General features: G+C 73.3%; 394 protein-coding genes and 15 pseudogenes (2 of these 409 cut by a window edge). 224 read left to right on the forward strand and 185 right to left on the reverse strand.

What is annotated here, in order from left to right:
• The 5 genes from hemE to ACQZOG_RS23840 all read left to right on the forward strand — a co-directional run.
• Window positions 1-753, forward strand: partial view of a uroporphyrinogen decarboxylase gene (hemE, locus tag ACQZOG_RS23820; protein ID WP_033274035.1) — the 3' portion only. Its footprint begins 315 nt before the window's first position; the window shows 753 of its 1,068 coding nt (coding positions 316-1,068); its start codon lies off the left edge, out of view; the stop codon is at window positions 751-753.
• Between the two features lie 304 nt (window positions 754-1,057).
• Window positions 1,058-2,350: an ABC transporter substrate-binding protein gene (locus ACQZOG_RS23825; RefSeq protein WP_033274034.1), complete on the forward strand. Its 1,293-nt coding sequence runs from the start codon at window positions 1,058-1,060 to the stop codon at window positions 2,348-2,350.
• A 10-nt stretch (window positions 2,351-2,360) separates the two neighbouring features.
• Window positions 2,361-3,302, forward strand: coding sequence for a carbohydrate ABC transporter permease (locus tag ACQZOG_RS23830; RefSeq protein WP_033274033.1), 942 nt, complete (start codon window positions 2,361-2,363; stop codon window positions 3,300-3,302).
• Window positions 3,302-4,150 carry a carbohydrate ABC transporter permease gene (locus ACQZOG_RS23835; protein ID WP_058917171.1) on the forward strand — a complete coding sequence of 283 codons (849 nt, stop codon included), beginning with the start codon at window positions 3,302-3,304 and terminating at the stop codon, window positions 4,148-4,150. The genes ACQZOG_RS23830 and ACQZOG_RS23835 overlap by 1 nt, the downstream gene beginning before the upstream one ends.
• 18 nt (window positions 4,151-4,168) lie before the next feature.
• Window positions 4,169-5,905 carry a CocE/NonD family hydrolase gene (locus ACQZOG_RS23840; RefSeq protein WP_430741779.1) on the forward strand — a complete coding sequence of 579 codons (1,737 nt, stop codon included), beginning with the start codon at window positions 4,169-4,171 and terminating at the stop codon, window positions 5,903-5,905.
• Here the strand turns inward: ACQZOG_RS23840 and ACQZOG_RS23845 are convergent.
• From ACQZOG_RS23845 to ACQZOG_RS23855, 3 genes are all read right to left on the reverse strand, one after another.
• The gene (locus ACQZOG_RS23845) at window positions 5,894-6,937 is read right to left on the reverse strand and encodes a substrate-binding domain-containing protein (RefSeq protein WP_193455867.1); all 1,044 of its coding nucleotides are present in this window, start codon (window positions 6,935-6,937) and stop codon (window positions 5,894-5,896) included. The two genes, ACQZOG_RS23840 and ACQZOG_RS23845, sit on opposite strands and share 12 nt — an antisense overlap.
• Window positions 6,938-6,989: 52 nt before the next feature.
• A complete protein-coding gene (locus ACQZOG_RS23850; RefSeq protein WP_430741780.1) occupies window positions 6,990-8,525 on the reverse strand; it encodes a glycoside hydrolase family 43 protein in 1,536 nt (511 codons plus the stop codon).
• 70 nt (window positions 8,526-8,595) lie between these two features.
• The gene (locus ACQZOG_RS23855) at window positions 8,596-9,420 is read right to left on the reverse strand and encodes a rhomboid family intramembrane serine protease (protein ID WP_033274028.1); all 825 of its coding nucleotides are present in this window, start codon (window positions 9,418-9,420) and stop codon (window positions 8,596-8,598) included.
• Window positions 9,421-9,552: 132 nt separating this feature from the next.
• Between ACQZOG_RS23855 and ACQZOG_RS23860 the strand changes: the two genes are divergently transcribed.
• Window positions 9,553-9,903, forward strand: coding sequence for a hypothetical protein (locus ACQZOG_RS23860; protein WP_033274027.1), 351 nt, complete (start codon window positions 9,553-9,555; stop codon window positions 9,901-9,903).
• 552 nt (window positions 9,904-10,455) lie between these two features.
• Here ACQZOG_RS23860 and ACQZOG_RS23865 read toward each other — a convergent pair.
• Together ACQZOG_RS23865 and ACQZOG_RS23870 are read right to left on the reverse strand one after the other, a co-directional pair.
• Window positions 10,456-11,850 (reverse strand): FAD-dependent oxidoreductase, encoded by a 1,395-nt coding sequence (locus ACQZOG_RS23865; protein WP_193455865.1) that lies wholly within the window; start codon window positions 11,848-11,850, stop codon window positions 10,456-10,458.
• A 37-nt stretch (window positions 11,851-11,887) separates the two neighbouring features.
• On the reverse strand, window positions 11,888-12,901 hold the full coding sequence (locus ACQZOG_RS23870) for a DUF4349 domain-containing protein (protein ID WP_430741781.1): 1,014 nt from the start codon (window positions 12,899-12,901) through the stop codon (window positions 11,888-11,890).
• Window positions 12,902-13,058: 157 nt separating this feature from the next.
• Here ACQZOG_RS23870 and hemG point away from each other — a divergent pair, with 157 nt between their 5' ends.
• Window positions 13,059-14,516, forward strand: a complete 1,458-nt coding sequence (gene hemG / locus ACQZOG_RS23875; RefSeq protein ID WP_430741782.1) for a protoporphyrinogen oxidase — start codon at window positions 13,059-13,061, stop codon at window positions 14,514-14,516.
• A gap of 5 nt (window positions 14,517-14,521) precedes the next feature.
• On the forward strand, window positions 14,522-15,253 hold the full coding sequence (hemQ, locus tag ACQZOG_RS23880; protein WP_033274023.1) for a hydrogen peroxide-dependent heme synthase: 732 nt from the start codon (window positions 14,522-14,524) through the stop codon (window positions 15,251-15,253).
• A gap of 4 nt (window positions 15,254-15,257) precedes the next feature.
• On the opposite strand, the gene ACQZOG_RS23885 is transcribed toward hemQ, so the two are convergent.
• Together ACQZOG_RS23885 and ACQZOG_RS23890 are read right to left on the reverse strand one after the other, a co-directional pair.
• A complete protein-coding gene (locus ACQZOG_RS23885; protein ID WP_430741783.1) occupies window positions 15,258-16,814 on the reverse strand; it encodes an alpha/beta hydrolase in 1,557 nt (518 codons plus the stop codon).
• Between the two features lie 99 nt (window positions 16,815-16,913).
• Window positions 16,914-17,696, reverse strand: coding sequence for a TIGR04222 domain-containing membrane protein (locus tag ACQZOG_RS23890; RefSeq protein WP_037642270.1), 783 nt, complete (start codon window positions 17,694-17,696; stop codon window positions 16,914-16,916).
• A 380-nt stretch (window positions 17,697-18,076) separates the two neighbouring features.
• Here ACQZOG_RS23890 and ACQZOG_RS23895 point away from each other — a divergent pair, with 380 nt between their 5' ends.
• On the forward strand, window positions 18,077-18,307 hold the full coding sequence (locus tag ACQZOG_RS23895) for a hypothetical protein (RefSeq protein ID WP_051724431.1): 231 nt from the start codon (window positions 18,077-18,079) through the stop codon (window positions 18,305-18,307).
• Between the two features lie 50 nt (window positions 18,308-18,357).
• Here ACQZOG_RS23895 and ACQZOG_RS23900 read toward each other — a convergent pair whose 3' ends face one another.
• The 4 genes from ACQZOG_RS23900 to ACQZOG_RS23915 all read right to left on the reverse strand — a co-directional run bounded on the left by ACQZOG_RS23900 (window position 18,358) and on the right by ACQZOG_RS23915 (window position 24,544).
• On the reverse strand, window positions 18,358-19,668 hold the full coding sequence (locus ACQZOG_RS23900; protein ID WP_430741784.1) for a DUF692 domain-containing protein: 1,311 nt from the start codon (window positions 19,666-19,668) through the stop codon (window positions 18,358-18,360).
• Window positions 19,669-19,912: 244 nt separating this feature from the next.
• Window positions 19,913-21,976 carry a neutral/alkaline ceramidase gene (locus tag ACQZOG_RS23905; RefSeq protein WP_430741785.1) on the reverse strand — a complete coding sequence of 688 codons (2,064 nt, stop codon included), beginning with the start codon at window positions 21,974-21,976 and terminating at the stop codon, window positions 19,913-19,915.
• Window positions 21,977-22,161: 185 nt separating this feature from the next.
• Window positions 22,162-23,757, reverse strand: coding sequence for an alpha/beta hydrolase (locus ACQZOG_RS23910; RefSeq protein ID WP_430741786.1), 1,596 nt, complete (start codon window positions 23,755-23,757; stop codon window positions 22,162-22,164).
• 67 nt (window positions 23,758-23,824) lie between these two features.
• The gene (locus ACQZOG_RS23915; protein ID WP_033274017.1) at window positions 23,825-24,544 is read right to left on the reverse strand and encodes a peptidyl-tRNA hydrolase; all 720 of its coding nucleotides are present in this window, start codon (window positions 24,542-24,544) and stop codon (window positions 23,825-23,827) included.
• A 101-nt stretch (window positions 24,545-24,645) separates the two neighbouring features.
• On the opposite strand from ACQZOG_RS23915, the gene gvpJ reads away from it, so the two are divergent.
• Window positions 24,646-25,014, forward strand: coding sequence for a gas vesicle protein GvpJ (gene gvpJ, locus ACQZOG_RS23920; protein WP_033274016.1), 369 nt, complete (start codon window positions 24,646-24,648; stop codon window positions 25,012-25,014).
• Window positions 25,015-25,059: 45 nt separating this feature from the next.
• Here the strand turns inward: gvpJ and ACQZOG_RS23925 are convergent, their stop codons facing one another.
• From ACQZOG_RS23925 to zapE, 6 genes are all read right to left on the reverse strand, one after another.
• Entirely contained in the window at window positions 25,060-25,251 is a 192-nt protein-coding gene (locus tag ACQZOG_RS23925) for a hypothetical protein (protein ID WP_033274015.1), read from the reverse strand.
• A 30-nt stretch (window positions 25,252-25,281) separates the two neighbouring features.
• Window positions 25,282-26,124 (reverse strand): polysaccharide deacetylase family protein, encoded by an 843-nt coding sequence (locus tag ACQZOG_RS23930; RefSeq protein ID WP_033274014.1) that lies wholly within the window; start codon window positions 26,122-26,124, stop codon window positions 25,282-25,284.
• 123 nt (window positions 26,125-26,247) lie between these two features.
• Window positions 26,248-27,774, reverse strand: a complete 1,527-nt coding sequence (locus tag ACQZOG_RS23935; RefSeq protein WP_033274013.1) for an FAD-dependent oxidoreductase — start codon at window positions 27,772-27,774, stop codon at window positions 26,248-26,250.
• A 102-nt stretch (window positions 27,775-27,876) separates the two neighbouring features.
• A complete protein-coding gene (locus tag ACQZOG_RS23940; protein WP_033274012.1) occupies window positions 27,877-29,274 on the reverse strand; it encodes a PhoX family protein in 1,398 nt (465 codons plus the stop codon).
• Window positions 29,275-29,715: 441 nt separating this feature from the next.
• Window positions 29,716-31,170, reverse strand: a complete 1,455-nt coding sequence (locus ACQZOG_RS23945) for a SulP family inorganic anion transporter (protein WP_106963342.1) — start codon at window positions 31,168-31,170, stop codon at window positions 29,716-29,718.
• A 575-nt stretch (window positions 31,171-31,745) separates the two neighbouring features.
• The gene (gene zapE / locus ACQZOG_RS23950; protein ID WP_051724430.1) at window positions 31,746-32,879 is read right to left on the reverse strand and encodes a cell division protein ZapE; all 1,134 of its coding nucleotides are present in this window, start codon (window positions 32,877-32,879) and stop codon (window positions 31,746-31,748) included.
• Here zapE and ACQZOG_RS23955 point away from each other — a divergent pair.
• The 4 genes from ACQZOG_RS23955 (at window position 32,878) to msrB (ending at window position 36,268) form a co-directional block, all read left to right on the forward strand.
• The gene (locus ACQZOG_RS23955; RefSeq protein ID WP_058917180.1) at window positions 32,878-33,672 is read left to right on the forward strand and encodes a pyrimidine reductase family protein; all 795 of its coding nucleotides are present in this window, start codon (window positions 32,878-32,880) and stop codon (window positions 33,670-33,672) included. The two genes, zapE and ACQZOG_RS23955, sit on opposite strands and share 2 nt — an antisense overlap.
• A 230-nt stretch (window positions 33,673-33,902) precedes the next feature.
• Window positions 33,903-34,376, forward strand: a complete 474-nt coding sequence (locus ACQZOG_RS23960; protein WP_193455856.1) for an indole-3-glycerol phosphate synthase — start codon at window positions 33,903-33,905, stop codon at window positions 34,374-34,376.
• Window positions 34,377-34,457: 81 nt separating this feature from the next.
• Entirely contained in the window at window positions 34,458-35,846 is a 1,389-nt protein-coding gene (gene murC, locus ACQZOG_RS23965) for a UDP-N-acetylmuramate--L-alanine ligase (RefSeq protein WP_351031835.1), read from the forward strand.
• 14 nt (window positions 35,847-35,860) lie between these two features.
• The gene (gene msrB, locus ACQZOG_RS23970; protein WP_033274006.1) at window positions 35,861-36,268 is read left to right on the forward strand and encodes a peptide-methionine (R)-S-oxide reductase MsrB; all 408 of its coding nucleotides are present in this window, start codon (window positions 35,861-35,863) and stop codon (window positions 36,266-36,268) included.
• 16 nt (window positions 36,269-36,284) lie between these two features.
• Here msrB and ACQZOG_RS23975 read toward each other — a convergent pair whose 3' ends face one another.
• A complete protein-coding gene (locus tag ACQZOG_RS23975; RefSeq protein WP_033274005.1) occupies window positions 36,285-37,661 on the reverse strand; it encodes a hypothetical protein in 1,377 nt (458 codons plus the stop codon).
• 115 nt (window positions 37,662-37,776) lie between these two features.
• Here ACQZOG_RS23975 and ACQZOG_RS23980 point away from each other — a divergent pair, with 115 nt between their 5' ends.
• The 4 genes and pseudogenes from ACQZOG_RS23980 to ACQZOG_RS23995 all read left to right on the forward strand — a co-directional run bounded on the left by ACQZOG_RS23980 (window position 37,777) and on the right by ACQZOG_RS23995 (window position 40,489).
• Window positions 37,777-39,039 carry a molybdopterin-dependent oxidoreductase gene (locus tag ACQZOG_RS23980; RefSeq protein WP_033274004.1) on the forward strand — a complete coding sequence of 421 codons (1,263 nt, stop codon included), beginning with the start codon at window positions 37,777-37,779 and terminating at the stop codon, window positions 39,037-39,039.
• 11 nt (window positions 39,040-39,050) lie between these two features.
• On the forward strand, window positions 39,051-39,503 hold the full coding sequence (locus ACQZOG_RS23985) for a hypothetical protein (protein ID WP_033274003.1): 453 nt from the start codon (window positions 39,051-39,053) through the stop codon (window positions 39,501-39,503).
• Window positions 39,504-39,635: 132 nt separating this feature from the next.
• A pseudogene (locus ACQZOG_RS23990) lies at window positions 39,636-40,046 on the forward strand (carboxymuconolactone decarboxylase family protein); the annotation flags it as partial.
• Window positions 39,947-40,489 (forward strand): AMP-binding protein, encoded by a 543-nt coding sequence (locus ACQZOG_RS23995; RefSeq protein WP_084206969.1) that lies wholly within the window; start codon window positions 39,947-39,949, stop codon window positions 40,487-40,489. The pseudogene ACQZOG_RS23990 and the gene ACQZOG_RS23995, both read left to right, overlap by 100 nt.
• Here ACQZOG_RS23995 and ACQZOG_RS24000 read toward each other — a convergent pair.
• Window positions 40,437-41,159, reverse strand: a complete 723-nt coding sequence (locus tag ACQZOG_RS24000; protein ID WP_430741787.1) for an MFS transporter — start codon at window positions 41,157-41,159, stop codon at window positions 40,437-40,439. The genes ACQZOG_RS23995 and ACQZOG_RS24000 overlap by 53 nt on opposite strands.
• Before the next feature lie 283 nt (window positions 41,160-41,442).
• Between ACQZOG_RS24000 and ACQZOG_RS24005 the strand changes: the two genes are divergently transcribed.
• The 5 genes from ACQZOG_RS24005 to ACQZOG_RS24025 all read left to right on the forward strand — a co-directional run bounded on the left by ACQZOG_RS24005 (window position 41,443) and on the right by ACQZOG_RS24025 (window position 48,591).
• Complete coding sequence (locus ACQZOG_RS24005) at window positions 41,443-42,399, forward strand: IS481 family transposase (protein WP_037638751.1); 957 nt, start codon at window positions 41,443-41,445, stop codon at window positions 42,397-42,399.
• A 39-nt stretch (window positions 42,400-42,438) separates the two neighbouring features.
• Window positions 42,439-44,133, forward strand: coding sequence for a fatty acyl-AMP ligase (locus ACQZOG_RS24010; protein ID WP_430741788.1), 1,695 nt, complete (start codon window positions 42,439-42,441; stop codon window positions 44,131-44,133).
• The gene (locus ACQZOG_RS24015; RefSeq protein ID WP_430741789.1) at window positions 44,130-45,791 is read left to right on the forward strand and encodes a beta-ketoacyl synthase N-terminal-like domain-containing protein; all 1,662 of its coding nucleotides are present in this window, start codon (window positions 44,130-44,132) and stop codon (window positions 45,789-45,791) included. Before ACQZOG_RS24010 ends, ACQZOG_RS24015 begins: the two co-directional genes overlap by 4 nt.
• 644 nt (window positions 45,792-46,435) lie before the next feature.
• A complete protein-coding gene (locus tag ACQZOG_RS24020; RefSeq protein WP_430741790.1) occupies window positions 46,436-47,575 on the forward strand; it encodes an alpha/beta fold hydrolase in 1,140 nt (379 codons plus the stop codon).
• On the forward strand, window positions 47,575-48,591 hold the full coding sequence (locus tag ACQZOG_RS24025; RefSeq protein ID WP_430741791.1) for an alpha/beta hydrolase: 1,017 nt from the start codon (window positions 47,575-47,577) through the stop codon (window positions 48,589-48,591). The genes ACQZOG_RS24020 and ACQZOG_RS24025 overlap by 1 nt, the downstream gene beginning before the upstream one ends.
• Window positions 48,592-48,649: 58 nt before the next feature.
• Here the strand turns inward: ACQZOG_RS24025 and ACQZOG_RS24030 are convergent, their stop codons facing one another.
• The 4 genes from ACQZOG_RS24030 to ACQZOG_RS24045 form a co-directional block, all read right to left on the reverse strand.
• Complete coding sequence (locus ACQZOG_RS24030; RefSeq protein WP_058917998.1) at window positions 48,650-49,615, reverse strand: YihY/virulence factor BrkB family protein; 966 nt, start codon at window positions 49,613-49,615, stop codon at window positions 48,650-48,652.
• Between the two features lie 682 nt (window positions 49,616-50,297).
• Window positions 50,298-51,047 carry a class I SAM-dependent methyltransferase gene (locus tag ACQZOG_RS24035; protein ID WP_351031847.1) on the reverse strand — a complete coding sequence of 250 codons (750 nt, stop codon included), beginning with the start codon at window positions 51,045-51,047 and terminating at the stop codon, window positions 50,298-50,300.
• Window positions 51,044-51,664: a TIGR04282 family arsenosugar biosynthesis glycosyltransferase gene (locus ACQZOG_RS24040; protein ID WP_430741792.1), complete on the reverse strand. Its 621-nt coding sequence runs from the start codon at window positions 51,662-51,664 to the stop codon at window positions 51,044-51,046. The genes ACQZOG_RS24035 and ACQZOG_RS24040 overlap by 4 nt, the downstream gene beginning before the upstream one ends.
• Window positions 51,661-52,395: a glycosyltransferase family 2 protein gene (locus tag ACQZOG_RS24045; RefSeq protein ID WP_387786955.1), complete on the reverse strand. Its 735-nt coding sequence runs from the start codon at window positions 52,393-52,395 to the stop codon at window positions 51,661-51,663. The genes ACQZOG_RS24040 and ACQZOG_RS24045 overlap by 4 nt, the downstream gene beginning before the upstream one ends.
• 105 nt (window positions 52,396-52,500) lie before the next feature.
• Here ACQZOG_RS24045 and ACQZOG_RS24050 point away from each other — a divergent pair, with 105 nt between their 5' ends.
• On the forward strand, window positions 52,501-53,241 hold the full coding sequence (locus ACQZOG_RS24050; RefSeq protein WP_163089575.1) for a response regulator transcription factor: 741 nt from the start codon (window positions 52,501-52,503) through the stop codon (window positions 53,239-53,241).
• Window positions 53,242-53,245: 4 nt separating this feature from the next.
• Window positions 53,246-54,355, forward strand: coding sequence for a sensor histidine kinase (locus ACQZOG_RS24055; RefSeq protein ID WP_359498524.1), 1,110 nt, complete (start codon window positions 53,246-53,248; stop codon window positions 54,353-54,355).
• Window positions 54,356-54,592: 237 nt separating this feature from the next.
• On the opposite strand, the gene ACQZOG_RS24060 is transcribed toward ACQZOG_RS24055, so the two are convergent.
• The 3 genes from ACQZOG_RS24060 to ACQZOG_RS24070 are packed head-to-tail and all read right to left on the reverse strand — an operon-like array spanning window position 54,593 to window position 57,775.
• Window positions 54,593-55,582 carry an NAD-dependent epimerase/dehydratase family protein gene (locus tag ACQZOG_RS24060; protein ID WP_230229362.1) on the reverse strand — a complete coding sequence of 330 codons (990 nt, stop codon included), beginning with the start codon at window positions 55,580-55,582 and terminating at the stop codon, window positions 54,593-54,595.
• Window positions 55,583-55,634: 52 nt separating this feature from the next.
• Window positions 55,635-57,047, reverse strand: coding sequence for a sensor histidine kinase (locus ACQZOG_RS24065; protein ID WP_033274172.1), 1,413 nt, complete (start codon window positions 57,045-57,047; stop codon window positions 55,635-55,637).
• A 38-nt stretch (window positions 57,048-57,085) separates the two neighbouring features.
• Entirely contained in the window at window positions 57,086-57,775 is a 690-nt protein-coding gene (locus ACQZOG_RS24070) for a response regulator transcription factor (RefSeq protein WP_033273993.1), read from the reverse strand.
• A 293-nt stretch (window positions 57,776-58,068) separates the two neighbouring features.
• On the opposite strand from ACQZOG_RS24070, the gene ACQZOG_RS24075 reads away from it, so the two are divergent.
• The 4 genes from ACQZOG_RS24075 (at window position 58,069) to ACQZOG_RS24090 (ending at window position 61,597) form a co-directional block, all read left to right on the forward strand.
• Complete coding sequence (locus ACQZOG_RS24075) at window positions 58,069-59,208, forward strand: ABC transporter ATP-binding protein (RefSeq protein ID WP_230229363.1); 1,140 nt, start codon at window positions 58,069-58,071, stop codon at window positions 59,206-59,208.
• Window positions 59,205-59,903 carry an ABC transporter permease gene (locus ACQZOG_RS24080; RefSeq protein ID WP_033273991.1) on the forward strand — a complete coding sequence of 233 codons (699 nt, stop codon included), beginning with the start codon at window positions 59,205-59,207 and terminating at the stop codon, window positions 59,901-59,903. The genes ACQZOG_RS24075 and ACQZOG_RS24080 overlap by 4 nt, the downstream gene beginning before the upstream one ends.
• Window positions 59,900-60,565 carry an ABC transporter permease gene (locus tag ACQZOG_RS24085; RefSeq protein WP_037642308.1) on the forward strand — a complete coding sequence of 222 codons (666 nt, stop codon included), beginning with the start codon at window positions 59,900-59,902 and terminating at the stop codon, window positions 60,563-60,565. Before ACQZOG_RS24080 ends, ACQZOG_RS24085 begins: the two co-directional genes overlap by 4 nt.
• A gap of 75 nt (window positions 60,566-60,640) precedes the next feature.
• Window positions 60,641-61,597 carry an ABC transporter substrate-binding protein gene (locus tag ACQZOG_RS24090; protein ID WP_033273989.1) on the forward strand — a complete coding sequence of 319 codons (957 nt, stop codon included), beginning with the start codon at window positions 60,641-60,643 and terminating at the stop codon, window positions 61,595-61,597.
• Window positions 61,598-61,665: 68 nt separating this feature from the next.
• Here the strand turns inward: ACQZOG_RS24090 and ACQZOG_RS24095 are convergent, their stop codons facing one another.
• Genes ACQZOG_RS24095 through ACQZOG_RS24115 form a run of 5 tightly spaced genes read right to left on the reverse strand, consistent with a single transcriptional unit; the run spans window position 61,666 to window position 66,825 of the window.
• Window positions 61,666-62,265 carry a GTP-binding protein gene (locus ACQZOG_RS24095; RefSeq protein ID WP_037642309.1) on the reverse strand — a complete coding sequence of 200 codons (600 nt, stop codon included), beginning with the start codon at window positions 62,263-62,265 and terminating at the stop codon, window positions 61,666-61,668.
• Window positions 62,252-62,605 carry a DUF742 domain-containing protein gene (locus ACQZOG_RS24100; protein WP_033273987.1) on the reverse strand — a complete coding sequence of 118 codons (354 nt, stop codon included), beginning with the start codon at window positions 62,603-62,605 and terminating at the stop codon, window positions 62,252-62,254. Before ACQZOG_RS24100 ends, ACQZOG_RS24095 begins: the two co-directional genes overlap by 14 nt.
• Window position 62,606: 1 nt before the next feature.
• On the reverse strand, window positions 62,607-63,038 hold the full coding sequence (locus ACQZOG_RS24105; RefSeq protein WP_033273986.1) for a roadblock/LC7 domain-containing protein: 432 nt from the start codon (window positions 63,036-63,038) through the stop codon (window positions 62,607-62,609).
• 43 nt (window positions 63,039-63,081) lie between these two features.
• Window positions 63,082-65,775 (reverse strand): sensor histidine kinase, encoded by a 2,694-nt coding sequence (locus ACQZOG_RS24110; RefSeq protein ID WP_430741793.1) that lies wholly within the window; start codon window positions 65,773-65,775, stop codon window positions 63,082-63,084.
• A 48-nt stretch (window positions 65,776-65,823) separates the two neighbouring features.
• On the reverse strand, window positions 65,824-66,825 hold the full coding sequence (locus tag ACQZOG_RS24115) for a substrate-binding domain-containing protein (RefSeq protein ID WP_033273984.1): 1,002 nt from the start codon (window positions 66,823-66,825) through the stop codon (window positions 65,824-65,826).
• 412 nt (window positions 66,826-67,237) lie between these two features.
• Here ACQZOG_RS24115 and ACQZOG_RS24120 point away from each other — a divergent pair, with 412 nt between their 5' ends.
• The 6 genes from ACQZOG_RS24120 (at window position 67,238) to ACQZOG_RS24145 (ending at window position 74,181) form a co-directional block, all read left to right on the forward strand.
• Entirely contained in the window at window positions 67,238-67,885 is a 648-nt protein-coding gene (locus ACQZOG_RS24120) for a ScbR family autoregulator-binding transcription factor (RefSeq protein WP_033273983.1), read from the forward strand.
• A 40-nt stretch (window positions 67,886-67,925) separates the two neighbouring features.
• Window positions 67,926-69,104, forward strand: coding sequence for a damage-control phosphatase ARMT1 family protein (locus tag ACQZOG_RS24125; RefSeq protein ID WP_033273982.1), 1,179 nt, complete (start codon window positions 67,926-67,928; stop codon window positions 69,102-69,104).
• A 95-nt stretch (window positions 69,105-69,199) separates the two neighbouring features.
• Entirely contained in the window at window positions 69,200-71,356 is a 2,157-nt protein-coding gene (gene cyc2, locus ACQZOG_RS24130) for a germacradienol/geosmin synthase Cyc2 (RefSeq protein WP_382001555.1), read from the forward strand.
• Between the two features lie 13 nt (window positions 71,357-71,369).
• Window positions 71,370-71,855, forward strand: a complete 486-nt coding sequence (locus ACQZOG_RS24135; protein WP_382001552.1) for a PDZ domain-containing protein — start codon at window positions 71,370-71,372, stop codon at window positions 71,853-71,855.
• A gap of 185 nt (window positions 71,856-72,040) precedes the next feature.
• Window positions 72,041-73,168, forward strand: a complete 1,128-nt coding sequence (locus tag ACQZOG_RS24140) for an aminopeptidase P family protein (RefSeq protein ID WP_430741794.1) — start codon at window positions 72,041-72,043, stop codon at window positions 73,166-73,168.
• A gap of 65 nt (window positions 73,169-73,233) precedes the next feature.
• Window positions 73,234-74,181 carry an aminoglycoside phosphotransferase family protein gene (locus ACQZOG_RS24145; RefSeq protein ID WP_058917194.1) on the forward strand — a complete coding sequence of 316 codons (948 nt, stop codon included), beginning with the start codon at window positions 73,234-73,236 and terminating at the stop codon, window positions 74,179-74,181.
• 812 nt (window positions 74,182-74,993) lie between these two features.
• Here ACQZOG_RS24145 and treZ read toward each other — a convergent pair.
• Entirely contained in the window at window positions 74,994-76,739 is a 1,746-nt protein-coding gene (treZ, locus tag ACQZOG_RS24150; RefSeq protein ID WP_261675816.1) for a malto-oligosyltrehalose trehalohydrolase, read from the reverse strand.
• Between the two features lie 221 nt (window positions 76,740-76,960).
• On the opposite strand from treZ, the gene ACQZOG_RS24155 reads away from it, so the two are divergent.
• The 3 genes from ACQZOG_RS24155 (at window position 76,961) to ACQZOG_RS24165 (ending at window position 79,455) form a co-directional block, all read left to right on the forward strand.
• Window positions 76,961-77,512: a DUF1707 and FHA domain-containing protein gene (locus ACQZOG_RS24155; protein WP_033273976.1), complete on the forward strand. Its 552-nt coding sequence runs from the start codon at window positions 76,961-76,963 to the stop codon at window positions 77,510-77,512.
• A gap of 135 nt (window positions 77,513-77,647) precedes the next feature.
• Entirely contained in the window at window positions 77,648-79,033 is a 1,386-nt protein-coding gene (locus ACQZOG_RS24160) for a M14 family zinc carboxypeptidase (RefSeq protein WP_430741795.1), read from the forward strand.
• Window positions 79,030-79,455 (forward strand): subtilase-type protease inhibitor, encoded by a 426-nt coding sequence (locus tag ACQZOG_RS24165; protein WP_203549897.1) that lies wholly within the window; start codon window positions 79,030-79,032, stop codon window positions 79,453-79,455. Before ACQZOG_RS24160 ends, ACQZOG_RS24165 begins: the two co-directional genes overlap by 4 nt.
• A gap of 681 nt (window positions 79,456-80,136) precedes the next feature.
• On the opposite strand, the gene ACQZOG_RS24170 is transcribed toward ACQZOG_RS24165, so the two are convergent.
• The 3 genes from ACQZOG_RS24170 to glgX all read right to left on the reverse strand — a co-directional run bounded on the left by ACQZOG_RS24170 (window position 80,137) and on the right by glgX (window position 86,272).
• Entirely contained in the window at window positions 80,137-81,393 is a 1,257-nt protein-coding gene (locus ACQZOG_RS24170) for a M14 family zinc carboxypeptidase (RefSeq protein ID WP_430741796.1), read from the reverse strand.
• Between the two features lie 220 nt (window positions 81,394-81,613).
• A complete protein-coding gene (treY, locus tag ACQZOG_RS24175; RefSeq protein ID WP_359595701.1) occupies window positions 81,614-83,980 on the reverse strand; it encodes a malto-oligosyltrehalose synthase in 2,367 nt (788 codons plus the stop codon).
• Window positions 83,981-84,127: 147 nt separating this feature from the next.
• On the reverse strand, window positions 84,128-86,272 hold the full coding sequence (gene glgX / locus ACQZOG_RS24180) for a glycogen debranching protein GlgX (RefSeq protein ID WP_033274171.1): 2,145 nt from the start codon (window positions 86,270-86,272) through the stop codon (window positions 84,128-84,130).
• Window positions 86,273-86,583: 311 nt separating this feature from the next.
• On the opposite strand from glgX, the gene ACQZOG_RS24185 reads away from it, so the two are divergent.
• Both ACQZOG_RS24185 and ACQZOG_RS24190 read left to right on the forward strand, forming a co-directional pair.
• Entirely contained in the window at window positions 86,584-87,825 is a 1,242-nt protein-coding gene (locus ACQZOG_RS24185) for an SAV2148 family HEPN domain-containing protein (protein ID WP_078493043.1), read from the forward strand.
• A 132-nt stretch (window positions 87,826-87,957) separates the two neighbouring features.
• Window positions 87,958-88,680 carry a 3'-5' exonuclease gene (locus ACQZOG_RS24190; protein WP_058917198.1) on the forward strand — a complete coding sequence of 241 codons (723 nt, stop codon included), beginning with the start codon at window positions 87,958-87,960 and terminating at the stop codon, window positions 88,678-88,680.
• A gap of 193 nt (window positions 88,681-88,873) precedes the next feature.
• Here the strand turns inward: ACQZOG_RS24190 and ACQZOG_RS24195 are convergent, their stop codons facing one another.
• On the reverse strand, window positions 88,874-89,737 hold the full coding sequence (locus ACQZOG_RS24195) for a phosphotransferase enzyme family protein (RefSeq protein WP_058917199.1): 864 nt from the start codon (window positions 89,735-89,737) through the stop codon (window positions 88,874-88,876).
• A gap of 169 nt (window positions 89,738-89,906) precedes the next feature.
• On the opposite strand from ACQZOG_RS24195, the gene ACQZOG_RS24200 reads away from it, so the two are divergent.
• Genes ACQZOG_RS24200 through mgt form a run of 4 tightly spaced genes read left to right on the forward strand, consistent with a single transcriptional unit; the run spans window position 89,907 to window position 94,225 of the window.
• The gene (locus tag ACQZOG_RS24200) at window positions 89,907-90,845 is read left to right on the forward strand and encodes a carbohydrate ABC transporter permease (RefSeq protein ID WP_033273969.1); all 939 of its coding nucleotides are present in this window, start codon (window positions 89,907-89,909) and stop codon (window positions 90,843-90,845) included.
• The gene (locus ACQZOG_RS24205) at window positions 90,842-91,675 is read left to right on the forward strand and encodes a carbohydrate ABC transporter permease (protein WP_359671818.1); all 834 of its coding nucleotides are present in this window, start codon (window positions 90,842-90,844) and stop codon (window positions 91,673-91,675) included. Before ACQZOG_RS24200 ends, ACQZOG_RS24205 begins: the two co-directional genes overlap by 4 nt.
• Before the next feature lie 8 nt (window positions 91,676-91,683).
• Window positions 91,684-92,967, forward strand: coding sequence for an ABC transporter substrate-binding protein (locus tag ACQZOG_RS24210; RefSeq protein ID WP_037644206.1), 1,284 nt, complete (start codon window positions 91,684-91,686; stop codon window positions 92,965-92,967).
• A 58-nt stretch (window positions 92,968-93,025) separates the two neighbouring features.
• Entirely contained in the window at window positions 93,026-94,225 is a 1,200-nt protein-coding gene (gene mgt / locus ACQZOG_RS24215) for a macrolide-inactivating glycosyltransferase (RefSeq protein WP_203549892.1), read from the forward strand.
• Between the two features lie 298 nt (window positions 94,226-94,523).
• Here mgt and ACQZOG_RS24220 read toward each other — a convergent pair whose 3' ends face one another.
• Complete coding sequence (locus tag ACQZOG_RS24220) at window positions 94,524-96,767, reverse strand: MMPL family transporter (RefSeq protein WP_058917202.1); 2,244 nt, start codon at window positions 96,765-96,767, stop codon at window positions 94,524-94,526.
• A gap of 387 nt (window positions 96,768-97,154) precedes the next feature.
• Here ACQZOG_RS24220 and ACQZOG_RS24225 point away from each other — a divergent pair, with 387 nt between their 5' ends.
• Window positions 97,155-97,703, forward strand: coding sequence for a DUF1697 domain-containing protein (locus ACQZOG_RS24225; RefSeq protein WP_058917203.1), 549 nt, complete (start codon window positions 97,155-97,157; stop codon window positions 97,701-97,703).
• Window positions 97,704-97,706: 3 nt separating this feature from the next.
• Here ACQZOG_RS24225 and ACQZOG_RS24230 read toward each other — a convergent pair whose 3' ends face one another.
• The 15 genes and pseudogenes from ACQZOG_RS24230 to ACQZOG_RS24300 form a co-directional block, all read right to left on the reverse strand.
• Window positions 97,707-98,444 (reverse strand): sirohydrochlorin chelatase, encoded by a 738-nt coding sequence (locus ACQZOG_RS24230; RefSeq protein ID WP_037644208.1) that lies wholly within the window; start codon window positions 98,442-98,444, stop codon window positions 97,707-97,709.
• Window positions 98,445-98,454: 10 nt separating this feature from the next.
• Complete coding sequence (locus ACQZOG_RS24235; RefSeq protein ID WP_033273965.1) at window positions 98,455-99,345, reverse strand: ABC transporter permease; 891 nt, start codon at window positions 99,343-99,345, stop codon at window positions 98,455-98,457.
• Entirely contained in the window at window positions 99,332-100,120 is a 789-nt protein-coding gene (locus tag ACQZOG_RS24240) for an ABC transporter ATP-binding protein (RefSeq protein WP_033273964.1), read from the reverse strand. Before ACQZOG_RS24240 ends, ACQZOG_RS24235 begins: the two co-directional genes overlap by 14 nt.
• Window positions 100,121-100,125: 5 nt before the next feature.
• On the reverse strand, window positions 100,126-101,256 hold the full coding sequence (locus ACQZOG_RS24245; RefSeq protein ID WP_430741797.1) for an ABC transporter substrate-binding protein: 1,131 nt from the start codon (window positions 101,254-101,256) through the stop codon (window positions 100,126-100,128).
• Between the two features lie 104 nt (window positions 101,257-101,360).
• Entirely contained in the window at window positions 101,361-102,695 is a 1,335-nt protein-coding gene (locus ACQZOG_RS24250; RefSeq protein WP_037642338.1) for a sulfate adenylyltransferase subunit 1, read from the reverse strand.
• 2 nt (window positions 102,696-102,697) lie between these two features.
• The gene (gene cysD, locus ACQZOG_RS24255) at window positions 102,698-103,636 is read right to left on the reverse strand and encodes a sulfate adenylyltransferase subunit CysD (protein ID WP_430741798.1); all 939 of its coding nucleotides are present in this window, start codon (window positions 103,634-103,636) and stop codon (window positions 102,698-102,700) included.
• Complete coding sequence (cysC, locus tag ACQZOG_RS24260) at window positions 103,633-104,202, reverse strand: adenylyl-sulfate kinase (RefSeq protein WP_191882775.1); 570 nt, start codon at window positions 104,200-104,202, stop codon at window positions 103,633-103,635. The genes cysD and cysC overlap by 4 nt, the downstream gene beginning before the upstream one ends.
• A 5-nt stretch (window positions 104,203-104,207) precedes the next feature.
• Window positions 104,208-104,918 carry a phosphoadenylyl-sulfate reductase gene (locus tag ACQZOG_RS24265; RefSeq protein ID WP_359595807.1) on the reverse strand — a complete coding sequence of 237 codons (711 nt, stop codon included), beginning with the start codon at window positions 104,916-104,918 and terminating at the stop codon, window positions 104,208-104,210.
• Window positions 104,915-105,094, reverse strand: a complete 180-nt coding sequence (locus tag ACQZOG_RS24270; protein WP_033273959.1) for a hypothetical protein — start codon at window positions 105,092-105,094, stop codon at window positions 104,915-104,917. Before ACQZOG_RS24270 ends, ACQZOG_RS24265 begins: the two co-directional genes overlap by 4 nt.
• Window positions 105,091-106,806 (reverse strand): nitrite/sulfite reductase, encoded by a 1,716-nt coding sequence (locus ACQZOG_RS24275; protein ID WP_359518008.1) that lies wholly within the window; start codon window positions 106,804-106,806, stop codon window positions 105,091-105,093. Before ACQZOG_RS24275 ends, ACQZOG_RS24270 begins: the two co-directional genes overlap by 4 nt.
• A gap of 161 nt (window positions 106,807-106,967) precedes the next feature.
• Window positions 106,968-107,051, reverse strand: coding sequence for a putative leader peptide (locus tag ACQZOG_RS24280; RefSeq protein ID WP_310887545.1), 84 nt, complete (start codon window positions 107,049-107,051; stop codon window positions 106,968-106,970).
• Window positions 107,052-107,316: 265 nt separating this feature from the next.
• Window positions 107,317-107,811: pseudogene (locus tag ACQZOG_RS24285) on the reverse strand (GNAT family N-acetyltransferase); the annotation flags it as partial.
• Window positions 107,812-107,822: 11 nt separating this feature from the next.
• Window positions 107,823-109,097: a hypothetical protein gene (locus tag ACQZOG_RS24290; protein ID WP_037642343.1), complete on the reverse strand. Its 1,275-nt coding sequence runs from the start codon at window positions 109,095-109,097 to the stop codon at window positions 107,823-107,825.
• A gap of 199 nt (window positions 109,098-109,296) precedes the next feature.
• Window positions 109,297-110,571, reverse strand: a complete 1,275-nt coding sequence (locus ACQZOG_RS24295) for a GAF domain-containing protein (RefSeq protein ID WP_203549887.1) — start codon at window positions 110,569-110,571, stop codon at window positions 109,297-109,299.
• 534 nt (window positions 110,572-111,105) lie between these two features.
• Window positions 111,106-112,740, reverse strand: coding sequence for an acyl-CoA dehydrogenase family protein (locus ACQZOG_RS24300; protein WP_406715797.1), 1,635 nt, complete (start codon window positions 112,738-112,740; stop codon window positions 111,106-111,108).
• A 90-nt stretch (window positions 112,741-112,830) separates the two neighbouring features.
• Here ACQZOG_RS24300 and ACQZOG_RS24305 point away from each other — a divergent pair, with 90 nt between their 5' ends.
• On the forward strand, window positions 112,831-113,979 hold the full coding sequence (locus ACQZOG_RS24305; protein WP_051747711.1) for a YihY/virulence factor BrkB family protein: 1,149 nt from the start codon (window positions 112,831-112,833) through the stop codon (window positions 113,977-113,979).
• Window positions 113,980-114,002: 23 nt separating this feature from the next.
• Here ACQZOG_RS24305 and ACQZOG_RS24310 read toward each other — a convergent pair whose 3' ends face one another.
• Window positions 114,003-114,842 (reverse strand): NAD(P)H-binding protein, encoded by an 840-nt coding sequence (locus ACQZOG_RS24310; protein WP_430741799.1) that lies wholly within the window; start codon window positions 114,840-114,842, stop codon window positions 114,003-114,005.
• A gap of 81 nt (window positions 114,843-114,923) precedes the next feature.
• Between ACQZOG_RS24310 and ACQZOG_RS24315 the strand changes: the two genes are divergently transcribed.
• Entirely contained in the window at window positions 114,924-115,862 is a 939-nt protein-coding gene (locus tag ACQZOG_RS24315) for an AraC family transcriptional regulator (RefSeq protein WP_382001514.1), read from the forward strand.
• 9 nt (window positions 115,863-115,871) lie between these two features.
• Window positions 115,872-116,573, forward strand: a pseudogene (locus tag ACQZOG_RS24320) (helix-turn-helix domain-containing protein).
• A gap of 13 nt (window positions 116,574-116,586) precedes the next feature.
• On the opposite strand, the gene ACQZOG_RS24325 reads toward ACQZOG_RS24320, so the two are convergent.
• Window positions 116,587-116,988: a VOC family protein gene (locus ACQZOG_RS24325; RefSeq protein ID WP_058917208.1), complete on the reverse strand. Its 402-nt coding sequence runs from the start codon at window positions 116,986-116,988 to the stop codon at window positions 116,587-116,589.
• Between the two features lie 197 nt (window positions 116,989-117,185).
• Between ACQZOG_RS24325 and ACQZOG_RS24330 the strand changes: the two genes are divergently transcribed.
• The gene (locus ACQZOG_RS24330; protein ID WP_058917209.1) at window positions 117,186-117,959 is read left to right on the forward strand and encodes an SDR family oxidoreductase; all 774 of its coding nucleotides are present in this window, start codon (window positions 117,186-117,188) and stop codon (window positions 117,957-117,959) included.
• A gap of 28 nt (window positions 117,960-117,987) precedes the next feature.
• On the opposite strand, the pseudogene ACQZOG_RS24335 reads toward ACQZOG_RS24330, so the two are convergent.
• A pseudogene (locus ACQZOG_RS24335) lies at window positions 117,988-118,897 on the reverse strand (LysR family transcriptional regulator).
• Window positions 118,898-118,998: 101 nt separating this feature from the next.
• Between ACQZOG_RS24335 and ACQZOG_RS24340 the strand changes: the two are divergent.
• Both ACQZOG_RS24340 and ACQZOG_RS24345 read left to right on the forward strand, forming a co-directional pair.
• Window positions 118,999-119,646: a ThuA domain-containing protein gene (locus tag ACQZOG_RS24340; RefSeq protein WP_037642354.1), complete on the forward strand. Its 648-nt coding sequence runs from the start codon at window positions 118,999-119,001 to the stop codon at window positions 119,644-119,646.
• 243 nt (window positions 119,647-119,889) lie between these two features.
• Entirely contained in the window at window positions 119,890-121,446 is a 1,557-nt protein-coding gene (locus ACQZOG_RS24345) for a carboxylesterase/lipase family protein (protein WP_430741800.1), read from the forward strand.
• 16 nt (window positions 121,447-121,462) lie between these two features.
• On the opposite strand, the gene ACQZOG_RS24350 is transcribed toward ACQZOG_RS24345, so the two are convergent.
• Together ACQZOG_RS24350 and ACQZOG_RS24355 are read right to left on the reverse strand one after the other, a co-directional pair.
• Window positions 121,463-122,884: a PP2C family protein-serine/threonine phosphatase gene (locus tag ACQZOG_RS24350; protein WP_391605037.1), complete on the reverse strand. Its 1,422-nt coding sequence runs from the start codon at window positions 122,882-122,884 to the stop codon at window positions 121,463-121,465.
• Window positions 122,885-123,122: 238 nt separating this feature from the next.
• Window positions 123,123-123,632: a hypothetical protein gene (locus ACQZOG_RS24355; RefSeq protein WP_359518022.1), complete on the reverse strand. Its 510-nt coding sequence runs from the start codon at window positions 123,630-123,632 to the stop codon at window positions 123,123-123,125.
• Window positions 123,633-123,740: 108 nt separating this feature from the next.
• Between ACQZOG_RS24355 and ACQZOG_RS24360 the strand changes: the two genes are divergently transcribed.
• Window positions 123,741-124,274, forward strand: coding sequence for a 2'-5' RNA ligase family protein (locus tag ACQZOG_RS24360; RefSeq protein ID WP_430741801.1), 534 nt, complete (start codon window positions 123,741-123,743; stop codon window positions 124,272-124,274).
• Here the strand turns inward: ACQZOG_RS24360 and ACQZOG_RS24365 are convergent.
• Window positions 124,271-125,203 (reverse strand): ADP-ribosylglycohydrolase family protein, encoded by a 933-nt coding sequence (locus ACQZOG_RS24365; RefSeq protein WP_387757972.1) that lies wholly within the window; start codon window positions 125,201-125,203, stop codon window positions 124,271-124,273. The two genes, ACQZOG_RS24360 and ACQZOG_RS24365, sit on opposite strands and share 4 nt — an antisense overlap.
• A 122-nt stretch (window positions 125,204-125,325) precedes the next feature.
• Between ACQZOG_RS24365 and ACQZOG_RS24370 the strand changes: the two genes are divergently transcribed.
• Window positions 125,326-125,811, forward strand: a complete 486-nt coding sequence (locus ACQZOG_RS24370; protein WP_033273942.1) for a hypothetical protein — start codon at window positions 125,326-125,328, stop codon at window positions 125,809-125,811.
• Between the two features lie 14 nt (window positions 125,812-125,825).
• Here ACQZOG_RS24370 and rho read toward each other — a convergent pair whose 3' ends face one another.
• Window positions 125,826-126,983, reverse strand: a complete 1,158-nt coding sequence (gene rho / locus ACQZOG_RS24375; protein WP_033273941.1) for a transcription termination factor Rho — start codon at window positions 126,981-126,983, stop codon at window positions 125,826-125,828.
• A gap of 303 nt (window positions 126,984-127,286) precedes the next feature.
• The gene (gene mmuM / locus ACQZOG_RS24380; protein WP_033273940.1) at window positions 127,287-128,201 is read right to left on the reverse strand and encodes a homocysteine S-methyltransferase; all 915 of its coding nucleotides are present in this window, start codon (window positions 128,199-128,201) and stop codon (window positions 127,287-127,289) included.
• A 97-nt stretch (window positions 128,202-128,298) separates the two neighbouring features.
• Between mmuM and ACQZOG_RS24385 the strand changes: the two genes are divergently transcribed.
• The 3 genes from ACQZOG_RS24385 to ACQZOG_RS24395 all read left to right on the forward strand — a co-directional run bounded on the left by ACQZOG_RS24385 (window position 128,299) and on the right by ACQZOG_RS24395 (window position 131,871).
• Complete coding sequence (locus tag ACQZOG_RS24385) at window positions 128,299-130,986, forward strand: LuxR C-terminal-related transcriptional regulator (protein WP_430741802.1); 2,688 nt, start codon at window positions 128,299-128,301, stop codon at window positions 130,984-130,986.
• A gap of 128 nt (window positions 130,987-131,114) precedes the next feature.
• Window positions 131,115-131,546, forward strand: a complete 432-nt coding sequence (locus ACQZOG_RS24390; RefSeq protein WP_230229388.1) for a hypothetical protein — start codon at window positions 131,115-131,117, stop codon at window positions 131,544-131,546.
• Window positions 131,547-131,673: 127 nt separating this feature from the next.
• Window positions 131,674-131,871 (forward strand): hypothetical protein, encoded by a 198-nt coding sequence (locus ACQZOG_RS24395; protein ID WP_033273938.1) that lies wholly within the window; start codon window positions 131,674-131,676, stop codon window positions 131,869-131,871.
• 22 nt (window positions 131,872-131,893) lie between these two features.
• Here the strand turns inward: ACQZOG_RS24395 and ACQZOG_RS24400 are convergent, their stop codons facing one another.
• On the reverse strand, window positions 131,894-133,306 hold the full coding sequence (locus tag ACQZOG_RS24400; protein WP_430741803.1) for a DUF2252 domain-containing protein: 1,413 nt from the start codon (window positions 133,304-133,306) through the stop codon (window positions 131,894-131,896).
• 182 nt (window positions 133,307-133,488) lie between these two features.
• On the opposite strand from ACQZOG_RS24400, the gene ACQZOG_RS24405 reads away from it, so the two are divergent.
• From ACQZOG_RS24405 to ACQZOG_RS24420, 4 genes are all read left to right on the forward strand, one after another.
• Window positions 133,489-133,926: an SHOCT domain-containing protein gene (locus ACQZOG_RS24405; protein ID WP_033273936.1), complete on the forward strand. Its 438-nt coding sequence runs from the start codon at window positions 133,489-133,491 to the stop codon at window positions 133,924-133,926.
• A gap of 86 nt (window positions 133,927-134,012) precedes the next feature.
• Window positions 134,013-134,435, forward strand: a complete 423-nt coding sequence (locus ACQZOG_RS24410; protein WP_033273935.1) for a DUF7144 family membrane protein — start codon at window positions 134,013-134,015, stop codon at window positions 134,433-134,435.
• Between the two features lie 130 nt (window positions 134,436-134,565).
• Window positions 134,566-135,393 (forward strand): class II glutamine amidotransferase, encoded by an 828-nt coding sequence (locus ACQZOG_RS24415; RefSeq protein ID WP_193455815.1) that lies wholly within the window; start codon window positions 134,566-134,568, stop codon window positions 135,391-135,393.
• Between the two features lie 53 nt (window positions 135,394-135,446).
• Entirely contained in the window at window positions 135,447-136,226 is a 780-nt protein-coding gene (locus ACQZOG_RS24420; protein ID WP_430741804.1) for an isocitrate lyase/PEP mutase family protein, read from the forward strand.
• A 13-nt stretch (window positions 136,227-136,239) separates the two neighbouring features.
• Here the strand turns inward: ACQZOG_RS24420 and ACQZOG_RS24425 are convergent, their stop codons facing one another.
• The gene (locus ACQZOG_RS24425; protein ID WP_033274163.1) at window positions 136,240-136,818 is read right to left on the reverse strand and encodes a TetR/AcrR family transcriptional regulator; all 579 of its coding nucleotides are present in this window, start codon (window positions 136,816-136,818) and stop codon (window positions 136,240-136,242) included.
• 219 nt (window positions 136,819-137,037) lie between these two features.
• Between ACQZOG_RS24425 and ACQZOG_RS24430 the strand changes: the two genes are divergently transcribed.
• Window positions 137,038-138,798, forward strand: a complete 1,761-nt coding sequence (locus ACQZOG_RS24430; protein ID WP_430741805.1) for a PHP domain-containing protein — start codon at window positions 137,038-137,040, stop codon at window positions 138,796-138,798.
• 43 nt (window positions 138,799-138,841) lie between these two features.
• On the opposite strand, the gene ACQZOG_RS24435 is transcribed toward ACQZOG_RS24430, so the two are convergent.
• Window positions 138,842-140,095, reverse strand: coding sequence for an FAD-binding protein (locus ACQZOG_RS24435; RefSeq protein ID WP_037642366.1), 1,254 nt, complete (start codon window positions 140,093-140,095; stop codon window positions 138,842-138,844).
• Between the two features lie 155 nt (window positions 140,096-140,250).
• Here ACQZOG_RS24435 and ACQZOG_RS24440 point away from each other — a divergent pair, with 155 nt between their 5' ends.
• Window positions 140,251-141,573, forward strand: a complete 1,323-nt coding sequence (locus tag ACQZOG_RS24440; RefSeq protein WP_033273931.1) for a radical SAM protein — start codon at window positions 140,251-140,253, stop codon at window positions 141,571-141,573.
• Between the two features lie 240 nt (window positions 141,574-141,813).
• Window positions 141,814-143,334 carry a cellulose binding domain-containing protein gene (locus ACQZOG_RS24445; protein WP_193467699.1) on the forward strand — a complete coding sequence of 507 codons (1,521 nt, stop codon included), beginning with the start codon at window positions 141,814-141,816 and terminating at the stop codon, window positions 143,332-143,334.
• A gap of 226 nt (window positions 143,335-143,560) precedes the next feature.
• Here the strand turns inward: ACQZOG_RS24445 and ACQZOG_RS24450 are convergent, their stop codons facing one another.
• On the reverse strand, window positions 143,561-144,139 hold the full coding sequence (locus ACQZOG_RS24450; protein WP_058917217.1) for a TetR/AcrR family transcriptional regulator: 579 nt from the start codon (window positions 144,137-144,139) through the stop codon (window positions 143,561-143,563).
• 99 nt (window positions 144,140-144,238) lie between these two features.
• On the opposite strand from ACQZOG_RS24450, the gene ACQZOG_RS24455 reads away from it, so the two are divergent.
• Window positions 144,239-144,691 carry a DUF1772 domain-containing protein gene (locus ACQZOG_RS24455; RefSeq protein ID WP_037642370.1) on the forward strand — a complete coding sequence of 151 codons (453 nt, stop codon included), beginning with the start codon at window positions 144,239-144,241 and terminating at the stop codon, window positions 144,689-144,691.
• A gap of 97 nt (window positions 144,692-144,788) precedes the next feature.
• Here ACQZOG_RS24455 and ACQZOG_RS24460 read toward each other — a convergent pair whose 3' ends face one another.
• Window positions 144,789-145,115, reverse strand: coding sequence for an NUDIX domain-containing protein (locus ACQZOG_RS24460; RefSeq protein WP_037642371.1), 327 nt, complete (start codon window positions 145,113-145,115; stop codon window positions 144,789-144,791).
• A gap of 49 nt (window positions 145,116-145,164) precedes the next feature.
• On the opposite strand from ACQZOG_RS24460, the gene ACQZOG_RS24465 reads away from it, so the two are divergent.
• The 4 genes from ACQZOG_RS24465 (at window position 145,165) to ACQZOG_RS24480 (ending at window position 151,245) form a co-directional block, all read left to right on the forward strand.
• Window positions 145,165-146,778, forward strand: a complete 1,614-nt coding sequence (locus tag ACQZOG_RS24465; RefSeq protein ID WP_037642373.1) for an integrase — start codon at window positions 145,165-145,167, stop codon at window positions 146,776-146,778.
• An 86-nt stretch (window positions 146,779-146,864) separates the two neighbouring features.
• Entirely contained in the window at window positions 146,865-148,637 is a 1,773-nt protein-coding gene (locus ACQZOG_RS24470) for a hypothetical protein (protein ID WP_230229392.1), read from the forward strand.
• Window positions 148,634-150,778 carry an integrase gene (locus tag ACQZOG_RS24475; protein ID WP_078493049.1) on the forward strand — a complete coding sequence of 715 codons (2,145 nt, stop codon included), beginning with the start codon at window positions 148,634-148,636 and terminating at the stop codon, window positions 150,776-150,778. The genes ACQZOG_RS24470 and ACQZOG_RS24475 overlap by 4 nt, the downstream gene beginning before the upstream one ends.
• Window positions 150,775-151,245: a hypothetical protein gene (locus tag ACQZOG_RS24480; protein WP_051747714.1), complete on the forward strand. Its 471-nt coding sequence runs from the start codon at window positions 150,775-150,777 to the stop codon at window positions 151,243-151,245. Before ACQZOG_RS24475 ends, ACQZOG_RS24480 begins: the two co-directional genes overlap by 4 nt.
• A 335-nt stretch (window positions 151,246-151,580) precedes the next feature.
• Here ACQZOG_RS24480 and ACQZOG_RS24485 read toward each other — a convergent pair whose 3' ends face one another.
• The 4 genes and pseudogenes from ACQZOG_RS24485 to ACQZOG_RS24500 all read right to left on the reverse strand — a co-directional run.
• Complete coding sequence (locus tag ACQZOG_RS24485) at window positions 151,581-151,712, reverse strand: zinc-binding dehydrogenase (RefSeq protein WP_079031560.1); 132 nt, start codon at window positions 151,710-151,712, stop codon at window positions 151,581-151,583.
• Between the two features lie 75 nt (window positions 151,713-151,787).
• Complete coding sequence (locus tag ACQZOG_RS24490) at window positions 151,788-153,203, reverse strand: zinc-binding dehydrogenase (RefSeq protein ID WP_208862073.1); 1,416 nt, start codon at window positions 153,201-153,203, stop codon at window positions 151,788-151,790.
• Window positions 153,200-153,439 (reverse strand): hypothetical protein, encoded by a 240-nt coding sequence (locus tag ACQZOG_RS24495; protein ID WP_063834619.1) that lies wholly within the window; start codon window positions 153,437-153,439, stop codon window positions 153,200-153,202. Before ACQZOG_RS24495 ends, ACQZOG_RS24490 begins: the two co-directional genes overlap by 4 nt.
• A gap of 14 nt (window positions 153,440-153,453) precedes the next feature.
• Window positions 153,454-153,672 (reverse strand): annotated as a pseudogene (locus ACQZOG_RS24500) (alcohol dehydrogenase catalytic domain-containing protein); the annotation flags it as partial.
• Between the two features lie 184 nt (window positions 153,673-153,856).
• Here ACQZOG_RS24500 and ACQZOG_RS24505 point away from each other — a divergent pair.
• Window positions 153,857-154,647 (forward strand): annotated as a pseudogene (locus ACQZOG_RS24505) (IS5 family transposase).
• A gap of 235 nt (window positions 154,648-154,882) precedes the next feature.
• Here ACQZOG_RS24505 and ACQZOG_RS24510 read toward each other — a convergent pair.
• The 4 genes from ACQZOG_RS24510 to ACQZOG_RS24525 form a co-directional block, all read right to left on the reverse strand.
• Entirely contained in the window at window positions 154,883-155,029 is a 147-nt protein-coding gene (locus ACQZOG_RS24510) for a hypothetical protein (RefSeq protein WP_203549871.1), read from the reverse strand.
• Window positions 155,017-155,529 (reverse strand): hypothetical protein, encoded by a 513-nt coding sequence (locus ACQZOG_RS24515; RefSeq protein WP_203549870.1) that lies wholly within the window; start codon window positions 155,527-155,529, stop codon window positions 155,017-155,019. Before ACQZOG_RS24515 ends, ACQZOG_RS24510 begins: the two co-directional genes overlap by 13 nt.
• Entirely contained in the window at window positions 155,526-155,780 is a 255-nt protein-coding gene (locus ACQZOG_RS24520) for a hypothetical protein (protein ID WP_193455806.1), read from the reverse strand. Before ACQZOG_RS24520 ends, ACQZOG_RS24515 begins: the two co-directional genes overlap by 4 nt.
• Before the next feature lie 633 nt (window positions 155,781-156,413).
• Window positions 156,414-157,091, reverse strand: coding sequence for a hypothetical protein (locus ACQZOG_RS24525; RefSeq protein WP_193455805.1), 678 nt, complete (start codon window positions 157,089-157,091; stop codon window positions 156,414-156,416).
• A 273-nt stretch (window positions 157,092-157,364) separates the two neighbouring features.
• On the opposite strand from ACQZOG_RS24525, the gene ACQZOG_RS24530 reads away from it, so the two are divergent.
• The 8 genes and pseudogenes from ACQZOG_RS24530 to ACQZOG_RS24565 all read left to right on the forward strand — a co-directional run bounded on the left by ACQZOG_RS24530 (window position 157,365) and on the right by ACQZOG_RS24565 (window position 177,848).
• A complete protein-coding gene (locus tag ACQZOG_RS24530) occupies window positions 157,365-170,981 on the forward strand; it encodes an amino acid adenylation domain-containing protein (protein WP_430741806.1) in 13,617 nt (4,538 codons plus the stop codon).
• A complete protein-coding gene (locus ACQZOG_RS24535; protein WP_051747717.1) occupies window positions 170,974-171,849 on the forward strand; it encodes a proline iminopeptidase-family hydrolase in 876 nt (291 codons plus the stop codon). Before ACQZOG_RS24530 ends, ACQZOG_RS24535 begins: the two co-directional genes overlap by 8 nt.
• A 342-nt stretch (window positions 171,850-172,191) precedes the next feature.
• On the forward strand, window positions 172,192-173,400 hold the full coding sequence (locus ACQZOG_RS24540; protein WP_063834620.1) for a multidrug effflux MFS transporter: 1,209 nt from the start codon (window positions 172,192-172,194) through the stop codon (window positions 173,398-173,400).
• Window positions 173,401-173,535: 135 nt separating this feature from the next.
• Entirely contained in the window at window positions 173,536-174,510 is a 975-nt protein-coding gene (locus ACQZOG_RS24545) for a diiron oxygenase (protein ID WP_037642382.1), read from the forward strand.
• Window positions 174,511-174,543: 33 nt separating this feature from the next.
• A complete protein-coding gene (locus ACQZOG_RS24550) occupies window positions 174,544-175,461 on the forward strand; it encodes an SAM-dependent methyltransferase (protein ID WP_051747718.1) in 918 nt (305 codons plus the stop codon).
• 105 nt (window positions 175,462-175,566) lie between these two features.
• A complete protein-coding gene (locus ACQZOG_RS24555) occupies window positions 175,567-177,162 on the forward strand; it encodes an ABC-F family ATP-binding cassette domain-containing protein (protein WP_058917225.1) in 1,596 nt (531 codons plus the stop codon).
• A 351-nt stretch (window positions 177,163-177,513) separates the two neighbouring features.
• A pseudogene (locus tag ACQZOG_RS24560) lies at window positions 177,514-177,627 on the forward strand ((2Fe-2S)-binding protein); the annotation flags it as partial.
• Window positions 177,628-177,644: 17 nt separating this feature from the next.
• Entirely contained in the window at window positions 177,645-177,848 is a 204-nt protein-coding gene (locus tag ACQZOG_RS24565; protein ID WP_037642390.1) for a hypothetical protein, read from the forward strand.
• A gap of 69 nt (window positions 177,849-177,917) precedes the next feature.
• Here ACQZOG_RS24565 and ACQZOG_RS24570 read toward each other — a convergent pair whose 3' ends face one another.
• Genes ACQZOG_RS24570 through ACQZOG_RS24580 form a run of 3 tightly spaced genes read right to left on the reverse strand, consistent with a single transcriptional unit; the run spans window position 177,918 to window position 179,325 of the window.
• Window positions 177,918-178,523, reverse strand: coding sequence for an NUDIX hydrolase (locus tag ACQZOG_RS24570; protein ID WP_078493051.1), 606 nt, complete (start codon window positions 178,521-178,523; stop codon window positions 177,918-177,920).
• Window positions 178,520-179,185: a restriction endonuclease gene (locus ACQZOG_RS24575; RefSeq protein WP_051747719.1), complete on the reverse strand. Its 666-nt coding sequence runs from the start codon at window positions 179,183-179,185 to the stop codon at window positions 178,520-178,522. The genes ACQZOG_RS24570 and ACQZOG_RS24575 overlap by 4 nt, the downstream gene beginning before the upstream one ends.
• A gap of 5 nt (window positions 179,186-179,190) precedes the next feature.
• Complete coding sequence (locus ACQZOG_RS24580) at window positions 179,191-179,325, reverse strand: hypothetical protein (RefSeq protein WP_261675843.1); 135 nt, start codon at window positions 179,323-179,325, stop codon at window positions 179,191-179,193.
• Window positions 179,326-180,093: 768 nt separating this feature from the next.
• Here ACQZOG_RS24580 and rsgA point away from each other — a divergent pair.
• Entirely contained in the window at window positions 180,094-181,095 is a 1,002-nt protein-coding gene (rsgA, locus tag ACQZOG_RS24585) for a ribosome small subunit-dependent GTPase A (RefSeq protein WP_245657525.1), read from the forward strand.
• 97 nt (window positions 181,096-181,192) lie between these two features.
• Here the strand turns inward: rsgA and ACQZOG_RS24590 are convergent, their stop codons facing one another.
• Entirely contained in the window at window positions 181,193-182,197 is a 1,005-nt protein-coding gene (locus ACQZOG_RS24590; RefSeq protein WP_037642395.1) for a HEAT repeat domain-containing protein, read from the reverse strand.
• Window positions 182,198-182,203: 6 nt separating this feature from the next.
• Window positions 182,204-182,887: a HEAT repeat domain-containing protein gene (locus ACQZOG_RS24595; protein WP_033273923.1), complete on the reverse strand. Its 684-nt coding sequence runs from the start codon at window positions 182,885-182,887 to the stop codon at window positions 182,204-182,206.
• 130 nt (window positions 182,888-183,017) lie between these two features.
• Between ACQZOG_RS24595 and ACQZOG_RS24600 the strand changes: the two genes are divergently transcribed.
• Complete coding sequence (locus ACQZOG_RS24600; RefSeq protein WP_382001472.1) at window positions 183,018-184,403, forward strand: bifunctional transcriptional activator/DNA repair enzyme AdaA; 1,386 nt, start codon at window positions 183,018-183,020, stop codon at window positions 184,401-184,403.
• Between the two features lie 5 nt (window positions 184,404-184,408).
• Window positions 184,409-184,903, forward strand: coding sequence for a methylated-DNA--[protein]-cysteine S-methyltransferase (locus ACQZOG_RS24605; RefSeq protein ID WP_037644229.1), 495 nt, complete (start codon window positions 184,409-184,411; stop codon window positions 184,901-184,903).
• Window positions 184,904-184,922: 19 nt separating this feature from the next.
• Here the strand turns inward: ACQZOG_RS24605 and ACQZOG_RS24610 are convergent, their stop codons facing one another.
• The gene (locus ACQZOG_RS24610; RefSeq protein WP_033273921.1) at window positions 184,923-185,405 is read right to left on the reverse strand and encodes a DUF456 domain-containing protein; all 483 of its coding nucleotides are present in this window, start codon (window positions 185,403-185,405) and stop codon (window positions 184,923-184,925) included.
• Window positions 185,406-186,311: 906 nt separating this feature from the next.
• Here ACQZOG_RS24610 and ACQZOG_RS24615 point away from each other — a divergent pair.
• The gene (locus ACQZOG_RS24615) at window positions 186,312-187,532 is read left to right on the forward strand and encodes a protein phosphatase 2C domain-containing protein (protein ID WP_430741807.1); all 1,221 of its coding nucleotides are present in this window, start codon (window positions 186,312-186,314) and stop codon (window positions 187,530-187,532) included.
• Between the two features lie 66 nt (window positions 187,533-187,598).
• On the forward strand, window positions 187,599-189,344 hold the full coding sequence (locus tag ACQZOG_RS24620; RefSeq protein ID WP_037642400.1) for a pyruvate dehydrogenase: 1,746 nt from the start codon (window positions 187,599-187,601) through the stop codon (window positions 189,342-189,344).
• A 6-nt stretch (window positions 189,345-189,350) separates the two neighbouring features.
• Here the strand turns inward: ACQZOG_RS24620 and ACQZOG_RS24625 are convergent.
• Together ACQZOG_RS24625 and ACQZOG_RS24630 are read right to left on the reverse strand one after the other, a co-directional pair.
• Window positions 189,351-190,526 (reverse strand): annotated as a pseudogene (locus tag ACQZOG_RS24625) (transcriptional regulator); the annotation flags it as partial.
• An 816-nt stretch (window positions 190,527-191,342) separates the two neighbouring features.
• Window positions 191,343-191,552, reverse strand: a pseudogene (locus tag ACQZOG_RS24630) (helix-turn-helix domain-containing protein); the annotation flags it as partial.
• 201 nt (window positions 191,553-191,753) lie between these two features.
• Here ACQZOG_RS24630 and ACQZOG_RS24635 point away from each other — a divergent pair.
• Together ACQZOG_RS24635 and ACQZOG_RS24640 are read left to right on the forward strand one after the other, a co-directional pair.
• Window positions 191,754-192,419, forward strand: coding sequence for a hypothetical protein (locus ACQZOG_RS24635; protein WP_430741808.1), 666 nt, complete (start codon window positions 191,754-191,756; stop codon window positions 192,417-192,419).
• 218 nt (window positions 192,420-192,637) lie between these two features.
• Window positions 192,638-193,069, forward strand: coding sequence for an ATP-binding protein (locus ACQZOG_RS24640; protein ID WP_093552632.1), 432 nt, complete (start codon window positions 192,638-192,640; stop codon window positions 193,067-193,069).
• 74 nt (window positions 193,070-193,143) lie between these two features.
• On the opposite strand, the gene ACQZOG_RS24645 is transcribed toward ACQZOG_RS24640, so the two are convergent.
• Complete coding sequence (locus ACQZOG_RS24645) at window positions 193,144-194,187, reverse strand: DUF2637 domain-containing protein (RefSeq protein WP_033273917.1); 1,044 nt, start codon at window positions 194,185-194,187, stop codon at window positions 193,144-193,146.
• 337 nt (window positions 194,188-194,524) lie between these two features.
• Complete coding sequence (locus ACQZOG_RS24650) at window positions 194,525-195,397, reverse strand: (2Fe-2S)-binding protein (protein ID WP_033273916.1); 873 nt, start codon at window positions 195,395-195,397, stop codon at window positions 194,525-194,527.
• A gap of 167 nt (window positions 195,398-195,564) precedes the next feature.
• Here ACQZOG_RS24650 and ACQZOG_RS24655 point away from each other — a divergent pair, with 167 nt between their 5' ends.
• Entirely contained in the window at window positions 195,565-196,398 is an 834-nt protein-coding gene (locus tag ACQZOG_RS24655; protein ID WP_193455683.1) for a GntR family transcriptional regulator, read from the forward strand.
• Between the two features lie 717 nt (window positions 196,399-197,115).
• Here the strand turns inward: ACQZOG_RS24655 and ACQZOG_RS24660 are convergent.
• Window positions 197,116-197,883: a hypothetical protein gene (locus ACQZOG_RS24660; protein ID WP_033273914.1), complete on the reverse strand. Its 768-nt coding sequence runs from the start codon at window positions 197,881-197,883 to the stop codon at window positions 197,116-197,118.
• Between the two features lie 306 nt (window positions 197,884-198,189).
• Window positions 198,190-199,884, reverse strand: coding sequence for a PucR family transcriptional regulator (locus ACQZOG_RS24665; RefSeq protein WP_191882814.1), 1,695 nt, complete (start codon window positions 199,882-199,884; stop codon window positions 198,190-198,192).
• A gap of 359 nt (window positions 199,885-200,243) precedes the next feature.
• On the opposite strand from ACQZOG_RS24665, the gene ACQZOG_RS24670 reads away from it, so the two are divergent.
• The 5 genes from ACQZOG_RS24670 to ACQZOG_RS24690 all read left to right on the forward strand — a co-directional run bounded on the left by ACQZOG_RS24670 (window position 200,244) and on the right by ACQZOG_RS24690 (window position 207,133).
• On the forward strand, window positions 200,244-201,134 hold the full coding sequence (locus ACQZOG_RS24670) for an FAD binding domain-containing protein (protein ID WP_033273912.1): 891 nt from the start codon (window positions 200,244-200,246) through the stop codon (window positions 201,132-201,134).
• Window positions 201,134-201,709, forward strand: a complete 576-nt coding sequence (locus tag ACQZOG_RS24675) for a (2Fe-2S)-binding protein (protein ID WP_033273911.1) — start codon at window positions 201,134-201,136, stop codon at window positions 201,707-201,709. Before ACQZOG_RS24670 ends, ACQZOG_RS24675 begins: the two co-directional genes overlap by 1 nt.
• A 2-nt stretch (window positions 201,710-201,711) precedes the next feature.
• Window positions 201,712-204,096, forward strand: coding sequence for a xanthine dehydrogenase family protein molybdopterin-binding subunit (locus ACQZOG_RS24680; RefSeq protein WP_193455685.1), 2,385 nt, complete (start codon window positions 201,712-201,714; stop codon window positions 204,094-204,096).
• Window positions 204,097-204,479: 383 nt separating this feature from the next.
• Window positions 204,480-205,937 carry an NCS2 family permease gene (locus ACQZOG_RS24685; protein ID WP_193455686.1) on the forward strand — a complete coding sequence of 486 codons (1,458 nt, stop codon included), beginning with the start codon at window positions 204,480-204,482 and terminating at the stop codon, window positions 205,935-205,937.
• 47 nt (window positions 205,938-205,984) lie between these two features.
• On the forward strand, window positions 205,985-207,133 hold the full coding sequence (locus tag ACQZOG_RS24690; RefSeq protein WP_193455687.1) for an XdhC family protein: 1,149 nt from the start codon (window positions 205,985-205,987) through the stop codon (window positions 207,131-207,133).
• Window positions 207,134-207,768: 635 nt separating this feature from the next.
• On the opposite strand, the gene ACQZOG_RS24695 is transcribed toward ACQZOG_RS24690, so the two are convergent.
• The 3 genes and pseudogenes from ACQZOG_RS24695 to ACQZOG_RS24705 all read right to left on the reverse strand — a co-directional run.
• Window positions 207,769-208,491, reverse strand: a complete 723-nt coding sequence (locus ACQZOG_RS24695; RefSeq protein WP_193455688.1) for a DinB family protein — start codon at window positions 208,489-208,491, stop codon at window positions 207,769-207,771.
• Between the two features lie 115 nt (window positions 208,492-208,606).
• A complete protein-coding gene (locus ACQZOG_RS24700; protein WP_193455689.1) occupies window positions 208,607-209,047 on the reverse strand; it encodes an SRPBCC family protein in 441 nt (146 codons plus the stop codon).
• A gap of 35 nt (window positions 209,048-209,082) precedes the next feature.
• Window positions 209,083-209,169 (reverse strand): annotated as a pseudogene (locus tag ACQZOG_RS24705) (polysaccharide deacetylase family protein); the annotation flags it as partial.
• A gap of 396 nt (window positions 209,170-209,565) precedes the next feature.
• Here ACQZOG_RS24705 and ACQZOG_RS24710 point away from each other — a divergent pair.
• From ACQZOG_RS24710 to ACQZOG_RS24740, 7 genes are read left to right on the forward strand one after another with little or no spacing between them, the layout of a single operon-like run.
• Entirely contained in the window at window positions 209,566-210,573 is a 1,008-nt protein-coding gene (locus ACQZOG_RS24710; protein ID WP_193455690.1) for a glycosyltransferase family 2 protein, read from the forward strand.
• Entirely contained in the window at window positions 210,570-211,226 is a 657-nt protein-coding gene (locus ACQZOG_RS24715) for a D-glycero-alpha-D-manno-heptose-1,7-bisphosphate 7-phosphatase (protein ID WP_033273904.1), read from the forward strand. Before ACQZOG_RS24710 ends, ACQZOG_RS24715 begins: the two co-directional genes overlap by 4 nt.
• A complete protein-coding gene (locus ACQZOG_RS24720; protein WP_037642412.1) occupies window positions 211,223-212,212 on the forward strand; it encodes a glycosyltransferase family 9 protein in 990 nt (329 codons plus the stop codon). The genes ACQZOG_RS24715 and ACQZOG_RS24720 overlap by 4 nt, the downstream gene beginning before the upstream one ends.
• Window positions 212,209-213,159, forward strand: coding sequence for a glycosyltransferase (locus ACQZOG_RS24725; RefSeq protein ID WP_102640012.1), 951 nt, complete (start codon window positions 212,209-212,211; stop codon window positions 213,157-213,159). The genes ACQZOG_RS24720 and ACQZOG_RS24725 overlap by 4 nt, the downstream gene beginning before the upstream one ends.
• Entirely contained in the window at window positions 213,156-214,115 is a 960-nt protein-coding gene (locus tag ACQZOG_RS24730) for a glycosyltransferase family 9 protein (RefSeq protein ID WP_261675851.1), read from the forward strand. Before ACQZOG_RS24725 ends, ACQZOG_RS24730 begins: the two co-directional genes overlap by 4 nt.
• Complete coding sequence (locus tag ACQZOG_RS24735; RefSeq protein ID WP_037642417.1) at window positions 214,112-214,987, forward strand: glycosyltransferase family 2 protein; 876 nt, start codon at window positions 214,112-214,114, stop codon at window positions 214,985-214,987. The genes ACQZOG_RS24730 and ACQZOG_RS24735 overlap by 4 nt, the downstream gene beginning before the upstream one ends.
• Window positions 214,984-215,880 carry a glycosyltransferase family 2 protein gene (locus ACQZOG_RS24740; protein WP_033273899.1) on the forward strand — a complete coding sequence of 299 codons (897 nt, stop codon included), beginning with the start codon at window positions 214,984-214,986 and terminating at the stop codon, window positions 215,878-215,880. Before ACQZOG_RS24735 ends, ACQZOG_RS24740 begins: the two co-directional genes overlap by 4 nt.
• A gap of 442 nt (window positions 215,881-216,322) precedes the next feature.
• On the opposite strand, the gene ACQZOG_RS24745 is transcribed toward ACQZOG_RS24740, so the two are convergent.
• The 3 genes from ACQZOG_RS24745 to ACQZOG_RS24755 form a co-directional block, all read right to left on the reverse strand.
• Window positions 216,323-216,661 (reverse strand): DUF3040 domain-containing protein, encoded by a 339-nt coding sequence (locus tag ACQZOG_RS24745; RefSeq protein WP_191882828.1) that lies wholly within the window; start codon window positions 216,659-216,661, stop codon window positions 216,323-216,325.
• 60 nt (window positions 216,662-216,721) lie between these two features.
• The gene (locus tag ACQZOG_RS24750) at window positions 216,722-217,651 is read right to left on the reverse strand and encodes a polysaccharide pyruvyl transferase family protein (protein WP_033273897.1); all 930 of its coding nucleotides are present in this window, start codon (window positions 217,649-217,651) and stop codon (window positions 216,722-216,724) included.
• Window positions 217,652-217,713: 62 nt separating this feature from the next.
• A complete protein-coding gene (locus tag ACQZOG_RS24755; RefSeq protein ID WP_058917238.1) occupies window positions 217,714-218,262 on the reverse strand; it encodes a hypothetical protein in 549 nt (182 codons plus the stop codon).
• Between the two features lie 176 nt (window positions 218,263-218,438).
• On the opposite strand from ACQZOG_RS24755, the gene ACQZOG_RS24760 reads away from it, so the two are divergent.
• On the forward strand, window positions 218,439-219,560 hold the full coding sequence (locus ACQZOG_RS24760) for a winged helix DNA-binding domain-containing protein (protein WP_058917239.1): 1,122 nt from the start codon (window positions 218,439-218,441) through the stop codon (window positions 219,558-219,560).
• A 584-nt stretch (window positions 219,561-220,144) separates the two neighbouring features.
• On the opposite strand, the gene ACQZOG_RS24765 is transcribed toward ACQZOG_RS24760, so the two are convergent.
• Together ACQZOG_RS24765 and ACQZOG_RS24770 are read right to left on the reverse strand one after the other, a co-directional pair.
• Window positions 220,145-222,955: an ATP-binding protein gene (locus tag ACQZOG_RS24765; protein WP_033273895.1), complete on the reverse strand. Its 2,811-nt coding sequence runs from the start codon at window positions 222,953-222,955 to the stop codon at window positions 220,145-220,147.
• A 153-nt stretch (window positions 222,956-223,108) separates the two neighbouring features.
• Complete coding sequence (locus ACQZOG_RS24770; protein ID WP_033273894.1) at window positions 223,109-223,972, reverse strand: helix-turn-helix transcriptional regulator; 864 nt, start codon at window positions 223,970-223,972, stop codon at window positions 223,109-223,111.
• A 125-nt stretch (window positions 223,973-224,097) separates the two neighbouring features.
• Here ACQZOG_RS24770 and ACQZOG_RS24775 point away from each other — a divergent pair, with 125 nt between their 5' ends.
• The 4 genes from ACQZOG_RS24775 (at window position 224,098) to ACQZOG_RS24790 (ending at window position 229,071) form a co-directional block, all read left to right on the forward strand.
• The gene (locus ACQZOG_RS24775; protein WP_033273893.1) at window positions 224,098-225,771 is read left to right on the forward strand and encodes an AMP-binding protein; all 1,674 of its coding nucleotides are present in this window, start codon (window positions 224,098-224,100) and stop codon (window positions 225,769-225,771) included.
• On the forward strand, window positions 225,768-227,360 hold the full coding sequence (locus tag ACQZOG_RS24780) for an AMP-binding protein (RefSeq protein ID WP_430741809.1): 1,593 nt from the start codon (window positions 225,768-225,770) through the stop codon (window positions 227,358-227,360). Before ACQZOG_RS24775 ends, ACQZOG_RS24780 begins: the two co-directional genes overlap by 4 nt.
• A gap of 66 nt (window positions 227,361-227,426) precedes the next feature.
• Window positions 227,427-228,344, forward strand: a complete 918-nt coding sequence (locus ACQZOG_RS24785) for a LysR family transcriptional regulator (RefSeq protein ID WP_359569240.1) — start codon at window positions 227,427-227,429, stop codon at window positions 228,342-228,344.
• 4 nt (window positions 228,345-228,348) lie between these two features.
• Complete coding sequence (locus tag ACQZOG_RS24790) at window positions 228,349-229,071, forward strand: SDR family oxidoreductase (RefSeq protein ID WP_033273890.1); 723 nt, start codon at window positions 228,349-228,351, stop codon at window positions 229,069-229,071.
• Window positions 229,072-229,119: 48 nt separating this feature from the next.
• Here the strand turns inward: ACQZOG_RS24790 and ACQZOG_RS24795 are convergent, their stop codons facing one another.
• The 3 genes and pseudogenes from ACQZOG_RS24795 to ACQZOG_RS24805 form a co-directional block, all read right to left on the reverse strand.
• Entirely contained in the window at window positions 229,120-229,587 is a 468-nt protein-coding gene (locus ACQZOG_RS24795; protein WP_430741893.1) for a GNAT family N-acetyltransferase, read from the reverse strand.
• 120 nt (window positions 229,588-229,707) lie between these two features.
• Window positions 229,708-230,124, reverse strand: a pseudogene (locus ACQZOG_RS24800) (GNAT family N-acetyltransferase); the annotation flags it as partial.
• Between the two features lie 43 nt (window positions 230,125-230,167).
• Entirely contained in the window at window positions 230,168-230,842 is a 675-nt protein-coding gene (locus tag ACQZOG_RS24805; RefSeq protein WP_193455699.1) for a hypothetical protein, read from the reverse strand.
• 214 nt (window positions 230,843-231,056) lie between these two features.
• On the opposite strand from ACQZOG_RS24805, the gene gcl reads away from it, so the two are divergent.
• On the forward strand, window positions 231,057-232,841 hold the full coding sequence (gene gcl, locus ACQZOG_RS24810; protein WP_037642422.1) for a glyoxylate carboligase: 1,785 nt from the start codon (window positions 231,057-231,059) through the stop codon (window positions 232,839-232,841).
• Between the two features lie 270 nt (window positions 232,842-233,111).
• Here gcl and ACQZOG_RS24815 read toward each other — a convergent pair whose 3' ends face one another.
• The 4 genes from ACQZOG_RS24815 to ACQZOG_RS24830 all read right to left on the reverse strand — a co-directional run bounded on the left by ACQZOG_RS24815 (window position 233,112) and on the right by ACQZOG_RS24830 (window position 236,539).
• Entirely contained in the window at window positions 233,112-233,819 is a 708-nt protein-coding gene (locus tag ACQZOG_RS24815; RefSeq protein WP_430741810.1) for a TIGR04222 domain-containing membrane protein, read from the reverse strand.
• Between the two features lie 166 nt (window positions 233,820-233,985).
• Entirely contained in the window at window positions 233,986-234,222 is a 237-nt protein-coding gene (locus tag ACQZOG_RS24820; RefSeq protein ID WP_037642424.1) for a hypothetical protein, read from the reverse strand.
• 539 nt (window positions 234,223-234,761) lie between these two features.
• The gene (locus ACQZOG_RS24825) at window positions 234,762-235,652 is read right to left on the reverse strand and encodes a 2-hydroxy-3-oxopropionate reductase (protein ID WP_351036917.1); all 891 of its coding nucleotides are present in this window, start codon (window positions 235,650-235,652) and stop codon (window positions 234,762-234,764) included.
• Between the two features lie 56 nt (window positions 235,653-235,708).
• Window positions 235,709-236,539 (reverse strand): TIM barrel protein, encoded by an 831-nt coding sequence (locus tag ACQZOG_RS24830; RefSeq protein WP_359518090.1) that lies wholly within the window; start codon window positions 236,537-236,539, stop codon window positions 235,709-235,711.
• A 113-nt stretch (window positions 236,540-236,652) separates the two neighbouring features.
• Here ACQZOG_RS24830 and ACQZOG_RS24835 point away from each other — a divergent pair, with 113 nt between their 5' ends.
• From ACQZOG_RS24835 to ACQZOG_RS24865, 7 genes are all read left to right on the forward strand, one after another.
• Window positions 236,653-236,904: a hypothetical protein gene (locus ACQZOG_RS24835; RefSeq protein ID WP_033273884.1), complete on the forward strand. Its 252-nt coding sequence runs from the start codon at window positions 236,653-236,655 to the stop codon at window positions 236,902-236,904.
• Between the two features lie 53 nt (window positions 236,905-236,957).
• Window positions 236,958-237,269 carry a helix-turn-helix domain-containing protein gene (locus tag ACQZOG_RS24840; protein WP_048455613.1) on the forward strand — a complete coding sequence of 104 codons (312 nt, stop codon included), beginning with the start codon at window positions 236,958-236,960 and terminating at the stop codon, window positions 237,267-237,269.
• 176 nt (window positions 237,270-237,445) lie between these two features.
• Window positions 237,446-237,955: a 2-oxo-4-hydroxy-4-carboxy-5-ureidoimidazoline decarboxylase gene (gene uraD / locus ACQZOG_RS24845; protein ID WP_033273882.1), complete on the forward strand. Its 510-nt coding sequence runs from the start codon at window positions 237,446-237,448 to the stop codon at window positions 237,953-237,955.
• Between the two features lie 6 nt (window positions 237,956-237,961).
• Window positions 237,962-238,354, forward strand: a complete 393-nt coding sequence (gene uraH / locus ACQZOG_RS24850; protein WP_033273881.1) for a hydroxyisourate hydrolase — start codon at window positions 237,962-237,964, stop codon at window positions 238,352-238,354.
• A 5-nt stretch (window positions 238,355-238,359) separates the two neighbouring features.
• The gene (gene pucL, locus ACQZOG_RS24855; RefSeq protein WP_033273880.1) at window positions 238,360-239,265 is read left to right on the forward strand and encodes a factor-independent urate hydroxylase; all 906 of its coding nucleotides are present in this window, start codon (window positions 238,360-238,362) and stop codon (window positions 239,263-239,265) included.
• Window positions 239,266-239,383: 118 nt separating this feature from the next.
• A complete protein-coding gene (locus ACQZOG_RS24860) occupies window positions 239,384-240,763 on the forward strand; it encodes an 8-oxoguanine deaminase (protein WP_033273879.1) in 1,380 nt (459 codons plus the stop codon).
• A 251-nt stretch (window positions 240,764-241,014) separates the two neighbouring features.
• Complete coding sequence (locus ACQZOG_RS24865) at window positions 241,015-242,406, forward strand: nucleobase:cation symporter-2 family protein (RefSeq protein WP_193455704.1); 1,392 nt, start codon at window positions 241,015-241,017, stop codon at window positions 242,404-242,406.
• Between the two features lie 16 nt (window positions 242,407-242,422).
• Here ACQZOG_RS24865 and ACQZOG_RS24870 read toward each other — a convergent pair whose 3' ends face one another.
• From ACQZOG_RS24870 to ACQZOG_RS24900, 7 genes and pseudogenes are all read right to left on the reverse strand, one after another.
• Window positions 242,423-243,076 carry a peptidoglycan recognition protein family protein gene (locus tag ACQZOG_RS24870; protein ID WP_193455705.1) on the reverse strand — a complete coding sequence of 218 codons (654 nt, stop codon included), beginning with the start codon at window positions 243,074-243,076 and terminating at the stop codon, window positions 242,423-242,425.
• A 106-nt stretch (window positions 243,077-243,182) separates the two neighbouring features.
• Complete coding sequence (locus tag ACQZOG_RS24875) at window positions 243,183-244,067, reverse strand: lysozyme (protein WP_430741811.1); 885 nt, start codon at window positions 244,065-244,067, stop codon at window positions 243,183-243,185.
• A gap of 285 nt (window positions 244,068-244,352) precedes the next feature.
• Window positions 244,353-245,171 (reverse strand): annotated as a pseudogene (locus tag ACQZOG_RS24880) (MFS transporter); the annotation flags it as partial.
• 49 nt (window positions 245,172-245,220) lie between these two features.
• Window positions 245,221-245,655 carry an acyl-CoA thioesterase gene (locus tag ACQZOG_RS24885; RefSeq protein ID WP_033273873.1) on the reverse strand — a complete coding sequence of 145 codons (435 nt, stop codon included), beginning with the start codon at window positions 245,653-245,655 and terminating at the stop codon, window positions 245,221-245,223.
• A gap of 58 nt (window positions 245,656-245,713) precedes the next feature.
• Window positions 245,714-246,352 carry a hypothetical protein gene (locus tag ACQZOG_RS24890; RefSeq protein ID WP_230229406.1) on the reverse strand — a complete coding sequence of 213 codons (639 nt, stop codon included), beginning with the start codon at window positions 246,350-246,352 and terminating at the stop codon, window positions 245,714-245,716.
• Complete coding sequence (locus tag ACQZOG_RS24895) at window positions 246,349-246,546, reverse strand: DUF397 domain-containing protein (protein WP_058917252.1); 198 nt, start codon at window positions 246,544-246,546, stop codon at window positions 246,349-246,351. Before ACQZOG_RS24895 ends, ACQZOG_RS24890 begins: the two co-directional genes overlap by 4 nt.
• Window positions 246,543-247,370, reverse strand: a complete 828-nt coding sequence (locus ACQZOG_RS24900) for a helix-turn-helix domain-containing protein (protein WP_058917253.1) — start codon at window positions 247,368-247,370, stop codon at window positions 246,543-246,545. The genes ACQZOG_RS24895 and ACQZOG_RS24900 overlap by 4 nt, the downstream gene beginning before the upstream one ends.
• Before the next feature lie 149 nt (window positions 247,371-247,519).
• On the opposite strand from ACQZOG_RS24900, the gene ACQZOG_RS24905 reads away from it, so the two are divergent.
• Together ACQZOG_RS24905 and ACQZOG_RS24910 are read left to right on the forward strand one after the other, a co-directional pair.
• Window positions 247,520-247,984 (forward strand): ATP-binding protein, encoded by a 465-nt coding sequence (locus ACQZOG_RS24905; RefSeq protein WP_058917254.1) that lies wholly within the window; start codon window positions 247,520-247,522, stop codon window positions 247,982-247,984.
• Window positions 247,981-248,781 (forward strand): phosphotransferase enzyme family protein, encoded by an 801-nt coding sequence (locus ACQZOG_RS24910; RefSeq protein ID WP_058918005.1) that lies wholly within the window; start codon window positions 247,981-247,983, stop codon window positions 248,779-248,781. The genes ACQZOG_RS24905 and ACQZOG_RS24910 overlap by 4 nt, the downstream gene beginning before the upstream one ends.
• Before the next feature lie 52 nt (window positions 248,782-248,833).
• Here ACQZOG_RS24910 and ACQZOG_RS24915 read toward each other — a convergent pair whose 3' ends face one another.
• Window positions 248,834-249,559, reverse strand: a complete 726-nt coding sequence (locus ACQZOG_RS24915) for a dienelactone hydrolase family protein (RefSeq protein WP_033273868.1) — start codon at window positions 249,557-249,559, stop codon at window positions 248,834-248,836.
• 339 nt (window positions 249,560-249,898) lie between these two features.
• Between ACQZOG_RS24915 and ACQZOG_RS24920 the strand changes: the two genes are divergently transcribed.
• Window positions 249,899-250,102, forward strand: coding sequence for a hypothetical protein (locus tag ACQZOG_RS24920; protein WP_430741812.1), 204 nt, complete (start codon window positions 249,899-249,901; stop codon window positions 250,100-250,102).
• A 337-nt stretch (window positions 250,103-250,439) separates the two neighbouring features.
• On the opposite strand, the gene ACQZOG_RS24925 is transcribed toward ACQZOG_RS24920, so the two are convergent.
• Window positions 250,440-251,690: a hypothetical protein gene (locus ACQZOG_RS24925; protein ID WP_430741813.1), complete on the reverse strand. Its 1,251-nt coding sequence runs from the start codon at window positions 251,688-251,690 to the stop codon at window positions 250,440-250,442.
• A gap of 94 nt (window positions 251,691-251,784) precedes the next feature.
• Between ACQZOG_RS24925 and ACQZOG_RS24930 the strand changes: the two genes are divergently transcribed.
• Window positions 251,785-252,156 carry a MazG-like family protein gene (locus ACQZOG_RS24930; protein WP_033273866.1) on the forward strand — a complete coding sequence of 124 codons (372 nt, stop codon included), beginning with the start codon at window positions 251,785-251,787 and terminating at the stop codon, window positions 252,154-252,156.
• An 11-nt stretch (window positions 252,157-252,167) separates the two neighbouring features.
• Here ACQZOG_RS24930 and ACQZOG_RS24935 read toward each other — a convergent pair whose 3' ends face one another.
• From ACQZOG_RS24935 to ACQZOG_RS24950, 4 genes are read right to left on the reverse strand one after another with little or no spacing between them, the layout of a single operon-like run.
• Window positions 252,168-252,989 (reverse strand): ABC transporter ATP-binding protein, encoded by an 822-nt coding sequence (locus tag ACQZOG_RS24935; RefSeq protein ID WP_430741814.1) that lies wholly within the window; start codon window positions 252,987-252,989, stop codon window positions 252,168-252,170.
• 40 nt (window positions 252,990-253,029) lie between these two features.
• Complete coding sequence (locus tag ACQZOG_RS24940; protein ID WP_230229933.1) at window positions 253,030-253,806, reverse strand: ABC transporter permease; 777 nt, start codon at window positions 253,804-253,806, stop codon at window positions 253,030-253,032.
• Window positions 253,807-253,841: 35 nt separating this feature from the next.
• Entirely contained in the window at window positions 253,842-254,651 is an 810-nt protein-coding gene (locus ACQZOG_RS24945) for an ABC transporter permease (RefSeq protein ID WP_337662958.1), read from the reverse strand.
• A gap of 11 nt (window positions 254,652-254,662) precedes the next feature.
• Window positions 254,663-255,628, reverse strand: a complete 966-nt coding sequence (locus ACQZOG_RS24950) for an ABC transporter substrate-binding protein (RefSeq protein WP_387786352.1) — start codon at window positions 255,626-255,628, stop codon at window positions 254,663-254,665.
• Between the two features lie 234 nt (window positions 255,629-255,862).
• On the opposite strand from ACQZOG_RS24950, the gene ACQZOG_RS24955 reads away from it, so the two are divergent.
• Window positions 255,863-256,618 carry an inositol monophosphatase family protein gene (locus tag ACQZOG_RS24955; protein WP_387786354.1) on the forward strand — a complete coding sequence of 252 codons (756 nt, stop codon included), beginning with the start codon at window positions 255,863-255,865 and terminating at the stop codon, window positions 256,616-256,618.
• Between the two features lie 71 nt (window positions 256,619-256,689).
• Window positions 256,690-257,088, forward strand: coding sequence for a hypothetical protein (locus ACQZOG_RS24960; RefSeq protein ID WP_051724420.1), 399 nt, complete (start codon window positions 256,690-256,692; stop codon window positions 257,086-257,088).
• 11 nt (window positions 257,089-257,099) lie between these two features.
• Here the strand turns inward: ACQZOG_RS24960 and ACQZOG_RS24965 are convergent, their stop codons facing one another.
• A complete protein-coding gene (locus tag ACQZOG_RS24965) occupies window positions 257,100-258,032 on the reverse strand; it encodes an MBL fold metallo-hydrolase (RefSeq protein ID WP_261675863.1) in 933 nt (310 codons plus the stop codon).
• 168 nt (window positions 258,033-258,200) lie between these two features.
• Here ACQZOG_RS24965 and ACQZOG_RS24970 point away from each other — a divergent pair, with 168 nt between their 5' ends.
• Together ACQZOG_RS24970 and ACQZOG_RS24975 are read left to right on the forward strand one after the other, a co-directional pair.
• Window positions 258,201-259,097 (forward strand): helix-turn-helix transcriptional regulator, encoded by an 897-nt coding sequence (locus tag ACQZOG_RS24970; RefSeq protein WP_058917260.1) that lies wholly within the window; start codon window positions 258,201-258,203, stop codon window positions 259,095-259,097.
• Between the two features lie 144 nt (window positions 259,098-259,241).
• Window positions 259,242-260,153 (forward strand): GNAT family N-acetyltransferase, encoded by a 912-nt coding sequence (locus ACQZOG_RS24975; RefSeq protein ID WP_430741815.1) that lies wholly within the window; start codon window positions 259,242-259,244, stop codon window positions 260,151-260,153.
• Between the two features lie 68 nt (window positions 260,154-260,221).
• Here ACQZOG_RS24975 and ACQZOG_RS24980 read toward each other — a convergent pair whose 3' ends face one another.
• On the reverse strand, window positions 260,222-260,953 hold the full coding sequence (locus tag ACQZOG_RS24980) for an SDR family NAD(P)-dependent oxidoreductase (RefSeq protein WP_037642445.1): 732 nt from the start codon (window positions 260,951-260,953) through the stop codon (window positions 260,222-260,224).
• Window positions 260,954-261,023: 70 nt separating this feature from the next.
• Here ACQZOG_RS24980 and ACQZOG_RS24985 point away from each other — a divergent pair, with 70 nt between their 5' ends.
• Window positions 261,024-261,881, forward strand: coding sequence for a LysR family transcriptional regulator (locus ACQZOG_RS24985; RefSeq protein ID WP_208862074.1), 858 nt, complete (start codon window positions 261,024-261,026; stop codon window positions 261,879-261,881).
• Window positions 261,882-262,039: 158 nt separating this feature from the next.
• Here ACQZOG_RS24985 and ACQZOG_RS24990 read toward each other — a convergent pair whose 3' ends face one another.
• Entirely contained in the window at window positions 262,040-262,906 is an 867-nt protein-coding gene (locus ACQZOG_RS24990; protein ID WP_430741816.1) for a DUF1963 domain-containing protein, read from the reverse strand.
• A 277-nt stretch (window positions 262,907-263,183) separates the two neighbouring features.
• Between ACQZOG_RS24990 and ACQZOG_RS24995 the strand changes: the two genes are divergently transcribed.
• Both ACQZOG_RS24995 and ACQZOG_RS25000 read left to right on the forward strand, forming a co-directional pair.
• Complete coding sequence (locus ACQZOG_RS24995) at window positions 263,184-263,750, forward strand: hypothetical protein (RefSeq protein WP_037642448.1); 567 nt, start codon at window positions 263,184-263,186, stop codon at window positions 263,748-263,750.
• A 16-nt stretch (window positions 263,751-263,766) separates the two neighbouring features.
• A pseudogene (locus tag ACQZOG_RS25000) lies at window positions 263,767-264,102 on the forward strand (monooxygenase); the annotation flags it as partial.
• 295 nt (window positions 264,103-264,397) lie between these two features.
• Here ACQZOG_RS25000 and ACQZOG_RS25005 read toward each other — a convergent pair.
• The gene (locus ACQZOG_RS25005) at window positions 264,398-265,363 is read right to left on the reverse strand and encodes a MerR family transcriptional regulator (protein WP_033273855.1); all 966 of its coding nucleotides are present in this window, start codon (window positions 265,361-265,363) and stop codon (window positions 264,398-264,400) included.
• Window positions 265,364-265,451: 88 nt separating this feature from the next.
• On the opposite strand from ACQZOG_RS25005, the gene ACQZOG_RS25010 reads away from it, so the two are divergent.
• Window positions 265,452-266,996 (forward strand): alpha/beta fold hydrolase, encoded by a 1,545-nt coding sequence (locus ACQZOG_RS25010; protein WP_033273854.1) that lies wholly within the window; start codon window positions 265,452-265,454, stop codon window positions 266,994-266,996.
• Between the two features lie 124 nt (window positions 266,997-267,120).
• Window positions 267,121-267,921, forward strand: coding sequence for a GNAT family N-acetyltransferase (locus ACQZOG_RS25015; protein ID WP_033273853.1), 801 nt, complete (start codon window positions 267,121-267,123; stop codon window positions 267,919-267,921).
• An 88-nt stretch (window positions 267,922-268,009) separates the two neighbouring features.
• Here the strand turns inward: ACQZOG_RS25015 and ACQZOG_RS25020 are convergent, their stop codons facing one another.
• The gene (locus tag ACQZOG_RS25020) at window positions 268,010-268,945 is read right to left on the reverse strand and encodes an alpha/beta hydrolase (RefSeq protein ID WP_354793657.1); all 936 of its coding nucleotides are present in this window, start codon (window positions 268,943-268,945) and stop codon (window positions 268,010-268,012) included.
• Window positions 268,946-269,302: 357 nt separating this feature from the next.
• Window positions 269,303-270,589, reverse strand: coding sequence for a PucR family transcriptional regulator (locus ACQZOG_RS25025; RefSeq protein WP_051747722.1), 1,287 nt, complete (start codon window positions 270,587-270,589; stop codon window positions 269,303-269,305).
• 237 nt (window positions 270,590-270,826) lie between these two features.
• On the opposite strand from ACQZOG_RS25025, the pseudogene ACQZOG_RS25030 reads away from it, so the two are divergent.
• Both ACQZOG_RS25030 and ACQZOG_RS25035 read left to right on the forward strand, forming a co-directional pair.
• A pseudogene (locus ACQZOG_RS25030) lies at window positions 270,827-272,666 on the forward strand (DUF3556 domain-containing protein).
• Between the two features lie 147 nt (window positions 272,667-272,813).
• Complete coding sequence (locus ACQZOG_RS25035) at window positions 272,814-274,238, forward strand: phytoene desaturase family protein (protein ID WP_193455717.1); 1,425 nt, start codon at window positions 272,814-272,816, stop codon at window positions 274,236-274,238.
• Between the two features lie 60 nt (window positions 274,239-274,298).
• Here ACQZOG_RS25035 and ACQZOG_RS25040 read toward each other — a convergent pair whose 3' ends face one another.
• On the reverse strand, window positions 274,299-275,507 hold the full coding sequence (locus ACQZOG_RS25040; protein WP_430741817.1) for a pyridoxal phosphate-dependent aminotransferase: 1,209 nt from the start codon (window positions 275,505-275,507) through the stop codon (window positions 274,299-274,301).
• Window positions 275,508-275,588: 81 nt separating this feature from the next.
• Between ACQZOG_RS25040 and ACQZOG_RS25045 the strand changes: the two genes are divergently transcribed.
• From ACQZOG_RS25045 to ACQZOG_RS25055, 3 genes and pseudogenes are all read left to right on the forward strand, one after another.
• The gene (locus tag ACQZOG_RS25045; RefSeq protein ID WP_037642463.1) at window positions 275,589-276,221 is read left to right on the forward strand and encodes a winged helix-turn-helix transcriptional regulator; all 633 of its coding nucleotides are present in this window, start codon (window positions 275,589-275,591) and stop codon (window positions 276,219-276,221) included.
• 81 nt (window positions 276,222-276,302) lie between these two features.
• Complete coding sequence (locus ACQZOG_RS25050) at window positions 276,303-276,842, forward strand: hypothetical protein (protein WP_430741818.1); 540 nt, start codon at window positions 276,303-276,305, stop codon at window positions 276,840-276,842.
• A 108-nt stretch (window positions 276,843-276,950) separates the two neighbouring features.
• Window positions 276,951-277,474, forward strand: a pseudogene (locus tag ACQZOG_RS25055) (DUF3291 domain-containing protein).
• A gap of 64 nt (window positions 277,475-277,538) precedes the next feature.
• Here ACQZOG_RS25055 and ACQZOG_RS25060 read toward each other — a convergent pair.
• From ACQZOG_RS25060 to ACQZOG_RS25070, 3 genes are read right to left on the reverse strand one after another with little or no spacing between them, the layout of a single operon-like run.
• A complete protein-coding gene (locus ACQZOG_RS25060) occupies window positions 277,539-278,339 on the reverse strand; it encodes a hypothetical protein (protein ID WP_430741819.1) in 801 nt (266 codons plus the stop codon).
• A complete protein-coding gene (locus tag ACQZOG_RS25065; protein ID WP_106963347.1) occupies window positions 278,339-279,610 on the reverse strand; it encodes a VWA domain-containing protein in 1,272 nt (423 codons plus the stop codon). Before ACQZOG_RS25065 ends, ACQZOG_RS25060 begins: the two co-directional genes overlap by 1 nt.
• Window positions 279,611-279,655: 45 nt before the next feature.
• Entirely contained in the window at window positions 279,656-281,245 is a 1,590-nt protein-coding gene (locus ACQZOG_RS25070; protein ID WP_430741820.1) for an IucA/IucC family protein, read from the reverse strand.
• Window positions 281,246-281,353: 108 nt separating this feature from the next.
• Between ACQZOG_RS25070 and ACQZOG_RS25075 the strand changes: the two genes are divergently transcribed.
• The 5 genes from ACQZOG_RS25075 (at window position 281,354) to ACQZOG_RS25095 (ending at window position 285,517) form a co-directional block, all read left to right on the forward strand.
• On the forward strand, window positions 281,354-282,898 hold the full coding sequence (locus ACQZOG_RS25075; RefSeq protein WP_430741894.1) for an IucA/IucC family protein: 1,545 nt from the start codon (window positions 281,354-281,356) through the stop codon (window positions 282,896-282,898).
• A 121-nt stretch (window positions 282,899-283,019) separates the two neighbouring features.
• The gene (locus tag ACQZOG_RS25080; RefSeq protein ID WP_354793668.1) at window positions 283,020-283,973 is read left to right on the forward strand and encodes a TerC family protein; all 954 of its coding nucleotides are present in this window, start codon (window positions 283,020-283,022) and stop codon (window positions 283,971-283,973) included.
• 20 nt (window positions 283,974-283,993) lie between these two features.
• A complete protein-coding gene (locus tag ACQZOG_RS25085) occupies window positions 283,994-284,251 on the forward strand; it encodes a hypothetical protein (protein WP_354793670.1) in 258 nt (85 codons plus the stop codon).
• A 76-nt stretch (window positions 284,252-284,327) separates the two neighbouring features.
• Window positions 284,328-285,242 (forward strand): HipA family kinase, encoded by a 915-nt coding sequence (locus ACQZOG_RS25090; RefSeq protein WP_354793742.1) that lies wholly within the window; start codon window positions 284,328-284,330, stop codon window positions 285,240-285,242.
• Window positions 285,239-285,517, forward strand: coding sequence for a SelT/SelW/SelH family protein (locus ACQZOG_RS25095; protein WP_037642474.1), 279 nt, complete (start codon window positions 285,239-285,241; stop codon window positions 285,515-285,517). The genes ACQZOG_RS25090 and ACQZOG_RS25095 overlap by 4 nt, the downstream gene beginning before the upstream one ends.
• 25 nt (window positions 285,518-285,542) lie before the next feature.
• Here the strand turns inward: ACQZOG_RS25095 and aceB are convergent, their stop codons facing one another.
• Window positions 285,543-287,168 carry a malate synthase A gene (gene aceB, locus ACQZOG_RS25100; protein WP_354793672.1) on the reverse strand — a complete coding sequence of 542 codons (1,626 nt, stop codon included), beginning with the start codon at window positions 287,166-287,168 and terminating at the stop codon, window positions 285,543-285,545.
• Between the two features lie 153 nt (window positions 287,169-287,321).
• Window positions 287,322-287,921, reverse strand: a complete 600-nt coding sequence (locus ACQZOG_RS25105; protein ID WP_354793674.1) for a nucleotidyltransferase family protein — start codon at window positions 287,919-287,921, stop codon at window positions 287,322-287,324.
• A 206-nt stretch (window positions 287,922-288,127) separates the two neighbouring features.
• Between ACQZOG_RS25105 and ACQZOG_RS25110 the strand changes: the two genes are divergently transcribed.
• The gene (locus ACQZOG_RS25110; protein WP_058917272.1) at window positions 288,128-288,442 is read left to right on the forward strand and encodes a DUF5955 family protein; all 315 of its coding nucleotides are present in this window, start codon (window positions 288,128-288,130) and stop codon (window positions 288,440-288,442) included.
• A 160-nt stretch (window positions 288,443-288,602) separates the two neighbouring features.
• On the opposite strand, the gene ACQZOG_RS25115 is transcribed toward ACQZOG_RS25110, so the two are convergent.
• On the reverse strand, window positions 288,603-289,406 hold the full coding sequence (locus ACQZOG_RS25115; RefSeq protein ID WP_430741821.1) for an IclR family transcriptional regulator: 804 nt from the start codon (window positions 289,404-289,406) through the stop codon (window positions 288,603-288,605).
• Window positions 289,407-289,644: 238 nt separating this feature from the next.
• On the opposite strand from ACQZOG_RS25115, the gene allB reads away from it, so the two are divergent.
• Together allB and alc are read left to right on the forward strand one after the other, a co-directional pair.
• Window positions 289,645-290,982, forward strand: a complete 1,338-nt coding sequence (allB, locus tag ACQZOG_RS25120) for an allantoinase AllB (RefSeq protein WP_430741822.1) — start codon at window positions 289,645-289,647, stop codon at window positions 290,980-290,982.
• A 31-nt stretch (window positions 290,983-291,013) separates the two neighbouring features.
• Entirely contained in the window at window positions 291,014-292,129 is a 1,116-nt protein-coding gene (gene alc / locus ACQZOG_RS25125; RefSeq protein ID WP_430741823.1) for an allantoicase, read from the forward strand.
• Between the two features lie 68 nt (window positions 292,130-292,197).
• Here alc and ACQZOG_RS25130 read toward each other — a convergent pair whose 3' ends face one another.
• Window positions 292,198-292,950, reverse strand: coding sequence for an SDR family NAD(P)-dependent oxidoreductase (locus ACQZOG_RS25130; protein ID WP_430741824.1), 753 nt, complete (start codon window positions 292,948-292,950; stop codon window positions 292,198-292,200).
• A 178-nt stretch (window positions 292,951-293,128) separates the two neighbouring features.
• Between ACQZOG_RS25130 and ACQZOG_RS25135 the strand changes: the two genes are divergently transcribed.
• Complete coding sequence (locus ACQZOG_RS25135) at window positions 293,129-293,566, forward strand: ribonuclease domain-containing protein (RefSeq protein WP_037642483.1); 438 nt, start codon at window positions 293,129-293,131, stop codon at window positions 293,564-293,566.
• Window positions 293,567-293,623: 57 nt separating this feature from the next.
• Here the strand turns inward: ACQZOG_RS25135 and ACQZOG_RS25140 are convergent, their stop codons facing one another.
• Window positions 293,624-293,827 carry a hypothetical protein gene (locus tag ACQZOG_RS25140; RefSeq protein WP_033273831.1) on the reverse strand — a complete coding sequence of 68 codons (204 nt, stop codon included), beginning with the start codon at window positions 293,825-293,827 and terminating at the stop codon, window positions 293,624-293,626.
• A gap of 179 nt (window positions 293,828-294,006) precedes the next feature.
• Between ACQZOG_RS25140 and ACQZOG_RS25145 the strand changes: the two genes are divergently transcribed.
• From ACQZOG_RS25145 to ACQZOG_RS25155, 3 genes are all read left to right on the forward strand, one after another.
• Window positions 294,007-295,254: a sensor histidine kinase gene (locus tag ACQZOG_RS25145; RefSeq protein ID WP_359495744.1), complete on the forward strand. Its 1,248-nt coding sequence runs from the start codon at window positions 294,007-294,009 to the stop codon at window positions 295,252-295,254.
• A gap of 383 nt (window positions 295,255-295,637) precedes the next feature.
• Window positions 295,638-296,318, forward strand: a complete 681-nt coding sequence (locus ACQZOG_RS25150) for a response regulator transcription factor (RefSeq protein WP_037642484.1) — start codon at window positions 295,638-295,640, stop codon at window positions 296,316-296,318.
• Window positions 296,315-296,773: a PaaI family thioesterase gene (locus tag ACQZOG_RS25155; RefSeq protein WP_051724417.1), complete on the forward strand. Its 459-nt coding sequence runs from the start codon at window positions 296,315-296,317 to the stop codon at window positions 296,771-296,773. Before ACQZOG_RS25150 ends, ACQZOG_RS25155 begins: the two co-directional genes overlap by 4 nt.
• A 42-nt stretch (window positions 296,774-296,815) precedes the next feature.
• Here the strand turns inward: ACQZOG_RS25155 and ACQZOG_RS25160 are convergent, their stop codons facing one another.
• A complete protein-coding gene (locus ACQZOG_RS25160) occupies window positions 296,816-297,838 on the reverse strand; it encodes a Gfo/Idh/MocA family protein (protein WP_033273829.1) in 1,023 nt (340 codons plus the stop codon).
• Window positions 297,839-297,966: 128 nt separating this feature from the next.
• Between ACQZOG_RS25160 and ACQZOG_RS25165 the strand changes: the two genes are divergently transcribed.
• The 5 genes from ACQZOG_RS25165 to ACQZOG_RS25185 all read left to right on the forward strand — a co-directional run bounded on the left by ACQZOG_RS25165 (window position 297,967) and on the right by ACQZOG_RS25185 (window position 306,422).
• A complete protein-coding gene (locus tag ACQZOG_RS25165) occupies window positions 297,967-298,704 on the forward strand; it encodes a GntR family transcriptional regulator (RefSeq protein WP_430741895.1) in 738 nt (245 codons plus the stop codon).
• A gap of 209 nt (window positions 298,705-298,913) precedes the next feature.
• Window positions 298,914-300,065 (forward strand): ROK family glucokinase, encoded by a 1,152-nt coding sequence (locus tag ACQZOG_RS25170; RefSeq protein WP_033273827.1) that lies wholly within the window; start codon window positions 298,914-298,916, stop codon window positions 300,063-300,065.
• Complete coding sequence (locus ACQZOG_RS25175; protein ID WP_033273826.1) at window positions 300,062-300,655, forward strand: hypothetical protein; 594 nt, start codon at window positions 300,062-300,064, stop codon at window positions 300,653-300,655. The genes ACQZOG_RS25170 and ACQZOG_RS25175 overlap by 4 nt, the downstream gene beginning before the upstream one ends.
• A gap of 98 nt (window positions 300,656-300,753) precedes the next feature.
• A complete protein-coding gene (locus tag ACQZOG_RS25180; protein ID WP_430741825.1) occupies window positions 300,754-303,612 on the forward strand; it encodes a DEAD/DEAH box helicase in 2,859 nt (952 codons plus the stop codon).
• Window positions 303,613-304,430: 818 nt separating this feature from the next.
• Window positions 304,431-306,422 carry an SWIM zinc finger family protein gene (locus tag ACQZOG_RS25185; protein WP_430741826.1) on the forward strand — a complete coding sequence of 664 codons (1,992 nt, stop codon included), beginning with the start codon at window positions 304,431-304,433 and terminating at the stop codon, window positions 306,420-306,422.
• Window positions 306,423-306,464: 42 nt separating this feature from the next.
• Here ACQZOG_RS25185 and ACQZOG_RS25190 read toward each other — a convergent pair whose 3' ends face one another.
• The gene (locus tag ACQZOG_RS25190; RefSeq protein ID WP_430741827.1) at window positions 306,465-307,256 is read right to left on the reverse strand and encodes a helix-turn-helix domain-containing protein; all 792 of its coding nucleotides are present in this window, start codon (window positions 307,254-307,256) and stop codon (window positions 306,465-306,467) included.
• 137 nt (window positions 307,257-307,393) lie between these two features.
• Between ACQZOG_RS25190 and ACQZOG_RS25195 the strand changes: the two genes are divergently transcribed.
• A complete protein-coding gene (locus tag ACQZOG_RS25195) occupies window positions 307,394-307,801 on the forward strand; it encodes a nuclear transport factor 2 family protein (protein WP_079031564.1) in 408 nt (135 codons plus the stop codon).
• Window positions 307,802-307,829: 28 nt separating this feature from the next.
• On the opposite strand, the gene ACQZOG_RS25200 is transcribed toward ACQZOG_RS25195, so the two are convergent.
• From ACQZOG_RS25200 to ACQZOG_RS25215, 4 genes are all read right to left on the reverse strand, one after another.
• Entirely contained in the window at window positions 307,830-308,195 is a 366-nt protein-coding gene (locus ACQZOG_RS25200) for an ArsR/SmtB family transcription factor (RefSeq protein WP_033273823.1), read from the reverse strand.
• Window positions 308,196-308,399: 204 nt separating this feature from the next.
• Window positions 308,400-308,774, reverse strand: a complete 375-nt coding sequence (locus ACQZOG_RS25205) for a hypothetical protein (RefSeq protein WP_033273822.1) — start codon at window positions 308,772-308,774, stop codon at window positions 308,400-308,402.
• 225 nt (window positions 308,775-308,999) lie between these two features.
• Window positions 309,000-309,683 (reverse strand): class F sortase, encoded by a 684-nt coding sequence (locus ACQZOG_RS25210; protein WP_430741828.1) that lies wholly within the window; start codon window positions 309,681-309,683, stop codon window positions 309,000-309,002.
• Window positions 309,676-310,512: a DUF4397 domain-containing protein gene (locus ACQZOG_RS25215; protein ID WP_430741829.1), complete on the reverse strand. Its 837-nt coding sequence runs from the start codon at window positions 310,510-310,512 to the stop codon at window positions 309,676-309,678. Before ACQZOG_RS25215 ends, ACQZOG_RS25210 begins: the two co-directional genes overlap by 8 nt.
• 118 nt (window positions 310,513-310,630) lie before the next feature.
• On the opposite strand from ACQZOG_RS25215, the gene ACQZOG_RS25220 reads away from it, so the two are divergent.
• Entirely contained in the window at window positions 310,631-311,638 is a 1,008-nt protein-coding gene (locus tag ACQZOG_RS25220) for a MerR family transcriptional regulator (protein ID WP_193455728.1), read from the forward strand.
• Window positions 311,639-311,687: 49 nt separating this feature from the next.
• Here ACQZOG_RS25220 and ACQZOG_RS25225 read toward each other — a convergent pair whose 3' ends face one another.
• On the reverse strand, window positions 311,688-312,653 hold the full coding sequence (locus ACQZOG_RS25225) for a glycoside hydrolase family 6 protein (protein ID WP_430741830.1): 966 nt from the start codon (window positions 312,651-312,653) through the stop codon (window positions 311,688-311,690).
• Window positions 312,654-313,209: 556 nt separating this feature from the next.
• Here ACQZOG_RS25225 and pcaC point away from each other — a divergent pair.
• From pcaC to ACQZOG_RS25245, 4 genes are all read left to right on the forward strand, one after another.
• Window positions 313,210-314,514 carry a 4-carboxymuconolactone decarboxylase gene (gene pcaC / locus ACQZOG_RS25230; protein ID WP_430741831.1) on the forward strand — a complete coding sequence of 435 codons (1,305 nt, stop codon included), beginning with the start codon at window positions 313,210-313,212 and terminating at the stop codon, window positions 314,512-314,514.
• Window positions 314,515-314,547: 33 nt separating this feature from the next.
• On the forward strand, window positions 314,548-315,183 hold the full coding sequence (locus tag ACQZOG_RS25235) for an MBL fold metallo-hydrolase (protein WP_037642496.1): 636 nt from the start codon (window positions 314,548-314,550) through the stop codon (window positions 315,181-315,183).
• Window positions 315,184-315,268: 85 nt separating this feature from the next.
• Window positions 315,269-316,048: an exodeoxyribonuclease III gene (locus tag ACQZOG_RS25240; protein WP_033273815.1), complete on the forward strand. Its 780-nt coding sequence runs from the start codon at window positions 315,269-315,271 to the stop codon at window positions 316,046-316,048.
• A 74-nt stretch (window positions 316,049-316,122) separates the two neighbouring features.
• On the forward strand, window positions 316,123-316,530 hold the full coding sequence (locus tag ACQZOG_RS25245) for a DUF6278 family protein (RefSeq protein WP_397664292.1): 408 nt from the start codon (window positions 316,123-316,125) through the stop codon (window positions 316,528-316,530).
• A 1,511-nt stretch (window positions 316,531-318,041) separates the two neighbouring features.
• Here ACQZOG_RS25245 and ACQZOG_RS25250 read toward each other — a convergent pair.
• Window positions 318,042-318,821 carry a hypothetical protein gene (locus ACQZOG_RS25250; protein WP_033273813.1) on the reverse strand — a complete coding sequence of 260 codons (780 nt, stop codon included), beginning with the start codon at window positions 318,819-318,821 and terminating at the stop codon, window positions 318,042-318,044.
• A gap of 154 nt (window positions 318,822-318,975) precedes the next feature.
• On the opposite strand from ACQZOG_RS25250, the gene ggt reads away from it, so the two are divergent.
• Complete coding sequence (gene ggt / locus ACQZOG_RS25255; RefSeq protein ID WP_354793701.1) at window positions 318,976-320,793, forward strand: gamma-glutamyltransferase; 1,818 nt, start codon at window positions 318,976-318,978, stop codon at window positions 320,791-320,793.
• A gap of 63 nt (window positions 320,794-320,856) precedes the next feature.
• Here ggt and ACQZOG_RS25260 read toward each other — a convergent pair whose 3' ends face one another.
• Together ACQZOG_RS25260 and map are read right to left on the reverse strand one after the other, a co-directional pair.
• A complete protein-coding gene (locus ACQZOG_RS25260) occupies window positions 320,857-323,385 on the reverse strand; it encodes an ATP-dependent Clp protease ATP-binding subunit (RefSeq protein ID WP_033274141.1) in 2,529 nt (842 codons plus the stop codon).
• Between the two features lie 162 nt (window positions 323,386-323,547).
• Window positions 323,548-324,318, reverse strand: coding sequence for a type I methionyl aminopeptidase (gene map, locus ACQZOG_RS25265; RefSeq protein WP_430741832.1), 771 nt, complete (start codon window positions 324,316-324,318; stop codon window positions 323,548-323,550).
• Window positions 324,319-324,351: 33 nt separating this feature from the next.
• Between map and ACQZOG_RS25270 the strand changes: the two genes are divergently transcribed.
• The 9 genes from ACQZOG_RS25270 to ACQZOG_RS25310 all read left to right on the forward strand — a co-directional run bounded on the left by ACQZOG_RS25270 (window position 324,352) and on the right by ACQZOG_RS25310 (window position 335,945).
• On the forward strand, window positions 324,352-324,639 hold the full coding sequence (locus tag ACQZOG_RS25270) for a helix-turn-helix domain-containing protein (RefSeq protein ID WP_387759585.1): 288 nt from the start codon (window positions 324,352-324,354) through the stop codon (window positions 324,637-324,639).
• Between the two features lie 1,606 nt (window positions 324,640-326,245).
• Window positions 326,246-327,010 (forward strand): hypothetical protein, encoded by a 765-nt coding sequence (locus tag ACQZOG_RS25275; protein WP_359518157.1) that lies wholly within the window; start codon window positions 326,246-326,248, stop codon window positions 327,008-327,010.
• Window positions 327,011-327,182: 172 nt separating this feature from the next.
• Entirely contained in the window at window positions 327,183-328,025 is an 843-nt protein-coding gene (locus tag ACQZOG_RS25280) for a nitrilase-related carbon-nitrogen hydrolase (protein ID WP_033273809.1), read from the forward strand.
• On the forward strand, window positions 328,022-329,308 hold the full coding sequence (locus tag ACQZOG_RS25285; protein ID WP_430741833.1) for an aspartate aminotransferase family protein: 1,287 nt from the start codon (window positions 328,022-328,024) through the stop codon (window positions 329,306-329,308). Before ACQZOG_RS25280 ends, ACQZOG_RS25285 begins: the two co-directional genes overlap by 4 nt.
• Before the next feature lie 26 nt (window positions 329,309-329,334).
• The gene (locus ACQZOG_RS25290) at window positions 329,335-330,894 is read left to right on the forward strand and encodes a PucR family transcriptional regulator (RefSeq protein WP_380825303.1); all 1,560 of its coding nucleotides are present in this window, start codon (window positions 329,335-329,337) and stop codon (window positions 330,892-330,894) included.
• Window positions 330,895-331,049: 155 nt separating this feature from the next.
• On the forward strand, window positions 331,050-331,892 hold the full coding sequence (locus tag ACQZOG_RS25295; RefSeq protein ID WP_058917284.1) for a nitrilase-related carbon-nitrogen hydrolase: 843 nt from the start codon (window positions 331,050-331,052) through the stop codon (window positions 331,890-331,892).
• An 85-nt stretch (window positions 331,893-331,977) separates the two neighbouring features.
• A complete protein-coding gene (gene hydA / locus ACQZOG_RS25300; RefSeq protein ID WP_430741834.1) occupies window positions 331,978-333,381 on the forward strand; it encodes a dihydropyrimidinase in 1,404 nt (467 codons plus the stop codon).
• A gap of 11 nt (window positions 333,382-333,392) precedes the next feature.
• Complete coding sequence (locus ACQZOG_RS25305) at window positions 333,393-334,394, forward strand: TIGR03842 family LLM class F420-dependent oxidoreductase (RefSeq protein ID WP_033273804.1); 1,002 nt, start codon at window positions 333,393-333,395, stop codon at window positions 334,392-334,394.
• 27 nt (window positions 334,395-334,421) lie between these two features.
• Entirely contained in the window at window positions 334,422-335,945 is a 1,524-nt protein-coding gene (locus tag ACQZOG_RS25310; RefSeq protein WP_033273803.1) for an NCS1 family nucleobase:cation symporter-1, read from the forward strand.
• A 36-nt stretch (window positions 335,946-335,981) separates the two neighbouring features.
• Here ACQZOG_RS25310 and ACQZOG_RS25315 read toward each other — a convergent pair whose 3' ends face one another.
• The 3 genes from ACQZOG_RS25315 to ACQZOG_RS25325 all read right to left on the reverse strand — a co-directional run bounded on the left by ACQZOG_RS25315 (window position 335,982) and on the right by ACQZOG_RS25325 (window position 339,235).
• Window positions 335,982-336,842, reverse strand: a complete 861-nt coding sequence (locus ACQZOG_RS25315; RefSeq protein ID WP_430741835.1) for a CAP domain-containing protein — start codon at window positions 336,840-336,842, stop codon at window positions 335,982-335,984.
• A gap of 371 nt (window positions 336,843-337,213) precedes the next feature.
• Entirely contained in the window at window positions 337,214-337,882 is a 669-nt protein-coding gene (locus ACQZOG_RS25320; RefSeq protein ID WP_033273801.1) for a hypothetical protein, read from the reverse strand.
• A 288-nt stretch (window positions 337,883-338,170) separates the two neighbouring features.
• Window positions 338,171-339,235: a lipoate--protein ligase family protein gene (locus ACQZOG_RS25325; protein ID WP_033273800.1), complete on the reverse strand. Its 1,065-nt coding sequence runs from the start codon at window positions 339,233-339,235 to the stop codon at window positions 338,171-338,173.
• A 232-nt stretch (window positions 339,236-339,467) separates the two neighbouring features.
• Here ACQZOG_RS25325 and ACQZOG_RS25330 point away from each other — a divergent pair, with 232 nt between their 5' ends.
• Window positions 339,468-340,640: a hypothetical protein gene (locus tag ACQZOG_RS25330; RefSeq protein WP_033273799.1), complete on the forward strand. Its 1,173-nt coding sequence runs from the start codon at window positions 339,468-339,470 to the stop codon at window positions 340,638-340,640.
• Between the two features lie 16 nt (window positions 340,641-340,656).
• Here the strand turns inward: ACQZOG_RS25330 and ACQZOG_RS25335 are convergent, their stop codons facing one another.
• The 5 genes from ACQZOG_RS25335 to ACQZOG_RS25355 all read right to left on the reverse strand — a co-directional run bounded on the left by ACQZOG_RS25335 (window position 340,657) and on the right by ACQZOG_RS25355 (window position 346,991).
• Complete coding sequence (locus tag ACQZOG_RS25335; RefSeq protein ID WP_033273798.1) at window positions 340,657-341,268, reverse strand: class I SAM-dependent methyltransferase; 612 nt, start codon at window positions 341,266-341,268, stop codon at window positions 340,657-340,659.
• Between the two features lie 148 nt (window positions 341,269-341,416).
• Window positions 341,417-342,442, reverse strand: a complete 1,026-nt coding sequence (locus ACQZOG_RS25340; RefSeq protein WP_230229432.1) for an ABC transporter ATP-binding protein — start codon at window positions 342,440-342,442, stop codon at window positions 341,417-341,419.
• Window positions 342,439-344,412 carry a dipeptide/oligopeptide/nickel ABC transporter permease/ATP-binding protein gene (locus ACQZOG_RS25345; RefSeq protein ID WP_033273797.1) on the reverse strand — a complete coding sequence of 658 codons (1,974 nt, stop codon included), beginning with the start codon at window positions 344,410-344,412 and terminating at the stop codon, window positions 342,439-342,441. Before ACQZOG_RS25345 ends, ACQZOG_RS25340 begins: the two co-directional genes overlap by 4 nt.
• Entirely contained in the window at window positions 344,412-345,362 is a 951-nt protein-coding gene (locus tag ACQZOG_RS25350; RefSeq protein WP_033273796.1) for an ABC transporter permease, read from the reverse strand. Before ACQZOG_RS25350 ends, ACQZOG_RS25345 begins: the two co-directional genes overlap by 1 nt.
• Window positions 345,363-345,437: 75 nt before the next feature.
• Complete coding sequence (locus ACQZOG_RS25355) at window positions 345,438-346,991, reverse strand: ABC transporter substrate-binding protein (protein WP_051747838.1); 1,554 nt, start codon at window positions 346,989-346,991, stop codon at window positions 345,438-345,440.
• Between the two features lie 202 nt (window positions 346,992-347,193).
• Between ACQZOG_RS25355 and ACQZOG_RS25360 the strand changes: the two genes are divergently transcribed.
• The 13 genes from ACQZOG_RS25360 (at window position 347,194) to ACQZOG_RS25420 (ending at window position 360,836) form a co-directional block, all read left to right on the forward strand.
• The gene (locus ACQZOG_RS25360; RefSeq protein WP_058917287.1) at window positions 347,194-347,946 is read left to right on the forward strand and encodes a FadR/GntR family transcriptional regulator; all 753 of its coding nucleotides are present in this window, start codon (window positions 347,194-347,196) and stop codon (window positions 347,944-347,946) included.
• A gap of 254 nt (window positions 347,947-348,200) precedes the next feature.
• Window positions 348,201-349,220 carry an acetylxylan esterase gene (locus tag ACQZOG_RS25365; RefSeq protein WP_430741836.1) on the forward strand — a complete coding sequence of 340 codons (1,020 nt, stop codon included), beginning with the start codon at window positions 348,201-348,203 and terminating at the stop codon, window positions 349,218-349,220.
• Window positions 349,221-349,246: 26 nt separating this feature from the next.
• Window positions 349,247-350,734 carry an exo-alpha-sialidase gene (locus ACQZOG_RS25370; RefSeq protein ID WP_203549812.1) on the forward strand — a complete coding sequence of 496 codons (1,488 nt, stop codon included), beginning with the start codon at window positions 349,247-349,249 and terminating at the stop codon, window positions 350,732-350,734.
• A gap of 87 nt (window positions 350,735-350,821) precedes the next feature.
• Complete coding sequence (locus ACQZOG_RS25375) at window positions 350,822-351,781, forward strand: dihydrodipicolinate synthase family protein (protein ID WP_033273791.1); 960 nt, start codon at window positions 350,822-350,824, stop codon at window positions 351,779-351,781.
• A complete protein-coding gene (locus ACQZOG_RS25380; protein WP_430741837.1) occupies window positions 351,778-352,749 on the forward strand; it encodes an ROK family protein in 972 nt (323 codons plus the stop codon). The genes ACQZOG_RS25375 and ACQZOG_RS25380 overlap by 4 nt, the downstream gene beginning before the upstream one ends.
• Entirely contained in the window at window positions 352,746-353,420 is a 675-nt protein-coding gene (locus tag ACQZOG_RS25385) for an N-acetylmannosamine-6-phosphate 2-epimerase (RefSeq protein ID WP_193455741.1), read from the forward strand. Before ACQZOG_RS25380 ends, ACQZOG_RS25385 begins: the two co-directional genes overlap by 4 nt.
• Before the next feature lie 93 nt (window positions 353,421-353,513).
• On the forward strand, window positions 353,514-354,350 hold the full coding sequence (locus ACQZOG_RS25390; RefSeq protein ID WP_193455742.1) for a helix-turn-helix domain-containing protein: 837 nt from the start codon (window positions 353,514-353,516) through the stop codon (window positions 354,348-354,350).
• 82 nt (window positions 354,351-354,432) lie between these two features.
• Window positions 354,433-354,903 carry a cupin domain-containing protein gene (locus ACQZOG_RS25395; RefSeq protein ID WP_430741838.1) on the forward strand — a complete coding sequence of 157 codons (471 nt, stop codon included), beginning with the start codon at window positions 354,433-354,435 and terminating at the stop codon, window positions 354,901-354,903.
• Window positions 354,900-355,619: an SGNH/GDSL hydrolase family protein gene (locus ACQZOG_RS25400; RefSeq protein WP_359568447.1), complete on the forward strand. Its 720-nt coding sequence runs from the start codon at window positions 354,900-354,902 to the stop codon at window positions 355,617-355,619. The genes ACQZOG_RS25395 and ACQZOG_RS25400 overlap by 4 nt, the downstream gene beginning before the upstream one ends.
• Window positions 355,620-355,740: 121 nt before the next feature.
• On the forward strand, window positions 355,741-357,570 hold the full coding sequence (locus ACQZOG_RS25405) for a gamma-glutamyltransferase family protein (RefSeq protein WP_359518171.1): 1,830 nt from the start codon (window positions 355,741-355,743) through the stop codon (window positions 357,568-357,570).
• A gap of 377 nt (window positions 357,571-357,947) precedes the next feature.
• A complete protein-coding gene (locus ACQZOG_RS25410; RefSeq protein WP_058917293.1) occupies window positions 357,948-358,793 on the forward strand; it encodes an inositol monophosphatase family protein in 846 nt (281 codons plus the stop codon).
• Window positions 358,794-358,914: 121 nt separating this feature from the next.
• Window positions 358,915-360,324 carry a phytoene desaturase family protein gene (locus tag ACQZOG_RS25415; protein ID WP_033274136.1) on the forward strand — a complete coding sequence of 470 codons (1,410 nt, stop codon included), beginning with the start codon at window positions 358,915-358,917 and terminating at the stop codon, window positions 360,322-360,324.
• Window positions 360,321-360,836 (forward strand): O-acetyl-ADP-ribose deacetylase, encoded by a 516-nt coding sequence (locus ACQZOG_RS25420; RefSeq protein WP_430741839.1) that lies wholly within the window; start codon window positions 360,321-360,323, stop codon window positions 360,834-360,836. The genes ACQZOG_RS25415 and ACQZOG_RS25420 overlap by 4 nt, the downstream gene beginning before the upstream one ends.
• Before the next feature lie 93 nt (window positions 360,837-360,929).
• Here the strand turns inward: ACQZOG_RS25420 and ACQZOG_RS25425 are convergent, their stop codons facing one another.
• The 3 genes from ACQZOG_RS25425 to ACQZOG_RS25435 form a co-directional block, all read right to left on the reverse strand.
• A complete protein-coding gene (locus tag ACQZOG_RS25425) occupies window positions 360,930-361,061 on the reverse strand; it encodes a hypothetical protein (RefSeq protein ID WP_430741840.1) in 132 nt (43 codons plus the stop codon).
• A gap of 160 nt (window positions 361,062-361,221) precedes the next feature.
• A complete protein-coding gene (locus tag ACQZOG_RS25430) occupies window positions 361,222-362,244 on the reverse strand; it encodes an SPFH domain-containing protein (RefSeq protein ID WP_037642540.1) in 1,023 nt (340 codons plus the stop codon).
• A gap of 4 nt (window positions 362,245-362,248) precedes the next feature.
• A complete protein-coding gene (locus ACQZOG_RS25435; RefSeq protein ID WP_033273782.1) occupies window positions 362,249-362,680 on the reverse strand; it encodes an NfeD family protein in 432 nt (143 codons plus the stop codon).
• Window positions 362,681-363,042: 362 nt separating this feature from the next.
• Between ACQZOG_RS25435 and ACQZOG_RS25440 the strand changes: the two genes are divergently transcribed.
• The 5 genes from ACQZOG_RS25440 to ACQZOG_RS25460 all read left to right on the forward strand — a co-directional run bounded on the left by ACQZOG_RS25440 (window position 363,043) and on the right by ACQZOG_RS25460 (window position 371,735).
• A complete protein-coding gene (locus ACQZOG_RS25440) occupies window positions 363,043-364,566 on the forward strand; it encodes a potassium/proton antiporter (RefSeq protein WP_037642542.1) in 1,524 nt (507 codons plus the stop codon).
• A 240-nt stretch (window positions 364,567-364,806) separates the two neighbouring features.
• Complete coding sequence (locus tag ACQZOG_RS25445) at window positions 364,807-368,718, forward strand: glycoside hydrolase family 2 TIM barrel-domain containing protein (protein WP_430741841.1); 3,912 nt, start codon at window positions 364,807-364,809, stop codon at window positions 368,716-368,718.
• A gap of 39 nt (window positions 368,719-368,757) precedes the next feature.
• Window positions 368,758-369,630 (forward strand): DUF72 domain-containing protein, encoded by an 873-nt coding sequence (locus ACQZOG_RS25450; RefSeq protein WP_430741842.1) that lies wholly within the window; start codon window positions 368,758-368,760, stop codon window positions 369,628-369,630.
• Between the two features lie 91 nt (window positions 369,631-369,721).
• Window positions 369,722-371,224 (forward strand): AlkA N-terminal domain-containing protein, encoded by a 1,503-nt coding sequence (locus tag ACQZOG_RS25455; RefSeq protein WP_351031370.1) that lies wholly within the window; start codon window positions 369,722-369,724, stop codon window positions 371,222-371,224.
• A 19-nt stretch (window positions 371,225-371,243) separates the two neighbouring features.
• A complete protein-coding gene (locus ACQZOG_RS25460) occupies window positions 371,244-371,735 on the forward strand; it encodes a methylated-DNA--[protein]-cysteine S-methyltransferase (RefSeq protein ID WP_359568444.1) in 492 nt (163 codons plus the stop codon).
• Window positions 371,736-371,837: 102 nt separating this feature from the next.
• Here the strand turns inward: ACQZOG_RS25460 and ACQZOG_RS25465 are convergent, their stop codons facing one another.
• The 3 genes from ACQZOG_RS25465 to ACQZOG_RS25475 form a co-directional block, all read right to left on the reverse strand.
• A complete protein-coding gene (locus tag ACQZOG_RS25465; protein ID WP_230229441.1) occupies window positions 371,838-372,563 on the reverse strand; it encodes an SIR2 family NAD-dependent protein deacylase in 726 nt (241 codons plus the stop codon).
• Between the two features lie 52 nt (window positions 372,564-372,615).
• A complete protein-coding gene (locus ACQZOG_RS25470; protein WP_033273776.1) occupies window positions 372,616-373,119 on the reverse strand; it encodes an NUDIX domain-containing protein in 504 nt (167 codons plus the stop codon).
• A gap of 144 nt (window positions 373,120-373,263) precedes the next feature.
• Entirely contained in the window at window positions 373,264-374,346 is a 1,083-nt protein-coding gene (locus tag ACQZOG_RS25475) for an ADP-ribosylglycohydrolase family protein (protein WP_430741843.1), read from the reverse strand.
• A gap of 197 nt (window positions 374,347-374,543) precedes the next feature.
• Between ACQZOG_RS25475 and ACQZOG_RS25480 the strand changes: the two genes are divergently transcribed.
• Entirely contained in the window at window positions 374,544-375,644 is a 1,101-nt protein-coding gene (locus ACQZOG_RS25480; protein ID WP_359597619.1) for a glycerate kinase, read from the forward strand.
• Window positions 375,645-375,928: 284 nt separating this feature from the next.
• On the opposite strand, the gene pssA is transcribed toward ACQZOG_RS25480, so the two are convergent.
• From pssA to ACQZOG_RS25525, 9 genes are all read right to left on the reverse strand, one after another.
• Complete coding sequence (gene pssA / locus ACQZOG_RS25485; protein WP_102640756.1) at window positions 375,929-376,744, reverse strand: CDP-diacylglycerol--serine O-phosphatidyltransferase; 816 nt, start codon at window positions 376,742-376,744, stop codon at window positions 375,929-375,931.
• 22 nt (window positions 376,745-376,766) lie between these two features.
• Window positions 376,767-377,423, reverse strand: a complete 657-nt coding sequence (locus ACQZOG_RS25490) for a phosphatidylserine decarboxylase (protein WP_026243357.1) — start codon at window positions 377,421-377,423, stop codon at window positions 376,767-376,769.
• A gap of 180 nt (window positions 377,424-377,603) precedes the next feature.
• Window positions 377,604-378,809, reverse strand: a complete 1,206-nt coding sequence (locus ACQZOG_RS25495) for an acyl-CoA dehydrogenase family protein (protein WP_033273772.1) — start codon at window positions 378,807-378,809, stop codon at window positions 377,604-377,606.
• Window positions 378,810-378,812: 3 nt separating this feature from the next.
• Complete coding sequence (locus tag ACQZOG_RS25500) at window positions 378,813-379,325, reverse strand: MaoC family dehydratase (protein WP_033273771.1); 513 nt, start codon at window positions 379,323-379,325, stop codon at window positions 378,813-378,815.
• A 5-nt stretch (window positions 379,326-379,330) separates the two neighbouring features.
• Window positions 379,331-380,293, reverse strand: coding sequence for an HpcH/HpaI aldolase/citrate lyase family protein (locus ACQZOG_RS25505; RefSeq protein WP_037642555.1), 963 nt, complete (start codon window positions 380,291-380,293; stop codon window positions 379,331-379,333).
• A complete protein-coding gene (locus ACQZOG_RS25510; RefSeq protein WP_033273769.1) occupies window positions 380,290-382,317 on the reverse strand; it encodes a protein meaA in 2,028 nt (675 codons plus the stop codon). Before ACQZOG_RS25510 ends, ACQZOG_RS25505 begins: the two co-directional genes overlap by 4 nt.
• 12 nt (window positions 382,318-382,329) lie before the next feature.
• Window positions 382,330-383,673 carry a crotonyl-CoA carboxylase/reductase gene (gene ccrA / locus ACQZOG_RS25515; protein WP_033273768.1) on the reverse strand — a complete coding sequence of 448 codons (1,344 nt, stop codon included), beginning with the start codon at window positions 383,671-383,673 and terminating at the stop codon, window positions 382,330-382,332.
• A 380-nt stretch (window positions 383,674-384,053) separates the two neighbouring features.
• The gene (locus ACQZOG_RS25520; RefSeq protein ID WP_033274134.1) at window positions 384,054-384,869 is read right to left on the reverse strand and encodes a TetR family transcriptional regulator; all 816 of its coding nucleotides are present in this window, start codon (window positions 384,867-384,869) and stop codon (window positions 384,054-384,056) included.
• Window positions 384,870-385,032: 163 nt separating this feature from the next.
• Window positions 385,033-386,838 carry a 3-hydroxyacyl-CoA dehydrogenase family protein gene (locus tag ACQZOG_RS25525; protein WP_430741844.1) on the reverse strand — a complete coding sequence of 602 codons (1,806 nt, stop codon included), beginning with the start codon at window positions 386,836-386,838 and terminating at the stop codon, window positions 385,033-385,035.
• 352 nt (window positions 386,839-387,190) lie between these two features.
• Here ACQZOG_RS25525 and ACQZOG_RS25530 point away from each other — a divergent pair, with 352 nt between their 5' ends.
• Window positions 387,191-387,796, forward strand: coding sequence for an adenylosuccinate lyase (locus tag ACQZOG_RS25530; protein WP_058917301.1), 606 nt, complete (start codon window positions 387,191-387,193; stop codon window positions 387,794-387,796).
• A gap of 153 nt (window positions 387,797-387,949) precedes the next feature.
• On the opposite strand, the gene ACQZOG_RS25535 is transcribed toward ACQZOG_RS25530, so the two are convergent.
• From ACQZOG_RS25535 to ACQZOG_RS25545, 3 genes are all read right to left on the reverse strand, one after another.
• Window positions 387,950-388,504 carry a GNAT family N-acetyltransferase gene (locus ACQZOG_RS25535; RefSeq protein WP_245657417.1) on the reverse strand — a complete coding sequence of 185 codons (555 nt, stop codon included), beginning with the start codon at window positions 388,502-388,504 and terminating at the stop codon, window positions 387,950-387,952.
• Window positions 388,505-388,557: 53 nt separating this feature from the next.
• Entirely contained in the window at window positions 388,558-390,144 is a 1,587-nt protein-coding gene (locus ACQZOG_RS25540) for an alpha/beta hydrolase (protein WP_430741845.1), read from the reverse strand.
• 133 nt (window positions 390,145-390,277) lie between these two features.
• Window positions 390,278-391,315, reverse strand: coding sequence for an Rv2578c family radical SAM protein (locus tag ACQZOG_RS25545; protein WP_033273764.1), 1,038 nt, complete (start codon window positions 391,313-391,315; stop codon window positions 390,278-390,280).
• A gap of 159 nt (window positions 391,316-391,474) precedes the next feature.
• Between ACQZOG_RS25545 and ACQZOG_RS25550 the strand changes: the two genes are divergently transcribed.
• The gene (locus tag ACQZOG_RS25550) at window positions 391,475-391,921 is read left to right on the forward strand and encodes an SRPBCC family protein (protein ID WP_037642561.1); all 447 of its coding nucleotides are present in this window, start codon (window positions 391,475-391,477) and stop codon (window positions 391,919-391,921) included.
• 174 nt (window positions 391,922-392,095) lie between these two features.
• Window positions 392,096-394,528, forward strand: coding sequence for an MFS transporter (locus tag ACQZOG_RS25555; protein WP_107115411.1), 2,433 nt, complete (start codon window positions 392,096-392,098; stop codon window positions 394,526-394,528).
• A 61-nt stretch (window positions 394,529-394,589) separates the two neighbouring features.
• Here the strand turns inward: ACQZOG_RS25555 and ACQZOG_RS25560 are convergent, their stop codons facing one another.
• The 7 genes from ACQZOG_RS25560 to ACQZOG_RS25590 form a co-directional block, all read right to left on the reverse strand.
• Window positions 394,590-395,480, reverse strand: coding sequence for an alpha/beta fold hydrolase (locus ACQZOG_RS25560; protein ID WP_058917302.1), 891 nt, complete (start codon window positions 395,478-395,480; stop codon window positions 394,590-394,592).
• Window positions 395,477-396,544: a branched-chain amino acid ABC transporter permease gene (locus tag ACQZOG_RS25565; RefSeq protein ID WP_058917303.1), complete on the reverse strand. Its 1,068-nt coding sequence runs from the start codon at window positions 396,542-396,544 to the stop codon at window positions 395,477-395,479. Before ACQZOG_RS25565 ends, ACQZOG_RS25560 begins: the two co-directional genes overlap by 4 nt.
• Window positions 396,541-397,467, reverse strand: a complete 927-nt coding sequence (locus ACQZOG_RS25570) for a branched-chain amino acid ABC transporter permease (RefSeq protein WP_033273760.1) — start codon at window positions 397,465-397,467, stop codon at window positions 396,541-396,543. The genes ACQZOG_RS25565 and ACQZOG_RS25570 overlap by 4 nt, the downstream gene beginning before the upstream one ends.
• Window positions 397,467-398,207: an ABC transporter ATP-binding protein gene (locus tag ACQZOG_RS25575; RefSeq protein WP_058917305.1), complete on the reverse strand. Its 741-nt coding sequence runs from the start codon at window positions 398,205-398,207 to the stop codon at window positions 397,467-397,469. The genes ACQZOG_RS25570 and ACQZOG_RS25575 overlap by 1 nt, the downstream gene beginning before the upstream one ends.
• Window positions 398,204-398,944: an ABC transporter ATP-binding protein gene (locus ACQZOG_RS25580; RefSeq protein WP_033273758.1), complete on the reverse strand. Its 741-nt coding sequence runs from the start codon at window positions 398,942-398,944 to the stop codon at window positions 398,204-398,206. The genes ACQZOG_RS25575 and ACQZOG_RS25580 overlap by 4 nt, the downstream gene beginning before the upstream one ends.
• Before the next feature lie 2 nt (window positions 398,945-398,946).
• Window positions 398,947-400,131, reverse strand: coding sequence for a substrate-binding domain-containing protein (locus ACQZOG_RS25585; protein WP_430741846.1), 1,185 nt, complete (start codon window positions 400,129-400,131; stop codon window positions 398,947-398,949).
• A gap of 209 nt (window positions 400,132-400,340) precedes the next feature.
• Window positions 400,341-401,234 (reverse strand): SDR family oxidoreductase, encoded by an 894-nt coding sequence (locus ACQZOG_RS25590; protein WP_033273756.1) that lies wholly within the window; start codon window positions 401,232-401,234, stop codon window positions 400,341-400,343.
• Window positions 401,235-401,409: 175 nt separating this feature from the next.
• On the opposite strand from ACQZOG_RS25590, the gene ACQZOG_RS25595 reads away from it, so the two are divergent.
• From ACQZOG_RS25595 to ACQZOG_RS25620, 6 genes are all read left to right on the forward strand, one after another.
• A complete protein-coding gene (locus ACQZOG_RS25595) occupies window positions 401,410-402,243 on the forward strand; it encodes a M55 family metallopeptidase (RefSeq protein ID WP_033273755.1) in 834 nt (277 codons plus the stop codon).
• A complete protein-coding gene (locus ACQZOG_RS25600; protein ID WP_203549797.1) occupies window positions 402,236-403,540 on the forward strand; it encodes a M20/M25/M40 family metallo-hydrolase in 1,305 nt (434 codons plus the stop codon). Before ACQZOG_RS25595 ends, ACQZOG_RS25600 begins: the two co-directional genes overlap by 8 nt.
• Before the next feature lie 17 nt (window positions 403,541-403,557).
• On the forward strand, window positions 403,558-405,510 hold the full coding sequence (locus ACQZOG_RS25605; RefSeq protein ID WP_359671067.1) for an LpqB family beta-propeller domain-containing protein: 1,953 nt from the start codon (window positions 403,558-403,560) through the stop codon (window positions 405,508-405,510).
• The gene (locus tag ACQZOG_RS25610) at window positions 405,507-406,448 is read left to right on the forward strand and encodes a S66 peptidase family protein (protein ID WP_037642582.1); all 942 of its coding nucleotides are present in this window, start codon (window positions 405,507-405,509) and stop codon (window positions 406,446-406,448) included. The genes ACQZOG_RS25605 and ACQZOG_RS25610 overlap by 4 nt, the downstream gene beginning before the upstream one ends.
• A 67-nt stretch (window positions 406,449-406,515) precedes the next feature.
• Window positions 406,516-407,073, forward strand: a complete 558-nt coding sequence (locus ACQZOG_RS25615) for a GNAT family N-acetyltransferase (RefSeq protein WP_033273751.1) — start codon at window positions 406,516-406,518, stop codon at window positions 407,071-407,073.
• Between the two features lie 60 nt (window positions 407,074-407,133).
• Window positions 407,134-409,116: a DUF5107 domain-containing protein gene (locus tag ACQZOG_RS25620; RefSeq protein ID WP_430741847.1), complete on the forward strand. Its 1,983-nt coding sequence runs from the start codon at window positions 407,134-407,136 to the stop codon at window positions 409,114-409,116.
• Window positions 409,117-409,123: 7 nt separating this feature from the next.
• Here ACQZOG_RS25620 and ACQZOG_RS25625 read toward each other — a convergent pair whose 3' ends face one another.
• Entirely contained in the window at window positions 409,124-409,471 is a 348-nt protein-coding gene (locus ACQZOG_RS25625) for a VOC family protein (RefSeq protein ID WP_033273749.1), read from the reverse strand.
• Between the two features lie 121 nt (window positions 409,472-409,592).
• Here ACQZOG_RS25625 and ACQZOG_RS25630 point away from each other — a divergent pair, with 121 nt between their 5' ends.
• The 14 genes from ACQZOG_RS25630 to ACQZOG_RS25695 all read left to right on the forward strand — a co-directional run bounded on the left by ACQZOG_RS25630 (window position 409,593) and on the right by ACQZOG_RS25695 (window position 420,312).
• Window positions 409,593-410,015, forward strand: a complete 423-nt coding sequence (locus tag ACQZOG_RS25630; protein WP_058917309.1) for a phage holin family protein — start codon at window positions 409,593-409,595, stop codon at window positions 410,013-410,015.
• A 126-nt stretch (window positions 410,016-410,141) separates the two neighbouring features.
• On the forward strand, window positions 410,142-411,728 hold the full coding sequence (locus ACQZOG_RS25635; RefSeq protein WP_430741848.1) for an NAD(P)/FAD-dependent oxidoreductase: 1,587 nt from the start codon (window positions 410,142-410,144) through the stop codon (window positions 411,726-411,728).
• Window positions 411,725-413,572: a transketolase gene (locus ACQZOG_RS25640; protein WP_037642593.1), complete on the forward strand. Its 1,848-nt coding sequence runs from the start codon at window positions 411,725-411,727 to the stop codon at window positions 413,570-413,572. Before ACQZOG_RS25635 ends, ACQZOG_RS25640 begins: the two co-directional genes overlap by 4 nt.
• On the forward strand, window positions 413,569-414,495 hold the full coding sequence (ligD, locus tag ACQZOG_RS25645; protein ID WP_261675914.1) for a non-homologous end-joining DNA ligase: 927 nt from the start codon (window positions 413,569-413,571) through the stop codon (window positions 414,493-414,495). The genes ACQZOG_RS25640 and ligD overlap by 4 nt, the downstream gene beginning before the upstream one ends.
• A 120-nt stretch (window positions 414,496-414,615) precedes the next feature.
• Window positions 414,616-415,050 (forward strand): gas vesicle protein, encoded by a 435-nt coding sequence (locus ACQZOG_RS25650; RefSeq protein ID WP_037644272.1) that lies wholly within the window; start codon window positions 414,616-414,618, stop codon window positions 415,048-415,050.
• A 78-nt stretch (window positions 415,051-415,128) separates the two neighbouring features.
• Window positions 415,129-415,548 carry a gas vesicle structural protein GvpA gene (locus tag ACQZOG_RS25655; protein ID WP_033273744.1) on the forward strand — a complete coding sequence of 140 codons (420 nt, stop codon included), beginning with the start codon at window positions 415,129-415,131 and terminating at the stop codon, window positions 415,546-415,548.
• On the forward strand, window positions 415,545-416,318 hold the full coding sequence (locus tag ACQZOG_RS25660; RefSeq protein ID WP_033273743.1) for a GvpL/GvpF family gas vesicle protein: 774 nt from the start codon (window positions 415,545-415,547) through the stop codon (window positions 416,316-416,318). The genes ACQZOG_RS25655 and ACQZOG_RS25660 overlap by 4 nt, the downstream gene beginning before the upstream one ends.
• 4 nt (window positions 416,319-416,322) lie before the next feature.
• Window positions 416,323-416,589: a gas vesicle protein GvpG gene (locus tag ACQZOG_RS25665; RefSeq protein WP_033273742.1), complete on the forward strand. Its 267-nt coding sequence runs from the start codon at window positions 416,323-416,325 to the stop codon at window positions 416,587-416,589.
• Window positions 416,586-417,242 carry a hypothetical protein gene (locus ACQZOG_RS25670; RefSeq protein ID WP_033273741.1) on the forward strand — a complete coding sequence of 219 codons (657 nt, stop codon included), beginning with the start codon at window positions 416,586-416,588 and terminating at the stop codon, window positions 417,240-417,242. The genes ACQZOG_RS25665 and ACQZOG_RS25670 overlap by 4 nt, the downstream gene beginning before the upstream one ends.
• Complete coding sequence (locus tag ACQZOG_RS25675; protein WP_387786403.1) at window positions 417,242-418,543, forward strand: SRPBCC family protein; 1,302 nt, start codon at window positions 417,242-417,244, stop codon at window positions 418,541-418,543. Before ACQZOG_RS25670 ends, ACQZOG_RS25675 begins: the two co-directional genes overlap by 1 nt.
• The gene (locus ACQZOG_RS25680) at window positions 418,540-418,875 is read left to right on the forward strand and encodes a gas vesicle protein (protein WP_033273739.1); all 336 of its coding nucleotides are present in this window, start codon (window positions 418,540-418,542) and stop codon (window positions 418,873-418,875) included. The genes ACQZOG_RS25675 and ACQZOG_RS25680 overlap by 4 nt, the downstream gene beginning before the upstream one ends.
• A complete protein-coding gene (locus tag ACQZOG_RS25685; RefSeq protein ID WP_193455762.1) occupies window positions 418,872-419,699 on the forward strand; it encodes a GvpL/GvpF family gas vesicle protein in 828 nt (275 codons plus the stop codon). Before ACQZOG_RS25680 ends, ACQZOG_RS25685 begins: the two co-directional genes overlap by 4 nt.
• Complete coding sequence (locus ACQZOG_RS25690; RefSeq protein ID WP_033273737.1) at window positions 419,696-419,884, forward strand: gas vesicle protein; 189 nt, start codon at window positions 419,696-419,698, stop codon at window positions 419,882-419,884. Before ACQZOG_RS25685 ends, ACQZOG_RS25690 begins: the two co-directional genes overlap by 4 nt.
• 170 nt (window positions 419,885-420,054) lie before the next feature.
• Complete coding sequence (locus tag ACQZOG_RS25695; RefSeq protein ID WP_026243351.1) at window positions 420,055-420,312, forward strand: gas vesicle protein K; 258 nt, start codon at window positions 420,055-420,057, stop codon at window positions 420,310-420,312.
• Between the two features lie 43 nt (window positions 420,313-420,355).
• Here ACQZOG_RS25695 and ACQZOG_RS25700 read toward each other — a convergent pair whose 3' ends face one another.
• Window positions 420,356-421,177, reverse strand: coding sequence for a methyltransferase domain-containing protein (locus ACQZOG_RS25700; RefSeq protein ID WP_387786404.1), 822 nt, complete (start codon window positions 421,175-421,177; stop codon window positions 420,356-420,358).
• A 170-nt stretch (window positions 421,178-421,347) separates the two neighbouring features.
• On the opposite strand from ACQZOG_RS25700, the gene ACQZOG_RS25705 reads away from it, so the two are divergent.
• Together ACQZOG_RS25705 and ACQZOG_RS25710 are read left to right on the forward strand one after the other, a co-directional pair.
• Entirely contained in the window at window positions 421,348-422,967 is a 1,620-nt protein-coding gene (locus ACQZOG_RS25705; protein ID WP_033273735.1) for an ABC-F family ATP-binding cassette domain-containing protein, read from the forward strand.
• A gap of 39 nt (window positions 422,968-423,006) precedes the next feature.
• On the forward strand, window positions 423,007-423,294 hold the full coding sequence (locus tag ACQZOG_RS25710) for a DUF6158 family protein (protein ID WP_033274131.1): 288 nt from the start codon (window positions 423,007-423,009) through the stop codon (window positions 423,292-423,294).
• A 54-nt stretch (window positions 423,295-423,348) separates the two neighbouring features.
• Here ACQZOG_RS25710 and ACQZOG_RS25715 read toward each other — a convergent pair whose 3' ends face one another.
• The 3 genes from ACQZOG_RS25715 to ACQZOG_RS25725 all read right to left on the reverse strand — a co-directional run bounded on the left by ACQZOG_RS25715 (window position 423,349) and on the right by ACQZOG_RS25725 (window position 424,821).
• Complete coding sequence (locus tag ACQZOG_RS25715; protein WP_033273734.1) at window positions 423,349-423,894, reverse strand: type 1 glutamine amidotransferase domain-containing protein; 546 nt, start codon at window positions 423,892-423,894, stop codon at window positions 423,349-423,351.
• A gap of 86 nt (window positions 423,895-423,980) precedes the next feature.
• Entirely contained in the window at window positions 423,981-424,406 is a 426-nt protein-coding gene (locus ACQZOG_RS25720) for a CBS domain-containing protein (RefSeq protein WP_037642599.1), read from the reverse strand.
• A gap of 22 nt (window positions 424,407-424,428) precedes the next feature.
• A complete protein-coding gene (locus tag ACQZOG_RS25725) occupies window positions 424,429-424,821 on the reverse strand; it encodes a DUF2795 domain-containing protein (RefSeq protein WP_033273732.1) in 393 nt (130 codons plus the stop codon).
• Window positions 424,822-425,001: 180 nt separating this feature from the next.
• Here ACQZOG_RS25725 and ACQZOG_RS25730 point away from each other — a divergent pair, with 180 nt between their 5' ends.
• The 5 genes from ACQZOG_RS25730 to ACQZOG_RS25750 all read left to right on the forward strand — a co-directional run bounded on the left by ACQZOG_RS25730 (window position 425,002) and on the right by ACQZOG_RS25750 (window position 429,539).
• Window positions 425,002-425,142, forward strand: coding sequence for a hypothetical protein (locus ACQZOG_RS25730; RefSeq protein WP_167338187.1), 141 nt, complete (start codon window positions 425,002-425,004; stop codon window positions 425,140-425,142).
• A gap of 146 nt (window positions 425,143-425,288) precedes the next feature.
• Complete coding sequence (locus ACQZOG_RS25735; protein WP_033273731.1) at window positions 425,289-426,089, forward strand: RNA polymerase sigma factor SigF; 801 nt, start codon at window positions 425,289-425,291, stop codon at window positions 426,087-426,089.
• Between the two features lie 133 nt (window positions 426,090-426,222).
• Entirely contained in the window at window positions 426,223-427,104 is an 882-nt protein-coding gene (locus ACQZOG_RS25740; protein WP_033273730.1) for a hypothetical protein, read from the forward strand.
• Window positions 427,105-427,257: 153 nt separating this feature from the next.
• On the forward strand, window positions 427,258-428,502 hold the full coding sequence (locus tag ACQZOG_RS25745; protein WP_058917316.1) for an aminotransferase class I/II-fold pyridoxal phosphate-dependent enzyme: 1,245 nt from the start codon (window positions 427,258-427,260) through the stop codon (window positions 428,500-428,502).
• The gene (locus ACQZOG_RS25750) at window positions 428,499-429,539 is read left to right on the forward strand and encodes an MBL fold metallo-hydrolase (protein WP_058917317.1); all 1,041 of its coding nucleotides are present in this window, start codon (window positions 428,499-428,501) and stop codon (window positions 429,537-429,539) included. The genes ACQZOG_RS25745 and ACQZOG_RS25750 overlap by 4 nt, the downstream gene beginning before the upstream one ends.
• Before the next feature lie 15 nt (window positions 429,540-429,554).
• On the opposite strand, the gene ACQZOG_RS25755 is transcribed toward ACQZOG_RS25750, so the two are convergent.
• Window positions 429,555-430,187 (reverse strand): DedA family protein, encoded by a 633-nt coding sequence (locus tag ACQZOG_RS25755; protein ID WP_033274130.1) that lies wholly within the window; start codon window positions 430,185-430,187, stop codon window positions 429,555-429,557.
• Between the two features lie 17 nt (window positions 430,188-430,204).
• Window positions 430,205-430,978, reverse strand: a complete 774-nt coding sequence (locus ACQZOG_RS25760) for an MBL fold metallo-hydrolase (protein WP_307794173.1) — start codon at window positions 430,976-430,978, stop codon at window positions 430,205-430,207.
• 94 nt (window positions 430,979-431,072) lie between these two features.
• Between ACQZOG_RS25760 and ACQZOG_RS25765 the strand changes: the two genes are divergently transcribed.
• The 7 genes from ACQZOG_RS25765 to dnaK all read left to right on the forward strand — a co-directional run bounded on the left by ACQZOG_RS25765 (window position 431,073) and on the right by dnaK (window position 440,000).
• Entirely contained in the window at window positions 431,073-431,474 is a 402-nt protein-coding gene (locus ACQZOG_RS25765) for a hypothetical protein (RefSeq protein ID WP_203549786.1), read from the forward strand.
• An 89-nt stretch (window positions 431,475-431,563) separates the two neighbouring features.
• Window positions 431,564-433,645 carry a phage holin family protein gene (locus ACQZOG_RS25770; protein WP_387786410.1) on the forward strand — a complete coding sequence of 694 codons (2,082 nt, stop codon included), beginning with the start codon at window positions 431,564-431,566 and terminating at the stop codon, window positions 433,643-433,645.
• A 128-nt stretch (window positions 433,646-433,773) separates the two neighbouring features.
• Window positions 433,774-434,835 carry an ATP-binding protein gene (locus ACQZOG_RS25775; protein WP_193455768.1) on the forward strand — a complete coding sequence of 354 codons (1,062 nt, stop codon included), beginning with the start codon at window positions 433,774-433,776 and terminating at the stop codon, window positions 434,833-434,835.
• Window positions 434,832-436,652, forward strand: coding sequence for a vWA domain-containing protein (locus ACQZOG_RS25780; RefSeq protein WP_387786412.1), 1,821 nt, complete (start codon window positions 434,832-434,834; stop codon window positions 436,650-436,652). Before ACQZOG_RS25775 ends, ACQZOG_RS25780 begins: the two co-directional genes overlap by 4 nt.
• A 99-nt stretch (window positions 436,653-436,751) precedes the next feature.
• The gene (locus ACQZOG_RS25785) at window positions 436,752-437,180 is read left to right on the forward strand and encodes an OsmC family protein (RefSeq protein WP_033273722.1); all 429 of its coding nucleotides are present in this window, start codon (window positions 436,752-436,754) and stop codon (window positions 437,178-437,180) included.
• An 82-nt stretch (window positions 437,181-437,262) separates the two neighbouring features.
• A complete protein-coding gene (locus ACQZOG_RS25790; RefSeq protein WP_033273721.1) occupies window positions 437,263-438,009 on the forward strand; it encodes a glycerophosphodiester phosphodiesterase family protein in 747 nt (248 codons plus the stop codon).
• Between the two features lie 98 nt (window positions 438,010-438,107).
• Window positions 438,108-440,000, forward strand: coding sequence for a molecular chaperone DnaK (dnaK, locus tag ACQZOG_RS25795; RefSeq protein ID WP_430741849.1), 1,893 nt, complete (start codon window positions 438,108-438,110; stop codon window positions 439,998-440,000).
• A 13-nt stretch (window positions 440,001-440,013) separates the two neighbouring features.
• Here the strand turns inward: dnaK and ACQZOG_RS25800 are convergent, their stop codons facing one another.
• Complete coding sequence (locus tag ACQZOG_RS25800; protein WP_033273719.1) at window positions 440,014-440,877, reverse strand: helix-turn-helix domain-containing protein; 864 nt, start codon at window positions 440,875-440,877, stop codon at window positions 440,014-440,016.
• Window positions 440,878-441,069: 192 nt separating this feature from the next.
• Here ACQZOG_RS25800 and ACQZOG_RS25805 point away from each other — a divergent pair, with 192 nt between their 5' ends.
• Window positions 441,070-441,486, forward strand: coding sequence for a hypothetical protein (locus tag ACQZOG_RS25805; RefSeq protein WP_033273718.1), 417 nt, complete (start codon window positions 441,070-441,072; stop codon window positions 441,484-441,486).
• Here ACQZOG_RS25805 and ACQZOG_RS25810 read toward each other — a convergent pair.
• Window positions 441,468-442,286: a helix-turn-helix domain-containing protein gene (locus ACQZOG_RS25810; RefSeq protein ID WP_351031250.1), complete on the reverse strand. Its 819-nt coding sequence runs from the start codon at window positions 442,284-442,286 to the stop codon at window positions 441,468-441,470. The two genes, ACQZOG_RS25805 and ACQZOG_RS25810, sit on opposite strands and share 19 nt — an antisense overlap.
• Window positions 442,287-442,412: 126 nt before the next feature.
• Between ACQZOG_RS25810 and ACQZOG_RS25815 the strand changes: the two genes are divergently transcribed.
• Together ACQZOG_RS25815 and ACQZOG_RS25820 are read left to right on the forward strand one after the other, a co-directional pair.
• A complete protein-coding gene (locus ACQZOG_RS25815) occupies window positions 442,413-442,718 on the forward strand; it encodes a 4a-hydroxytetrahydrobiopterin dehydratase (RefSeq protein ID WP_033273716.1) in 306 nt (101 codons plus the stop codon).
• A gap of 5 nt (window positions 442,719-442,723) precedes the next feature.
• Window positions 442,724-443,467: a class I SAM-dependent methyltransferase gene (locus ACQZOG_RS25820; RefSeq protein ID WP_033273715.1), complete on the forward strand. Its 744-nt coding sequence runs from the start codon at window positions 442,724-442,726 to the stop codon at window positions 443,465-443,467.
• A 2-nt stretch (window positions 443,468-443,469) separates the two neighbouring features.
• Here ACQZOG_RS25820 and ACQZOG_RS25825 read toward each other — a convergent pair whose 3' ends face one another.
• The 4 genes from ACQZOG_RS25825 to ACQZOG_RS25840 all read right to left on the reverse strand — a co-directional run bounded on the left by ACQZOG_RS25825 (window position 443,470) and on the right by ACQZOG_RS25840 (window position 450,495).
• Window positions 443,470-444,171 carry a peptidase E gene (locus ACQZOG_RS25825; protein ID WP_033273714.1) on the reverse strand — a complete coding sequence of 234 codons (702 nt, stop codon included), beginning with the start codon at window positions 444,169-444,171 and terminating at the stop codon, window positions 443,470-443,472.
• The gene (locus ACQZOG_RS25830) at window positions 444,168-444,725 is read right to left on the reverse strand and encodes a chloramphenicol phosphotransferase CPT family protein (protein ID WP_058917322.1); all 558 of its coding nucleotides are present in this window, start codon (window positions 444,723-444,725) and stop codon (window positions 444,168-444,170) included. Before ACQZOG_RS25830 ends, ACQZOG_RS25825 begins: the two co-directional genes overlap by 4 nt.
• 58 nt (window positions 444,726-444,783) lie before the next feature.
• Window positions 444,784-447,438: a cellulose binding domain-containing protein gene (locus ACQZOG_RS25835; protein ID WP_430741850.1), complete on the reverse strand. Its 2,655-nt coding sequence runs from the start codon at window positions 447,436-447,438 to the stop codon at window positions 444,784-444,786.
• Between the two features lie 141 nt (window positions 447,439-447,579).
• The gene (locus ACQZOG_RS25840; protein WP_382001259.1) at window positions 447,580-450,495 is read right to left on the reverse strand and encodes a glycoside hydrolase family 48 protein; all 2,916 of its coding nucleotides are present in this window, start codon (window positions 450,493-450,495) and stop codon (window positions 447,580-447,582) included.
• A gap of 494 nt (window positions 450,496-450,989) precedes the next feature.
• On the opposite strand from ACQZOG_RS25840, the gene ACQZOG_RS25845 reads away from it, so the two are divergent.
• The 3 genes from ACQZOG_RS25845 (at window position 450,990) to ACQZOG_RS25855 (ending at window position 454,564) form a co-directional block, all read left to right on the forward strand.
• Window positions 450,990-452,726: a glycoside hydrolase family 6 protein gene (locus ACQZOG_RS25845; RefSeq protein WP_033273710.1), complete on the forward strand. Its 1,737-nt coding sequence runs from the start codon at window positions 450,990-450,992 to the stop codon at window positions 452,724-452,726.
• Between the two features lie 149 nt (window positions 452,727-452,875).
• Entirely contained in the window at window positions 452,876-453,790 is a 915-nt protein-coding gene (locus ACQZOG_RS25850) for a class I SAM-dependent methyltransferase (protein ID WP_430741851.1), read from the forward strand.
• Between the two features lie 69 nt (window positions 453,791-453,859).
• A complete protein-coding gene (locus tag ACQZOG_RS25855; protein ID WP_033273708.1) occupies window positions 453,860-454,564 on the forward strand; it encodes an SDR family oxidoreductase in 705 nt (234 codons plus the stop codon).
• 66 nt (window positions 454,565-454,630) lie between these two features.
• On the opposite strand, the gene ACQZOG_RS25860 is transcribed toward ACQZOG_RS25855, so the two are convergent.
• Window positions 454,631-455,097, reverse strand: partial view of an aldo/keto reductase gene (locus tag ACQZOG_RS25860; RefSeq protein WP_051747842.1) — the 3' portion only. 325 nt of this gene lie beyond the right edge of the window; the window shows 467 of its 792 coding nt (coding positions 326-792); its start codon lies off the right edge, out of view — the gene reads right to left on this strand; its stop codon occupies window positions 454,631-454,633.

Below are 455,097 nucleotides of genomic sequence, written 5' to 3' on the forward strand. Positions count from 1 at the left end.
GGCCCGGTCGTCGAGCAGCCGGTGCGCACCCGCGCCGACCTCGACCGGCTGCGCGACCTGACCCCCGAGGACGTCCCGTACGTCACCGAGGCGATCGGGATGCTGACCCGGGAGCTGGGTTCCACCCCGCTCATCGGTTTCGCGGGCGCCCCCTTCACCCTCGCGAGCTACCTCGTCGAGGGCGGCCCGTCCCGCACGTACGAGAACGCCAAGGCGATGATGTACGGCGACCCGGAGCTGTGGGCGGACCTGCTGGACCGGCTCGCGGAGATCACCTCCGCGTTCCTGAAGGTGCAGATCGAGGCCGGTGCCTCGGCCGTGCAGCTCTTCGACTCCTGGGCGGGCGCGCTCGCCCCCGCCGACTACCGTCGTTCGGTGCTGCCCGCGTCGGCGAAGGTGTTCGACGCGGTGGCCGGCTACGACGTGCCGCGCATCCACTTCGGCGTCGGCACCGGTGAGCTGCTCGGGCTGATGGGCGAGGCCGGCGCGGACGTCGTCGGCGTCGACTGGCGCGTCCCGCTGGACGAGGCCGTCCGCCGCGTCGGCCCCGGCAAGGCGCTCCAGGGCAACCTGGACCCGACCGTGCTGTTCGCCGGGCGCGAGGCCGTCGAGAGCAAGGCCCAGGAGGTCCTGGACTCGGCCGCCGGCCTGGAGGGCCACGTCTTCAACCTCGGCCACGGCGTCATGCCGTCCACCGACCCGGACGCCCTGACGCGGCTGGTGGAGTACGTCCACACGGCTTCCGCCCGCTGACCGTATACGACTGACCGTCGTCCGGCGGCCTTCGGGCCGCCGGTGAGGCCGGTGCCGCGCGTTCCCGCGCGCGGCACCGGCCTTTCGCGTTCCCGGGCGCCCTTCGCGCCGGCCCTTCCTCGTCTCGTTCGGCACTCCGAACGACGGTCGCTATGTCGATAACGATTGGGCAACTTGCGAAAACTTTCTGTTGCTCCACCGACATTTTCGGCGGTAGACCTTGCCCAACTTCGCGGATGACTCGTTAGTTTGCGCAAACTAATCAGCATGTGGATCACTTGTGTCGACAGATCAGGAGCGCCCGATGACGAGGAAGACCCGCAGCGCGACGGCTGCCGCGATCGGCCTGTGCTGCCTCGCACTCGCCGCCGCCGGATGCGCCGGTGGCGGTGACGACGACGGCGCGGTCGGCGGCGAGGCGACGGTGACCGTCTGGACGAACGCGATGGAGGGACGCGGCCTGGTGTTCTGGCAGAACGCCGCGAAGGAGTACCGCAAGCTGCACCCCGACGTCACGATCAAGATCCAGACCGTGCAGAACGAGGACCTCGACGGCAAGCTGCAGAACGCCCTCAACTCGGGCTCGGCGCCGGACATCTTCCTCCAGCGCGGCGGCGGCAAGATGCAGGCCATGGTCGACGCCGGCCAGATCAAGGAGCTGGAGCTCACCGACACCGACCGGGCCAACGTGGGCGAGGCGGCCCTCGAGGGCGCCTCCATCGACGGCAAGGTCTACGCGATGCCGCTCGACACCCAGCCCGAGGGCATCTACTACAGCAAGGACCTCTTCGAGAAGGCCGGCATCACGGCTCCGCCGACGACCCTGGACGAGCTGAAGGACGCCGTCGCCAAACTGAAGGCGATCAAGGTCGCGCCCATCGCGGTCGGCGCCAAGGACGCCTGGCCGGCCGCGCACTGGTACTACAACTTCGCCCTGCGCGAGTGCAGCCAGGAGACCATGCAGGAGTCGGCGAAGTCGCTCACCTTCGACGACCCCTGCTGGACGAAGGCCGGCGACGACCTCGCGGAGCTGCTGGGCGAAGACCCCTTCCAGAAGGGCTTCCTCACGGCCTCCTCGCAGCAGGGCGCCGGGTCGTCGGCGGGCCTGATCGCCAACCACAAGGCCGGCATGGAGCTCATGGGCAACTGGAACCCGGGCGTCATCGCCGACCTGACCCCGGACAAGAAGCCGCTCCCCGACCTCGGCTGGTTCCCCTTCCCGGCCGTCCCCGGCGGCAAGGGCGACCCCACCGCCATCATGGGCGGCGCCGGCGGCTACTCCCTGTCCAAGAACGCGCCCGAAGCGGCCCTCGGTTTCCTCCAGTTCACGGTGACCAAGGAGCAGCAGGTGGCGTACGCAGAGGCGTTCGACACCATCCCGGTGAACAAGGAGGCCCAGGACGTCGTCAAGGAGCCGTACAACATCTCGGCGCTGCAGGCCTTCAACAAGGCCGCCTACTCCATGCAGTTCCTCGACACCATGTACGGCCAGAACGTCGGCAACGCCATGAACATCGCCGTGGTGAACCTGCTGGCCGGCAAGGGCACCGCGGCCGACATCGTCAAGGACGTCAAGGCCGCGGCGGAGAAGGGCTGACCGGACAGACATGAGCGACACCCTCGCCCCGCGGCGCGCGACCGCACGCCGCCGGGGCAGGACGCGACTGGAGATCGCCGTCCTGTCCGCACCGGCGGTCATCGTGTTCCTCGCGTTCGTGATCTTCCCGGTCGCGCTCGCCGCCTACTACGGGTTCTACCGGTGGAAGGGCTACGGGGACCCCACCGACTGGGTCGGCCTGAACAACTACCGGCTGATCCTCACCGACCCCGCGTTCCACGACGTCCTGTGGCACAACGGCCTGATCCTGGTGATGTCCCTGGCCGTCCAGGGGCCGCTGGCCATCGGTCTCGCCCTGCTGCTCAACCGGCGGATACGCGGCCGCTCCACGATCCGCGTCCTGGTCTTCGTGCCGTACATCATCTCCGAGGTGATCGTCGGCACCGGCTGGAGCCTGATGCTGCAGAGCGAAGGCGCCGTCAACGGGCTGCTGCGCGGGATCGGGCTCGGCTCGCTGGAGGCCGACTGGATATCCGACCCGGATCTGGCCATCTGGACGCTGATGGCCGTCATCACGTGGAAGTACCTCGGCTTCGCGGTGATCCTGATGCTGGCCGGCCTGCAGTCGATCCCCGACGAAATTTTCGAGGCCGCGCAGATCGACGGCGCCTCCTACTGGCAGATCCAGCGCCGGATCACCCTGCCGCTGCTCGGACCGACGATCCGCATCTGGGCGTTCCTGTCGATCATCGGCTCGCTGCAGCTGTTCGACCTCGTCTACATCATCTGGGGCCAGTACGTCTCGGGCACCGCCGGGACCTCCACCATGGCGATCTACATGCTCGCCCAGGGCCGCAACGCGGGCAACTACGGCTACGGCAGCGCCGTCGCCGTCGTGATGTTCGTGATCTCGCTGGTCGTCGCGCTGATCTACCAGCGCTTCGTCCTGCGCCGCGACCTCAAGGGCGCCGTCACGGAAGGGACCGTGTGATGAGCGCGACCACCATCTCCCGGAAGCCCACCGGGCGCGACGGCGGACCGGTCACCTACTTCGTCGCGCTGCTCCTCGTCGGCGTCTGCGTCGCGCCGGTGGTGTACATCGTGCTCGGGGGCTTCCGCACCAACGCCCAGATCACCACCGACCCGGCCGCGCTGCCCGACCCCTGGGTCAGCGTCAACTACATGGCCGTCCTCAAGTCGTCGGTCTTCTGGGGAGAGTTCGCCAACTCCCTGATCGTCGCGCTCGCCAGCACGGCCGGCATCGTCGCGCTCGGGCTGATGGTCAGCTTCGTCATCGCCCGCTACGACTTCCGGTTCAAGGGAGCCATGTACTCGCTGTTCGCGGCGGGCCTGATGTTCCCGATGGTCATCGCGATCACCCCGCTGTACCTGGTGATCAAGGACCTCGGTCTCGTCGACAACCTGCTCGGCGTGATCGTCCCGCAGATCGCCTTCGGCCTGCCGACGACCGTCATCATCCTGGTGCCGTTCCTGCGGGCCATCCCGAACGAGATCGAGGAGGCCGCCGCGCTCGACGGGATGAGCCGGCTCGGGTTCTTCTTCCGCATGGTGATCCCGCTGTCGCTGCCCGGCGTGGTGACCGTCGGCATCCTCGCCTTCGTCGGCAGCTGGAACAACTACCTGCTGCCCCTGTACGTCCTCAACTCGCAGGCCAACTTCACCCTGCCGCTGGGCGTGCAGGTCTTCTCCTCGCAGTACTCCACGGACACCGCGAAGGTGCTCGCCTTCACCTCGCTCGCCATGCTGCCCGCCCTGGTGTTCTTCTCGGTCTTCGAGAAGCGCATCGTCGGCGGCCTCACCGGCGCGGTGAAGGGCTGAGCGGAAGGGAACCGCACCGTGCACGTCACCTCCCGGCCGACACCGGACCCGGTCGCCGAACGCCGGGAGGTGACCTGCCCGTCGCGCGACGGAACACGGCTGCGGACCCTCCTGCTGCTTCCGCACGGCACCGGCCCCTGGCCGGCGCTCCTCACCCGCCACCCCTACGACGTGACCCACGAGGAGGACGACGGGTACCTGGACGTCCGCCGCATGGTCGCCGCCGGCTACCTGGTCGCGCTCCAAGACGTGCGGGGCCGCTTCGGCTCCGAGGGCGTCTTCGACCCCTGCGCCCAGGAGGAGGCGGACGGCGCCGACGCCGTGGCCTGGCTCGCGGCACGCCCCGAGTGCGACGGCACCGTCGCCATGTGGGGCGCGTCCTACGCCTCCGACACCCAGTTCGCCGCACTGCTCGGCGGCGCCCCGGCACTGCGGGCGCTCGCCCCCGCCATGACGCCCGCGCTGTCGGCGCTCGACGGCTTCCGCTTCCGCGGCGGCGTGCCGGAGCTGGGCAGCACCCTCGCGTGGACGCACCACGCCATCGCGCCGGACGCGATCACCCGTCTCCCCTCCGCCCGCGAGCGGGAGGCCGAACGCCGGCGCCACGAGGCGACCGGGCGGGCGATCGCGACGGGCGAGGCGTACCGCGCCGGGGCCCTGCACGAGCGGCGGGACGCCGAGGGCATCGTCCGCTGGGGGCTGGACCGGCTGCGGGAGCCGCTGGACTCGCCACGTCACCGGGCGGGGAAGATCGTCGACCGGCTCGACGCGGTCGACGTGCCGGTGCTGCTGACCGGCGGCTGGTTCGACGTGTTCCTCGGCCCGACCCTGGAGCTGTACCGGCGGCTGCGGCGCCGCGCGCGGGACACGGGCGGGCCGGCGCCCCGGCTGGTCGTCGGCCCGTGGACGCACGACGACTACTCCGGCCGGGCGGCGGGCCTCGACTTCGGCCCGGACGCCTCCGCCGAAGCCGTGGACCTCACCGCGCTGCACCTGCGCTGGTTCGACGCGGTGCTGCGCGGGGACGCACCCGGCTCCCCGCCGGTACGGGTGTTCCTGATGGGCGCCGACCGGTGGGTGGCGACGGCCGAGTTCCCGCCGCGTGACGCCCGGCCGCTCGAGCTGTTCCTCACCCCGGAGGGCGCGCTCGCCCCCGAGCCGTCGGGGAGCGGCGGCCGGCGGCTCGTCAGCGACCCGGCGTCCCCGGTGCCGACGTGCGGCGGGAACGTCCTGCTCTTCGCGCCGTTCGGGGCCGGCCCCGCCGACCAGACGGCGGTCGAGGCACGGCCGGACGTCGTCTCCTGGCGCACCGGTCCGCTGGAGGAACCCCTCACGGTGATGGGCGCGGTCCGTGCCGTCGTCCATCTCGTCACCACGGGGACGGACGCGGACGTGGTGGTCCGGCTGTGCGACGAACCCCCCGACGGCGCCGCCCGCGTCGTCGCTGACGGCGTGCGCCGGGGATCGGCGCGGTCCGTCGATCCGGTGACCGGCCGGGGCGGCAGAAGGCCGCTGGAACCGGGCCGGGCGTACGAGATCGGCGTGGACCTCTGGTCGACCGCGCACACCTTCCTGCCGGGCCACCGGATACGCGTCGACATCGCCCCCAGCTCGTCACCGCGCTGGGACGTCGGCACCAACACCTACGCCCCGGAAGGGGAGTTCGCGCCCCCGCTCACGGCCGAGCACACCGTCCTCCAAGGGGCCGGGCGGCCGAGCCGGCTCGTCCTCGACGTGGTCCCGTCACCCGTGTGACACGGGCCCGGTCGAGGCGCGCACGACCAGTTCGGTCGCCAGTTTCATCCGGGCCGGGGGCCGGGACGCGCCGTCCTCGCCCCGGGAGAGGTCGAGCAGCAGCTTGACCGCCGCCGCGCCCAGTTCGGTGCTGGGCTGGCGGACGGTCGTCAGACCGGGGGTGATGTACTGCGCCTCCGGCAGGTCGTCGAAGCCGATGACGCTGATGTCGTCGGGGACCCGCAGGCCCCGCTCGGCCAGCGCGTCGTAGACGCCGAGCGCCATCGAGTCGGCGCAGGCGAAGACCGCCGTGACGCCCGGATCCTCGTCGAGGAGGGTGTGGGTGGCGGCCGTCGCCTTCGCCCGGTTCCAGCCCCCGTAGGTCACGGTCACGGTGGCCCGCCCGCCGGTCTCGGTGTCCGCCGCCCCGCGGAAGCCGTCCACGCGGGCCCGGCTGAACAGATGGCGGGCGTGCCCGGCTACCACACCCAGCCGCTCGTGCCCCAGGGACAGCAGGTGCTCGGCGGCCATGCGGCCGCCCTCCCAGTTCGCCACGCCGACGCTCGTCACGCCCGCGGGCGGCGTGGTCATCGGGTCGATCAGCACCACCGGGACGCCCGCCGCGAAGAGCGCGCCGAACTGCGGCGACGCCGGGTCGACCAGCGTGCCGACCACGCCGAGGGTCCGCCTGCGCAGCACCCGTGACACCCAGTCGCCCTGCGGCTCGGCCAGCGTCAGCACGACGTCGAGCCCCGCAGCGGCGGCCTCGCGGCCGACCCCGGCGATGAGGAGGTTCGCCCACGACCCCTCGAAGTGGGTGACCACCAGGTCGAGGACCTGGGACCGGCCCGTCTCGTCCCGCGCGCCCTCGCTCCTGCCCTGGGCCCTGCGGGTGTAACCGACGGCCCGTACGGCCTCCATGACCCGCGCGCGGGTCTCCGCCGAGACGTCGGTCCCGCCGCGCAGCACCTTCGACACGGTCGGCACGCTCGTACCGGCGGTCTCTGCGACCAGGGACAGGGTGGGACGCGTTCCGGCTGGTCGGGGTGGCATGGGGGACAGATTAGCCGAACCGGCGCACGGGCCCTCCGGCCGCGGGCCGCCCTCACACGGCGGTCGCCGGGACGTACTCGAACCAGTCGAAGGCGACCGAACCCTCCGTGGCGTACATGCCGATGACGCGGCCGGTGAAGCCGGCGGCGACCTCGGTCGACAGGTACCGCCCGTCCAGTTCGGCGAGCGGGTGGGCGCCCGGGGCGGCGGGGTCGCCCAGCCAGAAGGCGAGGGTGTCGGGGCCGGTGGTGTGACCGCCGGTGAGCAGGGGTGAGGCGGGCACCAGGTCCGAGGTGCGGACGGTCACGCCGAGGAGCAGCGGTCCTGGCGGGGCGGGCCGCTGGGCCACGGTCTGGCTCAGCGGCCCGATCCGCGCCACGACACGCACCTCCCCGTCACCGGCCTCCACCTCGTAGTGGTGCGCCTCGTCCAGCCGTACGCAGATCCCGCCGCGTCCCGTGCCCGGGTCGACCAGGGCGGTGACGCGGCAGTCGTGGTGCTGCTGGCGGCGGCCGACGAACGTGTAGCCGGGGGTGTCCAGGGTGGGGCCGGTGGCGTGCAGCACCAGCGATCCTGGCCGCTCCGTGAGCGACCAGGAGCCCTCCGGGCGGGCGAACGGCGAGATCCAGTGCGGGGCGAGGGCCGTCCCGTCGAAGTCGTCGCGGGCGGGCGGGTCCTGCACGGGATGCCAGGCGCCGCCCGGCGCCGGATGACGCTCCGGCACGGGCGCGACGACCGGCCAGCCGTCCTCGTCCCACTCCACCGGCGTCAGGAACGTCTCGCGGCCCAGGACGTGCACGTCGGGCGTGAACCCGCGCGGGCGGACGCCGAGCAGCACCATCCACCAGCCGCCGTCGGGCGCCTGCACCAGGTCGGCGTGGCCGGTGTTCTGGATCGGGCGGCCGGTGCCGCTGTGCGAGAGGAGCGGGTTGCCGGGCGCGCCCTCCCAGGGGCCGCGCGGGGAGCGGGCCCGGGCCACCGACACGGCGTGGCCGCGCTCCGTGCCGCCCTCGGCGATCAGCAGGTACCACCAGTCGCCGATGCGGTAGAGGTGCGGCGCCTCCGGGTACTTGAGGCCGCTGCCGGACCAGGTGGGGAAGGGGCCCTCCACCACCGCGCCCGTGGCCGGGTCGATCCGCGCGAGGTTGACGCCGCCCGCGGGTCCGGAGAAGGCGCACCAGCAGGCGCCGTCCTCGTCCCACGCCAGGTCGGGGTCGATGCCCTCCAGACCGATCCACACGGGGTCGCTCCACGGCCCCTCGGGGCGCTCGGCCGTGACGACGAAGTTGCCGCCGCCGTCGACGTTGGTGTTGACGACCCAGAAGCGGCCGTCGTGGTGCCGGATCGTGGGGGCGTAGAGACCGCCGGACGCCTTCGAGCCGGGGAGCGGCAGGGGCAGTTGGGCGGGGCGGTCGAGCACGTTGCCGATCTGCTCCCAGTGCACCAGGTCGCGGCTGTGGAAGAGGGGCAGCCCGGGGACGTACTCGAAGCTGGAGCACACCAGGTAGTAGTCGTCGCCGACCCGGCACACGCTCGGGTCGGGGTGGAAACCGCTGATCACCGGGTTCTCGTACGTATGGTCGAACATGGTCCTCCCCATCGAACGGCGGGCCGCTGGGGGGAGTCTAGGCCCGCGGGCGATCAAGCGGGCGGTCGTTCTACCAGCCGGGCCGGGCCCGCCGGCCGAAGAGCATGCCGCGCGGCTCGGGCGGCGGGGGAGTGCCCGGCTTCAGCGGCCACGCCAGCAGCATGCCGACGACGAAACCGACGACGTGCGCCGCGTACGCCACCGAGCCCGCGTCCGTGACGCCCTGGCCGGCCGAGTACACCGCCTGGAGCCCGAACCACAGGCCGAGCACGATCCACGCGGGCAGCCGCAGCGGCAGGAAGATCAGGAACGGCACCAGCACCCAGACGCGTGCCTTGGGATAGAGGACCAGGTAGGCGCCGAGGACGCCCGCGACGGCTCCCGACGCGCCGATCAGCGGCTCTCCGGAGCCCGCGTTCAGCAGCGCGAAGCCGTACGCGGCCGCGTAGCCGCAGACCAGGTAGAACAGCAGGAAGCGGACGTGCCCCATGCGGTCCTCGATGTTGTTGCCGAAGATCCAGAGGAACAGCATGTTGCCCAGCAGGTGCAGCCAGCCGCCGTGCAGGAACATCGCCGTCAGCACGCTCAGTTCGGGCGACTTGTCGTAGCGGGGCGGGCCGATCACGCAGCCGGCGCCCTGCGGGCCCACACCGGTGGCGCCGGTCGGCACCAGGTTCGGCAGCTGGTGGTGGATCAGCTCCCTGGGCACCACCGCCCACCGCTCCAGGAACGACTGGAGGTGGCACAGGTCCGCCAGGCTGCCGCCGCCCCCGGTCAGGGAGCCGACGACACCGGGCGTGAGCGCCACGAAGACGACGACGTTGGCGATGATCAGCGCGTACGTCACCCAGGGGGTGCGGCGCGCGGGGTTCACGTCATGAACGGGGATGACCACATTCCACTGGTGCCCGGACGGCCGCAGGTGAATCGGCGGGCCCCTGAACGCCGCCCGTCCGCCGTGCGTATGTTCCCTCAACCGCCCGCGGCGCGGGGAAGGCGCCGCGGGGCCGACGTGAGGACACAGGCGATGAACGACCGAGTGACCGTCCCCGTGCACGCGCTGCCCGACGGCGAGGCCGAGCTGACGCTCGTGGTCCGCCTCCCCTGGGAGGACGTCGCCCGGCTCGGCCAGGAGGCGGGGCGGCTCGCCGCGCAGACGCAGCGGCCGGTGACGCTGGACGAGGCGGTCGGCCACCGCCTCCGCTCCACCCGCGCCACCGCCGCCCACGCCCGCCCGACGGCCGGCGAACAGCCCCCGGCCGTCCCGCCGGCCACCGCCTCCGCGACGTCGACGACCGGCTCGGTCTCCTCCCTCCCGTCCCGCCCTCCGGGCGAACAGGCCCGCCAGGCGATCGAACGCATCAACGGGACGGCGTGACGCCGACTCGTACGGCGGCCATGTTCCCGGCCCGGGTCGGCCGACGCGCGCCGGGCACCCCCCGGCTGCCGGACACGAGCCGCATGCGGGACGCGCCCCGCACCGGCCCGCCATACGCCTCGCACCGCCGGGCTGGCGCCGTGCGCGGGGCGTGAGCGGGCCTCGCCGGGCTGCGGACCTGCCGTCAGGTGCGGCCGGGGCCGGGCCGCCGGGCGGTTCTCGCAAGGGGACGAGGCGCGTCTGTCGGATCCGGGCGCATGGCCTGTGCGGCGGGGGCGGCTGCGTGTGTCGTGTGCCGGGTGCCCTCTGCCGGTGTGCCGGCCGGGTGCGGGCTGGACCGCCGGAGCGGGACCGGGTCCGCGCGCACGGGCGTGGACCCCGCTTCCGGTGTGGGCACACGGCGCTGTGCGGGCGGGGCCCGAGCTTCTGTCCGCTCGTGCCGAGTGCGGGGTGCCGAATGCCGGGCCGGCGGCCACCCGCGGCGGCCGCCGGCCGGGCCGCGGGGCCGTGTGCCGACGCCGGCCGCTCGGCCGTACCGGCTGCGGGGCGTGCTCACCGGCCCCGCACCTTCGCCGCCGCCTTCCGCGCCGCGATCTGGATCGGGTCCCAGACCGGGGAGAAGGGCGGGGCGTAGCCCAGATCCAGTGCCGCCACCTGGTGGACCGTCATGCCCGCCGTCAGGGCGACCGCCGCGATGTCCACGCGTTTGCCCGCGCCCTCGCGGCCGACGATCTGGACGCCGAGGAGGCGGCCCGTGCCCAGTTCCGCCAGCATCTTGACCGTCATGGGCGCGGCGTTCGGGTAGTAGCCCGCGCGGCTGGTCGACTCGATCGTCACCGTCTCGAAGCGCAGGCCCACCCGGTGGGCGTCCTTCTCGCGCAGGCCGGTGCGCGCGATCTCCAGGTCGCACACCTTGCTGACCGCCGTGCCGACCACGCCCGGGAAGGTCGCGTAGCCGCCGCCGGCGTTCGTGCCGATGATCTGGCCCTGCTTGTTGGCGTGGGTGCCGAGCGGGATGTGCCGCAGCTGCCCGGAGACCAGGTCGAGCACCTCCACGCAGTCGCCGCCCGCCCACACGTTCTCCTGGCCGTGCACCCGCATCGACCGGTCGGTGAGCAGCCCGCCGTGGTCGCCGAGGGGCAGCCCGGCGGCCCGCGCGAGCGTGGTCTCGGGCCGTACGCCGATGCCCAGGACGACGACGTCGGCGGGGTACTCGGCGTACGCGGTGGCGACCGCCCGCACCCGGCCGTCGGCGCCGGTGGGCAGCGCGGTCACCTCGGCGTCGTCGACCATCGTGATGCCCAGCCCGGTCATGGCCTCGCGCACCAGCCGGCCCATGTCGGGATCGAGGGTCGCCATCGGCTCGGGCCCCCGGTTGACGACCGTCACCTCGTACCCGCGGTTGATCAGCGCCTCGGCCATCTCCACACCGATGTAGCCCGCCCCCACGACCACCGCGCGGCGCCCCTCCGTACGGGTCAGTGTGTCCAGCAGCGCCTGCCCGTCGTCCAGGGTCTGCACCCCGTGCACCCCGGCCGCGTCGATCCCGGGCAGGTCCGGGCGGACCGGCCGCGCACCGGTCCCGATCACCAGCTTGTCGTACGACGTCCACGACTCGGCGCCGGACTCCAGGTCACGGGCGCGCACCCGCCCCCGGTCCACGTCGATCTCCGTGACCTCGGTGCGCAGCCGCACGTCGATATGACGTGCGCGGTGCTCCTCGGGGGTCCGGGCGATCAGTTCGTCCCGGTCCCCGACGTCGCCGCCCACCCAGTAGGGGATGCCGCAGGCGGAGTAGGAGGTGAAGTGGCCGCGTTCGAACGCCACGATCTCCAGCTCGTCCGGGCCTCTCATCCGCCGGGCCTGCGACGCCGCGGACATGCCCGCGGCGTCGCCGCCGATCACGACCAGCCGTTCCCTCACCCCGTGCGCAGCGCTCGTGTCCATGCCGCCCACGCTACGGGGGAGGGGCGAGCAGGGTGCCTCAGGCGTCGCCGTTCCCGGCGTCCGGGGCGCGCCCCGGGATTGGCGGGGCGACGGGCAGCGGGCCCGGGCCCGTTCCCGAGCCGCCGTCCGCCGCGGACCCGGGACGCGGGCGGCGCGCCACCCGGGGGCTGATCAGCTTGCTCCACACCAGCACCACCAGCGCCGCCACCGCCGCGAACGGCAGGACCGCGCCCAGCGCCAGCATCAGCCAGCGCAGCAGGGTCAGGAAGACGCCCCAGCCACCCGCGAGCGCGTCCAGGAAACCGGGCTCCTCGTCCTCCTTCGCCTCCTTCTTCACCGGCGTCTCGGACAGCGTGAGCGTGATGGTGGCGAGACTCGCGCGGTCCTTCAGGGACGCCTGCCGGGCGAGCAGCGACTCCAGGTCGGCCTGGCGGGTGCTCAGCTCACCCTCCAGGGTCACCACGTCGCTGAGCCGCGTCGCCCGGTCCATCAGCTCGCGGATCCGCGCCACGCTCGCCCGCTGCGACGTGATACGGCTCTCCACGTCGACCACCTGGTCGGTGACGTCCTCCGCGTTCGCGTTGCGCTCGACCAGGGTGCCCGTGCCCTCCAGCGCGGCCAGCACCTTGTCGTACGCGTCGACGGGCACGCGCAGCACCACCCGCGTGCGCTCGTCGCCCACGGCGTCCCTGCGGGTGGTCTCGTCGCCGACGTAACCGCCCGCGTTCGTGGTCGCGGTGCGTGCCTCGTCGAGCGCCGTCGGCACGTCCTTGACGCGCACCGTCAGGGAGGCCGTGCGGATGATGTGCTCCGTCGCCGGCCGGGGCGCCGACGGGGCGGACCGGTCCGCCGTGCCGCCCGGCGCGCCCTGCTTCCCGGACTCGGGCGCCGCGTCCGCCGCACCCTTCTCGTCCGCCGCCACCCCCTGCCCGTCTCCGGCCTTGCTCGCCCCTCCGTCGCCGGACGCGCTGCACCCGGTGACCGCGAGGGCCGCCGCCAGCAGCGCCCCCGCCAGGGCGTGGGCGGATCGTACGGATCGTCGTGTGCGCATGCGGGACTCCCCCTGCCGTGGTGACGCTGACGATCCTCAGACGCCGCAAGGGGGACGGGCGTTCGGCCCGGACGGTCGCGATGGGGTCACGGTCGGGACTCGGCGGGGCCACACGGCCCTGGCGGACCGGCGCGCGGCATTTGAGAAGGTGGAGGGCATGAGCGGAACACACACGGACGGCGGCCGGCACGCCGTCGTCGTCGGAGCGGGCATCGCCGGACTGGCCGCCGCGCACCGGCTGCTGGAGCACGGGGCGCGGGTCACCGTGCTGGAGGCCTCGGACCGGGTCGGCGGCAAGCTGCTGCCCGGCGAGATCGCGGGCGCCCGCGTCGACCTCGGCGCGGAGTCGCTGCTGGCCCGCCGGCCCGAGGCGGTCGGGCTCGCCCGCGCGGTGGGCCTCGCCGACCGGCTCCAGCCGCCCGCCACCGCCTCCGCCACGCTGTGGACCCGCGGCGCCCTGCGCCCCATGCCGAAGGGACACGTCATGGGCGTCCCCGGCACCGCCGCCGCCCTCGCCGGCGTGCTCTCCGACGAGGCCCTCGCCCGGATCGAGCGGGACGCCGAACTGCCGCCCACCGAGATCGGCGACGACGTCGCCATCGGCGAGTACGTCGCCGAGAGGTTCGGCCGTGAGGTCGTCGACCGGCTCGTGGAGCCCCTGCTCGGCGGGGTGTACGCGGGGGACGCGTACCGCATCTCGATGCGCTCGGCCGTCCCGGGCCTCTTCGACGCCGCCCGCGCGCACGCCACCCTGACCGAGGCGGTCCGCGCCGTGCAGGCGAAGACCGCCGCCGCGCAGCGGACAGGACCCGTCTTCACGGGCGTCGCGGGCGGCGTGGGCACCCTGCCGCTCGCGGTCGCCGACTCCCTGCGCGCCCGGGGCGTCCGCATCCTCACCGGCACCCCGGTCACCGAGCTGCGCCGCGAACCCGACGACGGCTGGCGGCTCGTCGCCGACGGCGAGGTGCTGCACGCCGACGCGGTCGTCGTCGCCGCGCCCGCCCCGGCCGCCGCGGACCTGCTGCGCGCCGAGGCGCCGGGCGCCGCCGCCGAGCTGTCCGCCGTCGAGTACGCCTCGATGGCGCTGATCACCCTCGCCTACCAGCGCGACGAGGCACACCTGCCCGAGGGCAGCGGGTTCCTGGTGCCGCCCGTCGAGGGCCGCTCGATCAAGGCGTCCACGTTCGCCTCCCGCAAATGGGGCTGGATCGCCGAGGAGAACCCGGACCTGGCCGTCGTGCGCACCTCCGTGGGCCGCCACGGCGAGACGGAGCTCCTGCACCGCGACGACGACGAGCTGGTGGAGCTGTCCCGGCACGACCTGAAGGCGGCCACCGGCCTGGACGCCTCCCCGGTCGCCGCCCGCGTCACCCGCTGGGACGACGGCCTGCCGCAGTACCCGGTCGGCCACCACGCGCGCGTAGCCCGCGTCCGCGCCCACCTCGCCGGCCTGTCCGGGCTGGCCGTCTGCGGCGCCGCGTACGACGGCGTCGGCGTCCCCGCGTGCATCGCGAGCGCCTACGCCGCCGCCGACCAGATCCAGGGTGACCTGCGCGCTGTGCAGCAGCTCACCGCGCACCCGGTGCAAAGCCTTCACGGAGGAGCAGGAGAATAAGGGACATGAGTGACGACGCCACCACCCCCGCGCCCGACCGGATCCCCAACAAGGGCAAGCTGGCCAAGGACCTCAACGAGGTCATCCGCTACACCCTGTGGTCCGTGTTCAAGTTGAAGGACGTCCTGCCGGAGGACCGCGCGGGCTACGCCGACGAGGTCCAGGAGCTGTTCGACCAGCTCGCCGCCAAGGACGTCACCATCCGCGGCACCTACGACGTGTCGGGCCTGCGCGCGGACGCCGACCTCATGATCTGGTGGCACGCGGAGACCGCCGACCAGCTCCAGGAGGCCTACAACCTCTTCCGCCGCACCAGGCTGGGCCGCGCGCTGGAGCCGGTCTGGTCGAACATGGCGCTGCACCGCCCTGCCGAGTTCAACCGCTCGCACATCCCGGCGTTCCTCGCCGACGAGACGCCCCGCGACTACGTGAGCGTCTACCCGTTCGTGCGCTCCTACGACTGGTACCTGCTGCCGGACGAGGACCGCCGCCGCATGCTCGCGGACCACGGCAAGATGGCCCGCGGCTACCCGGACGTGCGCGCCAACACGGTCGCGTCGTTCTCCCTCGGCGACTACGAGTGGATCCTCGCCTTCGAGGCCGACGAGCTGTACCGCATCGTCGACCTGATGCGTCACCTGCGCGCCTCCGAGGCCCGTATGCACGTCCGTGAGGAGGTCCCGTTCTTCACGGGCCGCCGCAAGGACGTCGCGGACCTGGTCGCCGGTCTGGCCTGAGCTCTCAGGCCCGGGGAGCGGGCGCCGGGTGCGGTGCGCAGGACGCGCGCCGGCCCGGCACCCGCCCCTCCAGCAGATACGCCGTCAGGTGCGCGTTCACGCACGCGTTGGCGCCGCCCGCGAGGCCGTGGCTGCCGGCGTCCCGCTCCGTCACCAGCGCCGCCCCGGCGAGCCGCCGGTGCAGCTCCAGCGCCCCGTCGTAGGGGGTCGCCGCGTCCCGTTCGGCCGCCAGGATCAGGGTCGGCGGCAGCTCGCCCGCACCGGCGCGCACGTCGAGCGGCCGCTGCCGGGGCGCCGGCCAGGAGGCGCAGGGCAGGTTCGTCCACACGTTGTCCCACGTCCCGAACGGCGCCCGGCGCGCCAGCCGCGTGTTGTCCCGGTCCCACACCGCGAAGTCCGTCGGCCAGGGGGCGTCGTTGCACTGAACGGCCAGGTACACCGCGCGGGTGTTCTCCGCCTCCGCCGCCGCCTCGGGCTGCTCCTCCGCCTGCTCCACCAGCGGTGCGGGGTCGCCCTTCAGATACGCCGACAGGGCGTGCGCGCGCTGCGGCCAGTGGTCGTCGTAGTACGCCGCCTTCAGCATCGACGCGTGCAGCTGCGCCGGACCGACCTTCCCGCCCGCCGGCTCCCGCGCCAGCCGCTCCCGCACGACGTCGTAGCTGTCGCCCACCTTCCGCGCGGTGTCGCCCAGCCCGTACACGGCGTGGTGGCGGGCGGCCCACGCCCGGAAGTCCGCCCAGCGGTCCTCGAACGCGGCCGACCGGGCGAGGCCGTTGCGGTACCAGATCCGCTCCGGCGCCGGGTTCACCGCCGAGTCGAACACCATCCGCCGCACGTGCGAGGGGAACAGCGTCGCGTACAGCGCCCCGACGTACGTGCCGTACGACGAGCCGAGGAACGTCAGCCGGGTCTCGCCCAGCGCGGCGCGCAGCACGTCCAGGTCGCGTGCGTTGTTCGGCGAGGTGTAGTGCTGGAGGGCGTCGCCGGCCCGCTCGGCGCACCCCCGCGCGTACGCCGCCGCGCGGGCCGCGCGCTCCCGCTTCACCGCTGCCGTCGGGTGCGTGGGCGCGGGCGCGGGGCCCTGGTGGAAGGTGGCCGGGTCGGTGCACGACAGCGGGGCCGAACGGCCCACCCCACGCGGCGCGTAGCCGACCAGGTCGTACGCCGCGGCCAGCCGCTTCCAGCCCGGGACCACGCCCAGCATCGGGAAGTACATGCCGCTGACGCCCGGCCCGCCCGGGTTGTTCACCAGGGAGCCCTGGCGGGGCACCGCGCGCCCGGTCGCGGGGTCCTTCCCGGTGGCCCGTGTCCGGCTCACGGTGAGCCGGATGCGCTTGCCGTCCGGGCGGGCGTAGTCGAGCGGGACGCTCAGCGTGCCGCACTCCACCGTGGGCGGCAGCTCCTGCTCCTCGGTGCACGGGCCGAAGTCGATCCCCTCCGAGGCCGCCCGCGCGGCGGCGACCGCGGTGCCGCGCGCCTCGGACGCGGACGTGGAGGGCGACGCGGGTGCGGGGGTGGTGAGGAGCAAGGACCCGGCGGCCACGAGGGCGGCGGTTCTCATCGGTGAGGTGATCCCTTCGGTGCGCTGCGGCGACAAAAGGGATGTTTTCGGTGTGCGTGGTGCCGGGCAAGGACCGCCCGCCGGGTGTCGGCGACGGGTTCACCACTCCACGCGCGGCTCCCGGTGCGCGAAGGCGGCGCGTACCTGCGGCTCGCCCACCGCGTGCACCCCGCTCACCGCGACGGAGGTGAGGTACGCGCGGTCGTCGTCGGTGTCGCCGGCCGCCGCCCGTCGCGCGGAGGCGAGCAGACGCCGGCCCGCCGGGGACGCCCAGGGTGAGGCGGGGCTCAGCTCGAAACGGGCGATGGCGAGACAGCCCAGCGTGAACGCCAGCGGCAGCGCGAACCACAGGGCGACCAGCAGACGCGGCATCTGCGACGGCACCGGCATGAGCAGCGCCACGGCGGCGAGGCCGGTGATCGCCGGCACCGCGAGACGCGTCCGGCGCAACGCCCGCGCCACGGTCCGCCCGTCGCCCTCCGGCACCGCGAGCCCGGCCCGCACCAGCCGTTCCGCCAGCGTCCGCACCGCCTCCGCGGTCGCCGCGGCCTTCCGCACCGGCGCTATGCGCGACTGGCCCTCCGGCCCGATCGCCCCTATCACCGTGCGCTCCATGTCGTCCCGCCCGCGCGGATCGACGACGGTGGCCCAGCCGGTGTGCGCGAGCAGCAGCCGCCGCTGACGGGCCATCGCGACGAGCGTGAGGTCGGCGACCCGCGCGGGCCCGCCGGACAGGAACGCCGCCTCGTACAGCGTGAGCCCCCGCCGCTCTCCCGCACCGTCACCGGCAGCCGCCGCCTCACGCACCGCGGCCCGGCACAGCCGCACCCCGACGACCCCGGCGATCGCCCAGGCCAGCAGCAGGAGAGGTACCCAGAACATGAGTTGTTTGTAAGGGACACGGTCGCGAAAACACCATGCCTTGTTCACGATCCGGACACGGCGTTGCGGATATGTGACGTTCCGCGGAACCGCCCTGTGCCATTCTGCTGACGATCATCAGTGGGAGGGGCGGCACGATGCGGGTCAAAGGAAGTCTGCGCCGATGGAGCTGGGGGGTGACGGTGACAGCCGTGGTGCTGGCGGCCGGTTGCTCGCCCGGCAGTGACTCCGGTGCCCCCGTGACCGTCGCGGGTGGGAACGGCGTCAGTGCACAGCCCACGCCCGCAGCCACAGCCACAGCCACAGCCACGGTGTCCGCCGCCACCAGCCCAGCCCCGCCCCTGAAGGACGGAACCGCCGTACTCGTCCGCTGCGCGGACATGGAGGACCCGTACGCGACCGTGGAGATCAGGAATCCCAACGCACATGAGGCCGTGCTGGAGGTGAAGATCCACTTCGTCGACGCGTACGGCTCACCGCTGCTGGACACCAGCAATCAGGTGGTCGTCGCCGCGAAGGACGAGCTTGCGTACCGGGTGCCCGCCAAGTTCCAGTACACGGACAGGATCGCGCACTGCGAGGTGGAACCCGTGGTACGGGCCGTCCGTTGAAGTGCGGTGTGTCCGAGGGCTGACGGACGAACACCCGGTGCGGGCCGGTGTCAACGGCGCAGCAGGGCCCGGCGGGTCGCTCGGGCCAGGCGGGTCGTCGGGCGGTGGGAGCGGGGGTGGGGGCCCGAGCGGTCGCGGTGCCACTCGCGCAGGGCGCGGCGCATGCGGGGGTCGTCGAGGCGGCCGGGGTGCAGGAGGTGTGCCACGAAGGCCATCGCGTCGTGCCGGTAGCCGCCCGTCATCGGGCGGGTCTGCGCGTACGCGAGGAAGGCGGGCCGGTAGCCGTCGCCGAGGATCTCCGGCAGCTCCGGGGCCACCTTCGCGACGACGTCCGCCCGCTTGGCGGCCAGCGCCCGCGCCTGCACCCGCATCCGCGTCCGGTCGAACCCTTCGGGCACCGGCGTCCCCGCGACCAGCGAGGACAGCACCTTGGTCTGGGCGAGCGCCAGCCGCTCCCGGGTGGCCCCGGCAACGGGCTCGGCGGCGGCCGGCTCCCGTACGGGCTCCGGCGCCGAAGGCACCCGGGCGCGGTCGCCCGTCTCCACCGCCCCGCGGATCGCGTCCAGTTCGCGCTCCAGCTCCCCCGGCGGCGGGAAGTTCTCGTCCCGTTCCAGCAGCACGCCCGGCGGCGAGACGCGGGAGGCGAGGTCCGTGAGGATGTCGAGGACCGGCCGCGGCACCGGGTGCGCGTGGCTGTCGTGCCACACGCCGTCCCGTTCGAACCCGCCCGCGACATGGACGTACGCGATGGCCTCCAGGGGCAGTTCGGCGAGCGCCTTGGCCGGGTCCTCGCCGCGGTTGACGTGGTTGGTGTGCAGGTTGGCGACGTCGATGAGGAGTTGGACGCCGGTCCGGTCGGCCAGCTCGTACAGGAACTGTCCCTCGGTCATCTCCTCGCCCGGCCAGGAGAACAGCGCGGCGATGTTCTCCACGGCGAGCGGTACTGGGAGCGCGTCCTGGGCGATGCGGACGTTCTCGCACAGCACGTCGAGGGCGTCGCGGGTGCGCGGCACCGGCAGCAGGTGCCCGGCCTCGATGCCGGGGGACGCGGTCAGCGGACCGCCCGCCCGCACGAACGCGATGTGCTCGGTGACCAGGGGCGACCCCAGCGCCGATGCCCGCTCGGCGAGCGCGGTGAGCCGCCCCTCGGCGGGGCGTTCGGCGCCGCCCAGCCCCAGGGAGACCCCGTGCGGCACGACGGTCGTGCCACGCTCGCGCAGCCGCAGCAGCGACGCGGGCAGATGGCCGGGGCAGACGTTCTCCGCCACCGCCTCGACCCAGTTGATGCCCGGCATCGCCTCCACCGCGTCCGCGATCTCCGGACGCCACCCGATCCCGGTCCCCAGCCGCACCGTCGTCATCCGCGTCCCCTCCTTCACCCCGGACGCTCCCGCCCGGCCCCCGATCCGTCCGCACGGGCGTGCCGGACGTGCCGGGGATATGACCCGCGGCTCGGCGCACGAACCGTCCTGCGGCCGCGTTCAGAGGAACATTTGAGGTTGGGGAAGGGCCGTCGGGGAACGCCGGCCCCCCCCCACGCGTGGGTGGTGGCGGGCGGCGGGACAAGCGTCATGAGCCGTGTGATCATCCGTCGGCCGGACAGGCTCACCGCACCTGGAACGCCGTCGACACACCCTCGATCGACGAGATCTTCCCGCCGAGGCTCTTCGCGTCGCCGCGGTAGACGACGCGGTAGGTGCCCGAGGGCGTGCCCTGGGGGATGTCCCAGGTGATGGTCACCTTGGACGCGGCGATACCGTCGCGGGCCCAGTGGAAGCGGGTCGCCCAGTCGCCGTCGTCGGCGACGGTGCGCCACGCGCCGCCCGAGTCCCGCCGTTCGATCCGCAGGTAGGTGTCGCCGCGGTGCAGGTCGTTGCTCGGATGGGCGCCGGCGAAGACGACCTCGACGCGTTCCCCGGTCCGGTAGTTCTCCCGGGGCGGCACCAGTACGTCGCCGAACTTCCGGAAGAGGGGCGGCGCGTCGAGCACCACGCCCGGCTGGAGCGACAGCGCCTTGCCGGTCAGGTCCGGCGGCTCCGCCCCGAGCGGCAGGTCCGTGCCGTCGCGCAGGGAGACCGCGAGGTCGGCCGCGGTCTGCTGGAGCGCGGGGAGCTGCCAGCGTCCGAACAGGGTGCTGCCGCCCTCGTACTGCTGGGCGTCGTACTCCTCCGGCGTGGTCACGTAGTGGAAGTAGGAGTTGCTGTACCCGGCGACCAGGACGTCGTCGAGGTCCGCGCCGACGATCCCGGCGACCGTGCGGCGCAGCCGCAGGCCCGCGCAGACGGTGACCTCGCCAGGAATGCCGATGAGGTACAGGCCGCCGATGCGGACCAGCATCACCGGCACCCGCTCCTGCACCCACGGGTAGATCCGGTTCATCTCCCCGATCGGCACGAAGACGTCCTTCGGCGCCTGCGCCTGCTTCAGCTCGGGGGACACCGTGTAGACGATTGAGTTCGAGATCGCGTCCCAGAAGGGGTTCTCGCCCTCGTCGAAGCCGGGGAAGGCGGGCCCGTCCTCCAGGCTGCCCGCCGCCATCGCCGCTCCGACGCAGGGCTTGGACGTGCGGTGGGTCTTCCCGTCGCCGGTGAACTCCGGGCGCACGGTGACGTCGGAGAGGTCCACGTACACCAGCCGCGAGTCGACCGGCCCGGACAGCCGCGTGCCCGCCGCCTCCGCCTGGGCCGCGGCCGCCTCGTACTGCCGTAGTCCGCTGGTGCGCGTGGCGTCGAAGTCGGCGGGCGTGGTGGGCGGCACCAGGTCCAGGTTGGGCGAAATGTCGCCGCTGTTGGTCTGGGCGAACGCCGACACGAACTCCGGTGTGCCGTCGGAGAGATAGTCCACGCCGTGGACCTCGCGCTCCCAGTGGTAGGCCGCGTAGCCCTTGTTGTCCGCGCTGATCAGGCGGTTGTCGCCGGACATGCTGGTGCCGTGCACCGGGAACCAGTTGACCGCCCCGACCGTGCGGCCCTCCCGCTCCACCCGCAGCAGGGTGGTCAGGGTGTCCACGCCGTCCGGGAAGTGGTCGCGGTCGGCCGTCGGGTTGCGGTCGAAGGCGGTCTTCGAGCGGTTGACGCTCGCCCCGGTCAACGTGCCGTGACTGAGCAGCAGTTCGGACGGCGCGAGATCCTCGTGAGCGTTGCGCGCCGCCTCGAACAGGCCGTCCGCCACCGCTTCGAAGGTCGCCTTGTGGAAGCCGAACGTCGTGGTGTTGTACAGGAGATGGTGCGAGTAGCCGCCGGGGCCCGCGTGGGTGTGGGTGGCGGTGATGAGCACGTTCCGCGCGGTGTACAGGTCGCCGTACGCCTGCTTCAGCCGGCGCAGCACCGCCCGGTGCACGCTCTCGAAGATCATGGGGGAGTCGGCGACGATCAGCAGCACACGGCGCCCGCTCGCCTGCTCGGCCACGACGAACGCCCGTGCCCGCAGCCGGGTGTGGAGTCCCGCCGCCTGCTGGTCGAAGCGGCCGTACCCCATCATGCCGACCTCGGCGACCTCACCCGTCGCGTCGGAGATGCCCCGGCCGACGAGGTACCCGCCGCCGCTTCCGGTGGCGGCGGCAGCGGTGCCCGGTGAGACCAGATGCGCGCCCGCGAGGCCGAGTCCGGTCACGGCGCCCGCCCTCAGGACGGTCCGGCGGCTGCGCAAGGGAGGACGTTCCGCGGTCATACGCTGCTCCTCAGGGTCGGTCGGCCCCCCGGCAACGAAACATGAACAACATTCAAGTTCCGCGCCTCATTGGTACACCGGCCGCCATGGACACGGCAAGAGTCGTGCGCGCATGACGCGGCCGGCCCGGTGGATCCGTGTCTCCACGCACCCACCGGGCCGGCTCCCGCCTCAGGACAGCGGCGTCACTCCTTGCCCTGGAGCGGCTCCCGCTCGCACACGGTCCCCGCCGCCGGCACCGTGCCGTCCAGCAGGTACGCGTTCACGGCCTTCCGCACACAGGCGTTGCCGGAGTCGTACGCGCCGTGGCCCTCACCCTCGTAGGTGAGTTCCACCCCGACGCCCTTGCCCAGCCGCTCCGCCATGCGCGCGGCGCCCTCGTACGGCGTCGCGGGGTCGCCGGTGTTGCCGACGAGCAGGATCGGCGGCGCGCCCGGCGCGCTCACGTCCGGGTGCGGGGCCTTGCCCCGCACCGGCCAGTCGGTGCACTCCAGCGTGCCCCACACCATGGTGTCGCCGAAGAGCGGGGACGCCTCCTCGAACGCGGCGGCCTGTTCCAGCACGTCCTCCACGGTGTAGCGGTCGCTGCGGTCGGCGCAGGTGATGGCCGTCTGGGCGTCCTGCTGGTCGCTCCAGCCGCCCGCGTGACGGCCGCTGAGCGCGTCCGCGAGGCCGAGCAGGGTCTCGCCCTCGTCGGCGGCGAGGAGTTGCAGACCCACCTCCAGCGCGGGCCAGGCGGTCTCCAGGTAGAGCGCCTGGACGACGGCGTCGATCAGCTGGGAGCCGGTGAACACCCTGTCCCCGCCGACGGAGAGGGGTTCGTCGTCCAGGGTCTCCTCCAGCTCCATGACGAGCCGGGTGATCTCCTCCGGGGTGTCGCCGAGGGCGCAGCCGGTGTCCACGCACCACTGCGCGAAGTGGTCGAAGGCGAGCTGGAAACCGCCCGCCTGCGCGAGCGCCCCCTCCATCTGGTCCAGCGTCGGGTCGACGACGCCGTCCAGGACGGCGCGGCCGACGTGCCGGGGGAACAAGTGGGCGTACACGCCGCCGAGTTCGGTGCCGTAGGAGATCCCGAAGTAGTGCAGCTCGTCGTCACCGAGCAGATGGCGCAGTAGCTCCATGTCGCGGGCGGCGTCCTCGGTGCCCACGTGCGGCAGCACGCGGCCCGACTCCCGCTCGCAGGCGTCCGCGTACCGCTGCCGCGCCTGGAGCAGCTCGGTCACCTCGTCGTCGCCGTCGTCGGGGGTGTCGTCCTGCTGGGCCATCGCCTGCGCCGCCTCGGCGTCCAGGCAGGTGACCCCGGCGCTCGCCCCGACCCCGCGCGGGTCGAAGCTCACCAGGTCGTAGCGGGAACGGAGTTGCTCGTAGTCGGGGGCGAGGGCGGGCAGGGTGGCCACGCCGGACTCGCCGGGCCCGCCGAAGTTGAACAGCAGCGAGCCGATGCGGTCGGCGGCGTCCGCGCGGGACGCCGCCCGGATCAGGGCGACGTCGACGGTCTCACCGCCGGGTCTGTCCCAGTCCAGGGGCGCCCGCATGGTGGCGCACTGCCAGCGGGTGCCGTCCGGCAACGGTCCGGGCGCCTCACCGCCGCCTTGCAGGGGGGACGGTGCGGGGCAGTCCTTCCAGTTCAGGGACTGCGCCCATATCCGTCCGCGGTCGTCCTCCTCGCCGCCTCCGCCTCCGGCCCCGCCCTCGCCGGCCGGACCGCAGGCGGCCAGGGAGGCGGAGAGCAGGACGGCGCCGGACAGCAGGGCAGCGGCTGTCGTACGTCGTGTCGGCATGCGCCCAGCCTCCGGCGGGCCGACGGCAGCCGCACGGCCGCACAACCCATCCGGGGGACGCCCCGGGTCAGCGCAGCGCGGGGTGGTCCGCGACCACGGTGCACGAGCCGGGGGCGATCTCCGTGAAGCCAGCGTCGCGCACCGTCGGCAGGCCGGCACCGGTCAGCGCGGGCCAGTCGGCGGGGTCGGCGGTGCGCACGGCGAGCGGGAAGCCCGCCGCGTGCCAGGCCGCGCGGGCCGCGTGCGGCAGTTCCCACCAGGCGAGTTGGGCGCCGTGCCCGGCCTGGGCCATCGCCTTGCCGGCGGACATCTCCAGCTCCGGGTTCATCCAGAGCGTGGGCACGCCGGGGTCCGCGGGCGGCACCGGGTCCGGGTCGTCGAGGTCGGTGCCGGACACCTGGAGCCGGGCCAGGTCCTTGGGCCAGCCGTCCAGCGGCACCGGCGGGAAGACGCGTACCTCGGCCGACTTCCCGGTCACGGTGATCCCCGGGAGCGCCTCCGCGCGCCGCCACTCCGCGCCGCGCGCCCGCCGCACCACCTTGCGGATCCGGGCGTCCTGCCAGTCGCGGATCGCCCGCGCCCACTCGCCGTCGCCCACCGACCGCTCGTCGGTCAGCATCACCAGCACCGCGCGGGCCGCCGTCTCCAGCGCGTCCGTCCGCGCGGGCGGCGAGCCGCGCTCGAGACGGACCACCAGCGGCAGCACGAACTGCGGCGCCGCGTCGCGGTCACCCGGGTCGGGTCGGAAGGGGCTGTCGGGGGCGGGTGTCGTCCGGTCGTCGTTCACCCGCCCAGTGTGCCAAGCGGGACGGGCAGGGCGACGGGCGGCACCGGCGGACATCAAGGGGCGCGGAGGGGGCATCCGGGTGGGGGAGAGGATGGTGCGCGATGACTCAGGCGGTGCCGCAGCGTGGCGGAGGAGGAGGCTCCAGCGGTCTCTACGACGTACTGGAGCTGATCCTCGACCGAGGGCTGGTGATCGACGCGTTCGTGCGGGTGTCACTGGTCGGGATCGAGATACTCAAGATCGACATTCGCATCGTGGTGGCGAGCGTCGACACCTACCTGCGCTTCGCCGAGGCGTGCAACCGGCTGGACCTGGAGTCCGGGCCGCGCAAGCCCGCCGGGCTGACCGAACTCCCCGACAAGATGCGCGAGTCGGGCTCCAAGGGTGCGACCAAGGGTATCCTGGCCGGCGCCGCGGAGACGGTCTCGGAGGCGTTCCAGTCGGCCCGCGCGGAACCGAGGCGGCGGTAGGGAGGGGGACCTCCCTGCCGTGCCGGACCCTGCCTGGGCGGGCGGTCAGCCGGAGCAGGAGGTGCGTTCCGCCTCGCGCCACTCGCAGACCGGGCACAGCGTGATGCCCTTGTACGACTCCGGGTACTCCGTGGGCTCCTGGCACTGGACGCACGCCGCGTAGGGCGGGCCGTCCGCCTTCGGCGGGCGGTCCGTGCCCACGAGGCAGTAGTCGCGGTCGGTCACGTCGTCGCTCATGCCTCCAGCGTAGGACGCCGCGCGAGAAGCTCAGCCGCGTCCGTTCGCCGCGCCGATCAGCTCGGAGACCTTGACGAAGCGGTAGCCCTGTCGCCGCAGCTCCGGGACGACCTTCCGTACCGCCTCCTCCGTCGTCGGGGCGGCGCTGCGGGTGCAGTGCAGGACCACCACCGAGCCCGGCCGCACCCCGTCCAGCACCTGCCGGGCCACCGCGTCCGGGTCGGTGGCGAAGGCGTCGCCGCCGACGACGTCCCACTGCACGGCCGTGACGCCCGCCGGGGTGAGAGCCTTGAGCGCCCGCCGGTCGTGACAGCCGCCCGGGAAACGGAAGTACGGCATCGGCGCGGGCACGCCGACCGTGCGGAACGCCTGGTACGCCCGCTCCACGTCGGCCCGCATCCGCTCCTCGGGCACCGTGGGCAGGCCGTAGCAGTCGCCGGTGAAGGCGTAGTGGCTGTAGGAGTGGTTGGCGACCTCGAAGAGCGGGTCACGGCCGATGGAGCGGGCCTGGTCCGGGTACTCCTCGGCCCACCGGCCCGTCATGAACACCGTCGCCGGCACCTTCAGCTCCCGCAGCGTCCCGATGAGCCGCGGATGGTCGAAGCGCTCGCCCGCCGCGGCCCGCGGGCCCTGGTCGGCGGTCATGTCGGCGTCGAAGGTGAGGGCGACGGTCTTCCCGGCGTCCCGGGGGCCGTGCTCGAAGACCGGGGTGAGACCCGCGGGGCCCGCGGCGAGCGTGGGCGGCGCCGACGGGACGGTGGGAGAAGGCGCGGGGGCGGGAGGGGGTGCGGCGGGACCGGCGGAGGAGCCGCAGGCGGTGAGCGCGGCGGCGAGGGCGCAGGCGGCGATGACACGACGTGAAAGTGTGATCACCGTATGACAGTAGGGCGGCGTTCGGCGGTGGCCGTCGCGGCTCGGGCGGAGGCGGCGGCACGCTCACCCGGTCGGAGGGGCCCTGCCCCGGGCCGGCCCGTCCCCGCCGGCCCGGGGCAGGGCTCAGATGTCCCGCCGCTCCAGCGGCTTGGTCGCCGGCCCCTGGACGACGTTCCCCTCCGTGTCGAAACGGGACCCGTGGCACGGGCACTCCCACGCGCGCTCGGCCGCGTTGAAGTCGACCAGGCACCCCATGTGGGTGCAGCGGGCGGACACCGCGTGCAGGGCGCCGTCGTCGTCCCGGTACACCGCGAGCCGGCCGCTCTCCGTGCGCACCACCGCGCCCTCGCCCGGCGGCAGCGCCTCCACCGGGGGCGACGGGCGCAGCCGATCCCCGACGAAGTGCCTGGCGACCTGCGCCTGGTGCTTGAGGAAGGCCGGCGCCTCCCGCACGGCGGACGCCACGCGCCGCGGGTCGTACAGATCCGCCCACGGGCACTCCCCGCCCGTGATCCGCGCGGTGAGCAGCCGGCCCGCCATCATGCCGCCGCTCATGCCCCAGCCGCCGAAGCCGGTGGCCACGTAGGTGTGCTCGGCGCCCTGGTGCAGCGGCCCGACCAGCGGCACCGTGTCGGTGGGGTCGTTGTCCTGCGTGGCCCAGAAGTGCGTCAGCTCCACACCGGGGAAGTGCCGCCGCGCCCACCGCGCCAGCCGGTCGAAGCGGGCGCGGGTGTCTCCGGTGCCCGGCGTGAAGTGTTCACCGGTGACCACCAGCAGCCGGCGGGACGCGTCGTCGCCGTAGGGCGCGGTACGCACCGAGCGGGAGCCGCCGTAGGGGGTGATGTACATGCCCGCCGGGTCCAGCTCCGCCGGGACCGGTCCCGCGACGACCAGCTCACGGCGCGGGGAGAGCCGGGTGAACAGCAGCGCGCGGTCGAACACCGGGTAGTGCGTGGCGACCACGACGTCCCGGGCCGTCACGGACGCCCCGGTCGAGGTCGACAGCCGGCACGGCTCGCCCTCCTCCAGGCCCAGCACGGTGGTGTCCTCGAACAGGAGGCCGCCGTGCGCCTCGATGTCGTCGGCGAGCGCCAGCAGGTACTTGCGCGGATGGAACTGCGCCTGTTCCGGCACCTCCACCGCGCCCGCCACCGGGAACGGCAGTCCCGTCTCCGTCACGAACGACGCGGGCAGGCCCGCCTCCCGCGCGGCCCGCGCCTCCGCGCGCACCTCGTCCACCCGGTCCGCGTCCGTCACGTACGTGTACGAGGCGCGCCGCTCCCACTCGCACGCGACGCCCAGCTCCTCCACCACTCCGGCGGTCCGCTCGATCGCCTCCGCCTGCGACCGGGCGTACAGCCGCGCGCCCTCGCTGCCGCGGGTGCGGCGCAGCTTGTCGTAGACCAGTGAGTGCAGCGCGGTGACCTTGGCGGTGGTGTGCCCGGTGACGCCCGCCGCGAGCCGGTCCGCCTCCAGCACCGCCACGCCGCGCCCCGCCCTGGCCAGCTCCCACGCCGTGCACAGACCGGCGATGCCGCCGCCGATCACCGCCACATCCACGTCCAGGTTGTCGGCCAGGGCGGGGCGGCGCTCACCGCCGGGCGCGGTGTTCAGCCAGTACGAGTCACCCGAGTGCTGCTTCTGCGTCATGCGGGGGCGAGTACCCCGCCGCGGGGGCTTCACGGCGGCGTGCGCGCGGGAAGGGCGGGGCGCGTCGCGCACCCCGCCCTCCCGGCCTCCGAACCTCCGGTGCTACCGGCGCCAGGGGCCGGTCACGGCGAACGTGGTGCCCGGGTCGTAGACGTTGACGTACATCGTGCGGCCGTCCGGGGAGAACGTGACGCCGGCGAACTCGCCCCACTCCGGCTCCTCGGCCGTCCCCGTGTTCTGGCGGTTGCGGGCCATCGGGTAGACCTCGCCGCGCCGGGTGACGCCGAAGACGTGCTGGGCGCCGCCGCCGTCCTCGCACACCATCAGACCGCCGCTGGGCGCGAGGCAGATGTTGTCCGGGGACTCGCCGGGCAGCTGGATGTCGGTGTCCGGACCGAAGACGATCACCAGGGTGAGGCGGCGGCGGTCCGGGTCGTAGCGCCAGATCTGGCCGTAGTGGTCGGCGGCCGAACCCTCCGAGGCATGGGCGAAGGACGACACGAAGTAGACGGAGCGGCCGCCCCAGTAGCAGCCTTCCAGCTTCTGCGCGTGGGTGATGCCCTTCGGGCCGAAGTCCTGGAAGCGGATGGGGGTCTCGACGGCCAGCGGGTCGGGGACGTCGACCCACTCGACGTCGTCGAAACGGGCGCCGATCTCCTGGATGGACGACAGGTCCGGCACGCCGGGCACCCGCATCGCCTGGAGCTTGCCGCCCGCGCGCAGCGAGCCGGTGCCGCCCAGCGGTTTCTTCGGCAGGAAGCGGTAGAAGAGGCCGAAGGGGTGCTCGAAGGCGTCCTCCGTCTCGTAGACCACGCCCCGCTGCGGGTCCACCGCGATCGCCTCGTGCTGGAAGCGGCCCATCGCGGTCAGCGGCACGGCGCCCGTGCGCCGGGGGTCGGCGCCGTCGACCTCGAAGATGAAGCCGTGGTCCTTGGTGTAGCCGTTGGTGCCGGCCTTGTCCTCGGTCTCCTCGCAGGTCAGCCAGGTGTGCCACGGAGTGGGCCCGCCCGCGCAGTTGACGGCCGTACCGGCGATCGCGACGCGCTCGTCGACCACGCGGCCGCTCCGGTCGAGGGTGAGCGCGGTACACCCGCCCTTGCCCTCCGGGTCGTACGTCAGGCCGTCGATCACCGGGACCGGGACCGTGCCGTCGCTGCGGTTCTCGTGGTTGCGGACCAGGTGGGTACGGCCCTGCCGGCCGGCGAAGGCGGCCATGCCGTCGTGGTTGGAGGGGACGGGACCCTCGCCGGAGCGGAGCCGGTCGCCCTCCTTGGAGAGCACCTTGTAGCGGAAGCCCCTGGGCAGGTCGAGCAGTCCGTCGGGGTCGGGGACGAGGTCGCCGTAGCCGTAGTGGCCGAGGTTCTGCGCGGCGGCGCTGTCCGTGAACAGTTCGGAGAGGGCGCCGGTGAAGGCGATGCCGACACCGACGGCACCGGAACGGGCGAGCATCTGGCGTCGGGTGGTAGCCGTGGAGCCGTGGGGGGACCCGTTTTCTGACATGGGGAAACCTTCCTGCTGGCGGACAGGAACTGTGACCCCGCCGTGTCTATCACCTGCCGCCGATCCCGTGAACCACGCGAGCCGCCCGTGTCCCGCGCGGCGGGCCCGCCCCCTCGGACCCACGGGGTACTTCCGGCACCGGTGCCACCGGGAGCCGGGCCCGGCCCCGGAGCCGCCGTGACAGCCGCACGCCCTACGCCCCGTCACCGGGCCGGGCCGGCCGCGCGAGCAGGCCCCGGGGGCTGACGTGCTCGTCGGGCGTTCGGGGCCCGGACGCACCGTCCCGTGGCTCCGAGCCGCACGACCGACCGCCGGGCCGACCGGGGTTTTGGGGTCCGGCCCACCGGGCGGCCCGGCGGGCCGGGGGCCACCGGCCGCCCGCCCGCGGGACGGGCACGTGCTCAGCGCCCGCCCAGGACCTCACCCACCCGGAACGCGCCCTCACCGTGTCGTCAGCCGCACCGGCGGTGTGTCCGTCCCGCTGTGGCGTTCCGCCCAGTGGCTCAGTGCCGTGCTGCAGGCGTGGTCCAGGTGGTGGAGGGCCGTGAGGTCCAGTTCGACCGGGCGGTCCTGCGGCAGGGACTCCAGGGTGTCCAGGATCTTCGGCAGGCGCAGGAACGTCGCGTTGCCGGAGAGGTGCACCTGGACCGGGCCCGCGCCCTTGTCCGTCACCTCCAGCTTGACCTTCGAGGACTCCCAGGCCGTCTTCACCACCGACAGCGCCAGCCCGATCAGCACGCCCTCGAACATGTTCACCACGACGATCGACACGGCCGTGACGACCAGGATCAGCGCCTCGCCCCGCTGGCCGCGCCACAGCGTGACCAGCCCCCGGAACGGGATCAGCTTCCAGCCGGCGTGGATCAGGATGCCCGCCAGCGCGGGCAGCGGGATCAGTGCGAGCGCGGACGGCAGCAGCGCGGCGAACAGCAGCAGCCACACCCCGTGCAGCACCCGGGACGCCTTGGTCCTCGCGCCCGCCTGGACGTTGGCCGAGCTGCGCACGATGACCGCGGTCATGGGCAGCGCGCCGAGCAGCCCGCAGACCGTGTTGCCCGCGCCCTGGGCCATCAGCTCGCGGTTGTAGCGGGTGCGCGGACCGGTGTGCAGCCGGTCCACCGCCGCCGCGCTGAACAGGCTCTCCGCGGAGGCGATGAGGGCGAACGCGACGATCGTGCCGAGCACGCCCACGTCCGTGAGGACGGCGAAGGTGTCCGTGCCGGGCGGCTGCACGGACTCGAACAGCCCCCGCACCTCCACCGTGGCGACCGGCACGGCGAACGCCGCCGTGACCGCCGTCGCGAGCAGCACCGCGGCGAGCGCGCCCGGCACGGCCCCGGCCGGTCCCGGCAGCCGCCGCCACAGCACCATCACCACGACCGTGCCCGCGCCGACCGCCAGCGAGGCGAGCGCCTCCCGGCCGGCGAGCGCGTCCGCGGCGGCCCCGGGCAGCCCGAGGAGCTTGTCGAGGCCCCCGGCGGGCGCCTCGAGCCCGGCGGCGGAGTAGAGCTGGCCCGCGATGAGGACCAGGCCGATGCCGGCCAGCATGCCCTCGATCACCGACAACGACATTGCCCGGAACCAGCGGCCGAGCCGCAGCGCCCCCATGGCGAGCTGGAGCAACCCGGCGGCGAGCACGATCACGCCGAGCGCGGGCAGCCCGTAGGAGTCCACGGCCTGGTAGACCAGCACGGTGAGTCCGGCGGCCGGGCCGGACACCTGGAGGCTGCTGCCCGGCAGCAGGCCGGTGACCAGACCGCCCACGATGCCGGTGACGAGGCCGAGTTCGGCGGGAACCCCGGAGGCGACGGCGACGCCGACGCAGAGCGGGAGGGCGACGAGGAACACGACGAGCGAGGCGGCGACGTCCTGCCGCAGATGGGGGAAGCGGCGCACGCGTGCCCTCACCGGGTCCGGCACGCGCGGCGGGCGCGGCGCTGGGTGTCGGCGGGGGGCGGTGCGGCGGCGGGGGTGCGGACACCTGAGGGTGTTCCGGCGCGGCGGACGGACGGTTCGGGGTGTCGGCCGGACGAGCGGGGGTGGGCGGCGGAAGGGCGGTGCATCTGTTCCTCCTGGCGCGTGTGGGGACGCGTCGGACGGGCACGACGAGGACCGGCCCCGCTGATCACTGGCCCGCATTGTGACGGACCGTATCCGCGGATACGACGTGAGAGGCGCGGGACGGGCTGGCCGAGGTAAAGCGACGGCAAGGGCCGGGGTGCGGCCGTCGGTCGCCCGACCTCGTAACACGCGTACCTGACACGGTGGTTCGCACCGGGTGTCGCAGGTCCGCGCAAGGTCAACGGTTGGTCAAGAACACGGTAACCCTGCGTGGCCCTTCGCACCGTCCCATCGGAGGGCCACGCCGCACTCAGCCCGAAAAGAACACGTGGGATGGCGGGATCACTTCCGTGACCGCCCATGCGCCGTTCGAGTGTCGAACGTGCGCGCGGCCGGGTGGTGCCGCCCGGTCAGACGGTGTCGGCGAGCTTCTTGGCGTCCCTGGCCAGGGCGGTGAGACGGGAGATCGCGCGGAAGTACTTCTTGCGGTAGCCGCCCTTCAGCATCTCCTCGCTGAACAGCTGGTCGAACGGCAGCCCCGACGCGAGCACCGGCACCTCACGGTCGTAGAGCCGGTCCGCGAGGACCACGAGCCGCAGCGCGGTCGACTGGTCCGGCACCGGCCGCACCCCGGTCAGGCACACCGCGCCGATGCCGTCGGTGAGGGCGCCGTAACGGCTCGGGTGCACCCGCGCGAGGTGGTCCAGCAGGTCGGGGAAGGCGTCCAGCGACGCGCCCTCGGTGGCGTGGGCCACCCGGGTCACCACGTCGTCGGAGTACGGCGGCGGCGCCTCCGGCAGGCCCCGGTGCCGGTAGTCCTCGCCGTCGATCCGCAGGGCGCGGAAGTGCGCCGACAGGCCCTGGATCTCCCGCAGGAAGTCCGCCGCCGCGAACCGGCCCTCGCCGAGCTTGCCCGGCAGCGTGTTGGAGGTGGCGGCGAGCGCGACGCCCGCCTCGACCAGCTTGCCGAGCAGGGTGGACACCAGCACGGTGTCGCCCGGGTCGTCCAGCTCGAACTCGTCGATGCACAGCAGTCGGTGCCCGGAGAGCGTCTTCACCGTCTGCTGGAAGCCGAGCGCGCCCACCAGGTTGGTGAGCTCCACGAACGTGCCGAACGCCTTGAGCGCCGGCTCGGCCGGGGTGGCGTGCCACAGGGAGGCCAGCAGGTGCGTCTTGCCGACGCCGTAGCCGCCGTCCAGGTAGACGCCGCGCGGCCCGGACGGGGCCTTCTTCTGCGCCTTGCCGAAGCCGAACAGCCGGCGCCGGCCCGAGTCCCCGCCCCCGTCGAGACCCGCCGCGAAGCCCTCGAGGACGCGCACGGCCTCGGTCTGGCTCGGCTGGTTCGGGTCGGGGATGTACGTACCGAAGCGGACGGCGTCGAACCGCGGCGGCGGCACCATCTCGGCGACGAGCCGGTCGGCGGGGACGTGCGGCTCGCGGGCGCACAGCGAGAGCGGGGCCACGTCGGCTATGGGACCGGGACGGGAGGCTGCGGAGGACGACACGGTCCCCCATCGTACGGGGCGTGGAAGACTGCCTGACATGCGACGCCTGTTCCCCGTGACCGACGTGACAGACGAGACGGCAGCCGCCGAAGGGGCGGCCGGCCGGGAGTGGAGCCTGGCCGAGCTGGCCGCCGCCTACGCCTACCCGGAGCCCGGTCCCGAGGGCCCCGTGCCCTGGCTGCGCGGCAACATGGTCTCCACCCTCGACGGCGCCGCCCAGCACGAGGGCCGCTCGCAGCCCATCTCCTGCCCCGCCGACATGCGGGTCTTCGGTGTGCTGCGGGCCCTCGCGGACGTGGTCCTGGTCGGTGCGGAAACGGTTCGGCAGGAGGGCTACCGCCCGGCCCGCGCCCGCGCCGAGTTCGCGGCCGCCCGTGAAGCCGCGGGACAGGGCCCGGCGCCCGCGATCGCGGTGGTCTCGGCGAGCCTGGACCTCGACTTCTCCCTCCCCCTGTTCACCTCCCCGCTGGTGCCCACACTCGTCCTCACCGGCGCCGGCGCCGACCCGGAGCGCGTGGCCGCGGCCGGAAAGTCGGGCGCCCGCGTGGTCGTCGCCGGGGAGGGCGCCGGGGTGGACCCCGGCCGGGCCGTGCACGCGCTCGCCGAGCTGGGGTACACCCGCCTGCTGACCGAGGGCGGGCCCCGGCTGCTCGGCCAGCTGATCGCCGCCGACGTGCTGGACGAGCTCTGCCTCACCATCTCGCCCATGCTCACGGCGGGTGACGCTCAGCGCATCGCTGGTGGACCCTCAGTGACACTTCCGCGTCGGTTCACGCTGTCGTCGATGGTGGAGGAGGACGGATTCCTGTTCACGCGCTACCGGCGGGCCTGACCGGCCCGGCCGCAGGCGACACCCCCGGAGGGAGGACGACCGGTACGACCAGCGAAGCCGCCGCCGGTCCGGCGATCGGCGGAACCGTCCGCCCGTCGCGCGCGGTGACGGGCGAGACTGAATCCGGCCGTACTCGCGCCCGCACGGGGAAGGATGATCTCCGCGGGGGCCTGGCTCGGCCCACGGAGCAGCGAGGGTCCGCGGGCCCTCCGAGGAGTAAGGGGCGCCTGGTGTTCACAAGCGTACTGATGATCGAGAAAGCCCTGACGTCGGCCGACGTGGAGTTCGTCACCACCCTGCACGGCGACGAGCCGGTCGCCTTCCACGTCCTGCTCCAGCCACGCGGCGAACAGGCCGACCGGCTGCTGAGAGCCATCGACGACGTCGCGCTCGGCGAGCTCGACGACGCCGTGCGCGAGGGCGAGACCCCCGAGGGCGAGGAGGCCCGGAGCATGGGGGAGCGGGCGCTCGAGGTGTCCCTGAAGGCGCTGCGCACGACCGGCGACACCGCCGAGGGCCGGCTCGTCGAGGACCACCCGCTGGACGCGCTGAGGAAGCTCGTCGAGGAGGTCGGCGCGGACGAGGTGATCGTCCTGACCGACCCGCACTACGTGGAGGAGTTCTTCCACCGCGACTGGGCCTCCCGGGCCCGCCACAAGGTCGGGGTGCCGGTGCTGAAACTCTTCTCCCACAGCAAGGCATAGGCTGGGGCCGCGCTCTCCCGGCTCGGCACGCGAGGGCGCGAAGACCGTCGTCCCGCTCGTCGCACCACTGGGAGAACACGCATGGCACCCGGCCTTCCTACCGCCATGGACCGACCGCACTTCATCGGCATCGGCGGCGCCGGGATGTCGGGCATCGCCAAGATCCTCGCCCAGCGCGGCGCGAAGGTGGCCGGCAGCGACGCCAAGGACTCGGCGACCGCCGAGGCCCTGCGCGCCCTCGGCGTCACCGTGCACATCGGGCACGCCGCGGCCCACCTCGCCGACGACGCCAGCTGCGTCGTGGTCTCCTCCGCGATCCGCGAGGACAACCCGGAGCTGCTGCGCGCCGCCGAGCTGGGCATCCCCGTGGTGCACCGCTCCGACGCCCTCGCCGCCCTGATGGACGGCCTGCGTCCCATCGCGGTGGCCGGCACCCACGGCAAGACCACCACCACCTCGATGCTGGCGGTCGCCCTTACGGCGCTGGGCCGCGAGCCGTCGTACGCCATCGGCGGCGACCTCGACGCCCCCGGCTCCAACGCGCTGCACGGCGCGGGCGAGATCTTCGTCGCCGAGGCCGACGAGTCCGACCGCAGCTTCCACAAGTACGCGCCCGAGGTCGCGATCATCCTCAACGTGGAGCTGGACCACCACGCGAACTACGCGTCGATGGAGGAGATCCACGCGTCCTTCGAGACGTTCGTCGGCCGGATCGTCCCCGGCGGCACCCTGGTGATCTCCGCCGACCACGAGGGCGCCCGCGAGCTGACCCGCCGTCTGGACGGCTCCGTGCGGACCGTGACGTACGGCGAGTCCGCGGACGCCGACGTGAAGGTCCTGTCGGTCGTCCCGCAGGGCCTGAAGAGCGAGGTGACCGTCGAGCTGGACGGCGCCCCGCTCACCTTCACCGTGTCGGTCCCCGGCAGGCACTACGCGCACAACGCGGTCGCCGCCCTCGCCGCCGGCGTCGCGCTGGGCGTCCCGGCCGCCGAGCTGGCGCCCGCGCTGGCCTCGTACACCGGCGTCAAGCGCCGCCTGCAGCTCAAGGGCGAGGCGGCCGGCGTCCAGGTGATCGACTCCTACGCGCACCACCCCACCGAGATGACCGCGGACCTCGAGGCGATGCGCTCCGCCGCGGGGGACGCCCGCATCCTGGTCGTCTTCCAGCCCCACCTGTTCTCCCGCACCCGCGAGCTGGGCAAGGAGATGGGCCACGCCCTCGCCCTCGCCGACGCCTCGCTGGTGCTCGACATCTACCCGGCCCGTGAGGACCCGATCCCCGGCGTCACCAGCGAGCTGATCATCGAGGCGGCCCGTGCCGCCGGCGCGGACGTGACGGCCGTCCACGACACGGCGGAGGTCCCCGCGGCGGTCGCGGGAATGGCCAGGGCAGGCGATCTGGTTCTCACCATGGGAGCGGGCGACGTCACCGACCTCGGCCCGCGCATCCTGGACCGTCTGTCGAACTAAGGGGCTGGAACCTCATGCCGTACGACGTGGAGAAGCCGGACGAGCAGTGGCGCGCGGAGCTGTCGCCGTCCGAGTACGCGGTTCTGCGCCAGGCGGCGACCGAACCGGCCTTCACCGGTGAGTACACCGACACCAAGACCGAGGGCGTCTACGCCTGCCGTGCCTGCGGCGCGGAGCTGTTCACCTCGGACACCAAGTTCGAGTCGCACTGCGGCTGGCCGTCCTTCTTCGACCCGAAGGACACCGACGCCGTCGAGCTGATCGCCGACCGCTCGCACGGCATGGTGCGCACCGAGGTGCGCTGTGCCCGCTGCGGCTCGCACCTCGGACACGTCTTCGAGGGCGAGGGCTACCCGACGCCCACGGACCAGCGGTACTGCATCAACAGCATCTCGCTGACCCTGCGTCCCGCCGGGTCCTGACCGGCGGCCCTGCTCCTCACCACCCCGTCAGCACCAGGTGGTTGAGGAGCAGGGCCAGGGCCGCCTGCCCGGCCAGCCAGCCGCGCGGACCGGGCAGGAAGGAACAGGCAGGCAGCAGCCACACGGCGAACGGCAGCCAGATCCGCTCCGTCTCCGCCTTGCTCATCCCGGACAGGTCCGCGACCAGCAGCGCCAGCAGCGCGGACCCCACCAGCAGCGCGAGCCGGGCCGCCGGATCCCGCGGGACGGCCGCACGGCCGGACCTCCACAGCTCCGCGCCGCCCCGGCGCAGCCCCGCCACCGTCGCGGGGCCCACCATCAGCACCGTGCACGCCAGGTTCGCCCACACCCAGTAGCCGTACGGGCGGACACCGCCCGCGCCCTGGTAGTAGCGGGTCACCAGCAGCCGGTACGCCTCCCACCAGTCGAAGCCGAGCGCCGTGAACACGGCCGGCGCCACCAGGAACCCGGCGGCCACGAACGGGAGCACCCGCAGCCGCCGCGTGCCCAGCAGCAGGACGGCGGCCGCGGTCACCGCCATCAGGGTGAGCCCGTACGACAGGTACACCGTCAGTCCGAACAGCAGCCCGGCGCCGAGGCCCGTCCACGCCGGGCGGCGGCCGGTGACGGCGAGGGACAGCAGAGCGAGCGCCCAGGCGGCGACCGCCGCGAACCAGCCGTCGGCGGAGGTGCCCGTCCAGATCGCGGCGGGAACCAGGACGAGGAAGGGCGCCGCCCGGCGCGCGAGGTCCTCGCCCGCCAGCCGCCGCACCGTGACCAGGACGGCGACGGCCGCCGTGCTGCCGACGGTGATGACGAACGCCCCGGCCCACGCCCCGCCGCCCAGCCCGATCCGGTCCAGCAGCACGAAGGTGAGGGTGGCGCCCGGCGGGTGTCCGGCCACGTGCGCCGGCCAGTTGTCGGGGGCGTCGATGAGGATGTGCGCGTGGAAGTCCCGCAGGGTCGCCGGGATGTCGTGGAACCGGTCGATCACCTGGAGGTACTCGTGGCGGGTGGTCAGCCGTCCGGCGACGCCCCGCTGCCAGCCGTCGACCAGGGCCAGCGACCACGCCCAGGCGAGCGCCCCGCCCCACACGGCGAGCAGCAGCGGCCGCCACGGCAGCCGGGCCGCGAGCGAAGGACCGTACGCCACGACCGCGACGGCGACCACGAGCGCGGCCGGGGTGCCCGGGCCGGCGTGCGGCATCCACTCGCCCACGAGGGGCGGCCATCCGACGCGGAGGACGCCGTAGCGGTTCTGCAGGTGCGTGCCGATCAGGGCGGCGGCCAGGACCAGCAGCGCGGCGGCGGCCACGGCGCAGGCGTCGGCCGCCGTGCCGCCGGGGCGGACACGCGGGCCGTGGAGGTCCGTGCGGTCAGGAGTGCGCTTCACGACGTCACACGCTAGGCCCCCCGGCCTGCGGCAAGCGGCTGACGAGCGGCGACGTCAGCGTTTCGTCACCGGTTGCGGGCCCCCTCCGGGCACCGCGCCGACCTACCGTCGGCACATGGCACGGTCCTCCCTCCCCGGCCGCCTCCCGCGCGGCCCCTTCTCGCCCGGCTTCTGGCGCAGTCCGCTGCGCGGCACCTGGTTCACCTCGGTGCTCGGCGTGGTGCTGCTCGCCGGCATCACGATCCTGTTCGTGACGGGCCTGGTGTCGTACGCGGCGTACAACCCGGACCTGTCGCCGGTGAACGACCGCACCCCCGGCAAGGGGATCCTCGGCTTCTACCTGTTCTCCTGGCCCACCGACCCGCCGTGGCTCTACCGGCTCACCCAGGGCGTCCACGTCACCCTCGGCCTGGGGCTCGTACCGGTGCTGCTGGCCAAGCTGTGGTCGGTCGTGCCGAAGCTGTTCACCCTGCCGCCGGCCCGCTCCGTCACCCACGCCCTGGAGCGGATCTCGCTGATCCTGCTGGTCGGCGGCGCGCTGTTCGAGTTCGTCACCGGCATCCTCAACATCCAGCTGGACTACGTCTTCCCGGGCTCGTTCTACCCGCTGCACTTCTACGGCGCGTGGGTGTTCTTCGGGGCGTTCCTCGCGCACGTGGTCCTCAAGGCGCCGGCCGCCTTCCGGAACCTGCGGCGCATGCGGAGCGGGGAGGGCGAGGAGCCGGACGAGGAACTGACCGCCGCGCGGCCCGCCCCGCCGACCGTGTCCCGGCGCGGCGCGCTCGGCCTCGTCGGCGGGGGCTCACTGCTGCTGGTCGCCACCTCCGCCGGGCGCAGCTTCGACGGACCGCTGCGCCAGACCGCCGTCCTCACCCCGCACGGCGGGCCCGAACCGGGCAGCGGTCCCGGCGCCTTCCAGGTCAACAAGACGGCCGAGTACGCCGGGATCCGCCCCGACGACACCACCGAGGAGACCTGGCGGCTGACTGTCACCGGCCGCACCGGCACCGTACGGCTGAGCAGGGCCGACCTGCTCGCCATGGACCAGCACGACGCCGATCTGCCCATCGCCTGCGTCGAGGGCTGGTCCACCTCCGACCAGGCGTGGCGGGGCGTCCGGCTGCGGGACCTCGCCGCGCTGGTGGGCCACGACGAACCGGCCGACGTGTTCGTGGAGTCGCTGCAACCGCGCGGCACCTGGCGGCACGCGGCACTGAGCGCCGGTCAGGTCGCCGACGAGCGCTCCCTGCTGGCCCTGTCCGTCAACGGAGCGGACCTGACGCCGGACCACGGCCATCCGGCCCGCGTCATCGTCCCGGCCGCGCCCGGCGTGCTCAACACCAAGTGGGTCACGCGGCTGACCTTCGGCGAACTGTGAGGAGCGTTCCCGTGACCCGGCGGATTCCGCGGCCCGTGCTGGGCAGCCCCTTCCACCTGCTGGTGCTGCTGTGCTCGTTCGCCCTGTGCGCGTACGCGGGCGTGCGGCTGCTCGACGGCGAGTGGCTGATGATCACCGTGTGGTTCGTGGGCGTGGCGCTGGTCCACGACCTGGTGCTGCTGCCGCTGTACGCGGCGGCCGACCGCGCCCTGATCACCGTCACGGCCGGACGCACGGCCTGGGTGAACCACGTCCGCGTGCCGGCCGCCCTCTCCGGACTGCTGCTCCTCGTCTGGTTCCCGCTGATCTCCGGGCGGGTGTCGGAGCGGTACGCGGCCGTCACCGCCCTCTCCGCCGACGGCTTCGCGGCCCGCTGGCTGCTGATCACGGCGGCGCTGTTCGGCGGCTCGGCGGTGCTGTTCGCGATGCGTGCGGGCCGCCGCCGGCCGGTGCCGGAGGACTGATCCGGCCCCATTGACCGGTGCGTACGGGTGCCCTACATTCCGGGCAGCGCACGGCACACGTCAGCGGGTCGGCACAGGGAAGCACCGCACGTCCGCCGGTCCGGCCGCGATCTCCGTCCTGGCGAAAGGACGATGGCTGTGACCGAACACCCCGTGCTCGACGACCTGCCGCCCGGGGACTGGCACCACCTGCCCCGGGCCCGGGTCGAACCCGCGGCGCCCCGGTCGCTCGGACCGACGGCGCGTCTGGTGCTGCGGCTGATCCGCCGCCGCGCCCGGGTCCCGCGCGACCACAACGTCTTCCGCACCCTGGCCCGGCTGCGCGGCATCTTCCCCGCACACGCCGTCTTCCTCTCCCAGATCCTCCTCAAGGGCCGCCTCCCGGCGGCGGAGAAGGAACTCGTCATCCTGAGGGTGGCCTGGCGGCAGGGGTGCGTCTACGAATGGTCCCTGCACAGCCCCATGGCCACGGCCGCCGGAGTGCCGGAGCACCACAAGCGGGCCGCGGCGGCCGAGTCACCGCGGTTCGACGACCCCCGTCTGGGGGCCCTGGTCGCGGCCACCGACGAGATCCTCGCCTCGCCCTGGCCACCGTGCGCCCCGTCGTCACGGCGCCGCTGGACGCCGCGACCGGCGAGCGGTTACGGGCGGCGCTGGACGCCCGGGTCGTCGAGGCGTACGGCCCCGCGGCCGCCGCCGGAGTCGCCCTGGCCAACCCGCCGACCGCGGACGCCCGTCCGGGCACCGCCGGGCTGACGGTGCCGCGCACCCGGGCGCGGATCGCCGTCGAGGGCTTCCCCGACGTGGACGTGCTGCCCGGTCACGCGGGCGAACTCCTGCTGCGCGGACCGCAGATCGGCGACCACCCCGGGCGCACGGCGGGCAGCTGGCTGCGCACCGGCCTCCTCGCCGTACGCGGCCCCGACGGCTTCGTCACGCTGCTCCGCGACGGTGACGGCCAGGACGCCGCAGCGCCACCACACTGACCACCGCGCCGAGCAGGACGCAGCCGGCGGCCAGCCGCAGTCCCGTGTCGTAGCCGTCGAGGAACGCGGTGTGCGGGGCCACCCCGTCCGCCAGCGCGTCCCGTTCGGTACGGGTGAGCACGATGCCGACCAGGACCACGCCGAACACCCCGCTGATCTCCCGTGCCGCGCTCACCAGGCCCGACGCCATGCCGGTCCGGGTGGAGACGAACCCGCCGATGACCGGTCCGAGCGCCAGGGCCAGCGCCAGGGACGCCGTCCACAGCCCGATGGCGGTCGCGCGGCGCCGGGGCGGCAGATCCCTGGCGACGACCGCCAGGGACGCGGGCACGACCAGCGCGGCCCCGGCGCCCTGCACGGCCCGGGCCGCCATCAGTGCCGTACCGCTGTCCGCCAGGGCGGCGGCGCACGAGGACACGGTGAACACCACGACGCCGACGGCCATGACGGCGCGCCGCCCGGCGAGGTCGGCGACCCGCCCGCCGGCCAGGAGCAGCGTCCCGAACGACAGGACGTAGCTCGCCGCGACCCACTCCAGGTCCGCGACGTCCAGCCCCAGCTCCTTCTGGACGGTGGGCAGCGCCACGTTGATGACCGTGTTGTCCAGCGTGGTCAGAAAGCCGGTCAGGGCCACCAGGACCAGTACCGCCGACAGCCTTCCACGATGCATGACCTCGCCCTTCCCGCCGGATGCGTCCCACGGATTGTGCGGGGGCGGGTGCTCCCGGCACTGCTGTGCGAGCCGTTGATTGGCGGGGCGGGTGTTGTCACCGCGCTGACAGTCGCTGTTGGACGGTCTGTCAACGTCCGGTCTTCTGCCACCGCCGCACGGAAGCGGAACCTAGGTGTGTTGTCCGGGGACGTTGGTGACACGCGTGCTGGGTTCTTGAACGGGTGAGGGCCTCCGGGTTCGGTGTGGATTGCGACATCTGCACCGCTCCGAGGAGGCCCTCGTGCCCCACCGTAATGCCCCGCTGACCGAGACCGGGCGTCTTCGCCTGGCCCGCTGTGTCGTCGACGACGGCTGGCCGCTGCGCCGGGCTGCCGAGCGTTTCCAGGTCAGCCACACCACCGCCGCCCGCTGGGCCACCCGCTACCGCCAGCTCGGCGTCGCCGGAATGAACGACCGCTCCAGCCGGCCCCACCACCAGCCCCGCAGGACGCCGGCCGAGACCGAGACGGAAGTCCTCCGGCTCCGGCGCGAACACCGCATCGGCCCGCTGCGGCTGGCCGTCCGGTGCCACATCGCGGCCTCCACCGCCCACCGCATCCTCCAGCGGCACGGCCAGCCGCCTCTGAGGGCCCTGGACCGGGCCACCGGCGAACCCGTCCGCCGCTACGAACGCGCCCGACCCGGCGAACTGGTCCACATCGACGTCAAGAAGCTCGGCAGGATCCCCGACGGCGGCGGCCACAAGACCCTCGGCCGGGCCGACGGCCACCGCAGCCGGACCAACGGCGCCGGCTGGGCCTACCTGCATACCGCCCTCGACGACCACAGCCGGATCGCCTACACCGAGGACCTGCCCGACGAGACCGCCCCGACCTGCGCAGCTTTCCTCGTCCGGGCCACGGCCTACTTCGCATCGCTGGGCATCCGCATCGAGCGGGTCCTGACCGACAACGCCTGGGCCTACAGCAAGAACACCTGGCGTGACACCTGCCGCGACCTGGGCATCAGCCCCCGCTGGACCAGGCCTTGGCGGCCCCAGACCAACGGCAAGGTCGAACGCTTCCACCGCACCCTGCTCGACGAATGGGCCTACCAGCGGCCCTACACCTCAGACCACGAGCGCAGGGAAGCGTTCACCGACTGGCTGCACTGGTACAACTACCACCGCCCCCACACCGGCATCGGCGGCCACCCACCAGCCAGCCGCGTCACCAACCTGCCCGGTCAGCACACCTAGGGCCTCGGCAGAACCGCCCGTCAACACAGTGGAGTCGAGATGACCGACACCTCCGAGCCCGCCGTGCTGCTGACCGACCGGCTGCGGCACTGGGCGGAGCACAGCGCCCACCGGCCCGCCGTCACGTACGTCGCCTACCCCGCACCGGACTCGGCCGGCGTGCACCACACGCTGAGCTGGCAGGGCCTCGACGCGCGCGCCCGCGCGGTCGCCGGGCTGCTGCACGGCACGGCGCGGCCCGGCGACCGGGTGGCGCTGCTGCTGCCGCAGGGCCTCGACTACACTGCGGCCTTCCTCGGCTGCCTGTACGCGGGAGTCATCGCCGTCCCCCTGTTCACCCCCGACCTCGCGGGCCACGGGGGCCGGCTGGCCGCCGTGCTCGACGACTGCGAACCGGCCCACGTGCTCACCGACGGGCCGTCGCGGGAGCAGGTGGAACGGGTGACCGGCGGGCGCCTGCCCGTGACGGCCGTGGACACGCTGCCGCAGGGCCCGCCCGCCACGGAGCTGCCCCGCCCCGCCCCCGACGACGTCGCCTACCTGCAGTACACCTCGGGCTCCACCCGCAGCCCGGCCGGGGTGATGGTGACCCACGCCAACGTCGTCGCCAACGCCCGGCAGGCCGTCGCCGCCTTCGACGCCGCCCCCGGACGCAACACCACCGTCGGCTGGCTGCCGCTCTTCCACGACATGGGCCTGGTGCTGAGCGTCGCCGCCCCCGTCCACGCCGGGTTCGCCTCCGTCCTCCTCGACCCGGTGGCGTTCCTGGAACGCCCCGTGCGCTGGCTGCGTCTGCTCGGCAGATACCCGGGCACGGTCAGCGCCGCACCCAACTTCGCGTACGACTACTGCGTCACGCGCGTCGGCGCCGACGAGGCGGCCGGTCTGCGGCTCGACCGGGTGGCGGCGCTGCTCAACGGAAGCGAGCCGGTGCGGCCCGCCACCCTGGAGCGGTTCCTCGACGCGTTCGGCCCGGCCGGTCTCGCCGCCGAGGCCCTGTGCCCGGCCTACGGACTCGCCGAGGCCACCGTGTTCGTCACCGCCGACCGCCGCGACGAGCCGCCGCTGACCCTGGAGTGCGACGCCGGGGCCCTGGCGGAGGGCCGGGTGGAGGTCCGGGCCGGCGGCACGGCACGGCTCACCACGTGCGGCCGGCCGGTCGGCCAGGAGGTGCGCGTCGCCGACCCGGAGTCGGGCACCGTGCTGGACGAGGGACGGGTCGGCGAGATCCAGGTGCGCGGTCCGAACGTGGGCACTGGCTACTGGAAGCAGTCCGAGCGCAGCGCCGAGACCTTCCGCGACGGCTGGCTGCACACGGGCGACCTGGGCGCGCTGCACGACGGGAGGCTGCTGGTGACCGGGCGGCTGAAGGACCTGATCGTCGTGGACGGCCGCAACCACTACCCGCAGGACGTCGAGGAGACCGTGCAGGCGGCGCTGGACGTGGTGCGCCGGGACCGGCTGGCCGCCTTCACCGTCCCGCGCGACGAGGACGGCCCGGAGGACCTCGTGGTGGTGGCCGAGGTCCGGCGGGGCACGGCGGCCGACGGGGCGCAGACCCGCGAGAGCCTGGCCCGCGCCCGGGCCGCGGTCGCTGCGCGGCACGGACTGCGGCTGGCGGAGCTGGTGCTGGTCGAGGCGGGTATGGTGCCGCGCACCTCCAGCGGCAAGGTGGCCAGGGCCGCCTGCCGGGAACGCCTGCTCTCCGGCGCGCTGCGGGCGGAGGCGCTGTGAGCGCCACGGCGCGGCTCGTACGAGAGGTGCTGGTCGCACGGCTCGGCGAGTGGTACGGCGTGCGCCCCGAGGACGTGACCGACGACCGGCCCTTCGCCGAGCACGGACTCACCTCACGGGACGCGGTCGCCCTCACCGCGCTCCTCGGCCGGGCCGTGGGGCGTCAACTGCCCGCGACCCTGCTGTGGGAGACACCGACCCCGGCGGCGCTGGTCGCGGCGCTCACCGCGCAGGAGGACCGGCCCCCGGCCGGCGTGCCCTCCGCCCGAGCCGCGACGACCGCTTCCCCCGCCGCCGGGGCACCGGTCGCCGTGGTCGGGGTCGGCTGCCGCTTCCCGGGCGGGGCCGACTCCCCAGCCGCGTACTGGCAGTTGCTCACCGACGGCCGGGACGCCGTCGGCACCGTGCCCGAGGGACGCTGGGAGCGGTTCGTGCCGGCCGGTTCCGTCCTGCCCGCCGACCTCGGCCGGCACGGCGGTTTCCTGGACGACGTCGAGGAGTTCGACGCCGAGTTCTTCGGTATCGCCGCCGACGAGGCCGTGGCCCTCGACCCGCAGCAGCGGATGCTGCTCGAGGTGACCCGCGAGGCCCTCGACCACGCGGCGATCCCCGCGCCATCGCTCGCCGGCACCCGCACCGGGGTCTTCGTCGGGATCAGCGGCACCGAGTACGCCCATCTCACCGCCGGACGGCCGGAGTCGGTGACCCCGTGGACGGCGGCCGGCGCCTCCCTCAGCGTGGCCGCGGGCCGCGTCTCCTACGCGCTGGACCTGCGGGGCCCGAGCCTGGCCGTCGACACCGCCTGCTCGTCGTCCCTGGTCGCCGTCGACCACGCGGTGCGCGCCCTGGCCGACGGCACCTGCGACGTGGCGCTCGCCGCCGGCGTCAACGTCCTGCTCTCGCCGACCGTGACGCTCGGACTCCAGCGGGCGGGCGCGCTGTCCGCCGACGGGCGGTGCAAGGCGTTCGACGCGGCGGCCGACGGGATGGTGCGCGGCGAGGGGTGCGGGGTCGTCGTCCTCAAGCGCCTCCCCGAAGCCGAACGGGCCGGCGACCGCGTGCTCGCCGTGATCACCGCCACCGAGGTGAACTCCGACGGCCGCTCCAACGGCCTGACCGCCCCCAACGCCGCCGCCCAGCGCGACCTGCTGGCCCACGCCCACGGCGCCGACGGCCGGCAACTGGACTACGTCGAGGCCCACGGCACCGGCACCCCTCTCGGCGACCCCGTCGAGGCCGGGGCGCTGGGCGCGGTGCTCGGACAGGGCCGCTCCGCCGAACAGCCCCTGCTGCTCGGCTCGGTGAAGACCAACATCGGCCACCTGGAGGCGGCAGCGGGCATCGCCGGACTCATCAAGACCGTCCTCGCCCTCCACCACGACGAACTCCCCGGCCAGCTGCACTTCGCCGAACCCAACCCGCACCTGGACCTGGACGCCCTGCGCCTGCGCGTCCTCACCGCCCCCGAACCGTGGCCCCGCTACTCGGGCACGGCGACCGCGGGAGTGTCGTCCTTCGGGTTCAGCGGGACGAACGCGCATGTGGTGCTCCGCGAACACCGCCCGGGTACGGCGGCCGAGCGCGCGCCCAGCCTGGCGGCCGACCCCGCGCTCACGGCGGACGGCCTCGGCGCACCGCGTGAACCCGGGGGACGGTGACAGCCACGCAGCTGCCATCGGCACCCCCAGCCCTCGCCGTACCGTTCCTGCACGCGGAGCCGATGGCCGCACGGGCGGATCCGACGCGGGTGCGCGGGAATCCCGCAGCCCCGCGCCCGGGGACGAGCGTCCCGGCCCGGGGGCCGGCGGCCCCGTGCACCGGCCGGGTGCCCGCCCACCCTTGGCCGACCAGCGGTCCGCCGAGACCCGCCGGCTTGCCGCACCCGAAGCCGATGGCCCCGCGGGCGGATCCGATGCGGGGGTGCGGGAACCCGGCGGCCCCGCATCCGGGGACGAGCGTCCCGGCCCGGGGGCCGGTGGCCCCGTGCACCGGCCGGGTGCCCGCCCACCCTTGGCCGACCAGCGGTCCGCCGGGATCCGTCGGCCCGCCCTGGTGCTGCTCGACGCGCCCACCGACGGCCGTTTGCGGGCCCACGCCGGTGAGCTGGCGCGGTGGCTCGACTCGCCGGCGGGGCGCGGCGCACGGCCGGCCGACGTCGCCCGGACCCTGGCCGGCCGCACCGGCCGCGGCCGGAGGCGCGCCGCCGTCGTCGCCCGCGACCGGGACACCCTCACCACCGCCCTGCACCGCCTCGCCGGGGGCGACCCGGACACCCACCTCGTCACCGCCGACCGCGCCCTGGGTGTTCTCCGGATACGGCTCCCAGTGGCCCGGCATGGGACGCGAACTGCTCGCGGCGGAACCGGCGTTCGCCGCCGCCGTCGAGCGGCTCGACCCGAACGTCCCGCTCACCGACCTCGGCCTCGACTCGCTCACCGCGGTCCGCATCAGGACCGCCGTGCTCGGGGAGTTCGGCTCGGCGCCGGAGCTCGGTGTGCTGCTGCGCCAGGGCACCCTGCGCGGCGTGGCCGGCCTGCTCGACGACGCGCCCGCCCCGTCCGCCCTGCCGCCCCTCGCACACCCCGGGGAAGCGGTGCACGGCATGCCCGGAGTCCTGCGCTCGTTCCCCGGGACCGGGCCGCACCCGCCCCTGTTCCTGGCGCACGCCGCCGGCGGCTCCTCCGACGTGTACGGTCACCTGGCCGCCCGCCTGGACGGACACCGGCCGGTGTACGGCTTCGACCGGCTGGAACACCCGGACGACGTGCCCTCCCGCGCCGCCGAGTTCGCCCGCCGGATCCGACAGATCCGGCCCGAGGGCCCCTGGACCCTCGGCGGCTGGTCGTACGGGGGAGTCGTCGCCCAGGAGACGGCCCGGCTGCTGAGCCGGGAGGGCGAGGTCACGGCACTGATCCTCGTCGACTCGATCCTTCCCCTGCCGGCCCCGCCCGTGACCGCCCCGGCGGAGGAGGCACGGCGCCGCTTCGCCGGCTTCGCCGCCTACGTGCACACCGTGTACGGGGCCGAACTGAATCTCCCCTACGAGGAGTTGGGTGCCATGGACGACACCGCGCAGGTCGATCTCGTGCTCGCGCTGCTGGAGAAGGCCGTCGACCTGCCGCCCGCCGTCCTGACCCACCAGCGCTCCTCCTACCTGGACCTGCGCAGCGCGGAACGGCACAGCCCCGGCCCGTACCCGGGCCGCACCCTCCTGTACCGGGCGACGCGGCCCGCGCCGCACACCGTCCGCGACGCCCGCTACGAACGCACCGACGCCACGCTCGGCTGGGACGCCCACTGCCCCGACCTGACCGTGACCGACCTGCCCGCCCACCACTTGGCGCTGCTGGACCCGCCGGCGGTGGACGCCCTCGCCGCGGACCTGATCCGCGCCCTCGACCCCTCCGGCCTCCCGCCGAACACCGTCCCGATGGAGCCCTGATGCGACGCACCCGCCGGCACCGCAGATCCCTCCGCACCCGCCTCGCCGCACTCACCGCCACCGCCGCGATGCTCGCGACGGGCGGCGCGCTCGTGGCGTCGACCGCACAGGGCACGACGACGTCCGCGAGGGAGGAGGCGGCGGCCGCCGAGATCGTCGAACGCCACTGGCTCGACGAGCGGACCGTCGACCTGACCGTCCGTTCCCCGGCCGTGGGCGCGGACGTCCCCGTACGGGTGCTGCTCCCCGACTCGTACGCCGAGACGCCCGACCGTGAGCGGCCGGTGCTCTACCTGCTGCACGGCGCGCACGACGACCACACCTCGTGGACGCGGGAGACGGACGTCGAGGAGTTCCTGGCCGACAAGGAGGTCATCACCGTCATGCCCTCGGCGGGGCCCACCGGCATCCCCACCGACTGGTGGAACTTCGGCCGCGGCGGCGCCGACTACGAGACCTTCCAGATCGACGAGGTGATGGGGCTGCTGCGCGAGGAGTTCCACGCGGGGCCGGCCAGGGCCGTCGCCGGGGTGTCGACCGGCGGCTACGGCGCCCTGGCGTTCGCGGCCCGCAGACCCGGTACGTTCGCGGCCGCCGCGTCCTACAGCGGCATCCTGGACACGACCGCCACCGGCATGCGCACCGTCGTCGGCGCGATCGTCGCCCGGGAGGGACAGTTGCCGGCCGCCCTGTGGGGCAGCGCCGTCCTGCAGTGGGCCAACTGGTCGGCCCACAACCCCTACCGGCTCGCGGACCGGCTGCACGGCACCCACCTGTACGTCTCGCAGGGCAGCGGCCTGCCCAGCGACGACTTCGGCAACCTCGAAGGCGCCGTGCTGGAAGGCACGTTGTGGTCGCAGGCGCGGAAGTTCGTCGCCCGGCTCGACGCCCTCGGCGTCCCGGCGCGCTCACACCTGTACCGGGGCGGCACACACGCGTGGTCCGCGTGGCGAACGGAGTTCGAGACCTCCTGGCCCACCCTCGCCTCGGGCCTCGGCCTGAACCCGGCCCGGTGACGGGGGCCGGACGGCCGGGGCTCCGGGCCTCGACGGCGGGGGGCCGCCAGGGGGTAGATCAGGCGCCCGGTCCGGGGTCCGGCTCCACCGGCGTACGGACGCCCGCCCGGGCCGCCTCCAACTGGGCCGAGAACGCGATGCCGAGGAACAGCGCCACGGCGGTCAGGTTGGCCCACAGCAGCAGGGCGATGAAGGCCGTGAGCGGACCGTACACGGCGCCGAAGGCCCCGCTCCGTCCGACGTACAGCGCGAGCAGCCAGGTCGCCGAGATCCACAGCACCAGGTGGACCGCCGAGCCGAAGGCCAGCCAGGTGTAGCCGGGCTGGTCGCGGCGGGGCGACCAGCGCAGGATCGCCGCCGACGCGAGCCAGGCGAGCAGCAGTCCGGCCGGTACGTCCAGCACGGCCCACCACGCGGCCCCGCCCGTTTCGTGGCCGAGGGTGCGGGCCACGGCGTCGCCGACCGTCTCACCCGCGACGAGCACCAGGAACCCCAGGACCATCGGCAGGCCGGCCGTGAAGGCGAGCGCCAGGGCCCGGCCGTACTTGCGGACGAAGGGGCGGTCGCGCTCGATGCCGTAGATGCGGTTGGCGCCCCGCTCGATCTGCGCCATGGCCGAGGCGAGGTTCAGCACCGCGAACCCGAGGCCCAGCCAGAGCGCGACCGTGCTCCACACGTCGCTGCCGGCGCTGCGCCGGGTGCCCTCGAAGGCCTTCTCGACGACGTCCGCGCTGGCGCCCGGCACGATCCGGCCGAGGGTCAGCTCGATGACCCGGCCCACGCTCTCCGTGTGCACCGACGTGGCGAGACCCACGAGCACGACGGTGAAGGGGACCAGGCCGAGCACGACCTGGAAGGCGAGGGCCCGGGCGTTGGTGAAGCCGTCCGCGTAGCGGAACCGGGTGAAGGAGTCGGCCAGCAGCCTGAGGCCCCCGTACCGCCGCAGGGCGGTGAGGGCTTCGTCGCCGGAGAGTTCGTCTCCGAGCATGTCCCGGGTCTGCGGAACGTGGACGGCGGTTCCCACGATGCGGCTGCTCCTCGTGTCGGGGCGGACGAGGACGTCGTCCTCCACCCGTACGCATGCCCCGTGAACGAGACCGCAGCGCACAGGGGACCGCCTCGTGAGCTGGGGCGTCCCGAACCGGCGATGCGACGCCGGTGTCGCACCGGGTGCGACACATGCCGGAGCGAGTCGACCTGCCGGGGCAGACGCGACGGGAACGCCTACCTCCGTAGGGAGGCCGCCGACCCGGAGTCGCCGGCCCGAACCCGGGAGCCAGGAGGCAGGGGCCGGGTGGCCGGGGGCGGAGGACCTGAGCGGGGGAGCCGGAGGCCTGGGTTCGGGAGGTGGCAGGGTCGGAGCTCCGGGCCGGAGGCCCGGGGCCGGGTGGCCGGGAGGGGAGAATTTGAGCGGGGGAGCCGGAGGCCTGGGTTCGGGAGGTGGCAGGGTCGGAGCTCCGAGCCGGAAGCCCGGGGCCGGGTGGCCGGGGGGGGGGAGAATCTGAGCGGGGGAGCCGGAGGCCTGGGTTCGGGAGGTGGCAGGGTCGGAGCTCCGAGCCGGAAGCCCGGGCCACGGAGCCGGGGGGTCGCAGGGCCGGAGCCCCGGGCCACGGAGTCGGGAGGTCGCAAGCCCGCAGGCTGGAGCCGGGGCGTCGGACGTCCGGAGTGGGAAGGCCGGGGGACCGGAGGCCGGGCGTCCGGTCTGCCTACCGGGCGCCGGTCCGCGCCGTGTCGGCCGGGGCCCGGGGCGCGGCGCGGAGGGTCGCGAAGGTGCGGGTGGGAGTGGACCACCGGTCCTCCGGGCGCCAGCCGCACGCACGGGCGTGGCGCAGCAGCGCCCGAGTGCCGAGGCGGGCCCAGGGGAAGAGTTCGCCGGGGCTGCCGTGGGCGTCGGTGACCTGGACCAAAGACCGTTCGTCCGCCTCCGGGTCCGGCACCGTCTCCACGATCAGCAGACCGCCCGCGGTGAGGACCCGGGCCAGCCGGTCCAGCAGCGCGGCCGGGTCGCCGCCGATGCCGATGTTGCCGTCCATGAGCAGGGCCGTGTCCCAGCGCCCGGTGGCGGGCAGCGGGTCGAAGACGGAGGCCCGCAGCGCCCGGCCGCCGCGCCGGACCGTGTGCGCCACCGCCGCCTCGCTGACGTCGATGCCGAGCGCCCGGCGCCCCTGCGCGCCGAGCGCGGCCACGAGCCGGCCGGGTCCGCAGCCCACGTCCAGCACCGCGCCCTCGCAGCGCCCCAGCACGTCCAGGTCGGCCGGGTCCGGCTCCGCGCACCAGCGCTCCACGTCGAGCGGCAGCAGCCAGCCGTCGGTGCGGCGCAGGAACAGCGGGCCCCGCCCGGCGCGCAGCGCGTCGGCGTACGGGTCGGCCGACCAGGGGTCGGCGGCCGGTACCGGACGGGCGGGGGCGCGCGGGGGGCCGAGCGGGGGCGTGGCCGTCGCGCGTGCCCCGCTCACCGGCGGGCCGCCGTCAGCCGGGCCAGCCGCGCGGCGAACCGTCCGTCGGGCGCCGCGTCCGCGACGGCCGCGGCGTCTTGGGCCGTGTCCACGTCCCGCAGCGGCGGCAGGTCCCGTACCCGCAGCCCGTCCAGCCGCCGCCGCTGGGCGGCCCCCGTGTGGGGCGTCGACATGGGCACCCCGCGCAGCAGGCCGGGGTCGGGGGCGGCCAGGCCCAGCGCCCAGAAGCCGCCGTCCGCGGCCGGGCCGAACCAGGCGTCGCAGTCCGCGAAGTCCACCGTCAGCAGCTCCGGCGTCACCTGCGGGGTGTCCATGCCGATGAGCAGCGCGGGCCCGTCGCACCCGGCGAACGCGCCGGCCAGCCGCTCGTCGAGGCCGCCCGCGCACTGCGGCACGACCTCGACACCGGCAGGCAGCCACGGCCCCGGCGACCCGTCCAGCACCAGCACCCGGCGTCGCGCGGGTGTACGCGCCACCGCGTCGAGGGTGTCGGCGAGCGCGGCCTCGGCGAGCGCCGCCGCCTCCTCAGGCGTGAACGGCGGGGTCAGTCTCGTCTTCACCCGCCCCGGCCGCGGCTCCTTCGCGATGACCAGCAGCGTCACCTCCGGCGCCGTCACGGCGTCACCCCCTCGCGCGCGGGCGGCTCCTGGAGCACCCGGCTCATGTCCCGTACGGCCTGGTAGGTGCCGCGCCAGGTGCCGGTCACCTTGGAGGCGCCGGTGCGCGGGGTGTACGGCACGTCGTGCTCGGTGATCCGCCAGCCGGCGTCGGCGGCGCGCACCACCATCTGCAGCGGGTAGCCGCTGCGCCGGTCGGTCAGGTCCAGGGCCAGCAGTTCCTCGCGCCGGGCCGCCCGCAGCGGGCCGAGGTCGCGCAGTCGCAGTCCGGTACGGCGGCGCAGCAGCAGGGAGAGGGCCGCGTTGCCCGCGCGGGCGTGCGGCGGCCAGGCGCCCCGCCCCTGCGGGCGGCGCCGGCCCAGCACCAGGTCGGCGCCGCCCGAGCGGATCTCGTCGACGAACGGCATCAGGTCCGCCGGGTCGAGGGAGGCGTCGCAGTCGCAGAAGCAGACGATGTCGGCCGTCGCTGCGGTCAGCCCGGCGTGGCAGGCTGCGCCGAAACCGCGCCGCGCCTCGCGTACGACCGTGGCACCGAGCTCGCGGGCGACGCGGTCGGAGCCGTCGGTGGAGCCGTTGTCGACGACGAGCGCCCGCCAGCCGGGCGGGATCCGGCGCAGCACCCACGGCAGCGCGGCGGCCTCGTCGAGACACGGCAGGACGACGTCCACGGACGGGGCCGGCCCGACCGATGGCGGTTCCGGGGAAGAGGGGGAGGTGGTCACGGCTCTCACCCTACGAACGCGAAACGGGCATACCGGGCATCGGCTTCTTACGAAACTCGGACGTCGGCGCCCGCCCCGGCCGGTTCGCGCGCGCGGAGTGCGAGGCTGGACGGCATGGAGCAGCCACCCACCGGCGGCGGGGCCGGAGCCCGGGTCCTCGTCGTCGACGACGACCCCACCGTCGCCGAGATCGTCACGGGCTACCTCGACCGCGCCGGGTATGTCGTCGACCGGGCCGGCGACGGCCCCGACGCCCTCGCCCGCGCTGCCGCCCACCGGCCCGACCTGGTCGTCCTGGACCTCATGCTGCCCGGCATGGACGGCCTCGAGGTGTGCCGCAGGATGCGCGGGCAGGGGCCGGTGCCGGTCATCATGCTCACCGCGCGCGGCGACGAGGACGACCGGATCCTGGGCCTGGAGGTCGGGGCCGACGACTACGTCACCAAGCCGTTCAGCCCGCGTGAGCTGGTGCTGCGGGTGGGGTCCGTACTGCGGCGCGTGCGCCCGGTGGCGGACCCGTCCGGCGACGGCTCCGGTTCCGGTGTGCTGCGGGCGGCCGGGCTCAGCGTCGATCCGGAGGCCCGGACGGCCTTCAAGAACGGGGTCGAGCTCGCTCTGACCGTACGGGAGTTCGATCTGCTCGCGTTCTTCCTCGCCCACCCCGGGCGGGCGTTCGCCCGGGAGGAGCTGATGCGGGACGTGTGGGGCTGGGACTTCGGCGACCTGTCCACCGTGACCGTCCACGTACGGCGGCTGCGCGGCAAGGTCGAGGACGACCCGGCGCGGCCCCGGCTCATCCGCACCGTGTGGGGCGTCGGCTACCGCTTCGACCCCGCGTCGACCGAGGAGGCGTAGGCCGGTGCGCGACGCTCTGCTCATCGCCCTCTTCGCGTTCCTCGGCGCCACCACGGCCGGGGTGCTCGGCGCGGGCGTCCTGCTGCTGATCCGCCGGCGGTCGCTGACCGCGCACATGGCGGTCGTCGCCGCCGTCGCGGTCGCGGCGATGCTGGCGGGGACGCTGGCCGTCGCCCGCGCGATGTTCCTGTCGCGGCACGACCTGAGCGTGGTGACGACCGTCGTGGCCATGGCCGCGGTCGTCTCGCTCGTCACGGCGCTGCTGCTGGGGCGGTGGGTCGTCGCCCGGAGCCGGGAACTCGCCCTGGCGGCCCGGTCGTTCGGGGACGGAGGGGACTTCGCCGCCCCGGACGGGCCGGCCGCCGCCGAGTTCGCCGCGCTGAGCCGGGAGCTGGAGGCCACGAGTGTGAGGCTCGCGGAGTCCAGGGACCGGGAGCGGGCCCTGGAGTCCTCGCGACGTGAGCTCGTCGCCTGGATCTCGCACGACCTGCGGACCCCGCTCGCCGGGCTGCGTGCCATGGCCGAGGCGCTGGAGGACGGGGTGGCCGCCGACCCCGACCGCTATCTCCGGCAGATCCGTACGGAGGTGGAGCGGCTGAACGACATGGTCGGGGACCTTTTCGAGCTGTCCCGAATCCACGCGGGGGCGCTGTCGCTGTCACCGGCGCGGATGAGTGTGTACGACCTCGTCGGTGACGCCCTCGCCGGTGCGGATCCGCTCGCGCGCGAGCATGGGGTGCGGCTCGTCGGGGACGGCGTGGAGCCCGTGCCGGTGGAGGTGGACGGGCGGGAGATGAGCCGGGTGCTGGGGAATTTGCTGGTGAACGCGATTCGGCGGACGCCGGCGGACGGGACGGTCGCGGTGTCCGCGCGGCGGGCGGGGGAGGGGGTGGTGCTGTCCGTCACGGACGGGTGCGGGGGGATTCCCGAGGAGGATCTGCCTCGGGTGTTCGACACGGGGTGGCGGGGGAGCGATGCGCGGACGCCTCCGGCGGGGGCGGGGTTGGGGCTGGCGATCGTGCGGGGGATTGTGGAGGCGCATCGGGGGAGGGCGGATGTGCGGAATGTCGACGGGGGGTGTCGGTTCGAGGTGACGTTGCCTCTGGCGGGGTGAGGGTTGTTCTTTTTCGGGGGGAGGGGGCTTGGGGCTGGGGGTTCACCGCAGGCCGGTGGGGGGTGTTCGCGCAGTTCCCCGCGCCCCTGGGGGCCTGTGCGGGCCGGTGGGGGGTGTTCGCGCAGTTCCCCGCGCCCCTGGGGGCCTGTGCGGGTCGGTGGGGGGTGTTCCCGCAGTTCCCCGCGCCCCTGGGGGGCCCGTGCGGGTCGGTGGGGGTTGGGCGCGCGTCCCGCGCGCCTATGGGGCGTCGGCGAATTGCCTCATTCCTTCCTCGAAGGTGACCTCCGGCTTCCAGCCGAGGGCCGTGCGCAGGCGGGTGGAGTCCGCCGTGATGTGGCGGACGTCGCCCAGGCGGTAGTCGCCGGTGACGACGGGGGACGGGCCGCCGTGGGCCTCGGCGAGGGCCTGGGCCATCTCGCCGACCGTGTGCGGTGTGCCGCTGCCCGTGTTGTACGCGGTGAGGGCGCCGGCGGGCGGATCCGCCTCCAGGGCCGCCACGTTGGCCGACGCCACGTCCCGGACGTGGACGAAGTCCCGCCGCTGCTCGCCGTCCTCGAAGACGCGCGGGGCCTCGCCGCGGGCCAGGGCGGAGCGGAAGAAGGACGCGACCCCGGCGTACGGGGTGTCCCGGGGCATGCCCGGGCCGTACACGTTGTGGTAGCGCAGCGACACCGCCGAGCCGCCCGTCGCGCGCGCCCACGCCGCGGCCAGGTGTTCCTGCGCCAGCTTGGTCGTGGCGTACACGTTGCGCGGGTCGGCGGGGGCGTCCTCGTCGACCAGGCCCGGGGCGAGGGCGGCCCCGCACACCGGGCACGGGGGTTCGAAGCGTCCGGCCGCCAGGTCCTCCTCGGCGCGCGGGCCCGGGCGTACGACGCCGTGCTCGGGACACTCGTAGCGGCCCTCGCCGTACACCACCATCGAGCCGGCCAGCACCAGCCGCCGTACGCCCGCGTCGGCCGTCGCGGTCAGCAGGACGGCCGTGCCGAGGTCGTTGCGGGAGACGTACTCGGGCGCGTCGGCGAAGCCGGTGCCGAGGCCGACCATGGCCGCCTGGTGGCAGACCGCGTCCACGCCGTCGAGGGCCGCCCGCACCGCGTCCGGCGAGCGGACGTCCGCCGCCGGGTCGGTGCGGACGTCGAACACGACGGGTTCGTGGCCGCGCGTCCGCAGCGCCGTGACGACATGGGATCCGATGAAACCGGCACCGCCGGTGACCAGCACACGCATGGCGTCACGCTAAGCCCGTGACCGCGTCGGGAACGGCTGCGCGCCCGGCACGTCACACCTCCGTAAGACCCCGGTACGGCAGGCGGACGGTGAACACCGTCGCCCCCGGCCGGCTCGTCAGGCCGATGTCGCCGCCGTGGGCGCGGACCAGGGAGCGGGCGACCGCCAGACCGAGCCCGCTGCCGCCGCGGTCACGGGTGCGGGCCTTGTCGACGCGGTAGAAGCGGTCGAAGACCCGGTCCCGGTGGTCCGCCGGTATGCCCGGGCCCGCGTCGGCGACCCGCACCAGGACCGTCCCGGGGACGGCGTCGAGCTCGACGGACACCGGGGTGCCGGGCGGGGTGTGCACGGCCGCGTTGGCGAGCAGGTTGTCCAGCACCTGCCGTATCCGCTGCGGGTCGAGGCGCAGGACCAGCGGTCCTGTGGCGTGGGCGGTCACCGTGAGCGGATGGGTGGGGCGGCCCGCGCGGAACGCGTCCGCCGCCTGCTGCACCAGCTCCGTCAGGTCGGTGTCGGCCGTCCGCAGCGGCGCCTCCACCTCCTCCGCGTCCAGCCGGGCGAGCAGCAGCAGGTCGTCCAGGAGGATGCCCATCCGCGCCGCCTCGGCCCGCAGCCGCGCCAGGTGCTTCTCCCGCTCGGCGGGTTCGTTCGCGGCGGCGTACTGGAAGAGGTCCGCGTAGCCGCGCACCGACATCAGCGGGGTGCGCAGTTCGTGCGAGGCGTCCGCGACGAAGCGGCGCAGCCGCAGCTCCGCCTCCGCGCGGACCGCGAGGGAGTCGTCGATGTGCTCCAGCATCGTGTTGAACGCGGTGCGCAGCTCCGCCACTTCCCGTCCGCCGTCGCGTCCGTCCACGCGCAGCGGCAGCCGGGCCGCCGCCTCGGTCAGGTCGTGCGAGGTGATGCCGTGCGCGGTGTGCGCCATGTCGCTCAGCGGCTTCAGCCCGCGCCGCAGCATCCGCCGCCCGAACACCACCAGCGCCGTCAGCGCCAGCGCGAACACCACCACCTGCACGGTGACCAGCCGTTCGACGGTCTTCTCCACGTCCTCCACCGGGGCCGCGCTCACCAGCACCACCCCCGGCTCCACCTCGCAGCCCCGCAGCCGGTAGGTGCCCTCCCCGTCGATCCGCGCGGTGCGCACCAGCTCGGTGTCGGACCGCGCCATCGCCCGCGCGAGTTCGGACAGCGGCCGGGTGTCGTCGGGCACGTCGGCCGGCCGGCGCAGCGCGACCGAGTCGCCGCTGACGTCGTACACCGCCGTGTACCAGCCGTAGTACGGCTTGCGCCGTACCGTGCCGTGCGCCGCCGCGTCCTTGGCCTGCACGGTCTGGATCAGCTTGAGCTGATCGCCGAGCTGCTGCTCCAGGTAGTCCCGCATGTAGGCGGTGAGCGCCGTGCCGACGACGGCGAACACCGCGAGCGACAGCACCCCGAGGCCCAGCGCCAGACGGGTGCCGAGCCGCATCCGCCGGTAGGTGTCCCGCAGCCGCCGGGCGGCGGCCCTCACTCGCCCGCCTGCCGGATCACGTACCCGAAACCCCGCACGGTGCGGATCAGCGGCGCGCCGGTGGCGTCCAGCTTGCGCCGCAGCCGGCTGACCACCAGCTCCACCACGTTGGACCGTCCGCCGAAGCCGTACTCCCACACGTGGTCGAGGATCTGCGCCTTCGTCAGCACGGTGGGGGAGCGGCGCATCAGGTAGCGCAGCACCTCGTACTCGGTGGGGGTGAGCGCCAGCACATGGCCGCCGCGCCGCACCTCACGGGTGTCCTCGTCCATCGTCAGATCGCCCACGCGCAGCACCGACCGCGGGAAGTCCGGGCCCGTGCTGCGCCGCAGCACCGTCCGCAGCCGCGCCATCAGCTCCTCGACCGCGAACGGCTTGACCAGGTAGTCGTCCCCGCCCCGGGTCAGTCCCGCCACCCGGTCGGCGACCCCGTCCCGCGCGGTGAGGAACACCACCGGCACCATCCGCCCGGAGCGGCGCAGTCCGTCCAGCACCCCGAACCCGTCGACGTCCGGCAGCATCAGGTCGAGCACCACGATGTCCGGGCGGAACGCGTCCGCTCGGCGCAGCGCCTCCTCGCCGGTGTGGGCGGTGACCGCCTCCCACCCCTCGTACCGGGCGACCGTCGCCACCAGGTCGGCTATCGGAGGGTCGTCGTCCACCACGAGCAGTCGCACTCTGTCCACCCGCCCATACTGCGCCACCGCCCCCCTCGGCCTGGAGGCCGCTGCCCGACCGGGACCTGATCGACAGCGAACCGACAGGAAAGCGAGTACGGCCGACACCCCGTCAGGTCGCGGAAGGTGGTTTGGCCCGCCGGGATCCGGGCAGGTGGCGGCGTGGCCCCCGGGCCGCCCCGATGCCGGGGTCCCGTGCGTCTTCCCGGGGCCTCGTCGGTACCGACGTCTACACTCGACCGGCACACGGCGCGGGCGACCTCGGCCGACCATCTTCTGCCACCCGAAGGGCAAGCGGCGTCTTGATACGGATCGACTCAGTCACGAAGCGGTACCCGGACGGCACGGTGGCGGTCGACCGGCTGTCGCTGGAGATCCCCGACCGCTCGATCACCGTCCTCGTCGGCCCCTCGGGCTGCGGCAAGACGACCACCCTGCGCATGATCAACCGGATGGTCGAGCCCACCGAGGGCACGATCCTCCTCGACGGCGAGGACGTCCAGCACCGGCCGGTGACGACCCTGCGACGCTCCATGGGCTACGTCATCCAGAACGCGGGCCTCTTCCAGCACCGCACCATCGCCGACAACATCGCGACCGTGCCCCGCATGCTCGGCTGGGGCAAGCAGCGCGCCCGGGAGCGGGCCGCGGAGCTGATGGAGCGGGTGGGGCTCGACGCCTCGCTGGCCGGGCGGTACCCGTACCAGCTGTCCGGCGGCCAGCAGCAGCGCGTCGGTGTGGCGCGGGCGCTCGCCGCCGACCCGCCGGTCCTGCTGATGGACGAGCCGTTCTCGGCGGTCGACCCGGTGGTGCGCAAGGGCCTCCAGGACGAACTGCTGCGCCTGCAGGACGAACTGGGCAAGACCATCGTCTTCGTCACCCACGACATCGACGAGGCCATCAAGCTCGGCACCATGGTCGCCGTCCTGCGCGAGGGCGGCCGGCTCGCCCAGTACGCGCCGCCCGCCGCACTCCTGTCGAACCCCGCCGACGCCTTCGTCGAGGACTTCCTCGGCGCCGACCGCGGCATCCGCCGGCTGTCCTTCTTCGCCTCGGACGCGCTGGAGCTGACCACCGACGCGGTCGTCCCGGCCGACGCGCCCGCCGAGCGCCTCGCCGCCACGGAGGCCCCGTACCTGCTGGTGACCGACGCCGAGGGCCGCCCGCTCGGCTGGCGGGAGCGGGGGAGCGACGACGACCGGCTCCTGTCGTACGGGCGTCCGTTCCGGCCCGGCACGGACTCGCTGCGGGCCGCGCTGGACTGCGCGGTCCTCTCGCCCACCGGCTGGGCGGTCGCCGTCGACGCGGACGGCAAGGTCACCGGCGTGGTCTCCCAGCAGACCGTCGGCGAGGCCATCCGCGCGGCGCACACGCAGGCGGAAGCGGACCCGGACGCGGACCCGGACGCGGCGCGCGGCGAGGACGAGAAGGTCGCCGGATGAACGGCTTCTTCGACATCCCCAGCGACCTCCAGCACAGCTGGGCCGGGCTGATCGGCGTGCATCTGCGCGAGGCGCTGCTGCCGGTGGCCGCGGGCCTGCTGCTCGCCCTGCCGCTGGCGCTGCTGTGCAACCGGTACCGCTGGCTGTACCCGCCCGTGCTCGGCGTGACGACCGTGCTCTACGCGGTGCCGTCCCTGGCGTTCTTCGTCGTGCTCATCGACTGGACGGGCCAGACCGAGCTGACCGTGATGATCCCGCTGGCCCTGTACAGCCTGGTGGTGCTGGTGCCGGCGATCGCCGACGGCGTGCGCTCGGTGCCCGACGAGACCCTCTCTGCCGCCACCGCCATGGGCTTCGGCCCCGTACGGCGGTACCTCCAGGTGCAGTTGCCGATCGCCGCGCCCGCGATCATCGCCGGCCTGCGGGTCGCCACCGCGTCCAGCATCTCCCTGGTGAGCGTCGGCGCCCTCATCGGCAACCAGGGCGCCCTCGGCAATCTGATGGCCGCCGCGCAGAAGTACGACCGGCCCGAACTCGCGGCGAACGCCGTGCTGACGACGGCGGTCCTGGCGGTCCTGTGCGACGCCGCGCTGGTCGCCCTGCGCCGCGCGCTGACCCCGTGGATGCCCCGCTCCGGACGGCAACGGAACACCGCCCCGGGCGAGGAACTCCTCACGAAGGGCGCCGCCCGGTGAACGTCCTCAACTTCGCCCAGGCGTTCTTCAGCGACAGCGCGCACTGGCAGGGCTACGACGGCATCCCGTCCCGCTTCGCGGAGCACGTCCAGTACACCCTGCTGGCCCTCGCGGTCGCCGCGGCGATCGGCCTGCCCGTCGGGCTGCTGACCGGGCACACCGGACGCGGCGGCAACGCGATCGCCGTCGTCGCCAACGCGGCCCGCGCCCTGCCCAGTTTCGGCCTGCTGGTGCTCTCCGTGCTGCTCATCGGCTTCGGCCTGCTGCCGGTGATGATCCCGCTGGTCGTGCTCGCCGTACCGCCCATCCTGGTGACCACGTACGAGGCGATCCGCACCGTGGACCCCGCCCCCGTCGACGCCGCCCGCGGGATGGGCATGCCCGAGTCCGGGATCCTGTTCCGGGTGGAGGTGCCGGTGGCGCTCCCGCTGATCCTCAGCGGCCTGCGGTCCGCCGCCGTCCAGATCGTGTCCACGGCCACCATCGCCGCCTACGTCAGCCTCGGCGGCCTGGGCCGGTACGTCATCGACGGTCTCTACCAGCGGAACTACGAGAAGGTCGTCGGCGGGGCGACGCTGGTGGCGGTGCTCGCGCTGATCACGCTCGCGCTGTTCCGGGCCGTGGAGCGGTTCGCGGTGTCGCCCGGAGTGCGCCGCCGCTGACATTCGATCAGTTGTACGACAAATGTGACCCTGACGTTCTTGACCGGGCGTGAGACGGCTGGATTGGATCGGTGAATGACTTCTACGGCGAAGAGCAGCAGATCGAGGACGAGGCACCACGGGGCGGCGGCGGTCGCGCTCGCCGCCGCGGCGGCGCTGCTCACCGGATGTTCCTCCGGGGACACCTCCGACAACCCGCTGGACGGTGAGAAGGCCGAGGCGGGCACGGTCGTCGTCGGCTCGAACAACTTCGCCGAGTCCACCCTGCTCGCCGACATCTACGGCGAGGCGCTGCGCGCCAAGGGCCTCAAGGTCTCCTACAAGCACAACATCGGCAGCCGGGAGACCACCTACGGCCTAATGAAGAACGGCTCGGTGACGGTCCTTCCCGAGTACAACGGCTCCCTCCTCGCCTACCTCGACGAGAAGGCCGAGCAGACCTCCGCCGACGCGGTCAACGAGGCGGTCAAGGCGAAGCTGGACAAGCAGCTCACCCTGCTGGAGTCCTCGCCCGCCGAGGACAAGGACTCGGTCGCCCTCAACGCGGCGACGGCCGAGAAGTACGGCCTCACCGCCGAGTCCACGCTCGCCGACCTCAAGGAGGCCGCGCCCGAGCTGGTGATCGGCGGCTCGCCCGAGTTCCAGACCCGGCAGCAGGGCCTCAAGGGCCTGGAGGCGGTCTACGGGCTGACGTTCAAGTCCTTCAAGGCGCTGGACGCGGGCGGCCCCCTGACCCAGGCGGCCCTCGCGCAGAACGAGGTCCAGGCCGCGGACGTGTTCACCACGGACCCGACCATCGTCAAGGAGAAGTTCGTCGTCCTGAAGGACCCGGAGAACCTCTTCGGGTACGCCAACGTCACCCCGCTGGTGCGCAAGGACGGGCTGCCGCAGGAGGGCGTCGAGGCGCTGAACGCGGTCTCCGCGAAGCTGGACACCAAGACGCTGCTCGACCTGGACGCCGAGGTCCAGCTGGAGAAGAAGGACCCGCTGGACGTCGCCAAGGCCTGGCTGAAGTCCGCCGGTCTCGTCTGAGGCCCGTCACGGGGTGCGGCCCACGGTCCGCCGCACCCCGCGGGGGCGTCCCGCCGCGCCGCGCCGGCTCATCCGGCGGCGGCCGCCGCCTGCGCGATCAGCAGGTCGATCAGCGCGATCAGCACGTCCCGCGAGGACTCCCGCTCCCGCGCGTCGCACAGCAGCACGGGCACCTCCGCCGGCAGCGTCAGCGCCTCCCGGATGTCCTCCACCGGGTAGGGGTGCTCGCCGTGGAAGCCGTTGACGGCCACCACGAACGGGATGCCCCGCCGCTCGAAGAAGTCGATCGCGGCGAAACTCGACTTCGGCCGCCGCACGTCGACCAGGACCACCGCGCCCAGCGCACCGTGGGACAGGTCGTTCCACATGAACCAGAACCGCTGCTGCCCCGGCGTGCCGAACAGGTACAGCACCAGGTCGTCGGACACGGTGATCCGGCCGAAGTCCATGGCCACCGTGGTGACACGTTTCTCCTCGACGCCGTCCAGGTCGTCGACGTCCAGGCCCGCCATGGTCAGCGGCTCCTCGGTGCGCAGCGGCCTGATCTCGCTGACCGAGCCGACCATGGTCGTCTTGCCCACGCCGAAACCGCCGGCGATCAGGATCTTGACCGTGTCGGGCGCGCCGCCGTCGGCGGACGCCCGGACGTCGGTGTCAGAGCCGGCCAAGGCCTTCCCTCACTTTCTGCAGCAGGTCCGGATCCGGGGTGGTGACGGGACGCGGGGGACGGACGGTGATCCGGCCCGCCTCCAGCAGGTCGCAGAGCATGATGACGACCACGCTCACCGGCAGGTCGAGCCGCGCGGCCAGCTCGGCGACCGCCATGGGGCGGGCGCACAGCCGCAGGATCCGCAGGTGCTCGGGCTGCGGCCGGGCGGCCGTCTCGGGCTGCGGGTCCGCCGCCGTCACCGTCGTGATGAGCGTGAAGTCGGCGCGGCTCGGCCGGGTGCGGCCCCCGGTCAGGGTGAACGGCCGTACCAGCCGGCCCGAAGGGTCGCTCCCGCCCACCTCACACGCCTGGGTCTTCGGCGGGACCGCTGGTGTCCCGCGGGGCCGCGCTCAGGTGCTCGCCGATCTTCTTCACCAGCATGTTCATCTGGTACGCGACCACGCCGACGTCCGCCTTCGGGCCGGTCAGCACCACCAGATGGGCGCCGGGCCCCGCCGAGGTGAGGATGAGGTAGCTGTGCGCCATCTCGATGAGCGCCTGGCGCACCGGGCCGCCGCGGAAGTCCATGCTGACTCCCTTGCTCAGGCTCATCAGGCCGGACGCCGTCGCGGCCAGACGCTCGGCGTCGTCGCGCAGGAAGCCGGTGGACTTGGAGACCACCAGGCCGTCCTCGGAGAGCACCACGGCCTGGTTCACGTCGGCGACCCGTTCCACGAGTCCGGTCAGCAGCTGGTCCAGCTGGGTGTGGGTGGCGGGCAGGGGGCGTGTCATGGCGGTGTTCCTTCGTCGGCGGTCAGCGGTCAGCGGTCAGCGGTCAGCGGTCGGCGTCAGCGGTCGGGGTCGGATGCCCGGAGGCGGGCGCGGGCACGCGGGGCGGCCCGTCCTCGGGCGCGTCACCGACGGTGTCCCGCGCCCGGAGCGTGCCCTGCTGGAAACAGGCCAGGGAGGAGGCGGCGTGCTCGGCGGTGAACTCGTCGTCGCACGGGTCCTCGGCGGAGGGCTCCTCGAGCAGTTCGGCGGCGAGGCTGGTCTGCGGCACGCGCCGGGGGAGCGGGGCGAGGCCGCCCTTGCGGGCGGCGCCGCTGCCGTTCGGCTCGGGCGCGGCGGGCTCGTGCGGGGGCGCGGACGCGGTGCGTGGCGTCGCGGTGTCGTCGTCCGCCGGCGCGGATCCCGCCCGTGCCGAGCCGGAAACGCCCCGAGGGGACCGGGAGTCGGCTCGCGCGGCTACGGGACCGGCCGCCGCGGTACCCACGTCGTTCCCGTCGGCCGCTGGCGCGTCCGCGGCGGCGCCAGGCCTGTCGGTGGCGTCGTCCCGGCCGGCCGAGGCGTCCTCGGCGGCGGCCCCCGAGCCGCCCGGCGTCGCGTCGGACCGTCCCTCCGTGCCGCCGGCTCCGGCGCCCGCGGTGCCGGACCCGTCCGCCGCCGGCCCGGGGTCGTCCGACCCGGGCGCGGCGCCCTCCGCCGCGGCCTTGCGCGCGGCGCCCGAGCGGTCCCGGGTCGGGAGGGGACGCGGCGGGGAGGAGACGGCGTCGACCGGGGCGTCCTGGGCGGCGGACGCCTCCCGCACCGTGTCCGACGGCTCGTCGGTCACGACGACCACCTCGTGCGGCACCAGCACGATCGCCGTGGTGCCGCCGTACGGCGACGGGCGCAGGGTGACGGTGATGCCGTGGCGGTGCGCGAGCTGGGAGATCACGAACATGCCGAGCCGCAGGTCGTCGGCGAGGGCCACCACGTCGAACTGCGGCGGCTCGGCCAGGTTGGCGTTGAGGGAGGCGTAGTCCTCCTCGGACAGGCCGAGCCCCCGGTCCTCGATCTCGACGGCGAGGCCCCTGGCGACCATCGCCGTCCGCACCGTGACGGGGCTCGGCGCGGGCGAGTACGCCGTCGCGTTGTCGATCAGCTCGGCGAGCAGATGGATCACGTCGGCCACCGCGGGCGGCGCGAGCGACACCTCCTCGTCGGCGAACACCTCCACCCGCTGGTACTGGGCGACCTCGCCCACCGCGCTGCGCAGGATGTCGATCAGCGCGACCGGCTCGCTCCAGGTGCGGCCGGGGCGCTCCCCGCTGACGATGACCAGGTTCTCCTCGTACCGGCGCAACTGGCTGGCGGCGGAGTCGAGTTCGTACAGGCCCTTGAGGACCTCGGGGTCGGTGTGCCGGCGTTCCAGCGCGTCGAGCTTGCTGAGCTGGAGGTTGACCAGGTTCTGGCTCTGCCGCGCGATGCCCAGGATGATCTTCTGGAAGCCGCGGCGGGTGTCGGCGAGTTCGACGGCGGTGTGCACGGCCGTGCGCTGGGCGGTGTTGAACGCCTGCGCCACCTGGCCGAGTTCGTCGTGTCCGTAGTCCAGGGGCGTGGTCGCGGACTCTGGGTCGACCTTCTCGCCGCGTTCCAGCCGGGCCACCACGTCCGGCAGCCGCTCCTGGGCCAGGCCGAGGGTGGCCAGCCGCAGTCCGCGCAGCCGGCGGGACAGCGAGCGGGTGATGCGCCAGGACAGGCTCACGCACAGCAGCAGCGCGAGCAGCCCCGCCGCGCTCAGCGAGGCGGCCGTCACCAGCAGGCTCCGCGCCTCGTCGGCGCTGCGGGTGAGCAGCGCGCCGGTCTGCTGCCGGATCAAGGCGTCGTACCGCGGGGCGACCTTGTCCATGGCGTCGGCCCACCGGTCGCGCAGGTCGGGCAGTTCGACCTCCTGGGCCTTCCCCTCGGCCGGGGTGGCCAGCACCTGGTCCTCCACCGCCTCCAGCGCGCGCCACTCGGGGCTCGACAGGATCCGCTCGGTCTGCGTCTTCAGGTCGCCGGTGAGCGCCGGCGTGATCTGGTCGGCGACCAGCCAGCGCCGGGTGTGCACCAGCTCGGCGAACTCCTGCCGGCGCTCGGCCTCCAGACGCCCGGACGGCCAGGCGAGGGTGAGCAGCGCGTCCTCCCGGGACACCAGCTCCGCCGCGTGCTCCAGCGACACCAGCGGCTGCGCCCGGGAGGTGAGGTCGCCGTCGTCGACCTGGGACAGCTCCTGGAAGGCGTGGATCTGGTCGTCGATGACGGACGTGTACTGCTCCAGCGCCTCCTCGGCGGTGATGTCGCGCGGGTCGTCGATCTGGTCGCGGTAGTACTCCAGGCTGCCCACCGAGCCGAGCACCGAGTACAGCCGGTCCGAGATGCGCGCCGGCGCCTGCGCGATCGCGTCGGCCTGTCCCATGAGCCGCGCCACGGACCGGTCGGTGGCGCGCCGCTGGGTGACCAGCGCGGACCGCGAACCGTCCGGCCCCGCCAGCCAGTCGGCGGTGAGCGCCCGCTCCCGCTGGAGGTCGAGCGCGGCGTGCGTGCCCATCGCGCCGGTGGACCGGCTCAGCTGGGTCTGCGACCGCAGCTCCAGACCTTCGGAGAACATGCGGATCGTGGTCAGGCCCCACAGCGCGGCGAGGGTGACGCAGGGCACCAGGGCGAGCAGGATCAGCGAGAGGCGTATGGAGCCGAGACGGCGCCGGGCACCTGTCCGTCGAGACATCGTGGTCCTAGAGCTGTCGGGTGGTGGGAACGGTACGCACGGCGGCCGTCAGCGGGTTCCGGCGGCGGCGAAGGAGGCGACCGAGTCCGCCTCCGTCCTCGTGACGAACGCCGGTCCGGTGAGGACGGGCGCGGCCCCGCCGCCGCTGACGTTGCCGTTGGCCCGGTACAGCCACAGCGCGTCCACGGCGAGGTAGCCCTGGAGGTAGGGCTGCTGGTCGACGGCGAAGCGGACGTTGCCGCCGCGCACGGCGTCCACCAGTTCCTCGTTGAGGTCGAAGGTGGCGACCTCCGCCCCGCTGTCCGCCTCGGCCGCCGCGTCCACGGCCAGGAGCGCGAAGTCGGCGCCGTTGGTGACGACCTGGTCGATGGAGGGGTCCTGGCGCAGCTTCGCCGTGAGGATGCCGGAGACGGCCCGCTCGTCGGTGCCGTCCACGTACAGGTTCTCGCTCGTGCCACGGAACGTCTTCTTCACGCCGGCGCAGCGGGCCTCGAGACCGACGTTGCCCCGCTCGTGCACCAGGCACAGCGTGTGCTTCGCCTTCAGCTGGTTCAGCTTCTCGCCGACCGCGCGGCCCGCCAGGCTCTCGTCCTGGCCGAAGAACGTCAGCAGCCCGGCCTTCTGCCAGGCGTCCACGCCGGAGTTGAGGCCCACCACGGGGATGTCCGCGGCCCGCGCCTCGTTGACCGGGCCCTTCATGGCCTGCGGCTTGGCCAGGGTGAGGGCGATGCCGTCGACGCCGTCGCGGACGGCACGGCGCACCAGGTCGGCCTGTCCGGCCCCGTCGGGGTCGCTGAGATAGGTCAGTTCGATGCCGTCCTTGGCGGCGGCGGCCTCGGCGCCCTTGCGCACCCGGTCCCAGAACTCGTCGCCCTCGCTGCCGTGGGTGACCAGCGCGACCCGCAGGTCCCCGGAGCCGCTCACGACGCCCGCGCCGGCGTCCCCCTCGTCCGTGCCGGAGGAGGAGCAGCCCGTCACCAGCAGACCGATCGCGGCCGCCAGGACCGCCGTTCGGCTCGAGAGGCGGCGGGACGGGGGACGAGTGTTCATGAGGAGCGCGGACCTCGCTGTGCCGGCGGAGCTACGTGCAGGGGAGGGGCACCGGCGGATTCGGGCCACCGTGAGGTGCGGCCGTCCGGGTGACTCTCGCTGGCCGGAGCCAACCGCGTGGAACCACTGGTCGTCAAGTGAACAGCCACGCGAAGTGAGGCGTCGCTGCCGCATTGTGATGAACCGTGAGAACCTGCTAAGCGGAAGTGCAGGCTCCGTACGGCGCGCGGGGGCGTGCGCACGGATACCGCGCATGCTGTTTCGCCACGCGGCGTACGCCCTGTATGCCGGTTGTGTTCAACTGAGCACGCCCACCGGGGTGATGAACGTCAGCACACCGTGAGTTATCGTGTACAGGGCGTTAGAAACAAACGGCATGGACCGTCGCTTTCCGGCCACAGGAGTGCAGTCGATGGCAAGGCAGGTACGCGCCGAGAAGACCCGCGCGACGATCATCACGGCCGCGGCCGACCTGTTCGACCGGCAGGGCTACGAAGCGACCAGTCTCAGCGACATCGTCGAGCACGCACGCGTCACCAAAGGGGCCCTCTACTTCCACTTCGCCGCCAAGGAGGACCTCGCCCACGCCATCCTGGAACTCCAGTCCGCGACCTGCCGCCGGCTCGTCCGCGACACCGGCGCCCGCGGCCGCACGTCGCTGGAGGCGCTGATGCGCCTCACCTTCTGCATGGCCCGCATGTCCGCCGAGGACCCCGTGCTGCGGGCCGGGCTCCGGCTGGCCACCGGCGTCACCCGGCCGCGCCCGCCGCTCAGCCACCCCTTCACCGAGTGGCTCGACATCGTCTCGGCCAGGCTGGCCGCCGCCGTCGAGGAGGCCGACGTCCACCCGGACGCCGACATCGACGTCGTCGCCCACTCCCTGGTCTGCTTCTTCGTCGGCACCCGGGTCGTCGGCCGCGCCCGCGAACCCGTCACCCGCCAGCCCCGCCGCACCGCCGAGATGTGGCAGCTCCTCATCCGCGGCCTGGTCCCCGTCACCCGCCGCGCCCGCTACCTGTCCCTCGCCGCCCGGCTGGAACGGGAGCCCGCCCCGCTGTGACGCCCGGCGCGCGGCCGCCCGGCGGGTTACGGTGAGCCCCATGCCCGACACCCCCGCCGCCCCCGTGATCGTCGCCGACGAGCCCGGCACCTTCCCGTACGGCGTGCTGGCCGAGCGTCACCCCGCGATCCTCCGCCAGGTCGCCGAGGACACCCCCTACGGCCCGGAGCAGCGCCGCGCGCTCGACGCCCTGCTGGCGAACTGCACCGAGGGCCCCGTCACGCCCCTGCCCGCCGGCGCCCACGACCGCGACCGGTGGGCCGCCTGGGGCATGGACGACCACGCCGGCCGCTCCTGGCACGACGTGCCCTGGCTGTGGTCCGAGAGCTGGTTCTACCGCCAACTGCTCCAGGCCGTCGGTTACTTCGAGCCCGGCCCCTGGCAGGGCATCGACCCCTTCCGCCCCGCCAAGCTCGCCGAGCTCGACGCGCCCGCCACCGACGAGGAGCTCGCCGCGCTCGACGCCCTCGACGACCTCCCCGAGGACGAACGCGCCCGCGCCCTGCTGCACGGCTCCCTCTGGGGCAACCGCGCCGACCTGGGCTTCCGCATGTCCGCCGAGGGCGCCGAGGAGACCGCCGCCGTCCCCGCCCTCGTCGCCGACGACAGCGAGCGCCTGTGGTCCCTGCTCGACGGCTCCCCGGCCGGCACCCTCTGCCTGGTCGCCGACAACGCCGGCCGTGAACTCGTCCCCGACCTGCTGCTGATCGCCCACCTGCTCGCCCACGGGCGCGTCGCCCGCGCCGTTCTGCACGTCAAACCGCACCCGTACTACGTCTCCGACGCCACCACCGCCGACGTCCTCGACGCCGTACGCCGCCTCACCGCCGCCGAGGGAGCCGCCGGGGCGTACGGACACCGCCTGCGCGCCGCCCTCACCGACGGCCGGCTCGAACTGCGCGCCCACCCGTTCTCCTGCGCGCCCCTGCCCTACGCGGACATGCCGGACGACCTGCGCGCCGACTTCGCGGAGGCCACCCTCACCGTCCTCAAGGGCGACCTCAACTACCGCCGGCTCGTGGGCGACCGGTACTGGCCCCCTACCACCCCGTTCGCCGGCGTCACCGCCTACTTCCCGGGCCCGGCCGCCGCCCTGCGCACCCTCAAGTCCGACGTGATCACCGGCCTCGCCCCGACGACGGAGGCGGCGCTGGACGCGGAGGAGGACGGGCGCTGGCGCACGAGCGGCACCCACGCGCTGATCCAGGTACGGACCTGAGCCCCCAACTCCCGTTTCCGGGCAGGTTTCACGCGAAGGTGTGATCACCGGGCGGGCCGTGGATGCGGCCGGAGCGGCACGGGTAGCCCCCGGCCATGACGCAGCCCTTCGAACTCCCGCACTTCTACATGCCGCACCCCGCGCGCCTCAATCCGCACGTGGACCAGGCCCGGGCCCACTCCACGGCCTGGGCGCGCGAGATGGGCATGCTGGAGGGCAGCGGGGTCTGGGAGCAGGCCGACCTCGACGCGCACGACTACGGCCTGCTCTGCGCCTACACGCACCCCGACTGCGACGGCCCCGCGCTGTCCCTGATCACCGACTGGTACGTGTGGGTGTTCTTCTTCGACGACCACTTCCTGGAGAAGTACAAGCGCACCCAGGACCGCGTCGGCGGCAAGGCCCACCTGGACCGGCTGCCGCTGTTCATGCCCCTGGAGCCGGGGACGCCCGTCCCCGAGCCGGAGAACCCGGTCGAGGCGGGCCTCGCCGACCTGTGGGCGCGGACCGTGCCGGCCATGTCCGCGGACTGGCGCCGCCGGTTCGCCGTCGCCACCGAGCACCTCCTCAACGAGTCCCTGTGGGAGCTGTCCAACATCAACGAGGGGCGGATCGCCAACCCCGTCGAGTACATCGAGATGCGCCGCAAGGTGGGCGGCGCCCCCTGGTCGGCCGGACTCGTCGAGTACGCCACCGCCGAGGTGCCGGCCGCCGTCGCCGGGACCCGCCCGCTGCGGGTGCTCATGGAGACGTTCTCCGACGCCGTGCACCTGCGCAACGACCTGTTCTCCTACCAGCGGGAGGTCGAGGACGAGGGCGAGCTCAGCAACGGCGTCCTCGTCCTGGAGACGTTCTTCGGCTGCACCACGCAGGAGGCCGCCGACCTCGTCAACGACGTCCTCACCTCACGGCTGCACCAGTTCGAGCACACCGCGTTCACCGAGGTGCCCGCCGTCGCCCTGGAGCAAGGGCTCACCCCGGCGGAGACCGCCGCCGTCGCCGCCTACGCCAAGGGGCTCCAGGACTGGCAGTCCGGCGGCCACGAGTGGCACCTGCGCTCCAGCCGCTACATGAACGAGAACGCCCGCCCCGGCCCCTCCTGGCAGGCCCTGACCGGCCCCGGCACGTCCGCCGCCGACGTCGGCGCGCTCCTCGCCCGCGCCGCCTCGGAGCGGCTGCGCCCCTACCGGCACGTGCCGTACCGGAAGGTCGGCCCGTCCGTCGTCCCGGAGATCCGGATGCCGTTCCCACTGTCCCTCAGCCCGGCCCTCGAAGGCTCCCGACGCCATCTGCTGGAGTGGGCGCACCGCATGGGCATCCTCGGCGAGGGCGTCTGGGACGAGGACAAGCTCGCCAGCTGCGACCTGCCCCTGTGCGCGGCCGGCCTGGACCCGGACGCCACCCAGGAACAGCTCGACCTCGCCTCCGGCTGGCTGGCCTTCGGCACCTACGGCGACGACTACTACCCGCTGGTCTACGGCCACCGCCGCGACCTGGCCGCCGCCCGGCTCACCACCGCCCGGCTGTCCGCCTGCATGCCGCTGGACGGCGAGGAGGTGCCCCTGCCCGCCAACGCCATGGAGCGGTCCCTGATCGACCTGTGGGCCCGCACCACGGCCGGCATGACACCCGAGCAGCGCCGCCCGCTGCGGACGGCCGTCGACACGATGACCGAGTCGTGGGTGTGGGAGCTGTCCAACCAGATCCAGAACCGCGTCCCGGACCCCGTGGACTACCTGGAGATGCGCCGCGCGACCTTCGGCTCCGACCTCACGCTCGGCCTGTGCCGCGCCGGACACGGGCCCGCGGTCCCGCCGGAGGTGTACCGCACGGGTCCGGTGCGCTCCCTGGAGAACGCGGCGATCGACTTCGCCTGCCTGCTCAACGACGTGTTCTCGTACCAGAAGGAGATCGAGTTCGAGGGGGAGATGCACAACGCGGTCCTCGTCGTGCAGAACTTCTTCGGCATCGACTACGCGACCGCGCTGCCCGTCGTCGCGGACCTGATGAACCAGCGCATGCGGCAGTTCGAGCACGTCGTCGAGCACGAACTGCCCGTCGTGTACGACGACTTCCAGCTCTCGGAGGAGGCGCGCGCGGTCATGCGGGGCTATGTGACCGACCTGCAGAACTGGATGGCGGGCATCCTCAACTGGCACCGCAGCGTGGACCGGTACAAGGACGAGTACCTGTCCGGGCGGGTACACGGCTTCCTGCCGCACCGGTCCCCGGCGCCCCCGGTCCTCGTCTGACGGGCCGGCCGCCGTGGAACCCCCCGCGCTCCGCCCCCGGCCGATGCCCGGCTGCCACGCCGGCCCCCGGCCGGACCCCGCTCCCGCCGCCCCCGCACATTCGCCCGCCGGGCGCCCGCGGGGCCGGTGGGGCCGGCGGGCCGCGGCGGGGCTGGTCCTGCTGCTGGCCGGAGCCGTCCTCGGCGTCCTGGCCGCCGCGTGGGCCGGCCCCGCCCCGGCGTCCGGGCCGGCCCTCTCCGCCCGGCTCGGCGTGGAGGTGACCGACGACGGCCGGCCGGGCGCCCTGGTGGTCGGCGTGCAGAACCCCGGCCCCGGCCACACGGCCGGTCTCCGCGAGGGCGACCTGCTGCTCGCCGTGGGCGCCACCCGCGTCGACACGGCGGCGGACCTGGCCCACGAGGTCTCCCGCACCGCACCGGGCACCCCGATCCGCCTGACGGTCCGGCATGCCACGGGCGGCTACCAGCAGCTGACGGCGGTTCCCGGCATCCTCACGTGAGGGGGCGGCTCCGCCGGGGACGGGCCGCAGACGACCCGCGGGCGCGTCGGGGCCCGCGGAGCCGGCGGCCCCGCGCCCGGACGGGGTGACTCCGGGAGCAACCCCGGCAACCGGCTCGCGCCGTACCCGTTCGGCGGGCAGGATGCTGACCGTAGCCCCGACGTCCGCCCCTGGGAGGCATCCGGATGACCGGCACCGCGCCCGTGCCCTTCACCGCCGACGACTACAAGGCCCGTATGGAACGGGCGGCGCGGCAGGCCGCCGACGCCGGGCTCGCCGGGCTGCTCGTCGCGCCGGGCCCGGACCTGGTGTGGCTCACCGGGTACGCACCGCCCGCCGTCACCGAGCGGCTCACCCTGCTGGTCCTGGCCGCCGGCCGGGAACCCGTGCTCGTCGTCCCCACCCTGGAGGCCCCGGACGCCGAGAAGGCCACCGGCGCGCCTGCCCTCACCCTGCGTGACTGGACCGACGGCAAGGACCCCTACGCCCTCACCGCCGCGCTTTTTGACGGCCGGGGGCGGTTCGGCGTCAGCGACAACGCCTGGGCGCTGCATCTGCTGGGACTCCAGCAGGCGCTCCCCGGCACCTCGTACGTCTCCCTCACCGAGGCGCTGCCGATGCTGCGCGCCGTGAAGGACGCCGCGGAGCTGGAGCGGCTCGCCGCGGCCGGCGCCGCCGCCGACGCCGCGTTCGAGGAGATCAGGAACGTCCGCTTCTCCGGCCGCCGGGAGTCCGAGGTGGCCGCCGACCTCGCCGCGCTGCTCCGCCGCTTCGGCCACGCCCAGGTCGACTTCACCATCGTCGCCTCCGGCCCCAACGGCGCCAACCCGCACCACGAGGCCGGCGACCGCCGGATCGAGCGCGGCGACATGGTCGTCCTCGACTTCGGCGGCCTGAAGGACGGCTACGGCTCCGACACCTCCCGCACGGTGCACGTCGGCGAGCCCACCGAGGAGGAGCGCCGGGTGCACGACCTGGTGCGCGAGGCGCAGGAGGCCGGCTTCCGCGCGGTGCGGCCGGGCGCGGCCTGCCAGGACGTCGACCGGGCGGCCCGCGCGGTCATCGCCGGCGCCGGGTACGGCGAGTACTTCATCCACCGCACCGGGCACGGCATCGGCGTCACCACCCACGAGCCGCCGTACATGATCGAGGGCGAGGAGCGGCCGCTCGTCCCCGGCATGTGCTTCTCCGTCGAGCCGGGCGTCTATCTGCCGGGCCGGTTCGGGGTACGGATCGAGGACATCGTGACCGTCACCGAGGACGGCGGGCGGCGGCTGAACGAGACGGAGCGGGAAATGGTGATAGTCGACTGAGCGGCACCGACCGGCCCTTCCGCCCCGTCCCCACCCTGCCTCTCCCGAACGGCTACGGCGCGACCATGACCCAGGCACCGACACCCACCGTTGACACCGTCCGCCGGCTGGCCCGGTCCCTGCTCGAGGACAGCGGGCACGGCACGAGCGCGTCCGCCGCCCTCGACGTGCGGCCCGCGGGCGACGGCGCCGGCCTCACCACCTGGCTGGTCGGCACCCGGTACGTGCTGCATCTCGCCCCGGACCGCGCGACCGGCGTGCGGTGGCGCCGCGAGCTGCGTCTGCGCGAGGTGGTGCGCCCCCACGTGTCCGTGGCGCTGCCCGTCGGGGTGGCGCAGGGCGAGTGGGCGCCCGGCCTGCTGTGCACGCTGGAGACCCGGCTGCCCGGCGGCACGGCGGAGGAGAACACCGTGTCCGCCGTCGGCGAGACCGACCTCGCGGCCCTGCTCACCGGACTGCACCAGGTGCCGGTACGGCAGGCCGAGTCGCTGGGCGTGCCCCGCGTGCCGCCGCGCTCCCTGGAGACCCTGCGGCGGGCGGCCGGGGAGGCCGTCGAACTGCTCGACAAGGCCGACGAGTTCGAGGCGGCGCGGCTGCGCCAGTTCACCCAGGCCGCGACGGTGCAGCTCGCCGCGCAGGCCGGCTCGGCGGTGCTGGTGCACCACGCCCTCACGGGCGGCAACCTGGTCGTCGGCGCGGACGGCCGGGTGCGGGGGGTGCTCGGCTGGGACACGGCGGTGGTCGGCGACCCGGCCGAGGACATCGCGGGCCTGGCCCGCGCCGTCGGCGCCCCCGCCGCCGTCCGCGCGGCCACGCTGGCGGGCTACGGCGCCCGCCCCTGCCTGCGCGGCCTGTGGCTGGCCCGCTGCGACTGCGTCATCCACCTCGCCGAGGCACTCGTCCACAACGCCACGGCGTCCCTCCCCCTGCTCCGCACCCGCCTCCGCCGCGCCTGGGAACCCATCATGCTGGAACGCGTCACCGACCTCCGGGACAGCGACGCGGCACCTTAGGGGGGCAGGGGGCGGGGCGCGCGCCGTGCCGCAGCGCCACCGGTGCCGTGAAGCACCCCAGGCGGCCCGAACACGGGGTCGGCAAAACCGTCCCGCGCCACGGCGTTCGGTCCGGCGTGGAGCGCCCCCGGTGCCCGGGCGTGGGTTGGCGAACGCCTTCGAGGCCTGGGGCGCTGGTGGTGCCGCAGCGTCACCGGTGGCGTGGGGCGCCCCAGGCGGTCCGGGGGCAGGGGCGGCGGAACCGTCTCGCGTCACGGCGTTCGGTCCGGCGTGGAGCGCCCCCGGCGCCTGGGCGTGGGTTGGCGAACGCCTTCGAGGCCTGGGGCGCTGGTGGTGCCGCAGCGTCACCGGTGGCGTGGGGCGCCCCAGGTGGTCCGAGGGCAGGGGCGGCGGAACCGTCTCGCGTCACGGCGTTCGGTCCGGCGTGGAGCGCCCCCGGCGCCTGGGCGTGGGTTGGCGGACCCCTTCGAGGCCTGGGGCGCTGGTGGTGCCGCAGCGTCACCGGTGGCGTGGGGCGCCCCAGGCGGCCCGAACACGGGGTCGGCGGAACCGTCCCGCGTCACGGCGTTCGGTCCGGCGTCGCAGTCGGTGAGGAGCGCCCCAGCGCCCGGGCGCGGGTTGGCGGACCCCCTCGACGCCTGAGGCGCCCGTCGTGCCGCAGCGCCACCGGTGCCGTGAGGCGCCACGGGCGGTCCGGGCGCGAGCCGGGGCAAGTCCTCGCCGCGGCCGGGGCGCGAGGGGCGGTGCCGTGGCGCGGCCCCACGGGACTTACAGCGCGGGGCGGGGCACCCCCGCCCCGCGCCCCGCGCCTCTCACTCCTGCAGCAACACCACCGCCGACTCCCCCGGCAACCGCAGCACACCGTCCGCCCCGGGGACGTCCACCCGCTCCCACGCCGCCAGGACGCGGGCCTCGCGGGAGCCCAGCGGGATGTCGGCCGGTTCGGCGCCCAGGTTCACGGCCACGCGGACGTCGCCGCGGCGGAAGGCCAGCCAGCGCCGGTCCTCGTCGTAGGCCACCTTGGTGTCGGCGAGGTCCGGGTCGGTGAGGTCGGGCTGCTCGCGGCGCAGCGCGAGGAGCTGCCGGTACCAGGCCAGCATCCGCGCGTGCGGCTCCCGCTCGGGCTCGGACCAGTCGAGGCAGGAGCGGTCACGGGTGGCCGGGTCCTGCGGGTCGGGCACGTCCTGTTCCGCCCACCCGTGCGCCGCGAACTCCCGCCGCCGCCCCTGGCTGACCGCCTTCGCGAGCTCCGGGTCGGTGTGGTCGGTGAAGAACTGCCACGGCGTGCCCGCCGCCCACTCCTCGCCCATGAACAGCATCGGCGTGAACGGCGCGGTCAGCGTCAGCGCCGCCGCGCAGGCCAGCAGCCCGGGGGAGACCAGCGCGGCCAGCCGGTCGCCCTGGGCCCGGTTGCCCACCTGGTCGTGCGTCTGGCTGTAGCCCAGCAGCCGGTGCGCGGCCACGCGGGTGCGGTCGAGCGGCCGCCCGTGGTGCCGCCCGCGGAAGCTGGAGTAGGTGCCGTCGTGGAAGAAGCCCCCGGAGAGCGTCTTGGCCACGGCCGCCAGCGGGGCGCGCGCGAAGTCGGCGTAGTAACCCTGCGACTCGCCCGTCAGGGCGGCGTGCAGGGCGTGGTGGAAGTCGTCGTTCCACTGAGCGTGGATGCCGAAGCCGCCCCGGTCGCGCGGGGTGATGACCCGCGGGTCGTTGAGGTCGGACTCGGCGATCAGGAACAGCGGCCGGCCGGTGTCGGCGGCCAGCTCGTCCACGGCCTGCGACAGCTCCTCCAGGAAGTGGCGCGCGCGGGTGTCCACCAGCGCGTGCACCGCGTCCAGGCGCAGTCCGTCGATCCGGTAGTCGCGCAGCCACGTCAGCGCGCTGTCCACGAGGTACGCGCGCACCTCGTCCGAGCCGGGCGCGTCCAGGTTGACCGCCACGCCCCACGGTGTGTGGTGCGTGTCGGTGAAGTACGGTCCGAACCGCGGCAGGTGATTGCCCGACGGGCCGAGGTGGTTGTGCACCACGTCCAGGACGACGCCGAGCCCCAGCGCGTGCGCCCGGTCGACGAACCGTTTCAGCCCCTCGGGCCCGCCGTACGGCTCGTGCACCGCCCACAGCGAGACGCCCTCGTACCCCCAGCCGTGCCGCCCCGGGAACGGGCACACCGGCATCAACTCCACGTGGGTGACGCCCAGGTCGGCGAGGTGGCCGAGCCGTTCGGCGGCGGCGTCGAAGGTGCCCTCGCGGGTCCAGGTGCCGACGTGCATCTCGTACAGCACCGCGCCGGGCAGCGGGCGTCCGGTCCACTCGGCGCTCCACTCGAAGCGGTCGTGGTCGACGACGGCGCTGAGCCCGTCGGGGCCGTCGGGCTGGCGGCGCGACCGGGGGTCCGGCAGCACCGGACCGTCGTCGAGTGCGAAGCCGTACCGGGAGCCGTCGTGCGCCTCGGCCTCCCCCCGCCACCACCCCTCCCGCTCGGGATCGCGCTCCAACGCGCGCGTGACGCCGTCGCACCGGAGCGTCACTCGGCCGGCCTGTGGTGCCCACACCTCGAACTGCACGGACGGTTCCCCTTCGTCTGCTCACCGTGATGAAGCGCCTCCATCGTGCGGCATCGGAGATCAATTCGCCGGGGGATCCGCCGTTTTGCGGCGGGTGTCGCCCGAGGTGTGCGTGCCGGGGCGGGCCGGGGAGCGGCGCACCCCCCCCCACAGGCGGGGGCCCGTCCTCCGCTTACGGGGTTTCTGGACAGCTCACCCTCGGCTGACCGACAATCGACCGCGTGACGTCGTCCTTCGAGTTCTCCACGTACCCCGCGCGGCTCTCCGACGCGGAGCGCGACAAGGCGCTGAGTGTGCTGCGGGACGGCGTCGCCAAGGGCCGCCTCTCCCACGACACGTTCATCCGGCGCATGGAACTGGCGCTCGTGGCGCGGCGCGCCGACGAACTCGCCGCGCTCACCGCGGACCTGCCGCGCGAGAGCCGTTTCTCGCGCGTGGTGTTCGGCTCGGTGGAGGCGGTCTCCGGGTTCACCGTGCGGCTGCGCCGCGCCTGGCGGGCCGAGAAACTGCCGAAGCTGCTGCTGCCGCACCCCGCGCACGGACACCCGCTGCGGATAGGGCGCGACCCGGCCAACGGGCTGCGGCTCACCCACGAGACGGTCTCCCGCGTGCACGCCGAACTCACCCATCAGGCCGGCCTGTGGGTGCTGCGCGACCTCGGCTCCACCAACGGCACGACGGTCAACGGCCGTCGGGTGGTCGGCGCGGCCGTGGTCCGCGAGGGGGACCAGGTGGGTTTCGGCCGGATCGTCTACCGTCTCTCCGTCAACTGACGGGCATGTACACCTTGTTGTTGGGTAACGGTGTTGACGTCACCCCGGCAGCGTGACTGACTGTAGGGGCACCTCGCACTCCCCGTGCTCCCCGCTCGAAAGACCTCTGCACTCCCCGCACGGCCTGTACTTCCGGTGGACGACGGCGTCGCTTCGTGGAGGTGTGACCTGACGCCCCTCCTGAGCTATCCGACCGTCGACGAACTCGGCGCGCGGGCCGCCGCCCTCGCCGCCCGCCATCCCCGCGACGCGCGTCTGCGCCGCGTCGGCGTCTCCCGCGCGGGCACCCCGCTGTGGCTGCTCAGCGTCGGCCACGGCAGCCGCCAGGCCCTCGTCGTCGCGGGACCCCACGCCAACGAACCGGTGGGCGGCGCCACCGTGCTGCGGCTGGCGGAGCACGCCCTCGCCGACCGCCGCTTCACCGACGGCGCGGACGTCACCTGGAACCTGCTGCTCTGCCTCGACCCCGACGGCCTGCGCCACAACGAGCGCTGGCTGACCGGTCCTTACACCCTCGGCCGCCACTTCCGTCACTTCTACCGCCCCGGCTTCCTGGAACAGCCCGAGTGGCTGCCGGACGGCGCCGCGTCCGCCGCGCTGCCGGAGACCCGGGCGCTGCTGGCCCTCCAGGACGAACTGCGCCCCTTCCTCCAGTGCTCCCTGCACGGCGTGGACGTCGGGGGCGGTTTCGTCGAGCTCACCCACGAGCTGCCGGGCCTCGACCGCCGGGTCGCCGCAGTCGCCGCCCGCCTCGGCGTGCCGCGCGAACTCGGCGCGTACGACGCCCTGTACTGGCCCGGTCTCGGCCCCGCCGTCTACCTCATCCCGCCACCGCGGCGCCGGGACCTGGCCGCCGCCATCACCGAGGCGGCCGTGGAGTCGACGTGGTACCACCCCTACGGGTACGGCACGGTCACCGCGGTCGTGGAGGCGCCGATGTGGGGCGTCGCCGCCGTCGGGAACGGCGCCCCGCACCCCGACCCGGACGCGGAGCTGCGGTCCGTCAGCCGCACCCTGCGCCGGGACACCGGGCTCCTCGGTGAGCTGGCGGCGCGGATCCGCCCGTACGTCGCGGGCGTGCCCGACGCGGACCGGCTGCTCGCCCCGGTCGAGGACTACCTCCTGGTCTGCCCGGGCCTCGCGGACGCCTGGGACCCCGACTGCGGGAACGATTCTGCGCGTCCGTTGCCGCCCATGACGACGGCCCGCCTGGCCGCGCTGCGCCTCGCGGGAAGGCGCCTCGCGCTGCGCACCGCCGGCCTGCTGCACCAGCTCGTCACCCGCGCCGGACACGACCCCGCCGACGCGCTGCCCGAGCTGAACCGGCTGCTTGACGCGCGTTGCGCGGACCTCCGGGACAGGCTCGGCGCCCGCTGGATCCCCGTGGACCGCCAGGCGGAGTACCAGGCCCGGGTGATCCGCGCCGTGTGCGCCCTGGCCGTACGGAGGACACCCGGAGCCTCCCGTTCGGGTGAGCCGGGCTGGGGTCCCGGGCCCGCCGTGCCGATGCACCGGGAATGACGCACACCTCAGTGAAGACGGCAGGGGCGGGGCTGTCCGCCGCGGCTCTCCTCCTGCTCGCCGGCGCGACGCCCTCCGCCCACGCGGACACCTCGCCGGAACCCGGGAACTATCTGATGCTCGGCGTGAGCCACGGGGAGGACCCGGCGGCCGGGGCGGAGGGCGGCACCCTGCTGCGGTGCGACCCGCCCGGCGGCGGCCACCCGCGCGCGGAGGAGGCCTGCGCGCAGCTGTCGGCCGCGGACGGCCGCATCACCGCCCTCCCCGCGGAGGACGCCCTCTGCCCGATGATCTACGCCCCGGTGACGGCCCACGCGGAAGGCGTGTGGCGCGACCGTCCGGTCAGCTGGTCGGAGACCTTCCCGAACATCTGCACGCTCCGTGCCCACACGGGGGCGCTGTTCGCGCTCGACGGGACGTGAGACGCGGGCGGCGTGCCGCCCCGGGGCAAGGGTGACCGCCCGTGACGCCGAGTGAGGCCGGCTCCGGGCGCTGCCCGACGCCGAACTCCTTGCGTCGCGCGTGGGCCGGGGCGTCGCCCTACAGGCCCCGGAATCCCTGGCTGCTGTGCCCGGGGGTCCTGCGCTCCGTGCAGGCGCCGGGCACGTGGGCAGGGCGCGCCGGAGCACTCGGTGCGAGCTGGGCGGCTTGCCGGTGTGGGGTGCTGTCCTACGGGTCCGGCGGCCCGGCTGTCGTGGCCGGGTGTCGCATCCCGTGCGGGGGCTGTCGACCGTGCCGGGGCCCCGGCTGGGCGTGCCGGATTACTCGGTGCGAGCCGGGCAGCTTGCCGGTGTGGGGTGCTGTCCTACGGGTGCGGCGATGCGGCTGTCGCGGCCGGGTGCCGCATCCTGTGCGGGGGCTGTCGACCGTGCCGGGCACCCGGTGCGAGCCGGGCAGCGCGCCGGTGTGGGGTGCTGTCCTACGGGTCCGGCGATGCGGCTGTCGTGGCCGGGTGCCGCATCCCGTGCGGGGGCCGTCGACCGTGCCGGGGCCCCGGCAGGGCGTGCCGGAGCACTCGATGCGAGCCGTTGACCGTCGCAGAGGGGGGCGGGACGTCTGTCCCGCGTCTCACCCGGCCGGGGCGGCGTGCCGCACCGGCCCCCTCACGTCGAACCCACCCGCGCCTGCCGTGCCGCCGCCACCACCGTGCGGGACTGGTGTTCCACCTGGTGGCGGACCGGGACCCAGCGGGCGCGGAAGCGAGTGGCGAAGGCGTCGCTCCAGTGGGCGACCAGGCGGTCCAGGCGGGCCGCCGCCTGGGCGTCGGTGTCGCGCAGCGCGCGCCGCAGCATCGCCGCCGCCCGCAGCGGCACCCGGCGCGCGAACGCGTCCACGCTGCCGACGTAGGCGCGGGTGCCGTCCGCGGGCGGGGTGCGGACCAGGTCGGCGGCCAGTCCCGGCACCAGCTCCAGCACCCAGGTGGCCGCCCGCAGCAGCGGACCGTCGGCCTCGGCGGGCGGCGGCCCCGGCCGTACGTCCTCCAGCACGTGCCGCACCGCGTCCGCGTCCCGCAGCAGCCGTTCCGCGAGCGTGTGCATCGCCGTGTCCGGCGCCGGGTGCGGGGCGGGGTCGTCGACCAGGTCGCTGGCCCACATCGGCACCTCGACCACCGCGGTCAGACCGCCGTATTGGTGCGCGTGGTACCAGGTGCTGTGCCGGGCGTCGTCGCTCAGGCTCGGATAGGCCGGGGCCGCCTCGGGCGCGGGCATCACGTGCACTCCGGGCCCCGAGGCGGGCCAGCCCGCCGCGTCCGAGGCGCCCGTCTCGACGGGGATGTGCAGCTCGGCCGCCGACTTGGCGAACGGCTCCGCGAGCCCGGGCACGTCCCGCGTCAACTGCACCCAGCTGCCGCCCAGATCCGTGCCGTGCAGGGACACCTGGAGGAACGGCCGCAGCTCGTCGATCACCCCGGTCAGCGCCCGCGTCTCCGGGGGCAGCCGGTCGGCGGGCAGCACCGAGGGCGCCCACTCCGGCTGCTCGGGCCCGGCCGGGCGGAAGAAGCCCAGGTGGTAGTCGTACAGGCTGCGCGGCGCCGGGGTGACGTGCAGGCTCGCCCCGTCGGGGTCCGCGCACAGCAGGAAGTGCCAGGAGACGCCGTCGCGCAGCTCCCGCTCGAGCAGGGTCCGCCGGGCCAGCGCCAGCAGCGTCCCGTTGCCCGCGGGCTCGTTGGCGTGGGCGCCGGCCACGACCAGGACGGCGTGCCGGGCGCGCCCCACGGACAGCAGGTGCAGCGGCCGTCCCCCACGGGACGTCCCCACCTGCCGCAGCGTACACAGACCCGGCCACTGGATCGCCAGCGCCCGGGCGGAGAAGACCAGCTCGGCCACCGTCGGATAGCGCGACTCCCGCAGCGGACCCACCCCCCGTCACCGCCCGCACTCGCACTGCGCAGTACCCCACGGCCGCGAGACGGTGTCAAGGGCGGTGCGGGGGAGCCGCCCGGGGGCGCTCAGAGGCACGCCGCGGCCTTCTTCCCGCACGTCGGCCGTCCCGCGCCCGCCCCGCGTCCCACGGGTCCGCACCGGCCGTGCGCCGACCCGGCACCGACCCCGCACAGCGCCCCCACAGTCGGAACCACCGTCACTCGGGCACCCGCTCCAGCAGCGCCACCGGCGACGCGGCGAACAGCTCCGTCACCCGCACGCCCCCCTCGAACTCCCGCCCGGAGTCCCGGACATCGGCCCACCGTCCCGGCGGCAGCGGCAGCCGCGTGTCACCCCAGCCGCCCGCCTCCGCGAGACGCAGGGACAGCCGGGTCACCGCCGTGACCACCGCGCCGGAGCGGACGAACGCCAGGCAGTGGCCCGCCGCCGGACCCTCGGCCGTCAGCGGCTCGTACGACGCCGTCGCGCCGAAGACCTCCGGCCGCCGCGCCCGCAGCGCCAGCGCCGCCCGGGTCACCGCCTCCTTCTCCCCGCCGTCCTCGCCGTCCCCGCCGTCCTCGCCGAACCGCGGGGGCCGGCGGTTGTCCGGATCGACCAGCGCCCGGTACTCGCGCTCCGTGCCCTGGTACACGTCGGGCACGCCCGGCATCGTCAGATGCACCAGCGCCGCGCCCAGCACGTTCGCCCGGATGTGCGGCTCCAGCGCCTCCCGCAGCTCCGCGGCCTTCCGCCCCGGCACCCCGCACGGACCCGCCGCCACGAACCGCGCCACCGCCTCCTCGTACGACGGCTCCTGCTCCGTCCAGCTGGTGAACAGGCCCGCCTCACGCACATGCTTCAGCAGCGCCGCCCGCACCCGCTCCTCCTCGGCCGGGCCGAGCCCGAACACCGTCTGCCAGGCCGCCCACGCCGTCTGCCCGTCGGGCACCGCCTCCCCGGCGTGGGACGCCTCCGCGACGACGTCCGCCCAGCGCCCCGGGCACTCGGTGAGCACGTGCAGCGCCGCCCGCACGTCCGCGCTGCGCTTCGCGTCGTGCGTGGAGAGCACCGTCCCGGTGGCCGGCCAGTCGCGCTGGACGCGCGCGCAGTACGCGTGGAAGCGGTCCGGCTCCACCGCCGGGTCGCCCGGCTCGCCGCCCACCTCCGTCGCCGACAGCAGCGGCACGTAGCGGTAGAACGCCGTGTCCTCCACGGACTTGGCCCGCAGCGCCGACGCCGTCTGCGCGAACCGCGTACGGAACTCCACGTACGCGGGCCCGTCCCCGTACCGCCCGAGCAGCAGGTCCCGTACGACGTCGACCGCGCCCGCCTCCTCCGGGACGGCGAACGCGCGCCTGGCCTCGGCCGCCGCCTCCTCGGTCACCACCGTGGCCGCGTCCTCGGGGGAGTAGGGCCGGTACACCTCCAGCCGCACCAGCAGCTCCGTCAGCGCGGTGCGCAGCGCCCAGGGCGCGCGGTCCCGCAGCGCGGTCTCGGGGGCGGTCGCGCACAGCCGCCCCGCCACCCGGGTCAGACGGTCCAGCTCGGTGGCCAGCTCGTGCGTGAGCACCTTGTACGCGGCCCGCCGCACCGTGGCGTCCCAGTCGCCGCCCCGGTCCGTCTGCGGGGCCGCGTGAGCCCGGTAGCGGTCCGCCAGCTCCCCGAACCCGCCCGGGTCCAGGAACAGCCCGTCGACGTGGCGCAGGGCGTCGTAGCCGGTGGTGCCGGCGACGGGCCAGGAGGAGGGCAGCGCCTCGCCGTCGGCGAGGATCTTCTCCACCACCGTCCAGCGGTCCCCCGTCGCCTCGTGCAGCCGCCGCAGATAGCCGCCGGGGTCGGCGAGTCCGTCCGGGTGGTCCACGCGCAGCCCGTCGACCACCCCTTCGTGCAGCAGTTCCAGGATCTTCGCGTGCGTCGCCTCGAACACCTCGGGGTCTTCCACCCGCACCCCGATCAGCTCGGAGATGCTGAAGAACCGGCGGTAGTTCAACTCGGTGCGGGCCAGCCGCCACCACACGGGCCGGTACCACTGCGCGTCCAGCAGCTGCGGCAGCGGCAGGGAGGCCGTGCCCTCGCGCAGCGGGAAGGCGTGGTCGTAGTAGCGCAGGACGTCCCCGTCGACCTTGAGCTCGTCCGCCACCTCGCCGAGCGGCCCGCCGAGCACCGGCAGCAGCACCTGCCCGCCCTGCGCCTCCCAGTCGATGTCGAACCAGCGGGCCCGGCGCGAGGACGGGCCGTCGCGCAGCACCTCCCACAGGGCCGGGTTGTGGCGCGGGGACATCGCCATGTGGTTCGGGACGATGTCCAGCACCAGCCCGAGCCCGTGCCGCCGCGCGGTGCGGGACAGCTCCCGCAGCCCCTCCTCGCCGCCCAGCTCCTCCCGTACGCGCGTGGGGTCCACGACGTCGTAGCCGTGCTGCGAGCCGGGCACCGCCTCCAGGACGGGGGAGAGGTGGAGGTGGGACACGCCGAGCGAGGCCAGGTACGGGACGGCTTCGGCGGCTGCCTGGAAGGGGAAGGCGGGCTGGAGCTGGAGCCGGTAGGTGGCCGTCGGGACTGCGGGGTCGGGGCGCTCAGAGGTCATGGGGACGTACGTACCCGCGCAGCAGCGTCTCGTGCCATCGCTGCTCCGTTCGGGCGGGGGCGCTGCCCCCACGCCGGAGGGGCTGAAATCAGCCCCTCCGGCGTTCGAGGAGCGGGGTCTGGGGCGGAGCCCCAGGGGGAGCAGCCCCTACGCCGGCCGCTGCAGCACCGTGAGGCTGCGATCCGCCAGCCTCAGCCGCGTCCCCGCCGACACCTTCCGCCCCGTGCCCGGCGGCACGCCGTCCTCGCGGGCGGTGTCCACCACCACCTGCCACTGCGCCCCGTGGTCCACGGGCACCACGAAGTCCAGCGGCTTCGGCGAGGCGTTGAACATCAGCAGGAACGAGTCGTCGGTGATCCGCTCCCCCCGCTGCCCCGGCTCGGAGATGGCGTTGCCGTTGAGGAACACGGTCAGCGCCGACGCCCGCGCCGATTCCCAGTCCCGCTGGGTCATCTCCGCGCCCTCGGGCGTGAACCAGGCGATGTCGGAGAGGTCGTCGTGGGTGCCCTCCACGGGACGGCCGTGGAAGAAGCGGCGGCGTCGGAAGACGGGGTGGTCCTTGCGCAGCCACACCATCGCGCGCGTGAACTCCAGCAGCCGCCGCCGGAGGTCGCCCTCCCCGTCCCCGTCCTCCTCGTCGCCCTCGTCCGGCCAGTCGAGCCAGGCCAGTTCGGTGTCCTGGCAGTAGGCGTTGTTGTTGCCGCGCTGGGTGCGCGCCAGCTCGTCGCCGTGGCTGATCATCGGGACGCCCTGGGAGAGCATCAGCGTGGCGATGAAGTTCCGCATCTGCCGGGCCCGCAGCCCCAGCACCGCCGGATCGTCGGTGTCGCCCTCGGCCCCGCAGTTCCAGGACCGGTTGTGGCTCTCTCCGTCCCGGTTGTCCTCCCCGTTGGCCTCGTTGTGCTTCTCGTTGTACGACACCAGGTCGTGCAGGGTGAAGCCGTCGTGGCAGGTGACGAAGTTGATCGAGGCGAGGGGGCGCCGCCCGTCGTCCTGGTAGAGGTCGGAGGAGCCGGTCAGCCGGGACGCGAACTCGGCGAGCGTGCGCGGCTCGCCCCGCCACAGGTCCCGCACGGTGTCCCGGTACTTGCCGTTCCACTCGGTCCACAGGGGCGGGAAGTTGCCCACCTGGTAGCCGCCCTCGCCGACGTCCCACGGCTCGGCGATCAGCTTCACCTGGGAGACGATCGGGTCCTGCTGCACCAGGTCGAAGAACGACGACAGCCGGTCCACCTCGTGGAACTGCCGGGCCAGGGTGGCCGCGAGGTCGAAGCGGAACCCGTCGACATGCATCTCGGTGACCCAGTACCGCAGCGAGTCCATGATCATCTGGAGCACGTGCGGGGACCGCATCAGCAGCGAGTTCCCGGTGCCCGTGGTGTCCATGTAGTACCGGGGGTCCTCGGCCAGCCGGTAGTACGAGGGGTTGTCGAGGCCCTTGAAGGACAGCGTGGGACCCAGGTGGTTGCCCTCGGCGGTGTGGTTGTAGACCACGTCGAGGATCACCTCGATCCCGGCCTCGTGCAGCGCCTTCACCGCCGACTTGAACTCCAGCACCTGCTGGCCCCGGTCCCCCCAGGACGCGTAGGCGTTGTGCGGGGCGAAGAAGCCGATGGTGTTGTAGCCCCAGTAGTTGTTCAGTCCCATGTCGACCAGCCGGTGGTCGTTCACGAACTGGTGGACCGGCATCAGCTCCAGCGCGGTGACGCCCAGTTCGGTCAGGTGCTCGATGATCGCGGGGTGCGCCAGGCCCGCGTACGTGCCGCGCAGTTCCTCGGGCAGTCCGGGGTGGCGCATGGTGAGGCCCTTGACGTGCGCCTCGTAGATCACCGTGTGGTGGTACTCCGTCCGGGGGCGCCGGTCGTCCCCCCAGTCGAAGTACGGGTTGACCACGACCGACGTCATCGTGTGCGGCGCCGAGTCCAGGTCGTTGCGCCGTCCGGGGTCGTCGAAGTGGTAGCCGTAGACCTCCTCGCCCCACTGGATCGAGCCGCTGATCGCACGCGCGTACGGATCGAGCAGCAGTTTCGCGGAGTTGCAGCGCAGCCCCCGCTCGGGGGCGTACGGCCCGTGCACACGGAAGCCGTACCGCTGCCCGGGCATCACCCCGGGCAGGTACGCGTGCCGCACGAACGCGTCGCTCTCCCGCAGTTCGACCGCGGTCTCCGAGCCGTCGTCGTGGAGCAGACACAGCTCTACTCGGTCCGCGGCCTCCGTGAAGACCGCGAAATTCGTTCCGGCGCCGTCGTACGTGGCACCGAGCGGATACGCCTCGCCAGGCCAGACCTGCATGGACACGACTCTTTCAGGTGTACGGCGCCGGTGGGGACGCCTTGGCTCCGAGTGTCCCCGTGTCTCCCCGAACGGGCGGGATCAAGGGCGGGTCCACCTCCTACCCATGCCCCGGCCGCGGCCGGCCGCACCTCCTGGGATTTCCGCTATGAACCTGCTCACTCGCCGGACCGCCGAGAGCGGAACGGTCGCTTGGTCGGGGGAAGTTGGGAAACGACCCTGTCCATCGGGCTGCATCACGCACCGCATGCGGAGTACTCTCCTTGATCGTTGGACGGGGAGTGCTCGGGGGACTGGAAGGCGGTGCGCGGGTGGGCTCGGGAGGGCTGGAACTGCCCCCTGGTGACGAGGGTCACGAGGGGAGCGGCTCCACGGACGTCCCGCCCGGTGCGGTGTCCCTGGCACGGCCGATGGACGCGGGTTCGATCGGACCGGAGCTGGACTGGGGCGCGGACGCCTGGCGCGAGGTGCGCACGCGCGCGCAGCGGGCCGGCCGCGCCTACATCTGGCTGAACCTGGTCGAGCAGCGGCTGCGCGCGGTCGTGGCCGCCGTGCTGCGCCCGATCTACGAGCCCGTGCACGGCGACGACTGGGTGGTGGCCGCCGCCGGGCCCGCCGGGCAGGAGTGGGTGCAGCGCGCGGTCGCCGTGCGCGAGGTCAGCCGCCGCAAGGGCTATCTGCTCGATCCCGCCGACGACAACGTGCTGTCGTTCCTCACCCTGCCGCAGCTGCGCGAGCTGATGGTGCAGCACTGGCCGTGCTTCGAGCCGTACTTCGACGACCGCCGGGACGTCGAGCTGGCCCTGGACGAGCTGGAGGTCACCCGCAACGTGGTCTCCCGCAACCGGGCGCTGTCCGAGGCGGTGCTGAACCAGGCGGAGCGGGCCTCCGCGCGGCTGCTGGAGATGCTCGGCGCGGGCGGCGACGTGCCCTCGGCGCGACGGCTTCCGGTGGACGCGGTCGAGGACCTGGTCGGGGACCGGTACGCGGACGTGGTCGCGGTGCACCCGGACCGGGTGCGGCTGCTGCGGCAGTTCCCCGCCGAGGACATATTCGGCGGTGCGCGCAGGCTCGACGCCATCGGCATCGGCCTGAACCTGCTCGTGCAGAACTTCTCGGGCCGCCGGCTGGTGCGGCTCGCCGAGTCCGGCTGCCGGGTGCGGCTGCTGTTCCTCAACCCGGCCTCCAGCGCGGTCAAGCGGCGCGAGCGCGAACTGGGCATCAAGCGGGGCGAGCTGGGCCGGTCGGTGGAGATGAACATCCTCCACATGCGCCGCGTGCGGTCGCGGCTGCGCGACCCGGGCGCCTTCGAGATCCAGGTCTACGACGAGACGCCGCGCTGCACGGCGTACCTGGTGGACGGGGACGGCTCCGACGGCATCGCCGTGGTGCAGAACCACCTGCGCCGCACCCGCGGCATGGAGGCTCCGGTACTGGTCCTGCGCAACGGGACGAAGGTGGTCAAGCCGGGCGAGATCGAGGAGGGCGGTCTCTTCCCCACCTACCGCGAGGAGTTCGAGCAGATGTGGGCGGATTCGCGGCCGGTGTCCTGAACCGCCGGATCCGTGTGGGGTGCGGGGGCCGCCCGGTCCGCCCTGGAAACGGAATGCGATCCTCTGGTTGTCAGTGGCGCGTGCGAGGGTGAAGCCACTGGGGGAACGCACCGCACAGAAGGGGGGCAGCCCATGGGCTGGCACCGGGAGCTGCTGATCGGCTTCGATCTGGAGACGACGGGGACGGATCCGCGCGAGGCGCGGATCGTCACGGGAGCCGTGATCGAGCTCCGCGCGGGGGAGACGCTGGGGCGCCGGGAGTGGCTGGCCGATCCGGGCGTGCCGATCCCCGCCGACGCGGTCGCCGTCCACGGCATCAGCGGCGAGCGCGCGGCCGCCGAGGGCCGCCCCGCCGACCAGGTGGCCGACGCCATCGCCGGCGTCCTCGCCGCCTACTGGAAGACCGGCGTCCCGGTCGTCGCCTACAACGCCTCGTTCGACCTGAGCCTGCTCTCCGCCGAACTGCGGCGGTACGGACTGCCCTCGCTGAGCGACCGCCTGGGCGGCGCCGCCCCGGGCCCGGTGATCGACCCGTACACCATCGACCGGGCCGTCGACCGCTACCGCCGCGGCAAGCGCACCCTCGAGGCGGTCTGCGCGGAGTACGGCGTCCGCCTCGACGCGGCGCACGACGCGACGGCCGACGCCCTCGCCGCCGCCCGCCTGGCCTGCGCGATAGCCGACCGCCACCCGAAGGTGGCGGCCCTCGGCCCGGCGGAGCTGCACCGCCGTCAGATCGAGTGGTACGCGGCCTGGGCGGCGGACTTCCAGGACTTCCTGCGCCGCAAGGGCGACCCGGCCGCCCTCGTCGACGGCACCTGGCCGCTGCGCGCGCCGGCGGAGGAGCCGGTCTGACCCGCGCTCAGCCGGCCCTCGGCCCGGACCGGGCGGCGGTGAGGTGTGGTGCGCCTTCGGCCCACCGCGGGCGGGGTGCGGCGCGTGCAGGCGCAGGGCGCAGGAGAACGGCGAGCAGGACGGGAGCGTGTGCCCGGCGGTTGCACGCGCGCCGGACGAGCCGGGCGAGAGCCCCGAGGGCCGCGGGATCCGCTCAGAACGGGTACCAGCGCACCGTCTCGTCCCCGTCCCGCAGGGACGCCACCCGGCGGCGGAACTCGGCCAGGGCCTTGGGATTGCCCGGGGCGTGCTGGGCGACCCAGGCGCAGCTGGCGGTCTCCCGCGCCCCGCGCAGCACCGCACACCCCTCCCACTCGCGCACGTCCCAGCCGTAGGTCCCGGTGAAGGAGGCGTACGCCTCGTCCGGCAGGCCGTAGCGGTCGTGGGAGAGGGCCATCACCACCAGGTCGTGCTCGCGCAGGTCCGAGGAGAAGGTCTCCAGGTCGATCAGCACCGGACCGTCCGGCCCGACGTGCACGTTGCGCGGCAGCGCGTCGCCGTGGATCGGCCCGCGCGGCAGCCGGGGCGTCAGCGCGGCGGCGGCCGCCGCGAAGCCGTCGCGCCGTTCGCGCAGATAGGCCGCGTCCTCCGGGTCGACCGCGTCGCCCGCGAGCCGCAGCCAGCGCTCGACACCGTCCAGCAGCGAGCGGGGCGGCAGGGCGAAGGGCGGCGGGGGCAGCGCGTGCACCTGCCGCAGCAGCACGGCGAGGTCCTTCGGCTCCGTGGGCCGCACCGGGTCGGGCAGCCGGTGCCACACGGTGACCGGATGCCCCTCCACCAGCAGCGCCTCGGACACGGCGGGACGCACGGCCGGCACGCCCTGCTCGGCCAGCCATCCGGCGACGGCCAGTTCGCGGCGGGCCCGCTCCAGCAGCTCCGCGTCCCGGCCCACCTTCACCGCCAGGCCCCCGGCGGCGAACACCGCGTTCTCGCCGAGCGCCAGCAGCCGCGCGTCCCCGGCACCCCCGGGCAGCACCCCCGCGGCCTGAAGAACCTCCCGCGCCCGCGCCTCGTCCATCGCTTCCGCCTCCGTGTCCGTCCCGGGCCCCGCCGGGCGCCTCCGTCCGGCCGTTCGCCGGTCAGTCTCGCATTCGCACAGGTCGGGCGGTGTGCGTGGCCCCTTGACGTCCGCTGTCGTGTTCACGACCATGGCCGGGCCCACCCCCACCCGCAAAGGGGCTGATGCCGTGACGTCGGTGACCGAGGCGAGGAGGTCCGCGCCCCGCGCGCCCGACCCCGGCCGCCCCGGGCGGCGTGCCGTCGACCACGGCCCGTGGTTCCTGGTGCTGCCCGCGCTGATCCCGATCCTGGTGCTCAGCGTCGGCCCGCTGCTGTACGGGATCATGTTGGCCTTCACCGACGCCCAGTCCGGCCGTACCGAGCCGACCCGCTGGATCGGCACGCTGAACTTCCAGGACCTGCTCCAGGACACCCTGTTCTGGGAGTCGTTCCGCATCGGGCTGGTGTGGGCGGTCGGCGTGACGGTCCCGCAGTTCCTGCTGGCGCTCGGCCTCGCCCTGCTGCTCAACCAGGACCTGCGGCTGCGCTGGGCGGCCCGCGCCCTGGCGATCGTCCCCTGGGCCATGCCCGAGGTGGTCGTCGGCATCATGTGGCGCCTCACCTACAACCCGGACGCCGGCATCCTCAACGAGACGCTGCGCGACCTCGGGTTCGGCGGCGACCGGGACTGGCTGAGCGGACTCGCCACCGCCCTGCCCGCGGTGATCGTGGTCGGCGTGTGGGCGGGCATGCCGCAGACCACGGTGGCGCTGCTCGCCGGGCTGCAGAACACCCCGCGCGAGCTGCACGAGGCCGCGGCCGTGGACGGCGCGGGCGCCTGGCGCCGCTTCCGCACGGTCACCTGGCCCGCGCTGCGGCCCGTCGCCCTCGCCATCACGGCGCTCAACCTCATCTGGAACTTCAACTCCTTCGCCCTGGTCTACGTGCTCACCAACGGCGGCCCCGGCGGACGCACCCGCCTGCCCATGCTGTTCGCCTACGAAGAGGCATTCCGGTACGGGCAGTTCGGCTACGCGGCCGCCATGGGCTGTGTGATGGTCGCCGTCATCTCGGTGCTGCTCGCCGTGTTCCTCGTGGGGCGGCTGAGGGGAGGCGACGAGCGTTGAGGACACGTCCCGCCGCCCGCGCCGGCCAGTACGCGGCCCTGCTCGCGTACCTCGTCTTCCTGGCCTTCCCGTTCGTCTGGCTGGCGTCCACCGCGTTCAAGCCCGCCACCGAGCTGGCCGGGCTGCACCCCACCTGGATCCCGAAGGACCCCACCCTCGCCAACTTCCGTCAGGCCTTCGACGAGCAGCCGCTGCTGCGCGCCGCCCTCAACTCCCTGCTCACCGCGTCCGCCGCCGCCCTCGTCGCGGTCGCCGTGGCCACCCCCATGGCCTACGTCATGGCCCGCCACCGCTCCGCACTGGCGCGGGCGGCGACCGGCTGGGTGGTCGTCAGCCAGGCGTTCCCGTTCGTGCTGCTGATCATCCCGCTGTTCCTGGTGCTGAAGAACCTGCGGCTGATCGACTCGCTGCCCGGCCTGGTGCTGGTCCACGTCGTCTGGTCGCTGCCCTTCGCCCTGTGGATGCTCACCGGCTACGTCCGCGCCGTGCCGGCCGAGCTGGAGGAGGCGGCGGCCGTGGACGGCGCCGGGCGGCTGCGCGTCCTGGTGTCGGTGACCGTGCCGCTGCTCGCGCCGGGCATCGCCGCGACCGCGCTGTTCGCGTTCGTCACCGCGTGGAACGAGTTCTTCTTCGCCCTCGTCCTGCTGAAGACGCCGGAACAGCAGACGCTGCCGGTGCTCCTCACCCGCTTCATCGGCGCCGAAGGCGTCGCCGACCTCGGCCCGCTGGCCGCCGCCGCGTTCCTCGCCACGCTTCCGTCCCTGCTGGTGTTCGCGCTCATCCAGCGCCGCATCACCGGCTCCCTCCTCGCCGGGGCGGTGAAGGGCTGATGTCCCCCATGACACGCGTCAGGACGCTCGTCGGAGCGATCGCCCTCGCCCTGCTCCTGGCGGGCTGCTCCTCCGGCGGCACCCGCGACGACGGCCGGGTCACCCTGCGCTTCCAGTCCCTGGCCTGGCAGAAGGAGTCGGTCGAGGCCACCAGGGAACTCGTCGACGAGTGGAACGCCCTCCACCCCGACATCCGTGTGGAGTACGTCCAGGGCAGCTGGGACAGCGTCCACGACCAGCTCCTCACGTCCTTCGAGGGCGGCGAGGCCCCCGACATCGTCCACGACGCCTCCGACGACCTCGCCGACTTCGCGTACGGCGGCCACCTCGCCGACCTCACGGACCTGCTGCCCGAGCGGCTCACCTCCGACATCCCCGCCCTGTCCTGGCAGTCCGTCACCTTCGACGACGGGATCTACGGCGTGCCCTTCCTCCAGGAGCCGCGCGTCCTGATCGCCGACTCCGCCCGCCTGAAGGAGTCCGGCGTCCGCGTCCCGACCCCCGAAGACCCATGGAGCTGGGCCGAGTTCCGCCAGGTGACGAAGGAGCTGTCCGGTGACGGCCGTTACGGCGTGGCCTGGCCCCTCAAGGAGCCGGTGTCCGCCACGCTCAACCTGTCCCTCTCCGCGGGCGGCCGGCTCTTCCACCGCGACGCCGAGGGAAAGGTCACCGTGCGGTTCGAGGAGGGCGACGAGATCGTCCCGCGCACGATCAGCGAGCAGGTCGGCGCCGACCACAGCGCCTCGCCCACCACCCTCGGCAGCGGCGGCTCCGACACCCTGCCCGGCCTGTTCGCCGGCAAGTACGCGATGGTGCCGCTCGGCTTCTCGTACCGTCAGCAGATCGCCCAGCAGGCGCCGGAGGGCTTCGAGTGGCAGGTGCTGCCCGCACCCGCCGGGGCCGGCGGGCTCGCCCAGGGCGTCAGCCCGCAGACGCTGTCCGTCGCCGAGGACTGCCCGCACAAGCAGGAGGCCGTCGCCTTCCTGGACTTCCTGCTCCAGCCGCGGAACATGGTGCGCCTGGCGCTCGGCGACTGGATGCTGCCCACCGGCCGCCAGGCCCTCGCCGACCCGGCCCTGCGCACCCCCGAACACGGCTGGGCCGTCGGCACCGCCCTCGCGTCCCACCTGCGCCCGGCCCCCGCGCAGTCCGTGCGGGGCTACCCGGAGTGGAAGGACAAGGTCGCCACCCCGGCGCTCCAGGAGTACTACAGCGGGGCGATCGGCCTCGGTGAGCTGCGGAAGCGACTGGAGAAGGACGGGAACCTGGTGCTGGCCCGCTACCAGCGGTGAGCGGGGCGCGCCGGTTATCCAGTTGCACGAGACGTATCGTCTCGTCTACGGTCGCCCCATGACCGCTCCCGCGCACATCGCCATGTTCTCCATCGCCGCCCACGGGCACGTGAACCCCAGCCTCGAGGTGATCCGGGAGCTGGTGGCGCGCGGGCACCGGGTGACGTACGCGATCCCGCCCCTGTTCGCCGACAAGGTCGCCGCGACCGGCGCCGAGCCCAAGCTGTGGAACTCGACCCTGCCCGGCCCCGACGACGACCCCGAGGCCTGGGGCACCACCCTCCTCGACAACGTCGAGCCCTTCCTCGCGGACGCCGTGCAGGCGCTCCCGCAGCTCATCGAGGCGTACGAGGGCGACACCCCCGACCTCGTGCTGCACGACATCACCTCCTACCCGGCCCGCGTGCTCGCCCACCGCTGGGGCGTGCCCGCCGTCTCCCTCTCGCCGAACCTCGTCGCCTGGGAGGGCTACGAGAAGGAGGTCGCCGAGCCGATGTGGGAGGAGCCGAACAGGACGGAACGCGGCAAGGCGTACCAGGCCCGCTTCCGGGCGTGGCTGGAGGAGAACGGGATCACCCTGAGCCCGGAGGACTTCGGCGGCCGCCCGGACCGCTCCATCGTGCTGATCCCGAAGGCGCTCCAGCCGAACGCCGACCGGGTCGACGAGCGCGTGTACTCCTTCGTGGGCGCCTGCCAGGGCGACCGTGCCGCCGAGGGCGACTGGCAGCGGCCGGCCGGGGCCGAGAAGGTCGTCCTGGTGTCGCTCGGCTCGTCCTTCACCAAGCAGCCGGCCTTCTACCGGGCGTGCGTCGAGGCGTTCGCCGGCCTGCCCGGCTGGCACCTGGTGCTGCAGATCGGCAAGCACGTCGACCCGGCCGAGCTCGGCGACGTACCGCCGAACGTGGAGGTGCGGTCCTGGGTGCCGCAGCTCGCGATCCTGAAGCAGGCCGACCTGTTCGTCACCCACGCGGGTGCGGGCGGCAGCCAGGAGGGGCTGGCCACGGCCACCCCGATGATCGCCGTCCCGCAGGCCGTGGACCAGTTCGGCAACGCGGACATGCTCCAGGCGCTCGGCGTGGCCCGGCACCTGCCCACCCAGGAGGCGACCCCCGAGGCACTGCGCACCGCGGCCCTCGCCCTCGTCGACGACCCGGAGGTCGCCCGCCGCCTGAAGCACATCCAGGCGGAGACGGCGAAGGAGGGCGGCACGAAGAGGGCGGCCGACCTGATCGAGGCGGAACTCCCGGCCCGCCCCTGATCCACCCACGCGCCGCCACGGCCCCGCCGGCCCGACAGCCCAACCGTCCGTGGGCCCGGCACTGCGTCAGCCCGTCGGCCCGGCAGCCCGGCCCCCCGGCAGCCGGTCGGTCCGGCGGGCCCGCCGCTCGCGGCTTCACGGCGGCCGGGCGTGACGGCGCGTGGCTGTCGGCGCGGTCCCGGTGGCTCACGACGGCCGTCGTGAGCCCGACCGCACGTGCCCGGCCGCACGGCGGCATCACACGGACAGGGCCCGGCGGTGGCAGCCGTCGGGCCCTCGCTCGTGGTGACCGTGCCGGTCAGACCGGCACCTTTTCGTCCTCGTCGTCCCGCGTCCTCGGCGCGACCGCCGCCGGCGCCTCGTCGTGCGTGAGGTCGGGCAGCCGGTGCAGCCACTTCGGGAAGTACCAGTTCCGCTCGCCCAGCAGCGCCATCACCGCCGGGAGCAGCACGCCCCGGATGACCGTCGCGTCGATCAGCACCGCCGCCGCCAGGCCCACGCCCATCTGCTTCATGGACTGCATGGACAGCGTCCCGAAGATCGCGAACACGGCGACCATGATGACCGCGGCGCTGGTGACCACGCCGGCCGTCGTGACCACCCCGTGCCGGATCGCGTCCCGCGTCTCGAGGCCCCGCGCCCGCGCCTCACGGATCCGGGACACCACGAACACGTGGTAGTCCATCGACAGGCCGAACAGGATCACGAAGAGGAACAGCGGCAGCCAGGTGATGATGGCGCCCACGCCCTCCGCGCCCACCAGGGACGCGCCCCAGCCGTGCTGGAAGACCGCCACGAGGATGCCGTACGCGGCGCCCACCGACAGCAGGTTCAGCACGATCGAGGTGAGCGCGACCGTCAGCGAGCGGAACGACAGCAGCATCAGCAGGAAGGCGAACACCACCACGAACGCGAACACCGGGACCACCGAGCCGACCAGCTGGTCGTTGAAGTCCTTGTTGCCCGCCACCTGGCCGGTGATCGGCGCCTCGACCCCGTCGACCTGGCCGAGCGTCGCCGGCCGCACCTCGTCGCGCAGCTTCTCCAGGCTGGCGCCCGCCGCGTCCTGGTCGGAGCCGCCCACCAGCGGCACGTAGACGAACGCCAGGTTCCGCTGGTCGTGCAGCTTGATCTCGACCGGGCCGCGCGAGGCGCCCGAACTGACCGCCTGCTCACGGAAGTCGGCCAGCGCCGCCTTCACCTCGGGCGCGTTGATGTCGTCCGCCTTGACGACCACCTCGGCCGGCTCCGAGCCGCCCGGGAACGCCTCGTTGACCCGGTTGTACGTCTGCACGATCGGCAGCGAGTCGCCGAACTCCTGGTCCAGCGTGAGGTTCTCGGTCTTCATGCCGAGCGCGGGCGCGGCCACCGCGAGCAGCGCACCGGTCGCCACGACCACCGACAGCACCGGCCGGGCCAGCACCCGCTTCAGCACCGCCGACCAGAACCGGCTGTCGTCGCGGCCGCCCGTCCGCCGCCGCAGGAACGGCACCCTGCCCTTCTCGACCCGCTCGCCCAGCAGCGACAGCAGCGCCGGCAGCACCGTCACCGAGCCGACCATCGCGACGGCCACCACCATCAGGGAGGCCAGACCCATCGCCTCGAACTCGGCGATCCCGGTGAACAGCATGCCCGCCATCGCCACGCACACCGTGACACCCGAGACGACGATCGCCCGGCCGCTGGTCGCGGCGGCGATCCGCAGTGCCGTCCGCGCGTCCCGTCCCGCCGCGCGCTCCTCGCGCTCGCGGCGCAGGTAGAAGAGGCAGTAGTCGACGCCGACGGCCAGACCCACCAGCAGCATCACCGAGTTGGCGGTGTCGCTCATCGGCTGGAGGTGGCTGACGAGCCCCATCAGTCCCATCGTCGCGATGATCGCGGTGATCGCCAGGGCGACCGGCAGCAGCGCCGCCACCAGCGCGCCGAAGGCGATCAGCAGGATGCCGAGGGCGACCGGCACGGCCGAGTACTCGGCCTTCTTGAAGTCGTCGCCGAACGCGTCGTCGAACGTCTTCATCATGCTGGCGCCGCCGATCTCCTCGACCCGCAGCGCGTCGTGCTCCTTCTGCACGTCCGCGACCGCGTCCAGCACCGGCTCGATCCGCTCACCGGCCGTCCGCGGGTCACCCCGCACGTCGAACTGGACCAGCGCGCTGCGCCCGTCCTTCGAGACCGTGCCGCTGTCGTACGGCGAGGTGACGTCCGTGACCTCGCCGGTCCGCTCCACCGCGGTCATCACCGCCGCGACCGCCGACCGGAACTCCGCGTCCGTGGACGTGAGACCGTCGTCCTTCGCCTGGACGAGCACGGTCTCCGAGGCGGGCTCCTCGATCCCCGCCTCCTCGATGATGCGGGCCGCGGTGCTGGTCTCCCCCTTGAGCTGTTCGCTGTCCTCGACGTCGACCCGGCCCGCCGCCGAGCCGAGCCCCATCGCCAGCACCACGAACAGCACCCAGATGCCGACGGCCGCCCAGCGGTGCCGCGCGCTCCAGCCGCCGGCGCGGGCGGCGAGCCCCCGTACCCGCGCGTCTCCGTTCCCCATGACGGGTTCGCTCCCTCGTCCGCGGCGGCGGCCCCCTGCCACCACCTGACGTCTCGACGGTATGGGCGGCGTAAGCGCGTCTCGTCGTGCTGCCCGGTGAAGCCTGCGGGCCCCGGCTCATCCCGACGGCGCGGCCCGCCTCCCCACTGGGGAGGACCGTGGCCCCCTACACATGTCCGGGACACCGGCACGGTGAATTAGGGTCGAGGGGCGGAGGGGCAGCATCCGGTCACAGCCGTTCCGCAACCTTGTTGAATAAGTCACAGCAGTGTGTTCAGGTTGCTCCGCGAGCCGCCCGTCGGTCAGAGTTGCGAGGCCCGCCGCGCGCGGGCCCCGGCCGTCGTGCCCACCCCCACGGGGCACGACGGCCGCACTACAGTCGGGGCCATGGCGACGAGATACGCGGCGCTGCTGCGCGGGATCAACGTGGGCGGCGGCAAGAAGGTCCCGATGGCCGAGCTGCGCACCCTGATGGAGAGCCTCGGCCACGAGGACGTGCGTACGTACCTGCAGAGCGGTCAGGCCGCGTTCACCGCGGACCACGGCGACGAGGAGTCGCTGGCCGCCGACCTGTCCGGGGCGGTCGCCGGCCGCTTCGGCTTCGACGTCGACGTGATCGTCCGCGACCACGCCTATCTGAGGAGCGTGGCCGACGCCTGCCCCTTCCCGGTCGCCGACCTGGAGCCGAAGCAGCTTCACGTCACCTACTTCTCCGCACCCGTCACCGAGGACCGGTTCGCGGAGATCGACCGCGAGACCTACCTCCCGGAGGACTTCCGCCTCGGCGACCGCTGCCTGTACCTGTACGTTCCCGACGGCCTCGGCCGCTCCAAGCTCGCCGAGCATCTGTCGAAGCCCCGCCTGAACAAGGGCGTGGTGGCGACGAGCCGCAACTGGAACACGGTGCGCAAGCTGGTGGAGATGACGGCCGGCTGAGGCTCAGGCGCCCAGAGCCGTCAGCAGCGGCGTCCGGGCCGCGTCGTAGCGGTCCAGGAGGACCTGCGCGACCTCGGGGGCCGGACCCAGGACGTCCGCCAGGACGTCCGCCTCGGACGCGCCCCGGACGATGCGGTCCGGGAGGCGGCCCGGGGCCAGCACGTACGGGGCGACGGCCACGCGGGCGCAGCCGAGCTCCCGCAGCTCCCGCACCGCGTCCTCGGTGCGGGGAAGGGATGCGGAGGCGAACGCAGGCCGCACGGCGCACCAACCGGTGTGCCGCCACTCCCGCGCGACGTCTGCGATCACTGCGATCGCCTCCGGGTCGGAGGACCCCGCCGAGGCCAGCACGACCCCGGTCGAGGACTTGTCGGCGGGCGTCAGGCCCGCCTCGTACAGGCGGCGCTCCAGGGCCGCCAGCAGCAGCGGCGACGGGCCCAGCACGTCCGCCTGGCGGATCCGCAGCCGCGGCGGCGCCTCGGACAGCACCGCGGGGATGTCCGCCTTGGCGTGGAAGGCGCGGGTGAGCAGGAGCGGCAGCGCGACCACGTCACGCACCCCCTCCGCGTCCAGGGACTCGAGGACCGCGCCGACGGACGGCACGTTGAAGTCCAGGAACCCGGTCTCCACCCTGAGTCCGGGCCGCTGCGCGCGCACCCGGCGCACCAGGTCGTGGACGGTCGCGGCGTGCCGCGGGTCGCGGCTGCCGTGGGCGACGACGAGCAGGACGGGACGGCGCATCACCGGCACCTCAGCTCTTCACCAGGAGTCCGCGGGTGCGCAGGACCCGGCGTTCGAGGGGGCTGAAGATCAGCAGGTCGATGGCGATGCCGACGGTGAGGATCAGCAGGATCGCCTCGAAGACCATGGCCATGTCGCTGGCGTTGCGGCCGTTCTCCAGGAGCTGCCCGAGGCCGACGCCGAGGTCGGGGAAGGACGCGATGATCTCGGCGGCCATGAGGGAGCGCCAGGAGAAGGCCCAGCCCTGCTTGAGGCCGGCGACGTAGCCGGGGAGGGCGGCGGGCAGGGTGATGTGCCAGGTGCCCTTCAGCCCGGTGGCGCCGAGAGTGCGTCCGGCGCGCTGGAACAGGGGCGGGACCTGGTCGACGCCGGAGAGCAGTCCGTTGGCGATGGACGGCACCGCGCCCAGCAGGATGACGGCGTACATCATCTGGTTGTTCAGGCCGAGCCAGATGACGGCGGGCGGGACCCACGCGACCGAGGGCAGGGACTGCAGGCCGGACAGGACGGGGCCGATCGCCGCCCGGATCAGCTTCACGCGGGCGAGAAGGAGGCCCAGGGGTGTGGCGATGAGCAGGGCGAGGCAGAAGCCGAGCAGGCCGCGGGAGACGGAGGTCCAGATGTAGCCGAGGAGTTCGCCCTGCAGCCAGGCCTTCTCCAGCACGGCCCAGACGTCGGCGGGCGCGGGCAGCTTGGTGGGGTCGTCGACGACCTCGAAGGTGATCAGCGACTGCCACACGGCCAGCACCAGCGCGACGGCGACGACCGGCGGGAGCACCTTCTGCGTGAGGGTCTGCCGCAGCGGCTTGCGGGTGGTCTGCACCGTCTCCAGCGCGTCCAGGCCCGCTTCGAGTCCGGCGAGGTCCCCGGCGTCCTTGGGGGTGGTGTCAGTGCTGGCCATGTCGGCGGATCTCCCCACGGAGTTGCTCGGTGATCTCGACGGACAGCTCGGCCACGGCCGTGTCCTCGATGCGGCGGGGGTGCGGGATGTCCACGGTCCACTGCCGGGCGACGCGGCCGGGGCGGGAGGACAGCAGGACGACGCGCTGGGCGAGGCGGACGGCCTCGCGGACGTTGTGGGTGACGAAGAGGACGGACAGGCCGGTCTCGCGCCAGATGCGGGTGAGTTCGTCGTGCAGGACGTCGCGGGTGATGGCGTCGAGCGCGGCGAACGGCTCGTCCATCAGCAGCAGCCGGCTCTCCTGGGCGAGGGCGCGGGCGAGGGCCACGCGCTGGCGCATGCCGCCGGACAGCTCGTGGACGCGCTTGCCGTGGGCGCCGCCCAGGCGGACCAGCTCCAGCAGCTCCTCGGCGCGCTCACGCCGTTCGTTCTTCGGGGTGCCGCGGAGTTTCAGGGCGAGTTCGATGTTCTTGCCGGCGGTGAGCCAGGGGAACAGGGCGTGTTCCTGGAACATCAGGGCGGGGCGGCCGTCGGTGGTGATGCCGCCTGCGGTGGGCTTGTCGAGGCCGGCGACGAGGTTGAGCAGGGTGGACTTGCCGCAGCCGGAGGCGCCGAGGAGGGTGACGAACTCGCCGGGGGCGACGTCGAGGCTGATGTCGTCCAGCACGAGCTGCTGCCCGGCGGGGCCGGCGAAGGACTTCGAGACGTGCTCGATACGGGCCGCGTGCGTGGCCGACCGCGTGCCGTCGGCGGCCTTGGCGAGGGTCGTGGCCATGGTCGTCACCTCCTGGGAAGCGTGTGTGATCCGGGTCGGGCGACGCCGAGTCCGGCGTCGTCGACGGCGGGCCGGCCGGCCGCCCGGAGGATTTTGCGGAGCAGGGACAGGTCGTAGATGCCCTTCAGGTCCGGCTGCTCCAGCAGGCCCGCCTCGACGGCGTGGCCTGCCTGGGTCCTGAGGGTGGCGGCCAGCGGGTCGTCCAGGAACGTGATCGACTTCCAGGCCGGGTCGAGCACGTCGGCGGGCAGCGGCTTGCCGGTGTCGGCCGCGAGCCGCGCGTTCGCGGCCTCCTTGGCCTTCTCGGGGTGGGCGTTGATCCACCGGTTGGCCGCGACGGACGCCCGCAGCACGGCTTCGACGGCCTTGGGGTGTTCGTCGAGGAACTCCTGGCGGACGGCGATGTTGGTGATGACGAACTTGCCGTCCGGCCACAGCGACGACTCGTCCAGCAGCACCTTGCCGCCCTGCGCGACCAGCCGCGAAGCGGTCGGCTCCGGCACCCAGGCCCCGTCCACGGAGCCGGATGTGAAGGCGTCCGGGGTGACCTTGTTGTCGCTGCGGACGACGGTGACGTCGCCCTTGCCGCTCTGCGGGTCGACCTTCCAGCCCTGCTCGACGGCCCAGTTGAGGAACGCCACGTCCTGGGTGTTGCCGAGCTGCGGGGTCGCGATCCGCTTGCCCTCGACGTCCTCCAGGGACGTCACCTTGTCGGGGTTCACGACCAGCTTCACCCCGCCGGAGGCCGCACCGCCCACGATCCGCAGGTTCTTGCCGTCCGCCTTGGTGTAACCGTTCACGGCCGGGGACGGGCCGAGGAAGGCGACGTCCAGGGAGCCGGAGTTGAGCGCCTCGATCGCCGACGGGCCGGCGTTGAACACCGCGTACTTCGCCTCGGTGCCCCTGAGTTCCTTCTGGAAGAACCCCTTCTCGGCGCCGACCAGGGCGGTGCCGTGGGTGAGGTTGCCGAAGTAGCCGATCCGGACGGCGTCCAGACCGTCGGTCCTCGCACCCGAGGCGACCTGCGCGGTGCCCGGGTCCTTGGCCTGCGATCCGTAACCGCAGGCGGCCAGGGCGAGCAACGGCAGCACGGCCGTCACCGCGAGGGCGCGGCGCAGGGCGGTCGTGGCAGGCAAGGGGAACGGTCCTCTCGGTGGCGGCCGGCGGCCGCGCGGTGGTCGCGCGGCCGGGCCGTCGGCGGGTCAGGGCACTACGGGGGCGGCGGAGGGCCGGCGGGTGGTCAGAAGTCCCACCCGTCGTCGTCCGTGCCGTCGTCGACCGGGTCGGGCGAGGCGAAGGACTCGCCGACCATGCCCGCGGTCAGCGTGGTCCCGTCGTTGGGGTCGACCAGGATGAACGATCCTGTGCGGCGGGAGTCTGCGTAGGTGTCGGCGGGCAGCGGTTCGGCGGTGCGGATGGTGACGCGGCCGATGTCGTTGGCGGTGAGCCGGCCCGGGTGCGGGTGCAGGGACAGGTCGTCCAAGGTGAGGCGGGACGGGATGTCCTTGACGATCGCCTTGACCGTGCGGGTGCCGTGCTTGATCAGGACGCGGTGGCCGACCGTCAGCGGCTCGTCGGCGACGTGGCAGACGGTCGCCTCCAGGTCCTGCGTGGTGGCCGGGGCGTCCTTCGCCGGGACGATCAGGTCGCCCCGGGAGATGTCGATGTCGTCGGCGAGGAGCAGCGTCACCGACTGCGGCGTCCACGCCACGTCGACGGGCTTGCCCAGCAGGTCGATGCCGGTGATCGTGGTCGAGCGGCCCGAGGGCAGCACGGTGATCTCGTCGCCGACGCGGAAGGTGCCGGCGGCGATCTGCCCGGCGTAGCCGCGGTAGTCGGGCAGCTCGGGGCTCTGCGGCCGGATCACGTACTGCACGGGCAGCCGGGCGTGGCAGCGGGTCAGGTCGTGGCTGACCGGCACGGTCTCCAGGTGCTCCAGCACGGTGGGCCCGCCGTACCAGTCCATGTTCGCGGACGGGTCCACCACGTTGTCGCCGACCAGCGCCGAGATCGGGATCGCGGTCACCTCGGGCACGCCCAGCTCGGTGGCGTAGGCGGTGAACTCCTCGGCGATCCGGGCGAACACCGGCTCCTCGTAGCCGACCAGGTCCATCTTGTTCACGGCGAGCACCACGTGCGGCACCCGCAGCAGCGCGGCGATCGCCGCGTGCCGGCGGGTCTGCTCGACCACGCCGTTGCGCGCGTCGACCAGGATCACCGTCAGCTCGGCGGTCGAGGCGCCGGTGACCATGTTCCGCGTGTACTGCACATGGCCGGGGGTGTCGGCGAGGATGAACCGCCGCCGTGGCGTGGCGAAGTAACGGTACGCCACGTCGATCGTGATGCCCTGCTCCCGCTCGGCGCGCAGACCGTCGGTGAGCAGCGCGAGGTCGGGGGCCTCCTGGCCGCGGCCGGCGGAGGCGCGCTCCACCGCCTCCAGCTGGTCGGCGAGCACCGACTTGGAGTCGTGCAGCAGCCGGCCGACGAGGGTGGACTTGCCGTCGTCGACGGAGCCGGCGGTGGCGAACCGCAGCAGGGTGGTGGCCGAGAGCTCCTCGGTCGTGATCGTGCTCATGCTTAGAAGTACCCCTCGCGCTTGCGGTCTTCCATCGCGGCCTCGGACATCTTGTCGTCGGCGCGGGTGGCGCCGCGTTCGGTGAGCCGGGAGGCGGCGATCTCCGTGATCACCTTCTCGACGGTGTCGGCGTCGGAGTCGACCGCGCCGGTGCAGGACATGTCGCCGACGGTGCGGTAGCGCACCAGGCGCTTCTCGACCGTCTCGCCGTCCTTCGGGCCGCCCCACTCGCCCGCGGTCAGCCACATCCCGCCGCGCTGGAACACCTCGCGCTCGTGCGCGTAGTAGATCTGGGGCAGTTCGATGTTCTCGCGGGCGATGTACTGCCACACGTCCAGCTCGGTCCAGTTGGACAGCGGGAACACGCGGACGTGCTCGCCGGGGGCGTGCCGGCCGTTGTACAGGTTCCACAGCTCGGGGCGCTGGCGGCGCGGGTCCCACTGGGAGAACTCGTCGCGCAGCGAGAACACCCGCTCCTTGGCGCGGGCCTTCTCCTCGTCCCGCCGGCCGCCGCCGAACACCGCGTCGAAGCGCTCCTCGCGGATCTTCTCCGTGAGCGGCACCGTCTGCAGCGGGTTGCGGGTGCCGTCGGGGCGCTCCTTGAGGACGCCGCGGTCGATGTAGTCCTGCACGGAGGCGACGTGCAGCCGCAGCCCGTGCTCGGCGACCGTGCGGTCGCGGTAGTCGAGGACCTCGGGGAAGTTGTGCCCGGTGTCCACGTGCAGCAGCGCGAACGGCACCGGCGCGGGCGCGAACGCCTTCAGCGCCAGGTGCAGCATGACGATGGAGTCCTTGCCGCCGGAGAACAGGATCACCGGCTTCTCGAACTCACCCGCCACCTCACGGAAGATGTGCACGGCCTCCGACTCGAGGGCGTCCAGGTGGGAGAGGGCGTACGGGCTGTCCGTACCCTCCTCGACAGTGGTGGCGGCGGTCGTCATGCCAGTCCCCTTTCGCTGAGCACGGCGTGAACGGCCGCCGCGGACTCCTGCACGGTCTGGTGCTGCGACTCGATGCGCAGATCGGGCTTCTCGGGCTCCTCGTACGGGTCGTCGACGCCGGTGAGCCCGGACAGCTCACCCGCCGCCTGCTTGGCGTACAGGCCCTTCACGTCACGGACGGAGCACACCTCCACCGGCGTCGCCACGTGCACCTCCACGTACGGCGTGCCGTTCGTCTCGTGGCGGGCGCGGACGGCCTCGCGGCTGTCGGCGTACGGGGCGATCACCGGGACGAGCGCCAGCACGCCGTTGCGGGCGAGCAGTTCGGCGACGAAGCCGATGCGCTGCACGTTGGTGTGCCGGTCCTCGCGGCTGAAGCCGAGGCCCGCCGAGAGGAACTCGCGGATCTCGTCGCCGTCGAGCACCTCGGCCGGCCGGCCCTGCTCACGCAGCCGGGCGGCGAGTTCGTGCGCGATGGTGGTCTTGCCCGCACTCGGCAGACCCGTGAGCCAGACGGTGGCTCCGGTCGTCACGTGGTTCTCCTGGTTCGTCGAAGGCGCGGTCATGGCGGTCAGCCGTGCAGTCCGCACTCGGTCTTGGCGCTGCCCGCCCAGCGGCCGGCGCGGGCGTCCTCGCCCTCCAGCACGCGGCGGGTGCAGGGGGCGCAGCCCACGGAGGCGTAACCGTCCTGGAGGAGCGGGTTGGTGAGGACGCCGTGCTCGGCGACGTAGGCGTCCACGTCGTCCTGGGTCCACCGGGCGATGGGGGAGATCTTCACCTTCCGCCGCTTCTCGTCCCAGCCCACGACCGGGGTGTTCGCCCGGGTCGGGGACTCGTCGCGGCGCAGGCCGGTCGCCCAGGCCAGGTAGTCCTTCAGGCCCTCCTCCAGCGGCCGCACCTTGCGCAGCTTGCAGCACAGGTCCGGGTCGCGGTCGTGCAGCTTCGGGCCGTACTCGGCGTCCTGCTCGGCGACCGTCTGCCGGGGGGTGAGGGTGATGACGTTGACGTCCATCACGGCCTCCACGGCGTCCCGGGTGCCGATGGTCTCGGGGAAGTGGTAGCCGGTGTCGAGGAACACCACGTCCACCCCGGGAAGGGCCCGGGAGGCGAGGTGGGCGACCACCGCGTCCTCCATGGAGGAGGTCACGCAGAAGCGCCTGCCGAACGTGTCGGCCGCCCACCGGAGGATCTCCGGTGCGGAGGCGTCCTCCAGGTCCCGGCCCGCCTGCTCGGCCAGTTCCCGCAACTCGACGGTGCCGCGCTCGTCCGATACGGCCGTCATTCCGGGTCCCCTCCCGTGTCGGATCGGTCCAGACCCCGGGCCAGCAGCCCGAGGAACTTCAGCCGGAAGGCGCGGTTGCAGGCCGCGCACTCCCACGCGCCGTGCCCTTCTTCACTCGGACGCAGGTCCTCGTCGCCGCAGTAGGGGCAGTGGAACGGCGCCGCCCGCTCGCTCACGACAGGGCCTCCTCGGAGGCGCGGGTGGCCCAGGACGCGAACCGCTCGCCGTCCTCGCGCTCCGCCTCGAAGCGCTTCAGCACCCGCTCGATGTAGTCCGGCAGCTCGTCCGCGGTGACCTTCAGGCCGCGCACCTTGCGGCCGAACCCGGCCTCCAGGCCGAGCGCGCCGCCGAGGTGGACCTGGTAGCCCTCGACCTGCTCGCCCCGGTCGTTCAGCACGAGCTGGCCCTTGAGACCGATGTCCGCGACCTGGATACGGGCGCAGGCGTTGGGGCAGCCGTTCAGGTTGATGGTGATCGGCTCGTCGAACTCCGGCATGCGGCGCTCGAGTTCGTCGATCAGCGAGGCGCCGCGCGCCTTCGTCTCGACGATGGCGAGCTTGCAGAACTCGATGCCGGTGCAGGCCATGGTGCCGCGCCGGAACGGCGAGGGGCGGGCGCTGAGGTCCAGCGCCTCCAGGGACTCCACCAGGGACTCGACCTGGGACTCCTCGACGTCGAGGATGATCATCTTCTGTTCGACGGTGGTGCGCACCCGGCCCGAGCCGTGCGCCTCCGCGACGTCCGCGATCTTGGTGAGGGTGGCGCCGTCGACCCGGCCGACGCGCGGCGCGAAGCCGACGTAGAAGCGGCCGTCCTTCTGGCGGTGCACCCCGATGTGGTCGCGCCAGCGCGACACCGGCTCGGCGGGCGCCGGACCGTCGGTCAGCCTGCGCTTCAGGTACTCGTCCTCGAGCACCTGACGGAACTTCTCCGCGCCCCAGTCGGCGACCAGGAACTTCAGCCGGGCGCGGTTGCGCAGCCGGCGGTAGCCGTAGTCGCGGAAGATGGACAGGACGCCCTCGTACACGTCCGGCACGTCCTCGAGCGGCACCCAGGCCCCGAGCCGCACGCCCAGCTTGGGGTTGGTCGACAGGCCGCCGCCGACCCAGAGGTCGAAGCCGGGCCCGTGCTCGGGGTGGCGGACGCCGACGAACGCCACGTCGTTGATCTCGTGCACCACGTCGAGCACCGGCGAGCCGGAGATGGCCGTCTTGAACTTGCGGGGCAGGTTCGAGTACGCCTGGTTGCCCAGGACGCGGCGCTTCATCTCCTCCAGCGCCGGCGTGCCGTCGATGATCTCGTCCTCGGCGATGCCCGCGACGGGGGAGCCGATCATCACGCGGGGCGTGTCGCCGCAGGCGGTGACCGTGGACAGGCCGACGCCCTCCAGGCGGTCCCAGATCTCGGGCACGTCCTCGATGCGGATCCAGTGGTACTGGACGTTCTGCCGGTCCGTGATGTCCGCGGTGCCGCGCGCGAACTCCTGCGAGATCTCACCGACGACGCGCAGCTGCCGGGTGGTCAGCGCGCCGCCGTCGATGCGCACCCGCAGCATGAAGTACTCGTCGTCCAGCTCCTCCGGCTCCAGGATCGCCGTCTTGCCGCCGTCGATGCCGGGCTTGCGCTGGGTGTAGAGGCCCCACCACCGCATGCGGCCGCGCAGGTCGTTGGGGTCGATCGAGTCGAAGCCCCGCTTGGAGTAGATCGTCTCAATGCGTGTCCGCACATTGAGACCGTCGTCGTCCTTCTTGAACTGCTCGTTGCCGTTGAGCGGGGTGAAGTGCCCCGCCGCCCACTGTCCCTCTCCGCGGTGACGGCTCGCCTTGCGGCGGGGGGTCGCGGCGGCAGGCTTCTGCGCGGCGGCAGGCTTCTGCGGGGTGGCGGCCATGGTTGATACGTCCTTCGGGACAGCGGTGGATGGTCTCTCGGCGCGGGGCGCCATGCCGGGGGAGCGGCTCTGACCTGCGTTTACGCGCACGCGGGCAGAGTCGTGCGCGTCCTTGCGCAGCAAAGGATGGGGAGAGGGGTGTCGGGCGCTGCTGGGTGCTCTCAGCGCGCCGGACAGATGGCGCTGGACATGCGGCCGAGGTCGACGTGCCGCCGACTCACCAAGGCGATTCCAGTTCCAGGCATGGCGGAAGCCTGGCACGGCGATCTGGAGGCAGTCCACCGTTATCCGAAATGTGGACACCCTTGTCTCGGCGTGCGAGACAAGGGTGTCCTTGGTCACATGCGGTGCGAGCGGTCTTGCCGGAGCCGCTCAGGCGGAGTAGGCCCCCGGCCACGGGCCCGGCGTGGCCACCTCCGGCTCGTCCTCCACCTTGGTGTCGAACAGCCGGAAACCCCGCCGCAGATAGTTGTCCATGGCGTGCTCGCCGTCCTTGCTGCAGGTGTGCAGCCACACCCGCGTGGTCGGCTTCACCCCCGGCCACCGGTCGGCCAGGTCCCAGGCGCGCGCCACCCCGTACGACAGCAGATGACCGCCGATGCGCCGGCCGCGGAAGGCGGGCAGCAGCCCGAAGTAGAGGATCTCCACGGCCCCCTCGTCCTGCGCCTCCAGCTCCACGTACCCGGCCGGGGTGCCCCGGTCGTGGGCGACCCACGTCTCCACGCCGGGCCGCTCCAGATGCGCCTGCCACCGCGCGTACGACCAGCCGAGCCGGTCGGTCCAGCGGATGTCGCCGCCCACCGACGCGTACAGGAAGCGGCTGAACTCGGGCGAGGGCACCTCGGAGCGGACCACCCGCACGTCCCCCTCCGGCACGGCGGCCGGACGGAGATCGGTGGGCGCGGTCTGCTCCAGGGACCAGGTGGTCACGGAGAGGGTCGTCATGTCCGAAAGACAACCATCCGCCGCACATCCGTGTCGAACGCCTGCCCACAGGCCGGACATCCGTGGGTGCGCTACCGCTCCAGCGCCTCGTCGACCGCCGCCAGCGGCAGCGCGAACAGCATCCGACCCGACTGCGACCACACGTCCCCGGTCGCCTGCCAGTACGACAAGGACGTCGCGGGGCCGCTCCAGCAGCGGTACGTCTCGTCCGCCCCGCAGCGCACCGGGCTCGCGCCCTTCGTGTCCTGCCGCCAGAGTGTGCCGCGTTCCTCCGGCGCGCCCGTGGCACGGCTGACGTACCAGTCGGACCGGTGCGCCAGCACCCCGCGCACCCGCGTCAGCTCTGTCTCGTACACCGCGACCGGCTCCGTCCGCAGCAGCGGGCCGTACCCCGGGCGCGGACCGAACGCGTACCGCCACAGCCGGGTCGGGCCCTCCTCGTCCGGGGCCGTCGCCTCGTGCACCACCAGACCGTGGGGCACGGAGCCGCGGTCCAGGGCGATGCCGCCGGGCCGCGGCGCGTCCGCGCCCGCCGTCGTGTAGGAGGCGACCGCCGGGAGCACGTACCGCGCGCCCGCCGCCGACCAGCCGCCGGGCACCCGCCCCACGGTCCCGGCGTCCACGGTGGCCCGCTGCACCCGGTCCAGGTCGTACACGTACAGCGCGTCGCCCTCGCCCCGGCTTGCCGTGACGAGCAGCTTGTCCTGGTACCAGACCATCCCGGACACGTCGGAGCCCAGCCCGCGGAAGTCCCGCCCGCCGTCCACCGGCACCGCGAGCAGCGCCCAGGTGTAGCGCGGCGTCCGGTCGTCGTCGGCGGCCACGAACGCGATCCGCGCGAGTCCCTGCTCGGCGGGCGTCCCCGAACTGCGGGTCCACCCGGACAGGACCACCCGGTGCGCGCCCCAGCGGCCGTCCTCGTCGGCGTCCCCGGACGTGGTGACCGCGCCGGCCCGCCAGCCGTCGGTGTCCCGCTCCGGCCAGCAGTACGCCGTCGTCACGGCCGGTTCGACGGGCAGCGCCCGCCGGTCCTCGTCCGTGCAGTCGTCGGCGTCCTCCAGGGCCCCGTCCGGGTCGGCGAGGACGGCGCCCACGCCCACGGCGGGACCCATCGACGCGCTGAGACGGTCCAGTTCGGCGCCCGGCACGGCGTGTTCGGTCAGCCGCAGCGGCGCGGTGTCGGCGGCCGCGGTGAGCGGCTTCAGCGCGCCGGGGTCGTCGGCGTCGGTGGCCTGCGAGGTGCTGATCATGGTGGCGGCCGCGGTGAGCGCCAGGGCCGTACCGGCCAGCGTGGCGCGCAGCGCTCTGCCTCTGCGGCGGCGGCGGTGTCTGCCGCGATGCTTCATGACGTCCTCCCGAGCGAGCCAACTGCGTCCGGTGATCCGCGGGTTGACCGTGGAGCAGGTGGGGCGGCCCGTCCCCGGATGCTACGGCAGCCGGACGCCGGACGGGACGAAGACCGTGCAATTTCACGCGCGGGCCGCCCGAGGGCACGTGCCCACGTACAGATGTACCCAGTCGGCGCGGCGGTTTCCGGCCAGATCCTCAGCGCGGGCCGCGCACCAGCCCCGGGGAGGACGCCGTACGCGGGAAGAGGGCCCCGGGACCGTCCGGCAGCACCACCTCCACCTCGGCGGACTCCGTGAAGCGGTACGGCCGGTGCTCGAGGAGCGCCCCCAGATAGCGCCGTACGCGGGACATCTCCGCGCGGACCGTCACCGTGCGGGCCGGGTCGCCGAACACGTCACGGGCCAGGTCGGCGGCGCTGCGGCCCGCCCGGTGCACGGCCAGCAGATACAGCAACTCGGCGTGCCGGGGACTCAGTTCACGCGACCACGCGCCGGCCCCGTCGGACACCCGCACCGACCGGCGCGGCCCGCCCAGGTCCAGCACGATCCGCGCGGCGGGACGCGGCGACGGCTCGTCCGCCGCCCGCACCAGCCACCCCCCGGCGAGCGGCTCCAGCGAGCACCGCCCCAGCGCCGGCAGCCACCGCTCGCCCGCGGACACCGACTTGGGCAGCGCCAGCCGCTCCACGTACGGCATCCCGGTCACCGCCGCCGTCCACCCGTGCCGGTCCACCACCAGCGCCCGCCCGTCGATCCGGGACAGCACCGGCGCGGCCACCGCCCGCAGCCGCTCCAGCGACCGCACGTGCATCTCCCGCAGCCGCGCCTCGGCCAGTTTCGCCACCGAGTCCACCCACGCCAGCGTCGCCGGGTGCATGGACTCCAGCGGACCGCTCACGTCGACCACGCCGATCAGCCGCCCGTCCCGCGGATCGGTCAGGGGCGCGCCCGCGCAGGTCCAGGTGGCGTGCGACCGTACGAAGTGCTCGGAGGCGAAGACCTGCACGGGGCGCCCGGTCACCGCGGGCGTGCCCACCCCGTTGGTCCCGACGACGTCCTCACGCCAGTCCGCGCCGATCTCGAAGCCGAGCCCGTCCGCCTTCCGCAGCACCGGCGCGCTGCCCTCCCGCCACAGCACCCGGCCCTCGTCGTCGGCCACCACCATGATGTGGCGGGCGACGTCCGCGACCGACAACAGCCCCTCGCGCAGCACCGGCAGCACGTGCCGCAGCGGCGAGGCCTCCCGACGCCGCCGCACCTCGTCCATCGACAGCAGCCCGCTGCGCCGGCCGTGGTCGGGGTCCACCCCGCTGCGCAGGACCCGCTCCCAGGACTGCCCGATCACCGGGCGGGGAGGGAGCGGCGCGGGACGCCCCGACAGCGCGGCGGAACGGACCTCGTCGAGCACACGCGCCGCGCGCACGGTGTCGACGGCGGCCAGATGCGACACGTCCATCGGCGAGAGCGCCACCGGACCTCCCGGAAGAAAACCTGTCGGACCCCAATACTGCCGTCTGCCCCGGATGAGGACGCTCAGTACCGGCACGGAGACAGCAAGTTGCAACCCCCTGCAACTCTGGTGACACGAGCGTTCACCGCTTGAAACTTGAGCGACGCCGTCCCGAGCGGCGTGCACGGCTCTTCGGGAGTCCGTGGCGGCGGGGGTGGTGCCGTGTCGGCGCAGCACCACCCCCGCGGCATGCCTGCCGGCGGCTTTCGGCGGGCGCTGACGTGCGGTGCCTCTTGGTGTGCGTCGGCGGGTGCCGGTGCGTTGGGGTTGGTCGCGCGGTTCCCCGCGCCCCTGGGGTGTGACGGCTGGGCGGTGTGCCGTCCCGGGTGCGGCTTGATGTGCGTCGGCGGGTGCGGGTGCGTGGGGGTTGGTCGCGCAGTTCCCCGCGCCCCTGGCTGACCCGGGTGGGGCTTGGTGTGCGTCGGCGGGTGCGGGTGCGTTGGGGTTGGTCGCGCAGTTCCCCGCGCCCCTGGGGTGTGTTCCCCGAGCCGGGTCTCAGGGTTGCGGGTGGGCGCGTTCCACGATGGATGCCAGGTTCAGGGTGTGGGGGAGTGTGCCGAAGGCGGTGCCCGCGTCGCCGGACAGGCGGGCCGCGCAGAACGCGTCCGCCACCTCCGGTGGCGCGTGCCGGACCAGCAGGGAGCCCTGCAGGACCAGCGCCAGGCGTTCCGTCAGCCGCCGCGCCCGCCCCTCGACGCCCTCCAGGTCCGCCAGATCCGTCAGCACGCCCTTGATCGCCGCGTCCAGCCGGTGGTCCGCGCCGCGCGCCTGCCCGACCTCCCGCAGGTACGCGTCCAGCGTCCCCGGGTCACGGCGCAGCGCCCGCAGCACGTCGAGCGCCTGCACGTTGCCCGCGCCCTCCCAGACCGAGTTCAGTGGGGACTCCCGCACCAGCCGGGGCATCCCCGACTCTTCCACGTAGCCGTTGCCGCCGAGGCACTCCGACGCCTCCACCGCGACCGGCGCGCACCGCTTCGGCACCCAGTACTTCGCCGCCGGCACGGCGATCCGCAGCAGCGCCCGCTCCTGCTCGCCGCCGTCGTCGTACGCCGCCGCCAGCCGCAGCGCCAGCGTCGTCGCCGCCTCCGACTCCAGAGCCAGGTCGGCCAGCACGTTCCGCATCAGCGGCTTGTCGATCAGCTTCCCGCCGAACGCCTCCCGGTGCGCGCAGTGGTGCACCGCCTGCGCCACGGCCTGCCGCATCAGCCCCGCCGAGCCCAGCACGCAGTCCAGCCGGGTCGCCGCGACCATCCCGATGATGGTGCGCACCCCGGACCCCTCCTCGCCGACCCGGCGCGCCCACGTCCCGTCGAACTCGACCTCCGCGGAGGCGTTGGAGCGGTTGCCCAGCTTGTCCTTGAGCCGCTGGAGCGCGAACACGTTGCGGGTGCCGTCCTCCAGCACCCGCGGCACCAGGAAGCACGTCAGCCCGCCGGGCGCCTGCGCGAGCACCAGGAAGGCGTCCGACATCGGCGCCGAGCAGAACCACTTGTGCCCGGTCAGCGCGTACGTGCCGTCCTCGGTCAGCGGCCGCGCGGCCGTCGTGTTCGCCCGGACGTCGCTGCCGCCCTGCTTCTCCGTCATCCCCATTCCGAACAGCGCGCCGGGCTTCTGCCCGGCCGGCCGCAGCGCGCGGTCGTAGACCATCGACGTCAGCCGGGGTTCCCACTGAGCGGCCAGCTCGGGGTCGGTGCGCAGCGCGGGCACCGCCGCGTGCGTCATCGACAGCGGGCAGCAGTTGCCCGCCTCCACCTGCGTCCACATCAGGAAGGCCGCGGCCCGCCGCACGTGCCCGCCGGGCCGCCGCCAGGCCGCCGTCAGCCCCGCCGAGACGCCCTTGCCGAGCAGCCGGTGCCAGGCGGGGTGGAACTCGACCTCGTCGATCCGCCGGCCGTACCGGTCGTGGGTGCGCAGCCGCGGCGGGTTCTCGTTCGCCTGTGTCCCCCACTCCTGCACCTGCGCGGATCCGCACGTGTGCCCCAGCGCCGACAGCTCCGCGAGCCCGTCCTCCCGGGCCTCGGGCGTCAGGTGCCGCTCGACCGCCTCCACCAGGGCCCGGTCCGAGCCGAACACGTCGTACTGGACGAGCGGCGGAACCTGGTTGGTCACGGTGTGCGTGGTGCCTGCCATGGGGCGAACCTACCCCGCCCTCCGCCCCGCATCACGCGAGGACCGGGCCTGTGGGTGAGTGGCGCCGGGCGTGGCGGATACCTTTGGTTCGTGCAGCCAGCAAGTGAATCCCCAGACGCGCCGTCCGGTCGCCTCCACCGGGCCCGCGCCCTGTACCGGAACGTGTCCAAACGCAGGACGGCCTGGCTGCTGCTCAAGGACACCGTCAACTCGTGCATGGAGTACCGCATCCTGGGCCTGGCGGCCGAGGCGGCGTTCTTCACGCTGCTGTCGGTGCCCCCGCTGCTGCTCAGCCTCGTCGGCCTGCTCGGCTACGTCGACGCGTGGACCGGCGCCGACACCATCCAGAGCGTGCAGCGCAACCTCCTCGACGCCTCCCGCACGGTGCTGTCCGACCGGGGCGTCACCGAGGTCGCGGAGCCGATCCTGAGAGACGTCACCAAAGGGGGCCGCCCCGACGTGATCTCGCTGGGCTTCCTGATCGCCGTGTGGTCGGGCTCCCGCGCGGTGAACGTCTTCATCGACACCATCACCGTCATGTACGGCCTCGACGGCGTCCGGGGCATCGTCAGGACCCGGCTGCTCGCCTTCCTGCTGTTCATCGTGGCCCTGCTGATCGGCTCGGTCGCGCTGCCGCTGATGGTCGCGGGACCGGACGCGGTGGTGGACATCGTGCCCTGGTCGACGACGGTCGTGCAGATCCTGTACTGGCCGGTCGTCATCCTGCTCTCCGTGGCCTTCCTGACCACGCTCTACCACGTCTCCGTGCCCGTGCGGTCCCCGTGGATCGAGGACGTGCCGGGCGCGCTGGTCGCCCTCGCCATGTGGGTGCTGGGCAGTTTCCTGCTGCGCATCTACCTCACGAACACCGTCGAGGGCCCCACCATCTACGGCTCCCTCGCGGCCCCCGTGGCCGTGCTGCTGTGGATCGGCGTGTCCGCGTTCGCCGTGCTCGTGGGGGCGGCCGTCAACGCGGCCATCGACCGGGTGTGGCCGGCCGCCGCCACCGCCGCGGCCCGCGAGGCCAACGAGCGGCAGCGGCAGGCGCAGGTCGCCGAGTACGTCGCCCGCACCACCGCGTCCGGGGACGCGGACCCCGACATGCCCTCCGAGTTCCCCGAACGCTGGTCGCGCTTCCTGCCCCCCGAGGACGTCACGGCCCGGCTCCGTACCCACTCCAAGTCCGCCCAGCCCCGCAACGGGGACGGCCCGGGCCACGACGACCGGCACCGCGACTGACGCGAGGTGTTCCGGCGGGTGGCTCACTCCGTCCAGGAGCCGTCCGCCGCCGCCTCCCGCACGACGTCGGAGAAGTCCCGCGGCTCCCGGCCGAGCACCTGCCGCACCCCGTCCTCCACGCCCGCGTTGCGCCCGTCGAGCAGGGTCGCGAACACCTCGACGAGGAACGCGGCCTCCTCGCCCGGCACCCCGAACCCGGTCAGCGTCTCCCGGTAGGAGTCCGCCGGCACCGCCCGGTACGTCAGCGGCCGTCCCGTCGCCCGCGCGACCTCCGCCACCGCCTCCGCCCAGGTGAGCGGCCGCGGCCCGGTCACGGTCAGTGTCCGCCCCGCGTACCGCGCCCCTCCGGCCAGCGCGGCCACCACCACCTCCGCGACGTCCCGCACGTCGACGAACGGCTCCGCCACCTCGCCCGCCGGGAACACCAGCTCCCCGCCCCGCAGCTCCTCGGCCAGCGGCCCCTCCGAGAAGTTCTGCGCGAACCACGCCGACCGCACCACCGTCCAGTCCGCGCCGGACGCCCGCAGCGCCTCCTCCGCGGGCAGCGCCTGGTCCTCGCCCCGCGCGGACAGCAGCACCAGCCGCCGCACCCCCGCGCCCAGGGCGGTCTCCGCCAGCTCGCCGACCGCCTCCGCCGTCCCCGGCGCCCCGACGTCGGCCGGGTGCACCAGATAGGCCGCGTCGGCCCCGCGCAGCACGCCCTCCCACGTCGTGCGGTCCGCCCAGTCGAAGCCGGTCGCCCGCGACGCCGGCCGCACCGTCATCCCGGCCGCCTCCGCGGCCCGCGCCACCCGGCTCCCGGTCCGCCCGGAAGCTCCGGTGACCACCAGTGTCATGACCTTCGCAGATGTCGTCCTGTCCATGTCTCCGAGTCAACTGCCGCCGCCCGCGCGGAACCATCGTCGAGCGACGCGCCCGCATACGCCCGCGTCTACGCTGACCCCATGGACGCACTCACCGGTCTGCTGGAGGGCCCCCGCGCCCGCGGCGCGTTCATGATCCGGGCGTGCTTCGACCCGCCGTGGGCCGTGCGGGTGGAGGACCGCGCCCCGCTGACGGTGATGCTCCTCGTACGCGGCGACGCCTGGCTGCTGCCCGACCGGCGCGAACCGGTCCGGCTGCGCGCCGGCGACCTCGCCGTCGCCCGCGGCCCCGACCCGTACACCTGCGCCGACGCGCCCGGCACCGCCCCGCAGGCGCTGATCCTGCCCGGCGGCCGGTGCCACTACCCCGACGGACGGCCCCTCAACGGCTCGATGGACCTCGGCGTCCGCACCTGGGGCGACCGCCCCGACGGCGGGACCTTGCTGCTCATCGGCACCTACCAGCTGCGCGGCGAGATCGGCGGCCGGCTCCTCGACGCGCTGCCGCCGGTGCTCTCCCTCGGCGCCGACGTGTGGGAGTGCCCGCTCACCCCACTGCTGATGGAGGAGGTCGGACGGGACGCCCCGGGTCAGGAGGTCGTCCTGGACCGGCTGCTCGACCTTCTCGTCATCGCCGCCCTGCGGGCCTGGTTCGCCCGCCCCGAGGCGGAGCCGCCCGCCTGGTACGAGGCCCTGTCCGACCCGGTCGTCGGCCCGGTGCTGCGGCTCCTCCAGGACGACCCGGCCCGCCCCTGGACCGTCGCCGGGCTCGCCGGGAAGGCCGGCGTCTCCCGGGCCGCGCTCGCCCGCCGCTTCACCCGGCTCGTCGGCGAACCCCCGATGTCCTACCTCACCGGCTGGCGGCTCGCCCTCGCCGCCGACCGGCTGCGCGACACCGACGACACCCTCGCCGCCGTCGCCCGGCAGGTCGGCTACAGCAGCGCCTTCGCCCTCTCCACCGCCTTCAAGCGGGCCTACGGCGTCAGTCCGCAGGAGTGGCGGAACCGGGCCGCCGCGTAGCCTGGACCCGTGTACAGGGAGCGCGCGTCACGGCTGCCGGGCGCGGCCGTGTGAACCAGCGTCCCCGCCGGCGGGGACGGGCCGGGCCGGGTGCTGCCGGACGGCTGCATGGACCTGCTGTGGCACGACGGCCGTCTGCTGGTCGCCGGCCCCGACACCCACGCCTACGTCGACGGGAGCTCCGCCGGGCCCTGGTCCGGGATCCGCTTCCACCCCGGCACCGCGCCCACGCTGCTGGGCGTGCCCGCGCACGAACTGCGCGACCGGCGGGTGGAGCTGGCCGATCTGTGGCCGGCGGCGGAGGTGCGGCGTGCGACCGCCCGTGTGCACGGCGCACACCACCCGGCGCGCGGCCTCGAGGACGTCGCCCTCCGCCTGGCCGCGTCGGCCGGCCCGCCCGACCCGCTGCTGACCCGCCTCGTCGCGGCCCTCGACGCGGGCCGCCCGGTCGCGGGGACGGCGGACGCCCTGGGGCTGGGCGCACGCCAGTTGCACCGCCGTTCGCTCGCCGCCTTCGGCTACGGGCCGAAGACCCTGGCCCGCATCCTCCGCATGCGCCGCGCCCTGGCCCTGGCCCACGCGGGCGTCCCCTTCGCGGAGACCGCGGCCCGCGCCGGCTACGCGGACCAGCCTCATCTGTCGCGCGAGGTGAGGAGCCTGACGGGGGTGGCGCTGCGGGAGCTGGTGCCGCCTCCCGGCGCGGCCTCGTGACGCGGCCGTGAGGTCAGCCGCCCGTGGGGAGCGGGGAGAAGAGGTCCACCCCGTTGCCGTCCGGGTCGAGCACGACGGCGTACCGCTGCCCCCACACCGCGTCCCACGGCTTCAGCTCGGCACGGACGCCGGACTCCACCAGCTCCGCGAACAGCGCGTCGACCTCCGAGGGGCTGTCGCACCGCACGGCCAGGGAGGTCCGGCCCTCTCCCGACGGCGGCCGCCACCCCGGGCGGAACGACCGGACCATCTCCTCGGTGTCCAGCAACAGCCGCATCCCGCCCGGCAGTTCCGCCTCCACATGTCCCTCCGCCTCGGCCCCTTCCGGGAACGCCGGCCCGAGCCGCCGGTAGAAGGCGACGGAGGCGGCCATGTCCGAGACGACCGTTCCGATGGCATCGAATCGTGTGCTCATGCGGCCGACGGTAGGGCGGGGACCGCCGGGGCGTCTTGAACGAATCGGACACGGGTCCAGGCGAACGGCATAGGCGCCGCCTATACCCTCCGCTCGCTTTTCGTCTTTGATTCTCGTTTCCGTGCGCACGTACGGTCTTTTTCGTCGCACCCCATTCCTCACTTCCGCGGATTTCCCGCCGACGAAAGGACCGCCGTATGTCCCTCGCACCGCACAACGAAAAGGCCGCCGAAACGCGTGAACTCACCGGAAGGCGCGCCCTCGTCACGGGCGGCACCCGGGGTATCGGGGCGGCCGTCGTGCGCCGGCTCCTCGACGCGGGCGCCGACGTCCTCACCACCGCTCGCTCGGCCTCCGGCACCGTGCCGCAGGGCGCCCGGTTCACGCGGGCCGACGTGCGCACCCGCGAGGGCGCGGAGGCGCTCGCGGAGGCCGTGCGGGACGGGCTGGGCGGCGTGGACGTCGTCGTCCACAACGCCGGCGGCGCCGCGCCGCACCCAGGCGCCCTGGCCATCCCGGACGCTCAGTGGCAGGAGGCGCTGGACCTCAACTTCCTGTCGGCGGTACGGCTGGACGCTCTGCTCGCGCCGGGGATGCGGGAGCGGCGCGCGGGGGCGATCGTGCACGTGTCGTCGGCCGTGGTGCCCGTTCCCGGCCCGTTGTTCCTGCACTACACGGCGGCCAAGGCGGCCCTGGAGAACTACAGCCGCGGGCTGGCCGCCGAGCTGGCGCCCGACGGCGTGCGGGTCAACACCGTGACCCCGGGCCGCACCGCCACCCCCGGCGGTGAGGAGACGCGCAGGCAGTGGGCCGCCCTGAGCGACACCACCGGCGCCACGGCGACCCCGCCGCTCGGCCGCGAGGGCCGGCCGGACGACATCGCCCAGGCGGTGCTGTACCTCGTCTCCGACCGGGCGAGCTGGGTCACCGGCACGAATCTCGTCGTGGACGGCGGAGAATTCCCGCGCTGAATGCGCGGCGGGTCCGCGGTCGGCCGCGTCAGGAATTCCGGGAAACGGACACGGTTTCCGGGGCGGACCGAGGCCATTCCTCGTTCCGCAGAAGGTCGAGCAGCGTCCTTTCCGCCGGTCCCGCGTCCTGCCGGAGCACGGCGATGACCGGCCGGTGGAGGGCCGGACGCACCGGGCGTACGACGTGCTCGTGACCGGGCGGCACCGCCGACGCGGGCAGCAGCGTCACGCCCAGCCCCTCGGCGGCCCAGCGCACGGCCGTCGCCGCCTGGGACACCCGGGCGGCGGTGGCCGGTGTCAGCCCGTGGTCCCGGACCACCTCCACCAGGACGGCGTCGAGCGTGCTGTCCCGGTCGAACCGCACCCACGGCTCACCCTTCAGTTCGGCCAGCTCGACCCGCTCCGATGCCAGTCGCGGGTGCCCCTCGCCGAGCACCACGACCAACTCCTCGTCGCCGAGGCGGTGGGCGTCGGACGGGGTGCGGTCGCAGGCCGCCATCAGTGCGAAGTCCAGCGCCCCCCCGGCGGCACAGCCGGTCCAGCTCGGCGACGCTGGGCTCCTCGAAGACGGTGATCTCCAACCGGGGGTAGCGGCGCCGCAGTTCGCCCAGGGCGCGGGGCAACTGGCGGGTCCCGAAGCCCATCTGCACGGCGACCACCAGCTCGCCCGCCAGGTCCTCGGCGCCGGCCCGCGCGGTAGCCCGCGCCCGGCGGGACGCGGTCACGGCGACCTCCGCCTCCCGCAGGAACGCCCGGCCGACCGTGGTGGGCACCAGCCCGGTCGGCGTGCGGGCGAACAGCCGCACCCCGAGCTCCCGCTCGAGGCCGCGGATCTGCTGGGACACCGACGGCTGGGCCACGCGCAGCCGTTCGGCGGCCGCGGTCACCGAGCCCTCCTCGGCGACGGCCAGGGCGTACTCGTACTGGCGCAGGCTCATCGGCTCCGGCGTCCCCTTCTCCCGGTGCGGCGCGCTGACCGCCGTCGTAGGCGTGGGGCCCCGCGGCCGGGGGCCGCGCACGCGCGCGTAGGCTCCCGCGCATGGCCGACCCCGCGCTCCTCGTCCACACCCGCACAACCGACTACCGGCACGAGTCCATTCCGGCCGGCATCGCCGCCCTGCGTGCCCTCGGCGGTTTCGAGGTCCACGCCCGCGAGGATCCGGCGGCGCTGGAGGAGCCGCTCGACCGGTACGCGGCGGTCGTGTTCCTCTCCACCAGCGGCGACGTGCTCACCCCGGCCGGGCGCGAGCGGCTCGCGGCCTACGTCGAGGGCGGCGGCGGCTTCGTCGGCGTGCACGCGGCGGCCTGCACGGAGTACGGCTGGCCGTACTACGGCGAGCTCCTCGGCGCCCGCTTCGCCGGCCACCCCCCGGTGCAGCCCGGCCGCGCCCTCGTCGAGGACCACGACCACCCGGCGACCCGTCACCTGCCTCCCGTCTGGGAGGTGACCGACGAGTGGTACGACTTCCGGACCAGCCCGCGGCCCTCCGTGCGCGTCCTGCTCTCCGCCGACGAGTCGTCGTACGACGGCGGCGCCATGGGCGACGACCACCCGCTGGCCTGGTGCCGTACGCAGGGCGAGGGCCGCGTCTTCTACACGGCGCTCGGCCACACCGTCGAGGCCTATGAAGACCCGCTCTTCCTCGCCCATCTGCGCGGCGGGATCACCTGGGCCACGGACCGCTGACCTCCCGCCACGGCGCTGTGCGCGCGCACCCCACCGGGTCGTCCCGCCGCCCGCGCGTGCCCCGTTCGGCCCAACGGCCCCCGGCCTCTCCCGCCCGGCGGGGAGGCCCTCCCCGCCGGCGATTCACGGCCGCGGGACGGGAAGAACCCCGGCATGCGGCCGTGAGGGCGGGCCGTCCCGGGAGGAATAGCGGGGGACGGTGTGATGCTCTTGTTGTTACCGACGGGTTCGGGTGGTGGGCGTATGACGGCAGCGGGAGAGCGGGCGATGCCCCAGGTCACGACGGCGTACGGCGCCGTGCGGGGGCGGTGGGAGAAGACGGTCGCCGTGTTCCGCGGCATCCCCTACGCCGCGCCCCCGTTCGGGCCGCGCCGCTTCCGGCCGCCCGTGCCGCCGGAGCCGTGGGACGGAGTGCGGGACGCCGGCGCGTTCGGCCCCACCGCGCCGAAACCGCCGTACAGTCCCGCCTTCGCCGCGTACCTCTCCGACCCCGACATCGACGGCGACGACTGTCTCAACCTGAACGTCTGGACCCCCGACCCGTCCCCGGGCGTCCGGCTGCCCGTCCTGGTGTGGCTGCACGGCGGCGCGCTGACCAGGGGTTCCTCCGCGGTCCCGGTGTACGACGGCAGCACCTTCGCCCGTGACGGCGTCGTCTTCGTCTCCCTGAACTACCGCCTCGGCGTGGAGGGCTACGGCCTCTTCCCGGACGCCCCCGCCAACCCCGGGCTGCGCGACCAGCTCGCCGCGCTGCGATGGGTGCACGAGAACATAGCCGCGTTCGGCGGCGACCCCGGCCGGGTCACCCTGGCCGGCCAGTCCGCCGGAGCGATCAGCGCGGGCGCGCTGGTCGCCGCACCGCAGTCCCAGGGCCTGATACGGCGGGCCGTCCTGCAGAGCGGACCGCCCGAGTCCACGGAGCGGGACAAGGTGCGGCGCATGGTCCGCCGGATGGCCGCCCGCCTCAAGGTGCCCGCCACCGCCGAGGCCTTCGCCGCCGTCGGCCGCGAGCGGCTGCTGCGCGCCCAGGCCGACGTCGGCCGGCTCGGCAGTCCGCTGCTCGGCGGCCCCGCCTTCGGCATCGTCGTCGACGGCGACCTCGTCCCGCGCGACCCCCTGGACGCCCTCACCGACGGCGCGGCCCCCGGCGTCACCCTGATGACCGGCTGGACCCGCGACGAGTACCGGCTCTGGCTGGTCCCCGGCGGCCTGACCGAACGCATCGACCGTCTCGGCCCGGTCGCCCTCGCAGGCGCGATGGCCCGCTGCCGCTGCGGCAGCGAGGTCCCGCGCGGCTACCGCGCCCTGCGCCCCGGCGCCGGCACCGCCGAGACCGTCGGCCAGATGGTCACCGACCACCTGCTGCGCAACCCCGTGCACCGGCTGTCCGACGGCCGCGCCGAACCCTCGTACGTCTACGAGTTCGCCTGGCCCTCCGACCGCCCCGGCATGGGCGCCTGCCACGCCCTGGAACTGGGCTTCGTCTTCGACAGCGGGGACAGCCCCGACGCCCGCAAGCTCGCCGGCGAGGGCGCCCCGCAGGAGCTGGCGGACGCCATGCACGGGGCGTGGGTACGGTTCGTCACCGACGGCACCCCCGGCTGGGAGCCGTGGGGCCCGCACCACCCGGTCCAGGTGTACGGCGACGGCGCCCCGCACGTCGTGCACGGCCCCCGCGACCGCGAACTCGCCCTGTGGACCGCCCCTGGCGCCGAGCGGGCCGCGCGGACACCGCAGTCGCCGGAGCTGCGCGCGGTCATCCGGCGCCTGCGCCGCAACGGGGCGCTCCGCCGCACCTGAGGCCGCACGGCGCCGCTCAGACGGCCGGATCCCCCGGTGGGCCCGGCTCCGGACAGCGCGTACTGGCCGGGATCCGCAGCGCGAGCAGCGCCATGTCGTCCTGGCCGTCGCTCGGGTGGTGTTCCGCCAGCACCCGCACGAACTCCTTCAGCGGACGCTCCGCGTGGGTGGCGGCGAGGTCCGCCAGGGCGGTCAGGCCCTCGTCGATGGAGTGCGCGTGGTGCTCGACCAGCCCGTCGGTGAAGAACAGCAGGATCGAACCCGCGGGCAGCTCGTGCGTGTGGTCGGGGCGCGCGATGCCGGTGCTCACCGCGAGCGGCACACCCGGCTCGGCGTCCAGGTACTCCGTCTCCAGATCCGGGGTGATCAACAGCGGGGGGAAGTGCCCCGCGGTGCTCCAGCGCAGCACCCAGCCGGTCTCGTGCGGCTCGATCCGGGCCAGACAGACCGTGGTGACCGGGATGTCCGCGGTGGCCTGCAGGGTGCGGTCCAGCTGGACGAGGACCTCGCTGGGCGGGGTGCGGCGGTCGTAGAGCAGCGCGCGCAGCATGCTGTGGATCCGGGCCATGGCGGCGGCCGCGTCCAGGTCGTGGCCGCCGACGTCCCCGATGACCACGCCGACCGAGTCGTCGGGCAGCACCATCGCGTCGTACCAGTCGCCGCCGAGCCGGCTGGGCTGCGTGGCCGGCCGGTACACGGTGGCCGCCTCGAAGGGGCTCAGGTCGGGGAGGGCGGGCAGCAGCAGCCGCTGGAAACGCTCGGCGCTCTCCCGTACCTGCCCGAACAGGCGCGCGTTCTCGATGGCGATGCCGGCCGCGCCGGCCAGGGAGACGACGACGTCCTCGTCCTCCCGGTCGAACGGCCGGCCGTCGTACCGCTCCGAGAGGTACAGGTCGCCGTAGATCTCGCCGCGGACGCTGATGGCCACGCCGAGGAGCGTCCGCATCGGGGGATGGCCCGGCGGGAAACCGGCGGAGGAGGGGTGCCCGGGGATGTTCTCGACGCGCAGCGGCTCGGGGTCCTGGATCAGCAGGCCGAGCACACCGCGGCCGTGCGGGAAGGGGATCCCGGCGAGCGCGGCGCGCTCCTCCTCGCTCAGCCCGGCGGTGATGAACTCCTTCAGGTACTCACCGGACTCGTGGAGCACGCCCAGGGCGCCGTAGCGGGCGCCGACCAGGTCCATCGCGGTGGTGACGATCCGCCGCAGCACGGCGGACAGGTCCAGCTCGCCGCTGATCGCGAGGACGGCGTCGAGCAGCCCCTGCAGCCGGTCCTTGGCGTCGGCCAGGGCCCGCAGTTGGGTGCCGATCCGTTCCAGCTCGCTGTCGAGATGGAGCCGGAGGTCGGGGACCCGGGGTGGCTCGAACGGCTGGGGTGGCTCCGGGGCGGAACCGGCGCCCTCCCGGTCCCCCTCGTCCCGTGCGTCCTGCTCGTTCAACGCGTCCACCTCGGCGTCACCCCTTGGGCAGCCGCACGCCGGCCCCGGCTGCTCCGCCCGTCCAGCCCTCCACGCGAGGGGTACACCCGGCCTCCCGACACGCCCGTGATCGAACAAAACCACAGCATGACACGGGCAAAGCGGGCATTTCTCCTATTGGTAGGCCATCGGCATGCCGCGCGGGCGCCCCCGGCCCGCCCGCCGACGGCCTCGTCGAGGTCCGCGTCCCGGCGCCCGCTCAGGAAACCGGCGCGATACGGAGCACCGCGGTCCTGCCGTGCACCTCGACGACGGTGACGCGCATGACGTCGTTGAGGGTCGCGGCGGGTCCCGTGCCGCACCGCAGCCGCACACCCCCGCCGCCCTGCGACGTGACGCCGCCGCCACCGGAGCATCCGGCGATGCTGTATCCCGACCCGTGGACCGGGGCGACCATCTCGACGTCGTCCCCACCGACCGCGGTGACCTCGATGGGCCCGAAACCGTACGACGCGGGAACCTCGACGACGTCCCCGGCGGCGACGGTGACCTCGCACGAGCCGTCGGCGCAGGGGCCGGTGGGGGAGGGCGAGGGGGAGGGGGAGGACGTGGGCGTGCCGGACGCGGAGGCGGAGGCGCCGCTCCCGCCCGCGGTCCGGCCCGCACGTCCATCGGCACCGTCACCGTCACCGAAGGAGCAGGAAGCGAGCGAGAGTACGGCCGCGCCAACGGCGGCGAGGGCGAAGGAGGTTGTCGATGTGCGCACCATGCCTGCCATTGAAGGGGCGGACGGGACGGATACCGCCGACGTTGACCCACCCGCAACGCGCTGTTCGATGCGGGAGGGGGCGCACCGGCGCACACGTAGGCTTTGGCGGTGCGCACAGTGGAACTGTTGTTGGACGAGGCGGCGGAGTCGACGGTGCAGGAGGCCTGGCGGCGGCTGGCGGACGCCGGGCTGCCGAGTCAGGCGCGGCACCGCTCACCGACCAACCGCCCGCACCTCACGCTGGCCGCCTGCCCCGAGCTGACGGCCCCGATCCGGTGGGAACTGGCCGAGGCGGCAGCCGCGTTGCCCCTGCCGGTGCGCTTCGCGGGCCTGATCCGCTTCGAGCGGCCCACGTCCGTCCTGGCCTGGTCGCTGGAGCTCGACGCCACGCTGACCGACCTGCACCGGAGGGTGTGGGACGCGGTGACCTCGGACAACCGCCCCGAGAGCCTCAACCCCCTGCACGCGCCGGACAACTGGAGCCCTCACGTCACCCTCGGCCGCACCCGCCGCCCCGGCGCCTTCACCGGCCGCCGCATCCCGGAACTCCTCCCCCCGCCCCCGCTGTCGGCCCGCCTCACCACGTTGCGCAGCTTCGACACGGAGACGGGGACGCTGGAGATCCTCTCGCCGAGGCCCTAGGAGGACGCGTGCTCACCCTCGCGGGTGTCGAGCGGCGGCAGCGGTTCGCGCGCCGTGTGCCACGCGGGCGGAAGGCCGTCGACGCCGGTGCGGGCCGCGACGACGCCTCCCGCGACGGCACAGGTGGTGTCGATGTCGCCCCGCCCGCCGACCGTGACCCACATAGTTTCGTGCAGGTCGTCGAGGTGCCCCGCCGCGCACCACAGCGCGTAGGGGACGGTGTCGGGCCCCGACATCCGGTAGCCGGAGCCGAGGACCTCCGCGGCGTGCCGCACCGACGTGTGCTCCGGCATCCGGGCCGCGATCCGCACCCCCGAACGGACGTCGCTGTCGGGAAGCCGTTCCGCGACCGCCCGGAGGAAGTCGGGCCGGGCCGGCGCGGGGCCGCCCCGGCTGCGGGCCGCCAGCGCCGCGGCCAGGGCGACCGCCACCGCGCCGGTGACCGCCTCCGGGTGGTGGTGGGACACCGCGCTCTGACGGGCGGCCTGCTCGGCGGCCTCATCCAGGTCGCCGCTGTGCCAGGCGCCCAACGGGGCGGCGCGCATGGCCGCGCCGTTGCCCCAGGAACCCTGGCCGCCGAACTGCCCGGCCACGACCTCGTTCCAGGGCTCCCCGGCCTGGATCCGGCGCAGCACGTCATGCATCGAGGCGCCGTAACCGCGGTGCGTGTCCTCGGCGTACGCCGCTGCGAAACTCAGGGCCAGACGGTCCTGGTCGACGATGCCGCCGCCCTCGGCGAGCTCCCGGACGAGGACGACCGCCTGGGCGGTGTCGTCGGTCCACCGCCACAGCGGTTCCAGGGGCGGCGTCCGCGCGTCGAGGGCTGCCCTCCCTTGGCGACGCAGGATGCCGAACCAGCGGTCACCGAAGGCGTCGCCGAACGCGAGGCCCTGCAACGAATCCAGTACGGCGGCGGGCACGTTGGTCATCGGAGCAGTGTCGCAGGGGCCGCTCCGCGCCGCCGAGCGGCGTAGACTCCCCGTTCCGCCTGACGGGGGGTCACGGAGTGGTCGTCGCACGGACAGTCGCCGGAGCCGGTTCGCTGTTGGCCATGATCGGTGTGTCCGGCTGCGGACTTCTGTGGAGCTGCACCGACTCGACCGCGGAGCGCGGGGAGGCGGATGTGCGGGTGGAGATCGTGGACACCGACGAGCGGCCCGTCGGCATCACCGCCGAAGTGACCGGCTGGCGGCGCGACCCCCACCCGCAGGTGCCCGAGGAAGGCGACGAGATCCACTTCGACGTCCGCTTCGAGGGCCCCGGGCGGGGGATCGGCCCCGCGGTCGACGCCTGCGCGGTGGACGACGACCGCGTGGTGTTGGGCTGTCAGAGGGTCTCTGCAGACATGGACTTCGGCTGGGACACCACCGACACCGGCGACGGGTACCTCGCGGTCGACCACCCCGAACGGGTCGCCGCGGTCCTGCTGGTCCCCAACGACCAGTCGACCCACGACCGGCGTACCTGCGAGGACGACATCAAGGACGGAGGCGGGGTGCACCCGCCGGACGCGCCCGAGCCGGGGGAGCAGCTGTAACTGCCGGGCGGACGTCAGCCGTTGCGCAGCGTGGGCCGGACCTGACGCAGGAACGTCGCGTTGTCCGGGGTTTCCCGCAGGCGCGTCAGCAGCGTCTCCAGGTCGGTCGCCGAGTCGCGGGAGGTCAGGGCGCGGCGCAGGCCCTGGGTGGCCGTCAACTCCTCCGGTGAGAAGAGGAGTTCCTCGCGGCGCGTGCCCGAGGTGGTGATGTCCACCGCCGGGAACAGTCGCCGTGACGCCGACTCGCGGTGCAGTCGCAGCTCCATGTTGCCCGTGCCCTTGAGTTCCTCGAAGAAGAACTCGTCCGCCCGCGAACCGGTGTCCACCAGCGCGGAGGCGAGGATCGTCAGCGAACCGCCCTCCTCCGTCTCGCGTGCCGCGCCGAAGAACCGCTTCGGGCCGGTCAGCGCACCGGCGTCCACGCCACCGCTGAGGGTACGGCCGCCGGGGCCCGCCGCGTTGTTGTACGCGCGGCACAGCCGCGTCAGCGAGTCCAGCAGGATCACCACGTCCTCGCCGGCCTCCGCGAGCCGCTTGGCCCGCTCCACGACCAGCTCGGCGAGCGCGATGTGCTGCTTGGCGGGACGGTCGAACGTCGAGGAGTACACCTCGCCGTGCACCGAGCGCCGCATGTCGGTGACCTCTTCGGGGCGCTCGTCGAGCAGCACCACCATCAGCCGGGACTCGGGGTGATTCCCCGCGACGGCCGCCGCGAGCTGCTGGACGAGCACCGTCTTGCCGGTCTTCGGCGGCGCGACGAGCAGTCCGCGCTGCCCCTTGCCCACCGGCGCCAGCAGGTCGACGACCCGGCCCGCGAGCCCGGACGCACGGTGTTCGAGGCGCAGACGGCGGTGGGGGTGGACCGGGGTCAGGTCACGGAAGTGCGGACGGCCCGCGAGCGAGGCGGGCGTACGTCCGTCGACGCGGGCGACGTCGGTGAGCGCCCGGCGGTCGCCGAGGACGCCCTCCACCAGGTCGCCCTTGCGCAGACCGTGCCGGCGCACCAGGGCGGCGGAGACGACGGGGTCGGACGACCCGGCCACGAGGCCGGCGCCGCGCAGGTACCCCTTCCCGGTCGCGTCGACGTCGAGGACGCCGGTGACGGTGACGGACGGCTGTCGCTGCTGCCGTCCGGCGGACTGACGGGCGGGGCGGTCGAGTGCGGTGGTCATGGGGCGGGTCCTTTCGAGGACGGGCGGAAGTGGAACAAGAAGCGAAGAAGGGGGGTACCGCGGACTTCGGCGAGGGCGTGTGCGTACCTCGCGGCGGTGGGAACCTCACTGCGGTCGCCCGGCGACCGTGTGGGAAAGCCGCACGTGGACGGTGCGTGGGCCGACGTGACGGCTGAGGGAAGAGACTGCCGAAGTGAAGAGGTTCGGCGTGAGGAGAGGCCCGGCGCCCGACGGGGGCGCTCCACGGCACTCATGGCACCGTACCACGGTGCCGCGCCGGGGCAAGAGGGTCCCGCGGGCGCCCTACGACCCCCGCAGCGTCCGCGCGATCGACGTGATCGTGTCCGGGCCCACCCGGCAGCACCCCCCGATGAGCCGTGCCCCCGCGTCCCGCCAGCCCGTCACCCGGGACGCCGAGAACGTGGGCTCGCCGGTCCAGGCGCGGGCCCGGGCCTCCCACCGTTCGCCGCTGTTCGGGTACACCACGACCGGCTTGTCCGTCACCCGCGCGGCGACGGCGACCGCGTGGTCCGCGTCCTCGGGCGTGCAGCAGTTGACGCCGACGGCGATCACCTCGTCCGCCCGCGCGGCGAGCGCGAACGCGTCCTCCAGCGGCTGCCCCGCCCGCGTACGGCCGCCGGCCGCCGAGTACGACAGCCAGGCGGGCACCCCCAGCCCGCGCACCACGCGCAGCAGCGCCTCCGCCTCGTCCGTGTCGGGGATGGTCTCCAGCGCCAGGACGTCCGGGGCGGCGGCCGCCAGGACCTCCAGCCGGGGGCGGTGGAACCGCTCCAGCTCCGCCACGGAGAGGCCGTAGCGGCCCCGGTACTCGGAGCCGTCCGCGAGCATCGCGCCGTACGGGCCGACGGACGCCGCCACCCACCGCGGGCGGCGAGGACCCGCAGCGCCCTCGGCGGCCGTACGGGCACACTCCACGCTCAGCGCCAGCAGCTCCGCGGCCCGCTCCCGGCCGGCGCCCCGCCGCGCGAACCCCTCGAACGTGGCCTGGTAGCTCGCCGTGATCGCCACGTCCGCGCCCGCCTCGAAGTACGCCCGGTGCGCCGCCGTGACCGCCTCCGGCTCGTCCGCGAGGAGCCGCGCCGACCACAGCGCGTCACTCAGGTCGTGACCGGCGGCCGCGAGCTGGTTGGACAGGCCGCCGTCCAGGACGACCGGGCCGTCCGCCAGGGCCGCGGCGAGGGACTCCGTGGTGCTCATACGGCGACGCTAACCGAGGCCCGGGACTCGGCGCGCCCCCCGGTCCGACTGCTGGGATGCTGGAAGCGAGCGCGGCCCGACAAGGGCGGTGAGTGCCGTGACATCCGCACATCTGGGCGACGGCCCCCCGGCCGTCGAGCGACACGCGGGGTCGTACGACCCGCAGACCGGCCCCCACGACCCCCACGGCGACCCGTTCCTGCGCACCCGCTTCGCCGTGCCCGCGCCCCCGGACACGTTCCTGCGCAGGGAGCGGCTGGCCGGGCACCTGGACGGCGCCCTGCGCACCCCGCTGACCATGGTGAACGGCTCCGCCGGCGCCGGGAAGACGCTGCTGGTCGCCGACTGGGTGGCCGGGCACCCCGAGCTGCCCGTCGCCTGGCTCACCACCGACACCGACGGGCAGGGCGCCGGCATGTTCTGGGCGTACCTCCTCCAGGCGCTGCGCACCAGCGGCGTGCCGCTGCCCGAGAACATCGCCTCCCCGGCCGACGCGAACCGGGTGGGCGACGCGCTGCCGGCCCGGCTCGCCGCCCATCTCGGCGGACTCGACCGGCCGGTGGTCCTGGTGCTGGACGAGTTCGACCGGGTCACCGCCCCGGAGATCGCCGCCCAGCTCGACTTCCTGCTGCGACACTCCGCGCCGGGGCTGCGGCTGGTCCTCGTCACCCGCACCGAGCCGCTGCTGCCCCTGCACCGCTACCGGGCCGCGGGGGAGCTGACCGAGATCCGCGACGCGGAGCTCGCCTTCACACCCGTCGAGGCGGCCCGGCTGATGGAGGCGCACGGCCTGCGGCTGTCCCCGGCCGCGGTGCGCGGAGTCGTGGAGCGGACCAGGGGATGGGCCGCCGGGCTGCGGCTGTGCGCCCTGGCGGCCGAGGAGGCCCCGGACCCGGAGCTCTGCCTGAAGGAGTTCGAGGCCGACCGCAGCGCCGTCGCCGACTTCCTGCTGGCCGAGGTGCTGAAACGGCAGGACGACGGGACGCAGGAGCTGCTGTTGCGGGTCAGCGTCCTCGACCGGTTCGGACCGAGGCTGGCCAACGCGGTCACGGGACGCGCCGACGCGGAGGCCGTGCTGGCCCGGCTGCACCGCGGCAACGCCTTCGTCCAGCACGTCGGCCACGGCGTGTACCGGCTGCACCCCCTGTTCGCGGAGATCCTCCGCGCCCACCTGCGGATGCGTCGGCCCGGACTGGAGCCCGAGCTGCACCGGCGGGCCGCCGTCTGCCTCCGCACGGCCGGGGCGCTCCCGGCGGCGCTCGGACACGGCGCCGCCGCCGACGACTGGGAGTTCACCGCCACCGCCCTGGTCGACGACCTCGCCCTCGGCCAGTTCTTCACCGGCCCCCGCGCCGACATCCTCGACGCGCTGTTCACCCGCATGGGGCCGCGGGGCGGCGACGGACCGGCGCCGGAACTCGTCCGCGCCGCCGCCCGGCTCTCCCGAGGCGACGTGGCCGGGGGCGCGGCACGGCTGCGGCGGGCACGGGAGCGGCTGAGGGACTCCGACGGCCCGGCCGACATGACGGACACGGCGGCCGTCCGGATGAGCTGCGCCCTCCTGGACGCCCTCGTCGCCCGGCTGTCCGGCGCGCCCGGCCACGCCGAGGACGCCGTGCGCGAGGCCGAGGCGCTGCGGAACCTTCTCCCCGCCGAACTGCTCGACCGGCACCCGGAGTTCTTCGCCCTGCTGCTTGACCACCTGGGGTCCGCCCGGCTGTGGGCGGGCGACTTCGCGGGGGCGCGGGCCGCGCTGAGCCGGGCGGCGGTGACCGGCCCCGGCGCCCCGGCCACCGCCCTGCCCCGTGAGGACGCGCTGGGACGGCTCGCCCTCCTCGACGTCCTGCACGGCTGGCCCGGCCGCGCCGAACGCACGGCACGCGCGGCCCTCGCGGAGACGGAACGGTCCGGGATCGCCCGGCCCGCCTCCTCCGGCGTGGAACGCCTCGTCCTCGCGGCGGTGGCCGTGGAACGCGAGGACCTGGGGCAGGCGCGGGCGCTGCTCGACACGGCGGGGGAGTCGCATCCCGCGCTCCGGGACCCCGTCCTCGAGGCGGGGCGCGCCCTGGTCGCCGCACGTCTGCACCTGGCGCGCGGCGAGCCCGGCGCGGCGTGGAAGGCGGTCGAGCCCGGGGTGCCGGCCGACGCCGTCTCGCCGTGGGCCCGGGGCGAGACGGCCCTGGTCGCGGCGGCCGTCGGCCTCGCCGAGGGCCGGCCGCAGGACGCCGCGGCGCTGCTGCCCGAGGTGCCCCGCGACCAGCCCGCGTGCGCGGTGGGCGCGGCGCGGGTGCTGCTGGCCGTCGGACGGCCCGAGGCGGCCGTACGGCTCCTCGACCGGGCGGCCGTCGACGAGCACGCGGGCCCCGCCGTGACCGTACGGGCCGCGCTGGTACGGGCCCGGGCCGCCGACCGCGCCGGGGACGGCGCCGCGGCCCGCCGCCTGGTCACGCGGGCGGTGACGGAAGCACACCGGGAGGGACTGCGCCGCCCCCTCGCCGAGGCGGGTCCCTGGATCCGCCCCTACCTGGCCCGCACCCCACGCCACCGCCGTCCCGCCCCTCCCCGCCCCACCGGGAGCCCGCCCCCGCCCGTCGAGGAACTGAGCGGCCGCGAACGGGACGTGGTGCGCGGACTCGCCCTGGCGATGTCCACGGAGGAGATCGCCGCCGACCTGTACGTCTCGGTGAACACGGTGAAGACGCACCTGAAGAACGCCTACCGGAAACTCTCGGTGGGCCGCCGCAGCGAGGCGGTCCGCCGGGCCCGTGAACTGGGCCTCCTGTGAGGCGGCGCACTCCGGCGGGGGCAACGCGGAAGCCACCGCGCCCCGCGCACACCCCACCGGAGCCGGCGGACGAGGCCTCCGCCGCCCCCCGTGCGCACGCCGACCACACCGGTGGCGTCTACGGCTCCATGCTCGCCGCCTCCGTCATCGTCGGCGCCGGGACCTTCGGATCCTTCCCCCGGCTGGAACTCGTGCTCCTGCTCCTGCTCACCGGCGTGGTGTTCTGGATCGCCCATGTGCACGCCCATTTGTTCGGGGCGCGGCTGGCGCAGCGTCCGCCGGACCTCGCCGTCGTCCGGCGGGTGTGCCGGGAGGAGTGGACGATCGTCAAGGCCGCGGTGCCTCCGGCGGTGGCCGTGGGCGTCGGGCCCGTGCTGGGCCTGGACGTGCAGGGCGGTCAGTGGCTGGCGCTGTCCGTCGCCGTGACGGGCCAGGTGGGCTGGTCCGTGGCCGCGGCCCGGCAGGCGGGCGCACCGGGGCGGCTGCTGGTGATGTCGGCGCTGGTCAACCTCGTCCTGGGACTGGTGATCCTGGCGAGCAAGCTGTGGCTGAAACGCTGAAACCCTGAGCGCCTCGCACCGGGTGCCTCTCACCTGCCCGGGGTGAGCCGCGGCGGCGTCGGGGGGACGGACCATCGGATGGGGGCGGGCGTGTCGCCCGGCCAAGGACCCATCCGGGGAGCGGCTCATGCGCTACGAGATCCGCGTCGAGGGGCAGCTCTCGGAACCGCTGATCCGCATGTTCCCGGAGCTGGACCATGTGACGATGTCCGGGCAGACCCTGCTGTTCGGGCAGGTGGTCGACGAGGCGCACCTCTACGGGCTGCTGGCCCGCTGCCAGTCCCTCGGCCTGCGGATCCTGGAGCTGCGCCAGGCCCCCCGGTGAGCACCGGGAGGGACGCCGGCGCTCAGGAGTGGCCCTCGGCCCGCACCCGGCCGGCCCGCACCGCCTCGCCCAGCGCCGCGAAGTCGCGTTCGTTGCGGTCGGCGTAGTCCCGCGCGAACGCCGCGAGCGCCCGGTCGAAGCGGTCGCCGCGCCCCAGGTAGGCGGCGACGGCGACCGGGTCGCCGGACCGCGCGTGGGCCCGTGCCAGGCTCGCCCCGCACAGGCAGGCGAACTGACGCAGCAGGCCGGGGTCCATCGTCTCGGGCCGGGCGATGCCCTTCCAGTCGCGCAGCTGCCGTACGTAGAAGTCGCGGGGCCGTCCGTCGAGGCCGGTCGCGTGGGTCCAGCCGAGCAGGATGTCACTGGTCGTCTGGATCAGCCGCTGCCCCTCCACGACCCGCCGGCCCTGGTTGTCGGGCTCCTCGCCGTCCGTGTACGGCGCGAGCACCGACGCCTGCGCCTCCTTGGCCTGGAGCAGCAGCGGATCGTCGTCGTCCCGGCCGAGCAGCAGCACGATCCAGCAGCGGGTGCCGACACTGCCGACGCCCACCACCTTCCGGGCCACGTCGACCGGGCGGTAGCGGCTCAGCAGATGCCGGCGGTCCGACGCCAGCGACCGCGCGTAGCCGTCCAGCACCGCGCGCAGGCCCTTCTCCTCGGCCGACGCGCCGTCCAGCAGGTCCCGCAGCGGGATGATCAGCGGCGGGTCCGCCTCGATGCGCCGTCCCTCGGGCGTGGCCCGGGTGAGCTTCGCGTACGCCTGGAGGTGGGTGCGGCCGCGCGCCTTGCGGGCCGCCTCGTCCGTACGCCGCCGGGCCTCCGCGTTCAGGGAGGCGGCCAGTTCGCGCAGCCGGTCCGCGTCGTCCTGCGCGTACCAGACGTCCAGCGCGCGCATCCCCGCGAACTCCCGCATGCGCAGCCGGTACGCGGCGACGCAGGCGCGCACCGTGTCGCTCTGCTCCGCGGCGGTGAAGCCGTTGGCCCGCCCGGCGAGGGCGAAGCTGGCGGCGAGCCGCTTGACGTCCCATTCGAAGGGGCCGGTGTGCGTCTCGTCGAAGTCGTTGATGTCGAAGACGAGGTGCCGCTCGGGCGAGGCCAGCAGCCGGAAGTTCAGCAGATGCGCGTCCCCGCAGAGCTGCACGGTGAGCCCGGTGTCCGGGAGAGGGGCGAGGTCCGCGGCCATGATCGCCGCGGCGCCCCGGTAGAAGCGGAACGGCGACTCCAGCATCCGGCCGTAGCGGACCGGCACCAGCTCGGGCAGCCGGGTCGCGGACTGCCGTTCCAGCACGTCGACGGGGTCCGGCCGTCCCCGCGCCGGTGTGAACCCGGCGTGGGACGAGCGGGGCGCACGCCCGCGCGCCCGCCTGCCGTACGAGACCCGTGCGGCCGGGGAGGCGGACTCCGCCCGCGCGTCGAACAGGTCCGGTACCGCCATCGCCGTCCTCCCGTCGCGCACGGACACGACTCCACTCCGTCCATCCCACCCCGTGCGTCCCGCCCGCCGGATCACCCGCGCCGGGTGAGGCGGCCGGGACGCCGTACGGAGCACGCTGAGGTCGGCACGACGCGACGGCGCGCGCCGCGGGCGGGCGCACAGGGCCCGCGAGCCAGGAGGAGATGACCGGCATGACGTATCTCGCGTACGACTACCCGCTGCTCAGCGCACTGCTGACGATGCTGGTGTTCTTCCTGTGGATCATGTGGTTCATCCTGCTCTTCCGGGTGATCGTCGACATCGTCCGCGACGACTCCCTCAGCGGCTGGGCCAAGACCGGATGGATGGTCTTCACGATCGTCCTGCCGTTCCTGGGCGTCTTCGTCTACGTGATCGCCCGCGGCAGGAACATGGGCAGCCGTGAGCTGGCCCAGGCACGCGCCCAGCAGGAGGCGCTCGACAGCTACATCAGGGAGACGGCCAAGGGCGCCGGGGGGCGGACCGGCAGCGTGGACGAGCTGGCCCGGCTCTCCGAGATCAAGGCGCGCGGGGACATCTCGGACGACGAGTTCCGCAGGGCCAAGGAGCTGGTCCTGAGCGGTCACGGGGACCGCTCCTGAGCGGAACGGGACCGGGACCCGCCGCCCCCGACGCGGGGGACACCGTCCGCCCCAGCGCGGACACGACACGGAACCGAGGCACAGCGATGACAGCCACACATCCGACACACGGGGCGCACGCGCCGTCGGCGAAGCGCGAGTGGGCGGGCGGCCTGACCGTCTTCGCCGCCGTCACCCTGATGCTCGTGGGGGTGCTCGACATCTTCCGCGGGATCATGGGCATCGCCGAGGACGACGTCTTCGTGACGACACAGAACTACGTCTTCAAGTTCGACCTGACGGCCTGGGGCTGGACCCACCTCGTGCTCGGCGCGATCGCGGTGCTCGTCGGCCTCGGCCTGGGCCGGGGGGCCCTGTGGGCCCGCGTCTCCGGCGTGGTGATCGCCGGGCTCGTCGTCATCGCGAACTTCCTGTCCCTGCCGTACTACCCGGTCTGGTCCGTGGTGATGATCGCCTTCTCCGGGTTCGTCATCTGGGCGCTGTGCGTGGGCGGCCGTTCCCGCACCTGACGCGGGACGCGTCCACCGCGGCGCGATGGGTACCCGGTGGTGCGTGCGGTGTCCCGGGCGGGCGTGGGCCCTTCGGCTCACGCCCGCCGGGGCGTACGCGGCTCCCGTCCCGACCGGGAAGGCGGTGGACATGTGCCGTTGGCTCGCCTATTCGGGCACGCCGATCCTGCTCGAGAACCTGCTCTACCGGCCGGTGCACTCCCTGATCGACCAGAGCCTGCACGCCCGCATGGGCGTGGAGACCACCAACGGTGACGGCTTCGGCATCGGCTGGTACATGCCGGACAAGGACAGCCCCGCCGTCGTCAGGGACATCGGCCCCGCCTGGAGCGACCGCAACCTGCGGGAGATCGCCGGGCACGTCGTCTCCCCGCTGTTCTTCGCCCACATCCGCGCCTCCACCGGCACCGCGGTGCAGCAGACCAACTGCCACCCCTTCCGGTACGGCCGCTGGATGTGGATGCACAACGGGGCCATCGACGGCTTCCCCCTGCTGCGGCGCGACCTCGCCCTGGCCGTCCGCCCGGACCTCTTCCCCTACCTGGAGGGGTCCACGGACTCCGAGATGATGTTCTACCTGGCGCTCACCTTCGGCCTGGAGGACGACCCGCGCGGCGCCGTCGCCCGCATGGCCGGCCTGGTCGAGCGCACCGGCCACGACCACGGCGTCGAGCACCCGGTGCAGATGACCGTCGCGGTCACCGACGGCGTACGGCTGTGGTCCTTCCGCTACTCGACGCAGCGCACGTCGCGGTCCCTCTTCTACAGCACCCGCGTCGAGACGCTGAAGTCCCTCCACCCGGACGTGGCGTTCCTCCGGGACATCGCGGACGACGCCCGCCTCATCGTCTCCGAACCCCTCGGGGACCTGCCCGGCGCCTGGAACGAGGTCCCGGAGAGCTCGTACGGCGTGGTGCAGCCGGAAGGGGACGAGATGCACACGTTCGCGCCGGAGTGAGCCCCGGGACGGTTCGGCGGGCGCCGAAGCGTCCCGGGCCTAGCGTGGCCCGCATGACCGACGACCACGCCGCCCGCCCCGCCGGGACCTTCGCCGCGCTCCACCACCGGGACCGGCCCCTGCTGCTGCCCAACGCCTGGGACCACGCCTCGGCCGCCCTTCTCCACGCCCACGGCTTCCCCGCCGTCGGCACGACCAGCCTGGGCGTCGCCGCGGCGGCCGGACTGCCCGACGGGGTGCGGGCCACCCGGGAGGAGACCCTGCGGCTCGCCGGCACCCTCGGCGCACTGCCCTTCCTGCTCTCCGTCGACGCGGAGGACGGTTTCAGCGACGATCCCGGCGAAGTGGGCGCCTTCGCCGCCGAGTTGCAGGCGCGGGGCGCGGCCGGGATCAACCTCGAGGACGGGCTCGGCCCGGTCGGCCGGCACGTGGCGAAAATCCGGGCCGTGCGCGCCGCCGCGCCCGGTCTCTTCGTCAACGCCCGGACGGACACGTACTGGCTCGGGGACGGCGAGGGGACGAGAGAGCGGGCGGTGGCCTACCGGGACGCCGGTGCGGACGGGGTGTTCGTGCCGGGTCTGACCGACGCCGGCGTGATCACCGCTCTGGTGCGTGATCTGGAGGGGTGCCCCCTCAACGTCCTGTACGCGCCCGGCGGTCCGTCCCTCGCACGGCTCGGCGACCTCGGAGTGCGGCGCGTCAGTCTCGGTTCGCTGCCGTACCGGCAGGCGCTCGGCGCCGCGCTGGACACGGTGGTCGCGGTGCGGGAGGGACAGGAGGCGGGGGAGGGCACGGTGCCGTCGTACCGGGAGGTGCAGGAGCTCGCCGGCTGAAGCACCCGGTGGGTCAGGGCGCGGCTCCGCGGGGCCAGTTCAGCAGGGTCAGGTGCAGCGCGTCGATCATCCGGTCCCACGACGCCTCCAGGTCGCGCGGGGCGCCGAACGCGCCGGCGGACTCCAGGGCGCAGTAACCGTGGAAGGAGCTGCGCAACAGCCGTACCGCGTCGGTGAGATCGGGTTCCTCCAGACCGTACGCGCGCAGCAGCCCGTAGGTGACCTCGGCGGTGCGGCGCAGCGCGGGGGAGTCCGTCACCGTGGCCTCGTCCAGACGCATCTGGGTGGCGGCGTACCGCCCGGGGTGGGTGAGGGCGTAGTCCCGGTACGCGCCGGCGAACGCGGCCAGCGCGTCCTTGCCGGTGCGGCCCTCCACCGCCGCCGCGATCCGGTCGGTCATCTCGCCGCCCGCCAGCAGCGCCATCCGGGTGCGCAGGTCCCGCAGCCCGCGCACATGCGCGTAGAGGCTCGCGTCCTTGACGTTGAACCGCCGGGCCAGCGCGGACAGGGTGACGTTCTCGTAGCCGGCCTCGTCGGCGAGGTCGGCGGCGGCCGCGACGAGGCGGTCGGCGGTGAGTCCTGCGCGGGGGATGTGTGCCTCCGGCTGTCGGGCGGGCGGGTTTCGGACAGGTGAATGTAGCCGACGGGGCGGGTGGGTTGCAGGGCGCCTGCCGGTGGGTAGTGGTTGCTCGCGCGGGCCCCCCGGAGGGGTGCGCGGAACCACGCGAACGGCCCTCGCCGGCCCGCAGCCGTCGTGTCGGTGGCATGCGCCGGTCACTTCGTGGACGACCGTGGTTCACACGCCGCCCGAATGCTCCACTGCGGCGCAGTTCGAGACGAGGAGGCAGTCTTGGGGCACGGGCACGGGCACGGGCACGCACACGGACCGCACCACCACCACGACCACGACCACGACCACGGGCCCGGCGCGTCGGCGCCCCTGCCCCCCGCCTTCGACACCTCCGTGCCCGACGAGGCACTGGATCCCGCGCAGGCGTCCCGCCGCGCCCTGTTACGCCGGGCGGGCCTGCTGGGCGCGGGCCTCGCCGCGGGCACCGTGCTGTCCGGCAGCGCGGCCGCGGCCCCACCCCCCGCGGGCGCCCGCGGACGCCCGAGGGGTGACCTCCTGTGGCTCGCGGGCGACCACCACATCCACACCCACTACAGCAGCGACGGCAAGTACCGCGTCGCCGACCAGGTCCGCCAGGGCGCCCGGCACGGCCTGGACTGGATGGTCATCACCGACCACGGCAGCGCGACGCACGCGAGGATCGGCGTCGAGAACGTCAACCCGGACATCAGACGCGCCCGCGCCGCCCACCGGGACACCCTCGTCTTCCAGGGCCTGGAGTGGAACGTCCCGGCCGCCGACCACGGCACGGTGTTCGTCCACCCCGGACGCAACGAGGTCGCCGTGCTCAAGCAGTTCGAGACCGACTACGACGGCGTCGTGAAAGGCGCGGCCGACTCCAGCCCCGCCAACGAGGCCCTCGCCGTCGCCGGGCTCCGGTTCCTCGCCGAGCAGGTGCGCCGCCGCACGGTGGACGACGCGCTGATGCTCGCCCACCACCCCTCCCGCAAGGGCATCGACTCCCCGCACGAGATCCGCGCCTGGCGCGACGCCACCGGCCCGGACCGGCCGATCGCCGTCGGCTTCGAGGGCGCCCCCGGCCACCAGGCCGCCGGACTGCCGGCCCCGCTCGGCCCGGGCCTCTACCGCGGGTACTACAACGGCGGCCCCGGCGCGCACTCCTTCCCCGGCTACCCGCCGGAGAGCTACCGCACCTGGGGCGGCTTCGACTGGATGACCGCCACCGTCGGCGGCCTGTGGGACAGCCTCCTCGCCGAGGGCCGCCCCTGGTGGATCACCGCCAACTCCGACTCCCACCACGTGTACGCCGACACCACCGCCCGCGGCCCCGGCGACTTCGCCACCGACGGCCGGCACGGCGACCCCGTGTACGCCGGGAAGATCGACACCAAGGCGGTCGACTACTGGCCCGGCCAGTACAGCCGCACCCATGTCGGCGCCGACGGCTTCTCCTACGCCGCCGTCATGGACGGCATCCGCGCCGGACGTATCTGGGTCGACCACGGGCAGCTCGTCTCCGGCCTCGACGTCCGCGTCTCCGGCGGCGGCAGCTGGACCACCCTCGGCGGCGCCCTGCACGTCCCCAAGGGCACGAAGGTCACACTGACCGCCGACGTGGCACTCGCCGGCGACGCCAACTGGGCCGGGTTCACGCCCCGGCTGGCCCGCGTGGACGTCATCCAGGGCGACGTCACCGGCCCGGTCGCCGACCGGGACACGTTCACCGCGCCGGCGGCGGCCGTCGTCCGGTCGTACGACGTCGCGGCGTCCGAGGGCACCGTCCGGTTCACCTACGACCTCGGCCCGGTCGACCGCCCGCTGTACGTCCGGCTGCGCGGCACCGACGGCAACCGGTCCGCCGTCGGCGTCATGGGCGCCGAGGTCGATCCGGCGGGTCCCGCCCAGGACGTCATGGGCGACGCCGATCCGTGGCTCGACCTGTGGTTCTACTCCAACCCGGTGTGGGTGCTGCCGTCGTGACGGCGCCTCCCGGCCTCCCGCGCCCCCGCCCCCGCGCGCCCGGTCAGTCGCCCAGCACCCCCCGCACGAACGCGTTCCCGAACACGCCCTCCGGGTCCAGCTCGTGCACCAGGGCACGGAAGTCGTGGAGGCGCGGGTAGCGGGCGTGCAGGTCGGCCGGCGGGGTGGTGAACACCTTCCCCCAGTGGGGGCGCGGCGCGAACGGCGCGAGCGCCTCCTCCACCCGCCGCACCACCGGCAGGACCGTCGCCGTGTCCTCGATCCAGGTGAAGTGCAGGGCCACCGTGTCCCGGCCGTAGGACGGGCTCATCCACTGGTCGTCGGCGGCGACCGTGCGCACCTCGCAGGTCTGCAGGACCGGCGCGACCGTCTCCCGGACGCCGTCCAGGGCGCGCAGCGCGTCCACTGCGGTCTCCCGGGGCAGCAGGTACTCCGACTGGAGCTCCGCGCCGCTGCTGGGGGTGAACTCCGCGCGGAAGTGCGGCAGCCGCTCGTGCCAGGGGCCCGGCGCCCCGAACTGCTCGGTGCAGTTCACGCCGGGCATCCCCGGCACCGGGTGCATCTTCTCCGTCGCGGGCGCCGCCCACGGGAAGTCGGTGCGCGGCCGGTCGGCGCGGTGCTTCACCCACACCTGCCGGAAGCCGGGCTCCCGCCAGTCGGTGAACAGGCTCACGCTGTACGCGGCCGACATCACCGCCTCGAACGTGGCCGCGTCCAGCACGTCGAGCGGCAGCTCGGTGAACACCCGCTGCTCCACCTCGTACGCCGGCTCCAGGTCCAGGGTGAGCGCCGTGACCACACCGAGCGCGCCCAGCGCGGTGACCGCGCCGCCGAACCGCTCGTCGCCGCGCTCCAGGGTGAGCACCGAGCCGTCCGCCGTGACCAGCTCCACCGCCCGCACGGACGAGGCGAGCGGGCCGTTGCCGACGCCCGAGCCGTGCGTGCCGGTGGCGACCGACCCGGCCACCGAGATGTGGGGGAGCGACGCCATGTTCGCCAGCGCAAGACCGTGCCGGTGCACCTCGCGGGCCAGCTCCGCGTACCGCACCCCGCCGCCGACCCGCACCGTGCGCGCCTCAGCGTCCACCTCGATCAGCGGGGGTATCGCGGCCAGGGACACGAGGACGCCGTCCTCGCCGGCGTCGGCGATCTCGTTGAAGGAGTGGCCGCTGCCCAGCACCCGCACCCGCGAGGCGTCCGCGACCAGGGCGCGCAGATCGTCCGCGGTGTGCGGACGGTGCAGTTCCTTTGCGGCGTACGTGATGTTGCCCGCCCAGTTGGTCACGCTCTCGGTCATCCCTCGTCCTTCCGGCCTGCGGACCCGTGACATGGGCCACGACGGAACCTACCTCGGGAGTGACTCGTGCCGAGTGGGGGGACCCGCCGCCCCGGATGTCCGGCCGGGGGCATACCGTGAGGAGTCGTACGTCGGCACCGGGAGGAGAACAGGCGATGGGCAGCCGTACCGCGCTGGTCGAGGATCTGATGGAGCGGTTCCCGCACGTTCCGCGCGAGGCCGTCTTCAAGGAGGACCTGCTGCGCGGCGGTGTGGCCTTCGACGCGTCCGCGCTCAGCGACAACGAGAGCGGCGAGGTCAAACCGAAGTCGTACTTCATCTTCTCCTTCGACCACGGCACCCTGCCGGAGCTGGGCGAGGCCGCGCTGCGCCGCCCGCCGGAGGAGATCATCCTCACCGGAGGACCGTACGACCTGCGCCGCACGGTCGTCTCCGTCCGGGTGAACCCGTCGTCCCCGTACCGGGTCGCCGCCGACGAGCACGGCATGCTCGGCCTCTACCTGGACGGCAAGCGGATCTCCGACGTGGGCGTGCCGCCGATGCCGGAGTACTACCGGCACAAGCTGTCCAACGGGAAGTCCGTGATGGAGGTCGCCCCCACCATCCAGTGGGGCTACCTGATCTACCTGACGGTCTTCCGCGTCTGCCAGTACTTCGGCGCCAAGGAGGAGTGCCAGTACTGCGACATCAATCACAACTGGCGCCAGCACAAGGCGGCCGGCCGGCCCTACACCGGTGTGAAGGACGTCGAGGAGGTCCTCGAGGCCCTGGAGATCATCGACAAGTACGACACGGCGAAGGCCTCCACCGCCTACACCCTCACCGGCGGCGCCATCACCAAGACGGTCTCCGGCCGTGACGAGGCCGACTTCTACGGCCACTACGCCAAGGCCATCGAGGAGCGCTTCCCCGGCCGCTGGATCGGCAAGGTCGTCGCCCAGGCGCTGCCCAAGGACGACGTGCAGCGCTTCAAGGACTACGGCGTGCAGATCTACCACCCCAACTACGAGGTGTGGGACGAGTACCTGTTCAAGATGTACTGCCCCGGCAAGGAGCGGTACGTCGGCCGGGACGAGTGGCACCGCCGCATCCTCGACTCCGCGGAGATCTTCGGCGCGCGCAACGTGATCCCCAACTTCGTGGCGGGCGTGGAGATGGCCGAGCCGTTCGGCTTCAAGACGGTCGACGAGGCCATCGCCTCCACCACCGAGGGCCTGCGCTTCTTCATGTCGAAGGGGATCACCCCCCGCTTCACCACCTGGTGCCCGGAGCCGACCACCCCGCTCGGCAAGGCCAACCCGCAGGGCGCGCCGCTGGAGTACCACATCCGGCTGCTCCAGGCGTACCGGCAGACGATGGAGGACTTCGGTCTGGCCTCGCCCCCCGGCTACGGCCCGCCCGGACCCGGCCGCGCGGTGTTCTCCGTCAGCTCCTTCATGGACAGCCTGCCCGCGACGGAGCCCGCGGAGACGGCCTGAGGGGCCGTCCGGCGGTGAGCCGGATGTGACAGAAGTGAGCGGGAAAGGCCGGAACCGAGACGTTCCGGCCTTTCGTGCGTATGGTCCCTGCGAGGGGTCGCGGCACCGCCACACAAAGTGAAGACAGCGCTTGTCAGTTGTGTCGAAGACGTGCAAAGCTCTCGTCCACTGCCGCGAGGTTCCCTTCAACTCCACCCGCCGGTATGGCGAGTTGACCTCGCTCGTGGATGCAGGAGTCTCATGCCCGACCTGCCGAGCCCTCAGGACGCCACCGAGGCCGCCCTGTTCTCCGAATGCTGGGACGCGGTGCTCTCCTACGCCGACCTGTGCACGGCGGGTTCGAGCGCCGCCGCCGAACTGGCCCGCGAGGCCTTCGCCGAGGGCATACGGGACCTGCGCGCCGCCGAAGCGGGAAGCGTGCGCGGGACCGGCCGCCGCTCCTCCCGGCTGCCCCGCATCCCCCTGCTGCTGACCGCCGTGCGCACCACGGCCGCCGCGTGGGAGAAGGAGGGCAAGGGCCACAAGCTCGACCCCGAGCTGCGGCTGTGGCTCCACTCGGACGAGGCCGCCCGCTACACCGGGCCGCCCCTCGAACGCCCCGTGGCGCTGCGCGGGTTGCGCGACCTCCAGCAGGCCGACGCCGAACTGCTGTGGCTGGCCGAGGCGGAGGCGCTCCCGCTGCCCCTCGTGGCCCGCCGCCTCGGCCTCGACCCCGCCACCACGGCCGACGAACTCGCCCAGGTCGCCCGCCTGTTCCGGGACCGCTGCCACCGCAACCACCTCGACTCCCCGATGGACGCCGAGTGCCGCAGCTACGCCCGGCTGCTCGACGCCGTCACCCGCTCGCCCGCCGCGGACACCCCCGAGGACCTGTCCCGGCACCTCGCCACCTGCCGCCGGTGCGCGGAGGCGGCGGCCTGTCTGCGGCTGAACACCGGCACCCTGCCCGGCGCGCTGGCCGGCGGCGTCATCGGCTGGGGCGGCCTCGCCTACCTGGAGCGCCGCCGCCGCGCCGCCGAGGCCCGGCTGGGCGCGGGGCACCCGGACGGGCCGGACGGGGACCACGACGACCCGGCGGACGGACGGGGCTGCAGGGCGCGGGTCGTCCGGCACGGGCCGATGGCCGCGGCGGTCGTGGTCTCGCTGCTGGCGCTCGCGGTGTCGCTGATGCCGTTCGGGGACGGCGGCGACGCGGGGACGCCCGCCGCCGACAACGACCGCGGCGGCCCGGTGGCCGCGCCCGCGCCGTCCCTGCCGCCGGTGGGCACGGCGCCGTCCGGCTCCGCCGGCGCGGAGGCGTCTGAGCCGTCGGAGCCGTCGGCCCCCAGCGCCCCGCCGAGCCGTACCTCCCCGCCCTCCCGTACGGCGGACCCGACCCCCGAGCCCGACCCGGAACCGCAGGGCACGTCCTCGGGCGCCCCCGCGGTGCCCGGCGACGACGCGCCTGCCGCGTGCGTGGTCGACCACGACGTGCTCAACCAGTGGGCGGAGGGCTACCAGGCCGCCGTCACCGTGACGACCCGTCACGCCCTGGACGGCTGGCGCGTCGCCTTCACCGTCCCCGAGGGCCACCGCGTCACCCACATGTGGGACGCGTCGGCGCACCAGACGGGGGGCCGCGTGACGGCCACGGCGGCCGACTACAACGCGAAGGTCGCGGCGGGCGCCCGCCTGTCCTTCGGCTTCCTGACGGCCCGCCAGGGCACGGACACGCGGGCGTACGACTTCGCGTTGAACGGGCGGGTGTGCGAGGTGGCGTGAGACCTGGGTCTCGCGGCTGTCTTTCGGCGGGGCTCAGGGGCAGCGCCGTGCCTCGCCTTGTCGTACGCCGGGTGCGGGTTGTCGTGGGCTGGTCGCGCAGTTCCCCGCGCCCCTGAGTGGCGCCGCCGACTGCGGGCAGTCGTGCCGCTTGGGGCGGCACGGGTGGGCGCGGCGGCGCCCTGTCAGCGCCGGGCTGCGCGGACACCCCCCCGCCCACCGCCATGGCTCAGACGACGGCCAGCCGTCCCACCAACAGCGCGACCCGCGCCTCCGCATCCCCCGCCGGCAACCGGCCCGCCCGCGTCAGCGTCGCCAGCCCGTGCAACGACGCCCAGAACACCTCAGTGAACCGCCCGGGTTCGACCCCCTCCCCGGCCACGTCCCGCAACGTCTCCAGCAACGCCGCGAATCCCTCCTTCAACGCCTCCGGCGTGTCCTCCGCCGCGAACGCCAGCCCCCCGTCCAGCTGGAACATCGCGTCGTAGACGGCGGGATTCCGTTCGGCGAAGTCCAGATACGCCCGCGCCAGCGCGGTGACCCGCCCGCGCGCCCCCTCCGCCGCCGCGGACGCGCCCCGCAACTCCGCCGCCAGCTCCGCGGCCCCCTCGAGGGCCACGGCCCCGATGATCTCCCGCTTCCCCCGGAAGTGGCTGTACAGCACGGGCTGGCTGTACTCGATCCGCTCGGCGAGCCGCCGGGTCGTGACCGCGTCCCACCCCTGCTCCTCGGCGAGTTCCCGTGCCGTGGTGACGATGAGTCGCTCCCGCTCCGCCCGCTCGCGCTGCTTGCGTTCCTGTACCGACATACCTCGATCCTAGCACCGCTAGACAATCGAGCATCGACAGGTCTAGCGTTGACCCATCAGCTAGCAACGCTAGAAAAATGCCGGATCCAGGGGGATCACATGCTCGGCACACTCGAAGTGGCCACCGTTGTCGTCGTCGGCCTGATGGTCGGCGTGGAGTTCTCGGTCGTCTTCGTCATGAACCGCGTCATCGACGCGCTCCCGGAGGACAGCGCCCAGCAGGCCCACGCCCACGGCGGCCGCATGCTCGGCGCGGTGATGCCGTTCTGGTACATCGGCTCGTGCGTCCTCGTCGCCGTATGGGCGTTCGCGGGCCGGAACGAGCCCGACTCCGGCACCGGCCTCCTCGCCACCGCGGCCGCGCTGCTCGTCCTCAGCGTGATCATGTCGGTGCTGCTGCTCGTCCCGATCAACAACCGCAACAAGACCTGGACGCCCGAGAACCGCCCCGCCGACTGGAGGGAGCAGCTCGACCGCTGGGCCCGCTACCACTACGGCCGCCTCGCCCTGATCGCCGCGGCCTTCACCCTGCTGGCCGTCGCCCGCGGCTGAGGGGGAGCGGCCGGCGGGGCAGCCGGCGGTGAGCGCGGTGCTCCACCGCAGCGGCAACACGGTGTTCACCCACCGGGTCACCTGCGCGCTCGCAGCGTCACTCCCACCCCCCTTCCGCGTACGGACGCCCGGCACGGACATGGGCGATGGCCTCACGTGTGTACGGGACGACCCGCTCGGGCAGGGCGGCCGGGTCGAACCACCGCCACCCGAGACACTTGTCCGGCTCCCTCACCTCCGGCACGCCCGTCCAGGCGCGGGCCCGGAAGACCAACTGGAGCCGTGGCCGCCGGCCCGGTCCCGGCAGCTGATGCAGTGCGTGGACGAACTCGACGTCCCGTGGATCGATGCCGAGCCCCGCCTCTTCCTCGGCCTCGCGCACCAGACAGGACACGGCGCTCTCCTGCTCGCAGTGCCCGGCGATTCTCTAGGCTCCTCTGAGTTGTCGGTTCAGGGTGTGTCGGGAGAGGCTCGTGAACGTACTGGAGCACTGGAGTGTGGACTTCTATGACTTCACCGTCCCACCCCCGCCCACCGATGATCCGGACATTCTGAGGTTCGGCGATCTGCTCGACAGAGCGGCCCGTAACGGCGCACGCCATGGAACCCCCGTGATCACTTCTCCGTCGGGTCGGCCGGACTCTCGCATCAACCTCTTCTTCCGTACGGGGCGCATGGCAACGCATGAGGCAAGTACCTGGCGGCGGTACGCCTACGCGCTGGTCGTGTGGCTGGACTTCTTGGATGCGATCGGCAGGTCGTGGGACTGCGCGAGCGTACGCGATGTCGAAGCGTTCAAGGACTGGCGCATCACGGATCTGCGCAATGATGAACGGATCCGACCGACTTCATTCGATACGGACAGCGCAGCCCTGAACGCCTTCTACACCTGGGCCGGTTCGCGTTATGGCGTGTTCAATCCGGTGCCGACCGTCCAGACCGACGATTCGGACGAAGCCGCCTGGGGGCCCGGGCCCGGTTACGTGCAGCAGCGCCGGGATCCGCTGAGGCCAGCGGGCTCGAGACGTCGCCAGGTGAAGTGGTTGTTGCGGGCTGCGCTGGAGCAGTGGCGGAATATCGGTCTGCGTGGATTCGACTTCGATGGTCTCCGTCGGGATGGATGGCGGGGGTTTAACGAGGATCGCGACTGTGCCTTTGTTGACGGGCTCTACGGCACTGGTCTGCGGGTTCGGGAGTGGGCCAGTGTCCTGGATGTCGAACTCCCGGCTTCGGGCGGCGAGCGGATGGGGGAGGCGTGGCTGGCGACGAAGTGCGTCAAGGGCGGTGAAGAGGGTCGAAAGTACTGGATCCCGCGACGTGTACTGCAGTCGGTGGAAGGCTATGCGGATCCTTTGGAGGGGTCGCGGGCGGAGGTGATCCGCCGAGCTCAGCGGCGGGGCCGGTACGACCGGCTACGCGGCGTGCGGATTGTCACCGGCCACAACCCCCGGACCGGCGAGCTCCATCTTGAGGGCCCCAGTGGGCCGGCGGCGACGGCCTTGGATGTGCTCTCGCCGGACGAGCGCCGCATGCTCTTTCGCCGGACTCCCGCCGGGCTGGAGCCGCTCTGCCTGTGGCTGTCGGTAAACGGACTGCCGAAGAAGGTCCACAGTTGGGAGGACACCTTCGACGACGCGAACAAACGCGTCGCGGAAGCGTGGGTGCGCAGAGCTGATCCGGACGGGCGCCTGACCGGGGAGGAGCGCGAGCGGATCCGTCGCGAATGCCCACTGTGGGCGACTGCCCATATGTGCCGGCATTCCTTCGCCCTGAAGTGGTTCTCGATCCTGTCCCTGCTGGAGGAGCGGCGGCTGGAGGGATTCACCCCAGAGGAGATTGAAGACTTTCGCGATCAACTCGGGGATATCTGGCTACAGCTGGCGATCTTGCTCGGCCACAAGCACCCGGACACCACCCGGGACCACTACCTGGAGCCCTTCACGGGGCTGCAGTTGTCCTACTTGATGTCATTACTCGATGACGACGAGCAAGCCGGGGTGGACTCGCTGGTGCGCATTTTTGCCCGGCACGGCGGGTCCACCATCGTGCCCGTTGCCGTGGCAGGCACTCCAGGAGGTGCCCAGTGAGTAGGCGAGGTGGCCAACGAGCGTCCCAGCCGCCCTCGGACTGGCAGCCTCCTGACCGGCTGCCCGCCGACGGGGATCAAACCAGGGTGGTCTTCTACGAGGAGCAGAGCGGGAAGAGTCACACCCTCGACTTTTCGTCCTTCCCGGCGCCGCTCGCGATGCAGCGGTGGATGGCCGTGTTGCTGGCCGCTCAGTGCGGTGCGCGTGGCGGCAGTAAGCGCCTGGCCACGGCGAAGAAGTACCACTGGGTACTGCGCCGCTTCACGGTGGTGCTGTCGGACGCCGGCCGGGTGCCGTCGACGCCCGGCGAATTGGCGCCGGAACACTTCCAGATCCTTCGCGACCGGTACGAGGACCATCCGACGAGCCTGCGGCTGTACCTACAAGCGCTGCGGCGTCTCATGCGCAAGCGCGACGACCTGACGGAAGAGGCCCTTCACGATCTCCTGCGTACACGGCTTCCCGCCGCCGCGGAAGCAACGCAGGTCATGGCGTACAGCGACCACGAGTGGCAGCAGATCATGACCGCTGTGCGTCGTGATGTTCGTATCAGCCGGGACCGCATCCGTGTGGGAGTGCGGCTTCTGGCCCGCTTCCGGGACGGTGAACTCATAGCGGGCAGCCGGGAGGAGGCTCTGGGAAGGATGCTGGAGGAGTACGCCACGACGGGGGATCTGCCCCGGAACGAATCCGGTGTCCTGCGGGACGAGGTGTCCCGGCTCGGTGGTGCGATGGCCATCAGCGGCATGCTGAGCCTCACCCGTGACGAGTCGACGGCCTTCGCGCTTCTGCTGAGCGCGCTGACCGCGGAGAACTTCGGCACTGTCAAGACGTGGCCGGCTCTGCACACCCGGCCCGACGGCAGGGTGTCGGCGCAAGCAGTGGCCCTGGTCGAGGAGACCAAACCGCGCCGCGGCCCCGACCGTGAGTACATGGTCGTCGCACTTGAGGATCTCCCCGCCTCCCTGCGCGAGCTGGCCGAATCCGAGGACACCGAGCCCCGGCTCTTCCTCTCGCCGCTGCGGGTGTACCAGCTGCTGCTGGAGCTGACACAGACCGCTCGCCGCCTCAGCGGAGCGACCCGCGCGTTCGTCAGCTACAGCCCGAAGCGTCGTTCCGCGTTCGGCAGGGACATGTGGAACACGGAGGTGCACGTGAAGCACTGGAGCCAGACGAGGGGCTTCCCCTCGATGCGCGAAGCTGTCGCCGGAGGGCCCCCTGTCGTGCAGGTGCGGCGTATCCGTCAGAGCGCGCTGGAGCTGAAGCGACGCCCGGTCGCCCACAGCCGCGAAACGTTGCGGGACCACTACCTCAAGCGCAGCCGCACGGTGCAGGAGCAGAGCCGTTCCGTGGTCGGCAAGGCGCTGCGCGAACAGGTCGCGAAGGGACGCACAGCGATGGAAGTCCCGGTGTTCACCCCGGCCTTCCTCGACCGCGCGGCTCGGGGCCTGGAGGCGGCAGCGGCGGAGGCCGGGCTCGACCCGGAAGTCATGAAGCGGCTGCTGGCCGGAGACCAGGACACGGTGCTGACCGGATGCGTCGATCACCTCGCCGGGCCTGACACGCCGCCGGGGACACCGTGCACGGCGTCGTTCTTCGCATGCCTTGGCTGCGGGAACGCTCGTGCGCTCCCACACCAGTTGCCGGTCCAGATCGTTGTTCGCGACCGTCTTCTCGCCACCCGCCCCAACTCCGACCCCGCGACCTGGCACGCGAAATACCAAGCGGCTGCCGACCGGCTGGAGGACATCCTGCGTCACTACACCCCTGCCGAGCGCGAGCAGGCCCGCGCCAAGCTGAGCGACGGGCAGAGCGAACTGATCGACGACCTGCTCGCCGGAAGGCTGGATCTTCGATGACCGTGCCCTCGGCCACTTCCGCGCCAGGAGGCGGCAGCCTTCCGGGGCAGCCGCTCTGGCCTGCCGACGACGTCCTCATCCTCCGCAACCGACCGGTACGGATCGGTACCCCGCCCTCGCGCATGTCGCGATTCGGAGACGAGCAATGGCATGTCCAGCCGGCCCATCGTGACGCGCACCTGCAGATCTCGGCCATCTCCTGGTCCACCTTCCCTGCCGCGCTGCGTCAGCATTTCCGTACGTTCTTCCTGGCCGCCCTGGACCACCCCGTCCCGGTCGAACCGGGCGGGCGGCAGCGCCCGGCCGAGCAGGCCAGCGTCGGCAGCTTCCCCTACTGGGTCATCGACATGCGAGTCCTGGCGCTCTGGCTGGACGAGCAGGGGTGCCGCGACCTTTCCGAGGTAAGCGACGCCGACCTGGCGAGCTTCCGCACCTACGTTCTGGGCCTGGACCGCGACGACCGCCGAAAGTCGGACCTGATCACCGCGGTGCGCCTGCTGTGGCTCTTCAGCGAGCACATGCCCGCCCAGTGCCGCCTCGACTGCGACTTTCCCTGGGCAGGCCAGACCGCCAAAGAGGTCGTCGGAGCGCTGGCGGGGACGGGACGCGAGAACAAGACCCCCCGCATCGCCGACGACACCATGGAAGCCCTCTTGGCCTGGGCCCTGGTGATGATCGAGGAAGTCGGCCCCGACATCCGCGACGCCTGGCACGAATACCAGCAACTGGAGACCGGGAAGCACATCTCGCAGGTCCGGTACACCGGCACACGGGAGGAACGGCTTCGCGCATACCTCTCGTGCTGTCGTCAACAGGGCATCGCCCTGCCCGGCCACGTCGGGGGAGGTATCAACTATGGGCACATAAAACGGCTCATGGGCAGCCGGAAGGAGCACCGCCAAGGGGTGTCCGCGGCCATGCTGGATCTCCTTGTCGACAGCGGTCTGCCAGTCGCTCACTTCTCCGGTGTCGGCCGCATCACCGGACAGATCCATGGCCGTCCCTGGCGTGAGCACCCCATCGCTATCGGGGAACTCCCCACCCTGGTACGGCTGCTGTCTGCCGCACTGTTCACGGCGGTCTGCTACCTCTCCGGAATGCGCCCCGGCGAGGTTCTCAATCTGCGCCGGGGCTGCCGTGACACCGACGAAGAGACAGGGGAGCTCTTGGTCCATGGCTTCCGTGGCAAGGGCTTCAACCGCGTCCCCGACCAGCCGGACGCTTCCGAGCCCCTGCGCCCGTGGGTCGTCGTGGATGTGGTGCACGCGGCCATCGGCCTCCTGGAGGAGCTGCACGATCTTCCGTTGCTCTTTCCCTCAAGTCTGATCAGCGCCCACGGCGAGCGTCCCGCCACCGTCAACGCACGCACAGGTCGAGCCATGAACGACGACATCCAGGACCTGATCTCCTGGATTAACTCCACCTACCGCAGGGCAGATCGCGGTGCCCCCATCCCGGCCGACCCTGCCGGCCGCATCAACGCCAACCGCTACCGCCGCACCCTGGCCCGCTTCATCGTCCGCAAGCCGCGGGGACTGATCGCAGCCGCACTACAATACGGCCATATTCACACAAAAGTAACCTTGAGCTATGCTGGGTATGCCGACCCCTCCTGGCTGCACGACATCGCCGTGGAGAAACTCGAGTTCATCATCGACCAGGTCGAACGGAACGGCCAGCGTCTCGCGGCCGGTGAGCACGTCAGCGGTCCTTCTGCCGATGAGTACCGGGCCCGCGTGGAGCGCACCGCGTCGTTCGAAGGCCGAGTGGTGACAAGCGCCGGCAGCGCGGAACGCCTCCTGGAACAGATGGATCCCGCGATTTATCACGGACAGGGCATGACGTGCGTATGGCGTGCGGCCACGGCCGCCTGCCGCAAGGCCAAGCTCGCACTCGGACTGCCGGACGATGACACGCCGGACGAGTCGGAGTGCCGATCGTCGTGCGCCAACCTCGCCTACACCGACCGTGACATCGAAGACGTGCAGCGCCGACGCGATCGGCACCAGGCCGACGCAGGTGACCCGATCGCCCCCAAGCCCCGACGCGACCGCGCGGCGGCGCAGGCCGCGCAACTGTCGGGGATCATCGACCGCCACCAAGTACAAGGCGCCCCTGACGCCAGGGAAAGGACCGCATGACCAGCCGACGCCCGCGGAACAGGGAAACCGAACGCGCCGCGCTTCGGACCGCAGCCGACCGCCTCTTGGCCGGCACGCCCCTGCGGTCATCCTCCGGGAAACTCACCGCCTCCGAACTGCTTCGTGAGTCCGGACTCCGGCGCGATGTCGCCTACGGCGACCACAAGGACCTCGTCGAGGAATTCCAGGCACGCGTCAAGGCGCAGAGCGCCACACCGACAGCCATGCAGGAACTGGCCGACAAGTACGCCGAGGCGATGGAGAAGGTGGCGGCCATCGCCGAGGAGCTCGCGAAGGAGCGGGCCGCTGGTGCCACGCTGCGACGGATCATCGCCGAACTGAGCCTGGAGCTCGACCAGGCTCGTGAGGAACTCGGGCAGTCCGGAAACGTCGCCCGATTGCCAGCGCCGCGGCGACGGATATCGCGCCAAGAACGAGGCTCAACGAAGACATCGAAAGTCGAGTGAAACAGCGGTGGTGGGCGTGAGCTCGAGACGCGCACCACATCGCTGGAGCGGTGTCGTTGAGGCGGACGCCGGTACGGGACCGCGAACGCGGCTCGCCGCTCCAGGCGGGTGATGTCGAGGGCCTACGTCAGCAGGGGCATGAGCGGCGCGGACGATGCATGCGACGTGACCGAGGACGAGGTACGCGGCCCGGACAGCGGCGACGACCGAGACGTCGGACGGGGGGCGAGGCATACGACTGAGACCCGCAGGATCTCCCGGAGTCGGGATGGTCTGCGGCCACTTGCTGTCCTGCCACCGCCGATGCCGGCGAAGTTTCGTCCGGTGTATCCGGTTCAATGGCTGATGACGACCTTGCCGAAGTGGGCGCCGCTGGCCAGGTGGGCTGCTGCGTCGGGTGCTTCCTCGAACGGAAAGACGCGGTCGATCACCGGGTGCAGTTGGTGCGTCGTGAAGACCCGGTTCATGTCCTCCGATCGCTGCCGCTGCCGCCGCCGATCGCGCGCACCGATGTCATGTTGTAGGTGAGGGCCAGTAGGACTTCATCCAGCGATGCGTGTTCGGCATCGCCGCCGAGCGTGACGTGGCCGACCATCGAGATGGTGCCGCGGTAGGCGGCGGCCTTGATCGACTGCGCGATCGTCCCCACACCGCCGACCTCCACGACCACGTCGGCCCCTGTCCGCCGGTGAGCCTGCGGCCCTCGTCGCCCCCCCCTGCGGGGTGGTGCGGTAGTTGACGACATCGCTGGCGCCGAGTTCGCGCAGTCGCGCCGCCTTCTTCTCGCTGGAGGTGGTGGCGATGACCCGTGCGCAGGCGGCGCGGGCGAGCTGGAGCGCGAACAGTGAGACGCCGCCCCACCCTTGGACCAGGACCGTGACCCCCGGGCCGACTCCTTCCAGCGCCGAGTACGCGGTGACGGTGGCGCAGGGCAGGGTGGCAGCAGTCGAGATGCTCGGGCTTGGACACCAGCCGCTGTTCGTCGATGGCGACGTATTCGGCCAGCCACCCGTCGAGGTCGGTGTGGTAGTTCTGGCCGGGTGTGCGCTGGGGGTGCCGCCGAACCAGAGAGGGTTGAAGGAGTTCACCACCCGGTCACCGGCCTTGAATCGGGTCGCGCCGGGGCCGGTGGCCTCAATGACGCCGGCGGCGTCGGACAGCGGCACGCGGTCGGCGGGCACCGGGTAGCGGCCGTCGAGCATGAACAGGTCGCGGGCGTTGAGCGAGGTGGCGTGGACCCGCACCAGTACGACTGGTGCCGGGGGTGGGAACCGGTCCCTCGACGAGGGTGCTCTGGCCGGTTTCGGACATCCTGTATATGCGCATGTGGTGATCCCTGATCTGCGGTGGTGCCGCCCCGCGGGGGCGGCACGGCGTGATGACTCGGAACGGGGCCGGCGGAGGACGCCGGAACGGCCAGCTCGCCGTGGCCGCTTTTGACGAGGGCGTGCGGCGGGCCAGGCTGGGGTTTCCAGCGGTGTAGACGGCGACGAGGAGGCCGACGACGCCGCCCTTGCGCAGGCGTTCCAGGCCGTCGGGGCCCTCTGGGGCGTGATGCGGTTGAGCGGCGGGTCGAGTTCTCCGCTGCACATGAGTTCGTAGAGGTCAGCGAGGTCCTGCTGGGTGCCCTGCAGAGAGCCGAGGATGCGCAGCTGCTCGAGGATGAGGGCCTGGGTGTTGATGGTGGCCTCCAGGCGGCCGAGGCCGACCTGCACCAGCGTCCCGGACTTCGCGAGGGTGTCCACGGCCTGGGCGGTGGTGGTGCCCAATCCCGCGTAGTCCACGATCAGCGGCAGGTCCTTGTCGGCGGACTCGGTGATCGACTCGGCGACGCCCGCCAGTCCCATCTCGGCGGCGTGTTCCCGGGTGGAGGGGCCGATATCGGCGGCGTAGACCTCGGCGCCCTTCAGGACGGCGACGCAAGCGCCGTTGTAGCCGAGGCCGCCCAGACCGATCACTCCGACCCCCGCGTGCCCTTGGTCAGGCCCCCGGCGGTGACCATGGCGTGGTAGGAGGCGATGCTCGAGTCGGTGGCCAGGGCGCCCATTTCGTAGGACAGCTCGTCGGGCAGCCGTACGAGGTTGGCATTGCTGGTGCGGATCTTGGGCCCGTAGCCGCCGTCCCAGGCGCCATAGCCGATGGCGTCGCCGTCGGCATCATCGGCGCCAGTCCGACGCGGTCGCCGACCTTCCACTCGTCCATGCCGGGGCCGACCTCGCTGATCACCCTGGCGTTCTCGTGCCCGAGCGTCATCGGGATGCGCGGGAACGACGTCATCCACTGCGCGTCGTCGAGCGCGCCGATGTCGGAGTGGCACAGGCCGGCGGCCTTGACGTCGACGACGACCACGCCCGGGCCTGCGTGCGGTTCGGGCACTTCTTCCCAGGTCAGCGGCCGACTGGTTCCGTTGAATCGCCACGCTTGCATGTGTCTCACCTGTCTCGTGTCGCGGCACACACGCGGGGCCGGTGTTTCGCCGCAGCTTGTTGTGCCGCACGGGATGTGCCTGCTGTGTTCGTGGGTGCTAGGGTCTGTCGTCAAATGATCTTCGATCGGGGATCATGGTCGGGTGATACGTCGCCATGAACTGTCCGATGCCGAGTGGGCCTTCGTGCAGCCGCTGCTGCCCCGGTCCGAGCGGGGCAGCAGACGGCTGGACGACCGGACGGTCCTCAACGGGATCGTGTGGAAGTTCCGGACCGGAACGGCCTGGCGGGACGTGCCCGAGCGGTATGGCTCCTGGGCGACGCTGCACACCCGCTTCCGCCGGTGGGCCAAGGACGGCACCTTCGAGCGGATGCTCCGGGCCGCCCAGGCCAGGGCCGACGCGGCCGGGGACATCGAGTGGCTGGTGTCGGTCGACTCCACGATCGTCCGAGCCCACCAGCACGCGGCCGGAGCGCGAAAAGGGGGCTCCACTCCCCGGGACTCGGCCGGTCCAGAGGCGGTCTGACCAGCAAGATCCACCTGGCCTGCGATGGCGTCGGCCGCCCGCTCGCCTTTACCGTCACCGGCGGGAACACCAACGACTGCACGCAGTTCACCGCCGTGATGGAGGCGATTCGGGTGCCCCGGCCGGGTCCGGGACGGCCCCGGGTCCGACCCGACCACGTCATCGGCGACAAGGGCTACAGCTCCAAGGCCATACGCACCTGGCTGCGGCGACGGAACATCCGGCACACCATTCCGGAACGGTCCGACCAGGTTCGCAACCGGATCCGGCGCGGCAGCCAGGGCGGACGTCCGCCGGCCTTCGACAAGCAGGTCTACAAGCGGCGCAACGTCGTCGAACGGTGCTTCAACCGCCTCAAGCAATGGCGTGGCATCGCCACCCGCTACGACAAGACCGCCGAGTCCTACCAAGCAGCCGTCACCCTCGCATCGCTGCTGATGTGGGCGTGACATTTGACGACAACTCCTAGGGGTGCCGTGGTGCGGGTCGCCCGCCGGCAGCAGGCCCGCGTGGTACCGGGCCCGCCGTCGCGCTCGCCAGCGCGCATGCCGCACGGGCATGAGCGGGGTGGTGCCGGGGTCAGCGGTGGGCGGCGCGGTTCATCTCGACTACGTCCTCGTGGGTGGGCGCCTCACCGAGGGTGGCGAAACGCTCCAGCATGCTGTCGCGCACGCGCGCGTCCTTCTACCGGTCGGCCGCAGTGAGCGCCGCGGGCACCTCGTCCAGGGTCAGCTCGGTGCAGTAGGCCGAGCCCATGGGCTGCTGGCGCCAGGAGTCGGGGAGCACGCCGGCGTCGTAGGGGACGAAGCCGGTGTCGTTTAGGAGCTGCATGGCCACCTGCCGGGCCTCGTCGGAGTCGGCGGCGACGGGGAGGGCGATACGGCCCGGGGTGCCCGCGGGCACGCCCAGGGTGCGCGGGTCTCCGCCAGGGCGGCCTTCCACGCCTTGACCACGGGACGGCCCAGCAGCTCGGCGTTGCGCACGCTTTCCACTTGGCCTTTCTCGACGGCCTCGATGCGGCCGTTGAGGTGTGGGTAGTAGTTGGTGGTGTCGATGACCACCGTCTCCTCACCGGCGTCGGCGAGGGGGCTGGCGAGTTCCGCGACCCGGTCGAAGAGTATGGACATGATGACCACGTCCCTGTCGGCCAGCTTGCGCATCCAGCCCTTCTCGGCCAGCCGGTTCAGCTTCGCCCGCAGCGTCTCCGAGCGAGCCAGCTCCAGGGACATCCCCAGCTCACCGCAGACCTGCATCACCATGACCGGCCCGTCGGCCCGCCGTACCATGTCCATGATCCGCTGGTAGTCGGCGGGCAGGACCGTCTCGTTCATGCCCGCTCCCGTGGCGGCACCGCGAGCACCGTACGGCCCGCGACCTGCCCGGCGGGTGGCGTCGTCCTCTGCTCGGCTTCGGTGCGTACCTGCCCGGCCAGCCGGCGTGCGACCCGTTCGACGACAGCAAGTTCTTTCAGCTCGTCGCGGACCTCCTGCAACTGGAGGCTCATCTTCTCTGCCTGTAACTCCAGTTCGACCCGGCCGACCGTGATCGGATCACGAAGGTCCGGCTCCGCGTCCTGGGCCACCTTGATACACCTCCCGCCCGAATCGCACGGATCTCCACCTCGCACACGGCGGGGAATCCGCAGATCCGTGATCACCGGAACGGCAGATGATCTTGAGCGCCGACAAGCACCCTCGACCAGCACGAGTACACGATCAACAACTCACACCAGCCCCGCGACCGACGACTTCAAGATGGTGGATCTTCAGGGATACACCACTTGGCGGGGCGTCAATGAGACGGCCGTGCGCCTCGGCGGACCGTCGACCGACGACTTGCAGACGTAAAGGATTGCCACGGTGCGCTATTTGACTGATTCAGACCGACCGGGTCCCGTTGGCTTGATCAGGGCAGCTCAACCGGCCCACGTAGGCCAGGCGAGACGCCTCTAGGAGCCCGCCCCATTCCGAGTTCGGCCGCCGGACGCCGACTCAACCGGCCCGTCCTGGCGGTGGCGCAATCTCAATCCCTGCCTATAAGTATCTCTGATGGGGGTTAGAGGTGAGGCTTATTGGTCTCCCTCCGGTTTGTGTGGCCGGAATGTTTCCTTGACATGCCATCACTGCAAATGACAGCCTCCCCGTGGCTGTTGCATGCATCTCGAGGTGAGGGGTGCGGCCAGCCTGCCCAGCCAACCGAGAGAGGTGCATTTCCCTTACTGAAAGGCGCGCGGGGTAAATTTTGCTGGGCCTCTGCGTGCTGCGGCAGTCGAGGCAGGGGCAGGGCCAAGGTGAAAATTCTTCATGTGTTGGTCGGATCGGAACTCGGCCGGCTTGGGCAGGAAATAGCGGAGTACTTGGCGGACGCCGGACATTACGTCTGGATGCGGGAAGGCGACCCGGTCGGGCCGGCCGGGTGGCGGGCGCGGATGACCCACAATGTGGGCGTCGTCAGCGAAGACGCGCTCGTGGACCGGCGCCTCGACTGTGTCGTGGGGTCCGCCGTCGGCGCCGCCCGTCGCCCGGATGTGCCGGTGCTGACGCCTGGGCTGCGGGCCTTCGGAGACCGTCCCGAGGCGCGCTGCACTGTGCGGCTGACCGGCAGAGATGTGCTGGTGGGCGGGACGTATGCCGTTGGTGATCCGCACGGGGCGGTCCTCGATGCCTGCGTCGACGCCGTGATCCGCCTCTCCCGTGAGGGCCACACCTCCCTTGCGGCCGAGCCAGTGGACGAGCGCCCGGACGACCTTCCCGAGCTGTTGCGGATGGAGCGCGCGGCCGAGGCGCTGGCTGCCCGGGCGCGCGTCGCCGACCGTGCCGAGGACCGCTTTGATCTGGTCGAGGCAATCGGGCCTGACATCGCGGAGACCGCCAGGAAGAGGGAAATCCTCCACTTTCCGTCCGTCACCTCGGTCCCGCTCACGCCTGGCCGTCTCGAATTTCTTTCCCTGGCCTTGCAGATGGTATGGAACTCCCGGAAGTCCGGGATCTACGTCCACGACGTTCACACATCCTCCGGGCGAATACGTAAATACCTGAAAGTCGATCGGGGAATTCGTCACCGAGAACTTCTTGATCAGCTCAACGATCCGCTGTATCGGGCTCCGCAGAATGCCTTCTATGAATTCGGGGAGGTCTTTTCAAAGGCGCGTCCGCCGCGGGTTCTCGTGGACGTCGACGGGACCGCGCAGTCCGAGGGCGCCCTCTTGGTCCTGCGCTGCGACGGTAGTGGGCGGCTGGAGATGGAGGCTCCGGCAGGGCTGCCGTTCCTCGCCGTGCTGCGTGAACACGTCGACGCCTTCCTCGCCCGGTTCGAGCGGTTCGAGCAAGGCGCCGCCGCATTCGGCGACGTGCTGTGCCTGCCCGGCACGCTGCGGCACACCCTGGCGGCGCAGGCGTGCGAGACAAGGGCCCCGTACGACGACCGGCCCCTGCACCGGGTGATGGAGGAACAGGCCGCGCGGCAGCCCGGCGCAACCGCCGTCCTCCACGGCGGTACGACCCTGACCTACTGGGAGTTCAACGAGGCAGCGAATCGTTTCGCCAGGCTGCTCCAGGAGCGCTACGACCCCCGCCGGGGGGATCTGATCGCGATGTACCTGGACCGCACCGAGCATCTGCTCATCGCCGCGCTGGCCGTGCTCAAACTGGGCTGTGCCTACGTCCCGCTGGACCTCGGCTCACCCGCGCGCCGCACCGCCGCGATCCTCGCCGACAGTCAGCCCGTCCTGATCCTCAGTGACACCGCGCACCACACCGGCCTGGAAGACATCGCCCTCGGCGTCCCCGTCGTCGTCGCCGACGCCGATGACGTACAGGCCGCGGCGGCCGCCTGCGACGGTGCCGACCTCGACGTGCGGGTCACCGGTTCCGACCTCGCCTACGTCATCTACACCTCCGGCACCACCGGCCGCCCCAAGGGCGTCGCCGTGGAGCACCACAGCTACCTCAACATCGCCCAGGACATCGGGCGCAGTGTCAGCTTCCGGCGCGGTGAGCGCATGCTGGCCGTGACCACCGTCGCCTTCGACATCTCCACGCTGGAGCTGTACATGCCGCTCCTGCACGGCGGCATCGTCGTCCTGGCCGACCGCGCCGACCTGCTCGACGTCGCTCGTCTCGTCGAACTGATCGAGGACGGCGTCTCCGTCGTCCAGGCGACGCCGTCCCTGTGGCATCTGATCCTCCAGAACCTCGGCGGCAAACGGCTGCCCGTGCGTGCCCTGTGCGGCGGCGAGGCCCTACCCCGGCAGCTCGCCGCCGACCTCGCCGCCACCGTGGACCAGTGCTGGAACGTGTACGGCCCCACGGAGACCACCGTATGGTCCACGCGCCGCCTCCTCACCCCCGACGACCCCCGCCCACTGATCGGCACGCCTGTCGCCAACACCCGCTGCTACGTCCTGGACGAGGAACTGCAACCACTCCCCCCGGGCGTCGTGGGCGAGCTGTGCATCGCCGGCACCGGTCTGGCTCGCGGCTACCTGAACGCACCGGAACTGACCGCGAGCCGGTTCGTCACCCCGCCGCCCGCGACCGACGGCACCGGCCCCGCCGTACCTGAGGAGCGCTTCTACCGCACCGGTGACTTGGTGCGCGCCCTCCCGGACGGCTTACTGGAGTTCATCGGCCGCAACGACTTCCAGATCAAGCTGCGCGGACACCGCATCGAACTCGGCGAAATTGAGAGCGCACTGACCGCCCACCCCGCCGTCGAGCAGAGCCTGGTCCTCGTCCACGAACCGCCCCGTACACCCGGCGACACCGACCCGTCAGCCGACGAGGCTCGCTATCTCGTCGCCTACTACGTGGCCCCCGAACTGCCCGACGGGGAGGACCTGCGGCGTCATCTGGCCGGGCTGCTGCCCGATTACATGATGCCGACGGTGTTCGTCCCGCTCGACAGCATGCCGCTGAATGCCAACGGCAAGGCCGACCGCGGGGCGCTGCCGGACCCCGGCGAGTTCCTCACCGAGGGATATGTGGCCCCCGTCGGCGAGCTGGAGAGCCGCCTGTGCGAGCTGTGGTCCGAGGTGCTGGGCGGCACCGGCGCGACCCGCCGGACCGTGGGCGTCACCGACGACTTCTTCCAGTCCGGCGGCAACAGCATCCTGGGTATCAAACTCGTCAACCGCATCAACAGCGAGCTGGGCTGCGACATCCGTATCCGCGACGTCTTCCACGAGAAGACGGTCCGGCGGCTCGCCCCGCTCGTCGCCGCGAGCCTCGGCAGCTTCGCCTACCGCGACCACGTCCTCGACGGCACCGACACCGAGCACCTCTACGAGCCGTTCCCGCTCACCAACGTCCAGCAGACCTACTACCTGGGCCGCTTCCACAACTTCGAACTCAGCAATGTCTCGACGCACGTCTACAGCGAGTTCTGCTACGGCAGCATCGACCACAAACAGCTGGAGACCGCGTTCAACCGACTCATCGAACGCCATCTCGCCCTGCGCACCGTCTTCACCGACGGGCAGCAGCGCTTCCTGCGCGAGGTCCCGTACCACCGCGTCCCGTTCCACGACCTGCGCGACGAGACCGAACTAAAGGAGCTGCGCGGCCGCTACGCCCACAAGTTGTACGACCCGGAGCGCTACCCGCTGTTCGACATCGTGCTGAGCCGCCTCGACGGTGTCTTCCGGCTGCACATCAGCTTCGACGCCCTTGTCATTGACATGTCGAGCTTCGAAATCCTCTTCGACGAGTGGGCGCAGCTCTACGCCGACTCCGAGCGCTGTCTGCCCAACCTCGGCGTCAGCTACCGCGACTACGTCCTGCAGTACGAGAAAGTTCGCGACAGCGACCTGCTGACCCAGGCCCAGCAGTACTGGGAGGACAAGGCCGACGGCTACCAGCTCGACCTCCGGCTGCCGCTGCGGGCCCACCCGTCGAGCGTCGACACCCCTGTCTTCCGGCGCAGGAGCCGGGTCGTCCCCGCCGCCGTCTGGGAGAAACTGGCCGACCGCTGTCGCCGTCACGGCATCAGCCCGACGGCGCTCGTCGTGGAACTGTTCGGACGGGTGCTCGGTCACTGGAGCGGCCAGGACCGGCTGTGTGTCAACCTCACCCTGTTCAACCGGCTGCCCCTGCACCCCGAGATCAACGGCGTCATCGGCGACTTCACCGTCCTGGAACTCTTCGACCACCGCACCGAACATGACACCGTCATCTCCGACACCCTGCGCCGCGTCCACGGCGACCTGCTCCGCGACATCGAGCACAACCTCTTCGACGGCGTTGACTTCCAGCGACTGCTGAAGACCCGCCAGTCCATGCCCCTCAACAAGATCGTGGCCCCGGTCGTCCTCACCAGCACCCTGGGCGCCCCCGCCGACGCCGGCATGTTCGAACTCGTGCTGAACGACACGTACCAGGGTGTCGACCACTCCATCTCCCAGACACCACAGGTGTGGCTCGACAACAAGGCGTACGAGACGCAGGAGGGCTTCGTCGCCGAGTGGGACTACGTCGATCAGCTCTTCGACCCGGCCATTCTCGAGGCCATGCACGACGCCTACTGCCGGCTCATCGAGGACCTGGCCGAACTCGACTGGGAGACCGCCGCGTTCCCGTCCCTGTCGGTGCCCGGGGCCGACCGCGCCCTCATCGAGGCGGCCAACGCCACCGGTGACGCCCCCGACTGCGACGACACCCTCTTCGGCCTGTACGAGGCCGGGTTGGATGCGGGCCGTCGCGCCGCGGTGGCCGTCATCGACGCCGGTACCGGTCGCAACCACACCTACGGCGAGCTCTACGACGACTCTGAGCGCCTCGCCCGCGTCCTGTCGACGCCCGGCACCCTCCCGGACGAGCCCTGCGTCGTCGGCGTGCTGGCGGAGAAGGGCTACCTCCAGGTCGTCGGCACCCTCGCCGTGATGAAGTCCGGTGCCGCCTACATCCCGCTGAACGTCGACTGGCCCATGGGCCGCACCGAGGACGTCCTCGGGCAGGCGGGTGCGGGGGTGGTGCTGGTGTCGCGGGCGCAGGCGGCTCGGCCGGAGGTGGCCGGGCTGGGGGCTGGTCGCCGGGTGCTGGTGGTGGAGGATCTGCTGGCCGGTGAGACGCCGGAGGTGGAGCTGCCGGTGGTGGGTCCGGACGAGGTGGCGTATGTGATCTTCACGTCGGGTTCGACGGGCCGTCCGAAGGGGGTGACGGTCAGTCATCGGGGTGCGGTGAACACGCTGCGGTCGGTCAACGACCGTTTCGACGTGGGGCCGGACGACCGTGTGCTGGCGTTGTCGGAGCTGAGTTTCGATCTGTCGGTGTACGACCTGTTCGGTGTGCTGGCCGCCGGTGGGACGGTCGTGTTCCCGGATCAGGGGGAGACGAAGAATCCGGCGCATTGGCTCGAGTTGGTGCGTGAGCATCGGGTGACGGTGTGGAACAGCGTGCCGCAGCTGGCGGGTCTGCTGGCCGACGAGGCCGGGGGTACGTCGCTTCAGTCGCTGCGTGTGGTGCTGATGTCGGGTGACTGGATCCCCACCCAGCTTCCGGAGCGTCTTCGGGCCTTGGCCCCTGAGGCGACGGTGATGAGTCTGGGTGGTGCCACGGAGGGCAGTATCTGGTCGATCTGGCATGAGATCGAGCGGGTGGACCCGGAGTGGGCGAGTATCCCGTACGGCACGGCGATGCCCGGTCAGCGGATGTATGTGCTGAACGGCCGGGGTGAGCACTGTCCGGTCGGCGTCGCGGGGGAGATCCACATCGGGGGAGCGGGTGTGGCCCTCGGCTACTGGAGGGACGAGGAACGGACCGCTGAGCGGTTCTTCGAGCATCCCGGGCTGGGACGGCTGTATCGGACGGGTGATCTGGGGCGGTGGACGCGGCAGGGTTGGATCGAGTTCCTTGGCCGTGACGACTTCCAGGTCAAACTTAACGGCTACCGCATCGAACTCGGCGAGATCGAGAGCGCAGTCACCCGCGTACCGGAGATCACGCAGAGCGTCGCCCTGGTCAAGGAACACCGGGCACAGGGCGGCCCCGCCCGGCAGCTTCTCGTCGCCTACTACGTCTCGCCGGTCCCGCTGGACGCCCAGCACCTGAGTGAACGGCTCGCCACCGGTCTGCCGACGTACATGGTCCCCGAGACCTTCGTGCACCTCCCGGAACTGCCGCTCAGCCCCAACGGCAAGCTCGACCGGGGTGCCCTGCCCGACCCGGCCCCGGCCGTCGAGGAGGTCGTGCCTCCACGCGGTGAACGGGAGCGGCGGCTGCGTGACCTCTGGGCCGAGGTGCTGGGCATGCCCGCCGGGCGGCTCGGCATCACCATGGACCTGATGCGGCTGGGCATGGACAGCATCGTCGCCATCCGGCTGGCCAGCCGGATCCGCCGGGAGTTCGGCGTCCGCGTCGGCGTCCGGGACGTCTTCGAGCACCGCACGGTCGAGCGGTTCCACGACCGGATCCTGGCGGTGGCGGAGCCGGATGCCAGTGAGGGCGCGGCGGTGGTGGCGGAGCAGGGTGTGCTGTCGGGTGAGGTGGCGTTGCTGCCGGTGCAGGAGTGGTTCTTCGGCCGGGAGTTCGTGCGGCCGGGGCACTGGAACCAGGCGTTCCTGGTGCGGGTGCCGGAGCTGGACCGGGGGCGTCTGGAAGAAGCGCTGCGGGGTTTGGTGGAGCGGCATGACGCGTTGCGGCTGCGGTTCCGGGAGGGTGTGCAGTTCTATGACGTGGAGGCGTCGTTCCCGGGGCTTCGGGTGCTGGATGTGCGTGGGCTGCCGGGCGGGGAGGGCTCGCCGGAGTTCGTGGGCGCGCTGCGGGAGCGGCTGACGGGCTGGCAGAGCGGGTTCGATCTGGAGCGGGGTCCGATGGCCTCGTTCGGGTATCTGCACGGCTTCTCGGACGGTAGTGCGCGGGTGTTCTTCGCCCTGCACCACTTGATCACGGACACGGTGAGCTGGCGGATTCTCGCGGAGGATCTGCACGCGCTGTACGAGGGCCGTGAGCTGGGGGTGAAGGGGACGAGTTATCGGCAGTGGTCGCAGGCGGTGGCCGAGTACGCCCGCCGGCGGCCGGAGGAGAGGGCGTACTGGGAGAACCTCCTCACCGACCTCGACGAGGCCCCCGTGCTGCGCCAGGACACGGGTGCCCTGGTGGACGCCCACGTTACGCTTGACGCGTCCCGCACCGCACAGCTCCTCGGGGACTGCCATCGTGCGTACGGCACGCGGGTCGACGAGTTCCTGCTCGCTGCGTTCACGCTTGCCCTGGCCGACGTGACCGGCCGGCCGGTGCAGCATTTGATGGTCGAGGGGCACGGCCGAGAGGACGTCGAGCCCGGCCTCGACGTCAGTCGCACGCTCGGCTGGTTCACCACCCTGCACCCGGTGCGCGTGGAGACGTACGACGACGCCCGGCGCACCCTGGCGTCCGTCAAGGACGGGCTGCGCGCGGTGCCCGGGAAGGGCCTCGGTCACGGACCGCTGTGCGGCTACGACCGGCCGCTGCCCCGCGTGTGCTTCAACTACCTGGGGCGCATCGACGCCGCCACCGGTCCCTGGCAGATCACCACGGAGCCCGGCGGCGACTGGAGCCACCCGGACAACCTGCTGCCGTACGCGGTCACCGCCACCGGCATGGTGAGCGAGGGGCGGCTGCGGTTCACACTGTCCTGCCGGCTGCCCGAGCCCGACGCCCGGCGGATCGCCCGGGCCTTCGAGGACCGGCTGACCGCGCTGGTCGACTCCACGGCACGCGGCACCCGCACCCACCTCACGGTGAGTGACATCGACGGACTGCTGCCCCAGGAGCACCTCGACCGGCTCCAGGCCAACCGCGAACTGGACGGCGTCTTCGCCGCCACCAGCCTCCAGCAGGGATTCATCCAGCACGCCGTCGCCCAGGGCGACATCGACGACGCCTACCGGGTGCAGGCGGTCTGGGACTACCAGACCGCCCTCGAACCGGACCTGTACCGCGCGGCCTGGGAGCAGGTGCAGCGGGACTTCGCCGCCCTGCGGCTCCGGTTCGACTGGCAGCACGAGATGGTACAGGTCGTCGACCGTGAGGCGCAGCTGACCTGGCAGTATCTGGACCTCAGCGGCCACCCGGACGCCGCCGGGCGCGACGCCGCGTTCCAGGCGCTGCTGGAGGGCGACCGCGCCACGCCGTACGACCTGCGGGCCGGCGGTCTCTTCCGGGTGCACCTCGTCAAGCAGGACGCGGAGCGCTTCACCTGTGTGCTCAACACCCATCACGCGATCCTGGACGGCTGGAGCAGCCCGCTGCTGCTGCGCGCCCTGCACGACGCCTATCTCGCGCTGCGCGACGGGCGCCCCGTGGCCCCGGCCGGCGACGACTACGCCGTGGTGCAGCGCGGCCTGCGGCGCAGTGCCCACGCCCACGACGCGTTCTGGCGCGCCTACGTCGCGGACGCCGGCGACGGGTGCGACCTCGGCGGGCTGCTGCGGCCGGAGGCCCGCGGCACGGACCTCGCCACTCACCGGCGCGTCCTGCGCCAGGAGCAGCAGACGCTGCCGCTGCCCCCGGACCTGCTCGGGGGGCTGCGCTCCGTCGCCCAGGACCACGGGGTCACCCTCAACGCACTGCTCCAGTACGCCTGGCACAAGGTGCTCGGCTGCTACGGCCGGGCCGACACCACCGTCGTCGGCACCGTGCTCGCCGGACGCGACCTGCCCGTCGACGGCATCGAGACATCCGTCGGCCTGTACCTGAGCACCGTCCCGCTGATCGCCCGCCACGGCACCGGCGCCGACAGCGTGATCGAAGAGGTCCAGCGGCTCCAGGACGACCTGCACGAGATCAGCCGCCGCAGCAGCGTCGACCTCGCCGCGCTCCAGGCGGGCGGGCGGCGGCTGTTCGACAGCCTGTTCATCTACGAGAACTATCCGGCCATCACCGACGAGCGGCACGAGCGGGAGCTGCGGCCCCGCTTCCGCTTCCGGCACCAGAAGCGCGACTATCCGCTGGTGGTGTCGGTGACCGAACAGGACGGGCAGGTCACGCTCGTCTTGGACCACGCCGGGGAGCTGTTCGCGCCCGAGACGGCCCGCCGTCTGCTGGCCGGTGTGGAGACGGTGCTGCGTACCGTCTCCGACGATCCCGCCGCCGCCCCGTCCGACCTGGTGCTCACCGCACCGCGCACGGCCCTGCGGGACGAGGCCGAGTGGAACGACAGCGGCACCGCCGAGCCTGCCGAACCGGTTATCCACCGCGCCTTCGAGGCACAGGCCGCCCGCACGCCCACCGCGCCCGCGGTCACCCACGGCGGCACGACCCTGACGTACGCCGCACTGAACACGGCGGCCAACCGGCTGGCCCGTGTGGTCCGGCAGCAGGTGCCGCTCGCCCCCGAGGAGCCGGTCCTGCTGCTGCTCGACCGCGGCACCGACACCGTCACCGGCCTCCTCGCCGTCCTCAAGGCGGGCTGCGCCTATGTGCCGCTCGACCCCGGCTACCCGGACGAGCGCATCGCCCGTATCGCTGAGGGCAGCGGCGCCCGCCTGCTGCTCACCCACACCCGCCACCGCGACCGGATGACCGCGCGGTTCCCGGGCATGACGGTGCTCGCCGTCGACGCCCCCGAGACCCGGGCCGCATGCGCCGCCGAGCGCCCCGACGACCTGGACCTGCCCGTCACCGGGGACTCGCTCGCCTACGTGCTCTACACGTCCGGCACCACCGGGCAGCCCAAGGGCGTGATGGTGGAGCACCGGGCCTTCACCACCACCATGGCGGCCCTGCGGCGGCGCCACTTCCCCGAGGCCGGCCCGCTGCACACATACAGCCTGACCAACTACGTCTTCGACATCTTCGGGCTGGAGTACGGCCTGACGCTGCTCGGCGGCGGCAGCATGACCGTCGGCGACCATCCGGTGGCGGAACTGGACTGCTCGGTCTACGACTTCGTCCAGATGACGCCCAGCCTGCTGGAGATGACACTGCCCGCGCTGCGCCGCCTCGAGGACACCCGCCTTCTGGTCGGCGGGGAACGCCTGGACCGGCACCTGCTGCGCGCGGCGCTGCGCCGCTGCCCGCGCGTGGTCAATGTCTACGGCCCGACCGAGACCACCATCTGGTCCACCTCCCGCGCCTACACCGCCGCGGACGCCGACGGCCCGCTCCTGGTCACGATCGGCAGGCCCCTGCCGAACGAGACCGCGCACATCCTCGACGCCCAGCTGCGACCGCTGCCGGCGGGCGCGATCGGCGAACTGTACCTCGGGGGCGCCGCCCTCGCCCGCGGCTACCTCGGTGACCCGGAACTGACCCGGGACCGCTTCGTGGACGCGTCCGCCGCCGGGTTCGGCTGCCTCTACCGTACCGGTGACCTGGCACGCCGACGGGACGACGGGGAGATCGAGTTCGTCGGCCGCGCCGACGACCAGATCAAGCTGCGCGGCCACCGCATCGAACTCGGCGAGGTGGAGAGCGCGCTGGTGTCGTTCGAGGGGGTGCGGCAGAGCGCCGTCGTCGTCGGCTCCCTCGACGGCTCCGCCGACACACCGGACAGCGCCCGCAGCCTGATCGGTTACTACGTCGCGGACCGGGCTCTCGACGAGGACGCGCTCCGCGGCCACCTGGCCGCCCTGCTGCCGGAGTACATGCGGCTCGCCGCGCTCGTACACCTGACCGAACTGCCGCTGACCTACAGCGGGAAGCTCGACGTCAAGGCACTGCCCGCCGCACGCCGCCGGACCGCCCGCAGCACACCCGCGGCCCCGTCGGACGACACCGAACGGCTGCTCGCCCGGCTGTGGCAGGACGTCCTCGGCCTGGACGAGGTCGACGTGCACGACCGGTTCTTCGACGTGGGCGGCAACTCCGTCCTGCTGACCAAGGTCCACGCCCGCCTGCCGGAGGAGATCCGGCGCACGGTGACCCTCACCGACCTGTTCCGTCTGCCGACCATCGCCTCCCTGGCCGCACACGTCACCGGCCGGCACGTCACAGGCCGGCGAGCCGACGATCCGCCGCGCCGGGAGCCCGCCGCCCAGCCGGCCGCCCCGGGGCACCGGGACGGCGGCGACAGCCGGGACATCGCCATCATCGGCATGGCCGGCCGCTTCCCCGACGCCGACGACCTGGAGGAGTTCTGGCACAACCTGGTCACCGGGCACCACAGCGTCGTCCGCCCCACGCGGGCCGAACTGCTCGCCGCGGGCGTACCGGAGCAAGAGATCGACCAGCCCGGATACGTCCGGGCCCGGAGCGGGCTGCGCGATATCCGCTCCTTCGACGCCGCGTTTTTCGGCTACTCGCCCCGGGAGGCGCGGACCATGGACCCACAGCACCGGGTGTTCCTGGAGTGCGCCTGGCACGCCCTGGAGGACGCGCACTGCGACCCCGCCGCGTACGACGGTGACATCGGGGTGTACGCGGGTGCGGGCCACAACGACTACGCGCAGGAGCACGTGTTGCCCTCGCTCGGCGAGACCGACCTGGCCACGCGCTACCAGGTGATGATCCACAACCAGGGCAACTTCCTGTGCACCAAGGTCGCCTACAAGCTCGGCCTGACCGGCCCCGCCGTCACCGTGCAGACCGCCTGCTCCACCTCGCTGGTGGCGGTGCACCAGGCGTGCACGGCACTCCTCGCGGGTGACTGCGACGTGGCGCTGGCCGGCGGCGTGTCCATCGGCAAGCTCCGCGCCGAGGGCTACGTCCACCAGGACGGCATGGTGTTCTCCCCGGACGGCACCTGCCGCGCCTTCGACGCGGACGCGCAGGGCACCATCGAGGGCCAGGGGGTCGGCATCGTCGTCCTCAAGCGGCTCGACCGCGCCCTCGCCGACGGCGACCGGGTCCGCACCGTTATCAAGGCCACGGCGATCAACAATGATGGACGCAACAAGGTCGGCTACACCGCCCCCAGCCAGGAGCGGCAGGCCGCCGTGATCCGCCGCGCCCACGAACGCGCCGGGATCGACCCCGCGACCATCGGCTACGTCGAGGCCCACGGCACCGGCACGCCGCTCGGCGATCCTATCGAAGTGGCCGCCCTGCGCGAGGCGTTCACCTCCGGCGGCACCGTGCCGCACCGGGTCGCCCTGGGCTCGGTCAAGACCAACATCGGCCACCTTGATGTGGCCTCCGGCATCGCCGGACTGATCAAGACGGTGCTCTGCCTGGAGCACCGCACCCTGGTGCCGACTCTCCACCACACCCGGCCCAACCCCCGGCTGGAACTGGAGAGCACCCCGTTCCACATCGTCACCGAGACGACCCCGTGGTCCGACGGCCACCCGGTCCGCCGGGCGGGCGTCAGCTCCTTCGGCATCGGCGGCACCAACGCCCATGTCGTCCTGGAGGAGGCGCCCCCGCGCCCCGGCCCGGCCGAACGCCGGCGGGACCAGCGCACCCACACGTTGTTCGTCGTCTCCGCGCCCGCGCCGGACGCCCTGGACCGGCAGTCCCGGGCCCTCGCCCGCCACGCGGCCGACCATCCGGACGTCCCGCTGGAACGGCTGGCGTACACGCTCCACACGGCACGGCACCGCTTCCCGCACCGCCGCGTCGTCGTGGCCGGCGGGCACCAGGACCTCGTGGAGCGGCTGGCCGAGCCGTCGCACGAGTCCGTCACCCACCGCCCCGGCCGTCCCGTCGTGTTCCTGTTCCCGGGTCAGGGCGCCCAGTACCGGGACATGGGCCGGGCCCTGTACGCGAGCGAGCCGGGATTCCGGGCCCACGTGGACCATTGCCGGGAGCTGCTGCGTGGTCGGGTGGGTGAGGACGCATCCGAGGCCGACCTGCTCGGCCGCACCGACAGGGTGGGGGACACCCGGTTCACCCACGTGGCCTTGTTCGTCGTCGAGTACGCGCTGGCGCGTTGGTTCACGGACCTCGGCGTCCGGCCCGACGCGGTGATCGGCCACAGCCTTGGCGCGTATCCGGCCGCCTGCCTGGCGGGCGTGCTCTCGCTGGAGGACGCGCTCTCGCTGGTCGCCGAGCGCGGCCGACTGCTCGCGGGCACGGCCACCGGCACGATGCTCGCCGTACCGCTGCCCGAGCACCAGGTACGGGGTCGGCTCGCCCGCCACGGACTGGACCTGGCCGCAGTCAACGACGCCACGAGCTGCGTGGTCTCCGGCCCCGCAGTGGCCGTCGACGCGCTCACGGCGGAACTGGCCGCCGAAGGTGTCACCGGTCGCCGACTTGCCGTCTCGCATGCCTTCCACTCCCGGCTGCTGAACCCGGTCCTCGACCGATTCACAAAGGCCCTGGAGGGCGTCCGGTTGATGGAACCCGAGCTGCCGTTCGTGTCCGAACTTACCGGCGACTGGGCCGACCCCAACGAGGTATGCCGCCCCGCATACTGGCGCAAACACCTTAGGCGGACCGTCCGGTTCCACGACGGGCTGAGCACGCTGTACGGAGACGCACGGCTGCGCGACGCCGTCCTGCTGGAGGTCGGGCCGGGCCGGGCACTCGGCCGGTCGGCCCGGCGCCACCCGGACCGCGACGGCCGCCTCGTGGTCGCGGCGATGCCGCCCGCGGGCGACGCCGCGCAGGAGGAGCCCACCATCGCGCTGCACGCCCTGGGCACGGCCTGGGCCGCCGGAGCCGACATGGACGCGGAGGCCTTCCACGGGCTGACCGCCGGCGACCGGCTGCCGTTGCCTGGCTACGCGTTCGCCCGCCAGGAGCACTGGATCGACCGGGCCGCCCCCACCGGCGTCCCCGCCCGGCCGAACCCCCCGGTGCCGACAAACACGTCACCCGCGGCGCCGGCCCCCACAGCGACGGAAGTCCTCTCGGGCCAGGCGCCGAACCGGGCACCGGATGAGGCCGCCGCGACGGTCGCCGAGTCCTGGCGCACGGTCCTCGGCGTCGACACGGTCCACCCCGACGACGACTTCTTCGCGCAGGGCGGGGACTCTCTGGCCGCCGTCCAGCTCGTCGCCCGCCTCCGGGCCCTGACCGGCGCCGACATCGAGTTCATGGCGCTGGAACGACACACCCCGCAGGTCCTCACCCAGGCGCTGGCCCAGCGGCTCGCCGGAGACCGGGCCGAGGAGGACATGCGCCGCGGCCTGGTGGTGATCAAGGTGGGCGACCCACAGGCCCGCCCGCCCCTGGTCCTCGTCCACCCCATCGGGGGAGACGTCTTCTTCTACCGGGAGCTGGCCGCCTGCCTGCCGGGGGACCAGGCCGTGTACGCGATCCGCTCCCCCCTGCTGGACGGCACCGTCGGCCTCGACACCATCGAGGACATGGCGGCCTCCTACCTGGAACGGCTGGAGGAGTTCGGGCTCAAACCACCGTACCGCCTCGGCGGCTCGTCCTTCGGCGGCCTCGTCGCCTACGAGATGGCCCGGCAGCTCGACGCCCGCGACGCGCACCGGCCCCAGGTGGTGCTGATCGACAGCCCCGCCCCCGGCAACCTGCCCGCCGAGATGACCGACGACGACATCCTCGACTACCTCATGCGCTACGGCCTGGCCCGGCTGGACCTGCCCCGCGCGGAGCTGGCGGCACTGCCGACGACCGAGGACCGCATCCGCCTGATCGCGGACCGGGCCCGCGGCACCGAGTCCGAAGCCCTGCTGTCCGCAGACTTCCTGCCCCGCTATCTGCGCGCCTGGCAGCGGCACAGCCGGGCCATGCACGCCTACACCGCACGCCCGTACGCCGGGGACGTGCTCTTCTTCTCCCACCAGGAGGAGATCCCGGAATTCCCGGCCGGACAGGCGTCGCACTGGCGGCGGCTGGCCCACGGCGGCTTCCGGGACGTCCCGGTGCCCGGCAACCACCTCAGCATGAACGGGATGCCGCACGTCGCCACGATCGGCGCCCACCTCGCACAGGGAGACAACGGTGAGTGACCTGACCAGCGGCACGCTGCGCACCGTGCCCGCCAGCCGGACCTGGTACGACATCCTCAACCCCGGCGCCCCGGGCACCCCGGTGGTCACCGTCCACGGCGGCCCGGGGACCCCCCACGATTATCTGCGGCCCCTCGCCGAAGCGCTGCCTGGCCATCCCGTCGTGGTTTACGACCAGTCCGGCTGCGGCCGCTCCGCACAGCGGCCCGCCGACGGGCGGCCCTGGCAGCTGGAGCACTTCGTCGACGAGCTGGAGGTTCTCGTCGGCTCGCTGGGCCTCGAACGCTTCCACCTCCTCGGGCACTCCTTCGGCACCATGATCGCCTGCGACTTTGCCCTGCGCGGCAGGCATCGCCCCGACTGGCTGATCCTCGTCTCACCCGTGCTCAACGTCCGCAAGTACGAGGAGGACATGCGCCAGCTGCTGTTCCGGCTGCCCCCGGCCACCGCCCAGGCCATCAGCGACGCCCTGCGCACCTGCCGGTACGACACCGCCGCGTACCGCGAGGCGTCCCTTGTGTTCGCCGAGCGGCACATGTGCCGGACCGACTGGCCCGACGAACTGGTGGACGCCACCCTCGGCACCTCCACGCAGGTCCGCGACGCCCTGTGGGGCCCCACCGAGTTCCGCGTGACCGGCAACCTGCGCACCTACACGCGCAGCGACCGGCTGGCCGAACTGGACGTGCCCACCATCTTCGTGTGCGGAGAGCACGACTTCGTCCCGCCCCGGGCCTGCCAGGCGTATGCCCGGGCCGTGCCCCACGGACAGACCGCGGTCGTCCCGCACGCCTCCCACATGCCCCATCTGGAGCAACCCACGGTGTTCGCCTCGGAGTTGCTCGCTCGGCTCGGCGGACCGGCGTGAGAAAACGAGTTGTGAACACCGGCGATCCTGGGCCTACGATGAGAGACGACATCCTCGTCCAAGGGATCGCTTCAGAAGGGGTCACGTTGCAGTCGGCGTCACGCGCCACGGGTGGCGAGCGGGCGGGCCGCAGGCCGCGCAACGCGCAGGCCATCTGGTGGCCGCTGATTCGAAGACTCACCACGCACCGCTGAGCCCTGCCAAGAGCGCTGCCGCTCCGGCACGGCGCGGTTCGACGTGCCCATTTCACCTCATTCGGCCGGCCCCCGGCGCACCCGCGGTCCGTCGCCCCCTCGCGCGGACCCGGGACCCCCGCGGCCCGGCCCCTTCCCTCACGAGGCCATGAACAAGAACAGATTCCTGCCCACGCTGCTGGTCGTGGCGCTGCTCGGCACCATCATCGAGCTGGACATGTCCGTGCCCAGCTTCCCCGACATCGCCCGGGCGCTGGACGCCTCCGAGTCGTCGGTCCAGCTGACCGTCACCTACAACTTCCTGGGCTACTGCCTGGGCGCCCTCGCCTACGGACCGCTGTCCGACCGGTTCGGCCGGCGCGGCGTCATGCTGGTCGGCAACGGCATCATGCTGGCCGGCGCACTGGGCTGCGCGGTGGCGCCCAGCATCGAGTTCCTGCTGGTGTCCCGGTTCGTGCAGGGCATCGGCGCCAGCACCTCCGTCGTGCTCGTCTTCGTGATCATCGCGGACGTCTACGAGGGCACCCGGCTGCTGAAGATGTTCGGGCTCACCAACGCCGCCATGTCCACCTTCATGACGGCGGCCCCGGCGCTCGGCGGACTGGTCAACCGCACCCTCGGCTGGCGCGGCAACTACGCGGTGGTCTTCGCCGTCACTCTGGTGTCGCTGCTGCTGATGGCGCTGTTCCTGCCCGAGACCAAGGCCGAGCGGGTCAAGGTGAGCGCCCGGCAGGTGGCGGGCGACTACCGCCGGCTGCTGCGCAGCGGCGAGTTCGTCGCCGCGTCGCTCGTCCCCAGCCTGCTCTTCGCCGCCTACATGGTCTTCATCGCCGCCAGTTCCTTCCTCTACACCGACACCTACGGTCTGTCCACGCTGGCGTTCGCGGGCAATCTGCTGGTCATCGTCGCGTCGTTCGCGGTCACCAGCCTCCTCGCCACCAAGATCATGGAGCTGCTCGGCGGTCCCGGGCGCACCGTGGCGTGCAGCATCACCGCCACACTGGCCGGAGTCGCCCTGTTCCTCGCCCTCGGTGACGGGCCGGTGTCCACCACCGCGTCCCTCGCCGTCTTCTGCGTGGGCTTCGCCGCCGTCTACCCCATCGTCTTCGGCCGGTCCCTCCAGGTGTTCCCCGAGCTCCAGGGAGCGGCGTCCTCGCTGAACATGAGCGGCCGGGCGCTGCTGGTGACCGTGTTCACCGGCGCGGCCAGCAGCCTGTTCACCGGCGACGCCGTCGTTACCGCCGCAGTGATGGCGGTGGCCACCGTCGCGGCCGTACCGCTGGCCTTCCTCAGGCCCCGCACCCCCGCCGGCGAGCAGAGCCCGCCCCGGTCGGACGCCATGACCGGGACCGGCTGAGCCGGCCCGCCCTTCGGCTTCCCGTCACATCCCCCCGCGCGTGCGGGCGGCACCCTGCCGCCCGCACCCCCTGACCCGACGTCACAGGGCACGCCGGCCGTCTGCCGTGCCGGCGTACCCGGGAAGAGGCACGCCATGTCCACCCTCCACCAGGAGAACGCCCCGTCCGAGCGCACGCTGTCCAGCCTGACCGCGCAGTACGCGGAGCGCTGGGAGGCCCGCTCGTCCGTCCGCACCCGTCCCCGCAAGACCATCGACTTCACGCAGAGCGGCTTCTTCTTCCCCGAGGACAAGCAGCCCCTGCTGCTCGCCAAGGAGGTACGGGACCTCGGACAGTCCGCCAAGGACGACATCCTCGTGCAGTCCTTCTACAAGTACCTGCACGACATCGTGAACCTGGAGATCAAGGAGATCGTCTCGGCCTGCTCCAAACTCCTGCACGGGGACCTGCCCGTGACGCTCACCGAGGAGACCAGGCTCAGCACGTACTCGGTCATGATCGACGAGTACTACCACGTGTACATCGCCCAGGACATGATCCTCCAACTGCGGCAGCGCTACCCGCACCTGAGCGACATCGACTACGCGCTCCCGGACTCCCGGCGCGCGGTCAGCGAGATCCGCGCCAAGCTGGCCCCCCGCTACCACGATGTCTTCGAGATACTCGCCAACTGCTGCTTCGAGACGACCCTCGTGCGCGAACTCGTCGAGTTCTTCAACAGCCCCGGCGTGCACCCCTCCATCAAGTACTACGTCAACGACCACATGAACGACGAGTCCCGCCACTACGCGTTCTTCTTCGACCTGATGACCTACCTGTGGCGGGAGATCCCCGAGGACTACCGCGAGGCCATCGGCAGCCACCTGGCGGAGTTCGTCACCCTCTACCTGTCCGTGGAGTCGGAGAAGCAGTTCAACGTCGAACTGCTCGCCACCCTCATCGGAGACCGGGAACAGGCCCGCACCTCCGTGGAGTCGCTCTACGCCGGATTCGAGATCACCCCCGACGTGCCCATCGTCAAGAACGTGCTGCGGGCCCTCGGCAACGCCGGAATGCTCGCCCACCCGGCCGTGCGCGACAGCTTCGCCCGCATCGGCTGGACGGTCTGACACCCCCGCCCCGACACCCGGAGAGACCCGACCATGGCATCCACCGTTTCCCACCACACCGGCACCAGAATCACCGACGCGGCCTCGACCGAGCGGATCGCGGCGGACATCGAACACCGGCTGCGCGCCGCCGACCGGCTCGTCATGCCCCTGGAGGACACCCTCGAACTCCTCGACCAGCTCCAGCAGTTCGAGCTGGGCCGCTTCCTGCTGCACAACCGCGGCCTCAACGGCTACTGGACGTCGTACATCTTCCGCAACCGACCCGAGGGCCCCGTCACCCCGCTGGAACACTGGCTGCTCAACAACTCCCTGCTGTGCCAGGCCCGCGAGCGCTACCACCGCTTCAGGAAATTGATCGCCGAGCACATCACCGACGGCGCCACCCTCGCCTCCGTCCCGTGCGGCGTCATGGACGACCTGCTCGAACAGGACTACCGGAAGGTGACCGGCATCCGGCTGGTGGGCGTCGACCTCGACACCGAGTCCCTGCGCCACGCCGAGGAGAACGCCCGGCGCCACGGCCTCGCCGAGCACGCCACCTTCCGCCACGAGGACGCCTGGAACCTCACCGCCGAGGCGGAGTTCGACCTCGTCGTCAGCAACGGACTGAACATGTACGAGTCCGACCCGGCGCGGCTGACGGACCTGTACCGCGCCTTCCACAAGGCGCTGCGGCCCGGCGGCCGGCTGCTGATCAGCTTCCTGACCCCGCCGCCCCCGCCGCCCTGGGAGGCCCCCGAGCACGCCGCCGCCTGGGCCAAATACCGCATCAGCGAGGACGATCTGCGCCGCGAGCTGTCCATCATGGGCGACATCGTCCAGGCGACCTACCTCAACTTCTCCAGCGAGAGCGACGCCCGCTCCCAGCTGGAAGCGGCCGGTTTCACCGTCCAGGCGGTCCGCTACAACGCCGCCGGCGTACTGCCCATCGCCATCGCGGTCAAGTAGTCCGCCACCGGGAGGAGAGCCGGGGTTCCGGGGTCGCCCGGGCCCCGGGCTCCCTCCCGGTCGCCGTACCCCCTCACCGAACCACTCCCTGGAGCCCTGCTTTCCGTGATCACCGCCACCGACCTCGAACTGCGCGTCGGCGCCCGCGTCCTGCTCCAGCCGTCGTCCTTCCGCATCGCCAAGGGCGACCGAATTGGCCTCGTCGGCCGCAACGGCGCGGGCAAAACAACCCTCACCAAGTGCCTGGCCGGCGAAGGCCCCGCGGCCGGGGGCACCGTCACCCGCTCCGGGGCGCTCGGCTATCTGCCCCAGGACCCGCGCACCGGCGACCTGGATGTCCTGACACTGGACCGGATCCTGTCCGCCCGTGGACTGGACACCGTCATGCGGGCCATGCGCGACTGCCAGAACCGCCTCGCGGACGGACCCCCCACCGCCCGGGAGAAGGCGCTGCGTGCCTACGAGCGGCTGGAGAGCGAGTTCCTCGCCAAGGGCGGGTACGCCGCCGAGGCCGAGGCCGCCACCATCGCCGCCAGCCTCGGCCTGCCCGACCGGATCCTGGACCAGCCGCTGCGCACCCTGTCCGGCGGCCAGCGCAGGCGCGTCGAACTCGCCCGCATCCTGTTCTCCGACGCCGACGTACTGCTGCTGGACGAGCCCACCAACCACCTCGACGCCGACTCCATCCTGTGGCTGCGCGACTTCCTCAAGCGCTACCAGGGCGGATTCGTCGTCATCTCGCACGACCTTGACCTGATCGAGACAGTCGTCAACAAGGTGTTCCACCTGGACGCGAACCGCTGCGCCCTGGACGTCTACAACATGGGCTGGACGCGGTACCAGGCCCAGCGCAGCGCTGACGAGCGCCGCCGCAGGCGGGAACGCAGCAACGCCGAGCGAAAGGCCGCCGCCCTTACCTATCAGGCCAACCGGCTGCGCGCGGGAACCAAGGCGGTCGCCGCGCAGAACATGGCCCGGCGCGCGGGACGACTGTTGGCGGGCCTGGAGGAGGAGCGGCGCGTCGACAAGGTGGCCAGGCTCCGCTTCCCCGAACCGGCGCCCTGCGGCAGGACGCCACTGACCGCGGAGGGCCTGTCAAAGGCGTACGGCTCACTGGAGGTCTTTGCCAGCGTCGACCTGGCCATCGACAAGGGCTCCCGCGTGGTGATCCTCGGACTCAACGGGGCGGGGAAAACCACCCTGCTGCGGCTCCTGGCCGGCGTGGAGAAACCCGACACCGGCCAAGTGGTCGCGGGCCACGGCCTGAAGCTCGGCTACTACGCACAGGAGCACGAGAATCTGGACCCCGGCCGCACGGTGCTGGAGAACATGCGCGCGTCTGCACCCGGCCTGGACCTGGTGGAACTACGCAAGGTCCTCGGATCGTTCCTGTTCTCCGGCGACGATGTCAACAAGCCGACAGGTGTGCTGTCCGGGGGTGAGAAGACCCGACTGGCGCTCGCCACACTGGTGGTCTCCTCGGCCAATGTGCTGCTGCTCGACGAGCCGACCAACAACCTCGACCCGGCCAGCCGTGAAGAGATCCTCAGCGCGCTGCGTACCTACCAGGGCGCCGTCCTCCTAGTCACACACGACGAGGGCGCCGTCAAGGCACTCCAGCCGGAGCGCATCATCCTGCTGCCTGACGGCGTAGAGGACATGTGGAACGATACGTACGCCGATCTCGTGGCACTGGCCTGACAGACCGTACCCCCTGCACGTGACACTACGAGGCGACAAGGATGCACCTCGACAGGGCCAGTCGCACAGAACCCCGATTCCGAACGTCGAAGACGCCGTGGGTGCGCTGCCACAAACCACCAGGCCGACCATACAAATCTGTGCATAGCCGACGTTCTGTCCATCGCGTCCCGAGCGAGGCGGACGGCCGAACGTCTCTACGTTCTCCTTCGTGCCGGGCAGGTCGAAGGACGTGTCGTCGATCGCGGTCAGCCGCCAGCCGCGATAGAAGGCGCCCTGTTTGCCCGGCGGGGGCAATCGGACGGCGCACCCGCGTGAACAACTGCCGCAGCGGCGCCACACCCGTCCGCGCTGCTGGAGGCCGGACGCCTGGCGGGCACCGGAGTGCTCACCGGCCGCGACCTTGCGTTCCGCCGCCGAAGCTTCTACCTCTACTACCGCGCGCCGAACGGCTCAGAGCTCGGAACGCCACGCCGGCCGCCATGCAGGAACTCGCCGACCGGTACGACGAGGCGAAAGAGAAGCTGGCTGCCGTCACGAAAAGGCTCGCACACGGGCAAGCCTTCAGCGCCACGCTGCGGCGGATCGTCGCCGAGCTCGATTTGGAGCTCGCGCACGCCCGGGAGCAACTCGAACGGCCAGGGACCAGTCACCCGCCTTCCCGCCGCCCGTCGGCGTCCGGATGACTGCCCTCCCGTGAGGGCCGACATGCGCTCCGATGCAGCCGACACGTCGTTGCCCGACAACGCACTTGCCTAATGAACGGCCAGGAAATGCCAGGTGCTCGGCGCGAAGGCGGAGTCGTGGTGCCGCAGACCGAGCAGCACGCGACCGGCCGGGTCCTCGAGGTAGAGGTGCAGCCCCACGATGTGGCGGACGGCTCCCGCGCCGTGGCGGGCCGCGGCACTCGGCACCGAGGCCCGGCCGGTCGCGTGCCTGCGCACCAGGTCGCGGGTCTCCGGATGCATGCGGAGCCGGTCCAGGTCGTCCGGGCGGAACCAGCGCAGCATCACTCCCTCCGTGAGCGGCAGCCGCGCGGGGTCGCCCTCCCACCGCCCCGCGTAGACCCGAACCGACGCGTGCCCGCTGCCGTCGTCGAGCGCTCCGGTGACGGCGAAGGGCTCCAGGACGGGCAGGTCCAGTCCCGCTTCCTCCCGCAGTTCTCGCCGGACGGTGTCCTCCAAGGACCGGTCTCCGGGCTCGCGTGCGCCGCCGAGCAGCGACCAGCACCCGGGCTCGCGTATCCCGGGGACGTCGTCCCGCAGGTGCAGCAGATACTCCCCGTCGCCGTTGTGGATCAGGGCGGAGGCGATCCGTGGGTCCTCGTCCCGCGGAGGGGCCGGCTCGGCGGGGCCCATCATGCGGCCCGGCCGAAGCGGGACGGACGGGCGGGCAGTTGGAGCAGCTCGTGCAGGGCCACGCCGTCCTCGGCCCAGCGCCTCAGCCGGTCCCTGTCCACCCAGCGCACCCCGTGCTGGTCCCCCCAGTCCCTCGCGTCCCGGGTGAAGGTCCCGTTGGTGACGACGACCGCGTGGCGGGCCCGGTGGACGGGACCCGCGGTGCCGTTCACCTCGTACATGACCCGCACGCCGACCTTTCCGCCGACCGTGGTGTGCTTGGCCTGGACGACCAGCCGCCCCAGACGCGCGTGCTCGCCTATCACGTCGGCCGCCTGGTCTCCCCGGCCGCCCACGCGGCGCGCCCCCCAGCCGTCGCGGACCAGCAGTCTCCGCAGCGCTTCCTCGAAGGCCCGGTCGTCCCCGGCGTCCAACTCCGCCAGGGTGACGCGGAGGACGGCCAGTCTCTCCGCCGCCGCCCGCCCGGCGGCGATCGAGCGCCCGGTGTGCCAGGCGGCGGCAACCCCGGTGAGTACGACGAGCGTCAGGACGACGGGCCACGCATCCAGCAGCACGGCCGCCGCGTGGACCGCCACCTGTACGGCCAGTACGAGGACCGCGACCCCGACCACACAGGCCGACGCGACGTCGACCGTCCCCCGAGGACGGCGCAGACGCACCCGCATCCTCCTCATCGGCCGGCCGCCGCGGAGACGCCGGGCGCGGGCTCGGACGGCGGGGGCGTGGCGGCGGCGTCGCCGAAGCCGAAGACCTGGCCCCACAGCCAGACGCCGGCCACCACTCCGGCGACGGCCCAGCCACTCATACGCTTGGCGCTCCTCGCGGTCGGCTTGCGGCGGTAGTGAGCACGGACCCGGATGCGTCCCTCAGGTGCTTTCGACACGGACTGCCCCTCCCGAAGTGAACGTGTACGCCTCACCTCTGGGTGTAGCAGCGGGCGCTGACACGGAACGGGGGCTCCGGGAGGGGCCGGGTCGTCATCCGGCCAAGGGCGGTCGCAGGGCCGGCCCCGCACGGACACGGCACCCTGCTCCCCCCTCCGTCGAAGGGGACGGGCCGCGGGTGGAGTGCGCGGCCCTCACCTGCCGGAACGCGCCCGTGCGTGGCCCCCGTCCGCCTCTCCCGCGATTGGCGAGATGTAGAGGAGCGCGCGAGAGCTCCCCGTGCGCGCGAGCGCAGATGACGGACCCCTGACGCGCCACCGGTGCGCCCCGCGGGGCGTGTCGGAGAAATTCGATGGCGGGCCGACGCCGGGCCCCCTACTGTGGGCGGGGTCGGCAAGGCGCCCTCGGGCGCCGTTCATGACGAGGATTTCCGGGAGGTGTGACCGATGGCTGTCTCTGTGATGGGCCGTGCCCGCATTCAGTCGTTCGTTTCGTTCACCTCCGTGGTCTCCGGCTGACCTCTCCTCTTCTCGCGCGTCCGTGAACGCGCGTCGCCGGGGCCGCCCTTCGAAGGGTTCCCCTTGAAGTTCTCCTCTTCTTCCGTCTCCGCCTCCTCGCACTCCCTCGCCCCCTACGGCTGGGACGAGGAGTGGGAGCAGGTCTTCGCTCCGTACGCCGCTCAGGGGCTGGTGCCGGGCCGGGTGGTCCGGGTCGACCGGGGGCTGTGCGACATGGCCACCCCGGGCGGGGTGATCCGCGCCGATACCGAGTACGTCGTCCCCCGTGACCCGATGAAGGTCGTCTGCACGGGCGACTGGGCCGCCGTCGACCCCGAGGGCGCCCGCCCCCGTTACGTGCGGACGCTGCTGCCCCGCCGTACCGCGTTCGTGCGGTCCACCTCCTCCAAGCGGTCCGAGGGGCAGATCCTCGCCGCGAACGTCGACCACGCGGTCGTCGCCGTGTCCCTCGCCGTCGAACTGGACCTCGCCCGGATCGAGCGGTTCCTCGCGCTGGCGTGGGAGTCCGGGGCGCAGCCGGTCGTGGTGCTCACCAAGGCCGACCTCGTACCGGACGCGGCGACCCGCTCGTACCTCGTGCAGGACGTCGAGACGACCGCGCCCGGCGTGCCCGTCCTCACCGTCAGCGCGCAGGACGGCGAAGGGCTCGACGTGCTCGCCGCGATCGTGTCCGGCGGGACCTCGGTGCTGCTCGGGCAGTCCGGCGCCGGCAAGTCCACCCTGGCCAACGCCCTCCTCGGCGAGGACGTGATGGACGTCCAGGCCACCCGGGACGTCGACGGCAAGGGCCGGCACACCACGACGACCCGCAACCTGCTCCTCATGCCGGGCGGGGGAGTCCTCATCGACACCCCCGGTCTGCGGGGCGTCGGCCTGTGGGACGCCGGCACCGGTGTCGGCCAGGTGTTCTCCGAGATCCAGGACCTCGCCGAGAACTGCCGCTTCCACGACTGCGCCCACGAGAGCGAACCCGGCTGTGCCGTCCTCGACGCGATCGAGACCGGTGAGCTCCCGCAGCGCCGTCTGGACAGCTACCGCAAGCTGCTCCGGGAGAACCAGTACATCGTCGCCAAGACCGACGCCCGCCTCCGCGCCGAGATCCGCAAGGACTGGAAGCGCAAGGGCGCCATCGGCAAGGCCGCCATGGAGGCCAAGAGGGGGCGGATGCGCTGACATCGCGGAGGCGCTGACATCGCGGAGGCGCTGACACCCCCGTCGCGCCCCCGTCCTGCCGGGTCCCCCCCACGGCACCCGGCAGGACGGGGCGGGCTCAGCCCGGCTCCCGCAGCTCCAGCACGTACCGCGCCGTCAGCGCCACCGCCCTGTCCGAGTCCCCGGTCAGGGACTTCAGCGTGTCCGTGGCCGCCGGACCCGGGATCTCGGCCAGCGCCTGCGTCACGCGGCGGCGCGCGGCCGGGTCCAGGGCGGCGTCGGCCAGGCGGTCCGCCAGTTCCGTCACGATCCGGTCCGCCACCGCCGCGTCGCCCGCCAGCGACCCCAGCGCGTCCGCCGCGTCGACGTCGTTCGCCTCCTCGACGACCATGCCGACGAGTTCCGGCATCGCCTCGGCCACCCCGCGCGCCCCCAGCTCCAGGGCCGCCGTCCGGCGCACGGGCGGGGCCCCGTCCCCGAGCGCCTCCCGCAGCAGCGCCGTCGCCCGCTCGCCCGGGATCTCCGCCAGGCACCGCACCGCCCGCCCCCGCACCTCCGGCAGCGCCGACCCCAGCCCCGCCGCCAGCAGCTCCGCGCCCCGCTCGCCCGCCTGCGCCAGCGCCCACCGCAGGGCCCCGGCGACATTCGGGTCCGCCTCGCTCAGCACCGCCTCCACCAGCGCCTCCACCGGCACCGGCGCGGTGTCCACCGACGACAGCGCCGCCCGCTGCCGCATCCCCGCGTCCCCCGACCGCAGGTTCCGCAGCAGCGCGACGACCTGGAGGACCTCCTGCCAGTCGGCCGGTTCCGCCGCGTCGATCCGCCGGAGCCGCGTCAGCAGCTCCGTCTCCCGCGCGATGCGCTCCCGCGTCCGCCGCGCCAGGTCGGCGACGAGACCGGACGGGGTGAAGCCGGGATCGTCCAGGGCGCGGCCCGCGTCCCGCAGCGACAACCCCAGTGACCGCAGGCTCTCCACGTGGAAGATCCGCCGGATGTCCTCCTCCGTGTACGCGCGGTACCCGGCCGCCGTACGGCCCGTCGGCCGCACCAGGCCCAGCGACTCGTAGTGCCGCAGCATGCGGGGGCTCACCCCCGACCGCCGCGCCACCTCACCGATCAGCACGCCCGCTCACTCCTCCTCACCGGGAGGCCCGTCCGGCCCCAGCGACACCGCCCGCTTCGCCTCCTCCACCGCGTACGCGAACCCCGCCTCAGGGTCGCGCCGCAGCCGCTCCGTCGCGAGCGCGTGCGCCCGTACCCCAGGGTCCGGATGGCCCTCCGCCACGGCCCGCACCGGCGCGACCGCCGGCTCGCCCAGCTCGACCAGAGCCCGGCTCAGACTCAGCCGCGTCTCCCGACCGCCCCGGCCGAACTGCGACACCAGCGACCGGGAAAGCTCCGCCGCCTCGTCCTCCGGCGCCAGCAGCACCGCCGTGCGCCAGGCCGTCCGCGCCACCTCGTCGTCCGGGTCGGTCAGCAGCGACCGGGGCACCGCCGGCCACACGCTCCGGTCCCCGATCTTCGACAGGGTGTGCAGCGCCTGGCTCCGAGCCCGGGCGTGCGGCGACCCCAGCTCGGCCAGGACCCGCGGCACCGTCACCGTCTCCGGGTGCCGGGTCAGGGCCCACGTCAGCATGTCCCGTACGTGGAACACGGGCTCCACCCCGCACCGCTCCACCAGCGGCTCCACGAACCCCGGGTCCGGGTCCGACCCGGCCGCCAGCGCCGCGCGCAGCCGCACCGAGGAGTCGTCGTGCCGCAGTCCCGCGAGCACCCGTGCTGTTGTCGTCGTCTCCGCCTTGGGCGTGGTCATCGGAGCACCTCCAGGCACGCCAGTGAAGACCTTCTCACCGTGTCAAGGTCAAGCGGCCCCCGGCGGGCCCCGAGGTTCCATGTCCGATTCCCGCCAGCCCGGACCTCCCCGCCCAGGGACACTGGACCGTATGACGGACGACGACAGCAGGTACGAGGCGGTGCGCAGCCGGGACGCGCGGTTCGACGGCGTGTTCTTCTTCGCCGTCGGGACCACCGGCATCTACTGCCGGCCCAGTTGCCCCGCCGTCACCCCCAAACGCGCCCACGTGCGCTTCTTCCCGACCGCCGCCGCGGCCCAGGGCGCGGGCTTCCGCGCCTGCCGGCGCTGCCGCCCCGACGCCGTGCCCGGCTCCGCCGAGTGGAACGTACGGGCCGACGCCGTGGGCCGCGCCATGCGGCTCATCGCCGACGGCGTCGTCGACCGCGAGGGCGTCGCCGGGCTCGCCGCGCGCCTCGGCTACAGCGCCCGCCAGGTGCAGCGGCAGCTCACCGCCGAGCTGGGCGCCGGACCGGTCGCCCTGGCCCGCGCCCAGCGCGCCCACACCGCGCGCGTGCTGCTCCAGACCACCGGCCTGCCGGTCACCGAGATCGCGTTCGCCGCCGGATTCGCCAGCGTGCGGCAGTTCAACGACACCGTCCGCGCCGTGTACGCGACCACGCCCACCGGACTGCGCGCCACCGCGCCGCGCCGGGGCAGGCCCCGGCCCGGCACCCCCACCGCCGGGGTGCCCCTGCGCCTCGCCCACCGGGGCCCCTACCAGGCGCGCCCCGTCTTCGACCTGCTGGAACGGGAGGCCGTCCCCGGCGTCGAGGAGATGACCGGGGCGCCCGGCGCCCGCACCTACCGGCGCACCCTGCGCCTGCCCTACGGCACCGGCATCGCCGCCGTCGAGGAGCGCCCGCACACCGGCACCGGCGCCCGCCCCGGCGGCTGGCTCGACGCCCGCGTCCACCTCACCGACCTGCGCGACCTGACCACCGCCGTGCAGCGGCTGCGCCGGCTGTTCGACCTGGACGCCGACCCCTACGCCGTTGACGAGCGCCTCGGCGCGGACGCCCGGCTCGCCCCGCTGGTCGCGGCCCGCCCCGGACTGCGCTCGCCCGGCGCCGCCGACCCGGACGAGGTCGCCGTACGGGCGCTCGTGGGCCGCGACACGGCGGCCGAACTGGTCCGCCGCTACGGCAAACGGCTCGACGCGCCCTGCGGCGGCCTCACCCGCCTGTTCCCGGAGGCCGCCGTCCTCGCCGGCGCCGAACCCGGCGGCACCCTGGGCGCGCTCACCGCCGCCCTCGCCGACGGCGCCGTACGGCTCGGACCCGGTGACGACCGGGACGCGGCGCGGGACGCACTCGCCGCCGTCCCCGGCCTCGACGACCGTACGACCGCCGAGATCCGCACCCGTGCCCTCGGCGACCCCGACGTGGCCCCGCCCGGCCTCGACACCCCCGACAGCTGGCGCCCCTGGCGCTCGTACGCCCTCAACCACCTGCGTGCAGCAGGGGAGTTGGAGTGACCCTCATGACGACCACGTACTGGACGCAGGTGGACAGCCCGCTCGGGCCGCTGCTGCTCACCGCCGCCCCGACCGGCGAGCTGACCTCGCTCACCGTGCCCGGGCAGAAGAAGGCGCCCGTGGTCCTGGAGGACTGGACGCGGGACCCCGGGCCCTTCCGTGAGGCGGAACGGCAGCTCGCCGCGTACTTCTCCGGCGACCTCAAGGAGTTCCGGCTGCCGACGCGGGCCGCCGGCACCCCCTTCCGGGAGAAGGTGTGGGCCGCCCTCGACGACGTGCCGTACGGCGGGACCGTCACCTACGGGGAGATCGCCGCGCGCGTCGGGGCGCCCCGGGCCGCCGTCCGCGCGGTCGGCGGCGCCATCGGCGCGAACCCGCTGCTGATCGTCCGCCCCTGCCACCGCGTCATCGGCGCCGACGGCTCCCTCACCGGGTACGCCGGAGGGCTGGAGCGGAAGGTGCGGCTGCTCACCCACGAGGGCGTGCTGCCGCCCGCGTGAGACCGTCGCGGTGCGCCACTCAGCCGAAGAACACCGCGCCGAGCCACGCCGCCGCGATCAGCTGGCAGGTGAACAGCTCCGTCAGCAGGCTCCACCCGCCCGACCGCATCACCGTGCGCACCGCCGCCCTCGCCTCCCCGCGGCGGCCGAGACGGATCCGCTCGTGGACGTACACCCCGGCGAGGAAGCCGGGGATCGCACCGATCACCGGCAGCACGACGAAACCCGCGAACGAGCCGCCGCCGGCGTACGTCAGCAGCCGGGCGTCCACGCCGCCCGCCCGCAGTCTGCGGGGCGGCAGCGCCCAGCGGATCACCTGCGCCAGGAACAGCACCACGGTCGCCCCCACCAGCACCCACCACGCGACCGCCTGCGGGTCCTTCAGCGTCCACCACAGGACCGCGGCCCACACCAGCCAGGACCCGGGCACCCCGGGCACCAGCACTCCGCACAGACCGAACAGGAGCACCAGTCCGGTGAGCAGGAGGTCCCACGCTCCCATCTGTCCAGGGTGCAGGAGGGGACGGAACGGCGCAGATCGGAAGCGGGAGGCCGCCGCGCGGCGCGGTGATTTTCCTGATGCCGCGTTTTCATCCGGCCCGTCCGATGGACAATTGGGGGCATGAGTCAGCAGGGGGGAAGGCCCGGCGGGCCCACCGGTGACGGTCCCGAGGACGACTGGTGGGGCCAGCTGTACGACGACGCCGCCGACGACACGGGGCCGGCGCCCGCGGCCGACTCCCTGGACGACCGGTTCGCCTCGGCGGCGGGAGCGGTGGGCGGAGACGGGGCGCCCGCCCCGTCGGCCCCGGGCCCCGGGGACGTCCCCGGGACCCCGGTCCTGCCGGGCCAGCGCCGGACGCCGCCCCCACGCGCATGGTGGGAGCCCGAGCCCCCCACCAGCCCCTCTCCGACCACGGAGCCCTCCAACCCCCCGACCGCCCCGCTGCACCCCCCGGCCGTCTCCGACGCGCCCACCGCACCGGAGGCGCCCTCCGGCCCGGCGCTGCCGTCGGGAGCGGGCCGTTCGGCCGGCGCGCCGCCCGCGCCTGACGCGCCGCCTGCACCCCCTGCGGCTTCGCCACCGGGGCGGACCCCTCCGACCGATGTGGCCGCCGCCCCCGGGCCGCCTTCCGGCTCGGTGTCGGCACCCGGGTCGGCGCCCGCGTCCCCGCAAGGGACAGGCCGTCCGGCCGACTCGCCCTCCGAGCCGGAGCCGCCGGTGTCGCCAGCCGGCCCGGCGCCGACGTATCCGCCCGGACCGGGCCGGCCGGCCGGCTCGCCGCCCGCAACTGAGGCGCCACCTGCACCGGCGCCGCCCGCGGCACCCCCGCCCCCTGTGACCTCGCCGCCGGGGCGAACGTCACCGACCGACGCGTCCGCCGCGCCGGAGGCGTCCTCCGGCCCGGTGACGGCAGCCGGGCCGGGTGGTCAGGACCACCCGGCGTCCGCCCCGGAGGCGACCCGGCATGCGGCGGTCGAGCCCCGTCGGCCGGACGACGGGGCCGCCGCGCACGGCGTCCCCACCCTCCCCGACCGACCACCCCCCTCCGGGCCCACCGCCGCCCCGGTCTACGGGGACTGGACCCCCGCCGAGCCGTCCGGCGGTGAGGCGGAGGGGGCGAGCCCCGTGTCGCGGCTCGGGCCCCTTCCGCCGCCGCTTCCCTCCCGCGTCCACGTCGGCACCCGGCCGCCCACCTACGACGCGGAACCCACCGCCCTCCCCGCCGCCGATCCCGACGACCTGGACGCGCTCGTTCCGGACACCGTGCTGGACGGCGCCCGCTACGGCGCCTGCACGCTGCGGGCCGTGTCCGTGCGCGGGGACTCCGCGCGGTACCGGGGCGAGCCCCGCCGTGACGCGCTGCTGACCGCGCGGTTCGGGACGGGGGAGGGGGCCTTGGTGCTGGTGGCGCTGGCCACCGGCACCAGGACCGCTCCCGGCGCGCATCTGGCCGCCGCCGAGGTGTGCCGCTGGATCGCCGCGGCGGTCGGCCGCAGCCACGAGCGGCTCACCGCCGACATCCGGGCGGCACGCCGCGCCGACCTCAAGGCCGGACTGCACCGCCTCACCGACCGCAGTCTCGGCAGACTGCGCGCCGCCGCGACCGAACAGGGCCTCGACCCCGACGACTACGCCGCCACCCTCCGCTGCCTGCTGCTGTCCGGCGACCCCGGGTGCCGCACCCGGGTGTTCTTCGGGGTGGGTCCCGGAGGGCTGTTCCGGCTGCGGGACGGCGAGTGGCAGGACATCGAGCCGGAGGTCGCGGAGGTGAAGGGCGAGCCGGTGCTCGGCTTCGGCTCGGTGCCGCCCGAGACGCCGGACGGCGACCGCCTCACCATGGACCTCGGCATTCCCACACCGCCGAGCCCGTACGAGCCGGCCCCCGGGCCGCCCCGCGAGCCCTTCCGTTTCCGTACCTCCGTAGCCCGCTCGGGTGATGTGCTGCTGATGTGCGCCGCCGGGTTCGCCGAACCGCTGCGCGGCGAGCCCGAACTGCGCGCCCACCTCGCCGACCGGTGGTCCGGTCCCGAGCCGCCGGGACTGACGGCGTATCTGGCGGACACCCAGGTACGGGTGAAGGGGTACGCCGACGACCGTACGGCCGTGGCCGTCTGGGAGGCGTGAGCGCGCCCGGTGTGAATTCATGGAATCCGTCAGGCATCTCCGGCACCCGAGGGGCAGACGGAAACCATGGCCAAACAGAACATCGCGGAACAGTTCGTCGACATCCTCGTCCGCGCGGGAGTCAAACGCCTGTACGGCGTGGTCGGTGACAGCCTCAACCCGGTCGTGGACGCCGTGCGCCGCAGCTCCGCCATCGACTGGATCCACGTCCGCCACGAGGAGACCGCGGCGTTCGCGGCCGGCGCGGAGGCGCAGGTCACCGGCCGGCTCGCCGCCTGCGCGGGCTCCTGCGGACCCGGCAACCTCCACCTCATCAACGGCCTCTACGACGCCCACCGCTCCATGGCGCCCGTCCTGGCCCTCGCCTCCCACATCCCGTCCAGCGAGATCGGCCTCGGCTACTTCCAGGAGACCCACCCGGACCAGCTGTTCCGGGAGTGCAGCCACTACTGCGAGCTGATCTCCAGCCCCCGGCAGATGCCCCGGCTGCTGGACACCGCCATCCAGCACGCGGTCGGCCGGTCCGGCGTCAGCGTCGTCTCGCTGCCCGGCGACCTCGCCGACGAACCCGCCCCCGACCAGGCGCCCGAGACCGCGCTGGTCACCTCCCGGCCCACGGTCCGCCCCGGCGACGACGAGATCGACAAGCTCGTCGACATGATCGACCGCGCCGAGAAGGTCACCCTGTTCTGCGGCGCCGGCACCAAGGGCGCCCACGCCGAGGTGATGGAGTTCGCCGGGAAGATCAAGGCGCCGGTGGGGCACGCCCTGCGCGGGAAGGAGTGGATCCAGTACGACAATCCGTACGACGTCGGCATGAGCGGGCTGCTCGGCTACGGCGCCGCGTACGAGGCGACGCACGAGTGCGACCTGCTGATCCTGCTCGGCACCGACTTCCCGTACAACGCGTTCCTGCCCGGCGACGAGGTCAAGATCGTCCAGGTGGACGTGCGGCCCGAGATCATCGGGCGGCGCTCCAAGCTGGACCTCGCGGTGTGGGGCGACGTGAAGGAGACGCTGCGCTGTCTCACGCCCCGGGTGCGCACCAAGGACAACCGCAAGTTCCTCGACCGGATGCTGAAGAAGCACGCGGAGGCGCTGGAGGGGGTGGTGAAGGCGTACACCCGCAAGGTGGAGAAGCACGTCCCGATCCACCCCGAGTACGTGGCGTCCGTGCTGGACGACCTGGCCGACGACGACGCCGTCTTCACCGTCGACACCGGCATGTGCAACGTCTGGGCCGCCCGCTACATCTCGCCCAACGGCCGCCGTCGGATCATCGGTTCGTTCTCCCACGGCTCGATGGCCAACGCGCTGCCGATGGCGATCGGGGCGCAGTTCACCGACCGGAGCCGGCAGGTCGTGTCGATGTCCGGCGACGGCGGATTCACCATGATGATGGGCGACTTCCTCACCCTCGTGCAGTACGACCTGCCGGTGAAGGTGGTCCTGTTCAACAACTCCTCGCTCAGCATGGTGGAGTTGGAGATGCTGGTCGCCGGACTCCCGTCGTACGGCGTGGAGATGAAGAACCCGGACTTCGCCGCCGTGGCGCAGGCCTGCGGGGCGTACGGGGTGCGGGTGGAGAAGCCGAAGGACCTGGCGGGCGCGCTGAAGGCGGCGTTCAAGCACAAGGGCCCGGCGCTGGTGGACGTCGTGACCGACCCCAACGCGCTGTCCATCCCGCCGAAGATCAGCAAGGAGATGGTGACCGGGTTCGCCCTGTCCGCCTCCAAGATCGTGCTGGACGGCGGGGTCGGCCGGATGGTGCAGATGGCCCGCTCGAACCTCCGGAACGTGCCGCGCCCGTAGGGGTGTTCAGCCGCTCCGGGTCCGCCAGGAGCGGTTCAGGGTGTCGTACTCGTAGTGCGGAAGGCCCGCGACGGCACTGGTGCGGAAGGGACGGCCGCGGTCGTCGATCCGCACCGTGCCGGTACGGCCCTGCGAGGACCAGTCCAGCTCCAGCCACCAGCGGCAGTCGCAGCCCTCGGTGCGGGCGGTGATCAGCAGCACCTCGGGGTCGGTCGCGGACACCCGGTACGGCATCCGCACCGCCGGGATGGGCGTGCCGGCGTCGTTCCCGGCGACCGCGCGGGCGATCGGCCGGTCCTTGTCCAGGTCCACGTCGAAGTAGCGCGGGGTCAGCGCGCCGCCGCAGCCCTGGTCCATCGCGTACGCGTTGCCGGACGCCGGCGCCGAACGGCCGGTCACCCGGACGCGCAGCGCCGTGAGGACGACGGCGGTGTCGGTCCTCCCCTGCACCGACAGCTCCACCAGTGTCTCCCTGCCGTGCACGGCCCCCTGCGTGGCCGCCCATGTCCGGGCGTCCTGCGGGGCGGGCGGCGGAGGCACCTGGGCGGGCGGCTTCGCCACCACGTAGTCGTGCCCGCAGCCGTGCGCCCAGGCGTGGTCGTCCACCGACCAGGTGAGGGGTGGCCCTGCGGGCGCGGCGTCCGGCGCGGTGGGGGAGCCGGAAGAGCTCGGCGCCCTGGATGCGGTGCCGTTCCCGCCGTGACGGGCGGAGGGCGAGGGGGACGGCGAGGGCGGCGTCGAGGCCGAGGGGGAGGGGGAGCCGGTGGGCGCGACGGACCGAGCCGGGCCCGCACCGTCCCCGGAGCCGCTCTTCCGGCTCTCCTCCAGTGCCCCGACCGCCCCGCTCCCGGACGTCTTCCGGTCGTCCGGGAGGAACGACAGGCTCCCGACGGTGGCGAGCACGGCACACATGGCGGCGACGGCGACGACGACACGCTTGCGCCGCCAACGGCGGGTCCTAGGCCTGTGGATCCGGTCCACAGGCCCGCTCACGACATGCGTGTCGTCCCCGCCCGGTTCGCCCGGTCCCTCGGTGTGGCCGGAATCGTTCGCCTCGACGGCGTCCGGTGCGCCGCTCGGCGCGGTGCCCACAGCACTGCCGCGCGACGGCCGGCCACCCTGCGCCGGGGCGTCGGTCGTCGACGGGTCGTCGTCCGCGGGTCCCGTCTGCCCGGCGCGCGGCGGCGGATCACCCGGCCGCGGGTGAACGGGCTTCGCCCAGCGCGGTGCGCCCGAACGGCGGGACGCACCGCCGTGCCGCGCAGCGCTCGACGCCGAGTCCTCCCCCGTGCCGGGCCCCACGGTCGCAGGCCCACGCTCACCGACAGGTGGTGCGTCCCCCCTGGCGCCCGACGCCGAGCCGTGCTCCGCGCTCCCTGGCTGCCTCCGATCCGCGGCGGGTTCCTCGGGCGAGCCCGGCCCGCGCCGGTCCTCAGGCGTTGCGTCCGTGTCCGTGCTCGCAGGGGTGGTGTCGGACTCGGGGCCGTGGGGTGAGGTCCCCTGCCGGTGTCCGTCGCTGGCGGTGTCTTGGGATGAGCCCGGCCCGCGCCGGCCCTCAGGCGTCGCGTCCGTGTCCGTGCTGGCAGGGGTGGTGGCGGGCTCGGGGCCGTGGGGTGTGGTCCCCTGCCGGTGTCCGTCGCCGGCGGGTTCCTCGGGCGAGCCCGGCCCGCGTCGGTCCGCAGGCGTCGCGTCCGTGTCCGTGCCCGCAGGAGTGGCGTCGGACTCGGGGCCGTGGGGTGAGGTCCCCTGCCGGTGTCCGTCCCTGGCGGGGTCCTCGGGCGAGCCCGGGCCACCCGGTCCGCTCACGCCGGCCGGCGTCGGGTCCGCGTCCCCGCCGTGGGGCGTCGAAGCCGCGTCCTGCCCCTGGGGCGTCGTCGGGGTCGCCCCGCCCCGCGGCCGTCTCCTCGCCTCCGCCGCGCGGAGCCACAGGCGGTGGAGGTCGAGGCGTTCCTCGGGGGTCGCTCCGCACAGCGCGGCGAAGCGCTCGACCGGGGCGAAGTCGACCGGGACCGCGTCGCCGGCGCAGTAGCGGTGCAGGGTCGAGGTGTTCATCCCGAGACGGCGGGCCAGCTGGCCGTAGCTGCGGTCCGTGCGCCCCTTCAGCTCCCGCAGCAGCGCCGCGAACCGCGTCACCTCGTCCTGTGCCGACACCGGCCCCGTCCCCCCGTCACTCGTCCGCGTCCGCCTCCACCGGGCGTCCCAGGGCATCCCAGGCACCCTGTATCACTGCACGTCGGAAGGGCTGGGATGGTTCCATGCCGGGGAATCGGGCGGCGACGCTTGCGCCGGTCGTCCGCGACGGCGGATGCTCTGACCACGGCGAACCGCCCCGACGGCCCGGACGGACCATCCCGGCCGTCGCGGCGCACGTGTCGTCATTCCACCACGCGCATCCCACGGGGGTCACCCATGTCCGTACGCACTCGTGTCGCGGCACTCGCCGCGCTCACCGCGACCGCGCTCGCCGTGGGCGCGGCCGCCACCACGCAGGCCGGCGCCGCGCCGGGCGGGACCGTACAGAAGAACGCGGCGGCGAACAGCGCGTCCGCGCAGAAGAAGACCGCCGCGCCCCGGTTCCTCGCGGCGTCCGAGCTGCCCCCGCACCCGGCCGGCTGGACCGCGGGCCCGGTCACCGACGGCTTCCCCGAGCAGCTCGCGTACTGCCTGGGCGAGGGCGTGCCGGCGTACGACTACCGGCACCGCCTCTTCCACACCGAGCTGGACACCAGCGCCGTGCAGGTCACCGTGGTGACCGGGTCCGCCGCGAAGGGGAAGGCGCTGGCGGACCGGCTGAACAAGGAGATCCGCACCTGCGCCGCCCGGCTGGAGCGGCTGTACCCGGAGATCGAGGCCGAGGGCCGGTTCTTCGGCACGCTGCCCGTCGAGGAGGGGGCGACGGTGCACGGCCTGCACACCGAGACGTCGTACGGCGCCACGGACGTCAACCTGCTGTCCGTGGGGCGCGACGGCCGCACCGTGACCGTCGTCGGCTGGGGCCAGATGGGCGACTTCGGTGACGCTCCGCTCACCGCGTTCAAGAAGACCGCGAAGAAGGCGGTCACCAAGCTCCACTGAGGTTCCTCAGTTCCGCGACCACCGTGTGAGAGCCGGGGTCGTCCTCTCGCCACGGGGGTCGGGAGGACGGCCCCGCACACGGTTGTGTGGCCGTTGCACTTCGGACAACAACGGCTCACGAGCGCTCCGTATGACTGCCGTGTGAACGACCGGGCAAGCATTCCCGTGTAGGTGTTCGAGCAGGTGGGGGAATCGGCATCGGCACGCGGGCGGGGGTCATGAGAAGTCAGGCTTCGGCGGATCGGCTGAGGCGCACACTGGGGCGTGCGGATCTGCGGGCGGTGGCCGAGTCGCGCCGCGCCCTGCGCGAGCTGTTACGCCACCGGTGCGATCCGGAGCGGTCCGCGGTCGCGGAACTGCTCACCAGCGAACTGGTGACCAACGCCCTCGTCCACACCGACCGTGACGCGGTCCTCACCGCGGACGTCGGCTCCTGGGGACTGCGCGTGGAGGTACGGGACTTCGCCGCCCGCGAGCCGCGGCCGCGCCCGCGGACGGGCAACGACACCACGAACGGGCGGGGCCTGGTGCTCGTGGAGTCCCTGGCCGACGCCTGGGGCGTCAGACGGCACGGCGTGGGCAAGTCCGTCTGGTTCGCGCTCGGGCCGGAGACAGAGGCGGAGACGGGGACGGACGCCGACGCGGCGTGAGGGAGGCGGTTTCCCACCGCGTCCCTCACGCCGCGTCGCGCCGTCGTCCGGCGCCGTCCGGGTCCTACGGCCCGTCAGCCGAACTGCTGCTCCAGGTCCTTGAGCTTGCGCTCGAGGCTGTCCAGACGCGGCAGCGCCTGGGTGTCGTCCTCGGCCGTGAGGTCGACCGTCCGCGCCTCACCGCCGGAGCGGCGGACCGGCTGCAGGGAGGGACGCTGGGCGGGTGCGGGCAGGGCCTCCGGCGCCGCTATGGCAGGCTCCGCGGCGACGACGTCGGACTCGCGCTCCACCGTGGCCTCCAGCTCGCGCCCGCCCCGGCCGCCGAACCCCCGGTGACCCCGGCTGATGGCCTTCAGGCGGGCCCGCTCCATGCGCTCCTGCTCCCGCCGGCGCCGCTTCTCCTGCTCCTTGCGGAGCTTGTCCTCGCGGACCTCCTCGACCGCCTCGTCGAGGCTGCGCACGCCCTCCAGCAGCATCAGCGACCAGGCGCGGTAGGTCTCGCGGGGGGCGCGCAGCCAGCGGACGATGCGGATCTGCGGCAACGGCCGCGGTACCAGGCCCTGTTCCCGCAGCGCGGCGCGGCGCGTCTGCTTCAGCGCGCGGTCGAAGAGGACCGCGGCGGACAGGGACATGCCCGCGAAGAAGTGCGGGGCGCCCGCGTGGCCGATGCCGCGCGGCGCGTGGACCCAGTTGAACCAGGCCGCGGCGAGGGCGAACGTCCACACGAGTATCCGCGAACCGAGGGCCGCGTCACCGTGGCTGGCCTCGCGCACGGCGAGCACCGAGCAGAACATCGCCGCGCCGTCCAGACCGAAGGGGACGAGGTACTGCCACCCGCCGGACAGGCCGAGGTTCTGCTCACCGAAGCCGACCAGGCCGTGGAAGGACAGGGCAGCGGCCACCGCCGCACAGCAGAACAGCAGCACGTAGGAGACGGTGCCGTAGATGGCCTCCTTGCGCCTGCGGCGCTCCTCGCTGCGCTCCCACGAGTCGTCGGCGCTCGTGTCCTTGACCGAGGAGCGCTTGCCGCGCGCCAGCACCGCCACCGCCGCCAGCATGCCCAGGAGCAGCACGGCGCCCGGAAGCAGCCAGTTCAGCGATATGTCGGTCAGTCTCATCTAGGGGTCCCTTGCATTGGGATAGGGCGTAACGCCCGCCATGGTGGCCCAATCCCGGCGTCCCTCAGGGGGTTTCGGGGCAAGAGGCCGCCAACGAAGTGCGAGGGGGGTGCCCTGGGCGGCTTTCTGCTCGAACTGCCGCATGAGGGGCGGGAGTTGAGTTCGAATAAGACTACCCGTACGGATGATTCCGTGGAGAGTTCCTGCGGGCGGTGAGGAAATTGTGAAGTGCTCGTGACCTCGCGGCTCGGGCGGGCGCGTGCCCGCGGCGGACACGACGGCGGGGCGGCCGGACGATCTTACGTCGTCCGGCCGCCCCGCCTTGTTCCAAGTAGCGTCAACCGGCTTGCCCGACCAGTTCCTTCTCCCGCTCGGGGGCGCGCGCCGCGGTCCGCTCCTTGGCGCAGGTGCGCGGGCAGGTGGCGCAGACGTCCGCCGGGCGCAGTGTGTAGAACATGCAGCAGCTCACCCGCTCCCGGGTGGCGGCGGCCGGCTCCCCGCCGGGCCCGGACGGCCTGCGGAACGTCACCGCGCCCACGTACGGCTTCGTCGCGCCCGGCAGCAGCAGCTCCAGCTCGCGCAGGGCCCGCTCCTCCTCGCCGAGCAGCCCGCCGACGTACCAGAGGCTCTCGACGATCTCGTCGGTCGCCATGCCCCACAGCGCCCGGCCGCGCCGGCGCATCCGGGGGCCGAATCCGGCCAGCACGGGCTCCAGGTGTTCGGCGACCGCCGCGCGCACCTCTGCCCGCAGCGCCTCCTCGTCCTCCACGACGCGCGCGCCGGGCAGGGTGGCGGCCGGGTCGTCCGGCAGGCAGGCGAAGCCGGCGGGGCGTACGGCCATGCGGCCGACGGCGAGTCCGGCTGCGGTGCGGTCGAACGAGACGTGCGTCACGGGGTAGCGCGGGACCCGGCGGTGCAGGAACCATGGCACGGTGATCAGCAGACAGGCCGGCCAGGCGTACCGGTGCAGACCGAAGCTGGCGATGACGTCGGGGCGGCCCTGCTGTCCGTAGTCCCGCCGCACCTGCGTGTCGTCCCAGGCGAGGAAGGCCTCCATGGCGTCCCCGCCTGCGGCGAGGTCGGCGGCGGCGACCCAGCCGCCGCCCCGGGGGGCCGTCTCGCCCGCGCCGAGCTCGGTGACGGCGAGGGCCGGGAAGGCCTCCGCCAGGCGGGCGTACGCGTCCGCGACGGCCGAACCGGGCACGGCCATGGGACCACCCCTTCATGTCTCGTGGAGCCGGGCACTAAAAGGTAAGCCTCACCTTACCCAACATCGCGGAGATGTGAACTGGCGTCCGATGCGCTTATGGTGCTTGACGCACAGGTGCCAACCCGCCGTAATGACCCCAAGTACCGACACGTCCGCAGGAGGACCTTGTGAAGCAGGGCACGCAGGGCTCCGCCGGGACGACGGCCGGCGAGGCGGCCCCGGCCGCCGGGGCCGCGCGGAGCCGCTTCCGGGTGCCCGCCCAGCCGGCCGCCGGTGCGGCGGACCGGCGCCGCGACGCCGACGGCGCGGGCGAGGGGTCCGCGCGCGGCGAGCACACCCACGGCGAGCCCGTCCTTCCGAGGCCCCGGCCCGCGGTCCGGCGGTCGTCCGTGCGCGGCCAGATCCTCACCGCCCTGCGCACCGCGCTGGTCACCGGCGACCTGCGGCCCGGCGAGGTCTACTCGGGGCCGGTGCTGGCCGAGCGGTTCGGCGTCTCCGCCACGCCCGTCCGCGAGGCCATGCAGCAGCTCGCCCAGGAGGGCGCGGTCGAGGTCGTGCCCAACCGGGGCTTCCGGGTCGTCGAGCGCAGCCCGCGGGAGCTGGCCGAGCTGGCGGAGGTGCGGGCACTGATCGAGGTGCCGGTGATGCTGCGGCTGGCCCGTACGGTGCCGCCCGAGCGGTGGGCCGGACTGCGTCCGCTCGCCGAGGCCACCGTCCGCGCCGCGTCCTCCGGCTGCCGCGCCACCTACGCCGACGCCGACCGGGCCTTCCACAGCGCGGTCCTCGCTCTCGCCGGGAACCAGCAACTGGTCGGCGTCGCCGAGGAGTTGCACCGTCGCGCCCAGTGGCCCCTGGTGGGCGGCGGCGCCCCCGGCGGCGGCACCCGCGCCGAACTCATCGCGGACGCCCACGAACACACGGCCCTGCTGGACGCGCTGATCGCGGGCGACCTGGATGTGGTGCGGGCGCTGGTGGGCGAGCACTTCAACGGGGCGGAGTAGGAGGGGCGTCCCCTCCAGCACCCCCGGCGGGATCGAGTGCCGCCGGCGCTTCGATCGGCCCGGGTGCCACCCGGGCCGATCGCGCCCCTCGCCCGTGGGTGTGGCGGTCCACGGCCTGTGAACTGCTCACGCGCTCGCGCCCCCTCCATGGGGGCGGAGCCGCGCGGCGGGACGGATGGCGGTCATTTTGGCGAGGGCTTCCTGCATGTGGTCGGGCGGTACGTGGGCGCCGTCCAGGTCGTGTCAGGACGCCCACCTCGACGAAGCCCTCCCGGCCCCGGGGAGGCACCGGGAGCGGTCCGGGCCCCGGAACCTCGCGCGCCGGGTCCACGAGTGCCGCCGGGCGCCCTCGCACCGGACGTGCCGCGCCCGCCCCGAGCTCCGGGCAACTCCCGATCCGGGCGGCGGGACACCGCGCCCGCCCGTGCGCCGCGCGCCGACGTCCCTGACGGCTCCGGGGGCGGCATGCCCCGCCGGATCCGCGGATGCCCCGAAGCGCGTCGGGCGCCGTGCCGCAGACGCCCCGGGCGTCGGTTCCTCGCGCCCCCACGCGCCGAACCCTCGACCAGCCGCCCATCTGGCATGCGCGCCCTGTACTCCGAGCACCACTCGAATGCCGTGAGCCGGGCCCTCGGACGCGTCCCCGGTGGCGCGCTCAGGATCTCAGGGTCGCCCTGAACCCTCGGTTCACCCGAACGAGACCCCCGTGAAGGAGCCTCACGCCGTCGCCGCGTCCTCCTCCGGAGGGGCCAGGCGGTGGGCGAGCCAGGTGGGGACTCCGCCGAGGAGGCGGAACAGGCGGCGGGCCTCCTCGCGGAGGCGGGCGGCCTCCGGTTCCGTCTCCGTGTCCGCCAAGGACACCAGGGCCGGCGCCGTCCCGACCATGTACCCCAGCTCCTCGCGGATCCGCAGCGACTCCGCGAACCCGTGCCGGGCCTCCGTCAGCTCGCCCTCGCGCAGGGCGAGTCCGGCGAGATGGCGCCAGGTGGCGGACAGCAGCAGCGGGTCGGCGTGGGCGGTGGCGCCCGCGTGGGCCCGCCGGTACGCGGCGCGGGCGGCCTGCGGGGAGCGGGTGAGGTTCTCCGCGATCAGCCCGCGCCGGAAGTCCAGCAGCGGCCGCCCCGGGGCGCCCGGCGCGATCAGCGCGGCGGCCCGGCCCAGCGCGGCGCGCGCCTCGTCGGCCCGGTCCCGGACCTGGAACAGCGTGGCGGCGTAGGCCAAGTACCCGCGTTCACAAGCGGCCGCGCCCCGCTCGTCGTCGGTGTGCGCCAGCGCCTCCGCCGTGCGCAGCGCGTCCTCCGCGTCCTCCCACCCCGCCTCGGTGTACAGACACCGCTCCACCAGCAGCGACGCCCGCTGCAGGGCCGCCTGAGGGGTGGCGGGGGTGAGCAGTGCGGCCGCGTCCACCCAGCAGGCGCGGGAGCGAAGCCGCCACACCGCCGTCTGGAGGGGATCGTCTTCGGCGGTCGTTCCGTCACCGGACATGGCGGTATGCGCCACGTTGCCCTCCCCGAGCACGCCATCGAGCTGTTGAGTGGTGGCCGCATCTCAGCACGAACCACCGGGCCCGGCCAAGAGGGCGGGTGAAGGATTTCACAAAGTCATGGGGAGGCGGGGCGGAAGCGGGGAGTCCGGCCTGGGGCCGGGTCCGCGGGGCGGGGCGTCCCGTCGCGGATGGATCCGTCGCGCGGCGGGTGCGGGTCGGTTGTGGCAGGTCGCGCAGTTCCCCGCGCCCCTGGGGGTGTTGGACCCGCGGTCGGTTGCCTGAGCCCCGCGTTCCGGGGGCGGTGTTCAGCTCATGCGGAGGGCCAGGAAGAAGTCCAGCTTGTCCTCCAGGCGGGACAGGTCACGTCCCGTCAACTGCTCGATGCGGCCGACGCGGTAGCGCAGCGTGTTGACGTGCAGGTGGAGGCGGGTGGCGCAGCGGGTCCAGGAGCCGTCGGAGTCGAGGAACGCCTCCAGGGTGGGGATCAGCTCGGCGCGGTGCCGGCGGTCGTACTCCCGCAGCGGGTCCAGCAGCCGTGCGGTGAACGCGCGCCGCACGTCGTCGGGGACGAACGGCAGCAGCAGCACGTGCGAGGCCAGCTCCTGGTGTCCGGCCGCGCACACCCGGCCGGGGCGCGCCGCGGCGACCCGGCGCGCGTGCCGGGCCTCCTCCAGCGCGCCGCGCAGCCCCTCGGCCGAGTGCACCGCGGCGGACACGCCGACGGTGAGCCGTCCGTCGCCGTCGAGGCCCGCCGTCAGCGGCCGCCGCACGGACTCGAGGAGCGCGTCGGCCAGCACGCCGGGCCCGGCCTCGTCGTGCTCGTCGGCCACGGAGGGCAGCGGGACCAGCGCGATCGCCTCGTCGCCGGAGTGCGCCACCGCGATCCGGTCGGACGGCTCGGGTCCGGTCGACGCCGGGTCGACGAGGATCTCCTCGAGCAGCGCCTGGGTGACCGGCCCGCCGTCGCCACGCCCGTCCTCCCACTCGACGCGGGCGACGACGACCTGCCAGTGCGGCGCGGTCCCGAGACCGGGCAGCAGCACCGGCGCGGCGACCCGCAGACGCGCCGCGATCTCCGCGGGCGCGGCGCCCGTCTGCACCAGTTCCAGCACCTCCTGCGCGAGCCGCCGCCGCACCGTGCGCGCCGCGTCCCGCCGGTCCCGCTCGACGGCGATCAGCTGGGTGACGCCCTGGAGGAGGTCCAGCCGCTCCTCGGCCCAGTCGCCCGCGTCCGCCTCGACCGCCAGCAGCCAGTCCGCCAGCATCGTCTCGCGCGGGTCGCCCGGCTCGGAGGACGGACCGTGCCCGCTGCCCCGCACCGGGAAGAGGCTGTACGTCGTGCGGTCCAGCACCACCCGGTGCGGGCCGCGCCGTCCGGTCCGCACGGCCGCCAGATGCTCCGCCGCGAGCCGCGCGCACGCCTCGGCGTCCAGCGCGGGCACACCGCCGCGCGCCCCCGCGGTCTCCTTGGGTGCCGCGATCAGCCGCCCGGTGGGCGAGAGGACCCACGCGCGCAGGTCCAGGTCCGAGCCGAGCAGGTCGAGCACCACGTCGGGGCCGCCGCCCGCAGGGCCTGAGGTCATCATCCGCCGGTGCCGGTCGACGACGGCCGCCAAGTCTCCGGCGCGCTCGCCCGACACCTGCCGCACCACGTGCTCGGTGATGGTCGCGAACGCCACCGACTCGTGCACCGCGAACAGCGGCAGCCGGTGCCGCGCGCACGCCTCGACCAGGTCGTCGGGGACGTCCCCCAGCTCCGCCTCGCCCGCGGCGAGCGCGGCCACCCCGGCCTGCACCAGGAGTCGTACGAACGGCTCGGAGTCGGCGGCGTCGCGGCGCCAGGCCAGGCCGGTCAGCACCAGCTCGCCGCCGGACAGGTAGCGGCTGGGGTCGCGCAGGTCCGTGGTCATCACGCCGCGCACCCCGCGGTCCAGCTCGTCCTCCCCGCCGAGCAGCTTCAGGCCCAGCGCGTCGGTGTCCAGCAGTGCGCGCAGCCGCATTCTCGTCGCCGCCGTTCCTTGTCTCGGTGCCCGCGCGGGTGTCGTACCCGTGGGGAGGGTGAAGGGATGGTCGGGAGAGGCCCGGGGGACTGGCCTGCGGACATGCTCCGCCGGCTCCCGATCGCCTCCGGCGTTACTGGAGGAAGACCGGAAGGTTACTGGGGCTCTCCGTTCATACGAATCTACAAGATGCCCGCGTTGGCCAGCCAACTCCTTCATGGTTTCCGTGACTGACCCGGGCGGAGTAGGCGGCGGTGTACTGGGCGCACTCCACGTGAACACCGCAGGAACGAGCCGGGCCCGCCGCACACGGATTGGCTCAATCTGTACGCCCCACGAGACGAAGAAGAGAGCCGGTCATGGACTTCCTTCGCCCCGCCAGCTGGGAGGAGGCGCTCGCCGCGAAGGCCGAGCACCCCACCGCTGTGCCGATCGCGGGCGGCACCGACGTGATGGTCGAGATCAACTTCGACCACCGCCGTCCCGAGTACCTGATGGACCTCACCCGCATCGGTGATCTTTACGAGTGGGAGGTGGGCGACGACACCGTACGGCTCGGCGCCTCCGTCCCCTACGCGAAGATCATGGAGCATCTGCGCCCCGAGCTGCCGGGCCTGGCCCTCGCCTCCCACACGGTCGCCTCCCCGCAGATCCGCAACCGCGGCGGCGTCGGCGGCAACCTCGGCACCGCCTCCCCGGCCGGCGACGCCCACCCCGCACTGCTCGCGGCCGGCGCCGAGGTCGAGGTGGAGTCCGTACGCGGGTCCCGCCGCATCCCCGTCGACGACTTCTACACCGGCGTGAAGCGCAACGCGCTCGCGCCCGACGAACTGATCCGCGCCGTCCACATCGACAAGGCCGACGGACCCCAGCAGTACTCCAAGGTCGGCACCCGCAACGCCATGGTCATCGCCGTGTGCGCCTTCGGCCTCGCCCTGCACCCGGAGACCCGCACGGTCCGCACCGGCATCGGCTCGGCCGCCCCGACCCCGATCCGGGCGACGGCCGCCGAGGACTTCCTGAACGCCGCCCTGGAGGAGGGCGGCTTCTGGGACAACGGGAAGATCATCACCCCGTCCGTGGCGAAGCAGTTCGCCGACCTGTGCGCGGCCGCTTGCAACCCCATCGACGACGTGCGCGGCACCGCGAGCTACCGCCGCCACGCGGTCGGTGTGATGGCCCGCCGCACCCTGACCTGGACCTGGGAGTCGTACCGCGGCGCCCACCGCACCACGGAGGGAGCCGCGTAATGCGCGTCAACTTCACCGTCAACGGACGCCCCCAGCAGGCCGACGACGTCTGGGAGGGCGAGTCCCTCCTCTACGTCCTGCGCGAGCGCCTCGGCCTGCCCGGCTCCAAGAACGCCTGCGAACAGGGCGAGTGCGGCTCCTGCACGGTACGGCTCGACGGCGTGCCCGTCTGCTCCTGCCTGGTCGCCGCCGGACAGGCCGAGGGCCGCGAGGTCGTCACCGTGGAGGGCCTCGCCGACCACGCCCGGCAGCGCGCCTGCGGTACGGACGGCACCTGCGGCACCTCCCTCGACGAGGCCAAGGGATGGACGGCCGACGGCGCCGACTCGCAGACCGGCGAGGGCGCCGAACTCTCTCCCGTGCAGCAGGCGTTCATCGACGCCGGAGCCGTCCAGTGCGGCTTCTGCACACCCGGTCTGCTGGTCGCCGCCGACGAGATGCTGGAACGCAACCCCAACCCGTCCGACGCGGACATCCGTGAGGCGCTGTCCGGCAACCTGTGCCGCTGCACCGGCTACGAGAAGATCATGGACGCGGTCCGCCTCGCGGCCGCCCGCCAGTCCGAGGGGGTCTGAGCATGCCCACGAACGGCGTTCCCACGAAGATCACACAAGGGTCCGGCACCAAGGGCGGCATCGGCGAGTCCACCCTCCGCCCCGACGGCACCCTCAAGGTCACCGGAGAGTTCGCGTACTCCTCCGACATGTGGCACGAGGACATGCTCTGGGGCCAGATCCTGCGCTCCACCGTCGCCCACGCCGAGATCGTCTCCATCGACACCGCCGAGGCCCTCGCCACGCCGGGCGTGTACGCCGTCATGACGTACGACGACCTGCCGACCGAGGTGAAGCACTACGGCCTGGAGATCCGGGACACCCCCGTCCTCGCCCACGGCAAGGTCCGCCACCACGGCGAGCCCGTCGCGATCGTCGCCGCCGACCACCCGGAGACGGCCCGCCGCGCCGCCGCGAAGATCAAGGTGGACTACCGCGAACTGCCCGTGATCACCGACGAGGCGTCCGCGACCGCTCCCGACGCGATCCTGATCCACGAGGACCGCGACGACCACCACATCGGGCACGTCCCGCACCCCAACATCGTGCACCGCCAGCCCATCGTGCGCGGCGACGTCGCGGCGGCCCGGGAGCGGGCCGACGTGATCGTCGAGGGCGAGTACACCTTCGGCATGCAGGACCAGGCCTTCCTCGGCCCCGAGTCCGGCCTCGCCGTGCCCGAGGAGGACGGCGGCGTCCACCTCTACATCGCCACCCAGTGGCTCCACTCCGACCTGCGCCAGATCGCGCCCGTGCTCGGCCTGCCCGAGGACAAGGTGCGGATGACCCTGGCCGGCGTCGGCGGCGCGTTCGGCGGGCGCGAGGACCTCTCCATGCAGATCCACGCCTGCCTGCTCGCCCTGCGCACCGGCAAGCCCGTCAAGATCGTCTACAACCGCTTCGAGTCCTTCTTCGGCCACGTCCACCGCCACCCCGCCAAGCTGCACTACGAGCACGGCGCCACCGCGGACGGCAGGCTGACCCACGTCAGGGCCCGCATCGTCCTCGACGGCGGCGCGTACGCCTCCGCCTCCCCGGCCGTGGTCGGCAACGCCTCCTCCCTCGGCGTCGGGCCGTACGCCGTCGACGACGTCGACATCGAGGCGATCGCCCTCTACACCAACAACCCGCCCTGCGGAGCCATGCGCGGCTTCGGCGCGGTCCAGGCGTGCTTCGCCTACGAGGCGCAGATGGACAAGCTCGCGGCGAAGCTCGGCATCGACCCGGTGGAGCTGCGGCAGCGCAACGCCATGGAACAGGGCACGCTCCTGCCCACCGGGCAGCCCGTCGACTCACCGGCGCCCGTCGCCGAACTCCTGCGCCGGGTCAAGGCGATGCCCATGCCGCCCGAACGCCAGTGGGAGTCCAGCGAGGGCGCCGACGTGCGCCAGCTCCCCGGCGGCCTGTCCAACACCACGCACGGCGAGGGCGTCGTCCGGGGCGTCGGCTACGCGGTCGGCATCAAGAACGTCGGCTTCTCCGAGGGCTTCGACGACTACTCCACCGCCCGCGTCCGCATGGAGGTCGTCGGCGGCGAGCCCGTGGCCACCGTGCACACGGCGATGGCCGAGGTCGGCCAGGGCGGCGTCACCGTCCACGCCCAGATCGCCCGCACGGAGCTGGGCGTCACCCAGGTGACGATCCACCCGGCCGACACCCGCGTGGGCTCCGCCGGTTCGACGTCCGCGTCCCGCCAGACGTACGTCACCGGCGGCGCGATCAAGAACGCCTGCGAGCTGGTGCGGGAGAAGGTCCTGGAGCTCGGCCGGCGCAAGCTGGGCTCCTACCACCCCGCCTGGGCGCACGCCGAACTCCTGTTGGAGGGCGGCAAGGTCGTCACCGACGCGGGAGAGGTCCTCGCCGACCTCGTGGACGTCCTCGGCGACGAGGCCGTCGAGGTCGAGGAGGAGTGGCGGCACCGCGCGACCGAACCCTTCGACCTGCGCACCGGCCAGGGCAACGGCCACGTCCAGTACTCCTTCGCCGCGCACCGGGCGGTCGTCGAGGTCGACACGGAGCTGGGGCTCGTGAAGGTGATCGAGCTGGCCTGCGCGCAGGACGTCGGCAAGGCGCTGAACCCGCTGTCCGTCGTGGGCCAGATCCAGGGTGGGACCACCCAGGGCCTGGGCGTGGCGGTCATGGAGGAGATCCTGGTCGACCCGAAGACGGCGAAGGTGCGGAATCCGTCCTTCACGGACTATCTGATTCCGACGATCCTCGACACGCCGACCATCCCGGTCGACGTCCTCGAACTCGCCGACGACCACGCGCCGTACGGCCTCCGAGGCATCGGCGAGGCGCCTACGTTGTCGTCGACACCGGCGGTGCTGGCGGCGATCCGGGCGGCGACGGGTCGGGAACTGAACAGAACGCCGGTCCGCCCGGAACACCTCACGGGCGCGTCGTGACGCGGGGCGCGGGCTAGCTGCCCCCCAGCTGCGGGCATTCGTGCCTCCCCCAGTGCCTTAAGGGCCTGGGGGGACCCCCAGGGCGGCACGGGTGGGCGCAGCGGCACCCCGCCAACGCCGGGTGCGGGACCTCCGTGGCTGGTCGCGCAGTTCCCCGCGCCCCTTAGGGCGCTTCCCGCCCCAGCTGCGGGCATTCGTGCCGCATAGGGCGGCACGGGTGGGCGCAGCGGCACCCCCGCCGGGCAGGCGCGTACCCACGCACCCCAGCCCCGGCACCACCGTTCGTCTCGGGCCGTCCCCCGGGTCGTGCACCTCCCCAAATCCCGTCCCCACCACCCACGGTGGGGCCCGGGTGCCCCTATGAACCTTGGGAGCAGGCCCACATGACCCAACAGTCAGTGCAACCGACGACCACCGCCGAGGACGCGGGACCAGGATCCCGCGTCCCGGCCGGACGGTCCTGGCTCGACCGCTACTTCCACATCACCCACCGAGGATCGACCCTCGCCCGCGAACTCCGCGGCGGCACCACCACCTTCATGGCGATGGCGTACATCCTCCTCCTCAACCCCCTGATCCTCTCCGGCAAGGACGCCGCCGGGAACACCCTCGCCCCCACCGCCCTCATCACCGCGACCGCCTTCGCCGCCGCCCTCTCCACGCTTCTCATGGGCTTCTTCGGCAAGGTCCCCCTCGCCCTGGCCGCCGGCCTCTCCGTCTCCGGCGTCCTCGCCTCCCAGGTCGCCCCGGAGATGACCTGGCCGCAGGCGATGGGCATGTGCGTGATGTACGGCGTGGTCATCATGCTGCTGGTCGTCACCGGCCTCCGCGAGATGATCATGAACGCCATCCCGCTCGCCCTGAAGCACGCGATCACCATGGGCATCGGGCTGTTCATCGCCCTGATCGGCTTCTACAAGGCGGGCTTCGTCCACCAGGGCGAGTCCACCCCGGTCACCCTCGGTCCGGCGGGCGAACTCGCGGGCTGGCCCGTCCTGTTGTTCGCGGTCACCCTGCTCGCCGTCTTCGTGCTGCAGGCCCGGGGCGTCCCCGGCGCGATCCTCATCGGCATCGTCGGCGGCACCGTACTCGCCGTCGTGCTCAACGCGTTCGGAGTGATCGATCCGAAGCAGTGGGCGAGCGGTCCGCCCGAGCTGAAGGGCGGCGCGGTGTCGATGCCGGACTTCTCGCTCTTCGGGCACGTCGAGTTCGGCGGCTGGGGCGAGGTCGGCGCGATGACCGTCGGGATGATCGTCTTCACCCTCGTCCTGGCCGGGTTCTTCGACGCGATGGCGACCATCATCGGCGTCGGCACGGAGGCGAAGCTCGCCGACGACAAGGGCCGGATGCCGGGGCTGTCGAAGGCGCTGTTCATCGACGGCGCGGGCGGTGCGATCGGCGGCGTTTCCGGTGCCTCCGGCCAGACGGTGTTCGTCGAGTCCGCGACCGGCGTGGGGGAGGGCGCCCGTACCGGCCTGTGCTCCGTCGTCACCGGGCTCTTCTTCGCCGCGTGCCTGTTCTTCACCCCGCTGACGGCGATCGTGCCGGGCGAGGTCGCCGCCGCGGCCCTGGTGGTCATCGGCGCGATGATGATGTCGAACGCCCGTCACGTCGACTGGGCCGACCGCGCCACCGCGATCCCGGTGTTCCTGACCGTGGTGGTCATGCCGTTCACCTACTCGATCACCGCGGGCGTGGCCGCCGGCGTCGTCTCGTACGTCGCGATCAAGACCGGCCAAGGGCGGGCGCGGGAGGTCGGACCGTTCATGTGGGGACTGACCCTCGTCTTCCTGGTCTTCTTCGCCCTCGCCCCGATCGAGAGCTGGCTCGGGGTGCGCTGAGAGGGCCTCCCCGTCTTCCACGTCACCGCAGTTGAGGAGAGCGAGACATGCTGGACATCGCCGAGGAGCTGGACCGGTGGGTCGCCGAGGGCCGTGACTTCGCCGTCGCCACCGTGGTGGCCGTCGGCGGCAGCGCGCCCCGCGGGGCGGGCGCCGCGCTCGCGGTCGACGCCGACGGCACGGCGGTCGGCTCCGTCTCCGGCGGGTGCGTGGAGGGCGCGGTGTACGAGCTGTGCGTCCGGGCGCTCGAGGACGGCGTGACCGTCCTCGAGCGGTTCGGCTACAGCGACGAGGACGCCTTCACCGTCGGCCTCACCTGCGGCGGGATCATCGACGTCATGGTCACCCCCGTACGGGCGTCCGACCCCGCCCGCCCCGTGCTGGCCTCCGCGCTCGCCGCGGCGGCCGGCGGGCGGGCGGCGGCGCTCGCGCGGGTCGTCGCAGGCCCCGGCCACCTGCGCGGCCGCGCGCTCACCGTCCGCCCCGACGGCTCATACGAGGGCGGCCTCGGCGCGCATCCGGAGCTGGACCGCACGGTCGCGGCCGAGGCGGGCGCCTTCCTGGACGCGGGCCGCACCGGCACCGTGGAGGTCGGCGAGGAGGGGTCGCGCTGCGGGGCGCCGGTCACCGTGCTGGTCGAGACGTCGGTGCCGCCGCCCCGGATGATCGTGTTCGGCGCGATCGACTTCGCGGCGGCGCTGGTACGGGTCGGCAAGTTCCTCGGCCACCACGTCACGGTGTGCGACGCGCGGCCGGTGTTCGCGACCCGGGCGCGTTTCCCGGAGGCGGACGAGATCGTCGTGGAGTGGCCGCACGAGTACCTGGCCCGCACGGAGACCGACGCCCGCACGGTGCTGTGCGTGCTCACCCACGACGCCAAGTTCGACGTGCCGCTGCTGAGGCTGGCGCTGCGTCTGCCGGTCGCCTACGTCGGCGCGATGGGCTCCCGCCGCACCCACCTGGACCGCAACGCGCGTCTGCGCGAGGCCGGCGTCAGCGACCTGGAGCTGGCCCGGCTCAAGTCCCCGATCGGCCTGGACCTGGGCGCCCGCACCCCGGAGGAGACGGCCCTGTCCATCGCGGCGGAGATCGTCGCCGACCGCCGAGGCGGCACGGGCGCCGCCCTCACGGGCGCGCACACCCCCATCCACCACGACACCCGCCCCCCGACGGGCACCATCGGCTCGGTCGCCTGAGCGGCTCTCGGCCGGTCTCCGGCCCGCTGCGTGAGCCCGGTGGCCCGGTGGCCCAGAGCCGTTGGGTGGGCCCGTCCCGGGGGGCGTGGGGGCGGAGTCCTGCACCCGGCTCGCGGACGGGCGTTTCGGCGCGTGTTGCTGGAGCGGCCCCCTCGGTCACGGGCTCGCTGCATCGGCCCGGTGGCTCGGTGGCTCCGGGGCGGTCACCGTTTCGGTCTCGTCGGGTGGGCCTGGACCGCGCCCCCCATGCCCCCGGCCGGTTTCTGGCCCGCTGCACCGGCCCGGTGGCTCTGGGGCCCCGGGTCGGTCGCCGATCCGGTCTCGCGGGTGGTCCTGTCCCGGGGCATGCAGGGGCGCAGTCCTGCACGCGGCCCCCGGACGGGCGTTTCGGCGCGCGTCGCCTGAGCGGCCCCCGGCCGTCACCGGCCCGCCGCATCGGCCCAATGGCCCGGTGGCCCGGTGGCCCCCGGTCCGTCACCGACCCGACCTCGCCGGGCGGGCCCGTCCCGGGGCGTGGAGGGGCGCGGTCTCGCACCCCGCCCCCCCGACCGGCGTCATCGGCCCGGTCGCCTCAGCTGCCTCCGTCCACCCCACGGTGCCGCGGTCACCGCGCGGGCCGAGCAGCCCCCGTCAGCTCACCGCGCCGACCACGCGTGCCGGACCCGCCACAGGTCGCGCAGGAGCGCGATCTCGGCCATGTGGTGGACGAACTCCAGGTTGGCTCCCGCGAGCACGGCGACGAAGGGATCGTCGGGGTCGGAGCCGTAGGGGTACTGCGAGAAGCCGACCGTGTCGAGCTGTTCCTCGGTGACGCCGCCCACGGCGGTCCGCCACCGGTCGACGGTCTCCCAGAACCGTTCCAGCGCGAGGGCGGCGGAGGGCGTGAAGTCGACCATCTGCTTCGGGGCCTGCCGCCGCTCGCCGAAGGCCCACTCCCAGCCGCCCGCGAACTCGTAGTGCAGGTGGTTCAGCCGCCACGCGATCGTCGTGAGCGGCGTGTCGTCCGGCTCCGGTTCCCCGGTGTAGGAGAGGACCTCCTCGACCCGCGCGACGCTCACGCTCCAGTCCTCGGCGATCTTCTCGACGCTCATCCCGGAGGCCGCCTGCCGGGCCACTTCCGCGTACTCGCCCGCCGGAATGTCCGGGTCGCCCTGGTCGAGCACCCACTCGCCGGGTCCGAAGGCCCTGGGCGTCACCGCCTCGCCGCGCCGCCGGATCGACCAGCAGCCGGGGACCGGCTCCCAGAGGTACTCCTCGTCGCCCAGTCCCGACAGCCGCGCACGGGCCATGTCCGTCGCCTTGTCGAACTGCTCCAGCAGAATGCTCAAGCGGTCGGTCCGTACGCCCTCGGTGCCCATGCCAGGCCTTCCCGTGGTCGGGTCAGATGCCACCGGGAAGGTAGTGGCGCCGCGCCGCGGGACGCGACTGCTTTTCCGCGCACGGAGTCCGGACCCGGGACGGGCCTCGCGGAGTTCAGGCGCGCCGCAGCAGCCGGTCCATCGCCCGCCCGAACATCACGCGCCCCGCCCGCGCGAGCAGCCCGTCGCACGCGGCGGGGAGAAAACGCACACGGACGTCCTCCCGCCACACCACCCGGCACCGTCCGCCGGGACGCACGTGCACCTCGATCTCCGCCCACCCCAGAACCGTCCGCCCGTGCTTCTCCAGCCGGCAGAAGCCGGGGGAGTCGCCCGCCGGGGGCCGCCACGCCGTGACCTCCATCGGGTCGTCGAAGCCGAGCGGACCCGCGCCCGTACGGGCGACGAACAGGGTGCCTTCGCGGGTGGGCGGGGGAGTGGTGACGGTGATCCGGGTCAGCGGGACCACCTCGCCGTGCCGGGGCCAGGTCGTGACCCGCCGCCAGGCCTCGGCGGGGGGCAGGGACACGGTGCGCTGGAGCTCGAAGGTGGCCACGCCCCGATCCTAGGAGCCCTCTGCTGTTCCTGCCCTCAGCGATAGACCGCCCCAGGCTCCGCCCTCCCCGGCGCCAGCAGCTGCGGGACGGTCACGAAGACGTACCCCCGCTTCTTGATCGCAGAAGGCATGCGCGGACTGTACGCACGTTCTTATACGCCGGGTTCATAGTCCGCCGACGCGTGCCTCCGTACGGGTGATCGCGGCCCGGGAGAGTTGTCACCGGCCCGTCGGGCGACCGCCCGTCCCTCCCGCCCTCCGACCTGCGCGGACCTCCGTCTCGGTGCACGCTGGTGCAGAGCAGCGCATATCCACACGGAGCGGGACGAACCATGTCGAACGGTTTGACGCAGGTCGCGTGCGGCACCCGCTCCCCGCAGTACTCGCCCGACCCAGGGACGGAGCCGACTCCCCATGCACGACCCCGGTGACCACGCCCCGTTCGCCGAACGCCGCCCCGCCCCCGCGGGTCCGCGCCCGGGCGGGCCGTACGCCGGGCACGGGAGGTGGGCGCCGCGATGACGCCGTACGCCGTCGTGATCCCCACCCTGGTCCGCGAGAGCCTCCCCGACTGCCTCGCCGCCCTGGCCGCCGCACACGGACCCCGCCCGGAACACATCGTCCTCGTCGACGACCGCCCCGCCACGCCCGTCCCCGACCCGGAGCGGCTGGAGCACGCGCTGAGCGTCCTCGGCGACCTGCGCGACCGCACCACCGTGCTGCCCGGGGAGGCGCGCGGCCCCGCCGCCGCCCGCAACACCGGACTGCGCGCCGTCACCGAACCCTGGGTGGTGTTCGTCGACGACGACGTCCAGGTCGGACCGCACTGGTGTGCCCAGCTCCACCAGGACCTCGGCGAGGCGACGCCCGACACCGCGGGCGTGCCGGGCGTCATCACCGTGCCGCTGCCCGGCGGACGGCGCCCCACCGACTGGGAGCGCGGCACCGCCGGACTGGCCCGCGCCCGCTGGATCAGCGCCGACATGGCCTACCGCACCGAGGTCCTCCGCAGGGCCGGAGGCTTCGACGAACGCTTCCCCCGCGCGCACCGCGAGGACGCCGACCTCGCGCTGCGGCTCCTCGACGCCGGCTGGCGCATCCGCCGCGGCTGCCGCACCACCCTGCACCCCGTGCGCCCCGCCTCCCGCTGGGCGTCGGTGCGCTCGCAGCGCGGCCACGCCGACGACGCCCTGATGCGGCGCCTGCACGGCCCCGGCTGGTGGGAGAGGGCCGTCGCACCGCGCGGACGCATCCGCCGCCACGCCGCGATCACCGCCGCCGCCGCCGGCGCGTGCGCGCTCGCCGCCACCGGACACCGCAGAGCCGCCGCGGCCTGCGCGGCGGGATGGGCGGCCGGCACCGCCGAGTTCGCCCGCGCCCGCATCGTGCCCGGGCCGCGTACCCCCGAGGAGGTAGCGACCGTGCTCGCCACCAGCGTGGTCATCCCGCCCGCCGCCACCTGGCACCGCCTGGCCGGCGCCTGGCGCCACCGGCACGCCCCCGCCTGGCGGGAGGTGGCCCGATGAGCCCCGTACGGGCGGTCCTGTTCGACCGCGACGGCACCCTGGTGCACGACGTCCCCTACAACGGCTCCCCGGAACGCGTGCGCCCCGTCGAAGGGGCGCGCGAGGCGCTCGACGCGCTGCGCGCCCGCTCCATCCGCCTCGGTGTCGTCACCAACCAGTCCGGCGTGGCCCGCGGGCTGCTCACCGAGGCCGACGTCCGGCGCGTCGGCAAACGCGTCGAGGAACTCCTCGGCCCGTTCGACGTCCTGGCCTTCTGCCCGCACGGCCCCGACGACGGCTGCCCGTGCCGCAAGCCCCGGCCCGGCATGATCCTCGACGCCGCCGGGCGACTGGGCGTCGACCCGGCCGACTGCGTCGTCGTCGGCGACATCGGCTCCGACGTCGAGGCCGCCTGCCGGGCCGGCGCGCACGCCGTCCTCGTCCCCACACCCGTCACACGCGCCGAGGAGACCGCCGCCGCCCCGCACGTGGCACGCGACCTGCGCGAGGCCGTGCGGATGATCCTCGACGGCCCGCCGTGGGAGGCCCCGGACGGCGCCCCCGCGCCGGGGCTGTACGCCGACGCCGAACACGCGCGGGTGCCGGGCGGTCCCGCCCGGCGCCTGCCGGGCGGCCCGGACCCGTCGCCGCCCCGCACCCGGAGGTACCTGTGAGAGCCCTCGTCACCCGGCTCGACAGCTTCGGCGACGTGCTGCTCGCCGGGCCCGCCGTACGCGCCGTCGCCGCCCGCGCCGACCACGTCACCCTGCTGTGCGGACCGCAGGGGGCGCCCGCGGCGCGGCTCCTGCCCGGGGTGGACGAGGTGCTCGTCTGGGAGTCCCCGTGGACCGGGTTCCGGCCGCCGCCCGTGGACCGCGACGACATCGACAAGATCGTCGCGTCCCTCGACGCCGACGCCGCGCTCGTCCTCACCTCCTTCCACCAGTCGCCGCTGCCCACCGCGCTGCTGCTGCGGCTGGCCGGCGTCCCCTTCGTCGCCGCCGACAGCGAGGACCACCCCGGCAGCCTCCTCGACGTACGCCACCACCGCGCCCCGCACGCCCACGAGGCCGAGGCCGCCCTCGACCTCGCCGAGGCGGCCGGCTTCCCCCGCGTCGACGACGGCCGCCTGCGGGTCCTCCCGCCACCCGCCGCCGACGACCTGACCGGCGACGGACCGTACGTCGTGGTCCACCCAGGCGCCAGCGTGCCCGCCCGCGCCTGGAGCCCCGGACGCTGCGCCCAGGCGGTGCGCGAACTCACCGCAGCCGGACGGCGCGTCGTCGTCACCGGAGGCGCGGGCGAACGCGACCTCACCGCGTACGTCGCCGGCGGCCGCGCCCTCGACCTGGGCGGCCGCACCGACGCCGCGCGGCTCGCCGGGGTGCTCGCCGGGGCCGACTGCGTCGTCGCGGGCAACACCGGCCCCGCCCATCTCGCCGCCGCCGTCGGCACCCCCGTGGTGTCGCTGTTCGCGCCGGTCGTCCCCGCCGAGCGCTGGCGCCCCTACGGCGTGCCCCACCTGCTGCTCGGCGACCAGGACGCCCCGTGCGCCGGAAGCCGCGCGCGGCGCTGCCCCGTACCGGGCCATCCCTGCCTGGACACCGTGACCGCGCTCGACGTCGTCGCCGCGGTCGACAAGCTCGTGGAGGTGGCATGAGGATCCTGCTGTGGCATGTGCACGGGTCGTGGACCACGGCCTTCGTGCAGGGACCGCACACCTACGTCGTCCCCGTCACCCCGGACCGCGGACCCGACGGGCTCGGCCGCGCCCGCACCTTCGACTGGCCCGACACGGTCGTCGAGGTGGAGCCGGAACGCCTGGCCGAGCAGGACGTCGACGTGGTCGTGCTGCAACGCCCGCACGAGATCGGCCTGGTGGACCGCTGGCTGCGCCGCCGCCCGCCTCTGGTCTACCTGGAGCACAACGCCCCGCACGGCGACGTCCCCGACACCCGGCACCCCGCGGCGGACATCCCCGGCGTGACCCTCGTGCACGTCACCCACTTCAACCGGCTGATGTGGGACGCCGGTTCCACCTCCACGACGGTGATCGAGCACGGCATCGTCGACCCCGGCCCGCTGTGGACGGGCGAACTGCCGCACGCCGCCGTCGTCGTCAACGAACCGGTGCGGCGCGGCCGTACCACCGGCACCGACCTGCTGCCGCCGTTCGCCGCCGCCGCGCCGCTCGACGTGTTCGGCATGGGCACCGAGGGCCTCGCCGGCCACCTCGGCCTGCCCGCCGACCGGTGCCGCTCCCACGAGCTGACCCAGGCCCGCCTGCACGCCGAGATGGCCCGCCGCCGCGTCTACGTCCACCCGGTGCGCTGGACCTCCCTCGGCCTGTCCCTGCTGGAGGCCATGCACCTCGGCATGCCCGTCGTCGCCCTCGCCACCACCGAGGTCACCGAGGCGGTGCCGCCCGGCGCGGGCGTCGTCTCCAACCGCCTCGACGTCCTCACCGACGCCGTACGGGACTTCGTCGCCGACCCGCTGAGCGCCCGCCGCACCGGAGAACTCGCCCGCGCCGCCGCCCTCGCCCGCTACGGACTGCCCCGCTTCCTCGACGACTGGGAACGCCTCCTCAAAGAGGTCACGCGATGACGTCCCCCCGGGTGCTCGTCCTGCGGGCGCTCGGGCTCGGGGACCTGCTCGCCGGGGTGCCCGCGCTGCGGGCGCTGCGGCGCGGCTTCCCGGACCACGACATCGTGCTGGCCGCGCCCGCCGACCTCGCCCCCGTCGCCGAGGCCAGCGGGGCCGTCGACCGGCTGCTGCCCGCCTCCGCGCCCGGCCGGGCCGTCCCCCGCACCCTCGACTGGACGGGACCGCCCCCGGACGTCGCCGTCGACCTCCACGGCAACGGCCCGCCCAGCCACCGACTGCTCCAAGGCCTGCGCCCCGCGCGGCTGTTCGCCTTCGCCCACCCGGACACCCCCGACATCGAGGGCCCGCCCTGGTACCGCGACGAACACGAACGGGACCGCTGGTGCCGGCTGCTGGACTACTACGGCGTCGACGCCGACCCGGCCGACCTGCGGCTGCCCCGCCCGCACGCCCCCTCGCCCGCCCCCGGCGCGGTCGTCCTGCACCCCGGCGCCGGTGCGCCCGCGCGCTGCTGGCCCGTCGAGCGGTACGCGGCCGTCGCCGACGCCCTGCGGACGCGCGGGCTGCGGGTCGTGGTCACCGGGGGAGCGGACGAGTCCGATCTCGTGGCGCGGCTCGCCAAGGAGGCCCGGCTGCCCGACACGGACGTCTTCTCCGGCGGCCTGCCCTTCCCCCGGCTGTCCGCGCTCGTCGCCGGCGCCCGCGCGGTCGTCAGCGGCGACACCGGCATCGCCCACCTCGCCGTCGCCCACGCCACCCCGACCGTCACCCTGTTCGGTCCCGTCCCGCCGAGCCACTGGGGCCCGCCCCCGCACCCCCGGCACCTCGCCCTGTGGCACGGCCCCGAGGGCGACCCGCACGCCCGCCGCCCCGACCCGGCGCTGCTGCGCATCACCCCCGACGACGTAGTGGACGCCCTGCACCGCCTGCCCCCACCCGAGGAGCCCGCCCCATGACCCGCCACCCCCGCGTCGGCGTCGTCATCGCCACCCGGAACCGCAGCGAACGGCTCGCGGTCACCCTGCGGCACCTCACCGGTCTGCCCGAGCGGCCGGAGATCCTCGTCGCCGACAACGCCTCCACCGACGACACCCGCGCCATGGTCGCCCGCGACTTCCCCCACGTGCGGGTCCTCGCCCTCACCCGCAACCAGGGCGCCCTCGCCCGCAACCACGGCGTACGCGCCCTGGATACCCCGTACGTCGCGTTCGCCGACGACGACTCCTGGTGGGCGCCCGGCGCGCTCGCCCGCGCCGCCGACCTGTTCGACGCACACCCCCGGCTCGGACTCGTCGCCGCCCGCACCCTCGTCGGCCCGGAGAACGCCGACGACCCGCTCAACGACCTCCTCGCCCGCTCCCCGCTCGGCCCCGCCGCCGATCTCCCGGGCGTCCAGGTGCTCGGCTTCCTCGCCTGTGCCTCCGTCGTCCGCCGCACCGCCTACCTCGACGCGGGCGGCTTCCACCGCGTGCTGTTCTTCGGCGGGGAGGAGACCTGCCTCGCCTACGACCTCGCCGCCCGCGGCTGGGGCGTCTCCCACTGCCCCGACGTCGTCGCCCACCACCACCCGGCCACCTCGGAACGCCCCGGCCGGCCCGCCCAGCAGCGCCGCAACGAGGTGCTCACCGCGTGGCTGCGCCGCCCCGTCCGGCACGCCCTCGCCCGCACCGGCGCCCTCGCCGCGGAGGCCCGCGCCGACACGACGGCCCGGCGCGCCCTGCGCCAGACCTTCGCCCTGCTGCCCGCCGCCCTGCGCGCCCGCCGGCCGCTGCCCCCGCACGTGGAACGCGCCGCCCGCCGGCTGGAACTGGAAGGGGCGACCGCATGACCGACCTCCGCACCACCGTCGTCGTCATCACCCACAACCGCCGACGCGAACTGCTGCGCACCCTCGACCGGCTGGCCGAACTCCCCGAACGGCCCGAGGTGATCGTCACCGACAACGCCTCCACCGACGGCACCGCCGACGCCGTCGCCCGCCACCACCCCGAGGTCCGGCTGCTGCGCCCCGGCCGCAACCTCGGCGCGGTCGGCCGCAACCTGGCGGTCCGCGAGGTCACCACCCCCTACGTCGCCTTCTGCGACGACGACTCCTGGTGGGCGCCCGGCTCCCTGACCGGCGCCGCCGACCTGCTCGACCGGCACCCCGGCGTCGTCTCCGTCACCGCCCGCATCGTCGTCGAGCCGCACGGCACCGAGGACCCCATCGTCCGCGAACTGCGCGAGTCGCCCGTGCCGGGACCGCCGTGGCTGCCCGGACCCGCCCTCGGCTCCTTCCTCGCCGCCGCGACCGTGCTGCGCGCGGACGCCTTCCGGAAGGCGGGCGGCTTCCACCCCAAGCTGTGGCTCGGCGGGGAGGAGGAACTGCTCGCCGTCGACCTCGCCGCCGACGGCTGGTGGCTCGTCTACGCCGACGACCTCACGATCCACCACCACGCGTCCGAGGCGCGCGACGCGACCCTGCGCCGCCGCCACGGCATCCGCAACACCCTGTGGTTCACCTGGCTGCGCCGCCCGGTCGTCCCCGCGCTGCGCCGCACGGTCGACCTGGCCCGCACGGTTCCGCGCGACACGACGTCGCTCCTCGCCTTCACGGAGGCGGCGGCCGCCCTCCCGTGGGTCCTCCGCGAACGCCGCGTGCTCCCTCCGGAGGTCGAGAGCCGCCTGCGCCTCCTGGAACCCACCCAACGAGCGTCGAAGGCCCGTCGCTACACGGGCTGACTTCGAGGCCCCGGGAGGTCCCCGGCCCCCTTCGCGCAGTTCCCCGCGCCCCTGGAGGGTGATGGCACTTCCCCGCGCTTTCCGGGGCGGGTGGGCTTCGCCGCCGTCCGCGCAGTTCCCCGCGCCCCTGAGGGTGGTGGCGCTTCTCCGCGTTTTCCGGGGTGGGTGGGGTTCGCCGCCGTTCGCGCAGTTCCCCGCGCCCCTTTCAGGGGCGGTCCGTTCGCGCCCAGCAGTCCTGCATCAGCCGTGCCTGGCGGGACGCCGCCGCTGCGGGCAGTCGTGCCGCTGGGGCGATGGGGGTACCTCCCGCTCGAGCGAAGCCGAGAGTGGGGGAGGGTGGGCGCAGCGGCACCCCCTGCGGCGCCGCAGGGGGTGCCGTGCGGACGGGGCCGTCAGGCCGCGGGCGTCCGCCCGGACCGTGTCCCGCCGCCCGCCAAGACTGCTAGCGCCCGTCGGGCGGGCCGCCGTCGCCCGACCACCGGGACAGCAGGCGGAAGCCCAGGAACACCACCACCGGCCACACCACGGCGAACGTCCAGATCGCCCACGGCGCCGAGGTGACGAGGCCCGTCACCATCAGGGCCACCGCGGCCAGGGTCAGGAGGGCGACCGTCCGGCCGCGGGGGTCGCAGCGGGCCACGCGGGCCGCGAACCGTTTCGGGCCGGAGCGGCGGGCCTGACGGCCCCGCAGCAGCCGGTTGAGGCGGCGGTCACGCCGCAGCGACCGCTCGATCTCGTCGAGGATGTGCTGTTCGTGTTCGGGGAGCCGACCGAGGGACACCGTCTTCCTCCAACGCCCGCCAGGGTGGACGTGGATCCGGGTGCCCGGCGGATCCGCGCCCTAACCGGCGCCCGCGCGTGACGTCAGCGCCTCCAGCAGACGGTCCGCCCCGTCCGGCAGCCGCCCCTCGCGGAACGTCTCCCGGGCCTGCCGCGCGGCCACCCGGCCCGAGGTCAGACACCAGTCCCACCACCGGTCCAGCCGCCGCTCGCCCACCTGCTCCGCCGGCAGCAGCGCCGGCCACCCGCAGGCCCGCGCCTGCGCCGTCACCTTCGCGCCGCCCGCCACCGGGTCGATCGCGAGCACCGGCGTACCGACCCGCAGGGACAGCACCAGCCCGTGCAGCCGGTCGGTGACGACCAGGTCGAGCCGCGCCAGCACCGACTGCACCTGCGCCGGAGTGGCGTTCAGGTGCCAGTCCCGGGTGTCGAGCCGGGTCTCCAGCTCCAGCCGCGCACAGTCCTTGCCGGCCAGCCAGTGCGTCACCCGCTCGGCGACCTCCCCGTGCCGCCGCTGCGCCCCGTACTCGTGCTGCCCGTGGGTGAGGATCACCCCGACCACCGGCCGCGGCGGCACGGCGGGCGCGCGGGCCGCCAGGTCCTCGGTGGGCGCGCGGCCGGGCGCGTCCCGGGCCAGCACCCGGTGGAACCCGGTGACCGCCGGCTCGTCCGGGTCGATCACCGACGTCCCCACGGCGATCCGCACGCAGTGCGCGAACCGCCGGTGCAGCTCCTCCACCTGCGGCCCGTGCAGCGGCCCGCACACGAAGACGAGGTGCGAGTAGTCGTGGGGCCGTGCGTCGTCGAGGTGCAGCGCGTCCGGCCGGAAGCCGGGGCTCCAGGCGATGTCGTACGGGGTGCCCGACCCGCGCAGGACCGTTTCGACCCGGTGCAGGGCCAGGACGTCCCCGGCGGTCGCCTCCCCGTCGCGGAAGCTGAACCACCCGGTCAGCAGGACCCTGCGCGGTGCTGTTCGGCTTTGCTTGTGCACGGCGCACCGAGTGCCCCTCCAGGTGCGAGGGCAATCGGCACGCGCGGGATCGGGGTCAGGGGTCAGCCGGCGTCGGGGTGCTGCGGCTCCTCGTGACGCGCGTCGCCGCTTCCCTGCGGGCCGCCGTCGTCCTGCCGGGGCCCGTCCTCGAACGGACGCGGGCCGGGACCCTGCGGGCCGCCCGTCTGCGGACCGGAGCCCTGCGGACCGGCGCCCTGTGCCTGCCCGGGCCTCTGGGGCAGTCCGGCTCCGGCCCCCTGCGGCGGCCGCGGACCGTCCTGTGCCCGCTCAGGCCCCTGTCCGTGACCCTGCGGCTGCCCGGGCCCCTGCCCCTGATGCTGCTGCGACCCCGGACCCTGCCCCTGCGGCTGCCGGGGCCCGCCCTGCGGCTGGCGCGGGCCGCCTTGGGGGTGGCGGGGACCGCCGGGCCCCTGCTGCTGGCGCGGGCCGTTCTGCGGCGGACGGGGACGGACGGTGCCCGCCAGCGCCTGGCGGACCTCGAACTGGGTCCGCTCGGCCACCTCGCGGACCTCGGCCACGACGTCACCGCGCTCGCGCACGAGTCTGTCGTAGACCGGGAGGTCGTCGGGGGAGGGGGCGGAGGAAGTCATGGGTCTTTCCTTCGTGGGGGGTCGTCGTGCACCGGGGCCGGAGTCCGGCCCCAGATGTTCAGCGCCGCCGGGCGGTCACGGCGTTACACTCCGGCGCGTTTTGTCCAGGAAGGAGAGAGCTGTCCGGAACGGGAAGGAGGACGGGATCGGGCCTACATCCTCGCTAGCGTGTCCGCATGACGAAGTCGAAGCGGACCACCGCCGCCCCGCCGTCGCCGTCCGTCCTCGGCCCCCGCGCACTGAACCGGGCGACCCTGGCCCGGCAGCTCCTGCTGCGCCGCTCCCCGATGTCCGCGACGGCCGCCGTCGAGCACCTGGCCGGTCTCCAGGCGCAGAACGTCAAGCCGCCCTACTACGCCCTCGCCGCCCGCCTCGACGGCTTCACCCCTCAGGCGCTGTCCCGGCCCATGGCCGACCGCGAGGTGGTCCGCATCGTCACCCTGCGCTCGACCATCCACACCCACACCGCCGACGACTGCCTCACCCTGCGGCCCCTGGTGCAGGCCGCCCGCGACCGGGAGCTGCACCACTTCCGCGCCGGGCTCGCCGGTGTCGACCTGGACCGCCTCGCCGCCAGGGCCCGCACCCTCGTCGAGGAGGAGCCACGCACCATGAAGGAGCTGCGCGAGGCCCTCCTGGAGGACTGGCCGGACGCCGACCCACAGGCCCTCTCCGTCGCCGCCCGCTGCAAGCTGCCGCTGGTGCAGGTCACCCCGCGCGGGCTGTGGGGCCGCAGCGGCCAGGTCCGGCTGACCACCGCCGAGCACTGGCTGGGCCGGCCCGCCGAACCCGCCCCGGCGCCGGACGCGACCGTGCTGCGCTACCTCGCCGCGTTCGGCCCCGCCTCCGTGAAGGACATGCAGACCTGGGCCGGCCTCACCCGGCTCCGTGACGCCTTCGAGCGCCTGCGGCCCCGGCTCGTCACCTTCCGGGACGACAACGGCGCCGAACTCTTCGACCTCCCCGACGCGCCCAGCCCGGACCCGGACACCCCGGCCCCACCCCGCTTCCTGCCCGAGTTCGACAACCTGCTGCTCTCCCACGCCGACCGCACCCGCGTGGTCCCGCCCGAGCTGAAGGGCCGGCACTGGAAGGGGAACGTCGCCTACCGCACCCTGCTGGTGGACGGTGGGCTGGCGGGGCTGTGGCGCCTGGACGACGACGCCCTCGTGATCGAGCTCTTCGCTCGCCTCGACCGGGCCCGGTGGGCGGAGGTGACGGAGGAGGCGGAGCGCATGCTCGGCATCCTGCACCCGGGGACGGCGTACGACATCCGCCTCGGGACGGTACGGGGGTGACGTCCGCGGGAGACGTCGGAGGCATTGGATAGGGGGCGCTGCGGGCTGCTCGTGGAAGCCCGCAACGCCCCCTGGTCGTGACCTGAGGGTTGCTCAGGAAATCATGGGATCAGCCCCGGACGACGGCGGGGCGAACAGGGAGGGAAGGCGAGGAGACGGCGGCGGTCGCGGCGGCGATGGCGCGTCCGGGGGCGGACCGTCTGGTGCGGCTGAGCCCTCGCATGGGTCTCCTCCAGTTGCCGGTGGGGGGTCGCACGGGTGGGGGTTCGGGCATCGGGGGCGAGCCCCGATGTGCCCGAGCGATCGGCACGTGTCACACGCTAGAACCGGTCCCGGGGCCGTCCCAATGAGGGAACCCCCTAAGGGGAGTTGGGCAGGGAAAACCCTCGGTCACGGGGGGCCGGACCAGCCGGTTTCCGGTCACGACGGCCGATATCGGCACCCGCGGAAGGCCGTCATGAGCCCGCCGGGGCAGAGGCACGGCATCCGTCACGGCGAAAGCACGGCGGAGGCCCGGCGTGAGTCCGGCGGAAGCACCGCGTCCATCGTGGCACGCGTCACGGACGCCCCGTGACCCGGGTCACCTACGGCGCCCGGCGCCCCGCCGCGAGCCGCACGATGTCCACGCGGGAGCGTATGCCCAGTTTGCGGTAGACCCGGGTGAGCGTCGCCTCGACCGTCTTGACGCTGATGAAAAGGCGCCCGGCTATCTCCCGGTTGGTGGCGCCCTCCATGACCAGCGCCGCGACCTGACGCTCCATCGAGGCCAGACCGTCCAGCGCCGCCGGTGTCGCCGAGGGCATCGGGTCGGCCTCCGCCGGTCCCGCCGCCACGGCCTCGTCGACCTGCCGCAGCCACGGCAGCGCACGGCACCGCCGGAACAGCCGCGCCGCCTCGTCGTACCCGGCGGGCCCGGGGCCCCGGGAGCGCAGCCGGGCCCGCGCGAAGGCGGCCCGCGCCTCCTCCAGGCCGTATCCCAGCTTGGCCAGGCGCTCCTGCGCCGACGTCAGCTGGGCGAGCGCGGCCTGGTGTTCGCCGCGCGCCGCGCGCACCAGCGCCTCCGCGCGGTCGAGCACCGCCAGCACGCTCGCGCGGTTCAGCCGCAGCGCGTGCACCCGGGTGACGTTGATCAGCTCCTGCGCCTCGCCGGGCTCGCCGATCCGCACCAGCGCCTCGGCGAGGTCGCCCTGCCAGCGGCCGCGCGCCGGGTCGGTGATGCCCATGCCCTGCTCCAGCTCGCGCACCCGGCGCAGCGAGTGCACCGCGGCCTGCGCGTCCCCGGCCACCAGCTGGGCGTACCCCAGGGCCGCCAGGGCGAGGGACAGGTAGAGCTGGTCGCCGTCCACCTCGGCGTGGTCGGCGGACTCGCGGGCCAGGGCGAGTGCCCGGTCCACGTCCCCGCCGGACGCCTCCGCGACGGAGGCGAGCATCGCCGACGCGCTCTCCCCTATGCCGGAGTCACGGGCGAGGCGCAGGCTCTCCCCGGCCAGGTCGAGGGCGCGCCCGCAGTGCCCGAAACGCAGCTCCGTGTCGGCGAGCAGCCGGGAGAAGTGCACCTCGCTCTCGACCATGCCGCGCCGCCGCGCCTCCCGCAGCAGCGCCGTGATGGCCGTACGGGCCTCGGGGAGCTGGTCGCTCATCAGCAGCCAGCGGAACCGGGCCATCGCCGCGCCGTTGTGGTGGCTGGCGACGTCGGGGTCCTGGGGTTCCTGGAGCGCGCGCCGGATGGTGGCCGGGGCGTCCGGGTGGCCCATGAGGGTCTCGGTGGACGACTGGAACGCGAGCGCCATCAGCTCGGTGCGCCGGTCCCCGCCGCGGGCGGCCAGCTCCGCGGCGTGCGCGGCCTCCTGGCGGGACTTCGCGAAGTCGCCGTTGACGACGACCTCCCGCCAGGCGAGCTGGTAGTGGACCAGGGCGAGCAGCCGGGGGTCGTCGCCGGCGTCGGCGAGCACCTGCGGGAAGACGGCGTCGACCTCGCCGAGCGCCTGCCCGGCCGCCTCGATGACCACCATCCACGCCCGCACCCGCTCGGCCGGCACGGTCGCCCGGGTCAGCACCTCGCGGGCGATGTCGCGCGCCAGGTCGACCTCGCCGGCGGTGATGGCGTCCTCCGCGGCCTGGAGCCGCCGCTCGTCGGGGGCGGGGACGGAATCGGCGGGGGTGTGCCGGGCGGCGAGCAGTCCGAGGGAGGCCGCGACCGACGGCGCACCCCGGTCGCGGGCCGTCGCGGCGGCCTCGGCCAGCCGGGCCGCGACCTCCGGGTCGGGTCCGGTGGAGGCGAGCGCCAGGTGCCGGGCCCGTTCGATCGGGTCGGAGGCGGCGGTGGACAGCGCGGTGTGGGCGGCGCGCCGCTCGTGGGCGGGCGCCTCCGCGTAGAGGGCGGCGGAGATCAGCGGGTGCGTGAAGCGCAGCGCCGGGTCCTCGGGGTCGGTGACGAGCAGCCCGAGGGAGGTCGCCTGGGCCGTCTCGGCCTCCGCGTTGTCCCGTCCGGCAGCGTGCAGCAGGGCGAGGGTGGGGCGGGCGCCGGCGCTGGCCACCAGCAGGGTGCGGCGGGCCTCGTCGGACAGCATCTCCAGACGGCTGAGGACCAGCGCCCGCAGCGAGGTCGGCACCGGCAGCGGCTCGCCGGGCCGGGGCCGGGCGGGGCTCTCGGCGAGGGCGCGGCCGAGCTCCAGCGCGAACAGCGGGTTGCCGCCGCTGGTGCGATGAATGTCACGGACGGTGGAGCGGGACAGGGAGGTGTAGCCGCGGTGGTCGAGCAGCGCGGAGACCTCGGTGCGGGAGAACGGGCCCAGCCGCACGGCCAGCGTGTCCGGCGGGCAGGCGCGCAGATGACGGTCGTACTCCTCGCCCTCCGTGCGCACCGCGCACAGCATGCGCACCGGGCTGTCGCCCAGGCGGCGGGCGGCGAAGCCGAGCAGTTCGGCGCTGGCCGGGTCGAGCCACTGGAGGTCGTCGGCGACGACGAGGACGGGCCCCTCGGCGGACAGCGCGCGCAGCGTGGACAGCACCGCCAGCCGCAGCGCCAGACCGTCCCGCTGGAGGGTGGACTCGCCGCGCCCGGTGAGCGCCGACTCCAAGGCGGTGCGCTGGGCGGCCGGCAGCCGGGGAGCCACCTCGTCCAGCACCAGACCGAACAGGTCGGCCAGCGCGAGGAACGGAAGATGGGATTCGGACTCCGTGGCCGAGCAGCGCAACACGCGCGACGTCGCCGCGGCGTTTTCCGCCGCAAGTGCCCGAAGCACGGTCGATTTACCTATTCCGGCGGGGCCGTGCAGGAGCACGCTGCCGCCGCGCGCGAGCTGCGCCCTGGCGTCGGCGAACAGCTCCTCCCGGCCGATGACCAGGTCGGGGCGGTACCTGGCAGGCTCCTTGTCGTCCCGTCGCACGGTCACCGCTCCCCTCCGTGTGGCGTGTCCTGGCCAATATTAGGCAACAGGGTCCTCAATTCCGGCGGACGGTGTAGTGAGGTAAATGACAACGTTCCGATCAACTGCTTACTAATGGTGTACTCGCGCTATTGCCGTCCGTGGGAGAACACCGCAAATCTACGGCAACCACCCGGCCCTGCGGGCGGCGACCACCGCCTCGCCCCGGGTCCGGGCCCCCAGCTTCCGCATCGCGGACCGCAGATACGCCTTGACGGTTTCGGCCGTCAGCCCCAGCCGCGCGGCCGCCGCCCCGTTCGTCGCCCCCGCCGCGACCCAGGCCAGCACGTCCACCTCCCGGGGCGCGAGCCGCACCGCCCCGGACGGCGTCTCCCGCGCGGTGAGCAGGGCGCACGCGTCCAGCAGCTGCGCCCGCAACGCAGGGTCGGCGATGCGCGGGGCCAGCGCCCGCAGCGCCGCGTGCGCCTCCCGCACCCGCTCCCGCTCGGCGCCCCCACCGGGCTCCCGCCACGGGTCCGCGCCCGCCTCCGGCGCCGGGTCGGCCACCGCCAGCAGCTCCGCCGCCTCCTCCCGCACCAGCAGTGCCTGCTCCACGTCCCGCGCCACCTGCACCGCCTCCCCGAGCGTGCGGTCGCCGAGCGGCCGGGCGGTGCGCAGCGCCCCGTACAACACCGCCCGCACCCGCCGCCGTACGACGACCGGCACGGCGACCACGGAGCGCAGGCCCTCGGCGGCGACCGGGACGTCGTACTCGTGGCTGATCTGCCGGGAGACGGAGTAGTCCGTCACCGCGCACGGCCGGGCGAGCGCAACCGCCTTGCCGCCGAGGCCGTTGCCCGGGGTCACCGCGAGCGAGCTGAGCGCCGGGGTGGCGGTGCCGCTCAGTTCGCTGATCCGCACCTGCCGGCGCCCCGGCTCCACCAGCCCGCCGAACGCCACCGGCAGTCCCGTCGCGCGCCGTAGCCGGGCCAGCGCGCCCCGGATCTCCACCGCCTCGCCCGTCCTCGTCGGGTCTGCCGTCACCTGTTCGCCCCTTCACCGCGGCCCGTGTGCGGGCGCACACCCCCGTTCGGGGGTAGTGAGACCTGCATCACGGATTACACGATGGCGGTGAGCCGCCCGGCAAGGTCCGGCACCGAGGAGGACGCATGACGACGGCGACGGAGCAGTTCCGCAGGGCCCGGGACTTCCTGCTGGAACACCGTGAGGACTACGCCACCGCCTACCGGGACTTCCACTGGCCCCGGCCCGAGCGCTTCAACTGGGCGCTCGACTGGTTCGACGCGATCGCCGACGGCAACGACCGCACGGCCCTGCACCTGGTCGAGGAGGACGGCGCGGAGACACGCCTGTCCTTCGCCGAGCTGTCGCGCCGCTCCGACCGGGTCGCGAACTGGCTGCGCGAGCGGGGTGTGGCCGCCGAGGACCGGGTGCTGGTGATGCTCGGCAACCAGGCCGAGCTGTGGGAGACCGCCCTGGCCGCGATGAAGCTGCGCGCCGTGGTCATCCCCGCCACCCCGCTGCTCGGCCCCGCCGACCTGCGCGACCGCGTCGAGCGGGGCCGGGTCGCCCATGTGATCGTCCGCTCCGGCGACGCCGCCAAGTTCGACGGGGTGCCCGGCGACTACACCCGCATCGCGGTGGGGGAGGAGCCCGGCGGGAACTGGCTGCCGTACGCCGACGCGTACGGCGCGTCCGACCGGTTCACCCCCGACGGGCCGACCCTCGCCGACGACCCGCTGATGCTGTACTTCACCTCGGGCACCACCGCCCGCCCCAAGCTGGTGGAGCACACCCACACCTCGTACCCGATCGGGCATCTGGCGACCATGTACTGGATCGGCCTGCGCCCCGGCGACGTGCACCTCAACATCTCCTCGCCCGGCTGGGCCAAGCACGCCTGGTCCAACCTCTTCGCGCCGTGGAACGCCGAGGCGACCGTCTTCCTGCACAACTACACCCGCTTCGACGCGCCCCGCCTCCTGGCCGAGATGGACAAGGCGGGCGTCACCACCTTCTGCGCCCCGCCGACCGTGTGGCGCATGCTGATCCAGTCCGACCTGGGCCGGCTGCGCACCCCGCCCCGCGAGGTCGTCGCCGCGGGCGAGCCCCTCAACCCGGAGGTCATCGAGCAGGTGCGGCGCGTCTGGGGCGTCACCATCCGGGACGGCTTCGGGCAGACCGAGACCGCCGTGCAGGTCTCCAACAGCCCGGGCCAGGTCCTCAAGACAGGTTCCATGGGCCGCCCCAGCCCCGGCTACCGCGTCGAACTCCTCGACCCGGTCTCCGGCGCGCCCGGCGCCTCCGAGGGCGAGATCGCGCTCGACCTGTCCGCGCGGCCCGTCGGCCTGATGACGGGCTACCACGGCGACCCGGAGCGCACGGCGGAGGCGATGGCCGGCGGCTACTACCGCACCGGCGACATCGGCTCCCGCGACGAGGACGGCTACATCACCTACGTCGGGCGCGCGGACGACGTGTTCAAGGCGTCCGACTACAAGATCAGCCCGTTCGAGCTGGAGAGCGCGCTGCTGGAGCACGAGGCGGTCGCCGAGGCGGCCGTGGTGCCCGCGCCGGACGAGCTGCGGCTGGCCGTGCCGAAGGCGTACGTCGTGCTCGCGGAGGGCTGGGAGCCGGGCCCCGACACGGCGAAGGTCCTCTTCGAGCACTCCCGCGAGGTGCTCGCCCCCTACAAGCGCATCCGCCGCCTGGAGTTCGGCGAGCTGCCCAAGACCGTCTCCGGCAAGATCCGCCGCATCGAACTGCGCGAGGCGACGGCGGCCGGCTCGAACGCCGAGTACCGCGAGGAGGACTTCCGGTGACCGACCTCTCCTACAGCCACGGCACGGGCGCCACGCCCCTGCTCGGTGACACCATCGGCGCCAACCTGGACCGCGCGGTCGCCGCATGGCCCGACCGCGAGGCCCTGGTCGACGTGGAGTCGGGCCGGCGCTGGACCTACGCCGAATTCGCCGAGCACGTCGACGAGTTGGCGTCCGCACTGCTCAACTCCGGCGTGACCAAGGGTGACCGGGTGGGCATCTGGGCGGTCAACTGCCCCGAGTGGGTGTTCACGCAGTACGCCACCGCCCGCATCGGCGCGGTCATGGTCAACATCAACCCGGCCTACCGCACCCACGAGGTGGAGTACGTCCTCAGGCAGTCCGGCATCCGGCTGCTGATCGCGTCCCTCAGTCACAAGGCGAGCGACTACCGGGCCATGGCGCAGGAAGTCCGCGGACGGTGCCCCGAGCTGCGGGAGGTCGTGTACATCGGCGACCCGAGCTGGGACGCCCTGACCGCCCGTGCCACCCCGGACCCGGTGTGGCCGGAGCTGTCCTGCGACGACCCCGTCAACATCCAGTACACCTCGGGCACCACCGGCTTCCCCAAGGGCGCCACCCTCTCCCACCACAACATTCTCAACAACGGCTACTTCGTCGGGGAGTTGATCGCCTACAGCGAGCAGGACCGGGTGTGCATCCCCGTGCCCTTCTACCACTGCTTCGGCATGGTCATGGGCAACCTCGCGGCCACCTCGCACGGCGCCTGCATGGTCATCCCCGCCCCGTCCTTCGACCCGGCGGCCACCCTGCGCGCGGTCGAGCAGGAGCGCTGCACCTCGCTGTACGGCGTGCCGACGATGTTCATCGCCGAGCTGAACCTCCCCGACTTCGCGTCCTACGACCTCACTTCGCTGCGCACCGGGATCATGGCGGGCTCGCCCTGCCCGGTGGAGGTGATGAAGCGGGTGGTCGCCGAGATGCACATGGAGCAGGTCTCCATCTGCTACGGCATGACGGAGACCTCCCCGGTGTCCCTCCAGACCCGCATGGAGGACGACCTGGAGCACCGCACCGGCACCGTCGGCCGCGTCCTGCCGCACATCGAGGTCAAGGTCGTCGACCCGGCCACCGGCGTCACCGTCCCGCGCGGCACGTCCGGCGAACTGTGCACCCGGGGCTACAGCGTGATGCTCGGCTACTGGGACGAGCCGGAGAAGACCGCCGAGGCGATCGACCGGGGCCGCTGGATGCACACCGGCGACCTGGCGATGATGCGGGACGACGGCTACGTGGAGATCGTCGGCCGCATCAAGGACATGATCATCCGGGGCGGCGAGAACATCTACCCGCGCGAGATCGAGGAGTTCCTCTACGCCCACCCGAAGGTCGCGGACGTCCAGGTCGTCGGCGTCCCGCACGAACGCTACGGCGAGGAGGTCCTGGCCTGCGTCATCCCCCGCGACCCGGCCGACCCGCTCACCCTGGACGAACTGCACGCCTTCTGCGACGGGCAGCTGGCCCACTACAAGGTGCCCAGCCGCCTGGAACTCCTGGAGACCTTCCCGATGACGGTCTCGGGGAAGGTGCGCAAGATCGAACTCCGGGAGAGGTACGCGACCGGTTGAGCCCGGCTCGCACCGTGCTCGCGGCTCCTCGCGCCGGTGTCGCTCCTCGCGCCGTAGGATTTGTGCATGTCGGAGCTCAATCTGCGGCGTCTGCGCTACTTCGTGGCCGTCGCCGACACGCTCAGCTTCAGCCGGGCGGCGCAGGAACTGCACATCGCCCAGCCCGTGCTCAGCCGGCAGATCGCGCTGCTGGAACGGGAACTCGGTGTCACCCTGTTCGACCGCTCGACGCGGGGTACCGACCTGACCCGGGCGGGCCGGGCCATCGCGGAGGACGGACGGCAACTGCTGCGCTCTGCCGAGGCACTGGAGCGGCGTGCCCGTCAGGCCGCCCAGGGGACCGAGCGGCTGGCCATCGGTTTCATGCCGGGCCTGCTGGTCACGCCCATCGTGCAGGGCCTGCGGCAGTGGCTCGCCGACATTCGGATCGACCTGGTCCGCACGGGCTGGCACGACCAGGTGGAGACGATCCTGGACGGCCGTGTCGACCTCGGTCTGGTGCGTCTTCCCGTTCCGCACCGGGGTCTTCAGGTCGAGCCACTGTTCCAGGAGCAGCGGATCGTCGTCCTGTCCGCCTCGCACCCCCTCGCCGCTGCCGAGGACCTGAGCGTGTACGCCCTGGCCGAGTACGACCTCCTCCAGTCCCCGGACGCGGCTCCCGAGTGGCGTGAGGCCCGTCTCGCGCGCGGTCTGCCCGTGCCGACCGGGGGTGATCATCCGCACGAGGTGGAGATCAAGCTGGAGCGGGTGGCCGCCTCGTCCGGGGTGGCGTTCCTCCCGGTGTCGACGGCCCGGTTCTACACCCGGACCGACGTCGTCGCGCGCCCGGTGGCGGGGCTGGCGCCGAGCGCCGTCGGCGTGGCCTGGGCCGCCGGGCGCGACTCGGCCGCGCTGAACCATGCGATCACGCTCGCTCATACCCTGCGGGCATCACTGACGACGGAAAGGGTCTTGGACGGGGCGGCAGCGCCGGACGGACCCTGAACGCATGACCATCAACTCTTCCTCCCGCATCGTCGTCCTCGGTGGAACCAGCGGCATCGGCCTCGCCGTCGCCCGGCGCGCCGCCGACGCAGGAGCGACGGTGACCATCGCATCGAGCCGGGCCACGTCGGTCGAGCGCGCCCTCGCGCAGCTTCCGGCCGGCGTCGTCGGACGGGCCGTGGACGCGAGTTCCGGAGATGCGGTCGCGGCCCTCTTCGACGAGATCGGCACGTTCGACCACCTCGCCTACACCGCCGGTGAGAACCTCACCGGCCTTCCTCTCACCGACTACACGGTCGACCGGGCGAGCGAGTTCTTCGCCCTGCGCCTGTTCCACGCGCTCGAGGCCGTCCGACTGGCCGTGCCGCATCTCGCACCGGGCGGGTCCGTCACCCTGACCAGCGGCACGGCGGCCTTCAAGGGCGGCCCCGGATGGACCCTGGGGGCCGCGGTCTCCGGCGCGGTGGTGTCCGCCGCCCGCAGTCTCGCCGTGGAACTGGCGCCGGTGCGGGTGAACGCCGTGGCGCCCGGGGTCGTGCGCTCGCCGCTGTGGTCGGGGATGAGCGAGGCGGACCGGGAGGACATGTACGCCGGTCTCGCCGCGTCCCTGCCCCTGGGCCGTGTGGCGGAGCCGGACGACGTGGCCAAGGCGTTCCTCGCCCTCATGGACCAGGACTATGTGACCGGCACGGTGTCGGTCGTCGACGGCGGCACCCTCGCAGCCTGAGGGCGAGGGACGTCCGGGACGACCCGGCCCGGTGCCGGCACGCGGCGCTCAGCGGTCCACCGTCCTGCGGAAGATCTGCCGGGAGCCGCCCTCCGGGCCCGGGGCGGCGGGCTCGGCGGGGGTGAAGCCGAGGCGTTCGTAGAAGACGCGGGCGCCGCTGACGACGGCCCCGGGGTGATCCGGCCCGAAGGTGACCACCTCGATCTCGCCGGGGCCGCGCACCCAGCGGCGTACCGCCTCCTCCATCAGCGCGCGGCCGACGCCCGTGCCGCGGGCCCGGCGGGAGACGACGAGCCAGTGCACGTGGTACGTCGGCGCCTCGGCCCCGAAGAGCAGCCCGCCGAGCAGGTCCGGTCCGGAGGACGGGGCGACCAACGCCATGGACGCGGCGATGTGCTCGCGTACCGCGTCGTGGAAACCGGGGTCCTCGACCATGGGCCCGAACCACTGCTCCACCTGCGCCGCCAGACCGAGGAATCCGGGAAGGTCGTGCGCGCGTGCCGGCCTCACGGTCATCGGGACGGACCGCCACGTCTCCTCGCCGCGCGGCAGTTCCAGGCGCATGCACACCCGCCGCCAGCGGTGGAGGCCGTGGGCCGCCTCCTCGGCGCGGATCCGCCGCAGCCCCGGGGTGAGTTCGTGCTCGCTCAGGGTGCGAAAGCCCAGACGTGCGTAGTACGGGGCGTTCCACGGGACCTCGGCGAACGTGGTGAGGGTGAGGGCGGGCAGGCCCTCCTCGCGGGCCCGGTGCGCGGCGTGCGCGAGCAAGGCGCGGCCCACGCCCCGGCGGGCGGCTCTCGGGTGGACGGAGACCTGTTCGACGTGGAGGACGCCGTCGACCGGCTCGGCGGTCAAGTACGCCACGGGACGGTCCTCCTCGTCCGCCGCGACCCAGCAGCGCCCGGACCTCCGGTAGCGCTCCAGCACGTCCAGGGCGGGCGGGTCGTCGTCGGCGATCTCGGGCATGCCCAGGTCGCGGAACGGCGCGCCGGCCGCCCGCTCGACGTGTTGCAGGGCGGGCAGTTCGCCGAGGGCGGCGGCACGGATGCGCATCCGACGAGTATCGGGCTCATCCGCCGCACGCGTCGCGGGAGTTTCAGGCCGCGTCCGCGTCCAGCGCCCTCGCCGGGGCGTTCTCGGGGCGGGCGGCGCCCGAGGGTTCGAGGACGAACAGCGGCACGTCCAGGGCGTCGGCGCGGGCGCGGGCCTCGGCGCTGTAGCCGGAGAGGGAGAAGTACAGGCAGGCCGCGGACTCCGTCATGGCGGTCAGCCACAGGCACTCCACGTCCCGCGGGGTCGCGCGCCGCGCCGACGGGTCGAGCTGCGCCAGCACGCCCCGGCCGGCCAGTCCGATGCCGGACGTCGGCCGCTGGTCCGCGCGCCGGATGTCGTCGTGGCCGAGACGGCGCAGATACAGCACGGTGGCCGTGACCGCGTCGCGCGCCGTGCGGATCGGCACGGTGGGCGCGGAGGGCCGCGCCGGCCCTCCGGCGGCCGGCGCCTCGGCCCGCTCGACCGTGACCGGGATGCGCAGCACCGTCCCGCAGGGGCAGCCCAGTTCGGGGTGCGGCCACTCGCCGTGCGCGCCGCAGCTGCCGCAGCGCACCGTCACCCACTCCTCGCGCCAGGAGCGCTCCCCGACGGCGGCCGGCACCCTGTCCGGGTCCAGCGGCGCGGCGACGGGCGCACCGCAGGCGCAGGGGTACGCCGGGGCCGTGTAGCGGTGCGAGCGCCGGCAGTCGGGGCAGCGCACCGGGAGGCTCTCGGACATGGGGCCACTCCCGTACAGATCTCGAGGCGGGTCCATCGTCCTCCTCTCCGCCGCCGATGTCCCGTACTTGAGCCCGCTCTTGACGGCCTCCGTCCACCGCTTCTACATTCATTCCAGATAGCAGAAAAAATATTCCGCTGTACGGAAAACGGAAGCGGCTCACCGCGGGGCGCGACGGGCGTGCGAATCCGAGAAGCCGAAGCAGGAGTACTCCATGGCTCGAATGACGGCTGCCCGCGCGGCGGTCGAGATCCTCAAGCGTGAGGGCGTCGACGTCGCGTTCGGTGTCCCCGGCGCGGCGATCAACCCGTTCTACGCGGCGCTCAAGGCGTCCGGCGGCATCGGCCACACCCTCGCCCGCCATGTCGAGGGCGCCTCCCACATGGCCGAGGGCTACACCCGCACCCACCCCGGAAACATCGGCGTGTGCGTCGGCACGTCCGGTCCGGCCGGCACCGACATGATCACCGGCCTGTACTCGGCGTCCGGCGACTCGATCCCGATCCTCTGCATCACCGGCCAGGCGCCGACCGCGGTGATCCACAAGGAGGACTTCCAGGCCGTCGACATCGCGTCCATCGCCCGGCCGGTCACCAAGATGGCGGTGACCGTGCTGGAGGCGGCGCAGGTGCCCGGCGTCTTCCAGCAGGCGTTCCACCTGATGCGCTCCGGGCGCCCCGGACCCGTGCTGATCGACCTGCCGATCGACGTGCAGCTGACGGAGATCGAGTTCGACCCCGACACGTACGAGCCGCTCCCCGTCTACAAGCCCGCCGCCACCCGCGCGCAGATCGAGAAGGCGCTCGGCATGCTGAACGCCGCCGAGCGGCCGCTGATCGTCGCGGGCGGCGGGGTCGTCAACGCCGACGCGGCCGCCCTGCTGACGCGGTTCGCGGAACTGACCGGCACGCCTGTCGTGCCGACGCTGATGGGCTGGGGCGTCATCCCCGACGACCACGAACTCAACGCCGGCATGGTCGGGTTGCAGACCTCGCACCGCTACGGCAACGCGACGTTCCTGGAGTCCGACTTCGTCCTCGGCATCGGCAACCGCTGGGCCAACCGCCACACCGGGCGCCTCGACGTCTACACCGCCGGCCGCACCTTCGTGCACGTCGACGTCGAACCCACCCAGATCGGCCGCATCTTCGCCCCCGACTACGGCATCGCCTCCGACGCACGGGCCGCGCTGGAACTGTTCGTCGAGGTCGCCGAGGAGATGCGGGCGGAGGGCCGCCTCCCCGACCGCACGGCCTGGGCGGCCTCCGCGCAGGAACGGCGCGCCACGCTGCAGCGCCGTACGCACTTCGACGACGTGCCGATGAAGCCGCAGCGGGTCTACGAGGAGATGAACAAGGCGTTCGGGCCCGAGACGCGGTACGTCACCACCATCGGCCTCTCCCAGATCGCGGGCGCGCAGATGCTGCACGTCCACCGGCCGCGCCACTGGATCAACTGCGGCCAGGCCGGCCCGCTCGGCTGGACCGTCCCGGCGGCGCTGGGCGTGGCCAAGGCGGACCCGGAGGCGCAGGTCGTCGCCCTGTCCGGCGACTACGACTTCCAGTTCATGATCGAGGAACTGGCCGTCGGCGCGCAGCACCGCATCCCGTACGTCCACGTCCTCGTCAACAACGCCTACCTGGGCCTGATCCGCCAGGCCCAGCGCGCCTTCGACATCGACTTCCAGGTCAACCTGGAGTTCGAGAACATCAACGCGCCCGAACTGGGGGCCTACGGCGTCGACCACGTCAAGGTCGCGGAGGGCCTGGGCTGCAAGGCGATCCGCGTCACCGACCCCGGTGAACTGGGCGCGGCCTTCGAACAGGCGAAGAAACTCGCGACGGAACACCGCGTCCCGGTCGTCGTGGAGGCGATCCTCGAACGCGTCACGAACATCGCGATGTCGACGACGAACGACATCAGCGACGTGACCGAGTTCGAACCCGTCGCGACGGAACCGGGCCACGCACCGACGGCGGTCAGGCCCCTGAAGGTCTGACCACAGCGAGGGCGGGGGCGGGGGCATGGGCACCCCGCCCCCGCCCTCGCGCCGGTGCCGGCTCACCACCGCGCCGGGCGCCGGGGTCACGTCGGCGGCCGCGCAGAAGTCCTCGAGGGCGATGGGCCCGCGAGCCGTGCCGTCGTCCCACCGGGACGGGCGGGCGGAACACGTCCACGCGAACTCGCAGGAGCGTCAGCCCCTCGACTCGCTTCATCCGGTGCTGGTCACCCGGTGCACCCGCCCCGGACAGCGGGTGCGGTCCCGGGCTCAGTCGCCCCCGCCGCCGCAACCCCCGCCGCCTCCGCAACCGCCCCCGCTTCCGCCCCCGCAGAACTCGCCGCCGCAGTAGTGGGGGCCCGTGTAGCCGCCGGCGGAGCCGCCGGAGGTCGGGATAAAGTGGCGCAGGGAGCGTTTGTGGCGGAGGCGGACGCGGGGGGTGAGGCCCGTCCGGAGGGCGAAGCGGGGGACGACGACGCGGAGGGCCGCCTGGCCGTGCAGGGCGACGGCCAGGAGTTTCTCCTCGTCGGAGAGGCCGTCCCGGCTCGCCGGGACGGGACACGCGGTACGCAGCACCTCCAGGCGACGGCGCGCCGCCCGCGTCGTGCCCAGCGCCGGCGGACTCACCATGCCTGTCTCCGCCAGCCCGGTCCTCAGCGTGGCCACCGCCCACCGGACGTCCGGGTCGCGCAGCAACTCCCGTACGTGGCACGGCCCGTGCAGCCTTCGGTACACCGCGCTCTCCAGGTACGGCACCCTCAGCTCCGCCGGGACGTCGAGGTCATCGTCCTGCGTCGGGAGGGGCGGCAGCGCGCGCCCCGCCTCGTTGTCGACCGCCACCACCGTGTTCCGTGCGCCGGGCTCGACCGCGCCGCGCAGGTGCAGGGCGACGACGGCCACCACGACGGCGGCGCGCGGGCCTCCGGCCAGCAGAGCGAGTTCGTGCGGCGTCTCCCGGGCGCGCTCGGTCTCGGCCATGGCAGGACACCCCCTCGGACAGGGGCCCGCCGCCCCCGTGCCGGCGGGCCCCGTGTGCGGGGATGATTCCCGCGCGCGGAGCCCGCCGAAGCCTCGGGAGGCCGTGTTCAGAGGTTCATTTGAGGGTGCCGTAGGCGCCCTACGGACGGTGCCGTAGAGGACGCGCTCACGACTGGTGGTGTTCGTGCAGTCCCGGCCAGTCGTCCGGGCCGCCGCCCTGCCACTCGATGAAGTCCGTGTCCTCGACGTCGGTGACGTACAGGTCGGCCAGGCGCAGGATCTCGCCCACGTCGTCGCTGTGCGTGGCGACGCCCAGCGTCTCGTCGTCGGAGGTGACCCGCCGGGAGCCGTCCAGGGCCGGCGCGTGGACCACGATGTGCGGATGCTCCGTCGGATGTGCCATGCCCCCAGGCTGCTGCGGTCCGGGCGGATCCGCACGCCGGGGGCCGGGAGGGCTAGGGCCTTTCGTTCGGATCACCCCGGCGTCGCGGGGTCTGGCACGCACTCCCCCACTGCCCTGAACGGGCGTGGGGGTGCCCCCAGCGGCGTTGTCGTCGGTTGCCAACGCTCCGCGTTGACGCCCTCCTCCGCCTTGCAGCTGCACGCACCAGACCCCGCTCGGGTCGGCCGAAGACGCACCGCGTCTCACAACCGGCCTGATCCGAACGAAAGGCCCTAGGGACCGCGGCGGCGGCGACGGCCGCGGGGCGTCTCCCCTCAGGTCGTAGGAGACGGACCGCGGCGTTCACCACCGCACTGGCTCGCACGCCGCCGCGGCGCCCTCGCCCCGCCCGCGTCCCGCGGACGTCGTACGGCCACCCCTCATCCGGGCCGTGCGGCGTCGCGGTGCGGGCCGTGGGTTCCGGGCGGCGCCGCCGCCTTGGGCGCGACGGGACTGATGTCGGCGCCGGCGCCGCCCGGGGTCTCAGGGGAACAGCGGGGTCAGACCTGCGCGCCGGACAGCCGCTCGACGGCCCGCAGCAGCGCGGAGTGGTCGAGCCCGCCGTCGCCCTGGGCACGCAGGCTCGCCACCAGCTGGGCGACCACGGCGCCGACGGGCAGCGCGGCGCCCACGGTGCGGGCGGCGTCGGTGACGATGCCCATGTCCTTGTGGTGCAGGTCGATCCGGAAGCCCGGCCGGAAGTCCCGGCTCAGGAAGTTGTCCTTCTTGCGGGCCAGCACGGTCGAGCCGGCCAGCCCGCCGCCCAGGACGTCCAGCGCGGCCGCGAGGTCGACGCCGGACTTCTCCAGGAAGACCACGGCCTCCGCGCAGGCCTGGATGTTCACGGCGACGATCAGCTGGTTGGCGGCCTTCACCGTCTGCCCGGAGCCGTGCGGACCGCACCGCACGATCGTCCTGCCCAGCGCCTCGAACAGCGGCTTCGCCTCGTCGAAGTCGGCCTGGTCGCCGCCCACCATGATGGACAGCACCGCCTCGATCGCCCCGGCCTCGCCGCCGGACACGGGCGCGTCGAGCACCCGGACGCCCTTGTCCTTCGCGGCGGCGGCCAGGTCGACGGAGGTCTGCGGGGTGATCGAGGACATGTCGATCAGCAGGGCGCCGCGCCGGGCGTTCTCCAGGATGCCGTCGGGGCCGTACGCGACGGCCTCGACCTGCGGGGAGGCGGGGACCATCGTGACGATCACGTCGGCGTCCCGCACCGCCTCGGCGACGGAGGAGGCCGCGGTGCCGCCCGCGGCGGACAGCCGGTCCAGCTTGTCCCGCTCGAGGGTGTAACCGGTGACGTCGTAGCCCGCCTTGACCAGGTTCTCGGACATGGGGGAGCCCATGATGCCGAGGCCGATCCAGGCGACCTTGGGAAGGGTGCTCATGAGGGTGCCTCTCGGTACGACTCGGTACGTGCAGATACGTCTGGGGAGGAAGTGCGTCAGCGCGCCTCGCGCGGCAGCCAGTCGAAGGCCTCCGCGCTCGGGCGGTCGCCCGGCTTGTACTCGAGGCCGACCCGGCCGTCGTAACCGGCCTTCCGCAGCCGGTCCAGCAGGTCCTCCAGCGGGAGCGACCCGGTGCCGGGCGCGCCGCGTCCGGGGCTGTCGGCGATCTGCACGTGCCCGGTCCGGTCGGCGTACCGGTCGATGACCGCCGGCAGGTCCTCGCCGTTCATGGCCAGGTGGTACAGGTCCATCAGGAAGCGCGCGTTGTCCAGCCCGGTGGCCGCGTCGACCCGGTCGACGACGCCGACGGCGTCCTGCGCCGACACCAGCGGGTAGTGCGGCGACTCGGGCCGGTTCAGCGCCTCGATCAGCAGGACGGCGCCGATCCGGTCGGCGGCCCGCGCGGCGAGGACGAGGTTCTCCAGCGCGAGCGCGTCCTGCTCGGCCGGGTCCACGCCGTCCACCCGGTTGCCGTACAGCGCGTTCAGCGCGCGGCAGCCGAGCGACTCGGCGAAACCGGCCGCGACCTCGACGTTCGCCCGGAACCGGTCCGACTCCTCGCCCGGCACGGACAGGGCGCCGCGGTCGGGTCCCGGCAGCTGCCCGGCGTAGAAGTTCAGGCCGGTGAGCCGGACGCCCGCGTCCTCGATCGCCGTGCGCAGCGCGTCGAGCTCGGATCGCGGAGGCACGGGCGAGTCGACCCACGGCCACCACAGCTCGACCGCGCCGAAACCGGCCTCGGCGGCGGCCGCCGGGCGCTCCAGGAGCGGGAGCTCGGTGAAGAGGATCGACAGGTTGACGGTGAAGCGCTGGTCGGCGAATCCCATCGGGCCGCGCTCCCTTCGCACTCGTGTTTTCCGTATAGCGGAATAAGCTTTCTGCTTACTGGAAGACTGCCCGCACCGGTGAAGGGCTGTCAAGAGGTCGGTAGGTTGGCCCCGTGCGATTGCGAGTGGAGTTCACGACCGAGCCCTTCGACCTCGACGAGGCGCCCGAGCACGCCGTCGTGGCGCGCGAGGTCATCGAGACGGCGGAGCTGGACGAGGTGGACGTCGGGCCGTTCGGCAACACCGCCGAGGGTGGCGCCGACGCGGTGCTGGGCGCCGTGGACGCCCTGCTGCGCCGCACCCTGACCGCCGGCGCCACCCGCGTCTCCCTCCAGATCAACGTGGTCGAGGAGGGCGACCGGTGAGCGGGACCGGTCAGGGCGCCTTCGTCGCGGCCGTGAAACCGCTGGTCGACGCGATGGGCGGGGAGATGATCCCGCCGGACGAGGCCGGCCCCGACGACGTGGTGCTCTCCTGGGAGGGCGCCGCCGCCGTCGCCGTACGGCTGCCGCAGCTCGCGGACTCCCTCGACCACATCCTGGCCGCGCTGGAGCGCCGCAGGGGTGTGCCGCTGGCGGAGCTGGACCGCAAGGCGAAGCAGGAGATCGTGCGCAGTCTGGAGGCGCGCGGGGCGTTCGCCGTGCGGCACGGGGTGGAGACGGTGGCGAGCGCGCTCGGCGTCAGCCGCTTCACCGTCTACAACTACCTCAACCGCGAGAAGGGCGCCTGAACCGGGGCGCGGTGACCCTCACGGAGCCCGGTCCGGGCGCCTCACCCAAACGTCACACGGATTTTTCAACAAACTGTTGACGCGTGCTGCGTGACGGCGTTCACTGTCGGCACGCCCGTTCGCAGCACACGGCCGTTCGCGGCCACAGACGGCCGTTCGCGGCCACGGAGGCTCCCGTGACGTCGACAGCAACGCCCCCGGGCCTGGCCCGGTTCAACGCCCTGGAGGAGCAGGCGGCGCACACCGCGCTCCTCGAGGCCTGCGCCTCCACCGCCTGGGTCCGGCGGCTGCTCGCCTCCCGGCCGTACGCCGACCCCGAGGCGCTGTACGCCGAGAGTGACGCCGCCATGGCGGCGCTCACCGAGGCCGACCTGGCCGAGGCGATGGCCGGGCACCCGCCGATCGGCCGCCCCAAGCCGGGAGACCCCACCTCGGCGCGCGAACAGCGCGGCATGGCCGGGGCCACGGACGAGCTGCGCGCCGAGATGCTGGAGCTGAACCTCGCCTACCAGGAGAAGTTCGGCCACGTCTTCCTGATCTGCGCCACCGGCCGCAGCGCCGAGGAGATGCGGGACGCCGTGCGCGAGCGCCTCGGCAACCCGCCGGAGAAGGAACGCGAGATCGTCCGCACCGAACTGGGGAAGATCAACCGCATCCGGCTGACCCGACTCGTCGAAGAGGACTGACCTCGCATGAGCACCGACACCACCGCCTCCGTGTCCACGCACATCCTGGACACCAGCGTCGGCCGCCCCGCCGAGGGCGTCGCCGTACGCCTCTCCGCCCGCCCCGGCCGGCGGGCCGCCTGGCAGGAGCTCGGCGGGTCCGCGACCGACGCGGACGGGCGGTGCAAGGACCTGCCGGCCCTGCCGGAGGGAACCACCCATGTACGGCTCGGCTTCGAGGTGGAGCCGTACTTCGAGAAGAAGAAGGCCGAGGCTCAGCAGGACGCCCCCGCGCATCGGGACAGCGGTGCCGTGTTCTTCCCCGAGGTGGCGATCACCTTCGCCGTCACGGCCGGCGAGCACTACCACGTACCGCTGCTGCTCAACCCGTTCGGCTACTCCGTTTACCGAGGGAGCTAGCACCCATGCCCACGATCCTGGGACAGAACCAGTACGGCAAGGCCGAGAACCGAGTCGTCAAGATCACGCGGGACGGCGCCACCCACCACATCAAGGACCTCAACGTCTCCGTCGCCCTCTCCGGCGACATGGACGACGTCCACTACAACGGGTCCAACGCCAACGTCCTGCCGACCGACACCACCAAGAACACGGTGTTCGCCTTCGCCAAGGAGCACGGCATCGAGTCGGCCGAGCAGTTCGGCGTCCACCTCGCCCGGCACTTCGTCACCTCGCAGGAGCCCATCCACCGGGCGCGCATCCGCATCGAGGAGTACGCCTGGGAGCGCATCGAGGCCTCCGGCGAGGCCAGGCACTCCTTCGTCCGCAAGGGCCAGGAGACCCGCCTCACCCAGGTCACCTACGACGGCACGAGCTGGGAGGTCGTCTCCGGCCTGAAGGACCTCACCGTCATGAACTCCACCGACTCGGAGTTCTGGGGCTACGTCAAGGACCGCTACACCACCCTCAAGGAGGCCTACGACCGCATCCTCGCCACCTCGGTCTCCGCCCGCTGGCGCTTCAACTGGACCGACGACGCGCAGGAGATGCCCGACTGGGACGCCTCGTACGCCCGGGTCAGGCAGCACATGCTGCGGGCCTTCGCCGACACCTACTCCCTCTCGCTCCAGCAGACGCTGTACCAGATGGGCTCCCGCGTCGTCGAGGAGTGCGCCGAGGTCGACGAGATCCGCTTCTCCCTCCCCAACAGCCACCACTTCCTGGTCGACCTGGAGCCGTTCGGCCTGAAGAACGACACCCCCGACGGAGCGGTGTACTTCGCCTCCGACCGCCCCTACGGCCTGATCGAGGCCACCGTCCTCAGGGACGGCTGCGAGGCGCGGATACCGGTGGACCTCACCAACCTCTGACCGCACCCCCACATCGGCACCCGTGGCCGGGTACCCGCGCCCCGCACCCGCCCGGCCACGGCACTCAAAACCCCAGGGTCCTGCCGTGCCCTCTCCCCGTACGCGAAAAGGACGCACCATGGCAGCAGACCGGCGCACCGTCATCGAGAACTGTGCGATCGCCACCGTCGACGCGCACGACACCGAGCACGCCACCGGACACCTCGTCCTCGCCGACGACCGCATCGAGTCGCTCGGCCCCGGACCGGCCCCCGAAGGACTGGAGAACGTCGCCCGCCGGATCGACGCCACCGGCCACCTGGCGACCCCCGGACTGGTCAACACCCACCACCACTTCTACCAGTGGCTCACCCGGGGCCTGGCCACCGACCACAACCTCTTCGACTGGCTCGTCGCCCTCTACCCGACCTGGGCGCGCATCGACGAGGCGATGGTCCACGCGGCGGCCCAGGGATCGCTCGCGATGATGGCCCGCGGCGGCGTCACCACCGCCATGGACCACCACTACGTCTTCCCGCGCGGCTCCGGCGACCTGTCCGAGGCGATCATCACCGCCGCCCGCGACATGGGCGTCCGTTTCACCCTGGCCCGCGGCTCCATGGACCGCGGCGAGTCCGACGGCGGACTGCCCCCGGACTTCGCGGTGGAGACCCTCGACGACGCGCTCGCCGCCACCGAGGAGACGGTACGCCGCCACCACGACACCTCGCCCGGCGCGATGACCCAGGTCGCGGTCGCCCCCTGCTCCCCGTTCTCCGTCTCCACCGAACTCATGCGCCAGGGCGCCGAACTGGCCCGCCGCCTCGGCGTGCGGCTGCACACCCACGGCTCGGAGACCGTGGAGGAGGAGAAGTTCTGCCACGAGCTGTTCGGCATGGGCCCGACTGACTACTTCGCGTCCACCGGCTGGCTCGGCGACGACGTGTGGATGGCGCACTGCGTCCACATGAACGACTCCGACATCGCCGCGTTCGCCCGCACCGGCACCGGCGTCGCCCACTGCCCGTCCTCCAACGCCCGCCTCGCCGCCGGCATCGCCCGCGTCCCCGACATGCTCGCGGCCGGCGTCCCCGTCGGCCTCGGCGTGGACGGCACCGCCTCCAACGAGTCCGGCGAACTCCACACCGAACTGCGCAACGCCCTGCTGATCAACCGCCTCGGCGCCCACCGCGAGAAGGCCCTCACCGCACGCCAGGCCCTCCGCCTCGGCACCCACGGCGGGGCGCGCGTGCTGGGCCGGGCGGACGAGATCGGCTCCCTGGAGCCGGGCAAGCTCGCCGACCTGGTGCTCTGGCGCATGGACACCCTCGCCCACGCCTCCGTCGCCGACCCGGTCACCGCCCTGGTGTTCGGCGCCGCCGCCCCGGTCACCGCGTCCTTCGTGAACGGCCGTCAGATCGTCGAGAACGACCGGCTGCTCACCGCCGACGAGGACGCGATCGCCCGCACCACCCGCGCCGAGGCACGGCGCCTCGCCCGCGTCGCCGGGCACGCCTGACCCCCGTACGTCTCCGGGCCGGGAGGGACGGCTCCCGGCCCGGAGACCGCGGACCCCGCACGGGATCCGCGGAGGCCGTCTCCGGGGCGCGCCCAGGCGCGCCCCGGGAACGGCACCCACCCCCGCTCCACCGGACGTCTCCGTCCCTCCCCACGCTCGGCCGCACTCGAGCGGGAGGTACCCCACGCCCGCCCGCACCTCCCTGACAACCACGCCGGCCTCGGCGTGCAACCGACCGGAGGAACACCGCAGTGGCCGACCACCCCGTAGACGAGAAGCTTCCCGCGCCGAAGATGGCGACGACCGGCCTGCAGCACGTGGCCGCCATGTACGCGGGCGTCGTCGCCCCACCCCTGATCGTCGGCGCGGCCGTCGGTCTCACCCCCGCCGAACTGACCTTTCTCACCGGCGCCTGCCTGTTCACCGCGGGCCTCGCCACCTTCCTGCAGACCGTCGGCGTCTGGAAGATCGGCGCCCGGCTGCCGTTCGTCAACGGCGTCACCTTCGCCGGCGTCGCCCCCATGACCGCGATCGTCGCCTCCACCGACGACAAGAAGGACGCCCTGCCGGTCATCTTCGGCGCGGTCATCGTCGCCGGGCTCCTCGGCTTCCTCGCCGCGCCCTTCTTCAGCAAGGCGGTCCGCTTCTTCCCGCCCGTGGTCACCGGCACCGTGATCACCCTGATAGGCGTATCCCTGCTGCCCGTCGCCTTCGGCTGGGCGCAGGGAGCGAGCCCCGACGCCGACGACTACGGCTCGGCCGTCAACCTCGGCCTCGCCGCGATCACCCTCCTCATCGTGCTGCTGCTGCGCCGCTTCACCCGCGGCTTCGTCAAGCAGATCGCCGTGCTGCTCGGCATGGTCGCCGGCACCCTGATCGCCGTCCCGTTCGGCGTCACCGACTTCTCCCCGGTCGCCGAGGCGGACCTCGTCGGCTTCCCCACCCCGTTCCACTTCGGCGCCCCGCAGTTCCAGCTCGCCGCGATCGTCTCGCTGTGCGTGGTGATGGTCGTGTCGATGACCGAGTCGACCGCCGACATGCTGGCCCTCGGCGAGATCGTCGAGCGCCCCGCGGACGAGAGGACCATCGCGGCCGGGCTGCGCGCCGACACGCTCGGCTCGGCGCTCGCCCCGCTGTTCAACGGCTTCATGTGCAGCGCGTTCGCCCAGAACATCGGCCTCGTCGCGATGACGCGGATCCGCAGCCGGTTCGTCGTCGCCACCGGCGGCGGCTTCCTCGTCCTCATGGGCCTGTGTCCGGTCGCCGCCTCGCTCATCGCCGTCGTGCCGCGTCCGGTGCTCGGCGGCGCCGGGGTCGTGCTCTTCGGCTCGGTCGCCGCCAGCGGCATCCAGACCCTCGCCAAGGCGGGCCTGGACCGGGACAACAACGTGCTGATCGTCGCCGTGTCCCTCGCCGTCGGCGTCATCCCGATCAGCGCGCCCGAGTTCTACCACGCGTTCCCGGAGACGGCCCGCATCGTCCTGGACTCCGGGATATCCACCGGCTGCGTGGTCGCCGTCCTGCTGAACCTCGTCTTCAACCACCTGGGCCGGGGCGGACGCGAGGCCGCCGACGTCACCCACCCGATGGAGACGGGCGAGGACCTCACCGCTCCCACGGGCAAGGCGTCGGCGGCCTCCTGACGGTTCGGCGGCCCGGTCAGGCCCGGGCCGCCGCCACCTCCGCGCGCAGCTGCGGCAGCATGTCGTGGTAGACGCCCGGGCACTCGGTCGTGCCGTAGTCCTTGTGCCCGAAGATCTGCGTGGACGCGATCCCGTACTGGTCGCAGGCGTACGCGCACAGCGCCACCAGGACGTCCCACTGCGCCTGCGGCGGCTGCGCGCCCGCGTGGTACTGGCCCTCGCAGGCGATGCCGACGGCCTGCGTGTTCTGTCCGGAGGTGTGGGCGCCGAGCACGAACGTCCGCCCGCCGGTGAGCGCCGAGAGGCTGCCGGTGCGGCCCTCGGTGATCCAGCCGCCGCGGCTCACCAGGAAGTTGTAGCCGGTGTCCACCCATCCGTTGTCGTCCATGTGCAGGTCCTGCACCCAGTGGGCGTGGGAGTGGGCCTGGGCGCGGGAGTGGTCGGTGGTGTTCGGCGACACGGTGTGGTGGACCACCAGCCGGCTGGGCCTGTACTGCAGGACGCTGACGGTCCCCTGCGGGGACCGGGCGCCCCAGACCTTCGTGCCGTCGATGTCGGGCTGCACGGCGGCGCCGCCGCGCGCGTGCGCGACGCCGGACACGGCGCCGGCGGCGAGCCCGGCCGCGCCGGCGAGCAGGAGACGGCGCCGGAAGAGGTTGCTGGAATGCACGATCACTCCTCGGGAGAGGGGGTGTGGGGGGAAAACGGAGAGGGGCCGGCGTCCGAGGACGTCCGGCCCCTCCGTGCGGCCGCGTGCGTGACGGCGTGTCAGCCCGTCACGTGTTGTTGGCGAGGGCCAGGAGCCGGTCGCGGGAGCCGTTGAACTTGTTGCGGTCGACGTTGCCCGAGACGCCGGAGACCGACCCGGAGTCGGTGTACTGCCACACCGTCCAGGTGGGGAAGCCCGCGGGGATGGTGGGCGACGAGGCGGACGTCCAGTGCGCCACCCACAGCGGGCTCTTGGACGACATGCCCGTCCAGCTGCCGGTGCAGGTGTTCCACCAGCTCGCCGTCGTGTAGATGACGGCGTCCCGGCCGGTGCGGGACTTGTAGGTGGTGTAGAAGTCGTTGATCCACGTGCGCATCTGCGTGGTGGACAGGCCGTAGCACATCGCCCCGTACGGGTTGTGCTCGATGTCCAGCACGCCCGGCAGCGTCAGGTTGTCGCGCGACCAGCCGCCGCCGTTGCTCGCGAAGTAGGTCGCCTGGGTGGAGCCGTTGGAGGCGTTGGGGAGCGCGAAGTGGTACGCCCCGCGGATCACTCCCGCGGAGTGCGCGGCGGGGTAGTTGGTGTTGAAGCGGGAGTCCTTGTAGTTGGTGCCCTCGGTCGCCTTGATCCAGGCGAACTGGATGCCGGCGTTGCGCACGGAGGTCCAGTTGATGCTGCCCTGCCAGTGCGACACGTCGATGCCCTGCACGCCGTCGGTGGGGGCCAGCAGCCCGCGCGACGGTTCCTCGGCGGCGGGGTTGCCCTCGTGGATGCGGGCGCCCACGCCCATGTAGGCCTGGCCGGGCTTGATGGTGAGGGGCTGCGGGTCGGGCTGCGGTGCGGCGCCCGCGCCGGTGGCGGACGTGGCCGTGAGCGCGAGGGCGGCGCCGAGGACGCCGAGCGCGGTGGCCGTGCGTCTGCCGAGGCGGGAGACGTGGGGGAGTACCTGCATGGACTTGCCTCCTGAACACATGTGGGGATGAGAAGGAGGTGACGTCGGCCGCTGCCACCTGGGCAGTTCCGTATTCCTTGACGTGCGCGCGTCATTAGTTACGCACGTAGATTGACGAGCTGTAAAGAGTCTCCTTGCTTCTCTGGTGGTCTGGTCCACTGTAGGAGCGGATGGCCAGGAAACTTGGGAGCCGAAAGGAGGAAACTTTCATCGGATGAAAACACGAACCGGGTCCCGGTGGTCCGGAACCCGGCCTTCACCTCCCACTTCCGCCCGCCGTAGGGCTCACGTGTTCTGACGGGGCGTCCGCAGCACGACCGCCGCCAGCCCCAGCGCGCCCGCCGCGATCACGGCCGCCACCCGGAACGCCAGCTGATATCCCTCCGCCGTCGCCGCCACCACTTCGGCGCCCCCGCCCAGCAGGGCGTCGGTCCGGCCGGCCGCCAGCACCGACAGCGCGGCCAGCCCCAGCGAACCGCCGACCACCTGCGTGGTGTTGAACAGACCCGACGCGAGCCCCGCGTCCTCCTCCCGCGCCCCCGACATGGCCAGCCCGGTCAGCGCGGGCATCGCCGCCGCGAACCCGACGGCGAGCAGCAGCATCGGCGGCAGGACGTCCGTCAGGTACACCCCGTTCTCGGGCGCCCGGCCGAGCAGCGCCATCCCCACGGTGATCAGCGCGAGCCCCGACAGCAGCACCCGGTACGCCCCGAACCGGCTCACCACGCGCGCCGACAGACCGACCATCAGCACCCCGATCACCACGGGCGCCGGCAGGAAGGCCAGCCCGGTGGTCAGCTCGTCGTAGCCGAGGACCCGCTGGAGGTACAGCGCGCCGATGAACTGGAAGCCGTACATCGTCGCGATCATCAGGATCTGCACGGCGTTCGCCCCGCTCAGCAGCCGCGACCGGAACAGCCCGAGCCGCAGCAGCGGACGCGCGGCCCGCGCCTGGCGCACCACGAAGCCCGCCAGCAGCGCCAGGGCGAGCGCCGACAGCAGCAGGGTGCGGCCGGCCGCGCGGTCGCCGGAGCCGACGATGACGTACACGGTGAGCATCAGCGCGCCGGTGATCAGCGCGGCCCCCGCATGGTCGGTTCGCCGAGTCGCGGGCGGCGTACGACACCGCCCACGACCCCGAGCCGGTCGACGCCTAGGCGTCGCCGTCCAGCCCGAAGAGGGCGGTGTCCTTCGTCAGCTCGCGGAACACGTCCTGCGGGCTGGGGACCAGCTTGCGCTGCTCCAGGTCCAGCAGCCCGCCGACGGCGCTGATCTCCGCCGACACCGTGCCGTCCGTCTTCGTGATGGTCTGCCGGATGGTGAAGGTCTTGCCGCCGCCCCACTCGAAGACGCAGCTCACGTCCACCTCGTCGCCGGCGAGCAGTTCCCGCTTGTAACGGATCGTGGTCTCCAGCGCGACCGGCCCCACCCCGTGCGCCTGAAGGCGCGACTGGGTGATCCCGGCCTCCTGGAGCAGCGACCAGCGCGCATGCTCCGCGTAGTTCAGATACACGGCCTGGTTCAGATGGCCCTGCACGTCGGTCTCGTATCCGCGCACGGTCACGCGGACGGAATACGGCTCGCTCACTGCGTCCCCTTCACACCGGTTCGGTTCGTCGCCCGATCCACCGATCTTGGCACGGCCGTCAGACACGGCGCGGAGAGGCCAGGACGTAACGCCTCCGCGTCCGGGGCTCCGTGTACTCCCCGGCCTGCCAGCCCGCCCCCTCCAGCGTCTCCGCGCAGCCCCGCAGCGTGACCGCGTCCGGCGCGTACACGGCGACGGCGTCGGGCTGCGGGGTCTCCCGCACCTGGTAGCCGTCGTCCCCGTCCGCCGCCCCCGCCGGCCGGTGCCCGGCCGCCTCCAGCGCCAGCGCGGCGGCCTGCACGAGGTGCGTGCGCTCCCAGGCGCAGGGACGGTCCGTCGACGCGTCGGGGTTGGTCATGCGGCGCAGTTCGAGCATGCCCTGCCATGCGCTTCTCACCTCCCGCGTGCGGGAGGGGCCCTCGGTGGGGGGTGCGGGCTCGCCGCCCACGCGCGCGGTGAAGACACCTCCGGCGGAGGCGGGCGCCTGCGGCTCGTTCTCCGGTGGTTCGCTTCGGGCGTCGCGCGCCCGGTGCCCGGCGGGGGTGAGGAAGTGGTCGTGCGGGGGCCGTGGGTGCCGGAAGGCGAGACCACGCTTCACCAGCGCGGTGAGCTGGGCCTCGGACCCTTTGAGACGCCCGGTCTCGGGGTCCGCGGCCTCGATCAGCCGGCGCTGGGCTGCGGTGAGCGGTCGGGTCATCGGCGTCCGGACGCGTAGGGGAGGAAGGTCGCCCACTGGGTGGGGGAGAAGGTGAGGTGGGGGCCCGGTATCCGCTTCGAGTCGCGTACGTGGACGGCGGCGGGGGCGAGGGCGACCTCCACGCACTCCGGACCGTCGTTCGTGCTGTAGCTGCTCTTGAACCAGGTCAATTCCGTGCGGGACTTCGCGGTCATGTCTCTCCCAGCACTTTCTCGATGAAGGCCAGCGACTCACGGGGTGTGAGGGCCTGCGCCCGGATGATGCCATAGCGGATCTCCAGGATCTGGATCTCCTTCGGGTCGGAGATCAGCCGGTTGAGCAGCTGAACCTCGACGTGCCCCACGGTGGGCCCCTCCTTGAGCCGCAGCAGTTGGAGCGCCCCCGCCAGACCCGCGTGGTCCTCGCGATCCGTGGGCAGCACCTGGATCTCCACGTTCCGCCGCCGACCCACCTCCAACAGATGTTCGAGCTGCTTGCGCATGACCATTCTGCCCCCGAGCGGCCTGCGCAGCGTGACCTCTTCCTGGACGAAGTTGAACATCGGGGCCGGCTGCTCGGCGAAGACGCGCTGGCGCGCCAGGCGGGCCTCGACGAGACCGTCGATCTGTTCCTCGGAGTAGGCCGGCCGCCGCATCCCGTACAGCGCCCGCGCGTACTCAGCCGTCTGCAGCAGCCCATGTACGACATGGTTGGCGTAGGCGCACAGCTCGACCGCCTCGGCCTCCAGCTTGGCCAGATCCCGCACCTTCTTCGGGAAACGAGCCTTCTCCACGTCCCCCTTCAGGGCGCTGATGAGGCCGTTGGCCTCAAGGGCTCGGTCCGCCGCGTCGAGGAACTCCTCCATCGGCGCCCGTCGTCCCCGCTCGACGGAGGAGACCTGCTCCTCGCTGTACCCGATCTGCGCGCCGAGTGCGGCCTGGGTCAGCCCCGCCCGCTCGCGGCACATCTTGATGACGCGGCCGACGGTCCGCAGCACGGCCGCCGACTCCTCGTCCGCCCCGTAAGGCTCCACGCTCATGTCCCCACACCTCCGGGGTGCTCAACTCACGGCGGACGCCGGATGTCACGCGTCGCGACCCGGACAGGCCCGGACGGCTTCCGTACACGGTGTGCGGGTCCGGCCGCCGGGGCTGTTCACGGCGGAGCCGGGTGACCACGCTGAGTGACATGAACGTCGAGATCGCCCCGGTGGACGAACACACCGGCCCAGCCCGCCACTTCCGTATCCGCCTGTCGGCGACGGCGAGGGGAGCCCGGCTGGCCCGGCACCTCGCGGCGGAGCAACTGACGTCGTGGGGCTGGCCGTACGACTCCGACGGCAACCGCACGGCGTCCCTGCTGGTGGCCGAGCTGGCCGCGAACGCCGTACGTCACGGACGGGCGCGGGGACGGGACTTCGCGCTGCGCCTGACCCTGTACGCGGCGGACGCCACGCTCCGTATCGAGGTGACGGACGCCCGCCCGGACCGCAGCCCGCCGCTCCCCGGCACGCTTACGCCGGCCGACCCCGACACGGAGTCGGGCCGGGGCCTGCTCCTGGTCGAGTCCCTGTCCACCCACTGGGGCGCGACGGCGGGGGACCCGTACACGAAGACGGTGTGGTGCGAAGTCGCGCTAGCGTGCCGCACATGACGGCTGAGGACGAGGAGTTGGCCGGCGGCATGGCGAACGCGGGGGAGGTGGTCCGCCGAGGCCAGGTGGTGGACCGCCCAGCACCCCGCAACGCCCCCGCCCTGCACACGTACCTCCGTGCGCTGCGGGAGCGGGGCTTCGACGCGGCGCCGACCCCGGTCTGCCTCGGCGAGGACGGCCGCGAACAACTCACTTACCTTTCGGGCGACGTGGCGCTGCCGCCGTTCCCGGGGTGGGCGATGACGGCGACGGCCCTCACCTCGGTGGGCCGTCTGCTGCGGCGTCTGCATGAGGCGAGCGCGGGGGTGCCGGTGGACCGGGACGCGCAGTGGCCGGCGGAGCTGGCCGACCCGGACGGGGGCACGATGCTGTGTCACAACGACGTATGCCCGGAGAACGTCGTCTTCCGGGACGGTCGTGCCGTCGCCTTGATCGACTTCGATCAGGCGGCTCCGGGACGCCCGCTGTGGGACGTGGCGATGACCGCGCGGTACTGGGTGCCGATGCTCGACCCGAGGTCCGTGGCGGCCCTCTACCCGCCCGGCCTGGACGCACCGTCCCGACTACGGATCCTGGCCGACGGCTACGGCCTGTCGGCGGAGGACAGAGCCGAGCTGCCGGGGTTGATCGAGCAGGTCACACAGGTCTGCCGGGTCTTCGTGGCGCGGAGGGTGGCCGAGGGCGATCCGGCGTATGCGCGGGCGCTGGCCGAGCGCGGGGGATGGGACCGCTGGGACCGGATGCAGGGATGGCTGGCGGAGCACCGGAAGACGTTCACGGCGGCCCTGCTGCCGTGAGGGCGGCGACCTTGGGGGACATGGCACGAGTGAGTAGGGGGAGCTGACCGGATCAATCCGTTACGGGCAGGCACTCGGCGAGCAGAGCGACGACGTCACGCCAGGCTCGCTGCGCGTGCCGTGGGTGGTGGCCGACGCCGGGACGCACGGTGTGGTCGACCGATGGATGATGGAAGGCGTGAAGGGCTCCTCCGTAGACCATGAGGCGCCAGTCGACTCCTGCGGCCTGCATCTCAACGGTGAATGCGTCCCGTTGGGCGGGCGCCATGATCGGGTCTTCCGACCCGACCCCGGCCCACACGGGACAGCGGATGCGCGCCGCCTCGCCCGGTCGGCCCGTGATCAGCCCGTTGACCGTCGCGATCGCGCGCAGGTCGACGCCGTCGCGCCCGAGTTCCAGCCCGATGGCGCCCCCGGTGCCGTAGCCGACGGCGGCGATCCGGTCGGGGTCGGCCCGAGGTTCGGTGAGCAACACGTCAAGTGCCGCGTGGCCGATGTCCCGCATCCGGTCGGGGTCGGCGAGCATCGGCATGCAGCGGGCCAGCATCTCCTCGGGGTCGTCCAGATAGCGCCCGCCGTGAAGATCGAAGGCCAGCGCTACGTACCCCAGCTCCGCGAGAGCATCGGCCCTGCGGCGCTCGACGTCGCTGAGCCCCGTGCCCTCCGGTCCGAGCAGGACCGCGGGCCGACGGTCGTCACCGACCGGGAGCGCAAGGTGCCCGATCATCGTCAGACCGTCGGCCGGATACTCGACCGTGCGCGTCGTAATCGTCGTCATGAGTCCGGACGGTAATGACGGTGGTGCCCGCTCGGGGTGGCGTTCACCGATGGCAGACGGCGGTCCGCACAGCGGTCCGTCCCGAACCGGGTGGGGTTACTGGCGGGCGTCGGCCTGGGCGCGGGCGCGTTCGATGTCGGGGACATGGTCTGGGTCTGCCGGGCTGGACGGCGGGGGCCGTCTTCACGCTGAACACGGTGATGGTGGGGTTCGTGCAGGGGGTGGTCGTGGGCCGGCTGGGCGGGCGCGTCCGCAGCTAGGTGTTGGTGGCGGGCCATGCGTGCTTCGCGACGGGCTACGTCCTGTTCCTGGGCGACGGCGGTGGCGGTGGGGGTGGGCGTGATGCTGCTGGGTGCTGTCAGCTACACGCTGGGGGAGATCCTGGGCGGCCCGATCACGACGACGATCGCGGCGGAGAGCGCGCCGGACGCGCTGCGGGGGAGGTACCTGTCGCTGAACCAGCTTGCGGTGAGCGCGGCGGGGGCGGTGGCACCGGCGGTGCTCTCGGGGCTGCTGTCGGGGGGGGGGGGGGGGGCCGTGTAGGGGGTGTCATGGGGTCAGGAACGCCGAAACGGCCTCGCTGAACGCCTGCGGCGCCGCGGGGTCGAAGGGGTTCAATGGGCGTATGGAAAGCGCGCTGTGGGGTCGGCTCCCGGTCGAGGCGCGGTCGGAGGTGGACAGCCTTGTCTCCGCCGGGCGCACCGTGCAGGCCATTGCCGTGATGCGGGACCGTGTCGGTCCGCCGAGACCGAGTCTGCATGAGTGCGTCGATCTGGTGAGCTGGCGACTCAGCGCGCTGCGGCAGGGCGGCCCGACACACCGTTGAGTGCCGCGCCGCCCCGGCCGGCGGCCGGCGGCCGAGCCGATGCGGCGGATTGGTTCACCGAGCCTTGTTGACGGCGGCCTGGATCTGGAGCCACGTGGGGTCGGTCGAGTCGGCCTCGGTCGTGGTCGCGAGGTCGTTCACATTCCACGTGCGGGCGCCGTCGGTCAGGATGAGGTGGGTGTCCAGTTCGTCGGCCGGTATCTCGCGCGTCGACTGGAGGAATTGCGCGGCAGCGGCACTGGCGGCGTTGCGGTTCGCCGCGCCCGACGGCGTCGCAGTAGCCGGCTCCGCCAGCAGCACCAACTCTCCCGCACTGCCGGCCAGGAGAAGACCGCCCGTCGCCGTCGCGGCCAACGCTGACGTCCGGGACCCGGACAGCACGTCATGCTCGACAGCTTGCCGTGTCTCGACGTCCACCTCGGCCAGCCTTCCGGCGGGCGTGCCGATCCACAGCGCGCCCGGTCGGGAGCCGAAGGCGATGTTGTGCGGCGACCAGGCTTCCAACTGGTCGAGCCATTCCTGCGGGTACGGATAACCGGGGGAGGGCTCACCGAGGGTGGTGGCCAGCACCCGGCGTAGCGAGGGGAACTCGAAGACATCCACCGAGTGGTCGTACGCGTTGCCGCGGATCGCCATGTGCCGCCCGTCCGGGCTGAAGAGCGGGGTGCCGTAGCCGTCGCAGTCGAGGATCAACGCACGGTTGAGCAGGCGCATCTCGGTCGGCGCGCTCTCCTGGTCGACGCGCGCGAACAGGCAGTACGTCGCCCCCTGGTCACTGGCGAGTGTGGCGACGAGCCCGCCCCCGGGATGTTCCGAGACGCCCGTGTCCCACCAGGGCCCGGCACCGACGGCCCCGGAGACGAGGTGGAGGACGTCGGAGCTCTCCCAGTCGCCGCCCTCGACACGGAAGGAGGGTGAACCCCACAGGGTCTGCCCGTCCGGGCTGAACGCGAGACTGCGATAGCCGGCCGTGACCGGGGCACCGTCGAGTGCGGAGACGCCGGCGGGCGTCCACCGCAGCACGCCGTCCTCACCCGCCACGACGAGAAACGGCTGCTCCGGGTGCCAGGCCACAGCGGGCGTCCGCCGAAGGCGCTCCCAGCCGAGGGCGTCTCCGTAGGGAGCCGAGGAGAGCCACACGGAACCGAGCTCGCGGAACTGCTCTCCGCCGAACCCCCAGACGTGCACGGCCGGCCGCTGGGAATCCAGGCAGGCCACGAGCTGCAGCCGCGGATGGCACACCAACTGCTCGACAACACGCACCCCACGGGCCGTCCCGCGAGCGACCACCTCAAGTTCAGTCACGCGGGCACCCTAGTGACCGCCACTGACAATCGATGCACCCGGCGGAGCCGCCCGCGCCGCCCTCGTTGTCGGTGCCCTGTGCCACGCTCGCCCCATGAGCGATCACCCGACATCCCCCGTCACGCCGCCGCCCGGTCTCTGGGAGTCCATCGACGGCCTGTGTGCCTGGCTCGACGCCAACCGGCCGGTCGACGGCCCCGACGGGCTGCTGCTGCGGATCCTGAAGCTGTCGGAGGAGGTCGGCGAGGTCGCCCAGGCCGTGGTCGGCGCGACCGGCCAGAACCCGCGCAAGGGCACCACACACACCTGGGACGACGTGCAGTCGGAGTTGTGCGACGTCGCCGTCACCGCCCTCGTGGCGCTGCGTACGCTCACCCCGGCCGCCCCCGAGGTGTTCGCCCGGCACCTGGAGGAGGTCACCCGGCGCTCGCTCGGGCCGCGTCGGCCGGATGTGTCCGAGGTCTGAGCCGACCTGGCTCAGGGCATCTTGTCCAGTGGCTGTGGCGGCGCGACGGCGCCACCAACACCCCCACCCCGTTTCGCCGCCTGGATCTCCTGATACACCCGCGTCCGCAGTTCCGTGAAGCGCGGGTCCGCGCGGGTGTGGAGCTGGTCCCGCCGCGCCGGCAGGTCGACCGTCAGCTGCTCCTGGACCACCGTCGGGGACGACGACAGGACGACGACCCGTTCCCCCAGGTAGACCGCCTCGTCGATGTCGTGGGTGATGAACAGGACGGTCACGCCGAGTTCCTGCCACAGCCGGCGGACCAGGTCCTCCAGATCCGCGCGGGTCTGCGCGTCGACCGCCGCGAACGGCTCGTCCATCAGCAGCACTTCCGGCTCGTACGCCACCGCCCGCGCGAGGGCGACGCGCTGCTGCATGCCGCCGGACAGCTGCCAGGGGTAGGCGCCCGCGGTGTCGTCGAGGCCGACGGCGTGCAGGGCGTGCTCGACCAGCTCCCGGCGGCGGGCCTTCGTCACGTGCTTCTTCTGGCGCAGCGGCAGTTCGACGTTGTCGCGCACCCGCATCCAGGGGAAGAGGCTGCGCCCGTACTCCTGGAAGACCACCGCCGTCCCGGGCGGCGGCCCGGTGACCCGCTGCCCCCGCAGCACGACCTCGCCGGAGGTGGGTTCGAGCAGACCGGCGACGCATTTCAGCAGTGTCGTCTTGCCGCACCCGGACGGGCCGACGACGCAGACCAGTTCACCGGCGTCCAGGGAGAAGGTGAGGTCGCGTACCGCCTCGACGTGCCGGCCGTGTCCCTCGTAGACCTTCCGCAAGGCCCTCACGTCGAGCATGCGCCGTCCTTTCGTGGGTGCGTGCGGCCGTCGTCGCCCGTCATGACGTCCTACGGGACCGGCGCAGGCCGTGGTACCAGGCCAGGGCGCGGCGTTCCACGACCCGGAACACCAACGCGAGGAGCACGCCGAGGAGACCGAGCAGCAGGATGCCGCTCCACATCTCAGGGATCGCGAAACTCCGCTGGAACTGGACGACGGCGAAGCCCAGTCCGTTGCTGGCCGCGAACATCTCGCTGATGACCATGAGGATGACGCCGATGGACAGCGCCTGCCGCAGCCCCGTGAAGATCTGCGGGGACGCGGACGGCAGCACCAGGTGACGCGGGCGCGCGAGGCCCCCGACGCCGTAGGCGCGGGCGGTCTCGGCCAGCACGCTGTCGACCGCCCGTACTCCCTCGACCGTGTTCAGCAGCACCGGCCAGACGCACCCGGAGACGATGACGACGACCTTCATGGTGTCGCCGATCCCCGCGAAGAGCATGATGACGGGCACCAGGACGGGCGGCGGCACGGCCCGCAGGAACTCCAGGACCGGTTCCGTGACGGCCCGCACGCGCGGGAACGTGCCGATGACGACACCGAGCGCCACGCCCAGGACGCCCGCCGCGGTGAAGCCGATCAGCAGCCGCAGGACGCTGGGCACCACGTCGGTGGTGATCCGCTCGGCCGTCCACACCTCCCGCCCGGTCTCCAGAATGGTGCGCAACGGCGGCCAGTAGACGTCCGTGCTGCCGGCGGAGACGGCCCACCAGACGGCCGCGAGGACGACGGGCAGGCCGAGGGCGAGCAGCAGCCGCCGCAGGGCCGTACGCAGGAGCAGGACCGGGGGACGACGGGCAGGCGGGCGTTTCACGGACTCACCTCGCCCCGCACGGACTGGTGCCACGCCAGCGAGCGGCGCTCCACCGCACGTGCGCCCGCGTTGATCAGGACGCCGATGAGTCCGGTGACGGCGACCAGCGCGTACATGTCGGGGACGGCGTGGGAAGTCTGCGCGACGGCGATGCGGGCGCCGAGGCCGGGCGCGCCGATGACCAGTTCGGCGGTGATCGCGAGGACGAGGGACACGGCCGCGGCGAGCCGTACGCCGGTCATGACGTACGGCAGGGCGGTCGGCCACAGCACGTGGCGGATCCGGGCCCAGGTCCCCAGGCCGTAGGAGCGGGCGGTCTCCTCCGCCACGGGGTCGGTGTCCTGGACCCCGTACAGGACCTGGACGAGGACCTGCCAGAACGCGGCGTAGACCACCAGCAGCAGGGTGGAGCGCAGATCGGTGCCGAACAGCAGGACGGCGAGGGGGATCAGGGCCACCGAGGGGATGGGCCGCAGGAACTCGACGGTACTGGCCGTCGCCTCCCGCAGATACGGGACGATGCTGATCACCATGCCCGCGGTGATGCCCGCGGCGGTGGCGATGAGGAGGCCGAGGGCCCAGCCGGTCAGGGTGTCGCCGAGCGCCGTCCAGAAGGCGGCGTCGGACGTCTCCTCCGCCAGGGCGGCGGCGATGCTGCTGGTGGGCGGAAGGTGGTCGGGAGAGACGAATCCGAGCCGTGGCAGCGCCTCGATCAGGGCGAGGAAGCCGCAGAGCCCGGCGAGGCCGAGCAGGGCGTTGCCCCGCCCGGCCCCGCGTCGGCGGACGTCCGAGGGACCGCCGTTCACCGCTGCCCGGGTCACGGCAGCAGCGTGTCCAGGTCAGGAGCCTCGTCGAACAGGCCGTCCTGGCGGCCGAGTTCACCCAGCCGCTCCAGCGACGCGCGGTCCGGCTCCTCGGGCCAGCGGGGGAGCTTCAGGGCCTGCAGCGTCTTCGCAGGGATCTTGGTGTAGGTGGCGAGGATCTCACGGACCTCGTCCGGGTGACTGCCGGCGTAGGCGAGGGACTCACGGGTCGCCTCGGCGAACTTCTTCACCAGCTCCGGGTCCTGCTGGGCCAGCTTGTCGGAGGTGAAGTAGAGGGCGATGGTGAGGTCGGGCGAGACGTCCACGAAGTTGGAGGCGACGACCCGTGCGCCCTGCTCCTCGGCGACCGAGAGGGAGGGTTCGACGACCCAGGCCGCGTCGACCTGCCCGGCGGCCAGGGCGGCGGGCATCTGGTCGAAGGCCAGCTCCACGAACTGCACGCTCCTGGGGTCGCCGCCGGCCTTGCGCACGGATTCCCGTACGGAGGTGTCGCCGATGTTCTTCAGCGTGTTGACCGCGACCTTCTTCCCGGCCAGGTCCTCCGGCGACTTGATCGGGCTGTCCCCCTTGACGACGACACCGCCGAAGTCCGCGCCCGCCTTCCCGGTGGAGGCGACACCGTTGGCGACGGCCCGCACGGGCACGTTGCGGCTCCGGGCGACCATCAGCGAGGTCGTGTTGCTGAACCCGAACTCGAACTGGCCGCTGACCACGCCGGGCACGATCGCGGCGCCGCCCTGGCTGGTCTCCAGCGTGAGGTCGAGGCCGCGCTTCTTGTAGAAGCCCTGCTTCACTCCGAGGTAGACGGGGGCCACGTCGACGATGGGTATCACACCGACCTTCACGGTGGTCACGCCGTCCGACGACGAGCCGGAGGCCCCGGACGAGGACGACCCGCAGGCCGTGGCCGTGACGGCGAGCAACGCGACGGCGGCAAGTCCGGCTGGCAGACGACGCACAGGGCCTCCTGGTGAGTCACGGTGTGGGTGTGCGCAGGCCGTACGAACGTTGATGCGGGGGAACCTAGGGCCCCGCCCGGCAGGGGGTCAACCCATCGGTAGGACAGTTTTCAACGACCGTGACAGCACTCGTGGTCCGGTTCGCGCTCTTGACACGGACCGGCTCCTCCGCGCCGTTCACGGCATGTGACGGCACGTCAGCGTTGCCCCGAGGTACGCAGGTAACCTGCGCGCGTGACCCAGGCAGACGCGAGTACCGGCGACACCGAGACAGCCATAGCCGCGGCGCGGGCCGGGGCGGATGTCGTCAGGGACATGTACGGGCAACACCTCGCCCGGATCGACAAAGGTGCCGGTGACTTCGCCACCGAGGCCGATGTCGCTGCCGAGAAGGCGATCCTCGACGTCATCCGCGCCGCACGGCAGTGGCTCGTCGACCCCCTCTGCGGCACGCTCAACTACGCCGTCGGCACCCGGCTGGTCGCCGTCAACGTGGCCCTGCGCGACGGTGCCGCCGCCGTGGCCGACCCCTTCAGCGGTGACACCTCCTTCACCGACGGGCGGACGGCCCACGTCCGACGACAGGGCGCCGCGGAGGACACCCCGCTCACGCCCACCCCCGACACCCGCCTGGTCGACCTCAACCTCGACCCGCCCTTCCCGAGCGCACCCGACCATCGGGCGGTCGGCCTCCTGACCCACCCCGACTTCACCGACCGCTTCCGACCCCGCGTCGGCTCCACCTCGCTCGCCCTCGCCTGGGTCGCCGCCGGGAAACGCGCCGCGTACGTCACCGACGGCGGCGACCTGACGGGCAGCGTGCACTTCGCGGCCGGTATCGCCCTGTGCCGCGCCGCCGGTTGCGTCGTCACCGGTGTCGACGGCGCTCCGCTCGGCCCGTCGGGCCGCGGGCCGGTGGCCGCCGCCGACGAGGACACGCATGCGCGGCTGCTGACGATGCTGCGTCGGCAAGCGCCGGACGGCCTCTGAGACTCGGCCGACCGCCGCCCGCGCGGCGACATCCGCGTATCGAGATCACGCAACGATCGAGGGGAACGCACATGACGCAGTCCCGCACCGCCACAGCACCTGCGACGAAGCACCTGCTCACCGGCATCGTCGCCGACGGCGCCTTCAAGGTGGTGCTCGGCGCCGCTTTCCTGCTCGCCGCGTCCCCGCTTGATGAACTCCTCGGCGTGTCCGCCTGGTTGTCGGCCGCTTCGGGCATCGCCCTGCTGCTCGGCGGCGGCATCGAGATGAAACTCGCGCGCAAGCGCCCTCTCCGCACATACCTACGCCTCATGGTCACCTACGACACCGGCTGGGTCCTGACGGCGCTCGTCGGCTACCTGGTGGCACGGCAGGGAGGAACCGCCGGGGGAGAGGTGTGGGTCGGCTACCAGACAGCCGCGCCCCTCGTCTTCGCCGCCCTGCTGCTGAAGGCGGCCCCGGCCCGTTAGGCCGCCACCGGTCAGGCGCGGGAGAACGGCGCCCACCGGGCCAGCCCGAACCCGCTGCCCTCCCGCCGGATCTCGAAGGCGCCCTGCCCCGGCAGATGGGCGGGGAACACCAGGGCGCGGTGGTCGGCCGCGTACGCGAACATGCGGGCGCGGCTGACGCGGGCGCCCTCCTCGTCCTCCTCGAAGCAGCTGTTCAGGTGCGGCTCGTGGATCTGGACCGCCCCGTGCAGCAGGTCCCCGGCGAACACCGCCCGCTCACCTCCGGACTCCAGGTGGACGACCGCCGAACCCGGGGTGTGGCCGGGGGCCGGTTCCAGGCGGAGGCTGCCGTCGATGACGTACGAGTCCTCCCACGTCGTGACGAGCCCCGCGTCGATCACCGGCTGCACGCTGTCCTCGTACACGTTCTGGTTGCCCCGCCCGAACCGCGTGCGGTGCAGATTGTCGGGATGCCAGTACCTCACGTCGACCTCCGGCATCAGATACGTCGCGTGGGGGAAGGTGGGCACCCAGTCGCGGCCGTCGAGGCGGGTGTTCCAGCCGACGTGGTCGTCGTGCAGATGGGTGTTGACCACGAGGTCGACGTCCTCAGGGCGGACGCCGGCGGCGGCCAGACGGGACAGGTAACCCGTGTCCAGGTACGACCAGATCGGTTGCAGCGGACGGTACTTGCCGTTCCCCGCCCCCGTGTCGATCACGATGATCCGGCCCTCGCTGCGCAGCACCCACGACTGGGTGGCGACGCGGGTCAGGTCGGTACGGGCGTCCCAGTGGTCCGGGTCCAGCAGCGTGGCATGGCGCTGCCACTCCTCCGGCGTGCTGCCGGGGAAGAAGACGTCGGTCGTCATCGGGGAGATGTCGCAGAACTCGATCACCCGGGTGACCTCGACGTCTCCCAGGCGGACCGTGGTGACCTGGGGCGATGTTGTACGGGCGGTGGGCATGGGTCTCCCTCGTACGGGTCCGGAGCAGGGGTGCCGGGCCGCTTCCGCTGCCGGCGGGACGGCCGTACGACCGACTCTGCGGCCCCCGCCCGCCGGCCACCAGTCCCGCCCCTGCCTACCCCTGACAGGTGCAGGCTCCCGCCCACCGCCCCCGCGCATACTGGGCCCATGGACCGCACATCACCGCTCGGCGCGTTCCTGAAGGCGCGGCGGGCGCGGCTGAGCCCCGACGACGTCGGCCTGCCCCGGTACGGGGACCGACGGCGCGTCCCCGGGTTACGCCGCGAGGAGGTCGCGCTGCTCGCGGGCGTCAGCGCCGGCTACTACACGCGGCTCGAACAGGGGCAACAGGCCAACGCCTCACCGGAGGTGCTCGACGCGTTGGCGCGGGCGTTGCACCTGTCCCCGCCCGAACGGGACCACCTGCACGATCTGTCCTCGACGACCGGCCACCGCACCCGCCACCCGGCCGCCCCGGGCGCCGCCGAGAAGGTCTCCGCCGATCTGCGCACCCTGCTGACCACCATGGCCGCCCACGTCCCGGCCCTGGTCGTCGGCCGCCGCAACGACGTCCTGGCGTGGAACGGCACCGGCCACGCGCTCCTCGCACCTCACCTGGACTTCGCCGCGCCCGACGATCCCGGCACCCGCCCCAACCTGTCCCGCCTGGTCTTCCTGGACGCCCCCACCCGCGCCCTGTACCGCGACTGGCCCGCCAAGGCCCGCGCGGTGGTCGGCAACCTCCGCATCCTGGCCGCGCGCAACCCAGGAGACACCCACCTCGCCGCGCTGATCAACGAACTGACGGCACGGAGCGCGGAGTTCGCGACCATGTGGGACGCCCACACCGTCGACCCCTGCGGCCGTGACGTACACGCTCTCGCCCACCCGGTCGTCGGGGAACTGACCGTCATCCAGCAGACGTTCGACGTCCCGAAGGAACCGCACCAGTCCCTGGTCACCTTCACGGCGGAGCCCGGCTCGCCCTCGGCGGCAGCCCTGGAGGCTCTGAAATCCCGTGGACGGCCCGTAAACGCCCCCGTACCGTATGCCTCCACGCCCTGACGCGGACGGGAGGAGGCGAGTGCCATGCGTTTCACCCATACACAGCGCTCCCATCTCCACTGTCCCGGCGTGCACGACGAGTTCTGACCGGGAGCGCTTCACGCAGCGGCATGCGACCCCGCATGCGACATCCCGGAGGATTCCTTGACCGACCTGGTCATCCGCACGCTCACGGCGAGCGAAGCCCACCTGTTCGACGCCCTTCCCGACCCGCTCGGCGCCCGCGGGGCACACCGGCGCACCCGCTTCCACCCCGACTGGAAGCGCGTCGCCCTGCGCGACGGCGAGGTCGTGGCACGCGGGGCATGGTGGGGCGGGCCCGACGACACGGAACCCGTCAACATCAACTGGTTCGACGTGGCCGAGGGGGAGGAGGAGGCAGGAGCGGAACTCCTGCGCTCCGCGCCCCGGCAGGTCGAGCTCGAGATCAACCTGCCCGGCGGCTGGCGCGACGACCCCGCCCTGCTCGCGGCCGCCGAGACACGCTTCACCGCCGCACGCGCCGCCGGCTACGAACTCCTGGTGGAGCGCTTCCTGTACCGCTGGACCCCCGACCAGGGCCTCCCCGACCGCCCCGGCCGCCTGGCCTTCCGTGCCGAACCTGACGACACGGTCTTCTTCGACGCGCTGCGCCGCATCCACTCCGCGACCCTGGACGCCCACGCGCTCAAGGCCGTCGAGGAGGGCGGGCTCGACCGGGCGGCCCAGGAGGAGCTCGACTTCTTCCACTGGTGTCCGTCCCCCCGCGCGTGGTGGCGGACCGCGCACACCCCGGACGGCGCCCTGGCCGGCATCCACATCCCCGCCCACAACCCGTCCGGCCCGACGATCGCCTTCATAGGCGTCGTCCCGGAACACCGCGGCCACGGCTACGCCTACGACCTCCTCGCCGATTGCACCCACCACCTCGTCGCACAGGGCGCGGAACACATCAGCGCGGCGACGGACCGCGGCAACGTCCCGATGGCCGCGGGCTTCGCCAAGGCGGGCTTCCCGGTCGTCAGGGAACGCGTCAACTTCCACCCGGCGACGGGCCCGGCGGATCAGGTCGGGTAGGCGAACGGAACGCCGCCACCGGTGCCCAGGTGCGCCGGCGGAGTGTCCGTGCCGGGCCGACAGGCAGCTCACCAGGAAACCGGGCCGTGCTCGTCGAAGAAGCCGCCGGTCGGCCCGCCGTCGGGCAGCGTGGCGAGCCGGACGACCACGGCCGCGCCGTCGGCCGCGGTGCGGGTGAGGCCGGGGAACGCGGTGGTGAAGTCGGTCGCACACGGCCCCGGATCGGCGGCGTTGACCAGGATGCCGCGGCTGCGCAACTCCTTGGCGTACTGCACGGTCAGCGAGTTGAGCGCGGTCTTGGACGGGACGTACGCGGCCATCGGGGGCCGGGTGGTGAAGTAGTCCTCCGGATCGGTCATCCGGGCGAGGGAGCCAAGGCCACTGCTGACATTGACGATCCGGGCGGCGGAGGAGCGGGCGAGCAGCGGGAGCATCGTGGTGGTCACGCTGATCACGCCGAACACGTTGGTCTCGAACACCTCGCGCACGGCGGACAGTTCGACGCCGCTGGGGCTTTGGGCGGCGAGGTCGCCGGAGATGCCGGCGTTGTTGACCAGGATGTCCAGCCGGCCGAAGCGCTCCTCGATCCAGCGGGCGGCGGAGAGGACACTTGCGCGGTCGGTGACGTCCAGGGTGACCGGGTACACCCGCGGGCCCAGGCCGGCTGCGGCGGCCGCACCGCGGTCCGGGTCGCGCGAGGCCAGCAGGACGTTCGCGCCGAGCGAGGCGAGCCGGGCCGCGACCTCACGTCCGATGCCCTTGTTGACGCCGGTGACCAGGGCAATCGTGGTTTCTGTCATGCGTTCAGCCCACCATGGGGGCGGCCGGGAGTTCCAACACCGGTCAGGTGCGCGGCGATACCGTGCGGGTATGGAAAGGCTGGAGGTCCGCGAGCTCGTCTACTTCACCGCCGTCGCCGAGGAACTGCACTTCGGCCGGGCGGCCGCCCGGCTGGGGATGGCCCAGCCGCCGCTGTCCCGCGCCGTTCAGCAGCTCGAACGACGGCTGGGCGTGACCCTTTTGGATCGCAGCAGTCGCCGGGTCGCACTGACCGAGGCGGGTGCCGTCCTGCTCCGCGAGAGCCGAAGGGTGCTCGACGCCGCGTCGGCCGCGGCGCGCCGCACCCGGCGGGCCGGCCGGGCCGACCCGCGTCTGGTCCTGGCCGTCAAGCCGGGCGGTGACGGTGGCCTGCTGCCGGCGATCCTCGACGCCTACCAGGCTGAGCCGGGCGCGCTGCCGGTCGAGCTGGTGTGGGGCTTCGGCGAGCGTGAGGTCCTGCTGCGGGAGGGGCGTGCCGACGCCGCCCTGCTCAACCGCCCCCACCCCGACCTCACCGGCCTGGACACCCAGGACCTCCTGACCGAGACCCAACTGCTCGTGATGCCGCGTTCGCATCGCCTCGCGGGCCGTACCCGGGTCTGCCTGAACGACCTCGCCGGGGAGCCCCTGCCCCGCCGGCCGGGCGCGTCCGAGGGCGGCTCGCACGGACCCGAGGTCCACGACCTCGGGCAGCTCCTCCACCTCATCGCCTTGCGCCGCATGGTCGCCGTCCTCCCCTCCTCCATCCGCGGCCAGCTCCGCGACGACCTGGTCGCTGTACCGGTCGACGACGCGGAGCCCACCACGCTCGTCCTCGCCTGGCCCGAGCACGCCACCTCCCCGGCCCTGGCGGCCTTCGTCCGCGCGGCCACCGCCGTGGCGGGCAGCGCGACGGGTCACGGCGGGTAGGGCGACGGGCCACGGCGGGTAGGGCGGGCGCCGTCCCAGGGCGCCGAAGGCGACGATGACGCTCGACCCGGCACCCGCCGCATCGCCTCGCCGGTGTCTCGGCCGACGTGTCCTGCGGGCCGGTGGGAACGCGGCCGCCAGGACACGGCGGAGCGCGGTCAGGGGTTCCAGAACACCGTGGCGAACGCCCGGTCGAAGCGTCGTGCCGCCAGGTCCTCACGCTGGATCACCCAGTGGACCGTGGAGCCCTCCCACAGCCGCACGTCCTCACCGGCGTACCAGTCGGCGAGCAGCACCCAGTCCGCGGGATCGCTCGACACCGGTCCGTCCCAGCTGCCCGACTTCACCGCCTGCGCGACGGTCTCCACGGCGGTCTCCACCGGATCGACGTAGACGGCTTCCTCGTCCGCGTAGCCCCCGAGCTGGAACGGCCCGGACGGCGCGATGTCGTCCTGGACCTCCTCCCAGACCTCGACGAGTTCCTCGGCACGGGGGTGCCCCGGGACGGGCACGGAGTGCCGTTCCCCGGGCGGGGTGACATGCGAGTGATACAGGAGCGAGACGTCGATCCGTGCGCGCAGCGGTCCCTGGGGGTAGCTGTCGAACATGGCCCGGTACTCGTCCACGTCTCCCGGGTTCCAGGACGTGTGCTTGTCCCGCTCCGTGACCGTCGCGCCCGCGGGTACGTACACCACCTGGCCCGCGGAATCCGGATACTCGCCCTCGGGCCAGGCGAAGAAGAGCAGGCGGCCGTCGGGCGGCAGGGGCAGGTCCGTCGCGCCGGCCGGGAGGGCAGCGAGGTCGATGGAGGCGACGAAGGGGGCTCCGGGGGTGGGAACGTCGTCAGGCAGCGCGAGCGGGCCGCCGAACCTGCCCACGACGGGGTCCGGTCCGTCCTCGGACGGTGTCAGGGTCGCACAAGGGCGGGCGACCGCCACCCACCGGTCCACGTCGTCGGCCGGTATGCCCTGTGCCAGTGCCTCGTCGTGGAAGGGGCGTAGACGCTCCCGCAGTTCACTGATCATGGGCGGACTCTGGAAGACGGGTCCGACAACGGCCGCGCCGGCCGGCACGGGTGACCACCGGTGAGCCCGGGGCCCGGCCGCCGGGAGGTGATCACAGCTCCGTGTGAGGGTGCGGCCCGGGTCGTGTTCCGAAGGCCGGCGGAGCGGCGGGTCGCCGGCGGCCTCCGTCACCCGTCCGGCTCACTGCGATGGCGGGGCGGACGCGGCAAGGCGAAGGTGGCGTGGGTCTCACCGTTCACGCCCACACCCTTGCAACGGTCTTTCGAGGAGCTCAGCCATGTCTGAACGCAACACCGCCATCCGGAGCCTTCATGACCTCGGCCTGGCCGCCTGGTTCGGAGGCTCGCTGATGGGAGCGGTCGGCCTCAACGGAGCGGCCCAGGCCGAAGGCGGCACGGAGACGGGCCGCGACCGCATCTCTTCGTCGGGCTGGTCGAAGTGGACGCCCGTCAACGCCGCCGCGATCGGCGCGCACCTCTTCGGTGGCGGCGGGCTGCTCGCCATGAACGCTCACCGTGTCGCCACTCAACAGGGCGTGGGCGCCTCGACCGCCGCCAAGACCGTGCTCACCGCGGCCGCTCTGGCGGCAACCGCCTACGCTCGCGTCCTGGGCAAGAAGGTCGAACTGGCCGCCTCCACCGACCCCGACGACGCCGAGAAGGCGGGCAAGCACCCCGTCGACCTCGACCAGGCACGGCGTCAACTGGCCGCCGCACAGTGGGCGGTACCGGCCCTGACCGGGTGCCTCGTCGTGCTCAACGCTCTCCACGGCGAACAGCAGCGCCCGGCCCAGCAGATTCCGGGCGTGTGGGAGCGGGCCCGCTCCGTCACTCACCTGATGTAGTAGGGGGCGCGGTGCGAGCGCCCCCAGCGTCAACTTCACGCACGTCCTTGACGAACACGCCCTCCACGCCGTGGCGCTCGTCGCGGCCGCGGAGGCGCGGGTCGCCCTGATCGAGCCGTCCCGCCAGGCGGAGGACGCCTGGCTCGCCGTCCTCGCCGAGGACGCCCCCGACCACGCGTATTTCCACGCCGAGGGCACTCCCGGCTGTAACAACGCCAAGTGCCGCAGCCGGCCGAAGCGGCCCACGGCTCACCCGCACGGCGCGTTCGCCTTCCACGCGTTGCCGGCGCGGTGGCGTGAGGAATCGATGGGCGAGGTCCTCCGGCCGGCGGCGGTCCGTACGGCCGGGTAGCGCCGTGCCGGTGTCAGGGCTGTCGCCGGGTGCCGACAGCCCTGACCGTGGGGGCCGTACGGACCCGTTCTCGGCGGTGTGTCAGACGGCGGCCGATCCGTCGTCCGCGGGCAGGAGCGTAGCCGTCTGCTCCTCGCAGCATGTGCGGAGTACGGCGCGGGTGAGGAGGAAGGGCGCGGTGAGGTCGAGGCGCAGGACCTGCTCCCATGCCCTGCGGACGGCGGTGGGCGTGGCGGCAGGGCTCGCGTGATCGGTGTCCGCCCGGGACCGGTTCTCGTACGCGCTCGGGCAGCCGTCACACGGGCGTCGGTGATCGCGTCCCCGTCTGCGCGGTCAAGACGGCGAGCAGCCAGTCGTGGGCGGTGCCGGGCGTCGGTTCGGGCCGTCGGCCCGGCTCGGTGACGACCTCGGCCACCAGCTCCCAGTACCGGTCGATCCGCGGGTCGACCGCGAGCTGCCCGGCCAGTCCGCGACGGAACCGCTCGCAGTCCCGGACGCCGTACGCGCTCGTGTACGCGTCGACGAAGCAGTCCAGCGCCTCACCGGGCCGCGGCTCCCGGCCGCGCCGCAGCTGGACGCCCGCCAGCTCGTAGGCCTCCGCCAGCCCCGCGTAGAGCACGGCCGCCCCCCGGGCGCCGACGGCCCGGTGCGCCTGCGGCTGGGGCTGCGCGGCGCCCGGACACGGGCCGAGAGTGAGCGCGTTGAGCCGGGCGAAGGCCAGGACCTGGGCCGGAGCGGGGTCGTCCGGCGGCTGCGGTACCGCGACCTCCAGGAACGCGTCGACCGACCGGCGGGGCATCCGCGGCGGGAGCCAGCCGCGCCAGAAGCGGACCAGCGGGGCCGTGCTGGGCGGGACGGACAGGCCCCCGATGAGCCGCAGCCGGTCGGCCCGCTCGCCGGGGGCGGACTCCTGCACCAGACGGAGTGCCGCCTCCCTCCACCGCAACGCCCTTATCTCGGTGCCGAGTTCACGCAGCCGCTCCGCGACCGCGCCCTCCAGGACCTCCCCCGCGCCGTCGCCCGCGTCCTCCTCGTCGAGGACGCGCCGCACCTGCGGGACCGAGAGTCCGAGCGTGCGCAGGGAGCGGATCAGGCGGAGCCGGTCGAGCGCGTCGGCGCCGTAACGCCGGTGCCCGCCCGCACTCCGGGAGGTCTCGGGCAGCAGACCGCGGTCGGAGTAGAAGCGGACGGTCTTGACGGTGACGCCGGCCCGCGCGGCCAGCTCCCCGATGCCCCACAGATCGTCGTCCCTCGCGCTCACGCTTGAACCTCCCTCAAGGGGAGTTCCTACGGTACCGGCGAGCGGGACCGGTCACCGGGCCGGACCGTCGAGCTCGAAGGGGAGGGCCATGACCATCTTCGTCCTGGTGCCGGGCATGTTCACCGGCGCGCACGTCTGGCGGGAGACGGCCGACCGGCTGGCCGCGGCCGGCGCGGAGGCACATGCCGTCCGGCTCACCGGACTCGACGCCGCGTCCCGCCCGGCCGGCTGTGACGTCGACCTGGAGACCCACATCGCGGATGTCGTCGCCGTGATCGACTCCCTCGGCACCACCGGCCGGAAGCTCGTGCTGGTGGGCCACGACTACGGCATCCATCCGGCACTGGGCGCGGCAGACCGCAGGGCGGGACGCGTCGACCGGATCGTGTACCTGGACTCGGGCATGCCGAGGGACGGTGTTCCGGCCGTGGCCGCGGTACCCGACCGGTCCCTGCGCGGGCGGACCGCAGGAGGCGACGGCGGCCTCCCCTCCGGTGACGTGCTCCCGCCCCCGTCCACACGCGAGGAGTGGCTCCGCTGGGGCAGCACGGAGGGCGTGCCCGGTCCGGCGCTGGACCAGCTTACGGCACTGGCCGCGCCGCAGCCGGTGGGGACCCTGCTCCAGCCGCTCAGGCTGACCGGCGCGGTGCACCCGGTGCCCGCCACCGGCATCCTGTGCACCGGCAACGGGGCGACCATCGAGACGGTCCAGATGATGGTGGACCGGGGCGACCCGACGCTGCGGGAACTGGCCGAAGCCCGGGTCACCTTCTTCGAACTGCCCACCGGACACTGGCCGATGCTCTCCATGCCCGCCGAACTGGCGGACGCCCTGCTGCGGGCCGCAGCCGGTGAGGGACACCGCCTGACCCTCGCCGACGCTTCGGAACCGCCCGCACACCTGCGTCCCTTCCCGCTGGACGTTCCCGAAGCCCCGCGGGAGCGACACGGGGACGTCGACCTGTACCTGCCGCCCGACGCTGAAGCGCCACGCCCCGTAGTGCTGTTCGTGCACGGCGGCCCTGTCCCCGCCGACGCCCGCCCCACACCGAGGGACTGGCCGACCTTGAGGGGGTACGCGCACTGCGCCGCGGCGGGCGGCGCGGTGGCCGCCGTCGTCGACCACTGCCTGCACAGCCTGGACGACTACGAGCGCGCGGCCGCCGACGTCACCGCCGCCGTCGAGCAGGTACCGGCCGACCCCCGCGTGGACGCGGACCGGGCGGCCCTGTGGTTCTTCTCCGGCGGCGGTCCGATCGCGGCCCCCTGGCTGGACGCGCCCCCTCCCTGGCTGCGCTGCCTGGCCGCCACCTACCCGGTGTTCGGCCCGCTGCCCGGCTGGGGACTGACCGACAGCCGCTTCGACCCGGCGCGCGCGGTGGCGAACGCCGGCGACCTGCCCGTCGTCCTCACCCGCGTAGGCCTGGAGACGCCCGCGATCGCCGCCACCGTGGAAGGGTTCCTCGCCTCGGCCAAGGAGTGCGGGGCGGACGTGGACGTCGTCGATGTACCGCACGGCCGCCATGCCTTCGAGACCGTCGACCCCACGGACGAGTCCCGCGACGCGATACGCCGCGCGATGCGGGCGGTGCTGGGCCGGCTGGGGGTGCCTGGCCTTCCGACGGAGGCATGACGAGGGGGCGCGTAGAAGCGAAACGGCCTCGAGCGTGGGTGAGCGGGTCCTCCGAAGCGCCTGAGGCGTGTACAACTCGTACCGCCGAAGGGCTTCGCCCACCCCCACCCGAGAGGGAACCGTCGTGCACGATCTCGCCGACTCCGTCGAGTCGATGGAACAACTCGCCACCGCCTGGCGGACCGTCGCGCTCGACCGCGACCCGGACGCCGACGTCCGTGATCTGCCCGGCATCGCCGTACGGTGGGCCGACAGCCGGTTCGCCTTCTGGAACTGCGTCACCCTGACCGACGTCGGCGCCGGCCCCGGCCTCCTGGAGCGGCGCCTCAAGGAGACCGCGGAGATCATGCGGTCGAAGAGCCGCCCCGGCTTCCTGTGGCTCTTCGAGGACCTCCTCGACGACGACGCGCGCGCCGCGCTGGACACCGTCGCCGAACAGGCCGGCCTCGCCTACGCCTTCCCCGGCACCGGTATGGCGGGCGACCTGCTGCCGGTCCCCGAACCGCACCACCCCGACCTGACGTTCGAGCGCGTGACCACCGAGAAGCATCTGCGGGCCTACGCGGACCTCAACTCCCGCGCCTACGGCTTCCCGCTCGACGACGGCCGCGACGGACTCGCCGGCTCCGCGCTGTGGAAGGGCGGCATCCACGCCTATCTGGGTCTGCGCGACGGCACCCCCGTCGCCTGCGCCGCCACCCTGGAGGCGCGGGGCCGCCTCTTCGTCCTGCTCGTCGCCACCGCCCCGGAGCACCAGCGCCGGGGCTACGGCGAGGCCGTGACACGCAAGGCCCTGCACGAGGGCGCCCGCGCCACGGGAGCGACCCGCGCCACCCTGCACGCCACCGTCGCCGGCGCACCCGTCTACCCTCGCATCGGCTTCCGCCCCAACAGCCCGATCCGGTTCTACGGGCTGATGCCCTGAAACGGTCAGGACCGGAGTCCGAGTTGCCCTGGCGACTGCGATTCCCTTTCGGAGGCGACCAGGTGACGCGAGTGGTCAGGGACCGACTTCACACGCGCTTCAGAGGGGGGACGTGGCGGTGCAGGAACTCGATCTGGTCCGCGATGACGGTGTCGAACAAGGGCTCGACGTAAGGGTCGAAGTGGCCACCCTCGTAGACGCGGACGGTCGAATGCCGCATCTTGCCTGCTGCCCGCTCGGCGACGCGCTTGGGAGTGATCGCGTCCTGCGCGACGATCTGGACCAGGGCCGGGCACGTGATGTTCCCGGCCCAGCGCTGGGGTGAGTAGAAGCCGATCTTCAACGCGATGCGGGCTGCCACGGTGCGGGGGTAGGTGTCCTCCTTCAGCCCCGACTCACGAAAGAGAGCGTGCATGCCCGGATAGGCGTCCGGCGAGGTCATCATGCCGGTGCGGCCGGGAAGATTGACGCTGTCCACGTACACGGGTTCACGGCCGAGCTTGGAGGCGATCGCGTCCCGGATCCCCGGCACACCGACCCTGAGGGCGGCCCGCAGGCCGGTCGACCTCACCGCCGCCGGGCCGCTGACGTGCGGGACCTGAGCGATGACGGCGGCGAGAGGCTCTCCCCGGCCGGCGACGGTGATGACGTGACCGCCCGAGAACGAGGTGCCCCACGCCACGACCCGGGTGTGGTCGATCCCCTCAAGTGACCTGGCGTAGCGGAGGGCGGCGCGCCAGTCCTCGTGCTGCATCGCGATGTCCAGGATCTGGCGCGGCTCACCCTCGCTCTCCCCGAAACTCCGGTAGTCGAAGACCACGACGGCGTATCCGGCGGCGGCGAAGCGCTCGGCGTAGGCGTAGAGCCGTAGGGCACGCACCGCGCCGAAGCCGTGTGCCATCACGACGACGGGCGACGGCTGATCCGTGGCGGTGGGCCGGTAGACGCGCGCGGCGCACTTGGTGCCGCCGGAGTCGAACCACTCCTCCGACGTCGTGAACGTGCCGTCGTGCGTCTCGGCCATGGTGCACTCCTCATCTCGCTGTGTCGTCCTCACCACTGTCCAGGACGACGGACGGTGCTCGGGCGGTGGGCGCCGGTTCATGCCGCGCAGGCGCGTCACTTCGGCGGTTGCCGCGCCACCGCTACGCCATCCACTGCGTCAGGCTCGTGGCGACGATCGCCCCGAGACCTGGGAGCCCTGCGAAGCCCGCCCGTGTGCAGGTGATCCGCCGTGCGGACAGCGTGAACTCCCTCGGGGTGAGGCGCCCAGACTCGCTCGTGCGGACGAGGAAGTCGTCGGTCGGGCACGACAAAGTGAGCGGCTTGCGCCGTGGTCGTGGACCAACCCCTCCCCAGCCGCACGGGGATTCGGTCGAGATTACGGAGATCGGGTGAGCACGGCAGGCCCGAGCCAGCGGCATGCGGCGAGCGCGAGTTCGAGATCCAGCCGGTCCTCCTCGATCGGCCGCCCCCGCAACCGCACGGCTTTGTCCACCCGGTACTTGACCGTGTTCTTGTGCAGGTGGACCTTCGCGGCGGTCGCGACGAAGCTCTGGTTCTGCTGAAGGAAGACGGTGAGGGTCTCCCGTAGCCGCGCGACACCTTCGTCGTCCTGTGCCAGCCCTCCGAGCATCGATGTGACGAGGTCGCGGGCGAGGTCGAGGTCGCCCGCAAGAGCGGCGGCCGCCCTGACCCCCGGCGCGGTGAACGACGTGATCTGATGGGCCCGCTCGGCCCCGACGACCGCGACCTGATGAGCTCGCAGGGCCTGGCGGTGTGTCGCACGGAAGCCCGCGAGTCCTGCCCCGACCGCGCCGACTGCGGCCTTCACCTCACTTCCCGCCTCACCGAGGACTCGGGCCAAGCGGTCGAGGTCGACAGGTGTCCCTGCCCGGAGCGGTATCCACCCCCAGCCGAGCGAGCGGTCCTGCGGGACGAAAAGCGGCGAGGAGTCCGCACCGACCTCCTGGGCCACGGCACCGATCAGCTGCCCGAGGGACTCCAGCGGATCCGTCGACGTCATGCGTTCGTCCGCCCAGAGGACGAGTCCGAGGTGCTCCTGACGGAGCCGGTAGCCGAGGACCTGCTCCGCCGAGGCCACGTCCACCTCCTCTCCGGCGAGGAGCGCGCTCAGCGTGGCCGTGCGGATCGTGTTGCGATTCGCCAGCCACCGCTCCCGCTCGGTCTCGTACTCCGCGACGACCTGTTCGGAAACCCGGTCGATGTAGGCGAAGGCGGCGTCCTGGAGCATCTGCAGCGCCGAGAAGGAGATCCTGCCGTCCGGCTCGACGCCGGCCAGCTCACCGGCCACCCACTCGAGGGCGCGCCGGTGGCCTAGGCGGTACGCGCGCAGCAGGGCGTTCGAGGAGATCTCGCGCTGCGCAAGGCGTCGCGCGTACTCGACGGCCGGCCACGGTGCCTCCACCGTGTCGACCGGAACCCCGTACCGCACGATGTGGAAGAACGTCTTCACGTTGCTCTCCACACTCGCGTAGAGGAGGTCGAGCATCAGATGGTCTCCGCGAAGCTCCGAGATCGAGTCGGCGAGCTCGGCCTGGAGCAGACGCGCCACCTCGTCGAGCTGTGCGCTCGAGGCCGCCGCGATGTCGGCGACGCGGGCGGCCGCACGACGGGCGATCTCCTCGCGGTCCGCCCAGGGATCCATGGTTGACCCTTCCTCCCGTGTTGGTCCCCGGGCACAGGTGTGTGGTGGGCCCTTGGGCCGTGGCACCGGCACGGTAGCCGGAAGCGGGAGAACAACGACCAATCCGGTCCCGCTCTTTTGGTTCGCGCGCACAGTGTCCCAGGTCTTCCCGCCTCCCTAAAGTCCGTGCGTCCGGATCGCGTGACGCGGCCCTCGGAGGCCGGCGGCGTGCCAACCCCGGCGGGCGGTCACCGATGCGTGCCGCTCGGGCCACCACCAAGAGGGGCACCATTGGGATTCGTCAAACCGTCTCCGCAGCCGGTCGAGCCGACGGTCTTCCTCAGGCTTCCCCTGCGCGAACGCGTGCGCGTCCTCAGCACCCACTGGGTCGACGAAGGCTTCGGCACACCGCGGGCGCTGCACATCGTGTACATCGTCAAGATGCTCGGTCTCTACTTCGGCGTCGGCATCTGGATCGCGTCGGCGACGTCCGGGATCGAGTTCACCGACGTCGGCGGCTGGTACCGCAACATCGTCGTGTACCAGAAGCTCGCCGTGTGGCTGATGCTGCTGGAGGTGATCGGACTCGGCGGTGCCTTCGGTCCCCTGTGCGGCCACTTCCGCCCGATGATCGGCAACATCCGGTACTGGATCCGTCCCGGCACCCTCCGCATGGCGCCCTGGGGCGGCCGCGTGCCGTTCACCGGCGGCGACGAGCGCACCTGGTTCGACGTGGCGCTCTTCGCCGGCGTGCTCGCCGCGCTCGTCTACCCGTTGGCCGTGCGGGCCGAGCCTGTGCCGAGCGAGTTCCTCCCCGCGGGCACCGGCCCGCAGGACATCGTCCCGCCGCACTGCTTCCTGCCGGTTCTCGTTCTTCTTCCTGGCCGGCCGGTCCGAGCAGTACCTGCCGATCATGTTGTTCTCCGCGCTGATGGGGAGCATCGGCGGCGCCGCGGACTTCGTCGACCTCGTCGTGGTGTTCAAGATCGTGATCTGCGTCGTGTGGATCGGTGCCGGTGTGTCCAAGTTCGGTGCCCACTTCGAGCACGTCGTGCCGCCGATGGTCTCCAACAGCCCGGCCGTACCAGGACGAGCCGTCAAGCGTCTGCACTACCGCGACGCCCCGAACGACCTGCACCCGTCCCGCGTCGCCTGGTTCATGGCGCACATCGGCGGCACCGCCGTCGAGATCGTCGTCCCGATCACCCTGCTGCTCACGACGAACGCGACCGTGGCGCTGATCGGCGCGCTGTGCATGCTGGCCTTCCACGTCTTCATCGCCTCGACGTTCCCGATCGCCGTCCCGCTGGAGTGGAACGTCTTCTTCGGGTTCATCGCGATCGTCCTGTGGGTCGGCTTCGATCCCGGCACGTACACCGTCTGGAACTTCTCCGCGCCGATCCTGCTCGTCCCGGTCCTCGCGCTGCTGCTGTTCGGGCCGGTCCTGGGCAACCTGCGTCCCGACCTCGTCTCCTTCCTGCCCTCCATGCGCCAGTACGCCGGGAACTGGGCCGCGTCCGTGTGGGCGATGAAGCCCGGCGTGGAGGAGCGGCTCAACGAGCTGCCCGGGGTGGAGAACCAGATCGACCAGCTGCAGCGCATGATCCCGACCCCGTACGAACGTGACGACGCCGAGATGACGTTGCAGAAGGCACTCGCCTGGCGCTCGATGCACAGCCAGGGGCGCGGCCTGTTCTCCCTCCTGTACGCGCGCCTCGCGGACATCGAGACACGCACCGTCCGCGAGGGGGAGTTCGTGTGCAACGCGCTCCTCGGATTCAACTTCGGCGACGGTCACATGCATGACGCCCGCCTCGTCGCGGCCGTGCAGAAGCGCCTCTGCCTCGAGCCCGGCGACCTGGTCGTGGTCTGGGCCGAGTCCCAGCCCATCCACCGGCGCACCCAGCGGTACCAGGTGATCGACGCCGCTCTGGGCGTGGTCGAACGGGGCACCTGGAAGGTCGCCGACTGCGTGGCGGAGCAGCCGTGGCTGCCCAACGGACCCGTCCCGCTGAACGCCACCTGGACCGCCGACGGCCACCACCGTCGGCAGGCCCTGGGAACGAACCCGAACCGGCCCGACGAAACCCCCGTCTGACCCCTCCCCACCGCCCCCTCTCCTCCTGGAGGACGACATCCCGTGCACGTGGCATCTCCAGCGTCCCGACCAGTTCGACGAACCGCGTCTGCGCGCCGCCGTCGCTTCGACGCGCGCATCAGCCACTGACCCGGACGAGGAGGCACCGTGACGACCGCAGTCGTCGTCGGCAGCGGCCCCAACGGACTGGCGGCCGCGCTCGTGCTGGCCGACGCCGGGGTCCGGGTGCGCGTCGTCGAGGCCGCCGACACCCTGGGAGGCGGTACCCGCTCGGCGGAACTGACCCTTCCGGGGCTCGTGCACGACGTGTGCGCGGCGATCCACCCACTGGCGGTCGCCACGCGATTCTCACGGGCCTTCGACCTCGCCGAGCACGGCTTGTCGTGGGCGGAACCGCCGGTGCAGTACTCCCACCCGCTCGACCACGGTCGTGGCGCCGCCGCCTACCGCTCCGTCGAGGAGACCGGCCGTCACCTCGGAGGGCGCGACGGCCGCACCTGGACCCGCGTGTTCGGCTCGCTGACCGACCGCTTCGACACGATCGCCGACGAGTTCCTCCGACCGGTGCTCCACATCCCGCGGCATCCGTTCCACCTCGGCCGGTTCGGGCTGTACGCCGGGCTGCCCGCCTCGCTCCTGGCCCGGCGCTGGCACCAGGACGAGGCCCGCGCTCTCCTCGCCGGGCTCGCCGCGCACGCCTTCCGCCCACTCGACGCCCTCGCGTCCTCCGCCATCGGCGTGGCGCTCGGCACCGCCGCGCACCGGTACGGCTGGGGCGCCGCCGTCGGCGGCTCGGCCGCCATCTCCACGGCGATGGTCGCCGCGGCGAAGCAGCGGGGCGTGCTGTTCGAGACCGGGCGTACGGTCACCAGCCTCGACGACCTCGGATCCGTCGACCTGGTCATGCTCGACACCGCCCCCGGCGCCGCGGCCGACATCATCGGCGACCGACTGCCACGACACGTCGCACGCGCCTACCGCGCCTACCGGCACGGCCCGGGCGCCTTCAAGGTCGACTTCGCCGTCGAGGGAGGTGTGCCGTGGACACACGAGCCGAGCCGGCACGCCGGGACGGTGCACGTGGGCGGAACGTTCGAGGAGATCGCTTCGGCCGAGGCGACCGTTGCCCGCGGCCGCATGCCTGGCCGGCCGTTCGTCCTGGCGGCACAGCAGTACGTCGCCGACCCGTCGCGGTCCGCCGACGGTGTGCATCCGCTCTACACCTACACCCACGTACCGGCCGGCTACACCGGCGACGCGACGGAGGCGATCATTGCCCAGATCGAGCGCTTCGCGCCCGGCTTCCGCGACCGCATCCGCGGCACTGCCGTGTGCAGCACCACCGAGATGTCCCGCAAGAACGCCAACTACGTCGGCGGCGACATCGTGTCGGGCTCCAACGACCCGTTGCAACTTCTGTTCCGCCCCCGCATCACGCTGCACCCCTACGCCACCGGGGCCGACGGGGTCTTCATCTGCTCGGCCGCCACGCCCCCCGGAGCCGGCGCACACGGCATGTCGGGATACTGGGCGGCACGGGCTGCCCTGCGCACGGTCGAAACCGCAAGGTAGTACAGAGCCGGCAGCGCGCCCCGTGCTCCCTGTCGTGGAGGGCCGGGCTTGTGCCGTCGTCTACTGGCGGTACCCGCTCAGGAAGCGGCCGATGCGGCCGATCGCCGCGTCCAGGTCCTCCGCGTGGGGGAGGGTGAGGATGCGGAAGTGGTCGGGGGAGGGCCAGTTGAAGCCGGTGCCCTGGACCACCTGGATCTTCTCCCGGAGCAGCAGGTCCAGGACGAACTTCTCGTCGTCGTGAATCTTGTGCACCTTCGGGTCCAGGCGCGGGAACGCGTACAGCGCGCCCTTCGGCTTCACGCAGCTCACGCCCGGGATCTCGTTCAGCTTCTCCCAGGCCACGTCCCGCTGTTCGCGCAGCCGCCCGCCCGGCGCGGTGAGGTCGCGGATGGACTGCCGGCCGCCCAGCGCGGCCTGGATGGCGTACTGCGCGGGCGCGTTCGCGCACAGCCGCATCGACGCCAGCATCGTCAGACCCTCGAGGTAGTCCTTCGCGTGCTGCTTCGGTCCGGTGACCACCAGCCAGCCCGAGCGGAAGCCCGCCACGCGGTAGGTCTTGGACAGGCCGCAGAAGGTCAGCACGACCAGGTCGGGGGCGAGCGCGGCGGCGGAGTGGTGCACGGCGTCGTCGTACAGGATCTGGTCGTAGATCTCGTCCGCGAAGACCATCAGGCCGTGGCGGCGGGCCAGGTCGAGGATGCCCTCGACGACCTCCTTCGGATACACCGCGCCCGTCGGGTTGTTGGGGTTGATGATGACCACGGCCTTGGTCCGGTCGGTGATCTTCGCGGCCATGTCGTCGAGGTCCGGGTACCAGTCGGACCGCTCGTCGCACAGGTAGTGCACCGCCTTGCCGCCCGCGAGGTTGGTCACCGCGGTCCACAGGGGGAAGTCCGGCGCGGGAACGAGGACTTCGTCGCCGTCCTCCAGCAGCGCCTGCACCGCCATGGACACCAGCTCGGAGACGCCGTTGCCGAGGAAGACGTCGTCGACGTCGACCTCCAGGCCGAGCGTCTGGTAGCGCTGGGCCACCGCGCGGCGGGCGGAGAGGATGCCGCGCGAGTCGGTGTAGCCGTGGGCCTGGGGGAGCATCCGGATCATGTCCTGGAGGATCTCCTCCGGCGCCTCGAAACCGAACAGGGCCGGGTTGCCGGTGTTCAGGCGCAGCACGCTGTGCCCCGCCTCCTCCAGCGCGTCGGCGTGCTCGATCACCGGGCCGCGGATCTCGTAACAGACCTCGCTGAGCTTGCTCGACTGCCGGAACTCCATGCGCCCCTCCGGTTTCTGGTGTTACTTGGTTTTACCAAGTGGGTGCTTGGAAAGTCCAACGACATGTCTAGACTGCGAGGCATGCCACCTCGCCGAAGCTACGACCAGTACTGCTCCGCCGCCCGCGCGCTCGACGTCGTCGGCGACCGCTGGACCCTGCTGATCGTCCGGGAACTGCTGGCCGGGCCGCGCCGCTACACCGACCTGCACGCGGACCTGCCGGGCGTCAGCACGGACGTACTGGCCTCACGGCTGAAGGACATGGAACGCGACGGCCTCACCACCCGCCGCCGCCTCCCGCCTCCCGGCGCGGCGTACGTCTACGAACTCACCGCGCGTGGGCGTGAGTTGCTGCCCGTCCTCCAGGCGCTCGGGGCGTGGGGCCGGCCGGAGCTCGGCGACCGCCGGCCGACCGACGCGGTCCGCGCCCACTGGTTCGCCCTGCCGCTGCTGCGTGAGCTGGAGGGCGACGGACTCGTCGAAGTGCGCCTGGACGAGGGCTGCTTCCACGTCCACGCGGGCGCGGCCGAGGCCGACGGCCCGGTCTACGGCGACGGCCCCGCCCCCGCCGACCCGGACGCGGTCCTCACCCTCGACACCCCGACGTGCATCGCCCTCAGCCGAGGCGATGTGTCCCTCCCGGAGGCGATCCGGCAAGGCCACGTCGAAGTCACCGGCGACAGCCCGCTGGCCAAACAGCTCAGGGAGTCGTGAGGGGACCGGCACCCGCCGCCCCTCATCTCTGCCGAAACACGGCAGTGATCAGGTGCCGGGGGCTGTGACACGCTTCCGAGCATGGGGTGGAGCTTCAGGGTGCACGGGGGAATCGCGCTCGCGCTGAGCGCTTGGGTCCTGCTGTCGGTGGTGCTCGCATGGCTGCCGGGGAACTCGCCGTGGGCAGGCATGACGTGGCTCGTGGCCGCGGGGGTCCTCTTTCTCGTCGGTGTCGCCGCATGGGTGCGGGTCCTTGCGTGCAAGGCCGACAAGAAGATGCTGTGGCTCGCCTTCCGCTGTCTGCCCGGTCGGCTGCAGGCCGTGCTCGGCGCGCTGGCCCTCGTGGGCGTCCTGCTGACGCTCATCGGTGCGTTCCAGGAGGACAACCTGCAGACGGACGGAGTCGAGGACGGCCGCTACTACGTCTACGACACGACGCCCCTTCACAAGGGAAGGGCCGAGGTCTCGCAGAGCGCGTACGAGGTCGTCCGCGAGCGAGAGCAGCGTGGCGTCCTGCCGGTGTTCGTGGCGGTCTTCGCCGGCGTCGCCGGCGTGGTCTTCTCCGCCGGCGAACTGCGCCGAGCCGGCGTCCGGTCCGGGTCGGTGGGCGCGGCCACATAACGGGGCGCCCCGCAACTTCGACACGTGTCGTCGGCGGGGCTACCTTCGCCTGGTCCCGGGCGAGTTCGCGCCCAGGCGCCCCCCTCGACGCCCCGCCAAGGGAGCCGTATGCCCCGCCTCGCGCTCTACACCTTCGGTGTCCTCACGTCCCCGCTCTCCGACCCCTCGCCCGCCACCCGCGAGTTCTACGCCCTCGGCGAGGCCGTCTACCGCAGGATCGCCGCGCACCCCGGCCACCTCGCCCACGCCGAACCGGCGGGCGGGGAGCGGGGTGTGCTCTTCGGGGCGGACTGGGGTGCGTGGGGCGAGTTCGCCGTGCCGGCGTGGTACGCCAAGGGACGTACCCCGGACACCACCGCCCTGGCGGCGACCCTCTCCCTCTGGACCGACCTCGGCTCCGCCCGTGACGCCGTCTACACGGGTCTCCACCGCGACGCGCTGACCAGGCGCCTCGACTGGTTCGAGAGGTCCCGGCACCCGAGTCACGTGCTCTGGTGGGTCCCGGAGGACGTGATCCCCACCTGGCAGGAGGGCGTGGACAACCTGGAGGCCCTCCACCGCCACGGCCCCGCGCCCCGACGCTTCACGTTTCCCCGCCGTACACCCCGGAGGGCGCTCCGGCCCGCACCTGAACGGCCCTCGACAGCCGGAAGGCCCGCACAAGGCGGGCCTTCCGACCGACGGCGAGCGGAATCCCTACGCCCCCGGCGGGACGTGCCGCGGACGCCCCGGTCCCCGGGTCAGGCGGTAGCCGAGGACGCCCGCCAGGGCCGCCAGGGCGCCGCCGGCCGCCGTCCAGATCCAGCGGTCCGACCACCAGCCCGACGTCCAGCCGTCCTCCGGCTCCAGTTCGGCCAGCACACTCTTCGGGCCGTGGAGGGCCTCCTCCTTCTCCCGGGAGCCGATGCCCGGCACCAACGGCTCCGACAGCGAGCCGTCCACCGCCGCCGCGCCACCCATGTCCTTGGACTCGACGCGCAGTTCGACGTCGACCGGCTTGCCCAGGTCGTCCGCCGACAGCTTCAGCACCGTCAGACGCACGTAATAGGTGCCGGGCAGCGGGTCGTCGGCCCACGGCTCCGACCAGGCGCGGACCGTGCGCAGCACGCACGCCAGTTCCACGCTCGCCGCGCCCGCCGCGGCGGTGCGGGTCTGCGCGCCGTACTGGCAGGCCTGCCGGCGGCGCAGCCCGTCGTACACGTCGATCTGCCACGTCTCGGCGGCGTGGCCCTCCGGCAGCTTCACCGTCGCGCGGACGGTGGGCCGCTGCCCGGCGTCCGCGGGGAACGACCAGTACAGGTAGTCACCCGTGGAGGCCCGCGCCGTGGCGGTCTGCCCCTGCTCGACCTCCGTCGCCGTGCGGAACGACGTCCCCGCGCGGGTGGGTCCGCCGCCGTCGCCGGACGCCTCCGGGGACGGGGTGGAATCGGCCGCGGCGGGCGCGGCGGCCAGGCCCAGCATCAGCAGGGCGGCACTCAGTACTCGTACGGCGCGCATCAGTTGGTCCTCCAGACAGCGACCCGCCAGCGGGACAGCCAGCCCCAGACGAGACCGGCGAGGAAACCGGTGACGATCAGCGCACCGAGCAGCCACCAGCCCCGGCCGAGGCCGAAGGAGGCGACGTCGGAGGCGTTGTCGGGGCCGTCGACGACGTCGACCGTCAGCTCCAGCGGCAGACCGGGCGTGGTCTTCACGCCGGCGTCCGCCGAGAAGGAGGTGGTCACGCCGAGGCACACCGTCTCCGTCGAGGGCTCGTCGCTGTCGTCGTCCAGCTCCGGCTTGGGGTGGCGCAGACCCGTGGACAGCACGTCCGTACGGCCGTTGCCCGTGGCCTCGCCGCGCACGATCTCGCGGCCGTGGATGGTGACCGCGCGCATCAGGATCCCGTAGTCGGGGCGCACGGCGCGGTCGGCGGCGACGCTCACCGAGGCGCGCAGCTCCTGCCCGGCGGGCAGGTCCACGCGGTACCAGCGCTGCTGGCCGAACTCCTGGCGGTCGGTGTAGAGACCGGACCGCAGCTCGGGCGCCGTGTCGCAGGAGCCGGCGCCCTCGACGGCCACCGGGGTCACCACCGGCTCGGCCGCCCGGTCGACCAACTCGTTGACGCGGTCGGTGAGTTCGTCCTGGTGCTCGATGGAGGTGTAGGTGCCGCCCGTCGCCTCGGCGATGCAGCTGAGCTGCCGGCTCAGCTTGGCGCTCGGCACCAGGCCCAGCGTGTCGATGGTCAGGCCGATGCCCTTGGCCGCGATCTCGCGGGCCACCTCGCACGGGTCCAGCGGTGCGCAGGTGTCCTCGCCGTCGCTGATCAGCACGATCCGCTTCGAGCCGTCGCCCCCGTCGAGGTCGTCGGCCGCCTGGAGCAGCGCCGGGCCGATCGGGGTCCAGCCGGTCGGGACGAGGGTCGCCACCGCCGTCTTCGCCTCGGTGCGGTCCAGCGGGCCGACCGGGTAGAGCTGCGCGGTGTCCTTGCAGCCCTCCTTGCGGTCGTCGCCGGGATAGTCGGCACCGAGGGTACGGATGCCGAGCTGCACCTCCTCCGGCGTCGCGTCCAGCACCTCGTTGAACGCCTGCTTCGCCGCCGCCATCCGGGACTGGCCGTCGATGTCCTTGGCGCGCATCGAGCCGCTCACATCGAGGACGAGGTCGACCTTGGGCGCGCGATCGCCCCTGATTTCGTCGGCGGCCGCCCCGGCCGGGAAGGCGACCCCGGCGGTCAGGGCGGCGAGCAGGGCTATGGCGCCTGCCACCGGCCGTGTTCTTCTGATCATCGGCGGATCCTATTGATCAGGAGCGCCGCACATCAAAACAGCCCATCACCTGGTCCCGAAACGAAGGGGATTGGGCAGTTCCGCCCACTGGTCGCCCGCCGTGCCCGGCGACAGCCGCATCAGCGTCAGCGCCTTCGCCGGCAGTGGTCCGTCGCGCAGCGCCGAGAGGTCGTCGGTGCGTGGCAGATCCGGTAGGGCCTCCTCCAGAGCCGCCCGCAGGGCCGTTCCCGACCCCGCCGTCCCGGCCAGCGCGCCCGCCACCAGCGAGCCGAACAGCTTGCGGCGCAGCGCCAGTGCGTCGTCCGTGACCATGCGGTCCGGCACGTCCGGCACGGGGATGCCGTGCCGGGCCAGACGCGCCGGCGAGACGCGCAGATCGGCCAGGTCCCGGTACACCAGCCGTACCGGCTCCCCGTCCGGCGACAGCACCACGAGCAGGTTCTGCCCGTGCGCCTCCAGCGCCACCCCCAGGTCCAGCAGCCGCAGTCCGACGGTGAGCGCCAGCCGGGCGAGACGGGCCAGTCGCGCGGGGCAGCGGGGCAGGCCGGTGGCCGCCAGGGCCGCCACCGGCACCACCCGCTCCCCGGGGCCCGCGTACGCCTCCGGAGACTCCCGCAGCAGCGCCGTGAGGTCGGGCGAACCGGCCGCCACCGCGGCCGGCGTGCGGGTGATCCGCAGCAGCCCGTCCGTGCGCTCCGCCACCGCCTGCCCGAAGTCCGACAGGACCGCCGACGCGGCGACCGACCCGAGGGAGATGTCCCGCACCGAGGACGTCAGCCGGGCGCTCACCGCCGTCTTCACGTGCGGGCCGTCCGGCAGCGCGAGGGTGCGCAGCGCCATCAGCGGATGTGCCGCGAGCACCCCCACGCCGCCCCTGACGGAAGCCGCCCCCTCGCCGCCGGCCCGGGCCGCCCCCTCGCCCCCGGCCGGGGCCACTCCCTCACCCGCCCGCTTCAGCACATGCGCCGCCTGCCACGGATGCACCGGCACCAGCAGCCGGTCCCCGTCCCGCAGCCCGTCCGGCCACGCCCCCGACACCAGACACTCCGCGGCCGGCACCGGAACCAGCCCCAGTTCCACCACCGGCCGGTGCTCGGGTCCGTACGCGAGCTGTTCGGCCACGGAGAAGCCGGGACGGGAACGGCAGTTCGGATGGAAGGGGTGCCCGTCGACCACCCGCTGTTCCCACTCCCAGTCCCGCTCCGGCGCCGCGTCCCCGGGTCCCCCGAACTCCCGTTGCCCCGCCCGCGACAACGCCAGCGAGGCCGCGCTGTGCCCCAGTTCGGCGGCGAACGAGTCCGCGTGCGGCACCGCGAGGTCCGTCATCAGCCGCGCCGGATCGTCGTACTCCGTCCCGTCCAGCCGTACGGCGGTCACCCGGGCGTCCGTCGCGTACGGGTCGGAGGCCGGACCCTCCAGCCGCCGCCCGTCCGCCAGCCGCAGCACCACGCCCGACCGGGTGTCCTCCCGTCCGGCGACCCACGGCAGCGGTTCGTGCGTCAGCCCCCGCCACAGCCGGGTCAGCACCGCCGCCCGCGCGCCGGGCAGCGCGTCCGTGTACGCCGGAAGGAGAGCGGGCCGTACGACGGCCAACTCCTCGGCGATCTCGGCCTCGGCGGTGGAGGGACGCGGCACGGGCACACTCCTCGGATCGGCGGAAAGGTGGGACGTACGAAGGGACGATGCCAGACATACTGATCGTCTCCGCCGGACAGACGTAGGGAACCAGAACGCGTGGACCTGATGCCCCCGCCCGCAGACGACGACGCGGCGACCCGTGCGGACCTGGCAGGGCGCGCCGACGCCCATGCGGCCGTGCCGCTGCTGAACTGCCTGTTGCGCGAAGTGGCCGAACCCCTCCCCGGGCCCGCCCGCCCGGACGGCCCGCGCACCTACCGCCTGCCCCGCAGCCGGCGGTTGCTGCGCGTGCACGGCGCCCGCCGTCCCACCGCGCCCGAGGTGCACACCGCCGGTTCCTGGCACCGCCTCACCCACACGGAACTGGTCAAACTCGTCGCCGAGGAACTCCGCCGGCACACCGGGCGCTCCAACCACGAACTGCCCGCCGAGATGCTCGACAGCCGCGACGCCGTCGCCGCGCTGCTCGCCGCCCGCGACCGCGCCGACCCTCCCGGCGACCTCTACCTGCGCTCCGAGCAGTCCCTGCTCACCGGACACACCCACCACCCCGCCCCCAAGGCCCGCGGCGGCGGCCCCGCGGCCACCTGGCTGCCGTACGCGCCCGAGGCGTACGCCCGCTTCCCGCTGACCCTGCTGGGCGTGCGCGAGGACACCCTGGTGGACGAGGGTGACACCGCCGCCCTGGACCGTCTCGGCGCCGCCCCGCCCGGCTACCGGCTGCTGCCCGCCCACCCCTGGCAGCTCGACCTCGCCGCCGACGACCTCGCCCCCGCGTTCGCCGACGGCCGCCTGCTGCGGCTCGGCGGGACGCCCTGGCCGGTGTGGCCCACGGCCGCCGTCCGCACCGTCCACGCGCCCGCCGAGGACCTCTTCCTCAAGTTCAGCCTCGACGTGCGCATCACCAACGACGTCCGCCGCCTGTGGCGGCACGACCTGGCACGCCTGCGCGCCACCGACACCGCCGTACGGGACGCCTTCGAGGACGCCCCGGCGGGCGGGGCCTGGCTGAGCGACCGGGGGCACCGCACCGCGGACTTCGCCGTCGAGCAGCTCGCCGTGGTCGTCCGCGACGGGTTCCGCGGCCGGCTGGTCCCGGGCGCCACCCCCTGCCTGGCCGCCGCCCTCGTGGAGGGCTTCGACGGCGACCCGCTCGCGGCCACCGACCGTCCCGACACCTGGTGGGAGGCCTACCTGGCCCGGGTGGTGCCCCCGGCGCTCGCCGCCTTCCACGGGCACGGGGTCGTCCTGGAGGCGCACCTGCAGAACACGCTGATCGCCGTCGACGTCGACGGCATGCCGGCGCAGGCCCTCTACCGCGACGCGGAGGGCGTGAAGCTGCTCGCGTCCCCGCACCGCCCCGACGGCCTGCCCACGGTGACACGGGAGGCCGGGTGGGAGCGGCTGGTGTACTGCCTGGTCGTCAACCACCTCATGGAGATCGCCGCCGCCCTGGCCGACCACCACCCCGGCCTCGACCCCTGGCCCGCGGTCCGCCGCGAACTGGCCCGCCACGACCTCCCCGAGATCCCCGCCCTGCTGACCGCGCCCACCCTGCCCGCCAAGACCAACCTCCTCCTGCGCTGGGCCGCGGCCGACGGCGCCGACGCCCGCTACCGGCCGCTGCCCAACCCGCTGTCCGGCCACTGAGCGTGCCCCGCGCGCAGCGCGACGGGAGGCGACCGCCGTCCGGATGCCTCAGACTCGGGGGCGGGGCCGCGGGGAAGGCCCGGGGGCCCGCCGCCCGACCGCGCCCTGAGGAGGCCGGCCCGTGCATGACGTGCCGTTCTGGCTGTGGACCGTGTTCGTCGTCATCGTCGTCGCGTCCCTCGCGGTCGACCTCTTCGCGCACCGCTCCGCCCATGTCATCGACTTCCGCGAGGCGGCGGCCTGGAGTGCCGGGTGGATCGGCCTGGCCATCCTCTTCGGAGGGCTGGTCTTCCTCGTCGTCGGCACCGACGCGGGCGTGGAGTACACCACCGCGTGGCTGCTGGAGAAGAGCCTGTCCGTCGACAACCTCTTCGTCTTCGCGCTGATCTTCAGCTACTTCCAGGTGCCGCGCGCCTACCAGCACCGCGTGCTGTTCCTCGGCGTCCTGGGCGCCCTGGTCTTCCGCGGCCTGTTCCTCGCCGCCGGTGTGGCCGTGGTCAGCCGCTTCACCGCCGTGCTGTACGTCTTCGCCGCGATCCTCTTCTGGAGTACCTACAAGATCCTCAAGGGGGAGGACGAGAGCTTCGACCCGGGGAAGAGCGTCGCGGTCCGGCTGCTGCGCAAGGTCGTCCCCGTACGCGACGAGTACGCGGGCCCGCACTTCTTCGTGAAGGAGGCGGGCAAGCGGGTGGCGACCCCGCTGCTCGCGGTCGTCGCCGCCATCGAGGCCGCCGACCTGGTCTTCGCCGTCGACAGTGTGCCCGCCGTCCTCGCCGTCAGCAGCGACGTCTTCATCGTCTACACCAGCAACGCCTTCGCCATCCTCGGCCTGCGCGCCCTGTACTTCATGCTGGCCGGCCTCCTCGACCGCTTCCACTACCTCAGCGTCGGCCTCGCGCTGATCCTCGCCTTCATCGGTGTCAAGCTGGTCCTTCAGGCGACCCACGAGACGGTCAGCACCGCCGTCCCCGAGATCCCGTCCCTGGTCAGCCTGGCCGTCATCGTCGTCGTCCTCGCCGTGTCGATCGCGGTGAGCGTGCTGCGGCCGCCGGCCGAGCATGACAAAACCGGGTAAAGCGGGCGTAAAGTGGGGGTATGAGCAGCGACCGCAAGCGCGACGGGACCCGGCCCACCGAGCTGTTGTGCGCCTCGTGCGGCAGGCCGGTGGAGACCGTCGTCACCCGGCACAAGACCTTCGGCATCAACGTCCCGCAATGGCGGGCCGGCCCCTGCCACAACCCCGACTGCGCCGACTACGTCCCCGAAATGGTCCCGGCGGACACCCTCCGCCGCCCCGGGCAGGGAGAGCGGCGGACGCAGGAACGCCGTAAGGAGGCAGGTCCGCACGCCTGACCGTCCCCGCCGCCGCCCCTCCGCGCGCGGTTAGGATTCCTGTCCGACGTCGTACGAGGATGGGGTGGCCCACAGCATGCTGAAGCAGGTCACCGCCACCCGTTACGTCCAGCCCTTGCACTCCGGGGGCTCCGTGCCGGGCGTCGTCGAGGCGGACGACCTGGGCACCTACGTCGTCAAGTTCACCGGCTCCGCGCAGGGCCGCAAGGCGCTGGTCGCCGAGGTGATCGTCGGCGAGCTGGCGCGGGCGCTCGGCCTGCGCTTCCCGGAACTGGTGCTGGTGCGCTTCGACCCGGCGATCGCCGAGGACGAGCCCCACCAGGAGGTGCGCGACCTGCACACCGCCAGCGCCGGGATCAACCTCGGCATGGACCACTTGCCGGGGGCCCGGGACTTCACCCCCGAGGCGGCCGAGACGTTCACCGTCGATCCCCTGGAGGCCGGGCGGATCGTGTGGCTCGACGCGCTCACCGCGAACGTCGACCGCACCGTGCACAGCTCCAACCTGCTGCTGTGGCCGACCCTCGGCGTCGCCCCGCCCCGGCTGTGGCTGATCGACCACGGCGCCGCGCTCGTCTTCCACCACCGCTGGGACGCCGGCGACCCCACGAAGGCGTACGACTTCCGCCACCACGCCCTCGGCCGGTACGGGCCCGACGTGCGCGCCGCCGACGCGGAGCTGGCGCCCCGGGTGACGGAGGAGCTGCTGCGGTCGATCGTGGACGAGGTGCCCGATGCCTGGCTGGACGGCGAGCCCGGGTTCGCCTCGCCCGAGGCGGTCCGCGCCGCGTACGTGGACCACCTGCACGCGCGGGCACGGGCGTCCGGCGCGTGGCTGCCCCTCGACTTCCCCACGGCCGACCAGATCGCCGCGGAGAACGCCCTCCGCGCGGCACGGACACAGCGGGGCCGCCCGGCCTGGCTCAAGCAGGTGCCCGACCTGCACGGCCGGCCGGCGGTGGAACAGGACGGGACGGTGCACCTGCGATGACGACCGGCGCGCGGCGCGTGGAGATCGAGTACTGCACCCGGTGCCGCTGGCTGCCCCGGGCGGCCTGGCTGGCGCAGGAGCTGCTGACGACCTTCGAGCAGGAGCTGACCGAGCTGGCGCTCAAGCCCGGCACCGGCGGCGTGTTCGTCGTCCGGGTCGGCGACGAGGTCGTCTGGGACCGGCGCGAACAGGGCTTCCCGGAGCCGACGGCGGTGAAGCAGGCCGTACGCGACCGAGTGGCCCCGGGGAAGACCCTGGGCCACTCGGAGAAGTGAACCTGCTCAGCAGTTTTGAGGCGCGTCAGCCCTTGAGCTGCTCGTACGCCGGCAGCGTCAGGAAGTCCGCGTAGTCCTCGTCGAGGGCTACCTTCAGCAGCAGGTCGTGCGCCTGCTGCCAGTTGCCCGCCGTGAACGCCTCGTCGCCGATCTCCGCGCGGATGTTCGCCAGCTCCTCGGCGGCGACCTTGCGGGCCAGCTCGGCCGTGACCCGCTCGCCGTTGTCGAGCACCACGCCCGCGTTGATCCACTGCCAGATCTGGGAGCGGGAGATCTCCGCGGTGGCCGCGTCCTCCATCAGGTTGAAGATGGCCACCGCGCCGAGGCCCCGCAGCCACGCCTCGATGTAACGGACGCCGACCTGCACGGCGTTGACGAGACCCGCGTACGTGGGCTTCGCGTCGAGCGAGTCGATCGCGATCAGGTCCTCGGCCTTGACGTCGACGTCCTCACGCAACCGGTCCTTCTGGTTCGGCCGGTCGCCGAGCACCCGGTCGAAGGACTCCATCGCGATCGGCACCAGGTCCGGGTGGGCGACCCAGGAACCGTCGAAGCCGTCGTCCGCCTCGCGGTCCTTGTCCGCCTTCACCTTCTCGAAGGCGACCTTGTTGACCTCCTCGTCCCGGCGGGACGGGATGAACGCCGCCATGCCGCCGATCGCGTGCGCGCCGCGCTTGTGGCAGGTGCGGACGAGGAGTTCGGTGTACGCCCGCATGAACGGGGCGGTCATCGTCACCGCGTTGCGGTCCGGCAGCACGAACTTCGCCCCGCCGTCACGGAAGTTCTTGACGATGGAGAACAGGTAGTCCCAGCGGCCCGCGTTCAGGCCGGAGGCGTGGTCGCGCAGCTCGTAGAGGATCTCCTCCATCTCGTACGCGGCGGTGATCGTCTCGATCAGGACCGTGGCGCGGACGGTGCCCTGCGGGATGCCCAGGTGGTCCTGCGCGAACACGAACACGTCGTTCCACAGCCGCGCCTCGAGGTGCGACTCCGTCTTCGGCAGGTAGAAGTACGGTCCCTTGCCGAGGTCGAGCAGCCGCTTGGCGTTGTGGAAGAAGTACAGGCCGAAGTCGACCAGCGCGCCGGGCACCGGGGTGCCGTCGGGGCCGGTGAGGTGGCGCTCGTCCAGGTGCCAGCCGCGCGGGCGCATGACGACCGTCGCCAGCTCCTCGTCCGACCGCAGGGCGTACGTCTTGCCCGTGCGCTCGTCGGTGAAGTCGATGCGGCGGGTGTACGCGTCGATCAGGTTGAGCTGGCCGGTGACCACGTTCTCCCAGGTGGGCGCGGACGCGTCCTCGAAGTCCGCGAGCCACACCTTCGCACCGGAGTTGAGCGCGTTGATGGTCATCTTGCGGTCGGTGGGGCCGGTGATCTCGACGCGGCGGTCCTCCAGGGCCGGCGGGGCCGGGGCGACCTTCCAGGAGTCGTCGGCGCGGATGTCCGCCGTCTCCGGGAGGAAGGCGAGGGTGGAGGTGCGGGCGATCTCAGCGCGGCGCTCCGCGCGCCGGGCGAGCAGCTCGTCACGCCGGGGCGTGAACCGGCGGTGCAGCTCCGCCAGGAAGGCGAGGGCCGTCTCGGAAAGGACCTCCTCCTGCCGGGGCAGGGGCTCGGCGTCGACGATGGCCAGCGGGGACGGCGCTGGTGCGGACATCAGCTGTCACTTCCTTCGGCGTGCGGGGGGCACCGGGTGCCGGGCGACCCGGGTAGGGCGGGAGAGGCCGCTGCGCCGGGCACAGGGCTTCTGATCAGTGGATAGTAGTTTCCTCATGGTGGAAGTTCAATGTTTTGTTGATGTCGAGAGTCCTCATTCGAGGTGGGCCAGATCCGCCTCCGTGTCGATGTCGTACGCCTCCGCGACATCGCCGCACTCGACCCGTTCCACGGCGTCCGCGTGTTCCTTGAGATAGGCGCGGGCGCCCCGGTCGCCGGTGGCCGTCGCGGCGATCCCCGCCCAGTGGGCGGCCCCGAACAGCACCGGATGGCCGCGGACGCCGTCGTACGCCGCCGAGACCAGCGAGCGCGGCGACCGGTACGCGCGCCGCACCCGGGCCACCGCCTCCGGTCCGATCCCCGGCTGGTCCACCAGCAGCACCAGCGCGGCCCGTGCACCCGTACCGGCGAGCGCGTCGAGGCCTGCCCGCAGGGACGTGCCCATGCCGCGCTCCCAGTCCGGGTTGTCCACGAGCAGGCAGTCCGGCAGTTCGGCGCGGGCGCGCACCTCCTCGGCGCGCGCCCCCAGCACCACGTGCACGCTCGCGCAGCCGCCCGCGCGCAGCGCTTCCGCCGCGTGCTCCACCAGGAGCCGCCCGCGGTGGGGGAGCAGGGCCTTGGGGCGCCCGCCGAGGCGGCGTCCGCCGCCGGCCGCCAGCAACAGGCCGGCCACCCGGTTCTCGTCGTCCGTCATGGGTCCTGCATACCCCACCCGAGGCCGCCCGTCCGGGCGCCCGGCGGAAGGGTGCCTCGGGCCACGGTGTCACGCTGTGGAACAAGTCGATGACGCAGCGGACTGGCGCAAAGGCCCCGGGGTGGCGTTTACTGGCGCGCACCGGTCCGCGGGGGCGCGTCGGGCCGGTCAGGGGAGGCGCACGACGACCTGCCAGGGGGAGGACCGTGTTGCGAGGCGTGGACCAGAGGTGTGTGCCCGGCAGTCAGGTGGATCCGCGGGTGGCGGAGCTGCGCTCCGCAGTGGCCCGGTTACGCCGCCAACTGGCCGCACACCGTGCGGAGTTCCTGGACCGGAGCATCGCGGAGGAGGCGCTCGCCACGCTGGCCGGACTGGCCGCCGCCGACCACCCCGACATCCCGATGCTGCGCCGCTCCCTGCTGCTCGTCGCGGGAGCCATCGGCTCGGTGAGCGCGCTGGGGGACGGGCTGCGTCAACTCCGTGAGGCGGTCGACCTCTTCGGGACGTCACCCCGGGCGTGACGTACGGACGTTCGGGGCGTGGGTCCGGCGGGTGATCCGTGCGGCGCGCCTCCGACGCGGGGTGAGCGCGAGGTGCCTCGGGCCGGGGAAGGACGGTGCGGGCGCCCCGGCCTCGCGGCGGTCGCGGTTCGCCCCGCACCCGACACGGCCGCCGGAGGCCTCAGGCGGCCGGACCTCCCGGGTTCGCCAGCGCCTCCGACAGCTCGCGCGCGATCTCCTGCAGCACCGGCACGATCCGCTCCGTCGCCGACTCCGTGACGCGGCCCGCCGGGCCCGAGATGGAGACGGCCGCCGCCGTGGGCGCGTCCGGCACCGGGACCGCCAGGCAGCGCACGCCGATCTCCTGCTCGTTGTCGTCGATGGCGTAGCCCTGCCGGCGCACCTCCTCCAGCGCGGCAAGGAAACCCTCGGGCGTGGTGATGGTCTTGTCCGTGGCCGCGGGCATGCCCGTACGGCCCAGCAGCGCCCGCACATCCTCCGGCGGGAACCCGGCCAGCAGCGCCTTGCCGACGCCCGTGGAGTGCGGCAGCACCCGCCGGCCGACCTCGGTGAACATCCGCATCGAGTGCTTCGACGGCACCTGCGCCACGTACACGATCTCGTCCCCGTCCAGCAGGGCCATGTTCGCCGTCTCGCCGGTCTCCTCCACCAGCCGCGCCAGATACGGCCGCGCCCAGGTGCCCAGCAGCCGGGAGGCCGACTCGCCGAGGCGGATCAGGCGCGGGCCGAGCGCGTACCGCCGGTTGGGCTGCTGGCGCACGTAGCCGCAGGCGACCAGCGTGCGCATCAGGCGGTGGATCGTCGGCAGCGGCAGACCGCTGCTGGCGGACAGCTCGCTCAGGCCGACCTCGCCGCCCGCGTCCGCCATCCGCTCCAGCAGGTCGAAGGCGCGCTCGAGGGACTGCACGCCGCCACTGGCGGCGGGCCGGGCGGAGTCGGTGGTGCTGGCGCTGGACGTCGGCACGGCGCGGTTCCTTTCGGGGCTGGCAGGAGGTCAGAAGCCTACCCGGCGGCCGGTCGGCGGCCCGCTTGTGCGGAGCTACGTTCTGTGTGACGGAATGGTAATTCCGCCTTGTGGAAACGTCCAGACTTCGCGCTCGCGCCGCGGTGACGGCGGGAGCACCCTTGACGCGGTGAGGTCCGGGGGCAACACTCCTTCAACAGAACGTTGAATTTTCCGGCGGACCTGCAGGAGGCTCCGGGTGCCCGACGTCCAACTGGTGCTGCGCTCGACCCGCGTCGTCACCCCCGAGGGGACGCGCGCCGCGTCCGTCGCCGTGGCCGGCGGCACCGTCACGGCCGTCCTGCAGCACGACGCGCCCGTCCCCGACGGCGCCCGCCTGGAGGACCTCGGGGACGACGTGCTGCTGCCCGGTCTCGTCGACACCCACGTGCACGTGAACGACCCCGGCCGCACCGAGTGGGAGGGCTTCTGGACCGCCACCCGCGCGGCCGCCGCCGGCGGCATCACCACGCTGGTCGACATGCCGCTCAACTCCCTCCCGCCCACCACGACCGTCGACCACCTGCGCGTCAAGCGGAAGACCGCCGCCGACAAGGCGCACGTCGACGTCGGCTTCTGGGGCGGCGCCCTCCCCGACAACGGGGCCGACCTGCGCCCGCTGCACGAGGCGGGGGTCTTCGGCTTCAAGGCGTTCCTGTCGCCGTCCGGCGTCGACGAGTTCCCCCACCTCGACGACGACCACCTCGCGCGCGCCCTGCGGGAGATCGCCTCCTTCGACGGCCTGCTGATCGTGCACGCCGAGGACCCGCACCAGCTCGCCGGCGCCCCGCAGCGCGGCGGCCCCCGCTACGCCGACTTCCTCGCCTCCCGCCCCCGCCGCGCCGAGGACACCGCCGTCGCGCGACTCCTCGAACAGGCCCGGCGGTTCGACGCCCGCGTGCACGTCCTCCACCTCTCCTCCGCCGACGCGCTGCCGCTGCTCGCCGAGGCCAAGGCGGACGGCGTCCGCGTCACCGTCGAGACCTGCCCCCACTACCTCACCCTCACCGCCGAGGAAGTCCCGGACGGGGCGAGCGAGTTCAAGTGCTGCCCGCCCATCCGCGAGGCCGCCAACCAGGACCTGCTCTGGCAGGCCCTGGCCGACGGCACCGTCGACTGCGTCGTCACCGACCACTCCCCGTCCACCGCCGACCTCAAGACGGACGACTTCGCGACCGCCTGGGGCGGCATCTCCGGCCTCCAGCTCAGCCTCCCGGCCGTCTGGACCGAGGCCCGCAGACGCGGCCACACCCTGGAGGACGTGGTCCGCTGGACGTCGACGCACACCGCCCGGCTGGCCGGCCTCGAGGCACGCAAGGGCGCCATCGCGCCCGGCCACGACGCCGACTTCGCCGTCCTCGCCCCCGACGAGACCTTCACCGTCGACCCGGCCGCACTCCAGCACCGCAACCGCGTGACCGCCTACGCCGGACGCACCCTGCACGGCGTCGTCAGGTCCACCTGGCTGCGCGGCGAACGCGTCCTGTCCGACGGGGAGTTCACCGCACCGAAGGGCCGTCTGCTCACCCGGCCCTGAAACGACACACGAAAGGCAGGACCACATCACCGTGACGGCGATCGAGACCTTCACCGGCGACGCCGGCCCGTACGGCGGCGGCGACCCGTACGCGGACTACCGCACCGCCGACTTCCCCTTCACCCACCTCGCCGACCTCGCCGACCGCCGGCTCGGCGCCGGTGTCATCGCCGCCAACGACGAGTTCTTCGCCCAGCGTGAGAACCTCCTGCTGCCCGGCCGCCCCGTCTTCGACCCCGAACGCTTCGGGCACAAGGGCAAGATCATGGACGGCTGGGAGACCCGGCGGCGGCGCGGTGTGTCGGCCGGCCACCCCTGGCCCGCAGACGACGACCACGACTGGGCGCTGATTCGCCTCGGCACGCCCGGCGTCGTCCGCGGCATCGTCGTCGACACCGCCCACTTCCGCGGCAACTACCCGCAGGCGGTCTCGGTCGAGGGCGCCGCCGTCGACGGCTCCCCGTCGCCCGAGGAGCTGCTCTCCGGCGACGTGAAGTGGACGACGCTGGTACCCCGCACCCGCATCGGCGGCCACGCGGCCAACGGCTTCGCCGTCACCGCCGAACAGCGCTTCACCCACCTGCGCCTCAACCAGCACCCCGACGGCGGCATCGCGCGCCTGCGCGTCCACGGCGAGGTCGTCCCCGACCTGGCCTGGCTCACCGCGCTCGGCACCTTCGACGTCGTCGCCCTGGAGAACGGCGGCCGCGTCGAGGACGCCTCCGACCGCTTCTACTCGCCCGCCGCCAACACCATCCGGCCCGGCCGCTCCCAGAAGATGGACGACGGCTGGGAGACCCGGCGGCGCCGCGACCACGGCCACGACTGGATCACGTACCGCCTGGTCGCCCAGTCGCAGGTCCGCGCGCTGGAGATCGACACCGCCTACCTCAAGGGCAACGCCGCCGGCTGGGCGTCGGTGTCCGTGCGGGACGGCGAGGACGGCGACTGGCGGGAGATCCTGCCCCGCACCCGCCTCCAGCCCGACACCAACCACCGCTTCGTCCTCCCGGACCCCGCGGTGGGCACCCACGCGCGCGTGGACATCCACCCCGACGGCGGCATCTCCCGCCTGCGCCTCTTCGGCACCCTGACGGACCGGGGGACGGCCGCGCTGGAGGCGCGGAGGCAGGAGCTCGGGGGCTGAACCCCGTGCCGGGCGCCCGCCGTCGGGCAGCGGGCGCCCGCCTTCCGCCGACGGGCGCCCGGGGCCGGTCAGGCCGCGTGGCCGCCGTCCACCGCCACCTCCGCGCCCGTCACGTACGCGGCGCCCGCGAGGTGGACGATCGTCTCCGCCACCTCCTCCGAGGTGCCGAACCGGCCCAGCGCGGTGGCCGCCGCCTGGCCTGCCGCGTAGGGGCCGTCGGCCGGATTCAGCTCCGTGTCGGTCGGCCCCGGATGGACGATGTTCGCGGTGATCCCGCGTTCGCCCAGCTCCCGCGCCAGCGCCTTGGTGAGCCCCACCAGCGCCGCCTTGCTCATCGCGTACAGGGTCCCGCCGGGGCCCGTCACCCGCTGCGCCATGCACGAGCCGACCGTGACGATCCGGCCCCCGCGCGGCATCACCGCGGCCGCCGCCCGCGTGGTCAGGAAGACGCCGCGCACGTTCACCGCGAGCACCCGGTCGACGTCGGCGGGGGAGAGGGACTCCATCGGGCCGAGCGCGCCGATCCCCGCGTTGTTCACCAGTACGTCCAGCCGGCCCAGCTCCCGCACGGCCGCGCTCACCGCGGAGGCCGCCTCGTCCGGGTCGCCGGCGTCCGCGCGCAGGGCCACCGCGCGGCGCCCCAGCGCCTCGACGGCCCGTACGACCTCCTCCGCCGCCTCCTTGCCGTTCACGTACGTCACCGCGACGTCCGCGCCCTCCCGGGCGAGCCGCAACGCCGTCGCGGCGCCGATGCCGCGGCTGCCGCCGGTCACCAGCGCCGCCCGGCCGAGCAGGGTCTTCTCCGTGGTCTGTGTGGTCATACATCCATCTCAGCCGCCGGCCCGGCAGAGCGCTGGCGGCGATCGGACGTCGACCTGCCGCGCCGTCACCCGGTCCCGCACACCCTCGTGTTACGTCACGGGAAACTCATCGGACCGCACCGAAAAATCCATGTACTTGACATTGACATGCCAGTGTCTACGCGCGTCATCATGGAGTATGCGATTCCCCCCACGAGCGGCCCGGTCCGGGGCCGCAGCAGCCTTCCTGTCCGTCCTTCTGCTGGGCGGCGGCGGAGCGCTCTCCGCGCCGGCGGCCCACGCCGCCCCCGCCAGCCCCGTCGCCGCGTCCGCCGCGCCGTCCGTCCTGGCGGTCGGCGACATCTGCTACGGCGACCTGCCGTCCGAGGCGCACGACACCCTCGACCTGATCGAACAGGGCGGCCCGTTCCCGTTCGAGCAGGACGGCACGGTCTTCCAGAACAGGGAGGGCATCCTCCCCGACCAGAACACCGGCTACTACCACGAGTACACGGTGATCACGCCCGGTTCCCCCACCCGTGGCGCCCGCCGGATCGTGACCGGTGAGGAGAACCAGGAGGACTACTACACCGCCGACCACTACGCCTCGTTCGACCTGGTCGACTACTCCTGCTGACCGATCGTCGGTTCCTTCGGTTCGTGACCGACCGTCGGTTCCTGGCCGCCCGGCGGCTCACCCGCCGGGCTTCCGGGTCTCCGCGACGGCGAACAGGGCGACGCCCAGCACCAGCAGGGCGACGCTCGCGTAGATCTCGTACCCGTCGAAGAACCCGGTCCGCCGCACCAGGCCCCAGTTCCAGTCGGTGAACTCCGTCACCAGACCGGCCACGCCCTGCAGCACGGCCACGAACCCCACGATCTCCAGCAGCTTCCTCATGCCCCCGACTCTCGCCCCGCGGACCCCCCACCCACATCGGCCGCGGGGCGAGGCCTTTCCGACCGAGGTGGACGGCCTTCCGAGCCCGGGACGCCGAAAGTCTGAGAGCCTGCGACTTTCGTCGACGATTCCGGCCCGGAGGGGCCGCGCCCGGACTCCACTGCATAGATTTGTCGACCGTGACCGATGACAAGGCGGCGAGGACCGCGCCCGTGTACACGGGGCCCAGGTGGTTCTTCCCGTCCGCCCTCATCCACGAGCTGGACCCCGACGCCGGCCGCTCCGGCCGCCGCCCCCGGCGTACCGCCCGCGACTGGGTCGTCGACTTCTCCTGCTTCCTGCTCGCGGTGCTCATCGGACTGCTCGGCGCCGAGACGCTGGAGAACTCCGACCTTCCCCGGGCGTTGAGCGTCGCCGACCAGGTCCTCGGCGCGCTCTCCTGTGCCGCGGTCTGGCTGCGCCGCCGGTGGCCGTTCGCCCTGGCCGCCGCCATGGTGCCGGTCAGCTTCGTCTCCGAGACCTCCGGCGGGGTCGCGGTCATCGCCCTGTTCACGCTCGCCGTGCACCGGCCCTTCCGGTACGTGGCCTGGGTGGCCGGCGCGCAGCTGGCGCTGGTGCCGCTGTACTTCTGGTGGCGCCCCGACCCCGACCTGCCGTACGCCGCCGTCGTCATCCTCTTCGTCGTCATGACGGGCGCCGTCGTCGGCTGGGGCATGTTCGTCCGGTCCAAACGGCAGCTCATGCTCAGCCTGCGCGACCGGGCCCGGCGCGCCGAGACGGAGGCGCGGCTGCGGGCCGAACAGGCGCAGCGGCTGGCCCGCGAGGCCATCGCGCGGGAGATGCACGACGTGCTCGCGCACCGGCTGACGCTGCTCAGCGTGCACGCGGGCGCGCTGGAGTTCCGGCCGGACGCCCCGCGCGACGAGATCGCGCGGGCGGCCGGGGTGATCCGGGAGAGCGCGCACGAGGCACTCCAGGACCTGCGGGAGATCATCGGGGTGCTGCGGGCCGGCGACAGCGAGGACGCGGGGCGGCCGCAGCCGACGCTGGCGGCGCTGGACACCCTCGTCGCCGAGTCCCGTCAGGCGGGCATGAAGGTCGCCCTGGACCAGCGGGTCGCCGACGCCGCCTCCGTCCCCGCCTCCGTCGGGCGCACCGCCTACCGCATCGCCCAGGAGGGCCTGACCAACGCCCGCAAGCACGCCCCCGGCACGGAGGTCACGGTCTCCGTCACGGGCGGCCCGGGTGAGGACCTCACCGTGCGGGTCCACAACCCGCCCCCGGAAGGGGACGTTCCCCCGGTTCCCGGCGCGGGCCAGGGCCTGATCGGCCTGAGGGAGCGGGCGACGCTGGCGGGGGGGTCCCTGGAACACGGGCGGACGCCGGGGGGCGGCTTCGAGGTGAGGGCACGGCTGCCGTGGCGCTAGACGTGGGGCGCCTCACGGCACCTTTGCAGTGCGCGTCGGTTGCAGTTCCGTGCCTGCGGCTCAGGGGGGCTTCGCCATGTCGTACGCGGGGTGCGGGCCGTTGGGGTTGGTCGCGCAGTTCCCCGCGCCCCTTCGGGGCGCCGCCGTCTGCGGGCAGTCGTGCCGCGGGGGCGGCACGGGTGGGCGCAGGCGGCACCTTTGCAGCGCACGTCGGTTGCAGTTCGGTGCCTGCGGTTCAGGGGGGCTTCGCATTGTTGTTCGCCGGGTGCGGGCCGTGGGGGCTGGTCGCGCAGTTCCCCGCGCCCCTCGGGGGCGCCCGCGCGCGCCGCGCTGCGCTGGCACCCCTGGGCCACAGCACCCGGGTGCATGATTACGTACCGCCCATGACAAGAATCCGCGTGCTCCTCGTAGACGACGACCCCCTCGTCCGCGCCGGCCTCTCCTTCATGCTGGGCGGCGCCGACGACATCGAGATCGTTGGAGAGGCCGCCGACGGCGCCGAGGTCACCGCACTCGTCGACCGCACCCACCCGGACGTCGTCCTCATGGACATCCGCATGCCCTCCGTCGACGGCCTCACCGCCACCGAGACGCTGCGCGGCCGCGACGACGCCCCGCAGGTCGTCGTGCTGACCACCTTCCACGCCGACGACCAGGTCCTGCGCGCCCTCCGCGCGGGCGCGGCCGGCTTCGTGCTGAAGGACACCCCGCCCGCCGAGATCGTGGCCGCGGTACGCCGCGTCGCGGCCGGCGACCCGGTGCTGTCGCCCGCGGTCACCCGGCAGCTGATGGCCCACGCCGCCGGCGACCCGGGCCCCGGCGACACCCGTCGTGCCCGCGCCCGCGACCGCGTCGCCGCCCTCAACGACCGTGAGCGCGAGGTCGCCGTGGCCGTCGGCCGGGGCCTCGCCAACGCGGAGATCGCCGCCGAGCTGTACATGAGCGTGGCCACCGTCAAGACGCACGTCTCGCGCATCCTCGCCAAGCTCGACCTCAACAACCGTGTCCAGATCGCGCTGCTCGCCCACGACGCGGGCCTGCTGGAGGAGACCGACACCCCGTGACGCCCACCACGCCCCCGCAGCCCGAGCCCGCGCCCGAACTCGGCCTCGCCGCCGCGCGACAACTGCTGGGCGCCCAGCCCTTCAGCAGACTGCTCGGCGCCCGCATCACCGCCTTCGGCGACGGCGGGGCCACCCTGGAGATCGACATCCGGGAGGACCTGCACCAGCAGAACGGCTTCCTGCACGGCGGCGTCCTCGCCTACGCCGCCGACAACGCGCTCACCTTCGCCGCCGGCGCGGTCCTCGGCCCGTCCGTGCTGACCGGCGGCTTCTCCGTCCAGTACCTGCGTCCCGCCACCGGCCGCACCCTCCGCGCCCGCGCCACCGTCGTCCACGCGGGCAGACGCCAGGCGGTCACCCGCTGCGACCTCCTCACGGTGACGGAGGACGACGAGGAGACCCTGTGCGCGGTGGCGCAGGGGACCGTCCTCCCGGTGACGACCCGCTCGTCATGAAGCGATGAAAAAAAGAGGGGGTGTCACCGACACCCCCACGTCTCACGTCAGCGCCTCCTGCGCGCTGCTCAACAGCTCGGCCGGCCGCACCGGTCTGCGCTCCCGCCGCGACCGCTCGCACGCCTCCGCGATCAGCAGCGCCCGCAGGGCCTCACGGCCGTCGCACGGGTTGGGCCGCTCGCCCCGCACCACCTCGACGAACGCGACCAGTTCGGCCTCGTACGCGGGCCCGAACCGCTCCAGGAAGCCGGTCCACGGCTTGTCCGCCGCGGGCGGTCCCGTCGGCTCGGTGGACGCGATGGGCGTACGGTCGTCGAGGCCGACGACGATCTGGTCGCGCTCCCCGGCGAGCTCCATGCGCACGTCGTAGCCGGCGCCGTTCATCCGGGTCCCGGTGACGGTGGCGAGGGTGCCGTCGTCGAGGGTGAGCAGCACCGCGCCCGTGTCGACGTCGCCCGTCTCGCGGAACACCGGCGGCCCCGCGTCCGACCCGGTGGCGTACACGTCGACGACCTCGCGGCCGGTCACCCAGCGCAGGATGTCGAAGTCGTGGATGAGCGTGTCCCGGTACAGCCCGCCCGACTGCGCCAGGTGGGAGGGGGCCGGCGGCTCGGCGTCGCTGGTCATCGCGCGCACCGTGTGGAGCCGCCCCAGCCTGCCCGTCCGTACCGCCTCGCGGGCGCCCGTGTATCCCCGGTCGAACCGCCGCTGGAAGCCCATCTGAAGGACCGTCCCGGCGGTCTCCACCTCCGTGATCGCCTGTAACGTGCCCGCGATGTCCAGGGCGATGGGCTTCTCGCAGAAGACCGGCAGACCCGCGCGCGCCGCCCGCGCGATCAGGTCCGCGTGGGCGGACGTGGCCGTGGTGATCACCACGGCGTCGACCCCCCAGGTGTAGATCTCGTCCACCCCCGGCGCCGCCGTCTCACCGAGCCGGTGGGCGAGGGCCTGGGCCCGCGCCGGATCGACGTCCGTGAGAATGAGGGACCCGACCTCGCGGTGCCTGCTGAGTGTGTGGGCGTGAATGGTGCCGATACGGCCCGTACCGATGACCCCGATGCGCATGGAAACAAAGTGGGGCTCGCGCCGCTCCCTGTCAATGCGTATGTCCGGACAACCGAACTACACGACTTCCCGTCAACAGCCCACGCCGATACGCTCGCTCCGTGCCGAAACCAGAAGTGGACCCGACCGTGCAGCTGGAGCTGAGCGTGGACCGCGGCTCCTCCGTGCCGTTGTACTTCCAGCTGGCCCAGCAGCTGGAGTCCGCCATCGAGCACGGCACCCTCACCCCCGGCACCCTGCTGGGCAACGAGATCGAGCTGGCCGCGCGCCTCGGCCTGTCCCGGCCGACCGTCCGCCAGGCCATCCAGTCGCTCGTCGACAAGGGCCTGCTGGTGCGCCGCCGCGGCGTCGGCACCCAGGTCGTGCACAGCAAGGTGAAGCGCCCGCTGGAGCTGAGCAGCCTCTACGACGACCTGGAGTCGGCCGGCCAGCGCCCCACCACCACCGTGCTGGTCAACACCATGGTCGCCGCGTCCGCCGAGGTCGCCGCCGCGCTCGGGGTGGCCGAGGGCGGCGAGGTGCACCGCGTCGAGCGGCTGCGCTCCGCGCACGGCGAGCCCATCGCGTACCTGTGCAACTACCTCCCGTCCGGCCTGCTCGACCTGGACACCGGCCAGCTCGAGGCCACCGGCCTGTACCGGCTGATGCGGGCCGCGGGGATCACCCTGCACAGCGCCCGTCAGACCATCGGCGCGCGGGCCGCCACCGCCGTCGAGGCCGAGCGGCTGCGCGAACAGGCCGGGGCCCCGCTGCTCACCATGCAGCGGGTCACCTTCGACGACACCGGGCGCGCGGTGGAGTACGGAACGCACACCTACCGGCCCTCGCGGTACTCCTTCGAGTTCCAGCTGCTCGTACGGAACTGAACCGGGCCCCGGCGTCCCGGTCGTCGCATTGTCCGGACAATGTGACGCGATCCACAGGCGTACGGTGGGCGCGCGCCGGCCGGTGCGGACGCGAACGGCGGAGGGCCCGCCTCCGCCCCGCGCCCACCCGCTTCCGGTGCCGGATCCGACGGACCCCGTCACCTGCCCGGTACCGCGATCGGGGCCCCCGTGCGGCACAATCGCACCCGATGAGCACCTACCGCGACTTCACCGCCCCCATCGGCTCCCGGCGCGCGACCGTCCTGAGAACGGTCGGAACGCGGGAGCGCCGCTCCCACCTGTCGGCGCCCCGGGTGCCGACCGTGGGCATCGACATCGGCGGCACCAAAGTGATGGCGGGCGTCGTGGACGCCGACGGCAACATCCTGGAGAAGCTCCGGACCGAGACCCCCGACAAGTCCAAGAGCCCGAAGGTCGTCGAGGACACCATCTGTGAGCTCGTCCTGGACCTCTCCGACCGGCACGACGTGCACGCCGTCGGCATCGGCGCGGCCGGCTGGGTCGACGCCGACCGCAACCGGGTCCTCTTCGCCCCCCACCTGTCCTGGCGCAACGAACCCCTGCGCGACCGCCTCGCGGGACGCCTCGCCGTCCCGGTCCTCGTCGACAACGACGCGAACTCCGCCGCCTGGGCCGAGTGGCGCTTCGGCGCCGGACGCGGCGAGGACAACCTCGTCATGATCACCCTCGGTACCGGCATCGGCGGCGCCATCCTCGAGGACGGCAAGGTCAAGCGCGGCAAGTACGGCGTCGCCGGCGAGTTCGGCCACATGCAGGTCGTCCCCGGCGGACACCGCTGCCCCTGCGGCAACCGCGGCTGCTGGGAGCAGTACAGCTCCGGCAACGCCCTGGTGCGCGAGGCCAAGGAGCTGGCCGCCGCCGACTCCCCGGTCGCCTACGGGATCATCGAGCACGTCAAGGGCAACATCGGCGACATCAGCGGCCCGATGATCACCGAGCTGGCCCGCGAGGGCGACGCCATGTGCATCGAGCTGCTCCAGGACATCGGCCAGTGGCTCGGCGTCGGCATCGCCAACCTGGCCGCCGCCCTCGACCCCTCCTGCTTCGTCATCGGCGGCGGCGTCTCCGCGGCCGACGACCTGCTCATCGGTCCCGCCCGGGACGCCTTCAAGCGGCACCTCACCGGGCGCGGCTACCGCCCCGAGGCCCGCGTCGTGCGCGCCCAGCTCGGTCCCGAGGCCGGCATGGTCGGCGCCGCCGACCTGGCCCGCCTGGTCGCCCGCCGCTTCCGCCGCGCCAAGCGCCGCCGGGTCGAACGGTACGAGCGCTACGAGAAGTTCGCGGAGGCCGCCCGCCGTTCCGCCTCGGAGTCGCTGTGACGGGTGTCATTCCTTCGCCGAACGACCCCGGCCGCCCCGACGGGCAGGGCGGGGCGCACCCCGGTGAGGACCGGCGGCACATGATCCGGCGCCGCGCCCTCACCCTGCTGATCATCGTCCTGCTCATCGGCATCCCGGCCGGCTACCTGGTGATCTCCGCCAACCAGAGCCGGGCCAGCGGCAAGGACAAGGAGGCGAAGTACTCGGCGACCGGCCTCACCGAGGGCTGGCCGTCCAAGCTCCAGCGCCGCATCTACCAGGTGCCCGTGCCGCACCCGGCCTGGTGGGTCGCCTCGTACGAGACGAACAACTGGAAGACCAGCCGCCTCTACGTCGAGTTCGAGACCAGCGACGTGGGGCTGACCGCCTTCCTCACCAGCATGGGCATGTCGGAGAAGGACCTGAAGAAGGACCACCTCCCCATCGGCGAGCGCGACCGCAACGTCACCGGCTGGACGTTCGACGGCCCCGGCACCTGGTCCGGCCTGGTGCACAAGCAGAAGAACCCCGCGCCCACGCACGACGTCGTCGTCAACCACGACAAACCCGGCTACCCGCGCGTGTACGTCGTGGCCCGCACGGTGCCGTAGAGCGTCTCCCGGCCCGGCCGCCGGAGCCGATTGTCGGACCCCGCCCGTAGAGTCGAAGACGACTGGTCCGACGGACGGGCGGGGAGGTGACAAGGCGTATGGGCGAGGCGACGGTGACGGCCGAAGGCGCCGCGACGGCCGGCGGGCTCGTCGCGTCGTCGCTGCCGGCCGTGTTCCTGCCCGCACCCCTCCCGCGCGACGGCCGGATCGCCTTCTACGACCCCGAGGGCGCGGACGTGCCCCCCGAGTCCGGGGACGCCCGGCGTACGGACCTCACCGTCGTGCGTCCGCACGGCGCGCGTGTGCGCCGCCGTACCGTCCCCGCGCTGACCCTGCCCGTGGACGAGGCCCTGCCCCTGCTGGTCCGCGCCCGGCACGATCCGGCGGCCCACCCGGCCACCGCCTGCTGGGGCGCCGCCGCCCTGCACGCCCTGCGCCTCACCGCCCGGGGCCGCCTGCTGCCCGGCCTCACCGCCGACGGGTACGACGCCTGGCGCGCCGGCCCGCTCGAACCGGACGACGTGACCCACCTGCGCGCGGTCGCCGCCGCCCTCCCGTACGAGGGCCACGCGGTGCCGCTGCCCGGCCCGGGCCCCCTGCGCCTGCCCCGGCCGGAGGCGCTGGTCCGCGCCTTCCTCGACGCCGTCGCCGACACCCTGCCCCGCACGCCCGCCGCGCCCTACGCCTCCGGACTGCCGTTCGCCGTGCGGCGGCCCCAGCGGCTGCCCGACGCCCGGGACTGGGCCGCGGAGGTCGCCGCAGGCATGGACGCGGGCGTACGGATCTCGCTCCGCCTGGACCTGTCCGCGCACGACCTCTTCGACGCCGACGGGGCCGCGGGCGGCAGCGGCGCGCGCGGCGCGGGAGCGGCGATCGTGCAGGTGCACAGCCTGTCCGACCCGACGCTCGTGGCCGACGCGGCGGCCCTCTGGTCCGGCGAGGCCGACCACGGCTTCGGACCCCGCGCGCGCGTGGACGCCGCCCTCGCGGTACGCCGCGCGGCCCGCGTCTGGCCCCCGCTGGACCGGCTCGCCGACCAGGACGTGCCGGACGTCCTCGCCCTGTCCGAGGACGAGCTGAGCGACCTGCTCGGCGTGGCGGCCACCCGGCTCGCCGCGGCCGGGGTCGCCGTGCACTGGCCGCGCGACCTCGCCCAGGACCTCACGGCCACGGCCGTCGTCCGCTCCGCGCCCGGCTCCGCGACCGACGGCACCGGCTTCTTCGAGAGCGAGGACCTGCTGCGCTTCGGCTGGCAGATCGCCCTCGGCGGCGACCCGCTCAGCGAGGTCGAGATGGACGCCCTGGCCGAGGCACACCGCCCGGTCGTCCGGCTCCGCGACCAGTGGGTGCTGGTCGACCCCGCCCTCGTCCGCAAGGCCCGCAAACGCGACCTGGGGCTGCTCGACCCCGTCGACGCGCTGTCCGTCGCCCTCACCGGCGAGGCGGAGGTCGACGGCGAGACGGTGGAAGCGGTGCCCGCCGGGACGCTGGCCGCCCTCCGCGACCGCCTCACCGCCGGCGTGCGGCCCGCCGCACCCCCGCCCGGCCTCGACGCCACCCTCCGCGACTACCAGCTCCGCGGCCTGGCCTGGCTGGACCTCATGACCTCCCTCGGCCTGGGCGGCTGCCTCGCCGACGACATGGGCCTCGGCAAGACCGTCACCCTCATCGCCCTGCACCTGAAGCGGGCCCGCACCGAGCCCACGCTCGTGGTGTGCCCGGCGTCCCTGCTCGGCAACTGGCAGCGGGAGATCACCCGGTTCGCGCCCGGCGTCCCCGTCCGCCGCTTCCACGGCCCCGACCGCACGCTCGACGACCTGGACGGCGGCTTCGTCCTCACCACCTACGGCACCATGCGCTCCGCCGCCCCCACCCTCGCGGAACAGCGGTGGGGCATGGTCGTCGCCGACGAGGCGCAGCACGTCAAGAACCCGCACTCGGCGACCGCCAAGGCCCTGCGCACCATCCCGGCGCCCGCCCGGGTGGCCCTCACCGGCACGCCCGTGGAGAACAACCTCTCCGAGCTGTGGGCCCTCCTCGACTGGACCACCCCCGGCCTCCTCGGCCCCCTCAAGTCCTTCCGCGCCCGGCACGCGCGCGCGGTGGAGACCGGCGAGGACGAGCAGGCGGTCGAGCGGCTGGCCCGCCTGGTCCGGCCCTTCCTGCTGCGGCGCAAGAAGTCCGACCCGGGCATCGTCCCCGAGCTGCCGCCCAAGACGGAGACGGACCACCCGGTGCCGCTCACCCGGGAACAGGCCGCGCTGTACGAGGCGGTGGTGCGGGAGTCGATGATCGCCATCGAGACCGCGCAGGGGATGGGGCGCCGCGGGCTGGTGCTGAAGCTGCTGACCTCGCTCAAGCAGATCTGCGACCACCCCGCGCTGTACCTCAAGGAGGAGCACGCTCCCGCCGGCGACCGCCTCGCCGCCCGCTCCGGCAAACTCGCCCTCCTCGACGAGCTGCTGGACACGGTGCTCGCGGAGGACGGCTCCGCCCTCGTCTTCACCCAGTACGTCGGCATGGCCCGTCTGATCACCCGCCACCTCGCCGAGCGCGCCGTCCCCGTCGACCTGCTGCACGGCGGGACGCCGGTGCCCGAGCGGGAGCGGATGGTGGACCGCTTCCAGAGCGGCGCGGTCCCGGTGCTCGTCCTGTCCCTCAAGGCGGCGGGGACGGGACTGAACCTGACCCGCGCGGGGCACGTCGTCCACTTCGACCGCTGGTGGAACCCGGCGGTGGAGGAACAGGCCACCGACCGCGCGTACCGCATCGGCCAGACCCAGCCCGTCCAGGTGCACCGGCTCGTCACCGAGGGCACGGTGGAGGACCGCATCGCCGAGATGCTCCAGTCCAAGCGGGCCCTCGCCGACGCGATCCTCGGCTCGGGCGAGTCGGCCCTGACCGAACTCTCCGACCGCGACCTGTCCGACCTGGTGTCCCTGCGGAGGACGACATGACACCGCGACCGTCGGACAGGGCGAGGGAGGCGCTGCGCGCGGCGCGGGGGGTCGCGTCCGGGGACGCGGGCTCTTCCGAGGAGCCGGCAGCGTCGGCCGCGGGGCGTGCGCAGGTTGACGCCGAGTCCCCGACGGAGGAGGCACCGCACCTTGCGGCGGCTTCGGGGGAGGGGGCCGTATCGGGCGACGTGTCGGTTCCGGCTGACGGGGAGTTGCGCCCGGCTGACGTGGCGCGGGAGGTCTTGCGCCGTGCGGCGGCTTCGGGGGAGGAGCCCGCGAAGGGTGCCCCGCCGGTCCCGGCTGACGGGGAGTCGCGCCCGGCTGACGTGGCGCGGGAGGCGTTGCGCGGTGTGGTGGCTTCGGGGGAGGGGGCCGCGGAGGGTGACCCGTCGGGCCCGGCTGACGGGGAATCGCGCCCGGCTGACGTGGCGCGGGAGGTCTTGCACCGTGCGGCGGCTTCGGGGCAGGACGCTGTGGAGGGCGACGCGTCGGTCACGGCTCACACAGAGTCGCTCCCGGTCGGCGAGGCGCGGGAAGGGTGGGGGCGCGCGGCGGTCTCGGCCCGGGAGTCCGGACAGGGCGACCCGTCGGTCCGGCCCGGCCAGGAGTCCCGCCCCGCCGACGAGGCGCGGGAGGCCTTGCGACGTGCCGTGGCTTCGGCGGAGGGGGCCGTGCAGGGCGGTGCCTCGTCTCCGGGTGGTCGGGCGCCCCGTCCGTCCGATGCGGCGCGAGAGGCCTTGCACCGCGCCCGGCGGGCGCGACGAGGCGCGTCGGCCGGTGAAGCGGGCGCCGCATCGCGCCCGGAGCTCGCACCGTCGGTGGGGGAGGCGTCCTCCCGAGACACGGAAGATGAGACGGCCTCGGCCGCCGCGGAAGAGGCGCCCACCGCGGCACGTGCGCCCGCGAGGGAGGGCCGCATCCGCACCGAGAGCGTCACGCGCGGAGGCGAGTACGCCGCCGCGCCCGACTCCGCCGACCAAGCCCCGGACGGGCACGACGCGTCCCGTCCCGGTGACATCGCCCGGGAGGCGCTGCGCGCCGCCCGTGAGGAACGGGCGCGGGCCCTGGCCCGCGAGCAGGTGGACGCGGCGAAGCGTCCCCGTCGCGAGCCCGCGCCGCGCGTCCCCCGCACCACGCGAGGCGACCGCGCCGCCGACCGCCGCGCGCGCGAGATCCGCGAAACCCTCGCCGACGCGTTCCGCATGCCCGACATGGCGGAGGACCCGGCACCCGGCGTCGAAGGGCGTGCCGGCTCTGCGGACGCCCCGACGCACGGACCCGCAGGGGAGCCGCCGGACACCCGCGCCTCCGACGAGCCGGCTTCCGCACCTGAGACGACCCGACTCCCCACCGGCGATCGGGGAGCCGCCCCCGACACCGCCGCACACAGCCACGGACCGGCGTCCGCCGCCGACCACCAGGCACCTGAACCAACCCCCGGCCATCCGCGAGTCCCGGCCTTCCCCCGCGACGGCGGGGAGTCGCCCGCCCGCCCCGCGACCGCCACCCCGCCGGCGAACCCGGCCACCCCCCGTTCCATGGCCGCCCCGGCCCGCGACGGCGACCACCGTCGTACCTTCCCGCCGTTCCCGCCCCGCCCGTCCGGCGACGGTGACTCCTTCGCCGAGACCTGGTGGGGGAGGGCGTGGGTGACGGCGTTGGAGGACGGCGCGCTGGACCCCGCCCGCCTCGCCCGCGGACGCGGCTACGCCGAACAGGGGCACGTGGACGCCATCACCGTGACGCCGGGACTGGTCCTGGCGTACGTGCAGGGCAGCCGCCCGCGCCCGTACCGCGTGCAGGTCCGCCTGAGGACGTTCGACGAAGCCGACTGGGACCGCTTCCTGGACGCCGCGGCCGACCGCCCGGGTCACATCGCGGCCCTGCTGGACAAGGAGATGCCGCAGTCCCTCGCCGACTGCGGCGTGCCCCTGCTGCCCGGCCCGGGAGACCTCGCCCCCCGTTGCAGCTGCCCCGACTCGGGGCACCCGTGCAAGCACGCGGCCGCCCTCTGCTACCAGACCGCCCGCCTCCTGGACGCCGACCCGTTCGTGCTGCTCCTGCTGCGCGGGCGCGGCGAGCGCGAGGTGATCGACGCGCTGTCCCGCCTCAGCGCGGCCCGCGCCGCACGGGCGGCCCAGGGACGGGAGCCGGAGCAGCTGCCGGGCATGCGCGCCACCGACGCCGTGTCCCGCCGGGGCCCCGAACTCCCGCCGCTGCCCGCCCCGTTGCCGCCTCCGTCGCACCCGGAGCAGCCGCCCGTCTACCCGGCGTCCCCGGGTGGCCCGGACCCGTTCGCGCTGGACCAGCTCGCCACCGACGCGGCGGCCCGCGCACACGCCCTGCTCACGACGGGCCGTGACCCGGTCGGCCCGCTGTCCCTGTGGCACGACGCGGTGCGTCTGGCCGCCGCCCGCCCCGGCTCGGGGCTTACCGCGGGCGCCCGCGCCCTGTACGCGTCACTGGCGCGGGCGGCCGGCCGTACACCCGGCGACCTGGCGCGCGCGGTCGCCGCGTGGCGGCAGGGCGGCCCGACCGGACTGTCGGTGCTGGAGGAGCCGTGGGACCCGCCGGCCGGCCGCTTCGACCGCGCCCGCCCGCTGCTGCTCGCGGCGGATCTCCCCGCCTTCCGGCCGTGGCGCAACCGCCTCACGCACCCCCGCGGCCACGTCCAGCTCCGCCTGGGCCGCGACCACCTCTGGTACGCGTACGAGTCGGAGCCGGACCAGGACGACTGGTGGCCGCGCGGCACCCCCGACCCCGACCCGGTCGGAGCCCTCACCGGCCTGGACACCCTCGGCGACGCCTGACACAAGGCACCCGGTCCCAGCCGGACGGCGGGCGCCCCGGTGTCAGCCGGCCAGTCCCCGCATCAGCTCCGCCGTGCGCCCGTCCGCCGGGAAGAACGTCTCGATGGCGATCTCGTCGAGGGTGACGTCCCGTGGCGACCCGAAGACGGTCGTCGTGTAGAGCAGCGCCAGTTCCCCGTACTCGGACGCCAGGCGCAGCGGAACCACCAGGTCCTGCGCCTCCCCGCCCGGGCCGGGCGCGTCCGTCCCCTCCGGCGTCGGGTAGCTCTCCAGCTCGGCGAGCAGCTCCGCGAGGCCGGTGTCGGCCGTCCGGTCCAGCTGGCGGCGGACCCGGCGCAGGACGTGCGCACGCCACTGCGCGAGGTTGAGGACGCGCCCCGCCATGCCGTCGGGACCCAGCGTCGCCTTCAGCACGTTGAACGGCGGGTCCGACGGCCTCCGCCGCACGTCGCCGAGGAACAGCCCCATGGCACGGTTCGCGGCCAGCAGCTCCCAGCGCACGTTCACCGCGAGGGCCGGGTTCGGCTCGTGCCCGGTGAGCACGGTCTCCACGGCGGCCCGCGCCGCCCCCAGGTCGTCGAAGGGACGCTCCCGGTGCACGGGGGCGAAGCCCGCGGCGAGATAGATCGGGTTGCGCTCCCGCAACGGCACGTCCAGCTCGTCGCACAGCCGCCGGATCAGATCGCGGCTGGGGTTGGCGCGTCCGGTCTCGACGCAGCTCAGGTGGCGGGTGGACAGCTCGGCGGCGAGCGCCACGTCGAGCTGGGAGCGGCGGCGGCGCTCACGCCAGCGCCGCAGCAGCACTCCGACCGGTGGTGCGGTGGTCGTCGTCATGGGCCCCAGGCTGCCGCGCGGGGCGGACGACGGCAATGACCTCGCAGGTCATGGACTCCGCGCCGCCCGCCCGCGCACAGTCGGGGACAGGAGCGCGGCCCGCCGCACGGCACCGCGCCGAACGAAAGGAACCTGCCATGACCGACTCCATGACCGGGGCGACGGCCCCGCTCGTCCAGCTGGAGCGCTACACCCGCTTCTGGAACACCGGCCCCGACGGCGACCGGGACCGCCTGGCCGCCACGGTCTTCACCGACGAGGTCGAGTACCGCGCCCTCGTCGGCCTCCTCCGTGGCCCGGCGGCGCTCGCGGACTTCCGGGACCGGTTCGTGTCCCACGCGGGCCCCGCCACGGTCCGCCGCCGCGAGGAGCCCGAGGTCCACCACGGGAGGGCCCGCCTCCGCTGGGAGATCCTCACCGGCGACGGGACGTCCTTCGCCACGGGCACCGACGTGATCGAGTTCGCCGGGGACGGCCGGATCAGCGGGATCGCGGCCTTCCTCGACCGGGCGCCGGAGGGCTTCGACCCCACCGCACACGACTGACACGACCCGGCCGCGAGGCGCCGCCGCGCTACTCCTCCCCGCCCCCGGGCGCCGACGGGACCGGTACGTCCACCTGCCGCAGCTCGGCGAGGAGTTCGCTCTGCCCGGCCAGCAGTTCCGTGAGGATCCGCCGGGCCGCGCGGAGCAGTTCGGCGACGTCGCCGCCGGCGAGGGCGTACGTCACGGTGGAGCCCTCCCGTACGGAGACGACGATGCCGGACCGCCGCAGCACCGCCAACTGCTGGGAGAGGCTTGACGGTTCGATGTCGATGTCGGCCAGCAGGTCCCGCACCGGCACCGGCCCGTGCTGCAGCAGCTCCAGCACCCGGATGCGCACCGGGTGGCCCAGCATCCGGAAGAACTCTGCCTTGGCCTGGTAGAGGGGGACTTGCATGGGTGCGCGCTCCCTGCCGCGTCGGGGGATGTTCTCCGGTACGCGGCGGCGCCCTGAGCGGGCGCCGCCGCACGATGTGCCGTCCTTCGCCGCCGATCCTTCTGGTTCGGCATGACACGCGCCCAGGGCTTGGGACCATGTTCATGTGGAGACTTGAAGAAGTCTTCACATCATGGGCGTGCGTCGGCCGTGACCCGGGGCGGCTCACACTTCCAGCTGTTCCTCGACCCGCTTGAGCTGGTGGCGGGCCATCGCCAGGTTCGAGCGGGACTTGTCCAGCACGAGGTACAGGAACAGTCCGTTGCCGCTGCGGCCGGTGACCAGCCGGATCAGGTGGTACTGGGACTCCAGGGTGATGAGGATGTCCTCGATCTGCCCGGAGAGGCCCAGCAGTTCCATCGTGCGCACCTTGGCACGGATCACGTCCGTGTTGCCGGCCGCCGCGACGGTCAGGTCCAGGTCCTTGCCCCCGCCCAGCGTGCCCAGCGCCATGCCGCTCGAGTAGTCGACGACGGCCGCACCCAGGGCCCCCTCGACGCTGGTCATGACGTCCTTCAGCGACACTTCCACACTTGCCACGGGTGTCTCCCTCTTCAGTCGGTTGAGTGGTCGCGGCGGCCTCGAGGGGCAGTCCTGCCGCCCGGGCCGCGCTGGAACGGTAGGCGGGCGGAACGTGTCGGAGTGCCGCAGTTTTCGTGGATGATCTGTGATGATCGAATGCTTGCGCCTGGGAACGCCTGTTTGGTCGCGGTCAGTTCGAAACGGCACCGAACGAACGGACAACGACAGACACGATCAGGTGACTCAGGGACCCTGCCGGGCGTCCGCCGGCTCCGCCGTCACGACGAGGTTGGCGGTGTAACCGCCGCGCTCCGGTTCGAACGGCGGCGCGCAGGTGATGAGCGTGAGCACCGGCGGCCCGGAGCGGCGGAAGGCGGACGGCGGCAGTTCGTCCTTCGGGACGGTGGTGCGCGCGGTGACGCGGTAGGTGACCGGTTCGGCGCCCGCCCGCCGCACCTCCACGGTGTCCCCGGCCCGTACGTCCCTCAGCGCGGCGAACTCGCCCAGGTCGCCCGTCTCGCTGTCGAGGTGCCCCACCAGCACGGCCGACCCCTCGGTGCTGCCGGGCTCGGGGCCGTACCGGTACCAGCCGGCCACGGCCGGGTCGTCCGGCACGGTCATGTCCCCGCGCGGTGTCACGCCGACGCCCTCGACCCGGGCGTCGAGCCCGACGGAGGGCACGAGTACGCGCGCGGGCGGGGCCTGCCGTGCGGCCGCCCGCTCGGCCACGGACGGCGGCGGCGCGGCGCCGGACGGCCTCCCGGAGTCACCGGCGGCCGCCGTCGGTGCGGCGCCGAAGTCGGCGGGCGGGTCGGCCTGTTGCAGTTCCTGCGCCAGCCACAGCACACCGAGGACCACCGCCGTGACGGCCGCCAGCACGGCGACCGCCACGGCCCGTCCCCCGCGCCGCCGCGAGGTCTCAGCCACGCTTGCCCGCGAAGCGGCGGGCGCCCAGCACACCGGCCACGGCGACCACGCCGCCGGCGGCCGCCCAGCCCGGCGTCCAGTCGGTGGAGTTGGCGGACACGGCGGTGCCGTCGCCTCCCGCGTGCACGGCCTTCGGCATGGAGTCCATGCCGCTGAACTTCTGCGTGGCCAGGGCGAGGTTCTTGTCCTCGGCGCTGCCCCAGGCGTAGACGACGGTGCCGGCGCCCTCCGTCACGTTCACCTCGGCGGGGCCGATGGCCACGGTGTCGGTGCCGGCGAGGACCACGTCGGCGTCGACGATGCCCGCGTCGACCACGGCGGAGTCCTCGTTCGGGTTCGTCAGACCGGTGAACACGGGTTCGCCGCCGGCGCGCACGTCCACGGCGGGCGCGGCCGCGATGTGGCGTACGGTGAGCCGGCCCTTGCCCGCGTCGACCTTGGAGACGTCGTCGGCGAACGCGGTCAGTCGCGGCGTGCCGTCGGCGCCGAGATGGGCGGCGATCGTGGCGGTGTCGCCCTCGCCGACCTCGACCTTCTTCTCCAGGGCGGGCTTGCCGTCGGGGCCCTGGCCCGCCTCGAAGATCTGGATGTCGTAGGTGCCGGCCGGGAGGAACTGCGGCTCGGTCACCGTGCCCGGCTCGAAGCCGGAGAGCAGTTCGTCGCCGTTGGCGTAGACGTCGACCGTCAGGTCGGGAATGCCGTGCACGACGGACACCATCGCCGTGTCCTGCTCGGCGGAGGGGGCGGCCATGGCGGGCGCCGCGACACCGAGCGCGAGGGCGCAGGCACCGGTGGAAGCGGCGAGGGCGACGGGGAAACGGGAGCGCATGGGGACCATCCCTTTCGAAGGAGTACCGCCCACTGCGGAACTGGGCCCCAGTGTTGATCCGGCGAATCGACGCAGACAACATGCGTCGTTTGTGCGTCGTAAGGCGTACGGTGGGTGCATGAGCGAGAGCAGGGAAGCCGAGGGCACGGAAGCGGCCGTGCCCGGTGGCGGGCTGACCACCGGCGAGGTGGCGCGCCGCCTGGGCGTGGCCCCCACCACGGTCCGCACGTGGGACCACCGCTACGGTCTCGGCCCCGCCCGCCACACCGGTGGCCGGCACCGCCGCTGGACGCCGGAGGACGTGGCGCGCCTGGAGCGGATGTGCGCGCTGACGGCGACGGGCATCCCCCCGGCGGAGGCGGCACGGCTGGCCCGCGAGACGCAGGCTCCCGCACCCGCGGCCGTCCCGGAGCCGACCGCGCCCCCGCGCCGGGCGCCCGCGCGGGAGGCCGCCCCCGCCTCCCGCGCGGGCAGCGGCCTCCGCCTCGGTGACGCCCGCCAGGAGTGCAAGGGCATCGCCCGCGCCGCCCTCCGCCTCGACGCGGCCGCACTGGACCGTCTACTGCTGGACGCGATACGGGACCACGGTCTGATCGCGGCCTGGACGGAGGTGATCGTGCCGACGCTGCAGGCGGTGGGGCGCAAGTGGGAGTCGTCGGGGGAGCGGTACGTGGAGGTGGAGCACTTCCTGTCCTGGCACGTCTCCGGCGCCCTGCGCCGCGCCGCGCCGGACACGGTTCCCGACCGCCCGGGCGCGACGACGGTCCTGGCGTGCGTGCCGGGGGAGAACCACACGCTCGCGCTGGAGGTCCTGTCGGCCGCCCTGTCCGAACGGGGCATCCCGGTACGGATGTTCGGCGGCGCGCTCCCCGTGGAGTCCCTGATCGCGGCGGTCCGCAGGACGGGCCCGGCAGCGATCGCCCTGTGGGCCCAGTCCCGCACGACGGCGAGCCGCCCCCTGGCCCAGCACGTGGCGGCGATGGAGTGGGGCGTGCGAGGTGCCCGCCGCAGCCCTCTGGTCCTCACCCTCGGCCCCGGCTGGTCGGGCCGCCCCGTCCCGGGGACGGCCCGACCGTACGGTCTGGCGGACACGGTGCAGGCATTGGCAGGCCTGGCGTCCCGCTGACCACCGGGCAGGGCAGGCCGCGCCGACGAGCGGGCGGCGGGTGTCCGGCTCAGTAGCCGTAGATCATCTTGTAGGCGACCTCGGGGAGGAACTGGCCGGCCGTGGAGCCGTTCCCGACGCCGCAGTTGCCGTCGGACTCGCCGGGGGCCTTGATCCACAGGAGCATCTCGGCGCCTCCGCCCACCTGGGTGGCCGTGCCGATGCGGCGCCCGGCGGGGTTGCACCACTCGCCGTTGGAGCCGTTGCCGTTGCGGCTGGTGTCGACGACGAACGGCTTGGTGTAGCCGTAGCGGTTGGCCAGCTCGCTGTTGATGGCGTTGCCGTAGGCGGTGTTCTCGGCGGTGGTGATGTAGTTGGAGACGTTGAGCGAGAAGCCGTGGGCCTGTCGGACGCCGGCTTCGTGGAGCCGCCGGGCCATGGTCGCCGCGTCGGCCCAGCGCGGGTTCCCGGCGTCCATGTAGACCCAGGTGTTGGGGGCCTGGCGGCTGAACTCGGTGAGGGCGCCGCTCAGCATGGCCTCGCGTTCGTCGATCTGCGCCTGGGTCATGCAGCCGTAGTCCCCGAGGGAGTCCGGTTCGAGGATGACGACGGCCGGGCGGGACGCGATGCCTCCGGCGAACTGGGCGATCCAGTCGGCGTACGCGGACGGCGAGGCGGCTCCGCCCGCGGAGTGCCCGCCGCAGTAGTCGCGGTTGTAGATGTTGTAGGCGACGAGGAGGGGCAACTTGTCCTGTTGGTCGGCCGCTCCGACGTAGGCGCCCGTCGCGGTGCCGATGGTGCCGCTCCAGGAGCCGAACCAGCGGGCCATCGGCGTGTTGGCGATGGCGGCGTTGATCGCGGCGGCCCGGCCGTCGCCCGGGTTGTCGGCCGCCCACCGTCTCGCGCTGGAGTCGGGGTCCACGTAGAAGCCGTTGGTCATGGTGGTGGGGTCGGCCGCCTGGGCCGGGGGTGCGGCGGCGAACGCCAGCGGCAGAGCACAGAGTGCTGCCATCAGGGTGCGGAGTCTGCGGCTCAAAACAGTACCTCGGTCTCGGAGGAGGCGTGCTTTGGGAGCGCTCCCATTGGAAGCGGTTTCCATCGTCGAGGCGGTGTGGACGGAGTGTCAATAGACGGTGCGGCGGCGGGATTTCACAGCGGACGCGGCCGGGTTCACGGTCCGGACGACCCTCGCCGGGCGGACGAGCGGAGGTGCTGACATGGCCGGCCCGGTCTCCGGTATCCGTCAGGCGTCAGCGGACAGCGAAGGAGATATCGAACGCGCTCCGGTGGACCCGCGGGTGAGCGGCGCACGGCCCGCCCTGCGGCGTGCGACAACGGCTCCCCCGTGCAAGCGGATCGTGCAGGCTCCGTGAATGTGTGATGACCACACACCGGGTTCAACGCGCCGAAACGCGGTTCGAACACACGTGTTTCGGTCGTATCGGTAGCCGCGGGATGAAGCGTGCGCCGGATGCGCCCCGCCCGGATCCATTAGGGTTCCGCAGTGCCGGACGGGGTGTTGCGTGCAGGTGGGGGCCGTCGGATCTTCCCCCGGCCTCGGAGATTTCGTACGACGTGAGAGGGTCTGACGGGTGAGCGAGACACCACCGAACACCCTGCAATACCGCTTCGACGGGCCGGAGGAAGCTCCGGTTCTGATCCTCGGACCGTCCCTCGGTACCACCTGGCACATGTGGGACCGGCAGGTCCCCGAGCTGACGAAGCAGTGGCGGGTGTTCCGCTTCGACCTCCCGGGACACGGCGGCGCCCCCGCCCACCCCGCGGCCTCCGTCGGCGACCTCGCCACGCGGCTGCTCGCCACCCTGGAGGGTCTCGGCGTCCACCGGTTCGGGTACGCCGGCTGCGCGCTCGGCGGCGCCGTCGGCATCGAGCTGGCGCTGCGCCATCCGGAGCGCCTCGCGTCCCTCGCGCTGATCGCCGCCTCGCCCCGCTTCGGCACCGCCGACGAGTTCCGCCAGCGCGGCGTGATCGTGCGCACCAACGGCCTCGACCCCATCGCCCGGTCGGCGCCCGATCGCTGGTTCACGGGCGGGTTCGCCGCCGCCCAGCCCGCGATCACCGAGTGGGCCGTGCAGATGGTGCGCACCACCGACCCCGGCTGCTACATCGCCGCCTGCGAGGCCCTCGCCTCCTTCGACGTCCGGGCGGGCCTCGGCAGCGTCGGCGTGCCCACCCTCGTGCTCGTCGGCTCCGAGGACCAGGTCACCGGGCCCGCCGAGGCCCGCACCCTGGTCGCCGGCATCCCCGACGCTCGCCTCGCCGTCGTGCCCGGCGCCAGCCACCTCGTGCCGGTGGAGCAGCCCGCCGCCGTCACCGACCTGCTGGTCCGGCACTTCTCCACCGCCTGGCAGCCGCTCCCCGAGACCACCACCGGCCATGTCGTGCTGCCCGCCGCCGCGCCCCGGCCGCCGCAGGCGCCGGCCGTCGCCCCGCCGCAGCCCACGCCCGTCGCCGAGATCGCCCCGGCCGCCGTGCCCGCGCAGGTGCAGGGCCCCCCGGACACGTACGACACCGGCATCAAGGTCCGCCGGGAGGTGCTGGGCGACGCGCACGTCGACCGCATCCTGGAGCGGACCGACGCCTTCTCGGAGGACTTCCAGCAGCTCGTCACCCGGTACGCGTGGGGCGAGGTCTGGGACCGCCCGGGACTCGACCGCCGCACCCGCAGCTGCGTCACCCTCACCGCCCTCGTCGCGGGCGGCCACCTCGACGAACTCGCCGTGCACACCCGGGCCGCCCTGCGCAACGGGCTCACCCCGGACGAGATCAAGGAGGTGCTGCTCCAGGCGGCCGTCTACTGCGGCGTCCCCGCGGCCAGCGGCGCCTTCCGCGTGGCGCAGCAGGTCATCCGCGAGGAGACCACCCCGCCGGAGTGAGCCCGCTCCGCACCCCGGATGCAGGATGGAGCCATGAAGCTCACCAAGATGTCGCACTCCTGCGTCCGGCTGGAGAAGGACGGACGCGTCCTCGTCGTCGACCCCGGAGGGTTCAGCGAGGAGGACGCCGCCGTCGGCGCCGACGCCGTGCTGGTCACCCACGAGCACCCGGACCACTTCGACGAGGGCCGGCTGCGCACGGCCATGGAGGCCAACCCGTCCGCCGAGATCTGGACGCTGAAGGCCGTGGCGGACCAGATCTCCGCCGCGTTCCCGGGCCGCGTGCACACCGTCGGCCACGGCGACACCTTCACCGCCGCCGGCTTCGACGTCCAGGCGCACGGCGAGCTGCACGCGGTGATCCACCCGGACATCCCCCGCATCACCAACGTCGGCTACCTCGTCGACGGCGGCAAACTGTTCCACCCGGGCGACGCGCTCACCGTCCCCGACCGGCCGGTCGAGACGCTGATGCTGCCCGTCATGGCCCCCTGGAACAAGATCTCCGAGGTCATCGACTACGTCCGCGAGGTCCGCCCGCAGCGCGCCTACGACATCCACGACGCCCTGCTCACCGACCTCGCCCGCCCGATCTACGACCGCCAGATCGGTGCCCTCGGCGGCTCCGAGCACCTGCGCCTCGCCCCCCGGGACGCGGTCCGGCTCTGAGCCCTCGATGACGTGCGGCGGCGCCCGTCCCCGGGCCACGGCCGCCGGCGGCACGTTGTCACAGGCGGCGGGTAGGTTGTGAGGCATGCGCATCGCGACCTGGAACGTGAACTCGATCACCGCCCGCCTGCCGAGGCTCCTGGCCTGGCTGGAGAGCAGCGGCACGGACGTGCTGTGCCTCCAGGAGGCCAAGGTCGCCGAGGCCCAGTTCCCGGTGGAGCAGCTGCGTGAGCTGGGCTACGAGGCGGCGGTCCACGCCACCGGCCGGTGGAACGGCGTGGCGGTGCTCTCCCGCGTCGGCCTGGAGGACGTCGTCAAGGGCCTCCCCGGCGACCCGGGGTACGACGGCTCCGAGGAGCCCCGCGCGGTCTCCGCGACGTGCGGCCCGGTGCGCGTCTGGTCGGTCTACGTGCCGAACGGCCGCGAGGTGGAGCACCCGCACTACGCGTACAAGCTCCAGTGGCTGGAGGCCCTGAAGGCTGCCGTCGCGGGCGACGCGGCGGGCGACCGCCCGTTCGCCGTCCTCGGCGACTACAACATCGCGCCGACCGACGACGACGTGTGGGACCGTGCCGTCTTCGAGGGCTCCACGCACGTCACCCCCGCCGAGCGCGCCGCCCTCGCCTCCCTGCGCGAGACGGGCCTGACCGACGTGGTCCCGCGCCCCCTCAAGTACGACCACCCGTTCACGTACTGGGACTACCGTCAGCTCGGCTTCCCCAAGAACCGCGGCATGCGCATCGACCTGGTCTACGGCAACGAGCCGTTCGCCAAGGCCGTCACCGACTCCTACGTCGACCGTGAGGAGCGCAAGGGCAAGGGCGCGTCGGACCACGCCCCGGTGGTCGTCGACCTGGACGTGTGACGGGGGCCGGCCCGGCGTCGGCGGACCCCGCGCGCCTGTGGTGCGCGGGGCGGTTCGAATGACAGGCTGGCAGTATGAGGATCCCGTTCCTGGGCAAGCGGCGCCAGAAGGACGAACTCCCCGGCCCGGAAGGGCTCGCGGAACTCCTCGCCGAGTGCGCGCTGTTGCGCTCCCAGGCGGAGCGGGAAGGCGTCCGGCTTGACGACGGACCGGCCTCGCTGGAGGCCCTCGACCAGCTGGTTCCGCGCTGGCGGGACGACGAGGACACCTCCGAATGGCTGGGGAACGACGCCGGGTTGTACCTGGGCACCGTGGTCGTCCGCACCGTCGAGGGCGCCGCCTGGGACCTCCGTCCCGACGGACAGCCGGTCGTACGGCTCGCCGGGGGACGGGAGTTCGACGTCGTCGACGCGGGACACCGGTGGGCGGCCGATGGGGCGCCCGAACTGTCGCAGTGGTACGCGGAGGTCGCGGAAGGGTGAGGTACGCGCCCCTGCGCGCGCCCCATCACCCGCCGTAAATACGGCTTATGCCCGGAAAGTGCGTGTCGCGTCGTCCTGGCGATCTTGCCCGGATACGTTGCGGCGGTCACCATGACGTACGGAAACTCGTCCGCCCGGACCTCGACTACGATGTTTCCTCCGTCCCGGTGGGGGAGGAGACTTCGCGGCGTAAGCGGGGACGCCGCCGCCGGGAGGGGACCGCCCGCCCAGCCGGGGCGGCGGATCACACAGGCCGGTCCCGTCCGGCGGCAGCCGGAGATCACTGCTCCCGGCGGCAGCGACCGAGCCACGGTCGCCCGCAGGTGAGGAGAAGGTCAGCTGCGCGCCGGACGGGTGGTGCCGCCCAGCCCCCTGCGGGGGCCGCTGTCGCTCCGGAGGCGCGCCCCCGGATACGTGGGACGACGTGAGCGCACCGGTCTGTCGGGCCCGCCCGACGCGGCCCACGCGCCTCGACCGGCCCTACGGGCAGGGACCGCGCCTTGGGCGCCGCGCACACCCGCTGTCCCGAGCCCGACGCGGGACGTCGTCAGTCCCCGCGCACACCGCGGCCGTTACGGGTTCCCAGGACACATGCCCCCTCCCCGCAGGGCGTTCCAGGCGCGGATGCCTGGGTTCCGCCGGCGGGCCGTCCGGGGCGCGTCCGCTCGGCCCGCCGCGCTGGGTATTTCTTGGAGGCGTGGGCGCGGGAGTCCGTCCGCAGCGACTCTGGAAGCGGTGGACGCCTCGCCTTCGCCCGCAGGGTGTGCCAGGCGCGGATGCCTGCATTTCGCCCGCGTGGCCGTCCGGGGCGCGTCCGCTCGGCCCGCCGCGCTGGGTATCTCTTGGAGGCGTGGGCGCGGGAGTCCGTCCGCAGCGACTCTGGAAGCGGCGGACGCCTCGCCTTCGCCCGCAGGGTGTGCCAGGCGCGGATGCCTGCATTTCGCCCGCGTGGCCGTCCGGGGCGCGTCCGCTCGGCCCGCCGCGCTGGGTATCTCTTGGAGGCGTGGGCGCGGGAGTCCGTCCGCAGCGACTCTGGAAGCGGCGGACGCCTCGCCTCCGCCCGCAGGGTGTGCCAGGCGCGGATGCCTAGGTTTTCGCCCGCGTGGCCGTCCGAGGCGCGCCCGCTCGGCCCGCCGCGCTGGGCATCCCGTGGAGTCCTGGGCGCGTGAGCCCGGCCGCAACAACTCCCCGAGCGGCGAACGCCCAGCTTCCGCCCCACCGGGCGTCTCCTGAGGCTCGGGCGCCTGAGTCCGTCCGTAACGTTTCCCGGAGCGCACACGCCGTCGGTCCCGCCCGCGGGGCCCTCCGAGGCGCGCCCGCCCGGCCCGTCCGGCTGGGCACCCGTGAAGGCAGGCCTCTGAGTCCGCCCGCAGCAACTCCCAGAGTGGCGTACGTCTAGGCTGCGCCCACCGGGCGTCTCCCGAGGCGTAGGCGCCCGATCCCGCTCGGAGCGTCTCCCGAGGCGGAAACGCCCCCGGGCGCTCGCGGGGTGACCCGCGAAAGCGGGTCCCTCACTCCGCCCGGTGGGACTTCCTCTGCGGCTTCGTCTGCGTCGCCGGCTCCGGAGCCGGCGGCAGCGCGCTCTGGGCCGGCTTGGTGACGTCCGCGACCAGTTCCACCACGTCCGGGCCGTACGCCTGCGAGTTGACGACCTTCAGCAACAGGACGAACGAGCCCGACCCGTACTTGCGGGCCAGCCGCTCGTGGTTGCGGGCGAGGTAACGCGTCGCCGCCTGGTTGGTGATCGCCCGCTGCCCGCAGAACAGGAACACCGGCCGCGTCTCCCGGCGTTCACCCGCCGTCAGCCGCGCCAGCAGCACGTACTCGGTGATGCCCGGCTCCATGCGGTACAGGTCGGCGCCTATCCGGAAGGCGCCGCGGTCCGGACCCGGCTCCGGGTCGATGTTGACCCGCACCCCGGGCAGCATCGCCGCCATGTGGGCGACCATCCGCCGGTTCGACCCCGGCCCGCCCACGCAGAACTCCGTCCGCTCACCGAATCCCTGGTGCGCCGCGTCCTGCGTGACCACCTGGACGTGCGCCCCGCAGTCCTTGACCAGCGCGGACAGTTCGAGCAGCGCGAACACGTCGAAGCGGTGCACCGCCGGTTCCGCCGTCGCCGGGTCGCGGTTGACGACGAGCAACGACTCGGAGTTGTCGGGAAGTCCGAAGAAGGCCTGCTTACGCCGGAGCTTGCGCTTCCAGAGGTAGGTACGGGCGATCCAGCCCAGGCTGGCGCTGATGCCCGCGGCCACCAGGCCCAGCACGATGTTCCGCACGTCGTCATTCATGGGCGGGCATGCTAGCGGTCCCGGGCGCACCCGTGTTCGACACCCCGTGCGGGCGGACGCCCCGACCGCGCCCGGCGGCACGCCCGTACGGCCTCCCTGACGCGGGCATGGCGGCGAACTAAGCTGCCCGGACGGCCCTTTACTGGAGGTGCGGATGCGTCGCCCTGTCGCACGGAAATTCGCGGTCCTCGCGGTCACCACCGCCGTCGTCTCGGTGGGAGCGGCCGCGCCGCCCACCCCCCACGGCGAGAAAGCCCCCCACTCCCGTCCGGCGCCCAAGACACCGGTGGCCGTCGGCCATGGCGGTGCCGTCTCCAGCGTCGACCCCGACGCCACCGCCGCCGGCATCGAGGTGCTGCGCAAGGGCGGCAACGCCGTCGACGCCGCCGTGGCCACGGCCGCCGCGCTCGGCGTCACCGAGCCCTACTCGGCCGGCGTCGGCGGAGGCGGCTACTTCGTCCACTACGACGCCCGGTCCCGCACCGTGCACACCCTCGACGGCCGCGAGACCGCCCCGCTCACCGCCGACTCCGGCCTCTTCCTGGAGGACGGCGCGCCGATCCCGTTCGCCGAGGCGGTCAGCAGCGGACTGTCCGTCGGCACGCCCGGCACCCCCGCGACCTGGCAGCGCGCGCTCGACACGTGGGGCACGAGAAGCCTCGGCACGGTCCTGCGGCCCGCCGAACGCCTCGCCCGCGACGGCTTCACCGTCGACGCGACCTTCCGCGCGCAGACCGCCGCCAACGAGACCCGCTTCCGGTACTTCCCCGACACCGCCGAACTGTTCCTGCCGGGCGGCGAACTCCCCGCCGTCGGCTCCACGTTCAAGAACCCCGACCTGGCCCGCACCTACCGCGAGCTGAGCCGCAAGGGCGTCGACGCCCTGTACCGGGGTGACATCGCCCGCGACATCGTGAACACGGTCAACAGGCCGCCCGTGGACCCGGCGTCCGGCTGGAACGCGCGCCCCGGTGACCTGACCCGACGCGACCTCGCGACCTACCGCACGAAGCTCCAGGCGCCGTCGAAGACCTCCTACCGCGGACTCGGCGTCTACTCCATGGCGCCCTCGTCCTCCGGCGGCACGACGGTCGGGGAGGTCCTCAACATCCTGGAGCGCACGGACCTGTCCAAGGCGAGCGACGTGCGTTACCTGCACCGCTTCATCGAGGCGAGCCGCATCGCGTTCGCCGACCGGGGCCGGTGGGTCGGCGACCCCGCCTTCGAGGACGTACCGACGAAGGGACTGCTGTCACAGCGGTTCGCGGACTCCCGCGCCTGCCTGATCAAGGACGACGCCGTCCTCACCAGCCCCGTCGCCCCCGGCGACCCACGCGATCCGGCGCCGTGCGCCACGGGCGGTACGGCCGCGCCGACGACGTACGAGGGCGAGAGCACCACGCATCTCACCACCGCCGACCGGTGGGGCAACGTCGTCTCCTACACGCTCACCATCGAGCAGACCGGCGGCAGCGGCATCACCGTGCCCGGACACGGCTTCCTGCTCAACAACGAGCTGACCGACTTCTCGTTCGCCCCCGCCAACCCGGCCGTCCACGACCCGAACCTGCCCGGCCCCGGCAAGCGGCCCCGCTCGTCCATGGCGCCGACGATCGTCCTCGACGCGCACGACCGCCCGGTGGTGGCGCTCGGCTCGCCCGGCGGCGCGACCATCATCACCACCGTGCTGCAGACCCTGACCAACTTCCTCGACCGCGGCCTGCCCCTCGTCGACGCGATCGCCGCACCCCGCGCCAGCCAGCGCAACGCCGCGCAGACCGAACTCGAACCCGGCCTGTACGACAGCGGGCTGAGGCAGCGCCTGGAGGCGATCGGGCACTCCTTCCGGGAGAACCCGGAGATCGGCGCGACCACCGCCGTGCAGCGGCTTCCCGGCGGCGCCTGGCTCGCGGCGGCGGAGAAGGTCCGCCGGGGCGGCGGCTCGGCGATGGTGGTCCACCCCCGTCGGTGACCGCTCACGGCCCGCGGCCCGGCACCCCCGCGAGGGATGCCGGGCCGCGTCGCGCGCGGGGGGTCACAGCTCCGGCGCCGGCGTCTCCTGCGTGCGGAAGACCAGACGGCCGTCCTGCGCGTCCACCGTCACCCGGCCGCCCTCCCGCACACGGCCGTCCAGCAGCAGCCGGGACAGCTGGTTGTCGACCTCTCGCTGGATGGTGCGGCGCAACGGCCGCGCGCCGTACTCCGGTTCGTAGCCCCGCTCGGCGAGCCAGTCCACGGCCGCGTCGGTGAAGTCGGCGGTGATGTCCTGCCCCTTCAGGCGGCGACGCGTGCTCTCCAGCAGCAGGTCGGTGATCTGCCGCAGCTCCTCGGGGGTGAGCTGGCGGAACACCACGATCTCGTCGATTCGGTTGAGGAACTCGGGCCGGAAATGCTCCCGCAGCGGCCGCAGGATCTGCTCCCGCCGCGCCTCCTCGTCGGCCTCCGCGCCGCCGGTCGCGAAGCCCAGGGTGGCGCCGCGCCGGGTGATGACCTCCGAACCGAGGTTGCTGGTCATCACGATCACGCTGTTGGTGAAGTCCACCGTGCGGCCCTGCGAGTCGGTCAGCCGGCCGTCGTCCAGCACCTGGAGCAGGATGTTGAAGACGTCCGGGTGGGCCTTCTCCACCTCGTCGAGCAGCAGCAGCGAGTACGGGTGCCGGCGCACCACCTCGGTGAGCTGTCCCGCCTCCTCGTGGCCCACGTAGCCGGGCGGGGCGCCCACCAGCCGGCTCACCGTGTGCCGCTCCTGGTACTCGCTCATGTCGAGCCGCACCATCCTGTCCTCGCTGCCGAACAGCGCCTCGGCGAGCGCCCGCGCCAGCTCCGTCTTGCCGACGCCCGTCGGGCCGAGGAACAGGAAGCTGCCGATCGGCCGGTCCGGGCTGGACAGGCCCGCGCGGGAGCGGAGCACGGCGTCCGAGACGACCCGTACGGCCTCCTCCTGGCCCACGACCCGCTGGTGCAGGTGCTGCTCCAAGCCCAGCAGGCGGTCCTTCTCCTCCTCGGTGAGCCGGCTGACCGGGATGCCCGTCTGCCGGGCCACCACCTCGGCGATCGCCTCGGCGTCCACCCACAGGCTCTGGCCCTCGTCCACCTGGTCCTCGCCGCCGGCCCGCGCGATGCGCTCCTTCAGCTCGGTGATGCGGTCGCGCAACTGCATCGCCTGCTCGTACTGCTCGTCGGCGACCGCCTGGTCCTTGTCACAGGTGAGCTGCTCGACCTCACGCTCCATCGCGCGGACGTCGGTGCCCTTGGTGCGCGCCCGCAGCCGCACCCGGGCGCCCGCCTGGTCGATCAGGTCGATCGCCTTGTCCGGCAGCCTGCGGTCGCTGAGATAGCGGTCGGACAGCTCCACGGCGGCCACGAGCGCCTCGTCGGTGTAGCGGACCTGGTGGTGCGCCTCGTAGCGGTCCCGCAGGCCACGCAGGATCTCGATCGCGTCCACGGGCGTCGGCTCCGGCACCAGGATCGGCTGGAAGCGGCGGGCCAGCGCCGCGTCCTTCTCGATCCGCCGGTACTCCTCCAGCGTCGTCGCGCCGACGATGTTCAGCTCGCCGCGCGCCAGAGCCGGCTTGAGGATGTTGCCGGCGTCCATCGAGCCGCCCTCGCCGCCGCCTCCCGCGCCGACGACGGTGTGCAGCTCGTCGATGAACACGATCAGCTGGTCGGAGTGGGCGCGGATCTCGTCGACGAGGTTGTTCATCCGCTCCTCGAAGTCGCCCCGGTAGCGGGTACCGGCGACGACGCCGGTCAGGTCCAGCGCGACCACACGGCGGCCGAGCAGGATGTCGGGGACGTCCCCCTCGGCGATCCGCTGCGCCAGCCCTTCCACGACGGCGGTCTTGCCGACACCCGCGTCGCCGATCAGCACGGGGTTGTTCTTGCCGCGGCGGGACAGCACCTCGACGGTCTGCTCGATCTCCGTGTCCCGCCCGATCACCGGGTCGATGCGGCCCTCCCGGGCCAGCGCGGTCAGATCACGGCCGTACTTGTCCAGGGTCGGGGTGTTGCTGGACGGCCGGGGCCGCTCCTGGCGCGGCTGCTGGGCCTCCGGCGCCTCGGACGGGCCGGACGGGGCGAACCTCGCCGCGTTCAGGATGTGCCCCGCCGCCGAGTCCGGGTTCGCGGCGAGGGCGCTGAGCACGTGCTCGGGGCCGATGTAACCGGCGCCGCTCGCCCGGGCCATCTCGTGCGCGTCCAGCAGCGCCCGTTTCACGGCGGGCGTCAGCGACAGCGAGGTCGGCGGGGGCGCCTCGTCGGGCGGGTGCTGCACGGGCCCCGACCGGTCGTCGATCTGGGACGCCAGCGAGTCCGGGTCCGCGCCCGCGCGGGTGAGCAGACTCCGGGTCGGCTCGGCGGACAACGCGGCACGCAGCAGGTGCTGGGTGTCCAGGTCACGGCTGCCGTGCTCGGCCGCGTACTGGGCGGCGCCGCGCACGAGTTCACGGGCGGGCTGGCTCAGAAGCCTGCCGATGTCGATCTGGCGAGGGCGCTGCCCGCCGAAGAAGCGGGCGAGGAATTCTGCGAACGGGTCACCCTCCGGGCCGACGAAACCATTCGTCATCGTCATCCGTTCCTTCGCTGGGTCGACGTGCCGGGCCCGGGTAACCCGGTCGGGGCGCGCTCATGCCCACGATGACACGTTCGGTCCGGGCGGGCATGTCCAGGTTTGTGGCACCCGGCGTGCCCGCCCCCGCCGCTGCTCCGTCCCGCGCCGTCAGCGCCCTCAGTCCCGCGCCGTCAGCACCCGCGGCCCCGCCTCGGTGATCGCGACCGTGTGTTCCGTGTGGGCCGCGCGGGAGCCGTCCGTGGTGCGGAGGGTCCAGCCGTCCGGGTCGGTGCGGTAGGCGTCCCCGCCGCCGGCGATCAGCATCGGCTCGATCGCCAGGACCATGCCGTGCCGCAGCGGCATCCCGCGACCTGGACGGCCCTCGTTCGGCACCGGCGGGTCCTCGTGCATGCGGCGGCCGATGCCGTGGCCGCCGTAGTCCTCCATGATCCCGTAGCCCGCCCCGCGGCACACCGAGCCGATGGCGTGCGCGATGTCGCCCATGCGGTTGCCGACCACGGCCGCCTCGATGCCCGCCGCGAGCGCCCGCTCGGCCGTCTCGATCAGGCGGGTGTCCGCGGGCCGCGCGGCGCCCACGACGAAGCTGATCGCCGAGTCGCCCGCCCAGCCGCCCCGCTGGGCGCCGCAGTCGACGGACAGGAGGTCGCCGTCGCGCAGCCGGTACCGGGACGGGATGCCGTGCACGATCGCGTCGTTCACGGACGCGCAGATGGCGGCCGGGAAGGGGGTCGGCGCGAAGGTGGGCCGGTATCCCAGGAACGGCGACGTCGCGCCGGCCGCGTCCAGCACCTCTCTCGCCACCTCGTCCAGCTCCAGCAGGGAGACGCCCACGTCGGCGGCCTTCCGCACGGCCGTCAGCGCCTGGGCCACGACCTGGCCCGTCTCGTACATGGCATCGATCGATGCGTCGGTCTTCAGCTCCACCATGCCAATTACTATACCGGTATTAGAATGGGTGTCATGGTGCGCACCCCCTTGACCCCCGAAGAGCGCGAACGCGGCGAGCGGCTCGGCAGGCTGCTGCGCGAGGCGCGCGGAGCCCGCAGCATGACCGACGTCGCCGCGAGCGCCGGACTCTCCGCGGAGACCCTCCGCAAGATCGAGACGGGGCGGGCGCCGACCCCCGCGTTCTTCACCGTGGCCGCGCTGGCCGGGGTGCTCGGCCTGTCCATGGACGAGCTGATCGGCCGCTGCGCGCCCGAGGCCGCGGACGTGCCGGGCACCCCGGACGCGTCGATCGCCGCCTAGCGCGACGTCACCGCGCCGCGCCCGGCTCCCGCACCCCGCCGGAAAACTCTCCGTAGCCTCGGTGTAACACGCCGGGTGTTATCTACGGAGTCGAGTACTCCGGGACTGGCGGGAGTTGGCTATGGCTGCGGAGCAACTCCCGGACGGCGTCCGGGAGTTCACGGACCACCTACGGGGTCTGCTGGCGCGTCTGGACCGGTACGCGGGCTGGTGCCTGGTGTTCTGGCAGCGTGACCCCGAGGGCATGCGGGCGTGCCTCGAAGGGCGGGAACCGCCGCCGTGGGACGTGGTGGAGTCACTGCTCCAGGACCTCGCCGCCGCGCACGGCCCCTCGGCCGCCGAGGCCGAGCTGTCGCGGGCGCGTTTACTGCACGCCGAGGCGACGGCCGCGTTCGACGCGCGGCCCGGCGCCCGGCAGACGCTGAGCGACCGCCTCGACGTGATGCTCCGCGAGCAACGGTACGCGGCGGACCGCCGCGCCGACCTGACGCGCCGCCTCGCCGCCGCGGCGACCCACGCGGAGGCGGAGGCCCTCGGCAACGACCTCGCCTGGGCCGAGGACGACCACCGCCGCGCGACTTCCCGCTGCGCGGAACTCACCGCCAGAATGGCGGCCCTCGACGAACGCACGCAGGGACCGGGCTCCCTGCACGCCCAGGTCCGCTGGGCGGCCCGCCCCACGGCGGAGACCCCTAAGGCCCCGGGATCGCAGGGCTTGCACACGACCCCCACGAGGCAGGGCGACGCCCCATCGCCCGCACACCGCCACGCAGGCACCGGCCCGCACGCGGGTCCGGACGGCCGGGGCGTCACCCAGTCACCGGGCCCCGCTCGGACACCGAGCGCGCCACAGGCGGGGCCGACCCGCGAGCAGTACCGCCCGTCACCGGCCCCGGACCACCGGCACGCTATGGATGACGGCCCGGCCCCGGTTACGCAGGGACGCGGTCCCGCCCGGACGCCGGGCGGTCCTCAGACAGGCCTCGCCCGCGAGGAAAGCCTCCCGGCTCCAGTACCGGACCAATGGAACGGGGACAGCGCCCCGACCTCCGCTCCGGACGGCCGAGGTGCCGCCCCCGCACCGGGCGCGCCGCAGGCGGGTCCTGTCCGCCGGGGCCACGGCCCGGCCCCGGATCGGCTCGCGGGTGGCGGCCCGCACTCGGCCCGGGACGGCCGTGGCCCTGCCGTCGCGCGGGAGGGCGCCCCGGCTCCGGTAGCGGACCAGTGGAACGGTGGCAGTGTCCCGACGTCCGCTCCGGACGGCCGAGGGGCCGCCCAGGCTTCCGGTGCGTCGCAGACAGGGCCCTTCCGCCAGGGGCACGGCCCGGCACCGGCACACCGGCCCGTGGGTGGCAGCCCGCGTCCGGTCGGGGACGGCCGTGGCTCCGCCCCGGCACCGGGCGCGCCCCAGGCGGGGCCGGGCCGCGACGAAGCCGCCCACCTTCACGGCCGGTCCCCGGCCCCCGGCAGTCGGCGCCCCGTGCCGGAGACCCCGGCCGCGACCGGTCGGCACCCGCTCGCGGCAGCGGAGTCGCACCCGCCGTCGCACAGCCACCCCCCGCCCCCCGACCCCGTCCCTCCCGAGCTGCGCGCGGCGCAACAGCACGTGCCCGCGCCCGCACCCGCCGAGGAGGCGCGCCCCGCGCCGGCCCGTAAGCGGCGCCGCGGGGGCGCCCGGTTCGCCGGGGTGGAGGACGGCGGGGCGGCGCCCCTCGTCGCGCCGGTCGCCGCCGTGCCGGAGCTGCCCGTCGCCGCCACCGCCGCCCGCGGCGCACGGTTCGCCGGGGCCGCCGCGGAGACGGAGACCGAGGAGCGGCCCCAGGAGGGACGGGCCGGCGCGGAGGACCTCCGCGAGGTCGCCCACCTCGTGCGGACCCTGACCCGCCTGCGCCGCGAGGGCCGCAGCGGCGACGCGCACGTCCTGCTGAACGAGGCCGCGTACTGGCCCGCCGTACGGTTCCCGCTGCTCGCGGGGGAGATGGAGCGGGCCGGGCTCGCCGCCGACTGGGCGACCCTGCTGTGGGAGGCGGCCGCGACGCTGCCCGCCGAGCGTCTCGTCGCCGCCGCCGACGCGCTCGGCGCGGGGGGCCGCGCGGAGGACGGCGAGCAGATCCTGCGGCAGGGCGTCGTCCGCCCGGCCGCCGAGATCGGGCACGCCGCCCTCGCCCTCGCCGACGGCACCCGCCACCGCGAGCTGCGCGCCCTGCTGGACGCCTGTGTCCGGATGCGCACCCCGCAGGACGCCGCCCGTACGGCCGCACCGGATCCGGGACGCCTGGTGCCGCTGCTGCTGACGGCCGCCCGGGGCGTGTCCGAGGAACGGCACTGGGACGTCCTGCACGCCCTGCGTGTCGCGGGACTGGCCGCCTGACCGGGGGCCGGCGGCCCGGCCCACTCACCCACAGGGGTGTCAATCACGATCGACTCCACGGGCCGCACGACGATGGTCTTGGCAAGGCCGTCCGAGAGGCTTACGTTCGTCCCTCTACGGCCGTCTCTACGGGCGTAGAGGCGCTGACGTCGCGTCGAAGGAGCAGCAGCTCATGCCCAACGTCGTAACCGCCGCCCTGGTCCAGGCCACCTGGACCGGCGACACCGAGTCCATGCTGGCGAAACACGAGGAGCACGCCCGCGAGGCGGCCCGGCGGGGCGCGAAGGTCATCGGGTTCCAGGAGGTGTTCAACGCCCCCTACTTCTGCCAGGTCCAGGACGCCGAGCACTACCGCTGGGCCGAGGCGGTCCCCGACGGCCCGACCGTGCGCCGGATGCGGGACCTGGCCCGCGAGACCGGCATGGTCGTCGTCGCCCCCGTCTTCGAGGTCGAGCAGTCCGGCCACTACTACAACACGGCCGCCGTGATCGACGCCGACGGCACCTACCTCGGCAAGTACCGCAAGCACCACATCCCGCAGGTGAAGGGGTTCTGGGAGAAGTTCTACTTCCGCCCGGGCAACCTCGGCTGGCCCGTCTTCGACACCGCCGTCGGCCGGGTCGGCGTCTACATCTGCTACGACCGGCACTTCCCCGAGGGCTGGCGGCAACTGGGGCTCAACGGCGCCCAGTTGGTGTACAACCCGTCGGCCACGCACCGCGGCCTCTCGGCGTACCTCTGGCAGCTGGAGCAGCCCGCGGCCGCCGTCGCCAACGAGTACTTCGTCGCCGCCATCAACCGCGTCGGCGTCGAGGAGTACGGCGACAACGACTTCTACGGCACCAGCTACTTCGTCGACCCGCGCGGCCGGTTCGTCGGCGACACCGCGAGCGACAGCAAGGAGGAACTGGTGGTCCGGGACCTCGACTTCGACCTCATCGACGAGGTGCGGCAGCAGTGGGCCTTCTACCGCGACCGCCGCCCCGACGCCTACGAAGGGCTGGTGCTCCCGTGAACGACGACCTGCTCGGCCGCCACCGCGCCGTCCTCCCCGACTGGCTGGCCCTCTACTACGACCGGCCCCTGGAGATCACCCACGGCGAGGGACGTCACGTCTGGGACGCCCAGGGCAACCGCTACCTGGACTTCTTCGGCGGCATCCTCACCACCATGACCGCCCACGCCCTGCCCGAGGTCACCAAGGCGGTGACCGAACAGGCCGGGCGGATCATCCACTCCTCCACCCTCTACCTGAACCGGCCGATGGTGGACCTCGCCGAACGGATCGCCCAGCTCAGCGGCATCCCCGACGCCCGCGTCTTCTTCACCACCTCCGGCACCGAGGCCAACGACACCGCGCTGCTGCTCGCCACCACCTACCGGCGCAGCAACACGATCCTGGCGATGCGCAACAGCTACCACGGCCGCTCCTTCAGCTCCGTCGGCATCACCGGCAACCGCGGCTGGTCCCCGACCTCGCTCTCCCCGCTGCAGACGCTGTACGTGCACGGCGGGGTCCGCGGCCGGGGCCCGTTCGCCGAGCTCGACGACTACGACTACGTCGCCGCCTGCGTCGACGACCTCAAGGACCTCCTCGGGCACACCCGCCCGCCCGCCGCGCTGATCGCCGAGCCGATCCAGGGAGTCGGCGGCTTCACCTCACCGCCCGACGGCCTCTACGCCGCGTTCCGCGAGGTGCTGCACGAGCGGGGCGTGCTGTGGATCTCCGACGAGGTGCAGACCGGCTGGGGCCGCACCGGCGAGCACTTCTGGGGCTGGCAGGCACACGCCCGCAGCGGCCCGCCCGACATGCTGACCTTCGCCAAGGGCATCGGCAACGGCATGTCCATCGGCGGCGTCGTCGCCCGCGCCGAGATCATGAACTGCCTGGACGCCAACAGCATCTCCACGTTCGGCGGCACCCAGATCACCATGGCGGCGGGCCTCGCCAACCTCAACTACCTGCTGGAGCACGACCTCCAGGGCAACGCGCGCCGCGTCGGCGGTCTGCTCATCGAGCGGCTGCGGGCCGCCGCCGCCCACGTCCCCGCCGTACGGGAGGTACGCGGACGGGGCCTGATGATCGGCATCGAGCTGACGAAGCCCGGCACCGACGAGGCCGACCCCGCCGCCGCGTCCGCCGTCCTGGAGGCCGCCCGCGCCGGCGGTCTGCTCATCGGCAAGGGCGGCGGCCACGACACCAGCGCCCTGCGCGTCGCGCCGCCGCTCTCCCTCAACGTCGCGGAGGCCGAGGAGGGCGCCGCGATCCTCGAGGACGCCCTGAGGAGCATCCAGTAGCCCGACACCCACCGGAGGACGCCGCCATGACCACCTGGGAGCCACCGGCACCGGCCCTCTCGGTCCGGCAGGTCCTCGCCCTGGAGCGGGTCCTCGCCGGGGAGCCCGAGGTAGTGGCCGGCGCCGGCCGGCTGGACCGGCCGGTGCGCTGGGTGCACGTCGCCGAGGCGGCCGACGTCGGCGTGATGCTCAGCGGCGGGGAGATGGTGCTCACCACCGGGGTGCTGCTCGCCGGCGACGAACACAAGCAGACCGAGTACGTCCGCTCCCTGCACCGCGCCGAGGCGTCCGCCGTGGTCCTCGGTCTCGGCCGGGCGTTCCCGTCCCCGCCCGAGGCCATGCGGCGGGCGGCGGAACGCTGCCAGCTGCCGCTTGTCGTGCTCCACCGCCCCTTCCCCTTCGCCCAGTTGACCGAGGAGGTGCAGTCCCGGCTGGTGCGGCGGAAGTTCGCCGCCGTCAGCCTCTCGGAGGCGGTCCGCACCGAACTCACCGCCCTGATCACCGGCGGCGCCCCGCTGCAACAGCTGCTCGACGAGATCGCCCGGCACAGCGGCTGCCCCGTCGTCGTCACCAACCTCGCCCACCGCGTCCTCGGCACGGCGGGGGAGCGGTCCGCCGTCGACGACGTGCTGCGCGACTGGGAGCGCATCGCCCGGCAGGCGGGCCGCACCGAGGGCGACGGCTGGATCCGCGCGGAACTGGACGGGCGGGGCGAGCCCTGGGGCCGGCTCGTGCTGTGCGGCTACCGCGGGGACACCGAGACCGGACGCCTCCTCGCCGACCGGGCCGCCGAGGCGCTCGTCCTGCACCGCATGCTCGGCGGCGCCGGCTGCTCGTGGGAGGAGCAGTCAGCCCTCAGCCTGCTCACCGACCTGGTCGGCGGCGCCGTACCGGCCCGGCACCTGCTGCCGCGCGCCCGCGCCGCCGGACTCCCCGTCAACCGGCGCACGTTCGTGCCGCTCGTGGTGCGCGGACGCCGGGCCGCCTCCCTGGACCGGACCCTGCGGCTGCTCGGCCTGCCCGGCATCGCGGGCGAGGTGTCCGCCACCGCGACCGCCGTGCTGCTCAGCCTCGCCCGCGACCAGGACGCCGAGGCGCTCACCGCGCACTTCGCGGCCCGGCTGCGCGCCGAACCGGCCGACGGGCACGTCGTGGTGGCGGCCGCCGCCGCCCGCACCTCCTTCGACGACGTGCCCGCCGGGCTGCGTGAGGCCCGGCACGTCGCCGACGCGGTCACGGACGACGCGGCCGCCCTCGACCTGCCGCCCGTGGTACGGCTGCGGGACGTCCATCTGCGCGGCCTGGTGCGGCTGTTGCGCGACGAGCCGCAGGTGCAGTCGTTCGCCGAACGGGAGCTGGCCGGGCTGCTCCGCGACCCCGGCGAGGACCTGCTGCCCGTGCTGCGCACGTACCTGGCGACCGGCCGCAACAAGTCACGGACCGCGCAGCTGCACCACGTGTCCCGGCCGGCGCTGTACCGCCGGCTGGAGGCGATACAGGCGCGCCTGGGGGTGGACCTGGACGACTTCGAACAGGCCGCCTCGCTGCACATCGCACTCCTCGCGCACGACGCGCAACAACGCTGAAACGAGCGACTACCTGCGGCAACGGCGGTGACACATGGGATCGTCGGCGGATGACACGGTGACACGGCGCACCCCGGCAGACGTGACACGGTGCCACTCAAAGCGCGCTCGTCCGCTTCCTAGGCTCACTGCACACCGAGCGACCGGAGGTCCCGATGAGCCGAGTGATCCGAGCCGCCGTCTTCCAGACCGCCTGGACGGGCGACAAGGAATCGATGATCCAGGTCCACGAGCAGGCCGCGCGCGACGCGGCCGCGCAGGGCGCTCATGTGCTGTGCTTCCAGGAGCTGTTCTACGGACCGTACTTCTGCCAGGTGCAGGACCCCGCCTTCTACCAGTACGCCGAACGCATCCCCGACGGACCGGTCGTCGAGCGCTTCCAGCGGCTCGCCCGGGAACTGAACCTCGTCCTGGTGCTGCCGATGTACGAGGAGGAGCAGCCCGGCGTCCTCTACAACACGGCCGCCGTGATCGACGCGGACGGCTCCTACCTGGGCAAGTACCGCAAGACCCACATCCCGCAGGTCAAGGGGTTCTGGGAAAAGTTCTACTTCCGCCCCGGCAACAGCGGCTGGCCCGTCTTCGACACCAAGGCCGGCCGGATCGGCGTCTACATCTGCTACGACCGCCACTTCCCCGAGGGCTGGCGCGCGCTCGGACTGGCGGGCGCGGAGGTCGTGTTCAACCCGTCGGCCACCTCACGCGGCCTGTCCGGCTACCTCTGGCAGCTGGAGCAGCCGGCGGCGGCCGTCGCCAACGAGTACTTCGTGGGCGCCATCAACCGGGTGGGCGTCGAGGAGTACGGCGACAACGACTTCTACGGCACGAGCTACTTCGTCGACCCGGAGGCCCGCTTCGTCGGCGAGGTCGCGAGCGACAAGGAGACCGAACTGGTCGTCCGCGACCTGGACCTGGCCAAACTCCGAGAGGTCCGAGACCGCTGGCAGTTCTACCGCGACCGCAACCCGTCGGCCTACGGCCCCCTGACAACTCCGTAAGCGACAACACCCTTGAGGGGCGCGGGGAACTGCGCGAGAAACCACGACGAACCCGCACATACTCACCAGGAGGAGCGACCCGGACATGAGCACCCGCACACTCATCCGCGGCGGACTCGTCATCACCGCCTCCGACGAAACCCACGCAGACATCCTCATGGAAGACGGCCGCATCGCGGCCCTGGCCGCCTCCCACACCCCCGCCGCCGAAGCCCTCACCGCCGAACGGACCGTCGACGCCACCGGCAAGTACGTCATCCCGGGCGGCGTGGACGCGCACACCCACATGGAGATGCCGTTCGGCGGCACCTTCGCCGCCGACACCTTCGAGACGGGCACGCGGGCCGCCGCGTGGGGCGGCACCACCACGATCGTCGACTTCGCCGTGCAGAGCGTCGGCCGCGGCCTGCGCGAGGGCCTGGACGCCTGGCACACGAAGGCGGAGGGCAACTGCGCGATCGACTACGCGTTCCACATGATCGTCTCGGACGTGAACGAGGACACCCTCAAGGAGATGGATCTCCTGGTCGAAGAGGGGGTGACCTCGTTCAAGCAGTTCATGGCCTACCCCGGCGTCTTCTACTCCGACGACGGCCAGATCCTCCGCGCCATGCAGCGCGCCGCCGACAACGGCGGCCTCATCATGATGCACGCCGAGAACGGCATCGCCATCGACGTCCTCGTCGAGCAGGCCCTCGCCCGCGGCGAGACCGACCCCCGCTTCCACGGCGAGGTCCGCAAGGCCCTGCTGGAGGCGGAGGCCACCCACCGCGCCATCCGGCTCGCGCAGGTCGCCGGCGCCCCGCTCTACGTGGTGCACGTCTCCGCCACCGAGGCGGTCGCCGAACTCGCCCGCGCCCGCGACGACGGGCTGCCCGTCTTCGGCGAGACCTGCCCCCAGTACCTGTTCCTGTCCACCGACAACCTCGCCGAGCCGGACTTCGAGGGCGCCAAGTACGTGTGCAGCACGCCCTTGCGCCCCAAGGAGCACCAGGCGGCGCTCTGGCGGGGGCTGCGCACCAACGACCTCCAGGTGGTCTCCACCGACCACTGCCCCTTCTGCTTCAGCGGCCAGAAGGAGCTCGGCCGCGGCGACTTCTCCAAGATCCCCAACGGGCTGCCGGGGGTGGAGAACCGTATGGACCTGCTCCACCAGGCGGTCCTCGACGGGCACATCAGCCGCCGCCGCTGGATCGAGATCGCCTGCGCCACCCCGGCGCGGATGTTCGGCCTGTACCCGAAGAAGGGCACCATCGCGCCGGGCGCCGACGCCGACGTCGTCATCTACGACCCGGCGGCCGAGCAGGTCATTTCCGCCGACACGCACCACATGAACGTCGACTACTCGGCGTACGAGGGCAAGCGGGTCACCGGCCGCGTCGAGACCGTGTTCTCGCGCGGGGTGCCGGTCGTCACCGACCGGAAGTACACCGGGCACGCCGGACACGGCGCCTACACCCCGCGTTCCACCTGTCAGTACCTCACCTAGGAGCGGAGCGCATGGACTTCGGCCTCGTCCTGCAGACCGACCCGCCGGCGTCGCGGGTGATCAGCCTGATGAAGCGCGCCGAGCGCAACGGTTTCACCCACGGGTGGACCTTCGACTCGGCCGTGCTGTGGCAGGAACCCTTCGTCGTCTACAGCCAGATCCTCGCCAACACCACGACCCTGAAGGTCGGCCCGATGGTCACCAACCCGGGCACCCGCACCTGGGAGGTCACCGCCTCCACCTTCGCCACCCTCAACGACATGTACGGCAACCGCACCGTGTGCGGCATCGGCCGCGGCGACTCCGCGATGCGCGTCGCCGGACGCAAGCCCAACACCCTCGCCCGGCTCGGCGAGGCGATCGAGGTGATCCGCGACCTCGCCGAAGGACGCGAGGCCGAGGTCGACGGACAGCGGATGCGCCTGCCGTGGGTCCGCGACGGGAAGCTCCCGGTATGGATGGCCGCGTACGGGCCCAAGGCGCTCGCCCTCACCGGGCGGAAGGCCGACGGCTTCATCCTCCAGCTCGCCGACCCGTTCCTCACCGAGTGGATGGTGAAGGCCGTGCGGAACGCCGCCGCCGAGGCCGGCCGCGACCCGGACTCCGTCACCATCTGCGTCGCCGCCCCCGCCTACGTCGGCGACGACCTGGCGCACGCCCGCGAGCAGTGCCGCTGGTTCGGCGGGATGGTCGGCAACCACGTCGCCGACCTCGTCTCCCGCTACGGCGACCACTCCGGCATGGTCCCCGAGGCGCTCACCGAGTACATCAAGGGCCGCGAGGGCTACGACTACAGCCACCACGGACGGGCCGGCAACCCGTCCACGGACTTCGTGCCCGACGAGATCGTGGACCGTTTCTGCCTGCTCGGCCCGCCCGAGGCGCACATCGAGAAGCTCCGCGCACTGCGCGACCTCGGGGTCGACCAGTTCGCGGTGTACGACATGCACGACGCGCAGGAAACGACGATCGACGCGTACGGCGCGGAGATCATCCCGGCACTCGGAGACTGACCCGGTACCACTGCGAAAGGCACGCCCATGACCGCGACCGTCCCGCCCGCGCCTTCAGAGAACCCGATACCCGACCCGGCGGGACGCGTCGAGCTCCCGCCGGGCGCCGTCCTCGACGACGCCCGCTTCGTCAACGACGACCTGCTGCCGGTCCCGCTGGCCCGCCGCCGCTGGACCACGTACAACTTCACCGCCCTGTGGGTGGGGATGGCGCACAACATCCCCTCCTGGCTGCTCGCGTCCGGACTGGTCGCGCTCGGCATGGACTGGAAGCAGGCCGTCTTCACCATCGCGCTGGCCAACGTCATCGTGCTCGCGCCGATGCTGCTGACCGGTCACGCGGGCCCCAAGTACGGCATCCCGTTCCCGGTGCTGGCCCGTGCCTCCTTCGGGCTGCGCGGCGCCAACCTGCCCGCCATGATCCGCGCCGCGGTCGCCTGCGCCTGGTTCGGCATCCAGACCTGGATCGGCGGCCAGGGCATCTTCGTGCTGCTGGGCAAGCTGTTCGGCGGCTGGGCCGAGGCGTCGGAGGTGGGCGGCCAGCCGTGGACCCTGTGGGTCTGCTTCGTGCTCTTCTGGGCGCTCGAACTGGCCATCATCTACCGGGGGATGGAGGCGCTGCGCCGGTTCGAGAACTGGGCGGCGCCGTTCGTCATCGTCGGCGCGCTGGTGCTGCTGGTGTGGGTCGCGAACAAGGCCGGCGGTCTCGGGCCGCTGCTGGACCAGCCGTCCCGGCTCGGCTGGGGCGCCGACTTCTGGCCGGTGTTCTTCCCGTCCCTGATGGGCATGATCGCCTTCTGGTCGACGCTCAGCCTCAACATCCCCGACTTCACCCGCTTCGGCGCGGGGCAGCGCGCCCAGGTGTGGGGGCAGACACTCGGACTGCCCACCACCATGACCCTGTTCGCGCTGCTGTCGGTGTTCGTCACCTCCGGCTCGCAGGCCGTCTACGGGGCGGCGATCTGGGACCCGGTGGAGCTGGCCGCCAAGACCGACAACGTCTTCGGGCTGCTCTTCGCGCTGATCACGGTGCTCGTCGCCACCATCTCCGTGAACATCGCGGCGAACGTGGTGTCACCCGCGTACGACCTGGCCAACCTGGCGCCGAAGTTCATCAGCTTCCGCACCGGGGCGCTGATCACCGGGGTGGTCGGCGTGGTCATCATGCCGTGGAAGCTGACCGAGACGCCGGAGCTGTACATCTTCACCTGGCTCGGGCTGGTCGGCGGGCTGCTCGGCACGGTCGCCGGCATCCTCATCGCCGACTACTGGATCGTGCGGCGCACCCGGCTGGACCTGACCGACCTGTACACCCCCGGCGGACGCTACTGGTACACGTCCGGCTGGAACGTGCACGCCGTGGTGGCCTTCCTGGTCGGCGGGGTGCTCGCGGTGGGCGGCTCCCACTCGGCGCCCGGCAAGGGGCCCTTCCCCGAGGACGGGCTGATCCCGTTCCTGAAGCCGCTCGCGGACTACGGCTGGGCGGTGGGCCTCGCGGCCTCGCTCGTCGTGTACGTCGGCCTGACGGCGGGGACACGGCGGCGGGTGTGAGGACTCGCCGCCGCGTCCCCGGCGGCCTCGGCAGGGTCAGCGGGCCGTGCCGAAGTCCTGCGTCCAGTAGGTGCCGGACAGGCCGACGCCGATCTCCTTGAACGAGCAGTTGAGGATGTTCGCCTTGTGGCCGGGGCTGGTCATCCAGCCCTGCATCACCTGCTCCGGGGTGGAGTACCCGTAGGCGACGTTCTCGCCGTAGGTGCTCCAGGTGTACCCGGCGCGGGTGATGCGCTCACCGGGGTCGGAACCGTCGGAGCCGGTGTGGGACATGGTGCCGGTCGACGCCATGTCCTCGCTGTGCCGCTGGGCGGCCGTGTTCAGCGTGGAGTTCGCGGTCACCGGGGCGCAGCCGGCCTCGGCCCGCTCCTGGTTGACCAGTTCGACGACCTGGGCGACGGCGCCGGAGGCCGTGGCCGTGGGCTTCGGAGCGGAGGTGGTCGGCTCGGGGGCCGCGGTCGTCGGCTTCGGCGCGGTGGTGGAAGGCGCCGGAGCGGCCGTGGAGGGCTTGGGAGCCGCAGTGCCGGGCTTCGGGGCCGCCGTGGTCGTGGAGGGGGCCGCGGAGGCCGGCTCGGTGGCCTTCTTCTTCGGCTTGTGCGAGGGCTTGCCGCCGTGGTGCTCGCGGGCGTCCTCGGAGGGGCTCGCCGAGGCGCTGGGGGAGTCCGAGGCCACCGGCGACGGGGCGCCCTCGTGCTGGCTGCGCCAGCGGCTGTACCAGCCGGGGCCGTCCCAGCGGTCCTCCCCGACGGACGGCACCGAGGTGGCGCGGTCCTCCCGCTGCCCGCCGTCCGGCCAGTCGGTACAGGCCATGGCGACCGAGGGTATGCCGATGACGCCGACGGCGACCGCGGTGACGACCGTCCGCCGGTACTTCTTCTGCTGGCGATGGATTCCCATACGTGACCTCACCCCTGGGTGTGCGGAGGCTGGTCATTCTTCGGACGGCCCGGCGCGGGGCGCAAAGGGCTCACGTACTACCCGGCTTCGTAGGTCATCCAGGCCCTTGCGACGCGCGGGAGAGCATGCCGACCGGCCCTCGGAGGGGGGCCGGGAGCGTCTGCCGACACGTCAGAAAGCGCCATGCGGCGACGAAGCGCGGGCATCCGGATCCCGGCAGGACGGCCACCTGTGCGGGCCCGGTCCGCGTTCCCGTCAAGACGGACAAGTCCCCCATGTCGCCGCGGCCCCGCCTACTAAGCGACCCGGTCAGATCGGTGACGCGCTGTGACAGATGTCACGGAACCATTGGTTCCGGATGCGGTTCCGGGTCAGCCCTGGGTCTTCTGCAAGGCGGCCACCGCTTCCTTGGCGGCCTTGATCGCGCCCTTGTTGATCTCTTCCGTGTCCGGCGCCTTCTTCGACTCGAAGTCGCTGCCGTTGTACGTGACGATCACCAGCGCGTTGGCGGCCCGCGCCACCACGACACCCTCACGCGTGTCCTGCTTGTCCTCGGTGGTGAGGTTCACGACCGAGTACGCCGCGTCCCCGACCCCCGGGACGGCGCCCCCGCCGCTCTTCTCCGCCAGCCGCCCGTCGTACGACTTCTCCGCGGCCTCGTCGGAGGCCAGCACCTCGAAGGACACGTCGAGCCAGCGGTAGTCGTAGCCCTTGAGGGCGTTCCACGAGCAGGTGCGGCGCAGGTCGGAGTCCGTGGACGGTATCTCCTTGCCGGCCGACTTCGCGCCCGGCACAAGGGACTTGACCGTCTTCGCGGACAGCGCGGCGCACGGCTCGGGCGCCGCGGCGTACGTCTTCACCGCCTGCGTCTCGGACGGGGCGGTGGGCGACTGCTGCGAGGCGGTCTTCCCGGTCGGCTTGTCCTCGGAGGTCTCGGGCGTGGCCAGCGGGCCGGAGGACAGCGCCCATCCGGCCGCGGCGAGGACGACCACCGGCGACAGACGGGCGGTCAGGGCGATCGGCAGAGGAAAGGAACGCACGGCGCACTTCTCGTGGGGGACGGTGCGGAGAGGGTCCGCACTGCGGACGGGACGCCAGTGTCACACGCTTCGTCAAGGTGCGGAAGGGTTCAACTCGCTCCGTAGGCACGCGGTGACCGCGCGGTTCCGCATCGGCGGCCGCTTGCCGCAGTTCCTCTGCGAATAGGGGGATTTGAGCGTCAGGGCACCCGCGCGACCCATTCCGGTGCGGTGAACTCGGGCCGCGCCGGTTCCCGAGCGCGCGCCAGATCACCGTACGGCGTCGTCACCTGGCGCGGCACCCGGCGTTCACGGCACGCGCGCGGTCCACTCCTCGGTCGCGAACTTCGTCCGCACCAGCTCCTCCGCGCGGGCCAGCTCCTCCGCCGTGACCTCGCCCGTGGTGAGACCGTAGCGACCGCGGAAGGAGGCGACCATGTTCTCGATGACCTGCTCCCGAGCGAGGCCCGTCTGCCGGCGGAGCGGGTCCACACGCTTCTTGGCGCTCTTGGTGCCCTTGTCGGACATCTTCTCCTTGCCGATCCGCAGCACCTCGAGCATCTTGTCGGCGTCGATGTCGTAGGACATCGTCACGTGGTGCAGGACGGCTCCGGGTCCGCCCTCGGGGCCCACCACGCGCTTCTGGGCCGCACCGGCGATCTTGCCGGCCTCGGTGGCGATGTCGTTCAGGGGTTGGTACCAGGCCCTGATACCCATGTCGCCGAGTGCGCCGAGCACCCAGTCGTCGAGGTAGGCGTAGCTGTCCGCGAAGGAGAGGCCCGAGACCAGGGACTCCGGCACGGACAGGGAGTACGTGATCGTACTCATGGGCTCCACGAACATGGCCCCGCCACCGGAAATGCGGCGCACCACGGTCATCCCGTGCTTCGCCGCCCCTTCGGGGTCCACCTCGTTCCGCAGGGACTGGAAACTGCCGATCACCACGGAAGGCGAGGCCCACTCCCACACCCGCAGGGTCGGGGCCCGCCGCCCGGCGGCCACCTCGGCGGTGATCACCTCGTCCAGCGCCATGTGCAGGGCCGGCGCCTGCGGCCCCATGTGCACCAACTGCCAGTCGTAGTCGCTCCACTCGGTCGCGTGGGACAGAGCGCGCCGGACGGCGATGCCGATGCCCTCCGCCGTCAGCCCGAACATCACGGTCGACTCCGGCAGCGCCGCCGTGATCCGGGCGGCCAGCCCCGCGGCGTCCGTCGACGAGGGCGCACCCTCGAGGGCCGCGTTGATCGAGAGGATCGCCTCGTCCGGCTCCAGGAAGAAGTCCCCGGAGACGCGCACGTTGCGCAGGGCACCGTCCTCGACATCCAGATCCACGACGACCAGCTTGCCGCCGGGCACCTTGTACTCGCCATGCACGGCTCGGTCCCTTCCGTTGCGCTGCACACATCCTTCGGATCGCACCTCAATGCTCGCCCGTGGTGATCGGACGCGCAGGACTTCGGCGCGTGCGGTGCCGCCCGTCCTGACTCCGCGGGGCCGGCACACGGCAGGAACTAAAGGGCAGTGAAGCTGCCCGCCGGTCTTCCTCACCAGGCCTTTCCTCCTGCGCCGCCGGGGCCCGAGCCTTGGTGAGGAGATCTGTTCGGCGGTGACCGGGAAAGAGAGTGACCTGATGTACGCGAGGCTGCCGCGGCGGCAGGGCCCGCTGCCGGAACAGACCGCAGAAACGAACAGGCGCCTTCCGGGCCCGGCCATCGGACCCGTCGCCCACCGGCACGGCACCGGCGACGCGGCGGCCGCCCACCTGGCCGCCCTGCAGCGCAGCGCCGGCAACGCGGCGGTCGCCCGGACGCTGAGCCGCACCCCTGTGCAGCGCTACGCGGGTCCGGCCGAGGAACGGGACGTCGCGGACACCGCCTCGTACGACCGGATCTCGCAGAACGGGAAGATCGCCGTCTCCGGCCGTCAGGAGGCCTACGCCGATGCCGCGCTGATCGACAAGGCCAATGGCGCGCTGGCTGCGCTGGACCGGGTCCGCATCCGTCTCGAAGCGGGCCGGGAGGTGAGGATCGACGGCAGGATGCTGCGTCGGGTACTCCCCGTCTTCGCCACGAGGGAGGCGGCCGAGGAGGCGCGGACGAACCCGGACCACGAGCCCATCGCGGGCGAGGACGCGCAGACCAGGCAGAACAAACTCGCCTCCTACCGGCAGAGCGTGGTCGAGCCGCCGGCCGCTCTCGGCCGCCTGCTCGAGGACGTCACCAGACTCCTGAACGCACGCAGCCCTGACAAGCGGGCTGTCGGAGAGGTTCATCAGCGGCTGCTCAGGCTCGCGCTGGACGCCCTGGGAGCGGACTGGGCCGCCGGGAACGTCCCGGTGGACCCTACCCGTGACACGACCGAGTACCTGAAGACAGCGGGGAAGGTCATCGGTGAGATCGTCGTGAAGTACGCCGACTCCCGGCAGCCGGAGAGCGCGATCCGGGACCTTCTCATCACGATGCCCAACGACTGCCAGGCCGGCGCGCAGCGGCTGCTCGGAATCGCGGGGGGCGACCTCCAGCAGGCACGTCCCGATCCCGCGATCGGTGAGAACCACTACGTGAACCTGAGCGACATGAACGGCCGGTGGAACAACCACTTCGCCGCAGTGATCATGCGCGACGGGGACGACAGCCTCACCTTCGAGACGGCGGCGGACAGCACCAGCCCGATCGGAGAGGGAAAATCCCTCGGCTACTTCGCGCTGTACGGCAGGCACGGCACGGACCAGTCCTTCGGCGCGGACCTCCGCCGGCAGAACGCCGGGGGAGGAGGCTGAGCGGGCGGCTGGTGCCTCAAGGGGAGAGGCGGTGGACGCTGACCGCGTAACCGCCGCCTTCGTAGGGGGCGGCGTCCCAGGTGGCGAAGCGGTCGACGAGCGTGAGGCCGGCCGCGGCGCCGTAGGCGTCGTACTGCGGCAGCGTGAGGGTGGGCGGTACGGGCAGGTGGGCGGCGTCCAGGCCGAAGCCCGCGACCAGCAGGCCGCCCGGGCGCAGGGCCGCGGCCAGCCGGGCGACGACGGTGGCCTCCGTCCCGGGGGTGAGGAGAGGGAGGACGTTGCCGGCGGCGACCACGACGTCGAAGTCCGCGGCGATGCCGAGCGCGGCGGGATCGAACGCGGCGAGATCGGCCCGGAAGAAGGGCAGGTGCGGCGCCTCGGCGCGGGCCACGTCCAGCATGGAGGCGTCCAGGTCGACCCCCACGCAGTCGTACCCGAGCTCGGCCAGCCTGATCATGACCCGGCCGGTGCCGCAGCCCGCGTCCAGCACCCGCGCCCCGGCGGGTGCCAGGGCGGCGCAGAAGGCCGCCTCGCCGTGCACGTCCTTCCCGCTGCGGGCCAGCGCCTCGAAGCGGGCGGCATACGCGCTTCCCGTGGTCCCACCGGTCAGTTCCTGCCAACGGCTCATGGGACCGACTATAGGTCGGCCGTGGGCCGGCCACGGATCAGCCCGCGCCTGCCGAGGACAGGGACGTCCGGGGGACGCCCTTGTGCCCCGCAGGACCCGGCCACGCGCGTGACGCCGGCGGGGGACGGTCCGCCCGCCGGCGCGGGCGTCAGACGGCGCCGGCGGCCGGGACCGCGGCGCCCTCGGCGGCCGGCTGCGGGTGCACGCAGTGCCAGCGGTGGCCGTCCCCGTCCCCCGACGCGGGCGGGAACGCGGCCGCGCAGGCGTCGTCCGCCTTCCAGCAGCGGGTGCGGAACGGGCAGCCGGACGGCGGGTTCGTCGCCGACGGCACCGGGCCGTGCAGCACGATCCGTTCGGGACGCTCCAGCAGGCTGGGCGTGGCCGACAGCAGCGCCTCGGTGTACGGGTGCCGGGAGTCGCCGGTGACCCTGGCGGCCCCGCCCTCCTCCACCACCCGGCCGAGGTACAGCACCGCGATCCGGTCGGCCAGGTAGCGCACGGTCTGCACGTCGTGCGAGATGAAGACCATCGCCAGGCCGAGCCGGGCACGCAGGTCCACCAGCAGGTTGAGGATCTGCGCGCGCACCGACACGTCCAGGGCACTGGTCGGCTCGTCGGCGACGATCAGCTCCGGCTCCAGCGCCAGGGCGCGGGCGATCGCCACCCGCTGGCGCTGCCCGCCGGACAGCTGCCCGGGCAGGGCCTCCAGCGTGTGTCCGGGCAGGCCCACCAGGTCCAGCAGCTCCTCGACGCGCGACTCACGCTCGGCGCGGGTGCCCCGCCCGTGCACGTCCAGCGGGTCGCGCAGGATCCGCCGTACCGGCAGGCGCGGGTTCAGGGCGGTCGACGGGTCCTGGAAGATCACGCCGACGCTCGCGCCGAAGCGGGTGCGGCGTTCCGCGGCCGGCATCTCCCACAGGTCCTGGCCCTTGAAGTACACCCGGCCCTCGGTCGGCCGCTGGAGCCCGGTGACCACCCGCGCCAGGGTGGACTTGCCGCAGCCGGACTCGCCGACCAGCCCCAGGATCTCGCCGCGCCGCACTTCCAGGGAGGCGTCGGTCAGGGCGTGCACGGCGTCCCGGCGCAGGATGCCTCCGCTGCGCGCCTTGTGCCGGACGTGGATGCCGTCGAGCCGCACCAGCGGGTCGGTCATGGTTTCCTCGGGGGCGTTCATCGGGCACCCTCCAGCGACTTGGCCGACGGGCGCACGGGCGCCGGGTGATGGCAGGCGAACAGGTGGTCGGGGGAGTCGCCGCGGTCGGTGGCGGGCGGCGGGGTGGTGGCGCACAGCTCGGTGGCGGCGGTGCAGCGCGAGGCGAACCGGCAGCCGGCGCCGAACGCCTTCGGCGCGGGCACCACACCACGGATCTGGTGCAGCCGCTCGGCGCCCGCCTCCAGCGAGACGACGGAGCCCAGCAGGCCCCGGCTGTAGTGGTGGGCCGGGTCGGTCAGCAGGGAGCGGGTGTCACCGGCCTCCGCGACCTGCCCGGCGTACATGACCGCGACCCGGTGGGCGAGGTCGCCGACCAGAGCGAGGTCGTGCGAGACCAGCACCATGGCGAAGCCGAGCTCGTCGCGCAGCCGCACCAGCAGCTCGACGACCTGGGCCTGCACGGTCACGTCGAGCGCGGTGGTCGGCTCGTCCGCGATGAGCAGCCGCGGGCTGCGGGAGAGCGCCATCGCGATGAGCACGCGCTGACGCTGGCCGCCGGAGAGCTCGTGCGGGTAGCTGCGCAGGGTGCGCTCGGGGGACAGGCCGACCAGTTCGAGCAGTTCGGCCGGGGTGCGGGTGCCGCCCCGGGAGGTGAGCCGCTTGAGCTGGGTGCCGATCAGCACCGACGGGTTCAGCGACGACATGGCGTCCTGGTAGACCATCGCGATCTCCGGACCCATCAGCGCCCGGCGTTCCTTCGGCGACAGTTTCAGCAGGTCGCGGCCCCGGTAGAGGATCTCGCCCGACGCCACGGCGTTACGGGCCAGCAGGCCCATGACGGCCAGGCTGGTGATCGACTTGCCGCAGCCCGACTCGCCGACGAGGCCCAGCGTCTCGCCCTCGCGGACCGTGAAGGAGATGCCGTCGACGACGGGGATGTCGCCGTACCGGTCGGGGAAGCGGATCGACAGGTCGCGTACGACGAGCAGGTCGGCGGCGTCCTCGGCGAGCGGCGGCACGGCGGGTTCCGTGGCCTCGATCCGGACGGCGAGTTCGGTGAGCGCGGCGTCGGCGGCGGTCCGGTCGGCGGCGGGCTCGGCGGCGGCGATCTTCTCGACGGTGTCGCCGCCGTCGGCGCGGGCCTTGTCCGGGGAGGCGGCGGCGTCCGTCATGCCCTCGGACAGGACGTTCAGGGCGAGCACCGTGATCAGCAGGCACAGGCCGGGGAAGAGGGTCGCCCACCAGCCGCCGGAGAGCAGGATCTGCCGGCCGTAGGCCAGCACGCTGCCCCAGCTGGGGTCGGGGTCCTGCACGCCCGCGCCGATGAAGGACAGGCTCGCCTCGAAGATGATCGAGTCGGCCACCATGACGGTCGCGAACACCAGCACCGGCGCCGCGCAGTTGACGGCGACGTGCCGGGCCACGATGTAGTGGCGGCGGGCGCCGATGACCTGCTCCGCGGCGACGTAGTCCTCGCCGTACTGCTCCAGCACGTTGGCCCGGACGACCCGGGCGAGCGAGGGCGAGTAGACGAAGGCGATGGTGAAGATGATGACCGGGACGCTGGCCCCGAACACGGCGACCAGCACGGCGGCCAGCGCGATCGGCGGGAACGACATGACGACGTCCAGCGTGCGCATCACCGACTCGTCGGCGAACTTGCGCGAGGTGGCCGCCAGGGCGCCCAGGGACGAGCCGACGGCCAGCGCGAGGAGGGTCGCGCCGAACCCGATGACCAGGGAGTAGCGGGCGCCGTGCACGACGCGGGCGAACACGTCGCGGCCGGCCCGGTCGGTGCCGAACCAGTGGTCGGCGCCCGGCGGCAGGGCCGGGGTGCCGGTGGCGAGCGGGTCCTGGGTGAGCAGCGGTGCGAAGACGGCGCCCAGCACGACGACGACGAGGACCGCGAGCGCGATCCGGGAGGGCAGGGGCAGGCGGCGCAGGCGGGTGCCGGGCCGGAGCCGCTCGGCGAGGGAGCGTGGAGCGAACATCACACCGTCCTGATGCGCGGGTTGACGAGCAGGTAGAGCAGGTCGACGACGACGTTGACCACGAGGAACGCGACGGCGATCGTCAGCACGGTGCCCTGGACCAGGCCCACGTCGCCCCCGTTGACGCCTTCGAGGATCAGCTTGCCCATGCCGGGCAGGTCGAAGATCGCCTCGATGACGACGGCGCCGCTGAGCATGTAGCCCACCTTGACGCCGAGCACGGTCAGCGGGGTGATCAGGGAGTTGCGCAGCACCGACCGGATGATCATGAAGGGGGGCAGGCCGCTGCCGCGGGCGGTGCGCACGTAGTCCCGGTCGAGTTCGGCGACCATCGAGGTGCGGATCAGCCGGGCCAGCGAGGAGGCGACCGGCAGGGCGAGGGCCACGGCGGGCAGCGCGAGGCTCTCCAGCCAGCCGCTGAAGGAGTCGGCCGGGTTGACGTAGCCGCCGGTCGGGAAGACCGGCATGTTCAGCGCGAACTGCTGGATGAGCAGGACACCGATCCAGAACGAGGGCAGGGCGATGCCGATCATCGACAGCACCCGGAAGACCTGGTCGGGCCAGCGGTCGCGGTACACGGCGCTGGTGACGCCGAGGACCAGGGCCAGCACGATGGCCAGCGTGAGGCCGAGCAGCGTCAGCTGGAGGGTGAGCGGGAACGCGTTGGCGATCCGGTCGGCGACCGGCTGGCTGGGCGCCACGGTGACCCCGAGGTCGCCCTGCACCAGATCGCCGAGGAAGGCGAAGTAGCGGACTGGCAGCGGGTCGTTGAGACCGTTCTCCTCGGCGAACGCGGCCCGCGCCTCGGGGCTGGCGCTGTCGCCGAGCGCGTTGTACGCGGGGTCGGCCGGCGAGAACTGCAGGACGACGAAGACCAGCAGGGCGATGCCGAGGATCATCACCGGCATCATCGCGACGCGGCGCAGCGCGAGCCGGAGAAAAGCAACCATCGTGAGGTTCCTAGCGATTGGGGCGGGGGCCGCCGCCCGTCACGGCGCGGCGGCCCGTCGGCCGGGGCGTGCGGGTCAGGCGCGGCCGACGTCGATGAAGGACAGCCCGGTGGTGGGCAGCGGCTTGAACCCGGTCAGCGTCCCGTCCCGCCAGGCGGTGGGGAGCTTGCGGTGCAGCACCGGGTACAGGGCGGCCTCGTCGGCGACCATGTCGGTCACCTGCGCCCACAGGTCCTTGCGCTTCGTCTCGTCGGCCTCCGCGGCGGCCTTGTCCAGCAGCGACTTGACCTTCTTGTAGGCGGCGCTGCCCGCCCAGCCGTAGCGGTTCTCCGGCCAGAAGCCGTAGTAGAACCAGCGCAGCAGCAGGTCCGCGTCGTTGCCGAAGACGGACGGGTCGCCCGGTGCGGCCAGGGCCTCGAAGTCACCCTTGTCGATCTTGGCGTACTGCGCGGCGGACTGCTGGATGTCGAGCTTGGCCTCGACGCCGACCGCGGCCCAGCTCTCCTTGATCAGCGGTGCGATGTCCTTGACCCAGCCGTTGTCGGTGAGCAGCAGCGTGAAGGAGAGCTTGCCCGCGCCCGCCTCGGCGAGCAGCTTCTTGGCCTTGGCCGGGTCGTGGCCGTAGACGGTGGAGGCCTTGTTGTAGTCGGGGTGCGTGGCCGGCACGTAGCCGGTGGCGGCCTCGGCGTTGCCCAGCAGGGCGGTGGAGATGATCTTCTCGGTGTCGAGCGCGTAGTGCAGGGCCTGGCGCACCCGCTTGTCGGCGAAGCGCTTGTCCTTGGTGTTGAACATCAGGAAGAGCAGGCCGAAGGACTGGACGGACTCCACCTTGTCCTTGCCGGTGATGCCCTTGACGTCGATATAGGGCACGTCCTCGATGGCCTGGACGCGGCCGGACTTGAGGGCGCTGACCCGGGCGGACGGGTCGGAGATCAGGTGCCAGACCATCTTCTTGGCCTTGGCGGGGTGCGGACCGTTGTACTTGTCGTACGCCTCCATGACGATCTTGTCCTCGCGGACCGCCGACACGAAGCGGTAGGGACCCGAGCCGACCGGCTTGGCGTCGAAGGCCTTGGCGTCGGCGCCGGCGATCTTCTTCGGCACGATCCGCACCACGGATATCCGTGAGGGGAAGAGCGCGAAGGCGTACTTCAGCTTGAACTCGACCGTCGCCGTGTCGACCGCGGTCACCTGGTCGATGAAGGGCACGAACTGCGCCATGAGCGAGGCGTTCTTCGGGTCGAGGACCCGCTCGAAGCTGAACACCACGTCCTCGGCGGTGACCGGCGAGCCGTCGTGGAAGGTGGCACCCTTGCGGAGGGTCGCCCGGTAGGTGGTCGCGTTGATCTTCTTCGGCATCTCGGTGGCCAGCGTCGGCCGGGCGGCCAGCGTGGCCGGGTCGAGGTCCACCAGGCCCTCGAAGATGTGCATGTTGGCGGCGAACGGGGTCGCGCCGGAGGTGATCATGGGGTCGAAACCCGTGGAGAGGGGGTAGGACAGGCCCGCCTCGATGGTGTCGGAGCCGCTGCCCGAGCCGTCGGAGCCGTCACCGGTGCTGCTCGGGCCGCCGCACGCGGAGAGGCCCGCGGTGATGGCGGTCGCCGCACCGAGGGCGCCGGTGTATCTCATGAAGGTGCGGCGGTCGACGCCGGTTGCGCTGCGCGGGGTCAAGGAACCCTCCTGGCGGGAGTCAAAGACGGGCGAAGAAGCGGAATGGCTGATTCTGTACGACGGTCCGGCGTGAACGTATCCCGTCGGAACGCATCAGACGTCTGATGTCTGATGCTTGATAGCGTGGGAACGTAGTCGGGCAAGGGAGAGGGGTCAAGAGGTGGCGGTGGGACAAAGGGCGATTCGGCGTGCCGAACCGGAACCCAAGGCGGTGCGACAGCCGTTGCGCCAGGAGGTCGTGGACGGGATCAAGTCGTACATTCTGCGCAACGAGCTACGCCCCGGCGACCCTCTGCCGACCGAACCCGCCCTCTGTGAGGCGCTCGGTGCCAGCCGCTCCAGCGTGCGCGAGGCGATCAGGATCCTCACCGCGCTCGACATCGTCGAGGTGCGCCACGGGCACGGCACCTACGTGGGCCGGCTGAGCCTGTCCGCGCTGGTGGAGAGCCTGGCGTTCCGCGGGCTGCTCAGCCCGGACGACGACTTCCAGGTGATGAGCGACCTCATCGAGGTGCGCGAGCTGTTCGAGCGGGGCATGGCCGAGCGGCTCGTCGAGGCGCTCAGCGACGAGCAGATCGACCGGCTGGCCGACCTGGTCGACGAGATGCGCCGGGCCGGCGCCGGTGAGGGGCACGGCTTCGTCGAGGCCGACCGCGCCTTCCACACCCTGCTGCTCGCCCCTCTCGGCAACGACCTCATCGGCCAGCTCTCCTCGGCGTTCTGGGACGTGTACGTCATCGTCGCGCCCCACCTCGACGTGTTCACCCACGAACACGAGGCCGCCACCATCGCCAACCACCAGCGGATCGTGGACGCGGTGCGCGACCGGGACGCCGCCGAGTTCGCGGCAGCCCTGAGCGAGCACTACGAGCCCGTGCGGCAGCGCATCGCGGAGGCCCGGGCGCGCCGCTGACCGGCGCCGACACGGCGGATGCGGCCCCGGGTGCCGGGGCCGCATCCGCCGTTCCCTGACGGCGGCGGGACGGTCCCTGTCGTCGTGGGGGAGGGGCCGTATCCCTCATGTGGGGGCGGCCCGGGCCTCACGCGGGGGCACTTGACGGTCGTCTGCCCGGGTCTCTAGGGTCCCAGGACAGCAGACATCAGACGTCTGCTCTTGACTGTCACCGCGCTGCGCCGCGCGCACGCCTCACCCACCGGGGCCCCTCCATGCCGCTCACGGACCTCACCCTCGCCGAGTGCCTCGCACTCCGCCCCGACCTCGACGAACCCGCCGACCTCGACGCGTTCTGGGCCCGCACCCTGCATACGGCTCGCGCGGTCGGGGCGCCCGCGCAGTACGTCCCCGAGGACACGGGCCTCACCCAGGTGACGACCTACGACGTGACCGTGCCCGGCTTCGCGGGCGAACCCGTCCGGGGCTGGCTGCACCTGCCCGCCGGCGCGGAGGGGCCACTCGGCTGCGTCGTGGAGTTCCTCGGCTACGGGCGCGGGCGCGGACTGCCGCACGAGCAGGTGCTCTGGGCCACCGCCGGATACGCCCACTTCATCATGGACACCCGCGGCCAGGGCTGGTCCACCGCGGCCGGCGCCACCCCCGACACGGTCTCCCTCCAGGGCGACGTGCCCGGCTTCCTGACCCGCGGCGTCGACGGCCCCGACGACCACTACTACCGGCGCGTCTACACCGACGCCGTGCGCTTCACCGAGGCCGCCCGAGCCCACCCGGCCGTCGACCCCGACCGCGTCGTCGTCACCGGGCACAGCCAGGGCGGCGGCATCGCGCTCGCCGTCGCCGGACTCGTCCCCGGCCTCGCGGGCGTCATGCCCGACACCCCGTTCCTGTGCGACATCCGGCGCGGCGCGCAGGTCGCCGGCGCACCGCCCTACACCGAGATCGCCGAGTACCTCAGCCTGCACCGCGACCGCGTGGAGCGCGTCTTCCGCACCCTGTCCTACGTCGACGCGGCCCTGCTGGCCGCCCGCGCCACCGCCCCGTCCCTGTTCTCCATCGCCATGATGGACGCCGTCTGCCCGCCCTCCACCTGCTTCGCCGCCTACCACCTCTACGGCGGCGCCAAGGACCTCAAGGTCTACGAGTTCAACGGCCACGAGGGCGGCGCCGGACACCACCGGCGCGCACAACTCGCCTGGGTGCGGGAGCGGTTCTCCACCCCCCGGCCCGCCGACCCGGGCGTCTCCACCCTGCACGATCCCCAGCTCGCCTGACCCCCTCACCGAGAAGAGGCACGTTCATGCAGCGCAGAGCCACCCTGGCCGCCACCACCGCGGGCGCCGCCCTGGCCCTCCTGGTCGCCGGCACCCCCGCCGCCCACCCGGCCACGCCCGCCGCGCAGGCCGCCCCCGCCCCGGGCACGCTCGTCTCGCAGGACATCGCCACCGCCGGCACCGGTTCGCCGTACTACCGCATCCCCGCCCTGACCCGCACCACGAAGGGCACCCTGCTCGCCGCCTACGACGCCCGCCCCACCCTCGGCGACCTGCCCGGCAACCTCGGCGTGGTACTGCGCCGCAGCACCGACGGCGGCACCACCTGGCAGGCCCAGCAGGTGATCCGCAAGGAGGCCGCGCCCAAGGGATTCGGCGACCCCAGCCTCCTCGTCGACCGGGAGACCGGCCGCGTCTTCGTCTTCTACGCGGCCTCCGTCAACCAGGGCTTCTTCGGCTCGGCCACCGGCAACGACGAGAGCGACCCGAACGTCCTCCAGGCCGACTACAGCTACTCCGACGACGACGGCCTGACCTGGAAGCACGAGCGGATCACCGCCGAGATCAAGAACCCGGCCTGGGCGGGCATGTTCGCCGCCTCCGGCGAGGGCATCCAGGTGCGCAACGGCACCTACAAGGGCCGCCTGATCCAGCAGTACGCCATCCGCAACAACGGCGCCAACTACGCGGTCAGCGCCTACAGCGACGACCACGGCGCCACCTGGAAGATGGGTACGCCCGTCGGTCCCGGCGGCGACGAGAACAAGACCGTCGAACTGTCCGACGGCCGCATCATGCTCAACAACCGCTCCGCCCCCTACCGCACGGTCGCCTACTCCTCCGACGGCGGCGTCACCTACACGCCGTTCCAGCAGGACAAGGAGCTGCCCGACCCCGCCAACAACGGGTCCGTCGCCCGCTTCGCACCCGACGTGCCCGCCTCTCACCCCCGGGCCCAGTGGCTGATGTTCAGCAACACGGCGACCACCAACAGCCGCAGCAACCTCACCGTCCGCCTCTCCTGCGACAACGGGCAGAACTGGCCGGTGCGCAAGACGGTGGAGTCCGGCGCCGCCGCCTACTCCACCCTCACCCCGCTCGGCACCGGCACCGCGGGCAACGACCGGGTGGGCCTGCTCTGGGAGCGCGGCAACTACCAGCACATCACCTACTCCTCCTTCGACGTGCAATGGCTCGGCGGCGTCTGCGCGCCCGTCACCGTCACCCCGCCCGCGTCCCTGCCCGCCGGGAGGACCACCGAGGTCACCGTCCGCGTCGTCAGCCAGAACGACAAGGACCTGCCCTCCGGCTCGGTCGCGCTGACCCTGCCGTCCGGCTGGAGCGCGCCCTCGGTCACCGTGCCGGCGCTCAAGCCCGGCCAGGGCGCGAACATGCGCGTCCCCGTCACCGTCCCGGCCGGCGCCTCGGGCGGCGCGCCGGTGACCGCCACCTACCTCGTCCGCGGCACCCAGCGGTCCTACGGTGACGGCACCCTCACCGTGACCACGTTCTGACCCCGGTGCCCCCGGCCCGCCCGCCGCCTGGCGTGCGGGCGGGCCGGGGGCACCCGTACCACCATCCGCACAGCCCAGGAGACACCCATGTCCTCGTCCCAGCCCCTCCGCGGCGTCGTCCCGCCCGTCTGCACCCCCCTGGATGCGTCGGGCGAGATCGACACCGCCTCCCTCACCCGGCACGTGGAGCACCTCGTGAGCGGGGGAGTGCACGGGCTGTTCGCCCTGGGCTCCAGCAGCGAGGTCGCCTTCCTCACCGACCGGCAGCGGGACACGGTCCTGCGTACGGTCGTCGAGACCGTCGCCGGACGCGTCCCCGTGCTCGCCGGCGTCATCGACATGACCACCCCCCGCGTCCTCGTCCACGCGGAGGCCGCCCGCGAGGCCGGCGCCGACGCCCTGGTCGCCACCGCGCCCTTCTACGCCCGCACCCACCCCGTCGAGATCGCGCGCCACTTCCGCACCCTGCGCGCCCGCGTCGACCTGCCGCTGTACGCCTACGACCTCCCGGTCTCCGTGCACAGCAAGCTCTCCGTCGCCCTGGTCCGCGAACTCGCCGAGGACGGCACCCTCGCCGGCCTCAAGGACAGCAGCGGCGACGAGGGCGGCCTGCGCCGGCTCCTCGTCGAGCTCGGCGGACGCCACGGCCGCGCCGACGGCCCCGCCCCCGGCTTCAGCGTCCTCACCGGGTCCGAACTCACCGTGGACGCCGCCCTGCTGGCCGGCGCCGACGGCGTCGTCCCGGGCCTCGGCAACGTGGACCCCGCCGGTTACGTACGCCTCTACGACGCGGTGCGCGCCGGGGACCTCGACCGCGCCGTGAAGGAACAGGAGCGGCTCGTCGAGCTGTTCGGCATGGTCGACGCGGGACCTGAGTCCGAGATGGGCCGCAACTCCTCGGCGATCGGCGCCTTCAAGCACGCGCTGCGCCTGCTCGGGGTGTTCGCCGAGGGCACCACCGCCGCCCCGCAGATCCAGCTCGGCGAGGCGTCCGTCGCCCTGGTCGAGGAGCGGCTGCGCGGCGCCGGCCTGCCGCCGGTCCGATGAGGGGACGCATACGGGGACCGCGGCCGGACGACGCCCCGGTGATCGGCCTCGACCTGGGCGGCACGAAGATCGCCGCCGCCCTGGTCGCCCCCGACGGCACCGTCCTGGCCCGGCACTCCAGGCCCACCCCGGCGACCGAGGGCGCGGAGGCGGTGCTCGACGCGCTCGCCGACACCGCCCGCGCGGTCCGCACCCCCGCGGCCACCGCGATCGGGGTCGCCGCCGCCGGGGTCATCGACCCGGTCACCGGGACCGTCACCAGCGCCACCGACACCCTCCGCGGCTGGGCCGGAACCGCCCTGGCCGCCGGACTGGCCGCCCGCACCGGCCTCCCGGTCGCCTGCGACAACGACGTCCGCGCGGCGGCGGTGACGGAACTGGCCGGGCCCGCCGTGTCCGAGGCGTCCGTGCTGCTCTACGCCGCCGTCGGCACCGGCGTGGGCGGCGCCGTCGCCGTGGACGGGCGCGTGCTGCACGGGGCGGCCGGGATCGCCGGGCACCTCGGACACCTGCCGAGCCCCGAGGCCGAGGGACTGCCGTGCACCTGCGGCGCCACCGGCCACCTCGAGGCGATCGCCGCGGGCCCCGGCATCACCGCCCACTACACGCGGATGAGCGGAGTGCCGGCCGACCGCCTGGAGACCGTCGCCGCCCGCGCCGCCCGGGGCGAGCCGCACGCCACCGCCGCCGTCGTCCTCGGCGCCCGCGCCGCCGGACGGGCCCTGGGCGGCCTCGCCAACGCGCTCGGCGCCGACCGGGTGGTCCTCGCCGGCGGCGTACCCCGCATCGGCGCCCTGTACCTGGACGCCCTGCACGCGGCCTTCGCCGCCGAACTCATGCCGCCCCTGCGGTCCTTGCGTCCCGTACCGCCGCACGGCGGACCCGACACCGCGGTCCTCGGCGCGGCCGCGCTCACCTCGACCCTGCCCCTGCACCACCCCGACCGCACCACCGGAGCACGCCGATGACCCTGCCCCTCGCCGACGCCCTGAAGGGCCGCCTGATCGTCTCCTGCCAGGCCCCGCCCGGCGACCCCATGCGTCACACGGACACCCTGGTCCGGATGACGCTCGCCGCCCGGGCCGGCGGCGCGGCGGCCGTACGCGTCAACGACCCGGAGGTCGTCGCCGCCGCCGTCGCGGCCGTGGACCTGCCGGTGATCGGGCTGTGGAAGGACGGCGACAGCGGCGTCTTCATCACCCCGACCGTGCGGCACGCGCTCGCGCTGGTGGACGCCGGGGCCGCCGTCGTCGCCGCCGACGCCACCGCCCGGCCCCGCCCCGACGGCAGCACGTTCGCCGACCTCGTGGAGGCCGTCCACGAGGCGGGCGCCCTGGTCATGGCCGACGTGTCCACCTTCGAAGAGGGCCGGGAAGCGGCCGAGCAGGGCGCCGACTTCGTGGGCACCACCCTCTCCGGCTACGTGCCCGGCTCACCCGTCCAGACCGCGCCGGACCTCGCCCTCGTCGCGGACCTGGCCGCCGCGCTGACCGTCCCGGTGATCGCCGAGGGCCGCATCGCGACACCGGCCCAGGCCGCCGCGGCCCTGGCGGCGGGCGCGCACAGCGTCGTCGTCGGCACCGCCATCACCGCGCCGACCGCCCTGACGGCGTCGTTCGTGAAGGGCCTCGACGGCTAGGACCGTGGCTGCCGCCCCGGGGCGGCAGCCACGCTCACCCGGTCAGGAGCCGGGCGTCCCGTACACGCCCGGCCCGCTCGTACACTGACGAAGATGGAGGACCACACGGCCACCGGGATCAGTGCACGTCCGGCGCCCGTCCTGCGGAAGTACGTCGACTCGTACGTCGGCTTCGACCTCCGCGGGTTTCCGACGGGGGTGCACCGCGGCCCGCCGAGCCGCGCGCTCACCGCGGTGATCAGCCTGGAAGAGCCCCTGGAGGTGGCGGCGGGAGTTGACGACGGGTCACCGGTGACCCGATTCGTCAGTGTGGCGGGCGGTCTTATGCGCCGGTCCGTCGCGATCCACCACGACGGACGCCAGCGAGGCGTTCAGGTGGCGCTGACACCGCTCGGGGCCCGCGCCCTCTACGGCATGCCCGCCGCCGAACTCGCCCAGCGACTGGTCCCCCTCGACGAGCTTCTCGGAGCGCTCGCCGTCGAACTGGTCGACCGGCTGCGGTCGGCGACGACATGGGCGGCGCGGTTCACCACGCTGGACGAAGTGCTCCTGCGGATTGTCGGCCGTGACGCCTGCGGCGACCACGTGAGCGGGGTGCGCCCCGAGGTGGCCGAGGCATTGCGCCGCCTCGTCGCCGCGCGGGGTCGCGTCCAGGTCGGCGCGGTCGCCGCGGACCTCGGCTGGAGCCGTCGGTACCTCACCGAGCGGTTCCGCACCGAGGTGGGACTGTCGCCGAAGGCCTACGCCCGAGTGCTGCGCTTCGAGCACGCGCACGAACTGGCGTCGGCGCGGGACCCGCTGCCGTGGGTCGATGTGGCCACCGTGTCCGGCTACGCCGACCAGGCTCATCTCGTCAGGGAGTGGCGCGAGTTCACGGGCCGGTCGCCCACGGCCTGGCGGCGCGGCGAAGTCCTGCTCGAAGCCGGGTAGACGCCTGCCGGCTGCCCGTCGCGTCGGCTTCCCCTCCCTTTTCTTCAAGACGGCCCGGTCTCCGGCGTGGACGATCGACGGCATGGAACTCGTCAACCACGAACGCAACGCCATGGACCTGCGGACGACGGCCGTGCACCTCGGGCTGGGATCGACAGCGAAAGCCGTGGAGGGCTTCACCTGGGACCCGGAGGCACTCCAGGCCTACAGCGCCGCGGTCGCGGCGGACGGCGCCGAGGGCCGGATGGTGATGATCTTCGACGGCGACGGGCCCGGCGACCACTGGGAGAGCCACACCGCAGGCGACGAACTGGTCGTCTGCCTCAGCGGGTCCGTGACGGTCACCCGTGACGTGGACGGGTACCTAGACCGCGTTTCCCTCGGGCCGGGCGAGGCCACCGTCAACCCGGCCGGGGTGTGGCACGTGGTCGACATGGAGGGGCCGACGTCCATCTTGGCCGTCACCGCGACCCTCGGCACGGAACACCGTCCTCGGACCGACACCCGTCCGACCCCACACGTCGCCACGCCCGGCCCGCAGGAGACGTCGTGACGATCCGGGTCGCCTGCCTCGGCGACAGTCTCACCCGCGCCCAGTTCAGTGTCGACTACCTGGACCTTCTCCGGCGCCGCCGTCCCCCCGGCGACGTGCGGCTCGACCGTTACGGCGTCAACGGCGACTTCGCCCACAACCTCCTCCAGCGCCTCGACGCCGTCGTCACCGACCCACCCGATGTGATCACCGTGCTCATCGGTACCAACGACGCCCGGGCGAGCCTTGCCGGCTACCCCGTCGAGCAGGCCATGAAGCGCAAGCAGCTCCCGGTCCGCCCGTCGGCAGGCTGGTTCCAACAGTGCCTGGGAGCCGTTGTCGCACGGCTGAGAGCGGAAACCGACGCGACCATCGGTCTGCTGTCGCTGCCGGTGCTCGGCCAACAACTCGACGGAGCGGCGGCACAGGCATCGCAGGCGTACAGCGCGATGATCGCCGAGGTCGCGGCCGCCAACGGGCTGCCGCTCCTGCCGCTCCACGAGCGCCAGAGCGAGGAACTGCGCCGAGAGAACCCGCCGCCGATTCCCTACAGGGAGGCGACACCCGCAGCGACCGTCGGCGTCCTCCTCCAGCACACGGTGCTGCGCCGCAGCCTCGACACGATCGCGCGGCGGCGAGGTCTCGTGCTCACGACCGACCACATCCACCAGAACAGCCGCGGCGCCACCCTCATCGCCGAGGTCATCGACGCCGGCCTGCCGACCCGAAGCGCGTAGCCGCTGCCGGGGTGGCGTACCCCGGCAGCACGCGCTTACCCTGCGTGCGGCAACGGCCGAGGCCACCGGCCCGGAGCGGGGGGTGAGCAGGGCCGGACGACGCGAACACCTGGGGCAGGGGATGCAGTTCACCACCCGACCGACCCTCCAGGGCACCTTCGGCATGGTGTCCTCCACCCACTGGCTGGCCTCCCAGTCCGCCATGGCCGTCCTCGAGGACGGCGGCAACGCCTACGACGCCGCCGTCGCCGGGGCGTTCGTGCTGCACGTCGTCGAACCCCACCTCAACGGCCCGGCCGGCGAGGTGCCGATGATCCTCGCCCCGGCCGGCGGGGACGTACGGGTGCTGTGCGGGCAGGGCGTCGCCCCGGCCGGCGCGACCGTCGCCCACTACAAGGGGCTCGGCCTCGACCTCGTCCCCGGCACCGGACCGCTCGCCGCCGCCGTGCCCGGCGCCTTCGACGCCTGGATGCTCCTGCTGCGCGACCACGGCACCAAGTCCCTCGCCGACGTCCTCAAGTACGCCGTCGGCTACGCCGAGGACGGCCACCCGCCCGTGGAGCGGGTCGGCGAGACCGTGGAGACCGTGCGCGAGCTGTTCGAGACGGAGTGGACCACCTCCGCCGAGGTCTACCTGCCCGGCGGTCGCCCTCCGCGCCCCGGTGAGCTGTTCCGCAACCCCGCCCTCGCCGCCACCTGGAAGCGGCTCCTCGCCGAGGTCGCGGGAGCCGGCGACCGGGAGGCGCAGATCGAGGCCGCCCGCGACGTGTGGCGCACCGGCTTCGTCGCCGAGGCCCTGGTCCGGCAGGCCGCCCGCTCCACCCTCGACACCAGCGGCGAGCACCACACCGGCACCCTCACCGCCGACGACCTCGCCGCCTGGTCCGCCGGCTACGAGGACCCGGTCACGTACGACGTCGACGGCTGGACCGTGTGCAAGGCCGGCCCCTGGAGTCAGGGTCCGGCCCTCCTCCAGCAACTCGCTTTGCTGCCCGACGAGTTGCCGCCTTACGGCTCCGCCGCGTACATGCACCTCCTGATCGAGAACTGCAAGCTCGCCATGGCCGACCGCGAGGCCTGGTACGGCGACGCCGCCGACGTGCCGCTCGACGACCTGCTGTCCGCCGCGTACAACGCCGAGCGGCGCACCCTGGTCGGCCCGCGCGCCTCCCACGAGCTGCGCCCCGGCAGCCCCGGCGGACGCACCCCCCGGCTCGCCGCCCACGCGCGCGTCGTCGCCACCGACGACCCCGGCCCCGTGCCCATGGGCGTCGGCGAGCCGACCGTCGCCAAGAGCCCCACCTCACCCGTGCCCGGCGAACCGGAGGTCCTCGCCGACGGCGCCGTCCGCGGCGACACCTGCCACCTCGACATCGTCGACCGCTGGGGCAACATGATCTCCGCCACGCCCAGCGGCGGCTGGCTCCAGTCCAACCCCGTCGTGCCCGAGCTGGGCTTCCCGCTCGGAACCCGGCTCCAGATGACCTGGCTGGAGGAGGGCCTGCCCAACAGCCTCACCCCGGGCCGCCGCCCCCGCACCACGCTCACCCCGTCCCTCGCCCTGCGCGACGGCGTGCCGGTCATGGCGTTCGGCACGCCCGGTGGCGACCAGCAGGACCAGTGGCAGCTGCACTTCTTCCTCGCCGTCGCCCTGCGCGCGAAGGTGCGCGGCGGACTCGACCTCCAAGGCGCCATCGACGCCCCGAACTGGCACAACGACAGCTTCCCCGGCTCGTTCTACCCGCGCGGCATGCGGCCCGGCAGCGTCACGGTCGAGTCCCGCACCGACCCGGAGGTCGTCGAGGAGCTGCGCCGCCGCGGCCACGACGTCACCGTCGGCGACGCCTGGTCCGAGGGCCGGCTCTGCGCGGTCGCCCGCGACCCGGACACCGGCGTCCTCTCCGCGGCCGCCAACCCGCGCGGCCAGCAGGGCTACGCCGTGGGCCGCTGAGCCGCCACGCGGCGGGCCGCACACGGCGGTGCGCGAGCCGGCCGTCGGCCGGGTGCGGGCGGGTCCGCCGACCGGACACGCGGTGGGCCGCTGTGCCGAGATGCGCGGGGCTGCCACGGGAGGGCGGGCGGCAGGCCGGGGGCGGGCTCGTCGGCCGGGTGCGCGGTGGCCTGCCGACCTGACGGCGGGCGGGGCAGCCCCCGCGGACCGGATGCGCTGCGGCCCGTCGGTCAAATGCGGGCGGGCCGTCCGCCGGGTGCGCGGTGGGCCGCCGAGCCCATCCCCGCCGGTGCGGGCAGCCCATTTCCGCGCCGCCCGCACCCGAGATCGTCACCGGGCGGGGCGGGGCTGTCGGTGCGGCGTGCTCTCATGGACGGGTGATCGAGACCCACGCGACCATCGACCAGTTCCTCACCCGGCACGCCCACGACGTGGAGGCCGCGGTCCGGGAGGCCGCCGCGCGGGAGATCGTGCCGCGCTGGCGCCGTCTCGCCGCCCACGAGGTGGACCGCAAGAGCGGACCGCACGACGTGGTGACCGACGCCGACCGCGAGGCCGAGCGGTACCTCACGGCGGAGCTGCCCCGCCTGCTGCCCGGCTCCGCGGTGGTCGGCGAGGAGGGCGTGCACGCCGACCCGTCGTCGTACGAGGCGATACGCGGTGACGCGCCGGTGTGGATCGTCGACCCCGTCGACGGCACCCGCCAGTTCGTGCGCGGCGAGACCGGCTACTGCACGCTGGTCGCCCTCGCCCTGCACGGCGTGGTGCAGGCCTCCTGGACGTACGCCCCCGCCCTCGGCCTGCTGGCCACCGCCGTGCGCGGACAGGGCGCCCGCCTCGACGGGGAGCCGCTGCGCTCCGGCGCCCCGCAGCCCGGCCGGGACCTTCGCGTCGCCACCTCACACCCGGACTTCACCACCGACGAGCAGAAGCGCGCCCTCCTCGGCCTGCGCACCGGCGGTGTGGCCCCGCGCCCCTGCGGCTCGGCCGGGCTCGAGTACCTGGCGGTGGCCCGGGGCGAGCTGGACGCCACCGCGTTCAGCTGGGAGCTGGCCTGGGACCACGCGGCCGGTCTGCTGCTGGTGGAGGAGGCGGGCGGCGCCCACCTCACCCGCGCGGGCAGCCCCTTCGACATCCGCGGCGGCAACACGCTGCCGTTCACCGCGGCGCGGGACGAGGCCACCGCGCGCCGGGTGGTGGAGCTGCTGTCCGCGGCCGTCTGACCGCGCGGGAGGCCGGACGGTGCGGTGCGGGTGACAGGACGCCGTCCGGTCCCGCGCGCGGCCCGGCATATCCTGATCCTCTGTGGCCGTCGGCTGACGAAGGAGTCCGAAGGTGCCGTCGATGCTCGATGCGGTCGTGGTGGGGGCGGGGCCGAACGGGCTGACCGCCGCGGTGGAACTGGCCAGGCGTGGCTTCTCGGTGGCCCTCTTCGAGGCCAAGGGGACCGTCGGCGGCGGCGCCCGCACCGAGGAGCTGACCCTCCCCGGCTTCCGGCACGACCCCTGCTCCGCGGCGCACCCCCTCGCCGTCAGCTCGCCCGCCTTCCGCGGTCTGCCCCTGGAGCGGTACGGCCTGGAGTGGCTGCACCCCGAGCTGCCCATGGCCCACCCCTTCCCCGACGGCACGGCGGCCGTGCTGGCCCGCTCGGTCGGGGAGACGGCCGCCTCCTTCGGGCCGCGCGACGCCGGAGCGTACCGGCGGCTCGTCACGCCCTTCCTGCACCGCTGGGACACCCTGGTCCGCGACTTCATGTCGCTGCCGCTGACCGCGCTGCCCCGCGACCCGGTCACCCTCGCCCGGTTCGGCCTCGTCGGCCTGCCCCCGTCGACCTGGCTGGCCCGCCGCTTCCGCGACGAGCGCGCCCGCACGCTCTTCGCCGGTCTGGTCGCCCATGTGATGGCCCCGCTCAGCGGCTTCGCCACCTCGGCGATAGGCCTGGTCTTCGCCCTCGCCGCCCACACCCGCGGCTGGCCCGTCGCCCGTGGTGGCTCCCAGGCCATCTCCGACGCCCTCGCCGGGTACCTGCGGGAGCTCGGCGGCGCCGTGCACACCGACTACGAGGTCAAGCGGCTCGACGACCTGCCCCCGGCACGGGCGTACGTCTTCGACACCTCGCCCACCGCGCTGGCCCGTATCGCCGGCTTCGGCGACCACTACGCCCGCTACCGCTACGGCCCCGGCGTCTTCAAGATCGACTACGCGCTGGACGGGCCCGTCCCCTGGACCGCCCCCGAGGCGCGCAGGGCCGGGACCGTGCAGATCGGCGCGGACAGCGCGGAGATCGGCGCCGCCCTGCGCGCCGCCTCCCGGGAGAAGCAGGCCCCCGACGCGCCGTTCCTCATCACCGTGCAGCCCTCCGTCGTCGACCCCACCCGCGCCCCCGACGGCAAGCACGTCTTCTGGGCCTACGGTCACGTCCCGCACGGCTGGACCGGCGACCTCACCGACGCGATCGAACGCCAGCTGGAGCGGTTCGCGCCCGGCTTCCGCGACCGGGTCCTGGCCCGCGCCACCGCCGGCCCGCCGGAACTGGCCGCGCGCAACGCCAACTACGTCGGCGGCGACATCGCCACCGGCGCCGTCTCCGGACTCCAGACGCTGCTGCGCCCCAAGCTGTCGCTGTTCCCGTACAGCACACCGCACCCCGCCGTGTTCATCTGCTCGCAGGCCACCCCGCCCGGCCCCGGCGTGCACGGCATGCCCGGGCACAACGCCGCCAAGGCGGTATGGAGGAGGCTCCGCCAGACATGACGACCCCCAGGATCGCCCTCGTCCAGGGTGACATCACCCGGCAGAGCGCCGACGCGATCGTCAACGCCGCCAACTCGTCCCTGCTCGGCGGGGGCGGCGTCGACGGCGCGATCCACCGGCGGGGCGGCCCGGAGATCCTCGCCGAGTGCCGCGCCCTGCGCGCCTCCCACTACGGCAGGGGGCTGCCCCCGGGGCAGGCGGTCGCCACCACCGCGGGCCGGCTGGACGCGCGCTGGGTGATCCACACGGTCGGCCCGGTGTACAGCGCGTCCGAGGACCGCTCCGGGCTCCTCGCCTCCTGCTACCGCGAGTCCCTGCGCGTCGCCGACGAACTGGGCGCCCGCACGGTCGCCTTCCCCGCGATCTCTACGGGCGTCTACCGCTGGCCGCTCGACGACGCGGCCCGCATCGCCGTGGAGACCGTCCGCACCACGGACACGTCGGTCGAGGAGATCACCTTCGTCCTCTTCGACGAACGGGCGTACACGGCGTTCTCGACGGAGACCGGCTGACACGGGTCTGAGCGGCCCACCGGCCGGGCGGGTCAGCCTTCCCGTGGCCCCTGGCCGGCGGGTCAGCCCTCCCACGGCGCCCGGCCACGTGGGTCAGGCCCGCAGCGGGCGCCTGCTGGCCTCCGCCGCGTCGGCGATCGCCTCCGCCGTCGCCGGGAGCCGCGCTGACACGGGTCCGCGCGGCTCCCGGCCGGGCGGGTCGGCCTTCCCGCGGCTCCCGGCCACGTGGGTCAGCCTTCCCGTGGCCCCCGGCCGGGCGGGCCAGCCCTCCCGTGGCCCCCGGCCAGGCGGGCCAGCCCCCCCCGCGGCTCCGGGCCAGGCGGGTCAGCCTTCCCGTGGCCCCCGGCCAGGCGGGCCAGCACTCCCGTGGCCCCGGCCACGTGGGTCATGCCCCCCGCGGGCGCCTGTCCGCCTCCGCCGCGTCCGCCACCGCCTCGGCGGCGGCCTGTGCCGCCTCCGCCGTGTCGTCGGCGGCCTTGGCCGCGGCCTCGTCGTCCGCGGCGGGCTTCGCCCGGGTCGCCGGGGACGGCGGCAGCGACTCGCTGAACGCCTTCGACACGCCCTGCAGCGCCGTCGTGATCTCGCTCGGGATCACCCAGAAGTTGTTGCCCTGTCCCTGCGCGAGCTGGGGGAGCGCCTGGAGGTACTGGTAGGCGAGCAGCTTCGGGTCCGGGTCGTTGCGGTGGATCGCCTGGAACACCTCGTCGATGGCGCGCGACTGGCCCTCGGCCTCCAGGATCGCGGCGGTCCGGTTGCCCTCCGCGCGCAGCACGGCCGCCTGCTTGTCGCCCTCCGCCGTGAGGATCTGCGACTGACGCTGCCCCTCGGCGCCCAGGATCGCCGCCCGCTTGTCCCGCTCGGCCCGCATCTGCTTCTGCATGGCCTCCTTGATGGACTGCGGCGGGTCGATGGCCTTGATCTCCACGCGGTTGACCCGCAGCCCCCACTTGCCGGTCGCCTCGTCGAGCACCCCGCGCAGCTGGCTGTTGATGGTGTCCCGGGAGGTGAGCGTCTTCTCCAGGTCCATGGAACCGACCACGTTGCGCAGCGTGGTGACGGTGAGCTGCTCCACCGCCTGGAGGAAGCTGGCGATCTCGTAGAAGGCCGCGCGCGGGTCGGTGACCTGGAAGTACAGGACGGTGTCGATCTCGACGACCAGGTTGTCCTCGGTGATGACCGGCTGCGGCTTGAAGGACACGACCTGTTCGCGCAGGTCGATCTGCGGGTGCACCCGGTCGATGTACGGGATGACGAGGTTGAGGCCGGGCGTCAGGGTCTTGTGGTAGCGGCCCAGCCGCTCCACGTTGCGGGCGCGCGCCTGGGGCACGATGCGCACCGCCCGGATCACCGTGAAGATCGCGAGCAGCGCCACCAGCAGCCCGGCGACGAGGGGGGCGGAGATGTCCATGGCTTCAGTCCCGTGGGTAGACGATCGCGGTGGCGCCACTGATCTCGATGACGTCGACGGTCGTGCCGGGCGAGATCACCAGCGTTTCGTCGTAGCTGCGGGCCGTCCACTCCTCGCCGTCGATGCGGACCCTGCCGTCGGTGCCCGACACGGCCGTCAGCACCTGCGCGGGCTTGCCCACGAGCGCGTCCACACCGAAGCGCGTACGCTGCGGGCGCCGCAGGTGAGCCAGCGCGAGCGGCCGGACGAACAGCAGCGTGACGGCGGCGAGGGCGGCGTACGCGACCAGCTGGACCCACAGCGGCAGGCCCACCCCCGCGACGACCGCCGTGACCAGCGCGGCCGCGCTCAGCATGCCCAGGGCGGCGGTGAGGGTGAAGATCTCCGCCACGGCCAGGACGGCCGCGACGATCAGCCAGATCAGCCAGGGGTCCATGTCGCGCCTCTTCTCACCCGGGGTGGAGGGCTTCGGCCGGCGCCGGCCGGCACGCGAGGGGGACCGGCACCTTTGCCACCACTTTACCCAGTCGCGGCCCGGGTGCCGAGGTCCGTGCACCGAGCATTCCCGCCGTACATGTCCGGCACGCCTCCAATTGGGTGATGACCCTTATGGCGCGGACCCACCCTCTCGGGTGAGGGTTCGAACGGCCCCCTTGATCCCTTCGACGCCGGTGCCCGCCGGGCGTGTATGTGCGCCTGTCTCGCCCTGCCCGGTGTGATCGTGATGCACAGCGTCGTGAGTGGGACCGGGATGCCGGCGACCGACGGACGGCCGAGGACGGTACGAGGAACTGATTGATGACCCTGCCCGAGCTGTACGTGACGCTGCTCATCGCGGGCACGGTGCTGCTGGCCAGCATCGCCGCCGCCCGCACCGCGCACCGGGTGGGTCTGCCCAGTCTGCTGCTCTTCCTCGCGGTCGGGATCGTGGCCGGCGAGGACGGGCTCGGCCTGGCCTTCGACGACGTACAGCTCGCGCAGGCGCTCGGCACCGCGGCCCTGGCCGTGATCCTCGTGGAAGGTGGTCTGACCACCCAGTGGAGCGACGTCCGCAGACTGGTGGCGCCCGCGGGCGTGCTGGCCACCGTGGGCGTGTTCCTGTCCGTGCTGGTCACCGCCTCGGGCGCCCACTTCCTGCTGGGTCTGGACTGGAGCGTGGCGCTGCTGCTCGGCGCGATCGTCTCCTCGACGGACTCGGCCGCCGTCTTCTCCGTGCTGCGCGCGCTGCCCCTGCCCCGGAAGCTGACCGGACTCGTGGAGGCGGAGTCCGGTTTCAACGACGCGCCCACCATCATCCTCGTCCTGGTCTTCTCCACCACCACCTCCGACATCCCGTCGATCGGCCCCCTCTTCGGCAACCTGCTGTTCCAGCTGGCGGCCGGCGGCACGCTCGGCGTGCTCATCGGACTCCTGGGCGCCGTCGCCCTGCGCCACATCGCGCTGCCCGCCACGGGCCTCTACCCGCTGGCCACGGTCGGCTTCGGCATCACCGCCTTCGCCGCCGCCGGCGCGGTCGGCGCGAGCGGCATCATCGCCGCCTATCTGTCGGGGCTGGTCCTCGGCAACTCCCAGCTGCCGCACCGCGCCGCGACCCGGTCCTTCGCCGAGGGCGCCGGCTGGCTGGCCCAGATCGGCCTGTTCGTGATGCTCGGCCTGCTCGTCGACCCGAGCGAGCTGTCCGAGGCGATCCTGCCCGCCCTCGTCGTCGGCCTGGTGCTGCTGCTCGTCGCCCGCCCCGTCTCGGTGCTGCTGTGCCTGCTGCCGTTCCGCATCCCGCTGCGGCAGCAGGCGTTCATCTCCTGGGCGGGCCTGCGCGGCGCGGTCCCCATCGTGCTCACCACCTTCCCGGTGGTGGAGGACGTGCCGCACGCCCGCGAGATCCTCAACATCGTGTTCGTGCTGGTGGCCCTGTTCACCCTGCTCCAGGGCCCCACCCTGCCCGCCGTCGCCCGCCGCCTCGGCCTGGTGCGCCCGGACGCGCTGCGCGAGATCCAGGTGGAGGCCGCGCCCCTCGACGTCCTGGACGCCGACCTGCTCACCGTGTCCATCCCGGAGGGCTCCCAGCTGCACGGGGTCGCCGTCTTCGAGCTGCGGCTGCCGCACCCGACCGTCGTCACCCTGATCGTCCGGGAGGGCACGACGCTGGTGCCCGACCGCGACACCGTGCTGCGCGCCGGCGACGAACTTTTGCTCATCGCCACCCCGGAGACCCGCGAGGACGCCGAACGCCGGCTGCGGGCCATCGGCCGGCGCGGCAAGCTCGCCCGCTGGCTCGGCGAACACGGCACCCCTGAACCGGAAGACACCGTCACGAGCGGCTGACCGCCCCTCCGTCCGCGATCCGGGGAAGCGCTCGGAATCACCACGACCGCACAAAGCCCGACGGCATCATTGCTTCGTTTGTGTGCGAGTCCTAGGGTGTGGCGGGCTCAGTAGTCGCACCGTCACCACCCGTCGTGGTTCTCCTCGGGCGTGACGTCGCCGCCGTGACGCGCGCCTCCGGGGGATCCGGCGTGCCCTCAGTCCGTGCAGTGCCCTGTCGCACCGAGGAAGGCCACGGTCATGCCGCACCCGCACGTGTCTCCCGCCGCAGGTCCCGCCCGCCCCGTCGTCAGCCGCCGCCGTCTCCTGGAGTCCGGCGCCGCCGTGCTCGGCGCTCTCGCCCTCGCCGCCCCCACCGGCGCCGCGCACGCGTCCGGCCCGCGCCCGCGGGCCGACGACGGCCCACCGGAGTGGAACGACTTCGGCGTCTTCCGCCTCGGCACCGAACCCCCGCACACCACCCTCATGCCGTACGCCGACGTGCCGCAGGCGCTGGCCGCCGACCGCACCCGCTCGCCGTACAGGCTGGACCTCGACGGCACCTGGAAGTTCGCCTACGCGGACCGGCCGGAGGACCGCGACCCCGACTTCCACCGCACCGACACCGACGACCGCGGCTGGGACACGATCCCGGTCCCGTCGGTGTGGCAGCTGCACGGCCACGACTTCCCGATCTACCTGAACATCACCTACCCCTACGGGGGCCCCAACGGCCGCGGCGAGGAACCCCAGCCGCCCGCCGCGCCCACCCGCTACAACCCGGTGGGCCAGTACCGCCGCACCTTCACCGTCCCGCGCGACTGGCGCGGCCGCCGCGTCTTCCTGCACTTCGAGGGCGTCAAGTCCGCGCACTACGTGTGGATCAACGGCGAACTCGTCGGCTACGACGAGGACTCCTACACACCCTCCGAGTACGACGTCACCGACCACCTGCGTCCCGGAACCAACCAGATCGCCGTCGAGGTGTACCGCTACTCCGACGGCGACTGGCTGGAGGACCAGGACATGATCCGGCTGAGCGGCATCTTCCGCTCGGTCCACCTCTACTCCACCCCGCCCGTGCACCTGCGCGACTTCAAGCTGGAGACGCCGCTGAACGACACGTACACCGCCGCGGAACTGGACGTCACCGCACACGTGCGGGCGTACGGCGACGGCGCGGGCGGCGGCCGGTACACCGTCGAGACGCAGCTCTACGACGCGCGCGGGCACGCCGTGTGGTCCCGTCCGCTGCGGCAGACCGCCGACCTGGATTCCGTGGAGGCCGGCCGGGACATCACCGTGCGGGCGTCCCGGGCCGTGCCCGAGCCGCGACTGTGGTCGGCGGAGGACCCGTACCTCTACACGGCCGTCCTCCGGCTCCGCGACCCGTCCGGCACGGTCGTGGAGACCCTCTCCCACCGGGTGGGCATCCGCGAGTTCGCCCTCAAGGACGGGCTGATGCGGATCAACGGCCGCCCCGTCTCCTTCCGCGGCACCAACCGCCACGAGATGCACCCGGCCCGCGGCACCGCCCTCACCCGCGAGGACATGGTCCGGGACATCACGCTCGTCAAGCGGCTCAACATGAACTCCGTCCGCACCTCGCACTACCCGGACAACCCGCTCTGGTACGAACTCGCCGACGCGTACGGCCTCTACCTCGTCGACGAGACCAACCTGGAGACGCACGGCATCCGCGACCGCTACCCCGGCGACCACCCCGACTGGACCGCCGCCTGCGTCGCCCGCGCGCAGAACATGGTCCACCGCGACAAGAACCACCCGTCGGTCGTCATCTGGTCCCTGGGCAACGAGGCCGGCGGCGGCTCCACCTTCACCGCCATGCACGACTGGATCCGCTCCTACGACACCACCCGCGTCATCCAGTACGAGGGCGACGACCGGCCCGGCATCAGCGACATCCGCTCCCGCATGTACGAGAGCCCGTCCCGTGTCGAACAGCGCGCCCTCGACACCGCCGACCCCCGGCCGTACGTGATGATCGAGTACTCCCACGCGATGGGGAACTCCAACGGCAACTTCAAGAAGTACTGGGACGTCGTGCGCCGTCACGACGTGCTCCAGGGCGGCTGGATCTGGGACTTCGCCGACCAGTCCCTCCACACACCGGTCCCCGAACGCGTCCTGCTCACCGAGTCGGGCCCGGCCGCGCTGCGCGGCGAGATCCTCGCCACCCGGGGCCGCCTCGACCGGGAGGCGGGCCTGTCCGGCATCACCGTCTTCGAACGCCACGACGGCCTCGACCTGACCGGCTCCCTCACCCTGGAGGCGTGGTTCACCCCGGGCGTGCCCGGCTCCCACCAGCCGATCGTCGCCAAGGGCGACACCCAGTACGCGCTCAAGCAGACCGACCGCAGGGTGGAGTTCTTCATCCACTCCGACAGCCAGTGGATCGCCGTCAACTGGACGGTCCCGGACGACTGGAGCGGCAGGGAGCACCATGCCGCGGGCGTCTTCGACGCCGACGCCGGCACGCTGACCCTGTACGTCGACGGGGAGGTCCGCGCCACCCGCACCACCGACCGCCGGCCCACCGGCAACACCGCGCCGCTGTCCCTCGCCTCCGACGCCGACAACCAGACCCGTGAGTTCGACGGCACGATCCGCCGGGCCCGCGTCTACGCCCGCGCCCTCACCGCCGCCGAACTGGCCTCCGACGACAGGGGGCCCGGCGACGACGGCGTGCGCTTCTGGTTCGACGCCGCCACGGTGAGGACGGAGCGGAAACGCCCCGCGGCCACGACGTTCCTCGCGTACGGCGGGGACTGGGGTGACAACCCCAACGACGGCGCGTTCGTCGCCGACGGCATCGTCACCGCCGACCGCGAACTCGGCGGCAAGGCGGCCGAGATCAAACGCGTCCACCAGGCCGTCGGCGCCGTTCGCACCCCCGACGGGGGACCGGGCGCGGTCACCCTCACCAACGAGTACCTCTTCACCAACCTCCGCTCCTTCGACGGCCGTTGGGAACTCGTCGCGGACGGCGAGGTGATCGGCCGCGGGCGCATCGGCCGGGACCAGCTCGACGTGACGCCGCTGTCCCGGAAGCGCGTCGAGCTGCCGGTCCGCCTGCCCCGCGACCCGGCCCCGGGCACCGAGTTCTTCCTCCAGCTGTCCTTCACCACGCGGGAGCGCACACCCTGGGCCGACACCGGTTTCGAGGTGGCCCGGCACCAGCTCCCGCTCGACGCGGAGACCCCGGCGGTCGTGCCCGTGCCCCTGTCCCGCGTCCCGGCGCTGCGGCACGAGACACGTGACCAGGACGTCCGCATCACCGGCAAGGGCTTCTCGGTCACCGTCGACCGCCGCACCGGCCTCCTCGCCGACTACGAGGCCGACGGCACCCGCCTCCTCACCTCCGGGCCTGCGCCCAACTTCTGGCGGGCGCCCACCGACAACGACCGCGGCAACGGCCAGCACCTGCGCAACCAGACCTGGCGCGACGCGGGCGCCCGCCGCACGGTCACCGACGTCACCGTACGGCCGCTCGGCGACCGCGCCGTCGAGGTCCGCGTCACCGGCACCCTCCCCACCACGGTCGAGTCCGCGTACTCCACGACGTACACGGTCCTCGGCAACGGCGAGATCAAGGTGGACCACACCCTCCACCCGGGGGCCGCGAACCTTCCCTACATCCCGGAAGTCGGCTCGCTGCTGTTCCTGCCCCGCCGCCTGGACCGGCTGCACTGGTACGGGCGCGGCCCCGAGGAGAACCACTGGGACCGCAACACCGGTACCGACGTGGGCCGTTGGTCGTCCACCGTGGCCGAGCAGTGGACGCCGTACATCCGCCCGCAGGAGAACGGCAACAAGACCGACGTCCGCTGGGCCGCGCTCACCGACCGGACCGGGCGCGGGCTGCTCGTGACGGGGGAACCCCTCGTCGAGATCAACGCCTCGCACTTCACCCCGGAGGACCTGTCCGCGGGCGTCCGGCACGACTACCAGCTCACCCCGCGCGACGCCGTCGTCCTCCGCGTCAACCACCGGCAGATGGGCGTGGGCGGCGACGACAGCTGGGGCGCGCACACCCACGACGAGTTCAAGCTCTTCGCGGACCGCGACCACGCCTACACCTACCGGCTGCGCCCGCTCACCGACGTGGACCGGGCGCACGCCCTGTCCCGCCGGCCCACCGCCGTCGAATAGCGCGGCACACCCGTGGGAGTCCGGGGTAACCGGGCTCCCATGGGTGACATCCTGGTCGGCGCCTGCTCGTGGACGGACCGCCAACTCGTCGCGAGCGGCTGGTATCCGCGCGGGCGGCGCGACGCGGAAGGACGGCTGCGGCATTACGCGGAGCGGCTGCCGGTCGTCGAAGTGGACTCCGGCTACTACGCGTTGCCGCGCCGCCGCAACAGCGAGCTGTGGGTGGAACGCACCCCGGACGGCTTCCGCTTCGACGTCAAGGCGTTCTCCCTGCTCACCGGCCACCCCACCCGGCCCGAGGCGCTCCCGGCCGACCTGCGCGACCGGGTGCCCGCGCGCGGTGCCGCAGGCCCGGCCCTGCTGGACGAGGTGTGGGGCCGCTTCGCGGAGGCCGTCGACCCCCTGCGCGCGGCCGGGCGGCTGGGGGCCGTGCTGTTCCAGTTCCCGCCGTGGTTCACGCCCGGCGCCCCGGCCGAGCGCTTCCTGGAGGACTGCGCGGAACGCACCAAGGGCTGGCCGCTCGCCGTGGAGTTCCGCCACCCGTCCTGGTGGCGTCCGGAACGCGCCGACGAGACAGGGGAGTTGCTGACCTCCCTGGACATGACGGCGGTCGGCACCGACATGGCGCAGGGCCTCACCGCCTCCCTGCCGCCCCTCCTCCCCGTCACCCGGCCCGCCCTGGCCGTCGTACGGTTCCACGGCCGCAACACGGCATGGGGGAGCGGCAGCAAGGAGGACCGCTTCCGCCACGACTACGACGTCACCGAGCTCGCCGCGTGGGCGCCCCGCCTGCGCCGGGCAGCACAGCAGGCGGACGAGCTGCACGTCCTGTTCAACAACTGCTGCGGCGACGCGGCGGTACGGGCGGCGGAGACGATGCGCGACCTGCTGGCCCCGCTGCGGAGGCAATGATCCGCGGAAGCGCAGGACACCGGACGTGGATGTCGGATTCCCGCCAGACCCGGCCCTCCCCGTGCCGGATCCTTGAGGCATGCACCAGGGGATGCACACCGACACCGAGCGCTGCGTGCGCGCCGTGCAGTCGAAGGACGCGCGGTTCGACGGCTGGTTCTACACCGCCGTCCTCACCACCGGCATCTACTGCCGGCCCAGCTGCCCGGCCGTTCCGCCCAGGCCCGAGCACATGGTGTTCCACCCGAGCGCCGCCGCCTGCCAGCAGGCCGGGTTCCGGGCGTGCAAACGCTGCCGCCCCGACACCAGCCCCGGCTCACCCGAGTGGAACGTGCGCGCCGACCTCGTCGCCCGCGCCATGCGGCTCATCGCCGACGGCGTCGTGGACCGCGAGGGTGTCACCGGGCTCGCCGCCCGCCTCGGCTACAGCACTCGTCAGATCGAACGCCAGCTGCTCGCCGAACTGGGCGCGGGCCCTCTCGCCCTGGCCCGTGCCCAGCGGGCGCAGACGGCGCGGCTGCTCGTCGAGACGACCAACCTGCCGATGGCGGACGTCGCCTTCGCGGCAGGCTTCTCCTCCGTACGCACCTTCAACGACACCGTGCGCGAGGTGTTCGCGCTCTCCCCCAGCGAGCTGCGCGCCCGGGCGCCGAAACACGCGGCCGCCGCCACGCCCGGAGTGATCACGCTGCGCCTGCCGTTCCGCGCCCCGCTCCACCCCGACAACCTCTTCGGCCACCTCGCCGCCACCGCCGTCCCCGGAGTGGAGGAGTGGCTCCCCCACAGCCTCGAGGGCGTGGGAGGTACCCCCATCGGTGCGTACCGCCGGACCCTGCGCCTCCCGTACGGCCACGGCATCGTCGCCCTGGCCCCGCGCCCCGACCACATCGCCTGCCGGCTCGCCCTGAGCGACCCGCGGGACCTGACCGTCGCCATCAGCCGCTGCCGCCGCCTGCTGGATCTCGACGCCGACCCGGCCGCCGTCGACGAGCAACTGCGCGCCGACCCCGCGCTCGCGCCCCTGGTCGACAAGGCGCCCGGCCGCCGGGTGCCGCGCACGGTCGACGAGGCGGAGTTCGCCGTCCGCGCGGTCCTCGGACAGCAGGTGTCCACGGCCGCCGCCCGCACCCACGCCGCCCGCCTGGTCACCGCGCACGGCACCCCCGTCGACGACCCCGAGGGCGGCCTCACCCACCTCTTCCCGACGCCGGAGCACCTGGCCGCCCTCGACCCGGACGCCCTCGCCATGCCCCGCACCCGCCGCACCACCCTGACCACCCTGGTCCGGCGGCTCGCGGACGGCGATCTCCGCCTCGGCGCCGACAGCGACTGGCCGGAGACCCGCGCCGCGCTCCTCGCCCTCCCCGGCTTCGGCCCCTGGACCGCCGACGTCATCGCCATGCGCGCCCTCGGCGACCCCGACGCCTTCCTCCCCACCGACCTGGGCGTCCGCCGCGCCGCCCAGGCCCTGGGCCTCCCCTCCACCCCGTCCGCCCTCACCACCCGGGCCGCCGCCTGGCGCCCCTGGCGCGCGTACGCCGTCCAGTACCTCTGGGCGACCGACAGCCACCCGATCAACGTCCTGCCGGCCTGACCCGGCGGCGGAGGACCCGATGAGACAGCACACCGTGACCGACAGCCCCTACGGCCCCCTGACCCTCGTCGCCGACGACGGTGTCCTCTGCGGCCTCTACATGGAGGGGCAGCGCCACCGCCCGCCGGAGGAGACCTTCGGCACGCCCGACGACAGCCCGTTCACGGAGACGAAGGAACAACTGGCCGCCTACTTCGCCGGCGACCTGACCGAGTTCACCGTCCCCCTGCGCCTGCACGGCACCCCGTTCCAGCTCCGCGTGTGGGACCAGCTCCGGCGCATCCCCTACGGCGAGACCCGCACCTACGGCCAGCTCGCCGACCGCCTCGGCAACCCCAAGGCGTCACGAGCCGTCGGCCTCGCCAACGGCCGCAACCCGGTCGGGATCATCGTCCCCTGCCACCGCGTCATCGGCTCCACCGGCAGCCTCACCGGCTACGGCGGCGGCCTGCCCCGCAAACAGCGCCTGCTGGACTTCGAACGCGGAGCGGCCCTGCTCCCGGCGTACTGAGGCCTGGCCGGCGGATCATGCGGGGACGCGGGATTCGCACGCCCTCCCCACCACCCTGAACGGGTGTGGGAGTGGACAGGCGACTCGATCCGCCGGACAGGCCTAGGCGGCGATCCGCCGCAGCAGCGCCGGGAGCGACGTGCCGATCGGTTCGCGGACGACCTCGTCCGCCAGGTCGTCGTACGGCGTCGGTTCCGCGTTGACGACGACCAGGCGGGCGCCGTGGTCGACGGCGACCTGGGCCAGGCCCGCCGCGGGGTGGACCTGGAGACTGGTGCCGGCCGCTATGAAGAGCGTGCAGGCCTTCGTGATCGCCACCGTCTCGCCGAGCACCGCCGGGTCCAGCGCCTCGCCGAACATCACCGTCGCCGGCTTGAGGACGCCGCCGCAGTCGACGCAGGGCGGGTCGTCCTCGCCGGCCGCCAGACGGGCCAGGGCGTCCGCCATCGGCGTCCGCGCGTGGCACTTCGTGCACACGACCGTGCGCGCCGTGCCGTGGAGCTCCAGCACCTTGCGGTCCGGCATGCCGCCGAGCTGGTGCAGGCCGTCCACGTTCTGCGTGATCACCCGCACCGCCGTCCCGGACCGCTCCAGCTCGGCCACCGCGCGGTGCGCGGCGTTGGGCTCGGGCAGGGCGGCGAAGGTCTCCTGCCGCATCCGCCACGACCGGCGGCGGATCTCCGGGTCGGCCATGTAGTACTCGTACGTCACGAGCTTCTCGGCGTCCGGGTCGCGGCGCCACAGCCCGGCGGGCCCGCGGTAGTCGGGGATGCCGGAGTCCGTGCTGACGCCGGCGCCGGTCAGAAGGGCGACGAGGGGCTTGCTCATGCCGCGAGGGTAGGGCGGCCGGGGCGCACCCGGCGAGCGCATTTCGCGCCCCTCAGTGCACCCGGTGGCCGTCCTCCAGCTCCGCCGTGCCCGAGCCGTCCGCCAGCACGTCCAGCGCGGCCAGCACCCGGCGCCCCAGGGAGCCGGGCAGGTGCGCCATGATCTCCTCGCGCTCCACCAGCCGCCACGACAGCAGCTCCTCCTCCTGGAGCCGGATCGCCCTCAGCTCGTCCTCGCCCAGCACCCCGCCGTCGTACAAATACGCCACCAGCGGCGGCACGCCCGGCGTCCGCACCCAGTCCACCGCGAGGAGCCGGCCCAGCGGCCGGTCCAGGCCGATCTCCTCGGCCGTCTCCCGCCGCGCCCCGTCCCGCGGGCTCTCCCCGTCGTCCGACTCGATCGTTCCGCCGGGCAGCGCCCACCCCTCCCGGTAGTTCGGCTCGACGAGCAGCACCCGCCCCGCCGCGTCCCGGAAGAGGGCGGCGGCGCCGGCGAGGACACGGGGGAGGGAGGCGACGTAGCTGGCGAAGTCCTGGGTGTCCTGCGTGGTGGTCATGCGGGAAGGGTAACGGCGGCCGGACGCCCCGCCGGGACCGTCGCGGCGCCGCCCGCCCGGCGCACGGCAGCACACGCCGTCCCATGATCGACACGGCGGGCGCACACGCCGGAGCACGGCCGACGCCGCCGCGGGCCCGAGGGCTCAGCCCTCCGCCTGCGCCAGCCGCAGCGTCCGCTCCGCCAGCTCGCTGATCCGCACCCCGTCGAACCCGAACACCGCGCTGCGCACCGTGTCCTCCAGCGGCTCCTTCCACTGCTCCGGCACGGCCGCCGCCCCGCACATCACGCCCGCCACCGACCCGGCCGTCGCCCCGTTGGAGTCCGTGTCCAGACCACCCCGCACCGTCAGCGCGATGCTCCTGGAGAAGTCGCCGTCGCCGTACAGCAGACCGGCGGTGATCACCGCCGCGTTCGGGACCGTGTGGATCCAGCCGAGCCCCGCCGTCTCCTCCTCCAGCGTGGCCAGCGTGTCATCCCACGGCAGGCCGCTCTCGTGCAGCGCCGTCACCCGGCGCACCGTGCGCGCCAGCCTGCTGCTCGCCGGGACCACCGCCAGCGCCTCGTCCACCGCTTCCCGCGCCGTCGCCGCCGTGAACGCCGCCGCGACCAGCGCCGCCGCCCACATCGCGCCGTACACCCCGTTCCCCGTGTGCGACAGCACCGCGTCCTTGCGGGCCAGCGCGGCGGCCCGGCGCGGCGCGCCCGGCGAGACCCAGCCGTGCACGTCGGCGCGGATCAGCGCGCCGATCCACTCCTGGTACGGGTTGTCGTACGTCGCCGTCAGCGGCGGCCGCAGCCCGTTCGCCAGGTTCCGGTACGCCGCCCGCTCGGCGGTGAACGTCTGCAGGTACGGCAGCCGCAGCAGCCACAGGTCGCCCACCTGCTCGGTGCTGAAGCCGAAGCCGTGCGTCTCCAGCAGGTGCAGGCCGAGGACCGCGTAGTCGACGTCGTCGTCCCGGCAGCTGCCGTGGACCCGGCCGCGCACGCAGGAGCGCCACTCCGGACGCAGCGCCCGCTCGTCCTCCTCCGTCGGGGGTTCCGGCAGGTAGTCGGCCAGCGGCAGCGCGTCCGCCGCCCGCAGGTAGCGGTCGATGCGGTCCCGCGTCCACACCTCGCCCTGCTCCACCGGCTTGCCGAGCATGTTGCCCGCGATGCGGCCCAGCCAGCCGCCGAGAACGCGGTCGGCGAGCCCGGTCACGGTGGTCACTCCGGTCGTGGCGGTCATGGGACCGGTCTACCCGTTTCCGGGCGGTTCCGTGCCCGTCCACGGGCCGGTCGGGGCATGGCGGGACCGTGGGCAGGCGGTTAGGGTCGCAGCGGCGCGACAGGCCCCGGCACGCGCGCGGGGCCCGATGAACGAGGGGAAGCCAGGTGGCGGACGCTGCAGGAAGCGGTACGCGTAGGACGCCGTCGGCCCAGCGGGTGCTGGTCGCCGCGGACAAGTTCAAGGGGTCGCTGACGGCCGTGGAGGTCGCCGAGCGGGTCACCGCCGGGCTCCGCGCGGTCCGGCCGGACGTCCAGGTCGAGGCGCTGCCGGTGGCCGACGGCGGTGACGGCACGGTGGCGGCGGCCGTCGCGGCCGGGTTCGAACGGCACGAGGTACGGGTCTCCGGACCGCTCGGTGACGAGGTGACCGCCGCCTACGCGCTGCGGGACGGCACCGCCGTCGTGGAGATGGCGGAGGCCAGCGGGCTGCAGCGGCTGCCGGAGGGCGTCTTCGCCCCGCTCACCGCGTCCACCTACGGCTCCGGGGAGCTGCTGCGGGCCGCGCTGGACGCGGGCGCGCGGAGCATCGTGTTCGGCGTCGGCGGCAGCGCGACGACCGACGGCGGGGCGGGGATGCTGGCCGCGCTGGGCGCGCGGTTCCTGACGGCGTCGGGCGAGCCGGCCGGCCCCGGGGGCGCCGCGCTGGCGGAGGTGGCGACCGCGGACCTGTCCGGCCTCGACCCGCGGCTGCGGTCGGTGGAGGTCGTGCTGGCGAGCGACGTCGACAACCCGCTGACCGGGCCGAAGGGCGCGGCTGCGGTGTACGGGCCGCAGAAGGGCGCCTCGCCGGAGGACGTGGAGCGGCTGGACGCGGCGCTGGGGCACTTCGCGAAGGTGCTGGACGCGGCCGAGCTCGCGGCGTCGCCGGGGGCGGGGGCCGCGGGGGGTGTCGGCTTCGGGGCGCTGCTCGTGGGGGCGCGGTTCCGTCCCGGCATCGAGGTGATGCTGGACGTGCTGGGCTTCGCCGCCGCGCTGGAGCGGGCGGATCTGGTGATCACGGGGGAGGGGTCGCTGGACGAGCAGACGCTGCACGGGAAGGCGCCGGCGGGGGTCGCCGCGGCGGCTCGGGCGGCCGGGAAGGACGTGGTCGCGGTGTGCGGGCGGCTGGCGCTGGCGCCGGAGGTGCTGGGGCGGGCCGGTGTCCGGCGGGCGTACGCCCTGACGGACGTGGAGCCGGACGTGGCGAAGTGCATCGCCGATGCGGGGCCGATCCTGGAGCGGACGGCGGCGCGGATCGCGCGGGACTACCTGGTCTGACCTGACCGACGGTCTCTCGCCCCCGCCGCCCCTTCCCTTCCCGTCCCCGGGGGCTGCGCCCCCGGACCCCCTTGTCGGCCCTTCGGGCCTCGTCCTCAAACGCCGGACGGGCTGGATGTAGCACCCGTAACGGGTGGTGGGTGGGCGAAGGCCGGGGGTCTGGGGGCGGAGCCCCCAGGCGGTGCGCTGGGAACACCCGAGTCGGGTGGGCGGGTGGGCAAAAAAGAACCGGGGTCCGGACCCACAGCTGGGTCCGGACCCCGGAAAGACACGCGCGCCGTGCGCTACGGCAACTGCGCCGCCCGAGCCTCACGCCGGTTGTCGCGGAAGTTGTTCACCCGCCGCGCCGTGGCGAACAGCGGAATCACCGCCCCCATCACCAGCTGCAGCGCGCACCCCGTCTGCAGCAGCAGCTGCCCGCTCGGCGCGTCGAAGGCCCATGCCGCCAGCAGCCCCATCGACAGCACGATCCACGACAGCATCGCCACGGCGAGCCGCCCCCGCGGCTTCGGGTACTCGACGCGGCTCACCATCAGCCACGCCGTGCCGATGATCGCCAGCAGCGTCGCCACGAAGGGCAGCTCCAGCAGCACGATCGACACGACCGTCAGCGCCCCGAAGGGCGACGGCATGCCCTGGAAGGTGCCGTCCTTCACCGTGACGCAGGAGAACCGCGCCAGTCTCAGCACCACCGCCAGCAGCACCACGATCGCCCCGACCGCGGCGACCCTCTGGTGCGCGTCGTCCGCGACCATGCCGTAGACGAGGACGAAGTACGCCGGCGCCAGGCCGAAGCTGATCAGGTCCGAGAGGTTGTCCAGCTCGGCGCCCATCGGCGAGGAGCGCAGCTTGCGCGCCACCAGGCCGTCGAACAGGTCGAAGACCGCCGCGCACAGCATCAGGATGACCGCCGTGGCCGCGCTGTGGCGGGCCATGCCGGTCTCCTGGCTGCCCTGCAGGTGCGGGATCAGGATGCCGGTGGTGGTGAAGTACACCGCCATGAAGCCGCACGTGGCGTTGCCCAGCGTGAGGGTGTCCGCTATCGACAGGCGCAGCGACAGAGGCATCTCCTCGTCGTCGTCCTCGTCGGCCTCCGGCACCCAGCCGGCCTGGGTCTCTGGATCAACCACGGTCAATGCGAGTCACCCCAGCCACGGTCTTCTGGCCCACTTCGACATCGACCTCAACACCCTCGGGCAGGTAGATGTCGACGCGCGAGCCGAAGCGGATGAGACCGATGCGCTCGCCCTGTTCGACCTTGGTGCCCTGCGGCACGTAGGGGACGATGCGGCGGGCCACCGCGCCGGCGATCTGGACCATCTCGATGTCACCGAGCTCGGTGTCGAAGTGCCACACCACGCGCTCGTTGTTCTCGCTCTCCTTGTTGAAGGCGGGAACGAAGCCACCGGGGATGTGCTCGACCGACGTCACGGTGCCGGCCAGGGGGGCGCGGTTCACGTGGACGTTGAGCGGGCTCATGAAGATCGCGACGCGGGTGCGCCCGTCCTTCCAGGGCATGATGCTCTGCACCACACCGTCGGCGGGCGAGATGACCCGGCCCTGGGCGATCTCGCGCTCGGGGTCGCGGAAGAACCACAGCATCCCCGCCGCGAGAGCGGTGGCGGGGACGGCGACGGCCTTGGCGGCGCCCGAGCGGCGGGCGCGGAGCAGACTCACGGCTGCGGTGGCGACGGTCGGCAGAAGCCACGGCGATGCTCCGCGCGCGAGGCGTACGCCGGCGAGGCTGTCGCGGTGTGCAGAGGTTTGGCTGTGGGGCATGGATGACCTTCGTAGCGGATGATGCCGCGCAACTGCGGGGGACGGCGGCTTTCCGGCGATCGTAGCGGCTCCCGGCCGCAACTGGGTAAGCCAGGCAACCAAGTCGGCGGCCGAAGAACGCATACGGGGTGTGATCCTCTTCCTCAAGAAAACACCCCGTATCCGGACATCTGACCCTGCTCAGCCCTGGAATCGATACTCTTCGAGCAGTCGACGGCCGATGATCATTTTCTGGATCTCGGCGGTGCCCTCACCGATCAGCAGCATCGGGGCCTCCCGGTAGAGGCGCTCGATCTCGTACTCCTTCGAGAAGCCGTAGCCGCCGTGGATCCGGAAGGCGTCCTCCACGACCTCCTTGCAGTACTCGGAGGCGAGGTACTTCGCCATCCCTGCCTCGAGGTCGTTTCGCTCCCCGGAGTCCTTTTTGCGCGCTGCGTTGACCATCATGGCATGCGCGGCCTCCACCTTGGTAGCCATCTCGGCCAGCTTGAACTGGATGGCCTGGTGCTGGGCGATCGGCTTGCCGAAAGTGTGACGCTGCTGGGCGTACTGGACGCCCAGTTCGAAGGCACGCTGTGCGACGCCGCAGCCACGCGCCGCGACGTTCACACGGCCGACCTCGACGCCGTCCATCATTTGGTAAAAACCTCGGCCGGTGACGCCGCCGAGCACCCGATCGGCGGGAACGCGCAGGCCGTCCATGATGAGCTCGGTCGTGTCGACGCCCTTGTAGCCCATCTTGTCGATCTTGCCGGGGATGGTCAGGCCCGGACGGACCTCACCGAAGCCCGGCTCCTTCTCCACCAGAAAGGTGGTCATCGACTTGTGCGGCGCGGTGCCCTCGGGGTGTCCTTCGTCACTTCGCACCAGAACGGCCACCAGCGACGACGTTCCGCCGTTCGTCAGCCACATCTTCTGGCCGTTGAGGACGTACTCGTCGCCGTCCTTGACCGCCTTGGACGTGATGGCCGACACGTCCGAGCCGAGTCCCGGCTCCGACATCGAGAAGGCGCCGCGGACGTCGCCGGCCGCCATCCGGGGAAGGAAGTGGTCCTTCTGCTCCTGCGTGCCGTGCTGCTTGAGCATGTACGCCACGATGAAGTGCGTGTTGATGATGCCGGACACCGACATCCAGCCGCGGGCGATCTCCTCCACGCACAGCGCGTACGTGAGGAGGGACTCGCCCAGGCCGCCGTACTCCTCGGGGATCATCAGGCCGAAGAGACCCAGCTCCTTCAGCCCGTCGACGATCTGCTGCGGATACTCGTCGCGGTGCTCCAGGTCGGTGGCGACCGGGATGATCTCCTTGTCCACGAAGTCCCGGACGGTGGACAGGATCTCCTGCTGGACGTCGGTCAGACCGGCGGTCCGGGCGAGACGGGCCATCGCTTACTTCCCCTGTTCCTTCAGCTCGGGGCGGCCGGGCTGCTCGCCGCCGCGCTCCTTGATGTACGTCTCGGTGGGCACCATCACCTTGCGGCGGAACACGCAGACCAGCGTGCCGTCCTGCTTGTAGCCCTTGGTCTCGACGTACACGATGCCGCGGTCGTTCTTCGACTTCGACGGCCACTTGTCCAGGACGGTCGTCTGCCCGTAGATCGTGTCGCCGTGGAAGGTCGGCGCCACGTGCTTGAGCGACTCGATCTCCAGGTTGGCGATCGCCTTGCCGGAGATGTCCGGCACGCTCATGCCGAGCAGCAGCGAGTAGATGTAGTTCCCGACGACGACGTTCTTGCCGAAGTCCGTCGTCTTCTCCGCATAGTTCACGTCCATGTGGAGCGGGTGGTGGTTCATGGTGAGGAGACAGAACAGGTGGTCGTCGTACTCGGTGACCGTCTTGCCCGGCCAGTGCTTGTACGTCGCCCCGACCTCGAACTCCTCGTAGGTGCGTCCGAACTGCATGACGGTCAGGCCTCCGGGATCTCGAACTTCGACGTGCGCCGCATGCCGGCGGCGCGGCCCTTGCCCGAGATGACCAGGGCCATCTTGCGGCTGGCCTCGTCGATCATCTCGTCGCCGAGCATCGCGGAGCCCTTCTTGCCGCCCGCCTCGGACGTGTAGTAGTCGTACGCGTCCAGGATCAGCTCGGCGTGGTCGTAGTCCTCCTGCGACGGCGAGAAGATCTCGTTGGACGCCTCGACCTGGCCCGGGTGCAGCACCCACTTGCCGTCGAAGCCGAGCGCGGCGGCGCGCTGGGCGACCTCGCGGTAGCCGTCGACGTTGCGGATCTGCAGGTAGGGGCCGTCGATCGCCTGGAGGTCGTTGGCGCGGGCGGCCATCAGGATCTTCATCAGGATGTAGTGGTAGGCGTCCGCCGGGTAGCCGGGCGGCTGCTCGCCCACGACCAGCGACTTCATGTTGATGGACGCCATGAAGTCGGCCGGGCCGAAGATGATGGTCTCCAGGCGCTGGGAGGCCTGGGCGATCTCGTTGACGTTGTTCAGGCCCTGCGCGTTCTCGATCTGCGCCTCGATGCCGATCTTGCCGACCTCGAAGCCCATGGTCTTCTCGATCTGCGTGAGCAGCAGGTCGAGGGCGACGATCTGCTGGGCGTCCTGCACCTTCGGCAGCATGATGCAGTCGAGGTTCTGGCCCGCGCCCTCGACGACCGTCACGACGTCCCGGTACGTCCACTCGGTCGTCCAGTCGTTGACGCGCACCACGCGGGTCTTGCCGGTCCAGTCGCCCTCGTTGAGGAACTTGACGATGGTGTGGCGCGCCTCGGGCTTGGCGAGCGGGGCGCAGGCGTCCTCGAGGTCCAGGAAGACCTGGTCGGCGGGGAGGCCCTGCGCCTTCTCCAGGAAGCGGGGGTTGCTTCCCGGTACCGCCAGACAGGAGCGGCGGGGGCGAAGGCGGTTGACGGTTGTCATGCGGGGACCTCCAGGGGGTCGAGCTTGTTCGCGTTGCGGATCTCGTCGACGATGCGGCCGATGATCCCGGTGATGTCGAAGTCCTTCGGCGTGAAGACCGCGGCGACTCCCGCGGCCCGCAGCTGTTCGGCGTCACCGCTGGGGATGATGCCACCGGCGATCACGGGAATGTCCGTGGCGCCGGCCACACGGAGCCGTTCGAGCACGTCCGGCACCAGCTGGGCGTGCGATCCGGAGAGGATCGACAGGCCCACCGCGTGGACGTCCTCCGCCAGCGCGGCGTCCACGATCTGCTCCGGGGTGAGCCGGATGCCCTGGTAGACCACCTCGAACCCGGCGTCGCGGGCCCGCACGGCGATCTGCTCGGCGCCGTTGGAGTGACCGTCCAGGCCCGGCTTGCCGACCAGGAAGCGCAGCTTGCCGACGCCCAGGTCCTTCGCCGTGAGTTCCACCTTCCGGCGGACCTCCGACAGGGCGGAGCCCTCCTCGGCGGTGACCGCGACGGGGGCCGAGGAGACACCGGTCGGCGCCCGGAACTCGCCGAACACCTCGCGCAGCGCGCCGGCCCACTCGCCGGTCGTGACGCCGGCCCGTGCGCACTCCAGGGTGGCCTCCATCAGGTTGTCGGTGCCGCGCGCGGCCTCCTTCAGCTTCTCCAGCGCCTTGCACGGGCGCGGGTGGTTGAAGGGCGGCTGGTAGCGGGTGTCGCGCCAGTTCTGCAGCGAGGCGATCACCCGCGCCTCCACCGCGGGGTCGACGGTCTGGATGGCGGTGTCCAGGTCGGCGGTGAGCGGGTTGGGTTCGGTGCCCTCGAAGGCGTTGACACCGATGATCTTCTCCTCGCCGGACTCGATCCGGGCGCGGCGCGCCGCGTGCGAGGAGACGAGCTGGGACTTGAGGTAGCCGGACTCCACGGCGGCCATCGCGCCGCCCATCTCCTGGATCCGCTCGATCTCCGCGGTCGCCTCGGCGACGAGCTCCCCGACCTTCGCCTCGATCACCTTCGAGCCCTCGAAGATGTCCTCGTACTCCAGCAGGTCGCTCTCGTAGGCGAGGACCTGCTGGATGCGCAGGGACCACTGCTGGTCCCAGGGGCGGGGCAGGCCGAGCGCCTCGTTCCAGGCGGGCAGCTGCACGGCACGCGCGCGGGCGTCCTTGGAGAGGGTGACGGCCAGCATCTCCAGCACGATCCGCTGGACGTTGTTCTCCGGCTGCGCCTCGGTCAGCCCGAGGGAGTTGACCTGGACGCCGTAGCGGAAGCGGCGGTGCTTGGGGTTCTCGATGCCGTACCGCTCGCGGGTGACGGTGTCCCAGATGCGGCCGAAGGCGCGCATCTTGCACATCTCCTCGACGAAGCGGACGCCCGCGTTCACGAAGAAGGAGATGCGGCCGACGACGTCGCCCATCCGCTCCTGAGGCACCTGGCCGCTGTCGCGCACGGCGTCGAGCACGGCGATGGCGGTGGACATCGCGTACGCGATCTCCTGCACCGGCGTGGCCCCGGCCTCCTGCAGGTGGTAGCTGCAGATGTTGATCGGGTTCCACTTCGGGATGTGGGAGACCGTGTACGCGATCATGTCGGTCGTCAGGCGGAGCGAGGGCCCGGGCGGGAAGACGTGCGTCCCGCGGGACAGGTACTCCTTGACGATGTCGTTCTGGGTCGTGCCCTGGAGCTTGGTGATGTCCGCGCCCTGCTCCTCGGCGACGACCTGGTAGAGCGCCAGCAGCCACATGGCGGTGGCGTTGATCGTCATCGAGGTGTTCATCTGCTCCAGGGGGATGTCCTGGAACAGCCGGCGCATGTCACCGAGGTGCGAGACGGGCACCCCGACCCGGCCGACCTCGCCGCGGGCGAGGACGTGGTCGGGGTCGTAGCCGGTCTGCGTCGGCAGGTCGAACGCGACCGACAGCCCGGTCTGGCCCTTGGCGAGGTTGCGCCGGTACAGCTCGTTGGACGCCTCGGCGGTCGAGTGGCCGGCGTACGTCCGCATGAGCCACGGACGGTCCTTCTGGCGCTCTGTCATGTCCGTCCTGCCTCAGACGTTCCGGAAGCGGTTGATCGCGTCGATGTGCTTGGCCCGCTTCTCGTGGTCGCGCACGCCGAGGCCCTCCTCGGGGGCGAGGCACAGCACGCCGACCTTGCCCTGGTGGAGGTTGCGGTGCACGTCGTACGCGGCCTGCCCGGTGTCCTCCAGGTTGTAGGTCTTCGAGAGGGTGGGGTGGATCTTGCCCTTGGCGATGAGGCGGTTGGCCTCCCAGGCCTCGCGGTAGTTGGCGAAGTGGGAGCCGATGATGCGCTTCAGGGACATCCACAGGTAGCGGTTGTCGTACTGGTGCATGTAGCCGGAGGTCGAGGCGCACGTGGTGATGGTGCCGCCCTTGCGGGTGACGAAGACCGAGGCGCCGAAGGTCTCGCGGCCGGGGTGCTCGAAGACGATGTCGATGTCCTCGCCGCCGGTGAGTTCGCGGATGCGCTTGCCGAAGCGCTTCCACTCCTTGGGGTCCTGGGTGTTCTCGTCCTTCCAGAACTTGTAGCCCTCGGCGTTGCGGTCGATGATCGCCTCGGCGCCCATCTTCCGGCAGATCTCCGCCTTCTGGTCGCTGGAGACGACGCAGATCGGGTTGGCGCCGCCGGCCAGCGCGAACTGGGTGGCGTAGGAGCCGAGGCCGCCGCTGGCGCCCCAGATGAGGACGTTGTCGCCCTGCTTCATGCCGGCGCCGTTGCGGGAGACCAGCTGCCGGTAGGCGGTGGAGTTGACCAGGCCGGGGGCCGCGGCCTCCTCCCAGCTGAGGTGGTCCGGCTTCGGCATGAGCTGGTTGGACTTCACGAGCGCGATCTCGGCGAGGCCGCCGAAGTTGGTCTCGAAGCCCCAGATGCGCTGCTCGGGGTCGAGCATCGTGTCGTTGTGCCCGTCGGAGGACTCCAGCTCGACGGACAGACAGTGCGCGACGACCTCGTCGCCGGGCTTCCAGGAGTTGACTCCGGGACCGGTGCGCAGTACGACGCCCGCGAGGTCGGAGCCGATGATGTGGTACGGCAGGTCGTGGCGCTTGGCCAGCTCGCTGGTGCGGCCGTAGCGCTCGAGGAACCCGAAGGTGGACAGCGGCTCGAAGATCGAGGTCCACACCGAGTTGTAGTTGACCGAGGAGGCCATCACGGCGACCAGGGCCTCGCCGGGGCCCAGTTCGGGCAGCGGCACGTCGTCCAGGTGGATCGACTTGCGGGGGTCCTTGTCGCGGGTGGCCAGGCCCGCGAACATCTCCGTCTCGTCCTTGTGCACGGTGATCGCGCGGTACGACTCGGGGAGCGGCAGGGCGGCGAAGTCCTCCGACGTGGAGTCGGGCGACTGGATCGCGGCCAGGATGTCCTTGACGGTCACGGTGTTGCCTCCGGCGATGGGCGCCCCGAGGGAGGGGCGCTGAGGGTTACGTCGGGTGTGCTGCTGAGGGTTGAGGGGTGCCGTCGGTTCGGCGGGTGGTGCTTCGGCAGCGCGTGGTTGCGCGGGAGGGTGCCTGTGACGCAGGCGCCGGACGTGCGGGTGGTGGACCCGCCGGGACTCGCCCGGACTCCTTCAACGTATGGCACGCCGTGTCAGTCGGCAAGGCACTGCGTGCCAGAACTTGCTCTCAGGTGAAATCTTTACGCCTCAGATGAGCGATGATCGATCGAAACGCCTCGGAAACGCGGGCGAAAAGCGCCCCTGACATGGCAAAACGGCCACCCCGAAGGGTGGCCGTCATCACAGCTTCGTAAGGCGGGTCAGCGCTCCTTGAGGGCCCTCTCGATGGCCTCCATGACCTCCTCCAGCGGGGCGTCGGTCCGGGCGACCGTCACCAGCACCTCGCCGTGCGCGGACGCCGTGGCCGCCGGCGGCCGCTGCGGGGCGGCCGTGCGCCGGCCCGCCATGATCCCCGTGCCGAACGTCTTCCGCACGATCGCGAAGGCGTGGTCCAGCTGCGCCTCCACGTCCCCCTGGCCGCCCGCCCGCAGCCAGCGCCGCAGCACGTGGTTGTGCGCCGTGACCACGGCGGACGCGGCGACCTCCGCCAGCAGCGGGTCGTCGTTCGCGTCGTCGTCGTGCGCGTGCTCGTCGAAGTGGCCCAGCAGATAGCGGGTGAACAGCCGCTCGTAGCGGGCCACCGAGGCGATCTCCGCCTCCCGCAGGGTGGGCACCTCACGGGTCAGCTTGTAGCGCGCGACCGAGATGTCCGGCCGCGCCGCGTACATCTTCATGACCTCTTTGATGCCCCGGCACACCGTGTCGAGCGGGTGCTCGTGGGCGGGGGCGGCGTTGAGCACCGCCTCGGCGCGCACCAGGGTGTCGTCGTGGTCGGGGAAGATCGCCTCTTCCTTGGAGCGGAAGTGGCGGAAGAACGTGCGGCGGGCCACCCCGGCGGCGGCCGCGATCTCGTCGACGGTGGTCGCCTCGTACCCCTTGGTCGCGAACAGCTCCATCGCGGCGGCCGCGAGCTCCCGGCGCATTTTCAGCCGCTGGGCGGCGGCACGCGAGCCGGCGGTGGACTCCGGCGGCTCTGTCGTGGCTGGCGTACGTACGGACTTGGCGGGCTGGGACATGCCCTGAACGTACTGCATGCGCGCGGCACGGTGCGCGTGACCGGGGCTTCCCCCGCCCTCGGGGGGCGGGGGAGGGGCGGTGCGGGCGGGCGGCGGGAACCGGTCGGGGTCCAGCAGCCCGCCCCACTCGGCACCGTCCGGGAGCGGCTCGCCGGGGTACCGCTCAGCGCTTGGCATATTCGCGGAAGCCGCGGCCGGTCTTCCGGCCGAGGCAGCCCGCGGCCACCAGGTGCTCCAGCAGGGGCGCCGGGGCCAGGCCCGGGTCGCGGAACTCGCGGTGGAGCACCTTCTCGATGGCCAGCGACACGTCCAGCCCGACGACGTCCAGCAGTTCGAACGGCCCCATCGGGTAGCCGCCGCCCAGCTTCATCGCGGCGTCGATGTCGTCGAGGGTGGCGTAGTGCTCCTGCACCATCTTGACCGCGTTGTTCAGGTACGGGAACAGCAGCGCGTTGACGATGAACCCGGCCCGGTCGCCGCAGTCCACGGCGTGCTTGCGGATCTTCGCGCAGACCTCGCGCACGGTGGCGTGGACGTCGTCGGCGGTCAGGACCGTACGCACCACCTCGACCAGCTTCATCGCCGGCGCCGGGTTGAAGAAGTGCATGCCGATCACGTCCTGCGGGCGCGAGGTGGCGCGGGCGCAGGCGACGACGGGCAGGGACGACGTGGTGGTGGCGAGCACCGCGCCCGGCTTGCAGACCTTGTCCAGCGTGGTGAACAGCTGCCGCTTGACCTCCAGGTCCTCGGCGACCGCCTCGACCGCGAAGTCGACGTCGGCGAAGTCGTCGTAGGTGCCCGTCGCGCGGATCAGGTCCAGGGTGCTCGCGGCGGCCTCGGCGGTCATCCGGCCCTTGTCGACCGAGCGGGACAGCGACTTGCCGATGCGGGCCTTCGCCGCCTGCGCCTTCTCCTCGCTGCGGGCGGCCAGGACGACCTCGAAGCCGGCCTTGGCGAAGACCTCGGCGATGCCGGACGCCATCGTGCCCGAACCGGCCACGCCCACCGAGCGCACCGGGCGGCCGGCGGCCGACGGGCCGTCCTCGCGCGGGGTGAGGGCGTCCGCCACGACCGTGCCGCTGCCCGGCGCCTCGTAGGTGTAGAAGCCGCGGCCCGCCTTGCGGCCGGTCAGGCCCGCCTCGCTGAGCTGCTTGAGGATCGGCGCGGGGGCGTGCAGCCGGTCGCGGGAGGCGGTGTACATGGCCTCCAGGACCGTGCGGGCGGTGTCGATGCCGATCAGGTCCAGCAGCGCCAGGGGGCCCATCGGCAGGCCGCAGCCCAGCCGCATCGCGGCGTCGATGTCCTCACGGGAGGCGTACCGGGCCTCGTACATCGCGGCGGCCTGGTTCAGGTAGCCGAACAGCAGCCCGTCGGCGACGAATCCGGGCCGGTCGCCGACCGCCACCGGTTCCTTGCCCAGGTCCAGGGCGAGGTCGGTGACGGCGGTGACGGCGGCGGGCGCGGTCAGCACGCTGGAGACCACCTCGACCAGCTTCATCGCGGGCGCCGGGTTGAAGAAGTGCAGGCCCAGCACGCGCTCCGGGTGGGCGGAGTCGGCGGCGAGCCGGGTGACGGAGAGCGCGTTGGTGCCGGTGGCCAGGACGGCGTCCGGCCGCACGATGCCGTCCAGCTCCCGGAAGATCTGCTGCTTGATCTCGTACGACTCCGGCGCGACCTCGATCACCAGGTCGGCGGGCGCGGCGGCCGAGAGGTCGGTGCCGGTGGTGACGCGGGCGAGGAGCTCCACGCGCTGCTGCCCGGTCAGCCGGCCGCGCTCGACGGCGCGGGCGGTGGAGGCCTCCAGGGCGGCGACGCACTTCGCGGCCTGGGCCTCCTGGACGTCGATACCGATCACGTCGCGGCCTGCGGCGGCCAGGACCTCGGCGATGCCGGTGCCCATCGTGCCGAGGCCGACCACGGCGACGGTCCGGAGCGGGGACAGAGGAGTGTCGGACTGGGGAGTGGCCATCGCGGGACTCCAGGAATGAGGGTGACGACGGAAGCAGCGCCCGGGTGCGCCGGAAGGCGCACCGGGTGCGTGCGTGGATGCGGGTGTTGGCCGGGCTGCGAGCGCACACGCCCGGACCGCCGGAGACCCGGCGGCGGATCCGACCGGCCCTGTCCCGGGGCCGAGCCGTACTGCGGTACACGGGGTACCGAACCGACTGCGACTCACTGCGGCCGCGTCACCAGACCGCCGTGAGGAGGGTGCGAGTGGGTAACTCGCTCGTCTGAGATTAACTCGCCGGTAACGAGCGCGCCAGCCCCCGGATTTGTGAGGTGGGTCCCGTGCCCGGTGTGATCCCCCTAACCTCGTCGCCATGGACGAAGAGTTGCGAACGCTCACGGAGCGCTTACGGGCCGAGTCCGGCGGCACGGCCGCGTTCGAGCGGCTGGCCGCCACGGACGACCACGACGTCCTGGCCGGCGTCCTCACCGCTCCCGGGCAGCCGCTGTGGGCGCGTGAACTTGCCGCGTTCCGGCTGGGGACGGCGGGTGACCGGAGGGCCTTCGAGGCGCTGGTGCTCCTCCTCAACCACCGCGACCCGCCCCGCTGCGCCGCCGCCGCGCACGCCCTCGCCCGCCTCGGCGACCCGCGCACCGCCCGCGCCGCCGCCGCCCTCGCCACCAACGAACTCCGCGTCGCCTACGCCCTGCACCCGGTCCGTCTCCTCGCCGAGCTGCGCGCCCCCGAGGCGGTCCCGGCCCTGATCACCACCCTCCGCCGCCGGCTGAGCCCGCACGACCCCTACCGCCGGGTGGCGCTCGCCTGCGTGGAGGGACTGGGCGAACTGGCCGACTCGCGCGCGGAGTCCGTACTGAACGAGGCGCTCGCGCACCCGGCCCTGGCAGAGGCGGCGGTCCACGCCCTGGCCCGCATCCCGCACCAGGGGAGCGCCCGGGGGCGGATACCGGGGCAACGCTGAGAAGTGACGGCCCGTCACCTCCCAGCGCTGCCCCGGCACCGGGCCGTCTCCGCCCGCCCACATCCGTCGCTCGCCGCACCCGCCCGCAGGCCGAGCCCGTCGCCGGGCCGGGCGGGGCGCCCGGTCGGGGGCAGGTGTGAAGGACCGCGGGCGTCAGCCGGTGAGGGGCCGTACGTAACGGACCTCCGGGACCTCGACGTCGGCCACCTCGAAGGGCTCGCGCGTGCCGTCCGCCGCGAAACCCGCGGCCTCGTAGAAGCGGCGGGCGCGCGTGTTCTGTTCGAGGACCCACAGGAACACCCGGGGGAGGCCGGCCGCCGCGCAGCGGTCGGTCACCTCGGTCAGCAGGGCGCGTCCCACCCCCTGCCCGATCCGCTCGGGCGGCAGGTACAGCGCGTACAGCTCGCCGTCGCCGGTGCGCACCTCGCCGTCCCGGTACGGCCCGTACGCGGCCCAGCCGGCGAGCGTGCCGTCGGCCTCCTCGGCGACCAGGTTCACCACGCTGCCGTCCCCGGCCGCGAGCCGTTCCCGCTGCTTCCCCGCCTCCGCCGCGACGTCCATCGCGTCCAGATAGGTCTGAGGGATCATCCCGCGGTACGCGTGCTGCCACCCCCTCACCCGCATCGCGGCGACCTCGTCGCTGTCGTCGGCGGTCATGGGGCGGATGCGGACGCGACCGGGGGCGGACGCGCGGGTCAGGTGGGTCATGAGCGCCATCATGACCCACCGCGCCGCGCGTCCGCCCCCGAGTTTCCGCCGGGTCAGATGCGGGAGCCGAGAAGGCCGTGGAGGACCGAGCCGCGGGCCGTGCCGGGGGCCGCCTTCGAGGTCAGCGGCTTCGGGTCGGGCAGCGCCGCGCACACCGCGTCGGCGTCCCCGTGGCTGCCGCGTGGCAGCGTGCCGTCGGCCAGGTAGGCCGCCAGGTGCCGGTCCAGGCAGGCGTTCCCGCTCAGCGTGATGCCGTGGTTGCCGCCGCCCGACTCGACCACCAGGCTCGAGCGCTCCAGCCTGCGGTGCACGGTGACAGCGCCCTGGTACGGGGTGGCCGCGTCGTCCGTGGCCTGGAACAGCAGCGCGGGCGGCACCTGGCTCGTGGTGTTGATCCGCTCCGGCCGCGCCGACTCGACCGGCCAGTAGGCGCACGGCGCGTTGTACCACGCGTTGTTCCAGGACAGGAACGGCGCCCGCTCGTACATCTCCCAGTTGTCCTTGCGCCACTGCGCCCAGTCCCGCGGCCAGACCGCGTCCCGGCACTCGATCGCCGTGTAGACGCTGTAGCCGTTGTCCCCGGCGACGTCGGTCGCGCCGAAGTTCTCGTACGCCTCGACCAGCGGCCCGCCGTCCTTCTTGTTCACGTACGTGGCGAACGCCTCGGCCAGGTAGGGCCAGTAGCCGTTGTAGTAGCCGCCCGGGAGGTAGGTGTCCTCCAGCTCCGCCGGGCCGACCTTTCCGCCGGCCGGGTCCTCCTTGAGCGCGGCCCGCATCGCGTACCAGGCGGCCTCGATCTTCTCCGCGTCGGTGCCGAGGCGGTACGTCGCGTCGTGCTTGGCGACCCAGTCCATGAACGCGCGGTGGCGGGCGTTGAACGCCTGGTTCTGGTCGAGGTTGGAGTCGTACCAGACGCCCGTCGGGTCGACCACGGAGTCCAGCACCAGACGCCGCACCCGCTGCGGGTACAGCTTGGCGTACACGGTGCCGAGGTAGGTGCCGTAGGAGTAGCCGAAGTAGTTGATCCGCTCCGCGCCGAGCGCCTGCCGGATCACGTCCAGGTCGCGCGCGGCGGCCGTCGTGGTCATGTGCGGCAGCAGGTCGCCGTACTTGCGCCCGCACGCCTCGGCGAAGGACTTCGCGCGGTCCAGGTTGGCCCGCTCCACCTCGGGCGAGGTGGGCACCGAGTCGGGGCGTACGGCGTCGAAGTGGCCCGGCGCGCAGTCCAGGGCCGGGCGGCTCTCGCCCACGCCGCGCGGGTCGAACCCGACGACGTCGTACTCGGCGGCCACCTTCTTCGGCAGCGACGCGGCGACGAACCCGGCGAGCGTCAGCCCGCTGCCGCCCGGACCGCCCGGGTTCACCAGCAGCGGGCCCTGGTACTTCTTCGCGGTGTGCGGGATGCGCGACAGCGCCAGCGTGATCGTGCGCCCGGAGGGGTCGGCGTGGTCCAGCGGCACCTCGACGGACGCGCACTGGAGCGTCGGGTAGTCGTCGGTGGCGCACTTCTTCCAGGCCGGGGCGGCGGCGCGGAACGCCTCCGGGGCGTGCGGGGCGCCGGCCTCGGCGGGCACGGCCGTGAGGCCCGAGGCGACGACGACGGCGGCGGCGCCGCACAGCACGGCTGCGCGTTTTCTCATGGTTCTCCCAGGGCGATGTGCTGCGGACCGCGACACTCACGGCTCACGCGGCATCGTCCCGATGTGGCGCCCCACCTGAACGTGTTCCGTCAGTTCTTGACCCAATCGGGCCGCCGGATGCGCCCGGATGCCCTCAGAGCAGCGTCAGCTGGGTCGGCAGCTGCGCCTCCGGTTCCTCGGGTGCCGGGGCCGGGACGCGGCGCCGCGCCTCCACGCGGTCCGGGCCGATGCCGTACTCCCGGGCCAGGTCGTGCACCTGACGCGTGATCCGGCGCTGGTACCAGCGGGGCGCGTAGGCGCCCTCCGCGTACAGCCGCCGGTAGCGGGCGACCAGGTGCGGGTGGTGCTCGGCCAGCCAGGACATGAACCACTCGCGGGCGCCCGGCCGCAGATGCAGCACCAGCGGGGTGACCGAGGTGGCGCCCGAGGCGGCGATGGCCCGCACGGTCGCCCTGAGCTGCTCGGGCCGGTCGCCCAGGAACGGGATCACCGGCGCCATCAGCACCCCGCAGCCGATCCCGGCGTCGGTGAAGGCGCGCACCACGTCCAGCCGCCGCCCGGGCGCGGGGGTGCCCGGCTCGACCGTGCGCCACAGCTCCTCGTCGGTGAAGCCCACCGACACCGACACGCCGACGTCGGTCACGTCGGCGGCCTGCCGCAGCAGGGGCAGGTCGCGCAGGATCAGTGTGCCCTTGGTCAGGATCGAGAAGGGATTGGCGTGGTCGCGCAGGGCCTCGATGATGCCGGGCATCAGCCGGTAGCGGCCCTCCGCGCGCTGATAGCAGTCCACGTTGGTGCCCATGGCTATGTGCTCGCCGTGCCAGGAGCGGGAGGCGAGCCGGTGGCGCAGCAGCTCGGGCGCGTTCACCTTGACCACGATCTGGCTGTCGAAGCCGAGCCCGGTGTCGAGGTCGAGGTAGCTGTGGGTCTTGCGGGCGAAGCAGTAGACGCACGCGTGGGAGCAGCCCCGGTAGGGGTTCACCGTCCATTCGAACGGCATGCGGGAGGCGCCCGGCACCCGGTTGACGATGGAGCGGGCCCGGATCTCGTGGAAGGTGATCCCGCGGAATTCGGGCGTGTCGAAGGTGCGGGTCGTGACCGCCTCCGCGCCGAACAGCGCGGTGTCGGCACGGCTGTGTTCGGAGTCCGGTGAGAGGTTCTCCCAGCGCATGACGCCTCCTCGGTGTCGCTGTCGCACAGAATAGAACACATGTTCCCTTGATCGTGCGAGCGACATCTTCGGTCAGTTCCGGAACCTCGATTTGGGCGGCGGGCGCGGGGGTGGTTGGCTGTGCCCCGACCCTGGAAAACCCAGCCCTGGAGGAATGCGATGGCGCAGGTCGAGGCCACTACGGAGCGGATCGTCGCGGCGGACGCGGACACGGTGTTCGACGCCCTCGCCGACTACAGCGGCACCCGCGCCAAGCTGCTGCCCGAGCAGTTCAGCGAGTACGAGGTCCGCGAGGGCGGCGACGGCGAGGGCACCCTCGTGCACTGGAAGCTCCAGGCCACCAGCAAGCGGGTGCGCGACTGCCTCCTCGAGGTCACCGAGCCCACCGACGGCGAGCTGGTCGAGAAGGACCGCAACTCCTCCATGGTCACCACCTGGCGGGTCACCCCGGCCGGCGAGGGCCGCGCCCGGGTCGTCGTGACCTCCGTGTGGAACGGGGCGGGCGGCATCGGCGGCTTCTTCGAGCGCACCTTCGCCCCCAAGGGCCTCGGCCGTATCTACGACGCCGTGCTGGCCCGGCTGGACGCCGAGGTCGGGAAGCAGTAGCCCCGACCGCCTGTCGTCGTTCCAACTCCGTTCATCTGAAGAGGAGTTGGCGCTTCCGTCACCGGTTCGAGTGATCTCTTGACGGACCGTCTCTGTGCCGTAACTCGTCGCGCTTGCTCGTAGTTGTCGCTTTTACGCGGGAATTGTCCGGCAGTGCGACGAGGGGAGCGGCACGTGGGCGGGATCACTCTGACGCAGGACGAGCCGGTCACGGCTCCATCGGCCGGGGGGCCGCCGCCCCCCGTGCCACCGGCCGGGGACCCTCCGTCCCCGCCCCCGGAGAGCGGGCCCGCCCTGAGCCCCGCCCGGGTCCGGCTCGTCTTCCTCGCGCTGATGCTGGCGCTGCTGCTCGCCGCGCTCGAGCAGATGATCGTCGCCACGGCCCTGCCGAGGATCGTCGGCGAGCTGCACGGCCTGGACAAGATGTCCTGGGCGATCACTGCCTACCTGCTCACCGCCACGGTCGGACTGCCGGTGTACGGCAAGCTCGGCGACCAGCTCGGCCGCAAGGGCGTCTTCCAGTTCGCCATCCTCGTCTTCGTCGTCGGCTCCGCGCTGGCCGGCCGCGCCACGACGATGGACCAGCTCATCGCCTACCGTGCGGTGCAGGGCGTCGGCGCGGGCGGCCTGATGATCGGCGTGCAGGCGATCATCGCGGACATCGTGCCGCCCCGGCAGCGCGGCCGCTTCATGGGCCTGATCGGCGCCGCCTTCGGCCTCGCGTCGGTCGCCGGACCACTGCTCGGCGGCTACTTCACCGACCATCTGACCTGGCGCTGGTGCTTCTACATCAACGTCCCCTTCGGCCTGGCCACCATGGTCGTCGTCGCCCTGGTGCTGAAGCTGCCCAAGCCGACGGCCAGGCGCCGCTTCGACGTGCTCGGCACCCTGCTGCTGACCGCCGCTTCCACCTGCCTGGTCCTGCTCACCAGCTGGGGCGGCACCGAGTACGCGTGGGACTCCCGGGTCGTCCTCGGTCTGGGCGCGGGGGCCGTCGTGGCCACCGCCGCCTTCCTGCTCGTCGAGCGGTTCGCCGTCGAACCGCTCATCCCGCTGCGGCTGTTCCGCGACTCCGTCTTCAATGTCACCGGCCTGGTGGGCCTCGTCATCGGCGTCGCCCTGTTCGGCGCCGCCAGCTATCTGCCCACCTACCTCCAGATGGTCGACGGGGCCTCGGCGACCGAGTCCGGGCTGCTGATGCTGCCCATGATGGGCGGCATCGTCGGCACGTCCGTCGTCTCCGGGCAGATGATCAGCCGCTCCGGCCGCTACCGCAGCCACCCCATCGTCGGCGCAGCCCTGTCCGTCGTCGGCATGTGGCTGCTGTCCCGGCTGGAGACCGGCACGCCCCGGCTGCACTACAGCCTCTGGATGTTCGTCCTCGGCGCCGGCATCGGCATGGTGATGCCGGTCCTCATCCTCGCCGTGCAGAACTCCGTGCGCCCCGAGGACCTCGGCACCGCCACCAGCGCCAACAACTACTTCCGGCAGATCGGCGGCAGCGTCGGCGCCGCCGTCTTCGGCACCCTGTTCGCCGGCCGGCTCACCGACGCGCTCGCCGAGCGGCTCCCCGCCGGCGCGGCCGGGGCGCCGGCCGACGCCGAGTCGATCACCCCCGAACTCGTGCACGCCCTGCCGCCGGAGCTGCGCGACGCCTACGTCCAGGCCTACGCCGACGCCATGCCGCGCATCTTCCTCTACCTCGTGCCGGTGCTCGTCCTCGGCCTGCTCATCGCCTTCTTCCTCAAGGAGAAACCACTGGTGTCCCACCACACCCCCACCGCCGACCCGGCCCAGGAAGCACCGCACTTCGAGCCGCGCGTACCGCAGGCGCGCAACGCGCAGAGCGGCGGCATCCCCGTCTGCGGCACCGTCCAGCACCCCGACGGCACCGCCGTCCCGCGCGCGGCGCTCACCCTCATCGACGTTCAGGGGCAGCAGACCGGACGCGGCGCGAGCGGCGCCGACGGCCGGTACGCGCTCGCCACACCGGGACCGGGCTCGTACGTCCTGATCGCCGCCGCGGGCGGTCACCAGCCGCAGGCGGTCTCCGTGACCGTCGGCGAGCGGCCCGTGGAGCTCGACGTCGTCCTCGGCGGCGCGGGCCGGCTCGCGGGCAGCGTCGTCACCGCCGACGGCACCCCCGTACGGGACGCCGCCGTCACCCTCACCAACGTCCACGGCGAGGTCGTCGCCAGCACCCGCAGCGGCCGCGAGGGCGGCTACGTCATCACCGAACTCGTCGCGGGCGAGTACACCCTCGCCGCCAGCGCCCCCGCCTTCCGCCCGGCGGCCCTGCCGGTCACCGTGCAGGCCGCGCGGGAGACCCGGCAGGACGTCGAGCTGGCCGGCGGAGCCGTGCTGCGCGGCACCGTGCGGGCCGGCGGCGGACGGCCGGTGGAGGACGCGCGGGTCACGCTGCTCGACGCGGCGGGCAACGTCGTCGACACCCTCACCACCGGACCCGACGGCACCTTCCGCTTCGTCGACCTGTCCTCCGGTGAGTACACGGTCATCGCCGCCGGCTACCCGCCGGTCGCCACCGTGCTCCAGGTGGCCGGCGGGGGCCGCACCGAACGCGACCTCCAGCTCGGGCACGAGGACTGACGGCACCCGAACCGGCGGGCCGGAGCCGCCACCCCTCCGCGGCTCCGGCCCACCGCCCCGGTCACCCCCCGGCCAGGGCGTCCCGTACGGCGGCGGCGACCTCCTCCACGGCCGGCGGGAAGAGGATCGAGTAGTGGTTGGTGCCGTCGATCCGGCGGTCCGGCATCCGTGCCGGGTCCAGGGCGGCGGCCGCGACCCTCTCGGCGTCGTACAGCGCCTGCGGCTCGTCGAGCAACCCCCGCTCCGCCCACAGCAGTTCGCCGCGCACCTGCGGCCGCCGCACCGCGGCCAGCGTCTCCGCGTCACCCAGCACGTCCGCGCCGTCCGCCCGCACCGCGTCCAGCACACAGCTGCTGCGCAGCTCGGGCGCCCGGCCCGTCAGGTCACGCGTCACATAACCGGTCACGTGCGGACCCCAGTGCGGGCCGAGCGCGGGATGGGCGCGGAAGAACTCCAGGTACTCCTCGGCGCTCCCGAACGTCATCGACAGCCGGTCCATCGCCGGACCGATCACCGCCTTCAGCAGCGCGTCGATGTCCGTGCCCTCGGGCGGCGGGAAGCCCACCCCGCCGTCGACCAGCACCACGCGCGGGAAGCGGTCCGGGTGGCGGGCGGCGGCCAGCGCGGCGACGAAGGCCCCCATCGAGTGGCCCACCAGCACCGCCCGTTCCAGCCCCAGGTGGTCGAGCAGTGCCACCGTGTCGTCGACGTGCGCGCCCAGTCCGTACGGCCCCGGCAGCTCCGCGCTCCCCGCGCGGCCCCGCAGGTCGGGGGCGTAGAGGTCGACGCCGGGCAGGGCGTCGGCCAGGGCGGCGAAGGCGAGCGAGTTGGCGGTGATGCCGTGCAGGGCGACGACGGGCGGTCCTTCGCCCGGCCAGTGGGTGACGGCGAGCCGGCCGCCGTGGGCCGGGACGGTCAGATCCCGCGCGAGGGCGGACCCGGACGTGGTCATGCGCTTCTCCTTCGGCCCAGGGCGGTGATGCCGCCGGGGGCCAGATAGACGGCCAGGACGAAGAGACTGCCCAGGATCAGCATCGGTTCCACCCCCAGGTCCCAGCCGCCGAGCCGCTGGTCGAGATAGGTGAACAGCACCCCGCCCACGACCGGACCCCAGCGGGTGCCGCTGCCGCCGAGGACCACCATCACCAGCAGGGTGAGGGTGAACTCGGGTGTGGAGGTGTGCGGGGTGGCGCCCGCGGTGACCAGCAGGTGCACTACCCCGCCGAGCACGGCGAGGGACGACGCCAGCACGAACGCGCCCAGCTTGTGCGCGAACGGGCTGCGGCCGAGCACGGCCACCCGCTGCTCGTTGTCCCGGATCGCCTGCCACACCCGGCCGGCCGGACGCGCGGTCACCGTCCACACCACGCCCACCACCACGACCAGATAGGCGAGCGCCAGCCAGTACACGTTGGCCGTGTTCTGCACCCCGACCAGGGCGTCCGGCACCCCGTCGACGTACAGCGGGAGCCCCTCCTCGCCGCCGGTGAGGCCACCCGGGTTGCGCTCCACGTAGATGGAGCCCGCCTGCGCGAAGGCCAGGGTGACCATCGCGAAGCCCACGCTGCCGAGGGCGAGCGTGCGCAGCGACACCGCGCCCAGCACGAGGGCGGCCAGCGCCCCGAGCACCACGGTGAGCAGCGCGGCCGGCAGCAGGCCCAGGCCCAGTTCGGTCATGGCGAGCTGGGTCCCGTAGCTGCCGCCCGCGATGTAGAGGGCGTGCCCGAAGGACAGCAGCCCGGTGCGGCCGAACATCAGGTCGTAGCCGAGCGCGAGCGCGCCGAAGACCAGGCACAGCGCGAACAGTTGGAGCGAGCCGGGGGAGTTGACCGGCCCGTCGAGCAGCACGGGGATGTCCAGTGCCGAGTACGGCAGCAGCGCGAGGACCAGCAGCACCGCCACCGGGACGGTCGCCGGACGCAGCCGGCGCAGCAGCCCGTGACTCGCGCCCGGTGTGTCCTTCACGCTCGGCGCCGGGGCGGCGGGGGTGGCCCGCGGGGTGCGGGTGGCGGTCATGCCGTGCCTCCTGCGGATCGGGTGCGGGGTGCGGTGAGTGCGCGGCGCAGCCGCGTCAGCGGCGACCCGGTCCCGGCAGCCGGCCGGGACAGCACCACCGCGGCCAGCAGGACCACGACGGCGAGGTCGCCGTAGCCGCCCGCGTAGTAGTTGGCGTACTGCTGCACCAGGCCCACGGTGAGCGCGGACAGCGCGACGCTGGTGATGGAGACGAGACCGCCGATGATCACCACGACGAACGCGAACACCAGCAGCGACGTCCCCTGGTGCGGGGAGAGCGAGCCGAAGTAGAGACCGCCGAGCACACCGGCGAGGCCCGCGAGGGCCCCGCCGAGCGCGAAGACCAGCGTGAAGGCGCGGGTGACGTCGATGCCGAGCGCCGTGACCATCGCGCGGTCCTCCACCCCGGCGCGGACGATCAGCCCGTAGCGGGTGCGGGACAGGAACAGGTGGATGCCGGCGAGGACCAGCAGGGCCACCGCGACGAGCAGGAACCGGTTCACCGGCACGCGCGCCCCGAGGACGCCGACGGTGCCGGAGAGCGCGTCGGGCACGGGGAACGGTCGGGCGTCGGCGCCCCACACGGTCTGCACCAGCGCCGGGACGGCGAGCGACAGGCCGACGGTCACCAGGATCTGCTCCTTGACCCGGCCGTACAGCCGCCGGACGAGGACCAGTTCCACCACGGCCGCCAGCAGCAGCCCGGTGAGGGTGCCGACGACCGCCGCGAGCAGCAGCCCCGGCATCCCGCCGACCGTCTCGGCGGTGCGCCAGGCGGCGTAGACGGAGACGGTGAGGAACGCGCCGTGCGCGAAGTTCAGCACGTCCATCAGCCCGAAGATCAGGGCGAGTCCGGAGGCGATGAGGAAGTACAGGGCTCCCAGGCCCAGTCCGGTCAGGGTGAGCAGGACGAGGGTGTCCATCAGGCGGCTCCGTGGTCGGTGCGGCTGCCGACACCCAGCAGCGCGGTCGTACGGGCGGTGTCGGCGAGCAGGTCGCGGGCGTCCCCGGTGTGCACGACCCGGCCGGCGTCCAGCACCACCGCGCTGCGGGCCAGCCGGCGCACCACGGCGAGGTTCTGCTCGACCAGCAGCAACGGCACGCGCTCGGCAGCCCGTTCTAGTACCTCGGCGGCCTCGGTGACCACCCGGGGCGCGAGGCCCTTGGTGGGTTCGTCGACGACGACGAGGGTGTTGTCGTTGAGCAGGGTCCGGGCGAGGGCGACCATCTGCTGCTGGCCGCCGGACAGGGTGCCGGCGCGCTGGTCGCGGCGGGCGGCCAGCTCCGGGAACAGGTCGTGCACCAGGTCGTAGCGGTGCTCGTGGCCCGGGCGTTCGGCCAGTGCGAGGTTCTCGGCGACGGTGAGCCCGGCGAACACCCCGCGGTCCTCCGGCGCGTAGCCGATGCCGCGGCGCACGGTGCGGTGGGTGGGTTCGTGGGTGATGTCGTCGCCGGCGAAGGTGACGCGGCCCGCGGTGACCCGGCCGCCGTCCGGCAGCAGCCCGAGCACCGCGCGGATGGTCGTGGTCTTGCCGACGCCGTTGCGGCCCAGCAGCGCGGTCACGCCGGAGGCCGGCACCTCGAAGGTGACGCCGGTGAGGATGCGGGACCCGGCGATGTCCACGTCGAGGCCCTCGACGCGCAGGATCGGTGGCACGGTCACAGCTCGTCTCCCAGATAGGCCTGCTGGACGGTGGCGTCCGCCATCACCTCGGCGGGGCTCGCGGCGGCGAGCAGCCGTCCGTGGTGCATCACGGCGACCCGGTCGGCGAGGCCGAGGACCACCTCCATGTGGTGCTCGACCAGCAGCACCGTGCGGCCCTCGTCGCGGTGCAACGACCTGATCAGGTCGGTGAGCTCGGCGGTCTCCTCCGAGGCCACCCCGGCCATCGGCTCGTCCAGCAGCATCAGCCGCGACCCGGCCGTGCCCGCGCCGAGGGTCGGCGCGAGCAGCATCGCCAGCTCCAGCTTGCGCTTGTCGCCGTGCGAGAGGCCGGCCGCGAGATCGTCCGCGCGGTGCGCCAGCCGGACCCGCTCCAGCACTCCGGCGACGTCCGCCGCGCCGACCCGGCGCACCCCGGCGGACCGGGCGGCCAGGTCGACGTGCTCGGCGACCGTCATCGTCGGGAACACCGAGGACGACTGGAAGGTCCGCCCGATGCCCCGGCGCACCCGGCGGTGCGGGGGCAGCGCGGTGATGTCGTGGCCGTCGAGCAGGACGGCGCCGCCGGTCGGCCGGGTCAGCCCGGTGATCAGGTTGAACAGGGAGGTCTTCCCGGCGCCGTTGGGGCCGATCACGGCGAGGAGTTCGCCCTCGCGCACGGCGAGCGACACCTCGTCGATGATGTCGGCGCCCCCCACCGACCAGCACAGCCGGTCCAGTCGCAGTACGGACGTCATGCTCAGCCGATCCTCGTCTCGGCGGGGGCGACCTGCGCGGCGGGGAAGGCCCGCGCCACCCGCGGCACCCCCTCGCCGGTGAACCGCGCCTGGAACGTGGGCTGGAGCAGCGCGTGGTCGGCGGCCCGCACGGTGTTCGGACCCTTCACACCGGAGAACGAGAAGCCCTCCAGCGCCTTCACCATGGCGTCCGTGTCGCCCTTCGCGCCGCCCGCGCGGACCGCCTCGACGACCATCTGCGCCGCGTTGAACCCGTCCGGGGTGAACAGGTCCTCCTCCCACTTCTTCGCCTTGAAGTACGTCCGCATCGCCTGCGCCTCCGGGGTGTCCGCGGCGCCGGGCACGTAGTGCGCGAGCAGCGTGACCTTCTCCCGCGCCTTGCCGAAGACCGGGTAACTCGCCCTGCTGTCCAGGCCGGTGACGACGGTGGCGGCGTCCAGGACGCCCTGCTGGTCGAGGGTGGACCACATCGACTGGGCGGTGTCCCCGGCCCAGGCGACGAACACCATGTCCGGGCGGGCCGCCTTCACCTTGCTCGCCACCGGGGTCAGATCGGTGGCGGCGGGCGGCGCCAGCACCTCGCTCACGGTGGTGCCGCCGGTGCCGAGCACGGACTTCACGGCGGCGGCGTTGGCCTGCCCGAAGGCGTTGTCCTGGGCCAGCACCACGACCTTCTTGCCCTTGGAGGCGCCCAGGATGTTCTTCGCTGTCAGCACGTCCTGGTAGGTCTGGCGGCCGGAGCGGAACGTGTAGCGGTTGACGCCGGTCAGCGCGTCGGTGGCGGCGGGCCCGCTGATGTACAGCGTCCTGTTCTGCCCGGCGACGGGCGCGATCTGCGTGGCCACGCCGGAGACGGCGGAGCCCGCGATGATCGGCACGCCCTGCCCGATGCGCTTCTTCGCCAGGGAGACGCCCTTGGCCGGGTCGCCGCCGTCGTCGTCCTTGATCACGGCGATCTTCACGCCGTCGACGGCGCCGGTGCCGTCGGTCGCGTGGTCGAGGCCGGCCTCGAAACCGCGCAGGTACTGCTCGCCGTACGAGGCCAGCGGGCCGCTGGTGGAGGTGATGAGGGCGACCTTCACCTCCTCGGCGCCGGAGGCGGTGCTGCTGCCGGGGCTGGAGCAGCCGGCGGTGAAGGCGGTGGCGAGCAGGGCCACGGCGGCGGACAGGAAAAGGGGTCTACGCATGACCGAACGGCTCCTCGGTGCGACGGCGGACGACGCCAGCGGCACGATCCGTCACGGGTGATCACTGTGCGCTGAGCGGTACCCGGCAGTGTGATCCCGCTCAGATCCGGCCACAATGTGGCCCGCACACACGTGACACCGTTCAACCGTGGTGTCTACACACGTCGTTGCGGTGCGAGGAGGGGAAGCGGCACGCAGACGCGCGCCGGTCAGGAGGTCCGGCGGCTCCGGGCGGCGGCCTGGTCCGCGAGACCGCCGGCGCCGAGCAGCCCGGTCGCCTCGAACGGGTCGGAGGCGGCCAGCCGCGGCAGTTCACGCCGGGACAGTGCCGTCACCACCGGCGGCATCGCCCCCCGCACGAGCTGCGTCGCGCGCAGCCACCCGGGCACGTACACCGACGGACGGCGCCGCTCCACCGCGTCCGCCAGCCGCCGCGCCACGTGCTCCACCGGATACACCTTCCGCGCCGGCGGCGGCATGTGACCGCGCAGCTCGCGCAGCACCGCGTGCTCGTCCACCCCGCGGATCATGTCGGTGTCCGTCCAGTTGATGTACGCGATCGACACCGCGACATGACGGTGCGCCATCTCCGCCCGCAGGGAGTGCGCGAACGCCTCGACGCCCGCCTTCGACGCGCAGTACGCGCTCATCATCGGCGCCGAGCCGATCGACGCCAGCGACGCCACCTGGAGGAAACAGCCGCCGGTGGAGGTCAGGTCGCCGATGAACGTGCGGGCGGTGGCCGCGCTCCCGATCAGGTTCACCTCGATCACCCGCCGCCACACCGCCGGGTCGGACTCCGCGAACGGCCCGCCCTCGGCGACCCCCGCGTTGGCGACCACGACCGACGGCGGCCCGAGACGCGCCCGGATCTCGGCGCCCGTCTCCGCGAGCCCCTCGTCGTCCGTGACGTCGACCTCCCAGCAGCCGGCCTCGCCGGGCAGCTCGTCGTGCACCTGCCGCAGCGTCCGCTCCTCCCGCCCGAGCAGCGCCACCTTCATGCCGCGCGAGGACAGCTCGCGGGCCATCGCCGCGCCCAGGCCGCGGGCCGCGCCGGTGACGACGGCCGTCCTTCCGTCCAGCGGGTTCCGGGTCTGCGGCATGCGACGCTCCTGTGCTCCGTGGCGGGCGCTCGTCCCGTTCACCGTAGGTCCGGCCGGGCATCGGCGCAGGTCGGGCAGTGCGGGCCGAGGCGCACGCGGGGCGTCAGTGGTCTGGACCGGTGAGAGTTATCCACAGGGTGGCCGGAGCGACGGGGGACGACGTAGCGTGTCCGCCATGAAGATCCTCATCAGCGCCGACATGGAGGGCGCCACCGGTGTCACCTGGCCGGCCGACGTCCTGCCGGGCACGCCCCAGTGGGAGCGGTGCCGGTCCATGTTCACCTCCGACGTGGACGCCGCCGTGCGCGGCTTCTACGACGGCGGTGCCGACGAGGTGCTGATCAACGAGGCCCACTGGACCATGCGCAACCTGCTGCTGGAGCGGCTCGACGAGCGCGCCGAGATGCTCACCGGCCGGCACAAGGACCTGTCCATGGTGGAGGGCGTGCAGCGCGGCGACGTCGACGGCATCGCCTTCGTCGGGTACCACGCGGGCGCCGGCATGGAGGGCGTCCTCGCGCACACCTTCCTCGCCAACTCCATCACGGGCGTGTGGCTCAACGACGTGCGCGCCAGCGAGGGCCTGCTCAACGCCCACGTGGCCGCCGAGTACGGAGTCCCGGTGATCCTCGTCACCGGCGACGACGTGGCCTGCGAGGACGCCCTCGGCTACGCGCCCGAGGCGCGGAAGGTCGCCGTGAAGGACCACGTGTCGCGGTACGCCGCCGTGTGCCGCACGCCGTCCCGGACGGCCGCGGACATCCGGGCGGCGGCCACGGAGGCGGCCGCGCTCGCGGTCCGCCACGAACCGGTCCGCGGCGGTCCCTTCACCGTGGCGGTGGAGTTCGACGCCGAGCACCTGGCCGGCGCCGTCACCGTCGTGCCGGGCGTGACCCGGAGCGGCGAACGCAAGGTGATCTACACCAGCGAGACCATGTACGACGCAATCCGCACCTTCAAGGCGGTCACCACGATCGCCTCGGCCGCGGTGGAGGAGCAGTATGGCTGACCAGCTCGCCCTGGACGAGGTCGTGACCTTCACGTCCGACCTCATCAGGATGGACACGACGAACCGGGGCGGGGGCGACTGCCAGGAACGCCCCGCCGCCGAGTACGCGGCGGCGCGGCTCGCCGAGGCCGGCCTGGAGCCGGTCATGCTGGAGCGCACCCCGGGCCGGACCAACGTCGTGGCGCGGCTGGAGGGCACCGACCCGTCGGCCGACGCGCTGCTGGTCCACGGCCACCTGGACGTCGTCCCGGCCGAGCCCGCCGACTGGAGCGTGCACCCCTTCTCCGGGGAGATCCGCGACGGCGTGGTCTGGGGACGCGGCGCCGTCGACATGAAGAACATGGACGCGATGATCCTGTCCGTGGTGCGCTCCTGGGCGCGCGAGGGCGTGCGGCCCCGCCGGGACGTCGTCATCGCCTTCACCGCCGACGAGGAGGACAGCGCCGCGGACGGCGCGGGCTTCCTCGCCGACCGGCACCCGCACCTCTTCGAGGGCTGCACCGAGGGCGTCAGCGAGTCCGGCGCGTACACCTTCCACGACGGGCAGGGCCGGCAGTTCTACCCGATCGGGGCCGGCGAGCGCGGCACCGGCTGGATGCGGCTCACCGCCCGCGGCCGCGCCGGACACGGCTCCAAGGTCAACCGGGAGAACGCGGTCACCCGCCTCGCCGCCGCCCTCACCCGCATCGGCGAGCACCAGTGGCCGCTGCGGCTCACCCCGACGGTGCGCGCCGCGCTGACCGAGATCGCCGCCGCGTACGGCATCGAGACGGACCTGTCCGACGTGGACGCCCTGCTGGAGAAGCTCGGCGGGGCGGCCAAGCTGGTCGAGGCCACCGTCCGCAACAGCAGCAACCCGACGATGCTCGACGCCGGCTACAAGGTCAACGTCATCCCCGGCGAGGCCGTGGCGCACGTCGACGGGCGGTTCCTCCCCGACACCGAGGAGGAGTTCCGGGCCACCATGGACCGGCTCACCGGCCCGGACGTCGACTGGACGTTCTCCCACCACGAGATCGCCCTCCAGGCGCCGGTGGACTCGCCGACGTTCGCCCGCATGCGGGAGGCCGTCCAGGCGTTCGCGCCCGAGGCGCACACCGTGCCGTACTGCATGTCCGGCGGCACCGACGCCAAGCAGTTCGCCCGGCTCGGCATCACCGGGTACGGCTTCGCACCGCTGAAGCTGCCCGAGGGCTTCGACTACCAGGCCCTCTTCCACGGCGTGGACGAGCGCGTGCCGGTCGAGGCGCTCCAGTTCGGTGTCCAGGTGCTCGACCGGTTCCTGCGGTCGGCGTGAAGCGAGTGGGGGAGACAGTGCAGACCCAGGCGTACGGCGAGTGGCCCTCGCCCGTCGACGCGGCCACGGCCGCGGCCCACGACGGCAGCCCCGAGTACGTGGGCTTCGTCGGGGACGAGGTGTGGTGGACCGAGCCCCGGCCCGCCGAGGCGGGCCGCCGCACCCTCGTGCGGCGGCGCGCGGACGGCACCGAGGAGTCCGTCCTGCCCGCGCCGTGGAACGTCCGCAGCCGCGTCATCGAGTACGGCGGCCACCCCTGGGCCGGCGCCGTGCGCGACGGCGTGCCGCTCGTGGTCTTCGCGCACTTCCCCGACCAGCGCCTCTACCGCTGGGAGCCGGGCGCCGAGCCGGTCCCGCTCACCCCGGTGTCACCGGTCGGTCTCGGGCTGCGCTGGGCCGAGCCCGTCGTGCTGCCGGAGCGCGGCGAGGTGTGGTGCGTCCTGGAGGAGTTCACCGGCGACGGCCCGAGCGACGTGCGCAGGGTCCTCGCAGCCGTCCCCCTCGACGGGTCCGCCGCCGGCGACCGGGGCGCCGTCCGGGAGCTGACCGGGGAGCGGCACCGGTTCGTCACCGGACCGCGGCTCTCGCCCGACGGGACGCGCGCCGCCTGGATCGGCTGGGACCACCCCCGCATGCCGTGGGACGGCACCGAGCTGATCGTCGCCGACGTCGCCGCGGACGGCACCCTGACCGGCGCCCGCACCGTCGCCGGAGGACCCGAGGAGTCCGTTCCGCAGGCCGACTGGACCCACGACAACCGCCTGCTGTACGCCAGCGACCGCACCGGCTGGTGGAACCTCTACCGGGACGGCGAGCCCGTCTGCCCGCGCCCCGAGGAGTTCGCCGGACCGCTGTGGAAGCTCGGCCAGCGCTGGTTCGCCCCGCTGGACGGCGGACTGATCGCCGTCCTGCACGGCAAGGGCGCCCAGCGGCTCGCCGTGCTCGACCCGGAGACCTGCGAGGTCGTCGACTCGGCGGGACCGTGGAGCGAGTTCGGCCCCACCCTCGCCGCGCTCGGCGAGCGGGTCGTCGCCGTCGGGGCGAGCCCGCACAGCTCCTACGAGGTCGTGGAGCTGGACACCCGCACCGGCCGGGCCCGCGTGATCGGCGCCGCCCACGGCGACGCCGTGGACCCCGCGTACTACCCCGAGCCCGAGGTCCGCACCTTCACCGGACCCGACGGCCGGGAGATCCACGCCCAGGTGTACCCGCCGCGCAACCCCGACCGCACCGGTCCCGACGGCGAGCTGCCCCCGTACGTCATCTGGTCGCACGGCGGCCCCACCGGCCGCTTCCCGCTGGTCCTCGACCTGGAGATCGCCTACTTCACCTCGCGCGGCATCGGCGTCGCCGAGGTCAACTACGGCGGCTCCACCGGGTACGGCCGCGCGTACCGCAACCGGCTGCGCGGCGAGTGGGGCGTGGTCGACGTCGAGGACTGCGCCGCCGTCGCCCGGGCCCTCGCCGAGGAGGGCGTCGCCGACCCGGCCAGGCTGGCCGTCCGCGGCGGCAGCGCCGGCGGGTGGACCACCGCCGCCTCCCTCACCACCACCGACGTCTACGCCTGCGGCACGATCATCTACCCGGTGCTCGACCTCACCGGCTGGGGCACCGGAGAGACGCACGACTTCGAATCGCAGTACCTGGAGACGCTGATCGGGCCGCGCGCCGAGGTGCCCGAGCGGTACGAGGAGCGCTCGCCCGTCACCCACGCCGACCGGCTGAGCGTGCCGTTCCTGCTGCTCCAGGGGCTGGACGACGTGATCTGCCCGCCCGTGCAGTGCGAGCGGTTCCTCGCCCGGCTGGCCGGCCGGGGCGTCCCGCACGCCTACCTCACCTTCGAGGGCGAGGGCCACGGCTTCCGCCGCGCGGACACCATGGTGCGCGCCCTGGAGGCCGAGCTGTCCCTGTACGCGCAGGTGTTCGGGCTGAAGGCGCCCGGCATCCCCGCCCTGGAGCTGACGCCGTGAGCACGCCGACCTCGCTGACGCCGCTGCGGCGCCCGCCCCGCCTCGCCCCCGGCGCCCGGGTGGCCGTCGTCGCGCCGAGCGGGCCGATCCCCGAGGAGCGGCTCGCCGCCGGGCTCGACGTGCTGCGCGGCTGGGGACTCGACCCCGTGGCCGCCCCGCACGTCCTCGGCCGGCACGGCGAGCTGGGCTACCTCGCGGGCGGCGACGCCGACCGCGCCGCCGATCTGCAGAACGCCTGGTGCGACCCGGCCGTCGACGCGGTGATCTGCGCCCGCGGCGGCTACGGCGCGCAGCGCATGGTCGACGCCCTCGACTGGGAGGCGATGCGGGCGGCGGGCCCGAAGGCGTTCGTCGGGTTCAGCGACATCACCACGCTGCACGAGGCGTTCGCGGTGCGGCTCGGCCTGGTCACCCTGCACGGGCCGATGGCCGCGGGCGTCGACTTCGTCAAGAGCGCGCGGGCCCAGGAGCACCTGCGGGCCACCCTGTTCGACCCCGAGTCGGTGCGCACGATCCGCTCCGACGGCACCGCGCTGGTCCCGGGACGCGCCCGCGGGGTGACGCTCGGCGGCTGCCTCTCCCTGATCGCCGGCGGCATCGGCACCCCGCACACCCGCGACTCCGCGCGCGGCGGACTGCTGTGCCTGGAGGACGTGGGGGAGGAGACCTACCGCCTCGACCGCTACCTCACCCAGCTGCTGCGCGCCGGGATGCTCGACGGCGTCGCCGGGCTGCTGCTGGGCTCCTGGGCGGAGTGCGACCCGTACGAGGAGGTCAGGACGCTGCTCGTGGACCGGCTCGGCGGGCTCGGGGTGCCGGTGGCCGAGCAGTTCGGGTTCGGACACTGCGACGACGCGCTCACGCTGCCGTTCGGGGTCGCGGCCGAACTGGACGCCGACGCGGGGACGCTGACACTGGAGGAACCGGCGCTGAGCTGACCACCGCGGCTCCGGGCAGGGCCGGGGACGCCCTGCCCGGAGCGCGCCGGCGTCGTAGGGTGGCGGGGTGCCGCACACCGCTTCCCGTTACCTCACCGAAGGCCGCCGCGTGGGCCTGCGCCACTTCACCTACGACGACGCCGCCGAGTTCACCGCGCGGGCCCGGGAGAGCAAGGACCTGCACCACCCCTGGCTGTTCCCGCCGGACACCCCGGCCGCCTACGCCGCCTACGCGCAACGGCTGATCGAGGACCCCGCCAAGGCGGGGTTCCTGGTCTGCGAGAAGGAGGCGGACGGCGCCCTCGCCGGCTTCGTCAACGTCAACAACATCGTCGAGGGCGGCTTCCTCTGCGGCGCCCTCGGCTACGGCGCCTTCGCCCACGCGGCCGGACGCGGGCTGATGCGCGAGGCGCTGGACCTCGTCGTGCGGTACGCCTTCGGGCCGATGCGGCTGCACCGGCTGGAGATCAACGTGCAGCCGGGCAACGCCGCCTCCATCGCCCTGGCCCGCGCCTGCGGCTTCCGCAAGGAGGGCTTCTCCCCGAAGATGCTCTACATCGACGGCGCCTGGCGCGACCACGAACGCTGGGCGCTCACCAGCGAGATGCTCATCGGGGACGGCTGACCGCGCCCCGCGGAACCGCTCGCCGACGGCCTCTGTTCAGGCGGGCGTCCGACGGCTTCCATGGAGATCGTGACGACGATCCGACATGAGGTACTCACGCTGCCGGCCGCGCACCCCGGCCCCGACAACCCGCTGCCCGCCCTGCGCCCCCTCGACGAGATGCACCGCATCGAGGACCGCGACAAGAAGGACCTGCCGCGCGACATGGCCCGGCAGATCGGCTACGCCCCGCTGCACAGCCTGCTGCCGGTCCCCGTCCGCGACGGCTACGACCGGGACCGCGCGCCCCGGCCCCTCGACGCCCTCGTCATCGAGAACGACCGCCTGCGCGCCACGGTCCTGCCCGGCCTCGGCGGCCGGATCGCCTCCCTCGTCCACAAGCCCGCCGGCCGCGAACTGCTGTACGTGAACCCGGTGTTCCAGCCCGCCAACTTCGCGCTCAACGGCGCCTGGTTCTCCGGCGGCATCGAGTGGAACATCGGCGCGACCGGCCACACCACCCTGTCCTGCTCGCCCGTGCACGCGGCCCGCGTCCCCGCACCGGACGGCGGGGAGATGCTGCGCCTGTGGGAGTGGGAGCGGCTGCGCGACCTGCCCTTCCAGGTCGACCTGTGGCTGCCCGACGGCTCCGACTTCCTCTACGTCGGCGCGCGGATCCGCAACCCGCACGAGCGGCAGACCCCCACCTACTGGTGGTCCAACATCGCCGTCCCCGAGGACTGCCGCGTCCTCGCCCCCGCCGAGGAGGCCTACCACTTCGGCTACGAACAGCGCCTGCGCCGCGTCCCCGTCCCGGAGTGCGACGGCGTCGACCGCACCTACCCCCCGAACAGCACGTACGCCGCGGACTACTTCTACGAGGTCCCGGAGGAGCGCCGCCGCTGGATCGCCGCGCTGGACGGCGACGGCCACGGGCTCGTGCAGACCTCCACCGACACCCTGCGCGGCCGGAAGCTGTTCGTGTGGGGGCGCGGGCCCGGCGGACGGAGCTGGCAGCAGTGGCTCACCGAACCCGGCACCGGCGGCTACTGCGAGATCCAGGCCGGCCTCGCCCGCACCCAGCTGGAGCACGTCCGTCTGGAACCGGCGAGCGAGGTGTCCTGGCTGGAGGCCTACGGCCCCTTCGAGGCGCGGCGTGAAGGGGAGTGGGGCGCCGTCCTCGACGAGGCGGAGGCCCGCCTCGAGGGGGTGCTGCCGCGTGCGGACGTCGACGCGGCGTACGCGGCCTGGCTGCCGTACGCCGACACCGAGCCCGGCGAGCGGCTGGCCGCCGGGTCCGGGTGGGGCGCGCTCGAGGTGCTGCGGGCCGGCTGGAAGCTGCCCGGCACGCCCTTCGACGAGAGCACCCTCGGCGAGCAGCAGGAACCCTGGCTGCATCTGCTGCGCGCCGGTTCCTTCCCCGAGCCGCCCGGCAGCCGGCCGCCCGGCGGGACTCTGGTCGCCAGGCACTGGCGGGACATGCTGGAGACGGCGCCCGCGACCGGGCTCACCGAGTACCACCTGGGAATCGCCCAGTGGCACGGCGGCGACCGGGCGCAGGCGGTGCGCAGCTGGGAGCGGGGCCTGGCGCAGGACGGCACGTCCTGGCCGGCCCTGCGCTGTCTCGCCGTCGCCGACCGGGAGGAACGCCACCCCGAGCGCGCCGCCGACCGCTATGTCCGGGCCTTCGACGACCTGTGCCGCGAGGCCGGGGAGGCCGGAGGCGACACGGCGGCCGACACGGCGGGGGAGTGGACCGCCGCCGTGGCAGCCCTCGGGCGCGAGGCGATCGAGGCGCTGCTCGCGGTGGGGCGCACCACGGACGCCCGGTCGGTGTGGGAGCGGCTGGCCCCCACCACCCGGGCGCGCGGACGCTTCCGGTTGATCGAGGCGGACCTGCTGCTCGCCGAGGGGCGGAACGAGGAGGCCCGCGCCGTGTTCGACGCGGGCTTCGAGGTCGCCGACCTGCGCGAGGGCGACGAGGTCATCGGGCGGCTGTGGGCGCGGCTGACGGACGAACCGCTGCCGGAGCGGTACGACTTCCGGATGCGGCCCACACCCTGACGGAGGCTCAGGCGCGACGGTCCGCGTACTCGTAGACCGCCCCGTCCGGGTGGCGTGCGATCAGGTTGCGGCCGACGGGGGTGGGCAGCGGTCCGGCGAGGACGGCCGCGCCCATCTCCTCCAGCACCTGGCGGGTCTCGTCGACATCCTTGACCGCGATGGTCGCGGCGACCTTGCGCAGCACGTCCAGCTGGGCCTCGGGGCCGCTCATCAGCAGGAAGCAGCCGACCGCGGCGACCTGGACGCCCTCCCGTTCGAACCGCATGGCGGTCCCGCCCGCCAGCCGCTCGTAGAAGGGGATGGCGGTCTCGATGTCGTCGACGCAGACGCGCAGTGTGGCACCCAGAATCTCCATGGGACGAGCCTAGTTGGCCGGTCCGGGCGGCGGGGCGGGGCGCGGACGATCTCCACACCGCTCCCTCCCGTCGTACGACCACGGCGAGTTACCGGGTCCTGGGCACGGGTACCCGGATGCCATGCAGCGTTTGGAGCACATGCAGCATCTGGACAAGCACCTGGCGGACCAACTGGCCCACGTGGCCCGGGAGTCCGTGCGGGCCGAACTGCGGGAGCAGACGCGGGGGCAGCGCCGCAAGGCGGCCCTCTACGCCGGTTCCGGCGCCGCCGCGCTGTACGCGGGCGCGGCCGTCGCCCTCGCCGTGGGCCTCGCCCTGGACCTGGTCCTGCCGGGCTGGGCGGCGGCCCTGATCACGGCGGTGATCCTGGCCGCGGTCGCCTTCGCCCTGCGGACGGCGGCCCGCCCGGCCGCACCGGGCGCCACCGCGGCGGGCGGGACGGGGGCAGCGGGCTCCGCCTCCGTGCCCCCGGTGCCGTCCACGCCGCCCACGGTCGGAACCGACCGCGCCCCGGGCACCGACCGCATCCCGGGCAAGGGCTGAGGCCGAGGCGACACCCTGGTACGGCAGTGGCGGCAGCACGCAGCCGTACCCGCCCCGACGTTTGGCGGTCCCGCACAGGGGGACGCGGAAGTCTCCCGACGTACGCGACCGCGCCGGAGGCGAACCGTGAGTCGACCCCGCATTGTGATCGTCGGAGCCGGCTTCGCCGGTTACCGCACGGCCCAGATCCTGTCCCGCAAGGCCAGGGGCCGGGCCGAGATCGTCATGCTCAACCCGACCGACTACTTCCTGTACCTGCCCCTGCTGCCCCAGGTCGCGGCCGGGATCCTCGAACCACGCCGGGTCACCGTGTCCCTCTCCGGGACGCTCCCGGAGGTCAAGCTGGTGCTGGGCGAGGCCGGCCGTATCGACCTCGACGCCCGCCAGGTGCACTACACCGGCCCCGAGGGCGAGGGCGGCACCCTCTCGTACGACCGGCTGGTGCTCGCCGCCGGCAGCGTCAACAAGCTGCTGCCCATCCCGGGCGTCGCCGAGCACGCGCACGGCTTCCGCGGCCTGCCCGAGGCGCTCTATCTGCGCGACCACGTCACCCGCCAGGTGGAGCTGGCCGCCGCCACGGACGACCCGAAGCGCTGCTCCTCCCGGTGCACCTTCGTCGTCGTGGGCGCCGGCTACACCGGCACCGAGGTCGCCGCCCACGGCCAGCTCTTCACCGACGCGCAGGTCGCCAAGCAGCCGCTGCGCACCGGCATGCGTCCCCGCTGGATCCTGCTGGACATCGCCGACCGGGTCCTGCCCGAGCTGGACGAACGGCTCTCCCGCACCGCCGACGCGGTGCTGCGGGAGCGGGGCGTGGACGTGCGGATGGGCACCTCCGTGAAGGAGGCCACCCCCGACGGCGTGCTGCTCACCGACGGGGAGTTCGTCGACACCCGCACCCTCGTGTGGTGTGTGGGCGTGCGCCCCGACCCGCTCGCCGAGTCCCTCGGGCTGCCCATGGAACGCGGCCGGCTGCTGGTCGACCCGCACCTGCAGGTGCCGGGCCGCCCCGAGGTCTTCGCCTGCGGTGACGCGGCCGCCGTGCCGGACCTGGAGAACCCCGGCTCGTACACCCCGATGACCGCCCAGCACGCCTGGCGCCAGGGCAAGGTCTGCGCGCACAACATCGCCGCGTCCTTCGGGGACGGCGAGCGGCAGGCGTACCGCCACAAGGACCTGGGGTTCGTGGTGGATCTCGGCGGGGCCAAGGCCGCCGCCAACCCGCTCGGCGTCAACCTCTCCGGCGTGGCGGCCGGCGCGGTGACCCGGGGCTACCACCTCGCCGCGATGCCCGGCAACCGGGTGCGGGTGGCCGCCGACTGGCTGCTGGACGCCGTACTGCCGCGCCAGGCTGTCCAGTTGGGCCTCGTACGGTCCTGGTCCGTGCCGCTGGACACCGCGTCCCCGGAGGTCGCCCGCGTCCCCGGCCGGCCCTTCGAGGACACGCCGTCCCCCGGTGGCGCCGGGCCCGCCGAGCCGGCGAAGAACCAGCCGGACGGTGAGCCCGCCAGGAGCCGGCCGGGCGGCGAACCCGCCAGGAACCAGCCGGGTGGCGAGCCCGCCAGGAACCAGCCGGGTGACGAGCCGGCGAAGGGCAGCACCGAGGCCGGCGGGGAGGCCCTCGCACCGCCGCCCGACCAGCCGGAACCCGGCCCGGACGTGGCGCCCGGCCCCGTCCGCCGTACCGACCGACCCAGCCAAGGAGACGCATGAACACCGGTGAACTCGTCGAGCTCGGACAGCAGCTGCGGGTGGACAGTGTCCGGGCGGCGGCCGCCGCCGGCTCCGGGCACCCCACCTCGTCGATGTCCGCGGCCGACCTCATGGCCGTCCTCTTCGCCCGCCACCTGCGCTACGACTTCGAGCGCCCCGACCATCCCGCCAACGACCGCTTCGTCCTCTCCAAGGGCCACGCCTCCCCGCTGATGTACGCCACCTACAAGGCGGCCGGCGTCATCGGTGACGAGGAACTGCTCACCTTCCGTGAGAACGGCAGCCGTCTGGAGGGCCACCCCACGCCCCGCAAGCTCCCCTGGGTGGAGACCGCGACCGGCTCCCTCGGGCAGGGCCTGCCCGTCGGCGTCGGCCTCGCGCTCGCCGGGAAGCGGCTGGACCGCACCGGCCACCGCGTGTGGGTGCTGTGCGGCGACAGCGAGCTGGCCGAGGGCTCGGTGTGGGAGGCGGCCGAGCAGGCCGCGTACGAGAACCTCGACAACCTCACCGCGATCGTGGACGTCAACCGGCTCGGCCAGCGCGGCCCCACCCGGCACGGCCACGACCTCGACGCCTACGCGCGCCGCTTCCAGGCGTTCGGCTGGCACACCGTCGAGGTGGACGGCCACGACGTGGACGCGGTGGACCGCGCCTACGGCGAGGCGCTGTCCACCCACGGTCAGCCGACCGCGATCCTCGCCCGCACCCTCAAGGGCAAGGGCGTGGAGTCCGTGCAGGACCGGGAGGGACTGCACGGCAAGCCGCTGCCGGAGGCGGAGGACGCGATCGCCGAACTGGGCGGACCCCGCGACCTGCGCATCACCGTCCAGGCGCCGCCCGCCGGCGGCGAGGCCCCCGCCCGGCGGATCACCACGCCCGAGCTGCCCCGCTGGGAGCGCGGCGAGGACATGGCCACCCGCGACGCCTTCGGCGAGGCGCTGGCCGCCCTGGGCTCCGCGCGCGACGACGTCGTCGCCCTGGACGGCGAGGTCGGCGACTCCACCCGCCTGGAGTACTTCGCCAAGGAACACCCCGAGCGCTACGTCGAGTGCTACATCGCCGAACAGCAGATGGTCGCCGACGCCGTCGGGGTCGCCGCGCGCGGCTGGCTGCCGTTCGCGTCCACCTTCGCGGCCTTCCTCACCCGCGCCCACGACTTCGTCCGCATGGCCGCGATCAGCGGTTCGGGCCTGAACCTCGTCGGGTCGCACGCGGGCGTCGCCATCGGCCAGGACGGACCCAGCCAGATGGGTCTGGAGGACCTGGCGATGATGCGGGCGGTGCACGGCTCCACCGTGCTGTACCCGTGCGACGCCAACCAGACCGCCCGCCTGGTCGCCGCCATGGCCGGCCTGGAGGGCATCCGCTACCTGCGCACCTCCCGCGGCAAGAGCCCCGTGATCTACGGCCCCGACGAGGAGTTCCCCGTCGGCGGCAGCAAGGTGCTGCGCTCCTCCGGCCAGGACCGGCTCACCCTGGTCGCCGCGGGCGTCACCGTGCCCGAGGCGCTGGCCGCGGCCGACGCCCTCGCCGAGGAGGGCATCGCCGTCCGGGTCGTCGACCTGTACTCGGTGAAGCCCGTCGACGTGGAGACGCTGCGCACGGCCGCCGAGGAGACCGGCTGTCTGATGACCGTCGAGGACCACCACCCCGAGGGCGGGCTCGGCGACGCGGTCGCCGAGGCGTTCGGCGACGGGCGTCCCGTGCCGCGGCTGGTGCGGCTCGCCGTGCGGAACATGCCGGGTTCGGCCGCCCCCGAGGAGCAGCTGCACGCCGCCGGGATCGACGCCGCGTCGATCGCCGCGGCCGGCAGGCTGCTGGTGGGGGAGGCGATCGTGTCGTGAGCGACGGCGGCTCGCGCACCGTACGGGCCGGCCGCCGCCGGGTGGAGATCCGCCGCCCGGACAAGGTGCTCCTCCCGGGCGTCGACGGCGCCCGGGAGTACACCAAGGGCGACCTCGTCGACTACCACCGGGCCGTCGCCCGCCACATGCTGCCGCACCTGAGGGGACGGCCGCTGATGCTGGACCGGCGGCCCGACGGCCTCGACGGACCGGCCTTCATGCAGAAGAACACCCCCGACAGCTACCCGGACTGGATCACCCGGGTGGAGGTCGGCAAGGAGGGCGGCACGGTCACGCACACCGTGTGCGACGACACCGCGACCCTCCTGTACCTGGTCGACCAGGCGAGCATCACGCTGCACCGCTGGCTCTCCCGCGCCGACGACGTGGACCGCCCGGACCGGCTGGTCTTCGACCTGGACCCGTCCGGCGACGACTTCGAGGCGGTGCGGGAGGCCGCGCGGTGGCTGGGGGAGCTGCTGGACGAACTCGCGCTGCCCTCGGTCCTGATGACCACCGGCTCGCGGGGTCTGCACGTGGTCGTGCCGCTCGACGGCGGCCAGGACTTCGACCCGGTACGCGAGTTCGCCCGCGAGGTCGCCGACACGCTGGCCGACGCCCACCCGGACCGGCTCACCACCGCGGCCCGCAAGAAGGACCGCGGCGACCGGCTCTACCTCGACGTGGGGCGCAACGCGTACGCGCAGACCGCGGTCGCCCCCTGGACGGTCCGCGCCCTGCCGGGAGCGCCCGTCGCCACCCCGGTCACCTGGGAGCAGCTCGACGACCCCGAGCTGCACGCCCGCCGCTGGACGGTGGAGAACGCCGTCGAGCAGGCCGCCACGAAACCGTGGGCGGGTCTGTCCGGCAAGGGCCGCTCCCTCGCCCCGGCCCGCCGGAAGCTCGCCGCGCTGCGCGGCTGATGTGCCGGAACCGCGGCCCTTACCCCCTCGCGACCAGGGGCGACAGCCGGACGCGGCGAACGGGTGAGACCTCGGAGGTTTGGCGAACACACTTGCGGCCACACGGAGGGGGAGGTGGCCATGTCGAACACGAAAAACACCGAAGAGTCACAGGATTCACAGGAATCCCAGGACTCCCGTGAGGGCCAGGACTCCCAGCGGGCCCGGACCTCACGCACTCCCCGTAAACGAACCGCACCCCGCAAGCGGCCCGAGAACGACAGCGACACGACCGAGAGCACCACGGAACGGAAGAAGCCGAAGCCCATGCAGGTGCTGCGCCAGGCGCGCGAGCAGCTCGCGGAGCTCACCGGCATGGAGGCCGAGTCCGTGTCGTCCTTCGAGCAGACCTCGGAGGGCTGGACGCTGGAGGTCGAGGTCCTCGAGCTGGAGCGGGTGCCCGACACGATGAGCCTGATGGCGAGCTACCAGGTGGAGCTGGACCCCGACGGGGACCTCACCGGGTACCGGAGGGTCCGCCGCTACGAGCGCGGACGCGCCGACGGGCGGAAGTGAGGCGGCCGCCAGGCCGCACGACAGCAGGACATCGCTACATCCATCCCACATCCCCGACACCAAGGAGGAACGGCCGGCATGACAGTCGTACCGGCACAGCAGTCCGGCGGCGGAGGCGGCAGCAGCGGTCTCTACGACGTGCTTGAGCTTGTACTGGACAGGGGGCTCGTCATCGACGCATTCGTGCGCGTGTCCCTGGTCGGCATCGAGATCCTCAAGATCGACGTCCGTGTCGTCGTCGCGAGCGTCGACACCTACCTCCGCTTCGCGGAGGCGTGCAACCGGCTCGACCTCGAGTCCGGACCCAAGAAGAGCCCGGGCCTCCCCGAGATCGTCGGCGAGGTGACCGAGTCCGGCGCCCGCGGCAAGTCCAAGGGAGCCCTCTCCGGCGCCGCCGAGACCATCTCGGACGCCTTCAAGCAGGGGCGCGAGGGCGAGACCGAGTCGCGGCCCCGCGCCCGTAAGAGCACGTCGCGGCGCAAGGAGGAGCAGGAGTGAGCACGTACGTCTACGGCATCACGGCCGCCTCGCACCCCTCACTGCCCGAGGGCATGGGCGGCGTCGGCGACCCGGCGCGACCGCTGCGCGTGCTGACCCAGGGGGACCTGGCGGCCGTCGTCAGCGACGCCCCCGAGGGCCTGCGCCCCAAGCGGCGTGAGCTGCTCGCCCACCAGAACGTGCTCAGCGAGATCGGCGCGGGCGGCTGCGTCCTGCCCATGCGCTTCGGCAGCGTCGCCACCGACGACGACGCGGTCACGTCCGTCCTCGCCGAGCGCGCCGACCACTACCTGGAGCGGCTGCGCGCCCTCGACGGCCGCGTCGAGTACAACGTCAAGGCCAACCACGTGGAAGAGGCCGTCCTGCACCACGTGATGGCCCTCAACCCGGAGATCCGCGCCCTCGCGGAGTCCAACCGGCAGTCCGGCGGCGGCAGTTACGACGACAAGATCCGCCTCGGCGAGATGGTCGCCGAGGCCGTCAAGGCCCGGGAGGCCGAGGACGGCGCCGCGCTGGAGAACGCGCTGCGCGGCATCGCCGACGCCGAGAGCGTGGGCCCCGAGTCCACCGGCTGGCTCGCCAACGTCTCGTACCTGGTGGAGCGGGCGACGGCGGAGGAGTTCCTGGCCGCGGTGGAGCAGGCCCGCACGGACATGCCCCACCTGGAGATTCGACTGAACGGCCCGCTGCCGCCGTACAGCTTCGTCGAGCCCGGCCCCGCCGAGCCTGCGGGCACCACGGCCGCGGGGGCGGACACCGGAGCGGAGTGACGACATGGGCCTGATCTCGGAAGTGCTGCTGCTGCCGCTCGCCCCGGCGCGCGGCGGCGCCTGGGCGATCCGGCAGGTCCTTCAGGAAGCGGAACGCATCTATTACGACCCCGCGACCATCCGCGCCGAGCTGGCACGGCTGGAGGAGCTGCTGGAGGCAGGGGAGATCACCGAGGAGGAGTTCGACGAACAGGAGGACGCACTCCTGGACCGGTTGGAGATAGCGACGCGCACGGGCGCGGGTCAAGGGGACGGGACGGCACAACGATGAATCGAACGGGAATGGGCCTCGCCATCGGGGCCGGATATCTCCTCGGACGGACCAAGAAGCTGAAGATGGCGCTGGCCGTCGGCGGACTGGTCGCGGGCAAGAAGCTCAACCTGAGCCCGCGGGCCGTGGCCGACCTGGTGTCGCAGCAGCTTCGTGACAACCCGCAGTTCAAGGAGCTGGGCGACCAGCTCCGCGGTGATCTGCGGGGCGTCGGCAAGGCCGCCTCCGGCGCACTGGTCGAACGGCAGATCAGCTCGCTCGCCGACCGGCTGCACGGCCGCACCGCGGAGGTGCGCGGCCGGCTGGACGGCGGCGGTGAGGACCGGGACGGGACGGACGAGTCCGCCGGCGAGGAGCCGTACGACGAGGAGACGGACGACCGCGGGCAGGACGACCGCGAGCCGGACGACAGCGGTGAGGACCGGGACGACGACGGCGGGCGCGGGAGCGGGCCGGAGGCCGGCCGGACGGCGAAGAAGGCCGCCAAGAAGGCCCCGGCCAAGAAGGGCCCCGCCGCGAAGAAGGCCGCACCGGCCAAGCGCGCCGCCGGCGGCCCGGCGAAGAAGGCGGCCGCCAAGAAGACGGCCGCGAAGAAGACCGCGTCCGCCTCGCGCGGCGCCCGCTCCCGTTCCTCGAAGGGAGGCGGTGAGTGATGACCGAGACCGTCGGGCGGGCCACGTCCGCCGCACGCGACGGCGCGGACGGCGCCAAGAACCCGCTGTCCGACCTCGCCCACAGCGAGGCCGCCGACCGGCTCAAGGCCGAGCTGCAGGACTACCTCGCCGCCCAGGCCACCCGGCTGCTGACCGGCGTCGGCCAGAAGCTGGGCGAGACCACGGGCAAGCTCAACGACATCGCCGAGGGCAACAGTCCCGGCTTCGCCAAGCTCGCCGCCGACGGCGGCAAGAAGCTCGCCGAGGGCAAGGGCCCGCTGCGCACCGCCGTGGAGCTCGGCGCCACGCGCGCCAAGGACAACGTCAAGGGCGCCCTGAAGAACCTCGGCGGCGGTGGCGGCAAGCGCAAGAAGTCCTCGGGCAACAAGCCGACCGTCATCATGGAGTACATCGACGTCGGTGTGCCGCTGCGCACGGCGTACGACCAGTGGACGCAGTACCAGGACTTCAGCACCTTCGCCAAGGGCGTGAAGAGCGCCAACAAGTCCGACGACACCACATCGGACTGGCAGGCGAAGATCTGGTGGTCCAACCGCAGCTGGAAGGCCACGACCAACGAGCAGGTGCCCGACGACCGCATCGCGTGGTCGACGGAGGGCGCCAAGGGCACGATGAAGGGCGTCGTCTCCTTCCATAAGATCGCCGAGAACCTGACCAGGGTCCTGATGGTGATCGAGTACTACCCCTCGGGCTTCTTCGAGAAGACCGGCAACATCTGGCGCGCCCAGGGCCGCCGTGCCCGGCTCGACCTGAAGAACTTCGCCCGCTTCATCACGATCAAGGGCGAGGCCGAGGACAGCTGGCGCGGCGAGATCCGCGAGGGCGAGGTCGTCAAGAGCCACGAGGACGCCGTGGCCGAGGAGGAGGAGCAGGAGCAGCAGGGCGGCCCCGAGGAGGAGAACGGGGACGCCGAGGCCGAGGGCCCGGAGGGCTCCGAGGACGAAGGCTCCGAGGACGAGGAGTACGACGAGGAAGCCCCCGAGGCAGAGACCGACGAGGGCCCCGAGGACGCGTACGACGAGGACGAGGAGTACGAGGACGAGGACGGTGCCGGTCCTGAGGACGCGTACGAGGACGAGGCCGGCGGCGCCGAGCCCGACGACCCGTACGAGGACGAGGACGAGGACGAGGAAGCCGCCGACGACGAGGACGACGACGAGGAGTACGAGGAGGGCGTCCCTCCGGAGGAGGAGTACGAGGACGACGACGAGGAATACGAGGACGACGAGCCGGCCGACGAGGCCGCTCCTGAGGAGACCGAGGGCCGGAGCCGCCGATGACCACCCCCAGCCGACTCCCTGATCCGTACGGCCAGGGCAGCAGCGCCAACCTCGCCGACATCCTGGAAAGGGTGCTGGACAAGGGTGTGGTGATCGCGGGTGACATCAAGATCAACCTGCTGGACATCGAGCTGCTCACCATCAAGCTGCGCCTCGTCGTCGCCTCCGTGGACAAGGCCAAGGAGATGGGGATCGACTGGTGGGAGTCCGACCCGGCGCTGTCCTCACGCGCCCGGCGTGACGAACTGGCCCGCGAGAACGCCGAGTTGCGCGAGCGTCTGGCCCGGCTCGAGGAGCTGGAGCCGCGCCGCGCCGAGGAGGAGACCCCGTGACGGGACTGCGCTACGTCTACGCGGTCTGCCGCCCCTTCGGCACACCGCTCCAGGCCCAGCTGACGGGGGTGGGCGGCGACCCGCCGCGGCTGGTTCCGCACCGGGACCTGGTGGCCGTGGTCAGTCATGTGCCCGAGGCGGACTTCGCGGAGGAGTCGCTGCGGGCGCATCTGGAGGACCTGGACTGGCTGACCGCGGTCGCGCGGGCCCACCAGGGGGTGATCGACGCGCTCACCACCGTCACCACCCCGCTGCCGCTGCGGCTCGGCACCGTGTTCCGCGACGACAGCGGCGTGCGGTCGATGATCGAGGCGCGCGAGGAGAACTTCCTGCGCCGGCTGGACCGGCTGGAGGGCCGGGTCGAGTGGGGCGTCAAGGTGTTCCTTGAGTCCGCGCCGGAACGGGCTCCCGAGCAGCCGGCGCCGCAGCCCGCGGCGATGTCCGGACGGGACTACCTGCGCCGGCGCAGGGAGCAGACGCGGTCGCGGGAGGACCAGTGGCAGCGGGCCGAGACCTTCGCGACCCGGCTGCACCGGACCCTCGCCGGTTTCGCCGAGGACTCCCGGCTGCACGCGCCGCAGAACCCCACCCTGTCCGGCCACCGCGGCCGCAACGTGCTCAACGCCGCCTATCTGGTGCCTCGCGGACAGTCGGAGACGTTCGTGGAGCAGGTGGAGCGGACGAAGGACGACTCCCCGGAGCTGCGGGTCGAGCTCACCGGGCCCTGGGCCGCCTACTCGTTCGCGGGCGAGGAGGAGGCCGGCGAGAAGACCGCGGGCGGGGAGCCCGCCGGTGGGCGGACCGCCGAGGAGGGGATCGCGTGACCGTCGTCGAACGGCGTGAGATCGCCCTGGTGGACCTGCTCGACCGGCTGCTGGCCGGCGGTGTGGTGATCACGGGCGACCTGACCCTGCGCATCGCCGATGTCGACCTGGTCCGCATCGACCTCAACGCGCTGATCAGCTCCGTGAACCGCAACGTTCCCTCGCCCTTCGAGGAGTCCCCGTGACCGACGACCCGCGGCACCGCGCGCCCGACGCGCCGGAACCCGTCACGGTGACCGACGCCGACCTCTTCGAGGGCCGGTCGCCGCTGGACCCCGAGGCGTCCTTCGACGCCCGCCCGGAGGCCGCCGTCCGCCCCGCCGAGCCGCGCCCCAAGCCCCGCAGGCGCCTCGACCTGGAGCCGGACACGGTCGAGCGCGACCTGGTGAAGCTGGTGCTGACCGTCGTGGAACTGCTCCGCCAGCTCATGGAGCGCCAGGCGGTGCGCCGCTTCGACGAGGGCGACCTCACGGAGGAGCAGGAGGAGCGGGTCGGGCTGACGCTCATGCTGCTGGAGGACCGCATGGCCGAGCTGCGCAACCGCTACGGGCTGCGCCCCGAGGACCTCAACCTCGACCTCGGCCCGCTCGGGCCGCTGCTGCCCCGGGACTGAGATCCCGGGGCGCCGGCCCCTCCCGCCGCCGGCCGGTCGTCCGTCAGGCGTCCTTACGGCAGAGAATCTCACCGTGCAGCACGGCGAACCAGCCGTCCTCCCGGGCGCCCCACTCCCGCCACCCGGCGGCCAGGGCCTCCAGTCCGGCGCGGGTGGCGTGCCCGCCGGCCACGGCTCGCTCCGCGTACGCCGACGCCACCGTGCGGTCCGCCCACAGCCCGCTCCACCAGGCGCGTTCCTCCGCCGTGGAGTAGGTCCAGGTGCCCGTCGTCGCCGTGACGTCGGTGAACCCCGCCTCGAGGGCCCACGCCTTCAGCCGCCGTCCCGCGTCCGGCTCACCGCCGTTGGACCGCGCCACGCGCCGGTACAGGTCCAGCCAGTCGTCGAGGCCCGCCGACTCCGGATACCAGGTCATCGCCGCGTAGTCCGCGTCCCGGACGGCGACGTACCCGCCCGGCCCCGTCACCCGCCGCATCTCGCGCAGCGCGGCCACCGGGTCGCCCACGTGCTGGAGCACCTGATGGGCGTGGACCACGCAGAAGGTGTCGTCGGGGAAGTCCAGCGCGTGCACGTCCCCCGTCACGAAGTCCGCGTTCGTCAGACCCCGCTCCCCGGCCACCTCGCGCGCCCGCTCCAGGATGCCCGGCTCCCGGTCGAGACCGGTGACGTGTCCGCCGGGCACCAGGGCGGCCAGGTCGGCGGTGACGGTGCCGGGACCGCAGCCGACGTCCAGGATCCGCATGTGGGGCTTCAGCGCCCCGAGGAGGTACGCGGCCGAGTTCTCCGCGGTGCGCCAGGTGTGCGACCGCAGCACCGACTCGTGGTGCCCGTGCGTGTAGACGGCGGTCTCCCGTGCGTGCGGCATGGCGGGGCCACCCCTTTCAACTCGTCGTGAGGGCAGCCAGGTTACGCGCGACGGCCGCATGATGAGATACACGTCTCGCATACCGGGATCGCTCCTGCCGGCCGCCGCGCCGGACGGGAGCCGGAAAACCCGTTTGCCAGGCGTTCCCGGCGCCCCGCAGAATCGCGCCCATGGGACATCTGGAAGCCGCGCATCTCGAGTACCACCTCCCCGACGGGAGGACACTCCTGGGAGACGTGTCGTTCCGGGTGGGGGAGGGCGCCGTCATGGCACTCGTGGGACCCAACGGCGCGGGCAAGACGACCCTCCTGCGCATCCTCTCCGGTGAGCTCGCCCCGCACGGCGGCAGCGTCGCCGTCACCGGCGGCCTCGGCGTGATGCGCCAGTTCGTCGGCTCCGTACGGGACGACACCACCGTGCGCGACCTGCTGGTGTCCGTGGCGCCGCCCCGTGTCCGCGAGGCCGCCCGCGCGGTGGACGCCGCCGAGCACGCCATCATGACCGTCGACGACGAGGCCGCCCAGATGCGCTACGCGCAGGCCCTCTCCGACTGGGCCGAGGCCCAGGGCTACGAGGCCGAGACGCTGTGGGACATCTGCACCACGGCCGCGATGGGCGTCCCCTACGAGAAGGCCCAGTGGCGGCAGGTGAGCACCCTCTCGGGCGGCGAGCAGAAGCGGCTGGTGCTGGAGGCGCTGCTGCGCGGCCCCGACGAGGTGCTGCTGCTCGACGAGCCCGACAACTACCTGGACGTGCCCGGCAAACGCTGGCTGGAGGAGCGCCTCGCGGAGACCCGCAAGACGGTCCTGTTCGTCTCCCACGACCGGGAACTCCTCGCCCGCGCCGCCGAGAAGATCGTCTCGCTCGAACCCGGCCCGGCGGGCGCCGACGCCTGGGTGCACGGCGGCGGCTTCCGCACCTTCCACGAGGCCCGGCGCGAGCGCTTCGCCCGCTTCGAGGAGCTGCGCCGCCGCTGGGACGAGAAGCACGCCCAGCTGAAGAAACTGGTGCTGACCCTGCGGCAGGCCGCCGAGAACAGCCCCGACATGGCGTCCCGCTACCGCGCCGCCCAGACCAGGCTGCGCAAGTTCGAGGAGGCCGGACCCCCGCCCGAGCCGCCCCGCGAGCAGGACATCCGCATGCGCCTCAAGGGCGGTCGCACCGGCGTCCGCGCCGTCACCTGCGAGCGGCTCGAGCTGACCGGCCTGATGAAGCCGTTCGACCTGGAGGTGTTCTACGGCGAGCGCGTCGCGGTGCTCGGCTCCAACGGCTCCGGGAAGTCGCACTTCCTGCGGCTCCTCGCCGGCGACGACGTCGCGCACACCGGCGCCTGGCGGCTCGGCGCGCGCGTGGTGCCCGGACACTTCGCACAGACCCACGCCCACCCCGAGCTGATCGGCCGCACCCTGCTCGACATCCTGTGGACCGAGCACGCCCAGGACCGGGGCGCCGCCATGTCCCGGCTGCGCCGCTACGAGCTGACCCAGCAGGCGGAGCGCACCTTCGACCGGCTCTCCGGCGGGCAGCAGGCCCGCTTCCAGATCCTGCTGCTCGAGCTCCAGGGCGTCACGGCCCTGCTGCTCGACGAGCCCACCGACAACCTGGACCTGGAATCGGCGGAGGCCCTCCAGGAGGGTCTCGAGAGCTTCGAGGGCACCGTCCTCGCCGTCACGCACGACCGCTGGTTCGCCCGCTCCTTCGACCGGTTCCTGGTCTTCGGCAGCGACGGCCGTGTCCGCGAGACGGCGGAGCCGGTCTGGGACGAGCGCCGGGTGGAACGCGCCCGCTGACGCGGGGTGGCCCGGGCGCCGCGCGGGTACCCGGGACGCATGAACGCACATGACGAGCGGGGCACCACGATGACCGGAGTCGACCCGAACCGCCTGGACGACCAGCAGCTCATGAAGGAGCTGGAGACCATCCACCGCACGCGCCACGACACGCTGCTGTACGGGTCCAACGACGCGCTGCGGGCCCACAACGAGCGCATGGCGCAGCTGGAGGGCGAGTACCTGCGGCGCAACCCGCGCCGCCCCGTCGCGCCCGGCCGCACCCGCGAGGGCGCCCGGGAACGGACCGCCTCGGACTCCGCGACGCCGGCCGCCCCGGGCACGTGAACGACGGAAGGGAGCCCCGCCCGAGCGGGACTCCCTTCCGTCACCTGCGCGCGGTCACGAGGCGCGCTCCGCCGCGAACACCTCCAGGAAGGTCTCGCAGAACGCCTTGAGGTCGTCCGGCTTACGGCTGGTGACCAGCTTGTTCGAGCCGTGGTCGCAGACCTTGACCTGCTCGTCCACCCACGTGGCCCCCGCGTTGCGGAGGTCGGTCTGCAGGCTCGGCCAGCTGGTCAGGACCCGGCCGCGCACGACGTCCGCCTCGATCAGCGTCCACGGCGCGTGACAGATCGCGGCCACCGGCCGGCCCTGCTCGAAGAAGTCCCGGACGAACGCGACGGCCTTGTCGTCCGTCCGCAGGAAGTCCGGGTTGGCGACCCCGCCGGGCAGCACCAGCCCGTCGAAGGAGTCCGCCGACGTGTCGCCGACGACCTCCTGCACGGGGAAGGTGTCCGCCTTGTCGAGGTGGTTGAACCCCTGAATCTCCCCGGACTGCGTCGACACCAGCACGGGCTCGTGGCCCGCCTGCTCGGCCGCCTTCCAGGGCTCGGTCAGCTCCACCTGCTCGACGCCCTCGGGTGCGGTCAGAAATGCGATGCGCATGATGGCGCTACGTCCCTTCGTCGTTTCGTCGATCTGTCGTCTGCTTCGGTAGGTCGTCCGTGCCGGTCCGCCGTGCCCCTCCCGCGTCAGCCCGTGTCGTCGGGGTCCGCGCGGCTGATGCCGGCGAGGGCCGACTCCGGGTCCCGGGCCTCGGCCAGGTCGCCGAGGGTCACCAGACCGACGGGCAGCCCGCCCTCGACCACGGGGATCCGCCGTACCGCGTGCTCCCGCATCAGGGCGACGGCCGACGCCACCGGGGCGTCCGGGGCCAGCGTCAGCGGGTCCGGCGTGCACACCGACCCGACACTCACCGCGTACGGGTCGCGGCCCTCGGCCACCGCCCGCACGGTGATGTCCCGGTCGGTGACCACCCCCACGACGTGCTGTCCGTCCGCCACCACCACGTCGCCGATGTTCTGGCCGCGCATCAGCCGCGCGGCCTCGACGACCGAGGCGTCCGGACGGACCGCGACCACGCCGGGGGTCATGACGTCCTTCACGAACTCGGCCATGGCCGGCGGGCCTCCCTTCCGGTCAAGCCGTCTCCGTCTCCCGGACCCCGGTCAGCGCCCGGGCCAGCTCCTGCAGGCTGTGGTAGCGGTCCTTGCGGGGCAGCCGCTCCATCGCCTCCACGAGCGCGTCGGGGGCGTGCCGCCGGTCCAGGGCACGCATCAGTTCACGGGGGCCCGCGGGAAAGTCCCCGCGGCCCAGGCTCCGGGCCAGTTCCAGTCGCACCGTCTCCAGCGACGACGGGTCCCGGCCGGGCGTCACGGGCCCGCGCGCCACCTCGGGGTCGTCGTCGGCGAACGGCTCCGGGTCGTGCCACTCCTCGGTGCGGGTGGGATGTCCGGACCGCAGCAGGCCCTGCAGTTCGTGCTTCATCTCGTCGTCACGGTGGACGCTGAGCCGGTCACTGCCTCGCTGCATGTCTCCCTCCAGGTCGTTCGGGGGTGCGTGCCGCGTACCCGAGGAGCGCGGGCCGACACCGGCTGACGCGCGGCGATCCGGGCGGATCCGGACGGCGTTCCCGTACCGCCGTGGTTTGACCCAGGCACCGCGGGAGACCCGGCCCGCACGCCCCCCACGCGGCTTCCGGAAGGACCGGCCATGGCGGTTCTCGCCCTGCTCGTCCCGTCCCTCATGCTCGGCGTGATCCTGATGCTGGGCCGCTACGAGGACTACGTCCTGCCGCCACGGGAGGCGGAACCGGAACCGGGCGACCGGTCCGTGGAAGGTTTGCGCGGCTGACACGGGGGAACGCGGACGGGAAGTGCTTCGGACAGGAGGCACGTCCGTGGCGGCGGTCCACCGCCCCCGGACGTCCCTGTTCCGGCGGGTGCGTCCGCCACGGTGACCGTCCGTCCCCGAGCACCTCCTAGGGAGTGCGACGCACCATGCCGAGCCGAACAGGCGCCAAGACGCATCCCCATCACGACGCACCCGACACCGCGGAGGCCTTCCGCAGGCTCGCCGCCCTGCCCGAAGGGCCCGAGCGGGACGCGCTCCGCGACGACCTCGTACGGGCCTGGCTCCCCATGGCCCACCGCCTCGCCGGACGGTTCCGCAGCCGCGGCGAGAGCTACGACGACCTGTGCCAGGTCGCCGCCCTGGGGCTGGTCAAGGCCGTCGACCGGTACGACCCGGACCTCGGCAACGCCTTCGAGAGCTACGCCGTGCCGACCGTCACCGGTGAGATCAAGCGGCACTTCCGCGACCACATGTGGACCCTGCACGTCCCGCGCCGCGTCCAGGAACTGCGCAACCGCGTCCGGCGCGCCTCCCAGGACCTCTCCCAGACCGTCCAGGGCCGCAGCCCCACCGTCGCCGAGATCGCCGAGTGCGCCGGACTGACCGAGGACGAGGTGCGCACCGGCCAGTCGGCGGCGGAGAGCTTCAGCGCGCTGTCCCTGGACGCCGAGATGCCCGGCAGCGGCGACGGCTGGTCCCTGGGCGACGCCCTGGGCGGCCCCGACCCGGCACTGGACACCGTGGTCGACCGGCAGGCGGTCAAGGACCGGCTGGCCGAGCTGCCCGAGCGCGAGCGGGCCATCCTCTACATGCGTTTCTTCGACGACATGACGCAGAACAGCATCGCGCAGGAGCTGGGCCTGTCCCAGATGCACGTCTCCCGGCTGATCAGCCGCAGCTGCGGCCGGGTCCGCGACCAGGTGATGGGCGACACCGACGACGAGTAGAGGGCTTCCTCACCCGCACGGGTGCGCCCGCTCCCGCGAATGGTGCCCGGCCGCGCGCGAGGCCGGGCCGCTCGGGCTGTGATGGCACCGGGGCGACCGCCGCGCCCCAGCCGTCGCCGAAGGAGCCCGCACCATGCGCCGCACCGCCCGTGCCCTGTCCGTCGCCGCCGTCGCCGGCACCGTCCTCGGCGCGCTCGCACCGGCCGCGTCCGCCCTGACGGCCCCCGCCGGCGTGAGCGCCTGGGCGTCCCCCTCCCCGTGCCCGTCCCCGACCGCGGGACACGGGTGGCAGGGGCACACCCCCCGCAGCGCGACGCCGACCCCGGCGGCACCGGGCGCGCACGAGGCCGAGGAGTACACGTCGGAGACCCTGGTGGAGGAGTTCACCGAGGCCGATCTCTACGGCGCCACGTCCCTCGACACCGCCGAGGGCCTCGCCCCCGAGGAACCGGCGGAGACCGACCCGCTCGCGCCCGAACTGGCGGAGGAACCGCCCGCCGGGCTCGACGAGCTGATCCCCGACGCGGGCGCCGAGGAGCGCGCCGGAGTCCCGGGCCCGCAGGGCACCCCCGGCACGGCGCAGGACCCCGGCACGACCGGCCCGTACGGAACGGACCCCGGCGCGGCCGGCCCCGCAGACCCCTACGCCGCCGACCCGTACGCCTCCGACCCCGGAACCATGGACCACAAGGCCCCGCCCCGCACGGCGCCCGAACCCGGGAGCGACCCCGGGGCGGGCGGCCCCGAGGCGGCCCCGCTCTGGACCGCCCCGCCCCAGCCCACGGCCTCGCCGACCGCCTCCCGCACCCCCACCCACAAGCCGACCCCCACCCACGGGCCGACGTCGACGCCCTGCCCCTCGCCGACCGCGCACCAGGGCGTCCAGGCGGGCGGCGGCGGGGCCTTCACCGACTCCGTCCCCGCCCAGGTCGCGGGCGGTCTGCTGATCGCCGGCGCGTTCGGCGCCGGCGCGCACCGGCTGGTCCGCCGCCGCACCGGCCGGACGCGCTTCTGACGCCCCCGCCGGGCGGCCGTGCCGGTGCGGCGGCGCACCCGATCCGGCACCGTGCTCATGACGGGCCGGTCTCGGGGTACTGACTTCGCCGAGGGCGGCACGGACGGACGCCGGGACACGGCGCCGGGCACTGGCAACTGCGCGGAGGTGGCGATGCGGACGCACCCGGAAGGCCACGGCCCCGTCCGCTTCGGGCCGCCGCTCCCCGAGGACGGGCTGCCGGTGCTGCCCGAACTGGCCGGGGTGCTGGCGGCGGCCGCCTCCCGCGGCGGACCCGAACCGGTCGGCGGGGGCCCCGCCCTGATCGACGCGGCCTGCGGCCACGGCGAGCGGCGCGGACTGCCCGCCGCCCCCGACCGCACGGTGCTCGGCCCCGGCGCGCCCGCCCTGCTCATCGCGCTGACCGCCGCCATCGACGGCGACGTCCTGGTGCCGAGGCCGTGCGCCTCCTGGTGGGCGCCGTACGCGCGACTGCTCGGCAGACCCGTCTTCCACGTCCCGACACCTCCCGAGAGCGGCGGCGTCCCCGACCCGTACGCGCTCCTGGAGACCGTGCGTCGGATGCGCGCCGAGGGCCGCGACCCGCGGCTGCTGGTGCTGTCCGTGGCCGACGACCCCACCGCGACGGTCGCCCCGCCCGAGCTGCTGCACGAAACCCTGGAGGCCGCGGCCGGGGAGGGGCTGCACCTGGTCAGCGACGAGACCTGGCGCGACACGCTGCACGACCCGCACGGCACGGTGCTGCTCAGCCCCGCCGAGATGCTGCCAGGCCGGGTCACCGTCGTCACCGACCTCGCCGGCTCCCTGCTCCCGCCCGGCTGGCCCGCCGCCGTCGCCCGCTTCCCGGCGGGCGAGGAGGGCGCCGCGCTGCACGCGCGCGTCCTCGACGTGCTCACCGCCCTCGACGCGCGCGTGGCGGCCCCCGTCGCCGCGGCCGCCGGATACGCGCTGTCCGAACCCGAGCCGGTCACCGCCCGCGTCGCCGCGTCCGTACGGACCCACGCGCGGGTGGCCGCCGCCGCGTACCGGGCCGTCGTCGCGGCGGGCGCCCTGGCCCGGCCTCCGCAGTGCGGACGGCACCTGTACGTGGACCTCACCCCGCTGGCGCCCGCGCTGGCCGCGCAGGGCGTCGGCGACGCCCAGGAGCTGGAGGACCTCCTCACCGGCCGGCTGGGCATGCCCGCGGCGGGCGGCCACCGGTTCGGCGACGACCTGGAGACACCGCGCGTACGGCTGTGCACCGCGCCCCTGCTGGGGGAGACGCCCGAGGAGCGCGCCGCGTGCCTGGACGCGGACGAACCGGCGGAACTGCCACAGGTGGGGCGTGCGTTGAACCATGTGACATCGGTCTTCGACGACCTCCGTGACGACGCTCGGCGATGGGAGTCCTCTCGATGACGCAGCGGCACGAGTCGACCAGAACGACGGCCACGGCACCGGACGCCGGCCCCGGCGACGGCCCCCACCCCCCGCTCGCCGAACCGCGCCCGCTCGCCGAGCGCCGCGTGTGGCCCCGCGCCTTCCACGACCGGCTGACCGCCCCGCTGCCCGGCCTCAAGGCCTTCGCGCGGTTCGCCCGGGAGGGCGCGGTGCGGCCCGGCCCCGAGGGCCTCGCCGACATCCCCCGCCTGCCGTACGCGCCGGGCCCCGTGCCCGACGTCGACGCCCGCACGCTCGCCGTGACCTGGGCGGGCCACGCCAGCTGGGTGGTGCGGATCGGCGGGCTCACCGTGCTCACCGACCCGGTGTGGTCCCGGCGCATCCTCGGCACGCCCGCGCGCGTCACGCCCGTCGGCGTGGCCTGGGAGGCGCTGCCCCGCGTGGACGCGGTCGTCATCAGCCACAACCACTACGACCATCTGGACGCCCCGACCCTGCGGCGGCTGCCGCGCGACACCCCGATGTTCGTGCCGGCCGGCCTGGGCCGCTGGTTCCACCGCCGCCGGTTCACCCGGGTCACCGAGCTGGACTGGTGGGAGGCGGCCGAACTGGACGGCGTGCGCTTCGACTTCGTGCCGTCCCACCACTGGTCCAAGCGCACTTTGACCGACACCTGCCGCTCGCTGTGGGGCGGCTGGGTGCTCACCGCGCGCGACGGCCACCGTGTGCACTTCGCCGGCGACACCGGATACGGCCACTGGTTCTCCCGCATCGGCCGCCGCTACCCGGGCATCGACCTGACCCTGATGCCCATCGGCGCGTACGACCCGCGCTGGTGGCTGGCCGACGTGCACTGCGACCCGGAGGAGGCGGTGCGCGCCGCCCGGGACCTGGGGGCGCGGCACATGGCGCCCATGCACTGGGGCACGTTCCTGCTGTCCGCGGAGCCGGTCCTGGAGCCGCTCACCCGGGTCCGCGCCGCCTGGGAGGCCGCGGGGCTGCCCCGGGACCGGCTGTGGGACCTGCCGGTCGGCGGGTCGCGGGTGCTCGCGTGACCCGGGTGACCGGCGTCAGCCGGCGGGTGTGCGGCGCATCCGCCGCCACAGGCTCGGCGCCACACTGATCAGCACGGTCAGCACGATCGCCGCGAGCACGCCCTCCCAGGGCTCGGGGAACAGCGAGCCGCCGAGGACGCCGATGAGCTGGTAGGTGGCCGCCCAGGCCAGGCAGGCCGGCAGGTTGCCGCGGACGAAGCGGCGAAGCGGCCACTTCGCGACCAGGCAGGCCAGCATCACCGGGAGCCGCCCGGCCGGGATCAGCCGGGACAGCACCAGCACCGCCACCCCGTGGTCGGTGAGCTTCTCCTGGGCCTGCTCCAGCCGCTCCTCGGGGGCCCGGTCCCGGATCGCCTCCAGCCAGCGCGATCCGTTCTTCGAGGTCATGCCGCGCCGTCCCAGCCAGTACAGCGCCACGTCACCCAGGAAGGCGGCCAGCGACGCCGTCACGAACACCAGCGCCATCGAGAACGGCGCCGTCTGGTGGAAGGCGACCACGGCCGCCGAACTGACCAGCGCGCCCGTCGGCACGATCGGTACCAGCGCCCCGATGAGCACGAGCAGGAACAGCGACGGGTAGCCGATGGCCTGCTGGGTGGACTCGGGCGCCACGGCCGCCGGGGGTATCAGACCGCCGGCCGCCAGCACGAGGGCGGCGGGGGATGTCACCGGGCGCCCCCCAGGCGCACGCTTCCGCCGTGGTCGAGCCGGTGCACCACCGCCTCCGGCGCGTGCCGTGCCGCCAGCCGCTCGAACTCGTGCCCCGGCGCGTGGAACTCGTGGGGGCGCACGGCGTCCATCCCGATCGGCCAGTACGTGCCGTAGTGCACCGGGACCGCGTCCGCCGCGCCGAGCAGCGCCAGCGCCTCGGCCGCGCGCCCCGCGTTCAGGTGCCCCTCACCCAGGTACGGCCCCCAGCCGCCCACCGGCAGCAGCGCCGTGTCGACCGGGCCGACCTCCTTGGCCATGTCCTCGAACAGGCCGGTGTCCCCGGCGAAGTAGGTGCGCGCCTCGCCCTCCACCACGTAGCCGAGGGCGGGCGCGTGACGGCGGCCGACGGGCAGCCGCCGGCCGTCGTGCAGCGCGGGCACCGCCCGCACCGCGAGGGCGCCGACGGACGTCACGTCGCCGGGCGCCATCTCCGTGACGTGGAGCGCGGTCAGCCTGCGCAGCCCCGGCACGGCGCGGAGCGCGCCGCGGGGCACGAGGAGCCGGGTGCCCGGGGCGAGCCGGGCCAGCGACGGCAGATGGAGATGGTCGGAGTGCAGGTGGGACACCAGCGCCACGTCCGCGCGCAGCGCCTCCGGCGGCGGCACCGCGCCGCGCCTGCGCCGCAGATGCGCCAGCCGGCGTGCGAACAGGGGATCGGTGAGGACGCGTGTGTGCGAGTCCTCCAGCGTGCAGGTGGCGTGCCCCCACCACGTGACCTCCACCGGCACCTCTTCGCCTCCTTCACGCGACTCCCCGAAGCCTACGCGCAGGAGTAGGGTCGGCGGCGAAAACCCGAGGTGGGCCCGAGGTGAGGGGGACGCCATGGCGCCGGTGCGGGTGACGACCATCGCGAGCCTGACGCCGCTGGAGGAGCTGGACGCCGATCCGTTCCTGGTGGACTCCCGCGGCCAGCACACGATGTGCGCGCGCTGGGCCGCCGAGCACGGGTACGTGGTGGCCCGCGAACTCCTGGTGCGCGGTCTGCGCCCCGACCACGCGCTGCTCTGGGACGGGGTGCGCCCCGGGGCCGACCTGTTCGTCGCGCCCAGCCGGAGGGTGCTGGAGCGGGCCCTGTCCTCCGTGGCGGAGTTCACCGCGGAGTGCGCGCGGCGCGGAGTGCGGGTGGAGACGGTGGGCCACGAGGAGCCGTCGTACGACGCGGCGATGAAGGCCCGGGTGCACCGCAGGCTGTCCATGCCCACCGCCGGCTACGACGGCCGCTGAGCGCATCGGGCGGCTGACCAGGGGGGGACGAAAAGGCTCTTCAGGACGTTGTGACAGGGTGGAGGCGGTCCAGAGACGGAACGTGAGGTGTGCGCGGCGTGGGTGACGGGCGATGGCGGAAGGTCGCCAGTCAGATCGGGCGGAGTGTCACCGTGTGGGCGGTCTCCACGCTCACGATGCTGGCGCTCGCGGGCATCCTGCCCGACTTCCGGCTGCGGTCGGCCGACGGCAGCAGCGCCACCGACATCGCGGTCACGGCCGCCCTCGGCGCGGGCGCCTTCGGTCTGCTGTCCGCCCTGGTCTGGCCGCTGCTGGTGCGGCTCCTGCTGCTCGTGCCGGCGCTCGTCCTCGGCGTGCTGGTGTTCTTCCTCAACGGCGCCCTGCTGTGGGTGGCGCTGCGCGTCAACCCCGTCGAGCGCGGTTCGGCGGCCCCCGAGACGGCGGTGGTGGTCGCCGCCGTGATGTCCGCCGTCGCGTCCGCGACCGGAGGCGCGCTCGCCGTCCGTGACGACGACGCCTACCGGCGGCGGCTGTACCGGCTGGCGGACCGAAGACGGCGCTCCGGCCCGCCCTGCCCGGCCACCCCCGGCACGGTCTTCGTCCAGCTCGACGGCGTCGGCCACGACGTGCTGCTGGCCGCCGTCGACAAGGGCCTGATGCCCACCGTCGCCCGCTGGCTCGGCACCGGCGGAGACCGCCCCACCCACCGTCTCACCCCCTGGCGCACCGACTGGTCCAGCCAGACCGGCGCCAGCCAGCTCGGCATCCTGCACGGCAGCAACTTCGACGTCCCCGCCTTCCGCTGGTACGAGAAGGCCCGCCGCGAGGTGATGGTCTGCAACCGGCCCACCAGCGCCGCCGAGCTCCAGGCCCGCGCCATCGAGCACTCCGGCCACGCGGGACTGCTCGCCAAGGACGGCGCCAGCCGGGGCAACCTCTTCGGAGGCGGCGCCGACGAGCAGGCCCTGGTGCTGTCCATCGCCGCCCGCCGCAGGGGCCCGGCCGCACGCTCCCGCGCCGGCTACTTCGCCTACTTCTCCGACCCGGCCAACGCCGTGCGCACCGCCCTGTCCTTCGGCGCCGAGGTGGGCCGGGAGATCGGCCAGTCCGTACGCGCCCGGATACGCGCCCAGCGCCCGCGCGTCTCCCGCGGCGGGCTGTACCCGCTGGTGCGCGCGTTCGCCACCGTCGTCGAGCGGGACGTCGTCACGGCCGCCGTGATGGGTGACGTGCTGGCCGGGCGCAGCGCCGTCTACGCCGACCTGGTCGCCTACGACGAGGTCGCCCACCACTCCGGGCCGGCGAGCCGCGACACCGAGCAGGTGCTGCGCCGCCTCGACCGCGCTCTCGCCCTCGTCGAGAACGTCGCCGAGCACGCGCCCCGCCCGTACCGGATCGTCGTGCTGTCCGACCACGGGCAGAGCCCCGGCGAGACCTTCCGCTCCCGCTACGGCCTCACCCTCGCCGACCTGGTGCGGGCCGGGTGCGGGCTGCCGGTGCCGCGCCGCGCCCGCCGCACCCACAGCGGCGCCGAGGCCCGCGCGGCGGTCCGCGCCGCGCTGCGCCGGCCCGTCGAGGAGGGCGCCGAGCACTACCGGCCCACCCGCGGTTCCGAGCCCGTCGTGCTCGCCTCCGGCAACCTGGGCCTGGTGTCCTTCCCGGACGTGCCGCACCGCATGACCAAGGAGGAGATCGACGCCCGGCACCCCGCGCTGCTGCCGACCCTCGCCAACCACCCCGGCATCGGCTTCCTGCTGGTCCGCAGCGAACGCCACGGCGGGGTCGTCCTCGGCGCGTACGGCGCGGAGATCCCGCTGGACGAGCTGGACGACAACCCGGGCCCGCTGGCCCCGTTCGGACCCGGCGCCGCCGACGTCGTGCGCCGCACCCACACCTTCCCGCACACCGCCGACATCATGGTCAACTCCTTCCACGACCCGGCGGACGGCGAGGTGCTCGCGTTCGAGGAGCAGATCGGCTCCCACGGCGGCCTCGGCGGCGCCCAGTCCCGGCCTTTCCTGCTCTCCCCGCTCGTCCTGTCCGCGCCGGTCCCCGAGGGCACGGAACTGACCGGCGCCGAACAGGTCCACCACGTCCTGCGCCGCTGGCTCGCCGAGGCCGACGAGTCCGACACCCGCCCCCTCCCGGACCACCGCGAGCGCGCGGCCTGAGCGCGGCAACAGGGGCGTCGCGGACGATATTCGCGTGACGGACACGCCCTCCGGTTGAGAACCTCGACCGCGAGTCGTCCACCCCCGTGCCGTCCGCGCCCGCCGAGGCGCGCAGAGGGAGCTTCCGCGTGCAGGCAGCCGTCACCGTCACCCCCGCCCGTGTCCCGGAGCTGCTGCTCGGTCTGGCGACCGTGCGGCCCGTGTTCCTCTGGGGCGCGCCCGGCATCGGGAAGTCCTCCCTGGTCAGGGAGTTCGCCGAGAGCCTCGGCCTGGAGTGCGTGAGCCTGCTGGGCACCCAGCTCGCCCCCGAGGACCTGATCGGCGTGCCGCAGATCCGGGACGGCCGCTCGGTGTTCTGCCCGCCCGCGTCGATCGCCCGCGACGAGCCGTACTGCCTGTTCCTCGACGAGCTGAACGCGGCCACCCCGGACGTGCAGAAGGCGTTCTACTCGCTGATCCTGGACCGCCGCATCGGCGACTACGAGCTGCCCAAGGGCTCCGTCGTCATCGGCGCCGGCAACCGCGCCACCGACAACGCGCTCGCCCGTCCGCTCGCCTCCGCGCTGGTCAACCGCCTCGCCCACGTCCACCTGGAGGCGTCCCCGAAGGACTGGCTGGTGTGGGCGGCGGACAACGGCATCCACCCGTGGATCACCGACCACCTCACCGACCGCCCCGGCCACCTGTGGTCCAAGCCGCCCAAGACCGAGGAGCCGTTCTCCACCCCCCGCTCCTGGCACATGCTCTCCGACGCGCTGCACTCCTTCGGCCGCGACCTCGACGAGGACACCCTGAAGGTCCTCGCCCACGGCACGCTCACCCCCGCGCACGCCTCCGCCTTCTGCGGCTACGTCAAGATCGTCCGCAGCCGTTTCGGCATCGACGCCGTGCTCAAGGGCGACGCCCGCTGGCCGCACCGCCCCGAGGACCGCGACCTGCTCTACTACCTCGCCGAGTCCTTCCGCGGCCGGCTGGTCAAGGAGCTGCCCGCGTCCAAGGAGCACATGTCCGCGGCCGGCCGGCAGATCGCGTACCGCGCCAAGTCGCTGCTGGTGCAGCTCGCGGAGATCTCCGTCGAGGTCGCGCAGACGGTCATCGCCCCGGACGCCGACGGCAACCCGGTGCTGCCGTCGTGGTTCCTCGTCGAGGCGGCCCGTGACATGCCCCGGCTGGTGGAGGCGCGCCGGTGAGCCGTCCCCGCGGCAAGGGCCCGCACACCCAGGGCGACAAGCAGCGCCGCAAGCGCGACCTCGCGGAGGAGGCGTTCACCGCGGGCCTGCGGATCATGAAGGCCAACCCCGCGCTGGCCGCCGTGGAGGCCGACGTGTGCCGCCGCGAGGACTGCGAACTGTCGCCCCGCGACGGTCTGGTGCGCGTCGACTCGGACGCCGTGCTGCACGTCCACCCCGACCGCACGGCCGACCCGGAGACCTGGGCGTGGGCCCTCGCGCACGCCGTCCTGCACCTCGGCTTCGGCCACGTCCCCGCCGCCTCGGGGCCCCGCACCCAGCCGGACGCGTGCGAGCTGGCCGCCCGCTGCGTCGTCGTCGACCGCTTCCTGCTCGGCTCGCCCGTCGGGCGGCCGCCCGAGGAGCTGCCCGCCGCCTACCCCGACGGCGACGAGGAGCGCCTCGCCGCCGCCTGGCGGCGCACCGGCGTCCCCGAGCCCTACCGGCGCTGCGGCACGGCGGGCGGCGAACCCGACCTGCACCTGACCGGCTGGGACGGCTGGTACGGGCAGCCGCCCGACCACCAGCTGGCGTTCGCCTCCGCCCTCACCCGCACCGTGGCCGCCGCGATGGACGTCGCGGGCGGCCGCCGGGACAGCCTGGACGGCGCTCCCGCCCCGCGTCGCCCCTGGCACAAGGCGCTGAGCTGGTTCGTCTCCTCCTACCCGCTGCTCGGCGGCATCGCCTCCGGCATGACCCTGGTCGCCGACGCCGAACTGGCCCGCGCCCACGGCATCTCCGTCGCCGCCGTCAACGCCGAGGCCGGCGAGATCTACGTCAACCCGCTGCGGGTCCTGGAGGACGAGGAGTGGCGGTTCGTGCTGGCGCACGAGATGCTGCACGCCGCCCTGCGCCACGGCGACCGCTGCGGCCCCCGCGACCCGTTCCTGTTCAACGTCGCCTGTGACTTCGTCGTCAACGGCTGGCTCGTCGAGATGGACATCGGCACGATGCCGGCGGGCCTGCTGTACGACAAGGACCTCGCCGGGCTGTCCGCCGAGGAGGTGTACGACCGCATCGCCGGCGAGCGCCGCTCCCGCCGCCTGGCCACCCCGCGCGGCAAGGGCCTCGGCGACGTCCTCGGCGCCCCGCTCGGCCCGCCCCGCGACTGCGTCGACCTCGACGGCTTCTACCGCCGGGGCCTCGCCCAGGGCCTGGACCTGCACGACCGCCAGGAGCGCGGGCTGCTCCCGGCCGGCCTGGTCGAGGAGATCCGCGCCCTCAGTCATCCTCCGCTGCCCTGGGACGCCCGGCTCGCCCGCTGGTTCGACGAGTTCGTGCCCCGCCCCGAGCCGCTGCGGTCGTTCGCCCGGCCCTCCCGGCGCCAGGCGTCCACCCCGGACATCCCGCGCGCGGGCCGCTGGTACCCGCCCGAGGAGGTCGCCCGCTGCACCTTCGGCGTCGTCCTCGACACCTCCGGCTCCATGAACCGGATCCTGCTCGGCAAGGCGCTCGGCGCCATCGCCTCCTACGCGGAGTCCCGCGACGTGCCGGCCGCGCGCGTGGTGTTCTGCGACGCGGCCCCGCACGACGCGGGGTACGTGCCGGTCACCGAGATCGCGGGGAGGGTGCGGGTGCGCGGCCGGGGCGGCACCGTGCTCCAGCCGGGCGTCGACCTGCTGGAGCGCGCCGACGACTTCCCGCGCGGCGCGCCGGTGCTGGTCATCACCGACGGCTGGTGCGACGTGCTGCGGGTGCGGCGCGAGCACGCCTACCTGATCCCCCAGGGCGCGACCCTGCCCTTCACCCCGAGGGGGCCCGTCTTCCGGGTGAGTTGAGCCGTGATGTGATCGGATGGGACAGGACGCCTGTACTCCGGGCGTCCGGACCGAGCACCGCCGGACACACGGCCGGACTTTTCTCGAAAGGATTGCGTCATGGCAACCACGCGCGCCGCACACACCGTCTGGGAAGGCAGCCTCTTCAAGGGCAGCGGGGTCGTCGCCTTCGACTCCTCGGGCGCCATCCCCGAGCAGCCGGTCACCTGGGCCTCGCGCGCCGAGGACGCGAACGGGAAGACCAGCCCCGAGGAGCTGATCGCCGCCGCGCACTCCAGCTGCTTCTCGATGGCCCTGTCCAACGGCCTCGACAAGGCGGGCACCCCGCCCACCCGGCTGACCACCAACGCCGAGGTCACCTTCGTGCCGGGCCAGGGCATCACCGGCATCCACCTCACGGTCGAGGGCACGGTCCCCGGCCTGGACGAGGCCGGCTTCGTCGCCGCCGCCGAGGACGCCAAGGTGAACTGCCCGGTCAGCCAGGCGCTCAAGGGCACCGAGATCACCCTGACGGCGAAGCTCGCCTGACCCGTCCGTCCCCGCAGGTCACCGCAGGCCGCCCCCGCCGCCGGGGCGGCCTGCGCCGCGTACGCCGACGGAAGCCGCCGCCATGACATCGCACCGCCCCGCCGTCTCCGCCCACCGTGGAGGCGCCGAGCGCGCCGCCCCGGCCACCTGGGAGGCGTACCGGGACGCGCTCGACTCCGGCGCCGAGTACGTCGAGTTCGACGTGCGGCGCACCGCGGACGGCGTCCTCGTCGTCCACCACGACGCGCGCGTGGCCGGCACCGGACCCTTGCTGTCCACGCTGACCCGCGCCGAGCTGGACGCCCGCGCCGGACACCCGGTGCCGGCCGTCGAGGACGTGATGGAGCTGATCGCGGGGAAGCTGGTCGCCCATCTGGACCTGAAGGAGACCGGTTACGAGCGGGAGCTGCTGGACCGGGCGGTCGCCCTGCTCGGGGAGGACGGGGTCGTCGCCACCACCCTGGAGGACCGCTCCGTCGCCGCCCTCACCGCCGCCCGCCCGCGCGTGCGCACCCTGCTCTCCCTGGGCCGCGACGGCCGGGACCTGGGAAGGCGTCGCCTCGTGCGCACCCGGATCGGCGAACTGCTGCCGCTGCGGCGCGTCCGTGCCTGCGGCGCCCACGGGGTCGCCGTGCACCAGCGGCTGGCCCGCGCCACCGTGCTGCGCGAGGCCGCCCGCGGGGGACTGTTCACGATGGTGTGGACGGTCAACGACGACACGGCGCTGCGCGCCTTCCTCGACGACCCGCGCGTGGACGTCCTGGTCACCGACCGTCCCCGGCGCGCGGTGACGCTGCGGGACCACCCGGACGGCCGCGACGCCCGCTGACTTCCCTCCGCCCGCACACTTGACAAGAGGCCGCTCAAGTTTTGTGCTGGAAGTGTTGGAAGACCGGAGCGGAGCCCTGACGGAAAGGGGTTACAGCGATGGGACGTGCCGTCGGAATCGATCTGGGAACCACGAACTCGGTGGTCGCGGTGCTCGAGGGCGGTGAACCCACCGTCATCGCCAACGCGGAAGGCGCCCGCACCACCCCCTCGGTCGTGGCCTTCGCCAAGAACGGCGAGGTGCTCGTCGGAGAGGTCGCCAAGCGGCAGGCCGTCACCAACGTCGACCGCACCGCCCGCTCGGTCAAGCGGCACATGGGCGACGCCCAGTGGCGGTTCCCCGAGCAGGGCTCCGTCGACGGCACCCGCTACCGGGCGCAGGAACTCTCCTCCCGCGTGCTGCAGAAGCTGCGCCGGGACGCCGAGTCCTACCTCGGCGAGGACGTCACCGACGCCGTCATCACCGTGCCGGCGTACTTCGACGACACCCAGCGGCAGGCCACCAAGGAGGCCGGCGAGATCGCCGGGCTCAACGTGCTGCGCATCATCAACGAGCCCACCGCCGCGGCGCTCGCCTACGGACTGGACAAGGAGAACGACCAGACCGTCCTGGTGTTCGACCTCGGGGGCGGCACCTTCGACGTGTCGCTGCTGGAGATGGGCGAGGGCGTCATCGAGGTGAAGGCCACCAACGGCGACACCCACCTCGGCGGCGACGACTGGGACCAGAGGATCGTGGACTGGCTCGCCAAGCGCTTCAAGGGCCAGTACGGCGTCGACCTGGCGCAGGACAAGATGGCCGTCCAGCGGCTGCGCGAGGCCGCCGAGAAGGCGAAGATCGAGCTGTCGTCGTCCAGTGAGACCACCATCAACCTGCCGTACGTCACCGCCTCCTCGGAGGGCCCGCTGCACCTGGACGAGAAGCTCACCCGGGCCCAGTTCCAGGAGCTCACCCAGGACCTGCTCGACCGCTGCAAGAAGCCCTTCCACCAGGCCGTCGAGGACGCCGGGGTGCGGTTGTCCGACATCGACCACGTCATCCTCGTCGGCGGCTCCACCCGGATGCCCGCCGTGACCGACCTGGTCCGCGAACTGACCGGCAAGGAACCGCACAAGGGCGTCAACCCCGACGAGGTGGTGGCCCTCGGCGCCGCCCTCCAGGCCGGCGTCATCCGTGGCGACGTCAAGGACGTGCTGCTGCTCGACGTCACCCCGCTGTCCCTCGGCATCGAGACCAAGGGCGGCATCATGACGAAGCTGATCGAGCGCAACACCACGATCCCCACCCGGCGTTCGGAGATCTTCACCACCGCCGCCGACAACCAGCCCTCGGTCGGCATCCAGGTCTACCAGGGCGAACGCGAGATCGCCGCGTACAACAAGAAGCTCGGCACGTTCGACCTGACCGGCCTGCCGCCGGCGCCCCGCGGGGTGCCGCAGATCGAGGTGGCGTTCGACATCGACGCCAACGGCATCATGCACGTCTCCGCGAAGGACCTGGGCACCGGCAAGGAACAGAAGATGACCGTCACCGGCGGCTCGGCCCTCCCGAAGGACGACATCGACCGCATGATGCGGGAGGCCGAGCAGTACGCCGAGGAGGACCGCAGGCGCCGGGAGGCCGCCGAGACCCGCAACCAGGCCGAGCAACTCGTCTACCAGACGGAGAAGTTCCTCACCGAGAACAGCGACAAGGTGCCCGGCGACACCAGGTCCGAGGTGGAGTCCGCCGTCGCCGACGTCAAGCGGCTGCTGGAGCAGGAGTCGCCCGACACCGCCGAGCTGCGCACCGCCGTGGAGAAGGTCGCCACGGTCAGCCAGCGCATGGGCCAGGCGATGTACGCGCAGACCGGCGCCGCCGGCACCGGCGCGGCGGCCGGGCCCGGCCCCGCGGACGACGGCGGCGCGTCCCCGGGGGACGACGACGTCGTGGACGCGGAGATCGTCGACGACGACAAGGGAACCGGCGGCCGCCAGGAGGGCGCGGCCTGAGCCCGCGGGCGCCTCACAGGCGCTCGCGGCACTCCCGCAGCAGCTTCTCGGTGCGCCGGGCCGAGGCCGCACGGGCCGTCATGTGGTCCAGCACCTCCAGGTGCACCGAGACCTCCTTGCGGGAGTCCAGGTACAGCGCGCCGGTCAGGTACTCGGTGAACACCATGTCCGGCAGCTCCGGCTCGGCGAACCGGAACAGGGAGAACGGCGCGTACGTCCCCGGGTGCGGCCCGTCCGCGAACTCGGCGACCTGCAGCGTGACCCGGTCCCGCTCCGCGTACTCCAGCAGCTTGTCGAGCTGGTCGCGCATCACCCGGCTGTCGCCGCTCACCGGGCGCCGCAGCACCGTCTCCTCCATCAGCACCCACAGGTGCGGCGGATCGGGACGCTCCAGCAGCTTCTGCCGCTCCATGCGCAGCGCCACGTGCCGCTCGACCGTCTCCGGGCCCGCCGTCCCGATCGTGCCGGCCTCCAGCACGGCGCGCGCGTAGTCCTCCGTCTGGAGCAGTCCGGGGACGAAGTGCGGCTCGTAGGAGCGGATGATCCGGGCGGCGCCCTCCAGGCTGACGTACAGGCTGAACCACTCCGGCAGCACGTCGTGGTACCGCTGCCACCAGCCCGGACGGTTGGCGTCCTCGGCGAGCGTGACGAACGTGTCCGCCTCGCCGTCGGGCACCCCGTAGGCGGTCAGCAGCATCTGGACGTACGGGATCTTCAGGGCGACCTCGGCGGTCTCCATCCGGCGGACGGTGGCCGGCGCCACCCGCAGTATGCGGGCCGCTTCCTCCCGTGAGAGGCCCGCGGCCTCCCGCAACTCGTACAGCCGCCGTCCCAGGACCACCTGGCCCACCGTGGGTGCGGCCCGCCGCTCACTCAACGCCACGCCTCCCCAACGTGCTCGGGCATGCGCTCATCCTGTCATGTCCTACCGAGACTCTCACGAGCCGCAGGTGACCGCCCTTCTCCCGCCGCCCGCCGCATTACCCCGGACGTAATCGACCCGGCCGCGGACGCACGGGATCGTGGACGCACCGAGTCCCGCACCGCTCCCGACGGAGGATGACGCCCCATGTCCACGACCCCGCTGACCGCGCCCGCCCGGACCGGAGCCCCGCTGCGCCGCCTGCTGGCCCTCGACGCCGTGGTGACCGGCGCCAACGCCCTCGCCTACCTCGCCCTGTCCGGGCCGCTCGGCCGGTTCCTCGGCATCGGCTCCGGGCTGCTGCTCGGACTGGGCGCGTTCCTCGCCGTGTACGCGGCCGGCGTGGGCCTGCTGGCCGCCCGGCCGCACCCGCCGACGGCCGGGGTGCGCGGTGTCGTCGAGGCCAACCTCGCCTGGACGGCGGCGAGTTTGCTCGCGCTCGCGCTGTGGCTCTCGCCCACCACCGCGGGCGCGGTGTGGGTGGTGCTCCAGGCACTCGTCGTGGGCGGCCTCGCCCTGGTGCAGCACCAGGCGCTGAAGGCGCGTCAGCCCAGCCAGGTCTGAAGGTACGCGGCCGTCGCCGGGTCCGCCGGGAGCAGCGTCTCCACGGCCAGCTCGGCGACGGTCACGTCCATCGGGGTGTTGAACGTGGCGATGGACGACACGAACGACAGCGTCCGCCCCCGGTGCTCGACCACCATCGGCAGCGCGAAGTACGCCACCGGCTCCGCCGGTTCCTCCTCGCGTCCGGCGGTGTCCGGCACCGGGAACGCCGCCACCTCGTCGTACAGCGCCCGCAGCCGGTCCGAGCGGCGCAGGGCGATGTTCCGCCGCATCTGCTCCAGCAGGTGCCCGCGCCACTCCCGCAGGTTCCGGATCCGCGGTGCCAGCCCCCGCGGGTGCAGGGTGAGCCGCACCGCGTTCAGCGGCGGCGTCAGCAGACTCTCCGGGACGCCCTCGAACAGCGCGAGCACCCCACGGTTGGCCGCCACCACGTCGTACGCCGCGTCCACCACCAGCGCCGGGTACGGCTCGAACCCGCCGATCAGCCGATCGATGCCGGTGCGGACGACCTCCAGCGCCGGGTCGTCCAGCGGGGTCTCCGGGTACCGCGGCGCGTAACCGGCCGCCAGGAGCAGCGCGTTGCGCTCCCGCATCGGCACGTCCAGGTGCTCGGCCAGCCGCAGCACCATCTCCTCGCTGGGCCGGGACCGGCCCGTCTCGACGAAGCTGATGTGCCGGGCGGAGGAGTCGGCGCGCAGGGCCAGCTCGAGCTGGCTGACCCGCCGCCGCTGCCGCCAGGCGCGCAGCAGCGGACCCACGCCCTCGGTGCGGGAGACGGTTTCGGAGGGGGCAGCGGTCATGGCAGGACGGTAGCCGAGGAGCGGCCGCGCGGGGGAGCCGGCCGCCGCCCGCCCCAAGGCACGAGGGGAGCTTCTGTGGCAGCCTGGACGCGCCACGAGAGCCGACCCGGCGAAGGAGCACCGCGCATGCCCGTCGAACCGCTGTCCCGGACGGAGATCGAGTCCCGGCTCGCCGAGCTGCCGGGCTGGACGCTCGACGGCGACCGCCTCACCCGCGCCTACCGGCTGGACTCGCACATCGCGGCGGCGGCCATGGTCGTGCACGTCGCGCGGGTGCAGGACGAGCTGGACCACCACTCCGACCTCACCCTCGGCTACAACACGGTGTCCCTGTCCGTCCAGACCCACAGCGCGGGCGGCGCCGTCACCGGGAAGGACCTCGAGCTCGCCCGCAGGGTGGAGGACCTGGCGCCCGCCCACGGGGCACACTGAGGCGCGTGCTGGACTACGACGAGGAAGCGGAGCGCTACGACGCCCTGCGCGGCGGTGAACCCCGCGCGGCGGCCGCCGCCGAGGCCGTCATGAGCCTCGTCCCGCGGCGGGCGCGACGCCTGCTGGACGTGGCCTGCGGCACCGGCATCGTGACCCGGCTGTTCCCCGCGTCCGGCCCCGGACCGCGGGTCACCGGGGTGGACCTGTCGACGTCGATGACGCGACGCGCCGCCGCACGGCTCCCGGGAGCCGTGGTGCGCGCCGACAGCCGCCGGCTGCCCTTCCGCGACGCGAGCTTCGACGCGGTGGTCAGCGTGTGGCTGCTGCACCTGCTGACCGACCCCGCCGACGTGCGCGCCGTCGTCGCCGAGTGCGCGCGGGTGCTGCGGCCCGGCGGGGTGTACGTCACCACGGTGCACAAGGGGCTGTCGCACAACGTGGGCAGCGACATCGACGCCGTGCTCGCCGAGCGCCCGCCGAGCCCCGTGCCCGACGACCCCGCGACGGTCGCGGCCTGCGCGGCCGGGCACGGACTGGTCCCGGCGGGGGAGGCCCGCTTCCGGGGCCACGGCCAGGGCCGCAGCCCCCGCCGCACGGTGGACGACCTGCGCCGCGGCTGGTTCGTGACCCTCCCGCCCGGTCACCCTCTCGTCGACGAGTTCGCCGCCCGCCTCTCGGCCCTCCCCGACCAGGACCGCCCCCGCCCGGACCCGGTCTTCACGCTGAGGGCGTTCCGCAGGCCGGCGTAGGGTCACCCGCCGAGCGGACGACAGGGCACCGCCTCCTCCACGGCCCCCGTCCCGCCGTCCGCCCGCACCCGGTACAGGCGGGCGTCCGGCGTCCGCGTCACCGCCTCGGTGAGCCGCCCGTCCGTGAAGAGCGCCGCCGCGCCGTCCTCCACCGCCCACCCGGCGGGCAGCGCACCGCGCGCCACGGCCGCCCGGTAGGAGGACCGGCGGCCGGGCTCGCTGTCGTAGTGCGGGCACACCGAGCCGGGCAGCAGCCCCAGCCCGTCCGGGAGATGGGTCAGCGGGCCGTAGGAGTCGGTGTGCGACCCCTCGGCCCAGCAGTTGGCCCCGGCGCTGATCCCGCACAGCAGCGTCCCGCCGGCGTACGCCTCCCGCAGCAGCCGGTCGACACCGTGCACCCGCCAAACGGCCAGCAGGTTCGCGGTGTTGCCGCCGCCGACGTACACGACGTCCTGCGCGAGCAGGAAGTCACGCAGCGCCGCGTCGTCCAACTCGCGCCTGAACAAGGGCAGTACGGACGCCTCGCAGTCCCGCGCCCGGAACGCGTCGAAGAACTTCTCGATGTACCCGGCCGCGTCCCCACTGGCCGTGGGCACGAAGCACACCTTGGGCCGCGAGGCACGCGCATGCCCGAGCACCCAGTCGTCCAGCACCCCGTTCTCGTCCGTGGAGAACCCGCCCCCGAGCAACGCGATCCGGCTCACCGCCCGCCCACTCCCACCGCGGCGCGGAGCCGTTCGAAGGCGGTGGGGGAGGGACGGTGGGGCAGGAAGGCGGCGATGTCGCGGGCGCAGTCCGCCGGGCTCGTCGTGGTCGTGTCGCACTCGACGTCGTACACGCCGTGCGCGTGCACCCGCGCGTACTGCCGGGCGGCGAGGCCCGCCGGGCGGTCGCCCCGCTCCCGCTCGCGCCGCTCGGTCTCCTCCAGCGAGCACCGCACGCCGACCAGGACGACCTGCCGCGGGTCGAACAGCTCCAGGCAGTCGTCCAGCCGCCACTCCTCGCTCAGCACATGGTCGACCACCACGTCGTTCCCCGCCGCGGCCATGCCCGCGACCGCGCGGTGGTACCCCCGCCAGGTGCGGTGCAGCACGTCGGGCAGCCGGTCGGCGTCGATCTCCCGGCTCGTCCGCATCCGGTGGAACGCGTCCACGGGCATGTGGAACCACGGCCCGTCCAGCACCCGCAGCAACTCCCGCGCGATGCTGGACTTGCCCGAACTGGACGTGCCGTTGAGGAAGATGATGCGTCCGTGCATCGAGGTGGCTCCTTCGGGTCGCCGGCGGGGGCGGGACCATCATCCCCGCCGGCGATCTTCAGCGCACCGTGCATGTCCTCCCGCCCAGGGCGAAGGCCGACGGTGTCGCCTCCGTGGCCGGGCCGCTCGCGGTGAAGCCGAAGGCGACCGACGCGCCGGGCGTCACCGTGCGGTTCCAGTCGGCGTCGCGGACCGTCACCGACGTGCCGGACTGTGTGTGCGTGCCGTTCCACAGGTGCGCGATGCGCCGGCCGTCCGGGAAGGTCCAGGTGAGCGACCAGCCGTCCCACGCCGTCGTTCCCGTGTTGGTCAGGCGGACCTCCGCCTGGAAGCCGTCGCCCCACGCGTGCGTGACCCGGTACGTCACCTCGCACGCGCCCGACGGGTCCGGATCGGTGCCGCCGCCCGTGTCCGCCGGGTCGCCGTAGATCACGCCCCGGCCGTTCGTCGCCACGTACACCCGGCCGAAGACCCGCGGGTCGCCGGTGATGGCCGCGCCGGTCCAACCCCACTGGTGCGCATCGTCGTTGACCCGGACCCAGCTCGCGCCCGCGTCCGTGGAGCGGTAGATGCCGCGCACCCCGTCGATCCGCGCGCTGGTGAACAGCGTCGGGTAGGACGCGTCCGGCGCCGCCTTGCCGAAGCCGACGGTGTCCGCCTCCTCGACGCCCGGCAGCTCGGTGAACGTCTCCCCGAAGTCGGTGGAGTGCCACAGCCCGTACGGTCCGCCGGCCGCCCCGCCCGCCAGCCAGATCTCGCCCGCCGTGCCCGGCAGCGCCTTGAACCGCACGCTGTCACCGGCCGGCAGCCCGGTCGCCGACGACGCCTCGAAGGTCGCCCCGCCGTCCCTGCTGACGTAGAAGCGCCCCGACTTGAAGCCGTAGAAGGTCTCCGGGTCCTCCCGGTCCGACTCCACGATCGCGCCCGCCGGGATGCCCTGCGACGCCGACCACGAGGCGCCGAGGCCGGTCGTGTGGTGCACGCCCGCGCCCTCCGGGCTCCACACGAAGCGGCCGCCGTCCGCCGACGCGGCGACCGTGCCACCGCCAGTGACCCCCGAAGGGTCGGTTCCCGCAGCCCAGTGGGCGCCGTTGTCGGTGGAGAACGCCACATGCGGGCCGGAGTCGGCGTGGCCGACGCGGACCACCGTGTCCGGGTCCGACTCCGCGAAGTCCAGGCTCGTCGTCGACGTGAAGTTCGGCCCGGTGAACATCATCGACGGCACCCGGGTCAGGTCCGTGTGCCGGAACCCGCCGATGTCGCCGAGCGCGCTGAGCAGCGGGGCGCCCGACGGGGGAGAGGCCAGGTCGAGGACCGCCGTCTCCTCCAGGCCGCGCACCATCGGCCGGATGGTGAACGGGGTGTCGTCGTCCCAGCGCGTCAGCTCCTCCGTGCCGTAGATCGTCGCACCCGTGCCGTACATCATCCGGTCCGGGTCGAACGGGTCGATCTCCAGCGCCTCCGTCATCCACCCCAGCTTCGGCGTCTGTTCGGGCGGCGCCGGGTCCGCGCCCCAGGTCAGCCACGGCGACGAGGAGACGTCCATGACGTAGCGGTTCTCGCGCTCCGGGTAGGAGGTGTAGCGCCACGCCTGGGTCCAGGTGGCGCCGCTGTCCGTGGAGCGGAAGATCTGCGTGTCGGGCCACCAGGAGCTGTACGCGGTCGCCATCACCGTTCCGGGGTTCTGCCGGTCCACGGTGAGCCCGCTGAAGCCGAAGTAGGTGTCCGCCTCCGCGACCGGGCTGATGTCCGTCCAGGTGCCGGTCGCCGTGGCGTACCGGTACAGCCGCCCCTTGCCGCCGTCGTACGGCCCGCCCGTGTCGCTGTACGCGAGGTAGAGGTGGCCGTTCTCCGCGTCGAGGACGCCCTTGTGCGCCAGGTATCCCGTGGGCTGGCCGGCCAGCCGCTCCCAGGTCGCGCCCGCGTCCGTCGAGCGGTACACGGCGTTCTCCTTGTCGGCGACCCCGACGTACACGGTCCGCGTCGGCGAGCCCGAGGTCCCCGCCGACTCGTCGAACGTCACCCAGACGACGCCCTGGTTGTCCGAGGCGTAGCCACTCTCGTCGTCCGGATCCTCCGCGTAGTTGCCGGGGTTGGGGAAGGAGGCCACCTCCGTCCAGGTGACGCCCGCGTCCGTCGACCGCCACAGGCCGTGGCCGCTGGGCGCGCCCAGGTACAGCACGTCGTTGTCGTGCGGGTCGACCGCCAGGCGCTCACCCATGCCCCGTCCTGGCATGTTGCCGCCGAGCTTGAACGGCAGATCGGTCTTCCGCCAGCTCGCGCCCCGGTCGGCGGAGCGCATCACCGCGCCGTTCCCGGGGTCCCAGTCGTTGGTGTACGTACCGACCGCCGCGTACACCCGGTCGGGGTCGGCGGCGTCCGAGGCGATGCTGACCACGCCCGTGTGACCCCAGTCGTCCCAGCCGACCGAGTCCAGCAGGGGGATCCAGCCGTGCGTCGACTCCTGCCAGCGGTAGGCGCCGCCGATGTCGGTGCGGGCGTACGCCAGGTCCGGTTCGCCGCGGTTGAAGACGATGCCGGGCACGAAACCGCCGCCGTCGATGCGGGCGTTGTGCCAGGTGTAGGTGTCGGCGGCCGGTGAGACGGCGGCGGGGGCCGGGGAGGGCGCGTCGGCGGCCAGGGCGGGCGGCCCGCCGGCGAGCAGTCCGGCCGCCAGGGCGAGCACGGCCGTCAGGACGTGGGTTCTTCGCACGGTGGGGGTGTCCTTCCTCGTGGGGGGAGAAGAAACGGGAGCGTGCGAGGACCGGGCGGCCCCCCGTGCGCGAGGGGACCGCCCGGCCCGCGGGGCCCCGGCGTCAGGTGCCGGGGCCGGTACACGGAGCGTCGGCGGGGACTATTCGAGAAGCTCCGCGTACGCGCCCATGGCCGTGGCGATGTCCGCCTGGGCCCAGAACCGGTGATACGTGAAGACCGGCGCGGCGCCGCCCTCCAGATAGCTCTCGATCTTCGACCAGGCCGGGTCGTCCTTGTAGAAGGAGCGGATCGAGAGGAACGTCGACGAGGAGTCGATCCGGTCGCCGTTCGGCATGGTGCCGGTCCAGCCGGACGGGACGTACACCGGGTCGTCGAAGCGCTCGTAGTCGGTGCGGGTCTCCGGGACGGCGATGCCGAGGTCGTCCTGGTGGTTCTCCCACATGCCGTCCAGCAGCGCCTTCGCCGTGTCCGCCGCCTCGGTGTCACCGGAGCGGGCGGCGTAGTACGTCAGGATCTTGGCGTAGGCGCCGGCCACACCGACGTCGTTGGTGTAGTCGACGACCTCGACGTGCAGCCCGCTGTTGGCGCCCGGCGAGGACGCGTTCCAGGTGTCGGGCTTGCCGGACCACTTCAGCGTGGACGGGAAGAGGAACGACCCGTCCGGGTTGACCGTGGTCTCGGACAGCGCCCAGTCGACCCACTTGTCGAGGACCGACTTGGCGAGCGCGTTGCCCGTCTGGTGGTACACCTCGGCCACCCGCTCCAGCGACCACGCCTGGAAGCCGAACCACTGGTTCGACGGCGGGTCGTGGTACACCGGCTTCTCGTCGTACCACATGCCGTAGAAGGTCGGTGTGCCGGACGGCGGGGTGGTGTAGCGGCCCGCCCAGCTGTTGGTCGCGCCGCCCGCGATGCCGCCCTCGTCGGACTGGAGCCAGCGGTAGAACTCCAGCTGGCGTTGGAAGGACTTGGCCCAGTCCTCCGCGCCCGTCGCCGACTTCGGCTTCAGCGACGCGTGGTTGGCCAGCGCGTACGCGGCGAGCGGGTTCTGGTACCCGCCGTGCGCGTGGCTGGAACCGATGCGCCAGGACCAGCCCGCCGAGGTGTCGGTGGCGCCGCCCCAGGCGTAGTACCAGGAGAGCAGGTAGTGCGAGGCGTCCTTGCCGGTGCCGGCCGGGCAGGACGTGCTGGTGCAGTTGCCGACCTTCTTGAAGTACTTGTCGTACATCGCGTAGCGCAGGTAGTCGCCCATCTTGGCGGCCTTGGCGACGGTCCCGGCGACCTCGCCGCCCTTGCCCTGCTCCTTCGCCCACAGGTCGGCCCAGTACGCCGCCTGCACCGCGCGCGCGTCGGCGTCGGGGGCGTTGGTGAACTTCCACTGCTTGGCGTAGGACGCGTCCTTGGTGAACAGGTCCAGGTAGCCGTTGGTGCCGCCGTACTTGAAGGCGTCACAGGTGGGCTGCGTGACGGTCTCCCACACCGACTCCTGCGGTCCGCGCTGGAAGGTGTTGATGTAGGACGGTCCGGTGTCGGACGGTCCGGCCTCGCACTTCCCCGGCGAGTTGCCGTAGCCGTAGACGTTGTCCACGTCCTGGATCCAGTGCATGCCGTACACGTTGTCGGTGCCGTACGCCGACTTCAGCTCCGCCGCGATCGGGTCACGGCCGACGGAGACATTCGAGTCGAGCTGCGAGGGGTACTCGTCCGGGGTGTCGTGCTCGGGCGCGTACGTCGCCGGCTTCGAGGGGTCGTAGAAGGAGGTGGTCGGCTGGTCGGCGGCGGTCGGGATGGCGTACCGCTCCATCGTCTCCCAGGCGTCGTTGAACCGCGTCCAGTCCCCGGTGATCCTGCCGTACATGGCCTGCAGCCACAGCAGGTAGCTGTACGCCTCCGAGGTGGTCTCGTGACCGTGGTCGGGCGCCTCGACGATCAGCGTCTCGACCGAGTGGTACGGGATGCCCTCGGGGGAGAAGTAGCCGTTCGCCGGGTCGGTGATCTTGTCGTACAGCTCGAGGAAGCGGCCCTCGTACGACTTGGTCGCGCCCAGCTGGGTCACGGTCACCGCGGCCTTGGCGTGGCCGGGCGCCGAGGACTCGAAGACCGCGGAGCCGGTGCCGGAGGCGTCGGCGGCCACGGTCACCCGCTGCGCGGTGCTCCAGTTGGCGGGCGTGAAGGTGAGACTCGCGCCGGAGGACACCGACAGGCCCGAGTTGCCGCTCGCCCGCGCCGTCGTGACGGTGACGTTCCCGCTCGGCTGCTTGGACAGCTTCACCTCGAACGTGCCCGACTCACCCTGCTTCACGCCCAGTTGGGACGGGCTCGCGACCACGGCGGGACCCGAGGCGACGGTGATGCCGACCGGGGTGGAGGAGGCGGAGGCGCCCAGGCTGTCGTAGGCCTTCGCGACCAGCGAGTGGGCGCCGACGGCCAGACCGCCGACCGCCAGCGTGAACGGCGCGGAGGTGTCCGTCCCGAGCAGTTCGGTGTCGTCGTAGAACTCCACCTTGGTGATGGTGGCCTGGTCGGCCGCGGCGGCCGTGGCCTCGAGCGGCACGGTCTCGCCCTGCGAGTAGACCGAGCCGGCCTCCGGGCTGGTCAGCACGGCGATGGGCGGCTGGTGGGCGCCCACGCAGGTGGTGCCGTTGACCGAGAAGGACGTGGGCGCGGTGTTGGTGCCGCTGTAGGAGAACTGGGCGCCGGCGGTGACGGCGGCGCCGGCGGCGATCCGGCCGTTGTGCCCGGCGTTCTTCACGGTGACGGTGGAGCCGGACTGCGACCAGCTGCCGTTCCAGCCGTTCACCAGGCGCTGGTTGCCCGTGTAGTCGTACGTCAGGGTCCAGCCGTCGATGACGTCCGAACCGCGGTTGGTGACGGTCAGGTCGGTGGTGAAGCCCGACCCCCAGTCGTTCGTCTTGTAGTCCACGCTGCACTGAAGGGCCGCCGCCCGGGCGGGGGTGGTACCCGTCGACAGCATCGTCAGCGGCAGTGCGAGAGCGGTCACGGCGACCGCTAAGAGACGGCGCACGCCACCGCGTCTGCGAGGTGGGGGATGCATGGTGCTGGTCCTTCCTGCGACTCGACATGTCAAGGCTTGAACCAGTGGGAGCGCTCCCATAGTGGGGACGGGGTGGTGACCGGTCAACCCTTGGCGCAAGTCGAAAAGATTCGACCCGTCGAGAAACGCCAAAGTCCGCACACCCTCTGTTCTTCATCGTCACTTGGCGCTAGCTTCATGTGCACCAGTGGGAGCGGTTCCATCAGTCGACGCGTCGGTCACGGCGCGTCCGAGCTGCAAGGAGTCGCTCGATGAGCCACCCCCCGCGTTCAGTACTTTTAGCCACCCCCGTGCACGTGTGGAGCACCTGACGCGGGGGCGCTCGTCACCGTGGGATCCCTGTGCCGTCGTGCTGCCCGGAGACGTCCGGCCGGTCACACGGACCCGCCCGTGCGGATCCGGGACGGCATCCCCCACCCCGTAAGGCACCAGGCCGCGCGAACGCCTGCGCGTGCCCGCAAGGAACGCCCCCTACGGATAAGGAAACCCGCACAATGAGTCGCACCAGAACCGCGCTCCTCGCCGCCATGGCGCTGGTCGCCGGCGCCACCGGGTCGGCGATCGCCGCCGTCCCGGGCGACGCCGGCGCGGCCGCCGTCCCCTGCACCGTGGACTACACCGTGCAGAACCAGTGGGACACCGGCTTCACCGCGTCCGTGACGGTCACCAACCACGGCGCCGCGAAGTCGTCGTGGGCGGTGAACTGGACCTACGCCGGCAACCAGAGGGTGACCAGCGGCTGGAACGCCAGGATCACCCAGTCCGGCGCGAGCGTCACGGCGGCCAACGAGTCGTACAACGCCACGCTCGCCAGCGGAGGCTCCGCCACGTTCGGCTTCCAGGGCAGCTACACCGGCAGCAACGCCGTGCCCAGCACCTTCACCCTCGACGGCGTGACCTGCAACGTCGACGACGGCGGCACCGACCCCACGGACCCGACGGATCCGACGGACCCGGAGGACCCGCCCACCCAGGGCGACCGGGTGGACAACCCCTACGACGGCGCCAAGGTGTACGTGAACCCGGAGTGGTCCGCGAACGCCGCCGCCGAGCCGGGCGGCGACGCCATCGCCGACGAGCCGACCGGTGTGTGGCTGGACCGCATCGCCGCCATCGACGGGGCGAACGGCAAGATGGGCCTGCGCGAGCACCTCGACGAGGCGCTGCGCCAGCAGGGCTCCGACGAGCTCGTCTTCCAGGTGGTCATCTACAACCTGCCGGGCCGCGACTGCGCCGCCCTCGCCTCCAACGGCGAGCTGGGCCCGACGGAGATCGACCGCTACAAGACCGAGTACATCGACCCGATCGCGGAGATCCTCTCCGACCCGAAGTACGCGTCGCTGCGGATCGTCACCACGGTCGAGATCGACTCGCTGCCCAACCTGGTCACCAACGTGTCGCCGCGGGCCACCGCCACCGAGAACTGCGACACGATGAAGGCCAACGGCAACTACATCAAGGGCGTCGGCTACGCCCTGAACAAGCTGGGCGACGCGCCCAACGTCTACAACTACGTGGACGCCGGCCACCACGGCTGGCTGGGCTGGGACGACAACTTCGGTCCCTCCGCCGAGCTGTTCAAGCAGGCCGCGACCGCCGAGGGCGCGACCGTGGCCGACGTGCACGGCTTCATCGCCAACACGGCCAACTACAGCGCGCTGAAGGAGGACAACTTCTCCATCGGCGACTCCGTGGGCGGCAAGTCCGTACGCGAGTCGAAGTGGGTCAGCTGGAACCGCTACGTCGACGAGCTGTCGTACGCCCAGGCGCTGCGCCAGGAGCTGGTCTCGCTCGGCTTCGACTCGAACATCGGCATGCTGATCGACACGTCCCGCAACGGCTGGGGCGGTGCGAACCGGCCCACCGGTCCCGGCGCCACCACCGACGTGGACACCTACGTCGACGGCGGCCGCTACGACCGCCGGTACAACACGGGCAACTGGTGCAACCAGGCCGGAGCGGGTCTGGGCGAGCGGCCCCAGGCGTCCCCGGCGGCCGGTATCGACGCCTACGTGTGGATGAAGCCCCCGGGCGAGTCCGACGGCGCGAGCGAGGAGATCGACAACGACGAGGGCAAGGGCTTCGACCGGATGTGCGACCCCACCTACGAGGGCAACCCGCGCAACGACAACAACATGTCGGGCGCCCTTCCGGACGCCCCGGTCTCCGGGCACTGGTTCTCCGCCCAGTTCCAGGAGCTGCTGAAGAACGCCTACCCGCCGGTGTCGTGACCGGCTGACCGCGCGTCCGCCGGGCCCGGCCCCCTCGTGGGACCCGGGTCCGGCGGACCGCCGCCGTTTTGCCGTAACCGCAACATGGTTTGCCCCCGCCCGGTGCGTCGTCGCACGCTGACCGCATCCGAGGGGAGAGGCTGACCACCATGGCGCACCACCACCACGCACCCGGGCACGACGACGAGCACCGATCCGAGAACGCGCACGCGCACGACCACGAGCACCTCGACTGGGCCGAGCTGGCGCCCCTGCTGGAGAGCCAGGCCGAACTGTTCACCCCGCTGTACGAGCACGCCCTGGCCTGGCTGGCCAAGGAGGTCACCGACCCCGGGCTGATCGTGGACGCCGGCAGCGGACCCGGCGTGATCTCCGGCCTGTTCGCCGAGACCTTCCCGGGCGCCCGGATCGTGGCCGTCGACGGCTCGGAACCGCTGCTGGAGCGGGCCCGCGCCCGCGCCGAACGCCTCGGCGCCGGCGACCGCTTCGCCACCCTGACCGGCGACATGCCGGGCGTGCTGGCCGAGCTGGACTACCCGGCGGACCTGCTGTGGGCCAGCCGCAGCATCCACCACCTCGGCGACCAGGGCGCCGCGCTCACGGCCTGCGTCGAACGGCTCGCGCCCGGCGGCACGCTCGCCGTGATGGAGGGCGGACTGCCCTCCCGCTTCCTGCCCCGCGACATCGGCTTCGGCCGCCCCGGCCTCCAGGCCCGCATCGACGCCGTGGAGGAGGACCGCTTCAGCCGCATGCGGGAGGAACTGCCCGGCTCGGTGGCCCAGGCGGAGGACTGGCCCGCCCTGCTCACCGCGGCCGGCCTGCACCACACCCGCTCGCGCACCTTCCTCCTCGACCTCCCGGCCCCCGTTCCGGACCGCGCCCGCGCCTACGTCGTCGAGTCCCTCACCCGCACCCGCGACCTGCTCGGCGAGTACCTGGAAGCCGACGACTGCGCCACCCTGGACCGCCTCGTCGACCCGGACGACCCGGCGAGCGTCCACCACCGCCCGGACGTCTTCGTCCTGGCGGCCCACACGGTCCATTCGGGGGTACGGCCGGTGTGACCCCTTGACCTCGACAGCGCTCCAAGTGATGGACTCCCCGGCACACCACGAGACGACAGGGGAGTTCCCATGACCGAGGACACGCGGGTCACGCTCGTCACCGGAGGCGGCACCGGCATCGGCGCCGCCGTGGCGCGGCGGCTGCTGGAGGCGGGGGAGGCGGTCGCCGTCACCGGCCGGCGGGAGGAGCGGCTGCACGCGTTCGCCAAGGAACTCGGGGAGCCCCAGCGGCTGTTGACGCTCCCCGGGAACGCGGCCGACTACGCCGACGTGAGCGGCGCCGTCGACACCGTGCTGGCACGGTTCGGGCGGCTGGACGCCGTCGTCGCCAACGCCGGGTACGCCACGCACGACTCCGTCGCCGACGGCGACCCCGCCGGGTGGACGGACATGGTGCTCACCAACGTGCTGGGCCCCGCCCTGCTGATCCGGGCCTCCGTCGACGCGCTCCGGCGCAGCGGCGGGCGGATCGTGCTGGTGGGCAGCGTCGCCGGGTTCGTGCCCACGCCCGGCAATCTGTACGGCGCCACCAAGTACGCGGTGACCGGGCTCGCCGAGAACACGCGGCGACAGGTCACCGACTGGGGGATCGGGGTGACGCTGGTCGCGCCGGGCCGGGTGGAGACGCCGTTCTGGGCCGAGCAGGACGTGACGTCACTGGGGCGCATGCTCACCGCCGACCAGATCGCCGGGTCGGTGGTGTGGGCGCTCGGCCAGCCGGCGGGGGTGGACGTGAACACCGTGGTCGTCCGGCCTCTGGGGCAGCCCAACTGACCGGTGCGCGAACGCCGGTGGCCGGCCACCCGTCACCGCGGGGGCCGGCCACCGGCGTGCGGGCCGTCAGGCCTGGTTGAACTCGGCGGGGTGCAGACCGGTCCGCCGGTCCTCGTTCAGCGCGCTGATCGCCGCCAGGTCCTCGTCGTCCAGGGTGAACCCGAAGACGTCGATGTTCTCCTTGATGCGGGACGGCGTCACCGACTTGGGGATGACGATGTTGCCCAGCTGGAGGTGCCAGCGCAGCACCACCTGGGCGGGCGTGCGGCCGTGCTTCTGCGCGATGGCCACGAGGGCCGGGATCTCCAGGATGCCCTTGCCGGAGCCGAGCGGGGACCAGGCCTCGGTGGCGATGCCCTGCTCCGCGTGGTACTCGCGGGAGGCGGCCTGCTGGAGGTGCGGGTGCAGCTCGATCTGGTTGACCGCCGGGACGACCGACGTCTCCCCGATCAGCCGCTCCAGGTGCTCCGGCAGGAAGTTGGACACGCCGATCGCGCGCACCCGTCCGTCCGACAGCAGCTTCTCGAACGCCT

Origin of the sequence: Streptomyces sp. P13-3-3 (assembly GCF_050571355.1) — a bacterium.
Lineage (GTDB): Bacteria > Actinomycetota > Actinomycetes > Streptomycetales > Streptomycetaceae > Streptomyces > Streptomyces althioticus.

Excerpts from the sequence above, each read along its gene's own strand:
- ACQZOG_RS24890 (WP_230229406.1), bottom strand. The coding sequence starts at position 246,352 with ATGACCCGACCGCTCACCGCAGCCCAGCGCCGGCTGATCGAGGCCGCG.
- ACQZOG_RS23830 (WP_033274033.1), top strand. The coding sequence starts at position 2,361 with ATGAGCGACACCCTCGCCCCGCGGCGCGCGACCGCACGCCGCCGGGGC.
- ACQZOG_RS24965 (WP_261675863.1), bottom strand. The coding sequence starts at position 258,032 with ATGCCCACCGCCCGTACAACATCGCCCCAGGTCACCACGGTCCGCCTG.
- ACQZOG_RS25815 (WP_033273716.1), top strand. The coding sequence starts at position 442,413 with ATGCCCGTCGAACCGCTGTCCCGGACGGAGATCGAGTCCCGGCTCGCC.
- ACQZOG_RS24570 (WP_078493051.1), bottom strand. The coding sequence starts at position 178,523 with ATGATGGGCCCCGCCGAGCCGGCCCCTCCGCGGGACGAGGACCCACGG.
- ACQZOG_RS24400 (WP_430741803.1), bottom strand. The coding sequence starts at position 133,306 with ATGGCGGTACCGGACCTGTTCGACGCGCGGGCGGAGTCCGCCTCCCCG.
- ACQZOG_RS24790 (WP_033273890.1), top strand. The coding sequence starts at position 228,349 with ATGACCATCAACTCTTCCTCCCGCATCGTCGTCCTCGGTGGAACCAGC.
- ACQZOG_RS24860 (WP_033273879.1), top strand. The coding sequence starts at position 239,384 with ATGGCAGCAGACCGGCGCACCGTCATCGAGAACTGTGCGATCGCCACC.
- ACQZOG_RS24650 (WP_033273916.1), bottom strand. The coding sequence starts at position 195,397 with ATGGCCGTGCCCGGTTCGGCCGTCGCGGACGCGTACGCCCGCCTGGCG.
- ACQZOG_RS25785 (WP_033273722.1), top strand. The coding sequence starts at position 436,752 with ATGGCAACCACGCGCGCCGCACACACCGTCTGGGAAGGCAGCCTCTTC.
- treY (WP_359595701.1), bottom strand. The coding sequence starts at position 83,980 with ATGACCTCTGAGCGCCCCGACCCCGCAGTCCCGACGGCCACCTACCGG.
- ACQZOG_RS23845 (WP_193455867.1), bottom strand. The coding sequence starts at position 6,937 with ATGCCACCCCGACCAGCCGGAACGCGTCCCACCCTGTCCCTGGTCGCA.
- glgX (WP_033274171.1), bottom strand. The coding sequence starts at position 86,272 with ATGCAGGTCTGGCCTGGCGAGGCGTATCCGCTCGGTGCCACGTACGAC.
- ACQZOG_RS25590 (WP_033273756.1), bottom strand. The coding sequence starts at position 401,234 with ATGCCGCAGACCCGGAACCCGCTGGACGGAAGGACGGCCGTCGTCACC.
- msrB (WP_033274006.1), top strand. The coding sequence starts at position 35,861 with ATGCCGTACGACGTGGAGAAGCCGGACGAGCAGTGGCGCGCGGAGCTG.
- ACQZOG_RS24740 (WP_033273899.1), top strand. The coding sequence starts at position 214,984 with ATGACCGACCTCCGCACCACCGTCGTCGTCATCACCCACAACCGCCGA.
- ACQZOG_RS25420 (WP_430741839.1), top strand. The coding sequence starts at position 360,321 with ATGACGACCCCCAGGATCGCCCTCGTCCAGGGTGACATCACCCGGCAG.
- ACQZOG_RS24140 (WP_430741794.1), top strand. The coding sequence starts at position 72,041 with ATGACCGGCACCGCGCCCGTGCCCTTCACCGCCGACGACTACAAGGCC.
- ACQZOG_RS24120 (WP_033273983.1), top strand. The coding sequence starts at position 67,238 with ATGGCAAGGCAGGTACGCGCCGAGAAGACCCGCGCGACGATCATCACG.
- ACQZOG_RS23870 (WP_430741781.1), bottom strand. The coding sequence starts at position 12,901 with ATGCGCACACGACGATCCGTACGATCCGCCCACGCCCTGGCGGGGGCG.
- ACQZOG_RS24510 (WP_203549871.1), bottom strand. The coding sequence starts at position 155,029 with ATGCAGCTCCTAAACGACACCGGCTTCGTCCCCTACGACGCCGGCGTG.
- ACQZOG_RS25560 (WP_058917302.1), bottom strand. The coding sequence starts at position 395,480 with ATGACCACGTCCGGGTCCGCCCTCGCGCGGGATCTGACCGTCCCGGCC.
- ACQZOG_RS25630 (WP_058917309.1), top strand. The coding sequence starts at position 409,593 with ATGCAGCGTTTGGAGCACATGCAGCATCTGGACAAGCACCTGGCGGAC.
- ACQZOG_RS24455 (WP_037642370.1), top strand. The coding sequence starts at position 144,239 with ATGCTCGGCACACTCGAAGTGGCCACCGTTGTCGTCGTCGGCCTGATG.
- murC (WP_351031835.1), top strand. The coding sequence starts at position 34,458 with ATGGCACCCGGCCTTCCTACCGCCATGGACCGACCGCACTTCATCGGC.
- ACQZOG_RS25045 (WP_037642463.1), top strand. The coding sequence starts at position 275,589 with ATGCCACCTCGCCGAAGCTACGACCAGTACTGCTCCGCCGCCCGCGCG.
- ACQZOG_RS25280 (WP_033273809.1), top strand. The coding sequence starts at position 327,183 with ATGCCCAACGTCGTAACCGCCGCCCTGGTCCAGGCCACCTGGACCGGC.
- ACQZOG_RS24980 (WP_037642445.1), bottom strand. The coding sequence starts at position 260,953 with ATGACAGAAACCACGATTGCCCTGGTCACCGGCGTCAACAAGGGCATC.
- ACQZOG_RS24415 (WP_193455815.1), top strand. The coding sequence starts at position 134,566 with ATGTGCCGTTGGCTCGCCTATTCGGGCACGCCGATCCTGCTCGAGAAC.
- ACQZOG_RS24220 (WP_058917202.1), bottom strand. The coding sequence starts at position 96,767 with ATGGGGAACGGAGACGCGCGGGTACGGGGGCTCGCCGCCCGCGCCGGC.
- ACQZOG_RS25445 (WP_430741841.1), top strand. The coding sequence starts at position 364,807 with ATGCCGCACCCGCACGTGTCTCCCGCCGCAGGTCCCGCCCGCCCCGTC.
- ACQZOG_RS24985 (WP_208862074.1), top strand. The coding sequence starts at position 261,024 with ATGGAAAGGCTGGAGGTCCGCGAGCTCGTCTACTTCACCGCCGTCGCC.
- ACQZOG_RS24485 (WP_079031560.1), bottom strand. The coding sequence starts at position 151,712 with ATGAACCGGGTCTTCACGACGCACCAACTGCACCCGGTGATCGACCGC.
- ACQZOG_RS25415 (WP_033274136.1), top strand. The coding sequence starts at position 358,915 with ATGCTCGATGCGGTCGTGGTGGGGGCGGGGCCGAACGGGCTGACCGCC.
- pucL (WP_033273880.1), top strand. The coding sequence starts at position 238,360 with ATGCCCACGATCCTGGGACAGAACCAGTACGGCAAGGCCGAGAACCGA.
- ACQZOG_RS25315 (WP_430741835.1), bottom strand. The coding sequence starts at position 336,842 with ATGGGAATCCATCGCCAGCAGAAGAAGTACCGGCGGACGGTCGTCACC.
- ACQZOG_RS24275 (WP_359518008.1), bottom strand. The coding sequence starts at position 106,806 with ATGGCCGCCACCCCGCAGAAGCCTGCCGCCGCGCAGAAGCCTGCCGCC.
- ACQZOG_RS24915 (WP_033273868.1), bottom strand. The coding sequence starts at position 249,559 with ATGACGACGATTACGACGCGCACGGTCGAGTATCCGGCCGACGGTCTG.
- ACQZOG_RS25665 (WP_033273742.1), top strand. The coding sequence starts at position 416,323 with ATGGGCCTGATCTCGGAAGTGCTGCTGCTGCCGCTCGCCCCGGCGCGC.
- ACQZOG_RS25725 (WP_033273732.1), bottom strand. The coding sequence starts at position 424,821 with ATGCAGCGAGGCAGTGACCGGCTCAGCGTCCACCGTGACGACGAGATG.
- ACQZOG_RS24300 (WP_406715797.1), bottom strand. The coding sequence starts at position 112,740 with ATGGCAGGCACCACGCACACCGTGACCAACCAGGTTCCGCCGCTCGTC.
- ACQZOG_RS24695 (WP_193455688.1), bottom strand. The coding sequence starts at position 208,491 with ATGGGCACCGAGGGCGTACGGACCGACCGCTTGAGCATTCTGCTGGAG.
- ACQZOG_RS24105 (WP_033273986.1), bottom strand. The coding sequence starts at position 63,038 with ATGACACGCCCCCTGCCCGCCACCCACACCCAGCTGGACCAGCTGCTG.
- ACQZOG_RS24830 (WP_359518090.1), bottom strand. The coding sequence starts at position 236,539 with ATGGGATTCGCCGACCAGCGCTTCACCGTCAACCTGTCGATCCTCTTC.
- ACQZOG_RS24345 (WP_430741800.1), top strand. The coding sequence starts at position 119,890 with ATGACGGCAGCGGGAGAGCGGGCGATGCCCCAGGTCACGACGGCGTAC.
- ACQZOG_RS24820 (WP_037642424.1), bottom strand. The coding sequence starts at position 234,222 with ATGGCACATCCGACGGAGCATCCGCACATCGTGGTCCACGCGCCGGCC.
- ACQZOG_RS23925 (WP_033274015.1), bottom strand. The coding sequence starts at position 25,251 with ATGAGCGACGACGTGACCGACCGCGACTACTGCCTCGTGGGCACGGAC.
- ACQZOG_RS25490 (WP_026243357.1), bottom strand. The coding sequence starts at position 377,423 with ATGCCCCACAGCCAAACCTCTGCACACCGCGACAGCCTCGCCGGCGTA.
- ACQZOG_RS24605 (WP_037644229.1), top strand. The coding sequence starts at position 184,409 with ATGACGACCACGTACTGGACGCAGGTGGACAGCCCGCTCGGGCCGCTG.
- ACQZOG_RS24000 (WP_430741787.1), bottom strand. The coding sequence starts at position 41,159 with ATGCATCGTGGAAGGCTGTCGGCGGTACTGGTCCTGGTGGCCCTGACC.
- ACQZOG_RS25345 (WP_033273797.1), bottom strand. The coding sequence starts at position 344,412 with ATGTTCGCTCCACGCTCCCTCGCCGAGCGGCTCCGGCCCGGCACCCGC.
- ACQZOG_RS24895 (WP_058917252.1), bottom strand. The coding sequence starts at position 246,546 with ATGACCGCGAAGTCCCGCACGGAATTGACCTGGTTCAAGAGCAGCTAC.
- ACQZOG_RS24755 (WP_058917238.1), bottom strand. The coding sequence starts at position 218,262 with ATGACTTCCTCCGCCCCCTCCCCCGACGACCTCCCGGTCTACGACAGA.
- ACQZOG_RS25495 (WP_033273772.1), bottom strand. The coding sequence starts at position 378,809 with ATGGCCCGTCTCGCCCGGACCGCCGGTCTGACCGACGTCCAGCAGGAG.
- ACQZOG_RS24600 (WP_382001472.1), top strand. The coding sequence starts at position 183,018 with ATGACGGACGACGACAGCAGGTACGAGGCGGTGCGCAGCCGGGACGCG.
- ACQZOG_RS24110 (WP_430741793.1), bottom strand. The coding sequence starts at position 65,775 with ATGTCTCGACGGACAGGTGCCCGGCGCCGTCTCGGCTCCATACGCCTC.
- ACQZOG_RS24440 (WP_033273931.1), top strand. The coding sequence starts at position 140,251 with ATGGGCAGCCGTACCGCGCTGGTCGAGGATCTGATGGAGCGGTTCCCG.
- ACQZOG_RS24685 (WP_193455686.1), top strand. The coding sequence starts at position 204,480 with ATGACCCAACAGTCAGTGCAACCGACGACCACCGCCGAGGACGCGGGA.
- ACQZOG_RS23940 (WP_033274012.1), bottom strand. The coding sequence starts at position 29,274 with ATGTCAGAAAACGGGTCCCCCCACGGCTCCACGGCTACCACCCGACGC.
- aceB (WP_354793672.1), bottom strand. The coding sequence starts at position 287,168 with ATGTCCGCACCAGCGCCGTCCCCGCTGGCCATCGTCGACGCCGAGCCC.
- ACQZOG_RS24550 (WP_051747718.1), top strand. The coding sequence starts at position 174,544 with ATGGCATCCACCGTTTCCCACCACACCGGCACCAGAATCACCGACGCG.
- ACQZOG_RS25385 (WP_193455741.1), top strand. The coding sequence starts at position 352,746 with ATGACCCTGCCCCTCGCCGACGCCCTGAAGGGCCGCCTGATCGTCTCC.
- ACQZOG_RS25435 (WP_033273782.1), bottom strand. The coding sequence starts at position 362,680 with ATGGACCCCTGGCTGATCTGGCTGATCGTCGCGGCCGTCCTGGCCGTG.
- ACQZOG_RS25735 (WP_033273731.1), top strand. The coding sequence starts at position 425,289 with ATGCCGAGCCGAACAGGCGCCAAGACGCATCCCCATCACGACGCACCC.
- ACQZOG_RS23885 (WP_430741783.1), bottom strand. The coding sequence starts at position 16,814 with ATGAGAACCGCCGCCCTCGTGGCCGCCGGGTCCTTGCTCCTCACCACC.
- ACQZOG_RS25675 (WP_387786403.1), top strand. The coding sequence starts at position 417,242 with ATGACCGAGACCGTCGGGCGGGCCACGTCCGCCGCACGCGACGGCGCG.
- ACQZOG_RS25040 (WP_430741817.1), bottom strand. The coding sequence starts at position 275,507 with ATGGAGTTCCGGCAGTCGAGCAAGCTCAGCGAGGTCTGTTACGAGATC.
- ACQZOG_RS24390 (WP_230229388.1), top strand. The coding sequence starts at position 131,115 with ATGCTCGCCGCCTCCGTCATCGTCGGCGCCGGGACCTTCGGATCCTTC.
- ACQZOG_RS24235 (WP_033273965.1), bottom strand. The coding sequence starts at position 99,345 with ATGGCCAGCACTGACACCACCCCCAAGGACGCCGGGGACCTCGCCGGA.
- ACQZOG_RS24410 (WP_033273935.1), top strand. The coding sequence starts at position 134,013 with ATGACAGCCACACATCCGACACACGGGGCGCACGCGCCGTCGGCGAAG.
- mgt (WP_203549892.1), top strand. The coding sequence starts at position 93,026 with ATGACCGCTCCCGCGCACATCGCCATGTTCTCCATCGCCGCCCACGGG.
- ACQZOG_RS25840 (WP_382001259.1), bottom strand. The coding sequence starts at position 450,495 with ATGCATCCCCCACCTCGCAGACGCGGTGGCGTGCGCCGTCTCTTAGCG.
- ACQZOG_RS25085 (WP_354793670.1), top strand. The coding sequence starts at position 283,994 with ATGAGCAGCGACCGCAAGCGCGACGGGACCCGGCCCACCGAGCTGTTG.
- ACQZOG_RS24230 (WP_037644208.1), bottom strand. The coding sequence starts at position 98,444 with ATGCGCCGTCCCGTCCTGCTCGTCGTCGCCCACGGCAGCCGCGACCCG.
- ACQZOG_RS25200 (WP_033273823.1), bottom strand. The coding sequence starts at position 308,195 with ATGCAAGTCCCCCTCTACCAGGCCAAGGCAGAGTTCTTCCGGATGCTG.
- ACQZOG_RS25130 (WP_430741824.1), bottom strand. The coding sequence starts at position 292,950 with ATGACCACACAGACCACGGAGAAGACCCTGCTCGGCCGGGCGGCGCTG.
- ACQZOG_RS24315 (WP_382001514.1), top strand. The coding sequence starts at position 114,924 with ATGGACGCACTCACCGGTCTGCTGGAGGGCCCCCGCGCCCGCGGCGCG.
- ACQZOG_RS24635 (WP_430741808.1), top strand. The coding sequence starts at position 191,754 with ATGTCCGTACGCACTCGTGTCGCGGCACTCGCCGCGCTCACCGCGACC.
- ACQZOG_RS25765 (WP_203549786.1), top strand. The coding sequence starts at position 431,073 with ATGGCGCCGGTGCGGGTGACGACCATCGCGAGCCTGACGCCGCTGGAG.
- ACQZOG_RS25595 (WP_033273755.1), top strand. The coding sequence starts at position 401,410 with ATGAAGATCCTCATCAGCGCCGACATGGAGGGCGCCACCGGTGTCACC.
- ACQZOG_RS25460 (WP_359568444.1), top strand. The coding sequence starts at position 371,244 with ATGAGACAGCACACCGTGACCGACAGCCCCTACGGCCCCCTGACCCTC.
- ACQZOG_RS24545 (WP_037642382.1), top strand. The coding sequence starts at position 173,536 with ATGTCCACCCTCCACCAGGAGAACGCCCCGTCCGAGCGCACGCTGTCC.
- ACQZOG_RS24875 (WP_430741811.1), bottom strand. The coding sequence starts at position 244,067 with ATGCAGGTACTCCCCCACGTCTCCCGCCTCGGCAGACGCACGGCCACC.
- ACQZOG_RS25180 (WP_430741825.1), top strand. The coding sequence starts at position 300,754 with ATGGGCGAGGCGACGGTGACGGCCGAAGGCGCCGCGACGGCCGGCGGG.
- ACQZOG_RS24930 (WP_033273866.1), top strand. The coding sequence starts at position 251,785 with ATGAGCGATCACCCGACATCCCCCGTCACGCCGCCGCCCGGTCTCTGG.
- ACQZOG_RS24115 (WP_033273984.1), bottom strand. The coding sequence starts at position 66,825 with ATGAACACTCGTCCCCCGTCCCGCCGCCTCTCGAGCCGAACGGCGGTC.
- ACQZOG_RS25260 (WP_033274141.1), bottom strand. The coding sequence starts at position 323,385 with ATGACGAATGGTTTCGTCGGCCCGGAGGGTGACCCGTTCGCAGAATTC.
- ACQZOG_RS25530 (WP_058917301.1), top strand. The coding sequence starts at position 387,191 with ATGGACGAAGAGTTGCGAACGCTCACGGAGCGCTTACGGGCCGAGTCC.
- ACQZOG_RS24475 (WP_078493049.1), top strand. The coding sequence starts at position 148,634 with ATGACCGTGCCCTCGGCCACTTCCGCGCCAGGAGGCGGCAGCCTTCCG.
- cysC (WP_191882775.1), bottom strand. The coding sequence starts at position 104,202 with ATGACCGCGCCTTCGACGAACCAGGAGAACCACGTGACGACCGGAGCC.
- ACQZOG_RS25710 (WP_033274131.1), top strand. The coding sequence starts at position 423,007 with ATGAACGCACATGACGAGCGGGGCACCACGATGACCGGAGTCGACCCG.
- ACQZOG_RS25010 (WP_033273854.1), top strand. The coding sequence starts at position 265,452 with ATGACCATCTTCGTCCTGGTGCCGGGCATGTTCACCGGCGCGCACGTC.
- ACQZOG_RS25140 (WP_033273831.1), bottom strand. The coding sequence starts at position 293,827 with ATGAGGAAGCTGCTGGAGATCGTGGGGTTCGTGGCCGTGCTGCAGGGC.
- ACQZOG_RS24395 (WP_033273938.1), top strand. The coding sequence starts at position 131,674 with ATGCGCTACGAGATCCGCGTCGAGGGGCAGCTCTCGGAACCGCTGATC.
- ACQZOG_RS25440 (WP_037642542.1), top strand. The coding sequence starts at position 363,043 with ATGACCCTGCCCGAGCTGTACGTGACGCTGCTCATCGCGGGCACGGTG.
- ACQZOG_RS24190 (WP_058917198.1), top strand. The coding sequence starts at position 87,958 with ATGGGCTGGCACCGGGAGCTGCTGATCGGCTTCGATCTGGAGACGACG.
- ACQZOG_RS25550 (WP_037642561.1), top strand. The coding sequence starts at position 391,475 with ATGGCGCAGGTCGAGGCCACTACGGAGCGGATCGTCGCGGCGGACGCG.
- ACQZOG_RS25050 (WP_430741818.1), top strand. The coding sequence starts at position 276,303 with ATGGGGTGGAGCTTCAGGGTGCACGGGGGAATCGCGCTCGCGCTGAGC.
- ACQZOG_RS23910 (WP_430741786.1), bottom strand. The coding sequence starts at position 23,757 with ATGCCGACACGACGTACGACAGCCGCTGCCCTGCTGTCCGGCGCCGTC.
- ACQZOG_RS23860 (WP_033274027.1), top strand. The coding sequence starts at position 9,553 with ATGAACGACCGAGTGACCGTCCCCGTGCACGCGCTGCCCGACGGCGAG.
- uraH (WP_033273881.1), top strand. The coding sequence starts at position 237,962 with ATGAGCACCGACACCACCGCCTCCGTGTCCACGCACATCCTGGACACC.
- cyc2 (WP_382001555.1), top strand. The coding sequence starts at position 69,200 with ATGACGCAGCCCTTCGAACTCCCGCACTTCTACATGCCGCACCCCGCG.
- ACQZOG_RS23890 (WP_037642270.1), bottom strand. The coding sequence starts at position 17,696 with ATGTTCTGGGTACCTCTCCTGCTGCTGGCCTGGGCGATCGCCGGGGTC.
- ACQZOG_RS24310 (WP_430741799.1), bottom strand. The coding sequence starts at position 114,842 with ATGGACAGGACGACATCTGCGAAGGTCATGACACTGGTGGTCACCGGA.
- ACQZOG_RS24370 (WP_033273942.1), top strand. The coding sequence starts at position 125,326 with ATGATCGGTGTGTCCGGCTGCGGACTTCTGTGGAGCTGCACCGACTCG.
- ACQZOG_RS25715 (WP_033273734.1), bottom strand. The coding sequence starts at position 423,894 with ATGCGCATCGCATTTCTGACCGCACCCGAGGGCGTCGAGCAGGTGGAG.
- ACQZOG_RS25535 (WP_245657417.1), bottom strand. The coding sequence starts at position 388,504 with ATGACCCACCTGACCCGCGCGTCCGCCCCCGGTCGCGTCCGCATCCGC.
- ACQZOG_RS24165 (WP_203549897.1), top strand. The coding sequence starts at position 79,030 with ATGACGCACACCTCAGTGAAGACGGCAGGGGCGGGGCTGTCCGCCGCG.
- ACQZOG_RS24970 (WP_058917260.1), top strand. The coding sequence starts at position 258,201 with ATGGACCGCACATCACCGCTCGGCGCGTTCCTGAAGGCGCGGCGGGCG.
- ACQZOG_RS25405 (WP_359518171.1), top strand. The coding sequence starts at position 355,741 with ATGCAGTTCACCACCCGACCGACCCTCCAGGGCACCTTCGGCATGGTG.
- ACQZOG_RS25565 (WP_058917303.1), bottom strand. The coding sequence starts at position 396,544 with ATGACCGCCACCCGCACCCCGCGGGCCACCCCCGCCGCCCCGGCGCCG.
- ACQZOG_RS25850 (WP_430741851.1), top strand. The coding sequence starts at position 452,876 with ATGGCGCACCACCACCACGCACCCGGGCACGACGACGAGCACCGATCC.
- ACQZOG_RS25680 (WP_033273739.1), top strand. The coding sequence starts at position 418,540 with ATGACCACCCCCAGCCGACTCCCTGATCCGTACGGCCAGGGCAGCAGC.
- ACQZOG_RS24640 (WP_093552632.1), top strand. The coding sequence starts at position 192,638 with ATGAGAAGTCAGGCTTCGGCGGATCGGCTGAGGCGCACACTGGGGCGT.
- ACQZOG_RS25375 (WP_033273791.1), top strand. The coding sequence starts at position 350,822 with ATGTCCTCGTCCCAGCCCCTCCGCGGCGTCGTCCCGCCCGTCTGCACC.
- ACQZOG_RS24715 (WP_033273904.1), top strand. The coding sequence starts at position 210,570 with ATGAGCCCCGTACGGGCGGTCCTGTTCGACCGCGACGGCACCCTGGTG.
- ACQZOG_RS24195 (WP_058917199.1), bottom strand. The coding sequence starts at position 89,737 with ATGGACGAGGCGCGGGCGCGGGAGGTTCTTCAGGCCGCGGGGGTGCTG.
- ACQZOG_RS25500 (WP_033273771.1), bottom strand. The coding sequence starts at position 379,325 with ATGCAGTTCGGACGCACCTACGAGGAGTTCGAGGTCGGGGCGACGTAC.
- ACQZOG_RS25620 (WP_430741847.1), top strand. The coding sequence starts at position 407,134 with ATGGAGATCGTGACGACGATCCGACATGAGGTACTCACGCTGCCGGCC.
- ACQZOG_RS24565 (WP_037642390.1), top strand. The coding sequence starts at position 177,645 with ATGCAGGAACTCGCCGACCGGTACGACGAGGCGAAAGAGAAGCTGGCT.
- cysD (WP_430741798.1), bottom strand. The coding sequence starts at position 103,636 with ATGACGACCGCCGCCACCACTGTCGAGGAGGGTACGGACAGCCCGTAC.
- ACQZOG_RS25065 (WP_106963347.1), bottom strand. The coding sequence starts at position 279,610 with ATGATCAGAAGAACACGGCCGGTGGCAGGCGCCATAGCCCTGCTCGCC.
- ACQZOG_RS25340 (WP_230229432.1), bottom strand. The coding sequence starts at position 342,442 with ATGAACGCCCCCGAGGAAACCATGACCGACCCGCTGGTGCGGCTCGAC.
- ACQZOG_RS25075 (WP_430741894.1), top strand. The coding sequence starts at position 281,354 with ATGCCCCCGCCCGCAGACGACGACGCGGCGACCCGTGCGGACCTGGCA.
- ACQZOG_RS24960 (WP_051724420.1), top strand. The coding sequence starts at position 256,690 with ATGACGCAGTCCCGCACCGCCACAGCACCTGCGACGAAGCACCTGCTC.
- ACQZOG_RS24735 (WP_037642417.1), top strand. The coding sequence starts at position 214,112 with ATGACCCGCCACCCCCGCGTCGGCGTCGTCATCGCCACCCGGAACCGC.
- ACQZOG_RS25740 (WP_033273730.1), top strand. The coding sequence starts at position 426,223 with ATGCGCCGCACCGCCCGTGCCCTGTCCGTCGCCGCCGTCGCCGGCACC.
- ACQZOG_RS24280 (WP_310887545.1), bottom strand. The coding sequence starts at position 107,051 with ATGCCTGGAACTGGAATCGCCTTGGTGAGTCGGCGGCACGTCGACCTC.
- ACQZOG_RS25540 (WP_430741845.1), bottom strand. The coding sequence starts at position 390,144 with ATGAGAAAACGCGCAGCCGTGCTGTGCGGCGCCGCCGCCGTCGTCGTC.
- ACQZOG_RS23865 (WP_193455865.1), bottom strand. The coding sequence starts at position 11,850 with ATGGACACGAGCGCTGCGCACGGGGTGAGGGAACGGCTGGTCGTGATC.
- ACQZOG_RS23980 (WP_033274004.1), top strand. The coding sequence starts at position 37,777 with ATGGCACGGTCCTCCCTCCCCGGCCGCCTCCCGCGCGGCCCCTTCTCG.
- ggt (WP_354793701.1), top strand. The coding sequence starts at position 318,976 with ATGCGTCGCCCTGTCGCACGGAAATTCGCGGTCCTCGCGGTCACCACC.
- ACQZOG_RS24225 (WP_058917203.1), top strand. The coding sequence starts at position 97,155 with ATGGCGACGAGATACGCGGCGCTGCTGCGCGGGATCAACGTGGGCGGC.
- ACQZOG_RS25160 (WP_033273829.1), bottom strand. The coding sequence starts at position 297,838 with ATGCGCATCGGGGTCATCGGTACGGGCCGTATCGGCACCATTCACGCC.
- ACQZOG_RS25295 (WP_058917284.1), top strand. The coding sequence starts at position 331,050 with ATGAGCCGAGTGATCCGAGCCGCCGTCTTCCAGACCGCCTGGACGGGC.
- ACQZOG_RS23905 (WP_430741785.1), bottom strand. The coding sequence starts at position 21,976 with ATGACCGCGGAACGTCCTCCCTTGCGCAGCCGCCGGACCGTCCTGAGG.
- ACQZOG_RS25455 (WP_351031370.1), top strand. The coding sequence starts at position 369,722 with ATGCACACCGACACCGAGCGCTGCGTGCGCGCCGTGCAGTCGAAGGAC.
- ACQZOG_RS24900 (WP_058917253.1), bottom strand. The coding sequence starts at position 247,370 with ATGAGCGTGGAGCCTTACGGGGCGGACGAGGAGTCGGCGGCCGTGCTG.
- ACQZOG_RS23825 (WP_033274034.1), top strand. The coding sequence starts at position 1,058 with ATGACGAGGAAGACCCGCAGCGCGACGGCTGCCGCGATCGGCCTGTGC.
- ACQZOG_RS25020 (WP_354793657.1), bottom strand. The coding sequence starts at position 268,945 with ATGGCCGAGACGCACGACGGCACGTTCACGACGTCGGAGGAGTGGTTC.
- ACQZOG_RS24325 (WP_058917208.1), bottom strand. The coding sequence starts at position 116,988 with ATGAGCACACGATTCGATGCCATCGGAACGGTCGTCTCGGACATGGCC.
- ACQZOG_RS25395 (WP_430741838.1), top strand. The coding sequence starts at position 354,433 with ATGGAACTCGTCAACCACGAACGCAACGCCATGGACCTGCGGACGACG.
- ACQZOG_RS25585 (WP_430741846.1), bottom strand. The coding sequence starts at position 400,131 with ATGCGTAGACCCCTTTTCCTGTCCGCCGCCGTGGCCCTGCTCGCCACC.
- ACQZOG_RS24060 (WP_230229362.1), bottom strand. The coding sequence starts at position 55,582 with ATGCGTGTGCTGGTCACCGGCGGTGCCGGTTTCATCGGATCCCATGTC.
- ACQZOG_RS25135 (WP_037642483.1), top strand. The coding sequence starts at position 293,129 with ATGCGATTCCCCCCACGAGCGGCCCGGTCCGGGGCCGCAGCAGCCTTC.
- ACQZOG_RS24450 (WP_058917217.1), bottom strand. The coding sequence starts at position 144,139 with ATGTCGGTACAGGAACGCAAGCAGCGCGAGCGGGCGGAGCGGGAGCGA.
- ACQZOG_RS25525 (WP_430741844.1), bottom strand. The coding sequence starts at position 386,838 with ATGGCCACTCCCCAGTCCGACACTCCTCTGTCCCCGCTCCGGACCGTC.
- ACQZOG_RS24575 (WP_051747719.1), bottom strand. The coding sequence starts at position 179,185 with ATGCGGGTGCGTCTGCGCCGTCCTCGGGGGACGGTCGACGTCGCGTCG.
- ACQZOG_RS24905 (WP_058917254.1), top strand. The coding sequence starts at position 247,520 with ATGAACGTCGAGATCGCCCCGGTGGACGAACACACCGGCCCAGCCCGC.
- ACQZOG_RS24665 (WP_191882814.1), bottom strand. The coding sequence starts at position 199,884 with ATGCGGCTGCGCGCACTGCTGGACACCGACGCGCTGGGCCTGAAGCTG.
- ACQZOG_RS25750 (WP_058917317.1), top strand. The coding sequence starts at position 428,499 with ATGACGCAGCGGCACGAGTCGACCAGAACGACGGCCACGGCACCGGAC.
- ACQZOG_RS25700 (WP_387786404.1), bottom strand. The coding sequence starts at position 421,177 with ATGCCGCACGCACGGGAGACCGCCGTCTACACGCACGGGCACCACGAG.
- ACQZOG_RS24670 (WP_033273912.1), top strand. The coding sequence starts at position 200,244 with ATGGACTTCCTTCGCCCCGCCAGCTGGGAGGAGGCGCTCGCCGCGAAG.
- ACQZOG_RS24065 (WP_033274172.1), bottom strand. The coding sequence starts at position 57,047 with ATGCGGCTCGGCACCCGTCTGGCGCTGGGCCTCGGGGTGCTGTCGCTC.
- ACQZOG_RS24435 (WP_037642366.1), bottom strand. The coding sequence starts at position 140,095 with ATGACCGAGAGCGTGACCAACTGGGCGGGCAACATCACGTACGCCGCA.
- ACQZOG_RS25520 (WP_033274134.1), bottom strand. The coding sequence starts at position 384,869 with ATGTCCCAGCCCGCCAAGTCCGTACGTACGCCAGCCACGACAGAGCCG.
- ACQZOG_RS24090 (WP_033273989.1), top strand. The coding sequence starts at position 60,641 with ATGACTTCTACGGCGAAGAGCAGCAGATCGAGGACGAGGCACCACGGG.
- ACQZOG_RS25090 (WP_354793742.1), top strand. The coding sequence starts at position 284,328 with ATGCTGAAGCAGGTCACCGCCACCCGTTACGTCCAGCCCTTGCACTCC.
- ACQZOG_RS24660 (WP_033273914.1), bottom strand. The coding sequence starts at position 197,883 with ATGTCCGGTGACGGAACGACCGCCGAAGACGATCCCCTCCAGACGGCG.
- ACQZOG_RS24840 (WP_048455613.1), top strand. The coding sequence starts at position 236,958 with ATGGGCGGGGAGATGATCCCGCCGGACGAGGCCGGCCCCGACGACGTG.
- ACQZOG_RS24910 (WP_058918005.1), top strand. The coding sequence starts at position 247,981 with ATGACGGCTGAGGACGAGGAGTTGGCCGGCGGCATGGCGAACGCGGGG.
- ACQZOG_RS25545 (WP_033273764.1), bottom strand. The coding sequence starts at position 391,315 with ATGCGCTGGGAGAACCTCTCACCGGACTCCGAACACAGCCGTGCCGAC.
- ACQZOG_RS25450 (WP_430741842.1), top strand. The coding sequence starts at position 368,758 with ATGGGTGACATCCTGGTCGGCGCCTGCTCGTGGACGGACCGCCAACTC.
- ACQZOG_RS25290 (WP_380825303.1), top strand. The coding sequence starts at position 329,335 with ATGACCACCTGGGAGCCACCGGCACCGGCCCTCTCGGTCCGGCAGGTC.
- ACQZOG_RS25640 (WP_037642593.1), top strand. The coding sequence starts at position 411,725 with ATGAACACCGGTGAACTCGTCGAGCTCGGACAGCAGCTGCGGGTGGAC.
- ACQZOG_RS25670 (WP_033273741.1), top strand. The coding sequence starts at position 416,586 with ATGAATCGAACGGGAATGGGCCTCGCCATCGGGGCCGGATATCTCCTC.
- ACQZOG_RS23995 (WP_084206969.1), top strand. The coding sequence starts at position 39,947 with ATGGTCCCTGCACAGCCCCATGGCCACGGCCGCCGGAGTGCCGGAGCA.
- ACQZOG_RS25245 (WP_397664292.1), top strand. The coding sequence starts at position 316,123 with ATGAGGATCCCGTTCCTGGGCAAGCGGCGCCAGAAGGACGAACTCCCC.
- zapE (WP_051724430.1), bottom strand. The coding sequence starts at position 32,879 with ATGTCAGGCAGTCTTCCACGCCCCGTACGATGGGGGACCGTGTCGTCC.
- ACQZOG_RS24995 (WP_037642448.1), top strand. The coding sequence starts at position 263,184 with ATGTCTGAACGCAACACCGCCATCCGGAGCCTTCATGACCTCGGCCTG.
- ACQZOG_RS24210 (WP_037644206.1), top strand. The coding sequence starts at position 91,684 with ATGACACGCGTCAGGACGCTCGTCGGAGCGATCGCCCTCGCCCTGCTC.
- ACQZOG_RS24420 (WP_430741804.1), top strand. The coding sequence starts at position 135,447 with ATGACCGACGACCACGCCGCCCGCCCCGCCGGGACCTTCGCCGCGCTC.
- ACQZOG_RS24515 (WP_203549870.1), bottom strand. The coding sequence starts at position 155,529 with ATGAACGAGACGGTCCTGCCCGCCGACTACCAGCGGATCATGGACATG.
- ACQZOG_RS23895 (WP_051724431.1), top strand. The coding sequence starts at position 18,077 with ATGGAGGACCCGTACGCGACCGTGGAGATCAGGAATCCCAACGCACAT.
- ACQZOG_RS24080 (WP_033273991.1), top strand. The coding sequence starts at position 59,205 with ATGAACGGCTTCTTCGACATCCCCAGCGACCTCCAGCACAGCTGGGCC.
- ACQZOG_RS24405 (WP_033273936.1), top strand. The coding sequence starts at position 133,489 with ATGACCGGCATGACGTATCTCGCGTACGACTACCCGCTGCTCAGCGCA.
- ACQZOG_RS25365 (WP_430741836.1), top strand. The coding sequence starts at position 348,201 with ATGCCGCTCACGGACCTCACCCTCGCCGAGTGCCTCGCACTCCGCCCC.
- ACQZOG_RS25025 (WP_051747722.1), bottom strand. The coding sequence starts at position 270,589 with ATGGATCCCTGGGCGGACCGCGAGGAGATCGCCCGTCGTGCGGCCGCC.
- ACQZOG_RS24795 (WP_430741893.1), bottom strand. The coding sequence starts at position 229,587 with ATGACCGTGAGGCCGGCACGCGCGCACGACCTTCCCGGATTCCTCGGT.
- ACQZOG_RS24250 (WP_037642338.1), bottom strand. The coding sequence starts at position 102,695 with ATGAGCACGATCACGACCGAGGAGCTCTCGGCCACCACCCTGCTGCGG.
- ACQZOG_RS25805 (WP_033273718.1), top strand. The coding sequence starts at position 441,070 with ATGTCCACGACCCCGCTGACCGCGCCCGCCCGGACCGGAGCCCCGCTG.
- ACQZOG_RS25350 (WP_033273796.1), bottom strand. The coding sequence starts at position 345,362 with ATGGTTGCTTTTCTCCGGCTCGCGCTGCGCCGCGTCGCGATGATGCCG.
- ACQZOG_RS25250 (WP_033273813.1), bottom strand. The coding sequence starts at position 318,821 with ATGAATGACGACGTGCGGAACATCGTGCTGGGCCTGGTGGCCGCGGGC.
- ACQZOG_RS25830 (WP_058917322.1), bottom strand. The coding sequence starts at position 444,725 with ATGCACGGACGCATCATCTTCCTCAACGGCACGTCCAGTTCGGGCAAG.
- ACQZOG_RS24355 (WP_359518022.1), bottom strand. The coding sequence starts at position 123,632 with ATGGTGCGCACATCGACAACCTCCTTCGCCCTCGCCGCCGTTGGCGCG.
- ACQZOG_RS24290 (WP_037642343.1), bottom strand. The coding sequence starts at position 109,097 with ATGAAGCATCGCGGCAGACACCGCCGCCGCCGCAGAGGCAGAGCGCTG.
- ACQZOG_RS24815 (WP_430741810.1), bottom strand. The coding sequence starts at position 233,819 with ATGGCCGAGACCGAGCGCGCCCGGGAGACGCCGCACGAACTCGCTCTG.
- ACQZOG_RS24730 (WP_261675851.1), top strand. The coding sequence starts at position 213,156 with ATGACGTCCCCCCGGGTGCTCGTCCTGCGGGCGCTCGGGCTCGGGGAC.
- ACQZOG_RS24825 (WP_351036917.1), bottom strand. The coding sequence starts at position 235,652 with ATGAGCACCCTTCCCAAGGTCGCCTGGATCGGCCTCGGCATCATGGGC.
- ACQZOG_RS25310 (WP_033273803.1), top strand. The coding sequence starts at position 334,422 with ATGACCGCGACCGTCCCGCCCGCGCCTTCAGAGAACCCGATACCCGAC.
- dnaK (WP_430741849.1), top strand. The coding sequence starts at position 438,108 with ATGGGACGTGCCGTCGGAATCGATCTGGGAACCACGAACTCGGTGGTC.
- ACQZOG_RS24540 (WP_063834620.1), top strand. The coding sequence starts at position 172,192 with ATGAACAAGAACAGATTCCTGCCCACGCTGCTGGTCGTGGCGCTGCTC.
- ACQZOG_RS24610 (WP_033273921.1), bottom strand. The coding sequence starts at position 185,405 with ATGGGAGCGTGGGACCTCCTGCTCACCGGACTGGTGCTCCTGTTCGGT.
- ACQZOG_RS24340 (WP_037642354.1), top strand. The coding sequence starts at position 118,999 with ATGGCCGACCCCGCGCTCCTCGTCCACACCCGCACAACCGACTACCGG.
- ACQZOG_RS25855 (WP_033273708.1), top strand. The coding sequence starts at position 453,860 with ATGACCGAGGACACGCGGGTCACGCTCGTCACCGGAGGCGGCACCGGC.
- ACQZOG_RS25790 (WP_033273721.1), top strand. The coding sequence starts at position 437,263 with ATGACATCGCACCGCCCCGCCGTCTCCGCCCACCGTGGAGGCGCCGAG.
- rho (WP_033273941.1), bottom strand. The coding sequence starts at position 126,983 with ATGACCACCGCACTCGACCGCCCCGCCCGTCAGTCCGCCGGACGGCAG.
- ACQZOG_RS25270 (WP_387759585.1), top strand. The coding sequence starts at position 324,352 with ATGGTGCGCACCCCCTTGACCCCCGAAGAGCGCGAACGCGGCGAGCGG.
- ACQZOG_RS24690 (WP_193455687.1), top strand. The coding sequence starts at position 205,985 with ATGCTGGACATCGCCGAGGAGCTGGACCGGTGGGTCGCCGAGGGCCGT.
- ACQZOG_RS25370 (WP_203549812.1), top strand. The coding sequence starts at position 349,247 with ATGCAGCGCAGAGCCACCCTGGCCGCCACCACCGCGGGCGCCGCCCTG.
- ACQZOG_RS25190 (WP_430741827.1), bottom strand. The coding sequence starts at position 307,256 with ATGACGACGACCACCGCACCACCGGTCGGAGTGCTGCTGCGGCGCTGG.
- ACQZOG_RS25600 (WP_203549797.1), top strand. The coding sequence starts at position 402,236 with ATGGCTGACCAGCTCGCCCTGGACGAGGTCGTGACCTTCACGTCCGAC.
- ACQZOG_RS25730 (WP_167338187.1), top strand. The coding sequence starts at position 425,002 with ATGGCGGTTCTCGCCCTGCTCGTCCCGTCCCTCATGCTCGGCGTGATC.
- ACQZOG_RS23935 (WP_033274013.1), bottom strand. The coding sequence starts at position 27,774 with ATGACGCAGAAGCAGCACTCGGGTGACTCGTACTGGCTGAACACCGCG.
- ACQZOG_RS25580 (WP_033273758.1), bottom strand. The coding sequence starts at position 398,944 with ATGACGTCCGTACTGCGACTGGACCGGCTGTGCTGGTCGGTGGGGGGC.
- ACQZOG_RS25470 (WP_033273776.1), bottom strand. The coding sequence starts at position 373,119 with ATGACCACCACGCAGGACACCCAGGACTTCGCCAGCTACGTCGCCTCC.
- ACQZOG_RS24595 (WP_033273923.1), bottom strand. The coding sequence starts at position 182,887 with ATGACCACGCCCAAGGCGGAGACGACGACAACAGCACGGGTGCTCGCG.
- ACQZOG_RS24480 (WP_051747714.1), top strand. The coding sequence starts at position 150,775 with ATGACCAGCCGACGCCCGCGGAACAGGGAAACCGAACGCGCCGCGCTT.
- ACQZOG_RS24330 (WP_058917209.1), top strand. The coding sequence starts at position 117,186 with ATGTCCCTCGCACCGCACAACGAAAAGGCCGCCGAAACGCGTGAACTC.
- ACQZOG_RS25235 (WP_037642496.1), top strand. The coding sequence starts at position 314,548 with ATGAAGCTCACCAAGATGTCGCACTCCTGCGTCCGGCTGGAGAAGGAC.
- ACQZOG_RS24675 (WP_033273911.1), top strand. The coding sequence starts at position 201,134 with ATGCGCGTCAACTTCACCGTCAACGGACGCCCCCAGCAGGCCGACGAC.
- ACQZOG_RS25335 (WP_033273798.1), bottom strand. The coding sequence starts at position 341,268 with ATGAGCCGTTGGCAGGAACTGACCGGTGGGACCACGGGAAGCGCGTAT.
- ACQZOG_RS23955 (WP_058917180.1), top strand. The coding sequence starts at position 32,878 with ATGCGACGCCTGTTCCCCGTGACCGACGTGACAGACGAGACGGCAGCC.
- hemG (WP_430741782.1), top strand. The coding sequence starts at position 13,059 with ATGAGCGGAACACACACGGACGGCGGCCGGCACGCCGTCGTCGTCGGA.
- ACQZOG_RS24935 (WP_430741814.1), bottom strand. The coding sequence starts at position 252,989 with ATGCTCGACGTGAGGGCCTTGCGGAAGGTCTACGAGGGACACGGCCGG.
- ACQZOG_RS25170 (WP_033273827.1), top strand. The coding sequence starts at position 298,914 with ATGAGCACCTACCGCGACTTCACCGCCCCCATCGGCTCCCGGCGCGCG.
- ACQZOG_RS23900 (WP_430741784.1), bottom strand. The coding sequence starts at position 19,668 with ATGACGACGGTGCGGCTGGGGACCGGGATCGGGTGGCGTCCGGAGATC.
- ACQZOG_RS24645 (WP_033273917.1), bottom strand. The coding sequence starts at position 194,187 with ATGAGACTGACCGACATATCGCTGAACTGGCTGCTTCCGGGCGCCGTG.
- ACQZOG_RS25305 (WP_033273804.1), top strand. The coding sequence starts at position 333,393 with ATGGACTTCGGCCTCGTCCTGCAGACCGACCCGCCGGCGTCGCGGGTG.
- ACQZOG_RS25720 (WP_037642599.1), bottom strand. The coding sequence starts at position 424,406 with ATGGCCGAGTTCGTGAAGGACGTCATGACCCCCGGCGTGGTCGCGGTC.
- ACQZOG_RS24050 (WP_163089575.1), top strand. The coding sequence starts at position 52,501 with ATGGAGCAGCCACCCACCGGCGGCGGGGCCGGAGCCCGGGTCCTCGTC.
- ACQZOG_RS24025 (WP_430741791.1), top strand. The coding sequence starts at position 47,575 with ATGCGACGCACCCGCCGGCACCGCAGATCCCTCCGCACCCGCCTCGCC.
- ACQZOG_RS25095 (WP_037642474.1), top strand. The coding sequence starts at position 285,239 with ATGACGACCGGCGCGCGGCGCGTGGAGATCGAGTACTGCACCCGGTGC.
- ACQZOG_RS24725 (WP_102640012.1), top strand. The coding sequence starts at position 212,209 with ATGAGGATCCTGCTGTGGCATGTGCACGGGTCGTGGACCACGGCCTTC.
- ACQZOG_RS24805 (WP_193455699.1), bottom strand. The coding sequence starts at position 230,842 with ATGTCCGAGAGCCTCCCGGTGCGCTGCCCCGACTGCCGGCGCTCGCAC.
- map (WP_430741832.1), bottom strand. The coding sequence starts at position 324,318 with ATGGTGGAGCTGAAGACCGACGCATCGATCGATGCCATGTACGAGACG.
- ACQZOG_RS25220 (WP_193455728.1), top strand. The coding sequence starts at position 310,631 with ATGAGCGAGAGCAGGGAAGCCGAGGGCACGGAAGCGGCCGTGCCCGGT.
- ACQZOG_RS25625 (WP_033273749.1), bottom strand. The coding sequence starts at position 409,471 with ATGGAGATTCTGGGTGCCACACTGCGCGTCTGCGTCGACGACATCGAG.
- ACQZOG_RS25380 (WP_430741837.1), top strand. The coding sequence starts at position 351,778 with ATGAGGGGACGCATACGGGGACCGCGGCCGGACGACGCCCCGGTGATC.
- ACQZOG_RS24265 (WP_359595807.1), bottom strand. The coding sequence starts at position 104,918 with ATGACGGCCGTATCGGACGAGCGCGGCACCGTCGAGTTGCGGGAACTG.
- ACQZOG_RS23850 (WP_430741780.1), bottom strand. The coding sequence starts at position 8,525 with ATGTTCGACCATACGTACGAGAACCCGGTGATCAGCGGTTTCCACCCC.
- ACQZOG_RS24240 (WP_033273964.1), bottom strand. The coding sequence starts at position 100,120 with ATGGCCACGACCCTCGCCAAGGCCGCCGACGGCACGCGGTCGGCCACG.
- ACQZOG_RS25215 (WP_430741829.1), bottom strand. The coding sequence starts at position 310,512 with ATGCGCTCCCGTTTCCCCGTCGCCCTCGCCGCTTCCACCGGTGCCTGC.
- ACQZOG_RS24430 (WP_430741805.1), top strand. The coding sequence starts at position 137,038 with ATGCTCCACTGCGGCGCAGTTCGAGACGAGGAGGCAGTCTTGGGGCAC.
- ACQZOG_RS25430 (WP_037642540.1), bottom strand. The coding sequence starts at position 362,244 with ATGGACATCTCCGCCCCCCTCGTCGCCGGGCTGCTGGTGGCGCTGCTC.
- ACQZOG_RS24620 (WP_037642400.1), top strand. The coding sequence starts at position 187,599 with ATGGCCAAACAGAACATCGCGGAACAGTTCGTCGACATCCTCGTCCGC.
- ACQZOG_RS24990 (WP_430741816.1), bottom strand. The coding sequence starts at position 262,906 with ATGATCAGTGAACTGCGGGAGCGTCTACGCCCCTTCCACGACGAGGCA.
- ACQZOG_RS24760 (WP_058917239.1), top strand. The coding sequence starts at position 218,439 with ATGACGAAGTCGAAGCGGACCACCGCCGCCCCGCCGTCGCCGTCCGTC.
- ACQZOG_RS25845 (WP_033273710.1), top strand. The coding sequence starts at position 450,990 with ATGAGTCGCACCAGAACCGCGCTCCTCGCCGCCATGGCGCTGGTCGCC.
- ACQZOG_RS25810 (WP_351031250.1), bottom strand. The coding sequence starts at position 442,286 with ATGACCGCTGCCCCCTCCGAAACCGTCTCCCGCACCGAGGGCGTGGGT.
- ACQZOG_RS25465 (WP_230229441.1), bottom strand. The coding sequence starts at position 372,563 with ATGAGCAAGCCCCTCGTCGCCCTTCTGACCGGCGCCGGCGTCAGCACG.
- ACQZOG_RS24580 (WP_261675843.1), bottom strand. The coding sequence starts at position 179,325 with ATGAGTGGCTGGGCCGTCGCCGGAGTGGTGGCCGGCGTCTGGCTGTGG.
- hydA (WP_430741834.1), top strand. The coding sequence starts at position 331,978 with ATGAGCACCCGCACACTCATCCGCGGCGGACTCGTCATCACCGCCTCC.
- ACQZOG_RS24445 (WP_193467699.1), top strand. The coding sequence starts at position 141,814 with ATGCCCGACCTGCCGAGCCCTCAGGACGCCACCGAGGCCGCCCTGTTC.
- ACQZOG_RS23835 (WP_058917171.1), top strand. The coding sequence starts at position 3,302 with ATGAGCGCGACCACCATCTCCCGGAAGCCCACCGGGCGCGACGGCGGA.
- ACQZOG_RS25705 (WP_033273735.1), top strand. The coding sequence starts at position 421,348 with ATGGGACATCTGGAAGCCGCGCATCTCGAGTACCACCTCCCCGACGGG.
- ACQZOG_RS24145 (WP_058917194.1), top strand. The coding sequence starts at position 73,234 with ATGACCCAGGCACCGACACCCACCGTTGACACCGTCCGCCGGCTGGCC.
- ACQZOG_RS25745 (WP_058917316.1), top strand. The coding sequence starts at position 427,258 with ATGCGGACGCACCCGGAAGGCCACGGCCCCGTCCGCTTCGGGCCGCCG.
- ACQZOG_RS24680 (WP_193455685.1), top strand. The coding sequence starts at position 201,712 with ATGCCCACGAACGGCGTTCCCACGAAGATCACACAAGGGTCCGGCACC.
- ACQZOG_RS24010 (WP_430741788.1), top strand. The coding sequence starts at position 42,439 with ATGACCGACACCTCCGAGCCCGCCGTGCTGCTGACCGACCGGCTGCGG.
- ACQZOG_RS25105 (WP_354793674.1), bottom strand. The coding sequence starts at position 287,921 with ATGACGGACGACGAGAACCGGGTGGCCGGCCTGTTGCTGGCGGCCGGC.
- mmuM (WP_033273940.1), bottom strand. The coding sequence starts at position 128,201 with ATGAGCACCACGGAGTCCCTCGCCGCGGCCCTGGCGGACGGCCCGGTC.
- ACQZOG_RS24365 (WP_387757972.1), bottom strand. The coding sequence starts at position 125,203 with ATGACCAACGTGCCCGCCGCCGTACTGGATTCGTTGCAGGGCCTCGCG.
- ACQZOG_RS25570 (WP_033273760.1), bottom strand. The coding sequence starts at position 397,467 with ATGGACACCCTCGTCCTGCTCACCCTGACCGGACTGGGCCTGGGAGCC.
- ACQZOG_RS25060 (WP_430741819.1), bottom strand. The coding sequence starts at position 278,339 with ATGCGCGCCGTACGAGTACTGAGTGCCGCCCTGCTGATGCTGGGCCTG.
- ACQZOG_RS25655 (WP_033273744.1), top strand. The coding sequence starts at position 415,129 with ATGACAGTCGTACCGGCACAGCAGTCCGGCGGCGGAGGCGGCAGCAGC.
- ACQZOG_RS25390 (WP_193455742.1), top strand. The coding sequence starts at position 353,514 with ATGGAGGACCACACGGCCACCGGGATCAGTGCACGTCCGGCGCCCGTC.
- ACQZOG_RS24785 (WP_359569240.1), top strand. The coding sequence starts at position 227,427 with ATGTCGGAGCTCAATCTGCGGCGTCTGCGCTACTTCGTGGCCGTCGCC.
- ACQZOG_RS25355 (WP_051747838.1), bottom strand. The coding sequence starts at position 346,991 with ATGAGATACACCGGCGCCCTCGGTGCGGCGACCGCCATCACCGCGGGC.
- ACQZOG_RS25150 (WP_037642484.1), top strand. The coding sequence starts at position 295,638 with ATGACAAGAATCCGCGTGCTCCTCGTAGACGACGACCCCCTCGTCCGC.
- ACQZOG_RS25240 (WP_033273815.1), top strand. The coding sequence starts at position 315,269 with ATGCGCATCGCGACCTGGAACGTGAACTCGATCACCGCCCGCCTGCCG.
- ACQZOG_RS24775 (WP_033273893.1), top strand. The coding sequence starts at position 224,098 with ATGACGACGGCGACGGAGCAGTTCCGCAGGGCCCGGGACTTCCTGCTG.
- ACQZOG_RS25505 (WP_037642555.1), bottom strand. The coding sequence starts at position 380,293 with ATGACAACCGTCAACCGCCTTCGCCCCCGCCGCTCCTGTCTGGCGGTA.
- ACQZOG_RS25650 (WP_037644272.1), top strand. The coding sequence starts at position 414,616 with ATGTCGAACACGAAAAACACCGAAGAGTCACAGGATTCACAGGAATCC.
- ACQZOG_RS24710 (WP_193455690.1), top strand. The coding sequence starts at position 209,566 with ATGACGCCGTACGCCGTCGTGATCCCCACCCTGGTCCGCGAGAGCCTC.
- hemQ (WP_033274023.1), top strand. The coding sequence starts at position 14,522 with ATGAGTGACGACGCCACCACCCCCGCGCCCGACCGGATCCCCAACAAG.
- ACQZOG_RS24125 (WP_033273982.1), top strand. The coding sequence starts at position 67,926 with ATGCCCGACACCCCCGCCGCCCCCGTGATCGTCGCCGACGAGCCCGGC.
- ACQZOG_RS25195 (WP_079031564.1), top strand. The coding sequence starts at position 307,394 with ATGACCGACTCCATGACCGGGGCGACGGCCCCGCTCGTCCAGCTGGAG.
- ACQZOG_RS25510 (WP_033273769.1), bottom strand. The coding sequence starts at position 382,317 with ATGACAGAGCGCCAGAAGGACCGTCCGTGGCTCATGCGGACGTACGCC.
- gvpJ (WP_033274016.1), top strand. The coding sequence starts at position 24,646 with ATGACTCAGGCGGTGCCGCAGCGTGGCGGAGGAGGAGGCTCCAGCGGT.
- ACQZOG_RS25475 (WP_430741843.1), bottom strand. The coding sequence starts at position 374,346 with ATGACCGCCACGACCGGAGTGACCACCGTGACCGGGCTCGCCGACCGC.
- gcl (WP_037642422.1), top strand. The coding sequence starts at position 231,057 with ATGGCTCGAATGACGGCTGCCCGCGCGGCGGTCGAGATCCTCAAGCGT.